This window comes from Flavobacterium sp. CHNK8 (assembly GCF_019774515.1).
In the GTDB taxonomy this organism is placed as follows: Bacteria; Bacteroidota; Bacteroidia; order Flavobacteriales; family Flavobacteriaceae; genus Flavobacterium; species Flavobacterium tiangeerense.
Genome location: NZ_CP081492.1, coordinates 692,055 through 1,153,427, shown reverse-complemented (window position 1 = coordinate 1,153,427; position 461,373 = coordinate 692,055). Strand labels below are relative to the sequence as shown.

The window sequence follows — 461,373 nt, the reverse complement described above, 5'->3', positions numbered from 1 at the left end:
TTAAAACCAATTAGCGAAAATAAATGGACAAACATCCAAACGAACCAAGCAAAGACACCATTAAAATGATATTTTGGCAAATCGACCACCGCTTTATTCCTGCCAATGGTAGCCATAGAGCCTTTGTCATTGTATTCAAATGCTTCCAAGGGTTCCTTTTTAAGTAATCGTATTATATTGCTGCCTAATACTTCGCCTTGTTGCAAAGCAGGTTGTGCCATCATAGGATGCCCTTCTGGATAGGCAACTGATACCATGGAAGCAATATCGCCAATAGCAAATATATTTTGGTAGCCATGAACCTGACTGTATTCATTGACTTTAATTCGCGCTACTTTTTCAACCAAGGATTTTCCATCTAAACCGGCAACTAATGCACCTTGAACACCAGCTGTCCAGATTACGGTAGCGGTATCAAAAGTCAAATCAGAATTGGTTGTAATGGTACGTCCATCATAATTGGTCACACGAACGTTTTTCCAAATCTTAACTCCTAAACTTGTTAGAAATTTCTCAGCAGCTTGAGATGATGCTTCGCTCATGGTATTTAAAATTCGATCACCACTTTGAATTAAGTTGATTTCCATTTTAGCAATATCCATATCCGGATAATCTTTTTGGAGAATGGCTTTTTTCATCTCGGCAAGAGCACCTGCAAGCTCTACTCCTGTTGGCCCGCCTCCTACCAAAACAAAATTAATGAGACTATTTTGTTCCGAAACATCCTTACTAAGTACTGCTTGTTCAAAATTCTCTAAGATGAGACTTCTTATATTGAGTGACTGCGGTATGGTTTTCATGGCCATACTGTTGCGTTCTATTTCTTTATTTCCAAAATAATTCGTTTTGGAACCCGTAGCAATAACCAGATAATCATAGTTTAATTCTCCAATTTCGGCAATTACTTTTTGATTTTTGGTGTCAATTTCTTGAACATTGGTCAATCTAAAATAAAAATCATCATATTCTTGAATCACTTTCCGAATGGGATATGCAATAGATCCTGCCTCTAATCCACCTGTAGCCACTTGATACAGTAAGGGCTGAAACGTATGGTAGTTGTGCTTGTCTAGTAACACTACTTGCACTTTTTTATTCTTTAATTTTTTTGCCAAGGCTATTCCCGCAAATCCGCCACCTATGATGACAACTCTGGGTAAAGAAGATTGTGGTATGTTCATTGTAATGTATTGACTGTTTGATTCCAAATATACAAAGATATTTTAGAGTACCTCAACCTCTAGTAAATTGTCAAGTGCTATTGCTCGCAAGTATTCCTTTCCACAAAAAGAGTTTCTTTACCAAGGCTTTTGATCTCCACAAACTATTTTAATTTTAAAATATAACTGATGACCAGGCAATAATTGTGTCTTGATCAAGAAGCATTCTCTAAAACAATTCCTATTGAAACAGCCACTTCCTAAACTTAAGAGACTACAATACCAATCCAATTAAAGAATCTTACTTCGTTAAGCCATAGGATTGCATTAAACAATTGGTAAATGGGCATTTAATAATGTACTTTTGCAAAAAAAATACACTTGTGAATTACCTTTCAGTAGAAAACATATCGAAATCATTTGGAGAAAGAACCTTGTTTAAAGACATTTCTTTCGGGATAAATAAAGACCAAAAAATTGCTTTCATTGCCAAAAATGGTTCTGGAAAAACCACAATCATGAGCATTATCAATGGTCTAGAAGAAGCAGATTCTGGCCAAGTAGTGCTTAGAAAAGGGATCAAAATGGCGTTTTTGTCCCAAAACAATAATTTGCAAGACGAATTGACTATTGAAGAAAGCATTTTTGCTTCTGATAATGAAACTTTAAAAGTTATTGAAGCCTACGAAAAAGCTCTTGAAAATCCCGAAGATGAAGAGGCGTACCAAAAAGCTTTTGATGGTATGGATCAGCATAATGCTTGGGATTTCGAAACACAATACAAGCAAATTTTGTTTAAATTGAAATTGGAAAATTTCAAGCTTAAAGTAAAAAACCTCTCGGGTGGACAAAAAAAGCGTCTATCACTAGCCATCATTTTGATTAATCGTCCCGATTTGTTAATTCTTGATGAACCTACGAATCACTTGGATTTGGAAATGATTGAATGGCTCGAAAGTTACTTTGCCAAAGAAAATATTACCCTTTTCATGGTGACACACGACCGTTTTTTCTTAGAGCGTGTGTGTAATGAAATCATAGAACTAGACAACGGAAAATTATACCAATACAAAGGAAATTACTCGTATTATTTAGAGAAAAAAGAGGAACGCATTGCCTCTGAAAATTCTAGTGTTGATAAAGCACAGAATCTTTTTGTGAAAGAATTAGAATGGATGCGCCGTCAGCCCAAAGCGAGAACGACAAAATCAAAATCGCGTCAGGATGATTTTTATGAAATCAAAGAAAAAGCACAAAGCAGGCGTCGTGAAAACAAAGTAGAGCTTGAAATCAACATGGAACGCATGGGAAGCAAGATTATTGAGCTTCACAAAATTTCTAAAAAATTCAAGGACCATGTGATCATGGATAACTTTAGTTTTGATTTTCAACGTGGCGAACGCATTGGAATCATTGGTAAAAACGGAACAGGGAAATCGACTTTCTTGAATTTATTGACCGGTACTTTACCTCTTGATGGCGGAAAAGTAGTGGTAGGTGAAACCATAAAAGTAGGGTACTATACGCAAAGCGGAATCAACCCAAAACCGGGACAGCGCGTTATAGATGTCATTAAGGAATACGGGGAATTTATCCCTTTAATGAAAGGAAAATTGATTTCGGCATCACAATTATTAGAACGATTTTTATTTGATGCCAAAAAACAATACGATTTTGTAGACCGATTGAGCGGTGGTGAGTTAAAACGTTTGTACCTGTGTACGGTTTTGATTCAGAATCCAAACTTCTTGATTCTGGATGAGCCTACCAATGATTTAGATATTGTAACACTTAATGTACTAGAGAGTTTTTTACTAGATTATCCGGGCTGTCTTTTAGTGGTTTCTCACGACAGGTACTTTATGGACAAAATTGTAGATCACTTATTCATTTTTAGAGGGAACGGTGTTGTGGAAGATTTTCCAGGAAACTACTCTGATTTTAGAGCCTATGAAGATAGCGCTGATGTAGCTCAAAAAGAGGAAAACAAAGCCGAAAAGAAAGACTGGAAACAAAACAATCCAACTGGAAATTTAACGTTCAATGAGCAAAAAGAATTCCAGAAAATAGAACGAGAAATCAAAGATTTAGAGATTCAAAAAGTAGCTATTGAGCAACTTTTTTCAGACGGAAAAATTACTGATGCTGATATTGAAAAAAAAGGAAATGAATTGCAAAACCTCATCCAAAAGATAGAACTTAAAGAAGAACGTTGGTTTGAATTAAGCGCCAAAATGGAAGGATAAAATTAGGACTCAGTTGCAGTTTGCAGCCTGGTACATTATTACTATTTAGGATTAGATCCTCAACAAAATTTTGATTTTGTTGAGGATTTTTTTTGCATAAAACCAATTTTTGACTGGTAAGAAAAATTACATTGAATTAAAAGCCCGATCGGTGTTTTGTAGTTTATTTTATATATTTTTGAGAAATTTATTTTTTGATTTTTGTCAGACTAAGATACCACATTATAGAAGATTACATTGATTTCATTAGATCTAAATATAAATTAGGCATAATGCGCAAAAATTGACCATATAGAAATTTCTATGCTATGCATTTTGAATACTCAAATTGATTTACTAAATATTTTTACCTTAATAATTAGTGTAATCGCATTAATTGCAACGCTTAGAAAATTATAAAAACTAAAATAAAAAAAATGAAAAAATTATTTATTGCCAGCATTCTTTTGTGTTCAATGTGTGCGTCAGCTCAAGATGACTATGTCATAAAAAAAGACGGGACTAAAATTCTAATAAGAAATGAAGTCTACCATCATTCTACTTTTGGAAAACTACGTTGCTACTTTTCAGACATAAAGGGTATACAGTTTGAAAAAGGAATTGAATTAGATGAAATAGAAAAATTAGTTACAGGCGACATAACTTACATACCATTTAAAGAAAGTGAAAAAAGAAATAAAGACTTAATGCTATACAAAGTTGTTGCAGAATCTGACGATAAAATATTGTTATTAGCCTTTTATCCACCTGCTATTCAACCTTCGTACGCTCCAGAATACTATTTATGGTATCAGTATAGGATAGTAGACAAGAATACTAGCACTATTGTCGAGGCTGGTATGTTTTGCGAAAGTGGGATAAGAAAAAAAATAAAAGTTCAAAAAAGTGCTATAGAAGTTGTTAAAAAGCATTTTTCAAACTGTAAAAACATCATGAGTAATTTGGCTGAGTTTGAAACAAGATTACCAAAAAAAATGGGAACTGGGTTTACAGATGCCTATATTGCAGGTTTCATGCATCAAAAAAAGCTTTTGAAATGTGAGTTATAATTCGCAAGTCAACAATTAAATTTGCATCTATTTAGATTACCAAAAACCGAAACTTGCACATGACAGTAGAACCGTGAAGGCTAGATTTTGCCGACAGAACGCGAAAAATTTCGGGCTTAATGATTATTTCAAAAGAAAAACCCGGAAACTACATTCGCTACTAAGGATCTGGGCATTAGACTTGATGAAAAAGTGTTTTTGTATCTTGGATGACTTGCTTCGACTGATCGCTATAGCTGGAGAGACAAATCCACTGTAATACAACAACTTTGGTAGCAATTTTATAAATCTGCGATTGTAACAAAATATTTTTTAAATGTCTAATTAAAGAAAAAGAAATATGGAAACGGACAGAAGACTTTGGCTGAAAAAAATTGGAATTGGAATAGCTGGTATTGGACTTACAAACTTCAATTCATTTGCTTCTCCCCTTGTATCTGAAAATTTAATTGATAGTTTTGAGAATGATGCTAATTTAATTTTTTTACGCTCAAATGAAAACCCTTATGGTCCATCTCCATTAGCAAGGAAAGCATTTGTTGATAATTCGAATATTAGTAATCGATATAATTGGGATATAGAAGTACAAATAATTTCTGATCTTGCAAAAAAGAATATTGTTAAAGACGAAAACATAATGTTGGGTGCTGGTTCAACTGAAATTTTAGATTTGGTTGCAAAATTTGTGTCAGTAAAGAAAGGTAATTATGTAATTGCAGACCCAAGCTATGATTATTGGACAGTTACTTTAGATACTTTAGGTTTAACTAAAAACAAAGTACCACTTACAACCGATAAGAAAATTAATTTACAAGCTATGTTGGAAGCCGTAAACCAAGATACTAAACTTGTTTATATTTGTAATCCAAATAACCCAACAGGAACAATTTGTGAAAGAGAAGCATTAGTAGAATGTGTAACCAAGATTTCACAAAATACAATTGTATTAATTGATGAGGCCTATTTGGACTTTACTAAACAGCAATCCCTTAGCAATCTCATAAATGACCACAAAAATATTATTATAGTCAAAACATTTTCCAAAATCTATGGTTTGGCTGGAGCACGAATTGGGTATGCAATTGCGAACAAAACGATAATTGATAATCTGGCAAATTCGCAATCCAATACAAATAATAGCGTTAGTGTTTTATCAAAACTTGCTGCTATAGCTTCGTTGAAAGATGATAAATTTGTTTCAAATTGTTACTCGTTAAATGAAAATGTAAGACAATATACCATTAACGAACTACAAAAATTAAACTGTGAGTGCATTTCCTCTAACACAAATTTTATCTATTTTTCACTTGCAAAATACAACAAGGATTATTTCAAGCAATTAGAAGATAATAATATTGAAGGAGGAAGAATATATGAAGAGCAAGGTAAATGGACAAGAATTACAGTGGGTAAAATGGACGAAATGAAAAAATTTATTAAAGCTATACAATAAAAAATACGATTTTAACAAATTATTCCGCCAATAGAATTATATACCACCTATCAAAATAATAAACACATCTACTAGCAGTTAAAACCTGATGTTGCGGATTTAAAAATGATCTCATAAGCAGATCGTTCAGCATCGTACTATATCACCACAACAAAGAGCATCCTCAATTCGGAGACGAAATAGTTCTTCCTTAGACTACGCAAATATCCAACTTTTCGCCTTCAATCATAGTCAAAAAAAAACACTACAAACCCCACCCCAAGTTCATAATCGTAACTTGGTATGGGGTTTTTCGTATGAATACATTAACAGAAAATTAGCACAATTACACTACTTGAGTATTGAAATAACGTATACATTTGACAATCAATTTCAATCATCAATCTGTAAATCAACTCAAATGAAAGTAAACTCTACAAACACACCCATCAAAAAAAAATCTAAATTTATACCATACCTGCTCTTGTTGAGTACGATTATGTTTTTTCAATATTCTTGGTCACAAAATATTTCAGTGAAAATAATTGATGCAACAACTAAAGAGGTTATCCCCTACGCCACAATCAATATTGACAAAAAAGAACATTTAATCTCAAATGCTGAAGGTTTTTTCAATCTTCCAGAAACTGCCCTTCAAGATGACAATACATTAATCATTACCTATCTAGGCTATAAAAATCTTGAAGTTAAAGTAAGTCAATTATCAAAACTAGATTATATCATAGCACTCACTCCTACTATTTTTGAATTAGATGATGTACAAGTAAATGGTGAGAAACCCAATCCTTATTCAATCATGGCTACGGTAAAAGCCAACTTAGCTGTGAATTATGGTAGTAAAAACAGTCCAACAAAAGACATGCTATTTGTGAGAAAATCAACTGCGACATATCCTAATGAAATTGTAGTTGATGTAAACCAATCCACAGGTTTTTCAAAACAAGCACTAAAAAAAGTAAACAATGATATTCAATCTTTTACAAACACTTTAATTGCATCACCCCCAAAAGAGTATACAGACATGTTGTGTAATTTGTATACCAATACTATTAAAAAAGACAATAAGTCATTTGTATCGCATAAAATGAACGTTCTCAAAGCAACGGTTCTCAAAAATGAAGGAAGTGCAACCTCATCAGAAGAGTTGAAACAAATAGGTATAAAAACAATGCTAAAACACTTAGATTCTACAAAGTATTACCGCATTAAAAGTGGACTCATCGGTTCTCGAGATACTATTTCTTTAAGAAAAGATTTCAACAAAAAGAAAATAAAATCTAAATCATCAGATAAAAGTACGCTCTTAACAACCACCAAATACAATTTAACGCAATTCATCCAGAACAATAATTTAGGTACATCTTCCGAACATGATTTTATAAATAATCCAGATTTGTACCGTTATAAATTTGAAGGAACTACTTTTACTGAAGATAACGATTATGCATTTGTACTAACATTTTCACCCAAAAAAAGCAAAGCTAAATACACCGGTAAACTCTATATCAATGAGTCTGATTATGCCGTTCTTAGAGCTGAATACCAACTTGATGAAGGAGAAAAACTAAACAATGTAAATTTAAAATGGCTTTTAGGCATTAAAGTAGCCCAAAATAATAACAAAGGAATTTTAATGTATCGAAAAAAATCAGATGAAAAGAACTATTACCTACACTATGCCTCTGAAGAAAATGGCAATTATTTTTATGTAAACCGACCTTTGAAATTTATTGAAATCACCAAAGAAGACAAAGACATTCTATCATTAGACATAAAATTTGAAGGAAACGCTACTACTAAAACTGAATTTTTAAATCTATCGCATTCCCTTGTAACAGATATTGATGTTACTAAAGTTGTTGAAAATGAATTCAAACTTGTAGCTATAAAATCATACGATCCTAAAATATGGAAAGGCTACCATGCTATTGAACCATTAGCAGAATTAAAGCGATTCAGAGTAAAAGATTAATTTACATCATGCAACTTTTTGTTATTATGCTCTAACAAAAATAATTTTAAAAATAAAATGGCTGTACAACAATACAGCCATTTTACTAACTAACTAAAAAAAAAAAACAATTAACTAAAAACTATTTAACAAAATCACTTAACAATTATTTTTACAACTTCGTAGGTTGAAGTAGAGCTGATTATTTTACTAAAATAGATACCTGAAGTCAACATTGATTTAGCAATCTGAACTTCATTATTTCCTACTTGAGTATCGTGGTAAATGGTGGAAACTAACTTTCCATTTATATTATAAATTTCAATTGCAACTCTTTCTGCATGCGTTGCTGTAAAACGCAGTTTTGAATTATCATCTATTGGGTTTGGCGATATTGAAACTTTAGTTCCTTGTGATGCCAAATCAAATTCTGCTGTGTCCAATGTGAGATTCTTAGAAAATTGAATGGTTTGTAAATCCATCTCTTTTACTGTTGGTTTTCCATCAAGAGCAGTCATCTTAAACACAATTGTTTTTATGTCATTCAACACTAACGGATTTCCTGTACTAGAAACAAATGCTGTAAATGGTATGGCAAAATCCTGTAAATCTCCTGTAAGAGTAATTGTTGTTTTGTACTGTTGTTCCCAGTTTGAAATACTATTTTTAATAAAAACTATTTCTAGAATACCTGTCCCTTTGCCACGCAAATGTAAACTTTTGTAGGTTGACAAATCTACTGCTTTAAACCTTGGTGTTAGGGCTCTGTATGCAGCCACATAATCTGTTGTGGTAGCTGTAAGGCTTATATTGCGCTCTACAGGAAAACTTCCAGCATCATACTCTCGTGTATTTACGCCTACATTATAATTAGTAACAGTTGTTGTACTAGCTGGAGCGTCAATTCCCCAAGGCCCATCAGATAAGAATAAATCATCTGGAGTGGCAACTCCATCTCCTATTCTAAATCCAATGTCAAACAAATTACCCGTTGGCACCACAATATCCGTTATATATTTTTTATTCAAATCAATTCTACTGTTCATTTTTTGCTCAGTACTAGTTTCTGTTTTTCTCAAACCTCCGTCAAAAGTTACGGTGCTTGTAGCATTTGTATTGATAATTTGCAATTCTAAGTTTCCATTAACATATTTTCCTTTTTTAACAAAAACTGTTGGTGGCTCAGACAAACTATATCCAGAAATTGGTTTTTGCTTTTGAATTAAACTCACAACCTCTTGCCCTATTTTGAACAAATCATCTATTGAGTTTGTCCAAATTTGAAAATTATAAAAACCAATATTTTTTTGATATTTATCAAGATTCCAATGACTTTCTAGCGCATAATTCGCATCTGCATTTACTTTCTTAGCAGAGAAACTCAATACATATTCAATACTATTATCTGCATTTTTTATGATGGTTTTGATAAAAGGCTGCTCGTTAATTTCAATAGTTGAAACTGATATAATTTGCGCACCTAATAAACGATCACAAATAAATTTAGTATGCTCATAAACGCCATTATCTGTTTTCAAAGCCAAAATAGAAGCAATTGTTTTATTGTTTTTTATATAATCTACTGAGTATACTTCGGATGCATTGGTAATAGAAAGTAAATCTGTAGGTGTAGATTCTACAACTGATTGCTCGTTAATGATTCCAAATGGAATAAAATCTTTAAGTACTGTACCCGATGCTTTTCTAGAATATAAACTTGGTTTTGTTACTTTTCTTGCTGTGGCAACATCAAACTTGTACGCTGTTTTTACTCTATAAAAATTTCGTTTGTTAATTTGTTCTGATAATCTATTGTTACTCTCTAGACCGCCCTCATTAGCTCCAGAAATTGAAGCGTTATAAACAGGACAACTAGCATATCCTGAACAAGATGGGTCATCACAATCAATTAAATTATCGCCATCATCATCAATCCCATTATCACAAATTTCTTGAGGAACAGGCGCTGTAGGACAACGTGCTCCATCATTGCTAGAACTTGACGGACCAAAGGCAAATAAATTAGAATTCATCCCAATTAAACCATTCAAATCTTTTACATCACGTATCACATAAACGGTTCCTGTTTGATTGGCAGATACGTAAAAACTTCCTGCTAAATCAAAATATACAGCTCCATAGGTATAATTATTACCTAACATTGCTGGTACAACTCCTAAATTTGTAACAACTCCATTTAATGGATTCACTCTGTAGAGAATATTAGTAGCTTGTTCAACGGTGTACAAATTTCCATCTGCTGCATTAAAAGCCCAATCGTGAACATTAATACTTTGTGACAATTCAAAAGAACCTAAATACTGTAAATAAGATGGTGAGGCTGGATCTAAATCTATTTTGTAATACGTACTACCTCCTGATTTAAAAAAATAAATTCCTTCTGGACTCACATCACCCACATACCTACTCCCGTCAGGCAAAGCAGGAATAGTGTAAATAGTAGTATTGAAATTTTTACCTATTCTTACAATAGATTTAGATGGAGAAGTTAAATAACCCCAAATATATCCATCTTTAGCATTGTAACCTGCACCGTTGATGTTTCCAGCTGTGATATTTTGAGCAACTGAAATAGAATTTCCAGAAGCCAAATCAATAGCAAACACATCATTATTTTGAATCAAATACGCATTGAAATCACAATTAAAGGGTATGTCTTGTGCACCTGATGTAGTGGTTAAAAATAGTAAAAAAAACAAAAATGCTCTTGGTCCTTGACAATGTAAAATTTTAATCATATCTATTTCCTTTTAAATAATCAACATTGTAAAATTAATTCAATGTACTACAAGAAAATAAATATTTAGATATATGATGGAGTAACTATCGATGAATGGTCTATTTCTATAGACCATTCAAAAAAAATACGTAAACCACTATCTACCAAGGAATAGGATTGTAATCTTTTAAAAACTTACCACACCAATGTTTTCCTGTATTGATGCCGTCAAATAGCGGATCCATCACTCGAGCCGCGCCATCTACAATGTCTAGAGGAGGTTGAAAATCTTGTTCTTCCTGTTTTCTTTTGGCCAATTCAGCGGGATCCTCATCGGTGACCCAACCGGTATCTACTGCATTCATAAAAATTCCGGCTTTTGCCAAAGTTCCAGAGGAAGTGTGCGTCAACATATTCAAAGCGGCTTTTGCCATGTTCGTATGCGGATGTCGGTCTTCCTTAAAAAAACGGTGGAATTTCCCTTCCATAGCCGATACATTGATGATGTGTTTTTTACCCGTATTGTCTTTCTTCATCACTTCCGAGAGGCGGTTACATAATACAAAAGGCGCTACGGAATTCACCAGCTGCACTTCGATCATTTCGGTAGTTTCTATTTGTCCCAATCGCAAGCGCCAGCTATTGGTTTTTCGCAAATCAACTTGTTGCAAATCGGCATCGAGTTCTCCTTCCGGAAAAACTTCATTTGCCACGAGCGCATTATCAAACGAATACGGAATCTGCGATAATTTGGCGGAAGCCCGCAACCCAATTCCAGGTTCTGGCCCGTGCCAAGTTACGGGCATATTTTCATTAGATGAAAAACCAGTAGTCAGCACTTTCAATTCATACAAACAATTGATATGATCCAGCAATAATTCCTGCGCCTGTTGCGGTAAAGTGTCGATGGAAAGTTCCTCATTTTCCATTAGATGCGTATAAAATCCTGCAGGACGTCTTACGGTTTGCGCCGCATTATTAATTAGAATATCCAAACGCTCGTATTTTTGCTCTATGAAATTACAGAAAATCTCCACACTCGGAATATGTCGTAAATCCAATCCGTGAATTTTCAAACGATGTCCCCACTCCATGAAATCGTCTTCCTTAGAAAAACGCAAAGCCGAATCAACTGGAAAACGAGTGGTAGCGATAACGGTTGCACCTCCTCGTAAAAGCATCAACGTAATGTGATAGCCTATTTTTAAGCGAGAACCAGTAATTACAGCAACTTGCCCCTTTACATCGGCGGTTTGGAAACGTTTAGCATAATTAAAATCTCCACAATCCGTACACATGGTATCATAAAAATGGTGCATTTTAGTAAACTCCGTTTTACATACGTAACAATTTCTTGGCGTTTCCAGTTCCAATTGTTCTTTGTTTACGAGATCATTGTACGCCAATAATTTGGGCGCCATAAACACACTGGCTTCTCGAGCATGACGGATTCCGGTCTCTTTCCTTGCGGTTCTATCTTGCTTTTCTTTTTTACGTTTGGCTACTAATTTTCCATCTTTTTTACGTCGGGAAAACTCATCACGATCTGGGCGAGAAAATTGACCTGCAGCTTTAATTAAAGCCGTTCGTTGTTCTTTTGGAATGTCAAATATTTGGTCGGTATCAGTATTTAATTGCGCTAAAATAGCGATACATCGGTCAATTTCTTCTGAGCTTATGGCAGTTTTATGTTTTATTTGTTCCATCATCATCGTAAAAAAGGGATATTATTCTTGTGCAAATTTCAAGGGCGCAAATATAGCCTTTTTAAAGTCGGAAAACTTCAAGGTAATACCGTCTATAATGCAAGTGCTAGGAAGAAGTTTTGCATTTTGGGTTTCGGCTTTTATCTTACTATCTTCGCACCTACAATGTTCTTTCACAAAGAGACACGAAGCACCGCAAAGAGACACAAAATTTCAGAAAAACTGCGTCCTTTTGAGTTTTATCTTTGCCAATCAATGTGTAAAAAAAAGTTCTATGCTGTATCAAATCAAATCATATTTACAATTCCTTTGGCACTCCAAAAATGAGCATGCAGTGCATTCTCCATTTGTATTTAGTTTATTGACCAAATGTTTTTATGATAAAAAATTAAAACCAGAATATGCTGTTTTCAGAAAATACAGAAAAACGCTTTTAGCAAATAGTAATTCAATTGAAGTAACTGATTTTGGCGCAGGTTCGAAAGTTTTCAAATCGAATACAAGAGAGATTGCTAAGATTGCAAAAACGGCGGGTATTTCTTCAAATCGAGCCGAATTATTATTTCGTATAACCGCTTATTTTCAACCGGAAACTATTCTAGAAATCGGAACTTCATTAGGATTAGCGACTTCGGCACTTGCTTTAGGCCATAAAAAAGCAAAAATAACAACTGTGGAAGGTTGTCCAAATACAATGGCACTTGCAAAAAGTCAATTTCAAGCATTCCATTTTGACAATGTAAATCCAATCGTTGCAGAATTTAGTAATTATTTAAGTGACTTTCAACCTTCGAATTTCGACTTTAAACTCATTTATTTCGACGGCAATCACTCTAAGAAAGCAACTTTAGATTATTTTGAAGCCTTGCTTCCAACTATAACAAATGATACGCTTTGGATATTCGATGATATTCATTGGTCGCCAGAAATGGAAGAGGCTTGGCAAATCATAAAAAACCATCCAAAAGTAACGGTAACAATTGATACTTTTCAATGGGGATTGGTGTTTTTTAGAAGAGAGCAACCGAAAGAGCATTTTATAATTAGAGTATAAAGCAAAAAAAATGACAGCCATTACTGACTGTCATTTTCAACATTGAATTAATTATTCCTTATTCTTTTGCTCTTTTCATTTCACCTGATTTTGCACCCATACGATTAACGGTATACATTGGTGCAAATTTCAATTTCAAACCTGCAATTTTTCTGTTATCATCACTTGTAAGACCTTCTTTTTCAACGGTGTTTTTACGACTGTCAAGTGCTTCATACATCAATTTAATTTCGTCCCAATCCTCACGTGTGTAAGCATCTTTATTGTTTTCAACAGTATCCACAAATTGTTGGTAAACACTCAAAATATTGTTTTTATTAACCCATACAAAACTCATGTCCTCACCTACTTTTCCTTCTCCAAAAAGTGCATTACGCATTTGTTGTTTTGGATTTGCTGGCAATACCGCAAGTTCCTCTGCTCTCATTTTTTCAAGATTAGCTCTCATCGTTTCGTACTTAGCTCTACTTGCTTCTAAACGAGCTTTTGCTTCAGCATCATCTGCCATATCGGCAAGAGCAACCTCAGCCTCTGCGCTTTTCAATTTAAACTCAGATTCTATTTCCATCCAGTTATCCTTAGTGTCCTCAGCAGCTACATTACTTAATGAATCCACATACATTACGTAATTGTCTACTTTAATTTTAGCTTGTTCTGTTTTTTCATCTTTACAAGCTGTAAATCCTATTGCAATTAAGGCAAGTCCTAATACTAGTTTTGTATTTTTCATGTTTTTATCTTTTATTGGTTAATACGTGACAAATGTATAGGCAAAGCTTTCATTTTCAATTTAAAACAAAAAATTATACAACTAATTAATATAATTGTGCAAAACCGACTAAAACCATGAGAATACTACACAAACAGTCGGAATAGAAGATTGGCTATTACAGCGGTACCTCAGGATTTCATGTTTATGAATAGGATACTGACTCCCGTATTGATACTTCATAATTTATGAAAACTAACATCAAACCAAATTACTGAATCAATTCGTGTAACAAATAAAAAAAAGTGCTACTTATTATTCAAATAAAACTTTTATACCTTTATATCATAACTTAACAGCATCTTTCAAGAAACGAAAGAATAAAATTTATTAAAGAATGGCAAACCCACTAATTCAGATCACCGATATTAAGCGAAATTTTGTTCTAGGAAATGAAATTGTATATGTACTTAAAGGAATTAATTTAGAGATCAATAAAGGGGAATATGTAGCATTAATGGGACCTTCAGGATCAGGTAAATCTACCTTAATGAATTTATTAGGCTGTCTTGACACTCCTACATCTGGAAATTATATTCTTAATGGAAAAGATGTGAGCCAAATGCGTGATGATGAGTTGGCAGAAATTAGAAATAAAGAAATAGGTTTTGTGTTTCAAACCTTTAACCTATTACCAAGAACGACTGCCTTAGACAATGTGGCCTTGCCTATGATTTATGCTGGTTATTCAAAATCAGAAAGAAACAAGCGTGCCACCGAAGTACTAGAACAAGTAAACCTTTCTGACAGAATGGACCACCAACCCAATCAACTTTCTGGAGGTCAAAGACAACGTGTTGCCATTGCTAGAGCATTGGTAAACAAACCTTCTATTATCCTTGCTGATGAGCCTACAGGAAACTTAGATAGTAAAACCTCTGTAGAAATCATGAAGCTTTTTGGTGATATTCATGCCCAAGGAAACACCGTAATATTAGTTACTCACGAAGAGGAAATTGCTGCTTATGCGCACCGTGTTATTCGTTTGCGTGATGGCCTCATAGAAAGTGATATTTCAAAGTAATCAGTGTTCAGTCGCAGTTGACAGTTTTATTCATTAAAAAGAAGGTCTATACCAAATAATACTCAAGTATTATAATGACTGTAATTTTTAGAAAAAAACTTAAATACAACTAAGTAAAACGAATTAAAACTACCCTGACGAGAGCTATTCTAGAGTAGAAAAATATAATTTCGATCTCTTTTCTAAAGCACCGTATAAACTTTTCCATACATGAATATCGCTTTACTTACCTGCGAAAAACTTCCTGATTTAAATCCTGAAGATCAAAAACTAATTCCTGCACTGGCAAAATATAACATTCAGGCTGTAGCTGCAGTTTGGGATGATGCTAGCATCAATTGGTCACAATTTGACTGCTTGGTGTTTAGAAATACTTGGGACTATTTTGAAAAAGAACAAGCATTTACCCTTTGGCTTGACCACATCAAAAAATTAGGCGTTAAAACACTAAACCACATTGATACGGTAAAAAATAACATCCATAAATTTTATTTAAAAGAGCTAGAGCAAAAGGGAATTCCCATCATTAAAACCCTATTTATTGACAAAACCCAACAGCTGGATTTAAACAAACTAATACCAAATCACTGGAATAAAGCAGTCATAAAACCCGCTTTTTCGGCAGGATCTTATCTCACCGAAGTGTTTGACCGAACACAAATTCAAGCGATAAACAATCAATATCAATCTATAGCTGCAGATAAAGAATTACTCCTTCAGGAATTCATGCCAGAGATTCAAACATTGGGTGAAACATCATTCATTTTTTTTGATAAGAAATTCTCTCATGCTGTGAATAAAAAACCCGTTTCTGGAGATTTTAGAGTACAATCACTCTATGGCGGAAAGTATACGCTGGTAGAACCATCAGCTGAACTCATCCAAAAAGCACAAAAAGTGGTCAATACTTTTCAAGAGGATTTGTTGTACGCTCGTGTAGATGGAATTGTCATTGAAGACGAACTTTATTTGATGGAAATAGAATGCATTGAACCAGATTTGTATTTTAACTTAAGTGCTAATTCATTAGACCAATTTGTTGCAGCATTAATAAAATTAATAGCTTAAATTTGTTTTTTTTATAAAACTAAGATCTCATTAATGAAAGTATATACAAAAACTGGCGATAAAGGTACTACAGCCCTTTTTGGCGGTACACGAGTAGCCAAAGACCATGCTCGTATAGAAAGTTACGGAACTGTTGACGAGTTGAACTCTCATATTGGTCTTATTCGGGACCAAGACATGAATGCCCATTACAAAGATATTTTAATAGAAATTCAAGACCGCCTCTTTACGGTAGGTGCCATTCTTGCAACGCCTCCAGAAAAAGAGGTAAAGAAAAACGGCGAACTGCGTTTGCAAAACTTAGGCATCATTGAAACCGACATTGAATTATTAGAAAATGAAATAGATGCCATGGAAGAAGCGCTACCGCCAATGACACATTTTGTATTGCCCGGTGGTCATACCACTGTGTCATATTGTCATATTGCACGCTGTGTATGCCGAAGAGCAGAGCGCCTAGCCGTTCATTTAAGTCATGACGAACCCGTGATTGAAATCGCAATTAAGTACTTAAACCGACTTTCTGACTACCTTTTTGTGTTGGCACGAAAGTTGTCCTACGACTTAAAAGCGGATGAAGTTCAATGGATTCCAAGAAAGTAATATTCAGTTTACAGTCGCAGTTTTTTCATAAAAACTTCAAACTTTAAACCTGAAACTTTAAACTAAAAAAAACGTTCTTAACTTTAACTAAAAATAAATCGTTTTTTACTTGTATTTTTCAGTAAAAAATTTATTTTTGCACAAAACTAAATCGACAACAGATGTATTGGACATTAGAATTAGCATCCTATTTAAGTGATGCACCATGGCCTGCTAACAAAGACGAACTTATTGACTACGCTATTAGAGCTGGAGCTCCATTAGAGGTAGTAGAAAACCTTCAATCTATTGAGGATGAAGGCGAAATATATGAATCAATGGAAGAAATATGGCCAGATTATCCCACAGACGAAGATTATCTTTGGAATGAGGATGAATATTAAAAAACAAACCAATTAAAAAGTCTCAAAAGAGGCTTTTTTTTGGTTTAAATTTACGCAAATACACAATTAGAAATATAAAAATATTATGAGTTTCATAAACAGCATTATCAAGGTTTTTGTGGGCGACAAGTCACAAAAAGACGTCAAAGCGCTACAACCCTATCTCACTAAAATAAAAACATTCGAGGAACCCCTTAAAGCTTTGTCTCATGATGAGCTAAGAGGCAGAACTCTTTTTTTTAAGGACAAAATCAAACAAGAACGAGCTGACAAAGATGCTAAAATAGCAGCACTAAAACTGGAAGTTGAAAACATTGTAGATATTGACAAGAGAGAGGATATTTACGTGGCCATCGATGCCCTTGAAAAAGAAGCTTACGAAATTTCAGAAAAAACATTAATGCAAATCCTTCCTGAGGCTTTTGCAGTGGTAAAAGAAACAGCTAGACGTTTTAAAGACAACACCCAAATTGAGGTAACTGCTACCCCAAAAGACCGTGAACTATCTGCCACAAAAACATATATTACCTTAGATGGAGATAAAGCTATTTGGGCTAATTCTTGGAGCGCTGCAGGTAAAGAAATCACCTGGGACATGATTCACTATGACGTTCAGTTAATAGGCGGAATGGTATTGCACGAAGGTAAAGTTGCCGAAATGCAAACCGGTGAGGGAAAGACATTAGTAGCTACATTGCCACTTTACTTAAATGCCTTGACTGGAAACGGAGTTCACCTTGTAACGGTGAATGATTATCTTGCAAAAAGAGATAGTACCTGGAAAGCACCTTTGTTTGAATTTCACGGTATGACTGTGGAATGTATTGACAATTACCAGCCAAGCTCTGAAGGTCGTAAAAAAGCCTACGATGCGGATATCACGTATGGTACCAATAATGAATTTGGTTTTGATTATTTAAGAGATAACATGGCTCATTCTCCTGATGACCTTGTACAAAGAAAACACAATTACGCAATTGTAGATGAGGTCGATTCCGTATTGATTGATGATGCTAGAACTCCTTTAATTATCTCTGGACCAGTTCCACAAGGAGATCGTCACGAATTCAATGAATTAAAACCAAAAATTGAAAACCTAGTAAGTCTTCAACGTCAATTAGCAAACGGATTCTTATCTGAAGCTAAAAAACTAATCAAAGAAGGAAATACTAAAGATGGTGGATTTCAATTGCTAAGAGCTTACAGAAGTTTGCCTAAGAATAAAGCATTGATTAAATTTTTGAGTGAAGAAGGTATCAAACAACTGCTTCAAAAAACCGAAAATCAATACATGCAAGACAACAAAAGAGAAATGCACAAAATTGATGAGGCATTGTATTTTGTTATCGAAGAAAAAAACAATCAAGTAGAATTAACAGATAATGGAATCCAGTACCTATCTGGCGATACAGATGCTGACTTTTTTATCCTACCAGACATTGGAACTGAAATTGCCAATATTGAAAAGAAAAAACTAGAGAAAGACCTTGAAGCCGAAGAGAAAGAAAAATTATTTCAAGACTTCGGGATCAAAAGTGAGCGTATCCATACATTAACACAGCTTTTAAAAGCCTACGCTTTATTCGAAAAAGATGTAGAGTATGTAATCATGGATAACAAAATCATGATTGTAGACGAGCAAACAGGTCGTATCATGGACGGTCGCCGTTATTCTGACGGATTGCACCAAGCCATCGAAGCCAAAGAAAATGTAAAAATCGAAGCTGCTACACAAACTTTTGCAACGGTTACTTTGCAAAACTATTTCAGAATGTACAACAAGCTAGGCGGAATGACTGGAACTGCAGTTACAGAAGCGGGTGAGTTATGGCAAATATACAAGCTTGATGTAGTAGAAATCCCTACTAACAGAGGCATTTCTAGAAAAGACAAAGAAGATTTTATCTACAAAACAACTCGTGAAAAATTCAACGCTGTTATTGAAGATGTAACCGAATTGTCTAAAGCCGGAAGACCAGTTCTTATTGGAACAACATCGGTTGAAATTTCAGAATTACTAAGCCGAATGTTGAAAATGCGTGGCGTAGCACACAATGTCTTGAATGCAAAAATGCACAAACAAGAAGCACAAATTGTGGAGGAAGCTGGAAAACCAGGTGTAGTAACCATTGCCACAAACATGGCTGGTCGTGGTACCGATATCAAATTATCTCCAGAAGTAAAAGCTGCTGGCGGACTTGCCATTGTAGGTACAGAGCGTCATGACTCGCGTCGTGTTGACCGTCAATTGCGTGGTCGTGCAGGACGTCAAGGAGATCCAGGAAGTTCTCAGTTTTATGTATCGCTTGAGGACAACTTAATGCGTTTGTTTGGATCTGAACGTGTGGCCAAAGTAATGGACCGAATGGGATTACAAGAAGGCGAAGTGATTCAGCACTCTATGATGACTAAATCTATTGAACGCGCTCAAAAGAAAGTAGAAGAAAACAACTTTGGAGTACGTAAGCGTTTGTTAGAATATGATGATGTAATGAATGCACAGCGTGAAGTAGTCTACAAACGTCGTCGTCACGCCTTGTTTGGCGAACGCTTAAAGCTGGATATTGCAAACATGCTGTATGACACCTGCGAGTTAATCATTGATCAAAACAAAGCAATAAATGATTTCAAAAACTTTGAGTTTGAATTAATACGCTATTTCTCGATCACATCACCAGTAACCGAAAGTGAGTTCGCTAAAATGAACCCAATGGATCTTACCGGAAAAGTATACAAAGCTACATTAGATTATTATACAGAAAAAACAGCACGTAGTGCCCGTGAAGCATTCCCGATAATCAAAAGCGTTTATGAAGATCAAAACAACCAGTTTGAGCGCATTGTAGTTCCATTTACGGACGGAATTAAATCTTTGAATGTTGTTACCGACTTAAAAATGGCTTACGATTCTCAAGGAGCACAACTAGTTGCTGATTTCGAGAAAAACATCACACTAGCCATTGTAGACGAAGCGTGGAAAAAACACTTGCGCAAAATGGACGAGCTAAAACAATCTGTTCAACTAGCCGTGCACGAACAAAAAGATCCGTTGCTAATTTACAAACTAGAGGCCTTCAACTTGTTTAGAGCCATGATTGACAACGTAAACAAAGAAGTAATTTCATTCCTTTTCAAAGGAGATTTGCCAGCACAAGAAAACCAACGCATTCAAGAAGCCATTGATGTAACTCCCGTTAAGGACTACACCACTTCAAAAGATGAAATTGTAAGCAGCGAAAGTGCAAATCAAGAAGCCATGCAAACACAGCAACGTCAAGTTACAGAGACCATCACTCGAGACATGCCAAAAATCAATCGCAATGACAACGTAACCATTCAAAACGTGGCCAACGGTCAAACACAAGAAATGAAATACAAAAAAGCCGAAAGCCTAATCGCCTCAGGACAATGGGTATTAGTGAACTAAAGCCTTTTATTTCAAGATTCATAAAACTCCACTGCGCAAGTAGTGGAGTTTTTTTTATGCTATTTTTTCGGGAGCTATTCCCGCCATACGCTGCAAGCTATTTGGTTTCAAACCCTTTTTCTAGGCACTTTCAGGAGCTTCCTGCGGTCGCTCTGCCAGCGCTATAAAAAGTGGTTTTCAACCTGCATAGGCTTTACGCTGCTGTCAGGGCTATACCCTAAAACTAACCAAAAAGAAAAAAGAATCATCCAAAAGCAAACTAATCCTCAAAAAATCGAAATGGCTTTCACATCCAAGTAAATACCGAAAACAATTAAATACATAAGAAAAGGTTGTAATTATTAAAAAATCAACTAAACAATTTATAAGAGAAATTTACTATATTTGATAAAACAAAAAAGCGAAACAAACCTTCGCCAATCTACCTAAATTTGGGTGTATACACGAAAGTTTGTTTCGCATTTATACTAGTTGTGAGCAATGCCAAACTAAACATAAAGATTGAACTAAACATATAATATGAAATCAATTACGAAATATCTGCCGATTAGTCTAATTAAATCTTTAAATTCATTCAACCGCTTGCTTGCTGACTACAGAGATGTTTTAGAAATAGACTCAACAGAATCAAAAGTCACTTTAAATGGAGCGCATACGAAAGAAATAACGATACGATATTCATTAAAAGAAAGCACGTCGTTTTTTACTATAGTATTTAACCCAGTGGTTGATTACCTATCTTATAACTATTATCCCAACGACATAGCATCTAGTAAAACCAAAAAGACAGCGCGACATGCTTACGACCAGAAAATGTTAGAAGAGCTTGAAAGAAATATGGAAGTGTGGAAAAACAACTTAGTTGAGTTGGTTAATTTGAAAGATCCTTTAGACTTTTTCAAGGACACATTCATAGAATCTTATTCTGCTGAAATAATAGATTTTGTCGGCGGAAATTCAGAGATGGATTATTTTCCCTTGTCTATGGCCAAGCAGCTGAAAGTCATTGAACTAATTAAAGAACAGCAAACCTTCGTTGAAAAACAACTAAATGAAATTGAAGATACTTCATCCGAAAAATTCCAAGATTTAAATACTTCTTTGATTGAACTTGAATATATAAAAGAGAACTTACCAAGAATGACTAATAAGGATTTAAAAGAAAGATGGTCATCAACGTTTGCAGTATTAATAAAGTGGTGCGGAAAGCAACTCGCTGCGTGGGCAAAAGTTGACGCTGAAAATGATGGAAATATTTCTCGCAGTATTGGCAGTTTGATTGGTGGCATATTTGGTGTGCCAAAGATTGAATAGGCACTGCTCACAACAGCGCATAACCGCAATTACTGGCTTTTAGGTAAATTGAAACATTATTTTCGCTAAGTTTGTCTCACGTGGCAGAAAATACTCTGCTCCTATTTTCGCAACTGACGGTTATGCGCGAAACGTTGGCGGTAATTTTATAGAACCCTTTTTTATAAATCAAATAAACAATTAAGAAAATGGAAAATTGGTTAGTTACAGTTGGAAATGCAAAATTTGAAGATGGAAAAATTATATATATTCCACAAAAAGGAAAAAGAGAAGATGGGACTGAATTCAATTACATTTCAATAGTTAGTAGTAACATTGAATTTGAAAATGGTAAAATAAATTTCTCAGTACAAACTAAAGACAAATTAGCATTAGCACAACTTGTTCTATCCTCTGAAAAAGGCGGAAGTATAAACATTGGAATGAATACAATGGGTGTATTATTTGGCGTAACGAAATATGATAAAGACAATCAACGTTATGAGAATCCAGAAGGAGCTGGATTTTATGAGACATACATTCCTGAAAATATTTACAATTATACTGTTGAAGTAAATGGTTCTGTTATAACATTATTCGTAAATGGAATTAAAATTACCGAATCAATCCAAGACGTTAAAAGAGGACAAATTAAGTTTTATTTATCAGGCGAATCTGAAATTGTAATATCCAATATGCAGGTCAATACAATGAAACCAAAAGCCTTTATTGTGATGCAGTTTACTGAAGAATATAACCAACTATATAAAGAAGTCATCAAACCAGTTTGTGAAAATTTTGGTTTAGAAGTAGAAAGAGCTGATGAATTTTATACAACTACACCAATTATTGCAGACGTTATAAGATCAATTGTGAATTCATCACTTATAATTGCAGAAATAACTCCTGACAATGCTAATGTATATTATGAAGTCGGATATGCACATGCAATAAATAAACCTACAATACTGCTTTGTGAAAGAAAAAAAAGAGAGAAACTGCCATTTGACATTTCAGGATTCAGAACTTTATTTTATGAAGATTCAATCTCGGGTAAAAGTACAGTCGAAAAGAACTTGAAAAAGTTTTTAGAAAATATAAATATGTAAAAAAACTACCGCCAACAGCCGTAGCTGTTGCGCAACTCTCTTAAAAAAGTAAAATTTCAAGATAAGCGTAAAAAACAACCTCGTTTAAGGATTTTTAAGCGAGGTTTATTTTTGGTTTTAGGTTGTAGTTTGTAAAAATAAAATGCCTTAAAAAGTCGGTTTTCAAGTCTATGAAAGCTATTTTTAGAGAAGTTGGTACTTTTGCTTGTATTTCACTTACAACTCCGGCTTTTGTTTTTGTTTTTTTGGTGATAAACTTCAAGTATTTCTTGAGATTATAGGTTAATGCTGCCATTAAAACGTGTTTGTTGGCTTGCTTGATTCCTCGTGTGTTTAGGCGCTTCATATTGGTGAAATTGACCAATGTTCCTATTACTGGTTCTACGGTTTTACTTCTCACTCGCACCATTTGCTTGGCATAGCGTGCGTTTTGAGTCAGTTTTTGGTGCATTCGATCATAGTGTTCTTTGTGGATGCTGTGGTCTATCTTTTTATACTTAGTGCTTTTTCCGCAGCATTGTTCTCGTAGTGGACAGTTTTTGCAATCGCGCTCACTACTTCGATAACTGTATTTGGTGTAGCTTTTGCTATCGTTCTTTTCGCCTTTAAAGAGTAAAATGGCTTTGTTGGAACCTTCTTTGATACATTCATATTGGTTCAGTTCTTTGTTGAAAATAAAACCTTCTCGCTCGGGTTTGTACTGTCCGAAGTTTGGAATATAGGCATCGATGTTTTTTTGGTTCAAATACTTTAAAGCTTCTCCACTACTGTAACCTCCATCGGCTAAAAGTTCTTCTAATTCAATGCCATTTTCATTTAGATTTTCCTCTGTTAATTCTACTATTTTTTGCACGCATTATCTCATTATGATTTTATTTTCATAGGTATTCGATGAATCTCCTTCGTCGATTTGACTATCGCGTTTGTCTGCAAAATCAGAACAGGCTCCAGTTATTACATGATGCGCATCGTCTACAGCTATTTGTCCAAAATAGTTTAACTGCCTTGCTTTGCCTGGTTTTACACTTACCCTAGCATCAGAATCTGTGGGAGAATAATGCGTATGATTCGATACAAATCTCGGACGTATTGAATTGCCGTGTTCATCTACTTTATCAAGGTTGAAGTTGGGATTGGGTTGGCTCTTATAAGCTTCTTTTTTCCAATTGTGGTGTTGTTCTACTAATTTCTTTCTGGTGCTGGTAGTTTTAAATTCGCTGTTTTCTTCTAATTCATCTACAAAGGCACTGGCATCTTCCAATACTTCTTTCTCTACCAAACTATCCATAGAGGCATTGGCTTTGATAAAAACACTGCCCACGGCTTGACGCTTGCCGCGAATCATACCTTTAGAAACACACAGCTTTAAAACGGCTTTAAACAAACTTAAAAACACTTCTTCACCATATAACTGACGCGTGCGACTAATGGTGCTGTGCCAAGGCAATGCTTCGTCAATGTCATACCGAATAAAAAGGCGAACATCTAAACAATTTGAGCAATATTCGATGAGTTTCCTGTCCGAATTTATGTTGTTTAAATAGCCAACCAAACAGATTTTGAAAAACACAACGGGATCAATGCTCTCCTGTCCTTCGTCTCCATAATACTTTGCAGTAGCTTTATATAAAAAATGAAAATCAATAGCTGTATCAAGCAATCGATAAAAATTATGCTCAGGAATCAGGTCCTGTAAATGAACTTGATAGAGCATTTTTGGTGTGAGTTCTTTTCTTCCTTGCATAGTTAAAAATACAATTTCTTTTACTTTTTTGCAAGTTTTTTTTGATATATTTGTTCGAGTTGTGCAACAAGCACACACGCTACAAGCAATTTGGGTTTTAGGCTTAATTTGAAATTGGTTTTGTATTTGGAAGATTTGGCAAATCCGAAAATAAGGCTTAATTTAATCCCAAACTGCTTGTAGCGAGTGAACGTTAGCAAATATTATATTACCAAGAAACTTTACAAATGAAAATAATATCTAAAATCGCAATCATAATTACTTTACTTTTGGGCGCAAAAGGAATAAGCCAAACGAATCAAGAATTACTTAGGCAAATTGATTCGTTATTAACGAATAATAACCAAAATAACACCATAAATGGTAATGTATTAGTTATTCAAAATAGTGAAGTTTTATATGAAAAATCATTTGGTTTTGCGGAACCAAATCGAAAAATAAAATTGAATAAAGAATCTAAATTTTTAATCGGTTCAATTTACAAAGAGTTTCCAGCTGTAGCAATAATGCAATTAAGCGAAAAAGGGTTAATCAACGTAGAAGACAATATCGACAAATATATTCCTGGATTGCCTTCGTGGTCTAAAGATATATCAATAAAATATTTACTGCAATATTCAGCTGGGCTACCAGATATTCAAACCAAAAAATATCCACAAGATAAAATTATCACCACTAAAGATATTTTTAATGATCTTTTAAATATTCCAAACTTAATTTATAAACCTGGAACTGATTATTTGTACACCAATTATAGTCCCCTTTTACTAATGAAAATTGTAGAAAATGTAAGTGGCAAAACATTTAATGAATACTCGAAAATTTTCCTTTTTAACTCCGAAAATATTAACATAAAAACACAATATCCATATATAGAAAAGGACAATTTAGCAGTATCATTTAATAATGAATTTGTTCCTGACAATTTTAAATTAGAAATTCCATTTTTGTTTGTTAGTAATTCTTATGGTTTGTACGATTGGTTTAAGAGAATTGATGAAAATTCTTTAATAAGTGAAAAATCAAAATTATTTCTCGGTAAAACTGCAAATATTTTATCCGATAAATCCATGCAAAGTCCTTTTGGAAAACTATATACTACAAAACAAATAACATCAAGAGAAATTTCAGTTACAGAACATACTCACGATGGAAGTTTTGGAAATTTTAAATGTATTGCAAGAAGGTTTAATTTGGAAAATATTACTATAATAATCTTGACTAATCAGAATACGAATAATGTTTACGAAATATCAGAGGCAATTTACAATTTAGTAATTAAAAAGAAAAAATAATAACATTTGCTAACAGGCGTTTGGCAAGATTGCGAATTTTGTAGTAAATTCACGTTTATTTCTCGCAAGAAATTTTATCTTTAACAGAAAATAATCGGTTCCGAAGTTCGCAACCTCGCCAAGCGCCGGGACGTTGTATGCTATTTATGAGAACCTGAATGGAAAGAGAAATTTTATTTACTGCAAGAAATACATACGATTCAGAATATAATTCAGGATTCAGTTGGCAAGAATATTTGGAATGGTCTAAAATTTTTCATCTGAAAGAATTAGTTTCTTTAGATGGAATTTTAAATGATTTGTCCTTCACCCCAGATTTTGATTCTGAAACTGAATGGAAATATATTGTAACTGACCAAAATGTGGTGACAGTTTTTTTTAATTCTCTTGATTACGTTTTGGAAAAAGTAAAAGACCTAAAATATTTTAATTTATTAGCTGTAATTAAAGAACCAAAAAGCGAGAATGCTAATTTGAATTCTGAATATGATTTTATAGGTTATGATTTGATAGAAAAGGATGGAGATATTAGTGCACTAACAAATTGTGGCGGTTTTAATGAAACATTTTTACCTCAAGAACTAAATCAATACGGACTAATTACAGATTACGATAAAGCAAAAAAAGTTCAAATAGAACTCATTAAAAACAATCCCGAAGAACATCACGCAGATTGTTATCTGTATGAAGTTTGGAGACATAAAACTATTGGACGTAAGTAAACAGCATACAACAGCTACTACAACGGATTTGGGCATTTGGCTTAATGGGAAAAATGGTTTTGTTTTTGGCAGTTTAGCGATAACCGAAAAATAAATCTTGATTTAGAACCCAAACCCGCTGTATTACCAGAACGTTGTGTGCTATTTTAGAGGAACAGAACTGCTAAATTGACAAGTAAAAAAATATAAACTAAATGCACTTAAAAAAATTTATCTTATTGACATTTTTAATTTCTATTTTCTCGTGTAACAAAAACGAAAATAAAAATGAAAGAATCTTTACAGAAAATTACTCAATAGAAGCTCCTTCAGATTTTGAAAGAACTAATGAAATGAATGAATTAGCTAAAGTTCAGTTTCGAAAATCCAAAGAAGATTTGCATTTTATCGTGCTAGAAGAAACAAAAGAAGGTTTTCAAAATGGAATAAAAATGGGCGTTCATAAAGTATCTCCGAGCTTGTTTGGGTATTACAAAGTAATTACTAATCATTTTGATGAAATTACAGACAATTTTGAAACCTCCGATTATGGTTTTACCAAAATAAATTCGTGTAATGCTATTGTTTTCTCAATGAGCGGTAAGCATTTAGAAGAAGGAAAAGAGGTGTTTTACAGATACGCTATTCTAGAGGACGAAAAAAATCTTTATCAAATAATGTCGTGGACAAACCTAGCGTACAAAGATAAACTTATAGGTCGAATGGCACCAATAATAAATTCATTCAAGTCAAATTCAATTTCAAAATAAAAACAGCACACAACACACGTAGCTGTTGCGCAACTCTCTAAAAAAAGTAAAATTTCAAGATAAGGATAAAAAACAACCTCGTTTAAGGATTTTTAAGCGAGGTTTATTTTTGGTTTTAGGTTGTAGTTTGTAAAAATAAAAAGCCTTAAAAAGTCGGCATTCAAGTCAATGAAAGCTGTTTTTAGAGAAGTTGGTGCTTTTGCTTATATTTAACTTACAACTCTGGCTTTTGTTTTTGTTTTTTTGGTGATAAACTTCAAGTATTTCTTACGATTATAGGTCAATGCTGCCATTAAAACGTGTTTGTTGGCTTGCTTGATTCCTCTTGTGTTTACGCGATTACTCACAAGTTTTTATTGATTTTAAATGGTGTTCGTGAATGCTTCGCATTTCATATTGGTAAAATTGACCAATGTTCCTATTACTGGCTCTACGGTTTTACTTCTCACTCGCACCATTTGCTTGGCATAGCGTGCGTTTTGAGTCAGTTTTTGGTGCATTCGATCATAGTGTTCTTTGTGGATGCTGTGGTCTATCTTTTTTTGGATATTTTGCCTGCCTGCCGGCAAGGCATGAATTATAGCGGAGTTATCTTTGGCGTCATTTTCTTCCAAAGCATCTAAGTATTCTTGGGTTTTTACTTCAATATAATCTACATGTTTGTCGATTTTCTTTTGATTGAAATTGGCTTTCTTGCTATTGTGGGCTCGGCTTTTGGTACCATCGATAGCAATGGTTTCGCAACCTATCAAATCGGCATCTTTTAAAAAAAGAACATAGAGCTTGAATAGCTTTTTCAAGGCAATAGGATTGTTTCTTCTAAAATCGGATATGCTGTGGTAATTTGGAATAATAGCTTCTAAAAGCCATTGCATTTCCATGTTTCTCGAACATTCCTTTTCTAGATCTCGAGCACTTCTGACTCTGTTGAGATACCCATATAAATAGATCTTTAGAAACACTTTACTATTAAAACTTGGGCGACCTTCAGTTTTGAGCGTTTTTACCGAAAACCCAAGCTTAGAGAGGTTTATAGATTCGACAAAGGCATCTATAAATCGCACCTGATTATCGGGACTTATTGTATCTTCTAAACTTGTAAAACGCAGTTGTTGACGAGAAATACCTAGGATATGTTGCATTATTAAAAATACGAAAAATCCTGTCTTTACGCAACTTTTTTGCTATATTTGTTTGTAAGTAAACCGAAGTTTTTTCACAGACTGACGTTAGCTGTAACCATCCACAAATCAAGAAACTAAAATGAAAAATATCCTTTTGTTACTATTTACAATTATGATGATTTCTTGTAATAAGAAAACGGAAAAAGATGGTACTGTAAAACTAAACCAAAATGACAATGTAGATTTTTTTCGACCAGCCGATCTTGGTGCGTCTGGGTCGAAAACGAGATTAATTCTTTACGCGAATTTTGATGAATGTGGAGAATGGGGCGGACATAAAGAAAGTTTTGAAATATTCTCTAAAGAAGACAAGCAATTCTACGCAAATTATAAAAGAACAAAAGTAGATTGTAGTAAAATTGGAGAGTTATATGGAAAGCCAGAATTTCAACAACCGTATATAATCAAAGAAATAAAATTAGCCGACAAACAGAAAAAAGCAATTTATATTTACTTATCACAGCTTATTAAAAGTAAGATTAAAGAAGATTTTCCTGGAAATGCTGGAAAGAATTTTGGTGCGATTAAAACTGATTCAACCCTAGTTATTGATGTTTACGACAGTGATAAAAAAAATCTTGAAAATTACAACAAATTACTCAAGGAGTTCCGTTTGGAAATTGTAAAATATGAATACCGATAATGGCTACAGCTAACAGCTACTACAACGGATTTGGGCATTAGGCTTAATGGGAAAAATGGTTTTGTATTTGAATGATTTGGCAAATCCGAAAATAGGGCTTAATTTAGTCCCAAACCCGCTGTAGTAGCGGGACGTAAGGCTGTGAAAAAACCTCTTCAAATCTAGAAAATATTCGAAGGTTTACCAAAGAATAAACTCAAATATGTATTTATCAAGAGGTTGATTTTAGTTTTTTTTTTTACAGAATGACATTAGCGGAAATGCCCGAGCGACGCTAAAAAATAGAATCTAATGACAAAACAGAATAAACTAATAATTGTATTTTTTTGCATAATAAAATTATCACTTCATCTAATTGCTGATTATCATTCAGGTTTTCAAGGCGATGAATTATTACATATCGAAACAGGAAATCATTTGGCATTTGGTTATATGGAATTCCCTCCATTAATTGGAGTTTTAGCCTATATTCAAAATCTTTTTAATTCTAATTCTTTATATATTCATCATTTATTTTCTCATATATCTAGCATTTTAATAATTATTTATGTTGCAAAAATCACTTTAGAATTAGGCGGAAAAAACAAAGCACTATTTTTAACTTTATTATGTATAATTATTGCACCAGCATTTGGGCGTTCGCAACAACTTTTTCAACCTGTTGTTTTTGGGCAACTTTTTTGGGTTTTGGGTTTTTACCAATTAGTTCGTTATACAAAATATCTTAACAAAAAATATGTAACCTATTTAGCCATTATTTCAGTAATTGGTTTTTTATTCAAGTATGATGTTTTATTTTTTATTTTTGGATTATCGTCATTATTCTTTTTTAATAAAACTAGAGAAAGATTATTTAAGCAGAATATCGGATTACATGTTGTAATTGCTTTTTTAGTAATTCTTCCAAATATTTATTGGCAATATGTAAATAGTTTTCCTGCACTACAAATGTTTAGCAGATTATACGAAACGCAATTAGATAAACTTTCGAGATTAGATAATTTGAAAAATTTGATTCTTGCAACCAATCCAATTTCGCTTATTTTGATTTTTCCTGCAATAGTTTATATGTTCAAATCTAACAAAACCGAACTCTATAAAGTATTAGGATTTTCAATTATTTTATCGTTTTTTTTATTGGTATTCTGTAACGGAAAATCATATTATTTTTTCCCAATAATTTTAACAATCTTACCTTTTGGAGCAATATTTTGGGAACAAAACATAATTCAAAACCATAAATGGATTATATTTCCTATTAGCATTCTGTTGTTTTTAGGTTCAATATTAATTCCATTCGGAATGCCAGTTTATACTTTAAATCATTATTTGCAATCCATTTACAAATATGAAAAGAAAGATATTGATGGTGGAAAATATGCTGTGAAATATGATGAATATTATACGAAAGAAAAGTGGAAAGTAACAATGACTGAACTGAAAAAAGTTTATGACAGTTTGCCCGTAAAGGAAAAACATAACTGCCTAATTTGGGGAAAACATTATGGTCAAGCAGGAGCAGTTAATCTATTAGGTAAAGAATATAATTTGCCAAAAACATTTTCTTATCACGGAAGTTTTTATAGTTGGTCACCTAATGAAGTAATGCCAAAAACGATAATTGCATTAAGTTATCAAGTTGGAGATTTTTTTAATCCTTATTTTGAAGAAATAACTCTTGTGAAAAGCATTTATAATCCTTATGCGGACAACGAAGAAGAATTGTATCAGAGAATATATATTTGCAAAAAGCCAAAACAGAATTTTGAAAAAATGAAAGAATTATTTAAACGTAGAATATTTGAATAAATAAAGGAACTATCCGCTGACAGCGGTTTTGCAAGATTGCTAATTTTGTAGTTAGTTCACGTTTCGCAAGAATTTTTATCTTTAACAGAAAATAATCGGTTATGAAGTTCGCAACCCAGCAAAGCCTCGAAACGTCAGACTGTCTAATAACCTCTATTTATACGGTTAATTTTATTGTGTTAAAAATCGTTCAAATAATTTGTATAACTCATTGCTGTTTTTTTGTACATTTAAGTATGAAATTCATCAACGGAACCAAAACAAACCAACTTGCAGCGCAAATGTCTCTGGCTTTAAGCATTTTTTATAAATGGTAATTAAAGTAAAGCATCATAAAACGGCTCACTTTTAAAGGAGTTTTAACGAAAAAACCTTTAAATTTATAACAAATAATTCCTGTTTTTTGTGTGACTTTATTTGCAATATTTACTCACAAGCAAACGGAAGTTTTTTCACAGACTGACTTTACTTTTATAATATAAAAAAATTCCGTTCAGATTTTTTTATTTGGAATGCATTTATTTAAATCATTGCAAATATCCATTAAAACAGCAAAGGTAAATCTGCTATCGAACATATTATGAAAAATCTTTTGCTAATTAAAAAAGCTAAAATGTTTATTCAGCAAATAATTAATAAAGTAGTATATTTGGATAACAAGAAAATAAATAGCAGCGTTGAATTGAAGTATTGATTACGAAATCGTTAAACCATTTCAAAAAAGGAAAGTCAAATTAATAAATTAAATAGTATGAAATCAAAAAAGCATTTTTTTACTGTAAGTATTTTAACAATTGCCTTAACCATTTTTAGTTGTTCTAAAGATGATGATACACCTACACCCACTACGCAATCAACTGCAATTCCATCTGTTTATTCAAAAATATATGGAGCTACAAGTATTACTTCTGATGGTACTTTTATTACCATTAAAACCAGTGATCAACCAAACCACAAAAGTGCTTATTGGACTAATACTAATTCTTTGTATGAAGCCTTCACTCCATCTGCAACTAGTCCATCGTTTACTGGTGGCGCATTTATCAGGGCTCCAAATAATATTACTGCACAAACAATTACCTTAAAAATACCTTTAAATCCTAAAGTAGCAACAACACATAGCGCCACACCAATGGGTGTTATGGGTGTGGCGCTAGATGGCGTTCCTTTTTTTAATCAATATGCTGCTGGAGGTGTTTCGCTGGGTGGAGAAGTAAATGGTTTTGACCAAGCTTGGGGGCATCCACAAGCATCAGGTATGTACCATTACCATGTTGAACCTTACTATTTAACAACGGTCAAATCTGGTGCAACTAAATGGGGTTTATTGGGTTTCTTATTAGATGGATTTCCTGTCTATGGTCCTAAAGAAGAAAACAATACAGACCCTTCTAATCTTGATGTTTATCATGGTCATACACATGCTACTGTTGATTTTCCTTCTGGAATGTATCATTATCATATTTCGAATACTGCTCCGTACATAAATGGCAACGGATTTTATGGTACACCTGGAACAGTTACGCAATAATGAAAAAAATTGTACTCTTTACAATAATTTTCTTCTTTTCTTGTAAAAATGAAGAGAAGAAAATTGTTTTTTCTAAACCATTAAAAAAAGTTCCATTAGTTTACAAAGATGCTTCAAATTATTTATTTCAAATGCATCAGGATACTATTTACTTTAACAATAAAAAATTTTCTGGAATCCAATACTCTTTATATAAACAAGGAGATACGGCTTTTATTAAACCCTATTTAAATGGTTTAGAAGAAGGCATCACCAAAAAATGGTACGCTAACAAACAACTAGCAGAAGAACGTTTGTATATTGATGGAAAAAAGGAAGGTGTTCATAAAGGTTGGTGGGAAAATGGGAAGAGAAAATTTGAATTTTCAGTATCTAATGATGAATATACCAATGAATTTAAAGAATGGAATAGCAATGGATTATTACTTAAAGATTTTCATTATAAAGATGGTCAAGAGAATGGTAGTCAACAATTGTATTATGAAAACGGAAAGATTAAAGCAAATTATGTTATAATTAACGGTAAAAGATATGGTTTATTAGGAACTAAAAATTGTAAAAATGTATCGGATAGTATTTTTAATAGTAAGTAGTTTAATTCTCTTCAGTTGTTCTAAGAAGGAAGATAATTCCATTGCGTTGCCTTATTACAATGAGCCTAATTTTACACCTATATTTTTAAAAACAAAGTAGCAATTAAAAGGAATATAAGTCATACTATTGCTAATTTTTCGTTTCTAAATCAAGATAGCATCGTAATAAATCAAAATGTTTTTAAAAATAAAATTCATGTAGCAAATTTTATTTTTACAAGTTGCGGAAGTATTTGTCCAGCAATGACTAAGAATTTAAAAATAGTCTCAGATAGTTTACAAGATAATAAAGACATCGTTTTCTTATCCTATTCTGTAACTCCATGGATTGACAACCCAAGTGTATTAAAGAAATTTAAATCGAATTATGGAATTACTAATAAAAACTGGCACTTCCTTACGGGAAAAAAAGCAACAATATATAGTCTGGCACGTCAATCGTATTTTGCCGAAGAAGATATTGGTTTTAGTAAAGACAGTTCAGAGTTTTTGCATACAGAACATTTTATTTTAGTCGACAAAAATAAAAGAATTAGAGGTATTTACAACGGGACACTACAACTAGAAATGGAGCAATTGATTGATGATATTATAACATTAAAAAATGATGAAAAATAATATCTCTATCCTCAAAGATTATAATAAACTAAGGTGTAAAAATTAATGTAAAGTTGGTTTTATATTTGTAATGATTTACTTTATTTATTCCTTATCACTCGGATGACAAATATAGGGAATGGGCTTAATTTATTCCCAAACAGCTTTTAGCGTGATATTTTTTTAATAACAGAAAAAAATATTTAAGTTCAAATTTAGTATTTCCTAAATTTATATATTCTTTACCTGACTACTATTTTGGGCTATTTGATTGGACATTCTTATTTTCGTTATTTTATCATTTGAAGCTTTTGCAATGGGGTCACGATTAAACCATAGCACTGGTGCATTTAATGATAATTCAAATTGGTTCATCATTAGTTGGAGCAAAGATGTTTGTTACTTGAGAGTGTCCCATTTAATCGGAATGCATACTTTACAAATTCGACCACCGCTATCATTCTATGTTGTAAAACAAACCAAACTAACTCTTTCGTTTGCGTTTATTTATGCGCTATTGGCCCTGTTAACACTTACTCGATTATTACAAAGCAAGCTCTTAGGACTTGATGCGAAAAAAGAAGTGCCGCATAAAACTTAAACTAGACGAAATAATGTTTTGCAAGTTTTCCAAAGCTAAGTTTTCGATTGGGACAGCCTACTCCAACTTACAATTGCTAACTGTTTCAGAACACGTTTCAAACCAGCCAATCACCTCATTATAATAACATAAGGGCGCAAACCTCTTTAAAATTTAAAAAAAATACTTTTCATTAAAAATGTATTTTTAATTGATATATCAATTATATTTGTATCAAATAATAAAAAATGAAAAATACAAATCCCACAGGCACGGTACTTTACACCTTAGAGCAAACAATAAAAGAATACCGAAAAATGGCTCAAAAAAATATAAGCTCCATTGTACATGATATCACCGTTGACCAATGTTTGGTGCTCATAATTCTTCACAAAAATCCTCAGTATTCCCAAAAAGAAGTAGCAGAAATGATTTTTAAAGACAATGCTTCTGTAACAAGAATTATTGATTTGATGGTGAAAAAGGACTATATCAGTCGGAAAATTCATGAGACTGACAGACGCAAATTTAATCTTGAAATCACAAAAAAAGGAATTGAAACCATTGCTTTACTCACTCCCACTATACAAAAAAACAGAACAGATGCTCTAGCCGAATTGTCTGAAAATGAAATAATTCTTCTGGACCAACTATTAACTAAAGTACTTATCAACTGTAAAACGGATCATGAAAAATAGAAATCAAACTAGTGTAAGTCTCGCAGTACTCCTATTCACAATTTTGCCAACGGTTCTTCTTTGTCAAAAAAACACATCCGCAGCTATTGAAAAATACATGCAAGCACAACATGATATCAATCAATTTAGCGGTACTGTTTTAGTATCAAAAAACGATACTGTACTCTTCAAAAAAGCCTATGGTTTTGCTGATTACGAACAAAAGATTAAAAATACGATTGACACTAAATTTCAATTGGCATCGGTTACTAAACAATTTACTGCGGCGGCAATCCTTCAATTGGTGCAGGAAGGAAAATTATCTCTGAATGATCCTCTAAGTCGTTTCATTCCTGATTACCCCAAAGCAGATCAGGTTACCATACACATGCTGTTGTCCCATTCGTCTGGACTAGCCATGGGTTTCAAAAACATTGCAACAAGTACCATGTCTGGTGATTCAGCCTACAACGAAATTAAAAAAATGCCCTATGAATTTGAACCCGGCACAAACACAGCCTACAGTAATATTGGCTATTATTTGTTAGCTAAAATTATAGAATCAGTTTCTGGCGAAAAGTACAGCACCTATCTTCAAAAACATGTATTTGAAAAAGCAGGTATGTACAACTCAGGTGTAATTACTAATGACGCATTGATTCCTAAAAAAGCTAAAAATTATATCAAAGAGCACAATCACTATGTTAGTAACCCTTATATCAATTGGGACATCAACTATGGTCATGATGGTGTGTACGCAACTGTTGAAGATTTGGCTCTTTGGGACAAAGCGCTTTATGGCACAACCCTTTTATCCGAAAAAATGAAACAACTAATGTTCACACCTTATAATACACAAAATTGGGGATATGGTTTTGTAATCAATCCATTTTACAATCACGGTCATGAACTGATTGCGCATGATGGAGGCTTTTTTGGAGCCATAACATCCTTCAATCGGTTTACAAAAGATCGCCTTTTGGTCACTGTGCTTTCCAATAATGAATCTCTTTCACATATCATTGCCTACGGACTTTCGGCACTGGTTTTTAAAAAAGAAGTTACAATGCCATACAAACACAAAAAAATAAAGGTAAACCCATCCATTTATGATCAGTACAAAGGGAAATTTGGAACAATTCAAATCATAAAAATGGGCACCAAACTCTATTACAACAGTATGGAACTTGAACTTATCCCTGAATCAAAAACAAAATTTTTTAGATCAGATGACAATGATAGAACAGTTGAATTTTTAGCAGACAAAAATGGCAATTACAATTCGATTGTGGTCACAAAAGGAGGCATAAATGAAATTTTCACGAAAAACAAACAGCAATAACTAGTATATGCGACAACATCGTTAATGTGATTTTTGTTGACCAAACATTATAAATTTTGGAAGAAAAGAAATCGTATTTTAGTTGCCAAAAAAGAATTTTCTGAAAAATTAAAATTCTGCCAAACACTAATCCTTAGCAAAAACCAATTTAAAATCACCTATGAAACCTTCAAAAAACAGTCAATTTCTACAACTGATCATTCTACTTCTTATGGCTTTACCATACAAAGCACTGTGCCAAGAAAGCAATGATTTCACGACCGTAAAAACCGCTACCGAAGCTGTAAAAATACCAGGGAAATGGCAAATATTAAATACCACAGCAGATTCAGGGCAGACCTATTTAAAAAATAATGACGGTGTAGTCATTGCTGTTGCAAGAAATCTAATGAAAGCCTACCCTTTTTACAAGAATACTGCAACTGCATTTGAACAGGTTAGTCTTTTTTACCAATGGGATTCAGATTACTACAAAGAACAAAAATTTAACGTGTCGAAAATAAAGGAAAATGCAACACTTGGTTATATCATTTGGAAATACAATGACAAGAAATTAGATACTATTTTTCTGTTTGGCGCCAGTAAAACCGAATTCTTGAACTTGCTTATTTACACCAAACTGTGGGAAGAAAAAGAAAAAATCGCTTTTTTAGAAAACCTCTTTGAATTAAACCAATAGATTTCTGATTGCTAATTCCTTGTGAATCTAAATTTAACCAAAAGGTAACGCAACCAAAAAAACCTTTAGTTATCTTTAAGGAAACATTAGACTATGAAAAAAACAGTACTTCTATTGCTGGTTTCAATTTTGTTTGTTTCCTGCTGGCCAACAACCGATCCCAATGACTTTCAGAGACAAGAATACCAACCTGTAATCATTACTCGTAGCGTCCTAGAAACTTCAATCGTTTTTCAAAACACACAGCCCATTGTTAAATCAGGAAAAATTTACGTTAAAGGAGATTTAATGTTTATTAATGATGTTAACAAAGGATTTCATGTTTACGATTATGCAAATCCAAGTAAACCAGAACGACTCTATTTTATAAAGGCGCCAGGAGCCACTGATTTAGCCATCAAAGGCAATACGGTGTACATCAATCAAGCTGTAGATTTAGTCACCGCCACGTTCGATCCGACAACAAAAATTTTTAAGGTTACCAACCGAAATAAAAATGTTTTTCCGCAAAAGCAAGCTCCAAACGGGACATTTGGCTACACAAAAGACAATGAAATTATAATTGACTGGAATTTAAAAAAATAATCATGAAAAAAATTATATTCTTCTTCCTTTTGATAATTACAATCGGTTGTTCTAACAATGATAGCGCATCAAACGATAGTGTCGGACAAGGCGGTTCACTTGCTATTTTTGCCTTAAAAGGCAATTATCTATATAGCGTAGACCATATGAAATTAAATGTATTTTCGTTAATAGACGGCGAAAAACCCGTTAAAGTGAACGATATTCCTATTGGCTTTGACATCGAAACGCTGTTCGCTTATGGAGATAACTTGTTTATTGGCTCTAGAAACGGGATGTTTATTTATTCGATTAGTAATCCTGAAAACCCAACCAAATTATCAAGCGTACGACACTTTACCGCTTGCGACCCTGTTATTGCAAACAGCACACATTCTTATGTAACCTTGAATTCAAATACTACCTGTGGCAATAACATCAACGTTTTGCAAGTTTACGACACTAAGGATCTTAAAAACCCCAAATTAATTCACAGTCGAAATCTCATGCAACCCAAGGGAATTGGTTTTTACACTGCAAAATACCTTCTGGTTTGCGACGATGTTCTCAAAATATTTAACATTGAAAATCCTGTAGAACCTGTTTTGGTACACTCAATCGACAAAAATTGTTTTGACGTAATTATACGAGACAATACTTTATTTGCAATTGGGAACAAAGGGGTTTACCGCTATAAAATGAATCCGAACGATATTAAAGACATACAACTAGAGAGCGAAACAAATTTTTAATTTTCTCTTTTGAGTAATAGATAAAACGACTTTGTAGAAAGTAGTTTTTTTTTACGTAAGTCTTGTATATTTACGTTTATTCGGTTGCTAACACTTTCAAATTGTTTTTGATAAAGAATCAAATTGAAATTTTACATTCTGTGTGCTGTATTTGCTTCACGATAGGTATTTTTTATTTCAATTTTTACTTCGAAATTGTTCCAAAGCATATTGCAATTTGGATTGTCTTTGTAACTTTTCCTTTGGTTCTATCTATTTATGAGAACCTAAAGAATAATAGCTAATGCAATTTATTCCCACGACCAGCTCCAGCAATAATATTATCCTGACGAGACAGCTGTAGTTGAAATAATTTTATTATTTTAGTTCCTTAAAGCTTTTTTTAAATAGATAATTATAAAAATTAACATAAAACCATTCATATATGAAAAAACTACTTCCACTTCTGTTTTTAATAATTATCTCTTGTTCGAAAAATGAAGAAAGTGACACCAACAACGCATTCGGAAAATTAGTTGATCGTGATGGCAACACCTATAAAACTTTAAAAATAGGTACTCAAACATGGATGTTAGAAAACTTAAAAACAACGAAATATAATGATGGAACACCAATTCCTAAATATGCTTTTTCAGATAAATGGAATAGTATTGCTCACTACCAATGGGCCAATACAAATGATTTAAACAATGTGTTTTCCGAAGAATTACCTTCAGATTACTATGGCGCAATGTACAGCGATCTTGTATTAGATAGTGGAAAACTCGCTCCAACTGGATGGAGAATACCTAGTAAAAAAGATTTCGAAATTTTAGAAAATTACCTCAAAACAAATGGACACAGTGGTAATGAAGGGAAAGCTTTAAAGTCAAAAACAGGATGGATTCACTCAGGATTTGGCACTGATGCCATTGGCTTTAATGGATTAGCAAATGGATATGTTGATGTTCTTGGTACACCAAAAGCCAGTGAAATAATTTCTAATTGGGCTACAACAACTAAAACTTCAGATGGTTTTTTCAGAATAGTGATTAACTTGGTACACGACCAAAATACTATCTCCTATTCAGAAAACATCATTAATATTGGTGTAGGAGTGCGATGTATTAAAGAGTAACTGCAGTCTATCTAATTTTTCTACACGGAGTAGTATGCTTAATGTATACCGTTTTCCTAATCAAAAAAGCAGGACTTAAGCGTTTTAAAAACTTTACTTCTATAAACAATTGTAAAAATGACAAACTGTTTACAGACGCTATTTTCACAAGAATCTTCTTGGGCGAAAACAACTAAGCAGGAAATTTTTACTAAAATCATATGAACCTTATCGTCTTAAATATCAACCAAATCTGATTGTAAATTCATCTGAAAATACTTTTAAAGTATAAAATTAGTTCAGACTAATTTGTACTTAAATTAAAACTAAACCTATGAAAAAAAATACTTTACAAGAAATGAATGATTCAGATTTACTAAAAAGAAAAAACACAATAAAAGGAGTAATTATTGGTTTTGGAATCCTATTTATTATAGCTATTGGAACAATGATGAGTCTTTATGCAAATAAGCCATTTAACCCTGTTTTATTTATGCCATGCTTCATTTTTCCTCTTACTTTGCTACCCATGTTTGTAATATACAATTCCATAAAAACTGAAATAAAGTCTAGAAATGTTTAATTGAAAGATATTTAAATCTCCTCATGCAATTGAAACCAAATGAGTAGCGTATCCTTTTGGGCAAACTGTAAAAAAAATATTGGGAATGAAACTCCAAAACATTTTTTTATATCATTATAAATGTTGTTAGCAAGCACTAGAAAGGGACTAAAAAACATCCAAAAAGCAAAAATGGATCTGAAAATTGCGACCGCTATATGCTAGCGTTTTTTAACGTAAATTGCTTAAAATAAAATTTGATATGCGATTACTATTTATTTTGATTTGTTTGTGTTGTTTCAGTTGTACAAGTAAAAAAAATGTCAAAAATCCAGCACAAGTCTTAGCACTAGAAAAGAGAGTTAGGCCTGTGCATGATACAATTGGTTTTACAAAATACAATTGGCAGTTAGATTCTATTTATAACCGTTTAGGGATTAAGGATTCTAAAAATAAAATGCAATGGAAAGCAGCTATAAGTCCGCATGACGATTATAAATACGCCGGACGGTTGTATTACGAATCGCTTAAAGGCATTAACGCCAACACGATTATTTTAATTGGTGTTGCACATCGCGCTCGAAACTTTAAACTTCAAGACAAAATCATCTTTGGAGATTTCACACATTGGCAATCGCCTTATGGTGATTTAAAAGTGTCTGATTTAAATGCTGAAATTATGGCGCAACTGCCAAAATCAACTTATCTAGTTCATAACGACATGCAAGAGTTAGAACATTCATTAGAAGCTATAGTACCTTTTTTACATCGCAAAAACAAGAACCTACAAATTATTCCAATACTGGTGCCTTATATCAATTACGAAACAATTGATAGCATTAGCAATGTTTTCTCTGATGTGGTAGCAAAAATTTTAAAACAAAAGCATCTTATATATGGAAAGGACGTGGCAGTAGTAATTTCCAATGATGCGGTACATTATGGCAATGAAGAATGGAGTGGCGATTTAGCTCCTTTTGGAGTTGATGATGAAGGCACCAAAAAAGCTAGGGCTTTGGATATGGAAATTATTGAAAAATGTTTAGTAAACGAAATGAATACTGAAAAAGTAAAAAACTTTACCGAATACACCGTAAAAAACACAAATTACAAAGAATACAATTGGGTTTGGTGTGGCCGTTATTCGGTGCCATTTGGAGTAAGTTTCGCCAATAAATTAAATCAGGCATTGTACAACAAACCTTTGACAGGAACTTTTTTAGGTTACGCATCAAGTATTGATCATGAACTTATAAAAGTAGAAGATTTAGGTATGGGAACTACAGCTATAGCAACTCAACAACACTGGGTAGGATATGCGAGTATAAAATTTGAATAGAGATGTAATTCTGGAGGTTGAAGACATCAATTAACAGAACTTCGAACTGTTTAAAAACATTCCCGACCTGACGAATTTTTAATCCGTGATATCAATGATCACATCATCAAAATACGAATCTAATTTGTGTGCTTCGCTCCTCCCTATGCCGCAGCAAATCTTTACAATATAATTAAAGTTTTTTTTTACACTACTTTGGGTTTTCCTCAAAATACCGTTTTTCAATTCTTTTAATATCTTTAATAGAATTTTTGGCCCAAGCCAAACGTTTTTCTAGGATTTCGTTTTCGGTTAAGTGCCAATCAATATTAGAACTTCGCAATCTATTAGTTAGGTTTTGAATGATGATCGCTGCAGAAACGGAAATATTCAAACTTTCGGTGAAACCTACCATGGGGATTTTTAAAAAACCATCGGCACGTTGCAAGATTTCCTCAGATAAACCATCGCGTTCGGTGCCAAAAAATAAGGCGCTGGGTTTAGATATATCAAAATCTTCCATCAAACAATCGTTGTCGTGTGGCGTGGTAGCGATAATTTGGTAACCTTTATTTTTTAAAGTGTCAACACAAGTTGTTACACTATCGAAAGTGTTAATGTCAACCCATTTTTGGGCGCCCATGGCAATTTCTTTATCGATACTTTTTCCGTAGCGCTGTTCAATTACGTTCAGTTCTTGAATACCAAAAACTTCGCAACTGCGCATAACAGCACTCGTATTGTGCATTTGAAATACATCTTCAACAGCTATTGTAAAATGTTTGGTTCTGTTTTGCAATACTTTCAAGAATTTCTCTTTGCGATTATCTGTGAGGATATTTTCAAGAAACTCGAGAAATTTTAAATCGATCATGTGGGATTATTTTTTGGCAAAAATAGTAAAAAAGACTAGTTTTATCTTTTAAAGAACAGCTAGTATTGATCTATTACGAATTGTGCTTTGAAAGTTAAACGAAGTACATTTACGGGATTTGCGTGAGGGATTGACGCGGCATCCTTTTTGGGCTTTTTTTGCCCATAAAGATAGAGCAGAAAGCCCGGTCGCCGCGGCGAACACGCCCAAAAAAATAGAACATGAAAAAGAAATTAGTAGTTTTGACTGGCGCTGGAATTAGTGCTGAAAGCGGTATTAAAACGTTTCGAGATAGTGACGGACTTTGGGAAGGGCATAATGTTCAAGATGTGGCCACGCCCGAAGGTTGGCATAAAAATCCTGCTTTGGTACTTGATTTTTACAACCAAAGGCGTCGACAGCTCAAAGAGGTTACTCCTAACGCAGCTCATTATATTTTAGCAGAATTGGAGTCGGAATTCAATGTACATATCATCACTCAAAATGTAGACGATTTGCACGAACGTGCTGGCAGCACACAAGTACTGCACCTGCATGGGGAATTGTTAAAAGTGCGCAGTACACGCATCCATGATTATATTTTGAACTGGACCGAAGATTTGAATTTTGGCGACTTTGATGAAAATCAAAATCAATTGCGTCCACACATTGTATGGTTTGGCGAAGAAGTTCCTGCACTTGAAGAAGCGGTTTCGATTACAGAAACTGCTGATTATTTTGCAGTGATAGGCACCTCGTTACAAGTGTATCCGGCGGCAGGTTTGATTGATTTTACCAAAGTGACAACACCACTATTTTACATTGACCCCAAACCGATTAAAATTCCGAACTTGAGAAATCAACTGCAAGTGATTCCTGAAATTGCAACAAAGGGAATGCAACAATTAAAAGCCACACTCTTGAGGGATATTTAAAAAAATATTCCTTTTATAAATTGCCTTTAAAGGTTTATATTTGTGCTTTTACAACAAATAACACAACAATGACTACTTTAAACGAATTGAATGCTATTTCTCCAATTGATGGAAGATATAGAAGTAAAACCCTTTCTTTAGCTCCATTTTTCTCAGAAGAAGCTTTAATTAAATACCGCGTACTGGTTGAAATTGAATATTTCATTGCTTTGTGCGAAGTGCCTTTGCCACAACTTGCTGGGGTGAATTCGGATTTATTTGAAAGTTTACGCAACATTTACCAAAACTTTTCGACAGAAGATGCACTTTGGATTAAAGAAACAGAAAAAGTAACCAACCACGATGTAAAAGCGGTAGAATACTTTATCAAAGATGCTTTTGAAAAACTAGGTTTATCACAATACAAAGAGTTCATTCATTTTGGGTTAACTTCCCAAGACATTAATAATACCGCGATTCCGTTATCGACTAAAGAGGCTTTTGAAAAAGTATACATGCCGTCGTTAATCGCTTTGACAGCAAAGTTGAAAGAATTGAGCGTGGAATGGAAAGACGTGCCTATGCTAGCACGCACACACGGACAGCCTGCCTCACCTACTCGATTGGGTAAAGAAATTGGCGTTTTTGTAGAACGACTAGAGGAGCAAATGCGTTTGTTATTCAATATCCCTTTTGCAGCTAAATTTGGCGGTGCTACTGGAAATTACAATGCCCACCATGTAGCTTACCCACAAATTGATTGGAAACAATTTGGAGGGAAATTTGTCGAAGATATTTTAGGATTACACCACTCCTTCCCAACCACACAAATAGAACATTACGATCATTTTGCAGCGTTTTTTGATGCGTTAAAAAGAATAAACACCATCATTATTGACTTGGATAGAGACATATGGACGTATGTTTCAATGGAGTATTTTAAGCAAAAGATAAAAGCAGGCGAAATAGGATCGTCAGCCATGCCGCATAAAGTAAACCCAATTGACTTTGAAAACTCAGAAGGAAACTTAGGGATTGCCAATGCTATTTTTGAACACCTTTCGGCAAAATTACCGCTGTCAAGATTGCAACGTGATTTAACAGATAGTACTGTTTTAAGAAATGTGGGCGTACCAATCGGTCATACCATCATAGGATTTGAAGCTACTTTGAAAGGCTTGAATAAATTACTCTTGAACGAACCTAAATTTCACGAAGATTTAGAGAAAAACTGGGCTGTTGTAGCGGAGGCTATTCAGACTATTTTACGTCGTGAAGGATATCCAAATCCTTACGAAGCCTTGAAAGGATTGACTAGAACCAATGAAGCGATTGATAAAAACGCCATTCATGGTTTTATTGCAACACTGGATGTATCTGAATTGATAAAAGCTGAATTAATGCAAATTACTCCAAGCAATTTCTTAGGAATCTAAGCCTAAATTTTGTTATACTTTTCTCAAATCTGCTTTTGTCACTTGATAAAAGCAGATTTTTTTGTTATTTTAGTAAAAATTCAAAATTTATGTTTCCCTTTTTAGCAACTTCAGTAGTTCATTTACCCGATTTAATAACTGATTTAGGTTTAATCCTAATCACTGCTGCCATAGCTGTGTTGTTATTTCGAATTATGAAACAGCCTTTGGTTTTAGGGTATTTGGTTGCAGGATTTTTAGCAAGTTCTGAATTTGATTTTTTCCCAACAGTAAAAGATGTTAACAGTGTGAAAGTTTGGGCTGAGATCGGCGTTATTTTTTTGCTATTCAGTTTAGGACTCGAATTCAGTTTTAAAAAATTGGTAAAAGTGGGCGGTACGGCTTCTATCACTGCGTTTACACAAATAATTACATTAGTAACCCTGGGATTTTTTACCGGTCAATTTTTGGGATGGAGTAAAATGAACAGTATTTTTCTTGGCGTAATATTATCCATTTCTTCCACGACCATAATTTTAAAAACCTTTGATGAACTGGGCGTAAAATCTCAAAAATTTGCTGGAAACGTAATTGGCTCTCTTATTGTTCAAGATATTATTGCCATTTTAATGATGGTTTTGCTCTCAACAGTTGCGGTGAGTCAGCAGTTTTCTGGAATGGAATTGGTGCAATCCGTTTTAAAACTGATTTTCTTTTTGACCATCTGGTTTGTAGTAGGTATCTTTTTTATACCAACATTATTAAAAAAAGCCAAACATTTATTAACCGATGAAATGATGTTGATCATTTCGTTAGCCTTGTGTTTACTAATGGTGATTTTTGCAGCAAACGTTGGATTTTCACCTGCTCTTGGCGCCTTTATTATGGGATCTATCATTGCCGAAACCACTCAAGCGGAACACATAGAACATCTTGTAAAACCTGTAAAAGACTTATTTGGCGCTGTTTTCTTTGTATCCGTTGGAATGTTAATTGATCCGAATACACTGCTAGAATATGCTTTCCCTGTCGCTGTTTTAACATTGATTGTAATCTTTGGTCAATCCATAAGTTCTACAATAGGTTCTTTGTTATCAGGGCAGCCACTTAAACAGTCCATACAATCCGGTATGAGTTTATCTCAAATTGGAGAATTTTCATTTATCATCGCTACATTGGGAACCACCCTAAAAGTAACAAGCGATTTTTTATATCCTATTGTTGTAGCGGTATCCGCAATTACCACTTTTACAACTCCGTTTATGGTCAAGTTTGCAGAACCGTTTGCTGTTTTTGTCGAAAAGAAACTTCCTAAAAGATGGGTGAAAAGAATTAAACTCTACAGCTCTAACACCGAAGAAATAAAATTATTAAGCAATTGGCAAATTGTAATGAGAAGTTATCTCACACAAGTGGTGCTTCACTCTATCATTATTGTTGCTATTATTTTACTTTCGTCAAATTTTATACTTCCGTTAGTAGAAAATTCAAAATTTGGAAATGCTATTGCGGCATTGATCACGCTCATAATTTTATCACCATTTTTGTGGGCGCTATCATTAAGAAGAGTAGCAGTCAAACAAGTTCAAATCTTATTGGAACAGAAAAAGCATTATGGACCAATTATCATGCTAGTACTTTTTAGAATAGCGCTTTCTCTATTTTATGTTGGCTTTATTTTAAATACTTTTTTCTCAGCAGGAATTGCTGCAATAGCTTTTTTAATTGCCATAGGTGCTTACATCTTATTCCCAAAAAGATTACATGCTGTTTATCACAAAATTGAAGATCATTTTATGAGCAACTACAATGACCGAGAAATTAGAAAAGAAAATAAACGACAAAATACACTCTCTCCTTGGGACGGACACATGACCGAATTTGACATTGCCAAAGAATCTAATTTAGCTGGAAAAACTCTTGAAGAATTAAAAATTAGAGAACAATTTGAAATCAATATTGCCTCTATAAGACGCGGAGAAGTAGTTATAAATATTCCTTTGCGAACCGAAAGATTGTTTCCTGGAGATGAAATAAGTGTTATAGGAACGGATAAACAAGTTAAGGAATTCAAAATCTACTTAGATAAAAACGAAATTGATGTTGCCGAAAAAGTGGTTGAGACTGATATTATTCTTCAAAAACTGGAATTAAAAAATCGAATTTATATAGGCAAAAGTATTCGCGAATCGCAGATAAGAGAAAACACCCATGGTATTATTGTTGGTATTGAACGCAATGGAAAACGAACCTTAAATCCTGAATCTCACCTAGTATTAGAGGAAAGCGATATTTTATGGATTGCAGGCGAGAAGAAAAAAATTGCTGCCTTTTTAAGATCTTAGCCTTTTTTCCATAAAAAAAACCATTAAGAAAATTAAGTTTCAACAGCAATTGAACGCTTATGTAATTTTCTTAATGGCTTTAATTTATTGTAATCCTAAAGCTATTTCAAATATCCATCTGAAATTCGCTCAACAACTATCTTGAATAATTAGGAGCTTCTTTTGTTATAGTCACATTATGTGGGTGACTTTCATTGATACCACTGGCAGTAATGCGAACAAAACGTCCCGTTTCTTGTAGCGTAGGAATGTCTTTTGCACCACAGTATCCCATTCCAGCACGAAGACCACCAATGAATTGTAACATACTTTCGTTTAGTTCTCCTTTGTAAGGTACGCGACCAACAATTCCTTCTGGAACTAATTTTTTTACATCATCTTCAACATCCTGAAAGTAACGGTCTTTAGAACCCGTTTCCATAGCTTCAACAGAACCCATTCCTCTGTATGACTTAAATTTTCTACCTTCGAAAATAATGGTTTCACCTGGAGATTCTTTGGTACCTGCAAGAAGTGAACCTAACATTACACAATCGGCACCAGCGGCTAAAGCTTTAGGGATATCACCTGTATAACGAATTCCACCATCAGCAATTACAGGAACACCGGTTCCTTTTAAGGCAGCAGCTACTTCAAGCACTGCAGAAAACTGAGGAAAACCAACACCTGCAACAATACGAGTCGTACAGATAGAACCTGGACCGATACCTACTTTTACACCATCAGCGCCGTTTTCAACTAAAAATTTAGCTGCTTCAGGAGTTGCAATGTTACCCACGATAACATCAATTTGAGGAAATTTAGATTTAACTTCTTTCAAGGTATTCAGCACGCCTTGTGTGTGTCCGTGAGCAGTATCGATAATGATTGCATCCACACCCGCATTTACTAAAGCTTCAGCCCTTTGTATGGCATCGCCCGTAACCCCAATCGCTGCAGCAACGCGCAAACGTCCATATACATCTTTGTTGGCGATCGGTTTTTGAGTTAATTTGGTAATGTCTCTAAAAGTGATTAAACCTACCAATTTATAATCTGCATTTACAACAGGTAATTTTTCAATTTTATATCCTTGTAAAACTACTTCAGCTTGTTCTAATGAAGTTCCTTCGGCAACAGTAACTAGATTTTCGCTAGTCATTACTTCAACAATAGGTCTTGCATTATTTTTTTCAAAACGCAAATCTCTGTTAGTAACAATTCCTTTTAAAATTTTATTTTCATCAACGATAGGGATACCGCCAATACCAAATTCTTTCATAACATTTTTTGCATCAGCAACGGTAGAACTCAGTGGCAAAGTTACTGGATCGATAATCATACCTGATTCAGCACGTTTTACCTTACGAACTTTAGTTGCTTGCTGCTCGATAGTCATGTTTTTATGCAAAACACCTATTCCTCCTTCTTGTGCCATTGCAATAGCCATAGCACTTTCGGTAACAGTATCCATAGCTGCAGATACAATAGGGACATTAAGAGTTATATTTCTTGAAAATTTTGATTGGATACTTACTTCACGCGGAAGAACGTTAGAATAGTTTGGAACTAATAAAACATCATCGTAAGTTAATCCTTCACCGATAATCTTAGAGTTGTGTGCGATCATTGCAATTGTAGTTGGAGTTTAATTGCGTGCAAATATACATTTTTTTTCACAGAAAAAGAACATAAAAATGATAAATCAATAAAGTAAACTACTTCAATAACAATTTCTATTAAAAAGAATACTTGATTTTAATACCTCAATCTTAATCGTTTAGACAAACGGGCTTTTTAAAATTTAAAAAAAATATAACTTGGTACTGTTTATAAACTCTCTTGAAATAATTGTTTCAATTGTTTACAAATTATTTTACAATCACATTGAATCCTAACTGAAAAGAAAGGCTGTTCGCTTTTGTTAGATCCTTATATTCTAACAAATTATCAGCCATTAGATAGAAATTTATAGGCCCTGCAGTAGTTGACAAACCCAAACCTATATTTTTACTAGAATAGGTATCTAATGTATAGGTGGCCTTAGCCTGTAACCCTTTTAGGATTTTTCTCGAAAAATAAGTTGTAAAAGCAAACATAGGCATTCTAGGAGTAGACATGACAAATAATTGCGCTCCTACTGCACTTTTATAAACTGCTTCGTTTCCATTACCTTTACAATTACAATCGTCCTCACTATCCTCATCAAAAGAATATTCGAAAGAAGAATTCAATTTAATAGGACGCCATGTTGTGTATTTTGAATTTATAGTATCTAATGGAATGGCTTCTTGAAATTCTTTGTAAATATTTTCGGCAGAAGCTCCTGAACTAAAACTAGGTACAATACCACGATAGTTGTACCTTCCCTTTAAGGTGTAACTTTCAACGTCCTTAGTGTGGTTTATAAATCCTACATCAAGAATACTTCCTGTTATTTGTATGTTTTGTAACGGATAATAAGTAAAACCTGCATCAAAACCTAAACCTAAATTACCACCTAAAAGAGCTCCATTTGTAATGTCCTTAACTACATCCGATTCATTATTTTCATCATCATACTTTGCCAGTCCTGAAGTATTGAGTTGCATATTCGAATAAATACTTTGATCGTAAACACCTATATTTGATGGTCCTGTATAAATATAACCCGAGTTTTTCGTAGAATTAGCGTTATAAATACTGGAGTAAATCTTTCCTCGAACACCTACAATAAAATTTTTACTAATATTTTTATGTACTCCAATATGCCATACTGATAATAACTCCGCTTTCATACTTAAATCTCCTAAGTCAAATATTTTACCTAAGTAATTACTATTGCCATCAATTGCAAGAATGGCTAAATCCTTAGGCATATAACTCATCATATCAAACTCTTGATACATTCCAAAAGAAACATACGTATCAGAATCATCACGGTTCGCACCCGAAATTCTAAACCCGCCATTAAAGATTTCCATTTGCTGATTTACAACCAGTTTATCATTTCGATTGGTTGCCAAAACTACGTTTCGCAACTTTGTATTAAAATCAATACCATCGTTTGCAAAAAGATCATAGGTACTAAAACCACTTGAACCTACATTTGCAGAAACACCAGATAATAATGGAACACCCGCATACCATTTGTACTTAAAATCAGCACCAGGGTTTGTCATCAATGATTGTGGGATTGCCGTGAAATTATACAAAATTTGCTTGTTTTGTGACCAACTACAAAATGCAACGAGCAATGTTAAAATGTGAATTATTTTTTTCATTCTACAACAAGATAAGCCGTTACACCTGAACGTAATATTAATTTCCCTGAACTAGTTTCGGTCAATGGTTGGCCTGGTAACATGCGCAATATGAAAGCTATTTTGGTTGTTCTTTTAAGCAAGTCAAGTTGCACATTTTCAAAAACATCCGTCCTATTTACTTTGTTTACGGTTCCTGAATATGCTGCCACATTAAAATTAGCTGTGTAAACTGTAATATTGTCTTTGTCTAAAAATAAAAGTTCTACTTCATAAGCTCTGTTTATGGTATTTTCCATTTCGGTAAAAATAGAGGCTTTTTTTAGATTATCTCTGAAAAATTTATCTGAAAAAACATCCACTGCAGGCACATCAAAAACTAAGCTTTGCTCTTGGCCATTAGTAACAAAATCTGGAGCGGGAACCTCGAAATAAGCTAAATTAGCTATAAAAACAGGCTCCAATTTCAAATTGTTCACTTGATCAAAATCAACATCACTAGCACATGAAGAAAAAAGAAATATGATAGAGACGCAACTAGAAACGAATGTTATGAGCGATTTTTTCATTTGGAATTAGTAATTTGATTGATATAAAAATACATACTTTTTATTAAAAAAACGAAATTAAATTAACTCTAGTATGTAGTTTCAACAAACAAGCATACAATTGCTTTTTTAATGAAATTCTCCAAATAATTTTGATGCCTCATTATATGCACTTTCAAAACTCATAGGACTCATGCCCGCATATTCTTTTTTTGCTGTAAAATAAGAGAGTAATTTTTCTGTAGGCATGTTTCCTGTTAAATTATCGGTTGCCATAGGACAACCTCCAAATCCTTGGATAGCACCATCAAAACGCCTACAACCCGCAAGATAAGCAGCATCAATTTTTTCAAACCATTTATCAGGAGTAGTATGCAAATGTGCTCCAAACTCTATATCTGGGTATTGTGGTATTAAATTTGAAAACAAATACGAAATCACATCTGGCGTTGAACTTCCTACTGTGTCTGAAAGGGATAAAATTTTAACACCCATTGCGGCTAATTTTTGAGTCCATTCACCCACAATACTCACATCCCATGGATCACCGTATGGATTCCCAAAACCCATTGATAAATAAGCAACTACCTCTTTATTTGATTTGTCAGCAATTTCAAGAATTTCCTGTAAAGTTACTAGAGATTCAGCAATGGTTTTGTGTGTATTACGCATCTGAAAATTTTCAGAAATAGAAAAAGGAAAACCAAGATACTGTATTGCTGCATGACTTGCAGCCTGCGAAGCACCCAGTGTATTGGCAATTATTGCAAGAAGTTTGCTTTTAGTTTGAGATAAATCCAATTGATCCAGCACTTCGGCTGTGTCCTGCATTTGTGGAATTGCTTTTGGAGAAACAAAACTTCCAAAATCAATACTATCAAACCCCACTCTTAATAAAGATTGAATGTAAGCTACCTTTCTGGCTGTAGGAATAAATGGTTTTATGCCTTGCATGGCATCGCGCGGGCATTCTATAATTTTTATTGGCTCCATATAAAGTCAAAGATACTAAAGTAATTGTTTTTACGAAATCGTTTTTTCTGTTTAACGCAAAATTTAAAAATTCCGAAAATTAGCAGTAATCAATCACATTTTTCTTAAATGACTATTACAAAAAAAGCTACGCTTGTGGGCTTTTTTTTAGTTAGGATTTTGACTTTCTTTTTAACAAGGCTTTGTTAATTGCAACAACAAGTGCTGGACCTTCATATATAAAACCAGTGTATAGCTGAATCAAACTGGCTCCAGCATCTAGTTTTTCAAGAGCATCGGCAGCGGAGTGAATCCCCCCTACACCTATTATTGGAAAAGCTTTATTACTTTTTTCTGAAAGGAATCGAATCACTTCTGTAGAGCGTTTTGAAAGTGGTTTCCCTGAAAGCCCACCCATTTCAATACGATTCTCTGATTGTAAACCTTCGCGAGAAATAGTGGTATTGGTTGCTATTACTCCCGCAATACCGGTTATACTTATAATATCTATAATATCAAACAATTGATCATCAGTAAGATCCGGAGCAATTTTAAGTAAAATTGGTTTTTGCTTTGGCTTAGCCAAATTCTTGTTCTGTAAGGTTTGCAACAACAGTGTTAACGGTTCTTTGTCCTGGAGGGCCCTTAAATTAGGGGTATTAGGAGAACTTACATTGACAACAAAATAATCTACATAATCATACAAAGCATCAAAACATAATTCATAATCTAGCGCAGCATCTTCATTTGATGTAATTTTATTTTTACCAATATTTCCACCAATTAAAACCTTCTCATTGCTTTTTAATCGATTAACCGCTTCATGAACTCCACCATTATTAAAACCCATTCGATTGATAATGGCACTGTCTTCTTTTAAACGAAATAATCTTTTCTTAGGATTTCCCTCTTGCCCTTTGGGCGTTAAGGTTCCAATTTCAATAAAACCAAAACCAAAATTAGAGAGTTCTTTATACAACTTAGCGTCTTTATCAAAGCCTGCAGCAAGTCCCACGGGATTTTTAAATTTTAATCCAAAAACTTCTGTTTCTAATTTTGGATTGTCTACTAGATAAAGTGACCTAAACAATAAAGGAAAACCAGGTACTTTTGATAAAAATCGAATGCAAGAAAAAGTAAAATAATGAACCTCTTCCGGATCAAACCAAAAAAGAATAGGACGTAAAAGCAATTTATACATGATTGTGTTGTTGTGTCATGCAAAAATATAACTATCTCAGCGATAAATAAATTTTTAGAAAAAAAATATAACGATGTTACTTGAATCATTGGTAATATGGAACAAAATGGAAGTCTTGAAAAGATAAAACGACAAATTTATTTCTCAACAAAAACATAAAATAAAAGCTCTATTTGTTAACTTTTAGTCTTATTTAACTTGTTATTTACTTAAAATGGCATAATTTTAGCAAATTGAAAATATCCCTAACAAATGGATGAATAACAACTTAAATTAAAATCTATGAAAATTAAAATAATAACAACAGCAATATTGCTTTGCACTGTTCAAGTATTCTTTGCGCAAGATGTCAAAAAAGACACGCAATTACCAAACACTAAATCCTCTGTAGAAGCTACTCAAAATGACAGCATAAAAAAAGCTACTCAAGCAGCAAATAAAGCTTTAAAAGCCGAAGAAAAAATGCTCAAAGAAAGACTGAAAAATGATAAAAAAGCACTTAACCAAGCCGAAGAAACAGAAAAAGAAAAACACAAAGCAGATAAAGAACAAAGGGATTTTGCTTTAAAACAAAGTAGGATACTTGCTGCTGAAAAGTCGGTTCAAAAAAGCAAAGAAAAGCTCGCTTCTACCGAGAAAAAATTGCTAGATAACATGGAAAAATTCGAAAAGAAAAAAGACAATCGAAAACTAGATCCTACTCAAATAGAAAAAGAAAATATTAAAATTAGCAAGCAACAAATCAAAATCAACAATTTAAAAGAAGATGTTGCAAAAGCAGAAAAAAAATTGAGTAAAGTAAGAGATTAAACGTAAAACCACTTTCGAGTGGTTTTTTTTTGTGACAAAGTAATATTGCTAAAGCTATAATGTTCAAATAAAAATCAAAAAATGTTCTTAATGAAAATCAAAATCCATGTGGAAAAAATTATATTTGCATAAAACAAATTAAACCATGCAACATATCATTGACCGCTTCATCAGTTATGTTATAATTGATACAGAATCTGATGCCAACTCACCAACCACGCCAAGTACTCCAAAACAATGGGATTTAGCTAACAAACTGGTTGAAGAGCTAAAAAATATTGGAATGCAAGATGTGACTATTGATGACAAAGCATATATCATGGCCACGTTACCTAGCAATGTAGATCATGAAGTACCTACAATAGGTTTTATATCACACTTTGACACCTCACCAGATTTTTGTGGTGCCAATGTAAAACCGCAAATAGTTCCCAATTATGATGGCAAAGACATTGTTTTAAACGCTGAAAAAAACATCATTTTATCCCCAGATTATTTTAAAGACCTATTACAATATAAAGGGCAAACCTTAATAACAACCGATGGAACCACTTTATTAGGAGCCGATGACAAAGCTGGAATCACTGAAATTGTAACGGCAATGGAATTCTTAATCAACAATCCTGAAATCAAACACGGGAAAATCAGAGTTGGTTTTACACCAGATGAAGAAATAGGTCGTGGTGCTCATCATTTTGACGTTGAAAAATTTGGAGCAGCATGGGCATACACTATGGACGGAAGCCAAGTAGGCGAACTCGAATATGAGAATTTCAATGCGGCTGGAGCTAAAATAACTTTCAAAGGAAAAAGTGTTCATCCTGGATATGCCAAAGGAAAAATGATCAACTCCATGCTAATTGCCAATGATTTTATCAATCAATTACCATCTGATGAAACTCCTGAGCAAACAAAAGGCTATGAAGGTTTTTTTCATGTTCACCACCTTTCTGGAAATATCGAAGAAACAGTTTTAGAATTGATAATCAGAGATCATAACAAGAAAAAATTTGAGAAAAGAAAAGAACTCATTGAAAAAATAACCGCTAAAATCAATAAAAAATACGCTAGGCAATTTGGAGAGGATATTGTAATTACAGAAATAAAAGATCAGTATTACAATATGAAAGAAAAAGTATTGCCCGTAAAATACATTGTTGATATTGCCGAGCAAGCAATGAGAGAATTGAATATAAAACCATTGATCAAACCTATTCGAGGTGGAACTGATGGATCACAACTTTCATACAAAGGACTTCCATGTCCTAATATTTTTGCTGGAGGTCATAATTTTCATGGGAAATACGAATATGTACCAGTAGAAAGTATGCAAAAAGCTGTTGACGTAATTGTTAAAATAGCCGAATTGACAACAAAACTATAACGAAACATTTATTTCATAATTCAAAAGTCTCCATCTCTGATAGGAGACTTTTTTTTTGAATATAAATCAACAACAGAATGAATTGTGATCTGCAAACATATGCTTGTAAAAAAAAACTCCTAAAACAAAAGCTTAACATTGAGCAATGAATAAAATCACTACATTTACTAACGTAAAAATAACAATTTATTAATATTGTGATTTATTATAACATCAAACAACTATAAACTACTTTTTTTATGACATCACACGAAGAGGAAACAAACCTCACACCAGAATCTACACCTGAGACTACTAAACCCGTTAGAGCAAGACGCGCTCCTGCAGCAAAAAAAACAGCTACTTCTGTAGAGACTGAAGACACAACAGAAAACCCATCACTAGATACTGAACCTACTGATATTGAAACACCAGCATCAGAAGAAGAAGTTATCACTTCTTCAGTTGAGGAAGTATTTAAAGACAAGGATAAAAAGGAAAAGAAAGACAAAAAAGAAAAGAATAAAAACAAAGTAAAAATGAAAGATAAAGAAAAGAAAAAAGTAGCAAAGGCGAATGCCAAAGAAAAAGCTAAAGCTAAAGCTAAAAAAGCAAAGAAAACTAAAAAAGACAAAGCCAAAAAAGCTAAAGTAAAAGCAAAACTGAAAGCAAAAAAAGCTAAAGCTAAATCAAAAAAAGCAAAAAAGAATAAAAAGAATAAAAAATAAAGGCTACTTGCAAAAATAAAAAAGTCCCAAATTAGAATCTAATTTGGGACTTTTTATTTGTGTTGTTTACTACTATTTTTTCACTAACGCTGCGCTCATTTCCATTGAAATTGCTGAACGCTCCATTTTTAATTTACCAGACATAGTCTCAATTACCACTGTAGTTTCTGCTAGTTCAGCAACTTTTCCGTGCAATCCACTTTTGGTAATGATTTTATCTCCCACTTTTAAGCTGCTTTCAAATGTCTTCTCATTTTTAGCTCTTTTTTGTTGTGGTCTAATCATAAAGAAATAGATAACAACAAACATTAAAATGAAAGGGGCAAACTGCTGTAATTGTTCCATGTTTTTTTTTATTTTTTTATTACATCAAACCGCGACCGGCTTTGATAATTCTATTATTTGTATTTAGTTCTTTTACTAGGTTGTCTAGAATACCATTTATAAATATACTACTTTTTGGAGTAGAATATTCTTTGGCAATTTCAAGATATTCATTCAATGTCACTTTTACCGGTATAGATGGGAATTTTAGAAACTCACAAATTGCCATTTTCAAGATTATCGTGTCAATTTCTGCTATTCTTTCACTATCCCAATTAGGTGTTTTATCCAAATACTCTTTGGCTAGTTCTTTTTCGTTTAAAACTGTTTTACGAAACAACTCTTTTACATAATCTCTATCTTCATTATCCTTATACAATTTTGGAACTCTAAAATTGTCATCTTCACCAGCTTTGATTGTTTTTAACTGCTTAATAATATGCGTGTTCACCAGCGGAATATCATCAACCCATGTTAATTTATCATCTTCAAGGTAATCATACAGTTTTTCATTTGGAACAATCACTTGCATGAATAAGTCCACAATAAATTGTCGATCTTCTTCAAATGTGTTTATACCACTTTGCATGTAATCCAGATATAGCTTACTAGCTTTAATTTCGTTAAGTAGCAAAACAATATAATCATCATTTAATGACCAATTGTTAATTTTACGATTCTCAAGTGCTATGCTTAATGAATTATTATCAGAGAGGATTTGAAAAATTTTATTTTTAATAAATTTTTCGTTTGGATTACGTTCTTCTGGAGTAGCTAAATGTTTTAAGCTTGATTTATGCAAATAAACAGTTTCAGTCTTACAAATTTCAATCAATGAAGAGAGCATTATAAGGTACAAATCTTGGATACTATCTATACTATAATAAAGGAATTTTTCCTCTTTTTCCAAACTATCTGAACCGCTTTGATGCATTGCATAAATGGATTGCATGACCTTTACGCGTATGTGTCTTCTATTTACCACCTTGTAAGAACTTTAAATTTATTAGGGTGCAAAAATAAGGATTTCATTTTTTAAAATAAAATATATAATCGCTTATTTTGAAGTATTCAGCAATCAGTATTTAGTGATATCAAATAATACATCACTAAATACTGGCAGCTGAGTATGAAAACTACTTTTTACTGTTCTCTAATTTTCTTTGATCAATTCTATTTTGCGCAATAGTAAGTGCCGCTTGATGTGTTGTACAATTATTGGCAATAGCATAATCAAATATTTCTAGCGTAGTGTTATAAATATTTTCGGTTTTACGCATGATTTCTGCTTTATCATAATGAGCTAACTCTGCATAAACGTTAATAATTCCACCTGCATTAATCAAGAAATCTGGAGCATACAAAATTCCTTTTTGTTGCAATAAAGCTCCATGAATATTCTCATCTGCAAGCTGGTTGTTTGCTGCACCAGCAACAACTTTTGCTTTTAGTTTTGAAATAGTACTATCATTTAAAGTCGCACCCATAGCACATGGCGCGTAAATATCTACATCAGCAGTGTAAAGATCTTCACCTCTGTAAATTTCAGCATTGTACTTTGCTCCTACTTCTACTAGTTTTTCTTCATTTATATCAGCAATAGTAACAATGGCTCCTTCTTTGGTTAAATAGTCAACCAATGTTTCTCCAACGTGTCCTATACCTTGAACTAATACTTTCTTACCACTTAATACATCGGTACCAAATTGTTGTTTAGCAGCCGCTTTCATTCCCAAATACACCCCGTAAGCTGTAACTGGAGATGGATTTCCAGCACCACCTCTAGATTCAGAAATCCCAGTGACATAAGGAGTTACATCTCTTACAATATCCATATCTGCCGTTTCCATTCCTACATCTTCTGCAGTAATGTAACGCCCACTTAATGAATGTACAAACTCTCCAAATTTACGCATTAATGCTGGATTTTTTTGAGTTTTGGCATCCCCTATAATAACTGCTTTACCACCACCAATATTAAGTCCAGTAATAGCTGCTTTGTAGGTCATCCCGCGTGAAAGACGCAAAACATCATTTAGTGCTTCCCACTCATTAGCATAATTAAACATCCTTGTACCTCCTAATGCAGGTCCCATTACCGAATTATGAATACCAATAATTGCTTTTAAACCCGTATCTTTGTCATTACAAAATACTATTTGCTCGTGATCATCAAATGATAATTGACCAAAAACAGGATCCATTTTTTGAAGTTCTTTTCCAGTTGTAAAATCTGCTTTCATTGTGTAAGTTTTAATAGTGAGACATTTATGAATTTGTCAAAAAGACTAGCCAAATCTACATAAAATTTAAATATGCAATAGCATTTCTGGAAAAAATCATTAATTTATCAATAACTTTCACTTGATATTCAGCAATATAATCTTGTAAAAAGTTAGCAAAACATTATAAAAAAGTTACAAAACACAGAATACCTTACTAAAAATGAAAGAATTACGTTATTTAAATAAATATTTCGTTAAATACAAATACAGCTTTTTACTTGGAATTGTGTTCACCATCATTGCGCAAATTTTCATGCTATTTACCCCTAAGTTGATCAGTCAATCTTTTATGGTAATTGAGGCTTTCGCCAAAGATACATCAGTTGCTAAATCCGTTATTAAAGACGAATTGATATCTAATATATTACTGATTATTGCAACTACAATAATAGCCGGTTTTTTGACCTTCTTGATGAGACAGACGCTTATTGTAATGTCTAGGCATATTGAATTTGATTTAAAAAATGAAGTATTTAGACAATATGAAAACTTAACTCAAAATTTTTACAAACAAAACCGAACGGGAGATTTAATGAACCGCATTAGCGAGGACGTTTCTAAAGTGCGTATGTATGTAGGCCCCGCTGTAATGTATACTATAAACACAATAATTAGGTTTGCAATAGTAATTGTGTATATGTACAACGTATCTCCAATATTAACTTTGTACACCTTATTACCGCTGCCTATTCTATCTTACGCCATCTTTAAATTGAGCTCTGAAATAAATTCTAGAAGTACCATTTTCCAGCAGTATTTATCAAAAATTTCTAGTTTCTCCCAAGAGATTTTCTCTGGAATTAGAGTTATAAAAGCCTACTCTCTTGAACAGCAACACCAACAAAATATGGTAAACCTGGCCGAGGAAAGTAAAAGCAAAAGCTTAAACCTAGCCAAAGTACAATCCTTATTTGGTCCTTTAATGATGGCTTTAATTGGCATCAGTAACTTGGTGGTTATTTATTTTGGTGGTCTCATGTACATCAACGGCACTATAAAACATATCGGTACTATTGCTGAATTTATCTTATACGTAAACATGCTTACATGGCCAGTTGCCTCACTGGGTTGGGTTTCATCAATGGTTCAAGAAGCAGAAGCGTCTCAAAAGAGACTTAATGAATTTCTTAAAATAGAACCCGAGATTAAAAACAACAATCCTAACAAATCTGTTATTGAAGGCAGTATTTCATTTCATAACGTGAGTTACACCTATGAAGACACCAATATTCAAGCCTTAAAAGACATTTCATTTACCGTTAAAAAAGGAGAAACATTGGCCATTTTAGGCAAAACGGGATCTGGTAAATCAACTATTTTATCATTAATTTCTCGTATGTATGATGTATCAAGTGGTCAAGTCACAATTGATTCAGCTGAAATTAGTACTCTAAATCTGTTTGACCTTCGTAACAACATCGGTATTGTTCCTCAAGATGCTTTTTTATTCTCGGACAGTATTAAAAACAACATCAAGTTTGGTAAAGAAAACGCAACGGATCAAGAAGTACAGGCTGCCGCCAAAAGTGCCGTTGTTCATGACAATATTATGGGATTCAACAAACAATATGAAACTGTACTAGGAGAACGCGGTATCACACTTTCTGGAGGTCAAAAACAACGTGTTTCTATTGCAAGAGCTATCATAAAAAACTCGCCTATTTTATTGTTTGATGATTGCCTATCTGCTGTGGATACCGAAACCGAAGAGGCCATCTTAAACAATCTAAATGCTATTTGTAAAGACAAAACAACAATTATTGTTAGCCATAGAATTTCATCAGCAAAAAATGCCGATAACATAATTATTATAGACAACGGACAAATTATCCAACAAGGTTCTCATAATCAATTGATAAATCAAAACGGGTATTATGCCGACTTACACTTGAAACAACTTTCAGAAAAAGAAATGCTTTAATTGTTGTATAATACATATTTTTTGTAGATTTTTGAATGCTAGTTAACAACCATAAATTGACTGAAAGGAATATGAGAGAACATGACATGTTAGAAAAAGAAGAAATATTTTCTAAAGTTTTAAGAGCTGGAAGAAGAACTTATTTCTTTGATGTGCGCGCTACTAAGGCTGATGATTACTACATTACCATTACCGAGAGTAAAAAATTTACAGAAGAAGACGGATCGTTTCACTTTAAAAAACATAAAATCTACTTGTATAAAGAGGATTTTGCTGCTTTTGCAGAAATTCTTGACGAAATGACTTCTTATGTATTAAATCACAAAGGTGAAGAAGTAATCTCTGAAAGACACCAAAAAGATTTCAAAAAAGAATATACATTAGAGAAACAAGACGACGATAGCTTACCACAAACATCAACATTTACAGATATAGATTTTGATGATATTTAATTTTTAGTTCCTTACTTACCCCAAGAAAGTCCAAAAACTATACGTTTTTGGACTTTTTTTTATCTTAAAAACCAAGAAGTTTTATTTCTTTGTCAAAATAAAAAACATGACCTCAACAATAGTATCGGTAGATTGGCTATACAATAATCTTGATTTACCCAATCTAATAATCTTAGACGCTAGTCTTAAAGAAAATCAGGCTAAAGCCATAACTGATTTTGATAATCTGAGAATCCCAAAAGCTCGATTCTTTGATTTAAAAACAGCATTTAGCGATCAAAATAATCCGTTACCCAATTCCCTACCGAGTCCGAGTCAATTTGAACAAGAGGCCACAAAACTTGGCATCTCAAAAAACAGTATTCTGGTAGTATATGACAATTTAGGAATATACTCGAGCCCAAGAGTTTGGTGGTTATTTAAAGTTATGGGATTTAACAATGTAGCAGTGCTTGATGGCGGTTTACCACAATGGATTAAACACAATTATACTGTAGAGGCCATTCCAGGGAATGAAATATATAATCTTGGTAATTTTAAAGTTGATTTTCAACAAGAACTGGTAAAAACCAAACATCAAGTTGAAAGAAACATTATTGACCAAAAATATCTTGTAGTTGACGCCCGTATTGAAAATCGCTTTAATGGTACTGTTAAAGAAACTAGAGTTGGTTTACAAAGCGGACATATTCCAAAAGCGATAAACATTCCCTACACAAGCGTGTTAAACAACTACACTTTTTTACAACCAGAAAAACTTAAAGCCATTCTAAAACCAAGCTCTAAGCCAATTATAGTTTATTGTGGATCTGGGGTTACCGCTTGCATAATCGTTTTAGCGTATGCTTTGATTGAAAGTGACAATTGCTCTGTTTATGATGGCTCTTGGACTGAATGGGGTTTAAAAAAGAATATATAGCAATTTTATAAATCAATGTTTCAACCCCCTTTAAACAAAGGTTAATTAACTGAAAATCAATATTTTTAAAATGTTTATTTACTACTTTTAATTCTTAATTACTATCATGAAACAATCTTACACTATTTTTCAGTTTTTGTATCGCTTGCTTTTATCCGAAGAAACTAAAAAAAGAGCTGAAAAGTTTTTTGTTTCCATGGCCATTATTTTTTTCTTGATACATCTTAGTATCATTGTCATTATTGATCTAGGCTGGATCGATACCCCAAAATATTCTAAGCTATTGAGTAATCCTATAGCTGCAATTTACACGCCATTTTCATTTATTTTGATCTATGAGGTCTATCTTTTAATTTATTATTTGCCAAAATCAACCACTATATACATTGGTAAACAATATGAAATCATTACGCTTATTATCATCAGACGTATCTTTAAAGATTTGACTAAACTCGACTTTAAAGACAACTGGTTTGACTCTGCTGCCAATGTAAATTTCACATTAGACATTCTGGCTACCATAATGCTTTTCTTATTGCTTTTTTTCTTTTACAAGTTAAGTAAGGAGAATGAAATCAACCAATCTAAAATTCAAAAAACTACCGCAATTGCTTCGTTTATCAAATTAAAGAACATTTTTGCTATCATATTAATCCCTGTCTTTTTAAGTTTATCCATGTACAGCTTGGGACATTGGATTTATGAAAATTTCTTTTCGATTGCAGAAATTGTAACAAAAATGAAAGACATTAATAAAATTTTCTTTGATGATTTTTTCACCATCTTGATTTTGATTGAGGTGCTATTGTTGTTGTTTTCATTTTTCTTATCGGATAAGTTTAACAAAGTCATTCGCAACTCTGGCTTTATCATTTCAACAATATTGATCAAACTTTCTTTTGGCACTGAGGGATTTCTAAACACTATTTTAATTGTCTCGGCAGTATTATTTGGAGTAATTATATTAGCCATTCACAACAAGTATGAAACGCTTGATGCTAAGGTTCAAACTTCATTTAATGAATAAATTAACCTATTCGTAACCCATTTTCAACCTTAAAATCTGGTGCGAGCAAAACAATATCGCCCTCAGCTCCTACTGATCCTAAAACCAAACATTCGCTAAAAAACTTCCCAATTTGTTTTCTAGGAAAATTGACAACCGCAACAATTTGTCGGTGTAATAAATCTTTTTTTTGGTATCGCTTAGTGATTTGTGCAGACGATTTTTTAATTCCAATTTCAGTCCCAAAATCTATTATTAATTGATAGGCCGGTTTTCTAGCTTCGGGAAAATCATGAACTTCTAAAATGGTACCCACACGCATTTCTACTCTTTCAAATTCGCTCCAGTTAAGGTCTTCCATAATTATTTATTTTTTAAAATACTGAATAACAAACCTATAAAATTTACAACTATTTAAACTAATTCTGTAAAACTTTTTTTGTAAAACAGTTCTAGATTTACAAAAGACGAATACTAAATTCATCTTTTAAATTATAACTATTATGGAAATGAGTCAAAAGAACAACAACGAAGCCAGAAAAAAAGAAACAATTGGCATTGACCAATACATACAAACAGCGCCAAATGTGCAATTGTACGTGAAAGATTATGGAGAAGGAAAACCCGTAATTCTAATTCATGGCTGGCCATTATCTAATGAAATGTGGGAATACCAAATGGAGGCTTTGATTCAAAACAACTTTAGAGTGATTGCCTATGACCGTCGTGGTTTTGGTAAATCCTCACAGCCTTGGGATGGTTATGATTATGATACTTTAGCTGACGATTTGAAAGCCATTATTGAGTATTTGAATCTGGAAAATGTAGCTCTTGTAGGTTTTTCAATGGGTGGTGGCGAAGTAGTGCGCTATTTTAGCCGTCACGGCGGAAAAGGAATTACAAAAGCTGTCCTTATTGCATCTATAACCCCATTTCAATTGCAAACCGATTCAAATCCTAATGGTGTACCACAAGAAAAATACGATGTAATGGCAAGCCAGATTAAGGAAGATCGCATTAGCTTTCTAGATAACTTTGGAAAAACATTTTTTGGTGTAAGCTTTATCAGTAAACCCATAAGCTCTGCTTTGCTGCACTACTATCGCATGCTATGTTCTTTTGCTTCGCCACAGGCAACTTTGGCATGTGCCAAATCATTTTCGTCGACAGATTTCCGAAACGAGATGAAAACCGTGACAGTACCAACCCTTATCATTCACGGAGATGAGGACAAAACCGTTCCCATAGAAATAACCTCAGAAATTGCGGCTAAACTTATCCCTGACAACACCTTTCTTATATATGAAGGAGCGCCTCATGGATTGTTTTATATAGAAAAAGAAAGACTAAATGCTGATTTAATTCAGTTTTTAAATACATAAATTTTCTTTGTTATACCTAAAAAAAAATCCCATTAGCCGCTAAGGCCAATGGGATAAATTAAATATGCAAGTTAAGCTAAAGCTTATTTTACATCCATTAATTCTACATCAAAAATTAGAGTAGCATTTGGTGGAATAACTCCTCCAGCTCCTCTTGGACCGTATCCTAAATCAGATGGAATTACAAAACGAGCTTTGTCACCTACTTTTAAAAGTGCAATACCTTCGTCCCATCCTTCGATTACTTGACCTTGACCCAATTTAAATTCGATTGGTTTTTTTCTTGGGTATGATGAATCAAAAACTTTTCCGTTTTCTAATGAACCTTCATAGTGTACCGCAACTGTTTTACCGCTTTCTGCTTTTTTACCTTCACCTCTTTGGATGAATTGGTAACGCAATCCACTTTCTGTTTTTTCAAATCCAGCTGCTAATTTTTCCATAGCTGCTTCAGCTTCTGCTTTTAAGGCAGCGTCACGCTTGTTTCTAGCTCCTTTAAAAGTGATAAAAGCCTCAATTGCGTTCCAGTTTTTAGCCTCTTCACCTTCTCTTATGATTTCTAAAGATTCTAATACATCTCCTTGAGCCACAGCATCAACAATGTCTTGCCCCTCAACAACATGTCCAAAAACAGTATGCTTGTTATCCAACCAATCTGTAGGAACGTGTGTAATGTAAAACTGAGAACCATTTGTTCCTGGTCCTGAATTAGCCATTGCCAAAACTCCCGGACGGTTGTGTTTTAAACTTGGGTGAAATTCATCATCAAATTTGTACCCTGGATCTCCTGTTCCTGTTCCTTGTGGACAACCACCTTGAATCATAAAATCAGGAATTACTCTATGAAATTTCAAACCGTCATAAAACTTAACTCCTTGTGGTTTTACTTTGTTTTCAAGGTTTCCTTCGGCTAAAGCTACAAAGTTACCTACTGTTCCTGGTGTTAAATCGTGTGTAAGTTTTACTAAAATAGCACCTTTTGTGGTGTTGAATTTAGCATATATTCCGTTTTCCATTGTTGTTTAATTTTTATTGAATGGCAAATTTACAAAAATAATTTTAAAAAGGGAATTTGGAGATTCGTTGATTTAGAAATGGTCCATAATGAAATAATGGTTTGATGTAGTAAACGAATTTAACGGAAAAAAAATGGATCAAGAATAACATAATTACGAAAGTTGACCTCTAATATCAAAGTCACACCTTCACTCCCACTCTAATGTATTCGTCACTTAATCAATTGTTACTTAAATTATTTCGCTTCATTAAAACTTTTCATTGTTTTACCATCATAGCGAAAAACGCCATCAAAGGTAGCCAACCAAATATTCCCATCGCTTGAAGCATTAAGTCCAAAAATCATTGGTAAATTGGGAATTGTGACTCCTTTGGCATATTCAGTACGTAAAGCATTTGAACTTAATTGAGAAAGATCCCACTTGGGCGTCATTCCATTTTTTGCAGAGCCCATCCATATAGCACCGTTAGCATCTTCGACTATGCTAGACACGATAGTTTTAGAAAAATTACTAAAAGCATTGTTCTTGTAACGCCATAAACCGTGGGGACCGCCCAGCCATATAGATCCATTTGAGTCTTTCATAAGGACACGAACGTTATAAAAAGGTGTCTCATCATGAGTCATTACAGTTGCTTTTTGTTTATTGTATTGGTACGTTTTGTCCCCTGTGGCAATCCATAAAACACCTTTACCATCTTTCAAAATGGAATTGACGGTATGTTTAAAAGATTGCCTTTTTACAAATATTTTTCCAGTTTTATCTTCATGAATGCCCTTTTCGTCGATGATAAAATTTTGAAAAGAACTACCATCAAAAAAACTAAACCCACCTGAAACGCCAAACCAGAAAGTACCGTTTTTATCCTCATAAATACTACTCACTTCATTATTAAGAAGTCCTTGCGCAGTTGTGAAATTTTCGAAAGATTTTCCGTCATACCGATACACTCCAGACGCATCAGTGCCAACAGTACCAAACCACAAATTGCCTTTCGTATCCTCTAAAATAGAATAAAAACGTGATGTCGTTAAGGATTTAGTCATGTTAGTAAAAAACGTTCCATCATATTTATAAACACCGCGAAACGATGCCATCCACATCATCCCTTTTTTATCCTGAATGATATTTCTAGTAATACCTAAAGGTCCGTGTGTAGTGGCACCCGTAAGATCACTGGTATTGACTTTAGTTATTTTCCCTTCTAATTGATGTTGTGTACACGAAACATGACAAACAAAAAGCAGGTAGAGAACGATTATTTTTATGGACTTTATCATGTTGTTTTTTGTTTACTAAAAAATAAAATCACCTCAAATACAAAACTAATTTCAGATTAAGCTAAGTGCAAAATTCGTTGCAGTAGCCGTTATACTTTCGGCTTTTTTTCCAATTTGTTTACGGTAAAAGCCAGAATCTCCAACCATTCCAATGTTGACCATAATAATAATTAAAATCTTTATAATCTGTATTTTCATCAAGGTCATGCGTTTTCAATAAGTTTATAAAATCACTCTCTTTTTCAAAAGTTTCGACAGAATTATTGGCCAAGTCGTAAACGAAATAGCTGCCTTCGTAATTTTCATTTCCCTTGCTAATATAACCATATACGAAATCAGCTGTTATTTTAAAACTATCTATTTCAATCATATTTATTGGCCCTTCATCTTGGATATATGCTTGCATTCCATCGACTTCTTGAATTGCTTTCCCGTGTCCGATTGGAATTCTTGCACTGTCACCAAGTCCGTGGTCACCAAAATGAGAAAACATAAAAAAGAAAAGAAAAATAGAGATGTAAAGTCCACTTAAAAACCAAAGTTTAAACTTTTTCTTTGAAACTTTATCAAACCAAGAATTTGGATTATGATTAGCAATTATTTTAAAAACTACTAGTATTAAGCTTGCATAAATACAACTTAAAATCGATATTTTTAATAGTTCAAATACAAGGTGAAATAATGCCATTTTTTAATTTTTCTATTTTCCGTTAAGTTTTTTTCTGATACATAACGTCTAGCTATAACAGTGGGTTAGGGACTAAATTGAGCCCATTATTCATGTTGCTACCCGAGCAATAGCGAATAGACGTAGTAAATTATCCCAACTACAAAACCAACTACCTATTAAGCCTATTGCCCAAATACGTTGTAATAACCTTTATCTACTGGCTCTACAATTTCATTGTTATAAAGTATTCTGCTATTCTCAGTATTACAAAACAAATAAAAGCAATTACTAATTTGATTATAAATTTAAATCTTGGTTGCTGAGATGTACTAAAATTGATTAAACTCTTGATGCTTTGAATAACTTTATCTTTATTCAACCATAGAATTATTAAAATTAATAATTGGTATAGAATCGCTGCTTTTAGAGCTCCATTATGCACTTGAAAATATATGTCTTGTAAAATCACATTTACAAGTATGGTAGATATGAACAAACAACCAATAATTCTGGTTCTTTTTATCAAAATCAATGTTCCTCCAATTATTTCAAAAAATCCTAAAGTTATTGCATATGCTTTTGAGTAACCATAAAAAGCCCACATCAATTCCATACCAGTCATTTCTGAAACAGTTTTGTCAATTTCAGCAGCTCCATCAAATTGAACTATTTTACCTCCCCCATAAACAAACATTGCAAATACTACAATCCAACTAATTGCATTTTCAAAAATTTCTATTTTATCATTTCTGTCGAATTTCATTCTTTTGTTTTTCTTTTAGATTGTTGCCTGGGTTAGACTGCTTTGAGATGTGGCGGATTAAGGAAGCCTAATTTTTCGGTTAAATACTGACTTTGCAAGTACTAAACCAACTTCAAATTAAACCCAAAACCCGCCATATATCCATACTGATATGATTAAATCAGTTGTATTTTATCTTAAAGCTTTCAACTTTGATTTGAAATACTATTTGCTATTAGTTTTGATCCAATCAATATATTTATTGAAAACAGGATTAAATAAAGGTCTGTCTAAACCTCCCCAGTTAAAAGCATTATGTTTTATATGCAATAAAATTTCAGCATTTGTTGGATTAATAACTTTATATTCAAAGGCAAAATCATACCCTCCTTTATACTCAACGTTACTTTCACAAATAAGAAATTTACCTGCACTTTTACTTAAATTTAACAAACCTATATTATCAGAAATACTGGTAACTTTGTCCGTCAAATTATTTTGAATAACATATTGTTCTAAATCGTTTTGCGTATAATACTTTTCAAATCCTCCAATAGTCTTTAACGTTCCTAAAATATAGTTTTCATATTTTTCCATATTCAAGCCGCTTTTTTTAACAAATAAAAACTGAGAATATTCTTTTAGATTCACACTTTTTTCCACGAGAATTTCTTCTTGGTTTAAAACCGTTTCAGTTGGTAATTTTCCAGTTTTTGCATTTAATTCTTTAACTTTTAAAGTTGGACTGCACGAAAATAGGACAACCGATAAACCAATAATTAATAAACTTTTTTTCATTTTTTCAATTTGCTTAAGTTAATTGTATTTTGTTTATAATTCTTATATTTATAGATCTTCTAAAATATTCAGCTAACTCCTGAATTTGAATATTAAAATTGCTAAAAACCAATTTTTCAAGCAGTTACGATCTATAACTTTCAGATTTTATTATTCTTCAAATATATAAATAATTAGTTACAAAGCAGTAAACACACTTTGCAAAAAAGAATAGTTTTCGTACTTGTATAAACGGAAACTATCTTGAAATACGCACGCCCTAGCCCAGATAGCAGGGGAAATCCTTATGCGCCGGTCCCGAAACCTCGGGATGGCGTATAAGATTGTAACGTATAGCTGGATCAAGCTCCTAAAGAAAAGTTAATTGATTGAATTGGGTATTTGATTATTAGAAAATATCTAAGTGCACTTAAAATATATATCTTGTAAAATTACATTTGCATGTACTTGGCTGAGAACAAACAATCAATAATTCTAGTCCTTTTCATCATTGTTTACCTTGTTTAATTATTTTTTATTTTTCTTCTGTTTCGTTTTCTTCTTCTTCAGCTGGATAAAAGGAAATCCAAACTTCTACTAAATAGTCGTGAAAGCCCCAGCCAATTCCTCTTGTATCGTCAACAACTTTATCAACACGTTCTTCAAATTTCTCCAAAAGATTTTCATTTTCCATTAAGGTTAAACTTTCATAGAAGGTTGTTGCCAAACTCTTGTAAAACGGCTCGTTTATATCACCATAGTTATTTGTAAAACGTACTCCAGTTTCCACATAAAAAAGCATTAGGTCAGCGAGTAAATCAGCTGAAGATCCCATTTTTTTGAAGTCGCTGATTGCTTGTTTTCCGTCTTTGAGTTTGTAGATGTTACCACGTTTTGGATAAAACGCTTCAAAAATTTTGTCACGGTATTTCTCAAAAAGTTCTCTTTCGTTTGGATTTACATAAAAGTCAAAAAACTCCTTAACGGACTTGTTCTTTTTATACAGGTCAGCAATAAGGTCAATGAGTTTGTCCTTGTCGAGTTTTTTTAATTCCTTTTTTACATCTGTTAGTCCCATATTTCTTTATTGTTACAGTTGTCGTCCATTGGCAATAAGGCTTTGTAGGTTGCAGAAGTGGCAGATTAAGGAAGACTGAATTTTAGACTAAAGACTGAATTTTCAACTACAAAACCAACTTCAAATTAAGTCCAAAATACGCCATTTTTGCAAACTACTGTTAACGGCTGGCAAAATTTTCCGTTTGTTTTTTAAGATTATTTTTTACATTTTCATTCCATTCTGTTTTGATGATACTCAATCTTGTTGCATCAATTCTTTCTCCTTTTGCATCAGTACTACAATTCCTCAAAACTCCTTCAACTACACAACCAATACTTTTCATTGCATTTAGACTTCTTTCATTTTTTGAGTTTGCAGCAAACGCAACTCGTTCCATTTCTAATTTGTCAAATGCAAATTCTAACATTAGGTACTTACAATTTTTATTTATGCCACTTCCTTGATATTTTTTTCCGTACCAAGTGTAACCAATTTCAATGGTTTTCATTTCTAAGAATATGCCATAAAATCTTGTGCTCCCCACAAATTTTCCACTTTTTTTGTCAAAAACAATAAATGGATACTCCTTTTCACTTTCTCTATTTTTAATTGCGTTTGCAATATATTTTTTAAGATTTTCTTTTCCGTTTGCTCCACCCGAATTAAATTCCCAAATCTCAGGTTCATTTTCAGAATACTCTAATAAATTATCAAAATCTATATTTTCTAGTGGTTGCAATTTTACATATTCGTTTTCTAAAATGTATTTTTCTTTAAAATCAAATTTCATTTTTCTGTTTTTAGTTCTGTTTTAGATTGCTTGCCGTTAAAATTCTAGTAATACAGCGGGTTTGGGTTTTAAATTAAGATTTATTTTTCGGTTATCACTAAACTGCCAAATACAAAACATTTTTCCATTAAGCCTGATTCCCTAACATATAAAAACTTGTTTGCTCGTGGTTTTTTAAATTTTATTTTCCAACAAGTCCTTAGCCAAACTTGCAATTTTAAGTTTTCGGTTTCTAATTACATAGTTTAAATCAGATGTGTTGTCTATCATCAATTGTCTATTATAATAATTGATGTGTTCAAGAATGCCAAAAACGTTTGCTATGATTGCCCACAACATCAAATTCTCTGTTTTTACTTCCCAATTAAAAAAATAGAGCTGGATAATAAATACCAACGGGATTAAACCTATCATAAAAAGATTGTTTTTTTTTGATTTTCTAAAAAACATTAGATTCTTGTTTTGGTCAAATGCCTTTCCTGTAAGCCTATCCAGTTTTAGTTTCCAGTAAAGTTGCCCTTGAAACAATATGCAAATACACAGCACTAAGCCATATAAAATAAACAGTATATCAAGAAATGAATTAGTAAAGAGCAAATAGATCCCAATTAACGGGAAAGTAATAAATGCGTGCGACCGTTCCAATGGCTGATACCACTTCAACCGTTTTATTAAATCTTTTTTTGTCATTTTTCTGTTTTTATTTATTGTCAGTTTGAACACGTTCAGCTAGCGTTTTGGGACTTCAGCAAGTTTGGTAAAAAATAAAGCCCAGTATTTGGGTTATTACAATTTATACAAGTACAAAAACATTTCCACTTTAAGTTTAATACCTAAATCGCATGTAGTGTCTATTATGTGTAGTGCTTTATGGTACTATAGGTGCATTTATTATGAAATTGCTAATGTTTTGTATTGAATTTATATAATAGCTATAGAATGAATTCGTGCTTCCTCTTTTTCTAAGTAATAAATGTTGATGTGGTTCAATGAATGGTCTGTTATTTAAAATTGTAACAACATATTTGTTCTTTGCTGAAGTACTTTCGTGGGCAATATAGTCTCTTATGATTTTCATATGACTTATAATTGTTGTGTATGTTGGGTCTGTTTTGATAATTTCAAATGGATTATCGATAAAAAAACAATCTGAAATGTTTTTAATTACATCAAAATGATTCACAAAGGATCTATTTTCCTTTTTTATAACTTTGTTAAGATGTTCTAAATCATCGAAATTTAATCTTCTTGTAGGACAGTAACCTGAATTGCTATTTATTCCAATTGCATAATTTTCAAAACAATCGGATAAAAATTTTTCAAATTTTATAAAAATTTTAAAGAATGCTAATTCATACAAAGATTGGTCAATTGTAGATGATGATGAAAAGATAACATTCCATTTATTTATCTCATCTATTAAATCTTGGTTATCCATTTTATTAAATTAAATTTTCAGATAAAATCTTAATCCTCATTTTTCTTTCATCTTTGCTGGTTGTTCTTGTTCTGTGAAATTTATCGAAATCAACAATTTGTTGACGAACTATATCTTCATCATCATATTCATAATTTAAAAACTCAGATTCAAATAAAGACAATTTTGATATTAATGATTGAATATTACTATCTACTGAATAGTTGTCATAATTTGTATTTCTAGAAATATCTGCATCAAGATTACCAAATAATTGATGATTTAAAGTTGTGAAAAGTGTCCAAAAATAGTTTTTACGATAAAATATTTTGGTATTGAATAAATTATTATAAAAAATATCCTCAATGATGAAAAATATTCTATTCAGACGTTCTTCAATTTCCTCACTTATTTCAAATTCCTTGTCAAATTTTTTATAATATGAATCTGTTTTCTGGTTACTGTCTGTAATAATTCCATCAATTAAATGTATAACTAATGAATTCATAAACTCGACATCAGCCATTCTACTTAAATCTTTATCCTTAAATATTTTTTTGTCAATAAAAATATTTTTAAAATCAGAAGTTTTTCTTAAAATAAAAACTTTGAATTCTCCCCAAAATTGCGCGTTTCTCAACTCTTGCTTATTAAGTGCCACATTATTAGTGTTTAACCTTGCAAACATTTCATAAATTTTGCCATCATCTTTTAACTTAATAATTTCAAAACTAATATTATAGTTTAGAATATTTTCTTTGATTTCATTTGGTAAATCTTCATAGACAAAACCACCTAATTCTTTATTATGAGATTTTTGAATTTTAAACAATCCTTCAGTAAATTCGATAATAGCAGTTATACGTTGCTGACCATCAATCACTTCTCTAAGAGTTTTTCTTGAAGCAATATCTATTTGTTGTCGAATAAATATTTGTGGAATTGGGTATCCTTTAATTATTGTATCTATTAAATAAGATTTTGCATTTAAATTCCAAACTTTATTTCTTTGGTATTTTGGAGAAACAACAAGCTCTCCATTTTCTTCCCAAGAAAGTATGTCATTTATTGAAAAGGATTTAGTATCTTTTACGTCATTCATTATTTTCTGTTTTTTTGTTTTTCTGTTTTTATTTGTGCATTACACATAATATTATACCATAAGCCTATTAGTAGCTGGTTTAATTAATAAAATCTTTTTCTCATCTTTAATTTTTTTATATCCTCAATATGTTTTGTTCGTATTATTGAGTTTTCACCATTCTTAACGGCTTGTTCAAGCAAATTAACAATTTCCCATTTGTTTTCAAAATTTACTAGTTGATTGCTTTCTAAAATTTCATTAAATCTATTCATAACCTTATTAGATTTAGTCAAAAAGGTTCGACTTGGTAAATTAATTGAATTTTTTAATTCACAATCTCCAAAAAAAACTATTACTGAAAAAATAGGAATGCCGTCAAAATGATACAACTTTTTCAAATCTTCTACGTGTTTTTTATTCTGCAATATTGGATTATAAAATTTATACTTTTTTTTACCGTATGCTAATATTTGTGTCCAATTTATTTGATTTTCATTTCCAAAAATCCAACCTCGATATTCTTTAATTTCAAAAACTACAATTCCAACATTCGTTGCAACCACTAAATCAATTTGGCTATATTTTCCATTTCCATTACTTAAATATATGTCGTGGAAAATCGCTGTTGATTTAATTCCTGATTTTAGAATTTTTAAAACCATTTTCCGTTCAGACTTTGTTCCTCTATTTAGATTAGTAACTGTTTTCAGCAATTCTCTATCTTTAAATTTGAAATAAACAAAAAGAGAAACTACTGAAAGCAGAATTAAAACTATAATTATGAAGTATAAATTCATATTGTCAATGTTGGATTTGGGTGCGGTCTCAAAAACTAGCTACTGACTTATACAGTTCTGACAATACCAGACCTATTATCCCTCAATTAGGTAACGATGTTTGGCAAACGTTATACTATATTTATTCCCAAATATATAAATAATTAGTTACAAATCACGAAACTATCTTTACAGCAAATGAATATTTTTCGTACTTGTAGAACCGCAAAACTATCTTGAAATACGCACGCCCTAGCCCAGATAGCAGTGGAAATCCTTATGCGCCAGTCCCGAAACCTCGGGATGGCGTATAAGATTGCAACGTATAGTTGGATCAAGCTCCTAAAGAAAAGTTTAATAGTTGAAATGGATATTTGATTATTAGAAAACCTTAGCATCTTTGTATCTTTGTTCCCGAATCCTCGGGATTATAACTTATAAAAGAAATTATGCGCATTGATATTGTTACCGTTTTGCCTGAGTTGTTGAGAAGCCCGTTTGAAGCTTCGATTATGAAACGTGCTATTGATAAAGGTTTGGTGGAGGTTCATTTTCATAACCTACGTGATTACACTACAAACAGACAAAAAAGTGTTGACGATTATCCATACGGTGGCGGCGCTGGAATGGTGATGACGGTGCAACCTATTGATGCTTGCATCACGCACTTAAAAAGCGAACGTACCTACGACGAGGTGATTTACATGTCGCCCGACGGTGAAACGCTCAACCAAAAAATGGCCAATACGATGTCCTTGTATGAAAACATTATTATTTTGTGTGGGCACTACAAAGGCGTAGACCAGCGTGTGCGCGATCATTTTATTACCAAAGAAATTTCTATTGGAGATTATGTTTTATCTGGTGGTGAACTCGGTGCTCTCGTATTATCGGATGCTTTAATCAGGTTGATTCCTGGAGTGTTGAGTGATGAAACTTCGGCTTTGACTGATAGTTTTCAAGATGGCTTACTTTCAGGACCTATTTACACACGACCTGCAGACTACAAAGGATGGAAAGTTCCAGAGGTTTTAACAAGTGGTAACTTTGCCAAAATTGACCAATGGCGCGAGGATATGGCCTATGAACATACTAAAAATAGAAGACCAGATTTGCTGCAGGATTAAAAATTAGTTTAAAGTCTCAGGTTTAAAGTTGTGATTCAAGAACTTCGAAACTTTAAACAAGAAAAACTTTAAACTTTAAACATTTTTCTTTACTTTTGCGCCCACATTAAGTTAACCTCTGGCGAGATCCGTGAATGTTGACCTAAATTAAACCATAATAAAATACAATCATGGCAGATTTAATGAAATTCGTTCAAGACGAGTTTGTAACAAGAAAAGATTTCCCAGTTTTTGCAGCTGGAGATACTATCACTGTTTTCTATGAAATTAGAGAGGGTGAAAAAACAAGAACTCAGTTCTTTAAAGGAGTTGTAATTCAAAGAAGAGGTTCGGCTAATACTGAAACTTTTACAATCCGTAAAATGTCTGGTGCAATTGGTGTAGAGCGTATTTTCCCAGTGAACTTACCTGCATTACAAAAAATTGAGATCAACAAAAAAGGTGCAGTTCGTAGAGCTAGAATTTTCTACTTCAGAGAACTTACTGGTAAAAAAGCTAAGATTAAAGACAAAAGAAGATAGTCAAATATCTCTTTATAATAAAAGTCCCAACATGTTTGGGACTTTTTTTTTGCTTATAACTTCCTTATAAATTTAGAATTTAATAGGATTGTAACCTGAAATATAACAATTTGAGAATAGTACGTTAGTAATCCTAAAATTCGAGTTTTTCTCTCTCAAATCGTCCCTCAATTACATCTGATTTTCATATATTTGTGCGTCTTATTTCAAGAAAAATTCCTTGAATAAGCTACATTTAACGTGATTCGATTATAAAAATAAAAAAATGACACAGAAATCAAAAATTTTTTACACGCTTACTGATGAAGCGCCATTACTGGCCACTTATTCATTTTTACCTATTGTACAAGCATTTACAAGAACTTCTGACATTGAAATTGAAACTAGAGACATTTCATTAGCGGGTAGAATCTTATCTAACTTTCCGGAGTTTTTGACTGAGGATCAAAAAACAGCTGATTCCTTACTTGAACTTGGACAATTAGCTACTACTCCTGAAGCCAATATTATAAAATTACCAAACGTATCTGCATCTGTTCCGCAATTGAAAGCAGCTATCGCTGAACTACAATCTCATGGATACCAATTACCAAACTTTCCTGAAGAGCCACAAAACGATGCAGAGACTGCTATCAAAGCAAAATATTCTAAAATATTAGGGTCTGCTGTAAATCCTGTATTGCGTGAAGGAAATTCAGATAGAAGAGCACCAAAAGCGGTTAAGAATTATGCTAAAGCCAACCCACATTCAATGGGAGCTTGGACTGCAGACTCTAAAACATACGTTGCCTCTATGGAAAGTGGCGATTTTTACGGTAGTGAAAAGTCAGTTACCTTGACTGAAGCTACAGATGTAAAAATTGAATTAGTAGCCAAAGACGGAACAACAACTGTTTTAAAAGCAAGCACTCCGCTAAAAGCTGGAGAGATTATTGACAGCGCTGTACTGAACTTACATGCACTAAAAACATTTGTAGCTAAAACTATTGCCGAAGCAAAACAATTAAACGTTTTACTTTCGGTTCACTTGAAAGCTACGATGATGAAAGTTTCGGATCCCATCATTTTTGGCGCTATCGTAGAAGTATATTTTGCATCAGTATTCGAAAAATACGCTACTTTATTCCAAGAGTTAAACATAGACACCCGCAATGGTTTAGGTGATGTGTACGCAAAAATAGCGGGCAACCCAATGCAAGCCGAAGTTGAAACAGCTTTGACTGAAGCTATCGCAAACGGACCAGCCTTAGCAATGGTGAATTCTGACAAAGGAATTACGAATTTACACGTACCTTCGGATGTGATTGTAGATGCATCTATGCCTGCAATGATTCGTACTTCGGGTCAGATGTACAACAAAGAAGGCAAGCAACAAGATACTGTTGCCATGATTCCAGACCGCAGTTATGCAGGTGTGTACACAGCAACTATTGATTTTTGTAAAAAACACGGCGCTTTTGACCCTACAACAATGGGAAGTGTACCAAACGTAGGTTTGATGGCACAAAAAGCAGAAGAATACGGATCTCACGACAAGACTTTCCAAATTGCAACGGATGGTGTAGTTCGAGTAGTAGATACCAATGGAACTATTTTAATGGAACAAGCTGTTGAAGCAAATGATATTTTTAGAATGTGTCAAGCCAAAGACGCTCCTATTCAAGACTGGGTAAAACTAGCTGTAAACAGAGCTCGTTTGTCTAATACTCCAGCGATTTTCTGGCTAGATAACAACAGAGCACATGATAGAGAATTGATCTTAAAAGTAAATCATTACTTGAAAGATTTTGACACTACTGGATTAGACATTCAGATTTTAAACCCTATCGAGGCTACTAACTTTACCTTAGAGCGCATCATTAAAGGACAGGATACAATCTCTGTAACAGGAAATGTATTGCGTGATTATTTAACTGATTTATTCCCAATTCTAGAAGTAGGAACATCTGCCAAAATGCTTTCTATCGTTCCTTTGATGAATGGTGGTGGTTTGTTTGAAACTGGTGCAGGTGGATCAGCTCCTAAACACGTTGAGCAATTTACAGAAGAAGGATACTTGCGTTGGGACTCTCTTGGAGAATTCCTAGCACTTGGGGCTTCATTAGAGCATTTAGGACAAACATTACACAATAGTAAAGCAATTGTTCTTGCTGAAACGCTTGATGTAGCTACCGAAAAATTCTTAGCAAATGACAAATCACCTGCACGTAAAGTGGGCGGAATTGACAATCGTGGATCACAGTTTTACTTGGCTATGTATTGGGCAGAGGCTCTTGCAGCACAAGATAAAGAACCTTCATTAAAAGCGATTTTTACTCCTATTGCAACTGAGTTGTTAGCTAATGAAGCAAGCATTAATACTGAACTTATTGCAGCTCAAGGCCAACCTCAACATATTAATGGACATTATCAACCTAATCCAGAGTTGACAAGCAAAGCCATGCGTCCTAGTGCAACATTCAATGCCATTTTAGCAAAAATTGCATAAGTAGAATAACAATAGTGACACAAAAAAAGAAGACAACTGTAAAAAGTTGTCTTTTTTTTATCTTAGCAATACCTTAACATGTGTTATATGCAAATTACCAAACTATTTGAGGTAATTTGTACTTTCATTCTGATAAAAACAAAACAATGAACTCAAAAAAATACATTCTGTACTTTATAGTTGTACTAACGTCATTTTGCTCTTTTGCTCAGGAAAAATTCACCCTTAGTGGGACTATAATCGATGCAAGCAGTAACGAGTCTTTAATAGGTGTAAATGTTGTTTTACCTAGTTTAAAAACTGGTGTTACTACTAATGAGTATGGATTTTTTTCAATCACAGTTCCCAAGGGAATTTACACCGTACAGGTAAGTTACTTGGGTTTTCAAACCCTTGAGGAATCTATTGATTTGAACCAAAATACGATTCGAAATTTCAAACTAGTGGGTAATGAAACCATTTTAAAGGAAGTAATTATCACCGATAATAAAACCAAAATTGACATCAAAAAACCAGAGATGAGCGTGAATAAACTCTCCATTTCTGCAATCAAAAAAATGCCCGTTGTATTGGGAGAAGTTGATGTTTTAAAATCTATTTTACTATTGCCTGGTGTTACCAATGCTGGCGAAGGTGCCTCCGGATTTAATGTGCGAGGTGGTGGAGCTGATCAAAACTTAATTTTATTAGATGAAGCAACCATTTTCAATTCGTCACACGTTTTTGGATTTTTCTCTGTTTTTAATCCTGATGCTATCAAAGATTTAAAATTGTATAAAGGTGGAATTCCAGCGCGATATGGCGGAAGAGCATCATCAGTTTTGGACATTTATCAAAAAGATGGTAATAGTAAAGAATTTCATGTAAACGGTGGAATTGGGTTAATATCCAGTAGAATTTTGGCCGAAGGACCATTAGTAAAAGACAAAGGATCTTTCTTAATAGGCGGTCGCAGCTCTTATGCACATTTGTTCTTGAAACTTTCTGAAGAGCAAAAAGATAACTCTGCTTATTTTTATGACTTGAATACCAAATTAAGCTATAAATTAAACCCGAATAACAATTTATACTTGTCGGGGTATTTTGGTCGAGATGTTTTTAGTCTTAACGAAAGTTTTACCAATATTTACGGGAATGCTACTTTAAACCTTAGATGGAATCACTTATTTTCAGAAAAATTATTTTCAAACTTATCACTAATCTACAGTGACTATTACTATGGTTTGGATTTGGATTTTGTAGGTTTCAAATGGGATTCTGGTATTAAAAACTACAATGTCAAATACGACTTTAAAAACTACATTTCAAATAAGTTCAAATTAAATTATGGACTGAACGCCATTTACTATGAATTCAATCCCGGCACCATAAAACCTAGCAATGAAAATTCTGGAATTAACTTTGACCAGCTAGATAAAAAATACGCTTTTGAACCAGCGCTTTACTTAAATGCAGATCATGAAATATCTAATAAAATAGCGCTTTCTTACGGACTTCGTTACAGTATGTTTTATAGATTAGGGCAATCTACAGTAAATATTTATGAGAACAACAATCCAGTCCTTTTTGATCCTGAGTTGCAAATTTATGAAAAAGCTACACCCATAAGTTCTCAATTTTATGGTAAAAACAAGGTCATTAAGAACTATAATTATCTTGAGCCACGCTTGTCCATTGCGTACCAAATTAATGAAGAACAATCTGTAAAAGCCAGTTACAACAGGATGGTACAGTATTTACAATTAATCTCAAACACCTCATCTCCTACTCCACTAGACGTGTGGACACCGAGTGACAATTTTATCAAACCTCAAATTGCAGATCAAGTTGCATTAGGCTATTTTAAAAATTTTAAAGATGACATGTATTCTCTTGAGGTAGAAACTTATTACAAAGAGGTTCAAAACCGATTGGACTATATTGACGGAGCCGATTTAATTGCAAATAAAGCTATTGAACAAATTATTTTAAATGGTCAATTACGATCCTACGGTTTGGAAATACTTTTCCGTAAAAACGAAGGTCGATTAAACGGTTGGATTTCGTACACATTGTCAAGATCAGAGCAACAAACACCAGGAAGAACTCCGCTAGAAACAGGAATAAACAATGGTCAGTGGTACAACTCTGTATATGACAAGTTGCATAATATTGCTGTAACCTCATCCTATAATTTAAATGACAAATGGTCTTTTGGCGCTAACTTTGCACTTCAAACAGGTCAACCAGTAACCTACCCAACTGGGCAATACGAGTATTTGGGCATAGTTGTTCCTAGCTATGGATTGCGCAATGAAAATAGATTACCAGCCTACCACCACTTAGATCTAGCAGCTACCTTAACTCCTACAAAAAATAAAAATAGACAATGGAAAGGCGAATGGGTTTTTAGTATTTATAATGTATACAACCGTCGTAATGCTGCATCAATCAATTTTAGACAAAACGCAGACACAGGCAATAATGAAGCCGTAAGAACCTCTATTTTTGGGATGGTTCCAGCAGTGAGTTACAACTTTAAATTTTAGTACTTAAAATATTTTTAAAATTTCAGATGATGAAAAAAGCAATCCTTCTCTTTATCCTAATTAGCGCTTGCATTACCACTAGTTGTGAGGATGTAATAAATGTTGACTTGAATAATGCTGCGCCAAAACTAGTGATTGAAGCGGCAATAAACTGGAAAAAAGGAACAAGTGGTACAGTACAAACCATTAAACTATCAACAACTACTGGTTTTTATGACACTAAAATTCCAAAAGTTTCTGGAGCTACTGTGACTATAAAAAATAGTGCCAACACAATTTTTGTTTTTACTGAAACAGGAACACCTGGAGAATATGTTTGCACCAATTTCAATCCAGTTCTTAATGAGACATACACGCTAAATATCATTAACAAAGGCGCCACTTACACTGCCACAGAAACATTAAAACCTGTTGCTACTATTACCAAAATTGTTCAAAATGACAAAGGTGGCTTTACCGGAAACAATAAAGAAATAAAAACTTTTTACCAAGATCCAGCAGGAACTGCCAATTATTACCTCTACAAATACAGCTATTCTAATCAAGTAAAAGCAGATTATTATGTGGATCAAGATGAGTTTTTCAATGGAAATGAATTTTTTAGTATTTCTCAAAACGACGAACTTAAGAAAGGTGATCTAATAGAGGTAACTCATATCGGAATTTCAAAAGCCTATTACAATTATATGAGTGTTCTAGTAAGCATTGCTGGTAACAATGGAGGTGGGCCATTTCAAGCTCCGCCAGCAACAGTAAGAGGAAATATCATCAACTCGACCACACCAGAAAACTATCCACTTGGGTATTTTTCATTAAGCGAGACAGAGGTAAGAAATTATACAGTCGAATAAGTATATTTGTACTCCAAACCAAAATCAGTAAACATGTCATCACATCATATCGTTCGGGACGATCAAGAGCCTGCCTTAATAATTGCAAATGGCGCATCCTGTAATCCTGAACTTCTAGGTCAATTGCTAGAGTGGTCACCGCTAGTAATTGTACTAGATTCGGCTATGGTACGAGTTATGGAACTAGATATAAAAGTAGATGTACTCTTGGGTGATTTTGACCGTGGTTTTGATCCTGAAATCTATAAAACTTCTCAATATCCGCTTGAAATTGTTCACACACCGGACCAAAACAAAACAGATCTTGAGAAAGCTTTTGATTATTTAATCAATAGAAAAATACCTGCTGTAAATGTGGTTTGGGCAACAGGAAAAAGAGCCGACCATACGATTACGAACCTAACCAACATCCCAAAATACAGAAATCTATTGAAAATTGTGATTCTAGACGATCACTCTAAAGTCTTTTTGTTGCCTAGAAAATTCGAAAAATGGTATACTGCACAAACTCCTATTTCCTTAATCCCAATAGGACAAGTAACAGGAATACACTCTGATAATTTATTTTATCCACTCCAAAACGATACTTTAACTATAGGTTATCGAACTGGTAGTAGTAATCACGTGGCTCAAGACGGCTTAGTTACCATACTACATGAAGAAGGTGATTTGCTACTTATGGAATGTCTGGATTAATTCTTTGTTTCTTCGTCTAAAATAACGTTTTTAACTATAGCGTAATGACTCCATGGAATAAAATGATTGGCTTCGGGAATGGTTTTTACAGTCAATTTCTTAGCGTTTACAAACTTCTTTTTCATGTAATCCACATTGCTGTAAGGTACTAGAACATCCTTAGTGCCATGTACAATTGTCACTTCGCAATCAATTTTATAAAGTTGGTTTTCTAAGGTTACCAAGTCTTTTTTCAACCACCACAATTCATCGTTTGAGGGTTTCAATGCTCCTGGAATTAAATATCGCAACGGAATTATCTTAATTACAGTGCGCCATTTTTCTGGTTTTTCGGCTTTTGGATCAAGAGATCCTGCTAAAACTACCAGCCTGTGATACCACTCGGGATGATCCACTGCAAGTTGCGCAACAAGCGGACCGCCTAACGAATGCCCTACCAACGTAACTGGCTTTTTAAAATTTTGAGATTTGATAAATGTGGATATTAACTGTGATTGTGTTGCTAAATTTTGAGCATCCCCAAAATCACTGTACCCAAATCCAGGACGATCAATAGCAATCATTCGGTATTTTTTTAGCAAGTCTGGATCTACTAAATACTCTTTGAAAGCATTCCAACTCCCTGGCGAACCATGAACAAAAAACAATACTGGGTTTAAATCTGATCCAGTGGCTACATAATGCAACTTAAAACCACCACTTTGAAAGGTCGTGTCTTGATACGTCGTATGAGATTTTGAAAAAAATGAAGTCGTTTCTTTAGGAGTAAACCGCATAGTCATACAAGCTTGACACAAAAACAAGTAAAGTACTATTCCTAAAATTACTATATAACGCTTCTTGAAAACGAATCGAGCTACTATAAAATTCATTTTTTTCATAAAAGTAGCCGTTTTTAAGCTTCAAAAAAAGTCTCAATTAAATTTTATGATTTCTTTTCCAGCTGTTTAATCACATTAACTTTACATTAGCAAACTACTTATGGTTATCTTTGCACCCAAAATAAGAACGAACGATTTAAAATGAGTACTGAAAAAACAAATTTACACCCAAGGAATCTGGACAGGACAGGGTATGATTTTAAAGAATTAATTACTACATATCCATCCCTAAGTGAATTTGTTAAAACCAATGAGCACGGAACTGAAACCATCGATTTCAGCGATCCTGAAGCGGTAAAAGCTTTGAACAAAGCGCTTTTGATGCAGCACTTTGACATTCAAAATTGGGACATTCCTAACAATTATTTGTGCCCGCCTATTCCTGGTAGAGCTGATTACATTCATTATTTAGCAGATTTATTAGCCTCTAGCAACAACGGAGTCATTCCTGAGGGCGAAACTGTTCAAGGATTAGATATTGGTGTGGGTGCCAATTGCATCTATCCGCTTATAGGTTGTTCTGTTTACGGCTGGAGTTTTGTTGGAACTGATATTGATACAAAAGCAATTCAAAACTGTAGTGCTATCATTGAAAACAACCCGAAACTCATTGATTTAATTAGCTTACAACAACAAACGGAATCACGTTTTATATTTAAAAATATTATAACGCCTGAGGATAAATTCACCTTTACAATCTGCAATCCACCTTTTCACGCATCACAAGATGAGGCAACCAAAAGTACCTTAAGAAAAATAAACAATTTACAATCTAATAGCAGTACAAGTAAAACTACAAAGCCTGTTTTAAACTTTGGAGGTCACAATGCCGAATTATTTTGCGAAGGCGGAGAACTTGGGTTTGTCACCCAAATGATTTACGAAAGTGCAAAATATCCGATGCAGTGTCTTTGGTTCACGACTTTAGTGTCCAAAAAAGAAAATCTTTCCAGTTTATACAAAACACTAAACAAAGTTAGCGCTGTCGAAATCAAAACTATTGATATGGCTCAGGGCCAAAAAACAAGCCGTATTTTAGCTTGGACTTTCTTGAGTTCAGCACAACAAAAAGCGTGGAAGTTTTAAGTTTTTAAAAACATATTTTCTTGAATTGAGTCGTATCTTTGTATGAAGTAATTCCAAGACATGAATTTTCAAGTAGTATCCGATTACCAGCCCAAAGGTGACCAACCCCAAGCTATTGCAAAATTAGCGCAAGGCATTGTAGATGGAGATCAATTCCAAACGCTTTTAGGAGTTACTGGTTCTGGTAAAACTTTTACAGTGGCCAATGTTATTCAAGAAGTGCAACGCCCTACACTAGTTTTGGCACACAACAAAACATTAGCTGCTCAATTGTACTCGGAATTCAAACAATTTTTCCCGAATAACGCCGTAGAATATTTTGTTTCTTACTACGATTATTACCAGCCCGAAGCCTTCATGCCTGTTACTGGCGTATTCATTGAAAAGGATTTATCCATCAATGAAGAGCTAGAAAAAATGCGAATGTCAACCACTGCGTCATTACTTTCTGGACGTAGAGATATTCTGGTTGTCGCATCCGTTTCGTGTTTGTATGGTATTGGTAACCCAATTGAATTTCAAAAAAACCTAATCCCAATAGAGAAAGGACAAGTTATTTCTCGGACCAAATTATTACATCAATTGGTGCAAAGTTTGTATTCTAGAACCGAAGCTGATTTTAATCCCGGAAGTTTCAGAATAAAAGGTGATACCGTTGATGTGTATCCGAGCTATGCTGATGAAGCCTATAGAATTCACTTCTTTGGGGATGAAATTGAAGAAATAGAAAGCTTTGACACTAAAAATTCTCAAGTTCTTGAAAAATTTGATAGGCTAACGATTTATCCTGCTAATATGTTTGTGACTTCGCCAGATGTATTGCAAAATGCCATTTGGGAAATTCAACAAGACTTGGTAAAACAAGTTGATTATTTTAAAGAAATAGGCAAGCATCTTGAAGCTAAAAGGCTGGAAGAACGAACCAATTTCGACTTAGAAATGATTCGGGAACTAGGATATTGTTCCGGTATCGAAAATTACTCTCGTTACTTAGATGGGCGTTTGCCAGGTACAAGACCTTTTTGCTTGCTAGACTATTTCCCAAAAGATTACTTGATGGTCGTGGATGAAAGTCACGTAACACTTTCACAAGTTAGTGCAATGTATGGTGGTGATCGCAGCCGTAAAGAGAACTTGGTTGAATACGGATTTAGACTTCCTGCGGCAATGGACAACCGTCCTTTGAAATTTGAGGAATTCGAAGCCATGCAAAATCAAGTTATTTACGTTTCAGCAACACCTGCTGATTATGAGTTACAAAAAACAGATGGCGTTGTGGTAGAACAAGTGATCCGTCCCACGGGATTACTCGATCCTATTATTGAAATAAGACCTAGCTTGAACCAAATTGATGATTTAATCGAAGAAATTCAAGTTCGAGCCGAAATAGACGAGCGTGTTCTAGTCACTACTTTAACCAAAAGAATGGCCGAAGAACTAGCTAAATATTTAACCAAAGTTCATATCCGTTGTCGTTATATCCATTCAGAAGTGGATACTTTGGAACGAATTGAAATCATGCAAGACCTTAGAAAAGGAATTTTTGATGTTCTAATAGGTGTCAACTTACTTCGTGAAGGATTAGATTTACCCGAAGTTTCTCTTGTAGCAATATTAGATGCTGATAAAGAAGGCTTTTTAAGAAGCCATCGATCGCTTACGCAAACAATTGGTCGTGCAGCGAGAAACCTAAATGGAAAAGCGATTATGTATGCCGATAAAATTACGGCTAGCATGCAAAAAACCATCGACGAAACTTCATACAGAAGAACTAAACAAATCAATTACAATACCCAACATAATGAGGTTCCAATGGCGTTGAACAAAAAAATAGAAAGCGCCTTTACCAAAAATCCTCTTGTAGATTATGAATTAGGTGCTACTTTAAACACTGCAGCAGAGCCTGAAAACCTTTATCTGACTAAACCTGAACTGGAGAAACTCATTCGAGAGAAGAGAAAATCCATGGAAAAAGCGGCAAAAGAATTAGATTTTATGCAAGCCGCAAAACTTAGAGATGAGATCAAAGCCTTGCAAGGTCAATTGCCTTAATTATGCTGTTCCTGAAAAACATTCAATAAAACCGCCCCGTCAATTATAGCATTAGGTGATTCACTCATTAATTTTAATATTCGTTTGGTAGCATTAGGATTCAATCCCATGTCAATAGCTATTTGCTTTATGGCAATAGTTTCTTTTTCATGTATCACACCATCACTATACATTAACAAAGCCAATCTATAAAATTGTTGAATTCTCAGAAACTCAGTTTTAATAGGCAATTGAGGAACTTCTTGATGAAATAAATCATTAAAAACATCTTTTTCTATTCCTAAAGCTTGTGCTACTATTGCTAGAAATTCATATTCACGCTTGTGTAATTTTCCATCTACTGTTGAAAAAGCTATCATCTCTAAAAGTAAACTCCTCTTTTCTTCGAACGTATGCATCAAATTATTATTTTTAGCTAAAATATTGTTTTTAATTTAAAACACAAAAACTAACAATGATTAGATTTACTATGCTATTGCTGCTACTCTTTTTCACAACAACAAACATCAATGCGCAACAAGCTCTAAAGAATTTACAGAATACTGCTAAAAAGGAGGTTGATAGTTTTACAATTAATGCTCCTCAATTGAATAGCACAAAGAAAATATGGGTTTATTTGCCTAAAAATTATGTGACTTCAAAAAAGAAATTCTCAGTCCTATATATGCATGATGCTCAAAATCTATTTGATGCAAAAACTTCTTTCGCTGGCGAGTGGAATGTAGATGAAAAATTAGATAGTTTAAATGCACCAATTATAGTAATTGGTATTGAACATGGCAATGAAAAACGACTCGAAGAATTAACCCCTTTTAAAAATGACACATACGGCGGTGGCCAAGCCAATGCTTATTTAGAATTCATTGTTAAAACATTAAAACCGTTTGTAGACAAAAACTATAAAACGAAGACCGATAAAAATCATACGTTAATTATGGGTAGTTCGTTAGGCGGATTGAATTCCTTTTATGCCGTTTTAAAATACCCCGAGGTATTTGGAAAGGCAGGCGTATTTTCGCCATCCTTTTGGTTTTCCAAAGACATTTACAATACGATGGAACAGGCTAAAAAGACGAAGGCTAAAATTTATTTCCTGTGTGGCGACAACGAAAGTGCAGATATGGTTTCTGACCTGAACAAAATGGAATACCTACTGAATTCCAATAGATGCTATTGTTTGAATTTGAATGAAAAAAAAATAGTAAAAGGCGGACAACACAATGAAAAACTTTGGCGTGACGGTTTTGTGGATGCTCTTTTATGGCTCGGATATTAATCAGAACAACTTAAAACAATCTCATAATGGAGCTTATCTTAAGGGAATACGACCTAAAATTAAAGCACACTTTCACCATTTCGCGGAAATCGATTGACGTGCAACCTACCTTAATTGTTGAATTAAAGAGTGATGGCATTTCAGGCTACGGGGAAGCTACTGCAAATCCATACTATAATAGTACCGTTCCCATGATGATGGCTGATTTAGAAAAAATCAAACCACTTCTTGAACAAACTTTGGAAGAAACTCCAGAGGAATTCTGGATGAAAATGCAGCAAACATTACGTCACAACTCCTTTGCTTTGTGTGCTATAGATAATGCATACAACGATTGGTATGCTCGAAAAAAAGTAGTGAAACTATACGAATTATGGAACTATAATATTGACAAAAACCCGCTTACAGATTATACTATTGGCATTGATTCTATTGAAAAAATGGTGGCCAAAATGAATGAACTTCCATGGCCAATTTATAAAATCAAATTAGGTACATCTGACGATATTGCTATTGTAAAAGCATTAAGAAAACATACAATGGCCACTTTCAGGATTGATGCCAATTGCGGATGGAGCGTTGACGAAACAATACAAAATGCTGTCGAACTAAAAAAACTAGGAGTAGAATTCTTAGAGCAACCACTACCAGCAGATGATTGGCATGGACACAAAGAAGTTTTCAAACATGCTGTTTTGCCCATTATAGCCGATGAAAGTTGTATTATCGAAACAGATGTACTCAAGTGTCACCAGCACTTTCATGGTGTAAATATTAAACTGACCAAGTGTGGAGGATTAACTCCTGCGAGACGTATGCTTGTACAAGCTAGAGAATTAGGAATGAGGACAATGGCGGGTTGCATGACCGAATCTACTGTGGGAATCTCAGCTATTGCTCAATTGTTACCTCAATTAGATTATGTAGATATGGACGGTGCTTTGCTTTTAAAAGAAGACATAGCAACCGGTATTCGATTAGATTTTGGAAAAACAATCTATTCTGAACTCCCAGGAACGGGTGTAGCGCTCTTGTAAAATATGTCGTACTACACTATTTCTAAATCAAATAATGCTTTGTAAATGCTTTTAAACCGTACCTTTGTATAAAATTAGAATATGATGACAAATAACGATATCTTTAAAAAACTTCGTGTGGCACTTATGCTACGTGACGACCAAATAGTTGAAATATTAGAATTAGTAGATTTTAGAATTACAAAATCGGAGTTGGGTGCTTTTTTTCGTGATGAAAAACATGAAAATTACATGGAATGTGGTGACCAAGTATTGCGTAATTTCTTGAACGGACTAGTGATTCACTTGCGTGGAACTAAGGAAAATCCAAAAAATCCAAATGATGTTTTGGCCAAACACAAAGCCCAAATTCCAGTGAAAGAAGGCGCAGGTGAAAGAACAGAATTCAAAGCTAAAGCAAAAGATTCTGAAAGAGCAAGAGGTGACGAAGCACCATCAAAGACAAAACCTGCCGCTAAAAAACCTTTCAAGAAAACATTTGCAAAAGGAACCCCAAAAGTGCAAGTGGTGGAGAAAGTGAAATATAATTTCGGGAAAAATAAAAAATCATAATTGTGAAAACAGCCTTGATTATTGGCAGCACAGGTCTTATTGGATCTGAATTACTCCAAATACTTTTAGACAATCCTGAATATACAAGCGTTGTAACCTTTGTAAAAAGAGATACGGGAATACAAAACCCCAAATTAACCCAACACGTCATTGACTTTGACAAGCCCGAAAGCTATAAAGAATGGGTTGTGGGCGATGATTTCTTTTGCACCATTGGCACTACCATAAAAAAAGCTGGTAGCCAACAAGCATTTAAAAAAGTAGACTTTGAATATCCTAAACAATTCGCCCTTTTTGCGCAAGAGAATAAAGTGAAAAATTATTTATTGATCTCTTCACTGGATGCCAATGCCACGTCTTCAAATTTTTATTTAAAGACAAAAGGCGAAATTCAAGATTTTCTTAAAACTTGTAATTTTGAAAGCGTTTCCATTCTGCAACCTTCCCTACTATTGGGTGATCGAAATGAATTTAGATTTGCAGAAAAAGCTGGTGCATTTGTCATGAAATTAGTATCATTTGTATTCGTTGGAAAACTAAAAAAATACAAAGCCATACATGGAAATACAGTTGCGAAAGCACTTTTTCGCATAGCGCAAAAAAATACAAAAGGTTTTCATATTTACGAATCGGATGTGATTCAAGAAATAGGAAATTAATACCTAACTAAATCCTGAATGAGAGTTCGGGATTTAGTTAGGTATTTTTAATTTTCCTGAAAAATAAAAACAAAATCTTAATTAAAAGAGAAGATATTATTGCTATTAAATAATTCTAAATCCCATTTTAAGAACTACAACTTAACATACTACAGCCTACTTTATCTCTGGCCCAATCCGGTCTTTTGGCAAACCATTTTTGGAAATTAGGTTGCTCATCATAAGGTTTTTGGAGCATTTCAAATAATTCATTTAGCAAACCGTAATCTCCTTTATCCGCATCATCAATACACAGTTGCGCCATGTAATTTCGCAATACATACTTGGGATTTACTTTATCCATTTGTTGTTTTCTTTCCAAATCAGAAATAACCTCTTCATTAATTCGAATACTGTACTTTTCAAACCAATCGTACCATTCACTCAAGATGGCTTCATCTAAATCCTTTTCATTGTAAAAAGCAGCTTTAACAGTATTGAAAGCATCTTTCGAAGTAGCTACTTTGGTAACATTGCTTAGACTCCTAAAGAAAATAGTCATATCGGTTTCTACTCGTTGAAGTAATTCAATCAAACTTTGAATCAAGACTACATCCTCTTCTTTTTTGATTTGGAAGCCCAACTTATTTTGCATCATTCTCAAATACTCCTTTTCGTAATTGGTACTGAATGCCTCAAGAATAGCTTCCAGCGGCTTAGCATCTTGAATTAAAGGATACAATGCATTTGCTAATTGGTATAAATTCCACAATGCCATTTCAGGTTGATTGCCATAACGGTACCTTTTATGCTGCCTGTCAGTGGTATTAGGAGTCCATCCAGGATCAAAATCTTCTAACCAACCGTAAGGACCATAATCAATTGTAATCCCGTGAATAGACATATTATCCGTATTCATTACACCATGCACAAAACCAACGCGCTGCCAGTTGACAATCATATTGAGCGTGGTTTGAGTAACTTCTTGAAAAAAGGCTAAGTATTTTTCGATTCCTTCTTTTTGAATTTGTGGAAAATGATGTTTAATAGTAAAATCTGTCAGTAATTTTAAATTTTCGTGATCTTCACGCGCGGCAAAAATTTCGAAACTTCCAAAACGAATAAAAGATGGAGCCACTCTTGCTACAATAGCGCCTTTCTCATAAGCAGGATTTCCATTGTACAAAACATCGCGTAGAACGGGATCTCCAGATAACATTAACGAAAGCGAACGAGTTGTGGGAACTCCTAAATAATGCATGGCCTCGGCACATATGTATTCTCTAATGGAAGAGCGCAAAACCGCAAATCCATCTGCATTTCTAGAATATGGTGTAGGTCCAGCACCTTTTAGTTGTAACGTATACGATTCATTGTTATGTTGAACTTCGGTTAAATTTATGGCACGCCCATCACCTAGTTGTCCAGCCCAATTCCCAAACTGGTGACCTGCATAACACAAGGCATAAGGCTTAGTTTCAGGATAAATGGTAGTACCTGAAAACGTATTTAAAAATGCAGTTGATGCAAGATCTTCTTCATTAAGTCCGAAAGTATTGGCCACTTCAGCAGAAGCATGAATTAATTCAGGATTACTTGGTTTTACTGGCGTTACATAAGAAAAACACGCTTTTTCAACTTGCCTTGGAGTATTTTCAAGGTCAAGATCTGCCGGTAATTCAGATGTGAAGTTATTTTTTATATGAAGTTTCATGATATCAAATTTAAAAAAACAAAGGTAATTGATCCGTGCGATACTGTTTTGTACTTTCCAATAATATTATGAATTGTTTACTTTCCACTAATTATTTGGCATAAAAAAACCTGTTTACTAAAGCAAACAGGTTTCTAATATATAACAATTTTCTAATTAAGAAAGTGCCGCTTGTACTTGATCAGCTGCTTCTTGAAATTCAACAGCAGATAAAATTGGCATTCCTGAATTATCAATTAATTCTTTTGCAATAGCTGCATTGGTACCTTGTAAACGAACAATGATTGGCACTTTAATAGCATCTCCCATATTTTTGTAAGCGTCAACAACTCCTTGTGCCACACGGTCACAACGAACGATACCACCAAAAATATTAATCAAAATAGCTTTTACGTTTTGATCTTTTAAGATAATACGGAAAGCAGTTTCAACACGTTTTGCATCAGCAGTTCCACCTACGTCAAGGAAGTTTGCAGGCTCAAAACCAGCATACTTAATTAAATCCATAGTTGCCATTGCAAGACCTGCTCCGTTTACCATACATCCTACAGTTCCGTCAAGATCTACATAGTTCAAACCAACTTCTTTAGCTTCAACTTCGATTGGGTTTTCCTCACGAACGTCACGCATGTCAGCATATGCTTTTTGTCTGTATAATGCATTGTCATCAATGTTAACTTTTGCATCAACAGCCATAATTTTATCATCAGATGTTTTTAAAACCGGGTTGATTTCAAACATTGAAGCATCAGATCCGATGTATGCATTGTATAAAGAATCGATGAATTTCACCATTTCTTTGAACGCATTTCCTGAAAGTCCTAAGTTAAAAGCAATTCTTCTTGCTTGAAAACCTTGTAAACCTACAGAAGGATCAATTTCTTCAGTAAAGATTAAATGTGGTGTGTGCTCAGCAACTTCTTCAATATCCATTCCACCTTCGGTAGAATACATGATCATGTTACGACCAGTAGCTCTATTTAATAATACAGATACATAAAACTCTGATGTTTCACTTTCTCCAGGATAGTAAACATCTTCAGCAACTAATATAGTACTTACTTTTTTTCCTTCAGCTGATGTTTGAGGTGTAATCAATTGCATCCCTATGATTTGACCTGCAATTTCTTCTACTTGTTGTAAATTTTTGGCAAGTTTTACTCCTCCACCTTTACCACGTCCACCTGCATGAACTTGTGCTTTAATAACATGCCATCCTGTACCCGTTTCGGCAGTTAATTGTTTCGCAGCTTCAACAGCTTCAGCTGGACTATTTGCTACAATTCCGCGTTGAATGCGTACTCCGTAACTTGCTAGAATTTCTTTTCCTTGATATTCGTGTATGTTCATAATATAGAATTTGACTGGCTTCTGAATTTCTTCCAGAAATAAAGTGCCACAAAAATAGCAAAATTTAATGTAACTGTTATTTTTTTTAAATAAATTATTATTCAATTTTTCAGCAGGTATTTAAGCCCATTTCACATTGGTACGATTCTAAAAAATATCAATTTTTCAAACAATTTTGTTAGAATTTCATTTCAATATTAAAAACAAACGTATTTAGGCTGTTTCAGACCCAATTTTAAAAATAAATCCTTTTACTTTTTATTAAAAAAACAAAACAGCTCGTTCAAAATATCAATATTAATTTTTATTCAATACTTTTCTATTACAATTGTAAAAAACACTCTGTTTTAACCCATATACCTTTTATATCATAACGATTGTTTAATTTTACATAAAAAAATTCAAAAATGACAGTTAAAGAACAAGGACTTTATTTACCCGAATTTGAACACGACAATTGTGGTGCGGGATTCATTTGCAATCTAAACGGAATTAAGTCAAATGATATTATACACAAAGCATTAGATATTCTTATAAAACTAGAGCATCGAGGCGCTGTAAGTTCTGATGGTAGAACTGGAGATGGAGCTGGTATCTTATTTGATATCCCGCATGATTTTTTTAAAAAAGTATGTGATTTTGAACTTCCAAATGCTAAAGAATATGCTGTTGGAATGGTTTTTATGCCAAAGAGCAAAAATCAAGTTGTTTTTTGTAAAACTGCGTTTGAAAATGCTATTCATGATCAAAATCTAGAAATTTTAGGATGGAGAGACGTTCCCGTTGACGCATCAAATTTAGGCCAAATAGCTGGAGAAAAAGAACCTACTGTAAAGCAAGTCTTTGTAGGTAAAAAAGGTTTGGATTTGACAGAGCAACAATTTAATGCCAAAATGTTTGCCGCCAGAAAAATAGCAGAGCACACAATTCGGAACTCAAGAATTTCCGAAAGTCATATGTTTTATTTTTCTAGTTTTTCTACCACTACTATAATTTATAAAGGTTTGCTAATGCCAGAAGATATTAGCAGATATTACACCGATTTACTCGATGATGATTTAGTAACCCGATTGGCATTGGTTCACCAACGATTTTCGACCAATACTTTTCCATCTTGGGAACTAGCCCAACCCTTTCGCTACATGTGTCACAACGGAGAAATAAATACCCTTCGTGGTAACATCAGCCGCATGCGAGCCCGTGAAGAATTGATGAAAAGTGATGTTTTTGGCGAAGACATCAAAAAGCTTTTCCCAATTATTTTGGAAGGAAAATCAGATTCGGCATCGATGGACATGGTTATTGAATTGTTACTGATGACAGGTCGTTCCTTGCCCGAAGCTATGATGATGGTGGTTCCGGAAGCTTGGGAGAAACACCAAACGATGTCAGAAGATAAAAAAGCCTTTTACGAATACAACGCTTGTATTATGGAACCTTGGGATGGTCCAGCCTCTATTCCTTTTACAGATGGTAACGTTATTGGTGCTTTATTAGATAGAAATGGATTGCGTCCTTCTCGATACACTTTAACCAAAAGTGGTTTCGTAATTATGTCCTCTGAAATTGGAGTATTGGATATCAAACCAGAAGATGTAATTCAGCACGGACGATTAGAACCGGGGAAAATGTTTTTGGTTGACATGAATGAAGGCCGAATTATAGAAGATGATGAAATCAAAAATGCAATTGTCACCAAGCGTCCTTATAAACAATGGCTTGACGAAAATTTACTTTCGCTAGCTCAAATTCCGTACACGGATAATCCTATTCCAGTTGAAAATATTGATTTTGAAACCAGACAGCGCTTATTTGGATATACGATTGAAGATTTAAAAACCATCATCAACCCAATGGGTGCCGAAGGAGCCGAAGCACTAAGTTCAATGGGGAATGACACTCCGCTTGCTGTTTTGTCTGATCAGCCTCAATTGTTGTATAATTATTTCAAACAACTTTTTGCACAAGTAACTAACCCTCCACTCGATGGTATTCGCGAGGAAATCATTACGGATATTAGCTTGGCAATTGGTGGCGATTATAATATTTTTGACATTGTTCCCAAACATTGTAAAAAACTAAAAATCCAAAATCCTGTTATCTCCAACGAAGATTTGGACAAAATAAGAAACATCGATCATGCCGATTTCAAGTCAGTCACTATTTCAATGTTATACGAAATCAAAAAAGGAGTAAACGGCTTAGAGCGCGCACTTGAAAAAGCAGTACAAGCTACCTACAAAGCAGTTGCAGAAGGTTGTAATATTGTGATTTTGTCAGACAGAGGTGTTAGCGAAAAAATGGCACCTATTCCAATGTTATTGGCGTGTTCATACATTCATCATTCGCTAAACATTTTAAAAGTTCGATCAAAATTTGGTATCCTTATTGAATCGGCAGAACCACGTGAACCACATCATTTTGCGCTATTATTTGGTTACGGAGCAAGTGCCATAAACCCGTACATGGTTAATGAAATTATTCACAACCAAGTAAATGCAGGATTTATCACTGGTGTAAAAGCGGATTATGCCATCAAAAATTACAACAAAGCCATTGCAAAAGGGATTCTGAAAATCATGAATAAAATCGGAATTTCGACTTTGCATTCGTATAGAGCGGCACAAATTTTCGAAATCTTAGGACTAAACAAAACATTTACTTCTAAATATTTCCCTTACACGCCATCACGAATTGAAGGAATCGGTTTGATGGAAATTGAAAAAGAAGTCAAAAAAAGATATCAAAAAGCCTTTCCAAATTCCAAAGTCAGTAATTTACTTCCACTCGAAATTGGTGGTGTTTACAGATGGAGAAGATCAGGCGAAAAGCACATGTTTAATCCAACAACAATCTCTAAATTACAACAAGCTGTTCGCTTAAACAGTCCTGAAAGTTATAAGAAGTATTCAAAAATGGTCAATGATCAAAGTGAAAATTTGATGACCATAAGAGGTTTATTTGAATTCAACAACTTAGATCCTATCCCTTTGGATGAAGTGGAACCTTGGACTGAAATTGTAAAAAAATTCAAAACAGGTGCCATGTCATATGGATCTATCAGCCAAGAAGCACATGAAAACCTGGCGATTGCCATGAACCGAATTGGTGGAAAAAGCAATTCAGGAGAAGGCGGAGAAGACCCAAAACGTTTTCAAAAAGACTTAAATGGAGACTCTAGAAATAGCGCTATCAAACAAGTTGCTTCAGGACGTTTTGGAGTTTCGATTAACTATTTGACCAACGCTCGCGAAATTCAAATCAAAATGGCACAAGGAGCAAAACCAGGTGAAGGCGGCCAATTACCTGGTGAAAAAGTAGTGCCTTGGATTGCCGAAACTCGAAATTCAACACCATATGTTGGACTAATTTCGCCACCACCTCACCATGATATTTATTCAATTGAAGATTTATCGCAGTTGATTTTTGACTTAAAAAATGCCAACCGCGAAGCTAGAATCAATGTCAAATTAGTTTCTGAAGTTGGTGTTGGAACAATTGCCGCTGGAGTTGCAAAGGCAAAAGCAGATGTGATTTTAATTTCAGGATACGACGGAGGAACTGGAGCTGCTCCATTGACTTCATTAACTCATACCGGAATTCCTTGGGAACTTGGACTTGCAGAAGCGCAACAAACATTGATTTTAAACGATTTACGAAGCCGTATCGTTTTAGAATGTGATGGCCAATTAAAAACGGGTCGCGATGTGGCTATTGCAGCCTTACTTGGAGCGGAGGAATTTGGTTTTGCAACAGCGCCATTAGTAGCTTCAGGTTGCATCATGATGCGAGCGTGTCACTTGAATACATGTCCTGTAGGAATTGCAACACAAGATCCTGAATTGAGAAAAAATTTCAAAGGAACGCCAGAGCACATTATCAACTTCATGTATTTTATTGCCGAAGAGTTGCGAGAAATCATGGCTCAATTAGGCTTTAGAACCTTGAAAGAAATGGTTGGACAATCACAAAAACTGAATGTAAATAAAGCCATCAAGCATTACAAAGCAAGTGGACTAGATTTGTCTTCCATTTTATACAAGCCTGAAAAAGCAAAAGAAGTTCCCAATCACAATAAAACTACTCAAGATCATGCTTTAGAGCACGTTTTGGATTTTGATATTATCAAAGCTGCGATTCCATCAATTTACAGAAAAGAAAAAACAAGAGTTACCTTCGATATCAAAAATACCGATCGTTCTGTAGGAGCCATATTGAGTAACGAAATCTCAAAAATTTATGGCGCACAAGGATTACCCGAAGATACTATTTTAGTTGATTTTACAGGATCCGCTGGGCAAAGTTTTGGTGCTTTTGCAACAAATGGTTTATCATTTAAAATTCATGGTAACTGCAATGACTATCTAGGCAAAGGGCTTTCTGGCGGAAAACTAATCATTAAAGTTCCTCCTACTGCAACTTTCAAACCCGAAGAAAATATCATTATAGGTAACGTGGCCCTCTATGGTGCTATTACTGGCGAAGCCTACATTAATGGTATGGCAGGAGAACGTTTTTGTGTTCGAAATTCTGGAGCAACTGCCGTTGTAGAAGGAATTGGAGATCATGGTTGCGAATATATGACTGGGGGAACTGTCGTAGTTTTAGGAAAAACTGGAAGAAATTTTGCAGCCGGTATGAGCGGTGGAATTGCGTATGTTTTCGATCCCAACAAAAAATTTGATGCACGAGTTTGCAACATGGAAATGGTTGGCTTGGAATCTTTAGAAGAGGACGACTTCACCAAACTACGTCGTTTGATTAAAAATCACTCGCTCTATACCAGCAGTCCTCTTGCCAAAAGAATTTTAGAAGATTGGGAAAATCAACAGCACCATTTTGTAAAAGTAATGCCTACGGACTACAAAAAAGCATTACAACGCTTGGCAGAGGAAAAACAAATTAAAGAAATCAAAGAACTTATAGCATCATAGTCATGGGAAAAATAGGAGGATTTAAAGAATATTCTAGAACCGACGAAAGTAATGTTGCAATTCCAGAAAGAGTTTCAAATTATAATGAATTTACAATTCCGTTAACCAAAGATAAAATCAAAGAACAAGGCTCCAGGTGTATGGATTGCGGCATTCCATTCTGCCACAGCTCATGTCCGTTAGGAAACTTAATTCCTGATTTTAACGATATGGTGCATCAGGAGGAATGGGAAAGTGCACTGAAAATATTACAATCCACCAATAATTTTCCTGAATTTACAGGAAGACTTTGCCCAGCTCCTTGCGAAAAATCATGTGTTCTAGGAATCATTAGCGAGCCAGTTGCTATCGAAAATATTGAAAAAAATATTATAGAAAGAGGCTTTGCCGAAGGTTGGATCAAACCACAACCTCCAGAGGTTAGAACCGGAAAAACAGTCGCCGTAATTGGCTCTGGTCCTGCTGGTCTTGCAGCAGCACAACAATTAAATCGTGCTGGGCATACTGTTACCGTCTTTGAAAGAGACAATGCCATTGGTGGATTATTGCGTTATGGAATTCCAAATTTCAAACTCGAAAAAGCAATAATCGACAGACGTACAAAAGTTTTAGAAGCGGAGGGAATTACTTTTAAAACCAATGTCAATGTAGGAGTAAATTATGAAATTTCAGAACTCAATAATTTCGATTCAGTTGTATTATGCGGTGGTGCTACAGAGCGTCGCAGTTTACCAACAAAAGGAATTGAAAGCAAAGGCGTGGTGCAGGCTATGGACTTTTTAACACAACAAACCAAAGCATTATACGGTGAATCAATTCAAAATCAAATCAAAGCAACTGATAAAAATGTTATCGTTATTGGTGGTGGAGATACCGGTTCAGACTGTGTAGGAACTTCAAACCGCCATGGTGCCAAATCAGTCACTAATTTTGAAATTTTACCAAAACCTCCGGTAAGCCGAAGCGAGTCCACTCCATGGCCTTTTTGGCCTTTGCAACTAAAAACATCTAGCTCTCACGAAGAGGGTTGCGATAGAAACTGGCTCATCAATACGAAGGAATTTATAGCCAATGAAGCTGGAGAGTTGGTTGGATTAAAAACCGTTGAAGTAGCTTGGAAAATGACACCTGGTCAGCGACCTGAATTAATTGAAAAAGAAGGTTCCGAAAAAATCTGGCCTTGTGACTTGGCTTTGTTAGCACTCGGTTTTACAGGTCCCGAGAAAACATTAAGCGAGCAGTTAGGCATCAAAATTGATACCCGAAACAACTATCAAGCTACCAATTACCAAACCAATATTCCACATATATTTACCGCAGGTGACATGCGTAGAGGACAATCATTAATTGTTTGGGCAATTTCTGAAGGTCGCGAAGCCGCCAGAGAAGTAGATAAATACTTGATGGGTTATACCAATTTACCAACCAAAGGAAATGGTGATTTGCCTAGCCTATAAATAGTTTTAAACAATCAAAAAATGACTGCCAATTCCTTTATGGGCAGTCATTTTATTTTTTAGGAGGTGCCCCTACCTCCACTATCGTTTCGGTAGCGTCGGGCTGTTCGCTTCAAGTCCTCGTCTCGTCTAAAAAGACGAAACTGTGGGCTATCCGCTGCCATCCCTCACCCAAATTGAAAATTCGTATCTAAAACACTAATTTGTTTAAAATATAACTTTTTGTTACAATTTGTTAGAATTCATATCTTCCCTTGTAGGACTAAATAAAGAGTAATAAATTTGCTCAAAATTAATAATTATGCAATCAAAAGACTTAGTACAATTAGCAGAACAATTTGGTAGTCCATTATATGTATATGATGCCGAAAAAATACAATCTCAATACAACAGATTATCCAAAGCTTTTTCTAAAGTAAAACAGTTGCGCATCAATTATGCAATGAAAGCCTTATCAAACGTGGCGATACTTCAATTGTTACGAGAAATGGGTTCAGGTTTAGATACGGTTTCTATACAAGAAGTACAATTAGGCTTACACGCAGGATATGAACCTGAAAAAATATTTTATACTCCAAACGGTGTATCGCTTGAAGAAATAGAAGAAGTTGCAGCAATGGGAGTGCAAGTAAACATTGATAATCTTTCAATTTTGGAACAATTTGGAACAAAATATCCAAATGTACCAGTTTGCATCCGAATCAATCCGCACGTTATGGCAGGAGGAAACGCCAATATATCTGTAGGTCATATCGACAGTAAATTTGGAATTTCAGTTCATCAGTTACCTCATTTAGTTCGAATTGTCGAAAATACAAAAATGAACATTGTAGGTATACACATGCACACTGGTTCGGATATTTTAGATATTGAAGTATTTTTATATGCGGCTGAAATATTATTTGATGCAGCTAGAAATTTCAAAAACTTAGAATTCTTAGATTTTGGAAGTGGATTTAAAGTACCTTACAAAAAAGACGATATCGAAACAGATATTGAAGAATTGGGTAAAAAATTATCGAAACGATTTAATGCCTTCTGTGATGAGTACGGAAAAGAATTAACATTGATTTTCGAACCTGGAAAATTCCTTGTAAGTGAAGCTGGATATTTCTTAGCAAAAGTTAATGTCGTTAAACAAACAACATCAACTGTTTTTGCTGGAATTGACAGTGGTTTCAATCACTTAATTCGTCCAATGTTATATGGCTCACAACACCACATAGAAAACATCTCAAATCCAAAAGGGAAAGAGCGTTTTTACTCTGTAGTAGGATATATCTGCGAAACGGATACATTTGCAAACAACAGAAGAATTGCCGAAATCAAAGAAGGTGATATACTCTCTTTTAGAAATGCAGGAGCCTATTGTTTCTCTATGGCATCAAACTATAACTCCAGATACAAACCAGCCGAAGTTTTATGGATGAACGGCGAAGGACATTTAATCAGAGCCCACGAAACCTTTGAAGATTTGTTAAAAAATCAAATTCCGTTACCACAAGCAATAGCAGCGGTTTAAAATAGAAAATCCCATTTACACTGTCAAGCAGTTGTAAATGGGATTTTTTCAATTCTAAATATTATTACTTATCAAGTAAAGTTTCTAAAACTTCTGACTCAGTGCCATTCGTAAACGGAATTTTTAACATTTGAGACAACGTAGGTACAATTTGAGTTATGTACGTTTTTGCGTGTAACTCTCCTTTCGGTACATGCCATCCATAAAAAAGAAGCGGCACATGAGTATCATAACTATTTGGAGATCCATGTGTTGTTCCTGTAGCTTGATATTCCATATAGCCAGTCTTATCTAAAATCACTAACTCACCATTCTGTTTAGGATCATAACCTTTAGCTATAAAACTTAAGAAGTAATCATCACCTGAAGAAGCTAAAATTTCTTCCTCAGTATACACTCTTTTGATATGCTCTTGTGTCATCAAAAATCCTCTAAAGCTCTCTTTTACTTTTGTCAATTCTAAACCTTTTTGTTTTACCAAGTCCAAATTGAAAAATACATTGAAATTAGAATAGTCCAAGATAAGATCAACTCCAAAAGTTTCATTTGAAAATTTCTTTAAGGATTCCACAAAACCTTTAGTAGGAACATTTTTTACATTGTATTTATTATCCTTTAAATAATTTGGATTTTCTGCACCAGCATGATCAGCAGTCAAAAAAACTAAATAATTATCCTTTCCAACTGTTTTGTCTAAGTAATTTAAAAACTGTTCTAAATTTTGATCAAGACGTAAATAGGTATCTTGTAATTCTATAGAACGAGGTCCAAAAGTATGACCAACATAATCAGTCGAAGAAAAACTAACTGTTAGAAAATCAGTGATATCGTCTTTTCCTAACTCCTCTTTTTCAATAGCTTTCATCGCTAAATCTGCCAAAATATCATTACCAAAGGGTGTAGTTCGCAAAACATCAGCACCTTTTTCTTTGTAGATTTTAGCCAAATCATAAGGAAAAACAGGACCATTTGCTTTATCCAATTTCCCCTCGTATGGATTATCATCCGCTAAACTTTCATTGTAAGTAGATAATGGCTTCAATAAATTCCAACCTTTATTGATATAGTTCATATACCTTTTTTCTTGGTTGAATTCAGTTACCCAATTTGGCAAACTTGCACCATAAAACGTACTTGAAATAAATGAACCTGTTGAGCTATACCAAAATGCCCAATTTGCAAAATGTCCTGCTGGCAAAATAGCACCACGGTCTTTAATACTTAATCCAATAACTTTACTTTTAAAATTGGTTGCCATTCTCAACTCATCAGTAATTGTGGTACTTAAAAGATTTCTTGGTGACATCGCACCCTCTTTTTCAGTACCTTCTCCCACCATCTTAACGGATGCGTCATCGGTACAATACATATTTTTTCCAGTCGCTTTATTGAACCAATCATTTCCAACAATACCATGCGTTGATGGAGTTGCTCCAGTATAAATACTGGCATGACCAGGCGCAGTATAAGTTGGCACATAATTATAATGCATATTATGAAAAGTATATCCATTATTCATTAATCTTTTAAATCCATTTGCAGAAAAATCATCTGAAAAACGATATAAGTACTCCATTTTCATTTGATCTACTACTATACCCACTACCAATTTAGGGCGTTGCTGAGCTTGTGAGTTTAAAGACAAAATAACTGTCAAAAACAAAATAATTCTCTTCATATTATATATTTATATTTTAGACAAAAATACAACATAAAGTTCAAACCCACTCTTCACAACTACCTCATGATACTAAATTAATAAATTGTTAACCCTAACAAAAATTAAAATATTGAGTTTAAATAAAAAAAAATATAAACTGAAAAAGGAAAAATAAAATCGTTTATAAATAATACGAGAAAAAATAGATTATTCATATTTAGAATCAATTATCTTTTTTCAAAGTATCAAAATTCTAATATCGTGCAATATAAACGCAAAAAACTCCCTAAAAAATAGGGAGTTTACAAGGATTTTGTACTCAGAGCGGGACTTGAACCCGCACGAACATTGCTGTTCACTGGATTTTAAGTCCAGCGTGTCTACCAATTTCACCATCCGAGCGATGTTGTGGTACCTCCAGGGATCGAACCAGGGACACATGGATTTTCAGTCCATTGCTCTACCATCTGAGCTAAGGTACCTTACTTAAAAGAAGTAAATTAAAAAAAAGCCTATCTTTTCAGATAGGCTTTTCAAAGAAAGGCGACGACATACTCTCCCACATAACTGCAGTACCATCTGCGCAGGCGGGCTTAACTACTCTGTTCGGGATGGGAAGAGGTGAGCCCCGCCGCAATAACCACCTTAAGAAGTTATAATTGCTTTGGGCAATTTTTGTAATGTTGTTTACATTGTATAATAAACATCAATTACATAATATCTTAACATACTGAGATAAAGAATATAAAAAGTGTATTAGAAAGTTTCTCCCCGAGCCTTGCGACTCGGGAAAAGGGTGTACATAAGCTTACGGGTTATTAGTACTACTCGACTATGACATTACTGCCTTTACATCTATAGCCTATCAACGTGGTCATCTCCCACGACCCTTAAAAGAAATCTCATCTTGTGGTGGGTTTCGCGCTTATATGCTTTCAGCGCTTATCCCTTCCAAACGTAGCTACTCTGCGGTGCCACTGGCGTGACAACAGATACACTAGAGGTTTGTCCAATTCGGTCCTCTCGTACTAGAATCAGATCCACTCAAATTTCTTGCGCCCACAGTAGATAGAGACCGAACTGTCTCACGACGTTCTGAACCCAGCTCGCGTGCCACTTTAATGGGCGAACAGCCCAACCCTTGGGACCTTCTCCAGCCCCAGGATGTGACGAGCCGACATCGAGGTGCCAAACCCCCCCGTCGATATGAGCTCTTGGGGGAGATCAGCCTGTTATCCCCGGCGTACCTTTTATCCTTTGAGCGATGGCCCTTCCATGCGGAACCACCGGATCACTATGCTCTACTTTCGTACCTGATCGACCTGTATGTCTCTCAGTCAAGCTCCCTTATGCCATTGCACTCTACGCACGGTTACCAAGCGTACTGAGGGAACCTTTAGAAGCCTCCGTTACTCTTTTGGAGGCGACCACCCCAGTCAAACTACCCACCAAGCAATGTCCCCCGCTTGTGCGGGGTTAGGCCTCAGATAAACAAAGGGTTGTATTTCAACAATGACTCCACAACGCCTAGCGACGCCACTTCACAGTCTCCAACCTATCCTACACATCATTTATCCAAGGTCAATACTAAGCTATAGTAAAGGTGCACAGGGTCTTTTCGTCCCACTGCGGGTAAGCGGCATCTTCACCGCTACTACAATTTCACCGAGCTCATGGCTGAGACAGTGTCCAGATCGTTACACCATTCGTGCAGGTCGGAACTTACCCGACAAGGAATTTCGCTACCTTAGGACCGTTATAGTTACGGCCGCCGTTTACTGGGGCTTCAATTCAATGCTTCTCCGAAGATAACATCTCCTCTTAACCTTCCAGCACCGGGCAGGTGTCAGGCCCTATACTTCATCTTACGATTTTGCAGAGCCCTGTGTTTTTGATAAACAGTCGCCTGGACCTCTTCACTGCGGCCAGCATTGCTGCTGGCGACCCTTCTCCCGAAGTTACGGGTCTATTTTGCCTAATTCCTTAGCCATGAATCTCTCGAGCACCTTAGGATTCTCTCCTCGACTACCTGTGTCGGTTTGCGGTACGGGTACTTATTACCTGAAGTTTAGAGGTTTTTCTTGGAAGCCCTTAGGCGCACTATCTCTTCTACCGAAGTATCCGAGTACTATCGTATTTCCCCAAAACCCGTGGATTTGCCTGCGGGTCTTATAGGTAGGTACTTCAACGAACTATTCCGTCAGTTCGCGGCGCTTTCATCACTCCGTCACCCCATCACAGTAATAACTAGTACGGGAATATTAACCCGTTGTCCATCGACTGTCCCTTTCGGGTTCGCCTTAGGTCCCGACTAACCCACAGCTGATTAGCATAGCTGTGGAAACCTTAGTCTTTCGGTGTGCGGGTTTCTCGCCCGCATTATCGTTACTTATGCCTACATTTTCTTTTCTAACCAGTCCAGCATGCCTTACGACACACCTTCAACCCTGTTAGAATGCTCCCCTACCACTCCATAATTTAATATGAAATCCATAGCTTCGGTAATACGCTTATGCCCGATTATTATCCATGCTCGTCCGCTCGACTAGTGAGCTGTTACGCACTCTTTAAATGAATGGCTGCTTCCAAGCCAACATCCTAGCTGTCTGGGCAGACAAACCTCGTTCTTTCAACTTAGCGTATATTTGGGGACCTTAGCTGATGGTCTGGGTTCTTTCCCTCTCGGACTTGGACCTTAGCACCCAAGCCCTCACTGCACGGAAACATTATATAGCATTCGGAGTTTGTCAGGAATTGGTAGGCGGTGAAGCCCCCGCATCCAATCAGTAGCTCTACCTCTATATAACTTTATGGCCGTGCGCTGCACCTAAATGCATTTCGGGGAGTACGAGCTATTTCCGAGTTTGATTGGCCTTTCACCCCTACCCACAGGTCATCCGAAGACTTTTCAACGTCAACCGGTTCGGACCTCCACACTGTGTTACCAGCGCTTCATCCTGCCCATGGGTAGATCACACGGTTTCGCGTCTAACACTACTGACTAAAGCGCCCTATTCAGACTCGCTTTCGCTACGGATCCGTGGCTTAACCACTTATCCTTGCCAGCAACGTTAACTCGTAGGCTCATTATGCAAAAGGCACGCCGTCACCCCACGAAAGGGCTCCGACCGCTTGTAAGCGTATGGTTTCAGGATCTATTTCACTCCGTTATTCACGGTTCTTTTCACCTTTCCCTCACGGTACTGGTTCACTATCGGTCTCTCAGGAGTATTTAGCCTTAGCGGATGGTCCCGCCAAATTCAGACAGGGTTTCACGTGCCCCGCCCTACTCAGGATACCACTATTCATTATACTCGTTACCCATACGGGACTATCACCCTCTATGGTGTCACTTTCCAGTAACTTCCGGTTCCTTGTACATAAAATGTCGTGGTCCTACAACCCCAACATTGCCGTAACAACATTGGTTTGGGCTAATCCGCGTTCGCTCGCCACTACTTACGGAATCACTTTTGTTTTCTTCTCCTCCGCCTACTTAGATGTTTCAGTTCAGCGGGTTTGCCCACCTATCGGTGTACTATCTCTTCAAGATAGTGGGTTGCCCCATTCAGGTATTTACGGATCAACGCATGTGTGCTGCTCCCCGTAACTTTTCGCAGCTTATCACGCCTTTCATCGCCTCTGAGAGCCAAGGCATCCCCCATACGCCCTTATTTTGCTTATTGTACCAATCTTAAATTTAATTAAGACCGTTTTTTTTGTCTTTTACTATAAATAGTAAAAAACGCTTTCTACTTTTTATTATTTCTTATCTCAATATGTCAATGAACTTTATTTAGCTCGAAAGTTATAAAGTCTAAGGTCATAAAGTCTTACTTTTGACTTTTAGACTTTAGTCTTTCGACTAAATTTGTGGAGAATAACGGAGTCGAACCGTTGACCTCCTGCGTGCAAGGCAGGCGCTCTAGCCAGCTGAGCTAATCCCCCTTTTTAATTAAAAATTAAAAATTACGAATTAAAAATTATGAACTTCTTGATCCTTAATCTCTCAACTTCTAAAATTTCCTTCTCTAAGAGTAAATAGTTGTCTCGGACAGACTCGAACTGTCGACCCCTACATTATCAGTGTAGTACTCTAACCAGCTGAGCTACGAGACACTCTTATTCTTAAATTTTTATTCTTTTTTTTTAAATTAACAGCAAGAGTAATAAAATGTTGGTATCTGTTTCCAACTTGAACTTTCGTCTTCTTTCCCTAGCGTGTATTACTACTAACACTAAGGCTCTAGAAAGGAGGTGTTCCAGCCGCACCTTCCGGTACGGCTACCTTGTTACGACTTAGCCCTAGTTACCAGTTTTACCCTAGGCAGCTCCTTGCGGTCACCGACTTCAGGCACCCCCAGCTTCCATGGCTTGACGGGCGGTGTGTACAAGGCCCGGGAACGTATTCACCGGATCATGGCTGATATCCGATTACTAGCGATTCCAGCTTCACGGAGTCGAGTTGCAGACTCCGATCCGAACTGTGACCGGTTTTATAGATTCGCTCCTGGTCGCCCAGTGGCTGCTCTCTGTACCGGCCATTGTAGCACGTGTGTAGCCCAAGGCGTAAGGGCCGTGATGATTTGACGTCATCCCCACCTTCCTCACAGTTTGCACTGGCAGTCTTGTTAGAGTTCCCGACTTGACTCGCTGGCAACTAACAACAGGGGTTGCGCTCGTTATAGGACTTAACCTGACACCTCACGGCACGAGCTGACGACAACCATGCAGCACCTTGTAAATTGTCTTGCGAAAAGTCTGTTTCCAAACCGGTCAATCTACATTTAAGCCTTGGTAAGGTTCCTCGCGTATCATCGAATTAAACCACATGCTCCACCGCTTGTGCGGGCCCCCGTCAATTCCTTTGAGTTTCATTCTTGCGAACGTACTCCCCAGGTGGGATACTTATCACTTTCGCTTAGCCACTGAGATTGCTCCCAACAGCTAGTATCCATCGTTTACGGCGTGGACTACCAGGGTATCTAATCCTGTTCGCTACCCACGCTTTCGTCCATCAGCGTCAATCCATTAGTAGTAACCTGCCTTCGCAATTGGTATTCCATGTAATCTCTAAGCATTTCACCGCTACACTACATATTCTAGTTACTTCCTAATAATTCAAGTCAGACAGTATCAATGGCCGTTCCACCGTTGAGCGATGGGCTTTCACCACTGACTTATCTGACCGCCTACGGACCCTTTAAACCCAATGATTCCGGATAACGCTTGGATCCTCCGTATTACCGCGGCTGCTGGCACGGAGTTAGCCGATCCTTATTCTTACAGTACCGTCAAGTCTCTACACGTAGAGGTGTTTCTTCCTGTACAAAAGCAGTTTACAATCCATAGGACCGTCATCCTGCACGCGGCATGGCTGGATCAGGCTTGCGCCCATTGTCCAATATTCCTCACTGCTGCCTCCCGTAGGAGTCTGGTCCGTGTCTCAGTACCAGTGTGGGGGATCTCCCTCTCAGGACCCCTACCCATCGTTGCCTTGGTAAGCCGTTACCTTACCAACTAGCTAATGGGACGCATGCTCATCTTTCACCGTTGTGACTTTAATAGTGGTTTCATGCGAAACTGCTATACTATGAGGTATTAATCCAAATTTCTCTGGGCTATCCCTCTGTGAAAGGTAGATTGCATACGCGTTACGCACCCGTGCGCCGGTCTCTAGGTCCGAAAACCTATACCCCTCGACTTGCATGTGTTAAGCCTGCCGCTAGCGTTCATCCTGAGCCAGGATCAAACTCTTCATCGTATATTGTTTGCTTGATAAATCAAGCTATTATTATTCGACTAAATTCTAGTGGTTTTTTCAAATCTTCCGATTCTATTACTCTTATTCTTTTGTTCTGTTCTTGCGAACAAAACGGCTGTCAATTCAATATGTCTAGGAACGTGTCTTACTATTTTTTCGCCTTTCGTTTGTTTCTCAAAACGGGTGCAAAAGTAGTTATTCTTTTTTTAACTGGCAAGAAAAATTTGAAGTTTTTTTGAGATAATTTTTATCTCGTTCGCTTCTCTTTCTCTTATCAATCTCTCAAAGAACTTCCGTTGTTTTGCGGGGTGCAAAGATAACTTTCGTTTTTAAATCTCACAAGCTTTTTTTAAAGTTTTTTCTAAAGAGTAAATCTCTATTAACTTTGTTTTTCTTGTCAGTATTTTAAAGAACGTCTGCGTCATTGCGGGTGCAAAACTACAACCTTTATTCGCTTTTACAAGCTTTTTATTCGCCTTTTTTTAATCTTTTCTTAACTTTTAAACTAAAGCACTGATTAAACGACTCTTAAAGCATAAACTTTTTTTCAGTTAATTACAATTAGTATAGTTTTACAGTGAAATCATAGCATTGATGGGGATTTGATAGTTTTATTACTATATATCTAGGTAGTATTGTTTTCTATACTATATATAAGGTAAACCTCAAATGATCTGCTCTGTTGGGTTCTCACTATTGAATACTCTGTATTTAAGCTCCTCAAACCTTGAGCGGAAAAATTACATGTATATAATGGTGATTTTTTTGAAGAACAATAAAATAGAGCATACAGATATTCTAATAGGACTCAATTAACACTTACCCTTATCATATCTCTTATTTGATAGAAAGTAAATAGTTGATTATTTTTTTAAATTCTCAGCTCGTTTTACCCAGGAATCGTTTAAAATATCATAATCTATAACAATTGCTGGTTTTTGGTTTTGAAGTCTTCCAGCTTCAAACGCTCTAAATAATATAGTTTCTATTAAATAGTCTTCGTTTACGGTATATGGAGCATATTTTGTTTTAAGATTTATATCAAATAAACTTGCTGCGGTATTTGACCAAAATGCTTTCCAACCGCTCTTGAGGGTTTTTACAAGCTCATAAGTAGTAGTACCTGTTTGCCTGTGAATAAGCTTTACTAATATTTGGCCTTGCTTGCGGGATAGTTTTTTGAGTTTGGCTTCGAATTCATTGCTCAAATAACCTTCGACTATCTTAAAATATTTTTTCTTCTCTTTATTGGTTTTTAAATTCGCCATGCCTTTGTTAAGATTAGTCAATCGCTCTGACGCTACTTTTGCATACGGATAGACTCTATACACCCTGCTTTGTAGCAATAGAAATTGCTTTCTAGCTTCTAGATCTAGTTTCTCTTTTGAAATTAATATTTCTGGTAGTTGTATGGTGTCATTTATTTCATTTTCATCTTCACCAAGTTCGTAACCTATTTTTGTAGTGTCTTGAGGTGTTGTCTGTGCATTTGAGAAGTGAACACAAAAAATAATTAATAACGCTATAAGCAATGGTTTCATGTTTCGAATTTTTAAAATCAAAATTATACAATATATGTACAAGTGTGATGCCAAATTTTTAATTTAGCAAAAAAAATATTTTATGAGTACAACAACACTATTAAATACAACTTCCTTAGCCTTTTTAGAAAAATACTTAAACAACGCCTCTCCTACGGGCTACGAAAGCGAAGGTCAGAAAATATGGATGGATTATTTACGCCCATATGTAGATACCTTTATTACGGATACCTATGGAACTGCTGTAGGAGTTATAAACCCTGATGCTCCATATAAAGTAGTTATTGAAGGACATGCCGATGAAATTTCATGGTATGTAAATTACATTACTGAAGATGGATTACTGTATGTGATACGCAACGGCGGATCTGACCATCAAATTGCTCCATCAAAGAGAGTGGATATTCATACTAAAAAAGGTATTGTAAAAGGGGTATTTGGCTGGCCAGCCATACATACAAGAAGCAGAGGAAAAGAAGAGACTGCCAAAGTTGAGAATATTTTTATTGATATAGGTTGTGAAACCAAAGAGCAGGTGGAAGCTATGGGTGTTCATGTAGGCTGTGTAATTACGTATCCAGACGAATTCATGATTTTAAATGAAAACAAATTTGTTTGCAGAGCCATTGACAATCGAATGGGTGGTTTTATGATTGCCGAGGTAGCTAGAATGTTGCACGAAAATAAAATCACACTACCGTTTGGTCTTTATATTACCAATTCTGTGCAAGAGGAAGTGGGCTTGCGTGGCGCAGAAATGATTACCAAAACCATACGACCAAATGTTGCTATTGTAACCGATGTATGTCATGACTCAACCACGCCGATGATTGATAAAAAAATAGAAGGCGATACCAAAATAGGTAAAGGACCAGTAATTACCTATGCGCCAGCTGTACACAATACACTGCGCGAAATAATTCTTGATACAGCCATTGAAAATGAGATTCCGTTTCAAAGATTAGCTTCGTCAAGAGTAACGGGCACAGATACTGATGCATTTGCCTACAGTAACGGAGGTGTAGCATCGGCTTTGATCTCTTTACCGCTACGTTACATGCACACTACAGTGGAAATGGTTGATCGCTCGGATGTAGAAAATGTGATACAGCTTATTTACAAAACCTTACTTCAATTAAAAAACAACGATACGTATTCTTATTTTAATGAGTAGTCGTATCTATTTAAAAACAACTCAAAACCTTCCTTGAGTTGTTTTTAAATTTTTCTTCGCTATCTGGTTAATTCCCGGATAGCCAAGAAAATATTAATATACTTAGTTTGTCAAAAAGTTTAGAGTTCCATTTTATTTTTGGATCTAATGCTTGGCAAATCCCATAAATAAGAATACTTGACCATTTTCATGAGAACAATTTGAATCTGTTATAGGATTATATATGCGCTAGAGTTTCCCTAAAAATTTAAGTTTAGCATTCTTGTGTTACACTTTACTCCTATTGAAAAAGAATATATTCTATTTAGCCCTGATAGCAGCGGCATCCTTTTATCCCGATTTTTTCGGGATGAAAGATATAGCGGATAGCAGGAGGAGTTTTACTTACTAAGAAAGAAGTACTGCTCCTAAAAAAGCTTTTTAAAACTCTGTGTGAATTGTTTTTTGATATCCTTTCTAAATTGCTAATTTGCGCCCTTAAATGTATATGAAGATGAAGGTATGTATTGCCGAAAAACCTAGTGTGGCAAGAGAAATTGCAACAGTACTGGGTGCCAACACTAAACGAGATGGATATTATGAAGGGAATGGTTATGCGGTTACCTACACTTTTGGACATTTGTGCACGCTTAAAGAGCCTAATGATTACAAACCCCACTGGAAAAGTTGGGATTTGAATAACTTACCCATGCTTCCTGAGAAATTTGAAACCAAAGTGGTGGAAAATTCAGGAATCCAAAAACAGTTTAAAATTGTAAAACAATTGTTTGACCAAGCAGAAATGGTTATTAATTGTGGTGATGCGGGCCAAGAAGGAGAACTCATTCAGCGCTGGGTGATGAACCAGGCACACTATAAAGGAGTGGTGATGCGACTTTGGATTTCCTCTTTGACTACAGAGGCTATTAAAGAAGGTTTCCAAAACTTAAAACCGTCCAGTCAATACGACAACTTGTTCTATGCTGGTTTCTCTAGGGCTATTGGTGACTGGTTGCTGGGTATGAATGCCACTCGACTGTACACTGTAAAACATGGTGGATACAAGCAAGTGTTATCTATAGGTAGGGTACAAACCCCTACTCTTGCTATGGTTGTAGAACGGTATAAAGAAATTATGAATTTCAAGCCACAACCTTACTGGGAATTACAAACCATGTACCGTGAAACTCTTTTTAATTATGAAGAAGGTAGGTTTTTAAAGAAAGAAGAAGGTGAAATTCTGGCTCAAAAAGTAAAAGAAAGTCCGTTTGAAATTATTGCTGTTGACAAGAAAAACGGCAATGAGTATGCTCCAAAATTATTTGACCTTACTGGATTACAGGTGTATTGCAACACTAAATTTGGTTTCTCAGCAGATGAAACTTTAAAAATTGCACAGCTGTTATACGAACAAAAAGTAATTACCTACCCTAGAGTAGACACCACTTTTTTGCCCAATGATGTGTACCCAAAAGTGCCTGGTATTTTACAAAAAATAACGGCTTACGCACAATTGACCGCTCCTTTATTGAATAAAAAAATAAAAAAATCAAGTAAGGTTTTTAATGACAGTAAGGTAACAGATCACCATGCAATTATCCCCACAGGTGTACAAAATAACTTGTCCTACAATCACCAGCAAGTATACGATATTATAACCAAACGCTTTATTGCTGTTTTTTATGACGATTGTCTTGTGGCAAATACTACGGTACTGGGTAAAGCCGCCGATGTAGTTTTTAAAACAACCGGTAAAATAATTTTAAAAAAAGGATGGAGAGTTGTTTTTGAAGATCCAAATGCCAAGGAAAAAGAAACCGATCTTTTACCCTTATTCACCATTGGCGAAAGCGGCCCTCATGAACCTTCTTTTTTAGAAAAAGAAACGAAAGCGCCCAATCAGTTCACCGAGGCTACCTTATTAAGAGCCATGGAAACCGCCGGAAAACAAGTTGAAGATGATGACCTGCGCGAACTTATGAAAGAAAATGGTATTGGCAGACCATCAACCCGAGCTAACATTATTGAAACCTTATTCAAGAGGCAATATATTATTCGTAATAAGAAACAGGTATTACCCACTGCAACCGGCATTCAACTGATTGACACCATTCAAAATGATATGGTAAAATCAGCAGAACTCACGGGTTCTTGGGAAAAACAACTTCGGGATATTGAAAAAGGAACGTATTCTGCTGCTTCATTCATTAATAATATGAAACAAATGGTAGGAACACTTGTTGATGAAGTTCGTCTAGAAACCCGTCGTGCCATACATGCAACACCACTGCATGAGGAAAAGAAAATTGCAAAACCCGTAAAAAAATCACCTGACGGAATTGCACAACAAAAATGTCCGAAATGCAAACAAGGATCTTTACTAAAAGGAAAAACAGCCTACGGTTGCAGTGCGTATCAATCTGGATGTACTTTTTTATTACCTTATGTTTATGCCGAAAAAAAGATTTCAGAAAATCAATACTTGCGCTTATTGCAAAAAGGATCTACCGTAAACTTGAAAGATTTTAAAACACAAGCCGGTACAGTAGAAGGTTTATTACGTTTAGACGAAAATTTCCAACTTATACTTGAACAAAAGAAGACTTTGGCGAAAGCCGTTCCCGACGAATTAACTTGCCCAAAATGCAAAAAAGGAACCGTATTAAAAGGAAAACTAGCCTATGGATGCAGCCAGTATAAAGTAGGCTGTACCTTTAACGTTAGTTTTATTAAGGTTCGGGAGCAGTTAAACGGAGTCGCTGCCACAAAAGATCTTGTACACCAAATTCTTAAAAGCAATAGTTAGTTTTCTGGAGCTTAATCCAGCTATCCGCTATATCTTTTTATGATTTAAAAAAATCATAAAAAGGATGCCGCTTCTATCTGGGCTAGGAACAACAAGTAAACTATAATTGAAGAATAAATATTTCAACAGAAATCACATCTTTTTTATAAATTTGTAAGGCACAAAATATTCATCCTTAAATACATTCCATGAAAAAATCAGCCCTAATTATCTTGTCCGTAATATGTATTTTTAGTTGTAACAAAAGCAAAACTAGCGAAAAAGAAAAAATTAAAGCAGCCCAATGGATCATTGGGAACTGGAAATACAAAACAGCAACCGGAACTCTTACTGAGAACTGGACAAAAGGCAATGATAGTACTTTACTAGGTACCTCATTTTACATACAAGATAAGGATACTATACACCATGAAACAATTGTACTGCAACAAAAGGGTGATAATCTAACTTACACGGCTACAATAAAAGGACAACATAATGATCAACCTGTTGTTTTTACTTTAAATAGCGCAACAGAAAAATCAATGGTTTTTGAAAACCCGAAAAACGATTATCCTAGAACTATTACCTACCAACAAGTGTCATCCCAATCTATAATTGCCAAAATAAGCGGAATCCAGCAAGGAAAACCTTCGTCTGAACAGTTTGTTTTGAAAAAGTAGTTAGAATCTAATTTCAGTTAAAACTCTGTAAATTAATTTTTTGTATGATACAGCCCTAAGAAATTTGATAATTTTTTACTTTACTATTCATATTTATTCTAAATAATTTTAATTCTTCAAAAAGGGTTTCTATATTTGCAACATATTATTTTTATTTAATCTAAATAAGTAGCTAAAAATAGAAATTCAAATACTATTGACATGAAAAATAAACTTTTTGTTTCGTTGGCCTTTGTAACAACAATGTTAGTAAGTGCACAGCAAAAAAATACCTTATTAGAATCCACTTTTTGGAAAACAAAACCAGATGTGAATATTGTAAAAGCTGAAATTGACAAAGGCAATAGCCCATCAGCATCCACAGCAAATGCTTTTGATGTTACCGTAATGGCCATTAACAATGATGCTCCAGAAGCGACTATAAAATACCTTTTAGAACAACCTGGCAATGAAGTCAGTAAATTGACACATGACAATCGTATTTACTTACATTGGGCAGCAAACAAAGGGAATACGGCAATTGTAGAGCTTTTAATTGCAAAAGGGTCTGACATTAATCTGGAAGATAGTAAAGGCGAAACCCCACTTACTTTTGCCGCAATTGGAGCCCAAAGCAACACGGCACTTTACGAAGCTTTTTTTAAAGCAGGGACAGATCCTAAGAAAAAATATAGAGATGGAGTAAACTTGATGCACATGGCTATTGCTGGTGATAAAAGTTTAGCACTTATAAATTATTTCACTTCAAAAGGAATGTCTTTAAAAGATACTGATGCTGATGGAAACACCGCTTTTGATTATGCTGCAAGATCAGGAAATATAGCCTTGCTAAAATCACTTATTGAAAAAGGAGTAAAATATACCAACAACGCATTACTTTTTGCTGCTCAAGGATCAAGAAGAGAGGTAACTTCAATAGAGACCTATAAATATTTAGTAGAAGATTTAAAACTTAAACCTACTACTGCCAATAAAAACGGAGAAACGGTTTTGCATTTTTTAGCAGGAAAGCCAAACCAAATTGAAGTAATCAATTATTTTCTGGCAAAAGGTGTTCCTGTAAACACTAGTAATAATGAAGGAAATACTCCGCTCATGGTGGCGGCAGCAGCCCGAGACATAGCTGCATTAGAATTATTGTTACCACTTGTTTCAAATATCAATGCTCAAAATGAAAAAGGAGAATCGGCATTGACGCTTGCTGTGAAATCGGGAACTCCCGAAGCAGTTACAGTACTACTAAACAAAGGTGCAAATCCAAAAGTATTAGACAAAGATCAAAACAATTTAGGGTACTATTTAATTCAATCCTACAGGCCAATGGCCGGTAAACCAGAAAACGCAAACGGTGCCGTTCAAGATCCATTTGATTTGAAGATGAAACTTTTACAAGAAAAAGGACTAGATTTAAATGCAACTCAAAAAGACGGCAGTACTTTAATCCATTTTGCAGTTGCAAAAAATGATTTGGGTTTGGTAAAAAAATTGTCTTCTTTGCCAATAGACTTAAATTCAAAAAACAAAGATGGATTAACGGCACTTCACAAAGCCGCCATGATTGCAAAGGATGATGTTATGTTAAAATATTTATTAAGTATAGGAGTAAAAAAAGATATTACTACTGAATTTGATGAAACGGCATACTCTTTGGCTAAAGAAAATGAGACGCTTACCACAAACAAAATTGATCTAGAATTTTTAAAATAAAAATATGAAATCCATACTTAAAATATCGTTAACCCTATTATTATTGTGTTTTACAACAAATCAAGCAACTGCTCAAAGTAGTAAATACAAATGCATGTTACAAATGTCAAACTATATGGGCGAAGGAGCGTACATTGTAGTTTCACTAGTGAATGCAAAAGGAGAATACGTAAAAACGCTTTATGTAATGGGCGATGATAAAAAATGGTACAAAACATTAAAGGAATGGCACAAATTTTATGCTAAAAAACCTGAAAATTTAAGTGCTAAAACAGGCGCATCTGTAACAGGAGGCGACCGTAGCATCACGACTATCGAAATTGAAGATGCTAAAATCAATAAAGGATTTAAATTGCGTTTTGAAACAGCTGTAGAAGATCATAAATACCACACCACCGATATTGAAATTCCACTTACTACTGAAGGAATTGCCGCTAAAACTGAAGGTAATAATTACATCAGATATGTGCGTTTAAATAAAATTTAGTACTCCTATAATACTTCAATTCAAACTAATTGACCCTTGCTTTTTAAATGAATGCAAGGGTCATTTTTAAATAAATCACATACTTTAATCCAATGTCTAAGATATAATTAGAACGGATAAGTAACTATTTTCATATTATGACTCTCTCTTTTTGGCGATTATCACATTTAGCTCTAGCTTTATTCTCGGCGTTGTTTTTAATATTAGCATCAGTTACAGGAGTGATTCTTGCTGTTGATGCTATTCAGGAAAAAACTCCACCTTACAAAGTTGCTAATTTTGATACCCTCACGTTAGACAAAACTATTACAGCAGTTAGAAACGTTTACCCAGAAATAACTTCGGTACGTGTAGATCACAATCAGTTTGTAATTTTAGAGGGAATAGACGGTCAAGATCAAGATATCAACGCATACATAGATCCTAAAACTGGGAAAATCCTTGGGAAACCCGAGAAAAAAAACGAATTTATCCTATGGACAACTGCCCTTCATAGGTCTTTATTTTTAAAAGAAACCGGAAGATTCATCGTTGGTTTTATCTCCTTCTTACTGGTTTTAATCAGTATTTCAGGATTAGCACTGCTGATCAAAAGACAACAAAGTTTCCGTGGTTTATTTTCAAAAATTGTCAAGGAAAACTTTGCGCAGTACTACCATATTGTTTTAGGAAGATGGTCTTTAATTCCGATTCTAATACTTGCCATTACAGGAACTTTTTTGACACTAGAGAAGTTCAATTTTTTTATGGATTCTGCTGAAACAGAAACTAAAAATACAACTACTATAACTCATACTCCAACAAAAAAAACAGCTCAATCCTTTTTTAAAAACACCTTACTGAGCGAAATTCAAAAAATTGAATTTCCGTTTTCTGATGATCCTGAGGAAAATTATATCATAACTTTAAGTGACAAAGAAATTGAAGTAAATCAAGTAACTGCAACGGTAGTGCGCGAAACACCTTTTCCATTACAAACGCTTATTTCTAGCTGGAGTCTTAATTTACACACAGGCAGAACTAGTGTTTTATGGGTATTAATACTGGGGTTTGCAAGTATCAACATATTGTTTTTTATCTATTCTGGGTTTGCCATGACACTCAAACGTAGATCAAGCAGAATAAAAAACAAATTCAAAAAAGACGAAAGCAACATCATTATTTTAGTAGGATCAGAGAATGGCAGCACACTCGTTTTTGCAAATGCGATTCAAAAACAACTTATTGCGGCAGGAAATAAAGTCTTTATAACGGAACTCAACTCATATCAAACCTATCCTCAAGCAGAACATATCTTAGTTTTTACTGCAACGCATGGCTTAGGTGATGCACCTGCAAATGCTGCTAAGTTTACATCACTAGTAAATCAAAACAGTCAAAACCAAAAGATAAATTTTTCAGTATTGGGTTTTGGATCTCGTGCTTATCCTGACTTTTGTGAATTTGCATCTACAGTTGATCGTATTTTAGAGGAGCAAGACTGGGCTGTACGATTACTCGATTTACAAACTGTTAATGACAAATCAGTTACTGAATTTATAGAATGGGTACGCTTGTGGAATGCCAAAACAGGAATCCCGCTGGCTACTACCCCATCTTTATACAATGCTGTACCAAAGGGATTAAAAAAACTTATTGTACTTGATAAAACAGAAGTCACTCCTAAAGACCAAACTTTTATTATGAATCTAGGATATGCCAAAAGAAACAAAATAAAATCAGGTGATTTGCTTGCCATTTATCCTGCAAACGACAATCAAGAACGACTGTACTCAATAGGTATACTACAAGACACTATGCAACTTGTAGTGAAATTACATCCGTATGGTTTGGGTTCTCGATATTTGTATCACTTAAAAAAAGGAGATGTCTTTGAGGGCAGAATATTACCTAATCCGTCCTTTTATTTTCCTGTACAGGCTACAAAAATTGCAATGATCTCAAATGGAACAGGAATTGCTCCGTTTTTAGGAATGGTTGACCAAAATAAAACAAAAGTCCCTACCTATTTATACTGTGGTTTTAGGAAAAAAACCGAAACCGTACAAGGGTATGAATTTTTCCTAAATGAAATGATAGAAAAAAAGAGGCTAACAGAATTTCATGTAGCGCTATCTCGTGAAGAAAATGCTATGTATGTCATGGATTTAATTCAGCGTGATGCTTCCTTTTTTATAGATTTACTAAGTTCTGGCGGAGTAGTCATGATTTGTGGTTCACTAGCCATGCAGCAAGATGTAGAACGTGTTTTAGATACTATTTGTCTTGCACATTCTGGAGTTGGAATTGCCTTCTATAAAAATAAAAATCAAATTCTGTCTGACTGCTATTAAAAAAAATACCTTGCTATACGCATGTGCTTTGCGTGAGTGATGGCAGTGGAGCTCTTTATAGAAAAGCCTTTTTTGGGGCTTTTCTATAAAAGCGGGAACGAACAGCACGACCCTCAGTTTCGTCCTTTGGAAAGAAACTGAGGGTCACGCCCTAACAAAATTAATAAGTAATGATTCCATTTCGTTTATTTTTATTGCTAGTAACCTTCTTATTAGGCCAAAACCTGGAGGCACAAGTTCTTAAAAAGAGAACCACATTATTGATGGGTGGTCGTTTTGACATTTCTATAGTGGCTCAAGATACTACAACAGCTGTGCAAAGTATTGATGAAGTTGTTGCTGAAATTACAAGAATAGAAAATTTGATTTCGGACTGGAGGCCTACTTCGCAGGTGTCAGCCGTGAATCAAAATGCGGGTATTAAAGCTGTAAAAGTAGATCATGAAGTTTTTGAACTTACGCAAAGAGCCATTCAATTATCAAAAGAAACACAGGGCAGGTTTGACATCAGTTTTGCGGCAATGGATCGAATTTGGAAATTTGATGGATCCATGACCGAAATGCCCACAGCAGAAGCTATTCAAAAATCAGTTGAAAAGGTGGGTTATGAAAATATCATTTTGGACAGTTTAGAGTCTACCATTTTCCTCAAAGTAAAAGGGATGAAAATAGGTTTTGGCGCTTTAGGCGAAGGATATGCAACCGATAAATGCCGAACCATAATGAAATCTAAAGGTATAATTGCTGGCATCATTAATGGATCTGGAGATATGAGTTTGTGGGGAAAACAGCCCAATGGAGAATCTTGGAAAATAGGTGTTACAAATCCATTTAATCCTGAAAAAGTCATGACTATTATCCCTATTTATTACGGTGCTATTACCACATCTGGAAGTTATGAAAAATTTGTAATTCTTGATGGCAAACGCTATTCTCATATTATAAACCCTTTGACGGGATACCCTGCAACGGGATTGTGTAGCGTAACAATTATAGGTCCAAATGCTGAAACAGCCAATGGATTAAGCACCTCTATTATGGTACTTGGTCAAAAGGATGGATTGCAGTTGTTAAAAAGATATCCGGACTATTCGGGTATTTTGATATTAGATACCGGAAAAACCGTTAAGACGAGTAATTTTAAAAAAATGAAAAAGAATTCATTTTTACAATTGAAGTAATACAGACATCTCGTTTTATGATTCTGGAAAATAAACTCATTAATACGCTTTCGAAAATCACTTTTGCAGATTGCCTTACCTCTTATTTTTAAGAAGCGTCATTTAGAAGTCAAATCTTGTCGATTTTGAAACCTTTTTTTACCACTTCAAGGGTGTAATTAAGACTCAAAAAGTTAAGTTAGACTTTTATTCTTTTACAAAAACTATTTTAATTCACTACAAATCAATGTGCTAAATTTTTATTAGTATTTTATTAATATTTAATCTAAATAAGCTTTGCAGTTTAAAAGATGGGTTTTATATTTGCAAAGTTATTTTTAATTATTCTAAATAAATACAAATGAAATATATTTTTTTACCCGTAGCTGCATTTTTTATGAGTCTTTCTAGTTTTTCGCAAACTGGACTAAACACTACAGAGACCAAAGAAATTGAAGCTTACATGGAAACTGCAGCAGACACTGTAAAAAATAAAAAAGGACAAATATTAAAAGAAGTTGTGGTTTCAAGCAACAAAGAGAAAAAAACAATATCTGCTTTGCGTTCTGGCTTAAAACCAATGGATACCCCACAAAGTTTACAAGTAATAGGATCTGAAATTATTAGTCAACAGCAATCTATTAGATTGAGTGATGTAATTAAAAACGCCAACGGTATTTATGTGGGTTCCGCAAGAGGTGGCGCACAGGAATCATTCTTCTCAAGAGGTTATGACATGTCAGGTAACAATATGTTTAAAAATGGGTTTAGATACAACGGGGGTTCTATTCCTGAGGTTTCTGGTTTAGAAAAAGTAGAATTTTTAAAAGGTGGATCGGCTTTATTATATGGAAATGTGGCTCCAGGAGGTATTTTGAACTTGGTAACAAAAACTCCAAAGTTTACAGCTGGTGGAGAATTATCCATGCAAATGGGAAGTTTTTCTTATTACAAACCATCAATAGATTTTTATGGTCCTTTGAGTAAAAGCATTGCTTATCGTGTGAATGCTTCTTACGAAAAATCAGAAAGCTTTAGAAACTTTGTAAAAAATGATAGAATTTATATTAATCCTTCGTTATTATTCTATATTTCTGATAAAACTCAAATCACCGTACAAGGTGATTATTTAAGCGCTGATTGGACACCTGATTTTGGGACAGGAATTGTTGGAAAAGAAATACTCAATACTCCCCGAAACATAAATTTTGGAGCCTTATGGTCAAGAGGAAATACAAAATCTTCTAGTGCATCTATTCTTGTAAATCATGCTATTAATGACGATTGGAAATTAGGTTTTAACACTTCTTTTCAATCCTACAATAGAACACAAAAATCAACAGCGCAATTATCTAATTTAGCATATACTACTACTAATGGTGTTCAACAAATAAACTGGAAAAGAGGTTTAACACAAGCTGATGCTGCGGAGAAGATTTTTGCAGATCAATTAAGCTTACAAGGTACTTTCACTACTGGGAAAATAAAACATCAATTGTTTACAGGTGTTGACTACGAAGACTCTTCGGCACCTAGTTATACTTTCGGATTTTTTGCTTCAGCAAAACCAGCAGACCTAATAACTACCGAAACAACTGCCATAAACTTGTTAAACTACAATTACAATACACAAAGTCTTGATGTACCATTTCCTAGCAGAGTAACACAACTTGCAAATACAAGTACACAACGCTTTGGAGTTTTTGCACAAGATTTAATTTCGATAAATGATTATTTTAAGGTTCTTGCGGGGATTAGATGGTCATGGCAGCAAAATGACGCCACTACCACTAGAGAAGTTATTGAACGTATCAATAATGTCAACACTATTACTACCACTTATGAAAATGCAAAACCTGTAACTTCTGGTAAAACAGTTAACAGAGCATTCTCTCCAAAAGCAGGTATAGTATTTCAACCCAATAAAGAGGTTTCTTTTTTTGCAAGTTATTCCAACTCATTTACACCAAATACAGGAACAACTGTTGACTTAAAACCACTTGATCCTTCAATTATTGATCAATACGAAGTGGGTATAAAAAAAGATTTTTGGAAAGGAATTTTAAGTACAAATGTTACTGTTTACCAAATAGAAAATAATAATCTTGCACAAACAGCTCAATTTGGTGCAGACGGTGTTACCCCAAATGTAGATACTAATAGACGCGAGTTAGTAGGAGCGACTAAAGGAAAGGGATTAGAAATTGATATTATTGCTAAACCTATAGAAGGATTGAACATTAATGCTGGATATAGTTTTAATGAAACTAAGATTTCAAAATCATCTGGTACCAGTGGTAGTTTTGTAGTAGGTGATTTATTTGTGAGAACTCCAAAAAATACGGCAAACTTAAGTTTCTTTTACAAAGTACCTTCTGGAAAATTAAAGGGATTCACAATAGGAGCTATGGGTAATTATATAGGAAATCGTTTAGGAGGATGGAACGACAGATACGTTTGGACAGAGGTTACTCCTGCTACAACACCAAAAACGTACACGGTAAAAATTGAAGACAGAGACATCCCATTAAAAGGATATATTACAGTTGATGCATCACTAGGTTATGAATGGAATAAAATTTCACTTTTGTGTAAACTTTCTAACATTACTAATGAATTGAATTATACAGTTCACGAAAATTACAGTACAAATCCAATTGCTCCTAGACAAATAATGGCAATTTTAAAGTATAAATTGTAATTCTGAATCTTAATTTCATTATAACCCGATAAAAAAACACCTCCAAAGCAATTGCTTTGGAGGTGTTTTTTTATTTTAATTTCTCTAGTCTATCCCATCTCTATACCTATACTGTCTAAAACATTTAATAAGGAAACGCTATAATCTGGTTCATATTTCTCAGTACCGCTTTGGTACCATTCTGCAATAATTCCTAGTTGATAAGAAGTATATCCTGAATCATCTATGGGTAATCCTAATAATCCCGCAATTAAAAAATCTTCTAAAACTTTTTCAGTAACAACTCTACTAGGAATTCCGTCTCTTATAAATCCATTCATTCGCTCATAATCAGACCTTCCTGCATTAAATCCTGCTATACAAGCATCGTTTTGCATGTTGCTATTGTATTCTAAAAAAGGATTTAGTCCAATAGCGTATCCTTTATTATAATCTTGCTTATAAGCAATACTAAATATTTTTCTCATGTATTTGTAAATGTGGTATTTATACAATTATCCTCCAAAATTACACACAAAAAACAGCAACTCAATTTAATATCGATTAAAGGATAAAATACTCTTTAAATAGCAGTCAGGATGTCTTTCATCGATGTTTTACAAGGATTTTAATTTAAAAATAATACTTAAAATAAAAAACCCATTTCAATTTGTCGTTGAAATGGGTTTGAAATAAATAAAATGTAAAAACTTATTGAAGTCCAGCTAAACTGTGTTCAATAGTTTCAATTTTTGATAGAGCATCCGCCTCTTTTTTTCGCTCGTTTTCGATTACCTCTGGTTTAGCATTGGCAACAAACTTTTCATTTGACAATTTTACTTGAACTGATTTCAAGAAACCTTTAATGTAGTTGAGTTCCTCTGTTAATTTTGCAATTTCGGCAGCTACATCAATATTTCCAGTGATTGGAATAAAATATTCGTTAGAATTCACACGGAAAGAAAGCGCTCCCTCTACTTTATCTGATACGTATTCTAAGTTTTTTATGTTTCCTAATTTAACAATAACACTGTCAAAATAAGTTGACGCATTTTCATTGTTTACGACTCTAAAGTCAATAGCATCCTTAAATGGTATGTTTTTATCTTTACGAATTGTTCTAATTCCTGAAATTACTTCTATAGTAGATTCGAAACTTGTAATTAATTGTGAATCAAAAGATGTTAATTCTGGCCAATTCGAAATTATTAAAGCTTCATCAGCCGTTCTCTCTGCTATTAAATGCCAAATTTCCTCGGTTAAGAAAGGCATAAAAGGATGCAATAATTTAAGGTTGTTTTCAAGCATTTCAATCGCTTTCGCAAAAGTTACGCTGTCAATAGGTTGTTGATACGCTGGTTTTATCATTTCTAAAAACCAAGAACAGAAGTCGTCCCAAACTAATTTGTAAATCCCCATCAAAGCATCTGAAATTCTGTATTTCTCAAAATTATCTTCAATGTCTACTAATGTTTGTTGCAATTTTGCTTGATACCATTCGATTGCCACTTTTGATGATTCTGGTTGGTCAATAGAATCTGAAACTTCCCAACCTTTTATGAGTTTGAAAGCATTCCAAATTTTATTGGTAAACGCTTTCCCTTGGTTACACAACTCTTCATCGAACATAATGTCATTTCCAGCAGAAGCACTCAAAAGCAACCCTACACGAACTCCATCGGCACCAAATTTTTCAATCAATTCTAAAGGCTCAGGAGAATTCCCTAAAGATTTAGACATTTTGCGTCTTTGTTTGTCCCGAACTAAACCAGTCAGATATACGTTCGTAAATGGCTTCTGTCCCGTGTATTCATACCCTGCAATAATCATTCGGGCTACCCAGAAAAACAAAATATCTGGACCTGTAACCAAATCATTCGTTGGATAATAATATTTAAAATCTTCACTTTCAGGATCCATAATTCCTCCAAAAACAGACATTGGCCAAAGCCAAGAAGAAAACCAAGTGTCTAATGCATCCACATCTTGTTTTAAATCTTTTGTTTCAAGTTTAAGGTTTAAAGTTTTCTCTCTTGCTAACTTTAAGGCATCATCAATATTCTCTGCAACTACAAAATCCTCTTTTCCATCACCATAAAAATAAGCAGGGATTTGTTGTCCCCACCACAATTGACGTGAAATATTCCAATCGCGAATGTTGTTTAGCCAATGTGCATAGGTATTATTGAAACGAGCTGGATGCAATTTAATGTCACCATCCTCAAGCACTGATTTGATTGCTGGTTTAACTAATTCTTCCATTTTTAAGAACCACTGATCAGACAATCGTGGTTCGATAACGGCTTTGGTTCTTTCCGAAGTTCCTACTTTATTAAGATGCGTTTCTGTTTTTGCTAAAGCACCTATTGTTTGCAATTCTATAGCAATAGCCTCACGAACCGCAAAACGATCTTGCCCTTGATAGTGTAATCCAAAACTATTTAAGGTTGCATCCTCATTAAAAATATCTATAATCTCCAGATTGTGCTTTTCTCCCAAGGTTTTGTCATTCATATCGTGAGCAGGAGTCACTTTTAAACAACCTGTTCCAAATTCGATATCAACATACTCATCTTCAATGATTGGAATTACTCTTCCGCAAATAGGAACAATTGCTTTTTTCCCCTTCAAATGAGCAAACCGCTCATCGTTAGGATTGATACAAATTGCAGTATCTCCAAAAATAGTTTCGGGACGTGTTGTAGCAATTGTTAGAAAATCTTCAGTCCCTTCAATTTTATATTTAAGAAAAAAGAGTTTTCCTTGTTGTTCTTCATAAATAACTTCTTCATCAGACAAAGTTGTTTTAGCTTCAGGATCCCAGTTTACCATTCGATATCCACGATAAATCAAACCCTTGTTGTATAAATCAACAAAAGATTTAATTACTGATGCAGACATATCTGGATCCATAGTAAATTTAGTTCTTTCCCAATCACATGAAGCACCAAGCTTTTTTAATTGATCCAGAATTACACCACCATATTTATCTGTCCATTCCCACGCATGCGATAAGAATTCCTCACGAGTCAAATCATTTTTATTTATCCCTTCTGCTTTCAACTTGGCTACAACCTTCGCCTCTGTTGCTATAGATGCGTGATCTGTACCAGGAACCCAACATGCATTAAATCCTTTAAGACGTGCTCTTCTTATCAATACATCCTGAATGGTGTTGTTAAGCATATGACCCATGTGCAAAACTCCCGTTACATTTGGTGGTGGAATTACTATGGTATATGGCGTTCTATGATCGGGTTCAGAATGGAAATAATTATTTTTCATCCAGTAATCATACCACTTATTTTCAATGGTTTTAGCGTCAAATCGTGCAGGAATAGTCATTTTATTTAGAGTTTTAAGACAGTTGAACATTCCAAAAAATGCAGCTGTAGTCTTTGGTCTGATATTTGTATTTATATATAGTGAACAAAAGTAAATAATTAAGTAGACTATAAAAAGAGAAATAAAATTTTGTTCTATAATTATAAACACGGTATATTTACCTAACCCAATCAAGAACTACAATGAAAAAAACTATTACACTATTGACATTAATTCTATTTTCAAGTATCGGCTTTGCCCAAAACGGACCCAAAATTGATTTTGAAGCTCCTGACAATACCATTGACTACGGAAAAGTTAAAAACACAGAAAATGGAGTTCGGGATTTTATTTTTACAAATACCGGAAACGCTCCATTGATAATTACAAATGTGTTATCTACCTGCGGATGTACTGTTCCAACCAAACCAAACGAGCCAATAATGCCGGGAAAAACTGGAAAAATAAGTGTAAAATACAACATGGCTCCAGGTCCTATTAGAAAAACAATAACTGTTGAATCTAATGCCGTCAATTATGAAGGAGGTAGAATTGCTCTAAAAATAAAAGGTGAAGTCATTACAAACTAATTCTTTATTTCTCTGGATGATAAACTACAAAATGTCATCCAGTTGAAATTGAAATTTTAGGGGTACATTATTGCGCTCCACCTCCAAAGAAATCCACTTGCTATATTCTGATTTTAACATTGTATTAATATCTTGCAAAGACATATCAAAAGGATTGTTTTTATTAATTTTAATTATCACATCGCCACTTTTTAATCCAGACTTTGCTGCTGCTGAATTTTTTCTAACATGCGCTATTTGGTAAATTGGTTTGAGCTGAAACTTATATTTAAAATCATTAGGATAAACTGCAACTCCTCCTGCTCCTTTATTATAACCAAAGTTTGACGGTACGGTTTCCATTTTCACTGTTTCTTGAACCCACTCAAGACCGTTGTGTTCAATCTCAATACCACTTTTATTATAACTGAATGCACTTTTGTAATATCTGTTTTTTCTTAAAAAAAGTTTTTGGTTAGTATAGTCAAAAACTACTTTAAATCGACGCATAATTTCGCCACCTACAGATCCCATTCTGTCTTGGACCATAGACACATTTTTAGTAGAAATGCTATCAGGAAATGCTGCAATAGGGCCATCAAATTGAAACGATCCCAACTCAAAACGAGCTATCCGAGCTTTTTTACCTTCAATATCGCCGCTAAAACCCCTTCCTAGAAAGTCATCAAAATTCTTAGACGGAATTTGGAAATCATTCCTATTGTTTTTAAACAGCCATACAGCGTCACTATTACCAATGTCTATCAATAATTTTACAGGAATCAAAGTACTTGAAATACTCACATTCCCATTTATGTAAGGTTTGGATTTTTCTATGACAATAGATATAACCGTTGCTTTTTTTGACACTTTTGCTCGGTTTTCTTTATTGTCTTTATAAACTATAATTTGCTTGTTTTGGTAATCAATTTCAATGAGATTATTTCTAAAAAATTGATATCCAATAATTCCATTGACTGGAATACCCACATGAGAGGAAAAATTAAATTCAGGATCTAATACAATATATAACAAATGACTTTTATTAATTAGATTTCCAAAAACAAGAGTGTTATTAGTTGATTTTAATCCTTCAACTGCCTTTTGACTACCCAAACCTCTTAAAGTAATTTTCTCTGTATTTAGAAAACGGAACTCTTTTTTATCTTCCAGGCTAAAAAGAATAGTTTCAGCAACACCGGTATCCAATAAAAAATTAAGTTCTATTCCGTTCACTTTTATAGGAACAAAAACTAAATTATTAATCAACTGAAAAGGAACTACCGTTTTAGTCGCTTTACCTTGAAACTGAAAACCATTTTGAGAATAAGCTAGGAATGTTAAACACAAAAAAAAGAAAAGTAAAATTTGTTTCATTATTTTTATTTGTCATAAAATTAATGAATTAATAATTTAAAAAGAAAGATTTAACAATTGATAAACCTTTTTATTGCATTTACTTTCGAAAAAAAATCGCAATTTTGTACATCAATAATTCAAAATTATGCCAACTATATCGAACAAAGGCAAACAAATGCCTGAATCACCAATACGTAAATTGGTCCCATTCTCTGAAATTGCAAAAAAGAAAGGTCATAAAGTATACCACTTGAACATTGGACAACCGGACATAAAAACTCCTGAAGTTGCAATGCAAGCTGTAAAAAATATTGACTTAACCATCTTAGAATACAGTCATTCTGCTGGAAATGAATCGTATCGTAAAAAATTATCACATTATTATACTCAGCAAGGTATTGATGTATCTACAGAAAATATCATCATTACCACTGGAGGTTCTGAGGCATTGCTATTTGCAATGGGAAGTACCATGGATCAAGGGGATGAAATTATTATCCCTGAACCTTTTTATGCTAATTACAATGGTTTTTCAACTGCTTCAGGTGTTACCGTTGTTCCAGTAATATCAAATATCGAAAACGGTTTTGCATTACCTGCCATAGCCGACTTTGAAAAATTAATTACACCAAAAACAAAGGCAATTTTAATTTGTAATCCTGGAAATCCAACAGGTTATTTATACTCAAAAGAAGAAATTTTGCAACTGGCAGAACTTGTAAAAAAGCATGATTTATTCTTAATATCTGATGAAGTTTACCGCGAGTTTACATATGATGGTGATGTACATTATTCTGTAATGAGTATTCCTGGACTTGAGGAGCACGCCATAATGATTGATTCTGTATCAAAACGTTACAGTATGTGTGGCGCAAGAATAGGCTGTATCACATCAAAAAACAAAGAAGTGATGGAAGCGGCTATGAAATTTGCACAAGCACGTTTGAGTCCTCCCACTATTGAACAAATTGCTAGCGAAGCAGCTCTAGACACACCACAATCTTATTTTGACGAAGTTATATCAGAATATAGAGAAAGACGTGATACCCTAATTGAAGAATTAAACAAAATAGATGGTGTTGTGATTAGCAAGCCAAAAGGTGCTTTTTACTGTATCGCACAATTGCCAATAGATAACGCTGATGCTTTTGCACAGTGGTTACTAGAAAGTTTTGATTTGAATGGAGAAACTGTAATGGTTGCACCAGCTGCTGGTTTTTACTCAACTCCAGGAATGGGACTAAATCAAGTTAGAATAGCGTATGTCTTAAAGAAAGAAGATTTAATAAAAGCAGTTGCCATTTTAAAAGCTGCAATTCCTGCTTACAACGCGTTATAAAAAAATTTTATCTATAAAAAGAAAGGCAAATCTACAGTAGATTTGCCTTTCTTTTTTTTAGAATAAAACAGTAAAAAACAAATGGCAAAGCCATAAAGTACTCTTAAATAGTAAGCGTCATTGAAAAACTTTGTTATTTATTATTATCTTTACCGCTTGAATAAATATTCCCACTATAATAGTTTCTTTTAATGATAAAAAACGAAGAATTTCAAGACGAAATAGGTGACAATCACATGAGTTTGTCCGCAAATAATCCAATTAGAAAAGATGCATTTGACATCTCTGACGATGATAAAATTGAAAAAATAAAAAAAGATGTTGAAAACATACTCCTTACTTTAGGAATGGATTTAACGGATGATAGTCTTAAAGGAACACCAAATAGAGTAGCAAAAATGTTTGTGAAAGAAATTTTTGGTGGATTAAATCCTAATAGAAAACCAAAAGCATCTACGTTCGACAACAATTACAAATATGGAGAAATGTTGGTGGAGAAGAATATTATCGTGTATTCTACTTGTGAACATCATTTATTACCAATAATAGGTAGAGCTCATGTAGCCTATATCTCAAACGGAACAGTTATTGGTTTATCCAAAATGAATCGTATCGTAGAATATTATGCAAAAAGACCTCAAGTTCAAGAGCGTTTAACCATGCAAATTGTGCAAGAATTACAGGTAGCGCTTGGAACTGAAGATGTAGCTTGTGTGATAGATGCAAAACACCTTTGCGTAAACTCTAGAGGTATTAGTGATATTGAAAGCAGTACTGTAACATCCGAATTTGGAGGAAAATTCAAAGATGCAGTTACTAGAAGAGAGTTCTTAGACTACATTAAATTAGAAACCAAATTCTAAAACTGTACTCACTTATTCAAGAATAAATATCAAAAGTACAAGAACGCAATAAGTAATTATTAATTATTCATTCACATTTTTAGCCCATACATAAAAGGTGGGATTAAATGAGAAAAACAATAAGTCGAAATGCCATTATACAGCAACCAAAAACTCAGAATTTACAATTCATTATCTGGAGAAAAAGAACTTTTTGAACCTATAATTGAGGGAAATGTAGGCATGTACGTGTGTGGTCCAACGGTATATAGCAATGTCCATTTAGGAAACGTACGAACATTCATGTCTTTTGATATGATTTTTAGATACTTCTTGCATTTAGATTATAAAGTTCGCTACGTGCGTAACATTACGGATGTTGGTCATATTGTAGATGATGTAGATGAAGGTGAAGATAAAATTGCAAAAAAAGCGCGTCTAGAACAACTAGAACCTATGGAAGTAGTTCAACGCTACACCGTAGATTTTCATGATATTTTGAGTGACTTTAATTTTTTACCTCCAAGTATCGAACCTACTGCCACAGGACACATCATTGAACAAATTGAAATTGTAAAAAAAATAATTGCTTCAGGAATAGGTTATGAAGCGAATGGTTCTGTATATTTTGATGTAGTTAAATTTAACGAAACAAACAATTACGGAAAATTAAGTGGTCGTAACATTGAAGATATGCTTGCTAATACACGTGATCTTGATGGGCAAAGTGATAAAAGAAATCCTCAAGATTTTGCGCTTTGGAAAAAAGCAGAAACACAACATATCATGCGCTGGCCTTCACCATGGAGTGATGGTTTCCCAGGATGGCATTTAGAATGTACCGCAATGAGTACTAAATATTTAGGAAATCATTTTGACATTCACGGTGGAGGGATGGATTTAAAGTTTCCACATCACGAATGTGAAATTGCACAAAATGAGGCTTGCACAGGACAAACTCCTGTGAACTATTGGTTGCATGCAAATATGCTAACACTAAATGGTAAAAAAATGGCAAAATCTACCGGTAATAATATTTTACCCCGAGAGATTTTGACCGGTGAAAACACGATCTTAAGTAAGGCCTTCTCAGCATCTGTGGCACGTTTTTTTATGCTACAAGCACATTACAGAAGTATTCTTGATTTCTCTGATGATGCAATTGTAGCAGCCGAAAAAGGATTTAAAAGACTTATGGAAGCTATGAATTCAATTTCAGAAATTACTGTTTCAAATGCAAGTACGCTAGACATTCCTGCCTGGATACAATCATGTTACGATGCTATGAACGATGATTTTAATACCCCTATCTTAATTGCACAATTATTTGAAGGAGTTCGATTCGTAAATCTTTTAAAAGACAATAAAGAAACGCTACATCAAGAGGATTTAGAGCTTTTTACAACAACAATGCAAGGTTTTGTATTTGATGTTTTAGGATTAGAAGATGAAAAAATATCAGATACTACAAATAATAAATTAGAAGGCACCGTAAACATGCTTATCGAAATGAGAAAACAAGCAAGAGAAAATAAAAACTTTGCTTTGTCTGATCAAATTCGAGATCAATTAATTGCACTTGGAATTCAATTAAAAGACGGTAAAGAGGGAACTACGTTTAGCATTAACTAGTTTACAAAAGACAAGCAAAAAACATGATCAAAAAAGTTTTAATTTTTCCGCTTGTCTTTTTAGTACGGTTTTATCAAGTCGCAATTTCTCCATTTACACCAGCAGCGTGCCGTTTTGAACCTACGTGTTCACACTATATGATTGAATCTTTGCAAGTACATGGTTTATTCTACGGAACTTTTCTTGGTGTAAAACGTATTTTGAGCTGTCATCCTTGGGGAAAAACGGGTTATGATCCAGTACCCAAAAAAACAACAAAGAGTTAATATCTTCTCTTATAATAATCACTATTTTTACGATACAAAATTAAAAAAAACACATGACACACGCATTAAACTTAGTTTGGAACCCATCAGAAGGAATTGATTTAGGTTTTTTCATGATTAGATTTTACAGTTTAATGTTTGTTGTAGCCTTTGGTTTAGGCTGGTATATCATGAAACACATATTTGAAAGAGAAGGAGAATCTATTGAAAAACTAGATTCTTTGTTCATTTGGACTGTCCTTGCCACATTAGCAGGAGCTCGTTTGGGCCATGTCTTTTTTTACGATTGGGAATATTATCGCAACCATTTAGCAGAAATTTTATTACCAGTAAAAGAAAACCCAAACGAATCACTATTTAATATTATTCAAGGATGGGAATTTACAGGATTTCAAGGATTGGCTAGTCATGGTGCTGCTATTTCTATCATCATTGCCATGTATTTTTACAGCAAAAATATTTTAAAAAGGCCTCAATTATGGATTTTAGATCGTGTTGTTATTCCGGTTGCTAGTGGCGCTATTTTTGTACGTTTAGGAAACTTCTTTAACTCCGAAATTATAGGAAACGTTACTAATTCACCTTTTGGAATCAAGTTTTTAAGAGATCATTTTAGCCCGCAAGATGCTGTTAGTAGCACGCAAATAGCCAATCCTAACGATGCGTATAATGCTATTGCTAATGACCCAAAGTTTGCAACACTACTGGAACAAGTACCGGTTAAACACCCAACTCAGTTGTACGAAGCTTTTGCTTATATTTTTGTATTTGCTGCATTATTTTTCTTGTATTGGAAAACTGAAAAAAGAAATTATAGTGGTTATATATTCGGGATGTTCTTAGTCCTTTTATTTACAGTTCGATTCATCGTTGAATCTGTTAAGGAAAGCCAAGGAGGATTTGAAAATGCACTCGGATTATTTTCAACAGGACAATGGCTTAGTATACCCTTTGTAATAATTGGATTGTATTTTGTTATCAGAGCCAAAAAAAATTAGACAAACATATTTCTTATACAAAAAGCGTTAATTCAATAGAGATTTAACGCTTTTTTTTGGCATAAAAAGAATGCCAAACTCCAAATTTCTAGTATTAAAACCAGAATTATTACTTTGAAGCCCTGCATTAGAAGTATGCCTTAAATTAGGTCTTACATCCAGTATAAACTGGCCCACTTTATAATTAAAACCTAAAGCTAAAACATCTGCAAAAGCAAAACCTTTTGATAATCGCTCAGTCGCCGTATCAATATACATTGGACCTACACTTCCCAGCATATACAAATTAGATCTCTTTGAAAAAGAAAAACGCAACAACAATCCTACATTCAGAACATATTCATTACAAGTCTTTAATTTCGTATACTTTTCTCTTTTTTCAATATAATTTTCCTCTTCAGGTTTAACAAAGTAGAGATTTAAAAGTTGATGTGTACCTCTATTATACTCAGGTTGCAGAACCAAATCATAGCTAAATTTTTTAGTCTTTTTAAAAGTGGTCAAAAATTGTAACTTTAAATATTGATTTGAATAGGTATAATTTCTATTTTTAAACTCACTACCATATCCTATGGAAAAACCAATTTTTGTATCATCCTGAATCTCCTGAGCATAACTCACAAAGGAAAAAGCAATCATCCAATAGGTTGAAATAAAAAACAAATACGATTTCATGCAAAGAGATTAAATATTAAGGTACAATAATAATAAAAAAAGGTTCAACTTACGTTGAACCTTTTTTTTTAATAGCAATACTACTATAAATTATTCTGCAGCATGTTCTTTTTCAATTGTGCTTTTATCCTCTTTAGTAAAAGTATCTACTACAACTGGGGTAGCAATAAATAAAGATGAATATGTACCCACAATAATACCTACTAACATTGCAAAAATAAATCCTCTGATTGACTCACCTCCAAAAAGGAACATAGTCAATAGTACTAAAATCATTGTCAATGAAGTATTTAAAGTTCTTGATAAAGTAGTGTTAATCGATGCATTTACAATACTCTCAAAACTTCCTTTTCTTTTTCCTAAAATAAACTCTCTAATTCTGTCAAATACAATTACGGTATCATTCATTGAATACCCAATTACAGTAAGAATAGCAGCAATAAAGTGTTGGTCCATTTCCATGTGGAAAGGCATGAATTTATAACATAAAGAGTAAATTCCTAATACAAAAATAACGTCATGCGCTACGGCTGCAATCGCACCTAATGAATACTGCCACTTACGGAAAGAGATCATAAGGTATAAAAAGATAACTGCAAGAGCACCTAAAACAGCCCAGTAAGAATTTGTTTTGATGTCCTCAGAGATAGAAGCACCAACTTTAGAAGCTTGTAACACTCCAACTTTCTTACCGTCAAAAGTATTGGTAAATTTATCATAAGATGTGTTTGGAAAATACTTAGCTAGTGCATTGTATAATTTTTCATTCACCTCTTTATCTACTGCAATACCATCTTCTTTAATTTTATACTTAGTAGTGATTTTCAATTGATCATCATCACCTAGAACTTTAGCTTCTACTGGAGTACCAAATGCCGTTGATAATTCTTCTGAAACTACAGAAGCATCTATTGATTTTTCAAATTTAACTTGAAAAGTTCTACCTCCCACAAAATCAACTCCTTGATCTAAACCATTAACAAAGAAAATAGAAATCAAACTTACAACTACAACAACTGAAGAGAAGATGTAAGTAAATTTTTTGATTTTGATAAAGTCATAGTTAAAGTTTGTAAACCAATTTTTAGTCATATTGGTACAGAACGTTAAATCAGCTTTTCCAGCTATATTTTTATCAATAAAAATTCTTGCTATAAAAATTGATGTAAATAATGATGTTGCTATACCTATAAGTAATGTTAGTGCAAAACCTTTAATTGGACCTGTTCCAAAAATAAACAAGATTGCACCAGTTAATACGTGTGTAACGTTTGCATCAATGATAGAACGCATTGCACCATGCCATCCGTAGGCCGAAGATACAGCCTCTGATAAAGATTTACCATCACGTAATTCCTCTTTAGCCCTTTCGTATATAATGATGTTCGCATCTACCGCTGTTCCTAAAGTCAATACAATACCTGCAATACCTGGCAATGTCAATACAAAACCAAAACTTGCCATAATACCGAATAAAAACAATAAGTTTAATAATAAGGCTAAGTTAGCATACCAACCTGCTTTTCCGTAATAAAAAACCATCCAGAAACAAACTAGTAAAAAACCAATGATTGATGATGTCAATCCAGCGTCAATAGAAGCCTGACCTAATGAAGGACCTACTACAGTTGACTGAATAATATCAGCCGAAGCTGGTAATTTACCCGCATTAAGTACGTTAGCTAAATCCTTAGTTTCTGTTACGTCAAATGCACCAGAAATTTCAGATCTTCCACCTGAAATAGGTCCACTAGTTACTCCTGGAGCAGAATACACTACATTATCTAAAACAATGGCTATATTACTTTTTTGAGTAAATGCTCTACCTGTTAATTCTTCCCAACCTTTAGCACCTTGAGAATTCATTTGCATTGAAACAGCAGGTTTTCCTAACTGATCAAAAGTATCTTTTGCATCCGTTACAACAGCGCCAACCATTGCTGGGTTGTTATCTCTGTTACCGCGTAAAGCGTATAATTCTACTACTTCAATTTGCTTTTGCTTATCATCAGTAATATTAAGAGGTTTACCCCAAACAAATTTAGCGTAAGTCAATGTTGCAGGTAATAAAATTTTTATATCCTGTCTTTTAAAATACGTATTAATAGTAGCAGTATCTTTAGGAGAAAACAAACCTAAAACCGGCCCGCCTCCTTGACTTACTATTTTATCAAACAAAGGATTTTGTCCTTTTTTTGCAGCTGTTGAATCTTTTGTATCAGTTAATAACGCGCTCAATGAATCTTTTACAACTGGCTTTACAACATTTGTTTTGATTTCAGTTTTTTTCAATGCTTCATTAGCAGCCATTAAGAAATTACCAACTTCTTCAATTTTGTACGTTTCCCAAAATTCAAGTTGTGCTTTACCTCCTAATAATTTTTTAATTCTATCAACATCCTTAGCACCAGGAAGTTCCACAAGAATTCTTCCTGTTTCTCCTAATTTTTGAATGTTAGGTTGCGTTACTCCAAATTTGTCAATACGCTCTCTTAGTACTTTAAAAGCACTTTCAATAGATTCGTCTACTTTTCTCTTGATAACTTTTTGAACCTCAGCATCAGTCATTTGAAAACTCACACCACCTTCACCTTGCAAAGATCTGTTTGCAAAAATATCTGGAGAAGCTAATTTTACAGTTCCTTTTGAATTGGCATCAAAAGCCTCGTAAAATTTATCTAAATATGTTTTGTTTCCTTCAAAATTAGCCGAAGCATCAGCTAGCGACTTATTAAAGACTGGGTTTTTAGAGTTGTTTGATAAACCTCTCAAAACATCTTTGATAGAAATTTGAAGAATTACGTTAATTCCTCCTTCTAAGTCAAGACCTTTGTTGATTTGTTTGTTTTTTACTTCATCATAAGTAAAATCAGTAAATCCAAGGTTTAATATTTTTTCTTTACCAATAGAATCTAAATACTTTAACTCTTTATCAGGATTATCTCCTGCAAAAACTTTAGCATCACTTTTGATGTTATTGGCCAAAAAAGTGAAAGAAAGTTGGTAAATACTTACCAATGCAAATAGAATTGCGAAAAATTTAATAAGTCCTTTATTCTGCATTATTACTAAAAATTAATTATTTTATATTATAATTTCAACTTAAGTATTGAAAATCAGTTTTTTAATCATCATAAACAAGAAAAAAATCGATTTTGTACTGTAGTATTTTTTCTAAACCGAGCAAATATATAATTAAGGTTATGATTAACCAATTTATTTATTGATTAATATCAAGAAAAAGACTGCTATGCAACTAGCAGTCTTTGATTTCTTATATATTTGATATTTCTATAAAATGTCCTTTAAGGCATCGTTCATTTGTCGCACAGCATCAGCGCTTTTTGCAAACAAAGCCTTTTCAGAATCATTCAATTCAATATTTAGTATTTCTTCTACACCATTTTTACCAATGATACATGGCACTCCAATACAAATATCTTCTTGCCCATACTCACCTTCAACAAAAACAGAACACGCAATCATTTTCTTTTGATCGTTCAAAATACTATCTACTAAAAAAGCAACAGAAGCACCTGGAGCGTACCAAGCAGATGTACCTAGTAAACCCGTCAGTGTAGCACCACCCACCATTGTATCGGCAGCCACTTTTTGCAACTCTTCTTCTGATAAAAATTGAGATACGGGTATCCCATTATAAGAAGCCAATCGTGTTAATGGAATCATGGTTGTATCTCCATGCCCACCAATAACCATTGCTGAAATATCGTTAGCTGGCTTATCTAAAGCCAAAGACAAATACGTTCTAAAGCGAGAACTATCTAAAGCCCCACCCATTCCTATAATTCTATTTTTTGGCAATCCTGTAGATTTCAATGCTAAATAAGTCATTGTATCCATAGGATTTGAAACTACAACTATTATGGTATCCGGAGAATGTTTCAACACATTTTCAGCAACCGTTTTCACAATTCCTGCATTTATACCTATTAACTCCTCGCGTGTCATACCTGGTTTTCTTGGTATTCCAGATGTAATTACCACTACATCACTGCCAGCAGTTTTTGCATAATCATTTGTAACACCAGACACTTTGGTATTAAAACCTGTATTTGTTGCACATTGCATAATATCAAGGGCTTTACCTTCGGCAAAACCTTCTTTTATGTCCAGCAAAACTACTTCGCTAGCAATTCCTCTATAAGAAATCACATCAGCACATGTCGCACCTACATTTCCTGCACCTACAATGGTAACTTTCATATTATTAAGTTTATTCGGTTAATTGTTATTTTGGTTATTTGATATTAATTAGTTCATATTCAATTTTAAAATTAGGCATCAATATTAGCATACACTGCATTTTTCTCTATAAATTCTCTTCTTGGCGGCACCTCATCACCCATTAACATAGAAAAAACTCTATCAGCCTCAGCTAAACTGTCAATAGTTACCTGACGTAATGTTCTAAAGTTTGGATCCATTGTAGTTTCCCACAACTGCTCTGCATTCATCTCTCCAAGACCTTTATAACGTTGAATTCCTGCGCTTCCGCCCATTCTTTCATTCGCCTGATCGCGTTGTACATCGTTCCAAGCATATTCCTTTTTATTTCCTTTTTTAACTAAATATAAAGGTGGCGCTGCAATGTATACGTGACCTTCCTCTATTAACTCTTTCATAAAACGGAAGAAAAACGTTAAGATTAGCGTAGAAATGTGACTACCATCGACATCGGCATCACACATAATAATTACTTTATGGTAACGTAACTTTGATATATTTAATGCTTTACTGTCTTCTTCGGTTCCAATTGTAACACCAAGTGCTGTAAAGATATTTCGGATCTCTTCGTTTTCAAAAACTTTGTGGTGCATGGCTTTTTCAACGTTCAAAATTTTCCCTCGTAAAGGCAAAATTGCTTGAAATGCACGATCACGTCCTTGTTTAGCGGTTCCTCCTGCCGAATCTCCCTCGACAAGATATACTTCGCATTTTGCAGGATCTTGCTCAGAACAGTCTGAAAGTTTACCTGGCAATCCGCCTCCACCCATTACAGTTTTACGCTGTACCATTTCACGTGCTTTTTTAGCTGCGTGACGGGCTTGAGCTGCAAGTATTACTTTTTGAACTATAATTCGAGCATCATTTGGATTTTCTTCCAAATAATTTTCAATCATTTCACTCACCGCTTGACTTACTGGAGAAACAACTTCTCTGTTTCCAAGTTTCGTTTTAGTCTGACCCTCAAACTGTGGTTCAGCAACCTTAACAGAAATAATTGCCGTAAGACCTTCACGGAAATCATCACCAGAAATATCAAACTTTAATTTATCTAACATTCCAGATGCATCAGCATATTTTTTCAAAGATCGTGTTAGACCCGTTCTAAAACCTTGCAAGTGCGTTCCACCTTCATGCGTATTGATATTATTTACGTATGAAAAAATATTTTCGGTATAACTGGTGTTATAAATCAAAGCCACCTCAACTGGAATTTCTCCCTTTTCGTGGTCCATTGATATTACATGCGCAATAATAGGTTCTCTATTACCATCTAAATAACGGATATATTCTTTTAATCCTTCATCTGAATGAAAAACTTCAGAAACAAAATTCCCATCTTTATCTAATTCTCTTTTATCAGTAAAAGTGATTGTAATTCCTTTATTCAAGAAAGACAATTCACGCATACGTGCCGAAAGTGTATCATAAGAATACTCAATAGTTTGAGTAAAAATAGTTGGATCTGGGTAAAAAGTTACAATCGTACCTCTCTTTGTCGTTTCTCCAATTTGTTTTACTGGATATAACGCTTTCCCTTTTTCGTATTCTTGCTCGTATATTTTACCGTCACTGCTATGAACAGTTGCTCTTAAATGGTTTGATAATGCATTTACTACAGATACACCCACACCGTGTAAACCTCCAGATACTTTATAAGAATCTTTATCGAATTTTCCTCCTGCACCAATTTTTGTCATTACAACTTCAAGCGCAGATACACCTTCTTTTTTGTGAATACCAACAGGAATTCCACGACCATTATCTTCAACAGAAATCGAACCATCTTCGTTGATATCTACCCTAATGGTATCGCAATGGCCACCCATAGCCTCATCAATAGAGTTATCTACTACTTCATATACCAAGTGGTGCAAACCTCTTACACCTACATCACCTATATACATTGATGGACGCATCCTTACGTGCTCCATTCCCTCTAATGCTTGAATACTATCCGCTGAATAATTGTCCTTCTTGATTTCTTCGCTCATATCTTTATTCTAAAAATGTAATTTTTGTATAACACGCAAATATATAAAAACGCAAATTATATTACCGTTAAAATCAGTTTTAAAGGCTTTAAGTTATTAACATTTGTTTATAAAAATAGATTGAAAAATGGGTCGTCTCACTCATTCCGTATGAATCACAAAATAAAAAATTAGGAAGCACAAAAAAAGACTTTCAAAATCCACTGTTTATAGGTGGTTTTGAAAATCTTTCAAGATAAAATAATGAATATCGTATTTAAAATTTACGCTTTTCCAGCGTATGCTGATTCTTCGTGAGCAGCATTAGCCCTTCCACTAGGATCTAAATTTTCTTGCCACTTTGGAATCCACTTTCTTACTGTTTGGGCAGCGCTCAATTGCGGGAAATGCTTTTGAAAAATAGAACGATAAAGATAGGCTTCTTTTGTTGTAGGCGAATTATATGGAAAAGTTGTAGACGCTGTAGCCAATTGTTCATCAGTAACTTGAGTCGCACAATAAGCAATTAATTGATCCACCCAACTGTAACCTACTCCATCTGAAAATTGTTCTTTTTGCCTCCACAAAATATCATCCGGTAAATAGGGATCGTCAGGAGTGTCAAATGCTTTTCGTAAAATATATTTTTCTTTACCCCCAAATGTTTTAGGTAGTTTTTGCTCTGGATTAACCCGAATAGCAAGATCCAAAAAAGCTTGATCTAAAAAAGGTAATCTAACTTCAAGACCGTGAGCCATTGTTGCTTTATCAGCTCTCAACAAATCGGCAGTAAATATTTTTTGTACTCTCTCTATTGTTTCGCGTTGAAAATCAGCTACTGAAGGAGCATTTGCAAAATACAAATATCCTCCAAAAATTTCATCAGCACCTTCGCCAGATAAAACTACTTTAATCCCTTTTCCAACAATAACTTTAGACAAAAAATACATTGGAACACTTGCTCTCACTGAGATTACATCATATGTTTCTATTTGGTAAATTATTTTTTCAAGCACTTCAATACCTTGCTGTACAGTAAAAAAAACTTCATGATGTTGTGTTCCTAAAAAATTAGCCACTTTTCTGGCTGCAACAATATCTGGAGCATTTTCATCTATTCCTATTGCAAAAGAGTGCAAGGGTTCTGATTGATTTTTAAGTAAACGGGAAGCTATTGCTGTTGTTAATGACGAATCTAAACCACCTGATAACAAAACCCCTAATGGAACATCTGCCATTAACCTTTTTTGAGTAGCAGTAGTCAAATATTCACGGAGTAATTGATAATCTACATCTTGGTATTCATTTACAAAAGACTCATATTCTGGCTTGTAATATTTTACAAAACCTGTTTTTGCTGTATAATAATGTCCTGGCGGAAAAGTTGAAAAAGTTTTACATTGATCTGCAATAGCTTTCATTTCTGAAGCAAAGTACATCCTACCTCTTTCATCTAAACCGTAATACAAGGGTTTTACTCCCAACGGATCTCTAGCGGCTATATAATCATCCCCATCAATGATTACAAAAGCAAAATCTCCGTCTAATTTATCACAAAAATTATATCCAAACTCTTCATACAAATGGACAATTACTTCCGAATCTGATTGGGTACGAAATACATGGTTACTCAAATATTCTTGCTTTAATTCCAAGTAATTATATATTTCACCATTATGAACCATGTAAGCAGTAACTGTCCCTTGAATAGGTTGTTTTCCTGAATACAAGTCAATTATAGAAAGTCGCTCATGGCTTAAATAATGACCATTAGGCATGGCATACAAATCCCGTTCATCAGGTCCACGATGTGACATTCGACTAGAGAGATCTCTAACCAATTGCTCTTCTTTTCCTTTACCAATGATAGCCAATATTCCACACATACTTATTCTATTTAATTGTTAAACAAACGGGAACTGCAAATATGCATTGCCGACTACATATTTAAAACACAAACAACATTTTTAATTTCTATTCGAAAGTAAAAATTCATTATTAAATTAAAAATGAAACTTAAATTATTAAAATCGTAGTTTTCTAAATAAAACCTCGTACAAGCACCGTTTACTTATTACTTTACTTTTTGTCCTTTAATAAAAGTACCACTAGGTTTCATTTTGACCATCATGTTTTCTTTCACTTTCATTAAATCTTCGTCATAAATAACAAAATCAGCCCATTTGCCTACTTCTAAACTTCCTTTTTCTTTTTCTTCAAAATTAGAATAAGCGGCCCAGAGCGTCATTCCTCTCAATGTTTCGGCACGAGTAAGTGCATTTTCCATTTGAAAACCACCTTTTGGAAAATCCTTAACATCCTTACGAGTTACGGCAGCATGAAAAGTAAGCATTGGGTTCACTTCCTCCACAGGAAAATCTGTTCCTAAAGCAACCGTCCCAGCTTTTTGAAGGAGTTTTTTAAAAGCATAAGCGTTTTTTAATCTTTGTTTTCCAAGGCGTTCTTCGGCCCAATACATATCTGATGTAGCGTGCGTGGGTTGAACAGATGGAATAATGCCAAATTTGAAATAATCAAAATCGGCTTCACGCAACACTTGAGCATGTTCTATTTTCCATCGTCTGTCTTTGGTTCCAGCCAAAACCTCTTTGTAAATTTTTAAAATTACTGTATTTGCAGAATCGCCAATAGCATGTGTATTCAATTGAAAATTTGAATTCGCAATTTGTTTCGCAACCGATTTAAGCCCTACAACAGGCGCTAGTAGGGCTCCATATTGACCCGGCTTATCCGAATACGGTTTGTGCATACACGCGCCGCGCGAACCTAAAGCTCCGTCACCATACATTTTAAAAGATCTTACATTAAGTTGATCTGTTTTGTAAATTCCTTTTTTAAGGTAAATATCAATGTTTTTTTGATTGGCTGTAACCATAGCATACACATTAAGCTTCATCAGTTTTGCTTTTTGTAAACTATCCATCAAGTGAATAATATCTGGATCAAGTCCAGCATCATTTACGGTTGTTAAACCATAATCAAACATTACTTTTTCAGCATCTAATAAAGCTGCTATTTGAATTTTACGAGTTGGTTTAGGTATAATTTTAAAAATCAATTCCATCGGATTGTCTACTAAAATTCCTGTAGGCTCACCGTTTACAATTTCTATTTGACCACCTTCGGCATTCGTATCTTTTGTAATTCCTGCAAGTGATAAAGCTTTACTATTTACAATAATGGCGTGACTGTCTACTCGGTTTAAAACTACTGGGATATCAGGAAATGCAACATCAAGATCAGCCTTTGTCGGATATTTTTTTACTTCCCAATCGTTTTGATCCCAACCATTACCAACAATAAACGCAGGATTTTTTTCTTTTTGAAAAACTTTTAAACGACTTATGATGTCAGCCATACTGGTTGTTCCACGCAAATCGACCTCTTGCAAACTCAAACCGTACGTGTAAAAATGACAGTGTGCATCTATTAATCCTGGATAAATGAATTTACCATCAGCCTTTGTAGTGTTATTAGAATGGTATTTTTTTTCAATATCAGTATCTGACCCAATTGCAACAATTTTACCTTTATCAATTGCCATAGCTGTAGCTTTCTCAAAAGTATTGTTTACGGTGTAAATGGTAGCATCTGTAATAATGGCATCCACCATAATTTTTTCGTTTTGGTTGCATGAAAATAAAAATAGTGTAGAAAGAAGTAAAGCGAAAGCTCTCATAAGTTATAATTTAGTCACGCTAATATAAAAAACTGTCCTGAAATAGAGTGCATTAATTTAGAATTAAAACCATTTTAAGGTTTAATGTTATTTTTATACATAAAAAAACGCACTCCTTTCGGGTGCGTTTATTGTCCTAATTAGTAAGATATTCTGTTACACTTTTTCGTAAGCATCATCATGAACACTTGCTACAGCCCTACCCGATGGATCATTCATGTTCTTGAAAGCTTCATCCCACTCCAAAGCTATTTTTGTACTACAGGCGACGCTCGCTTCTTGAGGAACACACAAGGCAGCAGCATCACTAGGAAAATGGTCGTGAAAGATAGAACGGTAATAATATTCCTCTTTTGACGTAGGCGTTTGCAACGGAAACTTATATTTGGCATTTGCCAATTGTTCGTCAGAAACCTCAACATCAACAACTTCTTTTAAAGTATCAATCCAGCCGTACCCTACACCATCACTAAATTGCTCTTTTTGTCTCCATGCCACACTTGGGGGCAACATATCTTCGAATGCTTTACGAACCACCCATTTTTCTATAGGATGTTCTTTGTTAATCATTTTATCTTGCGGGTTGATGCGCATGGCAACATCCATAAACTCTTTGTCAAGGAAAGGCACACGGCCTTCGATTCCCCACGCGGCCAAACTCTTATTCGCACGCAAACAATCGTACATGTGCAGTTTACTTAGTTTACGCACATTCTCTTCGTGAAATTCTCTTGCATTTGGCGCTTTGTGAAAGTATAGATAGCCTCCAAAAAGTTCATCAGCTCCCTCACCAGAAAGTACCATTTTTATACCCATTGACTTAATAACTCTCGCCATCAACCACATAGGTGTTGATGCTCTAATGGTAGTCACATCATAAGTTTCTAGGTTGTAAATGACATCTTTGACCGCATCTAAACCTTCTTGAATAGTGAATTTAATTTCGTGATGAATGGTTCCTATGTGGTCTGCTACAATTTGGGCTGCTGCAAGATCTGGCGAACCTTCTAATCCTACTGAAAATGAGTGCAATTGCGGATACCAAGCATCGGTAGTATCACCAGACTCAATTCGTTTTTGTGCAAATTTTTTGGCGACAGCAGACGTTATCGATGAATCCAAACCGCCAGAAAGTAAAACACCATAAGGTACATCACTCATTAATTGTCTGTGAACGGCTGCTTCTAATGCTACTTTTATATCTTGAATGTTTGTTTCGTTATCTTTTACAGCATCATAATCAGTCCAATCTCTTTTATACCATTGTACAAATTCGCCGTCTTTGCTCGTCATATAATGTCCAGGAGGAAACAATTGTATTTTAGTACAATATCCTTCTAAAGCTTTCAATTCAGAAGCAACATAAAACGTACCGTGCTCATCCCAACCGATGTATAATGGAATAATTCCCATGTGATCCCTTGCAATGAAGTATTCATTTTTCTCGACATCATAAATGGCAAAGCCAAAAATTCCGTTCATTTCATCTATAAAATGAGGTCCTTTTTCTTTGTAAAGTGCCAAAATAATTTCGCAATCACTTTCTGTTTGAAAGTTATATTTGTCTTCAAATTGTTTGCGCAATATTCTGTGGTTGTAAATCTCACCATTGGCAGCTAAGATAAGTTGTTTGTCTTCGCTAAATAAAGGTTGTTTTCCTGAAGCTGGGTCCACAATTGCTAAACGTTCATGCGATAAAATGGCTTTTTCGTTGCTGAAGATTCCACTCCAGTCTGGTCCACGATGGCGAATTATTTTTGACATTTCTAAAACCTTAGGTCTTAAAACTTCTGCTTTTTGTTTCAGGTCGAAGGCACATACTATTCCACACATAATGCTATATTTTATAAATGAATTTATTTATTTTGATAAAGCAAAGATGTAGTTATAGTTTCATATGTAAAACATAAAATCGATATTCAGTTACATTTTTAAACTAAAAAAAACTAAATACTACAAATTAGGAATTAAAATGCAAATAAAAAACAGAGTCTACTTGTAAAGTGTAAATAGCATAAAATTTTTATTGAATTGATTGAATGATATACTTTGAACCATTAATCTCAAAAGTAAATCCTTCTTGGTTTCCCATTAACTTCGAGCCCAATGGTGATTGCGGAGAAAGTGCAATCACATTGATACCATCAACAGCAATTTTAGGAAGTGCTGCACTTAAATACAAATAAATTCCATTGGCTTTGACCAAACTTCCCACAATAATAGTTTTAGCACTTGAACTGGAATCAATTTTATCTAAAATAGCTTTTTGACCCAATACTTCTTTCAATTTATGATTGAGTTTTTCTTGCTCAAGGTGCATCATCGATAAAGCCGTTTCGTGTTTATCGCCTGCGGAACCTTTGGCATCATTTTTAGAATCTTCAGTAAGTGCCGTAATCATGTCTTTGAAGATATCTATTCGGTCTTGAACCAATTGTAAATAATGAGTGTGGATTTTTTGTTTAAAAGTCATAATTTAAAATTTAACCACAAAGTTCATAAAGAAAGCGCAATGTTCACGAAGTATTTTAATTATATTTTCTGTGGTATCTGTGCATTCGTTATGAACCGTGTGCTTCGGTAAAAAAATTAAAAATCAAACTTATAATTGGCTCCCACTAAAAATTGAAAACCTTGCACTGGGAAATTCAACCATTTTTGATAGTTGTTATTGGTTAGATTGTTTAATTTTATAAAACCCGTTAATTGATCATTATATTTGTAACCCACATTTGCATTCAAATCAAAATATCCTTCTAATATAATCGGAGTAGTTGATGGTAAAAAAGCAGTACTGTTTTGAAGATCTTTACGTTCTCCTACATAAAATACATTTGCGCCAGCATACCATTTCTCTGTGATATCCACGTCAAGATTTGCTTTAAACTGAATTGCTGGTAAGTTCCAAGCCTCTTGTTGAAAATCATTTGTAAAACTGCTAAAGCTTCCGTTTATTCCAAAAGAAACATCCTTTGAAAAATCAGCTTTAAGTTCTCCGAAAAAACGAAGGGTACGCATATCATCATACACCACTTGAAATGAGTTCCCAAAACCATAGTTCATATTAGTACTGCTCTCACTATAATCATTGCTTTTAAACAAAGCCTTGTTGCGCTCATTGTTATACGAACCTCTCAGGGTATAACTCACAGTATTGCTCAACTTTCCTTTAAGACCTGCATAGATTTCATATTGATTATCGGTAGGGTTAATCAACAAGGTAGGAGACAAAAATGGGTTTTCGGTCACAAAATCTTGATAGGAATTTTGGTTTAAATTCCCTTCGGCACCAGCATAAAATATCATCAAATCGCCCACCACTTTGTAGGACGCAGTAAATTTTGGATAGATATATAAAGAGCTATTGCTATTCTTGGTATCCAAACTATAATAAATAGTAGCACCAAGGTTTAAAGTCCAATCTTTCTCTTGCATCACAAAACTTGGCGACAGTCCAAAATTTGTAAAACCATAATCAATGGCTGCTGTATTGCTGTTATTAGTGACAAAATTTCCGCCTACATAATCCACAATAACATCCGTTTTTACGGCATAATCCATTACTTGAAGTTCAAGTGTGGGCTTTACTACAAAACGATTTTCGGCTGATTTATAAAAATCTGTAAATCTATTGAACTTGACAGTTGCCTTATCTAATATCCCCTCGGTAAGCACTACATTTCCTGAGAAAGACAAAGTATTGTACGATTGTTTAGGATCAATACTAGCAAGTAAAACTCCTTTATCAGAATTAGTTAAGGAATTTCCAAAATTTAAAGGCAACCCATACCAATTGTAGACTTGGTTATTGTAACCCAAATCAAGATTATACGAAAGCGTTTTTTGATTTGAACCGTACATAATATCGAATGCTGTATCATAAAAACTATTATCTAAATCTATCGTGTTAATCCCGCCTTGCGAGGAGTGGTGCCTGAACATTCCACCCACATAATCAGTAGCATTTAAATCATGATTCACAAACAGTTCTCCTACAAGTGTTCCATAATTACCCGCACCAAATGTGGCATAATTTTTAAAAACATGAGGTTGTTTTTCCTTTTCAACTCCTTGTGCTTTTCCCTTTGAAGGTGTAAAAGTTGATGCTACTGGAAATGAAAAAATAGCATATTTCACCGTTTCTTTTTTCGAATTAGCCTCTTCCTCAAGTTCAGGAACTTCTTTGACTTTAAAGGCATCTGAAATTTTAGGAGTAAATGGCTTGACTACGTTTACCGTTTCTGTCCCTATTTGCTCTTTTTTTTGTGACCAAGAAATTGGAATTATACCCATAAACAAAAAGCCCAATACTAACGGCTTTAAAATTCCTGTTTTGCTATGATTCTGTACGTTTATAATGGATGGATTCAATGTCATTTCTGTTGTGTTTACTTCTTATTTTTTAATGCTTTTTTACGCAAGCTTATACTTCCCAAACTCCTTTTGCAAGAAACTGAGACTTCCCTCCTATTTTAATTTCATAATTTTCACCACTTTTTATTCCGTCAAAATAAATTTGAGATGGCCTTTGTATAAAATGCCCTTGGTGATTGACAAGTTTTATTTTTGGATTGTGGTATTGTAATAAAAATGCTTGCAAGCATGTACTGGCGCTACCTGTAGCTGCATCTTCAATTAATTGATTGTTCTCTATACACATCATCCTGCTAGATAACTTTTCATTTTCTAAACAAAAAAAATAAAAAGCCCTATGTGGTGTTTTACAATTTTGGCGCAACCATTGTTCTGCTTTATTTTTATCCAAAACAATCTTACCCAGCACCTCTTCATTTTTTACTGGTACCATCACAAATGCGCTACCAGTAGTCACCTCTTGAATAGGAAAATTTGTATCAAAATCATCTTGTGACAAAGTACTAAATGAAGAAAAATCATCTTTCAAATAAACATCTAAAAAAGTAGGTTGTGCTGCCTGAAGCCATATAAATCCATCCTGTGAGGTAACAGGAATTACTCCCACAGGAACCTGCATTGTAATAGTTGATGGATTGTTATTGAAAATTTTATTCATTAAAACCCATGATGTACCAATGATGGGATGCCCTGCAAACTGCATTTCATGTTCAGGGGTGAAAATTTTAATTTCGGCAGTATTTGTTTCCGTATTGATATGGGTAATAAAAGTACTTTCGGCAAAGTTTATTTCCTTTGCAATTTGTTGCATTTTCTCTTTGCTCAGGCTTTCGGCACCAAAAAAAACAGCAAGTTGATTGCCTGCATACTTAGCATCCGTAAAAACATCTACTATATAAAAATCTAAATTCATTTTTCTGTTTTATTAAAAATCAAAAATCATTTCCAAACAATTCTGTGAAGCAATTATTTAGTTACAGATGAGTTTGTTTTGGACTCTTCGGTTTTGATTATATCTAATTCTTTTTGAGCATCAGCAACAACATCTGGGAAATCAGTGAAATTCTGAATAACATTCTCTAAAATATAAGTGGCTTGAAAACTATCTTTCAATCCATAAAAATTCTTAGCCATTAGCACCAATCCTTTAGCACCAAAATATTTATAACTAGCATAACTTTTAGCTAATTTTTGTACCGCTGCATTCGAAGCTTCATAATTAGCCTCTTTGTTTTTAAAATAGGCATCATAATACAAGGCTTCGGCTGCCAGTTCTCCTTTGGCTGTAGTCATTAATTTTGCATAAGCGCTTTTCGCTTTTACTTCGTCTCCGTTAACGATTGCAGCGCGTGCAATGATAATTTGAGCATCGCTTTTTACTCCATTATCCGTTTTAGGATTTAACAATACTTTTTCGGCATAAACACCCGAATTAGGATAATCTTTTTTCTCGTAATACAATTTCATCAAATTAGACTGAGCAAAAGTTTTGTTTTGAGACGTTTCTGCTTCGTTTTCCAATCTGGTTAGCATTGCAATTGCTTTCTCTGAATCTTTATTTTTAAGATAAATTTGAGACAATCGAGACAAAGACTGCTCTGTAAATTCATTTCGAGGTTGAGCCACTACGTACTCATAATGCGGAATAGTTTTGTTCTCGGCTCCATCGGTAAAATAAAGTTGCGCTAAATAATAGTTAGCTGGTAAAGCATGAAGTCCTCTTGGAAACTGACTTACATAACTTGCAAATCCAGCAATAGCTTGCTTTGTATTGTTTTGCTGAAATTGCTTTTCGGCTGCCTCATAACTGTCATTGTCTAATTCTGCATCTGTAACAGCAACAAAGTCAAGTGTTTTAACCCAGGTTGCATATTCATTTACTCGTCCCGTGTCTACATAAATCAATCTAGCTGTTGCTACAGCTTCTAGTGCCTCAGGAGTTCTAGGGAAATCAGCAGCAACTTTTTTAAATTTGACTAATGCTTGATCGTCTTTATCATTATTGTAAAAAATTAAACCTTGACGCAAAATGGATCTAGAAGTAAATGTTCCGTTTTTAAACTCGGTATTCAATCTGTCGTAGGTCTTAATTCCTTTGTCATTTTCGTTCTCAGCAACATAAGTATTTGCTAGTTCAAACAACGCATCATCTCTAAAATCAGATTTTTGATAGGCCTCTAAAAATGAATTTAAATCATTAATTTTTTTATCATTTTTACCCATAAAACCATACGAAATAGCTCTTTGAAAATAAGCATAATCAGCATCTACACTTTTTGAGTCTACCACTTTTGAATACGCTTGTAAGGCCTCCGCATATTTTGAAGTTACAAATCGACAATCTGCAAGTCTTAAATAAGAATCTTGAAAACGAATTTTATCTGCGGCAGCGTTATCAATTTGTTTTTGAAAATAATTTCCAGCTTGTTCGTATTCTTTCAACTTAAAGTACGTGTATGCTATATTGTAATTGTGATTTTTAAACTCCGGAACCGTGTTTGCCTGAGCCGCATTTGTAAACTGTTTGAAAGTGAGTAAAGCCTCTTTAAAATCATTTAAAACATATTCTGTTTCTGCTTTCCAAAAAATGGTTCTGGCAGTAAAAACAGGATCTTTTTGTTCCGTTAAAGCCTTAGTAAACATTTTCAAAGCTTCATTAAAATTTGCGTCGGTGTACAATTCTAATCCTCGGTAAAAAAGAACTTTTTGGTACGCCACTTTATTTTCGGGTGACTTATTTTTTTCTAATAATACGAGCGCTTCCTTGTAATTTTTAGAAGAAATATAGGAGTCTATTAATAATTTCTCGATTTCAGTTTTATTCGCATTCTCTGGATATTTCTTTAAAAAAGCTTGTAAAACAGCGGGGACACTTTGATAGGAATTGCCTAGTTCATAACTCAATTTAGCATAATTTAAACTCGCATCTTCTTGAATGGCGAGATCAAAATCCATTTCAGATGCATTCTTGAAAGCGTTTAATGCTTGTTGTTTCTTATCTGTATTCAAGTAACTTTCACCTAAATGATAGTAGGCATTTTGTGCCACAAAATCTTTTCCTCCTATTATTTTATTAAACTGACTGATTGCATTTTCAAAATCTTTTTGCTTGTAATGCGCATAACCTAATTGGTAAAAATCTGTATTTGTCCACTTCCCTTTTTTGCCTTTATAAGCCTCTAAAAAAGGAATTGCGTTGCTGTATTGTTTTAGATTAAAGTAGCTTTCGCCAATGATTTTATTCAGCTCTGATTTTTCTAAAGCATTTGAACCAGCCATTGCTCTTTGTCCTAAATCGATAGCTTTTTGAAAATTACCTAGTTTAAAATTCATATCGGCTTGGTAATACGACAATTTTTCTTTGTACTTCTCCTCGCCCGAAACTTCATCAAAATATTTAGTTGCTTGCTTATAATCATCGCCCTCATAAGCCATAAATCCTAGGTAGTATTTAGCTTGTGAACCATATTCTTGTGAGTTAATTACTTTGTTAAAATATGCAGTTGCCTCCTTGCGTTTCTTAGCATTGAAATTCCCATATCCTTTTTGAAAATTAAACTTATCTTGATCATTTCTACTCAAACTAGACTCGTCTACTTTATCGAACCATTGCAAAGCTTGAGGATAATTGCCTTGTTTAAAGTGAAATTGCGCTACCTCTATATATGCTTGATTTTGTTTTACACTCGTGGGATAATCTGTAACAAACTGTTCCATCAACTCATCTGCATTAGACTGGTTGGTTCTAATGGCGCAGTTTGCGGCATAATAAGTACAATCTGATTTTAGCTCCTCGGTGGTGGCTGTTTCTTTTACTTTATTAAAAATTATTTGGGCAGATGCATATTGATCATCTTTGAATAATGAAACTGCTTTGTCAAATTCTCTGGAGTCATGAGTATATATTGCTGTTTTTTGTGCACTAAGACTAGTGGCATAGATAAAAAGGCTACCTATAAAACATTGAGAAAGTTTACGCATTGTACTTTTATTTTAATAATTCAAATGTATTATATTCTGAGTCTATAACGAATTGAATACGGTATTTATTATGATTTTTTTACAATTGCTGTTGGTTCACATACCGTTCTAGGATTATTTTTATAAACAGTGGCTTTGATTTTGTTCTTTAATTTTTTATCGAATTCTAAGCATTACAACAGAATTTATTTTGAATCGTTGCGTTAACTTCTTACTTTTACCCCATAAACAAATGTAAAACATGTCACAATCCGTACTATCTTTAAAAAATGTAACTATTTATCAAGAAAACAAATCGATTTTATCTGATGTAAATTTGGAGGTAAAGCATGGCGAATTTCTTTACATCATTGGTAAAACAGGTTCTGGTAAAAGTAGTTTAATGAAAACACTTTACGCTGATTTGGCTTTGACAGAGGGAGAAGGAACAATTGTTGACTTTGATTTAGCAACTTTAAAAGAAGATGACATTCCATTTTTACGTCGAAAAATAGGAATTGTTTTTCAAGATTTTAAGTTACTACCAGATCGCACCGTAAATGACAACATGTTATTTGTGCTTAAAGCTACAGGCTGGACAGATAACAGTGAAATGGAAGCTAAAATTGAGGAAGTTTTAAATAAAGTAGGGATGGGTGAATTTGGCAAAAAAATGCCACATCAATTATCTGGTGGAGAACAACAGCGAGTGGCTATTGCTCGTGCATTGCTAAATGATCCAGAGCTAATCCTTGCTGATGAACCTACGGGAAATCTTGATCCTCAAACCAGTGCCGAAGTTCTTGAAGTACTAAAAAAGATTAACGCTATAGGAAAAACAATCATTATGGCTACCCATGATTATGCTTTATTGATGAAATTCCCATCCAAAACATTAAAATGTGAGGATTCTAAAATATTCGAAGTGATACAGCAACGCAATTCGTAATGCTTTCTATTCTTGTTCCTATTTATAATTTCAATGCATTTCCTGCCGTTCAAGAACTGCATAGACAATGTGTAGAACAAGAAATACCATTCGAAATTATTTGTCAAGATGATGCTTCAGAATCTGATTTGAATCGTTTTAATGAAAAAATAAACGACTTATATAATAGTAGCTTTGTTTCCTTAAAAAATAATATTAGCCACCGAGAAAACAGGAATAATCTAGCAGCACAATCAAAATACGATTGGTTGCTGTTTTTAGATGGCGATTCGATTATAACCAACAAAAACTTTATTCACCACTACATCAAACAAATAAACACTTTCGATATTGTTTATGGTGGCCGATTACATCCTGAAAAGTGCCCTTCAAATAATCAAAAACTGCGCTGGAAATACGGTCGCTATATGGAAGACCAAAGTGCCCCTGAACGAGAAAAAAAAGGGTATTCTGCACTGCTTTTTAACAATACACTCATCAAAAAAAAGTGTTTTGACACGGTAAGATTTGACACGAACACTACAAAATACGGTCATGACGATACCCAACTTTCCTATCGCTTGAGTCTCAAACTTTTTTCTTTAAAGCATCTTGAAAATCCTGTAGAACATGGTGATATTGACACAAACTGTGATTATTTAAGTAAAACCAAGCAATCTCTGGAAAATTTGCAGCAATTGTATCAAACAAAAACAATTGATTTTAAGTTTGTCAAATTGCTTTCTCTATATGATTTTTTAGTTCGTAGTAAACTTCAATACGGTATAGCTGTGTTTTTCAAAATATTTTCGGAAGCTTTAGAACAAAATTTAAAAAGTAACAATCCAAAATTATTCTTTTTTAATTGTTTTAGATTGGGCTATTTGTGTTCTATTTCAAAGCCAAAGTCTTTATCTTAAGGACTTGATTAATTTTTGCCATTCAGGCATTATGTGCTCTATCTGGTAAGCATTACTTGTAGCTTGCGCTTTTTTGCCCATTTCTAATCGAAGTGTTTCATTGCTTATCAATAATTGCAATTGTTTTATAAATTCATCTTGATTGCCATCTTCAACGAGCAATCCATCAACACCATGATCGATAATTGCTCTTGGACTACAAGGACAATCATAAGCAACACAAGGAACTCCAGCAGCCATTGCCTCCAGTAAAACCATAGGAAAACACTCGTACCGAGACGTCATAACATAAATAGCTGCTTGTAAATACACCTCTTGAATCGTTTTGGTTGGGTCTAAAAAAACGACCGAATCTTGTATTCCTAACTCTCGAGCTAACACTTCAAGATCTTGGTAGTTGCCACAGTATAATTCTAATTTCCAAGATGAATATAATGCTACGACTTCTTTCCAAATAGGCAACAACCTGTCAAGCCCTTTTTCATAAGTATTTCTAGCTACAGCAATCACCTTTCTCGATGAAAGCGGCGCAACAGAATTTACGGCAAACCATAATGGATTAGGAATTATTGCTTTCTTCCTAACATTCCATTCAAGAGCACTTTCATTGGATAAAAATACAACTTTAGTATACTTTTGAGCAGCATACTTTTTGAAGTGATATTGCAAATTCTGTTTCAAAGAATTGAATACAGCATGCGACGAAGGATGTTCCTGTACATAAATTGAACTGTGAATTTCTAACAAAAGTGGAATTTTGCAGCGAATAAAAAAAGGCAACAAAAAAGCTTTTAATCCATTATCGCAAACCAGAATACAATTTGGTTTAATGAGAGAAATATATTGATTTAACGCCTTATAATATTGAAAAGCAAACAAAGGAGCAGCACCTTTTAATTGCATGTCATGAAACACAATATCCTCATGAAAAGAATAAAACAAGGGAGTATTCCCCTTATTCTGAGTTAAAATATGAACTTCATAACCGCATTGTGTAATAAAATAATTCATTTTCAAGGATAAGATTCTTGCAACCCCTCCTTCATTATTGATATTTGGAACTATATAAAGTAGTTTCATTTTTTTGAGTTGATGAAAGTATCAAAATCCCTGATGTAATCCTCCTCATCAAAAGTGGCTGATGCCAAGACAAGACAAACGGCACCTGATGAAAAATTTTCAAGTTCGCGCCACGTATCATTTTTAATCAATAATCCCTTGTCAGGTTTATTTAAGGTAATGGTTTTTTCTGTAATACCATCTTTTAAAACTACATCAAAACTTCCTGAAATGGCAATTAAAACTTGTTGTAGCTTTTTATGAGAATGCCCGCCTCTTTTTGAGGTACTAGGAATATCAAATAAATAATACACACGCTTAATTTCAAACGGAATCACCTCATTTTCTATGACTGCAATGTTCCCAAGCACATTTTCAATCTTGGGTATGTCTATAATTTCTATTTGCATCTTAACTCTTCGTATTTAAATAATCAAGCCATTCATTTCCAATTTTTTCTACTGAAAACAGAAGTGTACTTGGTACACTATTCGCTTTGCAAAATGCTCTCAATTCAGTATCCGTATAAAGTAAATCTATGGCCTCAACCAGTTGCTCCTTATTTTGATTTTCAACCAGTAAACCATTGAATCGGTCTGTAATAATTTCACTTGGCCCAGCAAAACAATCATAGGAAATGGCAGGAGTTCCTACTAACAAACTTTCTATAATCACATTTGAAAGTCCTTCATATTCACTTGTAACTACTGTAAAAAGTGCGTTTTTTTGGTAACAAAAAGGATTTTTTTGATAACCCAAAAACTCTACTAAATCACCTATATTTTTTTCAGCAACAAGCCTTTTTAAATCCTCAAGATAGACTCCAGAACCAATAATTTTTAATTTTATTCCATTTTGTGGCAATACCGTTTTGGAATACGCCTCTATCAAAACATCAAATTGTTTTACCTTTTCGTTCATTCGACCCACAGCAATAATATAGGTACCATCCATTGGCATACTAGCCAGAGCTAATTCTTGAATCTTTTCAATTTCAAAAGGATTGTAAATGGTTTGAGCTTTAATATTATATTGCTGGAGCAACGCCTTTTCGAGTGCTTTACTTACAGTGACAAAATTATGTTTTCCATAAATAAAACGGGCAATCCAGGGTTTCTTTGAAATGTAATTGTGTAAAATCCCGCTATGAATGGTATAAATAACACTCGTTTGATATACATAATATGCCATCAAAAATTCATTTATTGTATTCACCCGATAGCGAAAATCAAGTACAAAATCAAAATGATGTTCTTTAAAATAACTTCGTAACTCGTATAATCGCTGTAGCTTTTTAAAGGTTGTTGCGGTATTTTTTTTACCCAAGTTAAGCACAACTCCTTTGTAATCATAAACTATATCGTCAACAAAAATAATGTTGTGAACCGCGATTCCTTTACTTTCAAAAAAACAAGATAGCACGGCATGGACACGTTCTGCACCACCGCCACCCAGTGAATCGCCCACAAGAGCAATTGTTGTTTTTTTCGGAATCATTTTTAATTTACTAATTTAGCTTCAAATATAAACACTTCTTTGTTCAAATGAATTACAATCCAATAGTTTCCGTTATCTGTCTTTGTTACAATCATGAAAAATTTGTTCAAGAAGGACTAGAATCTATTGTAAATCAAACACATAAAAACATTGAAATTATTATTGTAGATGACTGTAGCACAGATAATTCTGTGGCTGAAATTGAAAAATGGCTCGTTAACTATCCCAATGTTATTTTTATTTCCAATCGTGTAAACCAAGGGAATACAAAATCTTTTAATACCGCCTTCAAGCGCTCCACTGGCTCCTATATTATTGATTTTGCAACCGATGATTTACTACATCCCGATTGTATAGCCACGCAACTGGAGAAGTTTCAAAACAGCACTTACCCTAATCTTGGAATTGTATATGGTAATGCCGAAATGATCTTTGAAGACAACACGCATTTTAGATATTTTTTTGAGGTAGACCAAAATAAAAAACGAATACAAAGCCAACCTACAGGCGACATTTATTTAGGATTATTGCGTTTAGACAATAATGTTTGTTCTGTTTCGGCAATGGCAAAAAGAGAAGTTTATGAAAAACTAAACGGCTATAACGAAAACTTACATTATGAAGATTATGATTTCTGGATACGAGCAGCGCGCAGCTACAACTTTGATTACATAGACCAAATTCTGTTACAAAAAAGAGAATTAAAAAATTCCTTGAGTACCTACCGTTTTAGAAGATTGAATTCAAAAACGCGAAAATACAACCGGTCTACATATAAAATTGTAAACCATGCATTAAAAATGAATACCACTACCGAAGAAAACAAGGCCATTTTAAACATGATTCATCATGAAATGGAAATAGCATTGCGAACAATCGACCCAATTTTACTTCTCAAATATATTGTATTAGAGGCCAAAGTATTAGCCTTAATCGTACTCAAAAAAAGATACCGATAATTCTTAGTTGGGTTTTATAAAAAATCTTTAGTCGTAAAAAAACATCTAAATTAAATACTAGTCTTACAAAAAAACGGTACTCACAACACTTTTTTTGCAATAACTTCACACTCGTTTAGGCAAGAATTTAGCCGTAGAACCTTATTTTTGTTTACAAGAGATATTTTAAATCAGGTATAGTGCTATTTGGAATTCTTTATTTTTTACATCATCTAAATCGAATATAATGGAAACCGATACTTTTATTTTCTGCCTTGAGGCTGTAGCCGATGTAGAGGAAAATCTAGATACCGAAGTTGTCAAACATCTAGAAAAACTAGCTTCAGATCAAGGATTGACTAGTATTTATAAAACATGTGACACCATAGAAGGACTAGAAGAAAGCTTAAACACGTTACTATATGACGATCATAATTTTACCAATTATGAAATCATTTATCTGGTAATGCCTGGCGAAGCCAATACGATTTGCATCAACGAATATTTTTACAGCCTTGAAGAAATAGCCGAATTATTTGAAGGGAAAATGAGAGGGAAAATTGTTCATTTTGCGAATTCAAAAATTCTTGACTTATCACCAGATGAGGCACAATATTTTATTGATGTTACTGGTGCAAAAGCTGTCTCGGGCTATGGTGCATTCCTTCCTAATGTGAGTAGTACCGCGCTAGACCGTTTGTTTTTTGGACTGTTTGAAGAGCAAGATGATATTTTTGAAATTGTTGAAGAACTGCATCAAAAACAGTATGCTTTGTGTAAATTGCTTGATTTTAGAATGTATTATTAACTCGTTTATATCATTTTAGATATTGAAACCAGTTCATACAAAAAATGACTATAATAGCTTCTTAAACTATTTTTATATGTTAAAGTGGCGGCATAAAGACTAATTTTTTCACAAGAAGCGATTCAACATTACATAAAATCTTTATATTTGAAATACAAACAATCAAAAATCAAAACTTATGAAAAAAATAGTATCCCTAGCTGTAATTGCTTTTTTTACACTTCAAATGAATGCACAAGAAGTTAAAGCAGTAGCCAAAGAAAAAGCAAAAAAAGAGGCTTGTTGTTCTAAAAAAGGTGGGAAAGCAGCCATGTCAGCTGCTGAAATTGAAAAATGTATGGTAGCATGCAAAGCCAAAGGGAAAAAATGCGATGCATCAAGTGCCGGAAAAAAATGCTAAAAACCGATATGTATTATACAAAAAACGCCTCTTTCTAGAGGCGTTTTACTTTTATATAAGTAGGTAATTATTTTACTCTCACACTCCACTCAAAGTCCATTTCTGAAACTTGCACTCCTTTTTCATCCGTGCCAATAGATTTCATCCAAAAAGTTTGCCCCTCTCCTGTAGCAATAGTTTCCTGAATTGCTTTCTCGATTAAATGACCGTCATTGCACGTAAAAGTAATGCGACCCGTTGCTTTTTTGGTAAAGTTTCCTTTGTTATTTGCAACTAACATTGATATTTTACGACCACTTTTTTGAATTTGAAACATCACAAGTGCACCCGTGGTCAGTTCTGCTGCCATTGCTTGTACGGCAAAATACATCGAGTTAAATGGATTTTGATTGACCCAACGGTGTTTTACGGATACAACACATTTTTTTTCGTCAATGTTTTTTACGCGAACTCCGCAAATAAAAGCCGATGGTAATTTGAAAAGTAAAAATTTATTAAGTTTTGATGCAGTAAGTAACATAGGCTTTCTAGTTTATGAATTGTAATTATAAATGGTAATACATGGGCTGTCAGGGGTATTGTCATTAGATATTTGGCTAAAATACAAAAAAATACTATGCACGCCTATTAAATTTATTTGTTAATTTTATGTTAATATTTGGTACTATGCGAAACAAGATACTGTTTTTTAAACATATATTTGCATAAGAAATTACTAGGTAGCCTAATTAATCAAAAAATCAAATCAGTTTCAATCATCATCAAAACTCTAAAAAAATCAAAAAAAATGGAATCATCTACAGAAAAAAACATTGCCACATTTACACACTTGAGTACACTAACTCAATATTTTATTCCTTTTGGGAATTACATTTTTCCAATTGTATTGTGGAGTACTAAAAAAGGAGAATCGGAATTTGTGGATCACCACGGGAAGCAAGCTATTAATTTTCAATTGAGTTTATTACTCTATTCATTAGTTTTGTTAATGATAGCAATTCCTTGTTTTTTAATCACTGTTTTTAAAAACATCCCGTTGAATACCTTGCATGAGAATCACAATTTTATATTGTCTGATTTTAATTTTAGTGACAATGCTGGATTTTTGACCATAGGAATTGTGAGTCTTTTACTCTTTTTAATTTTAAAAGTTGTTGAGTTCTTTTACATTATTTACGCTTCGATGCAAACATCTAATGGCATAGCATATAAATACCCGCTTACTATTCCGTTTTTAAAATAGACATGAAAGCACTAGAAGTTCTGTATAGCCCTGATTGCAAAGGCATCCTTTTATGGTCTCGTTTTTTAGAGACCAGAAAAGATAGAGTGAAAAGCAGGAATAAAAGTTCTTGAAAAAACAGGAGTTGACTGCTCCTAAAAAATCATCCTAATAATCAATCACGCTGGAGCAAAATCCAGAAAATCAATCAAAGAATGAACAGTTTTAATCACACAAAATCAAAAAAATGAAATTATGAACATTGAAAACACAAAAGCACAAATGCGCAAAGGTGTTCTTGAGTTTTGCATCCTATCAGTACTAAAAGAGAAAGACGCATACACATCAGAAATATTAGACACTTTAAAAAACGCAAAATTACTAGTTGTTGAGGGCACTATTTACCCTTTATTGACTCGATTAAAAAATGACGGTTTGCTCAATTATCGTTGGGAAGAGTCTACATCAGGACCACCAAGAAAGTATTATGGCTTGACCGAAATAGGACAAACTTTTTTAAAAGAACTTAGTGGCACCTGGACTGAATTATCAGATGCTGTAAACCTTATAACCAACCAAAAATAATAATCATGAACAAGACTGTAAATATAAACCTAGGCGGAATGGTTTTTCATATAGATGAAAATGCATACCAAAAATTGACTCGATACTTTGATGCTATTAAGCGCTCTTTATCAAATTCCTCTGGACACGATGAAATATTAAAAGACATTGAAATGCGCGTGTCTGAATTGTTGAATGAAAAACAAATAAGCGACAAGCATGTTATAGGGTTGAAAGAAGTTGATGAAATGATTGCGGTTATGGGACAACCTGAAGACTATATCATTGAAGACGAAAACGCCGAAGCAAAACCATACCAAAACACGAGCAGAAGAACTAAAAAACTGTATCGTGATAAAGAAAAAGGGATGCTAGGTGGTGTAGCACAAGGATTGGGTTACTATTTTGGGGTTGATGCCGTGTGGATCAGAATAGTACTAGTATTGCTTGTTTTTGCTGGTTTTGGAACTGGTATTTTAGCGTATATCATTTTATGGATTGTAACACCAGAGGCCGTAACAACCTCTGAAAAACTTGAAATGACTGGAGAACCCGTTAATATATCAAACATTGAAAAAAAAGTTAGAGAAGAGTTTGAGAACGTTTCTGGAAAGCTAAAAAATGTAGATTATGACAAATACGGTATCCATATTAAAACAGGAGCAAACAAAATAGGAAGCTCGTTTGGAGATTTTATCATGACCGTTTTTAAAGTTTTTGCAAAATTCTTAGGCATATTATTGATCTTGTCTGGAATCACCGTTTTATTCTTCTTGTTGATTGGTATTTTTACATTGGGTTCTGGATTGTTTATCGATTTTCCTTGGCAAAATTTTATTGAAGCAGGCAATTTTACTGATTATCCTGTGTGGTCTTTTGGATTACTTATGTTTTTTGCAGTTGGGATTCCGTTCTTTTTCTTAACGTTGCTAGGGTTTAAATTACTAGCTCCAAACATGAAATCAATAGGAAACATTGTAAAATATACTTTGCTTGCTATTTGGATTATTGCAGTTTCAATTGCTATCTCAATTGGGATTAAACAAGCTAGTGCATTTGCAGTAGACGGTAGAGATGTAAAAAAAGAAACCATTAATTTGAAACCTACAGATACATTGTACATCAAATTTAGATACAACGATTATTTTGCCAAGAATGTAGATGACAATAGAAATTTTGAAGTAACTCAAGACTCTACTGGAACTAACATTATTTACTCTAATGATGTGCGTTTTAAAATTGAAAAAACAGATGAAAAACTGCCTTACCTTCAAATAGAAAAAGAAGCTAGAGGTGTATCATTATCCGAAGCTAAAAAAAGAGCTCAGCAAATTAAATATGCGTATACCATCAATGGAAATCAAATTGTTTTAGACAATTACATGATTACTGAATTAAAAAATAAATACCGTGATCAAAGTGTAGATATCACCCTATTTGTTCCAGTAGGCACTTATATTAAGCCTGATTCATCTGTACAAAACTACGATAGATCTGACGATGAATTCTTTAATTTACACTACAGCTCAGATAATTACGTTTACAAAGTTACAACAGATAAAATAAAATGTTTAAATTGCCCTGCTGATGAAAATGAATATAATGATTCAGAAACTCAAGAGGAAGAGGTATACAATTCTGAATATTCAAGTGAAGTTGACAGTACTTCAGTAGAGAGCAGTGTAGAAAACACAACCGATACTAAAAAAGGCTCTGGAAAAGGGTTATCAATAAACAAAGACGGAATAATTGTAAAAAATAAATAATCATGCTAAAAATTATCACACTCATTACTAAGTTTATTGTAGGTGTACTTATTGCCTTATTATGCACCTCTTGCCATTTCAATTTTGACGCTGTTGAAGGAAATGGAAATGTAACCACAGAAAACCGAAAAATTACAGAGCGTTTTAAAAGTATCGAAGTAAATAGCGGCATTGATGTTGAAATAGAACAATCAGACAAGGTTGAAGTCATTGTAGAAACGGACGAAAACTTACAAGAATATTTGACCACTGAAGTTGAAAATGGTACGCTTGTAATAACCTTTGACAAAAATTTAATGAATGATGCCGATGTTAAAAAGGTAATCGTAAGAATGCCAGTTATTGATGAACTTGAGGCCACAAGCGGAGCAACTATTGTGAGTAAGAACACCTTAAAAGGAGAAAACATTAGACTTAATACCTCAAGTGCAGCAACCATGGACCTTAGCATAGAAGCTGATGTTGTAAGCTGTGACACTAGTAGTGGTAGTGAAATAAAAGTAAACGGAAAAGCGCTAGAGACGAAAAATACAGCTTCAAGCGGAAGTGAAATCAACGCTTATGACTTGCTAACAAATGCCGTTAGGGCTGATGTTTCCAGCGGTGCGAGTATCAATGTGCATCCTATTGTGAGTTTAAATGCAGAGGCCTCTAGCGGTGGTGTAATTCATTATGACATACAACCTAAGTCTATCCAAAAAAATACTAGTTCAGGCGGCAGCGTTGATGCTGAATAAAAGACTTCAAACAAAAAAATCATCCCTTACTAGTGGATGATTTTTTTTTATATTTGTAAGTAATAAATATCAAGACATGAAAAAAAATTTCCTCTTAGTGCTACTTATAGCAACAGCAAGTGTAGCATTTGCACAAAAATCTGATAAAGTAAAAGGTTCCAAAATTGTTACGATTGTAGAACGAAAAATTGCAGACTTTGAAACCTTACAAATTGAAAACAATCTAGAAGTACATCTAGAAAGAGGAGAAAAAGCAGGCATAAAAGTTGAAACGGACGATAATTTACAGGACGTAGTGGCACTTGACGAAAACGAAAAAACATTACGTATTTACACCAATAAAAAAGCTACAGCTTATAAAAAATTGATTGTTCGAGTAACCTATACGGAGAATTTAAAAACAATTCAAGCCAAAGACGAAACTACTTTAAATGCCATTCAAGAATTACTATTAGATAGCGTAATCCTAAAAGCAAGCGGCACCTCTAAATTATTTTTAAACATCAACTCTAAATCAGTGGTTTACCAAGCTGATGACAAAGCAAAAGGCGAGCTTAATATCAAAGCAGAAAAAGCTACTATTGAAATGAGTAAAAATTCTAGTTTAAAAGCGCTGGTTACAACCGTTGATTTAAAAACAGATTTGTACCAAAAAGCTGATGCTACTATTGAAGGTGATGCCTCGAATGCTATCTTGCGTTTAGACAACAACTCTAGCTTAACAGCCAATAAATTAACGCTGAAAAATACGGAACTAACCATTGAAGGATATTCTACTTGCGCCATAAATACAAGCACAACATTAAGTATTGATGCGGCAAATAAAACTGAAATCCAGCTAATAGGAAACCCTAAAATAACCATCAAAAAATTTGCTGATGAGACTAAATTAATCAAGAAGTTGAAGTAACAGTAACTTTACTAAAAACAAAAAAACAGGCAATTGCCTGTTTTTTTGTGTGATTTATTTTTTTGTGGATGCCCAATCGGGAAGTTTACCTGTTTACAAGTTGCTTGATCTTACTTTCACGTGTTGCGAATACATTGTTCTATTTTTCTAACGAAGTACGAATTCAATCGAATCGAGTACCAAAGAATTTGGAGAAACCAAGGCAGCGGGTCATCGTTTGAGACCTAACAGGTTTTAAAACCTGTTAGGTCTGTAACACCTTGTGCAAGTTAACGATAGACTGAATAGCTAAAATGATCCAGATTTTAAACAGAAAATTGATTCAAAAAAAAAAGTCTCTTTTGAAATAAAAGAGACTTTTTTTTGACTGGTCGATAGTTGTTATTCTCTTGCTGCCAAATATCTTTCAGCATCCAATGCAGCCATACAACCAGTTCCTGCTGCTGTTATAGCCTGACGGTATACATGATCTGCAGCATCACCAGCTACAAAAACACCTGCAACATTTGTAAGTGCAGAACCTGGCGTGTTAACAATATAACCTGTTTCGTCAAGTGTAATAAACTCTTTAAAAATATCTGTATTCGGCTTGTGACCAATGGCAACGAAAAATCCAGTTGCTGGAATTTCAAAAGTTTCACCTGTAGTTTTGTTTAACGCTTTTACACCCGTAACTACTTGTTCATCCCCGAGTACTTCTACAGTATCGTGGTTCATCAAAATGGTGATATTTTCTGTTTTGCGTACGCGCTCCTCCATGATTTTTGAAGCTCTAAATTTTTCGCTACGCACTAACATAGTTACTTTTTTACAAAGTTTAGACAAATAGTGCGCCTCTTCACAAGCTGAATCTCCAGCTCCTACTATTACTACCTCTTGGTTTCTGTAGAAAAAGCCGTCACAAACAGCACATGCAGAAACTCCACCACCCATTTTCAAGTAATGTTGCTCTGATGGTAAACCTAAATATTTAGCCGAAGCACCAGTTGAAATGATTACGGTTTCGCAGTGTAATTCTTTAGTTTCATTAATCCAAACTTTGTGAATATCTCCAGAGAAATCAACTCTTGTAGCCCAACCGTCACGAACATCAGTTCCAAAACGTTGCGCTTGAGCTTGTAAACCTACCATCATTTCTGGCCCTGTAATTCCTTCTGGATTCCCTGGCCAGTTCTCTACTTCGTTTGTAGTTGTTAACTGTCCGCCTGGTTGCATTCCTTGGTACAATACCGGATTCATATTTGCTCTTGCTGCATAAATTGCTGCTGTATATCCTGCAGGTCCTGAACCTATAATAAGGCATTTAATTTTTTCGATCGTATCTGACATGGTGTGATTATTAAAATTTTCTGGTACAAAAATAAGCTTTTATTACAGTACGTAATAAAGTACTATATCAGTTTTAATTATTTGATAATAAAAAAATCCTTCTAGTGCAAATAAGAAGAAAATAAACTAAAACTAAAAACTTTATCTTAACTAAATATTTTTCAAGTACTTAGAGATATTATTAAATATTAAGTTGACATTTGTTGCAAACAATAGAAAATGGTTTATCCGAGTCTTACTTCTAAAAATATAGAATTATAACCAACATAATACATTTCTTGAGTTTTCGAAAAATAGGATATTAACTTAAAACTCAACTTTTGAAAATAAAAAAAGCCGAACGATATCGTTCGGCTTTGTCGGGGTGGCAGGATTCGAACCTGCGGCCTCCTGCTCCCAAAGCAGGCGCGATAACCGAGCTACGCTACACCCCGAAAGCGGGTGCAAATATACAACTCTTTTTGGCTTACGCAAATATTTTTGATAAATATGCAACTGCAATTATCTGTTGCCGATAAAACGAGTTTTACTTAATAGTGTTTTCTACCTTATACACAAGCCCTAGCCCAGATGGTAGCGAAAAGCGTTGCGCTAGGTGCATCTTGATTTTTTTGTCCTAAAAGAGTGACTAAAAGAAGCTCCTTTTAGGGCTGTAAAAAAGCATAGGCAACAGCAAGACCTTGTAGCGAACAGCTGGAATAGCTTTTAAATGAAAAAATTAAACTAAAAATTTAAACACAAGTAACATCATACAAATTATTGTTTGACGATTGTTAACAAAATAGATTTTCAAAAACCATAAATAATCGTATTTTTACGGTTCAAAATTTAGAAAAACAAATGGGCAAAATCATCGCGATTGCTAATCAAAAAGGAGGAGTTGGCAAAACTACAACATCAGTTAATCTTGCAGCTGCATTAGGTGTATTAGAAAAAAAGGTTCTACTTATTGATGCTGATCCTCAAGCTAATGCATCATCAGGACTTGGGATTGATGTTGAATCAGTAGAAATAGGAACGTATCAAATCTTAGAGCACAGCCATACTCCGCAAGAAGCAGTTATTAAATGCTCTGCTCCCAATGTTGACGTTATTCCATCTCACATTGACCTTGTTGCTATAGAAATAGAACTAGTTGATAAAGAAAATAGAGAATACATGCTTAAAAAAGCATTGGCTAGCGTAAAAGATGAATACGATTTCATTATCATTGACTGTGCACCATCATTAGGATTGTTAACTCTTAATGCTTTGACGGCATCAGACTCTGTTGTTATTCCTATTCAATGTGAATATTTTGCACTAGAAGGACTGGGGAAATTATTAAATACTATAAAAAGTATTCAAAAAATACACAACCCAGATTTAGATATTGAGGGGCTTTTGTTAACCATGTTTGATTCTCGTTTGCGTTTATCTAACCAAGTTGTTGAAGAAGTTCAAAAACATTTTAACGATATGGTTTTTGAAACCATCATTCAAAGAAATGTAAAATTGAGTGAAGCGCCTAGTTTTGGCGAAAGCATAATTAATTATGATGCAACAAGTAAAGGTGCTGTAAACTACCTTCACCTTGCACAAGAAATCATAAAGAAAAATAGTAAATAATTTTATGGCACAAGCAATTAAAAAACAAGCCTTAGGAAGAGGATTATCCGCGTTATTGAAAGATCCAGAAAACGATATCAAATCTGTTGATGATAAAAATGCCGATAAGGTTGTTGGGAATATTATTGAGCTTGAAATTGCTGCAATCGAAATAAATCCGTTTCAACCCCGAAGTAATTTTAATGAGGAATCATTAAGAGAACTGGCTACTTCTATAAAAGAACTGGGTGTTATACAGCCTATTACTGTACGTAAACTAGATTTTAATAAATTCCAGCTTATATCTGGAGAGCGTCGTCTTAGAGCTTCTACACTTGTAGGACTTACTACAGTTCCTGCTTACATTCGTATTGCAAACGATAATGAATCACTGGTTATGGCACTGGTTGAAAACATTCAACGTCATGACTTAGATCCTATAGAAATTGCCTTGTCTTACCAAAGATTGATAGATGAAATCCAACTTACACAAGAACAAATGAGTGACCGTGTGGGTAAAAAAAGATCTACTATTGCTAATTATTTACGCTTGTTGAAACTTGATCCTATCATTCAAACAGGAATTAGAGATGGATTCATAAGTATGGGTCATGGTAGAGCCATCATCAATATTGAAAACCAAGATATTCAAGCTGATATTTATCAAAAAATTGTTAGCCAAAATTTATCGGTACGTGATACCGAGGCATTAGTAAAAAATTATCAAGAAAGCCTAAAACCAAAACCTGAAGGAAAACCAAAAGCTACTTCGTTTGAGGTTGAGGATGCTCATAAAAATACCTTTACTAATTATTTTGGTACCAAAGTAGACGTGAAAGTAACAGGCGGCGGAAAAGGTAAAATAACCATTCCTTTTCACTCTGAAGAAGATTTTAAAAGAATCATTAAATTAATAAACGACTAGTGTTTAAATCATTTTTCATTATCTTCATTCTCATGTTAATGAATTTCAGCTCTGTTTTTGCACAAACCAAAAACAATACTGAACTCATAGCGAAGGATACCTTGAAAACGTCAAATATTGATCCACTTACACCTGCAAAAGCTGCTTTTTTCTCGGCAGTATTGCCTGGTTTAGGTCAAGCTTACAATAAAAAATACTGGAAAATTCCATTGGTGTACGGAGCCATGGGAACAAGCATATACTTTTATGTAGACAATAATAAAAAATACAGACAATTTAGAAATGCTTATAAAAGTCGTCTGGAAGGGATCGTAACCGAAGATTTAAAAAGATTTGACAATAATAGATTGATTGTTGCGCAAAAACTTTACCAACGTAATAGAGATTTATCTGCATTAGTAACACTTGCATTTTATGCCTTAAACATTATTGATGCCAATGTTGATGCGGCTTTATTGCAGTTTAATGTTGATGAAAACTTATCACTACGCCCCGCTATTTATCAAAATGATGTAACGTTCAAGACAAATGCAGGACTAACTATTAATTATACTTTTTAAAAGGGAGAATTGGTTTGATTTTAAATCAATAAAAAAATCAAGACTACTTGTGTTACAAATAATTAGTAATTGAATTAAACTAAGTTATTAGCGCAAGCAAAAAATAAAATTGTCAAAGTTCATTTGGCTTTAAATTATAAAATATTACAATGAAAATTGCATTACTAGGATACGGAAAAATGGGTCAAGTGATTGAAAAAATTGCTTTGGAACGAGGTCATGAAATCGTATTAAGAAAAGAGGAAACAAGTACTTTTGAAGGACTTTCAACTGCTGATGTAGCCATTGATTTTAGTGTACCGTCAGCTGCTGTTGAAAATATTTCGACTTGTTTTCACACCAATGTTCCTGTAATTTCAGGAACCACAGGATGGCTAGAACATTACAGTACAATTGAAGCACTTTGCCTTGAAACTAAAGGCGCCTTGATTTCTAGTTCTAATTTTAGTTTAGGAGTAAACATCTTTTTTGAGTTAAACGAATACCTAGCCAAAATGATGTCGAAATTTGACAGCTACCAAGTAAGCATGGAAGAAATTCACCATACCCAAAAACTAGACGCACCAAGTGGTACCGCTATTTCTTTAGCCAAAGGAATTATGGAGAATAGCTCATACACTAAATGGACTTTAGATAATCCTAATCAAGGTGAAATACACATTGATGCTAAAAGAATAGGAACCGTTCCAGGAACGCACACCGTACAATATAATTCTACAGTTGATAGCATCGAAATAAAACACACGGCACACAATAGAGATGGATTTGCACTTGGAGCAGTTATCGCAGCGGAATGGATTGTAGGAAAACAAGGGATTTTCTCTATGAAAGATGTATTAGATCTAAAATAAAAACAAACATTATTCTCTTTGTGAAATTGCATCACAATAATTAAACAAAATTAAAAGACTATGACAGTATATCAATGGTTTGTATTTTTCTTACTGGTACAAATAATTCACTTTTTAGGAACTTGGAAATTATATGAAAGTGCAGGACGAAAAAAATGGGAAGCAGCTATTCCTGTTTATAACGCAATCGTATTAATGAAAATAATAGGTAGACCTACATGGTGGACCGTTTTACTCTTTATCCCGATAATCAACTTAATCTTATTCCCAGTAATTTGGATTGAAACCCTGAGAAGTTTTGGTAAAAAATCTTCATTAGATACTTTCTTAGGGATAATCACATTAGGTTTTTACATCTATTATATTAATTATGCTCAAAAACTAGAATATATAGCTGATAGAAGTGTACTGCCTCAAAACAAAACAGCTGATACTATAAGCTCTATATTATTTGCTGTGGTAGTAGCAACATTAGTTCATACGTATGCAATCCAGCCTTATACTATTCCCACTCCGTCATTAGAAAAATCATTGTTAGTAGGTGATTTTCTTTTTGTAAGTAAAATGAACTATGGTGCAAGAGTACCTATGACCACAGTAGCATTACCTATGGTTCATGACTCTATACCATTAACACACAAAAAATCATACTTGTCATGGCCACAATTGCCATACTTGAGATTACCCGGGATACAAAATATCAAACGAACTGATATTGTAGTTTTTAACTGGCCAGTTGACACCGTTTATAAATTTTTTGATACATCAAAAAGAAGAGCCTACAAACCAATTGATAAAAAATCAAATTATGTAAAAAGATGCGTAGGTGTTCCTGGCGATAACCTATCTATTGTAAATGGTGACGTGTACATAGACGGTAAACTACTTCAGCTTCCTGAAAGAGCAAAACCGCAATTTTCATACAAAGTAGCGCTTGATGGAAAGACGCCAATTGATCTTGAATATCTTTTCAAAGAACTAGACATTACAGATAGAGCCTTTTTTACTAACGAAGCTAAGAGAGATACCATATACCTAAGTGCATTGACCGATGCTGGTGCACAAGTTTTAAAAAACACTCCAGGTATAACAGCGGTTATCAAACAAATTGCGACTGGAGTTGACCAAGCTAATTTTGGCAAAGGAGTTTTTCCTCACCTCAAAAAATGGAATAGTGACAATTACGGACCTATTTACATTCCGGAACAAGGAAAAACTGTTGCTTTAAATATTGAAAACCTACCTTTCTACAAAACGATTATTGACGATTACGAGAACAATCAGTTGCAAGTAAACGGCACAGAAATTCGTATCAATGGTAAAATTGCTAAAGAGTATACTTTTAAGCAAAATTATTACTGGATGATGGGAGATAACCGAAACAACTCTGAAGATAGTAGATACTGGGGATTTGTTCCAGAAAATCATATTGTAGGTAAACCAATATTTATATGGTTAAGTATAGATCCTAACGGTAAAGGAATTAATAAAATCCGTTGGGATAGAGTTTTCACAACCGTGAGTGGTGAAGGACAACCTCAATCTTATTTTCAACTATTCCTAATAGGACTTGTTGTATTTTTCATAGGAGATTACTTTTGGAAAAAAAGAAAAACAAACAAAGTTTAAATAAAAAAACTAGCGTTTAGTAGCACTAAAAACTCTAAACGCTAGTATATTACAACATCATGAATATTATCATACACCCCACCTATTTCCCATCCATAAGCCATTTTGTAGCCATTGTAAAAGCTGAATCAGTACTTTATGAGGTAGAAGATAATTTTCAAAAGCAAACCAACAGAAATAGAACGTACATTTATAGTCCAAATGGAATTCAACTTTTGAATATCCCTATAAAACATACTAAAATAAGCCATCAAAAAACAAAAGACATTCGAATAGAAAATGATTTTGATTGGCAAAAACAGCATTTCAAATCCTTAGAGGCAGCATATAGAAGCTCTCCTTTTTTTGAGTTTTTTGAAGATGATTTACAACCCGTTTTCGAAAAAAAGCATGATTTCCTGATGGATTTAAACTTTGAAGTGTTGGAATTATTATCCAAGTGTATGCGCATGAAAATGGATTATTCAAAAACAACAAGTTATTTACTGGAGACCAATCCAGAACTTATTTTAGATTACAGAACATTAGTAAACGGAAAAAAAGACCAATCGCAATTTGAACCTTATCAACAAGTTTTTGATGACAAACATGGCTTTTTGAATAATTTAAGCATTTTAGATTTACTATTCAATGAAGGTAAGTTTACTGTGGATTATTTGAGAAATCAGACATTATAATCTGTTACCACGAACATCCCAAAAAAAATTCGTTTAATACCAAACATAATCTATTCATAGGATAAACGTGCCATGATAGGGAAATGATCTGAATTTATAAAATTAGAAAAGTTTTCGAATTTTTTCACTTGCATTCTTTCATCAGCAAAAATATAGTCAATCCTTGCTGGATAATATCTAAACTTATAGGTTTCACCAAAACCCTGACCTGCCTCTTCAAAACTGTCTTTCATTTTCCCTTTTATACTCCTATACACATAAGAAAATGCACTATTATTCATATCACCACAAATGATTACTGGATAAGTACACTTTAACTTATGCTCTCGAAACTGCTCAGCTTGTTGCTGTTGTTGTTTAAATGCCTTACTGATTCGAATAAAAAGTTTTTGAGATTTATTCTGATTAATAGCATCTATATTTTCATCGATTTCATTTACGTCAGGAGAAATTTTAATAGATTGTAAATGCATGTTATATACCCTAATAATATCTTTTCCCTTCTTGATATCTGCGTAAATAACGTTATTACTGGATTTAGGAAATATAATATTGCCATGATCTATTATAGGAAACTTCGAAAAAATAGCTTGACCCGTTTTGATTTGGTTTCCTTCGGTAAAAATATAGCGGTGTGGATATACCTTTAAATCTATTCCAGCAGTTGATGAGAACTCTTGAATACACAATATATCAGGGTTTTTTTCATTTATAAAATTCAAAATATCACCAGGTACATCATCACGTTCGATCCATTTAAAAACATTTAAGAGTCTAACATTGTAACTCATGATGGTGAAATCTTGTTCTACTTTAGGCAATTCAACACTTGAAAATTTATAAAACTTATTGATAAAGGTAATCCCAATTAATAATACAATTCCAGAAACAATCAGTTGTTTTTTAAATTGTAAGGTCCAATACAAAAAAAACAAGGTGTTAAAAACAAAGAACAAAGGCATGAATAAAGTAAGAACTGATAATAACGGGAAAGATTTCGGGGCCAAGAAAGGTAAACTATAAGCAATAAAAGTCACGACTGTTAGGACTATATTGAGTAGAAACATACCTTTATTAAACCAAGAAAGATTTCTCATACTTACACTTTTAAATACTAGTTACAATATACAATTAAATTCAGATTATTTTCCTACTTTAAAAAGGAATTCTTTTTCGTTTTGAGATAAACTATCATAACCAGATTGGCTTATTTTATCCAATATTTGATCTATTTGCTGCTGATTATTATCTTTTACAACAATTTTAGAAACTGTTTTTGGTGCCAGTTTTTGATGCGATTTATACACTTTTTTAAAAGGAGTAGCGTTACTTTTTTGGAACAGATTTTGGAAAAAATTGACAATACCTGTGATTATCTTACTTAAATCAGTGCCATTTTCAAGTAATTTAATGAATAAAAAACCAAATAAAGCTCCTGCAAGATGTGAAATATGCCCACCCATATTACCGGAACGCAATTGCATTAAATCAATAAACAGAATAACAGCTGTTACGTGCCAAAGCTTTACAGTTCCAAATATCAACAAACGGAGCTCCAGCAATGGATTGTATGTTGCAACTGCAACCAAAATAGCCATTATAGCAGCAGATGCTCCAACAATAGGCGCATCAATTGCCAAGATATAAAAAACTAAAACATACACTATTCCAGCAAAAATAGCTCCCAAAACATACAACCCAAACAACTGCTTGCCTGTAAAATAAGTCATGAATAACCTACCTGCAAAATTCAGTACAATTAAATTAAAAAGAATATGCATGATTCCTGTATGGAAAAAAGCATAACTCAAAATAGTCCAAGGTTGGCTTATAAAAACAGTGGGGTTTGATGATAAGCTTACATATTGAAGGTAGTCAATAGTAATACCCATTAAAGATAAAAGGGAAAAAACTAAAAAAGGAATCACAAATAAAGCGATATTCCAAATAATAAGACGAATAACAATTCCTCCCATTTTGTATTGCAATTTCAAATCATCAATAACATTCATATACCAATTCTTTTATACCTATTAAAAATGTACTCGATCTGTATTGTATTAATTCCAGCGGTTTTTATTAAACTGGTTTTTTTTCCAATACCACATCATTAAAAAACCAAAGAGTGCTCCACCCACATGCGCAAAATGCGCTATTCCTCCGCCGCCAAAAATAGATTTACCTGAGATTCCCAAGTATAAATCTACAAGAACCAATCCGGGAACAAAATATTTAGCTTTAATAGGTACTGGAATAAACATAAGCGCCAGTTCAGCATTAGGAAACATAAACGCAAAAGCTACTATAATTCCGTAAATTGCTCCGGAAGCTCCCACAGCAGTCCCAGCATAAGCGCTAGTAAAATTAGAAAAATCAGAGGCGTTTATAAATTGCTGCCAACGAGTATCTATTTTACCTTCATTTAAAAGCTGTAAAATATCTTGCTTATTAAAGCCATTTGCTGTCAAGGTAGTAATAGCATCGTTAAAATAATAATAGTTTACACCCGTATGTAACAAAGCCGCCCCTAAACCACAAGAAATATAAAAAAACAAAAACTTTTTCCCGCCCCATATTTGCTCCAAAGCTGATCCAAAAGAATACAAAGCAAACATATTGAAAAAAATGTGCATTACACCTCCGTGCATAAACATATGAGATAGCAGTTGCCAATACTGGAAATTAGGATTCTCCGGAAAAAATAAAGCCAAGACTTTATAAACTACATCTCCTAAAAGGTATGTCCCTATAAAAAATAGAATGTTAACAATAATTAATTGCTTAACAACTTCGGTTACGTTTCTCATACTGCAAATCTTTTATCTAAATCTTCCACACGCATGGTGATGAAAGTGGGTTTATGAAATGGCGACACATTAGGATCTTTGCACGCAAAAAGTCCATTAACTAAATTTTCCTGCTCTTTCTCTGTAAGATGCGTTCCTGTTTTTACGGCTAAACTTTTAGCCATTGACTTGGCAATTGTATCGTTTTGACTAAAACTACTCTCAGGAATTCCATCTTGAAGATCACTTATTAATTGCTCTAACACTATAGAAACTTCACTCTCGGTGATGTTTACGGGTATTCCAGAAATTACAATATGATCTGTATTGTTATCTTCAAAAACAAAACCGGTGTTTTTTAACGCTTGTTGCAACTCAGTGATAATTTCCATTTCGCTAGACGAATAAAACAAATTTAAAGGAAACAATAGTTGCTGACTTGAAGCTTGTTGTACCGTCATATTTACCAAAAACTGCTCATACAAAACGCGTTGGTGTGCACGCTGTTGATCAACAATTACCATTCCAGATTTGATGGAAGATACAATGTACTTTTTATGAATTTGATAGGTTTTGTGCACCGCATGCTCCACTTCTTCATCGTTAAAAAGTGACGATGTCACTTCCTCATTTTCAAAAGTTACTTGCTCTACATCAAAAACATCCTGTTTTAAACCGACATATAAACTGTCCCATTTTGAGGTGCTTTCTGGTTTTTTATAACTAGAAAATTGTTTGCTAGGAGTTTCGTTAGAAAACGGATTAAAAGTGCCGTCGACTTGAATTGATGGAACTTCGCCAGATAAATCTTTGTAATGATAAGGCGTATCTAAATTTGAATCTCTATCAAAATCCAAAACTGGAGCTACATTAAATTGTCCTAAACTGTGTTTTATAGAAGCACGAAGAATAGCGTATAAAGCATGCTCATCATCAAATTTAATTTCAGTTTTAGTAGGATGAATGTTAATATCAATTGTGTTTGGCGGTACGGAAAGATATAAAAAATAACTCGGTTGAGCTCCGTCTCTCAAGATTCCGTCATAGGCAGCCATAACTGCATGATGTAAGTATCCGCTTTTTATAAAACGATCATTAACAAAGAAAAACTGCTCGCCCCTACTCTTTTTTGCAAATTCAGGCTTACTTACAAATCCTTGAATAGTAACAATATCTGTTTCTTCTTGAACGGGAACCAATTTTTCATTTGTTTTCCCCGAAAATATAGACACAATACGTTGTCTTAAAGTAGCTGGAGGCAAATTAAACATTTCGCTTCCGTTGTGGTAAAATGTAAATTGAATGTTAGGGTGAGCCAATGCTACTCGTTGAAATTCATCAACGATATGGCGGTATTCCACAGTATCTGATTTCAAAAAATTTCTCCTAGCCGGAATATTAAAAAACAAGTTTTTGATTGCAAATGAAGTTCCTTGTGGCAAAACAGCAAGCTCTTGTGCTACAAACTTACTTCCTTCAATAATAATGTGGTGTCCTAACTCATCTTGTTCTTGACGTGTTTTCATTTCAACATGAGCAATAGCAGCAATAGATGCTAATGCTTCACCTCTAAAACCTTTGGTAAATAAGGAGAATAAATCTTCGGCTTGACGTATTTTTGAAGTAGCATGACGTTCAAAACACAAGCGCGCATCAGTTACATTCATTCCTAAACCGTTATCAATCACTTGTACAAGTGCTTTACCAGCATCTTTAATGATTAACTTGATATCTGTAGCCCGTGCATCTACTGCATTTTCCAAAAGTTCTTTTACTACTGATGCAGGACGTTGAACAACCTCTCCCGCTGCAATTTGATTTGCAACATGATCAGGCAGCAATTGTATAATACTCGACATTAAAAAAAATTAGATTTAAAAAATGGTTTTTGGTTCAAACCAAGATGTACAAATTTAGTGATTTTACAAAGGTAATACAGCAAAAACACTCATAAATTAAACTAAAAAAACCTATACAATTATTAAAGTATAGGCTTTTTTTTTGAAAACATTATTGCTTCTTTATTCTGTTAATCCTAGTGGTACATTTTCTATTTGTAAAGTACCTGATGACAACAATTGTTGGTGATTAAAAGTACTATTTAATGATGCTTGCTGACGAATGTATGCCATTTTGATAGCAGCAATAGCAGCTTCTGTGCCTTTGTTTCCGTGAATACCACCGCTTCTATCAATAGATTGTTGCATGGTATTATCCGTAAGCACACAAAATATCACAGGAATATCAGTTTGAATATTTAAGTCTTTGATTCCTTGAGTAACCCCTTCGCAAACAAAATCAAAATGCTTGGTTTGCCCTTGAATAACACATCCTATTGCAATTACTGCATCCACATTTTGTGTTTGTAACATTTTTTTTGAACCATAAATGAGTTCAAAACTTCCTGGAACATTCCATCTAATGATACTAGTCTCTGGAACCTCATTTTCAAGTAAAGCAGTGTAAGCTCCATTGAATAATCCCTCAGTTATGTTCTCATTCCATTCTGCGACAACAATTCCAAAACGAAAATTTTTCGCATCTGGTATCGCGTTTTTGTCGTATTCAGATAAATTTTTATTCTCGGTAGCCATCTTATTTTAGATTTCAGTATTAAGTTGCAATATACAGTTTCTCAAAACGGTATCCTGCAACCTGTGTACTTTTTATTTTTATTGAGACAGACCAATTAAAACATCAACAGATGCAGCCTCTGGAGATGATTCGTAATTTTCTTTGATATCTGTAAAATATTTCAGTGCATCAGCTTTATTACCTAATGAAAGTGCTACTTTACCAGCTTTTAATAAAAAACGAGGAGTTGTAAAATCGTTTTTGTTAGTTCCAGCTGCGTTGATGTAATTTTCAAGAGCCTCTTTTGGTTGGTTTTTTTGAGCATAAGCATCACCAATAGCACCTTTTGCAAGAGCGCTTAACATGATATCCTCTGATTTGAATTTTGATAAATAATCAATTGCTTCAGTGTATTTCCCAGTATTTAAATAAGCAATACCTGCATAGTAATTAGCTAGATTTCCAGCATCAGTACCAGAATATTCGTCAGCAATTTTTAGGAAACCAAATTTCCCTTCAGATCCGTTTAAAGACAATTTATATAACGAGTCACTTGAAACTCCATCTGTAGCTTTTTGAAAATTTTGTTGCGCCACAAACATTTCATTGGCAGCTTCTTCTTGCGCAGGAGCAGCAATAAAACGTTGGTATGCTAAATAACTAAGCGTTGCAAGTGCAGCGGCAGCAACTAGTCCTATAATAACTTTTTGATTTTTAGCAACAAAGTCTTCAGTTCTTGATGCGGTTTCATCTAATTTAGAAAATACTTCGGCAGTGGTACTGTCTTTTTCATCAATAACTACTGCTTCTACCGCTTCTTCTTTTACTTCTTTTTCTTTTGGTGCTTTATATCCTCTTTTATTATAAGTTGCCATTTAAATTTAATTTAGTGAATCGCAAAAATAAAATTTTTATTCAAACCCACATAAAAAAAAGGATTTAATATTAAAAAAAAATAAAGTTGTAATGGTACGCTTCACTTTTGATAAAATATTTCAAAATTGAAAAACTACAAAAGCGGGTTATGTGGATATTTTTCAATAATTTGCACCCTTATAAAAAACTCCTTTCCAAAAACCTTGATCGCCTTTGTAGCAAGACTTTCTCATGTATTTAAAAAAAATTTCGCTCTTCAATTATAAAAATTTCTCAGAGGCCAGCTTTGATTTTGACCATAAAATAAATTGTTTTGTAGGTAAAAACGGCATTGGCAAAACCAATGTTCTGGATGCAATTTATCATTTGTCGTATGGCAAAAGTTATTTTAACCCACTAGCGGTTCAAAATATCAAACACGGTGAGGAATTTTTTGTCATTGATGCTGAATTTGAAAAAAATGAAAGAACGGAGCAGATAGTTTGTAGCCTAAAAAAAGGGCAAAAAAAAATCCTTAAACGCAACGGTAAGAATTACGATAAATTTTCAGACCACATCGGTTTTATACCACTTGTTATCATTTCGCCAGCGGATAGAGATTTGATTGTTGAAGGAAGTGAAACTAGAAGAAAGTTTATGGATAGTGTCATATCTCAACTGGATGCGCACTACCTTCAGGAATTAATACATTATAATAAGGTAATAAGCCAACGCAATGCTTTGCTTAAATATTTTGCTCTCAATCATGTCTACGATGCAGATACCCTTTCTATATATAATGAACAATTGACTGGATTAGGGAATTCGATTTTTGAAAAACGAAAAGATTTTGTAGCTCAATTTCTACCTATTTTTATTGCTCATCACAAAGCAATTACTGGATCAGAGGAAACCGTTAAGTTACTCTATGAAAGTCACTTATCCCAAAAAGGTTTTTTATCCTTGCTAGAAGAAAACATTACAAAAGACCGAGCACTACAATATACTAGTGTGGGCATCCATAAAGACGATTTAGTTTTTCAAATTGACGAGCATCCCATTAAAAAATTTGGTTCACAAGGACAGCAAAAATCATTTTTGATTGCCCTAAAACTGGCTCAATTTGAATTTTTAAAAAAACAAAGTGGTGTGAAACCCATTTTACTTTTTGATGATATTTTTGACAAACTTGATGAAAGTAGAGTTAGTAAAATTATCGAAATGGTAAATAGTGCTACTTTTGGACAATTATTCATAACAGACACACATTCAGACCGTACAGAGGCCATTGTAAAGTCTACGCATCAGTCTTATAAAATTTTTAATCTATAAACTTATTACGAACCAAAATCAAACGAAATGATTCCTATTAAAAATAGAAAAATAGTCCACATATTTCTTTTTATTTCTATCATTGCTTTGCAAATTGTAGCATTTAATTTTTGGTATTCTGAAACAAAAATTCAAAATAATATTTACAACTCAATTGATGCTCTTGCAAAGCCCAATGAAGCTTTGACCTTGTCTAATGAAGCTATAAAAAGTTATTTTGAAGCTAATAATACCTTCAATGAATATTTAAATACCAATTCAACGGAACGGTATATAAAATATCAAGAAGCGATAAAAAAGATGATTAATGATCTTGAAAAGCTAAGCAACTTGACTCAAAAAAATGTTGCTTTCAAAACCATCATTAAATCAAAATTAGGATTAGAAAGTGATATGGGCAAACTGAGTAATGAGTTTGACGCCATCATGAATTCAAATCTTAATAAAACATCTCCAAATGATTTAAACTTCAAATTAAAATCATACAATTATGAAAAAGTTCTAAGTTCAATCAGTTACGATACTACAAAAACAGCCGTTGTAACAAAAAAGAAAGGTTTTTTTGGCAGACTTGGAAATGCTATTGCTGGTAAAAATGATGTTGACAAAGAGGAAGTGAAATCTGTGATAAAAATGGTTTTTAATAACCAAGAAAAAGCAGGTTCCTTTGAAGAGCAATTGAAAAATATTTTTCAGGTTACTGAGAATTATTACAAAAACGAAGTGTCTAAATTGCAAAAAGTTCATTTTGCACTCAAAGAAAAAGACAACGAACTCATTAAAATTAATAAAAACATATTAACAAAAAGTCAAGAAATCGTCTTGATTTATTCTAGTTCAGCTCAAGAGTTGAATAAAATAGAATACTTGCAGAACATAAAGGAATACAATTCTAAACTAGTTGAAAAGAAACAATTTATTTTTAACTTATTAATTGCCATAAGCATCATCACTTTTCTACTGCTATTGTACACCATCTACTCTTTCATACTTGAAAAGAATTTGAACATCCTAAGACAAAATGCCGAAATTAATCTAGACAAAAAGAATCAACTAATTGGAATGATTAGCCATGAAATGAGAGCACCATTGAATATTATTTCAAACTTTTCTAGAAAAATTAAAAATTCAAACACAGACCCTTCATTAAACTCACCAATTGACTCCTTGTATTTTACTGCTAACTCCTTGCAAATAACAGTAAGTCAAATTTTGGATTTTTTTAAAAATGAAAACAATACATTACTCCTGTATAATACCAAGATGAACTTAAAAACAGAGGTCAGTGCTATTTTAGAATCTTTAAAAGCGCTGGCTGAATTGAAGCAACTCGAAATTAAATATTCCATTCCTACAGAGCTAGACGAAAGTGTTTGGGCAGATAATGTTAAAATTCACCAGTTGTTTTACAATATTATAGGTAATGCAATAAAGTTTACCAAAAAAGGTTCTATTACAGTAGTTACAGCCCTCCAAAAAATAGGTGAAAATTATAGATTTGATGTAAAAATTACCGACACAGGAGCTGGAATTCCCGCTGAAGAAGTAGATAAAATTTTTGATAAGTTTTACCAAAGTAAAGCCCATCAAGAGCAAATAAGTTTTGGAGCAGGTCTTGGACTCACACTTTGCAAAAATATTATTTCCCTCTTTAAGGGAGAAATATCAGTAAAAAGCGAACTAAATATTGGAACTGAAATTTCGTTCTTCCTGATGCTAGAACCATCAAATGAGGAGCAAGAAACTAGCGAAACAAAACTATTAAACCAATTTAAAGACAAAACTACAGAAGTTGTTGTAGTTGATGATGACCCAATGACATTGCTGCTTTTGAAAAAGTTAATAGAAAAAATACACTTTAAAGCTACCACTTTTCAAGATGTAGAGTCGGCAAAAACGTATTTAAAAACAAATGAAGCTGACTTAATTCTTACCGATTTACAAATAAGTGAATATTCTGGATTTGATTTTGTAGAAGACATCAAAAAAATACCTAATAAAAATGCCGAAGTACCAATCCTAGTGATTACAGGTGACTCCTATATGAATACTGAAAACCTGAAAGAGCTTCAAATAGATGACATTTTGATAAAACCAATAAACAAGGAAGAACTATTTTTTAAAATTCATACACTTTTAAATAAGTAATACAATTCTTTTATGAATCATTAAATCATGTCCTATTCATTTTAAAAATCTGGTGCATGGTAAACTATAAAATATAGCTACGAAAGCCCAAAAACCAATAGAAATTAAGTATTTTTGAAGAACACAAATTACCCCAAATAAAATGAATCTATTTAAAACCCTAGTAATTCTGGCATGTACCACATTAATTACCTCTTGCAACGGACAAGAAGCTATTAAAACAAAAACCATTGAAGCTCAAATTTTTAGTGAGAAAATAATACAAACGCCAAATGCTCAAATTATAGATGTACGCACACCCGAAGAGTTTTCATCTTATCATTTAGATAATGCCATCAACATTGACTGGCTTGGCACCAGTTTTGAAAAAGAAGTAGCCAACTTAGACCCTAAAAAACCTGTTTTTATTTATTGCAAATCTGGAGGTCGAAGTCAAAGTGCTCATGAAAAACTAAATGAGTTAGGATTTACAACAGTCTACGAAATGAAAGGTGGGATCTTAAAATGGGAAGCCGCTGGACTTGCAAAAACAAGTAATAAAGCGATAGGCATGACTAGAGATGAGTACAACAAAATCACCAAAAGTGATAAAAAAGTACTCATAAATTTCTATGCTGAGTGGTGCGCTCCATGTAAAAAAATGGAGCCATATATTAAAACTATGCAAACTGAACTTGCTAATAACGTTACCATAATTAGGCTGGACGCGGATAAAAACAAAACACTAATGAGTGAATTGAAAATTAGTGAGCTCCCTACTTTATTGTTATATGAAGGAACCAAAATAAAATGGCAACAATCAGGCTACATAACGGAAGTTGATCTAAAAAAACAAATACAATAACGTATATGCTCACAAAAGAATCACTTCAATTTCTAGAAGATTTAAAGGCCAATAATAACAGAGATTGGTTTTTGGATCAAAAAAAACGATACGAAGCTTTTAAGACAGATTATAAAAGATTTGTTGCTGACTTGCTAGACACTCTAAAACCATTAGACCCAAGTCTAGAACTACTTGAAGTTAAAAATTGCACTTTTAGAATCAATAGAGACATTCGTTTTTCTAAAGACAAAACACCTTATAAATCCCATTTAGGCATCTGGATTTCATCTGGTGCCAAAGGTCATAATAGATCCGGTTATTACATTCATCTAGAAAAAAGCGGTAGCTTTATAGCAGGAGGCTTGTACTGCCCAGAGGCTGAAGATGTCAAAAAAATACGAAGAGAAATTGCATTTTTTCATGAAGATTTAGAAGCCATACTGGCCGAGAAAAAATTCAAAAAAGAATTTGGTGACCTTGACAGGAATGAAAAAGACCTGTTAAAAAATCCGCCACGTGGATATGATAAAGACCATCCTGCAATTGATTTATTAAAACTCAAAAGTTTTGAATCATCACATAAAATTGATTATGATGACGCTGCAAAAGAGAACTTTACCGAAACCATTTGTCAAAAATTAATTCTTTTGAAACCGCTAAATGATTTTATCAATCGTGCCTTAACGACCGAATAAAATGAAAAAGCGAAAGATCCTTTTTTTAGGTGAAACCTACCGCGCAGATGCTATCACTTGGATTAGAGGTCTACAAGAATTTGGCGACTTTGAAATCATTACTTGGGAATTAAAAAAACCTAGTAACAATATAAAAAACAGACTACTAAGACTTTTAGAATACACTTGTGCACTACCACAGGTAAAAAAAATTATTCGTCTTGAAAAACCAGATATGATTATTGCTGAAAGAACTACTAGCTATGGTTTTTTGGCTGTTTTATGCGGGATTAAACCCGTAGCAATTGCGCAACAAGGTTACACTGATTTATGGCCAAAAAATTCCATCTTGTACCCTATAAAAAAAAGAATGCAAAAATACGCGTTTAAACATGCAACTTTAATCCATGCTTGGGGTCCTGTGATGTCACAATCCATGCAAAAAGCAAATATTGACATGCAAAAAGTTTTGGTTTTACCAAAGGGTATTGATCTCGAAAAGTTCAATTGTCCACAAAAAACCTTTTCTGGCAAAATAAATGCTATTGTCACCCGTTCCTTATGTCCTGAGTATGGGCATGATGTCATTTTGAAAGCTTTTGGAATCTTACATAAAAAAGAAATAGATTTTGAATTGACATTTGTAGGTGACGGCAAAGAGCTTTTAAATTTAAAAAAACTAGCTCAAAATTTAAATATAGCTCCTAAAGTACATTTTACTGGAAGGATTTTAAATACTCAGTTACCTAACTACCTTAAAAAAGCGAATCTGTATATTAGCATGCCTGTTACAGAAGGAGTTTCAGCATCACTTTTTGAAGCAATGGCCACACGTTGCTATCCTATTGTAAGTGATATTCCTGGAAATAAAAGTTATATTGAAAATAAAGAAAATGGACAACTAGTACCTGTGGGGGATTATAAAAAGCTTGCTCAAGAAATTCTATGGACCATCAACAACACAAATAGCATTAAAAACGCTACCGAAATTAATTACAATTTTTGCTCTCAAAAAGCTAATTACAAAATAAATATGAAGGAAATTGCCAATAAATACCATACTCTAATAAACGCCAAGAAATAACTCATTATGTGTGGAATTAATGGAATCTTTCATTTACAAAATCAAAAAAAGGTAGATGAACGTCTCTTACTTAAAATGAGAGACTCACTAGAACATAGAGGACCTGATGACAAAGGAATTTTTATTGATAAAAATATCGGATTAGGACATAGAAGATTATCCATTATAGATTTAACTATCGCAGGACACCAACCCTACATCTCCGAAGACGGAAGATACATAATGGTTTATAACGGCGAAATTTATAATTACAAATCCTTTTATAGCGAATTAAAAAACAATGGGCTTATTATAAAAAACACATCAGACACAGAGGTGTTAATGAAACTATTTCAGTTGCATGGCTTGAAAATGCTGAATAAACTCAATGGTATATTTGCCTTCGCTATTTGGGATAAATTAGAAAAAAAATTGACACTTGCACGAGACAGGATAGGCGTAAAACCGCTATACTATTCGTTTCATAATGAATCATTATATTTTGCATCAGAACAAAAAGCATTGTTTACTGCTGGTGTACCACTTAAAATTGCTTCGGACGGATTAGAGGAATATATATTCAATCGTTTTGTAGCGGGTGAAAATACCTTATACCAGAATGTGAACAAAGTTTTACCAGGTCACTCCTTAACTATACATCAAAACGGTAAGAAAGAGATTTTAAAATGGTGGGACTTGAAGACAGAAATTCAGAATCAAGACCAAATTAAAAAACCTATAGAATGGTTTCAAGAAACATTTAACGATTCTATAAATTTAAGAATGGTGAGTGATGTACCCGTAGGTGTATTATTAAGTGGAGGTCTAGACTCATCATCCATTTTAGCTTCTTTACACGATCAAAAATATCAAAAAATACAAACCTTTAATATGGGTTTTGAAGAAGCAGAGCATAACGAGTCCCATCTAGCCAAAAGTTTAGCCTCAAAGTTTGATTATGAATTTCACACGATGAAATTAAAAGATGAAAATCTATATGAAAACCTTATTAAAGCTACATATTACCAAGATGAGCCCAATGTACATTTGAGTGAACCTCATATTTTAGCGCTGTCTAAAATGGCAAAACCCAAGGTAAAAGTACTTTTATCTGGTGAAGGAGCAGATGAACTAATGGGAGGTTACGTACGCTATAAAACTTTAAAATATCCATCCTTGTTAAATGCAATATCAATGATTAGCAATTTTGAGCTTTTTAATAACAAACCAAGACTGGAAAAACTCGGTCGATATTCTCAAATTAATACAAATTCAGATTTAGTTATTTTCAATGGATCAAATATATATCCAAATGACATTGCAAAAAATTTCGGCATAAAAAATCCTCCAATAAATGAATATCGAATGAAAATATTTGAGGAAGCAAAATCAATTTACCCTAATAATCTCCGAAGACAGGCACTCTATTTTGACCAGCATACTTATTTGTGCTCTCTATTGGATCGAAATGACCGCTGTACAATGGGCGAATCAATTGAATGTAGAGAACCTTTTTTAGATCCTAGACTCATCATTGGATTAGGTTCATTAGAGGATAAATGGTTGTTTTCAGGAAAAAAATGGAAATTCATTTTAAAAAAATCTATGGAAAAAAAATTACCACAAGAAATACTAAACTTTAAAAAAGTAGGTTTAAGTGCACCTTGGGGTAAATACATGGCTAGCAGTGATGCTTTTAAGGAAGAAATAGAACTTTTTTCTAAAAGTGACCTCTTTCAAATGCCTTATTTTAATCACATCAATATTCAAAAATTGATTACTAATTTACAAAAAGGAGATATGAGAATAACTCCATATGTTATGCCGCTTTTTATGATGCATATCTGGATGAGAACATACACATCTAAATTTTAATACTTACTTTTGACATTCGTTACAATATTTGAAAAAAGCATACCATCATGAACATACTACCCCACTTTTCACTAAAAAAACACAACACTTTTGGCATTGATGCTTTCGCAAAAAAATTTATAGCCGTACATACCGTCGCAGAATTAGAAATAGTATTAAACCAGAATCAAAATACTGAACTATTTATTTTAGGTGGTGGCAGCAACATGCTATTAACACAAGATATTGACGCTCTGGTAATTCATGTGGATTTAAAAGGCAAAAAAATCATCAAAGAAAATGATGACTTTGTGTGGGTTGAAAGTCAAGCAGGTGAAAACTGGCATGAATTTGTACTATGGACTATCAATCAAGATTTTGGAGGATTAGAAAACATGTCCCTTATTCCAGGAAATGTAGGCACAACTCCAGTTCAGAATATTGGGGCTTATGGTGCCGAGATAAAAGATACTTTTGCTTATTGCGAGGCAATGAACATTGAAAACCAAGAAATTAAAACGTTCACTAAGGATGAATGTAACTTTGGTTATCGAGAAAGTATTTTTAAACATGAGGTGAAAAATCAATTCGTAATTACATCCGTAGTTTTTAAACTCACCAAGAAAAACCATAAAATAAACATCTCATACGGAGATATTTCAGGTGAATTAGCCAAAAAAAACATCACAAATCCTACTCTTGTAGACGTTAGTAATGCAGTTATTACGATCCGAAAAAGTAAACTACCCGACCCTAAAGAATTGGGCAACAGCGGTAGTTTTTTTAAAAACCCAATAGTTTTAAAATCTGATTTTGAAAAAATACACCAACGCTTTCCAGAAATGAAATTCTATGAAATTTCAGATACTGAGGTTAAAGTTCCCGCGGGTTGGCTGATTGAGCAAGCAGGTTTTAAAGGCAAACGTTTTGGTGATGCGGGTGTACATAAAAACCAGGCTTTAGTTCTTGTAAATTATGGCAATGCTACAGGAAAAGAGATATTAAATGTAGCGCATGAAATTCAAGATACCGTGTTTAAACTTTTTGGAATTCGTATTGAAGCAGAAGTTAACATTATATGATACACGAATTCCTTTATTAGTATCAACTATAAAATAAAATCAATCCATGTATATTCCTGATATTTACAGAAACGAAAATGCAGAAGAAATAAAAAAATTTCTTTACGAAAACAGTTTTGGTATACTCATCAATCAGTCTAATAGTAAACTGTGTGCTACTCATATTCCATTAGAGCTAGAAACTAACAGTGAAGGAAAAGAAATTTTGTGCGGTCATATTTCAAAAGAGAATCTACAATGGAAAGGATTCTTAGAAAATGACGAAGTTTTAGCAGTATTTTCAGGACCTCACAGTTACATATCTTCTTCGTGGTACGATCATGAAAATGTGCCAACTTGGAATTATATTGCAGTTCAAATACATGGGAAAATCAAAATAATTGATCACGAAGCAGCTGTAGAATCCTTAAAAAAATTAGTAAACAAATATGAAAAAGGTTCAGAAAACCCAATTCGAATTGAAGATTTATCAGCAAAAACAATGCAACAAGCAAAGGGAATTGTAGCCTTCGAGATTGAAATTATAGAAATTAATGCAACGAAGAAAATGTCTCAAAATAGAGACCAAAAAAATTATCAAAACATTATTGAAGCGTTAGAAAAAGTAAATACTCCACAAGCCATTGCAACTGCAACTGAAATGAAAAAATGTCCTATTTAATTTCTTTGGAAAATTACAATTAGTATTTAACATTTAGAGATTCTATTCATACCTTTGCAGCCATATTTATACACGCCTTGTAACGAATATTAATACTCATAAAACACAAATGCTTATATTACTATTTTACTTTTTTATTTTTATTGTAGCCGTTCAAATACTCTATTATTTAGGGGTTTTCAGGGTTTTTGCTTTCGCCAAAGATCAAAAGAGTACTCCAAAAAAAATTCCAGTATCTGTAATAGTTTGTGCTAAAAATGAAGAAGAAAACGTAGCACAATTTATACCCTTATTAGCAGCACAAGAATACCCTGACTTTGAAATAGTTCTAATTGATGATGCATCAAGTGATAAAACACTAGATATTTTTGAAGAATTTGAAAAGCAATATTCAAACATTCGACTTGTAAAAGTGGAAAATAACGAGGCTTTTTGGGGAAATAAAAAATACGCATTAACTTTAGGAATCAAAGCAGCTTCAAAAGACTATTTATTATTTACAGATGCGGATTGTTATCCTACCTCAACAAACTGGATAGCTACCATGACAGCACAATTTACCATGCAAAAAACTATCGTTTTGGGCTATGGAAAATACGAACGAATATCAAATTCCTTTCTGAATAAAATAATTCGATACGAAACTCTTTTAACAGCAGTTCAATATTTTTCATGGGCAAAGTTAGGCAAGCCGTACATGGGAGTTGGTAGAAATTTAGCGTATAAAAAAGATGAATTCTTTAAAGTAAACGGATTTATTGAGCACATGCGCATTCGCTCAGGAGATGATGATTTATTTGTAAATCAAGCTGCAACAGCAAAAAACACTACAATAGCTTTTGAGCCAGATAGTTTTACGCTTTCTAAACCTAAAACTTCCTTTAATGATTGGGTATCACAAAAAAGGAGGCATGTTGCAACTGCTAACCATTATACTTTTTTTGATCAATTTCAACTGGGTGTTTTTTATAGTTCACAATTATTATTCATCTTATTACCAGCTGTTTTGCTTGCGTTTCAATTTGAATGGATTATTGTCACCAGTTTAATAGCCTTTCGTTATCTCGTGGCATGGATTATGATAGGTTCATCTGCAAGGAAACTTGATGAGCATGATTTAAAATTTTGGTTTCCAATTGTTGAAATTGTCTTAATATTAATCCAAATCAATATCTTTATCATTAATCTATTCTCAAAACCAGCACAGTGGAAATAAACAATCAAATAGAAAAAGCAAAACAAGGTGATCAAGTTGCCTTTACTTTTCTATTGAATCACTACTGGAACGAGGTGTATGGGTTCATGTTAAAAAGAACCGAAAACGAAGCAACTGCCGAGGATATTACCATTGAAACATTTTCTAAAGCATTTGACAAAATAGCCACTTATAATACTGAATTTCAATTCAATACTTGGTTAATAGCTATTGCAAAAAATGTGCATATTGATTTATTACGAAAGAAAAAACTAAGTCTTTTTGTGGAAATTACAGAAGACGAAAATCATCAAGCTTACAATATTGCTGACACTACACCGTCTGCTGAGGATGTATTGATCACTGAACAAAACTTATCCCGTTTATTACAATGTATTAAAGAATTAAAACCTCATTACCAAGAGGTAATTCAGCTGCGTTATTTTCAAGAAATGAGCTATCAAGAAATAGCTTTAAAAATGAATGAACCACTAAGTAATGTAAAAATTAAACTTTTACGCGCCAAGAAGTTGCTAGCCGAAATAATTCAGAAAAAATAATTCCTTTATCTGTTTTGAATGGGCACAAAAAAAAGTCTGAAAAAACAGACTTTATTTTACATTTATAAATTTCAGTTTAACGTACAATCCTTTCGGGAAAATCAGTAATGATTCCACTTACTTTTAAATCTTGTAGCATCTTGATATCAGCAGGCTCGTTTGCTGTCCAAGGAAGAATCTTGAAATTATTAGTTTTCATGATCGCAACATTTTCTGACGTCAAAGTTTTAAAATAGGGGTTTATTGCTTGCGCATTTAATTCTTTTCCTAACTGAATCACAGTTTCAATAGGATCTTTGTAAGTCAGTAATCCAATAGCTACGTCTTTACTCAAACTTCTCATTTTTCTTAATTCATTTACTTTAAAACTAGATACAAAAAAATCTTTATTGCTCCAGCCACGCTTTTTAAAGTTTTCCATAATGGCGTAGGTATCTGCCGCCGTATTTTCTCCTTTCAATTCAATGTTGAGCACTGCTTTTCTATTCATAGTTATAATGACCTCCTCAAGAGTTGGAATTTGATGTTTTCCAGCAACAAGTACTTTTCTTAATTCGTCAAAAGTGTAACTCTCAATCTTTCCTTTAGCATTTGTCAATCGGTCTAAATCATCATCGTGAAAAACTACAATTTCACCTGTTTTTATTTTAAACACATCTATCTCAAGCATATCAGCTTTGAGATCAATTCCTTTTTTTATGGAGGCTATTGTATTTTCGGTTTCATGTCCCATTGCACCTCTGTGGCCGCAAACAATAAATTTATTTGAACTACAACTTAAAAAAAGTAGCGACAATGCAGTCGCAATAGTTATCGTTTTTGCTTTCATAAATACCTTATATATTTTTCATAAAATTATATTTAAACTCGTCAAATACCATTACCTAATCATTACGAATAAACTAAATTAAAGCTACTTTTTGTGATGCAATGTTTCATAAAGTTTACCTAAAAATAGAAATAAGCAGTAAAAAAAGGGCGAAAATCAAAACTTTGGTTACCTAAAATTATTTTTCTAATAGTATTAATGTAACACCTTTTTTTCCATTTCTAGATTCCTTTGCAGGCATGAAACTAAACACTAAACTCATGAAAAATCTTAAAATGTTCTTATTTACGATGCTTTGGATTATCGTTATAAGCACTACAAGTCATGCACAAACCACACAAGCCTCTATTTCCGGAACCATATCAGGCACAAATAATGAGACTATAAAAGAGGCAAATGTTAGCTTAAAAAATGAATCTACTGGATTTAAAACTACTACACTTACTAACTATAAAGGCGTTTATACTTTTAAAGAATTGCCTCTAGGTGGTCCTTACACTATTACTGTAAAAACATCTGGATATGGAGAACAACAACGATCTGGATACACGCTTAATCAAGGTGATTTAATTACGATTAACATCGAAATGCAAACCGATATGCAAACTCTAGAGGTCGTAGAAGTGGTAGGCCGAGGATTAAAAAATAAAACAGGAAATCTAGGTGCGGCAACTGCAATTACAGCCAAACTCATTAATTCTTTACCCGTAAACGGAAGAAATTTTACCAACTTAATGGATTTGTCTCCATTAACACGTGGCGGAAACATCTCAGGACAACTAGCATCGTCTACCAATTATACATTAGATGGTATGAATGCAAAAAACCCAACTTCGGCAGGAGCTACCACCAGCAGAAGTGGCGCACCCTACTCCATCTCTATTGAGGCTGTAAGAGAATTTAAAGTAGTAACAAATCAATATGATGTAGGTTATGGTCGTAGTGGTGGTGGAACTGTAAGTGCCGTTACTAAGTCTGGAACGAATGATTTTTCTGGAAGTATGTTTGCTTACAATAGAGCTGATTGGCTTTCTAGTGCTTATGACATTAGAGGAAACAGACGTCAAAATGATTTTACAACGACTCAATATGGTTTTACCTTGGGCGGACCTATTATCAAAGACAAACTACACTTTTTTGTAGCATGGGATCATCAACAAGATTCTAGACCATTGATTATTGCAGATGTTCAATCGCCAGAGGATGAGCTTAGGTTTAATGTAACCAAAGCAACGCTGGATAACTTTGTAACCATTGCTAGAAATAAATATGGCGTTTCAAGTTCACCTCAATATGGATCATTTGATAAAAAAAGAAATTCGGATGCAGCATTTGCTCGTTTGGATTGGCAATTAAATAGTAAAAACCTACTTACAATTCGAAACAACTTTACGTTTGATGACAATAAACTGGGATTGCAAGACAATACAGCAATTAATTTATATGAGTCTTTTGGTGATGACTATAATATTGATAACAGTATTTTAGCTTCATTGAGAACAACTGTAAATCCTAAAATCACAAACGAATTAAAAGTGCAACATCTTTACACTTTTCAAGACAGTAACCCTGGTGATCAATTGCCTTCTTATAACATTCCTAGAGCCATTGTAGAAAATGTAGCCTCCACAATTAATGGTGCTGTGAGAACTACCAATATTCAAATAGGAGGACACCGATTTGCACAAGAAAAATTCACCAATAATGTTTTTCAAATTGTAGACAATCTATACTACAATACCGATAAAATAAAATACACTTTTGGATTTGACATTATGCAAACCAATTCAAAATCAGTGTATGGTAGCGAAGTAAACGGTCGTTTTCATTTTAATAGCGTTGCAAATTTTGACAATGGTACTCCTTATCGTTACTTTAGAGAAGTACCATTAGTGGCTGATCCTACTGTTAATTCGAATATATTAAATGCAGGGATATATGGACAATTACAAACAAAAGTAGCACTGGGTGTTGACCTAACTTTAGGATTACGTTTTGATTATGCAAAGTATCCAACTGCAACTTTCAACCAAATGGTTTTTGATGAATTAGGCATTAGAACCGATAACAAATTACAATCGGCTATTTTACAGCCAAGGGTTCAATTGACATGGGATGTAAATGAAAACCACAAAGATTACATACGCGCAGGAGCAGGAATTTTTGCATCAGATTTAAATAACTATGCCATCATTAACAATTTATATTTTGACGGAAAGAAAACTGCAACTGTAGATGTTAGAGCACCAAATGTTCCTGTACCTGACTTCATAGGTTACCGAAACAACTTTTCTAGCATACCTACGCTAGATGCTTTTCAATTACCAACTATAAATTATACTGGCACCGATGCTAAAGTACCTTTGGTTTATAAAGCTAATGTATCTTACGCACATTTTTTTACAGATCATTTAAAAATGGGAATTGCTGGTTATGCTACTCTAGGACGTAATAATTATGTGTATGTAGATAGAAATATGGTTAGCAATCCGTTTTTTAATTTGGCAAACGAAGGAAATCGCGGCGTATTTGTACCAGCAAGTTCAATACCTGCAAATGGAGCTGCAGACTGGATGCAAGGTAGAATAAGTAATAAATTAGGGAGAGTTTTAGAACTTAACAGTGAAGGAAAAGTAAATCAATTTGCGCTAGTTGTTGATGCTACTTACAAATATTTTAAGGATGGAGAAATTACGGCTAGTTACACCCTAAATGACACCAAAGACAACACTTCTTTCAACGGAAATGTGGCTAACACAGCTACACTTGTATTACCAGTAGAGGATGATCCTAGAAATTTAAGTAAAATGACATATTCTGATAATCATTTTCGACACAAGGTGGTGCTTTATGGATCATTACCCACTTTTTACGGGTTTAGTGTAGGAGTTCGCTATTCAGGAATTGGTGGTACACGATATAGTTTATTATCTGGAGGAAATACAAATGGAGATTTTGTAACAGCTTCAAATGATTTAGCGTACATTTTTGATATCAACAGCCCAACCGTTCCACAAAATATCAAAACTGGTTTACAAACTATTTTAAATAATCCTGCAGCAAGTTCAAGCTTAAAAAATTATATCAACTCTTACTCTGGTAAAATTGCAGAGCGTAACGGTGGTATAAATGAGTTTTATGGTCTTGTTGACATTAGAATTAATAAAAAAATCAGTATTCCCAAAAAGCAATTCATAGAATTTACTGTTGATATTTTTAATGTTGCGAATTTACTAAACAAAGAAAGGGGAGTTAATAAATCATTGAATAGCCAGTCTCTCTATGCACTAGGAACACCTGCATCTGGCGGTAATGCTGCAGTTCCAGGATTTGATAGTACTAGACAACAGTTTAACTACCGTGTAAACAATGCTGGTTTACCTGCTTTATCTGGTAATCCATTTCAAATTCAGATAGGTTTTAAATATGCATTCTAAGTAATTCTTTTTTACAAAAATACAAGCGCATCCTGATACAGTGATGCGCTTTTTTTTGCGCAGTATTTTAATAAAATTAATTTAGTTAAATAATAAAATATAATTCAATCAATTTTTAAAAATTTAAAAAATTAATTACAATAATAACACAATAGGTTCGTTATTAATAAAAAATAACCTTGCTTATGATGTAAATGTACTTAACCATAAAAACCACATATTATGTCTAAATTAAGCATTTACGAGACCGGCTGGATTGAACTTGTTTTTCAAAACAGAAATAAAGAGTATGGTGCGTACAAACTTCGTCAAGAGAGCACAAAAACGTCACTTACAGCACTTTTCATGGGAGTAACATTATTAGTGGGTGCCATTAGCATTCCTACACTAGTCTCAATTTTTAATCCTGAGACAACCTTTACCCCTATTGAGCCAGATTTGACAGATAAAATTGTCCAAATAACCGATGTCTATCCAAATAAAACACAACCTCAAAAAGCATTACCTCCCTTAAAAACAAAAAGTATTGCTAATCCAGTAAAAAGTAAAGCATTAATAAATCCTATTATTGTATCTACTGAACAAGCAGAGCAAAATATTGCTAAAAACACTGATCTACCAGTTGTAAATACAACGCCATCTGATGGAACTGGCGTAGTGGCTGTTAACGCAGGTCCAAGTACAACTGTTCAAAACACAGTGGAAACACCTGAAACTGGAAACGCCATCATTAACAGTCTAGCGCTAGATAAACTTCCAGAATTTCCAGGAGGTATCAACAAGTTTTACACGTATGTAGGTAATAATTTTGAAAAACAAGAAACTGAACTCAATGGAACAGTAAAAATCTTTGTTTCTTTTGTAATAGAAAGAGATGGTAGCATGACTGACATACAAGTTAGAAGAGATCCTGGTTACGGACTAGGAAAAGAAGCGGTTAGAGTTTTGAAATCTTTACGAACCAAGTGGGCTCCAGGCATGATAAGCGGAAAACCAGTACGTACCGCCTACACCTTACCTATTACGGTTCAAATGAACTAAAACTTCAATATAAAAAAAAGGCAGAACATAGAGTTCTGCCTTTTTTAGTATTAAAAATTATTTTTTCTTTTTAACAGGTGCTTTTTTTGCAACAACTGGCTTTTGCTTCACATAAGGCTTATACAAACCGTCTTTTTCTGCTCTTAATTTGGCGTTTTCTGCTCTTTCTTTTGGATCAGGATGAGAACTCATCATTTTCTCCAAGAAAGAAGATTCAGCTCCTTCACTCATTTTAGCTAAGATACCAAAGGCTGAAGAAACCGCATTAACATTATAACCATTGTTTTTCATGAAATTATATGAGAACTCATCAGCCTCAGACTCTTGTTTTCTGCTGTGTTTACTATCAATCATTTGGCTACCCACTTTAGCTAACTGACTGTCAGTTATAGCTGCAACTTTATCAGATTGAGATGCTATTAAACCTAAAGCAGCTTCTTTTTTATAAGCAGCCTTAATAGCATCTCTTGAATCAGTATTAACCACGTGACCTATTTCATGCCCTATTACTGCTAGCAACTCATTATCATCCATAATGTCCATTAATCCAGAATAGACACGAACACTTCCGTCTGCGGTAGCAAATGCATTTACCTCGTTTAATTTATATACTTTATAATTAAGTGCAACTCCTTCTGTAGTCTTATGTTTTCCAAAAAGCTTATTTAAACGAAGAGTATACGGATCTTTAGCACCTGTAATAACATGCTCAGCATCCATTTTATCTACTGCTGCTTTTGATAATGAAGCTGCATCAGCATCACTAAATGTAAAACCTGCCACCCCTTTTTGAACAGCTCCAAGAGCTTTCTCTCCAAAATTTATTTGTGCGTTAGCGGTTGAAACTCCTAGTAAAACGAACAAAGCTCCTAAAATTATTGATTTATTTTTCATGATTTCTAATTTTAAACAAATGTACTAATTTATGTTAAAAAAAATAAAACACATCAACATTGTTTTTTTAAACGTTGAGATACTTCATCATCTCTTACAAAGACAATACCAAAGAATTATTTTATAATTTCCAACCCAAACAATATCCTCTAAAAAATATGTTAAGTAAAATTTTATGCTTTGTATAAGTCTAATTCACGATTTGGTTTTACCCTTTTATAATTCAACTTTAGTTATCTTTGCACTCAGAAAATTGAGATATGGAAAACGTTGTAGAAAACAATTTACTAGAAAAAACCGAAACCAAGGTAGAACACATCACTGGAAAACCAAAATGGTTAAAAGTGAAACTACCCATTGGTCAAAAATATACAGAACTTAGAGGATTAGTTGACAAATACAGTTTAAACACTATTTGCACATCTGGAAGTTGTCCTAATATGGGAGAATGCTGGGGCGAGGGTACTGCTACCTTTATGATTTTGGGAAATATTTGCACGCGCTCTTGCGGATTTTGCGGTGTAAAAACAGGTAGACCAGAAACTGTTGACTGGGAAGAACCAGAAAAAGTAGCGAGATCCATAAAGATCATGAATATCAAACACGCAGTAATCACAAGTGTTGATCGTGATGATTTGAAAGATGGTGGCTCAATCATTTGGATTGAAACTGTGAAAGCCATTCGAAGAATGAATCCAAATACTACACTTGAGACATTAATTCCTGATTTTCAAGGAAACGAAACCCATTTAGATCGAATAGTTGCTGCTAATCCCGAAGTTGTTTCGCATAATGTAGAAACAGTGAGACGCTTGACTAGAGAGGTGCGCATACAAGCAAAATACGATCGTACACTTGAAGTATTGCGTTATTTAAAAGAAAAAGGCATCAACAGAACTAAATCTGGTATCATGTTAGGTTTAGGTGAACTTGAAGAAGAAGTATATCAAACATTAAGAGACCTGAGAGAGGCAAATGTAGATGTAGTCACCATAGGACAATACCTTCAACCGAGTAAAAAACATTTACCTGTTAAAGAATTCATAACTCCTGATCAGTTTGCAAAATATGAGGAATATGGTTTGTCATTAGGTTTTCGTCATGTAGAAAGTGGACCTCTTGTTCGCTCTTCTTATAAAGCTCAGAAACACATTCTTTAAAATTGTAACAAGGTATTGGTACAACAAAATTTCATTTTAAAACTGAAATTTGAAACTTTAAACAAAAAAATATTGAAAACTAGAATTGCGATAAACGGTTTTGGAAGAATTGGAAGGAATCTTTTCCGCTTACTTTTAAACCACCCAACAATTGAAGTTGTTGCCATAAATGATATAGCCGACAAAAAAACTATGGCACATCTGGTAAAGTATGATAGCATACACGGTGTGTTACCGCATGCCGTTAGCTATAATGAAACAGGTATACTAGTTGGCGAATCTCATTTTCTTTTTTTTCACGAAAAAAATTTAAAAAACCTAGACTGGAAAAGTTGTTCCATTGATTATGTTATTGAATCAACAGGAAAATACAAGACTTTTAAGGAATTACACACGCATATTCTGGCTGGTGCCAAAAAAGTAATTTTATCTGCACCTTCAGAAACTGATGCAATAAAAACCGTTGTATTAGGAGTTAATGAAGAAATTCTTGACGGTACTGAAACAATAATTTCGAATGCAAGTTGTACTACAAATAATGCTGCCCCAATGATCAAAGTAATCAATGATCTTTGCGGCATAGAACAAGCTTACATTACCACAATTCACTCTTACACAACAGATCAAAGCTTACACGATCAACCTCATAAAGATTTAAGAAGAGCTCGCGGCGCAAGTCAATCTATAGTTCCTACAACAACGGGAGCAGCAAAAGCATTAACAAAAATATTCCCAGAATTTGAAGGGAAGATAGGCGGATGTGGCATAAGAGTTCCTGTTCCAGATGGATCTTTAACTGATATTACCTTTAATGTGAAAAAAGCCGTCAGTATCAATCAAATAAACGAAGCCTTTAAACACGCTTCTAAAAACACTTTAAAAGGAATATTAGATTATACGGAGGACCCAATTGTATCTGTAGATGTAATAGGGAATAAAAATTCATGTATATTTGATGCACAACTTACTTCTGTAATTGATAAAATGGTAAAAGTAGTAGGTTGGTATGATAATGAAATAGGATATTCATCAAGGCTTATTGATTTGATTCTTTTAACATCAAAATAGTAATTTTTCAAAAAAAACATGGCAAATGAAATGTTTTTTCTTTTCTGTATTGTTTTTTACTGGTATACTTGCCTCACACTCCAAAGTGACGGCAGATAGCCTAACCTATTATTACACGCTCAGCAATCAAAACATCAAGGACGATAATTATAGAAATGCTTTGTTTTTTACACAAAAAGCAATACAATTTGCAAAAAAAAACAACAAAAACATAGAGCAAGCTCTTCATGAATTCAATTTAGGTAAAATTCTTTATGATTTAAAAAAATATGATGATGCGCTAGTTAGTTTTTTAAAAAGTGCCGCACTCAACAATACTTCTATTTCGAATAAAGCGAAAGCCGAAAGTTACTACCATATTGGCCTTTGTTACATGGCCAAGGAGAATTATAAAGAAGCATCCCCCTATTTTAACAAAGCCGAAAATTTATACAAAGATTTAAAAACCACAAATAAAATTCTTGAAGTAAAACTCCAAAAAGGACTTATTAATCGGTTCACTGGAAAAACTCAAGAGGCTATGACTATTTTTAAATCTATTATTTATATGCCAGAATCTTCTATTTTAGAGGATTTACAAGCAAAGACTTTGTATCAAATAGGGACTATAGAATCACAATACAATAGAAATAATTTGGCAATAGCCTATCTAAAAAAGGCTCTTAACGCTAATAATAATATCAATAATATTGAACTAAAGACATCTATAGTACTAGCGCTAAGTACGCTTTATGACAAAACATTAGATAAAAATTTAGCATACCAATATTTAAAACAATATTTAAAACTAAAAGAAGAGTTAACTTTTCTCAACAATAAAAGACTTGGAGTTGATGATTACGCTAAATTTAAAGAAGCGGAACGTCTAAAAGAACAAAATCAATTCAAAATTCAAAAAGAAGAAGAACTAAAATCCAAAAAAATATCAAAAATCATTAGTATACTTGCTATTGCTTTAATTACTATCTTATCATTATTAAGCCTTTCTCTTTACAAAAACAATAAAATTAGAACCAAATCAAACCAGCTCTTAAAGGATAAAAACAAAGAACTAGAGATTGCTAAAAACAAAGTTGAAAAAGCATCTCAAGCCAGATCTGAGTTCCTTTCTACGGTAAGTCATGAACTCAGAACTCCGCTCAATGCAATCAATGGAATCACCCATTTACTTCTTGAAGAAGATCCTAAAAAAAACCAAATAGATTACCTTTCCTCCTTAAAATTTTCTGGTGATTACCTGACTAAGTTTATCAATGAAATTTTAGAAATTAACAAAATAGAATCTAACAAAACGGAAATAGAAGAAATTCCCTTTAACTTAAAACAACTACTCATCAACATCAAGCAATCTCTCAAGGAGTTAGCCATCGTAAATAACAATGATTTCAAATTAGATGTTGACTATACCATTCCAGATTTTCTCATTGGAGACCCAACTAAACTCTCTCAAATCATTTTAAACCTGATTAATAATGCGCTAAAATTTACAAAAAATGGAGTAGTAAATGTGGTAGCAAAACTCAATAATCTAGAAGATAAGCATGCCACATTACATTTTGAAATTATTGATACTGGAATAGGCATACCAGCAGAAAAACTAGAAAGTGTTTTTGATAGTTTTTCACAAGGCTCTATTGAAGTTAATAGAAAATATGGAGGTACTGGACTTGGTCTAACAATTGTAAAAAAATTAATAACCATTCTAGGAGGTGAAATACACCTTAAAAGTACTGTAAATAAAGGATCTACATTCTCATTTCAATTAAAATTTGAAATAGGAACAAAACCCATAGATATCGTTTCTACAAGCAAGCAAAATTATGAATCCAAACTTATCAATAAGAAAATATTACTAGTAGAGGACAATAAAATCAACCAAATGATCACCACAAAAATGCTTTTTAATAAAAAAGTAATTTGCGAAGTGATTGACAATGGCGAAGAAGCTATTGAACTTTTAAAAATTTCAAAATTTGACTTGATTTTAATGGATGTTCATTTACCCGGAATTAATGGTACGATAGCAACAGAAACGATTAGAAAATTTGACAATATTACACCCATTATAGCCCTTACTGCTATCTCTCTTGATGAAAACCGGGAAATGCTATTGTCTTTTGGCATGAACGATGTTATTACTAAACCGTTCATACCCGAAGTTTTTTATTCTATAATTGCTGATCACTTGAAGTAATTAATAATTCAAAATCAGTTCTTTTATTAAACTACGAACTTGTGGTTCAGCTTCTTTTGCTGCTTCTAGAACTTCATCATGAGAAATCGTTCCTATACTTTCAGCATCACCCATATCTGTAATAACAGAAATCCCAAAAGTTTCTAAATCCATGTGTCTAGCCACAATAACCTCTGGAACAGTAGACATCCCAACACAATCAGCACCTAAAATTTTTACCATTTTATATTCTGCTAGAGTTTCAAATGTAGGTCCTTGCAAACCAAGGTAAATGCCTTCATGTGTTACAATATTCAATTCTTTAGCTATTTCGGTTGCTTTTGCAATCATTTTGCGGGAATAAGGCTCACTCATATTAACAAAACGAGGGCCAAAACGTTCGTCATTTTTCCCTCTCAAAGGATGCTCTGGAGTCATGTTAATATGATCCGTAATCATCACAATAGATCCTACTTTATAACTCGGGTTCACTCCTCCTGATGCATTAGATACAATAAGCTTATCAACACCCAAGAACTTCATTACACGTACCGGAAAAGTAACTTCGGTCATAGAATAGCCTTCGTAATAATGAAAACGGCCTTGCATGGCGACTACTTTTTTACTCCCAATAGTCCCAAAAACAAGAGCCCCTTTATGACCTTGAACAGTTGAAACAGGAAAATTAGGAATTTCATGATACGGTAAAGTAAAATCAACCTGCATATCACTAGTAAAACTTCCTAATCCTGAACCTAGAATAACACCGTATTCTGGAGTGAAATTAACTCTCTCTTGTATGAAACTAACTGTTTCTTGTACTTCTTCCCACATAATCTAAAATTGTTTTATTAAAATTATCACCACCTGATATAAATGAACATGCTATACCCAAGTAAAACAGCTGTTCCCCTGAGAAGTGTTCCTTCAAACGCACATAATCCTTTTCGGTGGTAATAATTTTATTGTTTTGCGCTATTTTTTTTATTTCTAAAACTTCACTATCTGTAAAATCATGATGGTCAGGGTATGCTAAGCAAACATCACCCTCTTCTTTAATGGCATCAAAAAATGAATCAGGCTTTGCAATACCAGCAATTAAAACTTTCTTTACACCTTTTAACTTATTTCTATTGATTTTATAATTATGACCCAAAAAATAAAAATCATAGTTAATATAAGTGAAAAATAATTCTTGATGATCATTAACTTTAAGTCTAGTTCGCAATCTACTTTGTTCCTCTAAACTCAAGTTTTCAGGACATTTTGTAACAATTACTATGGATGCTCTTTTCGCACCAACTTTTAGTTCTCTTAAATTCCCTGTGGGCAACATACAATCATCAGCATACAAATCTCCGTAGGCTGTTAGTAAAATATAAAACCCCGCTTTTACCTTTCGATGTTGGTAAGCATCATCTAACAAAATAACATCGGGCTTTTGAGATGATTGTATTAACTGCTCTATTCCGTTTTTTCTATCGGCATCTACAGCCACTTGAATTGCTGGGAATTTACTAAAAAATTGATACGGTTCATCACCCAAAATTTTTGCAGTAGTTCCGGCTTGCGCCAAAATGTATCCTGAGGTCTGTCTCTTATATCCTCTACTCAATGTAGCTACCTTATAATTATTACTAAGTAAACGGATTAAATATTCTATTTGAGGTGATTTTCCAGTACCTCCAACACTTAAATTCCCAACAGCAATAACTGGCACATCAAAAAAAGTAGCCTTAAGTACTCCAATATCATATAAAAAGTTACGAATACTGGTGACCAAGCCATACAAAACAGCAAACGGAAACAGTATTTTTCTCAGTAATTTCATTTTACGAAAGTAGAATAAATTATCTTTGAATTAAAAATCTAGTACAGATTTCAGCAATTATAAAATATTCCTTTAATTTTTGTGTCAATAAAATCTGTGCCAATCTTTGTCAAAAACATGAAAATCAAAGAAATAATTTACGTACTCGAAGAAATGGCTCCCACTGCTTATGCCGAGGATTTTGATAATGTAGGATTACTTGTAGGTGATCAAGAGACTGAAGCCAGCGGAATATTGGTTTGTCATGATGCTCTCGAGACTATTATCGATGAAGCTATTGCAAAAAAATGCAATCTTGTAGTGTGTTTTCATCCCATTTTATTTTCTGGATTAAAAAAGATAACCGGAAAAAATTATGTAGAGCGTGCTGTTATCAAAGCTATAAAAAATGATATCGCTATATATGCCGTTCATACTGCTCTAGACAACCATCAAGAAGGTGTCAATAAAATTTTTAGTGATGCTCTAGGGCTAATCAATACAAAAATCCTGATTCCTAAAGAGCAATTTATTCGAAAACTAGTGACTTACGCCCCGCTTGACAATGCCGAAATCGTTCGAAATGCTTTATTTGCAGCTGGCGCTGGCAACATTGGTAATTATGACAACTGTAGTTTTAGCTCTACAGGAACAGGAACTTTCAGAGGCAATCAAAACAGTAATCCCGTACTAGGAGAACGCTATGAACTTGTTCAAACCACTGAAGTCAAAATAGAAGTGACTTATGAGAAACATTTGGAACGCAAAATACTTACTGCTCTATTTAACAGCCACATTTATGAAGAAGTTGCACATGAAATCTATAATTTAAACAATAAGCATCAAAACATTGGTTTAGGTATGATTGGTGAACTTCCTAATCCCTTGCCAGAAAAAGAATTTTTAGAATACGTAAAAGACAAAATGCAGTGTGGTGGCATCAGACATTCTAGCTTTACAGGTAATAAAATAAAAAAAGTTGCCGTTCTTGGCGGAGCTGGAAGTTTTGCTATCTCAAATGCAATTCAAGCTGGAGCAGATGCCTATTTAACAGCTGATTTGAAATACCATCAGTTTTACGAAGCGGAAAATAAGCTCCTTTTAGCAGATATAGGACATTTTGAAAGCGAACGCTATACAAAAAATTATATTGTAGAGTATCTTCGAAAAAAAATCCTTAATTTTGCAGTTATTTTATCAGAAGAAAATTCAAATCCAGTTAAGTACTTATAGAATATGGCGAATACAAAAGAATTAAGTGTTGAGGACAAGTTAAGAGCAATTTACGATTTACAACTTATTGACTCTAGAATTGACGAAATCAGAAACGTAAGAGGTGAATTGCCTTTAGAGGTAGAAGATCTTGAAGATGAAGTGGCTGGTTTAAGCACACGTTCAGAAAAATTAAAAGGAGAACTTGAAGTTATTGAAGACCTTATCAAAGCTAAAAAAATAGCTATTGATGAGCACAAAGAGTCTATCAAAAAATATACAAAACAACAGGAAACGGTTCGTAATAATAGAGAATTTAACTCTTTGACAAAGGAAGTAGAGTTTCAAGAACTTGAAATTCAATTGGCTGAAAAGCAAATCAAAGAAATGAAAGCTTCAATTGAGCATAAGAAAGAAGTAATTGCAGGCTCAAAAGAAAGATTAGAATCTAAATCGAATCATTTAAAACATAAAAAATCAGAATTAGATGCAATCTTAGCTGAAACAGCAAAAGAAGAAGCGTTCTTATCTGAAAAATCTATCGAATTCCAAAACTTAATCGAGGAGCGTTTGTTAAATGCTTACAAAAGAATAAGAGGAAGCGTTCGTAATGGTTTAGCAGTAGTTTCAATAGAAAGAGGTGCATCAGCTGGTTCTTTCTTTACTATTCCACCTCAAACGCAAGTTGAAATTGCTTCTAGAAAAAAAATCATTACTGATGAGCACTCTGGAAGAATACTAGTAGATAGCGTTCTTGCAGAAGAAGAAAAAGAGAAAATGGAACAATTGTTCTCAAAAATATAATACCTTTAAAGTCCCGATGTTATCGGGACTTTTTTTATGATCAAACAGATATTCTATACTCTTTTTACCAAGTCAGTGGGTACCTACATCAACCTACTCAGCTACCTTGCCCCAACAAAAGCGATACAACTCGCATACAACTTATTCAGTAAACCTCGCGATGGAAAGCTACAAGTTGACCGATTACCCAAAGTACTGCAACAAGCCCAAACCCAAACACTCTCTTTTCAAGATCAAAAAATACAAACCTATACTTGGCCTGGCAACAGTCATGTGATTTTATTAGTACACGGTTGGGAGAGCAACGCTTCGCGTTGGGAAAAACTCTTGCCTTACCTCGCAAAAACCGGTAGTACCATCGTAGCACTTGACGGACCCGCCCATGGACTCTCCAGTGGCACCACATTTAATATTCCGCATTATGCCGAATTTTTACACCAAGTGGTACAGCATTTTCAACCACAAACTTTGATCGGACACTCTCTAGGCGGCAAAACCTGCTTGTACTACCAGTCCGTTTACCAAAGCGACGACTTAAAAAAAATGGTTATCCTTGGCGCACCAAGCGATTTCAAAATAATATTAGACAATTATATCGCGCTGCTAAGCCTCAATTCTAGAATTTTAACTGGCCTAAAAAAATATTATCGTGATGTTTTTCAACTCGATACAGATGAGTTTGCAGGACAACATTTTGCAAAAAACATACTAACCCAAGGCTTTCTTGCCCATGATGAGCAAGACCAAGTAGTGCTCATTCATGAAGGCAACAAAATCGCCGCAACCTGGAAAAACGCTACTTTCATCACCACAACTGGACTCGGCCACAGCATGCACGACCACAATTTATACGAAAAAATTAGTCAGTTCATTCAAAATTAGGGCTTGCCGCCGCGGCGACCAGGCTATTCGCTACAATCTTTTTTTGGGCAAAAAAAGCCCTAAAAAAGGATTTTCGCTGCTATCCTTCACGCAAATCCGTCGTAAAGTTGATAAGTTCGTTTTACAAGCAATCTCAAAATCAATAGCTATTATAATTTGCAAATTGATTACTTTTGCAAGATGGAAGATCAATTAAAACGCCTCAATAAATTCATTGGCGAAACAGGTTTTTGCAGCCGCCGCGAAGCTGATAAAATCATCGAAGAAGGACGAGTGACCATCAATGGTGTTGTACCCGAATTAGGGACCAAAGTAGCACCTCATGACGAAGTACGCATTGACGGCAAATTAATTCGTGAAAAAACAGAAAAATCAGTATATCTTGCCTTTTACAAACCAGTAGGGATAGAGTGTACCACAAACCTTGATGTACACAACAATATTGTAGATTATATTAATTATCCAAAGCGAATATTCCCAATTGGGCGTTTAGACAAAGCCAGTGAAGGCTTGATTTTCATGACAAATGACGGCGACATTGTTAATAAAATATTACGTGCGCGCAACAATCATGAAAAAGAATATACCGTTACCGTAAACAAACCCATCACCGATCGTTTTATAGAAAGAATGGGAAATGGAGTTCCTATTCTAGACACTGTTACAAGAAAATGTAAGGTGGAACAAATTAGTAAATTCACTTTCAAAATCATCTTAACACAAGGTTTGAACCGTCAAATCCGTCGAATGACTGAATATCTAGGCTATGACGTAACCGCCTTAAAACGCATTCGGATTATCAATATTTCACTGGATGTTCCAGTTGGACGTTACCGTGATTTGACTGATGCCGAAATAAAAGAACTCAACGCACTTATTGAGCCATCCAGCAAAACAGAAGAAGCTAGTTTACCAAAAGTAGAAACACCAAGAAAAAGAACTGAGTTTATAAAAAGAGATGACCCTAGGTTTAAGAAACGTGGGGATTATTAACCCGTTTTTTTCATATCATATTAAACTAAAAAAGGCTTATTGAAATGATTCAATAAGCCTTTTTTTATTTCACAACTTGAATTATATTTTCTTATTAAAAATTCTTAATTCATTTTCGAATATATAATAAATTGATTGCGTTCCCGGATCAATTTCGTAAATCGGACGTATGTTTTCAAAAATGATTTTATCTAATTCTTTACCATCTTCTTTTTTTACTTTTACTAATACCTTTTTACTTGTTGCTTCGTCTTTAGCAAAAATGTATGAATAATCACGATTTTGTTTCATTGCCTGATAACGTTGTCCAAATCTTTTTGACACATCACCTAAAAAAGCAGCTCCAGCAGCTTGATTAGCAGATTTTTTCAACAGTGCTTCATCTTTTTCTTTTACAACAGATGTAGTTTCTTTTCCTGTTGCCGGGTCAATAGTCGTCATGGTCCACTCACTTCCCATTACAGCATTGCCAAAAGAAGCAACACCTAAACCAATTGATCCTGCAGTTGCAAGCGCTGATCCCCAAGCCCTACCACCGTCTCCAGGTTGTGTGTAAATGTTTTGGTATAAAACTTTACCATCTTTGCTTACCCCCATAACTTCTGTAGGTCCAGAAAGTGCAACTCCCCAAGAAAATAATTCAATAGAGTTTAACTCTTTTTCTTTCTTCACATTTACTTTAGCAAAAGCATCTGGTTTGTCTGATCCTTTTGAATCAAATTTGAAAAGTTTTTCATCATTATATACTAAAAACTGATTGTTTTCCTCATCAAATACATTCAATAATGGACGGTTTTCGTTAAATTTTAAATTTCCTCTCCATAATTTTTTTCCGCTTTTGTAATCCACTAAATTTCCATACGTTGCTGTTAAGTATAAAACTTTATCATCAACTTTTCCTAAATAATTAATTGCATCTTCTTTATTGTCAGAGATTTCGATAAAGCTTTTCCATTTTTTTTGTCCGTCTTTATCGATAAGCATCATCTCGTTTTCAGCAACATATAAATAATCTCCGTCAATTGGAATTATTTTTTTCAATCCCTCACCACGAGCATCTTTTTTCCAAACTTTAGACCCATCATTTAAGTTGAAAAAGTTGAATCCGCTGTTGTGAGCTACTAAAATTTTAGTCCCCCAATCTTCCAGATAAACAATATATTTTGTTTTAATCGCATCTTCCCAAATTGGTTTACCTGTTTGAGCATCCAATACATTTAAATATTGCTTTGCAGACAACAATCCTTTACTATTGATTACTACTAAGTTTGTATTGTTTTGAGTTGGAAAAACTTTAGTATATTCAAGATCTCCAACCCATTTTAAATTACCATTTGTTCTATCAATAGCAGATAATTTCCCATAATAAAGGGAGTAAATCATGTTGCTACTAACTTGTGCTTCATTAGATGTATTTGCTTTAAATGTAAACATAGAAGAAAGCATACTTTTTGCTTCTCCTTGTTCTGTTTTCCATTTCACATCTCCAGTATTTAAATCGATCAAAGACGCTATAACTTTACCGTTCTCAACTCCTTTTACTAAATACTCATTATCTTTATATAAAAATTGGCTATTAAAAACCGTGTATTTATAGTTCGCTGAATTATAAACAACTTTACCATCTTCAGTATTAATCAATATTGTTTTAAAATTAACCAAAGCCTCAACATAAACAGTTCCCTCGATTGGCTTTAAAATACGTTTACTCGCAAATAAATTATCAGCATCAACGTTACTTAATGTTTCTAGCGCAGAAACGCTTCCAACAGCTTTATCCGCATCAAAGCTCCAAACTTCAGCTTTAGTTTCAGGACTTATACCTCTAACCACATTACCTTCCTTAACCACTATAATTCCTGTGATTGCATTTTGGGTTAAATCTTCAATTTTTGAATTCATTTTAATAACTTGATCAGCCACTCGCTGGGCAAAACCAGAGAAGCTAACTAAAGTTAAAAAGAGTACCATTGTAATTTTTTTCATAGTTTTTTTTGGGTTAAGTGTTATATTAAATTTAACCAAATAGTGAAGCAAATATCTCATATTGACACGTAAAAAGCAAGGTTATTAATAAAAAAAATCTTCATAAAAACAGCAATAATTTTTATGAAGATTTTTTAATGCTTTATTCACTATTTACTCTTTATTTAAAAACTCATAATAAAAAGCTTTCGATAGAAAAGAGCATTCTTGATTTTTTAGAATTTCCTTTTCCCTAATTATTTCATTGTATTGACCATCTAATTTGTTTTCTTGAATAAATTTTCTACGCATTTCATCATTAAAATTTAAGCCTGATAAAAATACAGGTTCAACCCCTTTATTAACTTCAATATTATAATAAGTAATTATAGCGCCCCAATTAACAAAACTGGTTAATAAAACTATCCCATAAAAACCCCACATCATTTGATTGAAAAGAAAAGCATTTGTTTTTTGCTTTGTAATTTTCAGGTACGAAATAATCAATCCTATTATTGCTAAAATTAAGAAAGCGTACACACCTAATCTCTTGTAGGTCAATCCATAAAATGAAATATACTCAGTGTTTTTGATTATGGTAGAAAGTATTAAAATTCCATTTAAAACAATCCAAATCTTGGCTAATTTTTTAAGATATATCGCTTTTTCATCAAAATTAAAGCCACCTTTGAAGTAAAACAAGATTACACCAACTGCCATGATAATTGATAAAATTACAGCATTTACTCGTTCATGTGTATCCGAACTTAAATTTGATTTTTTAACCACTTCAAAAAACTGCTCATAGTTATAAGTTACAATGAAAACCAATAGCAATGCATTCAAAAGAAAGAACGTAATCTCTCCACTTCTTCTTTCGAAATCAATATCCAAAAACGAAAATGAGTTTTTATTTTGAATCTTGTCGACTTCATCAAAATCATTATCTAATAAACTATTCTTTTCGTAGCAAATCTCTGGTATCCAATAATTCCAGAAAGTGAATGAAATAAAAAATCCTAAAGCAGAAATTACAATTGCTTGCCAAACATCGATGTCTAAATAATAACCGGTAAACAGAGACAAAAAATGATCACTTGCAAATGAGTATACTACTAAAAACAATCCAAGAAATAGAAGTGGAATAACAAAGTAAGCTATCAGTTTTTTTATAAAACCATTATTGATTCTGCGCTTAGGAAGGTATTGACTAAACATGAATATACGGCCTAAAGAGGTAATTCCATTGAACAAAACCAAAGGAAAAGCTTGTAACAATTTCAGTTTAGGTTCTTGAGTTTTGAATTGTAAAAAGATAATTGATAAAGACATGGCACAAAACGACGGAAAATCGCCATACCAAGCAAACGCAAAACAAGACAAAACCGATGCAACCACTAACAGCAAATGCATCCTACTGGTAAACTTCTCTTGGAAAAAATAGCATATTAATCCGATTTGTACAATCCCAAAAATAGCCCAATTAAGCCCCAAATCTTCGTTGTAAAAAAGCAATGTAAAAACCAAACTGCTTGCTAAAATAAAATGTAGTTTTTTCATAATTATAAATTTAAAAGTACTTTGTATTTCAAAGTAAAAAGTTAAAAAAAGGTTTATTTAGATTTGAATAATTTTTCAAGACTATTTAAGTGGGAAACAAAAGCAGCTCTCCCCATATTGGTAACTCGATAAGAGGTTTTTGGTTTTTTACCCACAAATTCTTTTTTGATTTCGATATAGCCTGATTTCTCTAAAGAAGAAGAGTGACTCGCTAAGTTTCCATCAGTAGTATTTAATAATGCCTTCATTTCAGTAAAATCGATCCAATCGTTTACCATCAATACAGACATTAATCCTAATCGGATTCGACTTTCGAAATCTTTATTTAATTTATCGATAATACCCATGATTATCTGTATTTTTTAAACATGATCGTTCCGTAAACTATGTGTAGAATTCCAAAACCAAGGGCCCAAAAAATCAATCCATATCCTAGAAAAAATAAAGATACACCCCCAAGAAATAATTGAAAGTATCCTAAATACTGAATATCTGAATACGTATACTTACCCGCATTTACCAATGCTAATCCGTAAAAAAGTAAAGTAGCTGGCGCTAAAAAAGCGAAAAGACCATGATATATTAAAGCTAGACAAAAGACGCCTCCGACTGCTAAAGGAATTGCTAATTGCAAAAGCATCACTTTTGTGGTAGAAGTCCAGATTAGCAAATTATTTTTTTTACTCTTTTTAAAAGTGAATAGAAATCCAGAAAGAAGAGCAAGAACTAAAATTACAATCCCCACTACAATTAGTTTATAAATCAAATCAACACTGTACACTTTCTCCAATCCATCAAAATAAGACATCTCATTTGACTCAAACAAAAAAGCAGCATAACCCGCACCAAGTAGCGCAAAGACTCCTGCAAAAACACCTGACAATCCGCTAAGGGAAAGAAACCTTGAAGAACGTTCCATCATGGAACGAATGTGAACTAAATCTTCTTGAATATTGTGACTCATAATAAAAGTACTTTGAATTACAAAGTTATTGTTTTTAATGTATAATCCAAGAAAAGGAAGAAGAAAAAATATTTTTTTTTTTAAATAATGTTTCTTAAAACCATCTTTTCTTTTTGAATAAAAATACTCCAAAGCACGAAAGCATAATAGATACTGCAATTACAATCCAGATGCCATAGCGGTTATTCTCTAAATCGTTGGGAACATTCATACCGTATAAACTGGCAATCAAGGTGGGAATCATCAAAATAATCGAAATTGAAGTCATTTGCTTCATAATCGTATTCATATTATTTGATATCACAGAGGCGTATGCATCCATTGTACCGGTTAAGATGTCACTATATATATTGGTAGTTTCTTGGGCTTGGCGCAATTCTATCTCTACATCTTCCAATAATTCTAAATCAAAATGCTCTTTTTGAGATTTGATATTCTTGATTCGATGCAGCAAAATATCATTGCCTTTCAAGGAAGTCATAAAGAAAACCAAACATTTTTCTATTTGGAGTAAAGCCTGTAATTCTTCGTTTTTGATTGATTTCTCTAAATTATCCTCGGCTAATTTTATCTTTTGATTGACTTGTTTCAAGTATTTTAAAAACCAAACACTGGAGGATAACAATAGCTTGAGCACCAAATCAAAGTTGTCCTTAATATCGATTTTTTTACGTTGGGTGTAAATCACAAAATCAGAAAGCATTTCTGTTTTATGAAAACTAATGGTGATACAAACTTCACTTTTGAAAACAACACCAACAGGAATCGTATGAAAAGGCAATTTCACATCGTTGCTTTTCACAGGAATTCGCATGATAATCAAAGTCCAATCATTTTCAATTTCTATCCTTGGTCTTTCGTCAATATCTTCAATGTCGTTATAAAATGCTTCGGGAATTTGTAATTCTTCGAGTAAATATTTTTTTTCTATTTCGGTAGGACATTCAATATTGATCCAGCAGTTTGGAGTCCAATTAGTAGTGGCACTTAATCCGTTATTGTTTTTGTAAAAAGCTCTCATTTCAAAATCCTATAGGTTTATGTATAGCCTCTTGAAAATTGTTCAAGTGCTATCTTAGTTTAACATTTCCGAATAATAATCGTCCATTACCTTTTTTTTTAAGTGTTGCAAAAGTATTCTTTAAATTTAGATTCTAAGCTTTTGCTAGTTATAATTTAGGAGCATCTTAAGACAAAAAAAAGCCCCAAAAATAAATTTGAGGCTTTCTATGTAAAAATTTTTATTTGTTTCTCTTCATTTCCCTTGCCAAGAGTGTGTTTTTTAATAACATAGCAATGGTCATTGGTCCTACTCCACCAGGAACTGGGGTAATAAAAGATGCTTTTTTGCTTACTTGATCAAAATCTACATCACCGGTGATTACGTATCCTTTCTCGTGGTTTTCGTCAGGAACGCGGGTAATACCCACATCAATAACAACTGCTCCATCCTTCACCATATCCGCTTTTAAATAATTGGGAACACCCAAAGCTGTGATTATAATATCAGCCTGAATGGTAATTTCTTCTATATTTTTGGTGTAACTATGCGTAAGTGTCACTGTTGAGTTCCCTGGAAAACCTTTGCGTCCCATCAAAATACTCATTGGTCTACCCACAATATGGCTGCGGCCAATAACAACAGTATGCTTTCCTTTTGTTTCTACTCCATAGCGATCTAACAATTCTAGAATACCAAATGGTGTTGCAGGAATGAAAGTTGTCATATCCAATGCCATTTTCCCAAAGTTCTCCGGATGAAAACCATCAACATCTTTACTTGGGTCAACCGCCATTAAAACTTTTTGCTCGTCAATTTGTTTAGGAAGTGGCAATTGCACAATAAAACCGTCAATTTGCTCGTCTTCATTTAATTCTTTGATCTTTTTAAGCAATTCAATTTCTGTGGTGGTGTTGGGCATTTTAATCAAAGTAGACTCAAATCCTACTCGCTCGCAGGCTTTTACCTTGCTACCCACATAAGTTAAACTTGCGCCATCATTCCCTACGATTAGGGCTGCCAAGTGAGGAACTTTCTCTCCATTGGCTTTCATTTTTTGTACTTCAACAGCAATTTCGCTTTTGATGTCTTCTGCTGTTTTTTTTCCGTCTAGTAGTTGCATTGTTGTTTTGTTTAATATAGTAAAGACAAAAGTCTTAAAATCATAACGACTTTAAGACTCTATTTTTAAATTCTTTATTTCATTCCTGGCATTCCCGGCATTCCGCCTTTCATTCCGCCCATCATTTTCATTAGGTTTTTTCCGCCCGGACCTTGCATCATTTTCATCATTTTACTCATTTGGTCAAACTGTTTCATCAGCTGATTTACTTGCTCAATTTTGGTTCCTGAACCTTTTGCAATTCTTGCTTTTCGTTTTACATCAATCACAGCTGGTTTACTTCTTTCGATTGGAGTCATCGAGTAAATAATAGCTTCAATGTGTTTGAAAGCGTTATCTTCAATTTCAACATCCTTCATCGCTTTTGAAGCACCTGGTATCATTCCTACCAAGTCTTTCATGTTACCCATTTTCTTTACTTGCTGAATTTGAGAAAGGAAATCATCAAAACCAAATTCATTTTTAGCAATTTTCTTTTGGATTTTTCTTGCTTCTTCTTCATCAAATTGCTCCTGAGCTCTCTCCACAAGGGAAACAACGTCACCCATTCCTAAAATTCGCTCCGCCATACGTACAGGATAGAAAACATCAATAGCCTCCATTTTCTCTCCAGTACCTACAAACTTAATAGGCTTATTTACAACTGTTTTAATAGACAAAGCAGCTCCACCACGAGTATCTCCATCTAATTTTGTTAAGATAACACCATCAAAATTCAATCTGTCGTTGAATGCTTTTGCTGTATTTACGGCATCTTGACCTGTCATAGCATCAACTACAAACAAGGTTTCTTGTGGTTGAATCGCTTTATGCACGCGTTCAATCTCGTTCATCATTTCTTCATCAACAGCCAAACGACCAGCGGTATCCACAATGACAACATTAAACCCATTTGCTTTAGCATGTTTGATTGCGTTTTGAGCAATTTCAACTGGATTTTTATTTTCTGGTTCTGAATATACCTCAACACCAATAGAATCTCCAACAACATACAATTGTTGAATAGCCGCAGGACGGTAAATATCACAGGCAACCAATAATGGTTTTTTGTTTTTCTTAGTCAAAAGATAATTGGCTAATTTTCCAGAGAAAGTAGTTTTTCCAGAACCTTGTAATCCAGACATCAAAATAACAGATGGATTACCCGATAAATTAATTCCGGCTACATCGCCACCCATTAATTCAGTCAATTCATCTTTGACTAACTTAACTAATAATTGCCCTGGTTGAAGCGTTGTTAGTACGTCCTGACCTATTGCTTTTTCTTTTACTTTGGTAGTAAAATCTTTGGCAATTTTAAAGTTAACATCGGCGTCAAGTAAAGCACGTCGAACTTCTTTTAAAGTATCTGCTACGTTTACTTCGGTTATTTTTCCGTGACCTTTTAATATATGGAAGGCTTTATCTAGTTTTTCGCTTAAATTATCGAACATAATTCTTTTTCTCTTTAATTAAGGTGTAAAATTAATGATTTGGTATTGAAGTTGAAAAGGTATTAGTAATAAAAAAAGGAATGTTTTTAAAATTATCTGAATAAAACAAAAAGAGGCTGAAATAATCAGCCTCTTTAATTCAAAAAAAAAAAAAAATCAACTAAAAATGAATTCAAAGTAAACAGTTTTACCTCTAGAAAGAGGTTGAACTGTTGTTTTGATAAACGAATTTAAAGGTATAAAATCGAGATATTGAAGTCGCATCAGGAGATAAGGGTGCATCTTTATAATAACTTAAAATTTCGAATTTAGCATATTTACCATCGTGTGTTTTTACTACGTATACTTTACCTGCTTTGGCAGAAATAATATGCGATGTAGCATTATAATCATACCATGAATTAATACCCGAGGTAGGAAAGGAATAGGTTTTATCACCATCTTGAACAAATGTATTTGCAGCTGGAATAGCTGTAACACTGCTCAATGACCCCGTTACAATACTTACAGCTGCAACACCTTTTCTAGCTGGCTCTTCGTTAAGACCAATTAACGATCCTCCGTTAACAATTATTTTTGTCCCTCTAAAAGCGATATCCCAAACATCATTTGTAACAACTGCATTTTGAGAAAAACTAAATTTGGTGAACGGCCCTCCTTCTGGTTGTCCTTGACCACCTGTTTGTGGAGCTGGTAAATTTGAAACTGTTTTTGTCTCAAGTACTACTACTTTTTGTGGAGCATCATCCTTATCACATGAAATAAAGGTTGCAAAGATTGCCACAACTGCGATCGTAAAAAAAGAGGTTGAAAATTTGTTTTTCATAATAAAAATATTAAAAGTGTTAAAAATTAAATTGTAATCTTGTAAAAAATAAACGTCCCGAAAGTGTGCTAATTTCTTGTGGATTTGTAAAATCAAAAAGATTGTTGACACCTGCTTGTAGCGTAAACTTTTGTAGCATTTTTTTTGAAGCGGAAATATTAATCGTTGTAAAAGCATTTACAAAATCATCGTATTTATCTAAAACTTGATTGTTATTAGAATCCCATAAACCATACTTACTTTTATAAAAAACTTGTAAATTGAAATCGGTTTTTAACTTTGGCACAGCATAATAAAACTTTAAATTTGCCGTATTTTTCGAACGATTGAATAACCCAAAATAATCGACTTTTTTAATTTGGAAAGATTCTAATGTTACAGGATCTCGGGCGTAAACTGTGCCTTTTTCAATAGATTTGATTACCGACTCATCTTTAGCAATTAAGTATTGGTAACCAATAGAAACATTAAATTGCTTAGAATAACTATAAGTAGAATTGAATTCAAGACCATAGGTAAAAATTTGGTCAACATTAAAGTAACTAAATACGTTTTGTCCATTATTCTTTTGTGCGGCAACTCTTGTATCGATGAGATTTGATATCGAATTGTAAAAAAAATTGGTCTCGACTTTTAATTTTTCCTTTTGATAAAAGCTCCCCAAATTTAGATTTACGGAACTTTCTGGCTCTAATGGATTTTCAAAACTAATTCCAGGTATTCTGTTCAGCAGCTGTCCTTGCTTTTCTAAAACATTTAATTGTGATTCTGCTACATTATATCCCAGCACAGTATATCCTACTGAGGAATTTGTAAAATCAAAATACAATTGTCGAAAATCAGGCGCTTTAAAACCATAACCTACAGATGTTTTGAAAGATAAACTAGGATTGACTTTGTAATTTACAGCAAATTTAGGGCTCCATTGAGAGGCAAACTGGCTATTATTGTCATACCGAATTCCTAGCAAAAAATTGACTTTGTCCGTTGGATTAAAATCCAATTGTGAAAAAACATATTGAGATTGAACGGCCACTTTTGTAGCAAAATAAGTTCGATCTAAAGATTCATGATTAAAACCCGCACCTGCTATTATTTTATTTTTTTTCCAATTAAACAAGGCTCTAATTTCTGGACGATACAACCATTGATTGTAATAATTTTGTTCAAAAAGTATATTTTCAGGACTATTCAAGAAAGAATTATTTTTGTAATTTGTGGCATACAATTCATAATCTACTTGTACATTAGAACCCCATTTTTGTTCTAATTTTGAATGTAAATCCCATTCTAAAATTGTTGCATTACCAGCATAATTAATGGCATTTATGATCGTTTTATATTCTTGCAATTGATTGTAAAAACGTGTCCCAAAGGTAAATTTTACATTTTTTGAAAAATCCCAAAACACTCTGGGTTGTATGGTGGTGTTTTGATAAGGCTCTACTGTTTTTAATTCCGTTTTTGGATCTAAATCATAGCCATTTGAGGAGAAATAATTGGTAAAAAGTGTTGCCGAAATTTTTTCTTTTTTCCAATTAAAATTCAGATTTACATCATTCGTATTCCAACTAGCGTATCTAAAGGATCCATTTCCCGAAGCATTATTACGTGTTGGCTTTTTAGTTATGATGTTAATTACACCCGCTAAAGCTTCAGATCCATATAAAGACGAAGAAGCTCCTTTTACAATTTCTATTCGATCAATATTTCCCACACTTATTCGAGACAAATCAAATGTTCCTGCACTCCTTCCTACAAGAGGAACCCCATCCATTAAAATTAAAATATATGCTGCATCAAGACCTTGCATTTGTAATCCTTCGACTCCGCCAAAATCTGATGTTAGATGAAGTCCAGTTTGTTGTGCTAAAATTTCATCCAATCGTGTTACGCCAGCCTTTTCTATAGTAGCCGCAGATATAATATGTGTAGGAAGTGGCAAAGTAGCAATCAATCTTTTTGTTCGTGTTGCTGTTACAACAACTTCCTCTAAATGTTCCTGTTTTAAAGAATCAATTGACTGTTGACCTTGAGAGTAACACGCTAATGAGAGTAAAGGAAAGCCTATTTTTAATATTCTATTTAGAAGCATTCTTAATAATTTTCAGCAAATGTAAATATTATTTTTATTTAATCTAAATAAATATAGTATTTTTGTCGAAATTATTTATTCCTTAAAAATTATTTATATGAGATCAAAAGTTTTCATTACCTCCATTGCATTAACTACAAGCTTATTAAGCAACAGTCAAACAGATGCTAGACAAAATGACATCGCAGCCATCAAGTCTATGTGCGGTTGCTATGAAGTTCAATTCAACTTTGCAGAAACTTTTAGTTATCCCAAAGATTCATTAACCTATAAACCATCTGAAACAAAACATGAAAAAGCTTTAGAATGGGTTCAGCTTATTGAAGACTCATCTAATAAAATAAGCATGCAACATTTATTAATAGTGGGGCCTAATGAAAATGATATTGTAAAACACTGGAGACAAGACTGGCTATTTGAAAACACCGATTTTCTTAACTTTCAAAAAGATTTGACTTGGAAACACAGCGCAACACCTGCAAAAAATGTAAAAGGACAATGGACACAAAAAGTATATCAGGTAGACGACAGTCCTAGATATGAAGGCTCATCTAGTTGGGTTCATGTTGATGGAAGTCACTATTGGAAAAATACCACAGACGCACCTCTACCTAGAAGAGAGCATACAAAAAGAGATGACTACAATGTATTAAAAAGAAGAAACATACATGAAATAACGGCAACGGGCTGGGTTCATGAACAAGATAACGACAAATTGATTCGGAATTTAAATCAAAAAGACATCTTGTTGGCTCAAGAAAAAGGTTTTGATATCTATACTAAAGTTCCTGATGCTAACTGTAAAGTGGCCCAAAACTGGTGGAAGAAAAACGAGGACATCTGGCTCAAAATTAGAAATAAATGGAATAGCGTTTATGCTTCAAAAAAAGACATCAACTTGCACAAAAAAGTAGAAAAGAAGTCTCTTTTTTCTCTTCTATTTGACCTAAAACCTACTGCAAGTCAAGCAGAAATTGATGCTATCATAGATTCCTTTGTAATTAAATCTTAAAAAAATTATAATGCATAGTTTACATTATATTTAGGTTTGCAATAACTATTTAAAAATTGGCTTTCGCCCAAAAAAAAATTCCGAATCTTAACTGATTCGGATTTTTTTTTATCTAAAGTTTTAAATTTACATTCTGTCAGGAACATTAATTCCCAGTAACTTAAATGATGAAGCAATAACCTCGGCTACTTTTTTAGACAGTTGTACTCTGAATTTTTTCTTTTCTAAATCCTCTTCCCCTAAAATAGGAACGGCTTGGTAAAACGAATTGTACTCTCTTACCAAATCATAGGTGAAATTTGCCAAAAGCGCCGGACTGTGATGCTGGGCTGCATTTTGAATTACTTCAGGAAAAAGCTCTAATTGTTTGACCAATTCTTTCTCTTTTTCATGTAAAATATCTATTTGCGCATTATTTGCGTAATCAAAATTTGCTTTACGAATTATAGATTGAATCCTGGCATAGGTATATTGAATAAACGGTCCCGTATTTCCAGCAAAATCAACTGACTCTTCTGGATTGAAAAGGATTCGTTTCTTAGGATCTACTTTCAAAATATAATATTTCAATGCTCCTAAACCGATGGTACTATACAAATTAGCTTTTTCTTCCGGTGAATACGTTTCTAACTTTCCTAAATCCTCTGCTATTTTTTGAGCCGTAGCGGTCATTTCTTGCATCAAATCATCGGCATCCACAACAGTACCTTCACGAGATTTCATCTTTCCTGATGGTAAATCTACCATTCCGTATGACAAGTGGTATAAGTTTTTTGCCCAATCAAAACCTAATTTTTTCAGAATCAAAAACAACACTTTAAAATGGTAATCTTGCTCATTTCCTACAGTATATACCATTCCGCCAACATCTTGCATGTCTTTCACACGTTGAATTGCCGTACCAATATCCTGAGTCATATACACTGCCGTACCATCTGAACGCAACACAATTTTACGATCAAGACCTTCATCTGTTAAGTCAATCCAAACAGAACCGTCTGGATCTTTTTCGAAAATTCCTTTTTCTAAACCAATTTGGACAACATCCTTACCCAATAAATAGGTATCACTCTCATAGTAATAACGATCAAAATCGACTCCTAAATTCTTGTATGTAATGGCAAAACCATCGTACACCCATTGGTTCATTTTAGCCCACAAAGCTTTCACTTCAGCATCACCAGCTTCCCATTTTTGGAGCATTTCTTGGGCTTCAAGAATAATCGGAGCTTGTTTTTTAGCTTCTTCTTCTGTTTTACCTGCTTGCATTAGTTGATTAATTTCTTCTTTATAGGCCTTATCAAATGCCACATAAAAGTTACCAACTAACTTATCTCCTTTTAAGCCTGATGTTTCAGGAGTTTGATTTTCACCAAATTTTTGCCAAGCCAACATGGACTTGCAAATATGAATACCTCTATCATTAATAATTTGAGTTTTATATACTTTTTTACCCGAAGCTTTGATGATTTCAGCTACTGAATATCCTAACAAATTATTACGAACGTGTCCTAAATGCAAAGGCTTATTAGTATTTGGAGAGGAATACTCGACCATAACGGCTTTATCATTTGCCGAAGGCGTCACAAAACCGTAGGTGGCATTATCTTTTATTCCTGCAAATAGGTTTAGGTAATATTGATCGGCAATTACAATATTCAAGAAACCCGAAACTACATTGAAACGGCTTACTTCAGCTACGTTTTCTACTAAATAATTTCCAATTTTATTTCCTAATTCTACAGGATTACTCTTTACTAGTTTCAACAATGGAAAAATAACCATGGTAATATCTCCCTCAAACTCTTTACGAGTGGTTTGAAACTCCACCTTTTCAATGGTCACGTCAAACAAGATTTTTATTGCGTTTTCTATTGCGGGTGTAAGAACTTGTGGTAAAGTCATTTTATATTTTTTTTGAGATAGCAAATATAGTCATAATCAAGGAAATTGAAAATGGGATACTCACATAATTTACAACTCACAATCAGACCCATACATTAAAATACAAAACAAATCAAAATTACATTGAAATTAATGTAACAATTATACTTCAAAACAGTCTATTATTAAGGTTACTGTGTTCCAAATATTAATTAAATGTTAAATAATACATAAAACAGTATTATGTTTAACATAGTATTATTTAAAAGAATACATTTGCCTAATCAATCAAATCAATCAAATCAAATCAATCATGAAATTGAAACTATCAATTATCTGCTTTATGGTAACGCTGTTTACTGTACAAGCACAAACTTCAAGTAAAACCTCGCCACTTGAAAACTCTGGACTAATCACCGGAAAAATAATCGACAAGCAAACTAATGAACCGCTTGGATATGTAAATGTAGTTGTAAAAGAAGACGGTAAAGTGCTGACCGGCGAAATTACCTCAGATAAAGGACTTTTTAGCATTAAAAATTTACCTCTAAAAAAGTATACCGTTGAAATTCAATTTATGGGATACAAAACTGTTTCTAAACCAGTTGTACTTTCTATAGATCAAAAATCGGCCAATCTCAATACCATAATTCTAGAAGAAGACGCTATACAACTTAAAGGAGTAGAAATTATAGCAGAACGCTCAACCATTGAACAAAAAATAGATCGAAAAGTGATTAATGTAGGTAAAGACCTTACTACCGCAGGAGCCACAGCATCAGAGATTATGAGTAACATCCCCTCTGTAAATGTAGATCAAGATGGTAAAATTTCCTTGAGAGGAAATGAAAATGTGCGTGTTTTAGTTGACGGAAGACCCAGTAACATTGAGGCTTCGCAATTATTAAAACAAATCCCATCAGCCTCTATCAAAAAAATTGAACTGATTACAAACCCAAGTGCAAAATACAATCCTGAGGGAATGTCTGGGATCATTAACATTGTTTTACATAAAAATACCAACAATGGTCTGAATGCCAGCATCAATTCTGGATTAACATTTGCCCAAACTCCAAAGATTTCCAACACTCTGAACATGAACTACAGAACAGGAAAAGTGAATTTTTTCTCGACTTATGGAAATAATTTTGGCATCCGATTTAATGAAGGTATGATATCACGATTAGATGATAATTCCAATCAAATTTTTGATGTCGAAAATGATAATAAGTCACACCTTGTAAAATTTGGAATGGATTATTATATCAATGATAAAAACACCGTGTCTGGTTATACCAACCAAAATATTTTTAAGAGTGATGGTATAATTGATATTAATGTCGTTAATCCTAACCCTTCTCAAAATATACTTCTAAATTCAAAATACCTCACTGACAACACAGATGGAACGTATAACGTAGCGTTCAAACATCTAACAAGCAAAGAAGGAGAAACACTTGACTTAGAAGTAAATCACAGTATTTTCTCTGAAGATCAAATAGCACGTTTTCGCAACACCTATACTAATCCTAGCATACCAAGCAGCGCTTATGATGATTCCCTTGGCGAAAAAAGAAAAAGCACGATTGTAAATCTTGATTACACAAATCCGCTTGACGAAAAAACAAAATTAGAGCTTGGTGCAGAAAGCAGAAATTTACGCACCGATAACGATTATGCTACAAACAACGCCGCTTTGACAAATTCAAAATACACGTATGATTTAGACATTTATTCGGCTTATGCAACCTATGGACAAAAATTCAAGAAAATTGGTTACCAATTGGGAGCACGTTTTGAAAGCTATCATGTAAAAGCAATGCTAAACGGCACCGTTGCTTACAAAGATGATTACTTCACCGTGTATCCATCAGCGTCTATGACGTACTCACCATCTGAAAAAAACCAACTCCAAATTAGTTTTAGCAGACGTGTAGACAGACCTGGAATAGATCAAACAAAACCCCTGAGAGAATTTAGTTCGCCTAGATTAACCTCTATCGGAAATCCGGAATTGGACCCACAATTTACAAACTCAATAGAATTTAATTACACGAAGACACTTTCAAAGGGTTCTTTAACCACCGGATTGTTTGTAAGAAGCATTCAAAACGAAATCAACCGAATCATTTATCCAGATCCTCAAAATCAAGACCAACAAATTTTAAGTTTTGACAACTTTGACAACAACACCGCCTATGGATTTGAAGTTTCTATGAATTATAAAATTAATAGTTGGTGGGATATTCAACCTGCAATAGATTATTCAAACATCAACCAGAAAGGACTTGTATCTCAAATAAACACTGCTACAAACTCATTCGATTTGGTTACCAAAGAAGTTGCCGCAGCAGCATTTAATGCTCGTTTTAATAGCAATTTTAAAGCTAGTAAAAGCCTACGTTTTCTATTATTTGGTTTTTATAGATCTGGAGTTGACGGTGTTCAATTTAACAACAAAGAAATGTACAAAATTGACGCTGGTGGACGCTACTCTTTCTTGAAAGACAAAGCTACATTAAGCATCCGTTTCAATGATATTTTCAACACTATGAAAGCAGGTTTTGACGGTGAAAATCCGTATCCACAAAGAGGTCAATTTAGATGGGAAAGTCAATCCGTATTTGTAGGTTTCAATTATGCTTTTGGCGGAGGTAAAACTAAAAACCTGCAGCGCAAACAAAGAGAAGACAATACCAAACAAGGTGGAGGTCTGTTCTAGAAAAAAATAGTGTTACAAAATTTTAAATTTTGATAGCATATAAAAAACATGATGAGTCAGTTGCCTATTTTATCAACTCAATTGTCTAATTTTTTTTTGAATTCAAAAATGCTTTCCCAATACTAAAAAGTTAGTTTTAATAGTTTGTTCCCCAAAAAATTCGGAGTATGCCACTCCGAATTTTTTATTTTCAGCAAGTTTTATTATTGCAAAAAATAAGAAGCATCAATTAAGCGATTTCCTGTTGCATCATGTACCGCATAGTTAAAACCACCTTGAATACAATACGATCCGTACTCCCCTTTTTTGTTCAAGGCTATAAAACCAACTTGAATATATTTTAGATTTTTATTTCTTTTTTGGGTTAAATTTACAATGCGCATGACTGCCTCTTCACATGCTTTTTGTGGAGACTTCCCTTGTCTCATGAGTTCTACCACCAAGTGACAACCTGTAATACGTATTACTTCTTCCCCATGACCTGTAGCAGTGGCAGCGCCAATTTCGTTATCTACGTAGAGACCTGCGCCTATGATGGGCGAATCTCCTAAACGACCATGCATTTTAAACGCCATGCCACTTGTAGTGCAAGCTCCAGATAAATCTCCATTTGCGTCAAGCGCAATCATTCCTATAGTATCATGATTTTCAATATTAGCAATAGGTTTGTAATCACTGGTTTTAAGCCATTCTTTCCACTCCCGTTCTGAGTCTTCAACTAGTAAATTTTCCTTAACAAACCCTTGCGAAACAGCAAATTGAAGCGCGCCATCTCCAACGAGCATTACGTGAGGCGTTTTTTCCATTACTGCTCGTGCCACAGAAATGGGATGCTTTATAAACTCTAAACACGCCACAGATCCAATATTAGCATTTTCATCCATGATACAAGCATCAAGAGTAACTCGGCCATCGCGATCTGGTCTACCGCCATAACCTACGCTTCGCTCTTTTGGATCAGCTTCGGGAATTTTCACGCCAGCCTCAACAGCATCCAGCGCTTTCCCATTATTTTTTAAAACCTCCCAAGCAGCCACATTCGCTTGCATACCGAAATTCCAAGTTGAAAGCACAATTGGTTTGTTGATTTTCTTGGGTTCTGTTGTATTTTCTGTTTCCGTTTTACCTTTGAAGGCTTGCAACGCAAAAGCTGCTGAGGCAAGAGCTGTTGTTTTTAAAAAATTTCTGCGGTTTGCCATAATTAAATAGGTTTAGTAGTTGACATAACTGGTGTATAAAAATAGCTTTTATTTTCCAAAAAAAAAGTCTGTACAAATTGCACAGACTTCTTTATCTTATTTTTGATTACCCACATTAATCTTGGGTTTCGTTTACCATTTGATAATTGCACTAGCCCACGTAAAACCACTACCAAAAGCCGCTAAAACAACGGTATCTCCTGATTTTATTTTACCTTTTTCCCAAGCTTCAGTTAAAGCAATTGGAATAGAAGCTGCAGTTGTATTTCCGTATTTTTGAATGTTGTTGTAAACTTGGTCATCAGACAGGTCAAATTTCTTTTGAATGAATTGAGAGATTCTCAAATTTGCTTGATGAGGAATCAGCATATCAATATCAGAAACTTGCAAGTTATTCGCTTGCAATCCTTCATTAATCACTTCGCTAAAACGAACTACAGCATTTTTAAATACAAATTGTCCGTTCATGTAAGGGAAATAACTTTCGTCGTCTGGATCATTATCTGCCAAAATATCAGTTACCCAGCGGCCACCCATTCCTGGAGCTTTTACGACTAATTCTTCAGCATGTTGTCCTTCAGAATGTAAGTGTGTAGACAAAATACCTTTGGTTTCATCCTCTTCTCTACTTAATACAGCGGCACCAGCTCCGTCTCCAAAAATTACCGAAACGCCACGACCACGCGTAGTCATGTCTAATCCAGTAGAATGTACTTCAGAACCAATTACCAAAATGTTTTTATACATTCCTGTTTTAATATATTGATCTGCAACAGATAAAGCATATATAAACCCCGAACATTGATTACGAACATCAAGAGCACCAACTGTTTTTAATCCTAAATCACGCTGTACAAGAACACCTGGACCAGGAAAATAATAATCAGGACTTAATGTTGCAAAAACTACAAAGTCAATATCTTCCTTAGCAACACCAGCACGTTCAATTGCTATTTCAGCTGCTTTAACCCCCATTGATGTGGTTGTGTCCTCACCTTTTATAATGTGGCGTCTCTCCTCAATACCGGTACGCTCTTGAATCCATTCATCGTTGGTATCCATGATTTTGGATAAATCGTCATTTGTAACCACGTTTTCAGGTACATAATAACCCAATCCTGCTATTTTTGAATGATACATATTATTGTTGTTTTATTAAAATCAGATTGCAAATTTAGAACTAACTCTAAAATTCAGGGTGCTAAAATACCACTTTTTTAGCAAATTACAAGTTTTAAGGATTTTGAGGCCTTGTAAACCGATAACTCAATTGTCATAAATGAAATAAAAAATGACAGTAGCTATGAAAAAAAAGAAGTTTTTTATAAAGTTTAACACAACAAATGTAACAACAAAACAGTTAAGCAGACTAAAAATAGATACTATTCAAGCTAATTTAAAATCATTAAAATTATGAAATTAAAAATGTCCTTACTCCTTTTCCTTGGCATGAGTTTACAGACTTTTGCACAGGAAAACGTAACCTACCAAAAACCATCTTCTTCTATCTTGACTCTTGCTGATTATGAAAGAGCTCCATCTGTATCAATGGATACTAAAAAAGAATACCTTTTATTATCTTATCGCAATACCTATAAGTCCCTTGATGATTTAAATCAAGACGAACTTAGACTAGGAGGTTTGCGCATCAATCCTACTACAAACATTTCAAGTACGGTTACCTATGTGAACAACTTAAAAATTAGAAAAGTAAAGGATCAAAATGAAGTGCAAGTTGCTGGTCTTCCTCAAAACCCTCGTATCAGTAATATTTCTTGGTCACCTAATGATTCAAAAATTGCATTTACGAATACTGCCGCAACTGGTGTTGAGTTATGGACTATCGATGTGGCATTGGCTACAGCCAAAAAAGTAACTGAGGCTACCTTAAACGCCAATATTGGAAGTCCGTTTGTATGGATGAAAGATAACAATACGCTTCTTGTAAAAATGCTCCCTAAAAACAGAGCAGCCTTGCTAGATTCTAAAAAAGATTTACCTACCGGACCAATTATTTCTAACGCTGATGGATCTAAATCTCAAAACAGAACCTATCCTGATATGTTAAAAAACATGAATGATGAGATCAATTTTGAGAACATTATGACATCAGAATTATACAAAATAAATCTTGATGGTACAGCTACTCTATTTAAAAAAGCAGCCATGTACGCGGGTGAAAGTTTCTCGCCTGATGGGAATTACTTAATGTTAACAACCATTCAAAAACCGTTTTCTTATATAGTTCCGTTGAGCCGTTTCCCATCAAAATCAGTGGTGTTTGACAAAGACGGAAATGAAGTTAAAACAGTTAATGAAGTACCCTTGACCGAAATTATCCCGAAAGGTTTTATGGCTGTGAGAAAAGGAAAACGCAACATGAGCTGGAGAGCAGATAAACCAGCTACACTAGTTTATGTAGAAGCTCTTGATGGTGGTGACCCAGCGAATAAAGTTGATTTTAGAGATGAAGTCCTGCTGTGGAACGCACCTTTTACCACTCCTGCAACAACGCTTGTAAAAACACCACAACGTTTTAGTGGCATCATGTGGGGTACTGAAAATGTAGCGGTACTTATGGATGAATGGTATGATACCAGAAATACAAAAACATACCTCATCAATCCTGCAGCTCCTGAACAATCGCCAAAAGTTATTTTTGACCGAAATTCTCAAGATGTCTATGCAGATCCTGGAAATTTTGAAACTCGCAAAAACGAATTCAACAGGTATGTACTAGCTATAGAAAACAACAAAACTTTTTTAATAGGTGCTGGTTTTACAAAAAATGGACAATTCCCTTTTATTAGTGAAATGGATTTAAAAACATTGCAAACTAAGAGGCTATACACCTCATCGTACACGGACAAAAAAGAAGATATTCTTGAAATTGAAAACTTAAAAGAAGGTACAGTTTTGGTCCAAATTCAGTCTAAAAACGAATATCCAAACTATTACTTGAGAAACATCAAGCAAAAAAATAAACTAACACCTATCACCACTTTTCAAAATCCTTTTGAAAGTATTAAAAACGTAAGTAAAGAAGTTATCAAATACACTCGTAAAGATGGTGTTCAATTATCTGGAACCTTATATTTACCTGTAGGATATGACAAGGTTAAAAAAGAAAAAATGCCCTTGTTGATTTGGGCTTACCCAGCAGAATACAAGGACAAAAATTCAGCAGGTCAAAGCACGCAAAACCCAAATGAATTCACATTTCCTAATTACGGTTCGTTTGTGTACTGGGTAACCAAAGGTTATGTGGTGCTGGATGATGCTGCTTTCCCAATCATTGGTGAAGGAACTACAGAACCAAATGACAATTTTATTACACAACTTGTTGATAATGCAGAGGCTGCTATTAATGCAGTTGATGCTTTAGGATACATTAACCGTAAAAAAGTAGCTGTAGGCGGACATTCATACGGTGCCTTTATGACAGCTAATTTACTAACACATTCTAATCTTTTTGCGTGTGGAATTGCACGTAGTGGTGCTTATAATAGAACATTAACTCCTTTTGGTTTTCAGAGTGAGCAACGCAATTACTGGGAAAGTCCAGAAGTGTACACTGCGATGTCTCCTTTTATGAATGCTGGAAAAATGAAAACACCAATGTTGCTTGTACACGGTGAAGCGGATAACAATCCTGGAACTTTCACCTTGCAAACCGAACGCTACTTTCAAGCTCTGAAAGGACTTGGAGCTCCAGCACGAATGGTGATTTTACCAAAAGAAGCGCACGGATATGTAGCTAAAGAAAACATCCTACACCTATTGTGGGAACAAGATCAGTTTTTAGAAAAACATTTGAAAAACTAAACGCAGCTTGATCAAGCCCAGTTTTTAAACACAAAAATCCCCGAAATCAAATCTGGTTTCGGGGATTGTTTTTTTATATCAAAAGGAAAAAAATTTAGCTTTACGCTAACATCAAATTGACTTCTTGATTAAAGTCTAACTCCGTGTCATGCTCAAAGAAAATGGCTCTTCTATCAAAAGCAGCTTTAACTAAAAAATGACCGCCTCTAAAATAGCATTGCTTGACAACCGCTGTCATTTTTGCATTGTCTACTACTTTTAATTGATGTGGATACAAAAGCAAATATTCATCATCAGCGGGATCAATGTCTATAATTTGTGACAGCATAAACTCATTGACTTCACCAAAAAGAGACGCTACATATTTATTGGCTGGAAGTTCATACAAAGCTCTTGAAGCACCTTTGATCACTACTTGTCCTTGCTGCAACACAATAGTTTCATCTGCAAATGACAAGGAATCCACACTATCATGTGTGGCTATGATACAAGTAATTCCTTTTTTCTTTAAATAGGCAAACAAGTTGCGTCTTAAAGCATTCTTTCTGAAATTATCAATATGACTGAAGGGCTCGTCTAGCAATAAAATTTCTGGCTCGAGGGCCAAAGCTTTGGCCAAGGCTACCCGTTGTTGTTGCCCACCACTTAAATCTTTAGCTTTTACTTTGGCAAAATCCGTCATCTCTACCATTTCGAGTAGCTCTTGAATTCGGAGTTTTTTTAGAGGTAAAAAAGCGCTCGACAAAAACTTACCCACATTTTCCTCTACAGTAGTGTACGGCATTAAATCAAAATCTTGAGCCAAGTATTTAATATAATCAACGCCCGGAATCAAGTTGTATTTTGGACCTAAAATAGGTTTTTCGTTGTAACTAATTGATCCACTATTGAGATCTAATAAACCATAAATAAGTTTGAGCAGGGTACTTTTTCCGCAACCGCTTTCCCCAATAATAGCAATGTTTTGCCCTTTCTCAATAGTAAAATTAATATCTGTTATTACAGGCTTATCACTATAAGAAAAGTGTATATTTTTTATTTCTAGCATCATCAAAAATTAAAGTGCAAATTTACAATCTTTAAATCAATTTTAAGCACAAAAAAAGCTGCTTCTAAAAAGAAACAGCTCTTGTTTTTAAAGTACTTTAAGCTTATTTTTTCACTTCAGCTTCAGCATCTTTGATCATTTTTTCGTTAGCCGTAATAGCAAACTCTACACGACGGTTTTGGCTTCTACCTTCATTAGTTTCATTAGAAGCTATAGGATCAGCAATACCCATTCCTGTTACTTTAAATCTAGCAGAAGAAACCCCTTTGCTTGACAAGTAATTACGTACCGCCGCAGCTCTATCCCCTGAAAGTTTCAAGTTATAATCTGCTGGACCTGTACTATCTGTGTATCCGTAGATAGTAATGTTAGTATCTGGATATTCTCCAAAAACAGGAACTAATTTATCTAGATTAGTTTTTGCAGCAGCAGTCAAAGTAGATTTGTTCGTATCAAAACGCACTGCATTTTCATTCAAAACCAATTTAATTCCTTCTCCTACACGTACTACCTCAGCACCTGGAAGAACAGCATCAATTTCTCGTGCTTGCTTGTCCATTTTATTACCAATAGCGCCACCTGCAACACCACCAATAACTCCTCCTAATACAGCACCCATAGCACCATTACCACCTTTTCCTAAATTGTTACCTAGAACTCCACCTAGAACAGCACCTGCAACAGCACCTATTCCTGCTCCTCTTTGAGTTTTGTTTGTGTTTTTCACAGCCTCACAGCTTGTAAAAATTGAACCTATAACCATTATTGTTGCTATAGCAACTACTGAAATCTTTTTCATGTTATCTTATTTTTTAGTTAGTTTTTTGAAACTGATATATTACATCAGTCATTTTTCCTGCTACATCTATTTTATCTACTAGTTGAAACGAAGTTTCCGTTTGATTAGCAAGACCTAAAATATAACCATCTCTCACTTTTCTTGCTTTTTCGCCAGCGTCTAAAACTTTTAAAACAAACTGACCTTCATTGTTTACAAACCAAGTAATTGGAGAACTAAAGGCAACACAATTTGCTTTGGTCAAAGCCATAGTTCCTTTGTTATTGTTCGATACAAATTTCCAGGTACTACCTACAAAACATTCCGAGTCAGCCAACTGAAAGCTATTTACTTTTACATATTGAGATCCTGGATATGTTACTGAGCTAATAACCCAGTCTCCTTTGATGGCAACTTGCGATTTTCTATCTGTTTTGGTACTCGTAGCTGATGTTGACTTGCAAGCAAACATCAAAACGGCTATAGCGCACACTAAAATAATTTTTTTCATTTTGATACATTTAATGAATTAATACTTACACAAAGATACTATGCATTTTTGAAATTATGTTTCACAATTTTAACATTTTGTATCATAATTAACGCTTACGCCATTTTGTCACCTCTTGTACAATTGGTATTCTATTTGAAAGCTTGATTGGTAACCAATTTAATTTTAAAATTTAAAAAATATGACAACAGGTAAAATTAATGTTTCAGTAGAAAACATCTTTCCCTTAATCAAGAAATTTTTATACAGCGACCACGAAATTTTCTTGAGAGAATTAATTTCGAACGGTACCGATGCCACCTTAAAATTAAAGCATCTGATCAGTATTGGCGAAGCCAAAGTAGAATACGGCAACCCAATGATCGAGGTAAAAATTGACAAAGAAGGAAAGAAAATCCACATCATCGATCAAGGTTTAGGTATGACTGCTGATGAGGTTGAAAAATACATCAATCAAGTAGCTTTTTCAGGAGCCGAAGAGTTCTTGGACAAGTACAAAGACTCCGCTAAAGATTCTGGAATTATCGGACATTTTGGTCTTGGTTTTTACTCTGCTTTCATGGTAGCCGAGAAAGTAGAAATCATCACTAAATCATTCAAAGACGAGCCTGCTGCGCACTGGACTTGTGATGGTAGCCCAGAATTCACTTTGGAACCAGCGGATAAAACTACACGTGGTACTGAAATTATTTTGCACGTTGCTGAAGATTCTTTAGAATTTTTAGAAGACGCCAAAATCAAAGAATTGTTGAACAAGTACAACAAATTCATGCCTATTCCAATTAAATTTGGAACTAAAACACAAACACTTCCTAAGCAAGAAGATGCTCCAGAAGATGCCGTTGCCGAAACCATTACCGTAGACAACATCATCAACAACCCAAATCCAGCTTGGACCAAGCAACCAACAGAATTGGCTGCTGAGGATTACAAAACCTTCTACCATGAGTTGTATCCAATGCAGTTTGACGAACCGTTATTCCACATTCATTTAAATGTAGATTATCCGTTCAACTTAACTGGTATTTTGTATTTCCCAAAACTAGGATCTGATTTGCAAATTCAGAAAGACAAAATTCAGTTGTACCAAAACCAAGTGTATGTTACCGATAACGTAGAGGGAATTGTACCTGAATTTTTAATGATGTTAAAAGGTGTGGTAGACTCGCCAGACATTCCGTTGAACGTGTCTCGTTCAGGATTGCAAGCTGACGCTGCCGTTAAAAAAATCTCTAATTACATCACGCGTAAAGTTGCCGATAAATTAAAATCATTGTTCACAGAAAACCGTGAAGATTTTGAACAAAAATGGAACGACATTAAAATTGTCTTGGAATACGGAATGTTATCCGAAGACAAGTTTTACGAAAAAGCAGGTGCCTTTGTACTTTACCCAACCGTAGATGGCAAATTCCACACGCTCGAAGAATTAAAAGAAAAACTAGCTGCCACACAAACCGATAAAGATGGTAAACTAGTAATCTTGTACGCAGGAAACAAGGATGCGCAGCACTCATACATTGCTACAGCCAAAGACAAAGGATACGAAGTATTGTTGCTAGACTCTCCAATTATCTCGCACTTAATCCAGAAAATTGAAGGCGACAACAGCAACCTGACTTTTGTACGTGTAGACTCGGATCATATTGACAACTTAATCAAGAAAGACGAAACTACCATTTCTAAACTTTCAGATGAAGAACAAACAAGCCTAAAAACCGTTCTAGAAACCATCGTGCCAAAACAAACGTACAGCGTACAACTAGAAGCGCTAGACAGCAACTCGGCACCATTTATCATCACACAGCCAGAATTCATGCGCCGTATGAAAGAAATGAGCCAAAGCGGTGGTGGCGGAATGTTCGGGATGGGTAACATGCCAGAAATGTACAATTTAGTAGTAAACACCAACTCTGAATTGGCCAGCAGCATCCTAAACAACAAAGACAAAGACGCTCAAGAAAGCCTGGTAAAACAAGCGCTAGACTTAGCTAAACTATCTCAAAACTTGCTAAAAGGCGAAGCCTTAACCGCATTTGTAAAAAGAAGTTTCGAGCTGATTAAGTAAATATTATATTTTTAGATCGTTAGATTTTTAGAGTAAACCTGCAAGCGACACCGAAGTATCGGGACTTGCAGGTTTTTTTTGGAGCAGATCAGCCGTTTTCAGCAGGTGTGTACTCCCGCTATACGCTGTAATCTTTGCTTTTGGCTATCGCCATCGCAAAGGATTTTCGCTGCTATCGGGGCTATTTGAGACGGATAATTTTTACAAAGTCGTTTTTTTAAAACACAATTTGTAAGATTATTTTAATATATTTGAGGGATGAATAAATTCAAATGAAACTTCTATTATCCTACTAGATTGGGTGGTGTCGGGGTAGTTTTGTTAAGAATTGATAATTCACAAAACAACAAACAGTAATTGACAACAATATTTGTCGAAATAAACAAAAAAATGGCTGGATTAAATGATTACAAAATAATTGGCAAGAAAAGTAAAAAGTACTTTGAGTTGTTAGCGACTGAGTTAGACTTTAATTATTCTTCTTTGGATGAAAAACAAATTGAAAGACTTGGATTTTATTTGTTCATAATCGAGCATTTGTCAAATCACTCTGATATTCTAGATATATCTGATTTAGTGACAGATACAGAATTCAATTCTTTACTGTATAAGGAGAGATTCGATGATTGCGGTATAGATGCAATTATTTTGGATGAAGAAGAGCATCATATTCAATTGTATAATTTTAAGTATAGAACTAAATTTAATATTGGTAAACAAAGCCTTAATGAAACTATTTTATCAAGTAAATTTATTAATGCCATTATTAATGAAGATTTATCACAATTAGAAGGTAAGACCAAAAAAGGTGCAAAAGAGATCGTTGATAAATTGAACAGTAATGAGGAATGGAAAATCTCATTATTTGTAGTAAGTAATGAAGATATTGAGCTTACTTCAAAAGATCATCATCTTGAACAAATGGAGAAAGTTTACGGTTTAGAGGTAATACTAGTTGGATTAGAACAAATTAGCCAATTTGTTTCATTAAGGCCAAACCCAGTAAATGCAGAATTAATTGTTGATAATGATGCAATAATGTCGTTTTCTGAAAGTTCGATTTCGTCATCAAAATCCTATATTATTAGATTGCCATTGTCAGAAATAATTAGAATAACATGTGCTGATAGTGATTTAAGAAAAAATTATGGGATTGAAGTTCTCGAACCTTTAACAAAGGTAAATATAGACTATTCTGTGCTATTTGATAATGTCCGTGGTCTAGTAGTGAAATCCAAATACAATAAGAATATATCATTTAGTTTAAAAAATGATCCTACTAAATTTTTCATGTACAACAATGGTTTAACACTAACCGCAAATGACATTAAAGCGGAACCAGTTAATGCTAATAAGAAAATACGTTTATCAATAGATTCGCTCCAAGTATTAAATGGTGGTCAATCTCTTAGAACAATGCATCAATTTAACAGTGAAGACCCTAAACATTTAGAAGATTATCTTTCAAAAGGTGAAGTGTTAGTAAGAATTTTTAAAACTTCAAAAGACTCTGATTTGAACAATAAAATCGCTGAATACACAAATAGTCAAAATTCTATTTCCAATGTAGATTTGAAGTCTTTACGAAGCGAACAACTGCAAATAGAACAATTCCTTGACGAGCATAATATTATATATTCAAGAAAAACTGGGGATACAGGTTTAGATATTACTAAGAAATATTTACATAAAATTAGTATGGAAAGGTTTGGACAAATCTTAATGTCTTTTCAAGGAATGCCAGAAAGAGCAACCAATCAGAAAAAATTCATTTTTGAGAAATATTATGATGAATTATTCCTCAGTGATACTTTTAATTTGGAATCTTGTCCAGATATGATAATCAAGTATTTCCTTGTAAAAAAAGAATATGAAAAATTAAAAGGAAGTATAACTGCTAGTGAACAAAAAGTATTTTATGTAATTTACATGAGCACAGTTATCGATAAACCTGTTTTTGATATAATTAACCAATTAGAACAGATAATAAAATCGTACGAACCTTCGTCTGGAAAAACTGTAACTGAGGCTCGTAAATTGATACAGCTTAACTTTAAAATTTATTTAGATGATCAAATCCTCCCTAATACTAACTCTTAAATCCAGCTGCTTGAAGTGTTCTAAAAAACATTCTTAAAACTCGAGGATGCTGTTCGAATGTCTCTGCCTAGACTGTTTAGTTTTTGGGAAGTTTTTTTAATTATATACAATTTATAGACCATGTTGCCCAAAAAAATCGAATTAGATGAAAAAATCATTATTATTTTTAATTTTAGTTATAATTAGTTGTAAATCAACTAAAGAAATGTCGAATTCTGATAAAGAAAAAATAACTGCTGAACTAGATTACATATTTACTATTGACCAAAAATATAGTTTTGCAACTCCTTCTGAAGAACTCCTTAAAAAATTTGGAAAAAATGAAGCGTGGAAAATTTTTGAGATGAAAAGTGATAGTGTTGGTATTGATAATCAAAAAAAAATTAAAAAAATATATTCAGAATATGGTTATTTAGGATATGATAAGATTGGTCAAGAATACTCGAAAAAATTCTGGATTACTATCCAACACGCAGACAATGATATTAAGTTCCAGCAGAAAATGCTTAAAGCATTAGCAAAAGAAATTGAGAAAAATAATGCCGAAAAATCTAATTACGCAATGCTTGAGGACAGAATTGGAATTAACCTAAACCAAAAGCAGAGATTTGGTTCGCAAGTTACATACAATAAAGTAGGACAAGCTATTCCAAAAAACGGATTACTTGATTCATTAAATATTGATAATCTGAGATTAAAATATAATTTATCTTCATTTAAAGAATATTATAATGAAATGACGACAAGTCACTTTGAAATGAATAAAGATTATTATTTAAAACAAGGAATGACAGCACCAAAACTATATCAATAAAGCGCTGCTGTATGAATCTCTTCAGCTATATGATATACCTTGCGATGCGAAGTCAGAGGCATTGGCAAAGCAACAAGTAGAACTAAGAAGTCAAACCGTCAAATTGTTGAATTTTAAACTTTGTAGTATAAGATGAAATACAAACTAGAAATACCCAAACCATGCCACGCAGATTGGAATTCCATGAGTGCTACAAATCAAGGTAAATTTTGCGCAAGTTGTAAAAAAGAAGTCATCAATTTTGAGTTATACACTAATGCTCAAATTTTGAGTGAAATTTCGAATAACACATCCGTTTGCGGTAGATTATCTAAAAATCAAATTAATTCAGAGTTTACAAATTCAAAGCCTACACCAACACCTTTTTGGGGAGTACTTTTTAGTTTTACTTCTCTATTAACGGCAATACCGGTATTAGCTCAAAAAGAAAAAGCGAAAATAGAAATTATTGAGTCGAAATCGAGCTCTTCTACTGTTGAACAAACAGACAGTACTTTTGTAACCGTTTCAGGTATTGTTTTAGAAAAATTAACCGCTGATGCTAAAAAAAGTATACCACTTCCCGGAGCAGTGATTGAACATAAACAATCTAAAACAAGCGTAACAACAGATTTCAACGGGAAATTTACAGTTAAGATACCGTTCCAAGATTTTTCAAAATCTAAGTTGCTATTAGTTCATTTTATCGGAATGGAAAGTAAAGAAATCGAAGTACTGAAAGCAGCAAACAATCTAAAAATAGAACTGACTCCAAGTGAAATGCTACTGGGAGAGGTCATTATTGTCCGCAAACGAAATATCTTTGATAGGATTAGAAGTATATTTCGTTAATTTTTAAATAATTTATTGTTTTGCAATCACTGATCTTTCTTGATGATTTTCCATAACAGTACTTTTTATGTATCGCTATTTCAGGACTAGACAAAATAATTTTAGTAAATCTCTCAGGTAATATTTTTGAAAGCTTTTTTATTTAGATACAATAAATTATTACTTTTACTTACAAAATATAACCTATTCTAAAAAGCAAAATAGTAACCCATGGAGAACAAACAATGCCTAAACTGTGAACAAGATGTTTCTGGTAATTATTGTCAGAATTGCGGTCAAAAAAGCAATACACACGCCATAACCTTAAAGCATTTTTTTGCCCACGATATCATACACGGTGTGTTCCATTTAGAAAAAGGAATCTTATTTACTTTAAAAGAAACATTTACAAGACCTGGGCAAGCAGCTTTGGATTACATTCATGGCAAAAGAGTAAACTACTACAATGTTTTTGCACTCACTTTAATAATAATCGCTTTGAATATTCTAACGGTGCATTATTATCATGACCTGAATCCTCCATCAGTTTCTAAAAATACAAATGAGGGAATCCAATTAATGAACTTCTTATCGAATAATGTAAAATTGATTCTATTTGGATTCGTCCCGTTAATTGCGGTTAATGCTTTTCTGATTTTCAAAAGATTGAAAATCAACCTAGCGGAGCATTTTATCATTGCAGGAATAAATTTGTTGGGAATATTGGTTTTGTGTTTATTTGCCAACTTGTTGTCACTTTTGAGAGTCTTTGAGGACATTAAATCCTTTGTAGATATTTTAAAAATTGTATATTTTTTCTTGATTGTTTTGTTTCCTTTTTGGGTGTATTTCAATGCGGCCTATAAAAGGTATTCCATGATAGGGTTTATGTGGAGAATAATTGTGTTTTATACACTTCTGTTTTTTGAAATTGTAGTCATAATGTCACTTATTGCAAAAATCGTTACTAATACTACATCCATAAATTTACATCTCAATTTATAAAAATATTTCTGCTATCTCCACTGATTCTCGATTGCACTTATTGCTTACTTGTTATAAAAAATATCGTGGAGTATGTAACTCGGCCAACTTTGAAGATTGCAAAAACCAGAAAAAATATCTTAATTTAGTTTTTAATCCAGCAGTTAATTAAGTAAAAATGAAAAGACGTAACACCATAATATTGACACTGTTTTTTAATTCGATAGCATTCGGTCAAGTTTCAAATGAAACCCACAAAAAACTGATTCAAAGTTTAGTTCTCGAATCGTTTGATGAAATCTGGTCCAAATTAGAACCTAAAAACATTGAGAAATATTACACCAAGGATTTCCTGCTTTTAGAACACGGCGAAGTGTGGAATAACGATACCATTGCAACACATTTTAACAAAGCCAAACTCAAATTACCCATGCCAAAACGAGTAAACACAATTGAAATTATTGATATCAAAGTTACCAACAAAACGGCTTGGGTGGCCTACCACAACTATGCAACCTTTTCTGTTGAGGATAAAATTATTAGAAAAGCACATTGGTTAGAAAGCGCCACGGCCATTTTAACCGATAAAGGCTGGAAGTTTGATATGCTGCATTCTACTAGAGTGAAAAGTGAGTAAAAAATCATGATCGCAAGGAAGTGTTGTTATGGACAATAACTTTGATTTGTAATTCGTACCCACTAAAATTTTAGCTACACTTTAAAAAAATACTTAAATTTCAGTTGTTTTTAGCACAAATAATAAAACTCAGTTTAAATGTAACATTGCAGACAGTAAGTACTTTTTATAAATAATATGCGCTTTTCGTAATTTATAAAACATAAAAAAAGAGGATGTAACGTCCTCTTTTTTTATGTTTTATCCGTTTCTTTCCCCCTAACATCTTCACTTTTAAACTTATCTAGCTTTACAAAGCTGACCAATAAACGAGAATTAAACTTAAAACTGTCTGCTCTTTTTTTTCTTTTTCAAATCTCAAAAAAACAATGTAAACCTGTAACAAAATCTCAAAATAAGCTACTAAATAAAGAACCAAACTCTTATTAACTATGAATTTAAAATCATCTCTATATTGTGGCTTGTTGTTAGTAGCAAGCTCAGTATCATTCGCACAAGATGCCCTCTGGTTGCGCCATCCCGCGCTTTCTCCTGATGGTAAAAACATTGCTTTTGGCTACAAAGGCGATATTTATGTAGTCAATGCCCAAGGTGGCACTGCAGTTCCTATTACCATTCATGAAGGACACGACATGATGCCTGTGTGGAGCAAAGATGGCAAGCAAATTGCTTTTGCTAGTGACCGCTACGGAAATTTTGATGTATTTACGCTACCCGTAACTGGAGGAACTCCTACCCGACTAACTTTTAACTCAGCCGCTGATTATCCGTATGATTTTTCACATGATAGCAAAAATGTGTTATTTGGTTCTAGCCGCCAAACGAGTAACAACAACATCCATTTTTACTCGCCGCGTTTGTTCCAAAACCTTTACACAGTTGCAGCAACTGGCGGAAAACCGGTTTTGGTTACTGAGGGCGGAATAGAATATGCTCGCTACAATGCAGCAGGAAATCAAATTGTTTTTCAAGACCGCAAAGGATATGAAGATGCCTTACGTAAACACCACACTAGTAGCGTAACGCGTGATATTTGGGTATTTGATGTCAACAAAAAAACGTACACGCAGTTAAGTACTTACGAAGGTGAAGACCGCGAGCCGGTGTACAGCAACGACAATCAAAATATTTTCTTTTTGAGCGAAGCAGACGGCAGCAATCAAAATATTTTCAAGCAAAACCTATCTGCTAAAACAGCAACGGCCATAACTACTTTCAAAAACAATCCGGTACGCCATTTAAGCGTAGCACAAGACAATACTTTGTGCTTTTCGCAAGACGGAGAAATTTATACTTTGAAAGAAGGCCAAAGTCCACAAAAAATAAAAATTACGATTCAAAATGATGGTAAAGGCAATGTGGAGAAAAACGTACCTATTGCAGGTTCTATTTCAGAGTTTGTGCCTAGCCCGAACGGAAAAGAAATTGCAATTGTTTCTAGAGGTGAAATATTTGTAACCAATGCCGACGGTGGAAGTACCAAAAGAATTACCAACACACCAGAGCAAGAACGCCATGTGCAATGGTCACCTGATAGCAAAACCCTTATTTATGCCTCAGAGCGTGGTGATAGTTGGGATTTATTTACGGCAAAAGTAGAACGAAAAGAGGAATCTTATTTTTACGCAGCTACTTTGATCAAAGAAGAAAAGTTAATTGCGTCTGACAAAGAAGAGTTCCTGCCTAAATTTAGCCCAGACGGAAAAGAAATTGCTTTTGTTGAAGAACGCAACATTGTTCGTGTGTATAATTTGGCGAGCAAAACCTCAAGAACTATTTTACCAGAAGGTAGAAACCACAGTTATTCTGATGGCGATTTTGGTTTCAACTGGAGTGATGATAGCAAATGGCTTTTTGTAGATGATAGCATGGGTAATTTTAATGCAACTCATACCGCGATGATCAAAGCTGATGGTTCTGAAACTAAATACCCAATTATGAGTGGTTTTGGCGAAGATGCAGCCAAACAACAAATGAAAGGCAAGGCATTAGCGTGGCTGAGCAGTAAAGAAGGTCGTAAATCATTGGCCAATCAAGGCAGCAGAGAACTTGACGTGTATGCCGTATTTTTCGATAAAAAAGACTTTGAAAATTTTAAATTATCCAAAGAAGAAGCGGCTCTTGTAAAAGAAATAAAAGATAAAGAAAAAGAAGCCGAAGATAAAAAAACAGCTGCTAGCACTGATAAAAACAAGAAAGACACACCTAAAAAAGAGGAAGTTGTAGTTTGGAATCCAGATTTGACTGATCTTGAAACCAGAAAAGTTCGTGTTACGATTAACAGCTCATCTATCGCTGATTTTGTATTTAATGATGACGGAAGTAAACTGTTCTATTTAGCGTCTTTTGAAAAAGGATTCGACCTTTGGGTAACCGATACTAAAACCAAAGAAACTAAGATTTTAGCCAAACTAGGATCATCGCCAAGTACTTTATTTTTGAGCAAAGACAACAAAACATTGTTTGTTAGAAACGAAGGAGGTTTATCGAAAATTGATACGGAAGGCGGGAAAATTACTGGAATCCCTGTATCGGCAGAGATGGTTTTAAATACAGAGCAAGAACGCAACTACATTTTCAATCACATGTGGAGACAAACCGCCAAGAAATTTTACGATCCAAAATTACATGGCGTAGATTGGAAAATGTACAAAGATACGTATGCTAAATTTTTACCACACATCAATAACAACTATGATTTCCAAGAATTATTAAGTGAAATTTTAGGAGAACTGAACGCCTCGCACACTGGTGGTCGTTACAGTGCTAGTTTCCCTAATATGGATGTAACGGCTTGTTTGGGTTTATTGTACGATGAAAAAAATGCCGCTGATGGTTTAAAAGTTACAGAGGTTATTGTAGGCGGACCTTTTGATAAAACGGGATCAAAGCTAAAAGCAGGTGCGACTATCAATAAAATTGACAACGAACCGATTACTGCAACTACAGATTGGGCTAAATTTTTGAACAGAAGAACGGGTAAACTAATCCTAATTTCAGGTGTAGATGCTAATGGTGTACCGTTTCAAGAATCGGTAAAACCGATTTCATTTGGTGAAGAATCGGGTTTAATGTACAATCGTTGGATTCGCAAAATGAATCAGATTACGGAAAAATTGAGTAATGGTAAAGTAGGCTACGTGCACGTACAAGGTATGAATGACGGTAGTTTTAGAGAAGTTTTTGACCAAGTAATGGGTAAAAATTTCGAAAAAGAAGCTTTGATTGTTGACACTCGTTTTAATGGTGGTGGCTGGTTACACGATGATTTGAATACATTATTGAGTGGCAAACGCTACCTTGAATTTGCCCCACAAGGCAACCGCTTGAAAGATGCGGAACCATTAGGAAGATGGACTAAACCAAGCTGTGTATTGATGGGTGAAGGCAATTATTCAGACGCTTTCATTTTCCCATACGTGTACAAGCAAAACGGAATCGGGAAGTTAATTGGAATGGGAGTACCAGGAACGGGAACCGCAGTTTGGTGGGAAACACAAATTGATCCTTCTTTAGTTTTCGGAATTCCAATGGTAGCTACTATCGGAAAAGAAAACAGACCTACTGAAAACTTACAAGTCAATCCAGATATTCCAGTTGCATTGAAATACGAAGATTATTTGAACGGACAAGACAAACAATTAGAAAGAGCTGTTGAAGAAATGCTTAAAACGATTAAGTAATCATTCTGTTCCTAGAAGGTAATTTCATTGAAAAAAATGAGAATATAGTAGAACCAAAAAAAAGAGGTAGCTCAAAAAGCTACCTCTTTTTTTTACTCAATAATTGGGACCGAAATTAACATTGAATAATAGCAAAATATATTGGCATCCCAAAAGTGATGTTAAAAGGGAATGTTACTGCTAAAGCCATCGGTAAAAATATTCCTGGGTTTGCTTTAGGAACAGCAATTTTCATGGCCGCTGGAACAGCAATGTACGACGCGCTTGCCGCAAGTACAGCAAAGATGAAACGGTTACCAACATCCTCTGTTACAAAGTGACTTAGATAGGCTACAACACTTCCATTGATTATTGGTATCACAACAGCAAAGGCAAAACTGAACCAGCCACTTTTAAAGAAATCCCCCAATTTACGACCACTTACAATTCCCATATCAAGCAGAAACAAAGCTAAAAATCCTTTGAAAATATCGGTGGTAAAGGGTTTAATACCTAAAGCTTGTTGCTCACTCGCCAAAAAACCGATGAACAAACTCCCTAAAATTAACAACACACTTCCGTTTGTAAAAGAATGGGTGATAATAGTTGACATCTTAGTTTTTAAAACGTTCTCGGTACTAAACAATCTAATTAAGATGACACCAACAATAATAGCCGGAGCTTCCATCAATGCCATCACAGCAACCATATGACCACTAAAGGTGTAATTTTGTAATTCTAAAAAGGAAACCGCAGTTACAAAAGTTACTGCACTTACAGATCCATAAGTTGCAGCTATGGCTCCCGCATTCTCAATGCTGTATTTTTTCTTTAAAATAAAAAAAGAATACAAAGGTATGATTAAAGCAATTGAGACCCCAAAAAATATGGACCATACAATATCAATAGTAAAATGACTGTGAGCTAGCTCTTGACCGCCTTTAAAACCAATGGCAAATAGCAGGTATAAAGAAATAAACTTGGAACTTCCCTCAGGGATTTGCAAATCACTTTTGACCAATACCGCTATGATTCCAAGTACAAAAAATAACAATGCTGGATTTGTTAAATTATCAATTAATAAATTTAAATTCATGAGTTAGTTGTTTTATAATTACATGAATTATCATGCAATCGAATTGATATAATTGTTTATTAGTGTTATAAAAATTACTTTTTGGTAGCGCGTTGTAATCTGTCGTTAATGGCTTTACCGAGTCCGCTATCTGGGAAACGCTCTGCTAGAATGACATCTAGATTTTTTTCATCCAATCTATGTAGTGCAGCATATAATCCTGAAGCGGCCTCTAACATTGAACCCGAAATTGACAAAACTTCTTGGGCACAAATTGATAGATCTTTTATCTCTTGTTTAAAAGTCAAGACTCCCACTCTTTGATTTGCAAATTTGGCTACATCTGCACTTATCGTATCTGTAAGGTACGTGGTAGTATTAGGTGCGTAATGACGTGACAACATTCCTGGTGCAGGCGGTGCTTTATCATCATGCACTATTGTTTTAAGTGGACCAATGATGGCTTCTATTTCCTCAATTGCTAGTGATCCCAAACGATACAGAATGGGTTCACCATCTTCAAACCCTATAATTGTAGATTCAATTCCTCTTTCACAACTACCACCGTCTAAAATCATAGGTAATTTATTTTCAAAATAATGCGCAACATGAACGGCTTGAGTAGGACTTATAGATCCAAAAGGATTTGCGCTGGGTGCTGCCAATGGAAAATCCAGTTGCTCTAAAAGTGATAAAGTAACCTTATGATTAGGAACCCTAACTGCTACTGTATCCTTGCCGGCAGTAACCGAATCTGGAATTTGAGGTTGCTTTTTTAATACCATAGTTAGAGGTCCAGGCCAAAAGGCATTTGCTAGTAGCATCGCTTTTTCGGGAATTTCTCTAGCTATAGATGGTAAACTTTCAATAGATTTTATATGAACAATAAGCGGATTGAAAGAAGGTCTTTCTTTTATACTGAAAATAGATGCTATTGCTTTTGGACTAAAAATATTTCCTGCTAATCCGTATACCGTTTCAGTAGGAATCGCTATCACTTCATCTTGATTTAATAAAGCAACAGCTTTTTGAATGGAATTGTTTATTATACTCATTATTTAGGGGTTACAGTAATCACAAAAAGTAGGTTCTTCGGTCATTTTTTGATACGGAAAATTGATTTCGTGCGTATATTGGCATTTTTTGCAAGAATATATATGGCTCAAAGTAGACTGAGTAGGATTGGCACACCAAGAACATGGCAAACCGGGATTAACACTGGTCACAACAAAACCTGGGGTCATGCACTCAGGACATATAGATTGTATGGATTGCAACAATTTTTGGGTAGCGATCTCAATAACTTTCATCCGTGTGGGATTGTAATGGGCACGCATATCTGTTTCGGCGTATATCGTACCATACACCTCCATGATATAGTTGTAATATTTTTTTAAATCGTCTTCAGTTGTTATACCTTTAATGACTGCTTTATCATCATCGGCAATACTTCGCAAAATAATTGCATGTGATGGGAAATGAACTTTATGGGCAAATGCAGTCAGTGCCTCATAACTTGCAACAGCCTCACCGTAAAAATTAGTATCTAAACTGAGTTCTCTAACGATTATTTCAAGATCATTTTTTTTATCTATGAAAATCAGAAATTCTTCATCCGCTTGTGCAAAAAACAAAGACGGATGAGGACCAAAAGATCCTTCGCTAGCAAGACCTAAATCACAATCAAAAGCTTCCATCGCGGCTAGACATTTTTCCCGAACAGTTGCCACAGCCGATTCCTTTCGCTTAATTTCTCCTGAAAAAGTACCAAAAACATCCGTATCAAAATTAGAAGGCACAAAACAAGAAACGCCTAATCCATTTTCAAGAATGGGTGCAATGACCCTTTCCTTGTGGTGTTTTGTGGCAATTAGTAACGTTCTGCCATTAAACATCCGCCTCTTGTTTGAGTCTAGGTTGCATTTCAATTTGAATTACACCGTTTACACATAATTCCATATTTTTTGCATCGGCTTCTTTAATCAGTTCTTTAATATAATCAGAGGCTTCTTGTAATGTTTCTTTCCTTCTCTTAGAATGCAAATGGTCTTGGTCAAACCTAATTTCATTGCTAAATTGCTCTAAGTTGTGGTAATTGATTTTACTATTAATCAACGAGAACAATACTTTTCCGGCTTCCGTTGGCTCAAATTGACCTTCGACTAATTTAAATTGATACTCTTTTTTCATGATTATTCTAAATTATTTTGTTTTGATAAAATGTACACGCTGTACACTATTCCTAAACCTAAAATCAAAATAAAAAATACATTTTGAGGCGCTACGAGGTTCAGCAAAAAACCTGTCAACAACCAGAGCGCAGCAACAAGTAAACTTCCGTTAATTTTAAATTTAGTTCTCATACAGACACATTTGTTTGGTGCTGCAAATGTATCATGGTTATGTTATAAATTTTTATTTATATTTATAATGATATTCATAAAATAAATTAATGAATATAAACATGAATGGTGGTGAAAATCATAGAGAATTGATTTTCGATTGAAAATTTTACAAATTAGCAGGTGATAATTGGATAGAAATTAAATATAGAAGTTTTAAAAACAATAAATTCTACAGAAAAAAAGTGAAAAATTTGGGTAAACGGTACAAGGAAGCAGCATAAATTGAAAACCAATTGCGCCAATCTATTTTAGAGTTATACTTTTTATAGAAAAATATGCAGACAATTTAATACTAGTTTTAAAACCTTAGTAATCATAGGCGTTTAAATAGGCAATAGCATCTGATTGAACCGAAGCAATTACTTTATTATCACTAACGCAATTAGTCTCATAAAAGGATAAAATCTCTTTTTGTTTTAATCTCAATATTTGCTGTTTTGCTTTTTTTCTAAATTGGGATAACTCATTCTCAATTGTGAATAGCTTTTCCTTTGATATTTTCAGCGTACCGTTAGCATGATTGGTTAAGTTATAAATATCTGACAGTTCCATTTCCTCCACTTGTTGAATTAAAATTTTTAAATGGAAGGGATTTTCAACTAATGGAAGTATGATTCGTATGGATCGAATGATTCGTTTGATTACAGTGGGATCTTCCTTGCCCCATTGAAAAATTTGATCGTAACAAAAATCGATAAACTCCTCAAAGTTGAATTCATTTACTTGTATATGCTCCGATTTAAGTGACTTAGCATCAGTTGATGGAAACTCTTTCATTGCTAACTCCTTTGCAATTTCCCCAATTTGGTCTATACAATTCAGGCAGGTTGTGGGATCATTTACCGCTGGTGAAATGGCTTTTATGGCTATATCAACTAGTTTTCGAACACCAAAATTGATGTCTTGCGTGTGGCTTCTAAATTGTTCTACCTTAAATGCGTTTTTCACAATGGCGCCTACTTCTTTTTGCAACTCTTGAACTTGAGCTGGAGTAAGATTTTGGTCAAAAACTAATGTTAACAAGGTAGTTGTCCCTTTCATAATAAACTCCCCAACGATAGGTTTTTGGTATGCATTTTCAAAACAAAATCCTACTTCCGATTGCAATACATACTCCGTAACCTTTTTGAGTTTACCATAATTAACGCTATCTAAATACCCAGAATCAAAAGGACTCACAACAGATACCTTGAATTTGTCTGGATAAATTATGGCCCGTTTATACAACAGATTTTTTCCTAAACACCAGTTCTCTTGGTATAGACTATTAATTTCCTCAATCATATCCACTTTGATCCTATTGGTAATACTGGATACATTCATATTGATACTCAAATAGGTAATCATGTTAGGGTAAGACCAAGACAAACCGTAAAAAGCCAATAAAGTCCCCACAGAAAGTGTTACCAAAAATGGAGTATTCGGGCAAAAAACAGAAGCAAATTGCGGCAAAATACACAGTGAAATGGTTCCCACAAAAAGACCTATAAATTTTTGCATTTTAAAATCATTAATCAAAAAATGTCTTAAAATGCGTGGCGAAAATTGTGATGAAGCCAGTTGCATGACTACAAAAATGACCGAAAATGTAGTGAGCGATATACCTATTAGAATCGAAATCAACACATTCGTCACAGAGATGAGCCTAGTGTAAGTATCTAAAATATCAATATTAAAAATAGTCCCAAAATCTACTGAATATTCTAAAATCATTACAGCCGAACCTATAACTACTGCATATAAAACTCCTAGAAAAGTACCTAAATCTTTTAGTTGGTGAATCAATATGTTTTTTAACTTGTATTTTAATGTTTGCGGCATACCTTATTATTAAGAAAGTAAAATTAATATAAATGATGATATAAATCCTGATGGCTGGTAATTTTAGTAATTTTGTAAAAAGAATTAATGCTAAAATAAAAGCATGAGTTTTTTTAAGAATCCATATTTGCATTTTTAAACCTCTTTCAAACAGTAAGCTCAAATGATTTTACAAATAGAAACTCCTGCACTCCTTTTTGGTGCAACATCATTAATATTACTAGCGTACACAAATCGGTTTTTGACCATTGCAACTATTGTTCGCGGACTAAAGAAAACCTATAAAGAAAAAGAAAACAACTTGATTTTACTGGAAATAAAAAACCTCAACTTGCGCCTTACCTTAATTAGAAACATGCAAATGGCTGGTGTTTTAAGTCTTTTTTTGAGTGTATTTGCTATGTTGCTGTTGTTTTTACAACAACAAACAGCAGGTATTTACCTGTTTGGCCTTAGCTTGCTAGGTTTACTGGTATCCTTGGCTTTATCATTTTGGGAAATCAGTATTTCTGTGAATGCTTTGCGCTTGCATTTAAGTGATTTGGTTCAAAAAGAAACTCCATAAAAAAAGCTGTAACATGATGTACAGCTTTTTAGAAATTGTTTACTGGTTGATTAAACCGCCTTCTTCTTTTTTCTCGTTGTTTAATAAACTCGGATTTTCTTTTGCCAATTTGTTTTTAGTTGGGATTTTGTAATTCAAACTAAAACCAAATTTTCTCGTGTCTTGCTTACTGCTTATGAGTAAAGGCGTCTCAAAGGAATTGAATGCGTTTCTATTGGTGTTCAAAATATCATCAGCAAAAAGAGATACTGTCAACTGATCTTTTAAGAATTTTTTCGAAAAAGTAAAGTCTAATGAATTTCTAAGGGGCTCAACTGCTATAAAGTAAAAATAATTTCCTCTTGGAATAACGTAATTATAATTGGCAACAAATTTTACTTTTTTGGGTAAAAGTATCTGAGACATAAAATTAAACATCCAAAAACCATTTGTATCTACTTTAGGAATTTGATGGTATTGATACCCTGCATACACGTATAAAAAATTCATGGTATCAGGATTGACATTCATTTTCATAGTTTCGGCTAGGCCTTTGGTAAACAACATATAAGGAATAGGCATTCCTACACTAAAATTATGAATCTTAACTTCTGGAATATTTTCATTTGTATTGACTACACGATTATTCGTTAGCAAAACCCTGTTGATCACTTGGTTTTTTGCCACACTCATGTTGTAGCTTATAAATGCGTAATCAAAAGCACTCAATTTAACTTCATAATTATCAAAAATGGTAGGCTGCAAGTTAGGGTTACCAGAATATGCAACATTAGGGTTTTGATAATTAGTATTATTGGGGTTCAATGCCGATGTGCTTGGTAACGTAATTTTTTTGTTATAGTTCATATTAAAATTAATGGCATTACTAAAATTGTACTGCGCACTTGCATTGGGGAAAAACCTGAACTGATTAAATTCTGCTAGTTTTGAAACATCAGTATTTCCAGTAATTTTATAATCTTCGGCTCTACCACCTAGAATAAAATTAACTTTATCAAATTTAGTTTGAAATTCTAAGTAAGTTGAAGCGGTTCTACGCTTGTAATCTAAGTTGGTTACACCTCTATTTGAAGCATCAAACAAAAGCTCTTCATACAAGGCTCCTACATTCAGTTTACCTTCATCAGAGAAAGCAATCGGTTGAGAGTAATCTACTTTTGCATTCAACAACTCTTGTTGTGAAGCATTGTCTAATAATGGAGTTGTGGAACCGGCTGGAGCCAATTGAAATTCATTTGAATTGCTGTTATAGTTGAATTTAAACTCCAGTTTTTTGGCTGCATTATCAAACTTTTTTTGATAGGTAACTACTGCATCATGACGAAAACCACCGCTCATTGAAGCATCATCTGTAGTGAAACCAGGACCATTTGAAAGCGTTTGACTGTTATTATTATTGTGCGTCAAATCATAATTAAGGAGTAATCTATCTTTACCAATATCAAAAGTAAGCGCTGATTTTACATAATTATTTCTCCCCACACGATCAGCTTCTGTTGCTGTTAGTAAAGCACTACCTCCGTTTTCTTCATTTTTTAAGGAAGTCCATAAAGCACTTTCTCTATAATTTTGACCCAAGTTTAATTGCCATCCAAAATATTTATTCTTGGCACTCAATAACACGCTATTGTTCATTCTCCAGCGCACATCATCATAACTGGTAAAACTGCTGCTGTTAGTATATGTAGCACTCAAATAATTTTTCGCGTTTTTGTTGGTAATAATGTTAAGGATAGCTCCACCTGAAGTAGCCGGAAACTCAGCTCCTGGCTGTGTAATAATTTCAATTTTTTCAATAGCATTTGCTGGCATTCCCTCTAGGAAAGCATTTAGTTCATTGGTCGAAATATTAAGTGGCCTTCCATCCATAAACACATCCAGTTGCTTCCCTTGAAACATCATACCGGCAATATCTGATGCTATTAAACCTGGTAATTTTTTAATTCCTTCTAGCACAGAACCCGTATTTAAGCTTGGTTGATCAGAAAAGTTAAAAATGGTTCGGTCTGCTTTTTGCTCCACTGCTTTTTTAGTTTTTACAATGGTTACTTCTTTCAACTCTGTAGTTTTTTCTGTTTCGGTTTCAGGAGTTTTCTCAGGAGTTGTTTGAGCCATACTGCCCGTCACACAAATCAAACTCAACAAAATAATAAAATGTATCTTTTTCATGTTTTTTATATCAGATACCCCATAAGACATCTTTATAAAGGAAATGTTACAAAATTGACAATTTGATTTTTCTTATTAGTAGATTAATGTTGTACGGTTAAACCTTTTTTAGAACAACATGTCCTACTGTAAACAACTCAATATGAACACACAAACACTCTGGTCTTTACGACTTGGTTTTTCCTCAAAGCAAGCTGAAAAAATACAAAATATGGGAATTAATTCATTTCTAGAGGCTTCGTTTGCAACGTTCCATGATCATAAAGTTCCTGATTTTATGGTTGACAGCCCAAAATCTATAACCGAATTACAACAATATAGAAAAAAACTTAAAGATGCCAGTCCAGAACAAATAAAGGAATTGCGTAAAAAGGAAGCACAAACTTCACTCGAATTGAAGAGTTGGTGGATTGATAAAATGGAAAACGAAACCTATCCGCTACGCGAAAAAATGACCTGTTTTTGGCACAATCATTTTGTATCAACACTGCAAAAAGTAAAGGTCAATTATTGGGTTTTTCAACACAATCAAATTCTTAGAGAAAATGCATTTGGAAATTTTAAAACCTTAACAAAAACAATAATTCAAAGCAATGCCATGGTGCGCTATCTTGACAATGTAGACAACAGAAAAGGCAAAATAAATGAAAATTTAAGTCGGGAATTACTAGAATTGTTCACCTTAGGCATTGGAAATTATACTGAAACAGACATAAAAGGTGGCGCTAAAGGACTTGCTGGACTTGGTGTGGGCGAAGACCAAGCAATATACCGAACCTTTTTTGAAGATAATGAGGCTTTTAGCTATCTAGGCAAAAAAGGAAGTTTTAAAATTGATGCGATGATAGACCTTATTTTTGAACAGCCTCAAATTCCTTATCTGTTGACTCGCAAAATTCTAAAATGGTTTATTTATGACACCCCAAATGAAGACTTAGTTACGTATTATGGAGACTATTTCAGAAAAATGAATTTTGAAATACAGCCCTTACTTTTAAAAATTTTTACCGAAGAGTATCCTAAACAAACGGCGGGCTCCAAAATAAAAAACCCACTAGAATTTAGCCTGCAAATATTTCACGAACTTGGAATCAAAAAGACAAATACAAAAATGATTGCACTTTTTTGTAAGCAACAAGGAATGGATTTGATGGACCAACCCAATGTAAAAGGATGGGATGGCGGAAATTCATGGTTAACATCCCAAGTGTACTTACAACGCAATAATGTAGCAGATTTACTTTGTAACGGAAAAAATTTAAACCGGAATTTTAATGCTGAAATGAAGGGAAATAAAAGTGCTGATAAAACGGTTAACCTCCAATTAAAATGGAATAAAACGGATACCAATAAAACGATCATCAATGCATTTGAAAACCGATTAATATTCCGGATTGATGACGTCATGAAGGCCGATTTTGAAAAAATATTGAAATATGATTTTGATGGTTCTCTTGAAGGCTCACAATTTGCAGTGCTGCGATTAGTAAATTTCATGATAAAAACTCCAGAATTCCAACTTATCTAAAGCTAGCATTATGAATAGAAGAATTTTTTTGAACTTAACAGGTACACTTACTGCAGGAACTCTGCTTTTACCTGATTTTTTATATTCTTTTGGGAAACAAAAAAGTATAATTACTGGAGAGCAATGCGTAGTTTTTATTCAACTCAACGGCGGCAATGACGGCCTTAACACGTTTATTCCGTATCAGGATATGATGTATTATGACTTTCGTCCAAAAATTGCAATTTCAAAAAATGAAATACTCCAGTCAGCACAAGGAATGGGTTTTCATCCAGCTTTAAAAAACTTTGCACAAATGCAACAAAGCGGAGACTTAGCTGTAATCCAAAATGTTGGATACCCAAATCCTGTAAAATCTCATTTTAGAAGTCAGGAAATTTGGCAAACAGCTCCTACAAATCAAGAGTTTTTAAATGACGGTTGGCTAGGGCGTTTCCTAGATTTACAATGTAAGGATCACCAGCCTACTGCAGGGATAAACATTGATACTATTGACAACTTAGCGCTCAAAGGTGACGAACCTAATTCGATCACGGTAAAAGATCCAAACCGATTTCTCGCTGGAAATAAAATGGAGGTCAACACTAAACTAGCTATAAATCCACAATTAGACTTTGTTAGAAAAATAGCAAATTCTGTAGTTGAAGGTGCCGATGAGATACAAAATGCCCTAAAAAAAGGTGCTCCCGCTGAAGTGGTGTATCCTAAAACTGGTTTGTCCAAAAATCTAGAATGGATGGCGCGCTTGATCAAAGGAAATCTAAACTCAAAAGTGTATTATACCTCACTGAACGGTTTTGATACACATGATAACCAACTTATAATTCACAACAACAAACTTACAGAACTGAATGATGCTGTATTTAGTTTTTACCAAGACTTAAAGAAAGCGGAGTTGTTAGAGAACGTTACTATAGTAGTTTTTTCTGAATTTGGCCGACGCGTCAAGGACAATGGTAAAGGAACAGATCATGGAACTGCTGCGCCTCTATTTATCATTGGCGGAAGCAATAAAGGAAAAATAATCGGTAATAATCCTAATTTACAAGACTTAGATGGCGGAGATTTAAAACATGAAATCGATTTTAGGAGTGTATATGCTTCACTTTTACAACAAAAAATGGAGTTTGATCCTGTTAAAATTGGAATTCGAAACCCCGAATTAAAAGGTCTTTTTTAAAAACGCTGTAAATCACTTTAAAAAACTATCTTTGCCCGCTTTTAAAAATTGAACAAAAATGATAAAAAATAGTATTTTAAAGGGAGTATTCCTTGTGGGACTTGGTGCTACTAGCTACGGAATGTTGGCTACATTTGTAAAAATTGCTTACGGCGAAGGCTTTACAACTCCGGAGGTAACCATTGCTCAATTCACCTATGGGATTTTAGGAATGCTACTAATAAATGCTTTTCAAAAATCAAAAAAAGGGTCTGAGGTTGTAAAAGCATCTACAAAAAATATTACCCAATTAATGCTTGCCGGAACCTCACTAGGTATGACAAGTGTATTTTATTATTTAGCTGTAAAATACATACCGGTATCAATTGCTATTGTTCTATTGATGCAAACCGTTTGGATGGGTGTTATATTTGAAATGATTTTAGAAAAAAAAGCACCATCAACTCAAAAAATAATATCGGTTTTAATAGTTCTTGCAGGAACCGCCTTGGCTACAAATTTAATTGAAAGTTCGGTAGACCTAGACTGGCGTGGTATCGTTTTAGGCCTCTTGGCAGCCACTTCCTTCACCACAACCATGTTTACTGCAAATAGAGTAGCTACTCAAATTTCTTCAGCGCAACGCAGTCTTTATATGCTGCTTGGCGGAGCGGTAATCGTGATTGGTTTTGCAATAGCTACACAAACTGGCCCCTTTAATTTTGATATTTTTCTTAAATGGGGAATTGTACTAGCGCTTTTTGGCACTATAATTCCACCTTTATTATTCAATGCTGGTTTCCCACTTACAGGTATTGGATTAGGCAGTATTGTATCAGCATTAGAACTACCTGTCTCTGTATTAATGGCCTATTTCTTGTTGAGTGAGTCAGTAAATACCCTGCAATGGTTTGGAATTATTCTGATTATAATTGCAATTGTGATTATGAATATCAACTTCAAAAAGACTTTGTAAAGACTATTTGATTCTAAAGAGCTTTATTTGAGGTTTTTTTTCTAAATTCGTTCTAAATACTTTTACTATGAATTTACCTTGGCATTTGTACGGAATGGCTTTTATATATTTTATTGCAGGAATAAACCATTTTAGGAATCCTAGATTATACTTAAAAATTATTCCTCCCTATTTCCCAAACCCAAAAGCCCTTAATGCGATAAGTGGCGTTGCCGAGATTATTCTTGGTATAGCATTATGCATACCACAACTTTCAAACGCAGCTGCATGGGGTGTAATTGCGTTGTTAATTGCCATTTTTCCTACTCATATTTACATGTATTTTGATCCTAAAGCTAGCATGGGATTACCAAAATGGGTATTGTTCCTAAGATTACCTTTGCAGTTTGCATTGATTTTTTGGGCATATCAATATACGTAATAGTATGACATCTTTGTTTGAAAACCAGGAACAACCGGTACAATTTCAAGTTCCAGATGCTGACATCTCCTACTACCCATCCTTTTTTGATTTGGCTACAGCCAATGAAATATTCCAAAGCTTAGTTCAAGATATCCCGTGGCAGCAAGATGACATTCGCGTTTTCGGAAAAGTTCACCCACAACCACGATTGACTGCACTTTTTGGCAATGAGGGAAAACCTTATAAGTATTCTAATATTACCATGCAGCCACACCCATGGAATCCGCTGTTACAAAAACTAAAAAAACAAGTAGAGGCTGCTGCTGATACTATTTTCACAACCGTTCTTTTAAATCAATATCGAGATGGAAAAGACAGTAACGGCTGGCATGCAGATAACGAAAAAGAACTGGGAATCAATCCTATAATTGCCTCATTGAGTTTTGGGGCTACACGTAATTTCCAAATGAAGCACAATCATTTAAAGGATCAAAAACTAAACCTTTTACTAGAACATGGGAGTTTACTGATCATGAAAGGAAGTACACAACATTTCTGGAAACATCAAATTCCAAAAACTGCAAAACCTGTAGAACCTAGAATCAACCTCACTTTTAGGGTAATTGTCTAAGTATTATACTCCTTATATTTCATGCATTTGAATCACGCAATTCTTTATACTCTAGTAGTACTAATTTGAGATGATTTAGGAAATACGTAACTACGGATCTGGTGTACAAAGTTTTTGTACTACTCTTGAAATAACATTAAAAAACTAACAACAAATAATACTTTAAAAAAATATTTAGGAAACAAGAAAAAAAATGCAGTTTTGATAAAATCCAATTGATTTTTTTCTTAATATTGATAACAAATTAGAGATTTACATTATTAACCATTTACAACTTATTTGAATTAATTTTCACGTGATGAAAAAGAGTAACCGAAAAGAATTAAACTGGGAGCAAACAGAAAAACTTGTTACAATGGCTTTAGAAGAAAAAAATCCTTTTGAAATCATTAAAAAAGAATTTGGCTTAGCAGAAAAAGAGATTCTCGAAATCATGAAAAAGAAAATGCCTGCTGAAAAATTCGAAATGTGGAAAAAGAAAGCTGTCGCAAATAAACCAAAACCAAAACCTTTGAAAATTGATGATTTTGACGAAGATTTGGATGGTAAATATTATATAAAAAACAAATTAGATTAAAACACGAAACTCCTGATTTACGGGAGTTTTTTTGTTTGCTTACAATTCAAAAAATATGGTAGCAGTTACAACAATCAACAAAACCATTTCATTCGAAATCATGGGTTGGCACAAAATCTGGTCGTTCCAAAATAAATTAAGTATCCCTAAAGAAAAAATAATAAAGGCGTATCAAGACGAATCAGAATTTACATTTTGGAAAGGTCTCAGAATGCCTGGAACAGAAATTCCCAGATTAATTACAGCGGGTACTTTTTATAAAAACGGAAGGAATTTTTGGGATGTATCCAATAAAAAAAACGCCATTGTTATCACTTTACGAGATCATTATTTCAAAAAATTAATCATTGAAGTAGAAAATCCTGAAGCGGTGCTACAACAAATAAACACACCTTAAATGAAAATCATTTACACTTTTGTTTTTATAACGCTAACGGCATGGTGTCATGCTCAAAATAAAAACTTCACAACCAAAGAAGTTGCTATCAACCCGTTGCTAAAGGGAACTTTATATGCACCTAATGAAAGTTCAAAAAAGAAAACTCTTGTAATAGTTATTGCAGGTTCAGGTCCAACAGATAGAGACGGCAACCAAAGAAATCTTGTCAATAATTCCCTGAAATTTCTTTGTGAAGGTATAGCCTCACGTGATATTCATGCTTTTAGCTACGACAAAAGGATGTTTGCTATGGCTCAAGCAGGAACCCTAAACGAAGCGTCCTTATCTTTTGAAGACTTTATTACTGATGCAAAAGAAGTGGTACAGTTTTTTAAAAATCAAAAAATCTATAAAAAAATAGTTGTCATCGGCCATAGTGAAGGAGCATTAATCGGGTTAGTTGCTGCAAGTCAAAACACAGACGCCTACATTTCAATAGCTGGTGCAGGACGGGGTATTGACGCTGTACTTCTGGAACAAATAGCCCTACAAGCACCTTCATTAAAAGACGAAGTAAAGCAAAATTTAGAAATCCTAAAAACAGGCAAAACATTTGAACTCAAAAACCAAATGCTAGCTTCCATCTTTAGACCTAGCGTTCAACCTTACATGATTTCGTGGTTAAAGTACCAACCACAAGAAGAAATAAAAAAACTACAAATACCCATATTAATCATCAACGGTACCAAAGATTTACAAGTAAGTGTAGCAGACGCACAACTGCTTCAGCAAGCTAAACCAACTGCTAAACTCGTAATCATAAACAATATGACTCATGTATTTAAAGACATTTCAGGTGATGATTCAGCGAACAAGGCTTCCTATAATAATCCTGAATTACCCAACTCATCTCAACTACTAGATGAAATAATTTCTTTTATTAAAAATTTAAATATGTAACAAATACAGCTGTAAGCCGACTTACTTTAAAATAAAATCTATTCCATGAAAAAAATACTATATTCCTTAGCAGTTGTATCAATGCTGTGGAGTTGTAAAACAACAAGCACAACAGCAACGTCTTCTGTAAAAGAAGAAGTTAATGTAACAATTGACATTAACAATGTAAAAGAGGACAAGGTGTTAGTAACTGTTGTTGCTCCAAAAATAAAAACAAACGAAATCACATACAGTGTCCCAAAAATAATTCCGGGTACCTACTCCATAGATGATTATGGAAAATACATGGAAGATTTCAAAGCATTTGATAGCAAAGGCGGACAACTTACCGTTACTAAAACAGATGACAACACTTGGAACATTCAAAACGCAACTACATTAAGTAAAATAACATACCTTGTTAATGATACTTTTGACACTGAAAAAGGTGGTGGTTTTGGTAAAAATGATGTTTTCTCTCCAGCAGGAACAAATATTGATGCCGGTAAAAACTTCATGCTGAACATGCACGGTTTTGTAGGTTATTTTGAAAATAAAAAAGACATACCATACACCGTTACGGTCTCACATCCTGAAACATTGTGGGGCGCTACATCCATGAAAGATCTTGACGTAAGTACCTCAACAGACGTATTTAGCACCCCTAGATACTCAGAACTTGTAGAAAACCCAATCATGTATGCGAAACCGGATTATACTACATTTACTGTTGATGGGATGGAAATATTGATTAGTGTTTTTTCACCAAATGGAAAAGTGACCGCAGAAAGTATTACTCCGGATATGAAAACCATGATGATTGCTCAAAAAACATTTTTAGGGAAAATAAATGCTACAAAAAAATACACTGTATTGCTGTACTTATCAAGCATGACCCCTACAGATGCAAAAGGTTTTGGCGCATTAGAACATCCTACAGCAACCACGGTAGTACTGCCAGAAGCAATGCCTAAAGCTGAGCTCGTAAATGCAATGAAAGATGTAGTTTCACATGAATTTTTTCACATTGTAACTCCGTTAACAATTCACTCTAAAGAAATTCACTATTTTGATTTTAATAGCCCAAAAATGTCCGAACATTTATGGATGTATGAAGGAATTACAGAATATTTCGCAAATCTTTTCCAAATCAATCAAGGGTTGATTACTGAGGAAGAATTTTACACGCGAATGGCTGAAAAAATTGAAAACTCAAAAAAACTAAACGACACCATGCCTTTCACAACCATGAGTGCCAATGTTTTGACAGAGCCTTACAAAGCACAATACTTAAACGTATATGAAAAAGGAGCACTTATAGGAATGTGTTTGGATATCATCATCAGAGAAAAAAGTAATGGTGAAAGAGGTATTCTAGATTTAATGCAGAAATTATCTGTGGAATATGGCGTTTCAAAACCATTTAATGACAAAGAACTTTTTGACAAAATAACTTCATTTACTTATCCTGAAGTAGGTGATTTCTTAAAGACTTATGTAGCAGGCCCTACTCCTATTCCTTATGAATCTTTTCTAGCTAAAGTAGGAGTTGTAAAAACATCTGAAAAAGTTCCAGCAAATGTATTCCTTAAAGGTCAAGTTCCGTACATTACAGTAGACCAAGCAACAAAGGAAATTAGTATCATCCCAAACATAGAACTTAATGTATTTTACAGCACTTTAGGACTTGTGGGAGGTGACACCATTCTTGCCATCAATGACAAAGCTTACTCGCTTACTAATATTTACGAAATGATAACTGATAGCCAAAAATGGAAAGAGGATGATTCAGTTGCTGTAAAAATTAAACGTAACGGCGTAGAACAAGTGATCAAAGGAAAAGTAAAACTTCCTTACGAAGACAAGGAAGAACTCAAAGCTACAGATGTATCTAAAACCACACTAAAACAAGCATGGTTAAAAGGATAATAATTTTAACTCAATAAACAGAATCCTAATTTAGAAATAAATTAGGATTTTTTTGTAAAATAAAAAAAACACAACAGCATTCCAACATTTTTCTTTATTTTGCGCCACAATAACAATGAAACCAAAACCGCTGTACAACGCTTATAAACAGCACTATTTAATCACAACATCAATATCAACATGAAAAAAACAATATTTGCTCTTGTTACACTAGCATTATTATCCTCTTGTAATAAAGAAGATGCAAAAGGCAACCTACACATCACAGGAAACATCAAAGGTTTAAAAAAAGGGACTCTATACCTGCAAAGAATCGTAGATACTACATTAGTTCCTTTAGACACCATAAATATCGATGGCAATGCTTCATTCGAAAGTCATATCAACTTAGAATCACCAGAAATGCTGTATTTATTCCTTGATAGAGGTGTAAGTAATTCATTAGACAACAACCTTTCTTTTTTTGCAGAACCAGGTAAGATGACTATTAACACTAGCTTAGATAATTATTTGATGGATGCCAAAGTTACAGGGTCAAAAAACAATGAGGTATTTGAAGAATACAAATTAATAAAAACTCGTTTTAATGAAGAAAACTTGGAGTTAATCCAAAAGAAATTTAGCGCAATTAAAACCAAAAACAACAACAAAATTGACAGTTTAAGTGCTAAGCAAGATTCTAATTTAAAAAGAAGGTATTTATTTGCTACAAATTTTGCTTTAAATAATAGAGATTATGAAGTTGCTCCTTACATTGCCTTATCTGAAATATACGATATCAACTTAAAATACTTAGATACCATCCAAAAAGCAATGTCGCCTAAAGTAGCACAATCTCTTTATGGAAAAAAGCTAACAAAATATGTAAGCTCGTTGAAAAAACAAGAATAAACACAATCCGTTTTGAAACATTTTAAACTGCCCAAGAAGATATTTTTTGGGCAGTTTTTTTATGCTTTTCTTGAAATGTGTTTTAAAAAACCTCACTTGTAAATACTTAATACTAAAGTTTCTTAAAAAAGTGATGTCTGTTATTTAAAGATAATGTTCTGCCTTTAATTGTAGTTGATTCATAAAATATAATGCAAGCTACAATATTGCAAAATGGGTGCTTAAAAGGATGAGAAGAGCCCCATAAACATCATTCCTACAAGAAGCAATACGTATAATGAAAAAACTACCAAGGTCATAATTCCAATATATTTATAGTGTGATTTCAAATATCTAAATGAAAGGGTTAAAGCAGCCGTGTCACTATTTTTTATGGCCACTTTAGCATTTGAAGCAAATTTATTCAGGTAATAGATCGGAAAAAAATAAAGTGCTCCTATCAAAATATAAACGAATGCAACCCCTAAACCCATTGACGATTCTAAAAACCCCATTGAATTACTAGTACTACCTACAACTGCAAACGTTATTCCTAGAATTAAAGCAATCAAGACAATAAACCCTACGCCTATAAATCCTAGAATAGACAAATAATAAGCCCATTTTGCAGTTTCAGCTAATAAATCTTTGGCGGTTGTAGTAATTTGTAAATCGAAATTTTCAACGGTAGTTTGTTCTTCCATAATTAATAGATGTTAGTGTTAGTTTTCAAATATAACAATAACAATCAATTTAAAAGAATATTATGTAAGTAATTATTGCCATAAAAAAAACCACCTAATAAAAATTAGATGGTTTATAGAAGAGCCGGCGGAGGGACTCGAACCCACGACCTGCTGATTACAAATCAGCTGCTCTAGCCAACTGAGCTACGCTGGCGACTCATTACTAGTGCAAATATAATGCTGTTTTTTAATTAAACAAATATTTTATTTAAATATATTTCAAATATCTTTCATCCTACTGCAACCTAGACATTTATTTATATTCCAAAAAAAAACCACCTAAAAAGGTGGTTTTACAATGAGCCGGCGGAGGGACTCGAACCCACGACCTGCTGATTACAAATCAGCTGCTCTAGCCAACTGAGCTACGCTGGCGTCTCATTTCGAGTGCAAATATAGAGATGAATTTGACTTATCCAAAATAATTTTGCAATTTTTTGTCAATTAATTTGACTACAATTCGTTGATTTTAGTAATCAATTGATTTGCAGTTTGTTCTAATTCTACATTGATTTGCTTGAAATGTGCTTTTTTGTTTTCAACATTTTTAGCATTTACTTTAGTAATCAAAACATCAAAAGCTGCAATAGCCTCATCAATTAAATTATTTGTTTCTGTAGTAGGTTTTCCTGTTGTAGAAATTTCATATAAATAAACTGCTTCAATAATATCACCTAAAACGTAATTGATGTCTTTCTTTAAATTTTTAACGTTTGCCATTTTTATTTTTTTAAAATTTGATTTTTAATTTGCGTTTGCAAAAGTACATATAATCTTTCTATTCCTGACTATTAAATGTAAATTTCTAAAATAGAAGCTTTTCCACTGATTACAAAAGCGCTTATGTATGCAGGAATCAATAGTGTGTCCCCTTTTTTATATTGGTATACTTTTTCATTTAGTTCTAAACTAAAATTGCCATCAACACACATGTATACTGTAAAGGATTCATTTGTTTTACTAATTGAAACCTCACCATCTAACGGCAAAAAATTAGTTGTAAAATAAGGACATTGAACCATTTCATTAGAAAGGTTAACCTCTTTTAAATAGTGTCTTTGAGTATCTACCCTATTGTAATTAATAGCATCCAAAGCTAAATCAACATGAAGCTCTCTTGTGTTTCCAGTAGCATCGACCCTATCAAAATCATAGATGCGATAGGTAATATCAGATGTTTGCTGTATCTCTGCAACCACCATTCCAGCTCCTATAGCATGTACAGTCCCTGTTTCTAAAAAGAAAACATCACCTACAAAAACCTTTTTTTGATCTAAAATAGAAAGCAAAGTTTTATTTTTCAAGCTAGAGACATATTCCCCTGCATTTGAATTATTTTTGAAACCAACAATAATTTTAGCGTCTTCATCAGCCTGCATAACATACCACATCTCTGTTTTTCCAAAAGATTGATGTCTATCTTGCGCTAAAGCGTCATTAGGATGAACCTGAATGGACAGATCCTCTCGAGCATCTAAATATTTAAAAAGGAGCGGAAATTGAAGTCCGAATTTTTCATAAACTCGTGTTCCAAGAATTTCCTCAGGAAACTCTTCTAATAATGCCATCAACGATTTTCCTTTCCAAAATCCATTCGCAACCACACTTACATCACCAGCAACTGCTGATAGTTCCCAACTTTCACCAGTTATAGTAGACGTAATAGATTTTCCTAAAACGTTTTTTAACTTTTCACCACCCCAAATTCTTTCTTTGAGTATGGGTTCAAATTGTAAAGGATAAAACTGCATAACGAAAGGGTTTAGTTCTTATTAAAAACAACGCCAAAAAAAGCTTTAGAAATTGTTCCTAAAGCCTATTTAAATGTAAAAATAAGAAAACTATAGTTAAGGAACTAGTTTTTTTATCGCCTGTAATGCCTTAGGTATGTGTTTTGTTGCCAATACACTATCAAAAACCATCTGCACAACACCTTGTTTATCTGTCACATACGTCACTCTTCCTGGTACTAAACCAAAAAGACCAGTAGGTACTCCAAAACTTTTACGTATTGCTTTATCATTATCTGATAGCAATATAAAAGGTAGTTTAAATTGCTTAGAAAATTTCTGGTGAGACGCTGTACTGTCACTACTTATCCCTATAACTTCGGCTCCTAAATCTTTAAAATCTTCATATTGATCTCTAAAACTGCAAGCTTGGGCAGTACATCCAGGTGTATTATCTTTTGGATAAAAATAAATCACTAAAGGCTTATGCCCTACAACACTTGCGCTGTCAAAGGTGTTGCCATCTGTATCAATAGCTGTAAAATGCGGAATTACATCTCCTACTTTTAATTCTTTCATTGTCCTTTATAGGTTACAAAGTTACGCGGTGTTTCATACAATACTACTTCCAAATCAAATTCGGGTTTGATTTTCTTTTTGATTTTATTCCAAATTACAACTACAATATTCTCAGCTGTGGGGTTCAAATCTTTAAAATCTGGCACATCTAAATTTAAGTTTTTGTGATCAAATTGATTTTCAACTTCCTCTTTAATTATGTCACTTAAGAATTTTACGTCCATAACATAGCCTGTTTCTGGATCAATTTCACCTGTTACACTTACTATTAAATCGTAATTATGTCCGTGGAAATTGGGGTTATTGCACTTCCCAAACACGGCATCATTCTGTTCGAAAGTCCAATCCTTTCTATACAATCTATGTGCTGCATTAAAATGAGCTTTTCTGGAAATGGTAACTTTCATATTATATAGAAATTAGTTGTTTTTTATGTTGTGCGAAGTTAACGGGCTTTTATGTTCCTCAAGATAATGATAAAACTCGTCAAAAATAATTTTGAACCATACGGTATACAATTCAGGATTAACGACCATGTCTTTTTTCACGTCTTCAATTTTCATCCATTTCCAGCTCTCTACCTCATCCCTATTAATTACCGGAGCCTCATTGTAATACCCTATCATAACATGATCCAGCTCGTGTTCTGTTAACCCATTATCAAAAGGTGCTTTGTATATAAAATGAAACAACTCTTTCAGCTCAGTCACAAAACCCATTTCTTCATGCAATCTTCTTGTTCCAGCTTGGATATTAGTCTCTCCCTCTCTTTGATGACTGCAACAGGTATTGGTCCACAATAATGGGGAATGGTATTTTTGATGTGCTCGTTGTTGTAGCATGATTTCATTTTGACTATTCAAAACAAAAACAGAAAAAGCGCGATGCAAAACTGCTTTTTGATGCGCTTCTAGTTTTGGCATAAGCCCAATTTGTTCGTCGTGTTCATTGACTAAGATTACATTTTCTTCTGGCATGTTTGTATATTATGACTTCAAAAGTACGAAAAAAAATAATGGGATTAAGTGTTTAACATTCTGTTTCGAATTGTTCAATCTCATTTGAAAACATTTCTATTTAATTTAGTTAACAGAAAATTTCAATACTAAATCAACTACTTTATTTCATTTTTACAAATTGAACAAAACCTTATTAAACAAGTCATTGGAGCTGTTGTACAATTAAATCACCTTGCTATGCTATCAAATACCTATTCCATGAAAAACTTTTGTAATTCAAAATCTAAACTTTGTTTTTTAACGTAAATAACAAAAGTTAAATAACTTCTTAAAAGCGTTAATTTGTTAAAAACAAGATCGCTTAAGTCTTAAAATGAATTTATATTTGTAAAAAAGAAATCATGAAAAATACAGTCACTTTTTTTTGCGTCCTGTTCGCAATACCGCTTTTTATGTTTACTGCCTGTGCACAAAACACAGTCAAAAAACAACCTTTAAATAAAACCACTACAAGTGGAACAGTACTTTCAAAACCTGAAAATCCATATTATTCCAATACCGATACGGCAAAACTCAATGTTAGTAATGCCGAATGGAAAAAAGTTTTACCCGCGGATGTTTATGACGTTACGCGAAATGCGGACACCGAAAGACCTTTTACAGGAAAATATTGGAACACTGATGAGAAAGGAACGTATTATTGTGCTGCTTGTGGGAATAAATTGTTCCGATCTGGTGCTAAATTTTCTAGTAATTGCGGCTGGCCAAGTTTTTTTGAACAAGATAATAAGAACAGCGTAGTTTACAAAAATGATAATTCATTAGGAATGGAACGTATCGAAGCCCTTTGCGGACGATGTGATGGGCATTTAGGACACCTTTTTGATGATGGTCCAGAGCCAACAGGTAAAAGATATTGTATGAACTCTATAGCTCTTGACTTTATTCCTGACAATAAATAGAGAGAAAAATAAAGCGATATAGATTCTTTACAACCTCAAAAAAACCAGCTTGAAAACATATTTTCAAGCTGGTTTTTTTATTTTAGGCAACGAGAAGTAAAAAGCCAACAAGTTGAAAAATATTCATTACTTTTGAAAAAATCCGTTTTAAATTTGATCACTTCAATTCATTTGCTTTAAGCGGTTTACACCTAATATTTATACAAAATGAACACCTATTACTTACTACCTTGTTTACTACTGTTTTCAATTGGAACACAAGCCCAAAATAGCGCATTGAAAAGCAAAATCGCCACAAAAGCAGCTGTTATGGAGTCGAAAGTAGTGGATTGGAGGAGAGATTTTCATCAAAATCCAGAATTAGGAAATCGCGAATTTAAAACTGCCGAAAAAATAGCAACCCATTTGCGAAGCTTAGGAATTGAAGTTCAAACTGGAATTGCCAAAACCGGAGTTGTAGGTATTTTAAAAGGAGGAAAACCAGGACCTGTTGTGGCTTTACGAGCAGATATGGATGCCTTACCTGTAAGCGAACGAGTGAATTTACCCTTTGCCTCAAAAGCTACTGGTGAATATAATGGAACTAATGTGGGCGTGATGCATGCTTGTGGTCATGACACTCACGTAGCCATGTTGATGGGTACTGCCGAAATTTTGGCTTCAATTAAAAGTGAAATAAAAGGAACTGTAAAATTTATTTTTCAACCCGCTGAAGAAGGACCTCCAGAAGGGGAAGAAGGAGGAGCTGAATTGATGGTTAAAGAAGGCGTTTTGAACAACCCAAAAGTGGATGTTATTTTTGGGCTACACATTAATGCTCAAACCGAAGTGGGCCAAATCAAATACCGCCCAAAAGGAACCATGGCTTCCTCTGACTGGTTTACCATAAAAGTTAATGGCAAGCAATCACATGGAGCCTATCCGTGGCAGTCTGTTGATCCTATTGTTACCGCATCGCAAATTGTTATGGGCTTACAAACTATAGTTAGTAGAAATGTAAACCTTACTCAAAATGCTGCTGTGGTAAGTGTAGGCCAAATTAATGCCGGAGTAAGAAGCAATATTATCCCAGAGTCTCTAACGATGACCGGTACCATTAGAACATTAGATGCAGAAACGCAAGATTTCATTCATGGTAAAATAAAAACGATCGCTACTAATATTGCTACAAGTGCAGGTGGCTCGGCTGAAGTTGCAATTTACAAAAAAACTTTAATCACTTATAACGAGCCCTCACTTACAGAGCAAATGCTTCCTACTTTACAAGAAGCTGCCGGAAAAGAGAATGTTATTTTAACCGAAGCGGTAACCGGAGCTGAAGATTTTTCTTTCTACCAAGCAAAAATACCGGGTTTATATTATTTTATTGGAGGAATGCCAAAAGGTAAAAAACCGAGTGATATGCCCTCACACCATACACCCGACTTTTATATTGACGAAGGGAGTTTTGTACTTGGAATGACCACTATGGCACATCTTACTTTGGATTATATGGATATGAAAACCAAAAAATAATTCAACAATCTAAGTAAGTTTCATTCTAAAATAATTTTGACGCGTTTTTCTAGAACTATAATCAAACTTTATTTTTCAATACTTGAGCAATCATTTGTGCGCATTTTTCACCATCTATTGCAGCCGAAATAATTCCTCCTGCATATCCCGCTCCTTCGCCACAAGGGTACAAACCTTTTATTTTTACATGTTCATAAGTAATAGGATCTCTTGGTATGCGCACTGGCGATGAAGTTCTGGATTCTGGTGCGTGAAGAATAGCCTCGTTTGTTAAATAACCTCGCATTGATTTACCAAACTCAGAGAAACCTTCTCGCAAAATGTGCGTCAAATTACTTGGAAATACTTGACCCAATTCTACAGACGTCGTTCCAGGTACATAAGATGTCTTAGGAATATCTGACGATACTTTTTTTTGTGTAAAATCAATCATACGTTGCGCTGGCACTTTTTGACTTTCTCCTGCAAGGTGCCATGCACGTTGTTCTATACTTTTTTGAAACTCCATTCCAGCTAGCGCTCCAAACTTAGCAAAAGGCTTGAAATCTGCTAACTGCAACTCAATTACAATACCTGAATTTGCTGTTGCTTGATCCCTTTTAGAGGGTGACCAACCATTTGTTACAACTTCGCCCGGACTCGTTGCGCAAGGAGCAATTACGCCTCCTGGACACATACAAAAAGAATACATACCGCGGCCAGCAACTTGCTTTACAATGGAGTACGGCGCTGGTGGTAAATGTTCTCCTCTATAATCACAACTATACTGTATACTATCAATTAAGGTTTGAGGATGTTCTGCACGAACACCTAAAGCAAAAGGCTTAGCTTCTATAAAAATTTGTTTTTTATCCAATAGCTCAAAGATATCACGCGCTGAATGTCCCGTGGCTAATATCAATTTATTAGCACGAATAGTGTCTCCTTTATGCGTAACAATCCCTTGAACTTCATTGTTTTTTACCAAAATATCAGCAACTCTAGTTTCAAACAAAACTTGACCTCCACATTCAATGATTTTTTCACGAATATCCTGAATAATTTGAGGAAGTTTATTGGTGCCGATGTGTGGGTGCGCATCTACAAGTATGTCATGAGAAGCCCCGAAAGCAACAAACAGTTCTAATATTCTATTGACATCACCTCTCTTTTTAGATCTGGTATACAATTTACCATCAGAATAGGTTCCTGCGCCACCTTCGCCAAAACAATAATTAGAATCTTCATGAACTATATGATCTACATTGATAGCTTTTAAATCTCTTCTTCTTCCGCGAACGTCTTTCCCTCTTTCTATTACAATAGGCTTTAGTCCTAATTCTACTAAGTGTAAAGCTGCAAAAAGTCCTGCTGGACCAGCTCCTACAACCAATACTTCCTGTGCATTTGCTACATTAGGAAAATCAGGCATAGTGAATCTTCTTTCGTCAATTACTTCCCCTTTTGTAAAAATTTCTACTTTGAGATTGATTTTTATTGCTTTTTGTCGGGCATCAATAGATCTTTTTAAAATAGAAACATGTTGCACATCTTCAGCTGCAACTTTAATTTGCTTTGCCAAATGGTTTTTGAGCAAATCATTATTTGCAGCTATTTCTGGGGTGACTTGTAGTGAGAGTTCTTGAGGCATTTTTTTAAAATCAACATTAGATGTTACATAGAAGTAGCATCCAAAATATTAGGGTACAAAAGTAACATTTTTTTTACAGTCAAAAGGACAAGAAGCAAGCACTATCCATGATTTCGAAAATAAAAAAATAAATTCATTTTAGAAATAGACTTCGTAACTTTGACATCAAAATAAGTTCAAAAAAAGAATACATGTCTCGTAAAATAAAATTAATCTGGGATTTTCGTGGTCCTAGTGCTGCAAAAACTGCAGAACACCATGAAATTCATCTCAAAGAATATATTGCAATTGAAAAATTACCTTTGCAAATCACAGGATTCGAAATTCAGGGTGAAATGCAAGCTATAGCATTTATGGTGGTTACTGATGAGCACATGATTCAAGTTCGTGATGCCTTAAAACCACATCGCGGAGAATTATATGCCGAATAATACTAGACAATACTGTGAATGGTTTCAAAGAACAACTGACTCAATTTTTCATCTGATTTACCTGCTATTGCAATAATTTCAGCAATATCAACAGGTTTTAAATTATCCGGATCACATTCATCAGTAATTACACTTACGGCAGCACAAGGCAATTTTAATTGATTGGCTACAATAACCTCGGGCGTTGTACTCATTCCAACCATATCAGCACCAATTCTACCAAGATAACGATACTCTGCTCTAGTTTCTAATTGTGGCCCATAAACTGAAGCATACACTCCTTTTTTTAGTAACAACTCCATTTTGCTAGCTTCGGTTAATAAGATATTATTTAGATTCTCGTCATAAGGCGCACTCATATCTGGAAAAATACCACCGTATTCAAAACTATTCAAGCCGGAAAGCGGACTGCCACCTTGTAGATTAATGTGATCCTCTAACAAAACCAAATCGCCTTTTTTGAAGTCTTTATTGATTCCGCCTGCAGCATTGCTCAACAACAAATGCTGGATACCTAATTTTTGTAAAACCCTAATAGGAAAAGTTACTTGCTGTAAACTGTATCCTTCGTATAAATGAAAGCGGCCTTGCATAGCAATTACTTTTTTGGATCCAATAGATCCAAAGAGCAACTTCCCTTTATGAAACTCAACAGTAGAGACTGGAAAATGCGGAATATCAGCATAATCAATTTCTTGTTCTACTACCAAATAATCTAAAAATTTTCCTAAGCCTGTTCCAAGGACTACTCCAACCTCTGGATTTAAAATTCCTTTAGAAATTAAAAAATCAGCTGATTGAGAAATTTGTGCTAAATATGTCATGTTTTAAAAAACTATTGTTGGTAAATTTCGTAAATAATAATAAATTTACAAAAACCCAAGCTATGAAAAACCTATTATTATTACTTTGTTTCACTCAAATACTTATGGCACAGCCTAAAGATTACGTAAAAATATCACAAGACTTTATTGAAGCAGCAAAATTTGGAGAAGGCAATACCGAAGAATTTGTAGCGCTAATTGCAAATGCAAAAGAAACAGACCTACTTAATCAACTTACAAATGACGATCTTAAAAAAGCATTCTTCATAAATCTTTACAATGGATTTACAAATTACGCTTTGAAAAAAGATCCCGAAAAATACAAGAGTCGTAGCGCTTTTTTCACATCAAAGCAATTTGTACTTGCTGGAAACGAATTGAGCCTTGACGATATAGAACATGGTTTTTTAAGAAAATCAAGTATTAAGTACAGTGTGGGGAAATTGAATAAAATTTTTCCGCCAAAACTTGAAAAAAAATTCCGCGTAGACAAACTAGATTACCGAATCCATTTTAGTTTAAATTGTGGCGCCAAGAGCTGTCCTCCTATATTTTTTTACGATCCAAAAAAAATCAATCAGCAACTTGATGTTGCCACAAAAAGTTATTTAACGGGTGACGCAAGTTATGATAAAGAGAAAAATATCTTGCGAGTTCCTGTTTTGATGAGCTGGTTCCGTGGAGATTTTGGAGACAAAAAAGGAATTTTAAAAATTTGCCAAGATTTAAAAATCATACCCGAAAATGTAAATCCTAAATTAGAGTATAACGAATACGATTGGAGTTTATTTCTAGAAAACTTTAAAAACTAAAAAAACACAAATGGACAAAAACTATTACAACTCAGACGATTTAAAAAAATTTGGTAACATAGTCGAATTTCAAAAAGAAATGGGCGAAAAATTCTTTGGCTATTATGGAGAAGTATTCAAAGAAGGTGAATTAACAGCTAGAGAGAAATCTCTAATTGCACTTGCAGTAGCACATGCCGTTCAATGTCCGTATTGTATTGATGCTTACAGTTCTGACGCCTATGAAAAAGGATATAGTGAAGGACAAATGATGGAGGCAGTTCATGTTGCAGCAGCTATTCGTGGTGGAGCTAGTTTAGTACATGGAGTTCAAATGATGAATAAAGTCAAGAAAATTAGTTTATGAGCGAGTTTGTAAAAGTTAAATTAAAGTCCCTCAAGGCCAATGAAAATATACTCTCTAAAGCAGCACATCAAATAGCCGTTTTAGAACAAAATCCAGATGTGTTTACCCCTTTCAAAACGCAGTTACAAACCATTGGCTTAAGCCCACTACAACCTACAAGTTTGGAAATTTTTCAAATTAATTTGGGTAAAATGTGCAACCAAGTTTGTACCCATTGTCACGTAGATGCTGGTCCTGATCGAAAAGAAATTATGACCAAAGAAACGATGGAAGTTATTCTGAAAGTTTTGAAAGTCAATACTAACTTTAAAATAGTAGATATGACCGGTGGTGCACCCGAGATGAATCCTAATTTTAGATGGTTTGTAGAAGAAGTTAGCAAACTAGGAATTCAAATGTACGTGCGTTGTAACTTGACTATCATCACTGCTAATAAAAAATACAACGACTTACCAGAATTCTTTAAACAACACCAAATAGAGGTCATCTCATCATTACCGTTTTATTCTAAAAATAGAACCGACAAACAAAGAGGTGATGGTGTTTTTGAAAGCTCCATAAAAGCTCTAAAAATGCTCAATGCGGTGGGTTATGGCAAACCTGATTCTGATTTAAAACTAAATTTAGTGTACAATCCAGCAGGAGCTTTTTTACCACCTGACCAAAATGCTTTAGAAAAAGAATACAAAACAGCTTTGCAAAAGGATTTTGGAATTGAGTTTAACAATCTGTTTGCTATAACTAATCTGCCTGTGAGCCGATACTTAGATTATTTGATTTCGTCAGGTAATTATGAAGATTACATGACCAAACTCATTGACGCTTTTAATCCTTCGGCAGCTCAAAATGTAATGTGTAGAAATACCATCTCTATAGGTTGGGACGGTTATATCTATGATTGCGATTTCAATCAAATGCTAGAGTTAAAAGTTACTTGCAAAGACGCGCAACACATTAGTAATTTTGATTCTAATGCCCTTTTAAACAGGACGATTATTATAAACAATCATTGTTATGGCTGTACCGCAGGCTCTGGTAGCAGTTGTGGTGGAGCAGTTGCCTAAAACGAAACTATGAGAGAAAATATTTCAGAATTTTTATGTACCTACATACTCGTGTTTTGTGGTACTGGTGCAATTATTATCAATCAAGAGACAAATGGCAGCGTTACTCATGTGGGTATTTGTATCACTTTTGGGTTAATTGTAATGGGGTTAATTTATGGTTTCGGACAAATCTCTGGAGCACACATGAATCCAGCCGTAAGTATTGCATTCGCTTTCTTGAAAATACTTCCAATAAAAAAATTGCCTTTTTATATAATTTCTCAAATTTTAGGCGGATTAGCAGCCAGCACAACACTCAAATTATTGTTCCCAAAAAATAATGGATTGGGAGGAACAATTCCATCCGGTACTGACGGTCAATCATTTGTATTAGAATTCATTCTGACCTTTATTTTAATGCTTGTCATATTAACAGTAGCATTAGGAAACAAAGAACATGCTCCTTTTGCTGGTATTTCCATTGGAGGCGTTGTATTACTCGAAGCCATGTTTGCTGGACCTATATGTGGCGCCTCTATGAATCCCATTAGATCTCTGGCACCTGCGCTTATTTCTGGTAATATGAACTCACAATGGTTGTACATTGTAGCACCTATAACAGCAACTATTCTTGCCTCAATTACATGGAATACCATTTTAAAAGAAAAAAACTAATAGTAACAAATATGGAAAATTATTTAGACGCAACAGTAAATTTATACCGAGATGCTGCACTTACTCCCGATGTGGGACTGTGCTGTACAACAACACCAATATGGAAATTTCCTGGCTTAGAAATTCCAAAAATAATGCAAGAAATGAATTATGGTTGTGGCAGTACCATTTCGGCTCAAGACTTAATCAACAATCCAAAAATATTATATGTAGGCGTAGGTGGTGGTATGGAATTGCTTCAATTCTCTTATTTTTCGCGTCAAAAAGGCGGTGTGATTGGTGTTGATGTTGTTGATGAAATGCTGGAAGCATCCAAACAAAATTTTAAAATTGCAGAGCAAGAAAACGACTGGTTCAAAAGTGAATTTGTCGAATTGAAAAAAGGAGATGCATTAAATCTACCGATCGAAAACGAAAGTATTGATATTGCAGCTCAAAATTGCTTGTTCAATATTTTTAAAACTGATGATTTAAGAAAAGCACTTGAAGAAATGTATCGGGTTCTCAAACCTCACGGAAGATTGGTAATGAGTGACCCAACTTGTGAACAAGAAATGAACGAAAATCTTAGAAATGATGACCATTTAAGAGCGCTTTGTTTGAGCGGAAGCATCCCAATCAAGGAGTATATTAAAATGTTGACAGATGTAGGTTTTGGAACTATAGAAATTAGAGGTCGAAGACCGTATCGAATTTTAGATCCTGAAAATTATGCTACTGATGAATTAATTTTTATTGAGAGTATTGAAGTTTGCGCTATAAAAGACCCTATGCCTAGCGATGGACCATGTGTATTCACAGGAAAGGCAGCTATTTTTTATGGCAAAGATGACTATTTTGATGATAAAAAAGGACATGTCTTGATGAAAAATCAACCTCTAGCAGTTTGTGACAAAACAGCACAAGCACTAGCCGATTTAAACCGAGCCGATATTTTTATAAGTGAATCAACGTTTCACTACAACGGAGGCGGATGTTGCTAAAAACTCTAAAGCTGCAGTATTCTTAATGCTGCAGCTTTACTTATTACCTTTATATGCAAAACAAAAAAGCTATCATTCTCTTTACTAAAAATCCTGAACTAGGAAAAGTCAAAACACGACTTGCCAAGACTATTGGCAACGAAAAAGCTCTTGACATTTACAAAAAATTATTAGTGCATACCCAAGAAATTGTTACTCCTGTTCGAGCTGACAAATTTGTATTCTATTCGGATTCGATTACGGAAGAGGACCAATGGAATGCGGGTTCGTTTTACAAAAAAGTACAACATGGTGATGATTTAGGCGCTAGAATGGCAAACGCTTTTCAAGAAATTTTTTGCTTAGGATATGAATCGGTTTGTATTATTGGGAGTGATTGCTACGAACTTACTTCTGACATTATTGACAAAGCGTTTTTAGCATTAGAAACGAATGAAACCGTTATAGGCCCCACATTTGATGGCGGCTATTATTTATTGGGAATGAACCAATTTCATGAAACAGTATTCAAGAATAAAACTTGGAGCACTGATAGTGTATATATTGATACGTTAACAGATTTTAAAAACCTAAACCTATCGTTTTCTAATTTGAATAAATTATCGGATATTGATGAGGAAAAAGATTTACCTCAACATTGGAAATAAAATAATTTGTATACACTATTTAAAATAGCAGCAACTTTAGCATTAAAATTATATTGCAAAAAGACCGTAGCCCATTTTCAAGGAAATAGAGGTAAAAAGGAACCAACCCTTATTGCAAGCAACCATCCCAACTCTTTTTTTGATGCTATCATCATAGCGGTTCATTATCCTGAACCAATTTATTTTTTAGCACGTGGTGATGCCTTTAACAATCCAATTGTTGCAAATTTTTTACGCGCTTTACACCTAATCCCTATTTATAGACTGAGCGAAGGCAAAGAAAATTTAAATAAAAACCAAGATACATTCAAAACTTGTCTCGATTTATTACACGAAAATAAAACCATTTTAATTTTCTCAGAAGGTATTTGTATAAACGAATGGAATTTAAGACCTCTTAAAAAAGGTACGGCGCGATTAGCTTTCATGGCACTGCAAGATGGCTTGTTAAATTTAAGAATTCAACCAACCAATATCAATTACTCTTCGTTTCATAAAAATCCGAAAGAGGTTGAAATCAATTTCAATCTTTGTTTTGGAGTACACCATATTGATCAAGCAAAAGAATCTATTTTTTACAATACATTCAACACCTTGTTAAAGAAGAATATTTTAAATAATATGGTTGTAAAAGAAGATTTATCAGATATAAAATTATTAAAACCGAACTCAAAATGGCATTCACGATTATTGAAAGTTGTAATAGCATTTCCAGCTTTAATTGGATTTCTCTCTAATTATTGGATCTATTGGATCTTAAAAAAAATCACCGTCAAAAAAACAAAAAATTCTGTATTCTATGACTCCATTTTGTTTGGAATGCTGTTACTTTTATATCCTTTAATTGTATTTCTACTTTCAGCAGTAGTAACATTTTGCTTCAACCTACAAATGGGTTTACTCCTTTTCTTTGTAATGCCAATAAGTGCTTGGTTTTACAAAAGCTATAAAAGCTAATAATTACTTAACTTTACTCAAAGCGAGCATTTTTATCATCCAATCTGGCAAGGGTTTTTCTTGATTGCGCTTTCTAAGATCGAGGTACCAACCTACTTTCTTTAAAATGGGAACTTTATGTGTTTCTACCAGCTCAATTAGTGTTCCATCAGGATCTTCAATATAGCAAAAACGTCCCGATGCATTATCCATAGCAAAAGTATTATTGCTGTCTACAGAAAAATGCAATCCCTGCTCTATGACATGCGCTTTCAAAGCATCCATTGCTACTACATCAAAACAAAGATGGATAAATCCACAATCTCCCCAAAATCTATTTTCGTAAATTTTAGGTGCTTTTGTATTTAAAATTTGCACTAATTCTAAGGTTACATCTCCTAATAATTTATTGAAAGCACCTTTACCCGTTGCTTTCTTAGAAAGTCCGATTATATGATACTTTTGATTGTTTTCAACACGTACACCATCATATAACACAGTGTCAATCCCAAGAATATTTTTGTAAAAATCTAATGATTTATCCATATCACGTACTCCTACAACAGCACCTACAACACCGCCTAAATCATACTCTTTCTTTTGAAACCAATTATCTGACGGAATAATTTTAAAAATATTATCGTCACTATCGGTAACATAAAAAAAAGACTTTTGGTCAAGTCCAATTTCCATTTTTGAAACCAACAACCCTTCTATTTTTGAAAGACGATTATGGGATTGCAAAATGTTATGAGATTTTAATATCGTGGCATTAATACCTATGTGTCCAAGTTGTACTTGAATCCCTTTTTGAGGCACTCTATCTTGAAATTGCCAAATCTCAAATCCACCGCCTCCTTGTAAGTTCATCGTCAAGATAGCCCTACGCTTCCGCACTTCATTTCCTGTGTACTGCGTCATCAAACTGGCTTTCGCCTCATCATCAAAAATTAAAACATCCATCCCAAAAAGATGTTTGTAAGTGTGCATAGCCTTTGTAGCATTACAAACACCAATTCCCACTTGTTGAATTCCTGACAAAAATTGATGCATATATGTGATGTTGTTAATTTTCTTGGCCTTTAACATGCGCTATTTTATAATACAACGATGGTATAAACCACCACAACCAAAATAAAATTCGTTCTGCCTTTACAATAATTATTGTCTTTTTGCCTTTGTAAATACCTTTAATAATTTTCTTAGCACAAACGTCTACTTCCATACCCACTTTATTATTGGCATCGGTCAAGCCAAATTGCTGTCCGTTACCGATTAAAGCATTTTTAGAAATATTGGTATTTATCCTTCCTGGATATACGATAGAAATGGTAGTTTTGGTTTTATACAACTCGCATTGCAAGGTTTCAAAGTAGCCTTTAACAGCATGTTTTGATGCTGCATAACCCGTCCGCAATGGAAAACCAACAAGTCCTGCAATACTACTAATCACAGTTATGTTTCCACTATTTTTCATTTTAAAATGTGGCAAAATAGCTTGAGTTATTGCCAAAGGAGCAAAATAATTGATGTCCATCAATTTCTTGTATACCTTCATATCAGTATCTTCTGCCATAGCACGCTGACTTATACCCGCACTTTGAATGACGTAATCAATTGATCCTTCAAAGGCTAAAGCTTGCTCAACTAGAGTTGGAATTCCCTCTAAATCGAATAAATCATAAGGTAAAACATGTACTTTGGTCGATTGTAATTCTGATCGTAGAATCTCTAATAATACGGCATTTGATGAAGTCAAAATTAAAGTAGCACCAAGATTTGATAATTGGATTGCCAATTCTTTACCGATACCTGATGAAGCTCCGGTAATCCATACTATTTTTGAATCAAAACGCATTTTTACGGTAGCTTAAAAGTTGTTTATAAGTAGTAACCATCTCCATTTGTGAAGCACCTCTTTTATACATTCGAACAATTTTTAAATTTGCTAGTTGTACTTTCAACCATGAATTTTCAACATACTTTCTTGCAGATACTAGTGTGGCTTTTGGAATCAATTTAAACTTTCCTTGCTTCCACAATCGTGCAATAAAATCATAATCTTCCATGATAAACATGTCTTCTTTATAAGTTCCCACGGTATTCCAAAGTTGTTTAGTGACAAAAACACCTTGATCACCTCCGCGAAAAAATAAATAATTGAAACGAGTAAAAAAGGCATTGATTTTCAGTAGGGTATTCGAACAATCAAACTCGGTGCGGAAACTGCCGCAGTTATACCCTTGTAAAACTGTCTGATTAATTAAATCATAAAAATTAGGCGTAGGGACACAATCAGCATGAAGAAAAAAGTAGATATCTCCTAACGCTTGGCTTGCTCCAAAATTCATTTGACCTGCTCTTCCTTTTTGGGGAGAAACTACAACTTTAGCTCCCATTTTAGTGGCTAAAGTTACCGTATAATCTGAACTGCCTCCGTCAGAAATGATTATTTCATATTGCTTTCCAATCAAATTTTCATGCAGCATTTGTATCGTACTTTCGATCACTTGAGCTTCATTGAATGTTGGAATAACAATACTTAACATCAGGAATATAGATTAATTGGAGCCATGTCTTCTGAATTTAATTAGCTACTTCACTAATAAATTTAATGCGCATTAATCGCAATTCATCCAAATCATAATCTCCATCAAATTCTTTTAGCGCAGCTTCAATATTATCTGATTCTGATTCCATAAAATAATCGTGAATCTCCTCTTGTTGATCCTCATCAAGCATTTCGTCAATCCAATACTTAATATTCAACTTAGTCCCTGAGTAAACAATCTGCTCCATTTCTTTTAATAAAGCATCCATATTTATCCCCTTGGCAGAGGCAATATCATCTAAGGATAATTTTCTATCTATGTTTTGAATAATGTATAACTTATTTACAGAGTTTACTCCGGTTGATTTAACTACTAAATCTTCTGGTCTTACAATATCGTTGTCTTCAACATAGCGACTTATCAATTCTAAGAAATCTTTTCCGTATTTTTTAGCTTTACCCTCACCCACTCCATGAATGTTTATCATCTCATCTTGTGTTATAGGATACTTTAAAGCCATATCTTCTAGAGAAGGATCTTGAAATACTACAAATGGTGGTACGCCAATTTTTTTGGCCACTTTTTTACGTAAATCTCGTAGCATCCCCATTAAAACCTCATCAGCAACACCAGTTGATTTTGCGGCTGTTACTATCGCTTCGTCAACCGTTTCATTATATTCATGATCTTCAGACATCATAAAAGAGTGCGGATTTTCTAGATAGCTCAATCCGTTGTTTGTGACTTTTACAATACCGTAGGTTTCAATGTCTTTTGATAAAAAACCCGCAACAAGTACTTGTCTTAACAACGCCATCCAATATTTCTCGTCGTGATTTACACCACAACCAAAAAAAGCTTGCGTATCTGTTCTATGTGCTTTAATTACTGCGTTAACACGTCCTATTAAAGTAAAAACAACTTCTTTTGATTTATACAAATGTTTGGTATCTCGCACTACTTGCAATAGCTGTACTACTTGATCTTTAGCTTCAACTTTTGTTTTAGGATTCCGGACATTATCATCCATATCAGCGCCCTCTCCGGTAACATCATCAAACTCTTCACCAAAATAATGTAATAAAAATCGACGTCTAGACATAGACGTTTCAGCATAAGCCACAACTTCTTGCAACAATGCAAAACCTATCTCTTGTTCAGCAACAGGTTTTCCAGACATGAATTTCTCGAGTTTTTCTACATCTTTATAAGAATAGTAGGCTAGGCAGTGTCCTTCTCCTCCATCACGACCCGCGCGACCCGTTTCTTGATAATAACTTTCAAGTGATTTAGGGATGTCATGGTGAATTACAAACCGAACATCGGGCTTATCGATACCCATCCCAAAAGCAATAGTAGCCACCACTACATCAACATCTTCCATCAAAAACATGTCTTGGTGTTTGGCTCTAGTTTTAGCATCTAGACCCGCATGGTAGGGAACAGCTGATATACCATTAACCTGCAAAACTTCCGCAATTGCCTCTACTTTTTTACGGCTTAAGCAATAAATAATACCTGATTTTCCTTTGTGTTGTTTTATAAATCGAATGATATCCGACTCTATATTTTTTGTCTTTGTACGTACTTCGTAATATAAATTGGGTCTGTTGAACGAGGCTTTAAAAGTTGTCGCATCAGACATATCCAAGTTTTTCAAGATATCCTCTTGTACTTTTGGCGTAGCCGTAGCCGTAAGCCCTATAATAGGTACATCTCCCAATTGCTTGATGATGTGTTTTAGATTCCTGTATTCTGGTCTAAAATCATGACCCCATTCTGAAATGCAGTGCGCTTCATCAATGGCAACAAATGAAATGGTGACGCTTTTTAAAAAAGTCACATATTCTTCTTTTGTTAAAGATTCTGGAGCTACATATAGAAGTTTAGTTAAACCAGATGAAATGTCTTTTTTAACTTGAGTAATCTCAGTTTTATTTAATGATGAATTTAAAACATGGGCAATACCATTCTCTGAAGAAAGGCTTCGTATTGCATCTACTTGGTTCTTCATTAATGCAATAAGAGGCGAAACCACGATTGCAGTTCCCTCTTGAATTAAAGCTGGCAATTGGTAACAAAGTGACTTTCCTCCACCAGTAGGCATAATCACAAATGTATTTTGCTGATTTAGGATGCTCTTAATCACTTGCTCTTGCAATCCCTTAAATTGGCTAAAGCCAAAATGCTTCTTTAATTCTTTGTGTATGTCAATTTCGTTTGAATTCATTCTTTATTACGTGGTATTTTGTATAAATTTGCAATATCTAAAGGTACAAATTTCTTTTACACTTACAAATTTTAATTATTCTGTTTTGAATTCAAAAGAAAATATATTGGCTAGTGCCAAAAAAACCATTTTATCTGAAAGTCAATCAATAGCAAAACTCACTGATTATCTGGACGAAAACTTCGTAAATGCTGTAAACTCAATCTACAATTCAAAAGGGAGATTAGTCGTTACTGGAATAGGGAAAAGCGCTATAATTGCTCAAAAAATGGTAGCTTCATTCAATTCTACAGGAACACCTTCTTTGTTTTTACACGCTGCAGAGGCTATTCATGGAGATTTAGGCATGATACAACATGAAGATGTGATTATTTGTATTTCAAAAAGCGGCAACAGTCCCGAGATAAAAGTACTCGTTCCGTTATTAAAACGTTTTGGAAACACATTGATTGCAATCACCGGAAATACATCATCATTCTTAGCAAAAGGATCTGATTTTGTATTAAACACCACTATTGATTCCGAGTCTTGTCCTAATAATCTTGCCCCAACAAACAGCACAACCGCACAACTTGTAATGGGAGATGCTCTTGTGGTATGCTTAATGGAATTTAGGAATTTTAAACCGGAGGATTTTGCGGTTTACCATCCTGGAGGTGCACTAGGCAAAAAATTATTACTGCGTGTAAAAGACATGCTGGAACACAGTTTAAAGCCAGCAGTATCCGCAGATGCCTCTATAAAAAAAGTTATTTTTGAAATTTCAGAAAAACGTTTGGGCGTTACAGCTGTTGTAGAGAATGAGATTGTCATAGGAATAATTACTGATGGTGACATACGTAGAATGTTGAACGAAAGGGATACCTTTACGGAACTAACGGCCAGTGACATCATGACTAAAAATCCAAAAATTACAACATCCGAAGCTATGGTAGTAGACGCATTAAACACCATGGAAGATTTTGCTATTACCCAGCTCGTAGTAGTTGATCAAGGAGTCTACAAAGGAGTATTGCATTTACATGACATTTTAAAAGAAGGAATCGTATAATGGCAAAAAAAAATCTAAACGAAATGTCGTTTTTGGATCATCTAGAAGAATTGAGATGGTTGTTGGTGCGCAGTACTATAGCAGTATTAATACTAGCTACGGTTGCTTTTTTAATTAGTGATTATATATTTGACGTCATTATTTTTGGCCCTACAAATGCTAATTTTGTAACCTATCGGTTTTTTTGTGAGTTATCCAGTCAGCTAGGCTATTCCGATTTGATTTGTGTTAAAGAAATGCCTTTTATTATCCAAAACACAAATATGGAGGGACAAATAAATGTACTTATTTGGTCTTGTATCACTGCCGGTTTTATACTCGCCTTTCCATTTATACTTTGGGAAGTTTGGAAATTCATAAGCCCAGCCTTGTATGAATCAGAAAAAAAACATGCAAAGATATTTATATTTTCATCCTCTATGTTGTTTTTCATGGGCGTTCTTTTTGGGTATTACATAATAGTTCCAATGTCTGTCAATTTCTTTGCTACCTTCACCATAAGTAGTGTAGTTAAAAATCAGTTTAGCATAGATTCTTATATCGGCATGGTAAAAACAAGTGTCATAGCTTGTGGCCTGTTTTTTGAGTTACCCATAATAATTTATTTCTTAACTAAGGTAGGCCTTGTAACGCCTGAGTTTTTAAGAAAATATTGGAAATACGCCGTCATTATCATTCTTGTTGTGGCAGCAATTGTAACACCTCCAGATGTTGTAAGTCAAATTATAGTTACCATACCTATGCTAATCATTTATGAAGCAAGTATTTTAATATCGAAAATAGTAGTAAAAAATCAAAACAAACAAAATGGCTGATATCATTCAAGAATTCAATGAGTACCGTTCAAAAATGAACGAAAAATTACTAGCAGATAACAATAAAATTGTAAAAAGAATTTTCAATCTTGACACCAATGCTTATGCTGCTGGCGCATTAGATGTAAAAACGAAAGAGCTTTTAGGTCTTGTAGCATCAGCTGTATTACGTTGTGATGATTGCGTTAAATACCATTTAGAAACAAGCCACAAAGAAGGTGTAACCAAAGAGGAAATGATGGAAGCTATGGGAATTGCTACCCTTGTGGGTGGTACTATTGTTGTTCCTCATTTGCGTAGAGCTTATGAATTTTGGGAAGCGCTTGAAGAAAATGATGCTAAATAAAAGGCATTAGCAGAACCTAAAAGTTTCTATATCAATAAAAAAAACTATCAATGTACCCAATTATTTGAAAGTGCACATTTCAAATTAAACTACAAACCCATTAAACTGATAACTTAAATGCAATTAAGAGCCGAAAATTTAATTAAAACATACAAAGGAAGAAGTGTTGTAAAAGGGATTTCTGTAGAGGTAAATCAAGGAGAAATTGTAGGCTTACTAGGACCCAATGGAGCTGGAAAAACTACATCTTTTTACATGATAGTAGGATTGGTTAAACCCAATTCGGGAAATATATTTCTAGATGACTTGAACATTACTGACTATCCTATGTACAAGCGTGCACAGCAAGGCATAGGATATCTTGCTCAAGAAGCATCCGTTTTTAGAAAACTAAGTATTGAAGATAATATTCTCAGTGTTTTGCAATTGACTAAACTTTCTAAGGTAGAACAAGAAGCTAAAATGGAAAGTTTAATTGAAGAGTTCAGCCTAGAACACATTCGTACAAACCGTGGTGATTTACTTTCGGGTGGAGAACGACGTAGAACAGAAATTGCACGCTGTTTAGCTACCGATCCAAAGTTTATATTACTAGATGAGCCTTTTGCAGGTGTAGATCCTGTAGCTGTAGAAGATATTCAAAGGATTGTGGCGCAATTGAAAAACAAAAATATTGGTATCTTAATCACAGACCACAACGTACAAGAGACTCTTGCTATTACTGACAAAACCTACTTAATGTTTGAAGGTGGTATTCTTAAAGCAGGAATTCCCGAAGAATTAGTAGAGGATGAAATGGTACGCAGAGTGTATCTTGGACAAAATTTTGAATTGAGAAAAAGAAAATTAGAATTTTAATTTCGGCAATAAAATTAGTGTGCCTTTACTGTTACTCTTCTAGGGTAATGTGTTGTAATTGTTGCAAATCTCCGTTGTAAATATTTACGTCTACATTCCCTTTTATTCCCGGTACCGAAGCTTTCTCTGTAAATTGCCAAAACAACCAATTGTCTTTCATCTCTTCTCGATAAAAATTGTAATTGGCTATCCAAAAAAGATAGTCACTAAATTCCTCTTTCAAAAAATCATCGTAATAACGTTCTCCTGTATAAATGATCGGTTTTACTTGATAATGCGCTTCTACGGCCTGTAACCACCTTCTCAAACCAAGTTTTAAATTTTGAATGGATTGATTTTTTGGAAGCTTTTCAAGGTCAACCACTGGAGGTAAATCTCCCTTTTGTAGCGAAACTGTCTTTATAAAAAGTCGGGCTTGCTCTATTGAATTTTCATTGGGACGGTAATAATGATAGGCTCCTCGAATCATTTTATTTTTTTTGGCGCCAGCCCAATTTTGATCAAATTTTCTATCCTTTCGATCTTTTCCCACCGTGGCTCTTATAAATACAAACTGAATAGGATATTGCTGCTCTAACGTATCAACATACGACCAACTTATTTTTCCTTGGTATTCAGAAACATCTATACCTACACTTTTTCCGTTACTTTTTTCAAGAACTTGAACGTTTCTTATGTCAGAAATTCGCTTTTCTTCGGCAGTTTGGGAATTTGTTTTATTGGATTTAAATCCTAAATAATACGCAAGACCTCCTCTATAATGATAGCCCAGATATAAAATTAGACAAAAAAAACAAACAACTAAAAACCACCAAAAAAGATTGCTTTTAGAGCGCTTCGTTTTTCTAGTCGTCGTTCTATTGTACGAATGCTTTCTTGTGCTGACTTTTTTTTTCATTACAAAAATTACTTCTGTAAAAATTTATTTTGAATTACAGAAAGAAGGATATAAAAAGTAATTAACAACGGAATTCCTAGAAACCCGAAAAATAGCATAAGGCAAAGTGAAACTACAAGAAATACTATTTGTAATGCATTCTCTCTAAAGCTAAACTTTTTGATTTTCAATGAAAACAGTGGAATCTCAGCATTAAGCATAAAAGCACTCAATAGTGTGATTACTAATAAAAACCAATCATTAGTTATCAATTCAATTACAATTAATGAATCAGTACTTGCTAATACAAGAGGTAAACTTAAAATAAAAAGTGCATTTGCTGGAGTGGGAAGTCCTATAAAAGAATCAGATTGACGAGTGTCTATATTGAAATTAGCCAATCTATAGCAAGAACCTAGTGCAATTATAAAACCTAAATAAGGGAAATACTGCCATGGCGCAGCTGACGCAGTACTTAAATTACTAATCATCATGTGATACATAACCACTGCCGGAACTACACCGCTCGTAACCATATCTGCCAATGAATCAAGCTGTAAACCTAATGGACTCGATACCTTGAACAAACGAGCAAAAAAACCATCAAAAAAATCTAAAAAAATCCCTAGGCAAACAAAAAAGAAAGCCATTTTAAAATCTTGATGAAAAGCAAAAACAAGCGCAATACAACCAGAAAAAAGATTGAGTAATGTGATAATATTAGGAATGTGTTTTTTAAGCATCATCTGTGAAGCGTTATAAATTATTAGGACAAATTTAGTACAATATGTCTATGAAATACATGTTTTTTTTAAAAGAGTAGCTATAAATAATAACGCTACACATTTATTAAAATTATTTTACCAATACCTGTCATACTATTACAAGTGCATTAACGTTATAATTCAGATTACATATAGCATGCAGCTCATTAAAAAATTCTATTTTTGATAAAAAATAGCACTACATAAAAACCATATACTTGAAAAAAAGTCTTTTACTGCTGGTACTTTGCACAAGCGCCATTGTTAGCGGTCAAACAGTTCGAAAATATTCTAACGAGTTTATGAATATTGGTGTTGATGCTGCGGCACTAGGCCGATCAAATACGGTCGTAGCCTCTACAAAAGATGTAAACTCTGGATACTGGAATCCTGCGGGACTTGTGGCTCTTGAGGACCATCAAGTCTCATTTATGCATGCCAATTATTTTGCCAATATTGCTCAATACGATTATCTAGCCTACGCAAGTCCTATTGACGAACGCAGTGCATGGGGAATTTCATTGATCCGTTTTGGGGTGGATGATATTTTGAACACTACTGAACTTATTGATAGCGAAGGAAATATTGACTACAATAGAATCAGCTTATTTTCAACAGCTGATTATGGTTTTACCTTTTCGTATGCTCGAAAGCTACCCGTGCCCGGATTTCAATATGGGATTAATGCGAAAATAATTCGGCGTATCATAGGGAAATTTGCCAATTCTTGGGGATTTGGTTTTGATGCTGGAATACAATTTGAAAAAAACGATTGGCAATTTGGATTGATGGTTAGAGACATTACCACTACCTACAACGTATGGGATATCAATGAAAAAGAATACCAAAAAATTGCGAATGCTATTCCAGGTGAAAACCAAGAATTGCCCGAAAGCGCCGAAATTACTGCACCAAAAGTCCAAATAGGACTTGCAAAAAAAGTAACATTTAGATACGATTACAGTATTGAAGCCGCGGTTAATATAAACTTGCGGTTTGCTAAAACAAATGATTTGATTTCAACAGATGGCATTAGTATAGATCCTGCTGTAGGACTAGAATTTGGCTATACCGATTTGGTTTTTATCCGAACTGGAATGGGGAATTTTCAAAACGTGATGCAACTTGACGGCAGTGAAAAAGTAGGTTTTCAGCCTAATGTGGGATTAGGATTCAAATACAAAGGCATTCAAATAGATTATGCTTTGACAGATATTGGTAATCAAAGTACCGCGTTATATTCTAATATCTTTTCCTTGAAGGTTGACTTAAGCATTTTTAGAAATTAAAATTTCTTGATAGATTATTAATTTTAAAAAGGTTTTCAAGTTTGTTTTGAACAAAAATAAGCTTATTATTTTTATATTTGTTTTCTGTTTCATTACTACAAATCCAACTAAACTACATGAACATGCTAGCATCAATGATTAAAAAAAATGCACTTATACTTTGTTTTTTAATCGTATCGCAATGGGTTTTCAGTCAAAAAACTTTATTATCAAATAGTTCTAAAGTAAGTATAATTACTTGTGGAACAGGAAATGAATCGTATTCCCTTTTTGGTCACACAGCATTGAGAATACAAGATCCTGCAAACGCATTGGATTTGGTTTACAACTATGGTGCATTTGATTTTCAAACCCCAAATTTTGTTATGAAATTTGTAAAAGGAGACTTGCAATATTTTGCTGCAGTCCATACATTTCCCGAATTTTTATCTCAATATCAGTATGAAGAAAGGGCTGTTTTTGAACAAGAATTACAACTTGCTAACGTCCAAAAACAAGATTTGTTTGATGCATTAAACGAGTCTCTTACATCAGGATCTAGTTATTATACTTATAAATTCATAGACAAGAACTGCACCTCAATGGTGGTTGACATGATCAATAAAACGCTCAAAACGAAACTAATTGTAAATAAATCCCACCAAGACGAGACATACAGAGCTATTTTGTTTCCCTATTTTCAAAATCACTTTTATGAAAAACTGGGAACAAGTATCATTTTTGGAACCAAAGTAGATCAATTAGGAACACAGCTTTTTTTACCCTTTCAATTATTGGAAAGCTTGAAGAAAATTCAATATCAAAATAACCCAATTGTATCAGAAACTAAAACACTGCTTTCACTTAACAAGGAAGCTCCGTTTTCCTACTGGAACAATCCTTACACTTATTTCGCTTTACTTTTTTTTATAGTGTTGCTCAACAAGCGATTTATAAATTTATTTTTCTTGAGTATAATGGCTTGCATTGGGTTCTTTTTCACTTTTGCATGGTTTTATTCCTTGCATCTTGAACTGGAAAATAATTATAATATTTTGCTTTTTAATCCTACACTGCTTGGCTTTTTATTCTTTTTTTGGAAAAAAAATAAAAAGGGAATTTACAGACTTGCTCTTTTTAACCTACTTTGTTTATTTGTTTATCTGATAATAATGATCAACAAAGTTCATCTTATTCTTGTGTTGCCATTACTTGTAACTTCTGGAATCATTTTAGTGAGAATTGCCATCCAAAACAAACGTAGAATTCCAATTATTATCTAAGTGTTCAATCACAAATATAATTTACTGACCGCGATAAAACAAAACGGTTGTAATGGTTTTAAAAACTATATTAAGATCAAGATAGATACTACGGTGCTTGATGTAATACAAATCATACTGCAACTTTATAACGCTATCTGAAATAGTGTCCCCATAAGAATAATTGACCTGTGCCCAGCCGGTGAGTCCAGGTTTTATAATATGACGAGTATCATAGAAAGGCATGATAGTCCCAATTTCTTTGACAAAAACAGGACGTTCTGGACGCGGACCTATTACAGACATATCGCCTTTGATAATGTTGATAAACTGTGGAAATTCATCAATTCTTGTTTTTCTTAAAAATTTTCCAAAAGCTGTTACTCGACAATCATTTATGGTAGTGAAAACGGCTCCGTCTTTTTCGGCATTTTCAATCATCGTACGGAATTTCAAGATTTGAAAAACAATACCGTTTTTGCCCACTCGTTCTTGAAAATAAAACAAACTCCCTTTATTGCCCAAACTATTTCCTATCCATAAAAATGGAATCAAACACAAACCAATAAAAACACCTAACAAAGCAATTGCAATTTCACAGAATCTCACAATTAATAAATACAACTTGTTATGGTTGCTTCGACTAAAAGGAAAACAGCGGTAAAAATCTTTTTCCATGTACTGAATAGGGATACGCTGGGTTTTACTTTCGTAAACTTGAGTGTATTCTCTAATTACTGTTCCCGACTCTAAAACATGAAGTAAATTTTGATACAAGATAGGATCCATGCCCTCTTCATGATGTGTAGACACAACAATTTCGGATACTTTATTTTCTTTGACAAATTGCAATAGATCATTCGCCGTGATTTCAGGCACATAGTTGTAATGTTTACTTTCTGTATCAGGTTGTGAAACATTGACATACCCTAAAATTTTATAATGCGGGTCTATATCTTCAAGACCCTCTATAAGTTCTTGAACTCGTTTTTGGTCACAAATTAAAATTGCATTTTGATAAAATCTAGTAGAGGCTAAAAAAATAACATACAAGATGCGCCAAGAATATAAAGAGAGGAAAGTAACACTGAAAAACAATAAGATTTGAAGCCTACTACTTGGTAAAACAGGCGAGAAAAAAGGTGTTAACAGATATACTAACGCAGTAACAGAGGCGGTAATTAAAGTACTTTTTAAAACTTGAAATTGATTGCTTGCTATCTGCAAGTTGTACATTTCGAAAATGGTACCAAAGAAATTGATGTACACTGCAAGGACTATTGTCCAATAATAATTAGTTGTTGAAATACTAAAATAATCAAACACCAAAAACTGACCCAATAGATATAAGGCTGTTAAAACAAACAGAACGTCAAAAAGTCGTAAAATTAACTTACGTTCCGAAATTTCAAAGTGTATTTTGCCAATGGAAAACATAAGTGGTATTTATGATTGGTACTGCAAGATACTACTTTTAAGAGCAGATAATTTTAGAAAATCCGTATTTTTTTAACAAATATAGTAACTCAAAAAAAGCAAAATAATACTACAACATTAAAGAACAGTATGAAATAGCAACTATGATGTAACACGCACTTTATTGTATTTCGTCTCTTGACGAAGGACGTAGTTGCACATTTAACAGTGCCAAAGAATAAATAAACGCAGGTGCGGCAGTACGCATGGCTGCGTGATTAATGGTCAGAAACCAAAATACTACAAAACAAATTAAATACATGTTAAACTTGTTTTCTACAAACAAAACAAAGGGTGTGATAATCAAAATTAATAATCCTATGAGTCCTAAGGATCCATGCTCAGCAAGCATTCTAGTTATTTCATCATGAGATACAACTTTAATGCCTATTTCCTGCTCCCTAATCTCCACTCCCTTTCCTACACCTACGCCAAGAATCGGATTTTTAAAAAACATATTGATTTCATTTTGAGCCACATCTTCTCTTCCTGTAAACTGACTTTGTTTTGCTCTTCCCGCAGCATCTTGATTGGCATAACGTTTATCAATAAGTCCACCCGTTTGATAAGAAGAGTAAGACCAAATGGCCATCATAGCGAATGCTATAATAATGAATATATAACTTAATTTAACTTTCCCTGTACTATTTGATTTGAAGTATAAGAACAATAACAACATAACAATCATAAAAAAACCAGTAATCATACCTCCTCTTGAAAAAGTAACCATTCCCCTATATCCAATATTCAAGGCAATTATCAAATTAAGTACAACCAAAAAAGTATTTTTTGATTCTAAAATAATTCTTGAAAAAAAGATAAACATTCCTAAACCTAAAAAAGTAGCAACTTGATTCGGCCCAAATCCCCCCGATGTTTCAAAACTGGATTGGGTTCCTGTTATAACGTCCCGAACATTGGGTGTATAAAAAATAAGATAAACAGTGCAACTCACAATAGGTAATCCAACACAAAGAAGGATTGAATTCATTTGAGCCAAACTTATTCTTCTGCGATAGGTATACAAAGAAGCAAATGCCAAACAAATAGGTCCCGAAATATTAAATCCGATCGCATTTTTTATATTCGTATTGAAATTCAGTACAAAAGTAGACATGATTATACCGGGAATAAGAAGGAATAAAAAAAACCAATACGGGAAAGCAGAACGAGAAAACCCCTTAAAATACATTCCCAAAAACAAAAAAATAATGACCTCATATTTTGAAAATTCATAGGATATATTCCCTCCGGTCATTCTTAAAATTATTTCACTACCTACTACATAAGCAGCAACTTGCAAGCATTCATTATTTGCATTTTGTTTTTTAACAATATAATAAATTCCTAAAAAAAACACAGCGTATCCATACAATTTGGCCACAAAAGGAACTATAAAAACCAACATACCTAGTACGGCATGCAGGAGAATTAAAAACAAATAGGTCTTATCGTCTTTTTTCATTTATTGTGCTTTTCCAACCAACTTAAATAACGCGAAATAACATGCTCCTCTGAGAAGTTCGTATGAACGGTATTTTTCAGCTTTGAGCCAAATGTAGTTCGTTTTACTTCATCCTGCATCAAAATCAGCAGTTTTTCATAGAATATTTTTGAATTTTGAGCTACGAGATACCCATTTTCACCATCTTTAATTACAGCTCCATTTTCCCCCACATTAGTAACAACAGTAGCCAAACCTGCGGTACCATATTCTAACAAAGCAAGAGGTAGCCCTTCTGAAGATGAAGTCAATATCCCAATTGTCGCTTGGTGTAAAACATTTGAAACATCACTTCTCGTTCCATAGATAAAAACGGTTTGCTCAAGATTAAGAGCTACAATATTTTTTTTTAAATCATTCGAATAATTATCATTAAAATCTTTACCTACAAGATGAAAGGTCCAGTCAAGATGGGAATTCTTGACTAATACAGCAACTTCTAAAAGTAGAGCATGGTTTTTTTGAAGCCGCAAATTAGCTAAAGATACTATTCGTTTTCCCACTTCACCATTTAACTCACTTATGCTTTGCTCGAGCTTTTGGGGCGTAGTAAAATTTTCTAAATAAATAACATTATTACTAAACCCTTTAGTTTCAGCCCAATTTTTTAATTTTTGGTTTACTGCAATAATCCCACTAAAAAATGGCAAGGTTAACCGTAACGCCAATGTGGGTCTAGCCGGTAAAAACTCACTATCTCCATAGTGATCGTGCCAAATTAATTGTAAAGAAGGACGTAGCAGTTTTACCATAAAAGCTAAAAAGAAGGAGGTACTATGCGCATGAATAACTTCAATATTATGTTTAGCAACATATTGGCGCAAAGCCCAAATAGCTTTAAAATCAAGGGTTCTTTTTTTGTTTAAAAACAAATAAGCGGTTTTAGACTCAATATGCTCTCGCAATGGTCCTTCCTGACGCGTACATATAATCCCCGAAAAATCTATTCTTGTGTTTAGTGCATTGGCATAATTCACAGCCATTCGTTCAGCACCACCAGCAGCAAGTGTATCTATGAGTTGTATGATTCTCATGGTTGTAAAAGCAATTGGATTTCGTTTTCAAAACACTCTATTGTATAGGCTCTGGACCACTCAGCTGCCGCTTTGTATTGTATTTCTTGCTTAGTTGAATCCTGTAAAAGGTCAAAAATATTCCTACTATCCTGCTCTATTTGCATGGTAAGCAAAACCCCTCTTTTGCCATAATCTAACATAGTTGGAACGCAAGACACAGCAGTTGCCAGTGGAATACAACCCCAAAACATCCCTTCGGCAATGGCTTTGGGCCAACCCTCACTATTTGATGGCAAAATTACAAAATGACTGGATTGATAGGCTTTTTTTACCACTTCACTACTTTGATTCCCCATTACAGTAATCCATTGAGACAAATTATACTTGTTGATATACTCGTCTAAAGAAATTTTTAAAGGTCCGTCACCATAGATTTTTAAAGTAACACTACAATCTTGATGTAGTAATTTTTCGATAAGTTTTATGGCGTAAAGAGGATTTTTCCCCGGTACCAATGCACCCACAAAGACAAATGTAAAGGCAGCATTTGGATTCCATGGTGCAAGTGGAACTATTTCACTTTCTGAATAACTTGCCGTAAAAAAAGGTTTGCAATTTAAACTGTTGTTTTTCCATTCACCATACACCAAAATATTCATGTTCTTGGTCCAGAAAGTAGAATTCAAAATCCACTTTTGCAGCCTATACGTCCAAGGTTGATTTGCATTAGGATCCCAATTGCCTGCATATTTAGCTGTTTTTGGGGTATTAGGAAAAAATATTTGAACAATACAGCCTAGCATTCCTATATTTCCAGGACATCGTAAATGAATATGATCTGCATTTTGCATTCCTTTAAAAAGCTGGATGCAAATTTTTGGAATTTTAAAAAAAGCCTGCAATGTACTCGTAAAATGAAGCACATCAAAACGTGCTACAGGTATAAATTGTAATTTATTGTGTGCATAAAAAGCATCAATTACTGTATGAGCTTGATTTTGTAAAGGAGCAACAATAGTTACCGTATCACAATGTTTTAACCACAAATTCATTTCGTTAACATAAGGAGCATAGGCATAATAACGCCCGTCTTTATGAACATGAGGAACATGAGTGATAACAAGAAGTCTCATTTTTTTAATTGATAAAACTCCGTTAATAAGTCTTTTGAAGATCGGGGCTGAGAATCTTTTTTAAAAGTAAAAGCATATCCTTTTGGCATTGAAACAGATCGTCTGTTAAGATTAGCTTTCGGGCGATCTAGGTATTTCATCCATCCTAATGTCAATCTAGTGACTAACAACCACGCACTTCTTACCCATCTAGTAGAAGATGTATTGATGAAAAAATTAGATACCGTAACCGCTACATTTGCTGCGTTCCCCTCAGTTATTTCAGAAGTAACAACGGCACATTCCCGAAACAAACTTCGCATACCAGTAAAAGTAAATCTAAAAAAATCATAGGGTTCAGCATGATATGGAAATGATTGTGGAGCTTCTATTTGCAAAAAACCATTTATTTTGGTGACCCTTTGTAACTCTTCACAAAAAAGCCACGGATGCAAAGTATGCTCTATAACTTGTGCCGCCAAAACAAGATCAAAACAAGCATTTTCAAACGGGATGTAATGCCCATCAAAAATGTAATCTGGTTTGAAAGTAGCATGAACATCAGTGGTTATAACCTCGCAATCACTGAAAATGTTTTTATAATAAGTAGCTTTTTCACCCACACCTACAATAAGTACTTTACTACCTTTAGCCAACCTTTTTGCTAGTTCAGCATACCGCTTATCCATGTTAAAATCAGCACATAAAGCAGGTAACATTTTTCTACGGATGTAATTTTTCAGGTTTGAGGTGTCTAAATGAGCCCCATTTTGAGTAGTCACTTTGGCTTTGCAAATATCCTCGTAACAGAACATAGATTCCGATCCAAAAAGAACTGGAATCCCATTAAAAACAGGCAACTGACTGCCATCGTCAAAATGAAAAAAATCTTTTGTAGATGATACTAATTTAGCGTGTGTATCAGGATGAATAATGTGTTTTTGCATACAGTAGGGTAAATTGTGGCATTCAAATTTAATGCTTTTTTATTCGAAAAGCCAACGGAATTCTTAACGAACCTTTTAAAGGCCTCCACAGTCCTTATTTTGTATTTGCGGCGGAGAAAATAAAACCGATATCCAACCCACAACTCTTCCTATTGTTTCTAAAAATGCGGCTTTTTTATCATTGCCCCTCAAAGAATTTGTACCTCTGATGCACAATAACAAAACGGTAATTGTATGCCATTTGAGCCTATCCTTGATTTTAGGATTTGGGTTCTTCACGCACCATACGTACCAACCGTTTCGAACTACCATTTTACCATATTTATATTGATTTGGTCGGCCATAAGGTTCGTGATAGTGGTGTAATTGCGCCTTTGTATTGATAACATTTTTACCATATTGCATGACTCGCAAACTGAAATCAGCATCTTCATATAAACCATATCCTTCAAAATAAGTAGAAAATTGCAACTCCTTAAAAACACTTGCCCGAAAGGACATTGACATGCCAATTAACAAATCTACATCATAGGTTTTGCCCGTTAGTGGATAACCACAAGTACGACTATGAGAGAAATTAGGCATTTTTCCGGGATGCAATGGAGAGGACAAACCCAGATAATTGCGAACTACATTGCGCAATCCCTCGGGATAAACATAATTTTCCCATTGATAAAAATAATGAGGATGATAAGAAATATTCGGTTTTTTTTCTTGCCATTTATTTTCGTTCACTGCAACACCTCCCACTCCTACAAGGCCTTCATCCTCTTTGAATGTTTTAATGATTTCCAAGCAATAATTAGGAGTAAGAACGGTATCATCGTCAAGGAAGCAAATTACTTGAGAATTTTTATCTCTTTTTTGAATTCCAAAATTTCTTTGCTTTGTTAAACCTCGTTCCGATGCATGTACTTTGTAATAAGCCACCTTAGCAAAATCATGTTGTGCAATAGCATTTTCCGTATCTTGGTTCTCACTCCCATCAATGATTAGAATTTCATCTGGATAAAGGCACTGCTTCGCAACAGAGAGCAACAATTTTACCACGGCTTGTGGGCGCATGTAAGTACATATAATGAGACTAAACTTCATTTATTCTATTTTTAAAAACACGGTATATAGTCCTAAAATAAGCTTCTCGTTCTAAAAAATTCAACCATAAATTACGGTTGGCAATTTGCATTTGAATAAAACCTTCTGGTGATATAGCCTTATGAAAAGCAACCAACTCTTGTATCATGTTTTCCTCAGATACCATTACGCAATGTTTACTCCAATCAATTTGATCGACTAGAGGCAATCGAATATCCGTGTTTACCACGACCGGAATCCTTCCCATGGCCAACGTTTCATAAAACCTAACCGAAAAATTTCCTGCTCCACGCATGCAAAACGTATACGGATTAGCAGCAATATTGTAAAAAAATTCCTTCCTTGCAATGGCTTTGTCCTGAACTGTTTTTGCGCCAGCACTGTAATTTTTTCTCAAAATAAAATTAGTTCCTACCTTTTCACTTTTTGATAATTGTTTTAAAAAATGATAGCGTTTTGTACTAGAAGGATAAAACTTTTGAAAATCAGCTTGTTCCCGCTTTAAAATGATATCTAAATTATTTTTACAATACCCAATTAATTCTTTTAACTGTTTAGTAATTGAATTAGCTGCATGTCCCACAAACCCTATTTGAGGCAACGCAGTTTTAGGAATAGCAGCTACTACTTGATCTTTATTTTGAAAGGGATCATTGATAAAAGACGGCAAAATAAAAGTAGCCCTTGGTAACTTAGAATGAAAACCGCCGTTTCTAAATACTTGAACAGCCGAGTCTAATGTTAGTCCAAAATCTCCACCAGAATACAGCCAAACTATTTTACGCCTTTTTTGAGCCTCAGAAATAAATTGATTTAAATCATTACGGGTACCAAACCGTCGCAAATTTACTGGAACTATTGCTACATCACACGCTTCAAGAGTTGATACGAACTCGTAAAGGGTATGCAAAATACTATTCTCCGTATAACACAAATCAAACAACAACGGAAAAACTTCTTTCCGGTTTTCAGGAGTTATAAACAGATGATTGGTATAAATCTTCAGCATTTGTATTATTTGCTTTTCTTAATAAAAATAGTATTGAATGTCAACGTGTTAAAACTCTCCGTTTCAATACACTTTCTATTCTCCACATCGTATCGAATTGGTACAAAGTTAAAAGAAAGTAATAATTCAAATATTTGTTGGTTGGTATGACCAAATTTTAAATTAGACGAGTTTAACTCTATAATAATATATTTAAGACTTTCACGCTTTAGTATTTCTGTTGCTCCTTTTAGAACAAAATATTCATAACCTTCAACATCAACTTTCAAAAAAGTTGGGGCAAAATTAGCCAAAATTGTGTCGAGTTTTTTTACCTCAACGGTAACACATCCTGATTCCTGCTCTAAAGCAACCGCATTCATGACTCCCTTATGCTGTGTAAAATTCAAAAAGGATTCCTCTTCACCTATTCCAATATTATATGTTGTGATTTTTTGCGATAGATTATTTAAGTCTATATTTTTTGTCAATTTTACAAACGTGGATGGTATTGGTTCAAAAGCTATTACATCTGCTTCACATATTCCTGCAGCCAGTAAAGTAAAATGACCCACATTTGCTCCAACATCAATAAACAGCTCATTCGGTTTTAAATGATGCAACAAAAACATAGAATCTTCGTAGTCAAATAGTTTATAATAAATATTGGCCACAATACCTGCATCTCCTTTTTGAGCATAAAACTTCAAACCATCAATCCAATCATACTGTCTTGGTTTAGGATGTAAACTTTGAATACTATTGAACGAAACATATCTAAAAAAAGCTTTCCAAACAGTATCTTTTGTTAATGGATGCTGCTTAAAATCATCCCATCTTTTGAGTAATTTAGTATAGGTGTATTTAATTCTCATGTTGTCCTATTTTTAATTTTTGTGCCCAAAAAATGCTTCTTTCCCATTTTTTATTAAAATTACTAACAAAAAGAATACTCTTTAAAATGGGTTCTTTTTTAAGAAGCTTTAAAAAAAGTAAGAGTTTAAAACCTTTTAATTGCTCTAAGGTAAAATGTTTTAAATACACATACAATATAGTAGGTGATGGTTTGGGTTGGAGGTAATCTTGTTCCCACAATTGAGGTAGTGGCGTTCTAAAACCTCCCGATGGTGCTTTGAGATGCGTGATTCTTAAACTGGGAAAATAAATAATATCACAACCTGAATTTCTTAATTGTAGACCAAAATCAGTATCCTCTCCATAACCAAATTCTAATGCCTTATCAAATCGAATGTTTTTTAAGGATGGCGCAGCTACAAAACTATTTCCCGACCCAAAAATACCCGATTGATGAATGGTATTGAATATTTGAGTTTCACCCTGCTGCAAATAAGCAGTAGTTATAGCTTCTAAGCCATACTTTGTTGCGTTTTGTAACACATCCCGAATCAAATGTTGTCCAAAACGGTTGTCATCATCCCCAAGAAATACCCAATCACTTTCCACTAGATCTAAGGCTAGATTTCGGGCATTACAAGCACCCGTTTGATGTGTAAAGATGTGCTTTATAACAAAAGGCCAGTGTTTTTCTTGCAAATATTCTAGTTCTGAAATACTATCAAGAACAGGATTTTGCTCAATCACAATTACATGTACAGGCAAATGAGATTGGGCAGCCAAATCTAGAAGTACATCATATAAATACACTTTCCTTCCCAAAGTTGGAATAATAACATCAATAGAAGGCAACTCTTGAGCATCTTGGGCAGCATCTGCCATTAAGGACTCAAAATTAAGGTCCATATACAAGCGACTTTTAAAAAACAAGGCCTTTAAAAGAGGAAAAAAAGCCAATCGTTTTTCATAAACCAACATCATAAAAAATAAAAAGAACACCCATTGCTTTTTAAAATGCTGACTCACAAACTTAAAAGCTGCAAAGGTACTAATAGGCTTTTCATGAATTACATCTTGATTATCAAACAATAATTGTGGTGCAGCATAACAAAACAGGCCTTTAATCATTCCTATTTTTGCAATAGAACACAAAAAATAATCCAAATTCACATCGGGTTTAAGCTGTGATTTATAGCGCTCTAGTACCGAGGCGTGTATCACTCCCACGGTTGAACTCATGCACCACGTAGGATAGGTAACGGTGTGATTGACTTTTATAAAGGGAGATTGCTCTATATAACCTACTACATTTTGAAAAGGCAAATCTGACGCTCCTTTGTAACTCAACATCACATTTTTATGCTTTGAAAGCGCATCTAAGGCTGTTAGATTCAGTTTTTTCTTCACGGATTCATGACACCAAACTATTTTTACATTTGGATTTTCACTAGCAATAAGAAATAATGTTTGCGCAATATTGCTTCTATTTAACTTTGAAAAAAACAAAGGCGAAACTCCATCAACGGCAGTAACTTTACTATCTCTATGATATACTATAATCACTTCGCGAAGATTGATTTATAAAATTGAATATTCTGTTCTACAATTTTTTCGATATCAAAATGTTCTTGTATATATATGCTAGCATTTTTACCCATTTTAATACCAATTTGCGGCTGCTCTAAAACAGTAAGAATACGATTTGCAAATTGTTGATGATCTGCAGGATGCACTAGAAAACCACTATCAGCATCCACCATCAATTCTTGCGCCCAACCAATATTAGTATTTACCACAGGTTTCTGCAAAGCCATAGACTCAATTGTCACCATTCCAAGGGTCTCTGCATAGCTAGGAAAAATACATACTTGTGCTTGTTTTATGTGTTTTTGGATTTCTTGATACGGTATTTTCCCTAAGTAAGTTACGTTTTTTACGTCTTCACTGTCAAAACTTTGCTGCAGTAACTCCCAAGTAGATGTTGCTCCCGTTGCTATATCAGATGCATCTCCACCTATCAAAACCAGTTTGGCCCCTGGGAATTTCGTACGCACGATATTGAAAATAGCAGGTAATTCCAGAACTCCTTTTTTTCTAATAATGGTGCCTATGTACAATAACAGTCCGTTATCAAATTGTGTTGGATTTGGATTTTGAAAATCTTCTAATGCCAACCCATAATGAATTGTTTTTATAGTTTTGTTTTTAATTCCAAATAATTCTTTAGATACTCTTCCAGCGTAAGCTGTGGGAGCTATAAACGTCTTGGCTTTTTTAACAGCTTGCTTTTCGAACCAAAAATTTTTCCATTTTTGTTTGCGCTTTTCAAGATGACAAAAATAGGTATCACTACCATGAAAACGAATTACCAATGGCGCTTTTAGTTTCATAAAAGCAGTAATCCCTGTCCAATCAGGTGCTTCAAGAAGATCAATTTTTTCGGTGATTATCAAATCATTTACATAATCCTGAATGTATTTTCTATGCAAGTACCAGCCTAAAAATCGATATTTTTTTGATTTTAAAATATGTATCGCTACTCCATTTTCGTCAAGTTGAGCATTTTCCGCCTGACCATATACAATCACGGTTACCTTAATCTTTTGTTTAGTTAAAGCTACAACTAAGTTTTTAATACTTGTGCCAATGCCCGCAGCGTGAGCCACTTGCTTATGAGGATATTCTGGAGTAAGAAAAGCAATGTGCATAAGGTATGGATTATAAGTTTAATGGCCAGTGTATTATTCTAACCCATAGACGTTTTTTATTCTGCTCTATTTAATTTTGTGTTCTTTATTGTTTAAAAAAATCCTTAATTATAACTGAGGTAAACTTTCTAGCTCCTGCATCATTCAAATGGCCACAAGATGAAAAATATTGATCTACAATCACCACATTTTCATAATTATGAATTTCAGGATATAATTTCTTTACTTTTTCAAAATAATTCATGCCTTTGGTATTGCTACACATAGGCGTCATGATAGCAATAAAGTTAATGTTATTCTCTTTACAAAGCTGTTTTATTTCTTCAAAGTATTTGTTTTGCAAAGGCTTTAAGTTGGTCAAATCATTCTTCATATTTGCCTTTGGATTTTTGTATAAAGGATAATACCCTGAATTATCTAGTAAAGTCGTAGGCTTTTGTTGCACTACATTAAATAACTCTCTAAAACCTATTTTTGCATCAAATGCCACATACCTGTAAAATGGCACATAATACATGGATGCAAAATCAGTTTCATTCGAAAAATGATTTGCTATAGTTTGAGATTGATGCAAAAATGGTAGAAAATGTGATGAAACTCCTTCGTCACGCTTTTCATTGGAGAGATTCAAATCAGCTTCTAATACCACATTTTTAATAACATACTTTCTTTCGATCATTAATTTTAATAGCAGTGAGGCTTCAAAAAGATGTCCACCACTCATTCCGTAATTAAAAGCGCGCAACCCTTTTTGTTCAAATAATGGAGTTACAAAATGATTATTTGCTCTTGAGGATCCCAAAATAACCACATCAAATTTTTGAGATTTGGAGTTATAAACCTGTTCTATCTTTCCTCTTGTGGAGGATTGCAAATAAACAGAGGTATACAAAACATCCAGGATCACTGCTAACAAAAGGAGTATCAAGAGTGTTTTGCCAATAAAAATTAAAAACTGCTTCATTATTCGTTTTTTCGAGGTTGAATTTGAGGTTTTCTTATCTTATTTATTTTTAAAACTGAAAATAAATAAATTCTTTATAATCAGCGTAAGTGCCTAGTGCTACAATAGCAACAAGACAAAGACTCAGTTTTAAGTAACTGTATTTTCCAGAAATAGGTTCTACTTGCTGACGGTTTTTCCATTCTACAAGAACAAAAGCTAATATTAGAAGTAAAATTTCATAGTTGTACCTTTGATTCTCTAAATACTGTATTTCAAAAATACGATTCGAAAACATTCGTACAATATACTCATAGGCAGCCTCAATAGATTTGGACCTAAAAAATATCCAAGCCAAACAGGTTAAAGCAAAAGTGGTAAGCATATTAAAGAATACTTTAATCCCGTTAAAATTCAAATTTAAACCAACCGTCTCCATATTCGAACGGTTGAGATTTAAAATCAATAATGGCAAAAAGTACAAGGCATTGATAAAGCCCCAAGCGACAAAAGTCCAATTGGCTCCATGCCAAAAACCACTAACCAAGAAAATTATAAAAGTATTTCTAATTTTCATAGCCATACCTCCTGAGCTACCTCCTAGCGGAATGTACAAATAATCTTTGAACCAAGAAGAAAGAGAAATGTGCCAACGCCTCCAAAACTCAGCTATATCTCTTGAAAAATAGGGGTAATTAAAATTCCGTAACAAATCAATCCCAAACAATTTTGACATTCCCAAAGCCATATCAGAGTAGCCCGAAAAGTCACCGTAGATTTGGAACGCAAAATACACAGCACCCAAAACAAGTGATAAGGTATTCATAGATGGGTAATTATCAAAAATAGCATTCGCATAAGTTGCACAAGTATCCGCAATGACCACTTTTTTGACTAATCCCCACACGAACTGAAATACACCTTCTTTAGCTTTTTGATAATCAAAACTGCGCTTCACTTTTACTTGCGGTAATAAATGGGTCGCTCTCTCAATAGGACCAGCTACAAGCAAAGGGAAGTAACTCACAAATAAGGAATAATCTACAAAATTATATTCGGCTTTGATGCGCTTGTAATAAATATCAATTACGTAAGATAAGCCGTGAAAGGTGTAAAAAGAAATCCCTACTGGCAGCACCACATGGAGTAACAATGGACTGGTTTTAAAACCAAAACCATTTACCAATTGAGAAAACGAATCAGCAAAGAAATTGTAATATTTAAATATCCCTAAAAATCCTAAATTGATTGCTATACTGAGCCAAAACCAAAATTTTCGAGACGTTTTATTACTGCTTTTTTCTATTTGAATCCCCGTGTAATAATCTAAAAACGTGGAAAAAATCAGTAAAAATAAAAAACGCCAGTCCCAACACGAATAAAAATAATAACTCGCAATAATAAGAAGTGCATTTTGATAGGACTTGTTTTTATTACAAACAAACCAATACAAGATAAAAACAATGGGCAAAAATACCGCAAAGGCAAGTGAATTGAAAAACATATTAGTTTTTTAAAATAGTTTCTATGGTATCCCAAATAGTTTTAGACGCAACTGATGGATGATTTGACGCAACAATATCAAACCACTTTTTTCCTACTGAAACATTGGATACTTTTTGTTCTAAAATTTGCTCAACCAAGAATTCTAAATCCCTTTTATGGGTACAAAAAACGGCAGCATCTGGGCTGGGCATACTCCTAAAATGAACATAGTTATAGTTTTGACCTATATCCCGAATGCCTTTTTTCAATTGAGGTTGCTCGTAATTAAAATACAAACAGGATTTGTTGTGCAATACAAAATCAAAAACAGTTGAGGAACACACATTGGCCACAAAGTCTGAATGTTCACACACATTATATAACAAACCTAAATCAGCTTTTGTGGGTAAAATTTCATTCCACTGTGTTCCTTTGGAGGTCCACAAAGGATCTATCACAGCAATAATATCTTGGTATTGCTGTATTATTTTTTCATATCTCGTGGTAGTATCCACGGGGCATTTCCTGTAAATTATTCCCAGATTATGTCCTTTACCATTTAAACTTCGTACGGCTTGAGCCAAATCCTCTAAATAAAACTGATCAAGTGGTGAGGTAGTTTCGTCATCGCCCGAAAAACAAATGTACTTTTTATGATAATCCAAATTATGTTGGTTACAAAAATCCATTCTGCTTTGTGCCAAACTCGTATCAAAATGAGGTTCAAACTGTGGAGTCCCAGTTACAAAAACTTGATGTTCTTTGATAAACGGATAATAAGTCAATACTTCTTTTTTCATCAAATCACTCCATACACAATAGAAATCTGTTTCTATGAGCTGCATAGCCTTTGGAACATTATCCCAAGAATAGACAAAACCTACTGTAGGAATTCCTAAATCTTGGGCAGCAAGCAATGCGCTTATAGATTGTGTGGCACGCTGTGTGGTACAAAAAACAAGATCTGGTTTATGGGCTTGCAGCTGGGCTTTGCAATACTGATATTTTTTTGTGGAACGTTCTAAACTATTGATTCGTTTTCTAATGCGAATTATACCTGCCTCAGAGGAGTTCAAGCCAATGAGTATTTGGGTAAAGACACTCTTTAAAATATTTTTGATTCCTTTGTAACTAAATGGAAATTTATAAGTGGCGTAAACCGGGTCCTTGAATTTTTTCTGTGAAACATCGAGTTCAACATGCTTTCTAGCTCGAGTGTACAAAGGAGTTAATGGATGTATTTTATGATTTTTGAGTGGTAATTCCTCATAACCCAATTCATTTTCAAGTGAAAATACCGTATTATTCCAGTACACAATGGTATTCCCGCGTTCCTCTCCCAATTCCTTAAACTGAGTAAATGCAAAATTGCGCAACCCTACTCCATCTGGAAAAAAAACAAAAACTTTTTTATTCATGTTACCCATTTACTTCAAAAATTCAAACTTTAAAATGCGATTTGGCATACGCATGCATACCCAACACACGATTTAAAAACAAAACTGTTTATCCTTTTTTATTCTTCAATTTATCTCTTTGTACTTGTTCAATTGGCAAAATATCCGTTGCCTTCGTTGTCAGAGCTTGGTACACTGCTTTTAAATCTCGTGTCAACTTGCGCATACCCATTGGCTCAAGAGAAGCGGCATGATCAGTGCCTTTCCAAGTTCTATCCAGAGTATAATGGCGTTCAATAATAGAGGCGCCTAAGGTATAGGCCGCTACATCCACAGCAATGCCTAAATGATGACCTGAAAAACCAATTTGTTTTACTAGTCCTCCATATTTACTTTGCAAAGCATTAATTTCTAACAAACAAACACTGTCAAAAGGAACTGGGTATCCTGAAGTACAATTGTATAAAACTAAATCTTGATTGCGTTCTTTTTTTACAAAAAAGTCAACAATCTCTTTCGTTTCATCTTGCGTTGTCATTCCGGTCGAAATATGAATTTCCCCTTTGTAATGGTCGCATAACCATTCGAGCATGGCATAATTATTATTACATGCCGATGGAATTTTTATGAATTCAGGTTTTAAAGAAGCTATTTCTTGAGCCGATGTTACATCCCAAACTGATGTAGAATATACTAATCCAACTGATTCACAATATTCTTTTAGCTCAGCATGTTGTTCCACTGTGAATTCTAGATACTCTCGGTGCGCTCCATATGTATCGCCATACGAATTGTCTCTATTGGGATGAGGCGAATTGTACTGCTCTATAGTAAGTAATTCTTTGTTGTTTCGTTTTTGAAATTTTACGGCATCTACGTTACAAAAAATCTTTGCAATATGAATCAATTCCTTTGCAATAACCATATCTCCTTTATGGTTACATCCTATTTCAGCTATTACATAAGGTGCTTTGTATGCCTTCATTTTTTTAATTTTAGTAAGCAAAGAAAATTATTTTTTTCCTAAAAACGATTACTTTGCCGTATTAATATTTGGCTAAAAACAGCACCTCAGCTCTATTGCTTTCGCAACATACATCGAACCTTACAAAAACATCTGGATTTACAAATGCCATCTCATTATTTGTATTTCTTTTCCTATTGCAGCATAATACCGTTTGAGAAGATGCTTATTTTTAAGAGTAGCGCACGTTGTATTTCATAATGCGCTCACACACTTCCCTTATGGCACCTTGAGCAGATGCTTGGGTCAAAACATAATCCGCATGTTGTTTTACTATTTCAGTTCCATTAGCTGGACAAAAAGACCAACCTACACTACAAATGTTGGCCAAGTCATTCACATCATCACCTACATACGCTACTTGAGAATAGGAGGCTCCCTTAGTTATTAAAAATTGTTCCAGAAATGAATATTTGTCTTTGACTCCCATAAAACAATGTTCTATCTGCAATTTTTTCATGCGGGTTTTTACCAATTCGGAGTTTTCAGAGGTCATAATTACAACTTCTACTTGATTTTGTCTGATTATTTCAAGTCCCATCCCATCACGCATGTCAAAATACTTCATCAATTCCCCATCAGCTCCATAGTATACACCACCATTGGTAAAAACACCATCAACATCCAGAACCAAATAGGATATTTTATCATGCTTTTTACTTTTTTGCAAGCGATGCGCTAGCAAGTGGGTTACTATTTCCCAGTCCGAAGTTGAATCAATCTCCGTATAGGACTCTTCGTCCATCTCTACAAGTCCTATGTTGCCACTTATTCTGTTTTTTGAACGTACAAATGCAGCTTTGGTAGTGGCATATATGGCTCCATTTTCAACCAAAAGTCCTTCAAAATCCTGGCGTCTAGGTCTGTTGTAGATGTCATAATTTTGTGGTTGACCCGACGCATCCCAAATAAAACGGTGTGTTTTAACCACTGTAAGAGCTGCATCATAAGATTCCTGTTCTACTTTGGCTAAAACGGTATTAATTGCTACTCGTTGCGTTAAAGGTGACGTTGCCTGAAGCAAGCACAAAACATCATAATCATGAACAATAAGCTGAGTAAACTCATTCATAACACTTTCGGTTGAGGCAGTGTCCGTTGCATTCTCATCACTTCGCAAGAGTGCTTTTACTTTTGCACTCCAATGGTATTCTTTTTCTATATAGTGAATGATTTCTGTATCATCTGTAAACACATATACCTCATCTAAATTTGAAAAAATAGCTTCACTCAAAACCCAAGAAAACAAGGGTCTCCCTAGCATTTTTTTCTTGTTTTTTCCTGGTATTCCTTTAGAGTTTTTGCGTAGCGGAATCAAACCTATTTTTTTCATTTGAGGTAATTTTATTTTGTATAAAGGTACTTATTTCATTTGTAAAAACTTGAGCGGCTTTTTGCTGCAAATGGGATTCGTCATGAAAACTAGCTTCGTTTTGATAAATCGTATTAAAGGTATCGTAAACCATAACATCCTGTGTAGGCACCATTTTCAAAAAACGCTTGTAAAATTGTTTGTCGAAAGCCCCATAACTGGGAGGAAAAACATAAACTATTTGTATTTTATTTTTCAAACACAATTGTTGCAACGCCTTAAAAGCGGTGAGTTTTTCTGTATTTTCTAAGGCACTATTGTATTGATGAATCGGATTTTGTTTACCAATAAAAGAAGCTTTTCTGTTATAAAAAGGCATGGAACCCCAAGCATCAATTTTTCCGTCAAGCGGAAGAGCTACTTTTGATACCGAAAAATTGGATCGATTGAGACGCGCCAAACAAAAAAACCAAGAAAGCACATTTTTTTCTTTTTGACGGATCAACTCTTGTGTGATATAATTGTATTTAGCTAGTGGATACAAACGATCAAAACGAAAATTAAGTGTTTTTTCATTTACAAATTCATGCGGATTATCAATGGTTAAGACTACCATTTTTGGCTTTTTATTATATTTCAATACTGATTTTAATACAAAATAATGAAACCTAACATCTGATCCAGGATAGGAAAGATTGTATGTACTGTGCCTTGTTTTGCTTTCTATTTGTCCTGCCAAAATATTATTAGCACCTCTAGAAGACCCAATAATCAATATCTCTTTGTTCATCTTTCCTTTTAATACTTGTTCTAAACGCGTGTCGTACTCCAGTGTGGGCGCATGATGTAAGAAAAAATAAAACATCTTGTCCACCACAAAAAAAGTAGCTAAAAAAAAGACACTATGGAGGATAAAACGCCGCATATTAAAATTGGAAATAGATGAATTGTTGTTCTACAGGACTACTAAACACGAAAATGAGAATTAAAACAAAACTTATAAAAAACCAACTGAGTACTCTGATCCCAAGTAAATTAAAGTTTTCTAATGCAAATGCATTCCTACGACCAAACCATTCTACAGTGATACAAAATAAAATAAGTACTAAAACATTTGTTGGACGTACACTGGGTATTGTAAATAAAGAAATTGAAAAAATACCCGAAATATAATCAATAGCAGCAGACAAAGAATTGGCCCTAAAAAAAACCCACGCAAGAGTTGTCATTAAAAAAGTACTTCCCATTTGAAAAACCTCCTTAGCACTAGGCCATGTATTTGAAAAAGCTACTATCTCAATATGTTTTCGATTTTTTTGCGCCAGCAACAAAGGCACAAAATACAAGGCATGCAAAAGCCCCCAAACGATAAACGTCCAATTGGCTCCATGCCAAAAACCGCTCAATAAAAAAATGATACAAACATTTCGGATTTTTAAAAAACGAGAGCCTGCACTACCTCCCAGTGGTATGTACACATAATCTTTGAACCAAGAGGATAATGATATGTGCCAACGACGCCAAAACTCAGCAATATCTCTGGAAAAATAGGGGAATGAAAAATTTTGAAGCAACTCTATTCCAAAAAGTTTTGAGGTTCCTAATGCAATATCTGAGTAGCCACTAAAGTCTCCATAAATTTGTAACGCAAAAAATAAAGCTCCCATAAATAAAGTACTTCCGGATTCTTGTGGTGCATTATTAAAAATTGCATTGGCGTAAAGCGCACATTGATCAGCAATCACAATTTTTTTAAACAATCCCCACACTATTTGGTACAATCCATTTACTGCTTGCTGGTATGAAAATGTTCTGTTTTTTTTGAGTTGGGGTAATAAATGGGTGGCTCGCTCAATAGGACCAGCAACCAAAAGGGGAAAATATGACACAAACAAGGCGTATGCTATAGGGTCTTGCTCTGGAACCAGTCGTTTTTTGTAAACATCAATCACGTAAGACAGTCCGTGAAAAGTGTAAAATGAAATGCCTACTGGTAAAATAATTTCCAACACGTACAAATCAATGTCCAAACCCAACACCTGCAGTGCTGACTGCATAGAAACTGCAAAAAAGTTATAATATTTAAAAATTCCGAGGAAAGAAATATTAATTCCGATGCTTGTCCAGAACCATATCTTTCTGATGTGCTCTGATTTTGAATTTTGCATTTGTAACGCCGATACATAATCTAAAGCAGTTGAAAACAACAACAATCCAAGAAACCGCACATCCCAACAAGAATAAAAATAGTAACTACACAACAACAAAAAAATATTTTGAGCCTTGCTTGATTTACCCAAAACATACCAATACACCACAAAAACTATGGGTACAAATAAGGCGTACATGAGGGTGTTAAAAAGCATATTAGTAAGGCATATTTTTTAATTTTTGAATAGCTTTAAGTGTTCTATTTTGAATAGGACATCTGTATTTTAAGGTATCAAATAAAGTAAATATCATGTGTCCAACAGCGCGCCAGTACAATTTAAAAAAAATAAAATCAGTACAAGCATAACGTTTAAAATTATGAAAAAGCAAGCGTGCTATTACAGGCAAAGGATTAGGATAATAGACTAGATAGAGTTTAAAACTATTGCGGAACTGTCGTTCAAATCGGAAGTAATTCTTGCCTTGCAATTTTCTTTTTTCGCTGTCAATTCTATGATTAACTACAATATCATGTGCAAAAAATATAGTATAGCCAGTATCAAGAACCTCAAAAGCCACGCAAGGTTCCTCCCCATAAATATCGATCCACGTAGGGAACCCATTGGTAATGGCGTATACTTTTTTGGCTATAGCAAAACCACAACCTACAAAATCTTTAGTGTAAAACGATGTTTTATTTTTTGCTTGAAGCAAAGCTAAATCATCTGTTGGGTAAATTCCTTTAACTTCCTGAAAAGCCAAGATTCCCAGTTGAGGATTAGTCTCAAAATACTGTTGCACCTTTGAAATAAAATCAGCACTAATAGGATGTGCATCATCATCAAGACCAATGAATATAGTACCCACCGCTTTTTGATACAAAATAGCTCTTGCCGGAGAAGCACTTATACTTTGATCCCAAACGGTCCATTTGACCCAATCAAATTCTGTAACCAATGCCTGCGTAGCCACACACCCATCAATAAAAACTAAAACTTCATGCTTATCAATTGTCACAAGACTTTGCAACCGAGATAGCGTATACCGCAATTCATCCGGTCGGTTTTTAGTAACAATTAAAAATGAGACATCCATAATGTAGTAAAGCTAAACCGTAATTGAGTCGTACAAATGTACTATTTGTGATTGCAATAATGCTCTATCATAGTTTTTAGTACAAAAGGCAACATTGTATTCTTGTGCTATTTCCCTTAGGGTAGTGTGCTGCAAAGTTGTTGTTATATGACCCGCAATCTCCGTAACATCCAACGGATTTGCAATCAAAAGCCCATTTTTTTGATGCTCTATAATTTCAGAGGTAGCTCCGCCAGGATTAGACTGAATGGGAAAAGCCCCCATACCCATAGCCTCAAGTAAACTATTGGGCATACCATCAGATAAGCTGTTACCAAGGTACAATATGCTTTGCCCCATTTGTTTCAACAGCATTTCATTTGGCACAAATTGATTCCTAGGTTGTATTTCAACGTCGTAGTTTTGGAGTTTTTTTGAATTTTTAAAAAACGCCTCCACCACAGCATCAGCACTAAAAACAATAATTTTTTTATCCGAAAGCAACACAGGATCAACTAGTTCTAGTGCCTTCCCTATTTCTAGTGCTTTCCCTACCTCATCATCATATCCTTTTACAATAATACAGTTTCTTTTGTGCCAAGGCAATATTTCTTTTTTAGGATATGCAATTCCACCATTTCCAGGATAAACGCCTAGAAAAATATTTCGAAACTGATTTTGTAGTGCAAGCGTGTAATCTCTAAGGCAATCCGTGATTAAATAATCCACTCGTTTTAAAAAGCGATGCACGTTTTGTGATGACAGACCCATTTCTTTATGATAAAACAAATCACTCCCCCAGGAACTATAAATCAAGGGAATATGGGAATATTTTTCCATTACTTCAAGAATAGGTATTCCCGCAAGTTGCATTTCAAAACACTGCACTACATCAGGTTTGATTTGCTGCAACTGTTTTTCAAAAACTTCAGCAAGCTTTCGTTCGTTAATTTTTTGAATTTGGCTATACCCTTTCGGGAATCGAGACTTGATGAAGTGTCTCAACGGAAAATCCCACCTCAACTTCCAACCTTTAATTTGGTGTACCCATTGAATTTTCTCAACTATACCTCCGCCATCAGTACTATCAAACCAAAATATGTCATGCCCACTAACTTTCAATTGGTTCACCCATTGAAAAAAATGATGATTAGGAATGGCTACCATGAGTATTTTCATGAGGTAAATTTAGATCCGTTATTTATGAAAAGTTGGAGTATTTTATTAGTATTGCTTACTCCAACGTTTGTTTAAGGAATAAAAATACATTTTTACCACGTGCCAATTCGATTTTAACTGCAAAATATTTTTCAGGAAGCATATGAATCCTTTTCTAAATTTACCCTCCATGTTGTAACTCGTCATGCGATTCACTTTAAGGCGACTCAAACTGTTTGCTATGGTTTTTTGATGTGACGCAAAAGAGTGATCCTGTACCATACATTCTAAAATTCCTATGTTAACCTCAAGAAGTGAACTACTTGTGGCAATTATGGGTGACGAAACTCCAATACCAAGCCTGTACATGGCAGTATAATCTTGTAGAAAGTACAGTTTACCTCCGTTTCTTAAAATCCATAAATAAGTAGGCCAATCGCCGTATGGAAATTGCAAGATCCACTGAGGTAATGGATCAAATTCTAAATAATTCCGAAAGAGCACTGTAGCAGAAGTAATTAAATTATCATACACTAGATCCTCAAATGTAAACTCCATTTTATTGCGTAGTTTTTTAACTTGCTCTACATCGCCATTAGGATGCAGCAACTCATAATTTGTAGCAACAATCGAAAAATCTGGATTTGCTTCAAGAAAATCAACTTGTTTTTGCAATTTGAAAGCATCAGTCCAATAATCGTCACCATCACAAATGGCAATATAGGTACCATCACAGGCTGCAACAGTTCGCATATAATTAGCAATTAATCCTTGATTGTAACCTAAACTTGGTAAAAGTTTAATAGTATCAGGAAATTTTTTGGCGTAGTACTCACAAATTTCTCGAGTACTATCAGTGCTATAATCCTCTCCAAGAACCAGCTGGTATGTAAAATCTGTTTTTTGCATCAACACACTTTCAATAGTCTGGCCTATAAAAGCTTCTTGATTATAGGTGAGCATAAAAATACTGACGGTGTAACCTTTCATTACTTGGTTGATTTTAGAATAGAAAAACCAAAAAATGTTTTGCAAAAGGCATTTAACACAAACCTTTTATTAGTTAATTTGCTTGCTAAATTATCATGCTCTCGAACAAATTTGCAATACTGAAACTGATATAAATCACTATATTTCTTAGCGATATAGGATCTAGAAGCCAATTTCATTTCAGCCGTAAACTTTTTAATCATTGAATTTTTTGAAACACGGTATTGAAATGTAATTGAATCTATAAAATAGAACTTTGCCTGAATAGTTCCAAAAGCCAACCATAAATCCCAATCTTCGAGTCCATCATAAGGTAAGTTCTCTTCATAACCGCCTACTTGCTCCCATGTTGATTTTCTAAATATAGCACAAGCATCAATATAATTATCCAAAAGCATTTTCTCAATATTATAGGCACCAATGTTCCAAACACCCGTTTTTTCACCAATGAATAAAGCATTTCCGTGAACCACATCAATTACGTTTTGTACTTCTAGAATTGCAACTGCATTTTTCGCAAAATCTGGCATCACTAGATTGTCTGCGTCTAAAGGCAATATGTATTTACCTTGCGCTCTTGTAATTCCATAATTTCTAGTTTTACCCAAACCCTCGTTGGGTTTGGAAAAATAATGAAATCTACTGTCGTTCTTAACCCATTGCAAAGCAATATCTTCAGTATAATCTGTGGATCCATCATTCACAATTATTGCTTCCCATTTTTGAAAATCCTGAACAAAAATAGATTGTAGCGTTTCCTCTAAAGTAACTGCTGCATTGTAACAAGGAATAATTATACTTAATATTGGTTTCATGTAATTAAACTAATTTTTTTTGATTAAAACAAAATCTATTGTAGCAAATTTAATCACTTAAAGCTTAATTTTAATTCATTCATGATGAATTTAAAGTTTTCCTTTTAACAGCAATGCCTTTTTCTCAATATAATGCCAAGAAAGAAATCCCAAAATAATTGAAATTAAAAGGGAAAACGCCATTAAAGAATATACTTTGGGTTTAAAGAGATGCACAAAGACCTGCTGCACCGGGAAGCTATAAATATAAATACCATAAGACCAGTCTCCGTATTTCCCAAATGTACTAAAAAAACGGAAGGGAATAAATCCCAACGATAAAACTACAACCGGAAAGACGATGTGTTTAACAGTGCTATAAACCTCAAAGTAAATGGCTAAAAATAATATTACAATACTGATAAACAGTATTGCAACAGAAACCTTTTTTTCAAATTGAATAGAAGCCAGCAAACTCCCCATGACAAAAAAAGTTCCTAAATTTAAAAAATGATATCCTTGTAGGTATAACAATTGCATCCCTGCCACCCGTTCTATAAAAAAATTATAAACAACATACAGTAGCACCATTACAACCGCAAGTATAACTGAAATTAATTTTTGATGCGCTCGAAAACAAAATAATAGTGCAATCAATACATACAAACTAAACTCATATTGTATGGTCCAAAGTGAACCATTGATAGCGTGGTAAGAATTAGTATCAAAAACACCTTTTACTGTAGATTGAAAACCGTACAACGTCATGTTTCTAGGGACATAGGCATAATAATCCCATTGTGTAAATATCGTAAAGCCTTTGACATGAAAGAACGGAATCAAGATCAGTGTAACACATAATACGCCAAGCAAACCGGGAAAAATACGTAGAATTCTGTTTTTAAAATATACTTTTAAGCTACTAGCCCGCTGCAAACTCATAAAAATAAAATACCCACTTATGACAAAAAAACCACTTAAACCTATTTGAGAAAAAGACAGTTGTCCCGCCTTAATTTGCCACATCCATTCTGCTGATTCTGGCGTTCCTGATAAGGCGTAAGAGTGCGTTATGACTACAAATAAGGCAAATAGAAATCGTAGAAAATCAAAATTGTTTACGTTTGCTTTCAATTCACTCCATTTTTTTAGGTTTATTACTCCAGAACCACAATAAAAAAAACAACTTCAAAAAAGTGTACTTTATATTTAGAAAAAAAAATCTGACACTAGACCACAGACTCCCTAAAAAACTTATAAAAATCGATTTAAATGTAACATCCTCTCCCCACAATTGATAATTCCCAACCACATCATTTCGGAATCTAAAAAACAACTGTTTGCGTGTTCGTTTGATTTCATAGGCAAAAACAACAGGAGCAAACTCAATGTCATAGCCTGCTTTCAAAACCCGTTTGGTCCATTCCTTATCCTCAAAAGTAGCTACATCTTCTCTAAAAGGATGTTGTTCCCAGACCGCTTTGCTAAAAGCCGATCCTGCAAAAATTAATCCTGACTTATTAGGATCAACCGAGGCAGGGATGGCGTTGATATAATTTCTATAATCATTGGGTTGATGCAAACATCTTACTCCTGCTAAATTAGGATTTTGGTCAAATTGATTTTGAATAACCTTAAAAAAATCAGGACTTACAGGGTAGGAATGCGCACTAAAAATAACAATGATATCATTTTTAGCTTCAGAAGCACATATATTGGCGCTACCGCCAAAACTAAAATTGGTAATCGTCACAAATCGAGCTCCAAAATGCGCTGCTACTGTTTCACTATCATCAGTCGAGAGATTATCTACAACAATAATCTCATTAACATCCGTGGCATAACGATTTGTTAAGTTTTTTAACAAAAAAGACAAAGCAGGAGCTTGATTTTTATTTCTAATGACTACTGATATGTTCATGTCTTTTTTGATTTTAAGATCAATTTTGTTAACCAACGGTAAGGTTGTAAAATTAATTTCCCAATTTTATATTCTTGACTATTTTTATAGGTATCATGACCTGTACGTTGAACTTTTAATTCAAAGAATAGCACTTCCATACAATTCTCAAAATTACGGATGTACAACTCTTTATGCTTGATAAATAAAAAATGTTTCACCTCTTCTGCATGATGTTGGATTGTATTAGTCAGCATTGACTTCTTAGCCTTTCGGTAATAAAATAAAAACTCAGGAATTATTTTGTACGTCCATCCTTGTTTGGTACAACTTAGCCAAAAGTCCCAATCTTCAAATCCTTTTTTCATTATTTCATCATATCCGCCTACTTGTTCCCAGCACATTTTTCTGAACAAAGAGGTGGCTACTAATTGATTGACAAACAGTAATGAAGTTACATTATCTCCAATAGGTTTTAATTGATTAACAATGTTATTTGTAGTACCCGAGAAAAAAGTACTATAGCAACTTACTATTCCTAATGCTGGGTGATCCCTCAAAACGGGAACTGTTTTGTTTAAATAGTCTGGATGCAGTACATCATCAGCATCTAGCGGTAAGATAAATTTTCCCTTGCTATGTTTAATTCCAATGTTACGAGCACTAGACAAACCCGCATTTTCTTGATATACATACCTAAACCGTGCATCTTTAGCACACCATTCTTGTGCAACAATTGCTGTATTATCAGGACTACCATCATTAACAATAATACACTCCCAATGTATATAAGTTTGATCTAAAACGGATTGTAAAGACTCACCTAAAAAATGAACTTGACGGTAGCATGGGACAATTATGGATACTAACAGACTCATCTGGATACTATTTTTTTAAAAAACCGCAGTGGAGCCAGCAATAAATTCCCTAGCTGAAACTCTTTTGACTCTTTGGCATTCCGCAAACTATTTCGCAAAATTGAATTTTGACGCAGCAAAGCACTTGCATAAAATTCAAAATGAGTCTGATACATTTCTTTATGCTTATTAAAAATATACATGCGTAACTCATAATCATGATGTACAATTGCAGTGCGGTCCCGCGAAGTATTCTTAATTCGGTAGTGAGACAATATTTCGGGAATAATGTGCATACGCCAATTATTTTTAGTGATAGCAAGCCAAAACTCCCAATCTTCATAACCTGCTTTCATGTTTTCATCAAATCCACCCACCTTTTCCCAGCATTCTTTTCTAAACATAGCGCTTGCTCTACCATTGTTAATGAACAAAAAATCAGTAACACCTCCACCTAAAGGTCTTACAATAGAGATTGTTTTTTTTTCTGAAAAAGTCCTACAGGAAGAACTAACTACTCCAATAGTGACATCAGTATCTAAAATTTGTATGGCTTTTTCAATAAAAGTAGGTTCGTAATAATCATCGGCATCCAAGTTCAGAATGTATGGCGTGTCTGCTAAACGGATAGCCTCGTTACGCGCGACACTTACTCCTTGATTTTCCTGATGTATTATGGTTACTCGATCTTGCTGTATTTTTTTTAAAACCTTTTTGGTAGATTCATTTGAGCCATCATCAATAATAATGATGTTATGTGGTACTACTGTTTGATTCCATATAGATTGCAATGCCTCCATGATATAAGCCCCATCATTAAAACAAGGTATGATTACGGTAACAGTACTAGATGGTTTCATCTTTTTATATTGCTTTTAATTATTTAAACAAAAATGGAAAAAGCATTTGTCTATACCTAATTATTGGAAAGTATTTAATGCTTAACTTTGATAATAAAAATTGACGTTCTCGAGTTACTAAAGTACACCAATAAACACAATTTCTAAACAATGAATTTCCTTGTCTGAATTTAAAAAACCACAACCATTTTAAAATCAAATCTTTTTTATCAACTGTAATTTGTGCAGTATAAGACCAAAAAAATAATGATTCGTACAATTTGATAGTATATGTTTGGTATACATTTTCCTTGTCAAAAATATTATTTTCATGAATTCCTCTCTTAGCAACTGGTCTATCTATGATTCCAGGTTCTAATACACATTTTAAAGCCATTTTAAAAATAATATCAGAATCTTCAGCTACTACCAATTCCTGATTAAAGAGACCTGTTTCATCAAAGACAGACTTCAAAACTGTCAAGCCATTCAAATGCAGCAATCCATATTTACTGGAAACAATCCCTGCAAAAAGTTCAGAAGGTGGGATTCTTTTTGAAACCGTACACAAAACATACTTTACTTGTTCGGTTGCAGTTGCAGGTCTGTAAAAACTAAATCCTACAGCATTGTATACTCCGTCGCACTTTAAGGCTCCTTGAAAAATTCTTTTATCATTCTCAAATCTTTTTTCAAGATAAAAATCATCGGCATCTAGAAAGGCAATATAATTTCCGGTCGCTCTTTGTATTCCTAAATTTCTGCTGGCAGACCTACCTAAATTTTTCCCTTTGTCATGTTGAAAAACTTTAACTCGGGAATCCATTTTTTGTAAATTCAGTGCAAGTTTCAAAGTCTCGTCGGTACTTCCGTCATCAACAATAAGTACTTCAAATACTTCTGTTTGCTGCAAAGCCGAAAAAACAGCCTTGGATACAAAAGCAGCAACATTGTAAGCTGGTATAACTACTGAAACCGTGAAATTCATTTTGGGATTTTCAAGCAAATTAAGTACACTATTTTCGATACAAAAATGAGAAAAGCTTTTGTCTATACCTAATGATTGGAAAATATTTAATATTGAGCGAACTGAACATCAATTTGTGCTGAGGCAAGAATAAATTGAACCAGTACCAGATATCCTGCATTAAGGGGTTTTCTTGTTTTTGTTTTAGAATCCAAATATGCTTTAAAATCAAATCCAATCTTGTAGTACGCACGCCGTGATTAGCTGACCAACGCAAAACAGAATCTAAAATACGTAATTTATTTTCTTGGTATAAGAAAGGCTTGTCAAACACATTTGCATCATGAACCCCTCTAATAGCTACTGGATTTTCAATAGAGCCCGCATAAAGATTGGCTACAAGAGCCATACGCCACATATAATCTGTATCTTCTCCAACTACTAAATGCGTGTTGAAAAAACCAACTTTGTCAATTAAACTTCTTTTTAAAGTAAGTCCATCAATTGAAAAATGTCCCTTGCCTCCAAGCAACAAATTTTCAAATAAGTCTTGTGGTTTTATGCGCTCAGTTATGGTGTACAAAGCTAGTTCTTGTTGTTGCTCCAGAGTTGCATCTCTATAAAAATGAACTCCAATAGCATTATAAACACCATCACAATCTAGTTGAGATTCAAAAATAGGCAAATCACCTGAAAAACGATTTTCAAGGTAGTAATCATCCGCATCTAAAAAAGCAATATAAGTTCCCCTTGCGTGTTGCAATCCTAAATTCCTGCTGGCTGATCTTCCTTTGTTAATTCTTTGAGGGTGAAACAGAAGAGTAACACGAGTTGTAGTAGACGCTATACTTTGTAAAATTTCATCTGAGCCATCAGTGCTACCATCATTAACAACTAATACTTCCAAAACTTCAGGTTGTTGCAATGCCGAAAAGATAGCTTTTTCAACGTATAAAGCAGCATTATAAACTGGAATGATTATCGATATTGAAGGGTTTATCATTTTTTATTTATTTTGTTTGGCACATATCATCCTTCGTAGAAAACGCATTCCATTGTAAAATTCTCCAATCTGTAAAAATTGAAAAAAAACTTGAAAAACATTTTTTAATGTTACTGCGTTTTGTTCTGTAATAAGAATTCCAAATTCAAAAAGGAATTGGATTTTATGTTTCTTTAAGAACTTAAATTTAGAATTTAAAACTATAGTTTTAAAAAAAAGAAATCTTGCTTTTTGTTTTAAAAATTGATTATCGGTCCTTCCTGAAATATTTAGATGAGAGAGCCTTATAATAACAGTAGATTGATTTACTGTATAAATGGATCCGCAATTTGAAAATTCTAACCAAGCTAAATCATCAGCATGCCAAGCTAATGGAAAATTTTTAAATTTGAACTCATCAAAACTTTCTCTACTAAAAATATATTCAGAAAGTGAACTTCTAGTTTCACAATTATAGTGTCTATAATATGCGTTTGTTGATAATTCAATAACTGGATGTGTATAAATCATATTGTTAGACTCTCCTTTTGCGTTGACCACTTTTGTAGCAAAACGTACTACTTTAATTTTTTCCTTTGAGATTATTCCTAGATGCTCAAAAAAATCCTGAACCACATTAGGAGTCAAGTAATCATCATCTCCAAGAATCATAATCCATGGCTCTTCATGGGTTAATGCTATACATCGTTCCCACTGTTTAGAAAGTGCTACACCTCCATAATTTTCATCAAAACGATGATACATCATGTTCAATTGAGACTTGTACTGATCTATTAATATGCTAGGATCTTCGGGACTAGCATCGTCACCCACATAGACTTTAAAACATTGATTTGTTTGCAACGCTAATGATTGCAAAGTAGCTTCAAAAAAAGTGAGTTTGTAGTATGGTATGACAATGGCCAGCATAAAGGAGAAGGTATGAGTAAAATCTATTTTTTATTTTTTTCAAGCTTGATCTTAGACGCTACTTGATAATAATCTACTTTTAAATTAGTTCGCAAAGTACGGTATTTCTGTTCGTTTCCCAAAAGCAGTACACCGCTGATTCTAATACAAAAGTGGTGACGTGTACCTGAGATAAAACTTTTATTTTCTCTAATAATTGGAAACAAAATTGCTGATTCTCCTCTTCTGAATTTTCAAATCATCCATTGACTAACAAATTGTGAGTTGGTTTCAAAATAGTTGAAAATGCTGCAGGGATTGAAAATACATTTGAACTGCTTTTTCTGAAATCACATGCAAACAAGGAACAATAAATAAGAAACCGGTTTTCATTAGCTGTTGCGCATGGCAATACTATATCTTATATTTATTTTTCCCGTAACGCAGCATTTTTTATCAAATCTTTATAATGGAAAATACTGATTCAGAGTATTTTTTTTTCAAAAACATTTCTCGCTTGGTCCACCGCTAAATCACGCATAAAATATTGAAATTCATTTTGAATATTTGAGTAAGCAAAATCTAAAGCTTTAATAGGATCTGTCAACATCCAATCAAAAGGAAAACTCTGCTTTCGCAAAGTAGTTTTTTGAAGTAAATAAGCAGGATGGCAATCATATCCCACTGGGATAATAACTTTCTTTGATTTAAATTTTCGGGTAACCCGAATAAAATAGCCAAAGGGTAGTTTTATTTTCATTTCAATTCTCTTAAATTAACAATGTAGTGCTGTTCCTTCGGTGTAAAGTAACTAGTATTATTTTTGCTTCAGTTTTAATATCTTTTTGGCTATTCCCAAGGTTTTAGTTTTTTTTAAAAAACATCTCAATGTATATCCCAACTTATACGTATTTGAATCCTTTATGTTTCTAAAATTATTCTTTTCAAAAGCCACTTCTTGCTCTAATGTTACTGTTTTTGCTTGCAACCGATTGATTTTATGACCCAATAAAGCTTTATAATCTTCATTACTCAATACCTCTTTAAGATAAACTAATGCATTAACTACATTTTCATTCATCAAGTCTTGATTTTGAGTCATACTCATTTCATGTAAACGGTACAGAACTAAAGCTTCCTGAATAAAAATAGTTTTGGGTTGTAATTTAAATAATGAAAGCCACATAATCCAATCTTCTTTGGCAACTAAGTCCAAGGGAAATCTAAAATCTTGAAAAAAAACAGATTGAAATAGTCCACAATGAATTGGTATTGAAAATAAATGATCCCAATTTAAAAGTATACTGTTGTAATTGAAATAGTCCAACTTCAACACACAGAAAGGAGAACTAGTTTTAGAAACATCTAAATCAAACATTTTAAAATCAGTAAGAACAAGAGTTGCATCTTGCGTTTGAAAAGTGAATATGGACTTTTCTAGTTTTTGATTCGTTAAAAAATCATCAGCATCCAAAAATTGTATGAAACTACCACGAGAAACATCCAAACCTGCATTTCTTGCGCTACTCAAACCACCATTTTCTTGATTAATATATTTAAACCGAGAGTCTTTGCCTACCCATTTCTTACTTATAGTATCTGTTTCATCTGAGCTACCATCATTTACAATAATGCACTCCCAGTTGCTATAGGTTTGGTCAAGTACTGATTGCAACGCTTGATCAAGATATTGCGCCTGATTATAGCAAGGAACGATAATTGAAATGAGACTATTTTGCATATAAACTAGTTTTAAGCTGCTGCTTTATAAAACTCAAGTACACCCGAATACGCCTTGGCTTTTTTACCAAAATCAAATTTTTTACACCGTAAACAAAGGCATTGCTATATTTTTTTTGTTTAAAAAAATATTTAAAAACATATAAACAATAAGTATTAATTTTAAGAATATCTTCTGGACTATAACTCAATCTTAAACATTTATGAATTGCTTCAATTTGATTGAGTTGAGCTAAGTAATGATCCTGTTGGGTTACCAACGTTTGCATGACCCCACCTTGATGGAGCCTATAATTAGCATAAATATCCGAAGATACATAAGCCATAGTATTTGTATTTTGAGATATTATTTGCACATAAAGCATCCAATCTCCAAATACTATCTTTTTAAAATACTTTTGCAAAAGCGGCGTGTTTTTAAACAAAACCGTACAAGAAATCAAATTGTTTTGTGTAAAAAAATCAGAAAGTATATAATCCTGTTTTGCCAATGGATCCCCAATTAATTCTTCGATTACTCCATCTTTAATAATTTCTGCCTTACCACTATGAATGCTGTATTCTTTATTATTCTCTAAAAAATCAACTTGCTTTTGCAATTTTAGGGGATCTGTCCAGTAATCATCCCCTTCACACAAAGCAACATATTTTCCTCGTGCTTTTTGCAACGTAACTAGGAAATTCGGCATCATTCCCAAGTTTTTTTTATGCTTGATGTAGTTAACCCAACTCCCATTAGGATGCGTATTGATTGTATTTTTAATTACGTCATCAGTTCCATCTGGTGAACAATCATTACTGATTATAAATTCAACTTCAAATGCACACTGCTGCATCAACACGCCTTCTATCGCTTGACGAATAAACATTTCGTGACCATAGGTGATCATGCATACACTAACAATGGGTTTTTGCATCATTTATTGAATTGTAGTGGTGTTAGTTGTTTGCTTATTCTTGCTGGGTTTCCAACTACTACACAATCATTGGGCACATCTTTTGTAACAATCGCTCCAGCTCCTACTGTTACATTTTGACCAATTTTTATATCTGGTAATACTGTTGCATTTGCCCCTATTCGAGAATAAGATCCTACAATGCTTCGCCCAAGTAAAATAGCATTTGGTGATATTTCGACAAAATCCCCAATAACACAATCGTGTGTGATTATAGCACCGTAATATACTATACATCCTATGCCAATTGAGACCGAATTTGACAAAATTGCTTGAGGTAATACCACACTTCCTGTGCCTATAACTATATCATAACTCCCTACAGTAGCTCGAGGACTAACAATTGTAGTTAACTCTCCTCCTAAAGCGCTACATGTATCAAACATTTTTTTTCGAAGATGAGGATTTCCAATACCAATAGTAAAACGATTGTCTACTGTTTTAAAATAATGACTGGCTTCTTGAGGACTCTTTAAAACTCGAAAGGTATCAAAAAGTAAGTCAGGTGCATCCAAATTAATATCATCGTAAAAAACTAAATTTTGCAATTGATTGTTTTCATGCATCACTTCCAAAACTTCTTTGGCAAATCCCTTAGCTCCTACTATCAACATATATTTTCATGAATTAGTGACACAATTAAACTCAAATCTTCAGTACTTAAACCTACATATAAGGGAAGGCATAACACTCGTTCCGAAATACTTTCTGATACTGGCATAGCGATTCTTTCTACATATGGCAAAGTATTGAGCGAAGGATAAAAATACCTTCTTGGAAAAATTTGATGCTCGTTTAATTTTTTTTGAATGGCTAACAACTGAGCCTCAGATTTAAAGATCACAGGATAATAACTATAATTCCACTCCGTATTTGCTCGTATTTTTAGCGTTTGAATATGGAATAAATCCAAGTTTTGATCGTAAAATTCGACCACTCGTTTTCGATCCGTAATAATGGTTTCTAAATACGGAAAAACTGCTAATCCCATTGCGGCCTGCAACTCAGACATTTTTCCATTGATCCCCAAGCCGTGAAAATCCAAAGGACCATTATGACCAAAGTTATGATGGTAGAACAACTGCTGCTGTACTATTGAATTTGTAGTAAATAAAGCACCTCCTTCGCCTGAATGAAACAACTTTGTTGCATGAAAACTACAGGTACTCAAATCTCCATATTCAAAAATAGAACGGTTATTATAGCGTACCCCAAAGGAATGTGCTCCGTCATAAATAACTGCTAAATTGTACTTTTTGGCTATAGCCTCAATAACATCTGTAGCACATGGATTTCCAAAAACATGAGTAGCTAAAATAGTGGTTGTTTTATCTGTAATTACAGCTTCAATTTGAGTTTCATCAATAGTCAAATACTCCGGGTGAATGTCTACAAATACGGGTTTGCAATGCTCCCAAACAATAGATGCAGTAGTAGCTACATATGAAAATGGTGTCGTAATAACTTCGCCACCCTTACCCATCATCTTTAAAGCAATCTGTAAAGGGATAGTACCGTTAGTCATAGCAGTAACGTAGGGAATTTCTAAATATTCTTTTATTTTTTGTTCTAGTTCCAGGACTAACTCCCCACGATTGGTCAACCATTGATTGTCCCAAGCACGTTGCACCAAATCTGTATATTCGGCAATTGGAGGTAAGAAAGTTTTGGTTACGTTGATCATCTACTGGTTTTAAATGTATTTTTTTAATACTGCAATTCTTGGGTTCATTTGTGTTTCGTTAGAATATACTGTTCTAAACTTTTGTAAACTATTTTCTTTAATACGTTGAGCAAGTTCGTCATTTGTCATCAATCGTTCTACTGCTTCAACAATAGATATAGCAGTACTTTGAATTAATATAAAATCTACATCTGGAATAAATGTTTCATTTTGCTCCAATTCATCGGTCATTAAAACCACAACATTATTCAAAGCTGCTTCTATAACTGTACCCAATGGAAAACCATCAAAAGCCCCTTTATGAAGTACAAATGCTTTGTTTGGAGACACAATTACATCCATCCTATCAAAAATAGTTTTCAAAGATTCATGATTTTGATATCCATAAAAAACAATTTTATCTTTTATTCTTGTTACATCAAGATCATCAAGATCAAAGCCACCAATAACATGAAATCGAACTTTATTGTATTTTTTGCTGAGACTTAGTGCGGCTTCTATAAAAACGTCATACCCTTTGTCTAAACCTTTAGGCATGTATTTCGCTGCACAAAAACATACATTAAACGTATCTTGCTCTGTATGCTCCTCTTTTGTTTCAACAACATTAGTTACAAGAGAATGCTGAGGCACCACACCACCAAAAACAAACGTTATGTTTTCTTCACTACAAAAACCATTAGTAACCAAATAATCACGAGTGATTTTTTGCGTTACAATTACTTGTCTAAACTGGGGCGAACTCAATACTTTTCGTAATTTAAAGTCACATTCAATATCATTCAACTTAAAACCTCCTCCAGGATACAGGGTAAAAACAAACGGTATTTTATATTTTTCTAGCCAATGTAAATTATTAAAAATGTTATGTATAAAAATACAGTAAAAAAGTTTTGTATTGATATTCACAAACTTCTTATTAATCCTAACTTTTGATTTCAAATTTGGGAATTGCTTGACAAATAAAGCACAATCCCGATTATGATCCTTTATATTTGAATTTACTACAACGTAAGCAGTAGGGGCAACTACTATCTTTGATTTTTCAAAACGCTGAAGTAAAACCGTAAACTCTTCTAATCTAAAACCAGAAACGGGATGCGGAAATATATCATCAAAAATCAGTAAATCAACAGAACGAAATCCTCTATATAGTACTGATTTCTTAGTAAAAAAAAACAACTTCGAATATTTGTAAATTTTCTTGATGGCCTTTTCAATTTCGTATCTCATGACTGTGCCTATCCTATTTTTTGATTGCTCCAATTTAAGTAAGGACGAACCATACCTCCCCAATATCCAAAATAATTCTTTCGGTAGATTCCCTTCTCCCCCATTTCAACAGAAACAATTTTATCCAATTGTGTAATTATTTCAAAATTATTTCCAACCAAAAGCACTGTAAAATAGTACGTTCCCGTGTTTAATAAATTTGCGGGAATCGTACAAACACTTTTATAATGACCAACCTCCTGAGCGCTTCGCTCCAAATGAGGCGTTGCCAACACATATTGATCCGAATCACTCATAATCGATACCGAAACATTTAAGGTATGAGCATCTAGCAAGTTGGCATACTTTATTTCAATTTTAAAATCGTTCTCAATTACAAATTCATCATTTTCTGCAATCAATTCAATTGATGTAACTTTTGCGTTTAAATTCCCAGGCGCAACAGCAATTGGCCACGAAACGGAAGAACCAATTAAAGCATTATCATTATTGTAGCGTTCCACTGCTTGGTCAATACCTCCATCAAATACTATTGTTCCATTCTCTAACAAAATACCCCTTGAACACAACTGTTTTACAGCCAACATATTATGACTCACAAACAAAACCGTTCTGCCCCCAGTCTTGGATATGTCTTGCATTTTTCCAATGGCTTTTTTTTGGAATTCGGCATCACCTACTGCTAAGACCTCGTCAACAATCAATATTTCAGGCTCTAAAAATGCAGCTACCGCAAATGCCAAACGTACGTACATACCACTACTGTAACGTTTTACCGGAGTATCAATATACCGCTGACAGCCTGAAAATTCGATTATTTCGTCGAGCTTAGCCGTAATTTCTTTTTTAGTCATACCTAAAATAGCACCATTCAAATAGATGTTTTCTCGTCCGGTCATTTCGCCATTAAAACCAGTTCCAACCTCCAATAATGACGCTACACGTCCGCCAAACTTGATACTCCCTGTTGTAGGTGCCGTAACTCGTGACAGTATTTTCAATAAAGTCGATTTTCCCGCTCCATTTTTACCAATGATTCCCAGTACTTCTCCACGTTCTACCTCAAAATTAATATCTTGTAGCGCCCAAACATAATCACTCTCTGCTTTGGTCGAACGGTCATTGGTATCCCCAATTTTCAAATAAGGATCTTCCTTACCACGAATTTGGTGCCACCAACGATTCAAATCATGAACCAATGAACCCGTTCCAACAGTACCCAAACGGTATTGCTTTGAAATATTTTCTACTTTTAATATAATGTCTTTCATTTTTCTTTCCAGAGATAAATCTTATGTGGTGAATTGCAAATGATGAATGATCCCTATTTACTTCTCCTTTTTACAGTTCACCCTTCTTTGCCCACTATTAACTGTTATCTATTTAATTCTTATTATCGGATTCATCTTTCTAACTATATACTTATTACTGGCTGTATACTGTAAACTGCTCACTATTCACTGCTCACTATTCACTGCTCACTATTCACTTTATACGGTATCAATAAACTTTTTCTCTGTATGATTGAACAATAACAATCCAATAAATAAAGCTGCGATAGAAAAGAATAACGTATACACAATTCCCCAAAAAGGAAAAACACCTGTACTGAGAAGCATATAACGTGTTGCCTCAATGCAATATGCCAAAGGATTATATTGTACAAGCCAAGCATATTTTGGCATTTTAACAGCAATTAAATCCAGCGGAAAAAAAACAGCAGAAATATACATCAATAATTGGATTCCAAAACCAATTAAATACGTTAAATCTCTGTATTTAGTGACAAGTGCAGAAATAATCATTCCAAAACCCAAACCTAAAATTCCCAAGAGAATAATGACAAAAGGAAAAAAAAAGGTCCATGAATTGAAAGATACTAGAGCGTCTTGACTGTAGTAATAAATAAAAAAGCAAAGAAAAATAAAGAGTTGGATAAAAAATTTAATCAAATTAGATAGGACAACAGTCAAAGGAGCTATGATTCTAGGAAAATAAACTTTGCCAAAAATTCCAGCATTTGAGGCAAAAGTATTAGAAGTACCATTCAAGCAAGCTGTAAAATAATTCCAAACGGTAATACTAGCAAGATTAAACAAAAATGGAGGAACAGATCCAGTACTTATTCCTGCTAAATTATTAAAAACAATAGTAAAAGTTAGACTAGTTAACAAGGGCTGAATGAAATACCATAAAGGCCCTAAAATAGTTTGCTTATAAACCGTCACAATATCTCTTTTTACAAAGAGAAACAAAAGATCACGATACACCCACACTTCTTTGAGATGCAGTGAGAAAAATTTATTTTTTGGTGTTATTTCAAACAACCACGTGGCATTGGTTGATTCTTTCAAATTCATTGTAGGCAAAGAATTAAAGTAGGGAAAAATGTATTGGGACAAAAATTATAAAAAAGAGTAATGACATCATAATTAAAATATCAATTCCCATTAAAAAAAAGAATAAAACTTAACCTGTAAAGTGTGCTAGCTTCACAAAAAGGGAAATTAAAAATGTAGAAATAATGATTTCAATCAAGTCTCATCTATTAGAAATCAATAAACGTGAACTCTATTAAAAATCACTTACAATCTACAACTGAAAATTTAAATTTAACTCGATCAAAATCTATAGGCTCTCCTTTTACAAAATAAGTAGCACCCATGGTCGTTTGCATTTTACCATTACCAAGCACTAACGAATCACCACGTTTTAAAAAAGCCATTGGATTTTTAAAAGTAACTTTTGTATTATCTCCTTCAATAAAAGTATAACTTACAAAAATAGTATCGCCACTCGTATTACCAGATACAGTACCTTTTTTTACTGCAGCATTGTTAAAACTCATCACCATATCCCCACTAATCTTCCCATCTTTTAATGAGTTCAGTTGTAAAGTTATAGAATCTTTATCATAAATAGACTTGTAACAGGTAACAGAAATAGGTTTTTCTTGTTTAGCTGCGTCATTCATAAGTTTCTTCTCAGACATTGTTTTTTGACAGCTTTGTAAACCAACACAAGCAAACAGAAAACTCCCAATGATATATTTTTTCATAATAATTTGTTTTTTTTTTAATAGCTTAGCTAAAATACAAATAAAATAAAGAAAGAAGGATATAAAAGGAAAAGATATCAATTAATACCATATCCTCTAAACAAAAAAAATCCAACACGATTGTGTTGGAGTTTTTAAAGTACTCAGAGCGGGACTTGAACCCGCACGAACATTGCTGTTCACTGGATTTTAAGTCCAGCGTGTCTACCAATTTCACCATCCGAGCGATGTTGTGGTACCTCCAGGGATCGAACCAGGGACACATGGATTTTCAGTCCATTGCTCTACCATCTGAGCTAAGGTACCTTACTTAAAAGAAGTAAATTAAAAAAAAGCCTATCTTTTCAGATAGGCTTTTCAAAGAAAGGCGACGACATACTCTCCCACATAACTGCAGTACCATCTGCGCAGGCGGGCTTAACTACTCTGTTCGGGATGGGAAGAGGTGAGCCCCGCCGCAATAACCACCTTAAGAAGTTATAATTGCTTTGGGCAATTTTTGTAATGTTGTTTACATTGTATAATAAACATCAATTACATAATATCTTAACATACTGAGATAAAGAATATAAAAAGTGTATTAGAAAGTTTCTCCCCGAGCCTTGCGACTCGGGAAAAGGGTGTACATAAGCTTACGGGTTATTAGTACTACTCGACTATGACATTACTGCCTTTACATCTATAGCCTATCAACGTGGTCATCTCCCACGACCCTTAAAAGAAATCTCATCTTGTGGTGGGTTTCGCGCTTATATGCTTTCAGCGCTTATCCCTTCCAAACGTAGCTACTCTGCGGTGCCACTGGCGTGACAACAGATACACTAGAGGTTTGTCCAATTCGGTCCTCTCGTACTAGAATCAGATCCACTCAAATTTCTTGCGCCCACAGTAGATAGAGACCGAACTGTCTCACGACGTTCTGAACCCAGCTCGCGTGCCACTTTAATGGGCGAACAGCCCAACCCTTGGGACCTTCTCCAGCCCCAGGATGTGACGAGCCGACATCGAGGTGCCAAACCCCCCCGTCGATATGAGCTCTTGGGGGAGATCAGCCTGTTATCCCCGGCGTACCTTTTATCCTTTGAGCGATGGCCCTTCCATGCGGAACCACCGGATCACTATGCTCTACTTTCGTACCTGATCGACCTGTATGTCTCTCAGTCAAGCTCCCTTATGCCATTGCACTCTACGCACGGTTACCAAGCGTACTGAGGGAACCTTTAGAAGCCTCCGTTACTCTTTTGGAGGCGACCACCCCAGTCAAACTACCCACCAAGCAATGTCCCCCGCTTGTGCGGGGTTAGGCCTCAGATAAACAAAGGGTTGTATTTCAACAATGACTCCACAACGCCTAGCGACGCCACTTCACAGTCTCCAACCTATCCTACACATCATTTATCCAAGGTCAATACTAAGCTATAGTAAAGGTGCACAGGGTCTTTTCGTCCCACTGCGGGTAAGCGGCATCTTCACCGCTACTACAATTTCACCGAGCTCATGGCTGAGACAGTGTCCAGATCGTTACACCATTCGTGCAGGTCGGAACTTACCCGACAAGGAATTTCGCTACCTTAGGACCGTTATAGTTACGGCCGCCGTTTACTGGGGCTTCAATTCAATGCTTCTCCGAAGATAACATCTCCTCTTAACCTTCCAGCACCGGGCAGGTGTCAGGCCCTATACTTCATCTTACGATTTTGCAGAGCCCTGTGTTTTTGATAAACAGTCGCCTGGACCTCTTCACTGCGGCCAGCATTGCTGCTGGCGACCCTTCTCCCGAAGTTACGGGTCTATTTTGCCTAATTCCTTAGCCATGAATCTCTCGAGCACCTTAGGATTCTCTCCTCGACTACCTGTGTCGGTTTGCGGTACGGGTACTTATTACCTGAAGTTTAGAGGTTTTTCTTGGAAGCCCTTAGGCGCACTATCTCTTCTACCGAAGTATCCGAGTACTATCGTATTTCCCCAAAACCCGTGGATTTGCCTGCGGGTCTTATAGGTAGGTACTTCAACGAACTATTCCGTCAGTTCGCGGCGCTTTCATCACTCCGTCACCCCATCACAGTAATAACTAGTACGGGAATATTAACCCGTTGTCCATCGACTGTCCCTTTCGGGTTCGCCTTAGGTCCCGACTAACCCACAGCTGATTAGCATAGCTGTGGAAACCTTAGTCTTTCGGTGTGCGGGTTTCTCGCCCGCATTATCGTTACTTATGCCTACATTTTCTTTTCTAACCAGTCCAGCATGCCTTACGACACACCTTCAACCCTGTTAGAATGCTCCCCTACCACTCCATAATTTAATATGAAATCCATAGCTTCGGTAATACGCTTATGCCCGATTATTATCCATGCTCGTCCGCTCGACTAGTGAGCTGTTACGCACTCTTTAAATGAATGGCTGCTTCCAAGCCAACATCCTAGCTGTCTGGGCAGACAAACCTCGTTCTTTCAACTTAGCGTATATTTGGGGACCTTAGCTGATGGTCTGGGTTCTTTCCCTCTCGGACTTGGACCTTAGCACCCAAGCCCTCACTGCACGGAAACATTATATAGCATTCGGAGTTTGTCAGGAATTGGTAGGCGGTGAAGCCCCCGCATCCAATCAGTAGCTCTACCTCTATATAACTTTATGGCCGTGCGCTGCACCTAAATGCATTTCGGGGAGTACGAGCTATTTCCGAGTTTGATTGGCCTTTCACCCCTACCCACAGGTCATCCGAAGACTTTTCAACGTCAACCGGTTCGGACCTCCACACTGTGTTACCAGCGCTTCATCCTGCCCATGGGTAGATCACACGGTTTCGCGTCTAACACTACTGACTAAAGCGCCCTATTCAGACTCGCTTTCGCTACGGATCCGTGGCTTAACCACTTATCCTTGCCAGCAACGTTAACTCGTAGGCTCATTATGCAAAAGGCACGCCGTCACCCCACGAAAGGGCTCCGACCGCTTGTAAGCGTATGGTTTCAGGATCTATTTCACTCCGTTATTCACGGTTCTTTTCACCTTTCCCTCACGGTACTGGTTCACTATCGGTCTCTCAGGAGTATTTAGCCTTAGCGGATGGTCCCGCCAAATTCAGACAGGGTTTCACGTGCCCCGCCCTACTCAGGATACCACTATTCATTATACTCGTTACCCATACGGGACTATCACCCTCTATGGTGTCACTTTCCAGTAACTTCCGGTTCCTTGTACATAAAATGTCGTGGTCCTACAACCCCAACATTGCCGTAACAACATTGGTTTGGGCTAATCCGCGTTCGCTCGCCACTACTTACGGAATCACTTTTGTTTTCTTCTCCTCCGCCTACTTAGATGTTTCAGTTCAGCGGGTTTGCCCACCTATCGGTGTACTATCTCTTCAAGATAGTGGGTTGCCCCATTCAGGTATTTACGGATCAACGCATGTGTGCTGCTCCCCGTAACTTTTCGCAGCTTATCACGCCTTTCATCGCCTCTGAGAGCCAAGGCATCCCCCATACGCCCTTATTTTGCTTATTGTACCAATCTTAAATTTAATTAAGACCGTTTTTTTTTGTCTTTTACTATAAATAGTAAAAAACGCTTTCTACTTTTTATTATTTCTTATCTCAATATGTCAATGAACTTTATTTAGCTCGAAAGTTATAAAGTCTAAGGTCATAAAGTCTTACTTTTGACTTTTAGACTTTAGTCTTTCGACTAAATTTGTGGAGAATAACGGAGTCGAACCGTTGACCTCCTGCGTGCAAGGCAGGCGCTCTAGCCAGCTGAGCTAATCCCCCGTTTTTAGTTGGCAGTTATCAGTCGCAGTTCGCAGTTGGATAACGTGCTCACTTTAACGTGATTTCACTCTTCTTCTAAAATTTCCTTCTCTAAGAGTAAATAGTTGTCTCGGACAGACTCGAACTGTCGACCCCTACATTATCAGTGTAGTACTCTAACCAGCTGAGCTACGAGACACTCTTATTCTTAAATTTTTATTCTTTTTTTTTAAATTAACAGCAAGAGTAATAAAATGTTGGTATCTGTTTCCAACTTGAACTTTCGTCTTCTTTCCCTAGCGTGTATTACTACTAACACTAAGGCTCTAGAAAGGAGGTGTTCCAGCCGCACCTTCCGGTACGGCTACCTTGTTACGACTTAGCCCTAGTTACCAGTTTTACCCTAGGCAGCTCCTTGCGGTCACCGACTTCAGGCACCCCCAGCTTCCATGGCTTGACGGGCGGTGTGTACAAGGCCCGGGAACGTATTCACCGGATCATGGCTGATATCCGATTACTAGCGATTCCAGCTTCACGGAGTCGAGTTGCAGACTCCGATCCGAACTGTGACCGGTTTTATAGATTCGCTCCTGGTCGCCCAGTGGCTGCTCTCTGTACCGGCCATTGTAGCACGTGTGTAGCCCAAGGCGTAAGGGCCGTGATGATTTGACGTCATCCCCACCTTCCTCACAGTTTGCACTGGCAGTCTTGTTAGAGTTCCCGACTTGACTCGCTGGCAACTAACAACAGGGGTTGCGCTCGTTATAGGACTTAACCTGACACCTCACGGCACGAGCTGACGACAACCATGCAGCACCTTGTAAATTGTCTTGCGAAAAGTCTGTTTCCAAACCGGTCAATCTACATTTAAGCCTTGGTAAGGTTCCTCGCGTATCATCGAATTAAACCACATGCTCCACCGCTTGTGCGGGCCCCCGTCAATTCCTTTGAGTTTCATTCTTGCGAACGTACTCCCCAGGTGGGATACTTATCACTTTCGCTTAGCCACTGAGATTGCTCCCAACAGCTAGTATCCATCGTTTACGGCGTGGACTACCAGGGTATCTAATCCTGTTCGCTACCCACGCTTTCGTCCATCAGCGTCAATCCATTAGTAGTAACCTGCCTTCGCAATTGGTATTCCATGTAATCTCTAAGCATTTCACCGCTACACTACATATTCTAGTTACTTCCTAATAATTCAAGTCAGACAGTATCAATGGCCGTTCCACCGTTGAGCGATGGGCTTTCACCACTGACTTATCTGACCGCCTACGGACCCTTTAAACCCAATGATTCCGGATAACGCTTGGATCCTCCGTATTACCGCGGCTGCTGGCACGGAGTTAGCCGATCCTTATTCTTACAGTACCGTCAAGTCTCTACACGTAGAGGTGTTTCTTCCTGTACAAAAGCAGTTTACAATCCATAGGACCGTCATCCTGCACGCGGCATGGCTGGATCAGGCTTGCGCCCATTGTCCAATATTCCTCACTGCTGCCTCCCGTAGGAGTCTGGTCCGTGTCTCAGTACCAGTGTGGGGGATCTCCCTCTCAGGACCCCTACCCATCGTTGCCTTGGTAAGCCGTTACCTTACCAACTAGCTAATGGGACGCATGCTCATCTTTCACCGTTGTGACTTTAATAGTGGTTTCATGCGAAACTGCTATACTATGAGGTATTAATCCAAATTTCTCTGGGCTATCCCTCTGTGAAAGGTAGATTGCATACGCGTTACGCACCCGTGCGCCGGTCTCTAGGTCCGAAAACCTATACCCCTCGACTTGCATGTGTTAAGCCTGCCGCTAGCGTTCATCCTGAGCCAGGATCAAACTCTTCATCGTATATTGTTTGTTCGCCGTGGCGAACTATTGTTATTCGACTAAATTCTAGTGGTTTTTTCAAATCTTCCGATTCTATTACTCTTATTCTTTTGTTCTGTTCTTGCGAACAAAACGGCTGTCAATTCAATATGTCTAGGAACGTGTCTTACTATTTTAAACTGAATTTATTTCAGTTTCTTTTCGCTTTTCGTTTGTTTCTCAAAGCGGGTGCAAAAGTAGTTATTCTTTTTTTAACTGGCAAGAAAAATTTGAAATTTTTTTGAGATAAATTTTATCTCGTTCGCTTCTCTTTCTCTTATCAATCTCTCAAAGAACTTCCGTTGTTTTGCGGGGTGCAAAGATAACTTTCGTTTTTAAATCTCACAAGCTTTTTTTAAAGTTTTTTTAAAGAGTAAATCTCTAATCACTTTGTTTTTCTTGCCAGTATTTTAAAGAACGTCTGCGTCATTGCGGGTGCAAAACTACAACCTTTATTCGCTTTTACAAGCTTTTTTATCGCCTTTTTTTAAAGTTTTCTTAAAATAGATTATAAGTAATTGAAAATGTTTTGTTTAAAAACAGCCTCTCTATTTCTTTATTTTGAAAAATAGGAATTACCGATATCAGAAGCCCCCATCTTCTCATGCCTTTAACACATTTAGCAACATGCGCATCTTATTAAAAAGCTACTAGCCTGCTTCGGGAGTCCTACTCATAGCGAACTAAACAATACATCTATTGCATTCAATAGGCTATACCTTATATATCAGTATCAAATATCTGATAGCCCTATCAACGCTTACTCCCCTAGCCCTGATAGTAGTGAAAATCCTATCCCACCGTACCGCAACAAGCGGGACGGTGGGGTAGATTGAAACGGATAGCAGGAAAAAGCTCCTAGGAAATAAACTATAGGATCAAGCTGGATGGATAAACTTTAATATATAGGTATAACCTTTTCTCTGTACTAACTTAATCTGCATCCGGACACTCTACCTAAACTATTCCTGCAGCTCAAACCAACATGAAGCCACAACAGACATCTTTGCAGTTTGCAGTTTGCAGCTATTCTTGCACTGCCCAACCAACAAAATAATAAACCACCCAATAAGCAACGACAACCTAAATAAAGCACCTCCCGTTTATTGCACCAAGCCTTTATATCCAATACGTCCCTGCTATAGCAACTCCTATTGTAAAATTTAACTTTAGTTTATAAATTCATTCTCTTTTGACATGCTCCTTTTAAAAACTCTTTTATTTATATTTGCAGCATGTTTACATTTTTTAAATCGAAGCCTCTATTACGAGAGCTCATTCCGCAAAACCACATCGACATCCATTCGCATTTGCTTCCAGGTATTGACGATGGTGCCCAAACGTTCAAAGACACGCTTGCTCTAACCACTGCATTACAAAACATGGGGGTTACCGAGTTTATCACAACCCCTCACATTATTCAACATGTTTGGGAAAACACACACGAACAAATCGTCAAAAAACAAAAGGAAACGGTATCCTTATTACATGAGAACGGCATCACGCAACCCTTTAAGGCTGCAGCGGAGTACCTGATGGACGACCAGTTTGTCACACTCTTTAAAGAAAAGTCTTTACTAACCTTGAAAGACAATTACGTGCTGGTGGAGATGTCTTACATCAATGCCCCTATTCAACTGTATAGTATTTTATTTGATTTGCAGGTTGCTGGATACATTCCCGTTTTGGCACATCCTGAACGATATCTTTTCTATCACAATAACATGAAGGAATACGACAAACTTATTAAAGCGGGCTGTTTGTTTCAGCTTAATTTATTATCAGTTGTAGGCTATTACGGCACAGGTATTGCTCAAATTGCCGAACAATTACTTCAAAAAGGAATGTATACATATGTGGGTACCGATGCGCATCACGCCAAACACATTGCCTCTTTTGATCAAAAAATCTTAATTAAAGACAGCGCACCTTTAAAAGAAGCAATTGCCAACAATCAATTTTTTAAACAATAAAATTAATCCCTAAAGGTTATTCTTTGTTACTTACTTAGCCTAAATAAAAAAAGCTTACTGAGCATGATACTCAGTAAGCTTTTTTTATTTAAGATATGTCCCGTCCTGAAATAGCGATACACAAAAACAATCGTTATGGAAGAATACACGAATTATGTAAAGCGCACCCAGCGAGATTACAGCATGTCCTTAAAACTTCAAATCGTTAGAGAAGTTGAGCAAGGTAGTTCATCAATTACCCAAATTAGAAAACAATATGGCATTCAAAGCCATGCTACAGTTCTGGGCTGGTTACGAAAATTTGGTAACTTTGATTGGGAAAACCAATCCCCTTTGAATATGGCAAAGTCACCCGAACAAAAAATTATGGAACTTGAAGCCCAAGTCAAGCTATTAGAAAAACAAAAGGCTCTTTTAGAACGACAAGCTTACGTTGCAGATAAAAAAGCAATCTTGTTTGACATGATGATTGATTTAGCTGAGAAAGAATATCATATCGATATCCGAAAAAACTCTGCACCCGAACAATCGCCCGCTTTAGAGCAAAAGAACAAAAAACAGTAGCGTTTACCTGTTATTTGTTCGGGATAGACAGACAGGTTTATTATCGAAAGACTAGAAGAATAGCATCCAAACAAAACAAAGCCAAAGAAGTGATTTTGATGGTGAATAATATCAGGAAGACAATGCCTAGAATAGGTACTCGAAAACTATATTATCTTTTGTTGGATAAACTTCAATTAATGAAAATTGGAAGAGATAAATTCTTTGATATACTCAGAGCCAATCATTTATTGATACATCCTAAACGAAGTTATCATGTAACGACTAACTCACATCATCGATTTAATAAACATCAAAATCGAATTCTAGATTTAGAAATTAACAGACCAGAGCAAGTTTGGGTCTCTGATATAACCTATATAGGAAAAAGAGATAATCCTTGCTATTTAAGCTTAGTCACAGATGCTTATTCTAAAAAGATTATGGGATATTATGTTGCCGATAACATGAACACAGAAAGCAGTTTGAAGGCTTTTAAAATGGCTCTTAAACACAGAAACAACAAAAACTTACCATTGATACATCATTCAGACAGAGGGATTCAATATTGTGCTAATGACTACCAAAAGCAACTTAATAAAAATAAAATTCTATGCAGTATGACACAAAACTCTGACCCTTATGAAAATGCAGTGGCAGAAAGGATCAATGGTATTTTAAAACAGGAATTTAGGATTGACAAATACAATCAAAAAGCAGAAATCATGCAAAAAATTGTAAAAGAAGCTATTGATATCTATAATGAAATCAGACCTCATTATTCTAATTACATGCTTACTCCAAATCAGATGCATCACCAAAACAAAATTAAAATGAGAACCTATAAAACAAAAAACAGTAGCAAACCAGAGCTTGCTACTGTCTAAAATTGTACTTTTATTTTTTATTAATCCTGTATCACTTTTTCAGGACTAGACAATATATATTTTGACTACTTCATATTTAACAGCCTTTTATACCATGCTTTTTGTTCCACTTGCATACCGTAGCCATAGCCGTAACCATAACCTTTAGACGAATCGGTATCATTTAACAACAAACACATGTTAGGTAATTTATGTTCTTTATATAAAGTGTTTGGAATGTTCAACATTCTTTTTTCTAAGACATTCGCACGTGCTACGTAAATAAAACAATCTGCATTATTAGCAATTAAAATCGTATCAGTTACCAAGGCTACCGGAGCCGTATCTACAATGATATAATCGTATACTTTTTTAAGATGGTCAAACATCGTTTCTACTTTTTGGCTCATTAAAAGTTCTGCTGGATTAGGTGGAACGATACCTGCAGGAAGAATATCAAAATGTTTAAACCCGTCATACTTTACAATAAAATCCTCTACCTTTAAATCTTTAGACGATAAATAGTTTGTTACTCCATCATCTGGAATCGTTAAATAATCGTCTAGACGCGGGCTTCTGATATCCATTCCTATCAACAGCACTTTTTTACCAGAAAGCGCAAAAGTGGCTGCCAGATTTACAGATACAAACGTTTTTCCTTCGGAAGGAAAAGTCGAGGTTAAAAATATCGTTTTGGCTTGCCCATCAGGGACACGACCTAGCATAAACTCTAAGTTGGTTCTAATGATTCGCAATGCTTCGGCACTACTCGTTCTGCTTTCGGAACGAATCAACTCGTTTGGAGAATCAGAGGAAGGAACATCACCAATAAAAGGGATCAATGTTTTGCCTTCCAAATCCAAACGACTTTTAATTTTGGTATCTAACAAATCGTTCACATATATCACTCCAAAAGGAACTAAGAGTCCTAGCAACAAAGCCGCCAAATAAATGATGCTCTTTTTAGGCGATACAGGAACTTCAGATCCTTTTGCCTCGTCCACCACTCGCGCAATAGCCTCTGTTGCGGCCATGGCAATAGCTGTTTCTTCACGTTTTTGCAACAAGTACAAATACAATTCTTCCTTCACTTTTTGCTGTCTCGCTATTACGCGAAACTGACGTTCTTGTACTGGTATTTTACCAATTTTACTATTTAACAGTCCTTCTTGGCCGTTCAAATCTCTTTTTTGGATTTGTAAATTGGACTTCATTCGCGTCAAACTAGCCGATACATTAGACTTTAAAGACTCAATTTGCGCATCAAGTTTAACCACAGAAGGATTAGACTCTGTAGCTGATTTCAAAATTCTATTGCGGTCTAATACCAATTTGTTGTATTCGCCAATCAACTCAGTAGCATCACCACTGATAATGTTATTCGGCAACAGATCCGCCTTTTTGCTTTTTTTCATAAAATCAAGCATAGAACCAATCATGTTCAACTGTATATCGGCCTCAACTCCTTTCTTATCGTACTCGCTAGATCCCTCTATAAAAAGCTTTGCTTCTGTTTCAATATCCGTTAACCGGTTGGAATTCTTGAAATCCTGAACATTTTGCTCTACTCCATCTAATTCTTCCGTAATCAAAGCCAAACGATTGGCTATAAAACGAGAGGTGTTCTCTGAGATGAAATTTTTATCTGCTGCAGCGTCTTCGTTGTAATTTTTAACCAAATTATTTAAGAAATCTTCTGCTTTTTCAACCACTGGATCTACAATAGAAAGTTCTACCACACTACTTGTCTTGCTTAACGGATTTACAGTCAACCTAGACCTGTAGCTGTTTACCACTTTTTCCAGAGACGTAATGACAATCTGGATCGTTGTAGCCGATTCTCCATGAGATAACGGATTCACCAGTGATTTGTTAATCACAAAAGACCCTAACTTGGAAGGAATCGATTCTCCATAACGGTACATCTTTTTGGATGCAAGTAACATTTTATTCTCTGCTTCCTCCTGTAATTCAAATGTATTGGATGTAGTTGCCTTAAAATCAAAGGCAGCGGTCCTGTCATCAAAATCTTGCTTCTTATTTAAAAAAGTAACAATAATGGGTGCATTTTTATACAAATCACTGCTGATGATTTTTCCTTGTGACACTAAGGTAACCGCAAGATTCATTTTCCTCAGCGTACTTTCTACAAGGGTACGTGACTTTAAAATTTCAATTTCATTATCTAAATTGTTTTTTGCTCCACCAATTCCCATGTCTGCAAAAGCTGACAACTCAGAGGAAAGCCCGCCTTTTTTTTCATCTTTAACTAATATGGTAGTGGCCGCTTTGTATTGGGGTATGGTGTACCTTAAATACACATAAGCAATTGACAAACTGATCAACATACCCAACAAAAACCACCTCCAATGCGCCGCATATTGATCTACAATGTCTCTAATGTTAAAATCTTGTTCTGTATTATCAGTTTGAATACTATTTTCCATTCGGGTTTAATTTGAACTTGAAACGATAAGCGTTATTAAAGTAATTAGTAAAGAAGAAATAGAGATGATTACTCCTGTATTAGGTCCTACAGCAGCTGCATTGATGCGGCTTTTATTAGGCTCTACATAGACCACATCATTTTGTGCTAAGTAATAAAAAGGAGAATTCAAAAAGGCAGCATTGGTAATATCCACCCGATTAAATGATTTCACTCCATTCGTTTCTCTAATGATCAGGATGTTGTTTCTCTTTCCATAAATGGTTAAATCCCCAGCCAAAGCGAGTGCTTCAATAAGCGTGATACGCTCGGAGTTTACGGGAAAAGAGCCAGGATTCATTACTTCACCTTGTATGGATACTTTAAAATTAGCAATACGTAAGTTGATGATTGGATTCTTTATGTAAGTTGCTATTCTAGCATGCAATACTTGCATCACTTCTGTACGGGTCAGCCCACTTACTTTTAACTTTCCAATAACGGGAAACTCAATATTTCCATTGGTATCGACTAAGTACAATTGCATAATCATTTGACCTCCAGCATTATTTAAATTAGAGGTTTGTTGCGTATTAACAGCACTCAAGTTAAAAGGCGCAGCGATTTCAGGATCCTCTGCTGATACAATAATAGACAACAAATCATCTTGTTGAATCTTGATCTCATACGAGCTACTGTTGTTTTGTGACGTCATAGCGTCAATGTCTTGGTAGTAAACCACGTCTTTTCTTTGGGCACAAGAAAACAACAAGCCTATAATGAGGAAAGGTATGGCCCGTTGGAGTAAATAATAATATTTCATTTTCAATGATTTGGGTTTTAACGGTACAAATATAAGAAAACACTACTTAAATCGCCCTTTTAATGCTACTAATTTAAAATCTTCTACAAACCAACACCATTGCGTAAACAAACGCTTGAATGCAACAGTTTTAAGCTTGATCACCATCAAAAACGCAAAAAAGGGTATAAAATTGCCTTCCAGATTTCGCATTCCAAATAATACTGGAGTTTATCTAACGTAGTTGTTAACACCTTTTATTATATCGTTGTAATAATATCGTAATCGCCTTAAATTTAGCAATTTAATACTATAAAGAAATCAATCAAAGAAGCATCACAGAACGTATACCATAAAAAAACACTCGAATTGACTTTTTCTTTTATCGAAATGGACTGCTCGAGTGTTTGTTTGCTTTGTATATCAATACACTATTAAGGATGTACTTCTACTGTATCTAGCGTTTCAAAAGTAGAGTTCATACTTTTAAACTCGGGTACTATCTTTTTCATCTGTGCCACCATGGCGTCATTGGTATAACCTTCTGCAATATGAATCAAGTCACTCACATCTTGATGCAAAGTCTCGTATTCCTCTTGCAATTCTTGGGCAATCATAATTTTAGAATGGTACGTCGGTAAGGACTTCGAGGTGTCGTTCAACAATTCTTCGTATAATTTTTCGCCAGGCCTCAAACCCACAACCTGTATCTTAATATCGCGTTCCGGTATAAAACCAGCCAGCTTGATCATTTTTCGAGCCAAATCAATAATTTTTACAGGCTTGCCCATATCGAATATATAAATCTCGCCACCCTTACCCATTGCTCCCGCTTCCAAAACCAATTGGCATGCCTCAGGAATCGTCATGAAATACCGAATAATATCCTTGTGGGTTATGGTCACAGGGCCACCCGCAGCAATTTGTTTTGTAAAAAGTGGCACTACAGAACCATTGGAACCTAATACATTTCCAAAACGAGTGGTAATAAATTTGGTAGCCTGCTCCCCTTTTTCTTGTTGGTTTTTCAAATGCAAGGACTGTACGTATTTCTCTGCAATGCGTTTGCTGGCTCCCATTACATTACTTGGGTTTACCGCTTTGTCTGTTGAGACCATTACAAATTTTTTGACGTTATAAGCGCACGCTAAATCCGCTAAATTTTTTGTTCCTTTGACATTGGTAAAAATAGCTTGACACGGATTATCCTCCATCAAGGGAACGTGTTTGTAGGCAGCAGCATGAAAAACAACATGCGGCTTATAGGTTTTAAAAACCACATCCATCGCTTCCCTATTTCTAATATCTGCTATAACGGTTCTGATTTTAGCGTCGGTACTAATTGCATCCGTTTCCAATTGCAAATGGTGCAAAGGGGTTTCAGCTTGGTCCAGTATAATTACTTTTTTAGGATTAAAAGTCAGTACTTGTCTCACAATTTCACTACCAATAGAGCCAGCAGCACCACTAATCAAAACCACCTTGTCTTTCAATTGCTTGGAAATGGATTTATTGTCCAAAACAATTGGTTTCCGTTCTAGCAAATCTTCAATTTGAATGGTTTTAACCTTTTGAGAAATCTCGCGTTGGTTCTCCCAATCCGAAATCAAAGGCACGGTAAATACTTTTAAATTGTATTCCAAACACTGATCTACAATCACAATTTGCTCCTCTCTAGTCAAAGCTTTGTCCGCCAAAATCACACTGGTTGCTCCAACAGAACGCATCATAGCAGGTAATTTCTTTTTCTGAACCAAAATGGGTAAATCCAACATCCTTTTGGAAGCGTTTTGATTGTTTTTGTCAATGAAACCCACAATTTTAAAACGCGTTGGCGTTTCAAATTTTAAAGCATTCGCTACCGATATTGCATTGGCATCTGTACCGTAAATGACAGTTCGAATCAAGTTGGTATTTTTATTTTCAGAAAAATAAAGCTCAAAAGTTTGTTTTACAATCACACGATATAAAAACAACCCGCAAAAAGACAGCACTATATTAATGAATAAGGCCGTATTCAAAAAAACTTTTTCACCTTGAGCAAATTCAAAAAAGAAATTAACAATCAAGAAGATGACTAAAACGGATATTTGGGAAAACAATAATTTTACTGCATCAATATTGGAGGAATGTCGAATGATACCAGAATACGTTCGGAAAAGCCAAAAGAAAAAGATATTGCACAACAATAGTGAAGCAAAGTACCATCCTGAATGACTGGTTAACACATAATCCAAACCGGTACCTTTAAAAATCAGGTAGGTAAAAAAGAACGACAAAATGAGTACTACCAAATCAATTGATACAATAATCCATCGCGGTAGGTATCCCAAGTTGTGAATATTTAAACGCAAATTCAAATTGGAATAATATTCCCTAAACAATGCGGCAATTTTTTTTGTTAATGGAAGACTCAAATTCGTAGTTTTTAAAAATGGTATTATTATAATTCGTATTCTGAAATCAAAGATAAGGAAAATATTGTTCTTACAAGTTTCCTTCAAAAATGTGTTTTCGGTTTTTAGTTTACAGTGTTCAGTGCTCAGTTTAAAGTTCTCAGTATTTAGTTGACAGTTATCAATAATTAATAGAAAATTTAGCCAACAAATCCCCTGAAAATCAATTTTTAAGAAGCGCCCTTAAATTATAAACGTAAAAAACGGAGTGGCAGCAGTCCGCGAGTTGAAGCTTAAAGCCGAACGGCTCGGGCTGAGGAACGTAGTTTCGAGGTAGTTTTTAAGTTTTTAATTTTCAGGCTTGATCTTTTGTTTCTTTTGAAATGTAAATTCACGAACACCCATAAATGAATAACTCGTGAGTAATCAAGACAAAAGAAAAAGAAAATCTTTAAAGATTAAAGTCGTCGATAACTAATACTTAAAAGCTTCGTTACTCAGTAACCCGCTATCACTTATAAAAACCCTCTAAAATCGCAGTCAATACCTTAGCAATACGTTCTCGATCTCCATCGGATAAATTAGATCCTGACGGCATACACAATCCAGTATCAAACAAGCTTTCAGAAACAGAACCTCCATAATACGGATATTTCTCAAAAATAGGTTGCAAATGCATCGGTTTCCATAATGGTCTTGATTCTATATTTTCAGCCTCTAATGCCAAACGCAACTTCTCACGTGTTAACCCATTCGCTAAAAGAGGATCTACAACAATAGCACTCAACCAATAATTTGCAAAATAATCATCATTGGGTACTGTAAAAACCGAAATCCCTTTATAATTCTGAAAGAAATCAGCATAAAAATCATGCATCGCTCTGCGTTTGGCTACGTGATCATCTAGCACCTCCATTTGCCCTCTTCCAATTCCGGCACAAATATTACTCATACGGTAGTTGTACCCAATGGCACTGTGCTGGTAATGAGGTGAATCATCTCTAGATTGAGTAGCATAGAAAACAGCTTTTTGCTTTAGTGCTGCGGTAGGAGTTACTATAGCACCACCGCCAGAAGTAGTGATAATTTTATTACCGTTGAAAGACAGCACTCCAATATCTCCAAAAGTACCGCATTTTTGTCCTTTGTAAGCACTGCCTAGTGCCTCAGCACTGTCCTCCAAAATTGGGATTTGGTAGGCATCAGCAACTGTGCGTACCGCTTCAATTTGATACGGAACCCCGTACAAGTGCACAGCAATAATAGCTTTTGGTTTTTTGCCTTTGGCCATTTCACTAACAATAGCTTGCTCTAGAGCAATCGGGCAAAGGTTCCAGGTTTGTATTTCACTATCTATAAAAACAGGTATGGCGCCTTGATACAAAATAGGATTGGCAGATGCTGAAAATGTCATGCTTTGACACAACACCACATCCCCTGCTTGAACTCCTAATAAGATTAAACCTAAATGAATAGCCGCCGTACCCGAACTAAGTGCTCCAACAGCAGCGTCTTGACCTAAGTAAGACTCTAAATCTTGTTCTAAACCGTTTACATTAGGGCCTAAGGGTGCAACCCAGTTGGTATCAAAAGCCTCATTTACATAATTTTGCTCGTTTCCACCCATGTGTGGTGAGGAAAGCCATATTTTTTGATTGTTCATTTTATATATTTCAATAGTGTTTTGTAAATAATTTTTAGGTCTCCCCCTAATGAATGGTTGTAATAATAGTGTAAATTGAGTTTTACTTTATCTGGAAAAATAACGGTGTCATTGTATTCCTTTGGGTTTTCATGTTGTTGTAAAAGAAATTCCTCGTCAAAATATTTTAATGATGCCTCACTCGTCAAGCCTGGTTTTAACTTTAAAATCAGTCGCTCTTCTCCTTGCAAGCAGTTGTAGTATCCTGCTATATCCGGCCGTGGTCCCACAAAACTCATATGACCGAGAAAGATATTGAATAATTGAGGTAGTTCATCCAGCTTCTTTTTTCGTAAAAAATAACCACACTTTGAAATAGACTTATTACCATCAAGCATGGATTTTATTTTGAAAATCTTGAATTTTTTTCCGTTTTGCCCGATTCGAGTTTGAGTAAAAACACCAAAAGAACAAGTATCTATTGAAGCTATCAGCCAGGAGAACAAAATCATCCAACCCAAAAATAGAAGGCATACAATAGAAAATAACAGATCAAAGATTCGTTTCATCCGCATTAGAATTATACTTTATTAGCCTCCCTGGATTTCCTACCATTACAGCAAAATCTGGGACGTCATTTATAATTACCGACCCAGCTCCTATCGTTGCCCATTTGCCAATTTTAATCCCTTGTTTTACCGAGGCTCCAATTCCAACTTGCGCACCTTCGCCTACAAAAACGTTGCCTGCTAAGGCTGCCGCAGGAGAAATATGAACAAAGTCTTCCAAAAAACAGTCATGCTCGACAACTGAATTCGAATTAATTATACAATGATTACCAATTGTAGCATCCGCATTTATTACTGCATTAGCCATTACAACATTCCCAATTCCAATTTTTGAAAAAATTGAAACGAATGCCATTTTGTGAATTGCATTACTGTATTTAAACTGATAGTGCGATACAATTTTTTTTCTGATTCCATTATTTCCAATAGCAATTATAAAACTCATTTCACTTTTATATTCAAACAACGAAGTTTTAATTATTGGAATATTCATTAGCAGCTCTATTTTTGGATTATCATCAACCAATGCTATAATTGAAGTTCTATTAGACGATACTACATCAACTACCACCTTTGCATGACCACTTGCTCCAAAAATATAAACACTATTTTTCATAATATGATCCTTTAAAAGCTTCCATTGTTGCTTGACCATGTTGACTAATTCCTTCTTTCACAAAAACCTTTTTTACTGTGATGAATACTATTTTAATATCCAATACGAAAGAACACTGTGACACATACCAGACATCATATTCAAATTTTTGTTCCCAACTGATTGCATTCCTCCCGTTTACTTGAGCCCAACCGGTTATCCCTGGTTTAACTTGGTGTCGCTTTTTTTGCTCTTCGGAGTAAAGCGGTAAATATTGTGGTAAAAGAGGTCGTGGTCCTATAAGGCTCATTTCCCCCTTTAAAACATTGATTAATTGTGGTATTTCGTCTAAAGAAGTTTTTCGAACAAAGCTTCCAATTTTTGTAAGCCTGAGTTCGTCTGAAAGTAAATTACCCTCTACATCTTTTTTATCGTTCATGGTTTTGAACTTAACAATTTTAAACAGCTTTTCATTTTTACCTGGACGTAACTGAAAGAAAAAAGGTTTGCCGCTATTAGCAATCCATAAACCTATAGTAACTAAAACCAAAATCGGACAAAATATAAGTAACCCCAATAATGCTCCAAAAAAGTCGATAATGCTTTTAAAAAATAACTTATACATGTAATTTGTCAATTATAGAAGTGTATGATCGCCCTACTAGGTATTCGTTTTGCAATAATTGCCATGCCTTTTCTTGCATCTCCTTTAAATTTGATGCATTTTCAATTACTGCTGTAATACAATGCAACATCTTATTAAGATCCCCTGAAAGAACCTGGAAACCACAGCCGTTTTTTTCGATAACATCGCCAATATCAGTATTGCAGTCTGTTGCAGCTATAACAGGCATTTTCATTTCAAGATACGACAATAATCGAGAAGGAAAATTTGGAATGGTAAAATCTTTGTGCAAAAAAATTAAACCTACATCACATGCTCTGAGCAATACATCATAATCTTGCTTAGGCAATCCTGACAGCAAGATAGCATTTATGGGTTTGTTATTTTGAAACCATTTATCTACTCTTTGGTATTCGGTACCTGTCCCAACTATTAAAAAAAAAACAGTTTCATTTTTAGTTGCTGCAATAGTATCCAACAAAAAATCGATGCCTTGTGGCTTACCCAAATTTCCTCCATAGACAAAAATTTTTTTATTCAATGGCAGATTGTACTTTACTTTTATGGCTTCTTTTTGTTCTGGAGTTTGATTAAAAATAAAAGGTTCAATAGAATTGGGATTGATTTCTACTTTTTCAGCATTAATACTTGGATTGTGTTTTAAAACAAAATCTTTATTTGCCTCAGACATACAACCAATGGTATCTGAAATCGCATATAATTTACGTTCTTTACGTAAAAACATTTTATGCAAAACACCATTTTCTTTCATCATTTTCATATCAATTGCATTCTGAGGAAAGATATCCTTCAGCAATAAATACGAATAGGCACCATCTCTTTTTTTTATAAACTGAATGACTTTTGCAAAAGTTATTGGTGGTGTAGAATAAATAATTAGATCAAATTTTATTTTTGAAAAATGAGATTTAATAGCAGATAAAAATTGATATTCAATGGCTAATGTCCCCAAACCTTTTTCTACGATGTTGGTTTTTTGAAGATTTAATGTTTGTACATTTAAAATTGTTCCCTGCGTTTCTTTTCTAACTTCGGTTTGCTTTTTCTCACGGCGTTCTAAAGGACAAACCGCATACACCTCGTGACCTTCTTCATAAAATTTACGAAGCAGATCCGTGTAAATTCCTCTATCATCAAAGGAATTAATTTTGACCATCGTTAAAAAAAGTACTTTCATTTTAATTTTCGCTCCAAACGGTTCTTTTAATATAATCTGTATAACTCAAGATAATACGAACCATTTTATCGGACACATTGGGCATCGAATAATCGGCAACTGGTCTGAAATTACGTTCTGGTCCTACTTTTTGATTTTGCAATTGAACCAATCCTTGCATAATACGCTCTGGATTTAATCCCACCATCATAACCGAAGCTTCTTCCATTGCTTCTGGACGCTCATGCGCATCACGTATATTTAAAGCTCTAAAATTTAAGGTCGATGACTCTTCTGAGATGGTTCCTGAATCAGACAATACTGCATACGAGCGCATTTGCAACGCATTGTAATCGTTAAAACCCATTGGCTTTAAAAATTGTACCTTTTCATGCATTTCAATATTTTTTTTGTCAATCATGTTGCGCGTCCTTGGGTGCGTACTCACTATGATAGGATAGTTGTATTTCTCGGCAATTAAATTCAAACTGTCCATTAAACCCTGAAAGTTTTTTTCGCTATTTATATTTTCTTCTCTGTGTGAAGAAACAACAAAAAACTTACCTTCTTCTAAACCCAGTCGTTCTAATACATCAGAAGATTCAATTGATGGTAAGTAATGATTCAAAACCTCAAACATCGGGGAACCTGTTTTGATTATTCTATCCGCTGGTAAACCCTCACGAAGCAAATATTCTCTAGCGATGTCACTATATGTTAAATTGATATCAGAAACATGGTCTACAATTTTACGATTGGTTTCTTCAGGAACACGCTGGTCAAAACAACGGTTTCCTGCTTCCATATGAAAAATAGGAATATGACGTTTTTTGGCTGGAATGGCACAAAGGCAACTGTTCGTATCGCCAAGAACTAAAAAAGCATCTGGTTTTTCCGTTTCCAATAAAGGATCAATTTTTATCAGTATTTGTCCAACAGTTTCTGTAGCAGTAGCGCCAGCAGCATTCAAGAAAAAATCAGGTTTGCGAATTCCTAAATCATCAAAAAAGATTTGATTTAGTTCGTAGTCATAATTTTGTCCTGTATGTACTATAATGTGATCAATCGCTTCAGAATGGTCTAAAGCGGCCATCACTCTCGATAAACGTATTATTTCTGGACGGGTTCCTACTACCGTCATTACTTTTAATTGTGCTTTCATTTAAACATTGTATTTGAACGCGGATCACACTGATTATACAGATTTCCGCTGATTTTTTTAATTTGTAAATATTTTTCTTCTGAATTGTGGTTTCTTACCAAAATTCAACAACAATCCAATCTCTAATTCTGTGGCTTTTAAATAATTAACAAGCGGAAATTCATGTGCTTCACATAAACTTTCAGCAGCTTTAAGTTCAACGATTACTTTTCCATCTACGATTATATCAGCAAAGTATTCTCCAACCAATTGCTTCTCATAAAATACTTTAATCGGTACCTGTCGCTGAACATTCATACACAACTTTCGTAATTCTATCATCATTGCATTCTCATATACCTTTTCCAAAAAACCATATCCCAAAGAATTATAAACATTATAAAATGCTTTCAATATCTTCTCGGATATTTCATTGTGGAGTAGCATACTATTTTTTCAAAAAAAATTTAACAAATCCGTGATTATTGCTTAAATCGGTTTCATCTGTGTTCTATAATAATGGTAGTCTTTACACATTTTCAAAATACGTATCGGGATCATTAGCATCATAAAACTCATTGATCCAGAAAATAGTATACAACTCCTCTTCACCCACATTTTTTATGTTGTGCGTATACCATACTGGCATGTCTACGTAAGCAGGTTCGTCCCCGTTCAAATAAAAATCATGAGTATCTTGAGTCCCTATTTGTCGAAGCTGGATTAATGCTTTTCCTTTAATCACTGCAAAACGTTCAACTTTTCTAGTATGAAAATGATTTCCTCTAGTAATTCCTGTAACCGTTGTAGAGAACGAAACTTGTCCGCCTACATTCAATCGAATCACTTCCACAAACGCACCTCTTGGATCGGTATGCTGTGTAAATTTTACTGGAAAATGATTGGCAATATCCATATAGCAACGAAACGTATTGAATAGATTTACCTCAAACTTACTATTCAATGTGGGAATAATTCCACTATCTTGATATTCAATTTTGTATTTTTCTAAAAAAGCAAGAATTTGTGAAACCTTAGCTTCAGAAGTATGAGGTACTACTACTTCATCTTTACTCTTTCCTGAACGAATTTCTTTCAAAATTTCGTTTACTAATTCCCCAACGTAAATTAATTTTAAATCACCGTCAACATCAATTGTAGGTTTTTCGTTTCTGGCAATTTTATGGCTAAAAGTAGCTATAACCGAATTGTAATTGGGATGCCCAAAAGGTCCAAAAACATTTGGGATGATCAACCCTGTGAAATTACCTTGCGATTTATTTGACCAATTAGCCAATACTAATCTGGCTTCTTTTTTAGACTTGCCGTACAAATTATCACGCTCCTCTTGAGTTGATGATGAAAAAAGTACATGGGCTTTACTGTCAGTGGCTTCAAGTGCGTTCACTAATTTAGTTGCTAAACCTACATTAGTATCATAAATCACTTGTGGGTCATTATGACGGTTCATGGCTGCCAAATGAACAATCACATCACATTGCGAGACAAAATCGTTCAGTTTTGCTGCATCCTCAAAATATTCTTTTTGAAAATCAACTCTTTCAAACTCCTCGGGAAACAGCGCCAAGGTATTGTACAAATGTTTGCCTACAAATCCGGCTTGTCCTGTAATTCCTATTTTTAGCATACTCTAATTCTTGTAAAAGGAAAATCCTTTTTATGTTGTAAAATAATTGATATCAAAACGGTATTCATCCTCAATTTCCCCCAATGCATAATCTGACATCAGTAACAATTTTGAAGAGGGTTCTAAAGCTTGAATGCTCGACACATATCCTGCAGGAACATGCAATACATCCATATTTTGGGAATTCAGTATAAAATGATACTGTTCTAAATTTAGCGAAGGCCTTACCCAATCGTCAATAGCAATAAGTTTAATTTGAAATGAACCTAGTACTACCGAAAACCAACGTTGTTCTATTTTATGTCCTTGCCAACCGCGAACAAATTCAGTATCTCTATTTTGAATGGTATAGTGGCGCTTGATCCCAAGAGCATTAAAGTCATTGTTGAACTGTATAGTCCCTCGCTCATCAGTATAACTATTTCCTTTAATTAGGTGCGGAAGCATTGTCACTATATTGCATTAAAAAACTATTTGTAAATAAACTAATTACGATTCACTGAAAACTGCAACTGAAAACTGAACACTAAATTATCCTGGCATTTGAGCTACATCTTCACCAAAAATTTCTTTTTTAATGAGCGGCAATTGTACCAACAATTTCTTCATTCCTTCCACGCCCAATTGCTCGGTATTGTGCGAATGGTAATCTTCGATTTTAGATATATCTTGTTCTCCTTCCGAAAAGTACTGAGCATAGTTTAAGTCCCGATTATCTGCTGGAACTCTGTAGAATTCACCCATATCTTCGGCTTTAATCATTTCTTCCCGTGTACACAAGGTTTCGTATAACTTTTCACCATGTCGGGTACCAATTACTTTAATTTCGTTGGTAGCATTGCTTAGTTCTTTCAAAGCTTGCGCCAAATCACCAATGGTACCTGCAGGTGCTTTATTAACAAACAAATCACCTTGATTGCCATGCTCAAATGCAAATAAAACCAATTCTACCGCTTCATCCAAAGACATTAAGAAACGAGTCATATTAGGATCCGTTATAGTCAAGGTTTGTCCCGTTTTTATTTGATTCAAGAACAAAGGAATCACAGACCCTCTTGAAGCCATAACGTTACCGTAGCGCGTGAGGCACACTGTAGTGGTATTATTCGCGATGGTTCTAGAAGCGGCCACAGCCACTTTTTCCATCATCGCTTTGGATATTCCCATAGCATTTATAGGATATGCCGCTTTATCCGTACTCAAACAAATAATTTTAGATACCTTATTCGCAACGGCTGCATCAATAGCGTTTTGCGTCCCCATGACATTGGTTTTTACCGCTTCCATAGGGAAAAATTCACAAGAGGGTACTTGCTTTAATGCGGCAGCATGAAACACATAATCTACTCCACGCATAGCACGCTCTATACTAGCATAATCACGAACATCCCCAATATAAAATTTGAGTTTATCGCTTTTTAACTGGTTTCGCATGTCATCCTGCTTTTTTTCATCTCGTGAAAAAATCCGTATTTCACTAAAATGATCCGTTTGTAAAAAACGATTCAATACGGCATGGCCAAATGATCCTGTCCCACCGGTGATTAAAAGTGTTTTATTTTGTATTTTCATAAACTATTTGCTGTAATTTTTGTTGTAAGATGGATGAATTTTTTTCTTTATTGAAATTTTCCAATGCAAAATTATATGCATTATCAACTTGTTTGCTAAGCAGGTTTCTATTATTCAAAACTTGTAGAATATTTTCAGCAATTAAAGTATCGTTCATTTCAGAAGATATAATAGTAGCCAAATTATTGTCAATCAAAACTTTAAACGAAGCTACTTCTAAAGGACCAAAAGCTATAATTGGTCTACTAGAAATCAAATATTCTGGTATTTTAGTGGATACAGATAGACGAGTTAATGATTTATAATAATCTGAATCGCTTTCAACATGAAGTAAAAAGTCAGTTTTTCTCATTTTATCTATTAAATCATTTGAGTTAACAAATCCACAATAATTAATTCCATAATTTTGATAATTCTTTGACATACTATCTGAGGGAAGTTGAGAAGAATAAATATTTAATTGAAATTTAAAAATTGAGTTTTCAGAAATATTCAACAGAATTTTCCCTAATCTTAATATCATTAAATCTCTATCTAAATGTAATCCTCCAAAATAAGAAATAATAATATTATCGTCTAAGTTAAAAAAATTTTTCTCGCTGATATCGATACAGTTCATTAATGGAGTAAAATTTTTCTTAAAATAATTTTGATATTCTGTTGCCATTGAGTCTCCTATAGCAAAACAAGTTACAGCATTACTTATGGTATTTTTATATTGTTTTTTCAAATATATCAGTCTAATTTTATCTAAAATAGTTTTTTGTTGAGGATATAAAATATAATCATCTGTAAAATATACACAGAGAGGAATTTTTAAAGTCTTAGATATATTTATAGCAATCCTATGAGAAAAAATAGAGTCGCCACCTGTAAAAAAAACAACATCAATTTGCTCTTTGTTTAACCAATAATACAATTTATTCAGTTTGCTATTTGTTAAATACCAAAGTACATCACGTATAGATAATAATAAGTTTCTAGAGTAATTATTTGAATTAAGATGAGATGAACTAACCTTAGACTCTATTTCTAATTTCTTTTGGACAATTTCACCAGGTTTTTTTCCGAAAATAAAACGCCTATTAATTATTGCTTTATCAGTTATTTTAAAATATTTTGAGCTAAAGTCCCAATCAGGCTCTTCACTTTCATTAAAAAACAACTGATAAATACTATCTCTTGGAAATTTTGAAAAGACAGCCTCCAAAGTTTTACCGTTATTAGAGGATTTAGAAAAAGAATTATGGCTTATGACTAGTACTTTCATTGTATCAATTATTGAAATATTTATTAATACCTTTTAATGCTTTTAGATTATTAACTAATATTGATAACACAATTGCGATAATTATCGATGATGATGCACTGACAAAATTACCAACTGGTAAAGAAAAAAAGAATAGAACTATTACATAAAGAAGAACTGTTGACAATATTGATCCTTTAAGCATTCTGTTATAAAAACGTAGAGACAACTTTGCTATTATTACAATCAAGCAAATAAAAAGTATTAAACCCAAATTATCAACTAATTTAGTAACATCTGGACTCCAAGCTGCACCGCAATCTATAACTTTCGAACAAATAATTTCATTATAGGATTCTCCAATTCCAAAAAGATAAGCACCTTTTGGTATCAAAATAGAAATAAATCCTTTGAATGAAGAAAACCAAATTGTACTAATTGCAACACCAGAAAAATAAATTCCAAATAGAAAATATCCGTTGAAACCATGGAGTGCTAAAGATAATTTTTGGGCGTAAACTGAAATTAATGCATCAGGATTATAGACCATTTCATTAGTAACTCTTTCAACTACTAATATATCACCTGTACTCCGCAAGGATTTACTAAACATGAAGTAAAAACCACCAAGTAAAAGAAAAATAGCAATTAAATACTGTGCTTTACTACCAAACCAATTTCTATTATTTATAAGTTTTTCTCTTACCAAAACTGTAAAAATTACTAACATAATTATTTCAAAATTTTCGAAGGAGGTTCCACGAGCCATCCCCGAAAAAACATATAAAATAGTAACTGTAAAAACTGAAAGATATTCGATAAAAGTTGCCCTTCTTTTAAATGCTAAAGTACGTATAAACAAGCCCCAATATAGGAATTTCAAAACACCCGATCCTAAAATATAAGGTAATTTAGCAACTGTAAACTCTTTTAAATTAGCATCTTCAAAATATGTTTGATAACTCCCGTAGGTACTTTCACTACCTAGGGCATTAAAAGATAAAAAAGAGGCAATACTACTAACCAAATTTGCACCCGTATAAAACTTGATGTAAAGTGGTACAAAAACAATAGCATAAAGCATAATAATTATACTCACTTTTGAATATGAATATTTTTCAAGAATCCTAGGTTTAACATCTAATAAAGTTTTATTCATATTGCGTCTTATGGTTATAGAAAATATGAAATATACCATCCACATTAAAACCAAGGCAGGCAAAAAATCAATAAAACCCAATGTTACCGGTGATATTAACGCAAAAACAGTTAACGAAATGTAATAATACTTAACGTATTTTAAATACATCATAATTTAAATTAATTCAAATATTAATACACTATCTAATAATCCTTTTTAAAATATTTTTCAATCTCAAGTATGATATGCCTACTAATGGAATTTTTAAAAAATTATGATATATATATGCTTTTATTTTAATTGACTTTAAAACTTTTATTAAGGTTCTATCTTCACTAATTTTTACTCCATCATTATACCATTGTAACTTATAATAGTACTCTCTTTGTAAAAGATGCAATACCCTTTTTAAATCTGTAGGCTCAAACACATTAGTATCATGTCTTCTATACTTTACTAACGGCTGGTCAATATATTTTATATTTCCTAATAATAAGGCTCTAAAAGCTAGGACAGCGTCTTCTTGAATTACATCATTATGAATTTCTCCAAAAACATCCCATACTTTTCTATCAACAGCGGCTGAGCAACCTAATAACCAACACAATGGCTCTGTATTGAAAATTGATGATTTAGTCTTTTCTAAAAAAGTTAAAATATCACTAGTGTAAGAGGGAGTAGATGGAAACATCACTTGTTTCTCGGTGCCATATTTGTCTATTAATTGAACGTTAGAGAAAAAAGCAGTTGTACTTTTTCCAGAGTTAATCCATTCTTTATAAATTATTGTAGTTCGTTCAGAAGTAGAGATATCATCACCTCCCATTATCACTATTAATTCACCCCTAGTTAACTTAAAAGCCTCACTAATATGATGTCCCATACCTAAATTTGTATTGTTCCTATTAACAATTAATTTATGTGGTCCTTCATATGCAGCAACTACTTCTTGTATTATTGAAAAATTACTATCGGTGGAACAATCGTCTGATATTATTATTTCTAGTGGAGAATAATTCTGAGAAAGCGCACCTGCGAGAGTTTCTCTGATATACTCTTCTTGATTGTAAGTAATAATTAAAACTGATATTAATGGATTGCTTATATTCATTTAAAAAACTTAGGATATTATTATTTTTTATATTTTTATTTCTTACTTAACGTCAAATAAAAAAGAACTTAAATTTAATAATCTACTTTCCATTTTTCTTGTTTTTAAAATTATTAATTGCACTTTTAAAATCAATTCGCCTATCTAATTGAATATAACTATATGTTAAAGAGATCATTAAAAGGCATATGCCAATAATGTAGCTCCACGGTTTATCAATCATTAAAATATTAAGAAAGCATAGTAGAGAAAGAACCATTTGTATTAAAAAAACACGTACAAATCCAACAGTGAATGAAAATGAATATAAGTGTCTTGTTATTCCATATCCAAGAATTGTTAGTAAAATGTTTGAAACCATAAATGCAATACCTAAACCCTCGAGTCCAAAAAAATAATAACCACCAATGTTGGTTGTTAGAATAACAATAAAAGCAAAGATATAAATTGAAAAATATAATTTACTGGCACCCTTTGCTAAAAAAATAATACCAATAGACCAATTTACAGCTCTAATTAATATTCCTAACATTGCCCAGTACATCATTTTATCTATTAAGAGGAACTCATCTGAATACAGAGTTTTTATAATTAGCTTTATAAAAACTAAAAAAAAGATAACAAGTGGACCTAAAGCTACGACAGCAACTTCAGCTTGCTCGTTAATCAAATTATTACTCCGTTTATTATCATGTGCTACCGCAGATAATCGAGGATAATAATCTATCAGCATTGCTGAGAAAATCATGCCTACATAAGTGTTCACTATTGCAAACCCAGCAGTAAATAATCCAACCATACTAATATCTCCATGATTAGCTATAAAAATTCGTGTGAAATATTCAATTAAATTATCTAAAATAGAAGTAAGACCAATAAGGAAACCCATAATAATCATGGATTTTCCTTCTACGGCAATGTCTTTTGTTAAAAGTTGAACCTTTTCAATCTTAATGTTTTTTGTAAACCAATATGAAAGGAACAAGGAGACACATGACGTTATTATAAATACAGGAACAATTCCATTGATACCACAAATGTAATAAATAGGCACAGAAAAGAATAATCCAACAATGGAACCAAATAAACTAGCTTTCGCTAAAGGTTTTAGTAGTCTCATTCCTTCTAATAAAGCAATTTGCCCACTAGAGATTTGATTTAGTAGCAATGTAATTGATAGCCAAATAAAAGATAAAGTATAATCTGAATTGCCAAATGTATACTTACTAAGTATCTGTGCTGAAAATAATACTACCAATGAGCCTAGTATTCCCGTAGCCCAAACTAATTTTCTAAATACATTAATTGTAAAAGCAACTTTCTTATAATCACCTGATGCGTTTGCCTCGGCAATATTTTTTACTGAACTAGTTTTAAGACCAAAATTTGTAAGACCCGCAATTAAACCTAGTGTTGTTGTAAAAAGCCCAACTATTCCAATACCAGCAGGACCTAATAAAATAGCAACAAATTTAGATTTGATAATCGCAACTACAATTAGTAAGAGCTGGACGCCACCAAAAACTGATGTAGCTTTAACTATTTGCTTATATGATGTTTCATCTTTATTCATTATCGTTCATTAACGTTTGGTATGAATTAATCACTTCTTTTAGTGGGATAGTGTATGAACTATGAATGCTTTCAGGTTGATTGTCAATTCCTATTACTGCTAAAAGCTTGACTTTAAAAGCTTCAGAAAGTTTGGCTAAATATAATTCATATATCCTTTGATAATTCATGAAAACAAGGAATTTAGTATCAGGCTGACAAAATATCATATTCATAAATCCGCTAGAATACGATCCTGCTATTATTGAAGCTTCACTAAATAATTTTCTTTTTTCCTCTAAACTATATTCGTGAGGAGCAATAAATTCAAATCCTTCACTTTCAAAAAATTTTTCAATCTCTACAGCATTTTCCAAAATTCTTAAATTACTCAGCGGTGATAGTGGTGAAACTACTCTTTTTATAAATAATTTTCTGAATTGAGGTATTTTCTGTCCATCAAAAGAAGAAAATAGCAATTTATTAGTCAAAAATGAATTTTTTAAATAAGACATCACAAATTGAGGAATTACACAGTCTGTGGGAGAAAGATATATTGCATGGTCAGCTAAAACACTGGTGTTTTCTACATAATAGAGCTTGTCACATTTAGCAATTTCATCTATTTTAAGTTCAAGTATATTTATAAGCTTAATATCTGAAATTAACGCATTCAAAATCTCTCTAATATTCTGATCATGGTAAGGTGGAATAATTATTGTTAAATTCTCTCCTGTAATTTCTATAATTTTTTTTATACAATCAATTTTAGGTAAATATTGAACTAAAAAATGTGACCATACATTGGAATGGACGCCACATAGGGAAAACCCGTTAGTTACATTGATTATTTTTTTTACTTTGTCTACATTTATAATATTTTCATTTTTCCTCACTAAATGATAATCCAAAGGTAATAGTTTTCCAAAATGTGGATATTGAGTTTTGTGCCAAACGGCTTTATTATTTATTTGTATAAAATCTGATCCAGGATAAACTGTACCTTGATGATATTGTCTTAAATATATCGCAGGTGAATTAACTAGTAATTTGCCACCACTTATATGATTGAAAACCTTCATTAAAGGAATCTCCTCAGTGGTTTTTTCCTTCAGAGAAAATATAATACTACTAACAAGAGAATCATCAATAACTTCAAGCTCTATCGATTTTTTTAATCTTGATATTTTCTTTATTGAAAGATAAGATTTAATAAAAGTTCGACGAAAAATTTGGGATAATAATGGATTACTTTTTGTTTCTATTAATGCCATGAAAATGTGCAAATTAGTTTTAAATGATAATTATTTTGAAAGTGATGTCAAATTCAAATTTAGTCTACCTACTAAGATTTTTAAAATTAAAAGGTATTGTATCTGCTGGGTCAAATAATTGGTCGGAGTAAGCCATTAAAATAAATTCTTCTTCTTTGCTAGTATTGTAGAATGCATGTGCAATACCAAAGGGTACATAAACGGTTACCGGATCATCGGCATTCAAAAAAATTTCCATAAATTCCTGATTCTCCATGTCTTCAAGTCTCAATATACATTCGCCTGTTATTAATGTAAACCATTCGTTTGCTTTTGGATGATAATGTCCACCCTTAATCTCTCCAGGTTTAGCCATAGTTAAATATACTTCTCCTGTTCTATTTGGCAAATTTAATTCTGTTCCTGTTAAAACTTTTAGAAACCAACCTCGACTGTCTTCTATCTTATTTCTTTTGTAAGTAAAAATTTTTTTTGATAAGCTCATAATGTTATTTATTAAAATAATCTAAAATTCCATCTTCCAAACTAATTGTTGCTTTCCAACCCAAATCTTTAGCTTTTTTATTATCTAACAAAATAACCTGCATAGATTCATCTTGCCTTTTTGCTTTTCCAAGTACATTATTGTGGTCTTTATTAAAATACTTAAATATCAATTCAACAACATCCTTAACCAAATTTTGAGTATCAGATGCTAAATTATAAATACCATTTTCAACATTTTTATTGCAAAGTATCATTATAAATGAGCAGACATCTTTAATATGTAGAAATTGCCTAATTTGAGTTCCGGCAGTTAATTCGAGTTCTTTTTTGTGTTCCAACCTTTCAATAAGATATGGAATCAATCGATTTTGGTTTTCATTTTTCCCGTAAATGGAAGGTAGGATTACATGAAAATGGTTTATTTTGGATAGTGAATCATTAACAAATCTCGTCAACAGTCTTTTTGAAAGGCAGTAGTGATTTGGAACATCGTAATCCGAAAGCGCCACTTCTTTTTCGTTAAACTTTCTAAGTGATTCTTGTGCTCCAATTTCAAAATAAGATCCAAAAGTGATAAATTTTCCCTTGAAGTTATTTGCGTCTAAATAATTGGCAATCGTAATCGGTAAAAAAGCATTAAGCTGATAAATTTCATCTAAACTGTATTTTTTTGAAGACTGAACACCACCTGCAGCCGCAAATATTACGATGTCAAATTCTAAAAAAACATCTAAGTTAGGTATAGATTCTGGATAAGAAAATGGTACAAAATGATGCTTTTCGTTTCTCTTTTGTCTTGAAAAAAGTGTCAGCTCATGATTATCATTTTCTAATTCAGCAATTAAATAACTTGCCAAAAAGGAAGTAGATCCAATAATTGCGGTCTTAGTCATTTTTTTGATTTAAGTAAGTTGTAATATTTTCCTCTATCAATAATATAATATCTTGTTCACCAGAAATAAAAACATTATACCAATTCATCGTGAGCCTGATGGCTTCACTGCTAGATAGCAAAGGCTTCCAACCTAATGATTGTATTGACTTTGAAATATCTAATCTCAATAATTTAGCTTCATGTGGTTCATTCTCTAAAACAGGACATTCATAAGAACCTTTGCCAAATACTGAAATTGCTAATTTTACAAGATCCTCCACCGTAAAGGCATCTTCATCAAAAGGACCAAAATTATAAGCTCCCGAAAATTTCAACGGTTCTTGATCAATTTTTAGTCCTAACAATAAATATCCCATAACAGGTTCAAGTACATGTTGCCAAGGTCGGATTGATTTAGGATTTCTTACAGATAAAACTTTGTTATTAATAATTGAATTTACAATGTCCGGAATAATCCTGTCCTTTGACCAATCACCACCTCCGATAACGTTTCCAGCTCTTGCTACAGCAATTGATTTTTGATGTTTTACATAATCTGCAATATTAAAAAAAGAGTTACGATAAGAATCAATTATTAATTCTGAACATGCCTTACTAGCACTGTAAGGATCAAATCCTCCTAATCTGTCCGTTTCTCTGTATGGATAGACCCATTCATTATTATGGTAGACTTTATCTGTAGTAATTATTACAATTGAACATTTATTATCTAATAATCTAACAGCGTCCAAAACATATGCTGTTCCTAGCGCATTAACTTCAAAAGTTTCAGCAGGTATTTCATAAGATAAACGAACTAATGGCTGTGCGGCTAAATGAAATACAAAATCAGGTTTGAATTCACTAATTTCCCTCAATAAGCAATCTTTGTCTCTCAAGTCAGAAATAACTGAATCGCAAAGACTATCACCATCAATTAAATTATATAAGTCGTTATAATTTTTCGGTGCTAATGCATAACCCTTAACAGTAGCACCCAACATTGATAAAACCTTTAACATCCAAGCCCCCTTAAAACCTGTATGACCTGTAATAAATACTTTTTTACCCTCGTAATTTTCTTTTAATTTTTCAAACATATTACCAAATTTTCCATTTCGCATTACCAGAATTCCAAAGTTGCTCTAACTCAATCCTGTCTCTCAACGCATCCATTGGTTTCCAAAACCCCTTGTGTTTGAAGGCAGAAAGTTGACAATCATTTGCAATATCCATAAGAGGTTTCTTTTCCCATTGTATATCTTCCATGTCACCTTCAAGATATTTGAAAATTCCAGGTTCAAGCACAAAAAAACCTCCGTTAATCCACATACCGTCTCCTTGTGGCTTTTCAACGAAATATTCCACACTTCCATCATGGGCCATTTCAATATTTCCAAATCTACCTGGAGTCTGAATACTCGTTAAAGTTGCTAATTTCCCATGAGACTTGTGAAAGGATACCAACTCATTAATATTTACATCGGATACTCCATCACCATATGTCAACATAAAAGTTTCATCATTTATATACTTTTTAATCTTTTTGATTCTTCCCGCAGTATTTGTCATCAATCCGGTATCTACTAGAGTAACTTTAAAAGATTCAGAGTTAGAGAAATGTACATCAACTTTATTTTTTTCCAATTCTATTGTTACATCTGAATTGTACAAATAATAATTTAAAAAATACTCTTTAATAGATTGTGCCTTGTATCCTAGACAAAGTACAAAATCATTAAAACCATAAGTTTCATAAATTTTCATAATGTGCCACAAAATTGGCTTACCGCCAATTTCAACCATTGGTTTTGGTCGAGCTTCGGTCTCTTCCATTAATCTGGTACCTAAACCACCAGCTAAAATAACTACTTTCATTTTTATTTTTTTTTTAATTTATATAGGCTCACAATCTATAAAATGTATAATTACTGCGAATATACCCATTATCATAAAATCAAATCATCTATTCTAACAATAAATAAACATATTTAGACTAAATTAAATTTCTTGTGTCTCTATAATATATTTGATATTTAACATAAATATAATATTATTATTAAAATAATATTAAACTATAAGAGCATTCAACTTAATAAATTAATTGTGGTCACTAAATACAAAATTGATTTATACAATTTATTACAACACCAACTTGATCATCACTCATCACAGGACTTATTGGTAAACTCAATACTTCATTGTGAATTTTTTCGGTTATAGGATAACTTTCGTTATTCATCATTTTGTAAGCCTCTTGTTTATGTGGCGGAATTGGATAATGAATCAATGTTTGAACTTCTTTTTCTAATAAATAATTTTGCAAAAGAATTCGGTTTTCAGTCCGCACTACAAAAAGATGCCAAACATGATTTTTAACATCATTCGTATTTACTGGCAAAATTATTTTATCATTTTTAATTTCGGCTATATAACGAGCTGCTATTTCCTGTCTGCGCGAATTTTCATCATCAATATAGTTGAGTTTTACACTTAAAAACCCTGCTTGAATTTCATCTAATCGACTGTTTAGACCTTGAAAATCATTTACATATTTTTTAGTACTTCCATAATTACCCAAGGCTCGTATGTGTTGTGCCAACGCATCATCATTTGTAGTTACAGCACCGGAATCGCCTAAAGCCCCTAAGTTTTTACCAGGATAAAAACTAAAACCTGCGGCGTCTCCTAGATTTCCTGTTTTTTTTCCTTCAAATGTTGCCCCTACCGCTTGAGCATTATCTTCAATAATCTTCAAATTGTACTTATTAGCTAGTGCTACTAAAGCATCACTCCAACAAACGCGCCCATACAAATGAACTACCATAATTGCTTTCGTTCTTTTTGTAATTTTAGCCTCAAGCAAAGTAAGGTCTAGGTTGTATGAATCCAAATCTGGTTCAACCAAAACTGGGACTAAATTGTTGTCTGATATAGACAATAATGAGGCTATATATGTGTTGGCAGGTACAATTATCTCATCACCCTTTTGCATTACACCCAAATCAATGTATGCTTTTAATATTAATCGTAATGCATCTAAACCATTTGCCACTCCAATAGCATGTTTAACACCATTAAATTTAGCAAAATTGGCTTCAAAAGTATTTAACTTTTCACCCATAAGAAACCAACCCGAATCGATTACATCGCTAGCTTCTTTTTTTAGCTCATCAGCGTATTTTTGATTTATTTTTTGAAGGTCTAAAAATTTAATCATCATTATATTTTTTTAATAAATTTAGCTGGACTACCATACCACAACTCGTTAGCTGGTACACTTTTTGTAACCAAACTACCTGCTCCTACCATAGCATTTTCTCCAATTGTAACTCCCCCTAAAATGGTAGAAGCTGCGCCAATTGAAGCTCCTGTTTTAATAATTGTGCGTTGCAGCTCAAAAGCTTGTTTTGCACGTGGATATTTGTCGTTAGTAAACGTTACGTTAGGTCCTATTTGTACATTATCTTCTATAGTAATACCATCCCATAAATATACTCCACATTTTACAGTGACATTATTACCAACAACAACATCATTTTCAATAAAACAATGGCTGCAAATATTACATACTTCTCCAATTTTAGCATTAGGCAATACTATAGTAAATTGCCAAACATTAGTATTTTCAGGTATGTAGGCTTGAACTTCGGCTAATTGATGAATCATTTCAATTGTTTTTTTTAAATTGTTTAAATTTTTCAAAATCTCTGATATAATCTTCTTCATCATACCTATCGGATGCCATAACCAAACAGGTACTTCCTGAAGAAAAATTGTTTAATTCTCTCCAAATACCCGGTACTACATACAAACCTTGATACGGTCGGTTCAAAGTAACGGTATATTGTTTTACACCATCGTTTAAAACTACATCAAAGCTACCACCAGCGGCAACTATTAACTGGTATAAATCTTTATGACCATGCCCACCACGTTCCTCTCCCCCAGGGACATCATACAAATAATACACCCTATTGATATCGAATGGGACTTCAATGCCATTTTCTACTACCGTTATATTACCTTTGTCTCTATGTTTTTTATCTAGATCCAAAACCACACAATCATTTACAGAACTTTTAGTAGCATCAACCACTGGTTTTGTGCGCTCAACCTTAATATTCGAATATAACTGTGCAATTTTAGTCGTATAATTAAATTGTAAATAATCAGTATAAGACCTAATATAATCAGAGGGATTAAATGGTGTAGATGCCAATACTAGTGCTAAGGAATTGGTCGAGAAATTCTGCATACTTCTCCATTGTCCTGGTGGAATTAATAAACCAAGATAAGAGCGATTTAACGAAAAAATGTTTTGATTCTCATCTTCATTAATAACAACATCAAAACTACCGGATATTGCAATTACTATTTCATATTGATCCTTAAAAGCATGGCCGCCTCTGAATTCGCCTCCAGGAACATCATAAATCCAATAGGCTCTTTTAATTTGAAAAGGCAATTGATCTGGATTTTGCAAAAAGGTAAGATTACCACGTTGGTCAACAATCTTAGGAAAATGTAAAATTTGTGGCTCAGCTGATATCATTTTAAGCTAATTATGTTTATTTTCTGGCTATTAATCGCAATAAATACTGGCCATACTCATTTTTTCGTAATGGAGTTGCTAGCTTTTCAACCTTTTCTTTAGAGATATAGCCCTTTTCAAAAGCTATTTCTTCTAAACATGCTACTTTAAGCCCTTGTCTTTTTTCTATGGTTTGTATAAAATTACTCGCTTCAAGTAAGGATTCATGAGTACCGGTGTCTAACCAGGCATACCCACGCCCCATTAACTTTACTTTTAAATCTTGTGAAGCCAAATACACTTGATTGACAGTAGTAATTTCTAACTCCCCTCGGTCACTAGGTTTGATTGTCTTTGCTATACCCACCACAGAATTGGGATAAAAATACAATCCTACTACAGCATAATTACTTTTGGGTACTTTTGGTTTTTCTTCAATACTGACCACAGTTCCAGTGGAATCAAATTCAGCAACCCCATACCGCTCCGGATCTTGTACATAATATCCAAAAACAGTGGCTTTTTTGTGAACTGTGACATTAGCAACCGCTGTTTGTAATAAAGCCGTTAACCCTTGGCCATAAAAAATATTGTCTCCTAAAATCAAACAAACTGGATCGGTACCGATAAAATCAGCTCCTATAATAAAAGCTTGTGCCAATCCATCTGGACTAGGTTGTTCCGCATACTGAATGGAAATCCCAAAATCACTTCCATCTCCCAAGAGGTTTTGAAAATGAGGTAGATCCTGAGGGGTGGAAATCAACAAAACTTCGGTAATCCCCGCCAACATCAAAACTGATAACGGATAATACACCATTGGTTTGTCATAGATGGGCATTAACTGCTTGGATATCGACTTCGTTAACGGATACAACCGGGTTCCAGACCCGCCTGCCAATATGATTCCTTTCATATTTTTTTAGTATTAGATAACATTTACTTGATTAATTGCTCTATGCATTTTTCAAGACTATCTCTATAATGAGGTATGGTGATACCAAAGGTATTTTTTATTTTTGCCGTATTTAATAAAGAGTAGGCTGGCCTTTTGGCTGGTGTGGGATAGGATGCTGATGAAATTCCAAAAAGTTCACATTTTCTTCCGGCTATTTCTTTGATGGCTATAGCAAACTCAAACCAACTGATGATTCCTTCATTAGAATAATGATAGGTTCCCGGTTGCCATTCTTCAGTATTGATAATATACAGTATCCCTTCGGCAAGATCTTTGGCGTAGGTAGGACTTCCTATTTGGTCTTGAACCACATTCAAACGATCCCGATCTTGCATTAAGCGCAACATGGTTTTAACAAAATTAGATCCAAATTGAGAGTATACCCAAGAGGTTCTGATAATTATCGTCTCTGGATTGGCGTCTATTGCCGCTAGTTCCCCTTTTAGTTTTGATTTCCCGTACTCGTTTTGCGGATTGGTTGCATCTTCTTCTTTCAAAGGAAATGCTGCTGTACCCTCGAATACATAATCTGTGGAAACATGCAAAAATTGCGCCTTATGCTCAAAACTCCATTCTGCCAAAACACCAACAGCTAAGTAGTTGATTACATCGGCTTTTTTAGGCTCTTGTTCCGCTTGGTCAACTGCGGTATAGGCGGCGCAATTGATGATACAATCGGGTTTAATATCTTGAAGAAATGCCACTATACTTTCTGGCTGCTCTAAGTTTAGTTGTGAGCGGTCAGGAAATATAAATACATACTGGGACAACCCCATCGCCAAAACCTTCAATTCACTACCTAATTGTCCAGTACCTCCTGTTACGAGTATCTTTTTCATCCTTTATTCAAATCCTTAAAAGCACCTAAAACACGGTCTTTATCAGACACTATAACCTCAGCTGCATTTACTTGCCAGTTGATGGCTAAAGTGGGGTCATCATACTGAATTCCGCTTTCACTTTCTTTATGGTAAACTTCATCTACTTTATAAGAGACTATGGCATTCGAACTTAAAACCGAAAAGCCATGTGCAAATCCTTTAGGAACCAGGACTTGTTTTTTATTTTCGGCTGACAATTGGATGCTAAAATGCTGTCCATAGGTTGCCGAATCCTTTCGAAGGTCTACCGCCACATCTAAGATTTCGCCTTGCAGCACCCGTACCAACTTTGCTTGCGCATAAGGTGCTTTCTGAAAGTGCAGTCCTCGGATCACGCCTTTCTTTGATAATGATTGATTGTCTTGTATAAAGGGAATGTTCAATCCATTCGTCGCAAACAACGCCTCACTATACGATTCAAAAAAATAACCTCTCTCGTCCTCAAAAATAGTTGGAGTCAGTACTAAAAGGTCTTTGATGAATGTGGTTTCAACTGTCATTATTTAATTACTATAGACTTGTTCTTGTTCTTGCTCTTGTAAAATTATATTTTTTTCTTCTTTTAAATGAATCTGCTTGTGATGGTTTTGCTACTTTTTAAGCTTTACGATGCACAACTATTCGTATTGTTTTTGATAATAGGTAGCATAATTGCCCGAAGTCACGTTTTTCAGCCATTCTTCATTGGACAAATACCAATCTATGGTGCGCTCCAATCCTTGTTCAAAAGTTACGGAAGGTTTCCACCCCAACTCCGAATTTATTTTAGAGGCATCTATAGCGTAACGTAAATCATGACCTGGACGGTCTTTCACGTATGTAATCAGCTTTTCAGAAGTGCCATCTGGTCGCCCTAATTTACGATCCATCTGCTGACATAGCAATTTGACTAAATCAATGTTCTTCCATTCGTTGAAACCGCCTATGTTATAGGTTTCGTGATTTTTACCTTCGTGAAAAACCAAATCGATAGCAACCGCATGATCTTCCACAAAAAGCCAATCACGGGTGTAATTACCGTCTCCGTATACCGGCAACGCTTTGTTGTTGATGATGTTGTTAATAAACAACGGAATCAATTTTTCAGGAAAATGAAACGGACCGTAGTTGTTCGAACAATTAGTTAACACATACGGTAATCCGTAAGTTTCACCATAGGCACGCACAAAATGATCGGAACTGGCTTTTGATGCCGAATAGGGTGAATTAGGATCATAAGCTGTTGTTTCAGTAAACAAGCCCGTTGCCCCTAAGGAACCGTATACCTCATCGGTACTGATGTGGTAAAAACGCTTGCCTTCGCTATTGTTTTTCCACAATTCTTTACTAGCATTTAAGAGATTCATAGTTCCAATTACATTGGTTTTCACAAACGACAAAGGGTCTTTAATGGAACGGTCCACATGAGACTCCGCTGCCAAATGGACTACTGCATCAAATTGATACTGTTGAAACAAATTATCCACAAAAGTAGCATCTACAATATCCCCTTTTACAAAGGTATAATTGGCATGGTTCTCAATATCTTTGATGTTTTCTAGATTCCCAGCATACGTCAAAGCATCTAGATTTACGATCGTGTATTTAGGATATTTAGTCACAAAACGGCGTACCACATGCGATCCTATAAATCCTGCTCCTCCAGTAATTAGTATTTTCATAACGTTATAAATATAATCTTTTTATGTCTCTTAAAATTTGCATGTATGAGGATTGGTCTATTCTATTTTTCATAAGATCTATTGGCATTTGTTTATAACGTGCTGCTACTTCCCCATAAAAAAAATAATAAACAATCTAAAACGCGACTAGTAAACATGGCTTCGCCATTGCAAGCCCCAATTGAGATTGCTTTTGTACTAGTTTCGGCAAATTTATAGTAAATTATCCAACAAAGTGACGTTTAAAACGTAAAATTAAATTTAGCAACACAAATTTAACGTTATAAATTTCAATGTTTTTTCTTGCATATTTTAAATTAATTGTTAGCATAAGCACGATTTCACTTCAGTATTACTTCTAAACAAACAGCCGACCTTTTTTTAAAAAAATCAAATAATACCACAGTTAAAAAGTTAAACGTAAAAGGTCAAAGGGCCTAAGGCACTAAATATATAAGGAACTGAGATTCTTAGTTAAATTTCTAAATAGTTTACCATTAGTAAATAGCTTTCAGTTTTAAAAAACACTCCTCAAAAAACGAATTCGGAAAAACTGCCCTTAAATTAAAAACGTCAAAAAACAACGAAAAAGAGGAGTAGCAGCAGTCCGCGAGTTGAAGGGAGGAAAGTGTTCAGTATTCAGTATTAGTCCTTATTAAAGAATTTTCAGTTTAAAGTTTAAGGTTTAAAGCTTCAGTTCACAGTTCAAAATTTATAAATAGAACTGCTACGAATACGAATTCGAAAAACTGCCCTTATATTAAAAACGTAAAAAACAACGAAAAAAAGGAGTGGCAGCAGTCCGAGATATTAGGAAGAAGAAGGAAAGTCGAAAGTCAAAGGACCTAAGACACTAAGTATCATGTCACTGAGATTCTCGGTCAATTTTCGAAATAGTTCGCCATTAGTAATTAGCTTTCTGTTTTAAAAAGCACTCCTCCAAAAACGAATTCTGAAAAACTACCCTTAAATTAAAAACGTAAAAAAAAAACGAAAAAACGGAATGGCAGCAGTCCGCAAGTTGAGGCTGTAAGCCGAACGGCCCGTGCTGTAGAACTTAATTTAGAGGTGGTTTCTAAGTTTTGAATTTTCAGGCTTGATCTTTTGTTTCTTTTGAAATGTCAATTCACGAACACCAATAAATCAATAACTCGTGAGTAATCAAGACAAAAGAAAAGAACAAACATGGAAAACGAAATCGTCTGCTAAAATGGAGAATATGCGGAGATGCTTCGATCCTCAGCATGACAGAAAGGAGAGTTGACAGTCGAAAGTCATCAGTATTAAGTGTTCAATGTTCACTGATTAGTCTTTATTAGGTAGTCCTTAGTAAAGAATGATCAGGTTTCAATTGATAGTGTTTAGTAATTAGTGGTTTGCAAAAATGTTTCAGGTTTCAGTTTACAGTTCACAATTTTAAATTAAAAAAAAATAAAACTACTTCACAAATTAGGTCGAAAAAACCCTACCTCTTTTAATATTAAATTTATGGAAAACACCGCCACATATTGAAACTTTTCGCTACATTTGAACTCTGATTTAACGAATAACTGGAATTATTCGAGGTCTTAAATTCACTCCATTGCTCAAAAAAACAGGGTTCTAGTCCGTATTTTTGAGCTTTTTTTATGGCTAAAGTCCATCCATTTGACCTTATTCAAATGAATAATCTTACGTAAAATCTTCCTGTTTTACGGGATACAGCAGAAATACAGGCACCACTAAGCGTTTTCTTGACCTAAAAAGACGTAAAAATATTTTAAAACGCTTTTTAAAAAATCATCTTGACGGTATTTTCACATCGTCTTGATGAACTTTTTGCTTCGTCAAGACGATTTTTTTATTGCATCAAGACGATTTGAACGCTATTTTGACATTATTGGGCATAAAAAAACCTCGAATACTGGAATATTCGAGGTCTTAAACTCAGTCTTTTACTACTGAACAGGGTTCTAGCCCACTTTTCTAAAAGATAAATCCTTTAACATACTGCGCATTTTCTTACCAGGACGGAAGAGCACACGCGTTTTTTTGATGGCTGCTGTTGATACCTCATCAGCAACATCTTTACCTTCAGAGCTAATGCCCACTTGAAAATTGCCTAAACGGCCTAACTTCACAATGCGACCTTGACCCAGTTCGCCAATGATGTTGTGTTCTAGAGAAGCGAGCACGGCGTAACAATCAGAAGCCGTCAAGGTACTCTGATACGAAATCAACTCTGCTAGTCTTTCGAAATCAACATCGCCATCTGCAACTGCAGCGGCATAAAATTTTTCCGGAGCCACTAAGTCTCTCGGGTTCTTCCTTGGAAGAATTTTGTATTTAATAGCCATCGTTTTGGTATTAAATTAATAAATAAGTTTGTCTTAGTATACCTACTAAAGTATCTAACTGACTTTACAAACATAATATACTTTTACTGTAAGTAAAAGCCAAACTTATTCACAATTGAGGCTTGTTTTTAACAACTAAAAGAAATGTGTAAATAAATACAAAGCCTTCAACAACAGTATTTTAATTTTACAAAAAAAACTCGTTAAGCTCTATAAAACATAGGTTTTCCCAAAAAGACGATCAAGAAACGTATTTGAGACAGCATAATGACATTACCACTTACAGCATAAAAATATAGAGCATTTTAAGCTACTTGCATCAAACGTATTCAAACACACTGAAAACCTGCTACAGGAACTTTAGCGACCCCACCGGAACCACGTGATGATTCTTGTAAAATACTTGTACGTTTCAAATATTACATAAAAAAACAATAGCTTTTATACGTTTTTACACCACGATTTCTAAATGTCCCAAATGTCATTTATCAATCACCATTTAGAGCGTGTTTACTAGATTAGTCCTTAGTGCAGCGTGTTCAGTTTAAAGTTTCAGGTTTCAGATCACAGTTCACAGTTTACAGTTCACAATTGACAGTTCACAGTTCACAGTTCACAATTTACAAATAGACCTGCTACATTAGCGAATTCGGAAAAGACGCCCTTAAATTAAAAACGTAAAAAAACAACGAAAAAACGTAGCGGCAGCAGTCCGCGAGTTGAGGCTGAAAGCCGAACGGCTCGGGCTGCGGAACGTAGTTTTAGAAGTAGTTTTTAAGTTTTGAATTTTCAGGCTTGATCTTTTGTTAGTCAGATCCTGAGCGCAGTCGAAGGGTTGATCAAGACAAAAGAAAAGAATAGGCATGAAAAAAAAGGCCGTCTGCTACAATGAAAGCGTGTTGATGGGATTCTTCCTTCGTCAGAATGACAAAATTGGGGGTGAATCGTAAAGAATGAATAGCGCATTGCGTTTAGTAAAAACTAACCTCCTGTGATTAACAATTCGTATAACCGCCCTTAAATAAAAAGCATAAAAAACAACGAAAAAGCAAAGCGGCAGCAGTCCGCGAGTTGAGGACGTAGTCCGAGCGGCTCGGGCTGTGGAGCGGCGCTTTGAGGTAGATTTTGCGCTTTTGATTTTCAGGCTTGATCTTTTGTTAGTCATATCCTGAGCGCAGTCGAAGGGTTCATCAAGGCAAAAGAAAAGAATAAACTCGAAAAACGAAATCGTCTGCTAAAATGAAGGACATGTGGAGATGCTTCGTACCTCAGCATGACAGAATGGAGAGAGTTGGCAGTGGTCAGTACTTAGTGCAGCGTGTTCAGTTTAAGGTTTAAAGTTTCAGTTAACAGTTTGCAGTTTACAGTTCACAAATAGAACTGCTACTTAAACGAATTCGAAAAAACGCCCTTAAATTAAAAACTTAAAAAACAACGAAAAAACGCAGTGGCAGCAGTCCGCGAGTTGAGGACGAAGGACGAACGGCTCGGGCCACGGAACGTAGTTTTGAGGTAGTTTTTAAGTTTTGAATTTTTAGGCTTGATCTTTTGTTTCTTTTGCATCAAGGCAAAAGAAAAGAATAAACTCGAAAAATGAAATCGTCTGCTAAAATGAAGGACATTTGGAGATGCTTCGTACCTCAGCATGACAGAATGGAGAGTTAATAGTCGAAAGTCATCAGTATTCAGTGTTCAGTAATTAGTCCTTATTAAACCATGTTCAGTTTAAAGTTTAGAGTTTCAGTTCACAGTTCAAAATTTATAAATAGAACTACTACGTATACGAATTCGGAAAAACCGCCCTTAAATTAAAAGCATAAAAAACAACGATAAAGCAAAGTGGCAGCAGTCCGCAAGTTGAGGCTGAAAGCCGAACGGCTCGGGCTGCGGAACGTAGTTTTGAGGTAGTTTTTAAGTTTTTAATTTTTAGGCTTGATCTTTTGTTTCTTTTGCATCAAGGCAAAAGAAAAGAATAAACTTGAAAAATGAAATCGTCTGCTACAATAAAGAATATCTAGAGATGCTTCGTACCTCAGCATGACAGAATAAAAAATATCATGTCAAATGCTACAAGCGATTAGTCTTATGTTGTTGTCATTTAATTAAGAAAGTTATTTCTTCTCTACTTTCAGCACACAACCCAAAGACTCTAAAACCAGCAAATAATGGTTTTGTTTGACTTCTTGAACAGTAGCCTCTTGATCTATAAATGGCCCAGACTCTAAAACAACTTTATCTCCTTTTCTCCACGTGTCAATAACAATATCAAATGTACCTGGGGCTGAAAGCCAGTTCTGAATCGTTTCAATCTCTTTGTCTTTAACAATAGCAGGTTTCCCTAACCAGAACAAGTAGCGCACAACACCTGGAACATCAAAAACACTATTTCGCTCTTTTTCTGTAAGTCGAACAAAAATATAAGAATTGAACAAGGGTAGCTGTACCTTTTTTTTTCGATCAGACCATTGCGTGATTTTAGTAATTATTGGACAATAGGCATTAACTCCCATTTCCGTCAAACGTTCCGCTACTTTTTTTTCCGATTTTGGTTTGGTATACAGTACATACCAATTCATCATTACATCCATATTCATTGTACAATTCAAGAATGGACAAATATAATACTCCAATTGCGATAATACAGCAGTTGTAGTTGGTTTTTAAGATGAAAAAAACTGGGATTATGAACACCTCTTTATACATCTGGGGTTTAAGTAAAAAGTTTTCAGTTTTCAGTAATTAGTCCTAAGTGCAGCGTGTTCAGTTTCAGGTTTAAAGTTTAAAGTTTCAGTTCACAGTTTACAGTTCACAACTTATAAATAGAATTGCTACGTATTCGAATTCGGAAAAAGCGCCCTTAAATAAAAAGCATAAAAAACAACGATAAAGCAAATTGGCAGCAGTCCGCGATTTGATGCTGAAAGCCGAACGGATCGGGTTGCGGAACGCAGTTTTAGAGGTACTTTTTAAGTTTTTAATTTTCAGGCTTGAAATCGAAGATTCATGAATACAAAAAAAACAATATTAACCCGTGAATAATTTTTGTTTCTTTTGAATTGTCAATTCACGAACACCCATAAATTAATAACTCGTGAGCAATCAAGACAAAAGAAAAGGATAAACTCGAAAAACGAAATCGTCTGCTAAAATGAAAAATATGTGGAGATGCTTCGTTCCTCAGCATGACAGAATGGGGAGAGTTGACAGTTGAAAGTCATCAGTATTCAGTTTTCAGTAAATAGTCCTTAGTGCAGCATGTTCAGTTTCAAGTTTCAAGTTTCAAGTTTCAAGTTTCAGTTCACAGTTTACAATTCACAGTTTACAGTTTACAGTATATAGTTGACAATTTAAAAATAGAATTGTTACATAAACGAATTCAGGAAAAGCGCCCTTAAAATAAAAATGTAAAAAACAACGAAAAAACGGAGTGGCAGCAGTCCGCGAGTTGAGGCTGAAAGCCGAACGGCTCGGGCTGCGGAACGTAGTTTTGAGGTAGTTTTTAAGTTTTTAATTTTTAGGCTTGATCTTTTGTTTCTTTTGCATCAAGGCAAAAGAAAAGAATAAACTCGAAAAATGAAATCGTCTGCTACAATGAAGAATATGTAGAGATGCTTCGTCCCTCAGCATGACAAAAGCTCTCCAGAACTAAACAACCCCACAATCAAAACGAAAAATTTAATCGCTTGATTATTCCATAAACATGTATTAAAAAAATGTACCGAAAACAACTTATTAAAAAAAGTCTTTTCGGTACATTTTTATAAAGAGAAAACAATTACTCTAATAAATCAGAATTGCTTTTTTCTAATTCCGTATAAATATTTTTTACTTCTTGCGAGCTTTCTTTTTGTAAAATCAAATTGGCATTCTCTGTATGTACAAAAATTGCATTCTTCAACCCCACAAAAGCCGTATACACATCTGTTCCAATAACCATATTCCCATTACTATCAACAACCTGTCCTTTTGAAACCAAATAATCATAAACAGATTCAAAAGACCCTAAATCAGACCATTTAAACTCAGACGAAACCACTTTAATTTTCTTACTGCGTTCCATCACCGCATAATCCACACTAATAGAAGGAATAGCCATTGACAATTCTAAATCTAATTGCCCTGCTTTGTTGGCTTCCCAAACCTGCTTGGATTTTTCATATACTTCTGCATTATACAATTTCAACTCTTCTAAAAATACAGCAGCTTTAAAACAAAACATTCCACTGTTCCATAAAAAGTTACCATTCTTGATGAAATCTTTAGCAGACACTTTATTGGGTTTTTCTCTAAACGAAATTACATCATCTCCAGAGCGCTCTATATAGCCGTAACCTGTTTCGGGTTTAGTTGGAACTATGCCAAAAGTTACAATATGACCTTGTAATGCCTTTTCCACCGCTTGGTTAATAGCCATTTCATAGGCTTCCGTCCCGTCTATAATATGATCCGATGGGGTAACGATTAAAATTGTGTCAGGCTCTGAGGCAAATGCGGCAAAAGCAATTGCGGCAGAAGTATTCCTTGGGGTAGCTTCAATAATATCAATATATGAAGTACCTGACTTATCTAAAACTTTTTTACTTAAATGACAATTATCTGTGTTTCCAACAACCATTACGTTATCTGCCAAAGACCGGTTTCGATCTACGGTCATTTCAAACAAAGACTTACCATCAAACAAATCCAAATATTGTTTGGGTTGGCTTTTACGTGATAAAGGCCATAGCCTGCTTCCCACTCCTCCTGTAAGGATTACATGTGTAACTGAATTTGCATTTTTCATAGTTAAAGTATATTTAATTGGTAATCTTTATTTTTTTCGAATAATACTAAACTTTATTCTTTCAAACATTTCACATTAACAGAGATTTTTAACCCCTTACAAACGTCCATCAGCTCGATCTCCTAAAATGCCTTTCACATCGTAGAGCAAACTTTTTTGACTTTGCAAGGAAGAAAAATCCAAATCTACAAAAACAGTATGTGCTACACCCAAAACCACTGCGTCAAAACGTTCTACTGGTAGTTCTGTTATAGTGGTTAAATTGTATTCTCTTGCTACCTCAACTGGATTTGCCCAAGGATCATAAATCGTGATTTGAATGCCATAATCGGCTAAAGCCTTTATAACATCTACAATCTTGGTATTGCGCACATCTGGACAATTCTCTTTGAAAGTGATGCCTAACATTAACAATCGAGCACCATTGACAATAACTCCTTTTTTAATCATTAACTTCACCACTTGTGAGGCCACATAGTCTCCCATACTGTCATTCAAACGGCGTCCAGCCAAAATGATTTCGGGATGGTAACCAAACTCTTGTGCTCGTTGTGCCAAATAATACGGATCAACACCAATGCAATGTCCGCCTACCAATCCAGGTTTGAAGGGTAAGAAATTCCATTTGGTTCCCGCCGCGTCTAGTACCGCTTGGGTATCTATTTGCATCAAGTTGAAAATTTTGGCTAATTCATTTACAAATGCAATGTTGATATCCCGCTGGGAATTCTCGATTACTTTTGCCGCCTCAGCCACTTTTATCGATGGGGCTAAATGTGTGCCAGCAGTAATCACCGATTGATACAATTCATTCACTTTTTGACCAATTTCAGGAGTAGAACCTGATGTCACTTTTAGTATTTTTTCAACCGTATGCTCTTTGTCACCTGGATTAATTCGTTCTGGAGAGTACCCCGCAAAAAAGTCCACATTGAATTTCAAACCCGACTGCTTTTCTAGAACAGGAACACACTCTTCCTCGGTCACTCCCGGATATACAGTAGATTCATAAATGACAATATCTCCTTTTTTAAGCACTGACCCCACGCTTTCGCTAGATTTAAATAATGGCGTTAAATCAGGTCGGTTGTTTTTATCAACGGGGGTTGGTACGGTGATAATAAAATAATTGCAATCGGCTATTTCAGCCAAATTGGTTGTGCAATACAAGCCGTTTTCATCAGTAGGAGCTGTTTGCAACACCCGCTGTAAAGTAGCATTATCTACTTCAAGAGTCGCATCGATTCCTGAGGCAAGACCTGCTATTCGAGCCTGATTGATATCAAATCCTACAACAGGATACTGGGTAGCAAATAATCGTGCCAAAGGAAGACCAACGTATCCCAGCCCAATTACTGCTATTTTTATAGGTACACTCAACTTATTTTTTACTATTAATGATTTGAAATGACGCTTTTGAGCGTTGTCATTTGAAACTGATTTAATTTTTATGAAATGCCTTTTTACACACCTCCTATAGATGTTCGCGAAAAAAAGCTCAAATCCTATTTAAGTGAACGTTTTTTTTTCGCCAGCAGATACGTTTGGTGTGCTAAACAAATTAACTATAGAGAACTACTAATCATTAGATCCCTATGCGGCACAAAGATAGCTAAAATTGCTCTTGATACTCTACTTCGTTGACGCACTAGAAGGCGGATTTAAGCGCAATTCCCATATCCAACCCTTTTTTACGAACCGATTCCTTGGTACACAAATCCAATGGCACGAAGTTGTGCTGCATCCAGCACATTGCGTCCATCAAAAATAAAGGCTGGTTTTTGCATGGCATCAAATATTTTTTGCCAGTCGTAATGCGCAAATTCATCCCACTCGGTAAGTATGGCAATTGCGTGCGCATTGTAGCAAGCCTCATAGGGATCCCTATAAGAAGTCACACTATCCTGGTTGTGTTCCGGACTGCGTGTTGCTAGATAATTAAGATCCTCTAGTATTTTTTTAGAAGACACTTTTGGATCGTATACTGCTATTTTTGCATGCTCATTGATCAAATCATCGGCCACAAATATTGCTGCCGATTCTCTGGTATCATTAGTATCTTTCTTGAAAGCCCAACCCAAAAAAGTAATTTTTTTATCAGAAACCGTATTGTATAGTGTTTGTACAATACCATTGGAAAAGCGTCTTTTTTGATGGTCGTTCATGATGATTACTTGTTCCCAATAATCGGCTACTTCATGCAATCCGTATGATTTAGCAATGTACACTAAATTCAAAATATCTTTTTGAAAACAAGAACCGCCAAATCCGACTGAGGCTTTTAAGAATTTAGGTCCAATTCTACTGTCCATTCCTATTGCTTTGGCCACTTCATTAATATCAGCGCCTGTTTTCTCACAGAGTTCAGACATGGCATTTACAGATGAGATTCGCTGTGCCAAAAATGCATTGGCAGTAAGCTTAGACAGCTCAGAAGACCAAACATTTGTCGTTAATATTTTATCTGTTGGCACCCAATTAGAGTAAACTTGAACCAGTGCCTCCATTGCCTTTTTCCCTTCGGGAGTAGCGTCGCCCCCAATTAGGATGCGGTCTGGCTGCAATAAATCAGTCACGGCCGTACCTTCCGCTAAAAACTCAGGGTTGGAAAGAATTTGAAATTGAACACCGTTTCCAGTATGATCTAAAATACTTTTGATAGCCTCTGCCGTTCGAACCGGAAGTGTTGATTTTTCGACAACAATCTTATTGTCTTTGGCTACGCGTGCAATTTGGCGTGCACACAATTCAATGTATTTCAAATCAGCAGCCATCCCCTTACCTTTTCCATAGGTTTTGGTAGGCGTGTTTACAGAGATGAAAATAATTTGTGCTTCATCAATAGCTTGATCCACTGCTGTAGAAAAAAATAAATTTCTACCTCGAGCGGTAGCTACTATTTCGCTCAAACCAGGTTCGTAAATGGGTATATTATCCGTATTTGGGTCGTTCCAAGCGGCAATTCGATCTTCATTCAAATCCACAACGGTTACTTGTATATGGGGACATTTTTGTGCAATTACAGACATGGTAGGACCACCTACATACCCTGCTCCAATGCAACAAATTTTTGTAATTTCCATTCTTTATCTATTAAGCGCTTATTTTAATTTTCTTTTTTATTTTTTTTTGAAGTTTGAGAAGATTCTATTTTCTCTACTCCATCTTATTTTAGATGTTCCCAATACCAGCCCACAGCCTCTTGCAAGCCTTTTTGCAATGAAAATTGTGGATTGTAGTGCAATAATCGTTGTGCTTTTTCAATGCTGGCCAAAGAATGCGGAATATCTCCTGCGCGGTTAGGACCATATTCCACTGCTATATTCTCGATTTCAGGATCATACACCGATAAATACTGTTTTAAATAAGTGACCAAATTATTCAACGTATTCCTATCCCCGAAAGCAGTATTGTATACCGTATTAACGGCTTCTGGATTTTGTGTGAGCATGGCCAACTCATTCATTTGTATCACATTATCAATATACGTGAAATCTCTAGAATAGTTGCCATCCCCATTTATTTTAGGGCTTTCGTGTTGCATCAACTGCATTACAAACTTAGGAATCACAGCAGCGTAAGCACCATTAGGGTCTTGTTTCCTCCCAAAAACATTGAAATAACGCAAGCCTATCGTTTCTAAACTGTATGATTTGCTAAATATTTCGGCATACAATTCGTTGACATATTTAGTAATGGCATAAGGTGACAAAGGCTTTCCGATAGTTCCCTCTACTTTTGGAAGGCCTTCTGAGTCTCCATAGGTAGACGAGCTGGCTGCATACACAAAACGTTTTACTTTATGATCTCGAGCAGCGACTAACATATTCAAAAAACCAGAAACATTTACTTCATTACTGGTAACAGGATCGTTTAATGATCTTGGTACCGAGCCTAAAGCAGCTTGGTGCAACACATAATCCACTCCGTTTACGGCTTCCATACAAGTGGTTGCGTTACGAATATCACCTTCTATCAATTGAAAACTAGGATTATTTAAACAGTTTTTTAAATTATGCAGGTGTCCCGTGGCAAAATTGTCCAAACATACTACTTGGTACTTTTTATCTAAAAAATACTCGCATAAGTTAGATCCAATAAAACCCGCTCCACCGGTAACCAATATCTTTTTTTGCACTTCGTTTGCCATGCTATATTTTATTTCACTGCTATTATACGTTGTTCTTTTTGGCAATGTCTTTTATTTTTTGGAACCAACTTTTTGGCTTTTCCTCTTCATAATAAGATTTATCATAAGAGCCATAACCGTAGCCATAGCCTGTTCCGTATTTAGCTTTGTTTTCTTGACCGTTTAAGATGATACTTGTATTGTTCAATTCCCCGCGCTTAATGCGGTTATTCAATAAAGCAATCATGTCTTTTTTAGTGTAATTTTGACGAACGATATATAAAGTAACATCACAATATTGTGCTAATTCAAGCGCATCCGAAACTAATCCTACTGGTGGCGTATCCAATATTATATAATCGTATTCTTGCTTCAAGGCGTTAATCAAGTCCTCCATTCCCTGACTTATGATCATTTCTGAAGGGTTAGGCGGTATTGGTCCAGATAATATTACATCTAAATAAGGTATGTGCGTTTTATTGACAATCTCTTGAATTGATTTTTGTTTGATAATGTAATTCACTACCCCTACATCATTTGACAAATTAAACTCTGTTGCAAGTCTAGGTTTACGTAAATCCAATCCAATTATAACGGTCTTTTTTTCGCTCAAAGCAAAAACCGTAGCGATGTTTATGGAACAAAACGTTTTTCCTTCACCACTTATGGAAGAGGTAATCATCAACGTTTTAGCACCATCTACATTTTGTTGTTTGTACAAAAACTGCAAAGAAGATCGAATGGCCCTAAAGGATTCTGACAATGCTGATTTTGGTTTGTCAAAAACTGCCAAGTTAGATTTCTCTTTATTAACCCCAACCACTCCTATCAATGGGATCTTAGTCATCTTATTAACATCATCGCTATTTTGAATTGCATCATTAATAAAGAAAATAAAAAAAACGGCTATTAACGGAATCAGGATTCCAAGGAAAAGTGCCAAAATATAATTTACAGATGTTTTAGGACCCACTAATCCGCCACCTACATCTTTAGCAGGATCAATAAAATGAATGTCTGATAAGTTGGCTGCTTTTACAATATCTGCCTCAGAACGTTTTTGTAAAAAAGTATTGTATATGTTATCACTTAAGTCATACTTTCTTTTTATTTTTATAAGCTCTTGTTGGTCATCGGGTAGTTTTTTGATAGTACCTTCTGTGGCATTGATCTTACTGCTTACTAAAGCCAAATCATATTGTAAAGAAGATTTAGCTGTGATAATATTTTCTAGCAGTACTTTTTTTATAGCTTCCATTTGGATATCAAACTCTTGAAAAATCTTCTCGCTTTTTACCGCATAGGCCATCTCAGACCTTTGTGTAGACAAAGCAATTAATTTGGAAACATTTACTACTATGTTAGGATCATCAATTCCTGCCACAGATGGTGCTGGTAGTTTTGCGTAATTCACACTGCTATTTAAATACGATTTAAGGGAATTGTAATAAACAATCTTACGATTGATTTCATCCTTCCTAACATCGTATTCTAAAATTTGTTCCGAAAACTTAGTCCCTCCATCCTCAACATCGTAAATATTTTTACCTTTTCGAAATGATTTCAACTCATTGCCTGTTTCTTTCAGTTGAGACTCCATGGCTATCAAAGTACTGTCGATGAAAGCAATTGTATTGGTTGCAAATTTATTTTTGCTATCCAACTGTCTTTTAATTAACATCTTGACTGTAGCATTCAAATATTCAACCAAGCGGACTTTATTAGTTCCTTGCATGCTCAAAGTAATAATTGACCCTGCTTTTTCATTGGTTTGAACGTTAATTCCTTTGTATGCAGAAACTGTTCCGTCAAAATCATTGAATTGAACAAAGTATTCATTTCCCTTGTACATTCCTGGATTTTCATTTAGTTCCAATTGCCAGTTGAGGAAAGGCAAAACTACTTTTTGTCCTACTTTATATCGCTTTACAAACTCACCCGCAACTACATTAGTATTGCCATACGTGTGGGTATCGTATTGAATAACCCCTACGCTTGTGTTTTCAAAAGGAATTTTGATTTCATATTCATTCTCAGTCAAAAATTTAATACCGATTCGTTGACCTGCCAGTTGTCCTTTGGTTTTGTCAATACGTACAAAAAAAGGAACTGCTCCGTAGGCATCTGTAAAATTATATTCTCCTTGAACTAAATAACTAATATAGTACTGCAATTGATCTACAACGAGCTCATTGTGAGATCTTGATTGCAGTGTAGTGGCAATGGTTTGTACTTGATCTGAGGTGCCTCCCCAATTAAATACCAAACTCGTATTTGAGGTAAACAAAGGATTACTTTCTTCTTTGATGGCAATCATGGTTTCCATGCCATAGATTTTCTCTTTTCGAATGTTGACTTGATAAGCAATAGTCAATGCGATGGCTAGACTGATTAAAAACCAACGCCAATAACTGCCAATTTTAATCAGAAAGCCTTTAAAATCAAAACTGACTTGGTTTTCGAAAATTGAAAAATCCTTAATATCTAACATGTATCTTGTACCTAATTAATTTCTTAACAATAAAAAAGTAGTTGTTGCTAATGACAACAAGGTTATGATTGTCCCTAAGGATTCTATACCTGTTTTCCCGGTACCCCAGGTTTTCTGTTTGAGCGGTTTGACATAAATATAGTCATTGGGTTGCAAATAAAAATAAGGAGATTGCATGACATTAATATCAGTAAGATCAATATCAGCCATTTGTACTCCGGTAGGCGTTTTTCGGATTACAGTAACAGCCTTCCTGTCTCCCGTTATGGTAATATCCCCAGCATTAGCAATGGCTTCCATAATATTTACCTGCTCTTGAAATAATATTTTGGTACCCGGAGCACCTATTTCTCCATTCATAGTAAAACGCAAACCTGCTAATTTTACGGTTACAAACACATTAGCTTCTTTAGTAAAATAGTCGGATAAAAGTTGTTTCTCTATTCGAAGTCGAATGTCATCAAGGGTGTACCCAATAACATTTAGCTCTCCCAAAACCGGGATACGAATGTTTCCATGGTCATCTACCGTAAATCCATCAAAATACAAGCCTGTATCGGACTGACTTGGTTTTCCCCCATCATTTGCAATCGTAAAAATAGATGCTAGCTTTGGATCAATGGTTTTTATAGAAATGCTCAATACATCATTTACTTGTAAACGGTACGGTTTAGAAGCCACCATAGCAATAGGAACTTCTACTGATCCGTCTTTTTTTTGCAAATAAATTAAATCTTGCGTAGAGATGCATGACGTCATCAAAACACTGACTAACAATATTAAACAGCCTACAAATTTGTTCATTATTACTATTTTTATCCACAAATATAGCTTTTCATTTACGATATAAAAAGCCTCCTTATGGGATTGCGTTTATTAATTATTTTTTAATGATTTCTCAAAAGGTACTCGATGTAAAATACTGCGTCCCAACGTCACTTCATCAGCATATTCTAACTCATCACCCACAGCTATCCCTCTAGCAATCGTTGATACTATAATATTGCTCGATGCAATTTGCTTGAAAATATAAAAATTGGTTGTATCCCCTTCCATAGTAGAGCTCAAGGCAAATATAATTTCCTGTACTGCTCCCGATTTGACTTTTTCAACTAATGCTGTAATGTGCAACTGGCTGGGACCTACACCATCAATAGGAGAAATTTTTCCACCCAAAACATGATAAATACCCCTAAACTGATTCGTGTTTTCAATAGCCATAACATCTCTAATGTCCTCTACCACACAAATCACGTGGTGATTTCTACTACTATTAGAGCAAATCTCACACAGATCACTATCCGAAATGTTATTACAACTCACACAGTATTTGATATCTTGCCTCATTGAAAGTAGGGCTTGCGCCAAAAATCCAGTTTGCTCCTTAGGCTGTTTTAACAAATGCAAGACCAATCGCAATGCCGTTCGCTTACCAATTCCCGGAAGTTGCGACATTTCGTTGACTGCCTTTTCTAAAAGTTTTGATGAAAATTCCATACCTGCAAATGTAGCAATTTGTTTATTTGTTCCGCGCCATTATTCCCAATTCCTAAACATTGATCAAGCTATATTGAAGGTTTTAATTTTGCATCAATACACAGCGAAAAACTAAAAAAATATAAGAGCTTGCTTTACACTCCATTTGTCAATATCCAACTATTTACAGTTTAATGACAGTGTCTCATTGGCTTAAAGCCCAAAAAAAGGAGATCCATTACAAGTGATTATTTCATACTTTCCTTGGAAATAGTCTTGTTGTAACAACCTTAATTGCGTTTCGTATTGATAGACTAATCTTTAAAATACAATCTTGAAGCTATGAAATGCGTATTAATAATATATCTTTTTGATCAAGAGCGATTTAATAACTAATTAAGAAAATCAAAATCAACAAAACTTACGAATATTAATACTGATTAGTAGCTAATAAAACTAGAGTACAAGCCACCTCTACCTTAATATTGTTCAATTGTAACAACTGGTAAAACTCGGGATTCTCTGTTCCTGGATTAAAAATGACACGTTTGGGTTGTGCCTCAACTATATAATTGTAATAATCGCGTTGACGTGTTGGGTTAAGATATAACGTAACAGTGTCTATGTTTTTAAGTGGAATGGCTTTCGTTTGGATTTTAATTCCAGCTATTTCTCCTGCATTTTGTCCTACTGCTAGTACTGAATGTCCTTTTTCAACTAACTGCTGTACTGCTTTGAACGCATAACGATCTGTTTTGGTCGTGGCACCCAGTACCAATGTTTTTTTATTCTTCATCCTTATCATCCTTTTATGAGTGACAAAAGTAAGCAAAAAGGTTCACCTTATGTAGTGATTATGGTAATTGTTACGGTGCAATAAAAAAACATTGCGCTAACAGTCCCAAACAAAAAATGAGTATTTTTGTAGTATTAAATAACAATTATGGATCTCTTTATTTATCTTTTTGTCGCGCTTTTCTCTGTATTGAACCCTATAGGTACCGTTCCTATTTTTGTCGGTCTGACTCAAAATGATCCCAAAAAAGAACGGTCGCGCATTTCTTTATGGACAGCCATAAACGTTTTCATTATCTTGATAGTTTCCTTTTTTATAGGACAATATGTTTTGTTGTTTTTTGGAATTAGCATTGATGCACTCCGAATTGCAGGAGGGCTTATCATTGTGAGTTCTGGATTTTCATTGCTATCTGGTAAGTTTACCAAAAAACGAGGAATCAACAAAAAAGCAGAAACGGAAGCGCAGCAGCGAAATGATATTGCCTTAACCCCACTTGCCATCCCAATGCTGGCTGGCCCAGGATCCATATCGCTCCTAATTGCTTTTTATCAAGAACACAACAGCACCACAGAAATCATCATTTCTACGCTAGCCATCTTAGCCATTGCAGTAACTATTTTTATCATTTTACGCAGCGCCCATTATCTTGCCAAAATATTAGGTGCTTCTGGAATTATTGCTATCTCCAGAATTGTAGGCTTTATTGTAATCGCAATTGGAATACAATACATTGTAAGCGCCATCATTAACATCATCAAAGTAAATCTTTGTCCCGTCCTGAAATAGCGATACACAAAAACAATCGTTATGGAAGAATACACGAATTATGTAAAGCGCACCCAGCGAGATTACAGCATGTCCTTAAAACTTCAAATCGTTAGAGAAGTTGAGCAAGGTAGTTCATCAATTACCCAAATTAGAAAACAATATGGCATTCAAAGCCATGCTACAGTTCTGGGCTGGTTACGAAAATTTGGTAACTTTGATTGGGAAAACCAATCCCCTTTGAATATGGCAAAGTCACCCGAACAAAAAATTATGGAACTTGAAGCCCAAGTCAAGCTATTAGAAAAACAAAAGGCTCTTTTAGAACGACAAGCTTACGTTGCAGATAAAAAAGCAATCTTGTTTGACATGATGATTGATTTAGCTGAGAAAGAATATCATATCGATATCCGAAAAAACTCTGCACCCGAACAATCGCCCGCTTTAGAGCAAAAGAACAAAAAACAGTAGCGTTTACCTGTTATTTGTTCGGGATAGACAGACAGGTTTATTATCGAAAGACTAGAAGAATAGCATCCAAACAAAACAAAGCCAAAGAAGTGATTTTGATGGTGAATAATATCAGGAAGACAATGCCTAGAATAGGTACTCGAAAACTATATTATCTTTTGTTGGATAAACTTCAATTAATGAAAATTGGAAGAGATAAATTCTTTGATATACTCAGAGCCAATCATTTATTGATACATCCTAAACGAAGTTATCATGTAACGACTAACTCACATCATCGATTTAATAAACATCAAAATCGAATTCTAGATTTAGAAATTAACAGACCAGAGCAAGTTTGGGTCTCTGATATAACCTATATAGGAAAAAGAGATAATCCTTGCTATTTAAGCTTAGTCACAGATGCTTATTCTAAAAAGATTATGGGATATTATGTTGCCGATAACATGAACACAGAAAGCAGTTTGAAGGCTTTTAAAATGGCTCTTAAACACAGAAACAACAAAAACTTACCATTGATACATCATTCAGACAGAGGGATTCAATATTGTGCTAATGACTACCAAAAGCAACTTAATAAAAATAAAATTCTATGCAGTATGACACAAAACTCTGACCCTTATGAAAATGCAGTGGCAGAAAGGATCAATGGTATTTTAAAACAGGAATTTAGGATTGACAAATACAATCAAAAAGCAGAAATCATGCAAAAAATTGTAAAAGAAGCTATTGATATCTATAATGAAATCAGACCTCATTATTCTAATTACATGCTTACTCCAAATCAGATGCATCACCAAAACAAAATTAAAATGAGAACCTATAAAACAAAAAACAGTAGCAAACCAGAGCTTGCTACTGTCTAAAATTGTACTTTTATTTTTTATTAATCCTGTATCACTTTTTCAGGACTAGACAAGTACTTTTTTTAGCTTCTTGGCAAGAAAATCTCAGCCATCATACATCGGGCGCTTCCGCCACCACAAGCCTCAATGGTATCTAGACTTGAACTCAGTATTGTAGCATGCTTTTCTAATTGCGCCACTTGCTTCTCTGTAAGCGCCTGATGAGCAGCAGCACTCATAATCAAGAATCTTTTACCAGCAGTTCCTTGCACTTCCAGCATGTTTCCTGCAAAACTATTCATTTGATCTTCGGTTATTAAGACAACCTCTTTATTGTTTTCTTTTAAATTATCTAGAACCATTTTGCGCTCTTTTTTGTCGTCTATGCAATCCGCGCAAATCACTGCGAAGGTTTCACCCAAACACATCATGACATTGGTATGGTAAATCAATTTTCGTTCGCCATCAACAGTCTGAAACGCTTCAAAAAGAACTGGAGCATAATCAAAATCTTCACAGAACTCGATAAACAACTCCTCATCTGCACGAGGTGATAAAGCACAATACGCTTTAGAATTGGTTCTATCCAAAAGAATACTACCCGTACCTTCTAAGAAAAACCCATCCTCTTCTGCTGATGTGTAATCTACTATATTGTGTATGACAAAACCTTTATCTTCTAACAAATCTAATAGGTCCTCACGGCGTTCTTGACGTCTGTTCTCAGCAAACATTGGATATAATGCTACATCTCCATTTTCATGAAAAGAAATCCAGTTGTTTGGAAAAATACTATCTGGCGTATCTGGATCTAGCGTATCATTTTCTACGGTAACATCTATACCTGCAGCAACCAATTTAGCTACAAAATCATCAAATTCGTGCTGTGCTTTCGCATTTACAGTTGCAGGCAATAAGCCATCTAGCACTTTTTGATAGTAATTATTCACAGCCGTTTGCTCGTTCATTCTAAAAGCTACGGGCCTAATCATCAAGATGGAATTGGTAGTTTGTTTCATGTATTTTTAGTTTAAAGTTGAGTTGTTTAAAGTTGAATATTAAATTCTGTTCCACTTTAAACTTCTAAACAAGTATTTATTCTCTAATTAAAGGTAAGGTAGAGCATCGCAACAAGCCTTCTTGTTTTGCAATCTCGGCATAGGGAATCTCTTCTACTGTAAAACCGTTTTCTCGAAGCCAATTGTTGAGTCTCGTAAAATTTCGTTCCGAAACCACAACATGAGTATCAATTGAAAAAACATTAGAATTCATGTGATACATTTCTTCTCGGGTTAAATGAAAAAGATTTTCTTTACCAAAAAGATCTACAAGAAACATATAATCGGCTTCTTCTCTAAACCCGTTTTTGTAGATAATTCCTTTATTATTTCCCAAAAGTTGAAAACAACAATCCAAATGTAAGGCATTGTCTCGAGCTTCAATTTTTGATTTTACCAAATCAAAAGCTTTCACTTTTTTATGTGGAAATAGCTCTGTGATGTATTGCACCCCTAACAAATTGGTACGCGCCGTAATGTAATCTTTATAATCACTACCCTTGTATGTCCCAATAAAAATATAGTCATCCCATAACACAACGTCTCCGCCTTCTATATGCACTTCTTCTGGCGGTCGTACTACGTTCTCAGGTTTTATTTGATCAATAATATATTGAATTGCATCGAGCTCTCGCTCCCTGTCTGGTAAAATATTAGATTTGACAAAGGTATTTTCAATTACAAAACCAATATCTCTAGTAAAAATTTGGTTGTAATTTTCAATCATATCAGGTCGATACACTTGCACGTGATACTTCTCCAGTACCAGCTTGAAAGCATCCATTTCCTTTACCATATCCTGCTCTAGTGGATACGTACCAGCTAGAATATGCTCTAGTGATTTTGGATCATAAGCCTCTTCTGCTGTAGGTGTCGGTCCATTGTGAAGTGCTGATCCCAGTACTACTGCACGAAGTCTTGCTGTTTCATTTTTAACATTAATTGCTAACATGTGTATTTTCCCTTTTTAGCAAATATAAAAAAAGCTTCACTAAATAGTGAAGCTTTTAAAGTGTTTTTATCTTTTATCTGCGGTAACAAAATCGCGTAATGGATGACCTGTATATACTTGTCTTGGTCTACCAATAGGTTCTTTATTTTCACGCATTTCTTTCCATTGTGCAATCCATCCTGGTAAACGCCCTATAGCAAACATTACCGTGAACATATCTGTTGGAATACCTAAAGCTCTATAAATAATTCCAGAATAGAAATCTACGTTAGGGTATAAATTTCTAGATTTGAAATATTCATCTTCTAGTGCTGCCTCTTCAAGTTTTTTAGCAATAGCAAGAATTGGATCTTCAACTCCTAAGGTTGCTAAAACTTCATTGGCTGCTTTTTTGATAATTTTAGCTCTTGGATCAAAGTTTTTATACACTCTGTGGCCAAATCCCATCAAACGGAATGGATCATTTTTGTCTTTGGCTTTAGCCATATACTTATCTGCATCACCACCTGTTGCATGAATTTCTTCTAGCATTTCAAGTACTGCTTGATTAGCCCCTCCATGTAACGGACCCCATAATGCTGATACTCCAGCTGAGATAGAAGCAAACAATCCTGCATGAGAAGAACCTACCATTCTTACCGTAGAAGTTGAACAATTTTGCTCGTGATCTCCGTGAAGAATAAATAATTTGTCTAACGCATCAATAACAATTGGATTTGCTTTGAAAGGCTCTGTAGGCAATTCAAACATCAAACGCATGAAATTCTCAACATATCCTTTCGTATTATCATAATAATTCAAAGGATAGCCCATGCTTTTTCTGTACGTCCAAGTTGCAATCACAAGGAATTTACCCATGGTTTTACAAACCGCTTCATACATTTCTTTTTCATTATCAACATTTACCGATTTAGGGTTAAATGCTGTCAAAGCACTAGTTAAAGCAGATAAAACGCCCATTGGGTGAGCTGTTTTTGGAAAACCGTCGATGATGTTTTTCATCTCTTCGTTTACCAAGGTATATTTTCTAATATCCGTTTCAAACTGAGCCAACTGTTCTTTACTTGGTAATTCTCCAAAAATTAAAAGATAAGATACCTCTAGAAAATCAGCTTTATCTGCAAGATCTTCAATGGCATATCCTCTATAACGAAGAATTCCTAATTCTCCATCAAGAAAAGTAATTTCACTTTTACAAGATCCTGAATTTTTGTACCCTGGATCAATAGTAATGATACCAGATAAATCACGTAATTTGTTAATATCAATGGCTACTTCATTCTCACTTCCAACTACAACAGGAAGTTCGATTTTTTTTCCATCAATTTCTAATGTGGCTATTTTTGACATAATATAATTGGAAATAAACTTTTAAAATAATAATTTCCCAAATCTATGAAATTTAACACTAATTAAAAAGAGAATACCAGAATGAAATTGTTAAATATTATACAAAAAGCCACTCACAAAAAGTGAATGGCTTTCCATCATTTAGCAAAAAAAGCTATTATTTTATTTTAAAAGCATTCTTTCCAGGAAAATAAGCAGATGTACCCAATTCCTCTTCAATGCGCAACAATTGATTGTACTTTGCCATACGATCAGACCTAGAGGCTGATCCTGTTTTAATTTGTCCACAGTTTAATGCTACAGCTAAGTCAGCAATAGTATTATCCTCTGTTTCTCCAGAACGGTGTGACATTACCGAAGTATATCCTGCATTCTTAGCCATATTTACAGCAGCAATCGTTTCTGTTAAAGTCCCAATTTGGTTTACTTTAATCAATATTGAATTCGCAATACCTTTTTCAATACCTGTTGACAAGCGCTCTACATTGGTAACAAACAAATCGTCACCTACCAGTTGCACTTTGTCGCCTATTTTTTCGGTAAGCAATTTCCAACCGTCCCAGTCGTTTTCATCCATACCATCTTCAATAGATATAATTGGATATTTAGCAACCAATTCGGCTAAATATTCAACTTGTTCAGCAGATGTTCTTACTTTACCAGTCTCTCCTTCAAACTTTGAGTAATCGTATTTTCCGTTTACATAAAATTCTGCAGCAGCACAATCTAAAGCGATCATGATTTCATCGCCAAAAGAATAGCCCGCAGCTTCAACTGCTTTTTTAATGGTATCCAAAGCATCCTCTGTTCCACCAGCAAGATTTGGTGCAAAACCACCTTCATCCCCTACAGCTGTTGAAAGACCTCTGTCATGTAATACTTTTTTCAAACTATGAAAAATCTCCGTTCCCATTTGCATGGCTTGTGAGAAAGTAGTTGCTTTCACCGGGAAAATCATAAACTCTTGAAACGCAATAGGTGCATCAGAGTGCGATCCACCGTTTATAATATTCATCATTGGTACCGGCAAAGTATTCGCAGAAACACCACCCACGTAACGATATAATGGCAATCCAAGTTCATTTGCCGCTGCTTTAGCTACAGCCAAAGAAACACCAAGAATAGCATTGGCACCCAAACTAGATTTATTAGGAGTTCCGTCTAAGTCAATCATCATTTGATCAATCTGATTTTGTTCAAATACAGATACACCAACAAGTTCTTCAGCAATTACAGTATTTACATTCTTCACTGCATTCATAACTCCTTTTCCAAGATACGCTTTACCACCATCTCGTAACTCAACAGCTTCATGCTCTCCGGTTGAAGCTCCTGATGGAACTGCAGCTCTACCCAATACACCATTATCTGTAATTACATCTACCTCAATAGTAGGGTTCCCTCTTGAATCAAAAATTTGTCTCGCGTGAATTTTTATAATAATACTCATAAACTGAATTTTTTAAATTTTACATTACAAATATATTCTAAGTTTTGGAATGATTTTATGAAAATAATGAATGTTATTAACGAAAACGTTATAATTTGATTTCCAAAGAATCAATTTAACAACTTAAACAGCATGTCAAGTCAATTGCTTGTATTTTTAATCTCTCACTGAAAGTACGAAACAAGAAACGGGTTTGACTTTATAAATGTCAAACCCGTTTCTTAATTCGAAATAAAAATAAATTTATCCCTTTAAGCTATCAATAAATTGATCAAATAAATAAGAAGAATCATGTGGTCCCGGGCTAGCCTCAGGATGGTATTGAACTGAAAAACAATTTTTGTTTCTCATACGCATTCCTGCAACTGTTCCGTCGTTAAGATGTACATGTGTAATTTCAAGCGCATCGTTAGCATCAAGATCTTCTTTACTAACTGCAAAACCATGATTTTGCGAAGTAATTTCACCTTTTCCAGTAACTAAGTTTTTAACAGGATGATTGATCCCTCTATGCCCATTAAACATTTTATAAGTCGAAATCCCATTCGCTAAACCAATTATTTGGTGTCCCAAACATATCCCGAATAATGGAGCATTTGCCTCCAAAATATCTTTCGCAACTTTAATAGCACTTGCTAATGGTTCCGGATCTCCAGGTCCATTAGAAAGGAAATAACCGTCAGGATTGAAAGACTTTAAATCCTCAAAAGTGGCATCATATGGAAACACTTTGATATAGCAATCTCTTTTAGCAAAATTGCGTAGAATATTTTTCTTAATACCTAAATCTAAAGCAGCAATTTTATATTTTGAATTTTCGTCTCCATAAAAGTAAGGGACAGTAGTAGACACTCTAGAAGCCAACTCTAATCCTTTCATATCAGGGACATTAGCCAAAGCTACTTTTAAATCTTCAACCGCTGTTCCATCTGTACAAATGACAGCATTCATGGCACCATTATCTCTGATATAGTTAACTAAAGCTCTTGTATCCACATCCGAAATACAAATCAGGTTTTGCTTCTTGAAATAATCTTCCAAACTTTCTGAAGCATCTGCTCGAGAATAGTTGAAACTGAAATTCTTGCAAATCAAACCAGATATTTTAATAGATTCTGATTCTACTTCGTTTTCATTTACACCATAATTACCAATGTGAGCATTGGTAGTAACCATTAACTGTCCAAAATATGATGGATCAGTAAAAATCTCTTGATATCCAGTCATGCCCGTATTAAAGCAAACTTCTCCAAAAGTAGTTCCGCTAATCCCGATTGATTTCCCATGAAAAATAGTTCCATCACTTAGTAAAAGGATTGCAGATTGTCGTGTTGTGTATTTCATTAGTATAGTGTTTGTGTAATATACTAACCTAAGTTAGCATGTATTGATAATAAATACTTCATGAAGAAGTACAACTATTCACCCCTTTATAACATCAATTATAAAATTATAAAAAGGATAAAAAAAAAGGATAAACTATAAATAGTTTATCCTTGATTTTATTGAATCATTATTTTCATAATTACTCAGCAGTCTCAGTAGTAGAATCCGTTTCAGCAACAGGAGCTTCAGTAGCCTCATCAGCTTTTTTAGCTTTTCCACCACGACGGCTTTTAGCTTTTTTCACTTCTTTTTTACCACCATTGTAAAGTTCATTAAAATCAACAAGCTCGATCATTGCCATATCAGCATTATCTCCCAAACGATTTCCAACTTTAATGATACGTGTGTATCCACCTGGACGGTCTCCTACCTTAGCAGCTACATCTCTGAATAAATCAGTTACAGCATATTTACTACGTAAGTAAGCAAAAACAATACGACGATTGTGAGTCGTATCCGCTTTAGATTTTGTTATTAATGGCTCAACAAATTGTTTAAGCGCTTTTGCTTTAGCAACAGTAGTATTAATACGTTTGTGCTCAATAAGAGAACAAGCCATATTAGCTAACATAGATTTTCTATGAGCTGTCTGTCTGCTTAAGTGATTGAATTTTTTTCCGTGTCTCATGACGTGTTTTTTTTAAACCTTCATCTTGCTACAATCCTCTTTGGAGAGCAAAATACGAAGTGGTTTATTCTTTATCTAATTTGTATTTTGCTAAGTCCATACCGAAGTTCAAATTTTTAACTGCAACAAGTTCATCAAGTTCAGTTAAAGATTTTTTACCAAAATTTCGGAATTTCATTAAATCATTTTTATTGAAAGATACTAAATCACCAAGTGTATCAACTTCAGCCGCTTTCAAGCAATTTAATGCTCTAACAGAAAGATCCATATCAACAAGCTTAGTTTTAAGCAACTGTCTCATGTGTAATGACTCTTCATCATAAGATTCTGTTTGTGCAATTTCGTCAGCCTCGAGTGTAATTCTTTCATCAGAAAACAACATAAAGTGATGAATCAAAACTTTAGCTGCTTCAGTAAGCGCATCTTTAGGATTTATAGAACCATCAGTTTTAATTTCAAAAACTAATTTTTCGTAATCCGTTTTTTGCTCTACACGGAAGTTTTCAATAGCATACTTAACATTTTTAACAGGCGTAAAAATGGAGTCTGTAAAAATAGTTCCTATTGCAGCATTCTGCTTCTTGTTTTCTTCAGCTGGAACATAACCTCTACCTTTTTCGATAGTTAAATCGAAATTAAGTTTGATTTTGCTATCTAAATTACAAATTACAAGATCTGGATTTAGAACTTGAAAACCTGAAATAAATTTTTGAAAATCACCAGCAGTTAACTGATCTTTACCTGAAACAGAAATAGTAACTGATTCATTATCTATATCTTCTATTTGACGTTTGAAACGTACTTGCTTAAGATTAAGTATAATTTCGGTAACGTCTTCAACAACTCCTGAAATAGTAGAAAACTCATGATCTACACCTTCAATGCGAACAGATGTAATTGCATAACCTTCTAATGCAGAAAGCAAAACTCTTCTAAGTGCATTACCAACGGTCAATCCATATCCTGGTTCTAAAGGTCTAAATTCAAATTTACCTTCAAAATCGGTTGAATCGATCATGATAACTTTATCGGGCTTCTGAAAATTAAATATTGCCATAAATTTCGACTAAGTCAATTATTATTTGTTGTACAACTCTACGATTAATTGTTCTTTAATGTTTTCTGGAATTTGAAGTCTTGCAGGAACAGATACAAAAGTACCTTCTTTAAGATCACTATTCCATGTAATCCATTCATAAACATGACTTGAATTAGATAAAGAACGTTCGATAGCCTCTAATGATTTAGATTTTTCACGAACAGCAACTTTATCACCAGGCTTAAGGTGGTAAGAAGGAATATTTACAACTTCACCATTTACAGTAACGTGTCTGTGAGAAACTATTTGACGAGCACCTCTTCTAGAAGGAGCAATACCCATTCTAAAAACAACGTTATCTAATCTTGCTTCACATAATTGTAATAAAACTTCACCAGTAACTCCTTTAGTAGCTGATGCTTTTTCGAATAAGTTTCTGAATTGTTTTTCTAAAATTCCATAAGAATATTTAGCTTTTTGCTTTTCCATTAACTGAACAGCATACTCAGACTTTTTTCCTCTTTTTTTAGCCATCCCGTGTTGTCCAGGAGGGTAATTTCTTTTTTCGAATGCTTTATCATCACCGAAAATTGCTTCGCCAAATTTACGAGCTATTCTTGTACTAGGACCAGTATATCTTGCCATTTTAAATTGTTTAAGATTGAGATTATGAATTCAGGTCAAATCCTTCGATAATCGAAATTCAATCTAGGTTATACTATAATTAATATTTTGAGTATTATACTCTACGTCTTTTAGGAGGACGACATCCGTTGTGAGGCATTGGAGTAACATCAATAATTTCAGTAACTTCAATACCACCATTGTGTAAAGAACGAATAGCAGACTCACGTCCGTTTCCTGGTCCTTTTACATAAACTTTAACTTTTTTAAGTCCAGCTTCAAGAGCTACTTTACTACAATCTTCTGCTGCCATTTGAGCTGCGTACGGAGTGTTCTTTTTAGAACCTCTGAAACCCATTTTACCAGCTGAAGACCATGAAATAACTTCACCTTTTTTATTAGTCAAAGAAATGATAATGTTATTGAAGGTAGCAGAAATATGAGCTTCACCCGTTGATTCAACGATAACTTTACGTTTTTTTGCTGTTGCTTTAGCCATATTACTTATTATTTAGTTGCTTTTTTCTTGTTAGCAACAGTTTTTCTTTTACCTTTTCTTGTTCTAGAGTTGTTCTTAGTTCTTTGTCCTCTTAAAGGAAGACCAGTTCTATGACGAATACCTCTATAACATCCAATATCCATTAAACGTTTGATGTTTAAAGAAACTTCTGAACGTAATTCACCTTCAATTTTGAAAGATGATACAGCATCACGAATTGCTCCGATCTCGTCATCATTCCAATCTTGAACTTTTTTGTCTTGGCTAACTTGAGCTTTTTCTAAAATCTCAACAGCTCTACTTCTACCTAATCCAAAGATATAGGTTAGTGCAATAACACCTCTCTTATTTTTTGGGATATCTACCCCTGCTATTCTTGCCATAATTATCCTTGTCTTTGTTTAAATCTAGGATTCTTTTTGTTTATTACGTACAATCTCCCTTTTCTTCGTACAATTTTGCACTCGGGACTTCTCTTTTTTACTGAAGCTCTAACTTTCATTTTTGAATATCCTTTAATATCTATAAGTAATTCTCGCTTTTGACAAATCGTAAGGGCTCATTTCTAGTTTAACCTTATCACCAGGTAATAATTTAATGTAATGCATACGCATTTTACCAGAAATATGTGCAATTACAATATGTCCATTCTCTAACTCTACACGGAACATTGCATTTGATAATGCTTCAATGATTGAACCGTCTTGTTCTATTGCTGATTGTTTTGCCATAAATTAAGCTACTGCTTTTCTATTTTTACCACTTTTCATTAATCCATCATAATGCTTATTCAACAGGTATGAATTGATTTGTTGAACAGTGTCAATGGCAACACCAACCATAATAATTAATGAAGTACCTCCAAAAAACATTGCCCATGATTGTTGAACATCCATCAAGCTTACAACTATCGCAGGGAACACAGCGATCAAAGCAAGAAATATTGATCCAGGGAATGTAATTAAAGACATCACTTTATCAAGGTAGTCAGAAGTTTCAACACCAGGCTTAACACCAGGAATAAAACCACCACTTCTCTTTAAATCATCAGACATTTTATTTGTTGGAACTGTAATAGCCGTGTAAAAGAATGTAAATACAATGATTAAAGTTGCAAATACAAAATTATACCAAAAACCAAACATATTACTGAATGCTCCAACTATTGACTGTGAAGTATCTGAATCTGATAAACCAGCTAGTGCTGCAGGAATAAACATAATTGCTTGAGCAAAAATAATTGGCATAACCCCAGAAGCATTAAGCTTTAAAGGAATCCACTGTCTATTACCATTCATCATATCTTGTTCAAAATCTCCAGACGTTGTGCGTCTAGCATATTGAACAGGAATTCTTCTTACTGCCATCACTAAAAGCACACAGCTAATAATTACCAACAACCAAAGAATAATTTCAATAACCAATAACATTGGTCCTCCATTGTTATTTGAAACTCTTGAAGTGAATTCTTGCATAAAAGCCTGAGGCAATCTAGCAAGTATTCCTACCATAATCAATAATGAAATACCATTTCCAATTCCTTTATCAGTAATTTTTTCACCAAGCCACATTGCAAAAATGGTACCAGTAACAAGAATTACAACAGAAGAGAATAAAAACTCAAAAGAATTAAAACCTAATAAAAAAGCATTACCAGGAAGAGTTCTATACAAGTTATAGATGTAGGTAGGTCCTTGAACTAAAGTAATTCCAATTGTCAACCAACGTGTGATTTGATTTATTTTTTTTCTACCACTCTCTCCATCACTTTGAAGCTTTTGCAAATAAGGAATCGCAATTCCCATAAGCTGGACTACAATAGATGCAGAAATGTATGGCATAATCCCAAGTGCAAAAACAGAAGCTTGAGAAAATGCACCACCAGTAAACATGTCAAGAATTGAACCAATTCCTTCTTTGGTCTGTCCGGCTAAATTAGCCAATTGAGTTGCATCAATACCTGGTAAGGTCACTTGAGCACCAAAACGATAAACTAAAAGAAGACCGAAAGTAATTAGAATTCTATTTTTTAGTTCTTCAATTTTCCAAACATTACCTATTGATTCAATAAATTTCTTCATATTATACAGAAAATTACATTACTATAGCTTCTCCACCAGCAGCTTCGATAGCAGCTTTTGCAGTAGCAGTAAATTTGTGAGCGGTTACTTTTAATTTTGCTTTCAATTCACCTCTACCTAAAATCTTAACGATTTCATTTTTGGTAGCCAAACGGTTAGCAACATAAACTGACATATCAACAGTATCTTGAACGATACCATTTTCAACTAAAAGTTGAAGAGTATCAAGATTGACACCTTCGTAATCTTTACGATTGATGTTTGTAAAACCAAACTTAGGTACACGTCTTTGAAGTGGCATTTGCCCTCCTTCAAAACCAATCTTTTTAGAATAACCAGAACGAGATTTTGCTCCTTTATGTCCTCTTGCAGAGGTACCACCTTTTCCAGAACCTTCTCCTCTACCTAATCTTTTATTTTGATTGTGCGTAGAACCTTCAGCAGGTTGTAAGTTACTTAAATTCATAACAGTATTTGTTATTTAGCTTCTTCAACAGAAACTAAGTGTTTAACTTTATTTATCATACCAAGGATTGTAGGATTTGAATCATGCGCTACAACTTGTCCCATTTTACGTAGACCTAAAGCTTCCAATCCTCTTTTTTGTGAAAGTGGACAGTTGATTTTGCTTCTAACTTGTTTTACTAATAATTTAGCCATAATTTCCTTGTATTAACCTTTAAAAACTTTCTCTAAAGAAACACCTCTTTGTTTTGCAACAGTATAAGCACTTCTCATTTGTAATAAAGCATCAAAAGTTGCTTTTACCACGTTGTGTGGATTTGAAGATCCTTGTGATTTTGAAAGTACATCATGTATACCAACTGATTCTAAAACTGAACGAACAGCTCCACCAGCAATAACTCCAGTACCATGAGATGCAGGAATTAAAAATACGCGTGCACCACCAAATTTACCTTTTTGTTCGTGAGGTACAGATTGACCATTTAAAGGGATCTTTACTAGATTTTTCTTAGCATCTTCTACTGCTTTAGCAATAGCCTCAGAAACATCTTTAGACTTACCTAAACCGTGACCAACAACACCGTTTTCATCACCTACAACTACAATAGCAGAAAAACCAAAAGCTCTACCACCCTTTGTAACTTTAGTAACACGATTTACACTCACCAAACGATCTTTTAATTCAAGACCACTAGGTTTTACCAACTCTACATTTTTGTATTTACTATTAGACATACTATATTAGAATTTAAGTCCAGCCGCTCTCGCGCCTTCTGCTAATGATTTAATACGCCCGTGATATAAGTAACCTCCTCTATCAAAAGTTACAACTTCTATCCCAGCTTTTAAAGCTTTTTCAGCAACCAATTTCCCAACTGCTGTAGCAACTTCAATATTCGTACCCTTACCTATTTCTTTTTCTCTTGAAGAAGCTGCTAGCAAAGTAACTCCGTTTACGTCATCAATTAATTGAGCGTAAATTTCTTTATTACTTCTAAAAACAGATAGTCTTGGATTAGTAGCAGTACCACTAATTGTCTTTCTAATTCTGAATCTAATTCTTTGTCTTCTTTCAGGTTTTGTTAATGACATAATCTTATTTTTTAAGCTGATTTACCTGCTTTTCTTCTTAATACTTCACCCACGAATTTAACTCCTTTTCCTTTGTATGGCTCTGGCTTACGAAAACCTCTAATTTTCGCAGCTACTTGACCTAAAAGTTGTTTATCAAATGATGTTAACTTTACAATTGGGTTTTTACCTTTCTCAGATATAGTTTCTAAAGTAACTTCAGGAGCAATCTCTAAAATAATATTGTGTGAAAAACCAAGAGCTAAATCTAATTTTTGACCTTGATTTGAAGCTCTATAACCAACTCCAACAAGTTCTAACGATTTAGTAAAACCATCTGTAACACCAACTATCATGTTGTTGATAAGTGAACGATACAAACCATGTTTTGCTCTTTGATCTTTATGATCAGATGACCTGTCAACTTGAACTTGACCATCTTCAACTGTTACAGTAACGTCCGAAAACTCCTGAGTTAGTTGACCGTTTTTTCCCTTAACTGTAATAATTCCGTTTGCTACTTCAACAGTAACACCTGCAGGAACTATTATAGGATTTTTACCTATTCTTGACATCTTATTATAGTCTTTAAATTAGTATACGTAACAAATTACTTCACCACCTACATTCAATTGCTTTGCTTGTTTACCAGTCATCAAACCTTTTGAAGTAGAAACAATAGCAATACCTAAACCATTTAAGATTCTTGGTATATTAGCAGAACTTGAATATTTACGTAAACCTGGTTTACTAATTCTCTGAATATCTTTGATTACAGACTCTTTAGTATCTTTATCATACTTCAAAGCGATTTTGATAGACCCCTGAACAGCGTTGTCTTCAAATTTGTAACTCAAAATATAACCTTGATCAAATAAGATCTTAGTTATTTCTTTTTTTAGATTAGATGCAGGAATTTCAACAACTTTGTGGTTTGCGGCCACAGCGTTACGAACTCTTGTCAAATAATCAGCAATAGGATCTGTATACATGTGTATTAATTTGCGGTCTTGGTTTTCAACAAACGATTTATTGAACCTTAAACCAATTTATAAATATTAAAGATACAGACTAAACATATGTTAAGTCTGTATCTGAAAGCAAAACTATGCTATTACCAAGATGCTTTTTTCACACCAGGAATTAATCCATTATTTGCCATTTCACGAAATGTAACACGTGAAATACCAAATTGACGCATATAACCTCTTGGTCTTCCAGTTAATTTACAACGATTGTGTAAACGAACAGGCGAAGCATTTTTTGGTAACTTTTGCAAACCTACGAAATCTCCAGCTTCTAACAAAGCTTTTCTTTTCTCTGCATACTTTGCAACCGTTTTTTCTCTCTTAACCTCACGGGCTTTCATTGATTCTTTAGCCATGTCTTAGTTCTTTTTAAAAGGTAAACCTAATTCTGTTAATAACGACTTAGCTTCTTTGTCAGTCTTTGCGGTAGTTACGAAGGTAATATCCATACCAGAAATTTTATTAACTTTATCAATATCAATTTCTGGAAAAATAATTTGTTCTAAAACACCAAGGTTATAATTTCCTCTACCATCAAAACCTGTAGCCTTAATTCCGCTGAAATCTCTTACGCGAGGTAACGCAGAAGTAATAAGTCTATCAAGAAACTCATACATTCTTTCTCCACGCAAAGTAACTTTAGCACCAATTGGCATTCCTTTTCTCAATTTAAAAGACGCAACGTCTTTCTTAGAGATAGTTGAAACTGCTTTCTGCCCAGTGATCTTTGTCAACTCATCAACTGCATAGTCAATAAGTTTTTTATCAGATACAGCTGCACCAACTCCTTTACTTAAAACGATTTTGTCCAATTTAGGAACTTGCATTACGTTTACGTATCCGAATTCCTCTTTAAGAGCAGCAATTACTCTGCTCTTATATTCTTCTTTTAGTCTAGGTATATACGCCATTACTATAGTACTTGATTAGATTTTTTTGAAAATCTTACTTTCTTATCTCCTTCTACTCTAATACCTACTCTTGTTGCTTCCTTAGTTTTAGGATCAATTAAAGAGATGTTAGATATTTGTATTGGAGCTTCTTTCTTTACAATACCACCTTGAGGGCTTTTTGCACTTGGTTTCGTATGCTTAGAAACCATATTAACACCTTCAACAATTGCTTTGTTCTTTTCACGATCAACGCTTACTACTTTACCTTCAGCACCTTTATGGTCTCCAGCAATTACTCTAACGATGTCACCTGATTTTATTTTTAGCTTTATCATCTTAAAACGAATTAAAGCACTTCTGGTGCTAATGATACAATTTTCATGAATTGTTTTTCACGAAGTTCTCTTGCTACCGGACCAAAAACACGAGTTCCTCTCATTTCACCAGCAGCATTCAATAATACGCAAGCGTTATCATCAAATCTAATGTATGAACCATCGGCTCTTCTTACTTCTTTTTTGGTACGTACAACAACTGCAGTTGAAACAGCTCCTTTTTTAACGCTTCCGTTTGGAGCAGTATCTTTGATAGAAACTACAATCTTGTCACCAACAGAGGCATACCTTCTTTTGGTACCTCCTAAAACACGGATAGTTAAAACTTCCTTTGCTCCAGTGTTATCTGCTACTTTTAGTCTTGATTCTTGTTGTACCATAATTATTTAGCTCTTTCTAAGATTTCAACTAACCTCCAACATTTTGTTTTACTTAAAGGACGAGTCTCGCTTATCCTTACAGTATCTCCAACGTTACAGTCGTTCATTTCGTCGTGTGCGTGATACTTTTTAGTTTTCAACACGAACTTACCGTATAATGGGTGTTTTACTTTACGAACTTCAGCAACAACAATAGATTTATCCATTTTGTCTGAAGTTACAACACCAATTCTCTCTTTTCTTAAATTTCTTTTTTCTTCCATCTTTCAGCAGACTACAGTTATTGTCTTTTAGTAAGTTCAGTAGCTAATCTTGCAACAGTTCTTCTCACACCTCTAATTTGAAGTGGATTCTCAATTGGTGAAATAGCGTGAGCCATTTTAAGATCAGCATATGTTTTCTTAGTCTGGCTAAGTTTCTCTTGCAACTCTGCTGCAGAAAGATTTTTTATTTCTGATTGTTTCATAATATAGTATAAATTATGCTTCGAAATCTCTTGCAACAACAAATTTAGTTTTTACTGGAAGCTTTTGTGCTGCTAGACGTAACGCCTCTTTAGCAACTGACAAAGGAACTCCTCCAACTTCAAACATAATTCTTCCGGGTTTAACAACGGCTGCCCAGTATTCAACTGCACCTTTACCTTTACCCATACGTACCTCAAGAGGTTTCTTTGTGATTGGTTTGTCTGGAAATATTTTGATCCATAATTGTCCCTCTCTTTTCATGAAACGAGTAGCAGCAATACGAGCTGCTTCTATTTGACGAGAAGTTAAAAACATTCCATCTTCATGTACAGATTTAATACCAAACATTCCATTAGAAAGTTCATGCCCTCTTTGAGAGTTCCCTTTCATTTTACCTTTCTGTACCTTACGGTATTTTGTTCTTTTAGGCTGTAACATTTTTCTTTAATTTAAAAATTACTTTCGTTTACGAGCGTCTGGTTTTCCACCTTTGTTAAAAGGTTTTCTATCTCCTCTTGGAGAATCACCACCTTTACCTCCAGCACCAGATTGTTTTTTGTCCATTCCGGCTAGTGGAGAAAGATCTCTCTTTCCATAAACTTCACCTTTCATGATCCATACTTTGATACCCATTCTACCATAAGTAGTATGAGCTTCAGCCAAAGCATAATCAATATCAGCTCTGAAAGTTGATAGAGGAATTCTACCTTCTTTAAAACCCTCTGAACGAGCCATCTCAGCACCATTCAAACGACCAGAAATCAAAACTTTGATACCTTCAGCGTTCATACGCATAGAAGCAGCAATAGCCATTTTGATTGCACGTCTGTAAGAAATTCTGCTTTCGATTTGACGACAGATGCTTGTAGCAACTAGATACGCGTCAAGTTCAGGTCTTTTAATTTCAAAGATGTTAATTTGAACCTCTTTGTCAGTAATTTTCTTAAGTTCTTCTTTCAACTTGTCTACCTCTTGTCCACCTTTACCGATAATAATACCAGGTCTAGCAGTAGTGATAGTAACGGTTACAAGTTTTAAAGTTCTCTCGATTATTACTTTAGATACACTAGCTTTTGATAAACGAGCATGGATATACTTTCTGATTTTGTGATCTTCGGCAAGTTTATCACCGTAATCATTTCCACCATACCAGTTTGAGTCCCATCCTCTGATGATACCAAGTCTGTTTCCAATTGGATTTGTCTTTTGTCCCATGCTGCTTAAGAATTGCTTTGTGTGTTATTGATAGCCCCTAACACGATTGTAACGTGATTAGAACGTTTTCTTATTCTATGTGCTCTTCCTTGTGGAGCTGGACGAAGTCTTTTCAACATCATTCCACCATCTACACGGATTTCCTTAACAAATAAACCAGCTTCTTCCATATTAGCTTCAGGGTTTTTTGCTTGCCAGTTAGCAATTACAGATAAAACCAATTTTTCTAATTTTCTTGAAGCTTCTTTAGAACTAAATCTTAGTATGTTAAGTGCTCTTTCTACCTTCTGACCTCTTACTAGATCTGCTACTAAGCGCATTTTTCTAGGTGAAGTAGGGCAGTTATTTAACTTTGCGAAGGCCAAAGACTTATTTGCCTCTTTTCTTGCATCTGCTGTTTCTCTTTTACGAACTCCCATTGCTTCTTATTTTTTACCTTTATTTTTTGCTCCAGCATGACCTCTAAAAGATCTCGTTGGTGAAAATTCTCCTAATTTGTGACCTACCATGTTTTCAGTAACATAAACCGGTACAAATTGACGACCGTTGTGAACTGCGATAGTTTGTCCAACAAAATCTGGAGTAATCATAGAAGCTCTAGACCAAGTCTTAACCACTCCTTTATTTCCACCTGCAATATTTTCTTGAACTTTCTTGTCTAATTTATAATGAACAAAAGGTCCTTTTTTTAATGAACGTGCCATATCTTATTATTTCTTTCTACGTTCTACGATATACTTGTTACTCGGGTTTTTCTTAGAACGTGTTCTATAACCTTTTGCTGGTATTCCATTTCTTGAACGTGGATGTCCACCAGAAGAACGTCCTTCACCACCTCCCATTGGGTGATCTACAGGGTTCATTGCTACAGGTCTTGTTCTAGGTCTTCTACCTAACCATCTAGTTCTACCAGCTTTACCAGAAACAACTAATTGATGATCAGAGTTAGATACAGCTCCAATAGTTGCAGAACAAGTTAACAAGATCAATCTTGTTTCACCTGAAGGCATTTTAATTGTAGCGTATTTACCATCTCTTGCCATTAATTGAGCAAAAGTTCCAGCAGAACGTGCAATAACTGCACCTTGACCTGGTCTCAATTCAATACAAGAAATTACAGTTCCTAGCGGAACTCTACTTAAAGGTAAAGTATTACCAATCTCAGGTTGAGATTCTGGACCAGAAACAAGTTTCTGACCAACTTTCAATCCGTTTTGAGCGATAATATAAGTTTTCTCACCATCAGCATAAGCTAATAAAGCGATAAATGCAGTTCTGTTTGGATCATATTCGATTGATTTAACCGTAGCTGGAATTCCTTCTTTAGTACGTTTAAAATCAATAATACGATATCTCTGCTTGTGACCACCACCCGTATAACGCATGGTCATCTTTCCTTGACTATTTCTACCACCAGAGTTTTTTATCGGCGCTATCAAAGAGCGTTCCGGCTTATCAGTTGTAATGGCGTCATAACCATTCACAACTCTAAATCGCTGACCTGGGGTAATAGGTTTTAATTTTCTTACTGACATTTTATCTTAGATATTGTTGTAAAAATCAATTGTTTCTCCTTCTTGTACTTGAACAATCGCTTTTTTAATTGCATTTGTCTTTCCACTGATTAAACCACTTTTAGTGTATTTAGTAGTTCTATCTGGTCTCACATTCATTGTATTAACACTAACAATAGTTACACCATAAGCAGCCTCAACAGCTTTCTTAATTTGTACTTTGTTTGCTTTTCTGTCAACAACGAATCCGAAGCGGTTTAAAACTTCACTTTCTTTGGTTACTTTTTCCGTTACTATAGGCTTAATAATGATGCTCATATCCTATTATTTACTTAAATTTTCTTCAATTATCTCCAAAGAACTCTCTAAAAGCACTAAATTATTAGCGTTTAATATAGCGTAAGTACTTAATTCCAAGCTACTTACAACGCTAGAGCTTTTTAAATTACGTGACGACAAATATACATTTTTATTTGAATCACCCAATACAAAAAGGGATTTTTTATTCTCTAACTCTAAAGCTTTCAAAACGTTGATGAAATTTTTAGTGTTTGGAGTTTCAAAATTAAAGTCTTCAAGAACGATAATGTTTGACTCTTTAGCTTTGATAGAAAAAGCAGATTTTCTTGCTAAACGCTTTAAGTTTTTATTCAATTTGAAAGAATAACTTCTTGGTCTTGGACCAAAAACAGTTCCTCCACCTTTAAATAAAGGGTTTTTAGCACTACCAGCACGGGCTGTACCTGTACCTTTTTGCTTTTTTATCTTACGAGTACTTCCCGCAACTTCAGCTCTTTCTTTAGCTTTGTGCGTTCCTTGTCTTTGATTAGCAAGATATTGCTTTACATCAAGATATACTGCGTGATTGTTTGGCTCTATACCAAATACTGAATCAGAAAGTTGAACTTTTCTTCCAGTATCTTTTCCGTTGAAATCTAATACTTTTGCTTCCATTACTTCTGAATGATTACATAAGAGTTGTTATGACCAGGAACACATCCTTTAATAACAAGTAGGTTCTTTTCAGCCACTACTTTTAAAACTCTAAGGTTTTGAACTTTTACATTGTCTCCTCCCATACGTCCAGCCATACGCATTCCTTTGAATACTCTAGATGGATAAGAAGAAGCTCCCACAGAACCTGGCGCTCTTAAACGGTTGTGCTGACCGTGAGTTGCTTGACCAACACCACCAAAACCGTGACGTTTTACAACCCCTTGGAAACCTTTACCTTTAGATACACCTTGTACATCTACAAATTCACCTTCAGCAAAAATAGAAACATCAATAAGATCTCCTAATTTTTGTTCAGTTGCAAAATCTTGGAATTCAACGACTTTTTTCTTAGCTACAGTTCCAGCTTTTTTAAAGTGACCTAAAGCCGCTTTTGTGGAATGTTTCTCGTTTTTGTCATCGAAACCTAGTTGCAACGCTTCGTACCCGTCAACACCTTTGGTTCTGACTTGGGTAACAACACATGGACCTGCTTCGATTACCGTACAAGGAATATTCTTCCCGTTTTCGTCGAAAATACTAGTCATGCCGATTTTTCTACCAATTAACCCAGACATAAATATTAATTATTAATTACTAAAACTCCCTTCAATTTAAAAAACAACAGCTGTTCTCAAACAGGGAGTGCAAAAGTATACATTAAAATCGAATATACCAAACAGTTACAAAAATTAAATAACTCATTATCAAAAAACAAACTTTTAAAAATTAAATAATCAATCGCCCCACCATACAACACACACGTAGATTGATGCTATTTCAAGAATTAAATACTAAAAAATATTCTAAAAAAAATTTCAAAATAATCCGTTCATTCCCTATAAATCAAAACATTTGACTTTATTCCAAAAAAAAAGCGGAACAAAATGTTCCGCTTTATAAAAAAAATATATTTATACTTTAATTTCAACTTCTACTCCACTAGGCAATTCTAGTTTCATCAAAGCATCAATAGTTTTTGAAGAAGAAGAGTAAATATCAATCAATCTCTTGTAAGACATTACTTCAAACTGCTCTCTAGCTTTCTTGTTTACGTGCGGTGAACGCAATACTGTAAACAATTTTTTGTGAGTTGGCAACGGAATAGGACCAGTTACAACAGCACCAGTAGTTTTTACTGTTTTTACAATCTTTTCAGCAGACTTGTCTACCAACATGTGATCGTAAGATTTTAATTTTATTCTGATTTTTTGACTCATTTTCTTAAAGATTAAGCGTTTCCTTTTGCTTTTTTAATTACTGCTTCTGAAATATTAGAAGGTGTCTCTGCATAATGAGAGAATTCCATTGTAGAAGTTGCTCTACCAGAAGATAATGTTCTTAATGTTGTAACATATCCAAACATCTCTGATAAAGGCACATCAGCCTTAATAGTTTTAGCACCATTTCTATCTCCCATGTCACTCACCTGACCTCTACGACGGTTAATATCACCAACGATATCTCCCATGTTTTCTTCTGGTGTAATAACCTCCATTTTCATGATTGGCTCTAAAATTACAGCACCAGCAGCTTTCGCCACCTCTCTATAACCCATTCTTGCTGCTAGCTCAAAAGAAAGCGCATCAGAATCAACAGGGTGGAAAGATCCGTCTAATAAAGTAACCTTTAAACTATCAACTTGATATCCTGCTAAAGGACCAGTTTTCATTGCTTCACGGAAACCTTTTTCAACTGAAGGTATATACTCTTTTGGAACGTTACCACCTTTCACAGCATTAACAAACTGTAATCCAACTGGAGCTTTACCATCAACTTCATCAGCAGGCTCAAGAATAAATACGATATCACCGAATTTACCACGACCTCCAGATTGTTTTTTGTAAGTCTCTCTGTGTTGTGCTTTTTTAGTAAACGCTTCTTTGTATTCAACTTGAGGCTCACCTTGGTTTACTTCAACTTTAAATTCACGTTTCATACGATCTACCAAGATATCTAAGTGAAGCTCACCCATACCAGAAATAATCGTTTGCCCAGAAGCTTCATCAGTTCTAACAGTAAACGTTGGATCCTCTTCAGCTAATTTAGCTAAAGCCATACCCATTTTATCTACGTCAGCCTTAGTTTTAGGCTCAATAGCAATACCAATTACTGGCGCAGGAAATTTCATTGACTCAAGAATAATTGGGTGTTTTTCATCACACAATGTATCTCCAGTTTTGATATCTTTAAATCCAACTGCCGCTCCAATATCTCCTGCCTCGATATACTCGATTGGGTTTTGTTTGTTTGCATGCATTTGGTAGATACGAGAAATTCTTTCCTTATTACCTGAACGCGTGTTCAAAACGTAAGAACCTGCATCTAAACGTCCTGAATAAGCACGGAAGAAAGCTAAACGACCTACGAATGGGTCAGTAGCAATTTTAAATGCTAAAGCCGCAAATGGCTCTTTAACATCTGGCTTACGCAAGATTTTAGTTTGATCTTCTTCTAAAAGTTCAGCATCATCAGGGTGAATACCTTCAATACCTTCTTTGTCCATTGGAGATGGCAAGTACTTACATACTGCATCTAACATGAATTGAACCCCTTTATTTTTGAAAGATGAACCAGCAATCATAGGAATAATTGCCATATCCATTACAGCTGCTCTTAAAGCGATGTTGATTTCTTCTTCCGTGATAGAATCTGGATCTTCCATATACTTATCAAGTAAGTTTTCATCATAATCAGCAACTGCCTCAATAAGAATGTCTCTGTACTCTTTAACTTCGTCTACCATATCAGCAGGAATATCAACAACTTCATAAGTTGCTCCCATTCCAGCATCATCCCAAACAATAGCTTGGTTTCTTACTAAATCCACAACACCTTTGAAATCATTTTCTTCACCAATTGGCAAAGTAATCGCAACAGCGTTAGATTTTAGCATGTCTCTTACTTGTTGACATACCATCAAAAAGTTAGATCCTTGTCTATCCATTTTATTAACAAAACCAATACGAGGAACTCTATATTGATCTGCTAATCTCCAGTTTGTTTCTGATTGAGGTTCAACACCATCAACAGCACTAAACAAGAACACTAAACCATCAAGTACACGCAAAGAACGATTTACTTCAACTGTAAAGTCAACGTGTCCTGGGGTATCAATGATATTAAAGTGATAAGGCAAGGTCTCAGGTAAAATTTTACCTTGAGTAGTTGGAAAATTCCATTCACAAGTTGTAGCTGCAGACGTAATAGTAATACCTCTTTCTTGCTCTTGTGCCATCCAGTCCATTGTTGCAGCACCATCGTGTACTTCACCAATTTTGTGTGATTTTCCTGTATAGAATAATATACGCTCAGTTGTTGTTGTTTTACCAGCATCAATGTGAGCAGCAATACCTATGTTTCTTGTATATTTAAGTTCTCTAGCCATTTCTTACGGATTAAAATCTAAAGTGAGAGAAAGCCTTGTTAGCTTCAGCCATTTTGTGAGTATCCATTCTTTTCTTAACAGCAGCTCCTTCTTCTTTAGCAGCAGCTAAACACTCTGATGCTAATCTTTGAGCCATTGACTTTTCGTTTCTTCTTCTTGAATAAAGAATTAACCATTTCATCGCCATAGAAATTTTTCTATCTGGACGAATTTGCATTGGAATTTGAAATGTAGCTCCACCTACTCTACGACTACGTACTTCTACGTGAGGCATAACATTAGTTAACGCATCTTTCCAGATTTCTAATGATGGTTTTTCAGCATCTTGTTTTTTAGATTCAATAATGTCAATTGCATCATAAAATACTTTAAACGCTGTAGATTTTTTTCCATCCCACATTAAGTTGTTTACAAAACGTGTTACCAGTTGGTCATTAAACCTTGGATCTGGTAAAAGTGGTCTTTTCTTTGCCGCTCTTTTTCTCATGTCTTTTTTTTAATTTTTTGTCATTAACACATAACTTAGATATAGAATTAAAAATTCTAACTCAGTTACAAGCAATTAACTTTTTAAATTACTTTTTTGCTTCCTTTGGGCGTTTAGCTCCGTACTTAGATCTTCTTTGCGTTCTTCCTGCTACTCCTGACGTATCAAGTGCACCACGAACGATGTGATATCTAACTCCTGGTAAATCTTTTACCCTTCCACCCCTAACTAATACTATCGAGTGCTCTTGTAAATTGTGTCCTTCACCAGGGATGTAAGCATTCACTTCGTTACCATTTGTCAAACGTACACGCGCTACTTTACGCATTGCAGAGTTTGGTTTTTTTGGTGTTGTAGTGTAAACACGCGTACAAACCCCTCTTCTTTGAGGACAAGAATCTAAAGCAACCGATTTACTCTTCTTAGTTATCTGAGTTCTTCCTGTTCTTACTAATTGTTGAATTGTTGGCATAATTAATACTAAAAATTTCTTATTATATTAAATTCCCGCTTTTTACGGGGTTGCAAATGTAGAAAATATTTTTTACTCTACAAACGTTAAACTATTAATTTTCAATTAGATTATTTAGAACTTTGAAAATCATTACAAAGATCTCATATTTGTATCACTAAATTTGCACAATGAGCAATAAAAAAAAAACACTTCTTTTATTTTTATTTCTAATATTAGAAAGCACATGTAACGCTCAAGAGTTTCGATTACAAATCATTGGGAATTCAAAAGAAGAAACCAAAATAATAGACTCCTTAAATTACCAAACCAAACATAAAAATGTAAGTTCTATAAATGATGAAGTAGAAGGCTTTCTCAAAAAAGCTTCCTTTATAGGTTATATTGAAGTAAAAACATTTCAACTAAATAAAATTAACGACTCTACTTTTCAAAATAAAATTGATTTAGGACAACAAATAAAAAAAATTATCGTCACCATTCCGGATCTAGAAACAGTGACACTATTAAAACTACAAAAAAAAACAATTGAAATACCTTATTCAGAAATCGAGACGTTTCTAGATCATACACTACACCTTCTAGAAGATACCGGATATACTTTTGCAAAAGTAAAACTCATCAGTATAAAAAGAAAACAATCTCTTTTACTTGCAGAATTAGACATTCAAAAAAACTCCACCCGAAACATCAATGCAATAGTCATAAAACAGGAAGGAAAAAATAAATTCCCAAGAGGTCATCTCACTCAAATAAACCGAAAATATAAAAACAAACTATTTAATTTAAAAAGTCTTGAACAAATCCATTCTGATTTTAATAAACTCAACTTTGTCAATCAAATAAAATACCCTGAATTTTTAGTAACCAAAGATACGACCAAGGTATATGTGTATCTAGAAAAGAAAAATTCGAATACATTTGATGGATTTATTGGCTTTAGCAATAATAAAAATCGTTTTACCATAAATGGTTACTTGGACATTCAACTTGAAAACATTTTAACTAAGGGAGAACAAATACAAATTTTTTGGAAAAGCGACGGCAATGATCAAAAAACTTTCAAAGCGAGTTTAGCTTTACCCTATCTTTTTAATTCTCCGATAGGAATCCAAACAGACTTACAAATTTTCAGGCAAGACACTACATTTCAAAATACAAAAACAACTTTAGGGTTAAATTGTAGATTGAAAAACAATTCTGAAATAAAGTTAGGATACCATTCCACACAGTCCAGCGTAATCCAAGACAGCAACTCCAACATAACAGGATTTAATAACAATTTCGTCACAATAGGATATGAAAATAAAGATCCCTTCATCAGAAAAAATAGATTTACACCTCGATTTAGCTTTAATGCTTTACTAGGAGCAGGCAAGAGAGTTACCGACACAGAAATGGAACCAAAACCGACTAAACAATATCAAATAGAGATAAAAACAATTCTCGTCTTTGAAATTAACACCAGAAACTCCTTTTATATAAACAATCAAAACCACTATCTGGCCAGTCCAAAATATGTAGAAAATGAATTGCATCGTTTTGGAGGATTTAATAGCATAAGAGGTTTTCAGGAAAATAGTTTTGCAGCTTTTTGGACATCTGCATTTTTAACAGAATATCGTTATGCATTGAATAGAAACTTTTACGTTCACACCATAGCGGATCTTGCTTATTTTAAAACTAACCCTTCCAACACATTAAATAACAATCAACTAATAGGGCTAGGGGTAGGTTTTGGCGCACAAACAAAAAACGGATTATTACGCATTGCACTGGCAAGTGGCGCTTTAAATTCTCAAAAAATTAAAACTGAGAACGGAATCCTACATTTAAGTTACAACATCAATTTTTAAATTTAACATTTTAAAACGATTTTACATTAGGAATGTTAAGAAAATATTAAGATGTTTGTCAAACTAATTCAAAATATTAAAAAATGAAACTAAAGTTTAATGGATTACTAGTACTCCTTGTAGTATTAGTGGCGCAAATTACATTTGCCCAAGAAAGATCTGTTTCGGGAACTGTTTCTGATAATGCAGGAATGCCTTTACCAGGTGTGAGTGTATTAGTGAAAGGAACTAAAACTGGAACACAGAGTAATTTTGATGGAACCTACACTATCAAAGTTAGCCCAACACAAGTACTAGTGTTTAGCTACATTGGTATGAAAACCCAAGAAGTAGCTGCAAGTTCAACTACTGTAAATGTAAAATTATCAGATGACTCAATACAACTAGAGGGTGTAGTTGTAGGTGCGTTAGGATTAAAGCGAAACAGAAACGCATTGACATCATCTACACAAGTTGTAGCATCAAAAGAGTTAACACAAGCTGCTAACCCTAACGTTGTACAATCTTTAGTTGGTAAAGTATCGGGTCTACAAATCAACAAAACATCTAATGGTGTAAATGGAACCAATAGAATTGTACTAAGAGGATCAAGATCCATAACAGGTAACAATGAAGCTTTAGTAGTAATTGACAACTCTATATCTACATCAGCGGCATTACAACAATTACCACCAGAATTAATTGAAAATGTAAACGTTATAAAAGGTATGCAAGGAGCTGCTCTTTACGGTGAGCAAGGGGTTAATGGTGTAATTATTGTAACTACTGTAAAAGGAAAACAAAAAGGAAAAATCACAGTAAACGTGAATTCAGCCATTGATTATGAGAGCATTTCATTCATGCCAAAAACACAAAATAAATATGGCCAAGGATGGGACGGAGTTCATTTTCCAGAAGAGAACGGGTCTTGGGGACTTCCATTTGATGGTGTTGTAAGACCGACAGGTTTACCTCAAGCAAACGGACTTGAATTTGAAGCACCATACTCTTTTATTAAGGATAATGTTAAAGCTTTTTACCAAACAGGTACTACGTATCAAAATGGTTTCTCTATCAATGCTGGTAGCGAAGATTCATACGCTTTACTTTCTGCAAATAAAGTAAAAACTGAATTTGTAGTAAATGGTGATCAATTAGAAAGAAATAGCTTCTTATTCAAAGCTGGTAAAAAAATTGGTAAATTTAGTATAGACGGTAACGTAAATTATACTTACCAAAAATCATCAGAAACATCATCTGATCTATTAGACGATTTAATTCAAACAGCAGGAAATGTTGATTTGAAAATGTTTAAAAACTCAGGAAACGAAGGGAATTACACCATTTATTTCAAAAATCCTTACTGGACTATTGACAACAATCGTAACGATGCACGAAGAACATTTATCAATACTATTGCTGCTTTAAAATACGAAATAAACAAAAACATCAATATTAGTTACACAGGTAATTTACAATTCACTAATAGAGATGCACAATCTCACATAAATGAATATAGAGAAACTCCTGCATTAACTGGAGCAGGTGCAAATAGAAATCAAACATCTGAATTTTTTGCAAGTCAATCTTCTTTAAGAACCTATTATGGAGATTTATTAGTGAATTTTGATTATGATTTAAATGATGACTTCAGCCTGAAAGCTTTAGTTGGAAGTAACATGCAAGATCGTAATTACAGAATAACATCACAAGGAGGTCAAAATCTTGACATACCTGGTTGGTATCATATCAATAACGTTTTAAGCCCTTCAAATCCTTCAACGCTTGACAATAGATCTCAAAAATCAAATCGTGCATCTGTACTAGCAAACATCGATTTAAGTTATAAAGATTACTTGTTTCTTAACTTAACAGGAAGAAATGATTGGTCATCAGTACTATCAAGAGAAAATAATAACTTCTTCTATCCAAGTGCTGGGGTTTCATTTATTCCTACATTAGCATTTGAAGGATTAAAAAGTGAAACTTTAAATTATTTAAAACTTTCAGCTAACATAGTTAAAGTTGGTAACTCATCATCTATTCAACCATATGCAACTTCAGAAATTGGTGTATTTCCAACAGGATTCCCATATGGTCAATTAGGTTCTTATATTATTAATCAAAGACCTACTGATAAAAATATCCGACCTGAATTTGTAACTACTAAAGAAGCTTTAGTTAGTGTTGGACTTTTCAATAACAGAATTACAATTGACGGATCTGCTTATATCTCTGATACAAAAGATTTGATCACTGCGGCTACAGCTTCTTCAGCTTCTGGATTAGCAACTTCTCAATCAAATATTGGTGACATGACTACTAAAGGTCTTGAAATCGACTTAGGATTAGTACCATTTAAATCAGAAAAATTTTCATGGAACTTAAGAGCTAGTTATGCTACTAATAAATCTGTAATTAACTCACTTGCAGCTGGTGCAAATGAAATCAACCTTTTTTCTGATGCAACAACTGGAACAGGAATTTTTGCACAAGTTGGCCAAGAGTTCCCTTTAATTAAAGGAACTACATTTTTAAGAGACGCAAATGGAAGTATTATTGTTAATCAATTTGGTTTACCTACAAGATCTTCATCTAACTCTATCTTAGGAAAAGCAACTCCAGATTATATATTAGGATTATCAAACACGGTAACATACAAAGGATTCACATTATCTGCTGTTATGGATTATAGAACAGGTCATCAAATTGTATCTGGAACTAAATATGACTTAACTTGGCCAGGACGTTTAGAAGAGTCTGCAAGTTTCGACAGAGAAGTTGGATTCATTTTACCAAATTCTGTAATTGAAACAGCACCTGGATCTGGAATTTACACTCCTAACACATCTGTATATTCTGCAAAAGGACATAATGCAAATGGTGTTATTGATTACTATGGTACATTAAGTAGAGCTGGAGAACACAATGTTATAGATGCTACAGCATTCAAAGTGAGAGAACTTTCTTTAAGCTATTCAGTTCCTTCATCGTTTATTGAGAAAATTGGATTGACATCACTAAGATTCGGTGTAAATGCAAGAAATCCGTTTACTGTATTAGCAAAAAGTAACAAAGGATATACTGATCCTGAGGCTTCAGATAGTACAGCTAACAATGGTAATGGACAAGGATATTCTGGTACAGGACAATATCCAAACACTAGAACTTTTGGTGGTAGCATGAACTTAACTTTTTAATTAAAAGAAATGAAAAAAATATTTTTTATACTAGCAGTAGCAGCTGTATCACTGACATCTTGTAGTGATTACTTAGCTGACAACACTAACGTAAATAGTCCGTTGGAATCAGCACTTCCACCAAGACTTATCTTACCAGGTGCACAAGCACAAGCGTTCAGAACGCAGGCAATAAACATGAACCGTTTAGGTAGCGTTATGACTAACGCTTGGGGTGGTAATATTTACCAATTTACAAACCCACTACAAGTAGAATATTCGTATAATTTTGACAATAATACTTATGCTGCTGTATGGGATGGTTTATACCGTAGCGTAGGAAACTTTCAAAAAATAATAGATACTGATTTACCTAATCAAGGAAATTTCATAGCTATCTCTAAAATTATGAAAGCACATTACGTGCAATATATTGTAGATTTATATGGTGACTCACCATACTTTGAAGCATTTAAAGGACAAGAAAATTTGACACCAGCTTATACAGATGATGCTGTAATTTACAAAGAGCTGATTAAAGAATTAGAAGAAGCACGTGCCTTAATCCAAAATCCATCAGCAACAGCAGAAGGTGTTGCAACAGATGTTGTTTTTAGCGGAAACATGAGCAAGTGGTTACAATTAGCAAACACAATTGAATTAAGAATTTTACTAAGACAAAGCAAACTTACAGATCCTGCTACAGTAACTTATTTGAATTCAAAATATGCTACATTGCAAACTCTAAACAATTTTGTATCTAGCGATGTTTTAATCAATCCAGGATATTCTTCTGCTAACAATGATAAACAAAGTCCATTCTTTGGTTCATTTGTAAGAGATGCAGCAGGTTCTACAACTAATACAACTAACACTTTATTCACATCTTCAAAACATTTTGCTGATGTATTAAATGGAGAAATAGGCGGACCAACTGCAGGAGTTATTGATCCAAGAAGATCAAGACTATGGACTCTAGTAGGTGGTAAAGTAGTTGGGACTGATCAAGGGCAAAAACCAGTTCCTGGTCAAAACAACACAACAAACCCTACTTCAAGGTTTGGATTAGGTTTGACCAACTATGTTGGTGCTAATACAGCTGAAAGAACAGCAGCTGGTTCTTCAAAAGCAGGTGCAATCATGCTACTTTCAGAAAGTAAATTTCTTCAAGCAGAGGCTGTACAAAGAGGTTTCTTAACAGGTTCAGCACAAACTTTATTTAATGAAGGTGTTCAAGCTTCTTTTACATATTTAGGGGCTACAATAGGAACTTATTTGACTGACATTGATACTAAAGCTAATTTTGGTTGGACTGCAAGTACGAATAAAATTCAAGCGATTTTAACTCAAAAATGGATTGCTTTAAGTGGAATACACGGTGTTGAAAATTACATCAACTATACACGTACAGGTTTCCCTGTGATTCCAGGTTCTATTAATGGTTTTAATTTACAACCAAGTAGACCAAAGAGACTAATCTATCCTTTATCAGAGTATAATGCTAACTCTAGTAATGTGCCAATTTTAACATCGGCTCAAATTACAACTCAAGGTCCATTCTGGTATGTACCGTAATTAGATCTTTTGATTATAGAAAAGGCTGTCTGAAAAGACAGCCTTTTTTAATTATATTACAACATTATTACTATTACATTTTACCAGATTGAAAACCATCTCATTTTTTGGGGTGGTTTTTTTTTATATATTTGCACTATGGAAAAAGAACATCAAATATTTGGGATTAGAGCGATAATCGAAGCTATACAATCTGGCGCAACAGTAGACAAAGTATATATTCAAAAGGAAGCAAGTAGCGAACTGATGAAAGACTTGATGAAAGTGATGAAACGTGGAAACATCAATTTCTCATACGTACCCGTTGAAAAGCTAAATAGATTAACCCCAAATAACCACCAAGGAGCTGTGGCTACTATCTCTCCTATTTCATTTTTTGATTTGGAAAGTTTAATAGATACGGTACTTGAAAACGGTAAAAAACCATTGTTTTTGATTTTGGATCAGATTTCAGATGCTAGAAATTTTGGAGCCATCATCAGAACTGCTGAATGTACTGGAGTAAATGGAATCATTGTTCAAAAAGCCGGATCGGCACCTGTGAATGGAGATACCGTAAAAACATCTGCCGGAGCAGTTTTTAATATTCCTATTTGTAAAGTGGAACACATTAAGGATGCTATATTTTTATTGCAAGCAAATGGAATTAAAACAGTTGCTGCTACTGAAAAGACTGAGCAAAATATATATGACATCTCTTTGAACGAACCTGTTGCAATAATAATGGGATCAGAAGACAGAGGTGTAAATCCATCTGTGTTGAAAATTGTAGATGAAAAAGCAAAGCTACCAATGTTTGGGACAATTGGTTCCTTAAATGTTTCCGTAGCGTGTGGTGCCTTTTTATATGAAGCTGTTAGACAACGATCTTAACGCAATAAATATTTTTAAAATTTAAATGAGTTGAAACTATAGTTTTAACTCATTTTTTTTTTGGAATCAACTCATATTGCACGGGTACACTAGACGTATAATACTCATAGATTGGAGATTGCTCAATAGGAACCGCAACGGGTAAATTGACGAAATTTCCTTTTTCATCAAACCGTTGCATGAATTTGTCTTGCGAAGCATCATAATCCGGGTGTTCCCAATCGTATTTTATAGGCTTCTTTAACTGAGGGGTATCATAAAGGAAAGACAATACAATTCCTGAAATAAGACCACCCAAATGACCTTCCCAAGAAATTGACTTTTCAGTTACAATCTCGGGACTTGGAAAAACATACCATACTAATCCACCATAAATAACAATGACTGTAAGTGATAGGGCAACAAGTCTTTGGTTTTTGGTTTGGATTCCTTTGAAAAAAATAAAACTAAACAACACGTAAATTAATCCGCTCGCACCTATGTGATAACTTTCCCTACCGATGCACCATGTTATCATTCCTGATAGAAGGATCCCGAATACAACAACAGGAACAGACTCTTTTGCATAAAAAAATTGCAAAGCTGCAAGCAAGATAAACAGCGGTATACTATTATTGTACAAATGCTCTACATCACCATGAATGAATGGACTTAAAAAGACACCTTGAAGTCCTGAAAAGGTTCGGGGATAGATACCATTTTGATAAAAATCAAAGTCAAATTTTATTTGCAACCAATAAACAAACCACAATAGTACTACACTAAAAAATGGAAATAATAGAACTGAGTTTGTAAACTTGAAATGTTTGTCCATAGATGTTGACTCGATTGATCTAAAAAGCTAATTCATATTAACGAATATGATCAAAGTACAAAAATGCAACCAAAAAACATAAGATGTAATTTTGTCATGATAAAGCTGTTATTTCATAAAGCAACACGCCCTAGCCCAGATGGAAATGGCATCCTTTTATATCTTGTTTTTTACAAGATGTAAAAGATAGAATGTACAGCTGGAAAAAGCTCCAAATAAAGCTGTAATTTTACACCCATAAAGAGCTAGTTACAGCCAACCAAATTAAGAAAATGGAAGCACCACTTGCAGAACGAATACGCCCTCAAAAACTGGATGATTATGTGAGTCAGTCTCATCTTGTAGGGCCAAATGGATCATTGACACAGCAAATTGCTAAAGGAATAATCCCATCATTAATTTTTTGGGGACCACCAGGCACTGGAAAAACAACATTATCACAAATTATCGCTCAGGAATCTAAACGTCCTTTTTATATTTTAAGCGCTATTAATTCTGGAGTTAAGGACATCAGGGAAGTTATTGAAAAAGCAAAACAGAGTGGCGGATTGTTTACGGCCAAAAATCCTATTTTATTTATTGACGAGATTCACCGCTTTAGTAAATCGCAACAGGATTCCTTACTCGCTGCGGTAGAGAAAGGCTGGATTACCCTCATAGGCGCCACAACTGAAAACCCCAGTTTTGAGGTAATTCCCGCCTTACTGTCAAGATGTCAAGTCTATGTGTTGAATCCGTTTACAAAAATAGATTTAGAGACCTTGCTGGAACGTGCCATGAAGAAAGACTTACTGATGTCTCAAAAAAATATTGAGCTCAAAGAAACAGAAGCTTTATTAAGGCTTTCGGGCGGTGATGGCAGGAAATTATTGAATGTTTTTGAACTTGTGGTAAATGCATCTCTTGATAACAAAATTATCATTACTAACGATCGTGTATTTGAAGTTGTACAACAAAATACGGTGCTTTATGACAAAACAGGAGAACAGCACTATGATATTGTATCGGCATTTATAAAATCGATTCGTGGTAGCGATCCTAATGGAGCTGTGTATTGGCTAGCCCGAATGATTGAAGGCGGCGAAGATGTAAAATTTATTGCAAGAAGAATGCTGATATTAAGTAGTGAGGATATAGGGAACGCAAATCCTACAGCCTTTATCATGGCCAATAATACTTTTCAAGCTGTGTCCACAATAGGTTATCCTGAAAGCCGAATCATTTTGAGTCAATGTGCAGTGTATCTTGCCACATCTCCAAAGAGTAATGCATCCTACTTAGCTATAGGTACTGCGCAACAACTCGTGAAACAAACCGGAGATTTACCAGTGCCGATTCATTTACGTAATGCACCAACCAAATTAATGAAAGAGCTTGGCTATGGAGAAGAATACAAATACGCACATGATTACGCTAACAATTTTGCCGAACAAGAATTTCTTCCAGATGCTATCACAAAAACACCTATTTATGTTCCGGGAAATAATTCAAGAGAAAATACCATTAGGGAATTTTTAAAAAACCGCTGGAAAGATAAATATGGATATTAAATATCATAGAAAAGCCTTGACGAATCAAGGCTTTTCTATGATTAAGAAATACTTTTATTTTCTAGAATTTTACATTTATTTTTTCTGAAACCAATACATCATTTTTATAATATTCAAAGTACCATTGGTTCTCTTTAAAAATTAAAGAACCTTGAATCTCACCCTTAATGGCAATAAATGCGTTCTGCTGAGAGGTTTTTAATAATTTCATAACAACTTTTGGTGTTTTGTCAATCAATTGATATCCTGTTGCAGTAGGTTGAGCATATAAAATATCAGCTGTATCTACAGATGTTGGCAAGCTAGAAACAACAGTTGAAGCGGCTTGGTTTCCAATTGTTTGTTGTTGGCTTTGAGTCACCGTTACTGAATTTGTCTGGTTATTTACCTGTTTTTCTAGAACTCCACTATATTTATATTTTAAAGCATTTACCGATTTAAAAGCTTCATTTAAAGCTTCATTATACGCTGCTTTATAATCTTTATCCCTGCTTTTACCTACTTCTGATTTAAAAACAAGCCTGTCATTACAATCTTTTAGTGTTATAAAAAGTTTAGAAATTAAAAAACCATTTTCTTTTTCAACATTTGCAAAGAGTAAATCACACCTGTTGCTATATTCAATAGGTAGAGTTTCTTTATTATAAAAAACTGTAAATCCAGCTTTCTCTAGATTGAACTTTGTTAAAGTATTTAGTCGGTATTGATTTTCAATCTTTAACCATTCATATTTTACGGGTACAATTACCGCTTTATAATTGTTTACCGTTTGTCCAAAAGAAATAGTTACGAATAAAAGTAAAATGCTTACTGCTATTTTTTTCATCTTATAAAAAATTTTTAAGTTCTAATAAATGGTTAATTTGTTTAACATTGCCATCGACTTCCATACTATTTTCATTAAAAAAAATAGCATCTAATCCAGCATTAAGAGCCCCTTGAACATCCGCTTCATAACTATCTCCAATCATGATACTGGATGCAAAAGCTGCATTTGCTTGCGTTAGCGCATAATTAAAAATACCTGGATTAGGTTTTTTTACTCCAGCCATTTCAGAGTTTGTAATCGTTTGAAAATAACTTTCAATTTTTGCGTTATACATTTTTCTAGATTGTACGTCGGCAAAGCCATTTGTAATGATATGCAAGTTATATTTTGGCTTTAAATACTCCAAAATTTCAAATGTTCCGTCAAATAAATGATTGTTATCCGGTAAAAGTCTGATGTACTCATCGGAAATTTTATTTATCTGAGCATCCGAAATAGAGTAATCAATAGCATCAAAAGAATGTTTCAGTCTGTTATAACGCAATTCCTCATGAGTAATTTTGTCAAACTGATATAATTTCCAACATTCCTGATTTATAGGCACATATTTATCAATAAATAGCTTAGCATCAACATCAGGGTGATTGTTTTTAAAAATAGTATTGAAAGTAAGTTCTGAATTTTTATCAAAGTCCCATAATGTATGGTCTAGGTCAAAAAAAACATCCGTTAATTTTTGTTTCATAATTTGTAATTAAATTATGCCTTCATCGGCAAAGCTAAAATAACTGTTTTCAGTCACTATAAGATGATCTAGGACTTTAATTTCTAAACTTTCTCCAGCTTGTTTCAATTTTTTGGTGATGTGTTTATCTGCATCACTGGGCACAAGTGTTCCTGAAGGATGGTTATGGCATAAAATTAAAGCTGTTGCACCATTTTCAAGAGCTATTTTAAAAACAATTCTTACATCAACAAGCGTACCCGTAATACCACCCTTACTTAATTGTGACTTAGCAATGATTTTATTAGAATTATTTAAAAAAATAATCCAAAACTCCTCATGCGGCAACTCTCCTATTATGGGTTGCATGATTTCAAAAATCACTTTACTTGAGGTTACTTTTTTTAACTCTACAGTATCCTCTGCTCTGCGACGCCGACCCAATTCAAGAGCCGCAATAATTGCAATTGCTTTTGCCTCACCAATTCCTTTAAAAGTGGTTAACTGTGCTAAGGATAATTTCCCTAATGCATTCAAATTATTGTCTACACTGGACAAAATCCGTTTGCTTAAATCAACAGCTGATTCATTCCGACTACCTGATCCTATCAATATAGCTATTAACTCCGCATCGCTAAGAGCACTTTTACCTTTGAGCATCAATTTTTCACGTGGTCTATCATCTTCGGACCAATTTGTGATGGGAAAATTAGTTTGTTCCAAGTCGTAACTTTTTAAAATTAAGCATAATACAATAGTAAAAATAGCGTTATTTTTATTAAAGATAAAAAATGAAGGCAATTTATTTCTTACTAATTATTAGCATTTTAATGCCTTATGAATCAAAGGCGCAGCAAGGCAGACCAAATATTTCGTTTGAAACACGACTTTCAAAAGCGGCTTTATCCATTATAAACCCCAATGTCATTTATGATCCAACGTATAAATCCATACCCTATCCTAAAGGAGATGTATCTAAAAACAAAGGAGTTTGTACGGATGTAATCATTAGAGCCTACCGAAAATTAAATATTGATTTACAAAAAGAAGTACATGAAGATATGAAAACTAATTTTTCCAAATATCCCAACCTTAAAAAATGGGGCATGAAAAGGACTGATACAAATATAGATCACAGAAGAGTTCCAAACTTAGAGGTTTTCTTTGAAAGAAAAGGTAAAAAACTACTGGTAACCGATAAAGCTCAAGATTATAAAACAGGTGAAATTGTAACTTGGATAATTAACGGAAAGCTACCCCACATAGGTATTGTCACTCATAAAAAAACGAGTGACGGCATGCGTCCACTACTTGTACATAACGTAGGATCAGGTCAAGTACTAGAAGACTGTTTATTTAAATACAAAATAGTAGGACACTATCAATATGAAAAATAAAAGGGGCCATAATAATGGCGCCTTAAAGTTTATTACTGCATTAGATTTTTGACCTCATCAAAATTTAATCCACCATAATTACCGGAACTCATCAACAACAAAGCTGAATTATCTAAATCAAGATTAAACAAATAGTTTTTAAAATCTTGTGGATTGGTATAAATAATCAAATCTTCTCTGTTAAAAGCTTTTGCTATTTGATCATAAGTTACTTCTTCCAGTTGTTTAATTTTTACAGCATCTGGCGAGTAAAAAACAACTGCTACATCAGCATATTCCAGCGCTCCTTCATATTCTTTTAAGAACTCCGCATTCAAACTACTGTAGGTGTGCAATTCTAAACAGGCTACTAATGTACGATTTGGGTATTGCTCCTTTACCGCTTTTGTTGTGGCTGCTACTTTACTTGGTGAGTGTGCAAAATCTTTGTAGGCTACTTTTCCTTTTCCTTCGGCTATTTTCTCTAGACGCTTACTTGCACCTTTAAAACTAGCAATTGCCTCGTAAAAATCGGCTTCATCAACGCCCATGTTTTGGCAAATCCATTTGGCACCAGCCAAATTATTTAAATTGTGCGCACCAAACACTTCAATCGGCATATCCCCTTCTGGAGTTTCTAAAAGTGTTACTCCATCACTAACTGTATATGGAGGCGTTGCATATGCTAATTTCCTGATCGGGTTTGTAGCAGCCTCAGCAACACGCTTTACTTCGGCATCGTCTTCGTTGTACACTAATATTCCACCGTTTGTAATTTTATCAATAAAAATTTCAAATTGCTCTACGTAATTTTCGTAAGTAGGGAAAACATTTATGTGATCCCACGCTATACCTGAAATTAGAGCAATATTAGGCTGATACAAATGAAATTTAGGACGCCTGTCTATAGGTGATGACAAATACTCATCCCCTTCAAGTACCATAAAATCATTTTCTTCGGTCAAGTGCACCATCGTATCAAAACCTTCGAGTTGCGCTCCTACCATATAATCTACAGCAATATTATGATAATGCATCACGTGCAAAATCATAGATGTTATAGTAGTCTTTCCGTGAGAACCTCCTATCACTACGCGAGTTTTGTTTTTTGACTGCTCGTATAAAAATTCTGGATAAGAATATATTTTTAACCCTAAAGCTTGTGCTTGTAGTAATTCAGGATTATCAGCTTTGGCATGCATACCCAAAATAATTGCTTCAATATCTTGTGTTATTTTTTCGGGAAACCAACCCATCTCTTGCGGAAGTAATCCTTTTTTTTCTAACCTTGATTTCGAAGGCTCAAAAACTGCATCGTCACTACCTGTAACTTTATATCCCTTGTTGTGCAAAGCAAGTGCCAAGTTATGCATGGCGCTACCTCCTATTGCTATAAAATGAAGATGGTTGGATGTATTTGAACTTAATACTGATTGGTTAGAATTTGGATGTGTAGTTTCCATATTTATATTTTTCTGAATTTTATTTGCGCATTGGCCACAGCCAAATAACGGAGTGAGATTATTATGTTTTCTTTAATTTATGTTTGTATAAATTATCTAATTTTTGGGAACCCACTTTTGTACTACCCGCCTGAATGGCTTTTTTATACTGATTTTCTGCAGCAACGTATCGTTCAAAATATTCATCAATATGCCCTCTTGAAAGGTAGCCGTCTACAGGTGATAATTTTGCTAATTCATTTGAATATTTAATCGCTTTAGACTCGCTTCCGCCAACAATTCCAGGCAACTGAATATACAATTCTATCAATGCCCATCGGGAGTCAATATGCTTTGGGTTTAATACAATGGCTTTTTCAAATGAAGATTTAACCTCATCAATCATTCCAAGCGCTTTAAACTTATTCACGGTCTTGGCTTTCATACCAAGCGCACCACCATATTTATAATAATAATCTGCCTCTGATGGCTTTAGCACTTTGAGCTTTTTATAATATACTATAGCTTTGTCCCATGATTTAGATTGACCCGCAATATCTCCCAAGTATTCTATAACCTTAGTATCAGAAGGATTGGTTTTCAAAATACCTTCAAAAAGAACTTCTGCCTGACTGTATTTTTCTTCCTTGAAAAGTTTCTCTGCTTTTTCAAAATTGGATTGAGACCACATCATCATTGGTAGCAATAAAAAAGAATAAAGAATTTGTTTCATTTTTCAAAAATAAGAAATTTATATAAGGATGTGAAAAGATTATGTGCCAACATTGCAACTAAAAGTATAATGAAATGGAAAACTTAAAAAAACTTTCCCATAACATGCTGTTATTACTTTAGCTAGACATTAAATGAAATGTTATTCATACTACAAATTCACAAACAAAGTTCTTGCCACAAAGTCAACTTAGCATAAATGAATTAGTAAAAAGACTCTATTTTTCGCAACCAAAAAAACAATATGAAAATATTTTATGCCATTCAAGCCACAGGAAACGGTCACATCAGTAGAGCCACACAATTATACCCTTATTTACTTCAATACGGCACAGTGGATTTCTTCTTGAGTGGCAACAATGCTAGCTTAGATCTTAAAATACCTATTCGCTATAAAAGTAATGGTTGCAGTTTGTACTACAGTAAGTGTGGCGGACTCGATTACTGGAATATTGCAAAAAATATCAAACCACGCCAAATCTATAAAGACGCTGATTCACTACCACTTAAAGACTACGATGTGGTAATCAATGATTTTGACGCCATCACATCTCTAGCTTGTAAAATGCAAAACATCCATTCGGTTCAATTAGGACATCAAGCCAGTTTCCTTTCTAAAAACACTCCCAGACCCGATAAAAAAAATATCATGGGCGAGCTCATTTTACAGCATTATGCTAAAGCTCCTAAGAACATTGGCTTGCACTTTGAAAACTACGACAGCTTCATAAGGCCTCCCATGATCAAGGACAAAATAATTGAGGCCAATCCCAAAAATTTACAACACATCACCGTTTATTTACCATCTTTTGACCAAGACTGTCTCGAAAAAGCATTTCACAAATTACACGATGTCACTTTTCATTGGTTCCTTAGTAGCGTAACTCACAAACACACCATTCAAAACATAACCTATTATCCCGTTAACCAAAAACAATTCAATAAGAGCCTCATCACTTGTGACGGAATTATTACGGGCGGCGGTTTTGAAACTCCAGCCGAAGCCTTATACCTCAAGAAGAAAGTACTTAGCATCCCTATACGCAATCATTATGAGCAGGAATGTAACGCAGCAGCATTAAAAAAACTTGGAGTTCCCGTGGTATATACTGTGGATAAAGAATTTGACATTACAATCTCAAACTGGTTAAACATGAAAATTACGTATCCTGAAATGCAAGCCAATAATATTCCTGAAACGCTTCAATACCTTTTTGATACCTATCGAGATTAAAAATTAATTTTTGGGAATGCCCCGCAAAAAAAAGCGGGTCGGGCTATACAGTACAATCTTTTTTGCGAAGAAAACGCAAAAAAGGATTTCCCTTTCTATCCCTCATTCAGCACTGCTTTAAATAGTTAAGTCAATCCGAGAGCTAAACTGAAAAAATAAAATATTTCAGCAAAATCTAATTTATTTATTACTTTAGTAAAAAATAAATTATGAAAACACTAGCAGAATGGTTTGAGGAATATAGCGTAAGCCACAAAAACCTGACCAATAAAAAGATTCATTATATCTGTGTACCACTTATCTTTTTTTCGGTGGTTGGTTTGTTTATGAGCATCCCGAGTGGTGTTTTATCTCCCCTAGCCTCCCTAAATCCAGCGCTTGCCAATTGGGCTTTTGTAGTGCTACTACTTGTTTTGTTTTTTTACTTTAGACTTTCCTTAGTAATGGGTTTAAAAATGACCTTCTTTACAGCTATTTGTCTCATCGGAAATTATTTAGTATCCCAATATGTGCCGTTAGTTTGGTTTTCTATAATTGTATTCACCGTAGGATGGATTGGACAATTTTATGGCCACAAAATCGAAGGTAAAAAACCATCCTTTATCAAGGATCTACAATTCTTGTTAATTGGCCCAGCATGGGTAATACACTCGGTGTTTAGCACCAAATAAGAATAATCTAAAAAGCTACTTTCCTATTTTATATCATCAAAACAGCAACTTAAAACCATAAAGTTGCTGTTTTTTTTATGCCTAGCAGTCCCAAAAAAAATCTAGCACAACTCTTTATAAATTGCATGCAAAAAAAGTGTAATTTGTAGCGCAATTCAATCAAGATAGAACTTCAATAGACATACCTATTTACCATGAAAAAATACATCTTAATTTTATTTTTTATGACAGTAACCGCCTTCTCTCAGCAGTATGAAAAGAAATGGTCACAAATCCTAGCCCAAGAAAATAAAGGCAAAATAAAATCCGCAACTGAACTTGTTGATGCGATTTACAAAAAAGCAAAAAAAGAGAATAATGAAGTTCAAATCATTAAATGTTTTTTTTACAAGTCAAAATACCTGCAAGTTCTTGAAGAAGATGCTAAAAGTAAAATCATTCGCAATCTTAAAGCCGAAATAAATACTGCAATGATACCTTCAAAAGCAATTTTGAATTTAGTTTATGCGAAGTGTTTGAGCGATTATAATGAAGAATATGACAATATTGCAGTAGCAGTTGTGGATACATTTGCAATCGAAAATGAAAATAGCGAAGATACGATTGACAGTGCAACAGTTAATGACTATAATACTTTACAAGACATTGACAAAATATTCGAAAAAACATTAGAAAACGAGGCTGTTTTAATAACAACTCCGCTAACCAATTATGAGGCAATTTTTGATTTTTTTACTTTAGAAAAATTAAAAAAAGAAAACCTGTTTGATTATTTGCTAAAAGAAAATATTGTCTTTTACAAATCAAAAATAAATGAATGGCAGTTTGAAGCGAAACAATTTGAAGCTTATAAAAATAATTTATTAGGAAATACTGATGCCTTTTTAAAATTAAACCTTGAATTGATTGAAGATGAAAATTTAAAAAAAGTACTTTCCTTGTATCAAAAGCTAGAAGCTGATGCACCAACTGTTGAAAACAAATTAGAGCGCATACTATTTTGTTCTAAGTATCTTATAAAATCTGATGAAGATTTACTGAATGCTTTACTTGACATAGAAAAAGTAACAAATGAAACTGTTGAATTGCAAAAAATTCAATTAGAAAAATCTACTATTTTCGGCAGATTAGCATCTAAAGAGACACATCCCGATTATAACAATAAAGCGTTAGCCGAATTAGAAAGCATTTTGAACACCAACAATAATTCTAATACGTTCAAACTGGCACAACAAGCCAAGGAAGAACTACTTTCAAAAACCATTCTAGTTGAAATTCAAAAAAACACATATAGTAACGAACACGCAAGAGCTTTTATTAGATATAAAAATACTGACAATCTAACCATTTCCTATTTTAAAATAAGTAATAGCAAAATTGTAGAATTTCACAATACATACCAAAAACGTGACAGTTTGGCTACTCAAATTATGACTAGTAAAAAACCTTTCCTAACAAAAAGCTACCAACTTGTTGACAAAAACGATTATTTTGAATACACCACTGAAGTACTTTTGCCACAATTGGAAACTGGTAGTTATTTACTTTATTTTGAATGTGATACTGACTCCAATGAAACAAAAGGATTTGGTTTTGAAACCATCACAGTTTCGAATATTTCAGTCTTGGCAAATACACAAAATGGTAATGAATATTACACTGTTTTAGACAGAAAAACAGGAAAACCACTTGAAGACGTTACTATAAAAATACTAAATAAAACCCTAAAAACAGATAAAAATGGACTCGCTTTCTATAAAAAAGAAAATTACAATCAAGATTACGAACCTATACAATTCTCAACAAAAAACGACACCCTATTCATCCACAAAGGAAATTTACCAAATAGACATGATTATACAAAAACCATAGATAAAAAAATTAAAAGAAGAGTAGAATTTTACCTGGACCGAGCTATTTACAGACCTGGACAACAAGTTTATTTCAAAGGAATTGCATTTCAAAAAAATAAAGACCAATCAAGTGTTGTTCCCAATACTTCTTTACTAATAAGCATTCAAGATCCTAATTACAACAACCTAAAAGAATTTGAAGTTACCACAAATGAGTTTGGTTCTTTTTCTGGTGAATTCATTTTACCAAAAACAGGCTTGACAGGAGATTTTAGAATTCAAGCAAAACAAACTGTAGATAACAAAAAAAATGTTTCTTATGACATTACAGAAGACGAACAACCTTTTTTAGACAATGTTACTTTAGAAAACTCATCTACTTATTTTAAAGTTGAGGAATACAAACGTCCGAAGTTTGAGGTGAGTTTTGAGTCTAAAAAAGAAAGCTTTCAGGTGAATCAATCAGTTACCGTAAAAGGAATTGCCAAAGCATTTGCTGGAAGCACGATTTCGGATGCCAAAGTAACCTACACCATAACTCGTTTTACGAATTCTTTCAGAAATTATTATAGTAACGAGCCCGAAGAAACTTTAATTAGTAGCGAAACCAAAACAGATGCTTCTGGCAAATTTGTGATTGATTTCATTGCACAACCGTCTAAAAATGCGACTAAGGAACAGCTTCCTATTTTCAATTATAGAATAAACGCAAGCGTTACCGATATTAATGGAGAAACACATACTGCCGTTACCACTATTAAAGTAGGCTACCATGATTTGGTATTGAATGCTTTTACTGCAAACAGCATAGAAACGAAAAACAAAAATGAAATTACACTGAGCAGCACAAATTTAAATGGAGAATTTAAAGCTACAAAAGGAGAAATTAAATTGTATTTCGTAAATCCGTTTCAAAATAAATTCAAATCAAGAGTTTTCACACAACCCGAAATCGCTACTATTTCGGATCCCGATTTTGAAAAATTATTTCCTTACGAAGTTAACCAATCTGAAACATCCAAAAAACCAACTGAAATCTTACTGTTTTCTAAAAAAATAGATACTGAAAAGGACAAAAACATCGCACTCGATTTCATTACTGATTATCAATCTGGAAATTATAAAGTTATATTTTCGGCAAAAGATAGTTTTGAAAACCCTATCGAAACTGTTTCTAATTTCTCAATCATACAAAGCAAAGACAAGTACAACCCAAATAAACTATTTACTGTTGAGCAAATCAACAAAGACCCTAAGAAAGATGGTTTTGTAACTTTTGAGATCCGCTCGGCATTAGACACTTTACATATTCATACTAGTGCCAATTATAAAAACGGCACTTTTTATGAACAAGACATTCTTTTAGAAAACAAACAAGCTACATTTTCTATTCCACTTCAAAAGGATTTCGAAAAGTCTCTAAAAGTTGGTTTCCAAAGTGTGTTTGAGAACCAAACATTCACCGAACAACTAGAAGTTCTATTAAAATCTGAGGAACCTAAAATTGAATTTTCAGTGGAAAGTTTTAGAAATAAAATTCAGCCTGGAGCTATTGAAAATTGGTCATTCAAATTGAATTCTTCTAATACTAATTTGGAGGCTGAAATTTTGGCTTCCATGTATGACAGTTCTCTAGACCACTTTAACAAAACGTCGTGGGACACATTAAGTTTTAATGACTTTAGTAGAAATAATGTTTACTTCAAAACAAGTTTAGGATTTGACAAAACGTATATCTATTTTCAGAATTTAAATTTAGAATCAATTCCATTAAATCTTCTAAATGAAATAACCCTCCTAAAATGGTTTGGCTTTAATTTTAATGAATCAACTTATGGAAATGGAATGTCTTTCTATGAGATAAAAGATAAAAAACTTGGAAGTGAAATGATTAAAGGAGATCCTGATGCAGTGCTAACTGCAGAGCCTATAGGTACAGGAACAGCAGCCGTACTTGAAGAAGTAGTATATAAAACTGCTCTAAAAGTTGATATGGTAAAATTCACAAAACCTATTGTCATTCGGGGAAATAGCACTTCATCTGAAGCAAATAGTGCTTTATACATAGTAGACGGAGAACCTATGAATGATGCACAAATAAAATTAATTAATCCATCAGATATTCTTTCGATAGAGGTACTAAAAGCCGAAAAAGCCACTGCATTATACGGAGAAAAGGGCAAAAATGGTGTTATCATCATCACTACCAAAAAAGCACTTGAAGCCTTAACACAAGTAAAAGCAAGAAAAAATCTTTCTGAAACTGCTTTCTTTTACCCAAATCTAAAAACCGATAACAAAGGGAAACTGAGTTTCAGTTTTAGTGCACCAGAGGCATTAACCAGTTGGAAACTCCGTTTGTTAGCGCATAACAAAGCCGCTGTTTCCGGGTATTTAGAAAAAATGACCGTTACTCAAAAAGAACTGATGATTACCCCAAATTTTCCTCGTTTTTTTCGAGAAAAAGATTCAATCGTGATTACAGCCAAAATTGCAAACATCACCAATGAAACTAAGAAAGGAATGGCCGTTTTGCAACTTTTTGATGCTACTACCATGCAAGCAGTTGATGTTAAAATGGCAAATAACAACACCGTCAAAAACTTCACTATTGCAGCATTTGGAAACACATCTGTAAGTTGGAAAATCTATATTCCTGAAGGTTTACAAGGAGTTCAATATAAAATAGTAGCAAAAGCTGGAGACTTTTCAGATGGTGAAGAAAACATTGTACCAGTTTTAACGAATAGCATGCTTGTCACAGAGAGCATTCCAGTTTGGGTTAGAGACAATTCTAAAAAAGAGTATTCACTTGAAAATTTAAAAAACAACACCTCTACTACTTTAAAAAACCATCAATTTACCTTTGAGTACACCTCAAATCCTACATGGCTCGCCATTCAATCCTTGCCATACTTAATGGAATACGAACACGAATGTGCTGAACAAACATTTGCACGTTTCTATTCGAATGCGTTGGCGTCAGAAATCATTTCAAGCAATCCAAAAATTGAAAGTCTTTTTAAAACTTGGTCAGAAAATAAAAAAAATGACTCCAAACTGGAGGAGAATGAAGAATTGAAATCGATAATTCTAGCCGAAACACCATGGATCAATGATGCAAAAAGTGATGCCGAAAAAAAGAAAAACTTAGCTTTACTTTTTGATTTGGAGAAAATGAAAAGTGCGCAAGAAATTGCTTTTTCCAAATTAAAACAGAAACAAAAACCTTCCGGAGGATTTGGCTGGTTTGACGGCGGAACTGAAAGCGAATACATTACAAGACATATCTTAGCAGGTCTAGGGCATCTATCAAAATTAAGCACAACTATTAACAGTACTGAAAAAATAGCACAAATTGCTAAAACAGGTATTCCATTCTTAGACCAAAAGTTTTTAGAGCAACATAAGAATAGATTAAGTTCGTCAACTCCATCAGAAAAAATAATTTGGCACAATCCGTACTCTGAATTGCATTACCTCTATACGCGTAGCTTTTATGTAGAGCAGCAACCTCTTTCTGATACAATAAAGAAAGCCACAAAATGGTATATAGAAACTGCAAAAAAAGATTGGCTATCCTATTCCTTATACGAAAAAGGTTTGGCAGCCATAACATTAAATCGATTTGGTGAAAAAGATACTGCCAAAAAAATAATCGAAAGCTTAAAAGAAACAGCTTCTAACAATGAAGATTGGGGCATGTACTGGATTGCTAACAAAGCAGGCTGGTATTGGCATCAAGCACCTATTGAAACGCAAGCTTTGCTCATTGAGGCTTTCGCCGAAGTGAAAAACGACAAGAAAGCAGTAGACGAAATGAAAGTTTGGTTGCTAAAAAACAAACAAGTTAAGAACTGGCCTACCACAAAAGCAACTACCGAGGCTATCTACGCACTACTAATGGAAGGAACTGATTGGTTGAGTGTAAAAGACAAAACTGTGATCAAAATTGGCGACGAAAAAATACTTACCAAAAAACTCTCCGAAAACGAAAAAGAGGCCGAAACTGGTTATGTAAAACTCAACTGGAAATCAGATGAAATCAAAAAAGAAATGGGAACTATTAGCATTCAAAACAAATCAAACGTTTCTGGATTTGGTGGGATTTATTGGCAATATTTTGAAGAATTAGATCAAATAAAAAATCATTCGGGAGGTGTTTTATCGGTTGCAAAAGAATTATTTATCAAAAAAAACACAGCTAATGGTGATATATTACAAAAAATAAATGCAGCACTTCCATTACAAATTGGTGATTTAGTTACCGTGAGGTTAATTATTACGGCAAAGGAAGACATGGAATTTGTTCATTTAAAAGACCTAAGAGCCTCTTGTTTTGAACCTGTAAATGTACTCTCCGAATACCAATATAAAGGAGGTTTAGCGTTTTATCAAAGTACAAAAGATGCTGCTACGCATTTCTTTTTTGACTCCATAAACAAAGGAACCTACGTATTAGAATATGACATTCGTGTCAATAATGCAGGATCATTTTCAAATGGAATTACAACTATTCAAAGTATGTACGCCCCAGAATTCAGTAGTCATACCAAAGGGATTCGTATAAAAGTTAAAAAATAAATGAATAATACCACAAAAAAATCCGCTTCAATTTCTTGAAGCGGATTTACTATTTTAAAAAGTAAAAAATTAGTCGTTCAACATTTTCCACAATTTGTCTTTTAATTCTGTAAGCCCTTGTTGCGCTACAGAAGATATAAACATGTATGGAATATCTTTGAAAGACTCATCTAATTCTGTTTTCAGTTCTGCTTTCAACTCATCATCTAACATGTCGCATTTAGAAATCACTAATAAACGCTCTTTATCTAGCATTTCTGGGTTGTACTTGGTCAACTCATTCACAAGAATATCATATTCTCCCTTGATATCTGGTGTATCAACAGGAACTAAAAATAACAATGTAGAGTTGCGCTCAATATGTCTTAAAAAATAATGCCCTAAACCTTTTCCCTCAGCAGCTCCTTCAATAATTCCAGGAATATCAGCAATAACAAAAGATTGAAAATCTCTGTACGCCACAATTCCTAAATTAGGTTTTAAAGTTGTAAAAGGATAATCCGCAATTTTTGGCTTAGCCGAAGTTAAAACAGATAATAAAGTTGACTTACCTGCATTAGGAAAACCAACTAAACCTACATCAGCAAGCACCTTCAATTCCAAAATAACATCCATTTCTACTCCTGGTAAACCCGGTTGAGAGTATCGTGGCGTTTGATTGGTTGAGCTTCTAAAATGCCAGTTTCCTAAACCTCCTTTTCCACCGCGAGAAAGTATCTGTTTTTCTCCCTCTTCGGTAATTTCAAATAAAATTTCTCCTGTTTCCTTATCTTTTACAACAGTACCAAGTGGCACCTCTATGTATTTATCATCTCCATCAGCTCCAGTACTCCTATCCCCACTTCCATCTCCACCATTACCTGCTTTGATATGTCTTGCAAATTTGAGATGAAACAGCGTCCATAATGCTTTATTACCTACTAGATAAACATGTCCACCTCTTCCTCCATCACCACCATCTGGCCCACCATATTGTATGAACTTTTCTCTATGCAAGTGCGTAGATCCTTTTCCACCTTTTCCAGATGAAACATATATTTTAACGTAATCTACAAAATTTCCCTCAGTCATTTTTTTTAGTATTCAGTTTCAATTCTAGTTTAGATAGTAATAAACTAACTAGCGTAAAACTATTTTAATCTTTTAAGGCTTTCACCATTACTTTATCAATCTTCACACCATCCATATCGATAACCTCCAATTCAAATTTTTGCCAAATCAATTTCTCACCTTGTTTGGGTATGTGCGACAGTTCAGTCATTATTAAACCACTTAGCGTAGTTACTTCATAATCATTTATTAATTCGTCTAATTCAAAATAAGTCAAGAAGTCATGTAACGAATAATGGCCATCTACAAGCCAAGAACCATCTTCTCTTTCTATCAATTGAAAATCATCCTTATAAAAATCAGAAGCATCACCTACCAATGCTTCAAGGATATCATTCAATGTTATTACCCCTTGAAAAACACCATATTCATCAGATACAAATGCATAATGAATACCTGATTTCTTGAAATTTTCTAACGCCACATAAGCAGTAGTCTGCTCCATCATAAAAGGAGCTTCAGTCATGATTGATGCTAAATTGAATTCGTCATTTTCAAAATGAGCAAAAATATTTTTAAGGTTCACAACACCTACTATATCATCGTAATTTTCATTAAAAACAGGATAGATAGAGTGTAATTCCTTGAGCATAAACTCTCTTACCTTTTCCTTATCTGCATGAAGTGGTAAAAAAACAACCGACTTGCGATGTGTCATTAAAGAATTGATTTTTCGGTCACCAATATGAAAAACACGCTCCACAATATCTTGTTCAATTTCTTGAACTTCTCCGCCCTCAGTTCCCTCCTTAATGATAGCTTTTATTTCTTCCTCGGTTACTTTTCCATCAGCTGTTGGTTTAATTTGCAAAACATCTAATAAAAAATCTGTAGAAGTAGTAAGAAGCCAAATAAAAGGAGCTGTCACAATTGATACCATTTTCATTGGCAAAGCAACTGCCTTAGCAATCCCTTCTGGATGATTCAGACCTATTCGTTTGGGTAACAATTCTCCTAAAACCAAAGAGAAAAAAGTCAATACTACCACAACTAAACCTACTGCAACTGGCTGTGCATAGGGTTTTAAAAATTCAAAACCACTTACAAAAATTTCTACATCTTGAGTAATCTTATCACCACTGTAAATACCCGTTAAAATCCCAATCAGAGTGATACCTATTTGTACCGTTGATAAAAATTTATTGGGAGAATTTGCAAGGTCCAATGCTATTTTAGCGCTTTTATTGCCTTTTTTTGCTGCTGTCTCTAATCGGTTTTTTCGAGCTGAAATCAATGCTATTTCTGACATTGAGAACACTCCGTTTAGTAATATCAGAAAAAATATTATTAGTATTTCCAATTTTTTAATGGATTCGTTTATATCTCTTGTTCTGCGTATTTGAAATTATAAATTATAAATTATCAATAACTGCACTTACTCTTTCCGTAATTTCAGCAATGGAACCAATCCCGTCTACTATAAAAAACTTGTTTTGATTTTTATAAAAATCCATCAAAGGAGCGGTTTTTTCATTGTACTCTTGGTATCTATTTCTGATTTTTTCTTCGTCTTGATCATCAACTCTACCGCTTGTTTTTCCTCTTTCAAGTAAACGCTGAATTAAAATCTCATCGTCAGCCTCTAGCGCTACTGTAGCTGCAACTTTTGACCCAATAGATTCTAAAAAAACATCTAATGCTTCTGCTTGAGAAAGTGTTCTTGGATACCCGTCAAATAAAACACCGTTTGTATCTGGATGTTTATTTACTTCATCAATTAGCATTTTAGTAGTTAATTCATCAGGCACAAGATCTCCTGCATCCATATAAACACGAGCTTGTTTGCCTAACTCCGTATCATTTTTTAAATTAAATCTAAAAACATCACCTGTTGAAATGTGAGTTAACTTGTATTTTTCTTTTAAAAACTCAGCTTGAGTTCCTTTTCCAGCTCCTGGTTTGCCAAATAAAACGATATTAATCATGTTGTTTTGTAGTTATTCTTTTAATTTATATACTTCAGGTAAGTTTCTTCCAAGTCCGTCATAATCTAAACCGTATCCTACAATAAATTTATTAGGAATTCGAATTCCGATGTAATCAATTTTGATGTCTTTCTGGTATGCTTCAGGCTTAAAAAAAAGTGTGGCAATTTTAAAATGTTTCACATTTTGTTTTTTAAACAATTCTTTTAGTTCAACCAAAGTATTTCCTGTATCTACTATATCCTCAATAATAACAACAGATCTACCAGTAAAATCTTGATTAATTCCTATCAATTGCTTTACCTCATGCGTTGTTGAAGTACCCTCATACGAAGCCATTTTTATAAACGAAACCTCACATGGTTTTTTATATTGTTTTACAAAATCAGCTACTACCATAAAAGCACCGTTAAGCACTCCTACAAAAATAGGCGTTTCATCAGCAAAATCTGCCTCAACTTGTGATACCATTTTAGCTATAGCAAAATCAATTTCTTTTGCCGAAATAAATGGAACAAATTGTTTATCGTGAAGTTGTATCATTATTTTTGTATTTAAAATAATGGGCAAAGATAGCAATTTCTCACTTTACATCTTAGAATAATTGTTACAAGAATAGCCATACTTTAAAATTAAAAAAAATCTTTTATGGTAAATCAAGAATTGTATCAAAAAATACAAGAAAGCACGGCTCATGTAGCTAGTAAAGCCGAAAATTCTCAATACATTTTGAGCAATCCAGACTTGATGCCAGATTTTTTTAAAATTGTTCTTTCAACATCAGACAAAAATCATCACAAAGCTTGTTGGATCTTAGAAATGATTTTAGAAAAAGACTTGCATCTACTTTTTAATTATTTAGATCAATTTTGCGAGACCTTACCTTTATATACAAACTACAGTGCCTTGAGATCCATATCAAAAATTTGCATGTTTCTATCACTACATGCTTCCCTTAATGAAAAACAAGAAAAATTCTTGATAGAAAGCAGCTATGACTGGCTCATAGATCCTAACGGAAAAGTAGCCACAAAGGCTTATGCCATAAGAACACTTTACCAAATGGGTAAAAAAAATACAGAAATCCATGCTAATCTGGCCAGAATACTAACTGATGATTACACTAAATATTCATCTGCTTACAAAGCAGTTGCTAGAGAAATCATGAAGAAAATTGCTTAGTATTTTTCGGTTTGACCATTAACAAGTATCTTTGCAGGACATACAACTACAACTTACAAATAACCGCAACACGTTATTTTTAAAGAAATAAAACAACAACACAATGAACTACTTTTCATCTGATTTTAAATTAGGAATTCTAGGAGGCGGACAATTAGGCAAAATGCTATTGACCGATACCCGAAAGTTTGACATACAAACCTTGGTTTTAGAACCAAATGAAGAATCACCTGCAAGATACAGTTGCAATGCTTTTTACCAAGGAAGTTTAATGGATTATGATACCGTTTATCAATTTGGAAAGATGGCAAATCTATTAACTATTGAAATTGAAAATGTAAACTTAGATGCTTTAGACGCACTAGAATCGGAAGGTTTACCAATATTTCCATCGCCAAAAACATTGCGAATGATTCAGAATAAAGGTCGTCAAAAAGATTTTTATGTAGAAAATAACATTCCAACTTCACCTCATCAACGTTTTGTAGATTTAAATGATTTGAGAAAATCATTAGAAAAAGACGAATTAGAATTTCCTTTTGTATGGAAATGTGCTCAATTTGGCTATGATGGAAACGGTGTAAAAGTGTGCCGTTCAGCAATAGACTTAGTAAAATTACCAGATGTTGAATGCATCGCTGAACAAATGATTCCGTTCAAAAATGAGTTGGCAGTTATTGTTGTTCGCTCTGCTTCGGGCGAAGTAAAAACCTATCCTGTGGTTGAAATGGAATTCCATCCCGAAGCCAATCAAGTAGAATATGTAATTTGTCCCGCCCGTATTGATTCGAGAGTTGCCCAAAAAGCAATCGAAATAGCATTAAAAGTTTCTGAAGCGTTTGATCACGTTGGATTATTAGCTGTAGAAATGTTTCAAACCGAAGACGATGAAATTTTAGTCAATGAAGTCGCTCCAAGACCACACAATTCCGGGCATTATTCTATTGAAGCAAGTTACACCTCTCAATTTGAAAATCATTTACGCGCCATTTTAGACTTACCTTTAGGAAATACGGATAGTAAAGTTGCCGGAATTATGGTAAATTTGGTTGGCGAAGAAGGTTTTTCGGGTCCAGTAGTTTATGAAAACATTGAAAAAATAATGGCAATTGATGGCGTTACACCTCACATTTACGGCAAAAGAGAAACAAGACCTTTCCGGAAAATGGGCCATGTTACAATTGTAAATGAAAACATGATTGAAGCGAGAAGAATTGCGGAAGAAGTTAAGAATAGTATTAGAGTGATTAGTGTTTAATGTTCATTAAAAAATAAATGAAATATCTTTTTTTCATATTTATATTCAACTTAAGCTTTTGTCAAACAAAATCTTTTGAAGAAGCGTATAAAGAAAGTAATATTTCTACAGTTACATTGGAAACTAATTGTGAAAACATAAATTCTTTGGTTAAAAAAGATATAAATAATAAATCAATTTTTCTTTTCCTTCAAAGTGGAATTGCTCCAGTTAGATTTTATAACGATGGAAATTTTGAAGAAAAATATGATATTCATTATTTTGAAGAGGGTTGTATAAGTTCACATTGTTCTGAAAATTATAATTTTATAGTTTTTGATTATCTTTATAAAACGTTCGGAAAAAAATGGACAAAAGAAATTAGGAAAGACACTCTTGGATTTAAAGAATGGAAGAAAACATATAAACAACATTAAACTAAAACATGAGCAAAGTAGCAATAATAATGGGAAGCATTTCGGATATGCCAGTAATGCAAGAAGCCATCGACATATTAAAAGGATTTGACATCGAAACTGAAGTTGATATCGTTTCGGCACATAGAACACCTGAAAAATTATTTGATTTTAGTAAAAATGCACACAATCGCGGTATCTCAGTAATTATTGCTGGTGCTGGAGGCGCAGCGCATTTACCCGGAATGGTTGCTTCTATGTCGCCACTTCCTGTTATTGGCGTTCCGGTAAAATCGAGTAATTCTATTGACGGTTGGGATTCGGTTTTGTCAATACTTCAAATGCCTGGTGGCGTTCCTGTAGCAACAGTTGCGCTTAATGGAGCCAAAAATGCAGGAATCCTTGCCGCACAAATCATTGGAAGTCACGATCAATGTGTGTTAGACAAAATCATTTTTTATAAAGAAGGATTAAAACAAGCCGTTGACAAAGCAGCATCTGAATTGAAAAAATAATTATCTTTATTAAAAAGAAAACTATGAATATTCACACTTCAAAAATTGAGTTAGCCAAAGTTATTTTGGATATTGAAAACCCAAAATTGATTGAAGAAATTATTCATTTGATTCAATCTAAATCTACTTTAACCGAAAAACAAAAGACAGCCTTCGATGAAGCCATTTTTTCTTTAGAAAACAAGGAAGGGATTGCTCATGATATGGTCATGGAGGAAACCAGAAATCGCTATTCAAAATATTTCAAATAGTGATCGTTATTTGGTCGCCACAAGCTAAAAAAGACTATTGGCAAAACATTGATTATCTTGAAGCTGAATGGTCATTTCAAGATGTTGTAAATTTTATAGACAAAGTAGATTACTCAATTGCCTTATTATTACAGAACAACATTGAATTTATTTCTACAAATTACAAAAGCGTAAACAAAGTTGTAGTTACGAAACAAATAACACTTTACTATAGAATAAATTCTGATACCATCGATTTACTCCGATTTTGGAATAAGTACCAAGATTTAGAAAATTTAAAACTTTAAAACGTAAGGACAAGTCCCGACTTGTCCCTTCAAATAAAATTATGAAAACACTTACCTCAACATTCAACACCAAACACAATACAGCACCATTTTCAGGAATAAAACTAGAAGATTACAAACCTTCTTTTATCGAAAACATCGCTGCTGCAAAAGCTGAAATTGATGCCATCATTACAAATTCTGATGCTCCAACGTTTGAAAACACGATTGTTGCTTTAGATTTTGCAGGTGAACAATTGGATAGATTATCTTCGATTTTCTTCAATTTGAATTCAGCTGAAACTAATGACGAAATGCAAAAAATCGCTCAAGAGGTTTCTCCGTTGTTGACTGAATTTAGTAATGATATTGCCTTAAACGAAGATTTGTTCAAAAGAGTTAAATCCGTTTATGATCAAAAAGATTCGTTGATATTAACTACGGAACAAGCTACTTTATTAGACAAAAAATTCAAAGGATTTTCTAGAAATGGAGCCTTATTGAATGAAGAAGACAAATTAAAATTACGCGAAATTGATACCGAACTGGCCAAAATTAAATTGACGTATGGCGAAAATGTTTTGGCCGAAACCAATAATTATCAATTGCATATTACTAACGAGGTTGATTTAAAAGGCTTACCTGATGGCGCCAAAGAAATGGCCGCAAGTTTGGCTAAATCAAAAGAACTCGAAGGATGGGTTTTTACTCTTGATTTCCCGAGTTACTTGCCTTTTGTAACGTATGTTGACAATCGCGAATTACGAAAAGAAATTGCCATTGCTGCCGGAAAAAAATCATTTCAAGACAACGAATTCGACAATAAAGAGAACGTAAAACGTATTGTTGAACTACGTCATAAACGTGCTAATTTATTGGGATACAAATCGCATTCTAACTTTGTTTTGGAAGAACGAATGGCTCAAAATCCTGAAAAAGTACTTTCGTTTTTGAATGATTTATTAGAAAAAGCAAAACCTGCTGCTCAAAAAGAATTTACTCAATTAACCGCTTTCGCAAAAGAAATAGACGGAATTGATCAATTAGAAAAATGGGATGGAGCTTATTATTCTGAAAAATTGAAACAAAAATTATTCAACTTTGATGATGAGATTTTAAAACCTTATTTCAAATTGGAAAATGTTTTAAATGGAGCTTTCACTATTGCTGAAAAACTATTCGGAATTACTTTTAAAGAAGTTTTTGATATTGACAAATATCATGAAGATGTTCAGACTTTTGAAGTGTTGGATTCCGAAGGACAATTAGTTGCTGTTTTCTATGCTGATTTTTTTCCAAGAAAAGGAAAACGAAATGGCGCGTGGATGACATCATATAAATCGCAAGCTATAAAAAATGGAATCAATGAAAGACCACACGTTTCTATCGTTTGTAATTTTACACCGCCAACAGAGACTAAACCATCTTTATTAACTTTCAATGAAGTAACTACCTTATTCCATGAATTTGGTCACGCCTTACACGGCATGTTAGCCAATACGACTTATCCGAGTTTGTCTGGAACTTCGGTTTATTGGGATTTTGTAGAATTGCCAAGCCAAGTAATGGAAAACTGGTGCTACGAACCGGAAGCATTGGCATTGTTTGCAAAACATTATGAATCGGGGGAAGTTATCCCTCAAGAATACGTAGAAAAAATAAAAGAAAGTGCGAGTTTCTTAGAAGGAATGGCAACAGTAAGACAGATCAGTTTTGGACTTTTAGATATGACCTATCACGGCAAATCTCAAATAATTGAAGATGTAAAAGCTTTTGAAAAACAAGCAATGGCAGGCACAAGTTTATATCCTGATGTTGCTGAGAATTGCATGAGCACCTCGTTTTCACATATTTTTCAAGGTGGATATTCTTCAGGATATTACAGTTACAAATGGGCTGAAGTTTTAGATGCGGATGCCTTTGCTTATTTTCAGGAAAAAGGAATTTTCAATAAAGAAGTTGCCACAAAATTCAAAGACAACGTCCTTTCTAAAGGTGGAACCGAATTACCAATGGAATTGTATAAAAAATTCAGAGGTCAAGAACCAAAGGCAGATGCGTTATTGAAACGTGCTGGATTGCTATAGATCAATATTAAAACACATAGTAAGTTATAAAAGCAAGTCGAGGTAGCAATATCTCGACTTTTTTAATGGGATTTGCGTTAGGGATTACAGTGAAAAGCTCACAGTAAGGAGGAACGACGAAACGAGGACTTGCAACGAAAAGCCCGACCTGAAAGGGAACGCCAAAAAAGAAAATAAACTTTCATTTTTTATTGAAAGTTCGAAAACATTATTTATCTTTACACTATGACAATGAGCATTTATGCGATTTGCATTTGACCGTTTGAAAAACAATAAAATCCACAAATGAAATTCAAAGAAGCAAAAAATAAATTCGTTCAAACTTGGGGTGCATTAGGCAGTCAATGGGGAATTAACAAAACCATGGCCCAAATTCATGCGCTTTTGATGGTTTCACACGAAGCCGTTTCGATGGAAGACATTATGGAGGAATTACAAATTTCGCGCGGCAATGCATCTATGAATTTACGTGCTTTGATGGATTGGGGAATTGTTTACAAAGAATACAAAGCGGGCGAACGACGCGAATTTTTCACCGCTGAAAAAGACTTAGACGAATTGGCTGTGAAAATTTCAAGAGAAAGAAGCAAACGCGAAATCAAACCTGCGTTAAAGGTTTTAAAAGAAGTTTCCTCCATAACATCAGACAATACTCCAGAAGAAAAACATTTTGTAGATCAAACCACTAAATTGTATGATTTTGTTCTAAAAGCAGATAATGTCTTGGACAAAATGACGGAATACAAAGACAATTGGTTGGCAAAATTGGTTGTAAAAATAATGAAATAGAGTAAAAAAATTTAATCAAAACTTTCATTTTTTTCTGAAAGTTTAAAAATAAAACCAATATGAAAACGATAAAAAAGATAAATACTTTCGCAATTGCATTGCCTTTCATAATAGGTGTCTTTGCAGTTTTAAATGAAAACTTGTTAATAATTGCACTATTATCAACTATGGTTACTGGTTTTATTCAAGTACTAATTTCTCTGTATTTGTTAGTACAAGAACCTAGAAACAAGCACTTACAAATTTATTTGGGTATCGTTTTATTATTTTTTGGCTTGTGGTTTATCAACGTAAATTATCATTATTCAGATAAACTGATATTTTTACTTTTTGCATTACCAGTTGCATTAGCTTTTTACCTTTCACTTATTATCCACAAAAACTAAAAATTATGAGCTTCTTAACCGCAGAATGGAATGATTTAGCGATGTTCAATTACGAAATCGATCCAAAAATTTTAGAAAATTATGTCCCAAAAGGAACTGAACTCGATGTATGGAACGGCAAATGCTATATTAGTTTAATCGGATTTATGTTTGAAAACGTGAAAGTATTAGGAATTAAAGTTCCGTTTCATGTCAATTTTGAGGAAGTCAATTTACGCTTTTATGTAAAAAGATATGAAGATGGCATTTGGAAACGTGGCGTAGTTTTCGTTAAAGAAATTGTTCCGAAGCATGCTATTACGATAGTAGCAAATACTTTATACAACGAACATTACCAAACCTTGAAAATGCGTCATTCAAGAACTGAAAACGAAACTTCTAAATCTTTTCAATACGAATGGTTCAAGGATGCAAAATGGAATTCCATCTCCATGATTACTGGAAAAAATCCGATTCCGATTGAACTAAATTCAGAAGCCGAGTTTATTTCTGAGCATTATTTTGGGTACACCAACTACAATAACGATAAATCAATTGAATATGCTGTTTCGCACCCAAGATGGGAACAATTACAAGTAATTGAATCCAAAATTGATGTCGATTTTGAGAGTATTTACGGCAAGAATTTTAAATTTTTACAAGACCTAAAACCTACCTCTGAATTTCTTGCAATTGGTTCAAAAATAACGATTGAAGGTAAAAAAACGATACGATGAAAACCTTAACTAACCAAACCTTATTATATGATGAAGATTGTCCGCTTTGTCGCGTGTATACTTCTGGATTTATAAAAGCTGGAATGTTGGACGAAAATGGTAAAAAACCATATTGTCAATTATCAGATGAGGAACAAAACTTTATTGATGTCCAACGCGCATCAAACGAAATCGCATTAGTTGATAACGAAAACAAAACTGTAATTTATGGAATTGACAGTTTGCTAAAAGTAATCGGATTTTCATTTCCGTGGATGGAGACAATCGGAAATCTAAAACCAATAAAGTTTTTTCTGAAAAAATTATATTCCTTCATTTCTTATAATCGAAAAGTAATCATTCCGAGTAAGATTAAAAAAGAAATAAAGTTGCAGTGTATTCCTGATTTTAATTATCAGTATCGAATTTTGTACATTTTGTTTGCAACGACAATAACAACAATTGTCCTGTATAAATTTTCAAATTCTATAACCATTTTGCCGAAATCAACCATTGCGAGAGAACTTATTCTTGCATTTGGTCAAATAGTTTTTCAAAGTTTATTTTTGATGAAATTTGACAAGAAAATAATCTTGAATTACATTGGAAACTTAATGACGGTGTCGTTAATGGGTTCTTTATTATTACTTCCGATGTTGATTCTGAATTTAATTTTTAATATCTCAGAATCATTAACCTTAGGTTGGTTTGGAATAACAGTTTTACTAATGTTTGTAGAACATTCACGAAGAATCAAATTATTGGAATTGCCTTTTTATTTATCAATAACTTGGGTTATTTATCGAATAATTGCTTTAACAATCATCTTAAATTAAACTAATGAAAAAGCTAATCATTGCAGCAGGAACGGGGTTTTTAGGCCAAGTTTTAGTATCACATTTTAAAGATAAATTTGATGAAATCGTAATTCTAACTCGAGGAAAATCTAAAAGTATTGATTCAGTAAAATATGTAAATTGGGATGCCAAAAGGCTTTCTGGTTGGGAGAATGAACTAGAAAACGCTTCCGTTTTAATAAATCTTGCAGGAAAATCTGTCGATTGCAGATATACCGCAGCCAACAAAAAAGAGATTTACGATTCTAGAATTGACAGCACAAAAATATTGAATGAAGCGGTTTTAAATTGTAAAAATCCACCAAAAAACTGGTTGAATTCATCAACATCAACAATTTATAGATTTTCATTAGATAAACAAATGGATGAAGTTACTGGTGAAACTGGCGATGATTTTTCCATGAATATTGCAAAAAGTTGGGAGAAAGTTTTTTTTGAAACTGAAACTCCAAAAACTTTGAAAACTGCTATACGAACTTCGATAGTTTTAGGAAAAAATGGAGGCGCTTTTGTTCCGATAAAAATGCTTGCGCAATTTGGACTTGGCGGAAAACAAGGAAAAGGAAATCAATTTATAAGCTGGATTCACGAAAAAGATTTTGCAAGAGCCATTAAATTTGTTGTCGAAAAAGAGCTAGTAGGAGTTGTAAATATTGTTTCTCCAAATCCAGTCCGAAATTATGATTTTATGAAAACTCTTCGTTGTATAATTGGCGTTCCATTTGGCATACCGACAAATAAACTATTGCTAGAAATTGGATCGTTTTTCATCAGAACAGAAACAGAATTAGTTTTAAAAAGTCGCAATGTAATTCCGAGAAGATTACAGGAAAATGGTTTTACATTTGAATATGAAACTTTAGAAAAAACATTTAAAAACTTAACCAAGAAATGACAACCATACAATTATCCACTAGAATAAACGCACCAATTGAACTCATTTTTGATTTATCCAGAAACATAGATGTTCATCAACAATCCACTGCGAAATCAAATGAAACCGCTATTGATGGAGTAACTTCAGGTTTAATAAATTTAAACGAAACCGTAACCTGGCGTGGAAAGCATTTTGGTGTTTACTTAACACACAAAAGCTTAATTTCAGCAATGGAAAATCCAACGTACTTTGTGGATGAAATGCTTGAAGGCAAGTTTAAATCCTTCAAACACCAGCATACTTTTATTCAAAAAAAAGGATTTGTTATCATGGAAGATAAAATCCAATATGAGACACCGTATGGTATTTTTGGAAAACTGTTTGACCTGTTATTATTAAAAAACCATTTAAGCTCGTTCATTTCTGAAAGGAATTCTTTTATCAAAACACTAGCTGAAAAACATCAAAAATAACCACCAAAAAACAGGGATACTTTCCACCCAAAAAGAAGCGTAATAGCGCGAACGATTCTCATTAGCATATACTAAAAATAAGATGGTAGTGATTGCCAATCCTGTTTTTAAAGCTAAAAATTCGATTCTAATATCATTTGATAAAAATTCTAACAGTACAAACAAAACCATCAATACAACGCCTATTTGCTTGGTACGTTGCACACCTATTTGTTGCGGAACGGTTTTCAAATTTGGATCATCTAATTTTAAATCAACTATTTCAAAAATTAAAATCAAAACGAAAATCATGATATATCGTTGTATTGCGACTAAAAAAACAAAACTTGTGACTTCTGCATTATTGTTAATGATGGGTAAAAAAAGCGTCACTCCTACCCAACATAAAGCCACAATATAAATTTTAATTCCAGCCCAGTTTCGGGCATTTTTCTTATTCGGAAAAAAAGGCAATGTATAGAGCAAAACGATGATTAGAAAAACAGAACCAATAATTTGTGTGACCCTTTCTAATTGAAAAAAATAATAGCCCGTGGCAATTAGTGATAGAAAACTAATAAAGGCAATCCACTGAAGTTGAGCACTAAATTTCACTGATCTTCTCCTAACTAAAGCATCATATTTTACAAAATTATAACCCACTATGGTTCCAAAAAAAGTGAAGAAAGCTACGCTAGTGTTATAAGAAATGTGGAACATAATATACGTGAGATGAACCAGCGCAAAACAAGATAATGCCACGTGAATACTGCTATTGATGTAAAATTCAAAAATATTTTTAAAATATCGCATTAGACAAAATTAATCAATGTGTTAATAAGAAAGGCTTTTAGTTGAAAAATTCATAGAAAATCAACTTAAAAAAGGTTATTTATAGCATATTAATATTTAATTTTACAGCCTTAAATTAAGAAACACACAACCCATTAGACATACAATGAAAACAGACGCTTTTGCTTTAAGACACATTGGACCTAGAGAGAATGATTTAACGCACATGTTAAAAACAATTGGTGCCGACTCACTAGATCAATTGATTGATGAAACCATTCCGAGTGACATCCGATTAAAAGCTGATTTGGACTTAGAACCTGCCATGACAGAGTACGAGTTTGCAAACCACATTTTTAACTTAGGAAACAAAAATAAAGTATTCAAATCATATATAGGTTTAGGATACAACGCTGCTATTATTCCTGCGGTTATTCAAAGAAATATCTTTGAAAATCCAGGATGGTATACGGCATACACACCTTACCAAGCAGAGATTGCTCAAGGTCGTTTAGAAGCTATTTTAAATTTCCAAACTACAGTAATTGAACTTACGGGAATGGAAATTGCAAACGCATCTTTACTTGATGAAAGTACAGCTGCAGCCGAGGCAATGGCGCTTTTATTCGACGTTCGCTCTCGTGACCAAAAGAAAAACAACATCAACAAATTCTTCGTTTCTGAAGAAATTTTACCACAAACCCTATCGGTATTGCAAACTCGTTCTACTCCTATTGGCGTTGAGCTTGTGGTAGGAAACCATGAAGATTTTGATTTCTCAAAAGATTTCTATGGTGCAATTTTACAATATCCAGGGAAATTTGGTCAAGTAAATGATTATGCTGGTTTTATTGCTAAGGCAAAACTAAATGAAATTAAAGTTGCAGTTGCTGCTGATATATTGAGTTTGGTAAAACTGACTCCACCGGGAGAAATGGGAGCCGATGTTGTACTAGGAACTACACAACGTTTTGGAATTCCGTTAGGATACGGCGGACCGCACGCTGCTTACTTTGCAACTAAAGAAGAATACAAACGCAGCATGCCTGGTCGTATTATCGGTGTAACTGTTGATACTGACGGAAATCGTGCTTTACGTATGGCTTTGCAAACGAGAGAACAACATATAAAACGTGACAAGGCAACATCAAATATTTGTACTGCTCAAGTATTATTGTCTGTGATGGCAGGAATGTACGCTGTTTATCATGGTCCAAAAGGATTACAATACATAGCTGATAAAGTTCATGCTTCGGCAGTAACATTGGCAAACGAAATAGAAAAACTGGGCTTGTACCAAACCAACACTTCGTTTTTTGACACTATCGTTATCAAAACTAACGCTCAAAAAATTAAAGAAATAGCAGAATCAAAAGAAGTAAATTTCTTTTATGCTGACGAAAATACTGTTTCAATTTCTTTAAACGAAACAACTAGCATTGCTGATTTGAATACCATCGTTTCTATATTTGCTGAAGCTACTGGAAAACCAGCTACAACAATTTCAGAATTAGCAACCGAAAATCAAATTCCGTCTCAATTAGAAAGAACATCTACGTTTTTAACACATGATGTTTTCAATAAACACCATTCAGAAACGGCTTTGATGCGTTACATTAAAATGTTAGAGCGTAAAGATTTAGCGTTAAACCATTCCATGATTTCATTAGGATCTTGCACGATGAAATTGAATGCAGCCTCTGAAATGTTGCCTTTAAGTATGGCACAATGGAACAACATTCACCCGTTTGCACCATTAGATCAAGCAAAAGGATACCAAGAAATGCTAGCTAAACTAGAGCAACAACTTAATGTAGTAACTGGATTTGCAGGAACTACATTGCAACCAAATTCTGGTGCTCAAGGAGAATATGCAGGTTTAATGGTTATTCGTGCCTACCACCAATCTCGCGGTGATCACCACCGTAATATTGCTTTAATTCCATCATCAGCCCACGGTACCAACCCAGCTTCTGCAGCTATGGCGGGAATGAAAGTAGTAGTTACTAAAACTCTTGAGAACGGAAATATCGATATTGATGATTTACGTGAAAAAGCCATTCTTCATAAAGATAATCTGTCTTGCTTGATGGTTACTTATCCTTCAACGCATGGTGTTTTTGAAAGTGCTATTAAAGAAATTACCCAATTGATTCACGATAATGGTGGACAAGTATATATGGATGGTGCTAACATGAATGCACAAGTAGGATTGACAAATCCTGCAACCATTGGTGCTGATGTTTGCCACTTAAATTTACACAAAACGTTTGCAATACCTCACGGTGGTGGTGGTCCTGGTGTAGGTCCTATTTGCGTTGCACCACAATTGGTTCCATTTTTACCTACAAATCCAATAATACCTACAGGTGGCGAAAATGCAATTACAGCAATATCTGCTGCTCCTTGGGGTTCTGCGTTGGTTTGCTTGATTTCGTACGGATACATTTGCATGCTAGGTGCTGAAGGCTTGAAAAAATCTACTGAGTACGCTATTTTAAATGCAAACTACATTAAAGAAAAGCTAAACGGTCATTTTGACACGTTATATTCTGGAGAAATGGGACGCGCTGCACACGAAATGATTTTAGAGTGTCGTCCGTTTAAAGAAAAAGGAATTGAAGTAACTGATATTGCAAAACGTTTGATGGATTATGGTTTCCATGCTCCTACTGTTTCGTTCCCAGTTGCAGGAACACTTATGATTGAACCTACTGAAAGTGAAAACTTAGAAGAACTAGATCGTTTTTGTGATGCTATGATTTCTATTCGTAAAGAAATTGAAGCAGCAACATTGGAGAATCCAAACAATGTATTGAAAAATGCACCGCACACATTGACAATGGTAACTTCTGACACTTGGATTTATCCTTATACACGTGAGCAAGCTGCATTCCCATTAGAATACATTGCCGATAATAAATTTTGGCCAACTGTACGTCGTGCTGATGAAGCTTACGGTGATAGAAACCTAGTATGCTCTTGCGCTCCAATTGAAGCGTACATGGAAAGTTAATTTTCTAATAATATATAAATAATAAAAATACCTCGATATATCGGGGTATTTTTATTACTATTGTATTGGAAAATAATTCTTACAACTAGATTTTGAAAACAAACCTATTATTATTTTTATTGCTATCCTATTTTGGAACATGTCAAGCCCAGAATTCTGGATTTAAATATTACCCTGAAAGAATTGATTCACTGGAAAATTACATTACTAAAATAACGAATAATAAAATAAACGAGTTCAGCTCTATTCAACAAAAAAAGGCAAAAGAAATACTTTCAGATCGTAAAGTATCTTTCTTAAAAGATATAAAAGACAGCACATTTATTTTTGACAAAACCATCAATGGATTTCTTAAAAAAATACTTGTCGAAGTATACCAATCTAATCCACAAATTGATTCAAAAGATTTTTATTTTCTGATTAACAAATCCTTAATACCTAATGCTGGATGTTATGGAAACGGTATATTCTCTATCAATTTAGGCCTATTTTCACTTATTGAAAATAATGATGAAATGGCATTTATTATTTGTCATGAATTAGCACATTACATCTTAAAACATAATGACAAAGCACTTATAGAGCATCTCGAAACATTCAACTCTAAGGACTTCAAACAACAACTAAATACCGCCTCCAATAAAAAATATGGTCGAAGGTCTGCTGTAACTTTATTATTAAAGGATTTAAAATTTAATTTTATGAAACGAAGCAGAAGTGCAGAGACACAAGCTGACTCACTTGGTTTTATAATGTTTAATAATACTAAATACAACAAGCAGGCTTCCATAAACATTCTAAAAAAACTAGATTTGACTGACGGGATAATTTTTAATAATCTAACCGATTTAAAGCAAAATTTCAACTTTGAAGAATATCCATTTAAAGAAGTTTGGATTGAAAAAGAAGAAAAAATGTTTGATACTAATGAAAGTTCAAATGATTTAGAAGTTGATAAAGATTCATTAAAAACACATCCAAACATTCCACTTCGTATTGAAAACTTAATTCAAAATCATACTATCACTTCAACAAATGCAACTAAAAACGAAATAGATTTAGTGCAGAAAAAAACATCTGAAAATAGTATTATAACTTTTTTTGACGATTCTAAACTAGACTTTGCTTTGTACCAATTATTATCTCTTCATAAAAAAAATGAATTGGATAGAAAAACCTTTAATAGTTATGTTGCTTACTTATTGAAAAAAGTCTACATCTTAAAAGAAAAACATGTTTTCGGAAAATATGTTGGCCCAGTAAACTCTTTTTCAGAAGAAAAATACATTAATGAAATACGGCTATTTCTAAACAATCTTGAACTAAAAGACCTTAGAAAAATAGGTTATTATTTTTGTCAAAAAAATGAATTGATATCCAAAGATGATACTGAATTCCAAGATGCTTATACTTTTTTCAAGACTTTAAATAAAAATTAATACACTTTAAATACAAACCAATTATGAAAAGAATCTCTACTTTACTTTTAATCTCCTTTGTGGCAAATTTGACTTTTGCACAAGAAAAAAAAATCGACAAAGTCAATACCTTTATAGTGAAGAATTCAGGAGCAATACTTAACAAAGAGAAAGATGTTGATGGTTATTATTTCTTTTATGAATTGGATAAACTAAAAAAAGGCGACCGTGAGTTTGCAATTCAAGTTTTAGATAAAAATCTAGTAGAAGTTGCTAAGAAAACATACATTGATAATAAAAAAACTTTTTTGATGAAAAGTAGCTTTAACAATCAAGGAATAATGTTTGTAATGGCTAATTTTACAGAAAAAAAAATCAGTCTAGTTAGCTACGATAAAAAAGTTAACCAATTACCAACTATTGACATTCCTTTAGAAAGCAAAGAAATTCGTTATATCCAATACATGCAGCAAACAGGTGATTTTAACATTCTATTTCCTGTAGAAAATAAAGGATTCATTTTCAACAAGTTTGAAGACAATAAAAAAATAGGATATTCTTTAAAATACTACCCAACTGATGGTGGAAAATCATGGGAATATAATTCTCCTAGTGATTCAAAAGAAATGTTGTCAATAAATCCTATTGAAGTAAATGATAAAGTAATTGTCGCTTTAGAATCATCAAAATCAAGTCTTTTGTCTAGAAAAATCACTTTAAAGACAAAAATTATTGATGTGAATACAGGACTTTTATTATGCGAAAAAGAATATAATAAAAACAGTAAACCAAGACTGATCAATAATGCATTCCTTGACAATGACAACAATGTTGTTCTAATGGGGGAATATTTTAAAGAAGGTGATAATATTGTTGATGATAAAAGTTTAGGCCTTTTTACTGAGGTTATCAACTTATCAGGAAAAACTTTAAAAGAAAATTTCACTAGCTGGAAAGAAGATGTTGCTAAAATGGCAAAAGTAAGTGGGAATTATATTGAAGATAAAGGCTATATCTATTTCCACAATATTGCCAGAACAAAGAACAATGAGTACTATGCCATTGGAGAATTCTATAAAAGAACTGCAAGTGCTGGAGGAATAGCATTAACAACATTGTCTATATTAGGCGGTGGCGGCGGTGGCGCAAGTGTTACACAACTAACCATTACAAATTCTGTGGTATTTAAGTTCAATTCTGATTTCAAACTTACAGGAATTCAAGAATTTGAAAAAGGAAAATCAAGAGCTCCAAGCTTATCTGATTTTGGAAGCCCTCAATTAAACGCACACGCATTAAAAGCATATGGCGCATTTGATTATGAATATACTCAACTAGACAAAAAAAATGATCGTTTCTACGCTTGTTTTATAGATTACGAAAGATTAAAAGGAGAAAAAAACAAAAGTGCTTTTAAAACTATCATTTATGATAATGGACAATTATCCGAAGATAAAATATATCTAACAAATGATAAAAACAATTCTGATTTTAGAGTTTTACCCGCAAAAGTTGGAAATGTTTTATTACTAGAATATGACAAGAAATTAAAAGAAATAAATATACATTTAGAAAAATTAAATATTAAATAATATCTAATGAGCCACTTAATAGTGGCTCATTTTTTTGCATACACATCAGGAAAGTAATTCCCCATTACTATTATCATCAAAAAAGCCATAACAAAGAAGCAATCACATTATGGCATTTAAGATACTAATAAATCTATAAAAGGCAAGTTTACGAATTGCTAGAATTACAAAATAATTATCTCAACGATTTTCTTGATTTGCAATTGAATTATCATTTTTTTTGCCAATTATCTATTATTTCATAATTATATGCACGCATAGTAAATTTTGTGAGTGTTCTAAATTAATATTGATTAAATTAGCCTCAAATTTGGAAAATTAACACAATGAAAATAAAAATAGCTGGAATAGGAAGCTATATTCCTGAGAAAAAAGTAAGCAATACTGACTTTGGCGAACATGTATTTTTGAATGAAGATGGAACTCCTTTTGGCTATCCTAACCAAGTTGTTATTAAAAAATTTAAAGGCATTACCGGGATAGAACACAGACGCTATGCCGAAGATCATCTCAATTCATCAGACTTAGCCTTTTTTGCTTGTGAAAAAGCAATAGCAAACGCATCAATCGATCCAGAAACCATTGATTATATCATTTTTGCACACAATTTTGGTGATGTGAAATATGGCACAAACCAATCGGATATGCTACCTAGCTTAGCCACACGTGTGAAAAATAAACTGCAAATAAAGAATCCAAAATGTGTTGCTTACGACATCCTTTTTGGATGCCCAGGCTGGATTGAAGGCGTTTTACAAGCAAATGCATTCATCAAATCTGGAATGGCAAAAAGATGTTTAGTAGTCGGTTCCGAAACACTTTCAAGGGTTGTTGACGTTCATGACAGAGATTCCATGATCTATTCAGACGGAGCTGGTGCTGCCATTATCGAAGCTTCGGATGATGAAACTGGAATGTTAGCCTATGAAAGTGCCACATACTCCATTGACGAGTCGCACTATTTGTTTTTTGGCAAATCATACAATCTTGATTTAGATCCAGATACCCGCTACATCAAAATGTACGGTCGAAAAATCTATGAATTTGCTTTAAACAATGTTCCCTTGGCTATGAAAAACTGTCTTGATGCCAGTGGAATAGGCATTGACGACGTGAAAAAAATCTTGATTCACCAAGCCAACGAAAAAATGGACGAAGCCATTATTCACCGCTTCTATAAATTATTTGACAAAACTGTACCTAAGGACATCATGCCCATGAGCATTCATGAATTAGGAAACAGCAGCGTTGCAACCGTACCGACTCTTTTTGATTTGTTAATTCGCGGTCAAATAGAAAATCAATCCATTCAAAAAGGGGACATCCTTCTCTTTGCCTCTGTAGGTGCAGGAATGAACATCAATGCCTTTATTTATAGATATTAACTACAACAATTGCATGAGTACATGAAGCTAATCCGGCTGTACACTGCAATTCCTCGTTATAAAACTTGTTTTTCTAAGGGGCAATAAAGCTTCTGTTAGTCGCTTTTTGCCCCTTGAAAAACTACATTTTATATCTCCGGGATTTTCGTTGCCATCCGGGCTAAAAAACAGTGCCCAAAACACATTTATTACTATATTTGTACCTGCGTGCCACAGTGGCAAAATCAAAAAAACATGTACGAAAAAACATTTCCTAATAAAAGATTCAAACATACCTTAGAATTTTTAAAACAACACGTTACCACATCAGAAACCATCTTTGATTTAGGAGTACCTAATCCGTTTTCTAAAATCATGGAAGAAAATGGATACCAAGTAAAAAACACCAAAGGAGAAGATTTAGATAACGACCAAACGGCATTGCAAACCGAAACTTATTCTGTTTTTACTGCCTTCGAAATATTCGAGCATTTATTAAATCCATATACTGTTCTAGAAAATGTAAACTGCAATAAATTAGTCATTTCTATTCCGTTACGCCTTTGGTTTTCACCAGCGTACCGCAGCAAAACCGATATGTGGGACAGGCATTACCATGAGTTTGAAGATTGGCAATTAGATTGGTTATTAGAAAAAACGGGTTGGAAAATCACCGCTCGAGAAAAATTCACACATCCAGTAAAAAAAATTGGTTTTAGACCTTTATTACGCTATTTCACCCCGAGATATTATATTGTTTGCGCTGTTAGAGAAAATAAATAATAGAATAAAGAAAACAGATTTTTCTAATGAGATATTATATCGTAATTCCATCACATAACGAAGAAGCATTGATTTCTTTGACACTTCAATCCTTAGTGGAGCAAACTGTTTTACCAGCTAAAATTGTAGTGGTAAATGATAATTCTACTGATAATACAGCTGTTGTTGTCAATTCATTTATCAATAAACATCCTTTTATTTCATTGGTTAACAAAACTTCAGATGCTGTTCATTTACCCGGAAGTAAAGTAATTCAAGCCTTTCAAACAGGATTTAATACTTTAGATAAAAACTATGATTTAATTGTAAAAATTGATGCCGACCTAATATTTCCTGCTAATTATTTCGAAACCATTATCAAACATTTCCAGTCCGATGAAAGAATTGGAATGGCAGGTGGATTTTGCTACATCGAAAAAAATGGTGAATGGATACTCGAAAACTTAACAGACAAAGATCATATTCGTGGCGCATTAAAAGCCTATAGAAAAGAAACCTTTCAACAAATTGGCGGACTAAAACCAGCCATGGGTTGGGATACTGTAGATGAATTATTATGTAAATTTTACAATTGGAAAGTAGTCACTGATGAAAGTTTACACGTTAAACATTTAAAACCAACTGGAGCTAACTACAATCAAAAAGCACGTTACAAGCAAGGCGAAGCTTTTTATACACTTGGTTATGGTTTTGTCATCACAGCGATAGCTTCGATAAAACTAGCTATGATGAAAAAAAAACCACTTCTTTTTATAGATTACATGAACGGTTTTTGGAAAGCAAAAAAATCAAAAACTCCATTGTTAGTTACTGCTGAACAAGCAAAATTCATACGCAATTACCGATTGAAAAAAATGAAAGAAAAACTGTTTTAGTTTTACAGCAGGAAACTATTAATTTACTTGACTCGCAAAATGCTTACAATTTTGTAATTTAGCCCATATTCGTAAACTTATGATGCTCATTCGATATATAACGCAAATAGGAAGATACTTCCTGATGCTTAAAGAAATTTTCAACAAACAGACGAAATGGTCTGTAATGAAAAAATTGATCTTCAAAGAAATTGATGACTTGGTCATTGACTCACTTGGGATTGTTGCTTTTATTTCCTTTTTCGTGGGAGGTGTAGTGGCTATTCAAACTGCATTGAACCTTACAAACCCATTAATTCCAAAATATCTTATTGGCTTTGCCACAAGACAATCTGTGATTCTTGAGTTTGCTCCTACCTTCATATCTGTTATTATGGCTGGAAAAATGGGTTCCTTTATTACATCAAGTATAGGAACAATGCGTGTTACAGAACAAATTGATGCGCTAGAGGTAATGGGTGTAAATTCCTTAAATTACCTTGTTTTTCCAAAAATTATAGCCTTATTACTTTACCCTTTTGTCATAGGAATTGCTATGTTTTTAGGTATTTTAGGCGGTTGGATGGCTGGTGTTTACGGCGGATTTATATCTAGTGACGAATTTATAAATGGAACTCAAATGGAATTCATTCCGTTTCACATTACGTATGCTTTTATAAAAACCTTAATTTTTGCTATGTTACTTGCTACAATTCCCTCTTTTCACGGCTATTATATGAAAGGTGGAGCACTAGAGGTAGGAAAAGCAAGTACAGTGTCATTTGTATGGACATCTGTTTGTATCATACTTATTAATTATATATTAACACAATTGTTATTAGGGTCATGATAGAAGTAAAAAACGTAGAAAAATCATTTAACGGAAATAAAATCCTAAAAGGGATATCGACTGTTTTTGAAACAGGAAAGACCAACCTTATTATAGGACAAAGTGGATCTGGAAAAACTGTTTTATTGAAAAGTCTTTTAGGGATTCATACGCCCGAGACTGGACAAATTTGTTTTGATGGTCGTGTGTACTCTGAACTTGAAGCTGATGAAAAAAGAGAATTGCGTACCGAAATTGGAATGGTTTTTCAAGGAAGTGCACTTTTTGATTCTATGACCGTAGCCGAAAATGTTGCATTCCCTTTGAGAATGTTTACCAAAGACAATACTGCAAAAATTAAGGAACGTGTTGATTTTGTTTTAGACAGAGTTGCATTGGTTAAAGCTCATAACAAACTGCCATCTGAAATATCTGGTGGAATGCAAAAACGTGTTGCCATAGCTCGTGCTATTGTTAACAATCCTAAATATTTGTTTTGTGACGAACCTAACTCAGGATTAGATCCAAATACGGCAATTTTGATTGACAACCTCATAAAAGAAATCACCGAAGAATACAACATCACTACTGTAATTAATACACATGACATGAATTCAGTTATGGAAATTGGTGAGAAAATTTTGTTCTTAAAAGATGGTTTAAAAGCTTGGGAAGGCAGCAAAGAAGAAATTTTCAGAACTGATAATGAAGCTGTAGTTGCATTTGTTTACTCCTCAAACTTGTTCAAAAAAGTGAGAGAAGCCTACTTGAAAGAATAAGCAATTATGATTGTAGCAGTTCAACCTCAGCATTTGGATTAAAAAGGTAGAGTTTCCCAGAACTTATTTCGAGACATTCAAAACGCTTCGTTCTTACAGCTATTTTCTTGAATATTTTTCCGTTTTTGATTCGAAAAACACTTCCGTATGGAATTTCAAAAACATAATTTTTATCGTTTTGATTGTCGTACTGTTTCAAGGCTAATGCCAAAGTAGTATCGGTATCACTTGTAGCACTTGGATTTCTAAAATGCCTTGCTAGCAAAGGTAATAAATGATTGGGATAAATTTCAGGCCGAATATAAGGCACCATCAATTGCTGAAAAGTATGTTTCCATTCTTGACCATGCGGTTTAATATTTCGACCATATTTCTCAAAAGCTACAAGATGAGCAATTTCATGAATAAGAGTCATAAGGAACCTATATTTATTTAAACTCCCATTAACTGTTATTTCATGTTTACCACTTAACCCTTTCCTATAATCACCATGACGTGTTGCGCGTTCATTCACAATTTTTAGATGAACACCATGTGTCACAATCAATTCAAATGCAGGTTTTACAGCGTGGTTAGGCAGAAATTTAGCAAGCGTTTCTATCAAAATAATTCAGAATTATGGATTTGTAGAAGAAACTTGCAGTACTTTACCGTTAAAATACTTATTGCCATTTAAAGTAAAATCAAAAATATAATTTGCCATTTCATTTGCTTGAATAGGCGCTTGATATCCTGGAAAAGCTTCTTCAAGCATTTCAGTTTGAACAGAACCCAGTGCAAGAACATTAAAAGATATTCCTTGTTCTTTATACTCCTCAGCTAATAATTCAGACAAGGTGATTACCGCTCCTTTACTCGAACTATATGCGGCTAAGCCAGCAAATTTTAAGCTTCCTTGAATGCCTCCCATAGAACTTATGGTTACAACATGACTCCCTTTATGCAAGTACGGCAAACAAATGCGAGTTAAATTAGCAACTGCAAAAACATTGACTTTGTAAATATTTTCAAAATCTTCTTGAGTGGTTTCAACAAAAGGTTTCAACAATAAACTCCCTGCGTTATGAATCACAGCATCTACTTGTTTCCAAGATTGGTCAAGAAATTCTTTGACTTTATTTAATTCAGACTCAACAGACAAATCAACTGAGAGACACGTAATATTTTGGTTTGCTAGTAATGCTTGCGGAATGTTTCTAGAAATTGCTAATACTTGATTACCTGCTGTTGCAAACTGCAAGGCCAATTCAAATCCAATTCCTCTGCTAGTTCCCGTAATAATGATATTTTTCATAGGACAAAAATAAACAAAAACAGCAAAAAAAATACTGCTTTACTTGGAGATTGTTATCTCAATAAAAATTAAAATTCGTATTATTACGTGTAGTTTTAAATCAAAACATGAACCTTTAAATTCTCAAAATATGACACAGAATCTATCCTATGAAATAGCCCAAATAAGTGACATTGACGGAGTGCTGGCCTTACAAGAATTATACCTCGTTGCAAACTTAACTGAAACTGAAAAAGCTGCTGGATTTGTCACTACTCCTTTTACAATCTCACAATTAAATGAAGTTATAGAAAAACAAGAACTATTTATTGCTAAAGACCGTGGCGAAATTATTGGGTATATTTTTGCCGGAAGTTGGGATTTTTTCAAACAATGGCCCATTTTTGAATACATGAGTTCACTCCTTCCTGAATTACAATTTTTAGATCATACTTTTACACTATCCAATAGTTTTCAATATGGACCAATTTCAATTCATCAAGATTACCGCGGAAAAGGACTAATATTTCCACTATTTGAACACATGCGCGTACACATGTCGCAAAAGTATCCATTAGCCTTAACTTTTATAAACAAAATCAATATTCCTTCTACAAAAGCACATACGCAAAAACTGAATTGGTCAATCATTAGCGAATTTCAATTCAACAATAATGACTATTACATTCTTGCGTATGATATGAATCAAGCTCTTTCTTAACTTTATTTGAGCATGATAATTTCGTGAGTTGCCGTATTTGCCATTTGTGTCACAGCAGGTAATAATTCTTGAATAAACGAGGTCATGTGAAGAACATCCATTGCTTTGAAATCATCGGAAACATGGTGATAGAATTCAAAATTTTCGAAATCAAATGTACTTACAGATTGACATGGCACTTTAAAAACATCATAAAAAGAAAAATTATCAGATCTATAAAACAATTCGTATTCAGCTTCTTTTGGTAAAAAACCAATGGTTTTTTTTCCAGTATATTCATTTATTTTAGCCGCCATGTTAGACTTATCAAAACCAGTAATGTAGGCCAAATAATCTCTTTTCATAGGAACGCCAATCATTTCAATATTAAATTGAGTGTACAAGTTGAAATTTTGTGCTTTTAGTTTTTTAGCCAAATGTTTAGATCCTAACAACCCTTTTTCCTCCCCAGCAAAAAACACGAATAAAATACTACGTTGATTATTTTTATGAAAACTGAAATACTTAGCCATTTCAGCAACAGCAGTACAGCCGGAGGCATCATCATTTGCACCGTTGTTTATAAAATCTCCATTTTCTCCTTTTTTATCAATACCTATGTGGTCATAGTGAGCACTTATTATAATAAATTCTTTCTTTAATACGGGGTCATTTCCTTCAACAAAACCCACAACATTAAACGCTGTTCCTTTGAACGTGGTCAAAGTATCTTTATAGGTTTTAAAATAAGGCTGTACATTATTGTCTTTCAAAATTTTCTCTAAAAAATCAGCTGCCTTAACCATACCTGGCTGACCCGTTTCACGACCTTCAAGATCATTTGATGATAAAGTCTTTAGCGTACTAGACACATCACTTTCTTTAACTTGATACTCATATTTAAGGGGAGTTTGCGCAACCAACTCATCGCTTTGCGCAATCATACTGCTAATACATCCTATCATAAACGATAGTGTCCATACAATTTTCTTCATAATTCTAATTGATAATAAATTAATTAATATTTTTTTTTAATAAACTACTAAGGCAATGTTTAGCAATCCATGAAAATTACAAACTCCTTTTTTTATAATATTTACGATATACTTTTACCATTTGTACAACTGACATGATTACAAAAAACAAAGGTATACACACAGGAATGATGTACTGAGAAAAACGAAAACTTTGACTTGAAACAGAATCTAACAACAAAATCAAACTTAACATTCCTATAAAAGTACCAATAATTGTTCCGCCTACATAAAAAAATTTATACTTTCTTCCCAATGAGATAAACTTGCCGTTAAGCAAATACAAATTCCAACCTGTCCAGAACGGCAATTGCAAAAAATTAATACAATTTAAGAGTACGCCAATCAAAAATGGAGAATAGGACATGTACTTTTTAAGAACACTTTGATTCCCCACACTGTTATTTGTAGAAGCGTAAAACGAATACGATAAAATCAAAAGAAAAAAAACAGCAAAAACATCAATAGTTTTCATTAACTTTTTATTATTTACTAATGGTGTAGCAAAGACCAATGTAAAATAAACAACAAACATTTCAATACAAATAACACCTGACAAAAATTGGAATAGATTATAAAGTCCTAATTTTGAAAAAATTTCATATCCTATAACATTTAAATAACCCAGTGGAATTGAACCAATAAAGCTGACCAAAAAACCAACAAAAATATTTTTTATGGCTCTCATGGAATCAGAAATTTACAATTTTTTTACTTTGCTGTAGGTGCATTCTATATTCCTTCATTCCCTCTTTATGTTCTAAATAAGGAACGCCATTTTTATGATTTGCCACACTTATTTCATACATATACGTAATGTGACGAGCTAATTCTTTCCAAGCAAAAAATAGTGAATGTTTCGGGTCATAAATATGAGTTGGCTCACTCCCAGCTCCGTTTAACTCTACAACTGCAAAATTAATTCCTAGTTCTAATTCTTCGATGGTATTGTACATGACATCCAGTCTACCAAAATAAAAACCGGGAATTTGCAAGCACATTTCATTAATCGTTTGGTTCAATTTTGGAGTTATCCAATGACTACCATCTATAAATTTTGCACCGCGAGCATGATTGCCGTAGGGAACTAAATTTAACTTCTCGCCTTTTGGTAAAATTTCGAATAATTTTTTACCGTACTCTTTTTTCAAGACATTCAATTGAAGTTCATAGCGTGGATTCTGCTTGATTAACTCTTGAACGGTTGAAAAACCATCTCCAGTAATAATCAAGAATTCTTTAGATACTATTCCGGTAATTCTACCTAATTTTTCATTAGGATAGCGCACATAAAAAATACCAACCTCATTTGAAAAAGGTATTAAATCTTGAACCAAGTAATTGAAATTTGCTTTTTCAGCATATTCTTTTAAATCCTGAACCGTGTTAATTTTTTTGACTCCAGATCCTCGTAGTCCAACATCTGGTTTTGCAATAAACGGATATTTTATTGCTGCGCTTTCAACTATTTTTATAACATTTTCTACTGGGGTTCCTTCCAAAACTAATTCTGTTTTGGGATAATACTGTTGCGGTATCAAGTCGTAAATTTCTTTCTTAGACTCCATCATAAACCCACCATTTTTTATAGTGGGATTAGAAGCATTAAAGAAAAAAATAGATTTTGCCTTGATCGAATAGTAAGACCACAAAAAATAAATGGGAATATATACAATCTGAAAAGGCCAATATTCCCAATGGGTAATTTTATGAAAAAATAATTTCAAAATGTAGTATTTAGACGGTGATAAATGAGGTTGAAAAATCGAGTTGCTCTACCAAATCATAATGTAAGATACTAACTTTATTTTGATGTACTACAGCCTGAGTAATACTTAAGGTTTTCATCTCGTTGTTTCGATTGATTACTAAACCGTTTTCCTCATTTCCTTCCTGCGTATGCCTATGAAAATCATATAGTTTTTCTTTTGAAACAACATCGGTTTCGCTCATAAAGGTATAAAACCAATCAGCTCGTTGTTCCCTCACCAAAGCTGGATACAAAGTAGATGAAGACCAAATGTGATTTTTATTGCTATCTAAAGTTAGCGTTTGCTTATTATTCCCATCCCAACGCAATTGAAAAAGCTCCTGATTTTGAAATAACACCAACGTAAATGGCTCTATCGACTCTAAATCAATTTCAATCCAAAAATCTTTTGGCGACGCACTACTAATCATTTCTAAAACAATCAAGCCACGACTTTTTCGATATGGTAATTGGACTTCATGTTTTTCTGCGGCACCATTTAGCAATACCAAAACAGTTCCATCATCTTTGGTCACAAACCAAGTTCCTCCTGCTTTTGGATCCTTTGGAAAAATAAGATTTTGTCCATTTACGGTATAACTTTTTGGAGGAATGGCGCTAGGCCTTATTGTTTTTTCGTCCCGGTTCGAAGTAATGATAATACTATCATTTGTTGCTACAAAACTTACTGTGCACATTGATTTCTATATTCTATGGTTGATCTTGCAACACCAAAATTTGGATCAATCGTAACGGTTTCACATTGTAATATTGCAACTTTTATAAGTGCCTGGTGGTGAATGCAATGTTCTAAATTATATAATAATTCTCTATTGTAGTTGCTTTCAATTCGGATTTCTTCGCCGTCAATAATTTGCAGTAATGTTATGTTTTTGTTTTCCTTATCCAAATTTTTCTGAATACCCCTAATATTTTCTATAGCAAATGTAGTATCCGTTTGAATAAGGGTGTTACGCTCTCTTTTATCATAGTTCACAACTCCTAAATCATATTGATTTTCAAGACATTGAAACATTTCAATAATATGTCTCGTATGCTCTCCAATAGTAGCATTGCTTAATTCTGCACAAGAATTTGAATATTCTTTTTGTGACAATTGACCTAGCAAATCTATCAGTTCGTTTAAACTATTATGTATAGAAGGTATTAGCATAAAAATGTTTTAGTTGGGTGTTGCAATGGTTAAAAAAAAAGAAATCCAAAATCACAACTCAACAAAGAAAAGCAATTAGTATCAAATTAAAAAGAGTCCCGAAATCATTTTTAAACAATAAAAATCTAAAAAAATCTTAAAATACTAATTAAGACCATAAAAAAACCCTTTTCAATCGAAATTGAAAAGGGTTTAAACTAGATCTGTATAACTTTTAGGAAACCAATCCTCTTGAAATCACGATACGTTGAATCTCTGAAGTTCCTTCATATATCTGCGTGATTTTAGAGTCACGCATCATACGTTCTACATGATATTCAGCCACGTAACCATTTCCTCCATGAATTTGAACTGCTTCATTAGCAACTTCAAGAGCGATTTCTGAAGCATATAATTTTGCCATTGCACCAGAGTGTGCAATATCTTTACCTTCATCTTTTTCACAAGCAGCTTTCATTACTAATAATTTAGCAGCAGTCACTTTTACGTACATGTCAGCTAATTTAAAGGCAATCGCTTGATGATTAAAAATCTCTTTACCAAAAGCTTTTCTTTCTTTTGAATATTTCAAAGCTATTTCATAAGCTCCTGTAGCAATTCCTAATGCTTGAGATGCTATACCAATTCTACCTCCGTTTAATACATTCATGGCAAAAGCAAACCCAAAACCATCCTCACCAATTCTATTTTCTTTAGGAACCTTAACATCTGTAAACATTAAAGAGTGGGTATCACTACCACGAATTCCCATTTTCTTTTCTTTTGGTCCAATATCAAAACCAGCCCAACCTTTTTCAACAATAAAAGCATTAATACCTTTATGTCCTTTTTCAACGTCAGTTTGCGCAATCACTAAATAGGTAGATGCTGTACTTCCATTTGTAATCCAGTTTTTAGTACCATTTAATAAATAATGGTCGCCTTTATCAATTGCAGTTGTTTTTTGAGAAGTTGCATCACTTCCTGCTTCTGGCTCAGACAAACAAAACGCACCAATAACTTCTCCTTTAGCAAGTGGCACTAAGTATTTCATTTTTTGTTCTTCTGAACAATATTTTTCCATACCAGCGCAAACTAATGAGTTGTTAACAGACATAATAACAGCCGCAGACGCATCTACTTTTGCTATTTCGGTCATTGCCAATACATATGAAATACTATCTAAACCTGATCCACCATACTTAGGATCTACCATCATTCCCATGAAACCCAATTCGGCCATCATCTTCACTTGCTCAGTAGGGAATTTTGAATGTTCATCACGCTCAATCACTCCTGGTAATAATTCAGCGGCAGCAAAATCTTTAGCAGCTTGCTGAATCATTAAATGCTCTTCGGTTAGATTAAAATCCATATTTTTGTTGTAAATTAATTGTTCTTAAATTTGCCCCCAAAAGTAATTATTAAATATCAGATTTCAAACGATTTCGCAATTTTAGCCAATGTTTAAAGAAAAATACAATATTATAGGTGTAATGTCAGGCACGTCGCTAGATGGCATTGATTTGGCAAACATTGTTTTTACTGCAAAAAACAATACATGGGAATTTGAAATCTTAGAAACTGAAACTGTTTCATATTCACCAGATTGGTTAAACAAATTAAAAAGTGCCGTTTCATTCTCTTCTGAAAAATTAGCTGAATTAAATGAAGCCTATACACAATTACTAGGTGAGGTTATCTTGAACTTCATTTTAAAAAACAAGCTCAAGTCTATTGATGCCGTTTGTTCCCACGGGCATACTATTTTACATCAGCCAGAGAAGGGTATCACTTTACAAATTGGAAATTTACCACATATAGCATCTATCGTAAAACAAAAAGTAGTTTGTGATTACAGAGTTCAAGATGTAGCACTAGGGGGCCAAGGCGCACCACTTGTACCTATAGGAGATCGGATTTTATTTAGTGAATATGACTATTGCATGAATTTAGGTGGGTTTTCAAACCTATCATTTGAAGTAAATCAAGAACGGATAGCTTTTGATATTTGTCCTGTAAACACGGTGTTAAATCACTATTCTAATACGCTAGGATTGGCTTATGACGACAAAGGTGCTATTGCAAAAAAAGGTGAATGCCATGCTACCTTATTACAAAAATTAAACGCATTAGACTATTACCAAAAAAAACACCCTAAATCACTGGGCTTTGAATTTGTTAAAGAAATAATTATTCCATTGATAGACCAATATGACTTATCAATTGAAGATAAGCTTAACACCTTTACAAATCATATTGCTATACAAATAGCAAATGCGTTGCCAAACAAAACTGGAACACTATTTATTACCGGAGGCGGAGCTTACCATAATTTTTTAATTGAAACAATACAAAATGAATTGCCACTGGCTACAATTATAATTCCTTCACCTAATATTATCGAATTCAAAGAGGCACTGATCTTTGGAATACTTGGAATATTGCGATTAGAAAACAAAATCAATGTATTAAAAAGTGTGACAGGAGCCAAAATGAATCATAGTTCAGGAAAAATTTATGAATAAATAAATATTTTTCATTAATTTTAAGACAAATCAGGCTAGAAATCATAATTTTAAAAGGACATTATTCTCAATACCATTACAATCCTTTTTTTGAGCTATATTTGCAGACTGTTTTAAATCCATTTTTTTTAATTAAATACCACATTATGAAAAAAGTACTGATAGTATTCGCCTTAATGAGTGCACTACAATTTAATACCGTAAATGCACAAAAAAACTTTACAGTTAACGGAGTTAATATTCCTAGAACAATTGAATTTAAAGGAGTAAATCTTACCCTTAATGGAGTAGGACAACGCTCTAAATTTTTTACTGACTTATACATTCAAGCTTTATACTTGACAAAGTTTAATCAAGATGCTAAACAGATTCTTGAAAGCGGTAATGAAATGGCTGTTGCACTTCACATCACGTCTGGATTGATCACTTCAAAAAAACTATCTAAAGCGCTTGCAAAAGGGATGGAAAAATCTGTAGGAGAATCAGGAGTTCTAAAATTTGCCAAAGAGCTTCAAGAACTTGAAGACTTATTAAGCACCGAAGAGACTAAATCTGGTGATGTTTTTGAACTTACTTTTAATCCACAAGATGAATCATTATGGATTACAAAGAATAAAATTTACAGAGGTAAAATTAAAGGACTAGAATTCAAAAAAGCATTCTACGGAATTTGGTTATCTGAAAATCCGGTTGACAAAACGCTGAAAGAAGATTTATTAGGAAAAGAATAACTAAAAAAAATCTT

General features: G+C 34.2%; 411 protein-coding genes, 11 tRNA genes and 6 rRNA genes (1 of these 428 cut by a window edge). 179 read left to right on the top strand and 249 right to left on the bottom strand.

Features of this window, described 5'->3' with window-relative positions; genetic code table 11:
- Nucleotides 1-1,181, bottom strand: the 5' portion of a protein-coding gene (locus tag K5V07_RS04980; protein ID WP_221916624.1) for an NAD(P)/FAD-dependent oxidoreductase. It extends 124 nt beyond the left edge of the window; the window shows 1,181 of its 1,305 coding nt (coding positions 1-1,181); it begins with the start codon at nt 1,179-1,181; its stop codon lies off the left edge, out of view.
- 362 nt (nt 1,182-1,543) lie between these two features.
- Here K5V07_RS04980 and K5V07_RS04975 point away from each other — a divergent pair, with 362 nt between their 5' ends.
- The 4 genes from K5V07_RS04975 (at nt 1,544) to K5V07_RS04960 (ending at nt 7,880) form a co-directional block, all read left to right on the top strand.
- Entirely contained in the window at nt 1,544-3,406 is a 1,863-nt protein-coding gene (locus tag K5V07_RS04975; protein WP_221916623.1) for an ABC-F family ATP-binding cassette domain-containing protein, read from the top strand.
- 416 nt (nt 3,407-3,822) lie between these two features.
- Complete coding sequence (locus K5V07_RS04970) at nt 3,823-4,455, top strand: hypothetical protein (RefSeq protein WP_144892506.1); 633 nt, start codon at nt 3,823-3,825, stop codon at nt 4,453-4,455.
- 340 nt (nt 4,456-4,795) lie between these two features.
- Nucleotides 4,796-5,908 (top strand): histidinol-phosphate transaminase, encoded by a 1,113-nt coding sequence (locus K5V07_RS04965; protein WP_144892508.1) that lies wholly within the window; start codon nt 4,796-4,798, stop codon nt 5,906-5,908.
- Between the two features lie 334 nt (nt 5,909-6,242).
- Nucleotides 6,243-7,880: a carboxypeptidase-like regulatory domain-containing protein gene (locus K5V07_RS04960; RefSeq protein WP_255577686.1), complete on the top strand. Its 1,638-nt coding sequence runs from the start codon at nt 6,243-6,245 to the stop codon at nt 7,878-7,880.
- A gap of 134 nt (nt 7,881-8,014) precedes the next feature.
- Here the strand turns inward: K5V07_RS04960 and K5V07_RS04955 are convergent, their stop codons facing one another.
- Nucleotides 8,015-10,618, bottom strand: coding sequence for a T9SS type A sorting domain-containing protein (locus K5V07_RS04955; RefSeq protein WP_221916622.1), 2,604 nt, complete (start codon nt 10,616-10,618; stop codon nt 8,015-8,017).
- 142 nt (nt 10,619-10,760) lie between these two features.
- Nucleotides 10,761-12,305 carry an SDR family NAD(P)-dependent oxidoreductase gene (locus tag K5V07_RS04950; protein WP_370632449.1) on the bottom strand — a complete coding sequence of 515 codons (1,545 nt, stop codon included), beginning with the start codon at nt 12,303-12,305 and terminating at the stop codon, nt 10,761-10,763.
- Between the two features lie 274 nt (nt 12,306-12,579).
- On the opposite strand from K5V07_RS04950, the gene K5V07_RS04945 reads away from it, so the two are divergent.
- The gene (locus K5V07_RS04945; protein ID WP_221916620.1) at nt 12,580-13,359 is read left to right on the top strand and encodes an O-methyltransferase; all 780 of its coding nucleotides are present in this window, start codon (nt 12,580-12,582) and stop codon (nt 13,357-13,359) included.
- Between the two features lie 58 nt (nt 13,360-13,417).
- Here the strand turns inward: K5V07_RS04945 and K5V07_RS04940 are convergent, their stop codons facing one another.
- A complete protein-coding gene (locus K5V07_RS04940; protein ID WP_144892515.1) occupies nt 13,418-14,089 on the bottom strand; it encodes a DUF6565 domain-containing protein in 672 nt (223 codons plus the stop codon).
- A gap of 376 nt (nt 14,090-14,465) precedes the next feature.
- Between K5V07_RS04940 and K5V07_RS04935 the strand changes: the two genes are divergently transcribed.
- The 7 genes from K5V07_RS04935 (at nt 14,466) to K5V07_RS04905 (ending at nt 23,035) form a co-directional block, all read left to right on the top strand.
- On the top strand, nt 14,466-15,152 hold the full coding sequence (locus tag K5V07_RS04935; protein WP_221916619.1) for an ABC transporter ATP-binding protein: 687 nt from the start codon (nt 14,466-14,468) through the stop codon (nt 15,150-15,152).
- A gap of 210 nt (nt 15,153-15,362) precedes the next feature.
- Nucleotides 15,363-16,220 (top strand): RimK family alpha-L-glutamate ligase, encoded by an 858-nt coding sequence (locus tag K5V07_RS04930; RefSeq protein WP_221916618.1) that lies wholly within the window; start codon nt 15,363-15,365, stop codon nt 16,218-16,220.
- 33 nt (nt 16,221-16,253) lie between these two features.
- Nucleotides 16,254-16,823, top strand: a complete 570-nt coding sequence (locus tag K5V07_RS04925; protein ID WP_221916617.1) for a cob(I)yrinic acid a,c-diamide adenosyltransferase — start codon at nt 16,254-16,256, stop codon at nt 16,821-16,823.
- A gap of 161 nt (nt 16,824-16,984) precedes the next feature.
- Entirely contained in the window at nt 16,985-17,206 is a 222-nt protein-coding gene (locus tag K5V07_RS04920; RefSeq protein WP_007138072.1) for a DUF2795 domain-containing protein, read from the top strand.
- Between the two features lie 85 nt (nt 17,207-17,291).
- The gene (gene secA / locus K5V07_RS04915; RefSeq protein ID WP_221916616.1) at nt 17,292-20,633 is read left to right on the top strand and encodes a preprotein translocase subunit SecA; all 3,342 of its coding nucleotides are present in this window, start codon (nt 17,292-17,294) and stop codon (nt 20,631-20,633) included.
- Between the two features lie 519 nt (nt 20,634-21,152).
- A complete protein-coding gene (locus tag K5V07_RS04910) occupies nt 21,153-21,947 on the top strand; it encodes a hypothetical protein (protein WP_221916615.1) in 795 nt (264 codons plus the stop codon).
- 188 nt (nt 21,948-22,135) lie between these two features.
- Complete coding sequence (locus K5V07_RS04905; RefSeq protein WP_221916614.1) at nt 22,136-23,035, top strand: nucleoside 2-deoxyribosyltransferase; 900 nt, start codon at nt 22,136-22,138, stop codon at nt 23,033-23,035.
- A gap of 94 nt (nt 23,036-23,129) precedes the next feature.
- On the opposite strand, the gene K5V07_RS14985 is transcribed toward K5V07_RS04905, so the two are convergent.
- Both K5V07_RS14985 and K5V07_RS14980 read right to left on the bottom strand, forming a co-directional pair.
- Nucleotides 23,130-23,888, bottom strand: coding sequence for a transposase (locus tag K5V07_RS14985; protein WP_255577680.1), 759 nt, complete (start codon nt 23,886-23,888; stop codon nt 23,130-23,132).
- A 3-nt stretch (nt 23,889-23,891) separates the two neighbouring features.
- On the bottom strand, nt 23,892-24,779 hold the full coding sequence (locus tag K5V07_RS14980) for a transposase (protein WP_255577679.1): 888 nt from the start codon (nt 24,777-24,779) through the stop codon (nt 23,892-23,894).
- A gap of 227 nt (nt 24,780-25,006) precedes the next feature.
- On the opposite strand from K5V07_RS14980, the gene K5V07_RS04895 reads away from it, so the two are divergent.
- The 3 genes from K5V07_RS04895 to K5V07_RS04885 all read left to right on the top strand — a co-directional run bounded on the left by K5V07_RS04895 (nt 25,007) and on the right by K5V07_RS04885 (nt 27,545).
- Nucleotides 25,007-26,074 carry a serine hydrolase gene (locus K5V07_RS04895; RefSeq protein WP_221916613.1) on the top strand — a complete coding sequence of 356 codons (1,068 nt, stop codon included), beginning with the start codon at nt 25,007-25,009 and terminating at the stop codon, nt 26,072-26,074.
- A 158-nt stretch (nt 26,075-26,232) separates the two neighbouring features.
- Nucleotides 26,233-26,796 (top strand): hypothetical protein, encoded by a 564-nt coding sequence (locus K5V07_RS04890; RefSeq protein ID WP_221916612.1) that lies wholly within the window; start codon nt 26,233-26,235, stop codon nt 26,794-26,796.
- Nucleotides 26,797-26,990: 194 nt separating this feature from the next.
- Nucleotides 26,991-27,545, top strand: a complete 555-nt coding sequence (locus K5V07_RS04885; protein WP_221916611.1) for a hypothetical protein — start codon at nt 26,991-26,993, stop codon at nt 27,543-27,545.
- Nucleotides 27,546-27,754: 209 nt separating this feature from the next.
- On the opposite strand, the gene K5V07_RS14975 is transcribed toward K5V07_RS04885, so the two are convergent.
- Nucleotides 27,755-27,892: a hypothetical protein gene (locus tag K5V07_RS14975; protein ID WP_255577677.1), complete on the bottom strand. Its 138-nt coding sequence runs from the start codon at nt 27,890-27,892 to the stop codon at nt 27,755-27,757.
- 15 nt (nt 27,893-27,907) lie between these two features.
- A complete protein-coding gene (locus K5V07_RS04880; protein ID WP_255577676.1) occupies nt 27,908-28,687 on the bottom strand; it encodes a transposase in 780 nt (259 codons plus the stop codon).
- A 121-nt stretch (nt 28,688-28,808) separates the two neighbouring features.
- On the opposite strand from K5V07_RS04880, the gene K5V07_RS04875 reads away from it, so the two are divergent.
- From K5V07_RS04875 to amrB, 13 genes are all read left to right on the top strand, one after another.
- A complete protein-coding gene (locus K5V07_RS04875; protein ID WP_221916610.1) occupies nt 28,809-29,372 on the top strand; it encodes a hypothetical protein in 564 nt (187 codons plus the stop codon).
- Nucleotides 29,373-29,663: 291 nt separating this feature from the next.
- Entirely contained in the window at nt 29,664-31,181 is a 1,518-nt protein-coding gene (locus tag K5V07_RS04870) for a glycosyltransferase family 39 protein (RefSeq protein ID WP_221916609.1), read from the top strand.
- A gap of 751 nt (nt 31,182-31,932) precedes the next feature.
- Entirely contained in the window at nt 31,933-32,712 is a 780-nt protein-coding gene (locus K5V07_RS04865) for a YHYH protein (protein WP_221916608.1), read from the top strand.
- Complete coding sequence (locus K5V07_RS04860; protein ID WP_221916607.1) at nt 32,712-33,305, top strand: toxin-antitoxin system YwqK family antitoxin; 594 nt, start codon at nt 32,712-32,714, stop codon at nt 33,303-33,305. Before K5V07_RS04865 ends, K5V07_RS04860 begins: the two co-directional genes overlap by 1 nt.
- Before the next feature lie 81 nt (nt 33,306-33,386).
- Nucleotides 33,387-33,923: an SCO family protein gene (locus K5V07_RS04855; RefSeq protein WP_221918142.1), complete on the top strand. Its 537-nt coding sequence runs from the start codon at nt 33,387-33,389 to the stop codon at nt 33,921-33,923.
- An 807-nt stretch (nt 33,924-34,730) separates the two neighbouring features.
- Nucleotides 34,731-35,180, top strand: a complete 450-nt coding sequence (locus tag K5V07_RS04850) for a MarR family winged helix-turn-helix transcriptional regulator (RefSeq protein WP_221916606.1) — start codon at nt 34,731-34,733, stop codon at nt 35,178-35,180.
- Entirely contained in the window at nt 35,170-36,501 is a 1,332-nt protein-coding gene (locus K5V07_RS04845; protein WP_221916605.1) for a serine hydrolase, read from the top strand. The genes K5V07_RS04850 and K5V07_RS04845 overlap by 11 nt, the downstream gene beginning before the upstream one ends.
- Nucleotides 36,502-36,661: 160 nt before the next feature.
- A complete protein-coding gene (locus K5V07_RS04840) occupies nt 36,662-37,180 on the top strand; it encodes a hypothetical protein (protein ID WP_221916604.1) in 519 nt (172 codons plus the stop codon).
- Nucleotides 37,181-37,273: 93 nt separating this feature from the next.
- Nucleotides 37,274-37,765 carry a hypothetical protein gene (locus K5V07_RS04835; protein ID WP_221916603.1) on the top strand — a complete coding sequence of 164 codons (492 nt, stop codon included), beginning with the start codon at nt 37,274-37,276 and terminating at the stop codon, nt 37,763-37,765.
- Between the two features lie 2 nt (nt 37,766-37,767).
- Entirely contained in the window at nt 37,768-38,496 is a 729-nt protein-coding gene (locus K5V07_RS04830; protein WP_221916602.1) for a hypothetical protein, read from the top strand.
- A gap of 424 nt (nt 38,497-38,920) precedes the next feature.
- The gene (locus tag K5V07_RS04825; protein WP_221916601.1) at nt 38,921-39,613 is read left to right on the top strand and encodes a fibrobacter succinogenes major paralogous domain-containing protein; all 693 of its coding nucleotides are present in this window, start codon (nt 38,921-38,923) and stop codon (nt 39,611-39,613) included.
- 313 nt (nt 39,614-39,926) lie between these two features.
- Nucleotides 39,927-40,175, top strand: a complete 249-nt coding sequence (locus tag K5V07_RS04820; protein ID WP_182650937.1) for a hypothetical protein — start codon at nt 39,927-39,929, stop codon at nt 40,173-40,175.
- Between the two features lie 241 nt (nt 40,176-40,416).
- Nucleotides 40,417-41,493, top strand: a complete 1,077-nt coding sequence (gene amrB / locus K5V07_RS04815) for an AmmeMemoRadiSam system protein B (protein WP_221916600.1) — start codon at nt 40,417-40,419, stop codon at nt 41,491-41,493.
- 190 nt (nt 41,494-41,683) lie between these two features.
- Here the strand turns inward: amrB and K5V07_RS04810 are convergent, their stop codons facing one another.
- On the bottom strand, nt 41,684-42,346 hold the full coding sequence (locus K5V07_RS04810) for an RNA methyltransferase (RefSeq protein ID WP_221916599.1): 663 nt from the start codon (nt 42,344-42,346) through the stop codon (nt 41,684-41,686).
- 221 nt (nt 42,347-42,567) lie between these two features.
- On the opposite strand from K5V07_RS04810, the gene K5V07_RS04805 reads away from it, so the two are divergent.
- From K5V07_RS04805 to K5V07_RS04795, 3 genes are all read left to right on the top strand, one after another.
- On the top strand, nt 42,568-43,260 hold the full coding sequence (locus K5V07_RS04805; protein WP_221916598.1) for an NAD-dependent deacylase: 693 nt from the start codon (nt 42,568-42,570) through the stop codon (nt 43,258-43,260).
- A 68-nt stretch (nt 43,261-43,328) separates the two neighbouring features.
- The gene (gene purB / locus K5V07_RS04800) at nt 43,329-44,675 is read left to right on the top strand and encodes an adenylosuccinate lyase (protein WP_221916597.1); all 1,347 of its coding nucleotides are present in this window, start codon (nt 43,329-43,331) and stop codon (nt 44,673-44,675) included.
- Nucleotides 44,676-44,764: 89 nt separating this feature from the next.
- Nucleotides 44,765-46,999, top strand: a complete 2,235-nt coding sequence (locus K5V07_RS04795) for a cation:proton antiporter (RefSeq protein WP_221916596.1) — start codon at nt 44,765-44,767, stop codon at nt 46,997-46,999.
- Between the two features lie 136 nt (nt 47,000-47,135).
- Here the strand turns inward: K5V07_RS04795 and guaB are convergent, their stop codons facing one another.
- From guaB to K5V07_RS04770, 5 genes are all read right to left on the bottom strand, one after another.
- On the bottom strand, nt 47,136-48,608 hold the full coding sequence (guaB, locus tag K5V07_RS04790; RefSeq protein ID WP_221916595.1) for an IMP dehydrogenase: 1,473 nt from the start codon (nt 48,606-48,608) through the stop codon (nt 47,136-47,138).
- Nucleotides 48,609-48,849: 241 nt separating this feature from the next.
- Entirely contained in the window at nt 48,850-50,241 is a 1,392-nt protein-coding gene (locus tag K5V07_RS04785) for a DUF5723 family protein (protein ID WP_221916594.1), read from the bottom strand.
- The gene (locus tag K5V07_RS04780; RefSeq protein ID WP_221916593.1) at nt 50,238-50,789 is read right to left on the bottom strand and encodes a hypothetical protein; all 552 of its coding nucleotides are present in this window, start codon (nt 50,787-50,789) and stop codon (nt 50,238-50,240) included. Before K5V07_RS04780 ends, K5V07_RS04785 begins: the two co-directional genes overlap by 4 nt.
- A 108-nt stretch (nt 50,790-50,897) precedes the next feature.
- Complete coding sequence (locus K5V07_RS04775) at nt 50,898-51,761, bottom strand: hydroxymethylglutaryl-CoA lyase (protein WP_221916592.1); 864 nt, start codon at nt 51,759-51,761, stop codon at nt 50,898-50,900.
- Between the two features lie 151 nt (nt 51,762-51,912).
- On the bottom strand, nt 51,913-52,941 hold the full coding sequence (locus tag K5V07_RS04770) for a quinone-dependent dihydroorotate dehydrogenase (protein WP_221916591.1): 1,029 nt from the start codon (nt 52,939-52,941) through the stop codon (nt 51,913-51,915).
- 282 nt (nt 52,942-53,223) lie between these two features.
- Here K5V07_RS04770 and K5V07_RS04765 point away from each other — a divergent pair, with 282 nt between their 5' ends.
- From K5V07_RS04765 to K5V07_RS04755, 3 genes are all read left to right on the top strand, one after another.
- Nucleotides 53,224-53,751: a hypothetical protein gene (locus K5V07_RS04765; RefSeq protein ID WP_221916590.1), complete on the top strand. Its 528-nt coding sequence runs from the start codon at nt 53,224-53,226 to the stop codon at nt 53,749-53,751.
- A 145-nt stretch (nt 53,752-53,896) separates the two neighbouring features.
- On the top strand, nt 53,897-55,135 hold the full coding sequence (pepT, locus tag K5V07_RS04760) for a peptidase T (protein WP_182650947.1): 1,239 nt from the start codon (nt 53,897-53,899) through the stop codon (nt 55,133-55,135).
- Nucleotides 55,136-55,374: 239 nt separating this feature from the next.
- Nucleotides 55,375-55,842 (top strand): hypothetical protein, encoded by a 468-nt coding sequence (locus tag K5V07_RS04755; protein ID WP_221916589.1) that lies wholly within the window; start codon nt 55,375-55,377, stop codon nt 55,840-55,842.
- Nucleotides 55,843-55,914: 72 nt separating this feature from the next.
- Here K5V07_RS04755 and yajC read toward each other — a convergent pair whose 3' ends face one another.
- The 3 genes from yajC to K5V07_RS04740 all read right to left on the bottom strand — a co-directional run bounded on the left by yajC (nt 55,915) and on the right by K5V07_RS04740 (nt 58,409).
- The gene (gene yajC / locus K5V07_RS04750; RefSeq protein WP_144894080.1) at nt 55,915-56,187 is read right to left on the bottom strand and encodes a preprotein translocase subunit YajC; all 273 of its coding nucleotides are present in this window, start codon (nt 56,185-56,187) and stop codon (nt 55,915-55,917) included.
- Nucleotides 56,188-56,206: 19 nt separating this feature from the next.
- Entirely contained in the window at nt 56,207-57,118 is a 912-nt protein-coding gene (gene nusB / locus K5V07_RS04745; RefSeq protein WP_221916588.1) for a transcription antitermination factor NusB, read from the bottom strand.
- A gap of 184 nt (nt 57,119-57,302) precedes the next feature.
- Entirely contained in the window at nt 57,303-58,409 is a 1,107-nt protein-coding gene (locus K5V07_RS04740; RefSeq protein WP_144894075.1) for a Glu/Leu/Phe/Val dehydrogenase, read from the bottom strand.
- Between the two features lie 202 nt (nt 58,410-58,611).
- Between K5V07_RS04740 and K5V07_RS04735 the strand changes: the two genes are divergently transcribed.
- From K5V07_RS04735 to K5V07_RS04720, 4 genes are all read left to right on the top strand, one after another.
- Nucleotides 58,612-60,372 carry an ABC transporter ATP-binding protein gene (locus tag K5V07_RS04735; protein WP_221916587.1) on the top strand — a complete coding sequence of 587 codons (1,761 nt, stop codon included), beginning with the start codon at nt 58,612-58,614 and terminating at the stop codon, nt 60,370-60,372.
- A gap of 71 nt (nt 60,373-60,443) precedes the next feature.
- Nucleotides 60,444-60,824: a PUR family DNA/RNA-binding protein gene (locus tag K5V07_RS04730; RefSeq protein WP_086454494.1), complete on the top strand. Its 381-nt coding sequence runs from the start codon at nt 60,444-60,446 to the stop codon at nt 60,822-60,824.
- 106 nt (nt 60,825-60,930) lie between these two features.
- Complete coding sequence (locus K5V07_RS04725) at nt 60,931-61,743, top strand: sulfurtransferase (RefSeq protein ID WP_221916586.1); 813 nt, start codon at nt 60,931-60,933, stop codon at nt 61,741-61,743.
- A 106-nt stretch (nt 61,744-61,849) separates the two neighbouring features.
- On the top strand, nt 61,850-62,770 hold the full coding sequence (locus K5V07_RS04720) for a hypothetical protein (protein ID WP_086454487.1): 921 nt from the start codon (nt 61,850-61,852) through the stop codon (nt 62,768-62,770).
- A 1-nt stretch (nt 62,771) separates the two neighbouring features.
- Here the strand turns inward: K5V07_RS04720 and K5V07_RS04715 are convergent, their stop codons facing one another.
- The gene (locus K5V07_RS04715; RefSeq protein ID WP_221916585.1) at nt 62,772-63,110 is read right to left on the bottom strand and encodes a tRNA-binding protein; all 339 of its coding nucleotides are present in this window, start codon (nt 63,108-63,110) and stop codon (nt 62,772-62,774) included.
- A gap of 148 nt (nt 63,111-63,258) precedes the next feature.
- Here K5V07_RS04715 and K5V07_RS04710 point away from each other — a divergent pair, with 148 nt between their 5' ends.
- Nucleotides 63,259-64,131, top strand: a complete 873-nt coding sequence (locus K5V07_RS04710; RefSeq protein ID WP_255577661.1) for an alpha/beta fold hydrolase — start codon at nt 63,259-63,261, stop codon at nt 64,129-64,131.
- 83 nt (nt 64,132-64,214) lie between these two features.
- Here K5V07_RS04710 and K5V07_RS04705 read toward each other — a convergent pair whose 3' ends face one another.
- The 11 genes from K5V07_RS04705 to K5V07_RS04655 form a co-directional block, all read right to left on the bottom strand.
- The gene (locus tag K5V07_RS04705; RefSeq protein ID WP_221916583.1) at nt 64,215-65,147 is read right to left on the bottom strand and encodes a peptidylprolyl isomerase; all 933 of its coding nucleotides are present in this window, start codon (nt 65,145-65,147) and stop codon (nt 64,215-64,217) included.
- Between the two features lie 236 nt (nt 65,148-65,383).
- Nucleotides 65,384-66,430, bottom strand: a complete 1,047-nt coding sequence (locus K5V07_RS04700) for a two-component regulator propeller domain-containing protein (protein WP_221916582.1) — start codon at nt 66,428-66,430, stop codon at nt 65,384-65,386.
- A 118-nt stretch (nt 66,431-66,548) separates the two neighbouring features.
- Nucleotides 66,549-67,118 (bottom strand): hypothetical protein, encoded by a 570-nt coding sequence (locus K5V07_RS04695; RefSeq protein ID WP_221916581.1) that lies wholly within the window; start codon nt 67,116-67,118, stop codon nt 66,549-66,551.
- A 205-nt stretch (nt 67,119-67,323) separates the two neighbouring features.
- Nucleotides 67,324-67,863 (bottom strand): hypothetical protein, encoded by a 540-nt coding sequence (locus K5V07_RS04690; protein WP_221916580.1) that lies wholly within the window; start codon nt 67,861-67,863, stop codon nt 67,324-67,326.
- A 204-nt stretch (nt 67,864-68,067) separates the two neighbouring features.
- A complete protein-coding gene (locus tag K5V07_RS04685; RefSeq protein ID WP_221916579.1) occupies nt 68,068-68,640 on the bottom strand; it encodes a hypothetical protein in 573 nt (190 codons plus the stop codon).
- Nucleotides 68,641-69,154: 514 nt separating this feature from the next.
- Nucleotides 69,155-69,697, bottom strand: coding sequence for a DUF6155 family protein (locus K5V07_RS04680; RefSeq protein WP_221916578.1), 543 nt, complete (start codon nt 69,695-69,697; stop codon nt 69,155-69,157).
- Between the two features lie 160 nt (nt 69,698-69,857).
- Nucleotides 69,858-70,469: a GNAT family N-acetyltransferase gene (locus K5V07_RS04675; RefSeq protein WP_221916577.1), complete on the bottom strand. Its 612-nt coding sequence runs from the start codon at nt 70,467-70,469 to the stop codon at nt 69,858-69,860.
- A gap of 174 nt (nt 70,470-70,643) precedes the next feature.
- A complete protein-coding gene (locus K5V07_RS04670; protein ID WP_221916576.1) occupies nt 70,644-70,883 on the bottom strand; it encodes a hypothetical protein in 240 nt (79 codons plus the stop codon).
- Between the two features lie 454 nt (nt 70,884-71,337).
- Nucleotides 71,338-71,907 carry a hypothetical protein gene (locus K5V07_RS04665; RefSeq protein WP_221916575.1) on the bottom strand — a complete coding sequence of 190 codons (570 nt, stop codon included), beginning with the start codon at nt 71,905-71,907 and terminating at the stop codon, nt 71,338-71,340.
- Nucleotides 71,908-71,911: 4 nt separating this feature from the next.
- Nucleotides 71,912-72,988, bottom strand: a complete 1,077-nt coding sequence (locus tag K5V07_RS04660) for a DUF262 domain-containing protein (protein ID WP_221916574.1) — start codon at nt 72,986-72,988, stop codon at nt 71,912-71,914.
- A gap of 83 nt (nt 72,989-73,071) precedes the next feature.
- Nucleotides 73,072-73,767 (bottom strand): nuclease-related domain-containing protein, encoded by a 696-nt coding sequence (locus K5V07_RS04655; protein WP_221916573.1) that lies wholly within the window; start codon nt 73,765-73,767, stop codon nt 73,072-73,074.
- Nucleotides 73,768-74,195: 428 nt separating this feature from the next.
- Between K5V07_RS04655 and trmD the strand changes: the two genes are divergently transcribed.
- The 6 genes from trmD to K5V07_RS04625 all read left to right on the top strand — a co-directional run bounded on the left by trmD (nt 74,196) and on the right by K5V07_RS04625 (nt 81,957).
- Nucleotides 74,196-74,873: a tRNA (guanosine(37)-N1)-methyltransferase TrmD gene (gene trmD / locus K5V07_RS04650; protein WP_221916572.1), complete on the top strand. Its 678-nt coding sequence runs from the start codon at nt 74,196-74,198 to the stop codon at nt 74,871-74,873.
- A gap of 170 nt (nt 74,874-75,043) precedes the next feature.
- Nucleotides 75,044-75,394, top strand: coding sequence for a 50S ribosomal protein L19 (gene rplS, locus K5V07_RS04645; RefSeq protein WP_086453886.1), 351 nt, complete (start codon nt 75,044-75,046; stop codon nt 75,392-75,394).
- Nucleotides 75,395-75,659: 265 nt separating this feature from the next.
- Complete coding sequence (locus K5V07_RS04640; protein ID WP_221916571.1) at nt 75,660-77,882, top strand: NADP-dependent isocitrate dehydrogenase; 2,223 nt, start codon at nt 75,660-75,662, stop codon at nt 77,880-77,882.
- A 146-nt stretch (nt 77,883-78,028) separates the two neighbouring features.
- Nucleotides 78,029-80,410, top strand: coding sequence for a TonB-dependent receptor (locus K5V07_RS04635; RefSeq protein WP_221916570.1), 2,382 nt, complete (start codon nt 78,029-78,031; stop codon nt 80,408-80,410).
- 29 nt (nt 80,411-80,439) lie between these two features.
- Nucleotides 80,440-81,261 (top strand): DUF4249 domain-containing protein, encoded by an 822-nt coding sequence (locus K5V07_RS04630; protein WP_221916569.1) that lies wholly within the window; start codon nt 80,440-80,442, stop codon nt 81,259-81,261.
- Between the two features lie 33 nt (nt 81,262-81,294).
- Entirely contained in the window at nt 81,295-81,957 is a 663-nt protein-coding gene (locus K5V07_RS04625; protein ID WP_158728917.1) for a thiamine diphosphokinase, read from the top strand.
- Here the strand turns inward: K5V07_RS04625 and K5V07_RS04620 are convergent.
- Nucleotides 81,954-82,829, bottom strand: coding sequence for an alpha/beta fold hydrolase (locus K5V07_RS04620; RefSeq protein WP_221916568.1), 876 nt, complete (start codon nt 82,827-82,829; stop codon nt 81,954-81,956). The genes K5V07_RS04625 and K5V07_RS04620 overlap by 4 nt on opposite strands.
- 150 nt (nt 82,830-82,979) lie before the next feature.
- Here K5V07_RS04620 and rlmF point away from each other — a divergent pair, with 150 nt between their 5' ends.
- On the top strand, nt 82,980-83,924 hold the full coding sequence (gene rlmF / locus K5V07_RS04615) for a 23S rRNA (adenine(1618)-N(6))-methyltransferase RlmF (RefSeq protein WP_221916567.1): 945 nt from the start codon (nt 82,980-82,982) through the stop codon (nt 83,922-83,924).
- A gap of 60 nt (nt 83,925-83,984) precedes the next feature.
- Nucleotides 83,985-85,976 carry an excinuclease ABC subunit UvrB gene (gene uvrB, locus K5V07_RS04610; protein WP_221916566.1) on the top strand — a complete coding sequence of 664 codons (1,992 nt, stop codon included), beginning with the start codon at nt 83,985-83,987 and terminating at the stop codon, nt 85,974-85,976.
- Here the strand turns inward: uvrB and K5V07_RS04605 are convergent.
- Nucleotides 85,973-86,374, bottom strand: a complete 402-nt coding sequence (locus tag K5V07_RS04605; RefSeq protein WP_221918141.1) for an excinuclease ABC subunit B — start codon at nt 86,372-86,374, stop codon at nt 85,973-85,975. The two genes, uvrB and K5V07_RS04605, sit on opposite strands and share 4 nt — an antisense overlap.
- Nucleotides 86,375-86,430: 56 nt before the next feature.
- Here K5V07_RS04605 and K5V07_RS04600 point away from each other — a divergent pair, with 56 nt between their 5' ends.
- The 4 genes from K5V07_RS04600 (at nt 86,431) to K5V07_RS04585 (ending at nt 89,500) form a co-directional block, all read left to right on the top strand.
- Nucleotides 86,431-87,252, top strand: a complete 822-nt coding sequence (locus K5V07_RS04600; protein ID WP_221916565.1) for an alpha/beta hydrolase — start codon at nt 86,431-86,433, stop codon at nt 87,250-87,252.
- A gap of 26 nt (nt 87,253-87,278) precedes the next feature.
- Nucleotides 87,279-88,289, top strand: coding sequence for a dipeptide epimerase (locus K5V07_RS04595; protein WP_221916564.1), 1,011 nt, complete (start codon nt 87,279-87,281; stop codon nt 88,287-88,289).
- 84 nt (nt 88,290-88,373) lie between these two features.
- Nucleotides 88,374-88,841 carry a DUF1456 family protein gene (locus K5V07_RS04590; protein WP_086453877.1) on the top strand — a complete coding sequence of 156 codons (468 nt, stop codon included), beginning with the start codon at nt 88,374-88,376 and terminating at the stop codon, nt 88,839-88,841.
- Between the two features lie 2 nt (nt 88,842-88,843).
- Entirely contained in the window at nt 88,844-89,500 is a 657-nt protein-coding gene (locus K5V07_RS04585; RefSeq protein ID WP_221916563.1) for an oxidoreductase, read from the top strand.
- 127 nt (nt 89,501-89,627) lie between these two features.
- On the opposite strand, the gene K5V07_RS04580 is transcribed toward K5V07_RS04585, so the two are convergent.
- Together K5V07_RS04580 and sucC are read right to left on the bottom strand one after the other, a co-directional pair.
- Nucleotides 89,628-91,196: a YdiU family protein gene (locus K5V07_RS04580; RefSeq protein ID WP_221918140.1), complete on the bottom strand. Its 1,569-nt coding sequence runs from the start codon at nt 91,194-91,196 to the stop codon at nt 89,628-89,630.
- A gap of 153 nt (nt 91,197-91,349) precedes the next feature.
- The gene (gene sucC / locus K5V07_RS04575; protein ID WP_086453873.1) at nt 91,350-92,543 is read right to left on the bottom strand and encodes an ADP-forming succinate--CoA ligase subunit beta; all 1,194 of its coding nucleotides are present in this window, start codon (nt 92,541-92,543) and stop codon (nt 91,350-91,352) included.
- Between the two features lie 407 nt (nt 92,544-92,950).
- On the opposite strand from sucC, the gene gltB reads away from it, so the two are divergent.
- From gltB to lysA, 3 genes are all read left to right on the top strand, one after another.
- Entirely contained in the window at nt 92,951-97,477 is a 4,527-nt protein-coding gene (gltB, locus tag K5V07_RS04570) for a glutamate synthase large subunit (protein ID WP_221916562.1), read from the top strand.
- Between the two features lie 2 nt (nt 97,478-97,479).
- Nucleotides 97,480-98,934, top strand: a complete 1,455-nt coding sequence (locus K5V07_RS04565) for a glutamate synthase subunit beta (RefSeq protein ID WP_221916561.1) — start codon at nt 97,480-97,482, stop codon at nt 98,932-98,934.
- A 301-nt stretch (nt 98,935-99,235) separates the two neighbouring features.
- A complete protein-coding gene (gene lysA / locus K5V07_RS04560) occupies nt 99,236-100,456 on the top strand; it encodes a diaminopimelate decarboxylase (protein ID WP_221916560.1) in 1,221 nt (406 codons plus the stop codon).
- A gap of 64 nt (nt 100,457-100,520) precedes the next feature.
- Here lysA and pafA read toward each other — a convergent pair whose 3' ends face one another.
- From pafA to K5V07_RS04515, 9 genes are all read right to left on the bottom strand, one after another.
- Nucleotides 100,521-102,134: an alkaline phosphatase PafA gene (gene pafA, locus K5V07_RS04555; protein WP_221916559.1), complete on the bottom strand. Its 1,614-nt coding sequence runs from the start codon at nt 102,132-102,134 to the stop codon at nt 100,521-100,523.
- A gap of 298 nt (nt 102,135-102,432) precedes the next feature.
- A tRNA-Leu gene (locus tag K5V07_RS04550) sits at nt 102,433-102,518 on the bottom strand.
- Nucleotides 102,519-102,525: 7 nt separating this feature from the next.
- A tRNA-Phe gene (locus K5V07_RS04545) sits at nt 102,526-102,598 on the bottom strand.
- 56 nt (nt 102,599-102,654) lie between these two features.
- Nucleotides 102,655-102,764 (bottom strand): 5S ribosomal RNA (gene rrf, locus K5V07_RS04540).
- Between the two features lie 150 nt (nt 102,765-102,914).
- Nucleotides 102,915-105,802, bottom strand: a 23S ribosomal RNA gene (locus K5V07_RS04535).
- Between the two features lie 188 nt (nt 105,803-105,990).
- A tRNA-Ala gene (locus K5V07_RS04530) sits at nt 105,991-106,064 on the bottom strand.
- A 97-nt stretch (nt 106,065-106,161) separates the two neighbouring features.
- A tRNA-Ile gene (locus K5V07_RS04525) sits at nt 106,162-106,235 on the bottom strand.
- Nucleotides 106,236-106,366: 131 nt separating this feature from the next.
- A 16S ribosomal RNA gene (locus tag K5V07_RS04520) occupies nt 106,367-107,880 on the bottom strand.
- The 16S, 23S and 5S rRNA genes sit together here with 4 tRNA genes alongside, the layout of an rRNA operon.
- An 863-nt stretch (nt 107,881-108,743) precedes the next feature.
- Nucleotides 108,744-109,421: a DUF4294 domain-containing protein gene (locus K5V07_RS04515; protein WP_144893335.1), complete on the bottom strand. Its 678-nt coding sequence runs from the start codon at nt 109,419-109,421 to the stop codon at nt 108,744-108,746.
- 82 nt (nt 109,422-109,503) lie between these two features.
- Here K5V07_RS04515 and K5V07_RS04510 point away from each other — a divergent pair, with 82 nt between their 5' ends.
- The 8 genes from K5V07_RS04510 (at nt 109,504) to K5V07_RS04475 (ending at nt 122,430) form a co-directional block, all read left to right on the top strand.
- Nucleotides 109,504-110,595 (top strand): M42 family metallopeptidase, encoded by a 1,092-nt coding sequence (locus tag K5V07_RS04510; protein ID WP_144893333.1) that lies wholly within the window; start codon nt 109,504-109,506, stop codon nt 110,593-110,595.
- 493 nt (nt 110,596-111,088) lie between these two features.
- On the top strand, nt 111,089-113,380 hold the full coding sequence (locus K5V07_RS04505; RefSeq protein ID WP_221916558.1) for a DNA topoisomerase 3: 2,292 nt from the start codon (nt 111,089-111,091) through the stop codon (nt 113,378-113,380).
- Nucleotides 113,381-113,568: 188 nt separating this feature from the next.
- On the top strand, nt 113,569-114,042 hold the full coding sequence (locus K5V07_RS04500; protein WP_221916557.1) for a DUF6265 family protein: 474 nt from the start codon (nt 113,569-113,571) through the stop codon (nt 114,040-114,042).
- 201 nt (nt 114,043-114,243) lie between these two features.
- On the top strand, nt 114,244-115,749 hold the full coding sequence (locus tag K5V07_RS04495) for an ankyrin repeat domain-containing protein (protein ID WP_221916556.1): 1,506 nt from the start codon (nt 114,244-114,246) through the stop codon (nt 115,747-115,749).
- Between the two features lie 4 nt (nt 115,750-115,753).
- Nucleotides 115,754-116,236, top strand: a complete 483-nt coding sequence (locus tag K5V07_RS04490) for a DUF2271 domain-containing protein (protein WP_086454382.1) — start codon at nt 115,754-115,756, stop codon at nt 116,234-116,236.
- A gap of 137 nt (nt 116,237-116,373) precedes the next feature.
- A complete protein-coding gene (locus K5V07_RS04485; protein WP_221916555.1) occupies nt 116,374-118,569 on the top strand; it encodes a PepSY domain-containing protein in 2,196 nt (731 codons plus the stop codon).
- A 170-nt stretch (nt 118,570-118,739) separates the two neighbouring features.
- Nucleotides 118,740-119,750 carry an FAD:protein FMN transferase gene (locus tag K5V07_RS04480; protein ID WP_255577652.1) on the top strand — a complete coding sequence of 337 codons (1,011 nt, stop codon included), beginning with the start codon at nt 118,740-118,742 and terminating at the stop codon, nt 119,748-119,750.
- Nucleotides 119,751-120,090: 340 nt separating this feature from the next.
- A complete protein-coding gene (locus K5V07_RS04475; RefSeq protein ID WP_221916554.1) occupies nt 120,091-122,430 on the top strand; it encodes a TonB-dependent siderophore receptor in 2,340 nt (779 codons plus the stop codon).
- An 89-nt stretch (nt 122,431-122,519) separates the two neighbouring features.
- Here K5V07_RS04475 and K5V07_RS04470 read toward each other — a convergent pair whose 3' ends face one another.
- Entirely contained in the window at nt 122,520-122,897 is a 378-nt protein-coding gene (locus tag K5V07_RS04470; protein ID WP_221916553.1) for a hypothetical protein, read from the bottom strand.
- A gap of 223 nt (nt 122,898-123,120) precedes the next feature.
- Nucleotides 123,121-125,754 (bottom strand): valine--tRNA ligase, encoded by a 2,634-nt coding sequence (locus K5V07_RS04465; protein WP_221916552.1) that lies wholly within the window; start codon nt 125,752-125,754, stop codon nt 123,121-123,123.
- Between the two features lie 182 nt (nt 125,755-125,936).
- On the opposite strand from K5V07_RS04465, the gene K5V07_RS04460 reads away from it, so the two are divergent.
- Nucleotides 125,937-126,323 carry a DUF1573 domain-containing protein gene (locus K5V07_RS04460; protein WP_182648563.1) on the top strand — a complete coding sequence of 129 codons (387 nt, stop codon included), beginning with the start codon at nt 125,937-125,939 and terminating at the stop codon, nt 126,321-126,323.
- Between the two features lie 24 nt (nt 126,324-126,347).
- Here K5V07_RS04460 and K5V07_RS04455 read toward each other — a convergent pair whose 3' ends face one another.
- Nucleotides 126,348-127,679, bottom strand: coding sequence for an aspartyl protease family protein (locus K5V07_RS04455; RefSeq protein WP_370632447.1), 1,332 nt, complete (start codon nt 127,677-127,679; stop codon nt 126,348-126,350).
- Nucleotides 127,680-127,806: 127 nt separating this feature from the next.
- Between K5V07_RS04455 and K5V07_RS04450 the strand changes: the two genes are divergently transcribed.
- The 5 genes from K5V07_RS04450 (at nt 127,807) to lgt (ending at nt 132,738) form a co-directional block, all read left to right on the top strand.
- Nucleotides 127,807-129,000, top strand: coding sequence for a pyridoxal phosphate-dependent aminotransferase (locus K5V07_RS04450; protein WP_221916551.1), 1,194 nt, complete (start codon nt 127,807-127,809; stop codon nt 128,998-129,000).
- Between the two features lie 191 nt (nt 129,001-129,191).
- Complete coding sequence (gene folE, locus K5V07_RS04445; RefSeq protein ID WP_221916550.1) at nt 129,192-129,863, top strand: GTP cyclohydrolase I FolE; 672 nt, start codon at nt 129,192-129,194, stop codon at nt 129,861-129,863.
- Between the two features lie 129 nt (nt 129,864-129,992).
- On the top strand, nt 129,993-131,474 hold the full coding sequence (gene cysS / locus K5V07_RS04440) for a cysteine--tRNA ligase (protein WP_221916549.1): 1,482 nt from the start codon (nt 129,993-129,995) through the stop codon (nt 131,472-131,474).
- Nucleotides 131,475-131,497: 23 nt separating this feature from the next.
- Nucleotides 131,498-131,740: a membrane protein insertion efficiency factor YidD gene (yidD, locus tag K5V07_RS04435; protein WP_221916548.1), complete on the top strand. Its 243-nt coding sequence runs from the start codon at nt 131,498-131,500 to the stop codon at nt 131,738-131,740.
- Between the two features lie 53 nt (nt 131,741-131,793).
- Nucleotides 131,794-132,738, top strand: coding sequence for a prolipoprotein diacylglyceryl transferase (lgt, locus tag K5V07_RS04430; protein ID WP_221916547.1), 945 nt, complete (start codon nt 131,794-131,796; stop codon nt 132,736-132,738).
- A 27-nt stretch (nt 132,739-132,765) separates the two neighbouring features.
- On the opposite strand, the gene K5V07_RS04425 is transcribed toward lgt, so the two are convergent.
- The 11 genes from K5V07_RS04425 to K5V07_RS04375 all read right to left on the bottom strand — a co-directional run bounded on the left by K5V07_RS04425 (nt 132,766) and on the right by K5V07_RS04375 (nt 151,686).
- A complete protein-coding gene (locus K5V07_RS04425; protein ID WP_221916546.1) occupies nt 132,766-133,413 on the bottom strand; it encodes an acyloxyacyl hydrolase in 648 nt (215 codons plus the stop codon).
- A gap of 90 nt (nt 133,414-133,503) precedes the next feature.
- Nucleotides 133,504-136,476 carry a protein translocase subunit SecDF gene (gene secDF / locus K5V07_RS04420; protein WP_144893302.1) on the bottom strand — a complete coding sequence of 991 codons (2,973 nt, stop codon included), beginning with the start codon at nt 136,474-136,476 and terminating at the stop codon, nt 133,504-133,506.
- 228 nt (nt 136,477-136,704) lie between these two features.
- Entirely contained in the window at nt 136,705-137,637 is a 933-nt protein-coding gene (mdh, locus tag K5V07_RS04415; protein WP_144893300.1) for a malate dehydrogenase, read from the bottom strand.
- A gap of 71 nt (nt 137,638-137,708) precedes the next feature.
- Nucleotides 137,709-139,652: a DNA topoisomerase (ATP-hydrolyzing) subunit B gene (gyrB, locus tag K5V07_RS04410; protein WP_158727714.1), complete on the bottom strand. Its 1,944-nt coding sequence runs from the start codon at nt 139,650-139,652 to the stop codon at nt 137,709-137,711.
- Nucleotides 139,653-139,915: 263 nt separating this feature from the next.
- Nucleotides 139,916-141,517, bottom strand: coding sequence for an asparagine synthase B (asnB, locus tag K5V07_RS04405; RefSeq protein WP_221916545.1), 1,602 nt, complete (start codon nt 141,515-141,517; stop codon nt 139,916-139,918).
- Nucleotides 141,518-141,705: 188 nt separating this feature from the next.
- Nucleotides 141,706-143,331 (bottom strand): amidohydrolase, encoded by a 1,626-nt coding sequence (locus tag K5V07_RS04400; protein ID WP_221916544.1) that lies wholly within the window; start codon nt 143,329-143,331, stop codon nt 141,706-141,708.
- Between the two features lie 156 nt (nt 143,332-143,487).
- Nucleotides 143,488-145,164: an asparagine synthase B gene (asnB, locus tag K5V07_RS04395; protein ID WP_221916543.1), complete on the bottom strand. Its 1,677-nt coding sequence runs from the start codon at nt 145,162-145,164 to the stop codon at nt 143,488-143,490.
- 190 nt (nt 145,165-145,354) lie between these two features.
- A complete protein-coding gene (locus tag K5V07_RS04390) occupies nt 145,355-145,804 on the bottom strand; it encodes a hypothetical protein (RefSeq protein ID WP_221916542.1) in 450 nt (149 codons plus the stop codon).
- Nucleotides 145,805-145,920: 116 nt separating this feature from the next.
- Entirely contained in the window at nt 145,921-147,708 is a 1,788-nt protein-coding gene (locus K5V07_RS04385) for a TonB-dependent receptor (RefSeq protein ID WP_255577650.1), read from the bottom strand.
- A 46-nt stretch (nt 147,709-147,754) separates the two neighbouring features.
- Nucleotides 147,755-148,618 carry a PhzF family phenazine biosynthesis protein gene (locus tag K5V07_RS04380; protein WP_221916541.1) on the bottom strand — a complete coding sequence of 288 codons (864 nt, stop codon included), beginning with the start codon at nt 148,616-148,618 and terminating at the stop codon, nt 147,755-147,757.
- Nucleotides 148,619-148,671: 53 nt separating this feature from the next.
- Entirely contained in the window at nt 148,672-151,686 is a 3,015-nt protein-coding gene (locus K5V07_RS04375; protein WP_221916540.1) for a tetratricopeptide repeat protein, read from the bottom strand.
- A gap of 241 nt (nt 151,687-151,927) precedes the next feature.
- Between K5V07_RS04375 and K5V07_RS04370 the strand changes: the two genes are divergently transcribed.
- Both K5V07_RS04370 and K5V07_RS04365 read left to right on the top strand, forming a co-directional pair.
- Nucleotides 151,928-152,614, top strand: coding sequence for a cell division ATP-binding protein FtsE (locus K5V07_RS04370; RefSeq protein WP_221916539.1), 687 nt, complete (start codon nt 151,928-151,930; stop codon nt 152,612-152,614).
- Entirely contained in the window at nt 152,614-153,513 is a 900-nt protein-coding gene (locus K5V07_RS04365; RefSeq protein ID WP_221916538.1) for a glycosyltransferase family 2 protein, read from the top strand. The genes K5V07_RS04370 and K5V07_RS04365 overlap by 1 nt, the downstream gene beginning before the upstream one ends.
- Here the strand turns inward: K5V07_RS04365 and K5V07_RS04360 are convergent.
- The 3 genes from K5V07_RS04360 to K5V07_RS04350 are packed head-to-tail and all read right to left on the bottom strand — an operon-like array spanning nt 153,505 to nt 156,069.
- On the bottom strand, nt 153,505-154,593 hold the full coding sequence (locus tag K5V07_RS04360; protein ID WP_221916537.1) for a glycosyltransferase family 4 protein: 1,089 nt from the start codon (nt 154,591-154,593) through the stop codon (nt 153,505-153,507). The genes K5V07_RS04365 and K5V07_RS04360 overlap by 9 nt on opposite strands.
- Nucleotides 154,590-154,982, bottom strand: coding sequence for an FdtA/QdtA family cupin domain-containing protein (locus tag K5V07_RS04355; protein ID WP_221916536.1), 393 nt, complete (start codon nt 154,980-154,982; stop codon nt 154,590-154,592). The genes K5V07_RS04360 and K5V07_RS04355 overlap by 4 nt, the downstream gene beginning before the upstream one ends.
- A 1-nt stretch (nt 154,983) precedes the next feature.
- Complete coding sequence (locus K5V07_RS04350; RefSeq protein WP_221916535.1) at nt 154,984-156,069, bottom strand: glycosyltransferase; 1,086 nt, start codon at nt 156,067-156,069, stop codon at nt 154,984-154,986.
- A 47-nt stretch (nt 156,070-156,116) separates the two neighbouring features.
- Between K5V07_RS04350 and K5V07_RS04345 the strand changes: the two genes are divergently transcribed.
- The 3 genes from K5V07_RS04345 to K5V07_RS04335 all read left to right on the top strand — a co-directional run bounded on the left by K5V07_RS04345 (nt 156,117) and on the right by K5V07_RS04335 (nt 158,215).
- Complete coding sequence (locus K5V07_RS04345) at nt 156,117-157,028, top strand: glycosyltransferase (RefSeq protein ID WP_221916534.1); 912 nt, start codon at nt 156,117-156,119, stop codon at nt 157,026-157,028.
- Between the two features lie 226 nt (nt 157,029-157,254).
- On the top strand, nt 157,255-157,815 hold the full coding sequence (locus K5V07_RS04340; protein ID WP_182649240.1) for a DUF6642 family protein: 561 nt from the start codon (nt 157,255-157,257) through the stop codon (nt 157,813-157,815).
- A 178-nt stretch (nt 157,816-157,993) separates the two neighbouring features.
- The gene (locus tag K5V07_RS04335; protein ID WP_221916533.1) at nt 157,994-158,215 is read left to right on the top strand and encodes a hypothetical protein; all 222 of its coding nucleotides are present in this window, start codon (nt 157,994-157,996) and stop codon (nt 158,213-158,215) included.
- 67 nt (nt 158,216-158,282) lie between these two features.
- Here K5V07_RS04335 and K5V07_RS04330 read toward each other — a convergent pair whose 3' ends face one another.
- Nucleotides 158,283-158,735, bottom strand: coding sequence for a DUF4442 domain-containing protein (locus K5V07_RS04330; protein WP_221916532.1), 453 nt, complete (start codon nt 158,733-158,735; stop codon nt 158,283-158,285).
- A 267-nt stretch (nt 158,736-159,002) separates the two neighbouring features.
- Here K5V07_RS04330 and K5V07_RS04325 point away from each other — a divergent pair, with 267 nt between their 5' ends.
- The 5 genes from K5V07_RS04325 to K5V07_RS04305 all read left to right on the top strand — a co-directional run bounded on the left by K5V07_RS04325 (nt 159,003) and on the right by K5V07_RS04305 (nt 163,414).
- Entirely contained in the window at nt 159,003-159,458 is a 456-nt protein-coding gene (locus K5V07_RS04325; protein WP_221916531.1) for a DUF4870 domain-containing protein, read from the top strand.
- Nucleotides 159,459-159,692: 234 nt separating this feature from the next.
- The gene (locus K5V07_RS04320; RefSeq protein WP_086454625.1) at nt 159,693-160,022 is read left to right on the top strand and encodes a PadR family transcriptional regulator; all 330 of its coding nucleotides are present in this window, start codon (nt 159,693-159,695) and stop codon (nt 160,020-160,022) included.
- Between the two features lie 5 nt (nt 160,023-160,027).
- Nucleotides 160,028-161,767, top strand: a complete 1,740-nt coding sequence (locus K5V07_RS04315; protein ID WP_221916530.1) for a PspC domain-containing protein — start codon at nt 160,028-160,030, stop codon at nt 161,765-161,767.
- Between the two features lie 2 nt (nt 161,768-161,769).
- A complete protein-coding gene (locus tag K5V07_RS04310) occupies nt 161,770-162,504 on the top strand; it encodes a head GIN domain-containing protein (RefSeq protein ID WP_144893264.1) in 735 nt (244 codons plus the stop codon).
- Nucleotides 162,505-162,580: 76 nt separating this feature from the next.
- Nucleotides 162,581-163,414, top strand: a complete 834-nt coding sequence (locus K5V07_RS04305; RefSeq protein WP_221916529.1) for a GIN domain-containing protein — start codon at nt 162,581-162,583, stop codon at nt 163,412-163,414.
- A gap of 381 nt (nt 163,415-163,795) precedes the next feature.
- Here K5V07_RS04305 and trxB read toward each other — a convergent pair whose 3' ends face one another.
- Complete coding sequence (trxB, locus tag K5V07_RS04300) at nt 163,796-164,743, bottom strand: thioredoxin-disulfide reductase (protein ID WP_221916528.1); 948 nt, start codon at nt 164,741-164,743, stop codon at nt 163,796-163,798.
- A gap of 359 nt (nt 164,744-165,102) precedes the next feature.
- Nucleotides 165,103-165,177, bottom strand: a tRNA-Pro gene (locus K5V07_RS04295).
- A gap of 406 nt (nt 165,178-165,583) precedes the next feature.
- On the opposite strand from K5V07_RS04295, the gene K5V07_RS04290 reads away from it, so the two are divergent.
- The 6 genes from K5V07_RS04290 (at nt 165,584) to K5V07_RS04265 (ending at nt 170,972) form a co-directional block, all read left to right on the top strand.
- On the top strand, nt 165,584-166,351 hold the full coding sequence (locus K5V07_RS04290) for a ParA family protein (RefSeq protein ID WP_144893258.1): 768 nt from the start codon (nt 165,584-165,586) through the stop codon (nt 166,349-166,351).
- Nucleotides 166,352-166,355: 4 nt separating this feature from the next.
- A complete protein-coding gene (locus tag K5V07_RS04285) occupies nt 166,356-167,255 on the top strand; it encodes a ParB/RepB/Spo0J family partition protein (protein WP_144893256.1) in 900 nt (299 codons plus the stop codon).
- Nucleotides 167,256-167,293: 38 nt separating this feature from the next.
- The gene (locus K5V07_RS04280) at nt 167,294-167,815 is read left to right on the top strand and encodes a DUF5683 domain-containing protein (protein ID WP_221916527.1); all 522 of its coding nucleotides are present in this window, start codon (nt 167,294-167,296) and stop codon (nt 167,813-167,815) included.
- Nucleotides 167,816-167,964: 149 nt separating this feature from the next.
- Nucleotides 167,965-168,666 (top strand): 4-hydroxy-tetrahydrodipicolinate reductase, encoded by a 702-nt coding sequence (dapB, locus tag K5V07_RS04275; RefSeq protein ID WP_221916526.1) that lies wholly within the window; start codon nt 167,965-167,967, stop codon nt 168,664-168,666.
- A gap of 60 nt (nt 168,667-168,726) precedes the next feature.
- Nucleotides 168,727-170,295 carry a signal peptidase I gene (lepB, locus tag K5V07_RS04270; RefSeq protein WP_221916525.1) on the top strand — a complete coding sequence of 523 codons (1,569 nt, stop codon included), beginning with the start codon at nt 168,727-168,729 and terminating at the stop codon, nt 170,293-170,295.
- A gap of 59 nt (nt 170,296-170,354) precedes the next feature.
- On the top strand, nt 170,355-170,972 hold the full coding sequence (locus K5V07_RS04265; protein WP_221916524.1) for a WbqC family protein: 618 nt from the start codon (nt 170,355-170,357) through the stop codon (nt 170,970-170,972).
- A 50-nt stretch (nt 170,973-171,022) separates the two neighbouring features.
- On the opposite strand, the gene K5V07_RS04260 is transcribed toward K5V07_RS04265, so the two are convergent.
- The 6 genes from K5V07_RS04260 to K5V07_RS04235 all read right to left on the bottom strand — a co-directional run bounded on the left by K5V07_RS04260 (nt 171,023) and on the right by K5V07_RS04235 (nt 177,207).
- Nucleotides 171,023-172,069: an endonuclease/exonuclease/phosphatase family protein gene (locus K5V07_RS04260; RefSeq protein ID WP_221916523.1), complete on the bottom strand. Its 1,047-nt coding sequence runs from the start codon at nt 172,067-172,069 to the stop codon at nt 171,023-171,025.
- Between the two features lie 45 nt (nt 172,070-172,114).
- Nucleotides 172,115-172,984, bottom strand: coding sequence for a rhomboid family intramembrane serine protease (locus tag K5V07_RS04255; protein ID WP_221916522.1), 870 nt, complete (start codon nt 172,982-172,984; stop codon nt 172,115-172,117).
- 48 nt (nt 172,985-173,032) lie between these two features.
- Nucleotides 173,033-173,779, bottom strand: a complete 747-nt coding sequence (locus K5V07_RS04250) for a rhomboid family intramembrane serine protease (RefSeq protein ID WP_221916521.1) — start codon at nt 173,777-173,779, stop codon at nt 173,033-173,035.
- Nucleotides 173,776-175,617 (bottom strand): DNA mismatch repair endonuclease MutL, encoded by a 1,842-nt coding sequence (mutL, locus tag K5V07_RS04245; protein ID WP_221916520.1) that lies wholly within the window; start codon nt 175,615-175,617, stop codon nt 173,776-173,778. Before mutL ends, K5V07_RS04250 begins: the two co-directional genes overlap by 4 nt.
- Nucleotides 175,618-175,779: 162 nt before the next feature.
- Nucleotides 175,780-176,352: a 6,7-dimethyl-8-ribityllumazine synthase gene (gene ribH / locus K5V07_RS04240; RefSeq protein ID WP_221916519.1), complete on the bottom strand. Its 573-nt coding sequence runs from the start codon at nt 176,350-176,352 to the stop codon at nt 175,780-175,782.
- Between the two features lie 78 nt (nt 176,353-176,430).
- Nucleotides 176,431-177,207 (bottom strand): tol-pal system YbgF family protein, encoded by a 777-nt coding sequence (locus K5V07_RS04235; RefSeq protein WP_221916518.1) that lies wholly within the window; start codon nt 177,205-177,207, stop codon nt 176,431-176,433.
- A 232-nt stretch (nt 177,208-177,439) separates the two neighbouring features.
- Between K5V07_RS04235 and K5V07_RS04230 the strand changes: the two genes are divergently transcribed.
- The 10 genes from K5V07_RS04230 (at nt 177,440) to K5V07_RS04185 (ending at nt 188,582) form a co-directional block, all read left to right on the top strand.
- The gene (locus K5V07_RS04230; protein WP_221916517.1) at nt 177,440-178,519 is read left to right on the top strand and encodes a DNA replication/repair protein RecF; all 1,080 of its coding nucleotides are present in this window, start codon (nt 177,440-177,442) and stop codon (nt 178,517-178,519) included.
- A 27-nt stretch (nt 178,520-178,546) separates the two neighbouring features.
- Nucleotides 178,547-180,667 carry an ATP-binding protein gene (locus K5V07_RS04225; RefSeq protein ID WP_221916516.1) on the top strand — a complete coding sequence of 707 codons (2,121 nt, stop codon included), beginning with the start codon at nt 178,547-178,549 and terminating at the stop codon, nt 180,665-180,667.
- A gap of 142 nt (nt 180,668-180,809) precedes the next feature.
- Nucleotides 180,810-181,511: a thioredoxin domain-containing protein gene (locus K5V07_RS04220; protein WP_221916515.1), complete on the top strand. Its 702-nt coding sequence runs from the start codon at nt 180,810-180,812 to the stop codon at nt 181,509-181,511.
- Nucleotides 181,512-181,516: 5 nt separating this feature from the next.
- The gene (locus K5V07_RS04215) at nt 181,517-182,188 is read left to right on the top strand and encodes a DUF2461 domain-containing protein (protein WP_182650217.1); all 672 of its coding nucleotides are present in this window, start codon (nt 181,517-181,519) and stop codon (nt 182,186-182,188) included.
- 1 nt (nt 182,189) lies between these two features.
- Entirely contained in the window at nt 182,190-183,251 is a 1,062-nt protein-coding gene (locus K5V07_RS04210; protein WP_221916514.1) for a glycosyltransferase family 4 protein, read from the top strand.
- A 6-nt stretch (nt 183,252-183,257) separates the two neighbouring features.
- Nucleotides 183,258-185,105 (top strand): asparagine synthase (glutamine-hydrolyzing), encoded by a 1,848-nt coding sequence (gene asnB / locus K5V07_RS04205; RefSeq protein WP_221916513.1) that lies wholly within the window; start codon nt 183,258-183,260, stop codon nt 185,103-185,105.
- Nucleotides 185,106-185,152: 47 nt separating this feature from the next.
- The gene (gene murB / locus K5V07_RS04200; protein WP_221916512.1) at nt 185,153-186,166 is read left to right on the top strand and encodes a UDP-N-acetylmuramate dehydrogenase; all 1,014 of its coding nucleotides are present in this window, start codon (nt 185,153-185,155) and stop codon (nt 186,164-186,166) included.
- Nucleotides 186,167-186,212: 46 nt separating this feature from the next.
- Nucleotides 186,213-186,827, top strand: coding sequence for an FMN-binding negative transcriptional regulator (locus K5V07_RS04195; RefSeq protein WP_221916511.1), 615 nt, complete (start codon nt 186,213-186,215; stop codon nt 186,825-186,827).
- A 109-nt stretch (nt 186,828-186,936) separates the two neighbouring features.
- Nucleotides 186,937-188,043, top strand: coding sequence for a glycosyltransferase (locus K5V07_RS04190; RefSeq protein WP_221916510.1), 1,107 nt, complete (start codon nt 186,937-186,939; stop codon nt 188,041-188,043).
- Complete coding sequence (locus K5V07_RS04185; protein WP_221916509.1) at nt 188,034-188,582, top strand: RNA polymerase sigma factor; 549 nt, start codon at nt 188,034-188,036, stop codon at nt 188,580-188,582. The genes K5V07_RS04190 and K5V07_RS04185 overlap by 10 nt, the downstream gene beginning before the upstream one ends.
- A gap of 76 nt (nt 188,583-188,658) precedes the next feature.
- Here K5V07_RS04185 and K5V07_RS04180 read toward each other — a convergent pair whose 3' ends face one another.
- Nucleotides 188,659-189,411, bottom strand: a complete 753-nt coding sequence (locus tag K5V07_RS04180; protein ID WP_221916508.1) for a glycerophosphodiester phosphodiesterase family protein — start codon at nt 189,409-189,411, stop codon at nt 188,659-188,661.
- A gap of 260 nt (nt 189,412-189,671) precedes the next feature.
- On the opposite strand from K5V07_RS04180, the gene K5V07_RS04175 reads away from it, so the two are divergent.
- Together K5V07_RS04175 and K5V07_RS04170 are read left to right on the top strand one after the other, a co-directional pair.
- On the top strand, nt 189,672-192,848 hold the full coding sequence (locus K5V07_RS04175) for a TonB-dependent receptor (protein WP_221916507.1): 3,177 nt from the start codon (nt 189,672-189,674) through the stop codon (nt 192,846-192,848).
- 222 nt (nt 192,849-193,070) lie between these two features.
- A complete protein-coding gene (locus tag K5V07_RS04170; protein WP_221916506.1) occupies nt 193,071-193,889 on the top strand; it encodes an energy transducer TonB in 819 nt (272 codons plus the stop codon).
- A gap of 57 nt (nt 193,890-193,946) precedes the next feature.
- On the opposite strand, the gene K5V07_RS04165 is transcribed toward K5V07_RS04170, so the two are convergent.
- A complete protein-coding gene (locus K5V07_RS04165) occupies nt 193,947-194,783 on the bottom strand; it encodes a M48 family metalloprotease (protein WP_182650238.1) in 837 nt (278 codons plus the stop codon).
- 260 nt (nt 194,784-195,043) lie between these two features.
- On the opposite strand from K5V07_RS04165, the gene lipA reads away from it, so the two are divergent.
- The 3 genes from lipA to K5V07_RS04150 all read left to right on the top strand — a co-directional run bounded on the left by lipA (nt 195,044) and on the right by K5V07_RS04150 (nt 199,205).
- Entirely contained in the window at nt 195,044-195,943 is a 900-nt protein-coding gene (lipA, locus tag K5V07_RS04160; protein WP_221916505.1) for a lipoyl synthase, read from the top strand.
- A 72-nt stretch (nt 195,944-196,015) separates the two neighbouring features.
- A complete protein-coding gene (gap, locus tag K5V07_RS04155) occupies nt 196,016-197,011 on the top strand; it encodes a type I glyceraldehyde-3-phosphate dehydrogenase (RefSeq protein ID WP_221916504.1) in 996 nt (331 codons plus the stop codon).
- A 25-nt stretch (nt 197,012-197,036) separates the two neighbouring features.
- Nucleotides 197,037-199,205 carry an ATP-binding protein gene (locus K5V07_RS04150; protein WP_221916503.1) on the top strand — a complete coding sequence of 723 codons (2,169 nt, stop codon included), beginning with the start codon at nt 197,037-197,039 and terminating at the stop codon, nt 199,203-199,205.
- Here K5V07_RS04150 and K5V07_RS04145 read toward each other — a convergent pair whose 3' ends face one another.
- Both K5V07_RS04145 and lpxK read right to left on the bottom strand, forming a co-directional pair.
- Nucleotides 199,206-200,018: a purine-nucleoside phosphorylase gene (locus tag K5V07_RS04145; protein ID WP_221916502.1), complete on the bottom strand. Its 813-nt coding sequence runs from the start codon at nt 200,016-200,018 to the stop codon at nt 199,206-199,208. It lies immediately after the preceding gene.
- Nucleotides 199,990-201,015 (bottom strand): tetraacyldisaccharide 4'-kinase, encoded by a 1,026-nt coding sequence (lpxK, locus tag K5V07_RS04140; protein WP_221916501.1) that lies wholly within the window; start codon nt 201,013-201,015, stop codon nt 199,990-199,992. Before lpxK ends, K5V07_RS04145 begins: the two co-directional genes overlap by 29 nt.
- Nucleotides 201,016-201,132: 117 nt before the next feature.
- Here lpxK and K5V07_RS04135 point away from each other — a divergent pair, with 117 nt between their 5' ends.
- From K5V07_RS04135 to rluF, 4 genes are all read left to right on the top strand, one after another.
- Nucleotides 201,133-202,227, top strand: coding sequence for a Nif3-like dinuclear metal center hexameric protein (locus tag K5V07_RS04135; RefSeq protein ID WP_221916500.1), 1,095 nt, complete (start codon nt 201,133-201,135; stop codon nt 202,225-202,227).
- 3 nt (nt 202,228-202,230) lie between these two features.
- Complete coding sequence (locus K5V07_RS04130; protein ID WP_144893198.1) at nt 202,231-203,010, top strand: zinc ribbon domain-containing protein; 780 nt, start codon at nt 202,231-202,233, stop codon at nt 203,008-203,010.
- Nucleotides 203,011-203,046: 36 nt separating this feature from the next.
- The gene (locus K5V07_RS04125; RefSeq protein ID WP_221916499.1) at nt 203,047-203,892 is read left to right on the top strand and encodes an alpha/beta fold hydrolase; all 846 of its coding nucleotides are present in this window, start codon (nt 203,047-203,049) and stop codon (nt 203,890-203,892) included.
- A 180-nt stretch (nt 203,893-204,072) separates the two neighbouring features.
- The gene (gene rluF / locus K5V07_RS04120; protein WP_086453424.1) at nt 204,073-204,885 is read left to right on the top strand and encodes a 23S rRNA pseudouridine(2604) synthase RluF; all 813 of its coding nucleotides are present in this window, start codon (nt 204,073-204,075) and stop codon (nt 204,883-204,885) included.
- 81 nt (nt 204,886-204,966) lie between these two features.
- Here the strand turns inward: rluF and K5V07_RS04115 are convergent, their stop codons facing one another.
- From K5V07_RS04115 to K5V07_RS04075, 9 genes are all read right to left on the bottom strand, one after another.
- On the bottom strand, nt 204,967-206,871 hold the full coding sequence (locus K5V07_RS04115) for a PQQ-binding-like beta-propeller repeat protein (protein WP_221916498.1): 1,905 nt from the start codon (nt 206,869-206,871) through the stop codon (nt 204,967-204,969).
- A gap of 153 nt (nt 206,872-207,024) precedes the next feature.
- A complete protein-coding gene (locus K5V07_RS04110; RefSeq protein WP_221916497.1) occupies nt 207,025-208,410 on the bottom strand; it encodes a DUF4153 domain-containing protein in 1,386 nt (461 codons plus the stop codon).
- A gap of 53 nt (nt 208,411-208,463) precedes the next feature.
- Nucleotides 208,464-208,757 (bottom strand): transcriptional regulator, encoded by a 294-nt coding sequence (locus K5V07_RS04105; protein ID WP_086453423.1) that lies wholly within the window; start codon nt 208,755-208,757, stop codon nt 208,464-208,466.
- 2 nt (nt 208,758-208,759) lie between these two features.
- Entirely contained in the window at nt 208,760-209,374 is a 615-nt protein-coding gene (locus tag K5V07_RS04100; protein WP_221916496.1) for a hypothetical protein, read from the bottom strand.
- Nucleotides 209,375-209,468: 94 nt separating this feature from the next.
- Nucleotides 209,469-210,395, bottom strand: coding sequence for a magnesium transporter CorA family protein (locus K5V07_RS04095; RefSeq protein WP_221916495.1), 927 nt, complete (start codon nt 210,393-210,395; stop codon nt 209,469-209,471).
- 220 nt (nt 210,396-210,615) lie between these two features.
- Nucleotides 210,616-211,497, bottom strand: coding sequence for a bifunctional 5,10-methylenetetrahydrofolate dehydrogenase/5,10-methenyltetrahydrofolate cyclohydrolase (locus K5V07_RS04090; RefSeq protein WP_144893186.1), 882 nt, complete (start codon nt 211,495-211,497; stop codon nt 210,616-210,618).
- Between the two features lie 74 nt (nt 211,498-211,571).
- Nucleotides 211,572-212,930: a signal recognition particle protein gene (ffh, locus tag K5V07_RS04085; RefSeq protein ID WP_221916494.1), complete on the bottom strand. Its 1,359-nt coding sequence runs from the start codon at nt 212,928-212,930 to the stop codon at nt 211,572-211,574.
- 193 nt (nt 212,931-213,123) lie between these two features.
- Entirely contained in the window at nt 213,124-213,756 is a 633-nt protein-coding gene (locus K5V07_RS04080) for an HmuY family protein (protein ID WP_221916493.1), read from the bottom strand.
- A 19-nt stretch (nt 213,757-213,775) separates the two neighbouring features.
- Complete coding sequence (locus tag K5V07_RS04075) at nt 213,776-215,851, bottom strand: TonB-dependent siderophore receptor (RefSeq protein ID WP_221916492.1); 2,076 nt, start codon at nt 215,849-215,851, stop codon at nt 213,776-213,778.
- A 97-nt stretch (nt 215,852-215,948) separates the two neighbouring features.
- On the opposite strand from K5V07_RS04075, the gene K5V07_RS04070 reads away from it, so the two are divergent.
- Nucleotides 215,949-216,863 carry a DUF6607 family protein gene (locus tag K5V07_RS04070; RefSeq protein ID WP_221916491.1) on the top strand — a complete coding sequence of 305 codons (915 nt, stop codon included), beginning with the start codon at nt 215,949-215,951 and terminating at the stop codon, nt 216,861-216,863.
- 126 nt (nt 216,864-216,989) lie between these two features.
- Here K5V07_RS04070 and argS read toward each other — a convergent pair whose 3' ends face one another.
- Nucleotides 216,990-218,768: an arginine--tRNA ligase gene (argS, locus tag K5V07_RS04065; RefSeq protein ID WP_221916490.1), complete on the bottom strand. Its 1,779-nt coding sequence runs from the start codon at nt 218,766-218,768 to the stop codon at nt 216,990-216,992.
- A 292-nt stretch (nt 218,769-219,060) separates the two neighbouring features.
- Here argS and K5V07_RS04060 point away from each other — a divergent pair, with 292 nt between their 5' ends.
- Nucleotides 219,061-221,469 carry a TonB-dependent receptor domain-containing protein gene (locus K5V07_RS04060; protein WP_221916489.1) on the top strand — a complete coding sequence of 803 codons (2,409 nt, stop codon included), beginning with the start codon at nt 219,061-219,063 and terminating at the stop codon, nt 221,467-221,469.
- A gap of 203 nt (nt 221,470-221,672) precedes the next feature.
- On the opposite strand, the gene K5V07_RS04055 is transcribed toward K5V07_RS04060, so the two are convergent.
- Together K5V07_RS04055 and K5V07_RS04050 are read right to left on the bottom strand one after the other, a co-directional pair.
- A complete protein-coding gene (locus tag K5V07_RS04055; RefSeq protein WP_221916488.1) occupies nt 221,673-222,668 on the bottom strand; it encodes an isoaspartyl peptidase/L-asparaginase family protein in 996 nt (331 codons plus the stop codon).
- A 132-nt stretch (nt 222,669-222,800) separates the two neighbouring features.
- Entirely contained in the window at nt 222,801-223,808 is a 1,008-nt protein-coding gene (locus K5V07_RS04050) for a 3-oxoacyl-ACP synthase III family protein (protein ID WP_086454068.1), read from the bottom strand.
- A gap of 273 nt (nt 223,809-224,081) precedes the next feature.
- Here K5V07_RS04050 and K5V07_RS04045 point away from each other — a divergent pair, with 273 nt between their 5' ends.
- On the top strand, nt 224,082-226,493 hold the full coding sequence (locus tag K5V07_RS04045; protein ID WP_221916487.1) for a prolyl oligopeptidase family serine peptidase: 2,412 nt from the start codon (nt 224,082-224,084) through the stop codon (nt 226,491-226,493).
- A gap of 100 nt (nt 226,494-226,593) precedes the next feature.
- Here K5V07_RS04045 and K5V07_RS04040 read toward each other — a convergent pair whose 3' ends face one another.
- The 3 genes from K5V07_RS04040 to K5V07_RS04030 all read right to left on the bottom strand — a co-directional run bounded on the left by K5V07_RS04040 (nt 226,594) and on the right by K5V07_RS04030 (nt 228,830).
- Nucleotides 226,594-227,541, bottom strand: coding sequence for an ABC transporter ATP-binding protein (locus K5V07_RS04040; protein WP_221916486.1), 948 nt, complete (start codon nt 227,539-227,541; stop codon nt 226,594-226,596).
- 103 nt (nt 227,542-227,644) lie between these two features.
- A complete protein-coding gene (locus K5V07_RS04035) occupies nt 227,645-228,340 on the bottom strand; it encodes an OmpA family protein (protein ID WP_144893164.1) in 696 nt (231 codons plus the stop codon).
- Nucleotides 228,341-228,353: 13 nt separating this feature from the next.
- The gene (locus K5V07_RS04030; protein WP_182650279.1) at nt 228,354-228,830 is read right to left on the bottom strand and encodes a lipocalin family protein; all 477 of its coding nucleotides are present in this window, start codon (nt 228,828-228,830) and stop codon (nt 228,354-228,356) included.
- 181 nt (nt 228,831-229,011) lie between these two features.
- Here K5V07_RS04030 and htpG point away from each other — a divergent pair, with 181 nt between their 5' ends.
- The 7 genes from htpG (at nt 229,012) to K5V07_RS03995 (ending at nt 239,926) form a co-directional block, all read left to right on the top strand.
- The gene (htpG, locus tag K5V07_RS04025) at nt 229,012-230,898 is read left to right on the top strand and encodes a molecular chaperone HtpG (protein WP_221916485.1); all 1,887 of its coding nucleotides are present in this window, start codon (nt 229,012-229,014) and stop codon (nt 230,896-230,898) included.
- A gap of 390 nt (nt 230,899-231,288) precedes the next feature.
- Nucleotides 231,289-232,998 (top strand): AIPR family protein, encoded by a 1,710-nt coding sequence (locus K5V07_RS04020; RefSeq protein WP_221916484.1) that lies wholly within the window; start codon nt 231,289-231,291, stop codon nt 232,996-232,998.
- A 145-nt stretch (nt 232,999-233,143) separates the two neighbouring features.
- Entirely contained in the window at nt 233,144-233,812 is a 669-nt protein-coding gene (locus K5V07_RS04015) for a DUF6624 domain-containing protein (protein WP_221916483.1), read from the top strand.
- 132 nt (nt 233,813-233,944) lie between these two features.
- Complete coding sequence (locus K5V07_RS04010; protein ID WP_221916482.1) at nt 233,945-234,643, top strand: carboxypeptidase-like regulatory domain-containing protein; 699 nt, start codon at nt 233,945-233,947, stop codon at nt 234,641-234,643.
- A 210-nt stretch (nt 234,644-234,853) separates the two neighbouring features.
- On the top strand, nt 234,854-235,627 hold the full coding sequence (locus K5V07_RS04005) for a DUF3667 domain-containing protein (RefSeq protein ID WP_221916481.1): 774 nt from the start codon (nt 234,854-234,856) through the stop codon (nt 235,625-235,627).
- Between the two features lie 157 nt (nt 235,628-235,784).
- Nucleotides 235,785-236,243 (top strand): DUF4440 domain-containing protein, encoded by a 459-nt coding sequence (locus K5V07_RS04000; protein WP_221916480.1) that lies wholly within the window; start codon nt 235,785-235,787, stop codon nt 236,241-236,243.
- A gap of 431 nt (nt 236,244-236,674) precedes the next feature.
- Nucleotides 236,675-239,926 carry a S41 family peptidase gene (locus K5V07_RS03995; RefSeq protein WP_221916479.1) on the top strand — a complete coding sequence of 1,084 codons (3,252 nt, stop codon included), beginning with the start codon at nt 236,675-236,677 and terminating at the stop codon, nt 239,924-239,926.
- Between the two features lie 115 nt (nt 239,927-240,041).
- On the opposite strand, the gene K5V07_RS03990 is transcribed toward K5V07_RS03995, so the two are convergent.
- From K5V07_RS03990 to K5V07_RS03965, 6 genes are all read right to left on the bottom strand, one after another.
- Nucleotides 240,042-241,001 (bottom strand): sodium-dependent bicarbonate transport family permease, encoded by a 960-nt coding sequence (locus tag K5V07_RS03990; protein ID WP_182648988.1) that lies wholly within the window; start codon nt 240,999-241,001, stop codon nt 240,042-240,044.
- Nucleotides 241,002-241,075: 74 nt separating this feature from the next.
- Complete coding sequence (locus K5V07_RS03985) at nt 241,076-242,035, bottom strand: L-threonylcarbamoyladenylate synthase (RefSeq protein WP_221916478.1); 960 nt, start codon at nt 242,033-242,035, stop codon at nt 241,076-241,078.
- A gap of 3 nt (nt 242,036-242,038) precedes the next feature.
- A complete protein-coding gene (locus K5V07_RS03980) occupies nt 242,039-242,875 on the bottom strand; it encodes a DUF6671 family protein (protein ID WP_144893139.1) in 837 nt (278 codons plus the stop codon).
- Nucleotides 242,868-243,170, bottom strand: coding sequence for a hypothetical protein (locus tag K5V07_RS03975; RefSeq protein WP_144893137.1), 303 nt, complete (start codon nt 243,168-243,170; stop codon nt 242,868-242,870). The genes K5V07_RS03980 and K5V07_RS03975 overlap by 8 nt, the downstream gene beginning before the upstream one ends.
- Nucleotides 243,171-243,172: 2 nt before the next feature.
- Nucleotides 243,173-243,343 (bottom strand): hypothetical protein, encoded by a 171-nt coding sequence (locus tag K5V07_RS03970; protein ID WP_158634591.1) that lies wholly within the window; start codon nt 243,341-243,343, stop codon nt 243,173-243,175.
- A 348-nt stretch (nt 243,344-243,691) separates the two neighbouring features.
- Nucleotides 243,692-245,206: a DUF2254 family protein gene (locus K5V07_RS03965; RefSeq protein ID WP_221916477.1), complete on the bottom strand. Its 1,515-nt coding sequence runs from the start codon at nt 245,204-245,206 to the stop codon at nt 243,692-243,694.
- A 163-nt stretch (nt 245,207-245,369) separates the two neighbouring features.
- Here K5V07_RS03965 and K5V07_RS03960 point away from each other — a divergent pair, with 163 nt between their 5' ends.
- Nucleotides 245,370-245,771 carry a DUF2721 domain-containing protein gene (locus K5V07_RS03960; RefSeq protein WP_144893133.1) on the top strand — a complete coding sequence of 134 codons (402 nt, stop codon included), beginning with the start codon at nt 245,370-245,372 and terminating at the stop codon, nt 245,769-245,771.
- Nucleotides 245,772-245,810: 39 nt separating this feature from the next.
- Here K5V07_RS03960 and K5V07_RS03955 read toward each other — a convergent pair whose 3' ends face one another.
- Nucleotides 245,811-247,940, bottom strand: coding sequence for a TonB-dependent receptor domain-containing protein (locus K5V07_RS03955; RefSeq protein WP_221916476.1), 2,130 nt, complete (start codon nt 247,938-247,940; stop codon nt 245,811-245,813).
- 142 nt (nt 247,941-248,082) lie between these two features.
- On the opposite strand from K5V07_RS03955, the gene K5V07_RS03950 reads away from it, so the two are divergent.
- The 10 genes from K5V07_RS03950 (at nt 248,083) to K5V07_RS03905 (ending at nt 257,352) form a co-directional block, all read left to right on the top strand.
- Nucleotides 248,083-249,468, top strand: a complete 1,386-nt coding sequence (locus K5V07_RS03950; protein ID WP_221916475.1) for a DUF1800 family protein — start codon at nt 248,083-248,085, stop codon at nt 249,466-249,468.
- Nucleotides 249,469-249,478: 10 nt separating this feature from the next.
- Nucleotides 249,479-250,648, top strand: coding sequence for a DUF1501 domain-containing protein (locus tag K5V07_RS03945; protein ID WP_221916474.1), 1,170 nt, complete (start codon nt 249,479-249,481; stop codon nt 250,646-250,648).
- Between the two features lie 58 nt (nt 250,649-250,706).
- On the top strand, nt 250,707-251,603 hold the full coding sequence (locus K5V07_RS03940) for a DMT family transporter (protein ID WP_221916473.1): 897 nt from the start codon (nt 250,707-250,709) through the stop codon (nt 251,601-251,603).
- Between the two features lie 67 nt (nt 251,604-251,670).
- Nucleotides 251,671-252,024 (top strand): DoxX family protein, encoded by a 354-nt coding sequence (locus K5V07_RS03935; protein ID WP_221916472.1) that lies wholly within the window; start codon nt 251,671-251,673, stop codon nt 252,022-252,024.
- A gap of 4 nt (nt 252,025-252,028) precedes the next feature.
- A complete protein-coding gene (locus tag K5V07_RS03930; RefSeq protein ID WP_221916471.1) occupies nt 252,029-252,637 on the top strand; it encodes an alpha-ketoglutarate-dependent dioxygenase AlkB in 609 nt (202 codons plus the stop codon).
- Nucleotides 252,638-252,935: 298 nt separating this feature from the next.
- Nucleotides 252,936-253,214 (top strand): DUF2805 domain-containing protein, encoded by a 279-nt coding sequence (locus K5V07_RS03925; RefSeq protein ID WP_086455130.1) that lies wholly within the window; start codon nt 252,936-252,938, stop codon nt 253,212-253,214.
- Nucleotides 253,215-253,269: 55 nt separating this feature from the next.
- Nucleotides 253,270-253,611 carry a hypothetical protein gene (locus K5V07_RS03920; protein WP_182648969.1) on the top strand — a complete coding sequence of 114 codons (342 nt, stop codon included), beginning with the start codon at nt 253,270-253,272 and terminating at the stop codon, nt 253,609-253,611.
- Nucleotides 253,612-254,553 carry an alpha/beta hydrolase gene (locus K5V07_RS03915; RefSeq protein WP_221916470.1) on the top strand — a complete coding sequence of 314 codons (942 nt, stop codon included), beginning with the start codon at nt 253,612-253,614 and terminating at the stop codon, nt 254,551-254,553.
- Nucleotides 254,554-254,598: 45 nt separating this feature from the next.
- Complete coding sequence (locus tag K5V07_RS03910) at nt 254,599-256,461, top strand: peptidase M61 (RefSeq protein ID WP_221916469.1); 1,863 nt, start codon at nt 254,599-254,601, stop codon at nt 256,459-256,461.
- Between the two features lie 180 nt (nt 256,462-256,641).
- Complete coding sequence (locus tag K5V07_RS03905; protein WP_221916468.1) at nt 256,642-257,352, top strand: DUF4369 domain-containing protein; 711 nt, start codon at nt 256,642-256,644, stop codon at nt 257,350-257,352.
- 221 nt (nt 257,353-257,573) lie between these two features.
- Here K5V07_RS03905 and K5V07_RS03900 read toward each other — a convergent pair whose 3' ends face one another.
- From K5V07_RS03900 to idi, 8 genes are all read right to left on the bottom strand, one after another.
- The gene (locus tag K5V07_RS03900; protein WP_221916467.1) at nt 257,574-258,035 is read right to left on the bottom strand and encodes a hypothetical protein; all 462 of its coding nucleotides are present in this window, start codon (nt 258,033-258,035) and stop codon (nt 257,574-257,576) included.
- Between the two features lie 122 nt (nt 258,036-258,157).
- A tRNA-Thr gene (locus K5V07_RS03895) sits at nt 258,158-258,231 on the bottom strand.
- Nucleotides 258,232-258,378: 147 nt separating this feature from the next.
- A tRNA-Thr gene (locus K5V07_RS03890) sits at nt 258,379-258,452 on the bottom strand.
- Nucleotides 258,453-258,530: 78 nt separating this feature from the next.
- Nucleotides 258,531-258,797, bottom strand: coding sequence for a hypothetical protein (locus K5V07_RS03885; protein ID WP_144893109.1), 267 nt, complete (start codon nt 258,795-258,797; stop codon nt 258,531-258,533).
- 71 nt (nt 258,798-258,868) lie between these two features.
- Nucleotides 258,869-259,828 (bottom strand): type I phosphomannose isomerase catalytic subunit, encoded by a 960-nt coding sequence (locus tag K5V07_RS03880; protein WP_221916466.1) that lies wholly within the window; start codon nt 259,826-259,828, stop codon nt 258,869-258,871.
- A 96-nt stretch (nt 259,829-259,924) separates the two neighbouring features.
- A complete protein-coding gene (locus tag K5V07_RS03875) occupies nt 259,925-260,386 on the bottom strand; it encodes a peroxiredoxin (protein ID WP_221916465.1) in 462 nt (153 codons plus the stop codon).
- Entirely contained in the window at nt 260,383-260,793 is a 411-nt protein-coding gene (locus tag K5V07_RS03870) for a 6-carboxytetrahydropterin synthase (protein ID WP_144893103.1), read from the bottom strand. Before K5V07_RS03870 ends, K5V07_RS03875 begins: the two co-directional genes overlap by 4 nt.
- A 12-nt stretch (nt 260,794-260,805) precedes the next feature.
- A complete protein-coding gene (gene idi, locus K5V07_RS03865) occupies nt 260,806-261,363 on the bottom strand; it encodes an isopentenyl-diphosphate Delta-isomerase (RefSeq protein WP_221916464.1) in 558 nt (185 codons plus the stop codon).
- Nucleotides 261,364-261,746: 383 nt separating this feature from the next.
- Between idi and msrB the strand changes: the two genes are divergently transcribed.
- Together msrB and K5V07_RS03855 are read left to right on the top strand one after the other, a co-directional pair.
- Nucleotides 261,747-262,307, top strand: a complete 561-nt coding sequence (gene msrB / locus K5V07_RS03860; RefSeq protein ID WP_221916463.1) for a peptide-methionine (R)-S-oxide reductase MsrB — start codon at nt 261,747-261,749, stop codon at nt 262,305-262,307.
- Nucleotides 262,308-262,514: 207 nt separating this feature from the next.
- Entirely contained in the window at nt 262,515-263,822 is a 1,308-nt protein-coding gene (locus tag K5V07_RS03855) for an amidohydrolase (protein WP_221916462.1), read from the top strand.
- A 61-nt stretch (nt 263,823-263,883) separates the two neighbouring features.
- Here K5V07_RS03855 and K5V07_RS03850 read toward each other — a convergent pair whose 3' ends face one another.
- Nucleotides 263,884-265,452 carry an NAD(P)/FAD-dependent oxidoreductase gene (locus K5V07_RS03850; protein WP_221916461.1) on the bottom strand — a complete coding sequence of 523 codons (1,569 nt, stop codon included), beginning with the start codon at nt 265,450-265,452 and terminating at the stop codon, nt 263,884-263,886.
- Nucleotides 265,453-265,643: 191 nt separating this feature from the next.
- On the opposite strand from K5V07_RS03850, the gene K5V07_RS03845 reads away from it, so the two are divergent.
- Nucleotides 265,644-265,883 carry a hypothetical protein gene (locus tag K5V07_RS03845; protein ID WP_144893094.1) on the top strand — a complete coding sequence of 80 codons (240 nt, stop codon included), beginning with the start codon at nt 265,644-265,646 and terminating at the stop codon, nt 265,881-265,883.
- Nucleotides 265,884-265,885: 2 nt separating this feature from the next.
- Here the strand turns inward: K5V07_RS03845 and K5V07_RS03840 are convergent, their stop codons facing one another.
- The gene (locus K5V07_RS03840; protein WP_221916460.1) at nt 265,886-266,707 is read right to left on the bottom strand and encodes a purine-nucleoside phosphorylase; all 822 of its coding nucleotides are present in this window, start codon (nt 266,705-266,707) and stop codon (nt 265,886-265,888) included.
- A 62-nt stretch (nt 266,708-266,769) separates the two neighbouring features.
- On the opposite strand from K5V07_RS03840, the gene K5V07_RS03835 reads away from it, so the two are divergent.
- Genes K5V07_RS03835 through K5V07_RS03805 form a run of 7 tightly spaced genes read left to right on the top strand, consistent with a single transcriptional unit; the run spans nt 266,770 to nt 272,173 of the window.
- The gene (locus K5V07_RS03835; protein WP_221916459.1) at nt 266,770-267,519 is read left to right on the top strand and encodes a DUF547 domain-containing protein; all 750 of its coding nucleotides are present in this window, start codon (nt 266,770-266,772) and stop codon (nt 267,517-267,519) included.
- A 10-nt stretch (nt 267,520-267,529) separates the two neighbouring features.
- On the top strand, nt 267,530-267,865 hold the full coding sequence (locus tag K5V07_RS03830; protein ID WP_086452673.1) for an arsenosugar biosynthesis-associated peroxidase-like protein: 336 nt from the start codon (nt 267,530-267,532) through the stop codon (nt 267,863-267,865).
- A complete protein-coding gene (arsS, locus tag K5V07_RS03825; RefSeq protein WP_221916458.1) occupies nt 267,862-268,929 on the top strand; it encodes an arsenosugar biosynthesis radical SAM (seleno)protein ArsS in 1,068 nt (355 codons plus the stop codon). Before K5V07_RS03830 ends, arsS begins: the two co-directional genes overlap by 4 nt.
- Nucleotides 268,930-268,938: 9 nt before the next feature.
- On the top strand, nt 268,939-269,586 hold the full coding sequence (locus K5V07_RS03820; RefSeq protein ID WP_221916457.1) for an aquaporin: 648 nt from the start codon (nt 268,939-268,941) through the stop codon (nt 269,584-269,586).
- Nucleotides 269,587-269,597: 11 nt separating this feature from the next.
- Nucleotides 269,598-270,569: an arsenosugar biosynthesis arsenite methyltransferase ArsM gene (gene arsM / locus K5V07_RS03815; protein WP_221916456.1), complete on the top strand. Its 972-nt coding sequence runs from the start codon at nt 269,598-269,600 to the stop codon at nt 270,567-270,569.
- A gap of 53 nt (nt 270,570-270,622) precedes the next feature.
- Nucleotides 270,623-271,216: a TIGR04282 family arsenosugar biosynthesis glycosyltransferase gene (locus K5V07_RS03810; RefSeq protein WP_221916455.1), complete on the top strand. Its 594-nt coding sequence runs from the start codon at nt 270,623-270,625 to the stop codon at nt 271,214-271,216.
- A gap of 6 nt (nt 271,217-271,222) precedes the next feature.
- Nucleotides 271,223-272,173 (top strand): 1-acyl-sn-glycerol-3-phosphate acyltransferase, encoded by a 951-nt coding sequence (locus K5V07_RS03805; protein WP_221916454.1) that lies wholly within the window; start codon nt 271,223-271,225, stop codon nt 272,171-272,173.
- A gap of 3 nt (nt 272,174-272,176) precedes the next feature.
- On the opposite strand, the gene K5V07_RS03800 is transcribed toward K5V07_RS03805, so the two are convergent.
- Genes K5V07_RS03800 through K5V07_RS03785 form a run of 4 tightly spaced genes read right to left on the bottom strand, consistent with a single transcriptional unit; the run spans nt 272,177 to nt 276,934 of the window.
- Nucleotides 272,177-273,205, bottom strand: a complete 1,029-nt coding sequence (locus K5V07_RS03800) for a VOC family protein (protein ID WP_221916453.1) — start codon at nt 273,203-273,205, stop codon at nt 272,177-272,179.
- A gap of 13 nt (nt 273,206-273,218) precedes the next feature.
- Nucleotides 273,219-274,010: an SDR family oxidoreductase gene (locus tag K5V07_RS03795; RefSeq protein ID WP_221916452.1), complete on the bottom strand. Its 792-nt coding sequence runs from the start codon at nt 274,008-274,010 to the stop codon at nt 273,219-273,221.
- Complete coding sequence (locus K5V07_RS03790) at nt 274,000-274,701, bottom strand: TIGR04283 family arsenosugar biosynthesis glycosyltransferase (protein ID WP_221916451.1); 702 nt, start codon at nt 274,699-274,701, stop codon at nt 274,000-274,002. Before K5V07_RS03790 ends, K5V07_RS03795 begins: the two co-directional genes overlap by 11 nt.
- 37 nt (nt 274,702-274,738) lie before the next feature.
- Nucleotides 274,739-276,934 (bottom strand): ATP-dependent DNA helicase RecQ, encoded by a 2,196-nt coding sequence (locus tag K5V07_RS03785; RefSeq protein ID WP_221916450.1) that lies wholly within the window; start codon nt 276,932-276,934, stop codon nt 274,739-274,741.
- A gap of 85 nt (nt 276,935-277,019) precedes the next feature.
- Here K5V07_RS03785 and K5V07_RS03780 point away from each other — a divergent pair, with 85 nt between their 5' ends.
- The 4 genes from K5V07_RS03780 (at nt 277,020) to lptB (ending at nt 280,004) form a co-directional block, all read left to right on the top strand.
- Nucleotides 277,020-277,985, top strand: a complete 966-nt coding sequence (locus K5V07_RS03780; protein WP_221916449.1) for an SIS domain-containing protein — start codon at nt 277,020-277,022, stop codon at nt 277,983-277,985.
- Entirely contained in the window at nt 277,985-278,800 is an 816-nt protein-coding gene (gene tatC / locus K5V07_RS03775) for a twin-arginine translocase subunit TatC (protein ID WP_221916448.1), read from the top strand. The genes K5V07_RS03780 and tatC overlap by 1 nt, the downstream gene beginning before the upstream one ends.
- Nucleotides 278,793-279,146, top strand: coding sequence for a carboxymuconolactone decarboxylase family protein (locus K5V07_RS03770; RefSeq protein ID WP_144893068.1), 354 nt, complete (start codon nt 278,793-278,795; stop codon nt 279,144-279,146). The genes tatC and K5V07_RS03770 overlap by 8 nt, the downstream gene beginning before the upstream one ends.
- A gap of 117 nt (nt 279,147-279,263) precedes the next feature.
- Nucleotides 279,264-280,004 (top strand): LPS export ABC transporter ATP-binding protein, encoded by a 741-nt coding sequence (gene lptB / locus K5V07_RS03765; RefSeq protein ID WP_221916447.1) that lies wholly within the window; start codon nt 279,264-279,266, stop codon nt 280,002-280,004.
- Nucleotides 280,005-280,035: 31 nt separating this feature from the next.
- Here the strand turns inward: lptB and K5V07_RS03760 are convergent, their stop codons facing one another.
- Complete coding sequence (locus K5V07_RS03760) at nt 280,036-280,902, bottom strand: glycoside hydrolase family 25 protein (protein WP_221916446.1); 867 nt, start codon at nt 280,900-280,902, stop codon at nt 280,036-280,038.
- A gap of 8 nt (nt 280,903-280,910) precedes the next feature.
- A complete protein-coding gene (locus tag K5V07_RS03755; RefSeq protein ID WP_221916445.1) occupies nt 280,911-281,627 on the bottom strand; it encodes a phosphatidylcholine/phosphatidylserine synthase in 717 nt (238 codons plus the stop codon).
- Nucleotides 281,628-281,947: 320 nt separating this feature from the next.
- Between K5V07_RS03755 and K5V07_RS03750 the strand changes: the two genes are divergently transcribed.
- Complete coding sequence (locus K5V07_RS03750) at nt 281,948-282,934, top strand: PorV/PorQ family protein (RefSeq protein ID WP_221918136.1); 987 nt, start codon at nt 281,948-281,950, stop codon at nt 282,932-282,934.
- 122 nt (nt 282,935-283,056) lie between these two features.
- The gene (locus K5V07_RS03745) at nt 283,057-284,196 is read left to right on the top strand and encodes a DUF4105 domain-containing protein (RefSeq protein WP_221916444.1); all 1,140 of its coding nucleotides are present in this window, start codon (nt 283,057-283,059) and stop codon (nt 284,194-284,196) included.
- A gap of 21 nt (nt 284,197-284,217) precedes the next feature.
- Here the strand turns inward: K5V07_RS03745 and K5V07_RS03740 are convergent, their stop codons facing one another.
- The 44 genes from K5V07_RS03740 to K5V07_RS03525 form a co-directional block, all read right to left on the bottom strand.
- Entirely contained in the window at nt 284,218-285,612 is a 1,395-nt protein-coding gene (locus tag K5V07_RS03740; protein WP_221916443.1) for a sugar transferase, read from the bottom strand.
- Nucleotides 285,613-285,772: 160 nt separating this feature from the next.
- Nucleotides 285,773-287,116 (bottom strand): O-antigen ligase, encoded by a 1,344-nt coding sequence (locus K5V07_RS03735; protein ID WP_221916442.1) that lies wholly within the window; start codon nt 287,114-287,116, stop codon nt 285,773-285,775.
- Nucleotides 287,113-288,189 (bottom strand): glycosyltransferase, encoded by a 1,077-nt coding sequence (locus K5V07_RS03730; RefSeq protein ID WP_221916441.1) that lies wholly within the window; start codon nt 288,187-288,189, stop codon nt 287,113-287,115. Before K5V07_RS03730 ends, K5V07_RS03735 begins: the two co-directional genes overlap by 4 nt.
- Complete coding sequence (locus tag K5V07_RS03725; protein ID WP_221916440.1) at nt 288,186-289,304, bottom strand: glycosyltransferase; 1,119 nt, start codon at nt 289,302-289,304, stop codon at nt 288,186-288,188. Before K5V07_RS03725 ends, K5V07_RS03730 begins: the two co-directional genes overlap by 4 nt.
- On the bottom strand, nt 289,301-290,230 hold the full coding sequence (locus K5V07_RS03720; RefSeq protein ID WP_221916439.1) for a methyltransferase domain-containing protein: 930 nt from the start codon (nt 290,228-290,230) through the stop codon (nt 289,301-289,303). Before K5V07_RS03720 ends, K5V07_RS03725 begins: the two co-directional genes overlap by 4 nt.
- 75 nt (nt 290,231-290,305) lie before the next feature.
- Nucleotides 290,306-291,325 (bottom strand): glycosyltransferase family 2 protein, encoded by a 1,020-nt coding sequence (locus K5V07_RS03715; RefSeq protein WP_221916438.1) that lies wholly within the window; start codon nt 291,323-291,325, stop codon nt 290,306-290,308.
- Nucleotides 291,315-292,334 (bottom strand): exostosin family protein, encoded by a 1,020-nt coding sequence (locus tag K5V07_RS03710; RefSeq protein ID WP_221916437.1) that lies wholly within the window; start codon nt 292,332-292,334, stop codon nt 291,315-291,317. Before K5V07_RS03710 ends, K5V07_RS03715 begins: the two co-directional genes overlap by 11 nt.
- A gap of 5 nt (nt 292,335-292,339) precedes the next feature.
- A complete protein-coding gene (locus K5V07_RS03705; protein WP_221916436.1) occupies nt 292,340-293,188 on the bottom strand; it encodes an FkbM family methyltransferase in 849 nt (282 codons plus the stop codon).
- Entirely contained in the window at nt 293,178-294,731 is a 1,554-nt protein-coding gene (locus tag K5V07_RS03700; protein ID WP_221916435.1) for a glycosyltransferase family 2 protein, read from the bottom strand. The genes K5V07_RS03705 and K5V07_RS03700 overlap by 11 nt, the downstream gene beginning before the upstream one ends.
- Nucleotides 294,728-295,876, bottom strand: coding sequence for a glycosyltransferase family 4 protein (locus tag K5V07_RS03695; protein WP_221916434.1), 1,149 nt, complete (start codon nt 295,874-295,876; stop codon nt 294,728-294,730). The genes K5V07_RS03700 and K5V07_RS03695 overlap by 4 nt, the downstream gene beginning before the upstream one ends.
- 85 nt (nt 295,877-295,961) lie before the next feature.
- The gene (locus K5V07_RS03690; RefSeq protein ID WP_221916433.1) at nt 295,962-296,840 is read right to left on the bottom strand and encodes a hypothetical protein; all 879 of its coding nucleotides are present in this window, start codon (nt 296,838-296,840) and stop codon (nt 295,962-295,964) included.
- 49 nt (nt 296,841-296,889) lie between these two features.
- Nucleotides 296,890-298,323: an MBOAT family protein gene (locus K5V07_RS03685; protein ID WP_221916432.1), complete on the bottom strand. Its 1,434-nt coding sequence runs from the start codon at nt 298,321-298,323 to the stop codon at nt 296,890-296,892.
- Nucleotide 298,324: 1 nt separating this feature from the next.
- On the bottom strand, nt 298,325-299,722 hold the full coding sequence (locus tag K5V07_RS03680; RefSeq protein ID WP_221916431.1) for a UDP-glycosyltransferase: 1,398 nt from the start codon (nt 299,720-299,722) through the stop codon (nt 298,325-298,327).
- Between the two features lie 88 nt (nt 299,723-299,810).
- Entirely contained in the window at nt 299,811-300,686 is an 876-nt protein-coding gene (locus tag K5V07_RS03675; RefSeq protein WP_221916430.1) for an N-acetylneuraminate synthase family protein, read from the bottom strand.
- Between the two features lie 211 nt (nt 300,687-300,897).
- Entirely contained in the window at nt 300,898-302,058 is a 1,161-nt protein-coding gene (locus K5V07_RS03670) for an acylneuraminate cytidylyltransferase (RefSeq protein ID WP_221916429.1), read from the bottom strand.
- Nucleotides 302,018-302,827, bottom strand: coding sequence for a hypothetical protein (locus K5V07_RS03665; RefSeq protein ID WP_221916428.1), 810 nt, complete (start codon nt 302,825-302,827; stop codon nt 302,018-302,020). The genes K5V07_RS03670 and K5V07_RS03665 overlap by 41 nt, the downstream gene beginning before the upstream one ends.
- Nucleotides 302,828-302,963: 136 nt before the next feature.
- The gene (locus K5V07_RS03660; protein ID WP_221916427.1) at nt 302,964-304,403 is read right to left on the bottom strand and encodes an MBOAT family protein; all 1,440 of its coding nucleotides are present in this window, start codon (nt 304,401-304,403) and stop codon (nt 302,964-302,966) included.
- A gap of 1 nt (nt 304,404) precedes the next feature.
- Nucleotides 304,405-305,283 carry a glycosyltransferase family 2 protein gene (locus K5V07_RS03655; RefSeq protein WP_221916426.1) on the bottom strand — a complete coding sequence of 293 codons (879 nt, stop codon included), beginning with the start codon at nt 305,281-305,283 and terminating at the stop codon, nt 304,405-304,407.
- A 12-nt stretch (nt 305,284-305,295) separates the two neighbouring features.
- Nucleotides 305,296-306,441 (bottom strand): glycosyltransferase, encoded by a 1,146-nt coding sequence (locus K5V07_RS03650; protein ID WP_221916425.1) that lies wholly within the window; start codon nt 306,439-306,441, stop codon nt 305,296-305,298.
- A gap of 45 nt (nt 306,442-306,486) precedes the next feature.
- A complete protein-coding gene (locus K5V07_RS03645; protein WP_221916424.1) occupies nt 306,487-307,410 on the bottom strand; it encodes a glycosyltransferase in 924 nt (307 codons plus the stop codon).
- Complete coding sequence (locus tag K5V07_RS03640) at nt 307,410-308,225, bottom strand: glycosyltransferase (RefSeq protein ID WP_221916423.1); 816 nt, start codon at nt 308,223-308,225, stop codon at nt 307,410-307,412. Before K5V07_RS03640 ends, K5V07_RS03645 begins: the two co-directional genes overlap by 1 nt.
- 90 nt (nt 308,226-308,315) lie before the next feature.
- A complete protein-coding gene (locus K5V07_RS03635) occupies nt 308,316-309,338 on the bottom strand; it encodes an acyltransferase (RefSeq protein WP_221916422.1) in 1,023 nt (340 codons plus the stop codon).
- A gap of 1 nt (nt 309,339) precedes the next feature.
- A complete protein-coding gene (locus K5V07_RS03630; RefSeq protein WP_221916421.1) occupies nt 309,340-310,125 on the bottom strand; it encodes a glycosyltransferase family 2 protein in 786 nt (261 codons plus the stop codon).
- Entirely contained in the window at nt 310,122-310,982 is an 861-nt protein-coding gene (locus tag K5V07_RS03625) for a glycosyltransferase family A protein (RefSeq protein ID WP_221916420.1), read from the bottom strand. The genes K5V07_RS03630 and K5V07_RS03625 overlap by 4 nt, the downstream gene beginning before the upstream one ends.
- Entirely contained in the window at nt 310,979-311,821 is an 843-nt protein-coding gene (locus K5V07_RS03620) for a glycosyltransferase family 2 protein (protein WP_221916419.1), read from the bottom strand. The genes K5V07_RS03625 and K5V07_RS03620 overlap by 4 nt, the downstream gene beginning before the upstream one ends.
- 19 nt (nt 311,822-311,840) lie before the next feature.
- Entirely contained in the window at nt 311,841-312,788 is a 948-nt protein-coding gene (locus K5V07_RS03615) for a glycosyltransferase family 2 protein (protein WP_221916418.1), read from the bottom strand.
- Nucleotides 312,789-312,816: 28 nt separating this feature from the next.
- Nucleotides 312,817-313,770 carry a glycosyltransferase family 2 protein gene (locus K5V07_RS03610; protein ID WP_221916417.1) on the bottom strand — a complete coding sequence of 318 codons (954 nt, stop codon included), beginning with the start codon at nt 313,768-313,770 and terminating at the stop codon, nt 312,817-312,819.
- Between the two features lie 3 nt (nt 313,771-313,773).
- The gene (locus tag K5V07_RS03605) at nt 313,774-314,679 is read right to left on the bottom strand and encodes a glycosyltransferase family A protein (RefSeq protein WP_221916416.1); all 906 of its coding nucleotides are present in this window, start codon (nt 314,677-314,679) and stop codon (nt 313,774-313,776) included.
- 463 nt (nt 314,680-315,142) lie between these two features.
- Nucleotides 315,143-315,418, bottom strand: coding sequence for a DUF1796 family putative cysteine peptidase (locus K5V07_RS03600; protein WP_221916415.1), 276 nt, complete (start codon nt 315,416-315,418; stop codon nt 315,143-315,145).
- 57 nt (nt 315,419-315,475) lie between these two features.
- Nucleotides 315,476-316,399 (bottom strand): glycosyltransferase family 2 protein, encoded by a 924-nt coding sequence (locus K5V07_RS03595; RefSeq protein WP_221916414.1) that lies wholly within the window; start codon nt 316,397-316,399, stop codon nt 315,476-315,478.
- Nucleotides 316,389-317,318 carry a glycosyltransferase gene (locus K5V07_RS03590; RefSeq protein WP_221916413.1) on the bottom strand — a complete coding sequence of 310 codons (930 nt, stop codon included), beginning with the start codon at nt 317,316-317,318 and terminating at the stop codon, nt 316,389-316,391. Before K5V07_RS03590 ends, K5V07_RS03595 begins: the two co-directional genes overlap by 11 nt.
- The gene (locus tag K5V07_RS03585) at nt 317,315-317,968 is read right to left on the bottom strand and encodes an acetyltransferase (RefSeq protein ID WP_221916412.1); all 654 of its coding nucleotides are present in this window, start codon (nt 317,966-317,968) and stop codon (nt 317,315-317,317) included. The genes K5V07_RS03590 and K5V07_RS03585 overlap by 4 nt, the downstream gene beginning before the upstream one ends.
- Nucleotides 317,962-319,038: a DegT/DnrJ/EryC1/StrS aminotransferase family protein gene (locus K5V07_RS03580; protein WP_221916411.1), complete on the bottom strand. Its 1,077-nt coding sequence runs from the start codon at nt 319,036-319,038 to the stop codon at nt 317,962-317,964. The genes K5V07_RS03585 and K5V07_RS03580 overlap by 7 nt, the downstream gene beginning before the upstream one ends.
- A gap of 9 nt (nt 319,039-319,047) precedes the next feature.
- Entirely contained in the window at nt 319,048-320,271 is a 1,224-nt protein-coding gene (locus K5V07_RS03575; protein ID WP_221916410.1) for a glycosyltransferase family 4 protein, read from the bottom strand.
- 8 nt (nt 320,272-320,279) lie between these two features.
- Nucleotides 320,280-321,542 carry an ABC transporter ATP-binding protein gene (locus tag K5V07_RS03570; RefSeq protein WP_221916409.1) on the bottom strand — a complete coding sequence of 421 codons (1,263 nt, stop codon included), beginning with the start codon at nt 321,540-321,542 and terminating at the stop codon, nt 320,280-320,282.
- Nucleotides 321,543-321,761: 219 nt separating this feature from the next.
- A complete protein-coding gene (locus K5V07_RS03565; RefSeq protein ID WP_221916408.1) occupies nt 321,762-322,631 on the bottom strand; it encodes an ABC transporter permease in 870 nt (289 codons plus the stop codon).
- Nucleotides 322,632-322,852: 221 nt separating this feature from the next.
- Nucleotides 322,853-323,329, bottom strand: coding sequence for a hypothetical protein (locus K5V07_RS03560; RefSeq protein WP_221916407.1), 477 nt, complete (start codon nt 323,327-323,329; stop codon nt 322,853-322,855).
- 140 nt (nt 323,330-323,469) lie between these two features.
- Nucleotides 323,470-323,555, bottom strand: a tRNA-Leu gene (locus K5V07_RS03555).
- Nucleotides 323,556-323,562: 7 nt separating this feature from the next.
- Nucleotides 323,563-323,635 (bottom strand) — tRNA-Phe (locus tag K5V07_RS03550).
- Between the two features lie 56 nt (nt 323,636-323,691).
- Nucleotides 323,692-323,801 (bottom strand): 5S ribosomal RNA (rrf, locus tag K5V07_RS03545).
- Nucleotides 323,802-323,951: 150 nt separating this feature from the next.
- Nucleotides 323,952-326,839 (bottom strand): 23S ribosomal RNA (locus tag K5V07_RS03540).
- A gap of 189 nt (nt 326,840-327,028) precedes the next feature.
- Nucleotides 327,029-327,102: transfer RNA gene (locus tag K5V07_RS03535), tRNA-Ala, on the bottom strand.
- Between the two features lie 104 nt (nt 327,103-327,206).
- A tRNA-Ile gene (locus K5V07_RS03530) sits at nt 327,207-327,280 on the bottom strand.
- Nucleotides 327,281-327,411: 131 nt separating this feature from the next.
- Nucleotides 327,412-328,925 (bottom strand): 16S ribosomal RNA (locus K5V07_RS03525).
- A gap of 1,253 nt (nt 328,926-330,178) precedes the next feature.
- Between K5V07_RS03525 and K5V07_RS03520 the strand changes: the two genes are divergently transcribed.
- The 3 genes from K5V07_RS03520 to K5V07_RS03510 all read left to right on the top strand — a co-directional run bounded on the left by K5V07_RS03520 (nt 330,179) and on the right by K5V07_RS03510 (nt 332,346).
- Complete coding sequence (locus tag K5V07_RS03520; RefSeq protein ID WP_144894282.1) at nt 330,179-330,916, top strand: tyrosine-protein phosphatase; 738 nt, start codon at nt 330,179-330,181, stop codon at nt 330,914-330,916.
- A 135-nt stretch (nt 330,917-331,051) separates the two neighbouring features.
- The gene (locus K5V07_RS03515) at nt 331,052-331,480 is read left to right on the top strand and encodes a hypothetical protein (RefSeq protein ID WP_221916217.1); all 429 of its coding nucleotides are present in this window, start codon (nt 331,052-331,054) and stop codon (nt 331,478-331,480) included.
- Between the two features lie 14 nt (nt 331,481-331,494).
- Nucleotides 331,495-332,346 carry an IS3 family transposase gene (locus K5V07_RS03510; protein ID WP_221916371.1) on the top strand — a complete coding sequence of 284 codons (852 nt, stop codon included), beginning with the start codon at nt 331,495-331,497 and terminating at the stop codon, nt 332,344-332,346.
- Between the two features lie 65 nt (nt 332,347-332,411).
- On the opposite strand, the gene K5V07_RS03505 is transcribed toward K5V07_RS03510, so the two are convergent.
- From K5V07_RS03505 to K5V07_RS03315, 39 genes are all read right to left on the bottom strand, one after another.
- Entirely contained in the window at nt 332,412-334,772 is a 2,361-nt protein-coding gene (locus K5V07_RS03505) for a polysaccharide biosynthesis tyrosine autokinase (RefSeq protein WP_221916406.1), read from the bottom strand.
- 6 nt (nt 334,773-334,778) lie between these two features.
- A complete protein-coding gene (locus tag K5V07_RS03500) occupies nt 334,779-335,573 on the bottom strand; it encodes a polysaccharide biosynthesis/export family protein (RefSeq protein WP_221916405.1) in 795 nt (264 codons plus the stop codon).
- 413 nt (nt 335,574-335,986) lie between these two features.
- On the bottom strand, nt 335,987-337,969 hold the full coding sequence (locus tag K5V07_RS03495) for a nucleoside-diphosphate sugar epimerase/dehydratase (RefSeq protein WP_221916404.1): 1,983 nt from the start codon (nt 337,967-337,969) through the stop codon (nt 335,987-335,989).
- Nucleotides 337,970-338,459: 490 nt separating this feature from the next.
- On the bottom strand, nt 338,460-339,611 hold the full coding sequence (locus K5V07_RS03490; protein WP_221916403.1) for a DegT/DnrJ/EryC1/StrS aminotransferase family protein: 1,152 nt from the start codon (nt 339,609-339,611) through the stop codon (nt 338,460-338,462).
- On the bottom strand, nt 339,608-340,159 hold the full coding sequence (locus K5V07_RS03485; RefSeq protein WP_370632446.1) for a sugar transferase: 552 nt from the start codon (nt 340,157-340,159) through the stop codon (nt 339,608-339,610). The genes K5V07_RS03490 and K5V07_RS03485 overlap by 4 nt, the downstream gene beginning before the upstream one ends.
- Complete coding sequence (locus K5V07_RS03480) at nt 340,143-340,775, bottom strand: acetyltransferase (RefSeq protein WP_221916401.1); 633 nt, start codon at nt 340,773-340,775, stop codon at nt 340,143-340,145. The genes K5V07_RS03485 and K5V07_RS03480 overlap by 17 nt, the downstream gene beginning before the upstream one ends.
- Entirely contained in the window at nt 340,765-341,379 is a 615-nt protein-coding gene (locus K5V07_RS03475; protein WP_221916400.1) for a sugar transferase, read from the bottom strand. Before K5V07_RS03475 ends, K5V07_RS03480 begins: the two co-directional genes overlap by 11 nt.
- Nucleotides 341,372-342,577, bottom strand: coding sequence for a glycosyltransferase family 4 protein (locus K5V07_RS03470; RefSeq protein ID WP_221916399.1), 1,206 nt, complete (start codon nt 342,575-342,577; stop codon nt 341,372-341,374). Before K5V07_RS03470 ends, K5V07_RS03475 begins: the two co-directional genes overlap by 8 nt.
- A 1-nt stretch (nt 342,578) precedes the next feature.
- Complete coding sequence (gene wecB, locus K5V07_RS03465; RefSeq protein ID WP_221916398.1) at nt 342,579-343,718, bottom strand: non-hydrolyzing UDP-N-acetylglucosamine 2-epimerase; 1,140 nt, start codon at nt 343,716-343,718, stop codon at nt 342,579-342,581.
- A gap of 57 nt (nt 343,719-343,775) precedes the next feature.
- Nucleotides 343,776-344,144 (bottom strand): GxxExxY protein, encoded by a 369-nt coding sequence (locus K5V07_RS03460; RefSeq protein ID WP_221916397.1) that lies wholly within the window; start codon nt 344,142-344,144, stop codon nt 343,776-343,778.
- Between the two features lie 82 nt (nt 344,145-344,226).
- On the bottom strand, nt 344,227-345,345 hold the full coding sequence (locus tag K5V07_RS03455) for an NAD-dependent epimerase/dehydratase family protein (protein ID WP_221916396.1): 1,119 nt from the start codon (nt 345,343-345,345) through the stop codon (nt 344,227-344,229).
- Nucleotides 345,346-345,375: 30 nt separating this feature from the next.
- The gene (locus K5V07_RS03450) at nt 345,376-345,792 is read right to left on the bottom strand and encodes a WxcM-like domain-containing protein (RefSeq protein WP_221916395.1); all 417 of its coding nucleotides are present in this window, start codon (nt 345,790-345,792) and stop codon (nt 345,376-345,378) included.
- Nucleotides 345,793-345,876: 84 nt separating this feature from the next.
- Complete coding sequence (locus tag K5V07_RS03445; RefSeq protein WP_221916394.1) at nt 345,877-346,917, bottom strand: polysaccharide biosynthesis protein; 1,041 nt, start codon at nt 346,915-346,917, stop codon at nt 345,877-345,879.
- Nucleotides 346,901-348,187: a hypothetical protein gene (locus tag K5V07_RS03440; protein WP_221916393.1), complete on the bottom strand. Its 1,287-nt coding sequence runs from the start codon at nt 348,185-348,187 to the stop codon at nt 346,901-346,903. Before K5V07_RS03440 ends, K5V07_RS03445 begins: the two co-directional genes overlap by 17 nt.
- A gap of 4 nt (nt 348,188-348,191) precedes the next feature.
- Nucleotides 348,192-349,478, bottom strand: a complete 1,287-nt coding sequence (locus tag K5V07_RS03435; RefSeq protein ID WP_221916392.1) for a hypothetical protein — start codon at nt 349,476-349,478, stop codon at nt 348,192-348,194.
- Between the two features lie 28 nt (nt 349,479-349,506).
- Nucleotides 349,507-350,418: a glycosyltransferase gene (locus tag K5V07_RS03430; protein ID WP_221916391.1), complete on the bottom strand. Its 912-nt coding sequence runs from the start codon at nt 350,416-350,418 to the stop codon at nt 349,507-349,509.
- Nucleotides 350,419-350,500: 82 nt separating this feature from the next.
- Nucleotides 350,501-351,991 (bottom strand): oligosaccharide flippase family protein, encoded by a 1,491-nt coding sequence (locus K5V07_RS03425; RefSeq protein ID WP_221916390.1) that lies wholly within the window; start codon nt 351,989-351,991, stop codon nt 350,501-350,503.
- A complete protein-coding gene (locus K5V07_RS03420) occupies nt 351,984-353,243 on the bottom strand; it encodes a DUF563 domain-containing protein (protein ID WP_221916389.1) in 1,260 nt (419 codons plus the stop codon). The genes K5V07_RS03425 and K5V07_RS03420 overlap by 8 nt, the downstream gene beginning before the upstream one ends.
- A 64-nt stretch (nt 353,244-353,307) precedes the next feature.
- Entirely contained in the window at nt 353,308-353,727 is a 420-nt protein-coding gene (locus K5V07_RS03415) for a WxcM-like domain-containing protein (protein WP_221916388.1), read from the bottom strand.
- Between the two features lie 4 nt (nt 353,728-353,731).
- Nucleotides 353,732-354,622 (bottom strand): NAD(P)-dependent oxidoreductase, encoded by an 891-nt coding sequence (locus K5V07_RS03410; protein WP_221916387.1) that lies wholly within the window; start codon nt 354,620-354,622, stop codon nt 353,732-353,734.
- The gene (rfbG, locus tag K5V07_RS03405; protein ID WP_221916386.1) at nt 354,615-355,703 is read right to left on the bottom strand and encodes a CDP-glucose 4,6-dehydratase; all 1,089 of its coding nucleotides are present in this window, start codon (nt 355,701-355,703) and stop codon (nt 354,615-354,617) included. Before rfbG ends, K5V07_RS03410 begins: the two co-directional genes overlap by 8 nt.
- A 1-nt stretch (nt 355,704) precedes the next feature.
- Complete coding sequence (rfbF, locus tag K5V07_RS03400; RefSeq protein ID WP_221916385.1) at nt 355,705-356,481, bottom strand: glucose-1-phosphate cytidylyltransferase; 777 nt, start codon at nt 356,479-356,481, stop codon at nt 355,705-355,707.
- Between the two features lie 235 nt (nt 356,482-356,716).
- A complete protein-coding gene (locus tag K5V07_RS03395; protein WP_221918135.1) occupies nt 356,717-357,823 on the bottom strand; it encodes a DegT/DnrJ/EryC1/StrS aminotransferase family protein in 1,107 nt (368 codons plus the stop codon).
- 2 nt (nt 357,824-357,825) lie between these two features.
- A complete protein-coding gene (locus K5V07_RS03390) occupies nt 357,826-358,272 on the bottom strand; it encodes an acyltransferase (RefSeq protein ID WP_221916384.1) in 447 nt (148 codons plus the stop codon).
- Nucleotide 358,273: 1 nt separating this feature from the next.
- Nucleotides 358,274-359,158 (bottom strand): FdtA/QdtA family cupin domain-containing protein, encoded by an 885-nt coding sequence (locus K5V07_RS15055; protein ID WP_370632445.1) that lies wholly within the window; start codon nt 359,156-359,158, stop codon nt 358,274-358,276.
- 16 nt (nt 359,159-359,174) lie between these two features.
- A complete protein-coding gene (gene rfbA / locus K5V07_RS03380; RefSeq protein ID WP_221916383.1) occupies nt 359,175-360,053 on the bottom strand; it encodes a glucose-1-phosphate thymidylyltransferase RfbA in 879 nt (292 codons plus the stop codon).
- 23 nt (nt 360,054-360,076) lie between these two features.
- The gene (rfbD, locus tag K5V07_RS03375) at nt 360,077-360,934 is read right to left on the bottom strand and encodes a dTDP-4-dehydrorhamnose reductase (RefSeq protein WP_221916382.1); all 858 of its coding nucleotides are present in this window, start codon (nt 360,932-360,934) and stop codon (nt 360,077-360,079) included.
- The gene (gene rfbC / locus K5V07_RS03370; protein ID WP_221916381.1) at nt 360,931-361,476 is read right to left on the bottom strand and encodes a dTDP-4-dehydrorhamnose 3,5-epimerase; all 546 of its coding nucleotides are present in this window, start codon (nt 361,474-361,476) and stop codon (nt 360,931-360,933) included. Before rfbC ends, rfbD begins: the two co-directional genes overlap by 4 nt.
- Before the next feature lie 117 nt (nt 361,477-361,593).
- Nucleotides 361,594-362,637 (bottom strand): dTDP-glucose 4,6-dehydratase, encoded by a 1,044-nt coding sequence (rfbB, locus tag K5V07_RS03365; protein ID WP_221916380.1) that lies wholly within the window; start codon nt 362,635-362,637, stop codon nt 361,594-361,596.
- A 1,952-nt stretch (nt 362,638-364,589) separates the two neighbouring features.
- Entirely contained in the window at nt 364,590-364,973 is a 384-nt protein-coding gene (locus K5V07_RS03360; protein ID WP_086452733.1) for an HU family DNA-binding protein, read from the bottom strand.
- Nucleotides 364,974-367,084: 2,111 nt separating this feature from the next.
- Nucleotides 367,085-367,552, bottom strand: coding sequence for a UpxY family transcription antiterminator (locus tag K5V07_RS03355; RefSeq protein ID WP_370632444.1), 468 nt, complete (start codon nt 367,550-367,552; stop codon nt 367,085-367,087).
- A gap of 1,196 nt (nt 367,553-368,748) precedes the next feature.
- Nucleotides 368,749-369,756, bottom strand: a complete 1,008-nt coding sequence (locus K5V07_RS03350) for a mannose-1-phosphate guanylyltransferase (RefSeq protein WP_221916379.1) — start codon at nt 369,754-369,756, stop codon at nt 368,749-368,751.
- 96 nt (nt 369,757-369,852) lie between these two features.
- Entirely contained in the window at nt 369,853-371,136 is a 1,284-nt protein-coding gene (locus K5V07_RS03345; RefSeq protein ID WP_221916378.1) for a nucleotide sugar dehydrogenase, read from the bottom strand.
- Between the two features lie 311 nt (nt 371,137-371,447).
- Complete coding sequence (locus K5V07_RS03340; protein ID WP_221916377.1) at nt 371,448-372,839, bottom strand: UDP-glucose 6-dehydrogenase; 1,392 nt, start codon at nt 372,837-372,839, stop codon at nt 371,448-371,450.
- Between the two features lie 83 nt (nt 372,840-372,922).
- Nucleotides 372,923-373,906 (bottom strand): SDR family oxidoreductase, encoded by a 984-nt coding sequence (locus K5V07_RS03335; protein WP_221916376.1) that lies wholly within the window; start codon nt 373,904-373,906, stop codon nt 372,923-372,925.
- Nucleotides 373,907-373,928: 22 nt separating this feature from the next.
- Nucleotides 373,929-376,376: an exopolysaccharide transport family protein gene (locus tag K5V07_RS03330; RefSeq protein ID WP_221916375.1), complete on the bottom strand. Its 2,448-nt coding sequence runs from the start codon at nt 376,374-376,376 to the stop codon at nt 373,929-373,931.
- A gap of 15 nt (nt 376,377-376,391) precedes the next feature.
- A complete protein-coding gene (locus K5V07_RS03325) occupies nt 376,392-377,180 on the bottom strand; it encodes a polysaccharide biosynthesis/export family protein (RefSeq protein ID WP_221916374.1) in 789 nt (262 codons plus the stop codon).
- Nucleotides 377,181-377,252: 72 nt separating this feature from the next.
- Nucleotides 377,253-377,873 (bottom strand): recombination mediator RecR, encoded by a 621-nt coding sequence (recR, locus tag K5V07_RS03320; protein WP_086452739.1) that lies wholly within the window; start codon nt 377,871-377,873, stop codon nt 377,253-377,255.
- A 409-nt stretch (nt 377,874-378,282) separates the two neighbouring features.
- Nucleotides 378,283-378,648 carry a CoA-binding protein gene (locus K5V07_RS03315; RefSeq protein WP_221916373.1) on the bottom strand — a complete coding sequence of 122 codons (366 nt, stop codon included), beginning with the start codon at nt 378,646-378,648 and terminating at the stop codon, nt 378,283-378,285.
- A gap of 147 nt (nt 378,649-378,795) precedes the next feature.
- Between K5V07_RS03315 and K5V07_RS03310 the strand changes: the two genes are divergently transcribed.
- From K5V07_RS03310 to K5V07_RS03300, 3 genes are read left to right on the top strand one after another with little or no spacing between them, the layout of a single operon-like run.
- The gene (locus K5V07_RS03310) at nt 378,796-379,437 is read left to right on the top strand and encodes a MarC family NAAT transporter (protein ID WP_221916372.1); all 642 of its coding nucleotides are present in this window, start codon (nt 378,796-378,798) and stop codon (nt 379,435-379,437) included.
- Nucleotides 379,438-379,458: 21 nt separating this feature from the next.
- On the top strand, nt 379,459-379,887 hold the full coding sequence (locus tag K5V07_RS03305) for a hypothetical protein (RefSeq protein ID WP_221916217.1): 429 nt from the start codon (nt 379,459-379,461) through the stop codon (nt 379,885-379,887).
- 14 nt (nt 379,888-379,901) lie between these two features.
- Nucleotides 379,902-380,753, top strand: coding sequence for an IS3 family transposase (locus K5V07_RS03300; RefSeq protein WP_221916371.1), 852 nt, complete (start codon nt 379,902-379,904; stop codon nt 380,751-380,753).
- A 62-nt stretch (nt 380,754-380,815) separates the two neighbouring features.
- On the opposite strand, the gene ctlX is transcribed toward K5V07_RS03300, so the two are convergent.
- The 37 genes from ctlX to rpsL form a co-directional block, all read right to left on the bottom strand.
- Nucleotides 380,816-381,751, bottom strand: coding sequence for a citrulline utilization hydrolase CtlX (ctlX, locus tag K5V07_RS03295; RefSeq protein ID WP_221916369.1), 936 nt, complete (start codon nt 381,749-381,751; stop codon nt 380,816-380,818).
- 76 nt (nt 381,752-381,827) lie between these two features.
- Nucleotides 381,828-382,742, bottom strand: coding sequence for a dimethylarginine dimethylaminohydrolase family protein (locus K5V07_RS03290; RefSeq protein WP_221916368.1), 915 nt, complete (start codon nt 382,740-382,742; stop codon nt 381,828-381,830).
- A 66-nt stretch (nt 382,743-382,808) separates the two neighbouring features.
- Entirely contained in the window at nt 382,809-384,092 is a 1,284-nt protein-coding gene (locus K5V07_RS03285; protein WP_182651613.1) for a citrate synthase, read from the bottom strand.
- A gap of 157 nt (nt 384,093-384,249) precedes the next feature.
- On the bottom strand, nt 384,250-385,542 hold the full coding sequence (gene eno, locus K5V07_RS03280) for a phosphopyruvate hydratase (protein WP_221916367.1): 1,293 nt from the start codon (nt 385,540-385,542) through the stop codon (nt 384,250-384,252).
- 243 nt (nt 385,543-385,785) lie between these two features.
- Complete coding sequence (gene carA / locus K5V07_RS03275) at nt 385,786-386,886, bottom strand: glutamine-hydrolyzing carbamoyl-phosphate synthase small subunit (RefSeq protein ID WP_144893890.1); 1,101 nt, start codon at nt 386,884-386,886, stop codon at nt 385,786-385,788.
- Nucleotides 386,887-387,067: 181 nt separating this feature from the next.
- Complete coding sequence (rplQ, locus tag K5V07_RS03270; RefSeq protein WP_086452747.1) at nt 387,068-387,556, bottom strand: 50S ribosomal protein L17; 489 nt, start codon at nt 387,554-387,556, stop codon at nt 387,068-387,070.
- Nucleotides 387,557-387,620: 64 nt separating this feature from the next.
- The gene (locus tag K5V07_RS03265) at nt 387,621-388,613 is read right to left on the bottom strand and encodes a DNA-directed RNA polymerase subunit alpha (RefSeq protein ID WP_086452748.1); all 993 of its coding nucleotides are present in this window, start codon (nt 388,611-388,613) and stop codon (nt 387,621-387,623) included.
- Nucleotides 388,614-388,634: 21 nt separating this feature from the next.
- A complete protein-coding gene (gene rpsD, locus K5V07_RS03260; protein ID WP_086452749.1) occupies nt 388,635-389,240 on the bottom strand; it encodes a 30S ribosomal protein S4 in 606 nt (201 codons plus the stop codon).
- A 94-nt stretch (nt 389,241-389,334) separates the two neighbouring features.
- Nucleotides 389,335-389,718 (bottom strand): 30S ribosomal protein S11, encoded by a 384-nt coding sequence (rpsK, locus tag K5V07_RS03255; protein WP_024981527.1) that lies wholly within the window; start codon nt 389,716-389,718, stop codon nt 389,335-389,337.
- Nucleotides 389,719-389,726: 8 nt separating this feature from the next.
- Nucleotides 389,727-390,101, bottom strand: a complete 375-nt coding sequence (gene rpsM / locus K5V07_RS03250; protein WP_144893894.1) for a 30S ribosomal protein S13 — start codon at nt 390,099-390,101, stop codon at nt 389,727-389,729.
- A 2-nt stretch (nt 390,102-390,103) separates the two neighbouring features.
- On the bottom strand, nt 390,104-390,220 hold the full coding sequence (gene ykgO, locus K5V07_RS03245) for a type B 50S ribosomal protein L36 (RefSeq protein ID WP_008992256.1): 117 nt from the start codon (nt 390,218-390,220) through the stop codon (nt 390,104-390,106).
- Nucleotides 390,221-390,233: 13 nt separating this feature from the next.
- Complete coding sequence (gene infA / locus K5V07_RS03240) at nt 390,234-390,449, bottom strand: translation initiation factor IF-1 (RefSeq protein ID WP_007136545.1); 216 nt, start codon at nt 390,447-390,449, stop codon at nt 390,234-390,236.
- A gap of 3 nt (nt 390,450-390,452) precedes the next feature.
- Nucleotides 390,453-391,799, bottom strand: a complete 1,347-nt coding sequence (secY, locus tag K5V07_RS03235; RefSeq protein WP_144893896.1) for a preprotein translocase subunit SecY — start codon at nt 391,797-391,799, stop codon at nt 390,453-390,455.
- A gap of 13 nt (nt 391,800-391,812) precedes the next feature.
- Complete coding sequence (rplO, locus tag K5V07_RS03230; protein WP_086452752.1) at nt 391,813-392,265, bottom strand: 50S ribosomal protein L15; 453 nt, start codon at nt 392,263-392,265, stop codon at nt 391,813-391,815.
- A gap of 11 nt (nt 392,266-392,276) precedes the next feature.
- Nucleotides 392,277-392,459: a 50S ribosomal protein L30 gene (gene rpmD, locus K5V07_RS03225; RefSeq protein ID WP_086452753.1), complete on the bottom strand. Its 183-nt coding sequence runs from the start codon at nt 392,457-392,459 to the stop codon at nt 392,277-392,279.
- A 12-nt stretch (nt 392,460-392,471) separates the two neighbouring features.
- Nucleotides 392,472-392,999: a 30S ribosomal protein S5 gene (gene rpsE, locus K5V07_RS03220; RefSeq protein WP_035668102.1), complete on the bottom strand. Its 528-nt coding sequence runs from the start codon at nt 392,997-392,999 to the stop codon at nt 392,472-392,474.
- A 6-nt stretch (nt 393,000-393,005) separates the two neighbouring features.
- Entirely contained in the window at nt 393,006-393,356 is a 351-nt protein-coding gene (gene rplR, locus K5V07_RS03215; RefSeq protein ID WP_086452754.1) for a 50S ribosomal protein L18, read from the bottom strand.
- 11 nt (nt 393,357-393,367) lie between these two features.
- Entirely contained in the window at nt 393,368-393,910 is a 543-nt protein-coding gene (rplF, locus tag K5V07_RS03210; RefSeq protein WP_086452755.1) for a 50S ribosomal protein L6, read from the bottom strand.
- A gap of 18 nt (nt 393,911-393,928) precedes the next feature.
- Entirely contained in the window at nt 393,929-394,327 is a 399-nt protein-coding gene (gene rpsH / locus K5V07_RS03205) for a 30S ribosomal protein S8 (RefSeq protein ID WP_086452756.1), read from the bottom strand.
- Nucleotides 394,328-394,449: 122 nt separating this feature from the next.
- Complete coding sequence (gene rpsN / locus K5V07_RS03200) at nt 394,450-394,719, bottom strand: 30S ribosomal protein S14 (protein ID WP_026707007.1); 270 nt, start codon at nt 394,717-394,719, stop codon at nt 394,450-394,452.
- 3 nt (nt 394,720-394,722) lie between these two features.
- The gene (gene rplE / locus K5V07_RS03195) at nt 394,723-395,274 is read right to left on the bottom strand and encodes a 50S ribosomal protein L5 (protein ID WP_086452757.1); all 552 of its coding nucleotides are present in this window, start codon (nt 395,272-395,274) and stop codon (nt 394,723-394,725) included.
- 2 nt (nt 395,275-395,276) lie between these two features.
- Nucleotides 395,277-395,591: a 50S ribosomal protein L24 gene (gene rplX / locus K5V07_RS03190; RefSeq protein WP_144893898.1), complete on the bottom strand. Its 315-nt coding sequence runs from the start codon at nt 395,589-395,591 to the stop codon at nt 395,277-395,279.
- 11 nt (nt 395,592-395,602) lie between these two features.
- The gene (gene rplN, locus K5V07_RS03185) at nt 395,603-395,971 is read right to left on the bottom strand and encodes a 50S ribosomal protein L14 (RefSeq protein WP_026717863.1); all 369 of its coding nucleotides are present in this window, start codon (nt 395,969-395,971) and stop codon (nt 395,603-395,605) included.
- A gap of 2 nt (nt 395,972-395,973) precedes the next feature.
- A complete protein-coding gene (rpsQ, locus tag K5V07_RS03180) occupies nt 395,974-396,234 on the bottom strand; it encodes a 30S ribosomal protein S17 (RefSeq protein ID WP_086452759.1) in 261 nt (86 codons plus the stop codon).
- A 17-nt stretch (nt 396,235-396,251) separates the two neighbouring features.
- Nucleotides 396,252-396,437, bottom strand: coding sequence for a 50S ribosomal protein L29 (rpmC, locus tag K5V07_RS03175; protein WP_086452760.1), 186 nt, complete (start codon nt 396,435-396,437; stop codon nt 396,252-396,254).
- 13 nt (nt 396,438-396,450) lie between these two features.
- The gene (rplP, locus tag K5V07_RS03170) at nt 396,451-396,876 is read right to left on the bottom strand and encodes a 50S ribosomal protein L16 (RefSeq protein WP_007803637.1); all 426 of its coding nucleotides are present in this window, start codon (nt 396,874-396,876) and stop codon (nt 396,451-396,453) included.
- Between the two features lie 18 nt (nt 396,877-396,894).
- The gene (gene rpsC / locus K5V07_RS03165) at nt 396,895-397,653 is read right to left on the bottom strand and encodes a 30S ribosomal protein S3 (protein WP_035668118.1); all 759 of its coding nucleotides are present in this window, start codon (nt 397,651-397,653) and stop codon (nt 396,895-396,897) included.
- 5 nt (nt 397,654-397,658) lie between these two features.
- Nucleotides 397,659-398,072 carry a 50S ribosomal protein L22 gene (rplV, locus tag K5V07_RS03160; RefSeq protein WP_035668120.1) on the bottom strand — a complete coding sequence of 138 codons (414 nt, stop codon included), beginning with the start codon at nt 398,070-398,072 and terminating at the stop codon, nt 397,659-397,661.
- Between the two features lie 6 nt (nt 398,073-398,078).
- Nucleotides 398,079-398,357 carry a 30S ribosomal protein S19 gene (gene rpsS, locus K5V07_RS03155; RefSeq protein WP_007136562.1) on the bottom strand — a complete coding sequence of 93 codons (279 nt, stop codon included), beginning with the start codon at nt 398,355-398,357 and terminating at the stop codon, nt 398,079-398,081.
- Between the two features lie 6 nt (nt 398,358-398,363).
- Entirely contained in the window at nt 398,364-399,188 is an 825-nt protein-coding gene (rplB, locus tag K5V07_RS03150; protein WP_144893902.1) for a 50S ribosomal protein L2, read from the bottom strand.
- 6 nt (nt 399,189-399,194) lie between these two features.
- Nucleotides 399,195-399,485, bottom strand: a complete 291-nt coding sequence (rplW, locus tag K5V07_RS03145; protein ID WP_073370568.1) for a 50S ribosomal protein L23 — start codon at nt 399,483-399,485, stop codon at nt 399,195-399,197.
- A 6-nt stretch (nt 399,486-399,491) separates the two neighbouring features.
- Nucleotides 399,492-400,121 carry a 50S ribosomal protein L4 gene (rplD, locus tag K5V07_RS03140; RefSeq protein ID WP_144893904.1) on the bottom strand — a complete coding sequence of 210 codons (630 nt, stop codon included), beginning with the start codon at nt 400,119-400,121 and terminating at the stop codon, nt 399,492-399,494.
- Entirely contained in the window at nt 400,121-400,738 is a 618-nt protein-coding gene (gene rplC / locus K5V07_RS03135; RefSeq protein ID WP_072945403.1) for a 50S ribosomal protein L3, read from the bottom strand. The genes rplD and rplC overlap by 1 nt, the downstream gene beginning before the upstream one ends.
- A 336-nt stretch (nt 400,739-401,074) precedes the next feature.
- Nucleotides 401,075-401,380 (bottom strand): 30S ribosomal protein S10, encoded by a 306-nt coding sequence (gene rpsJ, locus K5V07_RS03130; RefSeq protein ID WP_007803605.1) that lies wholly within the window; start codon nt 401,378-401,380, stop codon nt 401,075-401,077.
- An 11-nt stretch (nt 401,381-401,391) separates the two neighbouring features.
- On the bottom strand, nt 401,392-403,548 hold the full coding sequence (gene fusA, locus K5V07_RS03125) for an elongation factor G (protein ID WP_144893906.1): 2,157 nt from the start codon (nt 403,546-403,548) through the stop codon (nt 401,392-401,394).
- A gap of 10 nt (nt 403,549-403,558) precedes the next feature.
- A complete protein-coding gene (gene rpsG / locus K5V07_RS03120) occupies nt 403,559-404,035 on the bottom strand; it encodes a 30S ribosomal protein S7 (protein WP_035668130.1) in 477 nt (158 codons plus the stop codon).
- 88 nt (nt 404,036-404,123) lie between these two features.
- Nucleotides 404,124-404,507 carry a 30S ribosomal protein S12 gene (gene rpsL, locus K5V07_RS03115; protein ID WP_007136570.1) on the bottom strand — a complete coding sequence of 128 codons (384 nt, stop codon included), beginning with the start codon at nt 404,505-404,507 and terminating at the stop codon, nt 404,124-404,126.
- A gap of 170 nt (nt 404,508-404,677) precedes the next feature.
- Here rpsL and K5V07_RS03110 point away from each other — a divergent pair, with 170 nt between their 5' ends.
- The 4 genes from K5V07_RS03110 to rlmB all read left to right on the top strand — a co-directional run bounded on the left by K5V07_RS03110 (nt 404,678) and on the right by rlmB (nt 411,969).
- Entirely contained in the window at nt 404,678-406,363 is a 1,686-nt protein-coding gene (locus tag K5V07_RS03110; protein WP_221916366.1) for a hypothetical protein, read from the top strand.
- Nucleotides 406,364-406,446: 83 nt separating this feature from the next.
- Nucleotides 406,447-409,542, top strand: coding sequence for a SusC/RagA family TonB-linked outer membrane protein (locus K5V07_RS03105; protein WP_221916364.1), 3,096 nt, complete (start codon nt 406,447-406,449; stop codon nt 409,540-409,542).
- Between the two features lie 9 nt (nt 409,543-409,551).
- On the top strand, nt 409,552-411,096 hold the full coding sequence (locus K5V07_RS03100) for a SusD/RagB family nutrient-binding outer membrane lipoprotein (protein ID WP_221916363.1): 1,545 nt from the start codon (nt 409,552-409,554) through the stop codon (nt 411,094-411,096).
- A gap of 138 nt (nt 411,097-411,234) precedes the next feature.
- Nucleotides 411,235-411,969 (top strand): 23S rRNA (guanosine(2251)-2'-O)-methyltransferase RlmB, encoded by a 735-nt coding sequence (gene rlmB, locus K5V07_RS03095; protein WP_144893916.1) that lies wholly within the window; start codon nt 411,235-411,237, stop codon nt 411,967-411,969.
- A gap of 49 nt (nt 411,970-412,018) precedes the next feature.
- On the opposite strand, the gene K5V07_RS03090 is transcribed toward rlmB, so the two are convergent.
- Complete coding sequence (locus K5V07_RS03090; protein ID WP_221916362.1) at nt 412,019-412,783, bottom strand: rhomboid family intramembrane serine protease; 765 nt, start codon at nt 412,781-412,783, stop codon at nt 412,019-412,021.
- Nucleotides 412,784-413,055: 272 nt separating this feature from the next.
- Between K5V07_RS03090 and K5V07_RS03085 the strand changes: the two genes are divergently transcribed.
- Nucleotides 413,056-414,333 carry a replication-associated recombination protein A gene (locus tag K5V07_RS03085; protein WP_221916361.1) on the top strand — a complete coding sequence of 426 codons (1,278 nt, stop codon included), beginning with the start codon at nt 413,056-413,058 and terminating at the stop codon, nt 414,331-414,333.
- 61 nt (nt 414,334-414,394) lie between these two features.
- Here K5V07_RS03085 and K5V07_RS03080 read toward each other — a convergent pair whose 3' ends face one another.
- From K5V07_RS03080 to radC, 3 genes are read right to left on the bottom strand one after another with little or no spacing between them, the layout of a single operon-like run.
- On the bottom strand, nt 414,395-415,159 hold the full coding sequence (locus K5V07_RS03080) for a hypothetical protein (RefSeq protein WP_221916360.1): 765 nt from the start codon (nt 415,157-415,159) through the stop codon (nt 414,395-414,397).
- Between the two features lies 1 nt (nt 415,160).
- Complete coding sequence (locus K5V07_RS03075) at nt 415,161-415,847, bottom strand: YjjG family noncanonical pyrimidine nucleotidase (protein ID WP_221916359.1); 687 nt, start codon at nt 415,845-415,847, stop codon at nt 415,161-415,163.
- A gap of 9 nt (nt 415,848-415,856) precedes the next feature.
- The gene (gene radC / locus K5V07_RS03070; protein WP_221916358.1) at nt 415,857-416,549 is read right to left on the bottom strand and encodes a DNA repair protein RadC; all 693 of its coding nucleotides are present in this window, start codon (nt 416,547-416,549) and stop codon (nt 415,857-415,859) included.
- Nucleotides 416,550-416,656: 107 nt separating this feature from the next.
- Between radC and K5V07_RS03065 the strand changes: the two genes are divergently transcribed.
- A complete protein-coding gene (locus tag K5V07_RS03065; RefSeq protein WP_221918132.1) occupies nt 416,657-417,223 on the top strand; it encodes a DUF1287 domain-containing protein in 567 nt (188 codons plus the stop codon).
- A gap of 32 nt (nt 417,224-417,255) precedes the next feature.
- Here the strand turns inward: K5V07_RS03065 and murC are convergent, their stop codons facing one another.
- Both murC and K5V07_RS03055 read right to left on the bottom strand, forming a co-directional pair.
- On the bottom strand, nt 417,256-418,665 hold the full coding sequence (murC, locus tag K5V07_RS03060) for a UDP-N-acetylmuramate--L-alanine ligase (protein WP_255577545.1): 1,410 nt from the start codon (nt 418,663-418,665) through the stop codon (nt 417,256-417,258).
- A 61-nt stretch (nt 418,666-418,726) separates the two neighbouring features.
- Nucleotides 418,727-419,377 carry a lipopolysaccharide assembly protein LapB gene (locus tag K5V07_RS03055; RefSeq protein ID WP_182648458.1) on the bottom strand — a complete coding sequence of 217 codons (651 nt, stop codon included), beginning with the start codon at nt 419,375-419,377 and terminating at the stop codon, nt 418,727-418,729.
- A gap of 243 nt (nt 419,378-419,620) precedes the next feature.
- Between K5V07_RS03055 and K5V07_RS03050 the strand changes: the two genes are divergently transcribed.
- The 3 genes from K5V07_RS03050 (at nt 419,621) to K5V07_RS03040 (ending at nt 427,718) form a co-directional block, all read left to right on the top strand.
- Nucleotides 419,621-420,610, top strand: a complete 990-nt coding sequence (locus tag K5V07_RS03050) for a glycosyltransferase family protein (RefSeq protein WP_221916356.1) — start codon at nt 419,621-419,623, stop codon at nt 420,608-420,610.
- 209 nt (nt 420,611-420,819) lie between these two features.
- Nucleotides 420,820-421,281, top strand: a complete 462-nt coding sequence (locus tag K5V07_RS03045; RefSeq protein ID WP_221916355.1) for a DUF962 domain-containing protein — start codon at nt 420,820-420,822, stop codon at nt 421,279-421,281.
- 194 nt (nt 421,282-421,475) lie between these two features.
- Entirely contained in the window at nt 421,476-427,718 is a 6,243-nt protein-coding gene (locus K5V07_RS03040; protein WP_221916354.1) for an MG2 domain-containing protein, read from the top strand.
- A 69-nt stretch (nt 427,719-427,787) separates the two neighbouring features.
- Here the strand turns inward: K5V07_RS03040 and obgE are convergent, their stop codons facing one another.
- From obgE to hpt, 4 genes are all read right to left on the bottom strand, one after another.
- Nucleotides 427,788-428,789 (bottom strand): GTPase ObgE, encoded by a 1,002-nt coding sequence (obgE, locus tag K5V07_RS03035; RefSeq protein WP_221916352.1) that lies wholly within the window; start codon nt 428,787-428,789, stop codon nt 427,788-427,790.
- Between the two features lie 64 nt (nt 428,790-428,853).
- Entirely contained in the window at nt 428,854-430,128 is a 1,275-nt protein-coding gene (locus tag K5V07_RS03030) for a hemolysin family protein (protein ID WP_182648468.1), read from the bottom strand.
- A gap of 52 nt (nt 430,129-430,180) precedes the next feature.
- Nucleotides 430,181-430,753, bottom strand: a complete 573-nt coding sequence (locus K5V07_RS03025) for an adenylate kinase (RefSeq protein WP_221916351.1) — start codon at nt 430,751-430,753, stop codon at nt 430,181-430,183.
- Nucleotides 430,754-430,765: 12 nt separating this feature from the next.
- Nucleotides 430,766-431,296: a hypoxanthine phosphoribosyltransferase gene (gene hpt, locus K5V07_RS03020; RefSeq protein WP_221916350.1), complete on the bottom strand. Its 531-nt coding sequence runs from the start codon at nt 431,294-431,296 to the stop codon at nt 430,766-430,768.
- Nucleotides 431,297-431,401: 105 nt separating this feature from the next.
- Here hpt and K5V07_RS03015 point away from each other — a divergent pair, with 105 nt between their 5' ends.
- From K5V07_RS03015 to K5V07_RS02955, 13 genes are all read left to right on the top strand, one after another.
- Nucleotides 431,402-431,935 carry a hypothetical protein gene (locus tag K5V07_RS03015; protein ID WP_221916349.1) on the top strand — a complete coding sequence of 178 codons (534 nt, stop codon included), beginning with the start codon at nt 431,402-431,404 and terminating at the stop codon, nt 431,933-431,935.
- Nucleotides 431,936-432,038: 103 nt separating this feature from the next.
- Nucleotides 432,039-433,193, top strand: coding sequence for a 5-(carboxyamino)imidazole ribonucleotide synthase (locus K5V07_RS03010; RefSeq protein ID WP_221916348.1), 1,155 nt, complete (start codon nt 432,039-432,041; stop codon nt 433,191-433,193).
- 17 nt (nt 433,194-433,210) lie between these two features.
- Nucleotides 433,211-433,609, top strand: coding sequence for a hypothetical protein (locus K5V07_RS03005; protein WP_221916347.1), 399 nt, complete (start codon nt 433,211-433,213; stop codon nt 433,607-433,609).
- A gap of 8 nt (nt 433,610-433,617) precedes the next feature.
- Nucleotides 433,618-434,103: a 5-(carboxyamino)imidazole ribonucleotide mutase gene (purE, locus tag K5V07_RS03000; RefSeq protein ID WP_221916346.1), complete on the top strand. Its 486-nt coding sequence runs from the start codon at nt 433,618-433,620 to the stop codon at nt 434,101-434,103.
- Nucleotides 434,104-434,126: 23 nt separating this feature from the next.
- Nucleotides 434,127-434,354 carry a hypothetical protein gene (locus K5V07_RS02995; RefSeq protein WP_221916345.1) on the top strand — a complete coding sequence of 76 codons (228 nt, stop codon included), beginning with the start codon at nt 434,127-434,129 and terminating at the stop codon, nt 434,352-434,354.
- Complete coding sequence (locus K5V07_RS02990) at nt 434,354-434,641, top strand: type II toxin-antitoxin system RelE/ParE family toxin (protein ID WP_221916344.1); 288 nt, start codon at nt 434,354-434,356, stop codon at nt 434,639-434,641. The genes K5V07_RS02995 and K5V07_RS02990 overlap by 1 nt, the downstream gene beginning before the upstream one ends.
- 41 nt (nt 434,642-434,682) lie before the next feature.
- Nucleotides 434,683-436,707: a M3 family metallopeptidase gene (locus K5V07_RS02985; protein ID WP_221916343.1), complete on the top strand. Its 2,025-nt coding sequence runs from the start codon at nt 434,683-434,685 to the stop codon at nt 436,705-436,707.
- A 285-nt stretch (nt 436,708-436,992) separates the two neighbouring features.
- Nucleotides 436,993-437,496, top strand: coding sequence for a GbsR/MarR family transcriptional regulator (locus K5V07_RS02980; protein WP_086453480.1), 504 nt, complete (start codon nt 436,993-436,995; stop codon nt 437,494-437,496).
- A 59-nt stretch (nt 437,497-437,555) separates the two neighbouring features.
- Nucleotides 437,556-437,882 (top strand): hypothetical protein, encoded by a 327-nt coding sequence (locus K5V07_RS02975; protein ID WP_221916341.1) that lies wholly within the window; start codon nt 437,556-437,558, stop codon nt 437,880-437,882.
- Nucleotides 437,883-437,887: 5 nt separating this feature from the next.
- Complete coding sequence (locus K5V07_RS02970) at nt 437,888-438,598, top strand: YqjF family protein (RefSeq protein ID WP_221916340.1); 711 nt, start codon at nt 437,888-437,890, stop codon at nt 438,596-438,598.
- The gene (locus K5V07_RS02965; protein ID WP_221916339.1) at nt 438,595-439,413 is read left to right on the top strand and encodes a hypothetical protein; all 819 of its coding nucleotides are present in this window, start codon (nt 438,595-438,597) and stop codon (nt 439,411-439,413) included. Before K5V07_RS02970 ends, K5V07_RS02965 begins: the two co-directional genes overlap by 4 nt.
- Nucleotides 439,414-439,417: 4 nt before the next feature.
- On the top strand, nt 439,418-440,329 hold the full coding sequence (locus K5V07_RS02960) for a TIGR01777 family oxidoreductase (RefSeq protein ID WP_221916338.1): 912 nt from the start codon (nt 439,418-439,420) through the stop codon (nt 440,327-440,329).
- A complete protein-coding gene (locus tag K5V07_RS02955) occupies nt 440,326-440,784 on the top strand; it encodes an SRPBCC family protein (RefSeq protein WP_221916337.1) in 459 nt (152 codons plus the stop codon). The genes K5V07_RS02960 and K5V07_RS02955 overlap by 4 nt, the downstream gene beginning before the upstream one ends.
- Here the strand turns inward: K5V07_RS02955 and K5V07_RS02950 are convergent.
- The gene (locus K5V07_RS02950) at nt 440,761-441,576 is read right to left on the bottom strand and encodes a hypothetical protein (RefSeq protein WP_221916336.1); all 816 of its coding nucleotides are present in this window, start codon (nt 441,574-441,576) and stop codon (nt 440,761-440,763) included. The two genes, K5V07_RS02955 and K5V07_RS02950, sit on opposite strands and share 24 nt — an antisense overlap.
- A 145-nt stretch (nt 441,577-441,721) precedes the next feature.
- On the opposite strand from K5V07_RS02950, the gene gcvP reads away from it, so the two are divergent.
- The 8 genes from gcvP to K5V07_RS02910 all read left to right on the top strand — a co-directional run bounded on the left by gcvP (nt 441,722) and on the right by K5V07_RS02910 (nt 452,190).
- On the top strand, nt 441,722-444,571 hold the full coding sequence (gene gcvP / locus K5V07_RS02945) for an aminomethyl-transferring glycine dehydrogenase (protein ID WP_221916335.1): 2,850 nt from the start codon (nt 441,722-441,724) through the stop codon (nt 444,569-444,571).
- A 92-nt stretch (nt 444,572-444,663) separates the two neighbouring features.
- On the top strand, nt 444,664-446,010 hold the full coding sequence (locus tag K5V07_RS02940; RefSeq protein WP_221916333.1) for a M48 family metalloprotease: 1,347 nt from the start codon (nt 444,664-444,666) through the stop codon (nt 446,008-446,010).
- Nucleotides 446,011-446,033: 23 nt separating this feature from the next.
- Entirely contained in the window at nt 446,034-447,581 is a 1,548-nt protein-coding gene (locus K5V07_RS02935) for a DUF6770 family protein (RefSeq protein ID WP_221916331.1), read from the top strand.
- A gap of 326 nt (nt 447,582-447,907) precedes the next feature.
- A complete protein-coding gene (locus K5V07_RS02930) occupies nt 447,908-448,966 on the top strand; it encodes a 3-oxoacyl-ACP synthase III family protein (protein ID WP_144893973.1) in 1,059 nt (352 codons plus the stop codon).
- A 234-nt stretch (nt 448,967-449,200) separates the two neighbouring features.
- On the top strand, nt 449,201-449,728 hold the full coding sequence (locus tag K5V07_RS02925; protein WP_086453472.1) for a methyltransferase: 528 nt from the start codon (nt 449,201-449,203) through the stop codon (nt 449,726-449,728).
- 26 nt (nt 449,729-449,754) lie between these two features.
- Nucleotides 449,755-450,603, top strand: coding sequence for a glycosyltransferase family 2 protein (locus K5V07_RS02920; RefSeq protein ID WP_221916329.1), 849 nt, complete (start codon nt 449,755-449,757; stop codon nt 450,601-450,603).
- A 79-nt stretch (nt 450,604-450,682) separates the two neighbouring features.
- Entirely contained in the window at nt 450,683-451,432 is a 750-nt protein-coding gene (locus K5V07_RS02915; protein WP_086453470.1) for an ABC transporter permease, read from the top strand.
- The gene (locus K5V07_RS02910) at nt 451,429-452,190 is read left to right on the top strand and encodes an ABC transporter ATP-binding protein (RefSeq protein WP_086453469.1); all 762 of its coding nucleotides are present in this window, start codon (nt 451,429-451,431) and stop codon (nt 452,188-452,190) included. Before K5V07_RS02915 ends, K5V07_RS02910 begins: the two co-directional genes overlap by 4 nt.
- A 4-nt stretch (nt 452,191-452,194) precedes the next feature.
- On the opposite strand, the gene K5V07_RS02905 is transcribed toward K5V07_RS02910, so the two are convergent.
- Both K5V07_RS02905 and K5V07_RS02900 read right to left on the bottom strand, forming a co-directional pair.
- Complete coding sequence (locus tag K5V07_RS02905) at nt 452,195-452,794, bottom strand: SprT-like domain-containing protein (protein WP_221916328.1); 600 nt, start codon at nt 452,792-452,794, stop codon at nt 452,195-452,197.
- A gap of 12 nt (nt 452,795-452,806) precedes the next feature.
- Nucleotides 452,807-453,484 carry an SDR family oxidoreductase gene (locus K5V07_RS02900; protein ID WP_221916326.1) on the bottom strand — a complete coding sequence of 226 codons (678 nt, stop codon included), beginning with the start codon at nt 453,482-453,484 and terminating at the stop codon, nt 452,807-452,809.
- 130 nt (nt 453,485-453,614) lie between these two features.
- Here K5V07_RS02900 and K5V07_RS02895 point away from each other — a divergent pair, with 130 nt between their 5' ends.
- The gene (locus tag K5V07_RS02895; RefSeq protein WP_221916325.1) at nt 453,615-454,184 is read left to right on the top strand and encodes a GNAT family acetyltransferase; all 570 of its coding nucleotides are present in this window, start codon (nt 453,615-453,617) and stop codon (nt 454,182-454,184) included.
- Nucleotides 454,185-454,186: 2 nt separating this feature from the next.
- Here the strand turns inward: K5V07_RS02895 and K5V07_RS02890 are convergent, their stop codons facing one another.
- The 6 genes from K5V07_RS02890 to K5V07_RS02865 form a co-directional block, all read right to left on the bottom strand.
- Nucleotides 454,187-455,158, bottom strand: coding sequence for a M28 family peptidase (locus K5V07_RS02890; RefSeq protein ID WP_221916324.1), 972 nt, complete (start codon nt 455,156-455,158; stop codon nt 454,187-454,189).
- 76 nt (nt 455,159-455,234) lie between these two features.
- Nucleotides 455,235-455,885, bottom strand: a complete 651-nt coding sequence (locus K5V07_RS02885) for a hypothetical protein (RefSeq protein WP_221916323.1) — start codon at nt 455,883-455,885, stop codon at nt 455,235-455,237.
- A 4-nt stretch (nt 455,886-455,889) separates the two neighbouring features.
- Nucleotides 455,890-456,924, bottom strand: coding sequence for a D-alanine--D-alanine ligase (locus K5V07_RS02880; RefSeq protein ID WP_221916322.1), 1,035 nt, complete (start codon nt 456,922-456,924; stop codon nt 455,890-455,892).
- Between the two features lie 10 nt (nt 456,925-456,934).
- Nucleotides 456,935-457,645, bottom strand: a complete 711-nt coding sequence (locus K5V07_RS02875; RefSeq protein WP_221916321.1) for an NRDE family protein — start codon at nt 457,643-457,645, stop codon at nt 456,935-456,937.
- A complete protein-coding gene (locus K5V07_RS02870; protein WP_221916320.1) occupies nt 457,633-458,121 on the bottom strand; it encodes a DinB family protein in 489 nt (162 codons plus the stop codon). Before K5V07_RS02870 ends, K5V07_RS02875 begins: the two co-directional genes overlap by 13 nt.
- A gap of 214 nt (nt 458,122-458,335) precedes the next feature.
- Nucleotides 458,336-459,475, bottom strand: a complete 1,140-nt coding sequence (locus tag K5V07_RS02865; protein ID WP_221916319.1) for an acyl-CoA dehydrogenase family protein — start codon at nt 459,473-459,475, stop codon at nt 458,336-458,338.
- Between the two features lie 88 nt (nt 459,476-459,563).
- Here K5V07_RS02865 and K5V07_RS02860 point away from each other — a divergent pair, with 88 nt between their 5' ends.
- Together K5V07_RS02860 and K5V07_RS02855 are read left to right on the top strand one after the other, a co-directional pair.
- Nucleotides 459,564-460,628: an anhydro-N-acetylmuramic acid kinase gene (locus tag K5V07_RS02860; protein ID WP_221916318.1), complete on the top strand. Its 1,065-nt coding sequence runs from the start codon at nt 459,564-459,566 to the stop codon at nt 460,626-460,628.
- A gap of 146 nt (nt 460,629-460,774) precedes the next feature.
- Nucleotides 460,775-461,359, top strand: coding sequence for a chalcone isomerase family protein (locus K5V07_RS02855; RefSeq protein WP_221916317.1), 585 nt, complete (start codon nt 460,775-460,777; stop codon nt 461,357-461,359).
- Nucleotides 461,360-461,373: the final 14 nt, after the last annotated feature.

Bases quoted from the DNA above. Each gene is read 5' to 3' on its own strand.
- rplO (WP_086452752.1), bottom strand. From the start codon at position 392,265: ATGAATTTAAGTAACTTACAACCTGCTGAAGGTTCTACGCACAATCAA.
- K5V07_RS03415 (WP_221916388.1), bottom strand. From the start codon at position 353,727: ATGAGCTTATCAAAAAAAATTTTTACTTACAAAAGAAATAAGATAGAA.
- K5V07_RS03985 (WP_221916478.1), bottom strand. From the start codon at position 242,035: ATGAGTATAATAAACAATTCCATTCAAAAAGCTGTTGCTTTATTAAAT.
- K5V07_RS03900 (WP_221916467.1), bottom strand. From the start codon at position 258,035: ATGGAAGAACAAACTACCGTTGAAAATTTCGATTTACAAATTACTACA.
- K5V07_RS04070 (WP_221916491.1), top strand. From the start codon at position 215,949: ATGAGATCAAAAGTTTTCATTACCTCCATTGCATTAACTACAAGCTTA.
- K5V07_RS03435 (WP_221916392.1), bottom strand. From the start codon at position 349,478: ATGATGTATTTAAAATACGTTAAGTATTATTACATTTCGTTAACTGTT.
- K5V07_RS04950 (WP_370632449.1), bottom strand. From the start codon at position 12,305: ATGGAACAAATAAAACATAAAACTGCCATAAGCTCAGAAGAAATTGAC.
- K5V07_RS03065 (WP_221918132.1), top strand. From the start codon at position 416,657: ATGCCTTATGAATCAAAGGCGCAGCAAGGCAGACCAAATATTTCGTTT.
- K5V07_RS04655 (WP_221916573.1), bottom strand. From the start codon at position 73,767: ATGAATTTATACTTCATAATTATAGTTTTAATTCTGCTTTCAGTAGTT.
- K5V07_RS04195 (WP_221916511.1), top strand. From the start codon at position 186,213: ATGTATATTCCTGATATTTACAGAAACGAAAATGCAGAAGAAATAAAA.
- K5V07_RS03420 (WP_221916389.1), bottom strand. From the start codon at position 353,243: ATGGCATTAATAGAAACAAAAAGTAATCCATTATTATCCCAAATTTTT.
- K5V07_RS03100 (WP_221916363.1), top strand. From the start codon at position 409,552: ATGAAAAAAATATTTTTTATACTAGCAGTAGCAGCTGTATCACTGACA.
- K5V07_RS03580 (WP_221916411.1), bottom strand. From the start codon at position 319,038: ATGATCAACGTAACCAAAACTTTCTTACCTCCAATTGCCGAATATACA.
- K5V07_RS04350 (WP_221916535.1), bottom strand. From the start codon at position 156,069: ATGATTCCGAAAAAAACAACAATTGCTCTTGTGGGCGATTCACTGGGT.
- K5V07_RS03480 (WP_221916401.1), bottom strand. From the start codon at position 340,775: ATGAAAAATAGTGTTTATATTTTTGGAGCAAGTGGTCATGCAAAGGTG.
- rpmC (WP_086452760.1), bottom strand. From the start codon at position 396,437: ATGAAACAATCAGAAATAAAAAATCTTTCTGCAGCAGAGTTGCAAGAG.
- amrB (WP_221916600.1), top strand. From the start codon at position 40,417: ATGCGATTACTATTTATTTTGATTTGTTTGTGTTGTTTCAGTTGTACA.
- K5V07_RS03880 (WP_221916466.1), bottom strand. From the start codon at position 259,828: ATGCAGTTTTATCCTTTACAATTTGAACCCATACTCAAAGAAAGAATT.
- K5V07_RS04035 (WP_144893164.1), bottom strand. From the start codon at position 228,340: ATGAAAAAGATTTCAGTAGTTGCTATAGCAACAATAATGGTTATAGGT.
- K5V07_RS04755 (WP_221916589.1), top strand. From the start codon at position 55,375: ATGACATCACACGAAGAGGAAACAAACCTCACACCAGAATCTACACCT.
- rplB (WP_144893902.1), bottom strand. From the start codon at position 399,188: ATGTCAGTAAGAAAATTAAAACCTATTACCCCAGGTCAGCGATTTAGA.
- K5V07_RS03870 (WP_144893103.1), bottom strand. From the start codon at position 260,793: ATGAAAGTTACCATTTCCAGAAAAGCTCATTTTAATGCAGCACATAGA.
- K5V07_RS04940 (WP_144892515.1), bottom strand. From the start codon at position 14,089: ATGAAAAATACAAAACTAGTATTAGGACTTGCCTTAATTGCAATAGGA.
- K5V07_RS03980 (WP_144893139.1), bottom strand. From the start codon at position 242,875: ATGTTTAATGGCAGAACGTTACTAATTGCCACAAAACACCACAAGGAA.
- purE (WP_221916346.1), top strand. From the start codon at position 433,618: ATGAGCAAAGTAGCAATAATAATGGGAAGCATTTCGGATATGCCAGTA.
- arsM (WP_221916456.1), top strand. From the start codon at position 269,598: ATGGAAAATTATTTAGACGCAACAGTAAATTTATACCGAGATGCTGCA.
- tatC (WP_221916448.1), top strand. From the start codon at position 277,985: ATGGCAAAAAAAAATCTAAACGAAATGTCGTTTTTGGATCATCTAGAA.
- K5V07_RS04450 (WP_221916551.1), top strand. From the start codon at position 127,807: ATGCCAACTATATCGAACAAAGGCAAACAAATGCCTGAATCACCAATA.
- K5V07_RS03485 (WP_370632446.1), bottom strand. From the start codon at position 340,159: ATGAAACGAATCTTTGATCTGTTATTTTCTATTGTATGCCTTCTATTT.
- K5V07_RS02925 (WP_086453472.1), top strand. From the start codon at position 449,201: ATGTACGAAAAAACATTTCCTAATAAAAGATTCAAACATACCTTAGAA.
- K5V07_RS04460 (WP_182648563.1), top strand. From the start codon at position 125,937: ATGAAAAAAACTATTACACTATTGACATTAATTCTATTTTCAAGTATC.
- lgt (WP_221916547.1), top strand. From the start codon at position 131,794: ATGACACACGCATTAAACTTAGTTTGGAACCCATCAGAAGGAATTGAT.
- K5V07_RS03090 (WP_221916362.1), bottom strand. From the start codon at position 412,783: ATGGACAAACATTTCAAGTTTACAAACTCAGTTCTATTATTTCCATTT.
- asnB (WP_221916545.1), bottom strand. From the start codon at position 141,517: ATGTGTGGAATATTGGCTATCATTGGTAAAGGAAAAGAAGAGCAATTG.
- rplP (WP_007803637.1), bottom strand. From the start codon at position 396,876: ATGTTACAGCCTAAAAGAACAAAATACCGTAAGGTACAGAAAGGTAAA.
- K5V07_RS03285 (WP_182651613.1), bottom strand. From the start codon at position 384,092: ATGTCAAAAATAGCCACATTAGAAATTGATGGAAAAAAAATCGAACTT.
- K5V07_RS03830 (WP_086452673.1), top strand. From the start codon at position 267,530: ATGGACAAAAACTATTACAACTCAGACGATTTAAAAAAATTTGGTAAC.
- K5V07_RS04265 (WP_221916524.1), top strand. From the start codon at position 170,355: ATGAATATTATCATACACCCCACCTATTTCCCATCCATAAGCCATTTT.
- K5V07_RS03730 (WP_221916441.1), bottom strand. From the start codon at position 288,189: ATGAGAATCATACAACTCATAGATACACTTGCTGCTGGTGGTGCTGAA.
- K5V07_RS04150 (WP_221916503.1), top strand. From the start codon at position 197,037: ATGAAATGTTTTTTCTTTTCTGTATTGTTTTTTACTGGTATACTTGCC.
- fusA (WP_144893906.1), bottom strand. From the start codon at position 403,548: ATGGCTAGAGAACTTAAATATACAAGAAACATAGGTATTGCTGCTCAC.
- K5V07_RS04290 (WP_144893258.1), top strand. From the start codon at position 165,584: ATGGGCAAAATCATCGCGATTGCTAATCAAAAAGGAGGAGTTGGCAAA.
- K5V07_RS04385 (WP_255577650.1), bottom strand. From the start codon at position 147,708: ATGACATTGAATCCATCCATTATAAACGTACAGAATCATAGCAAAACA.
- K5V07_RS03560 (WP_221916407.1), bottom strand. From the start codon at position 323,329: ATGAAAAAATATATCATTGGGAGTTTTCTGTTTGCTTGTGTTGGTTTA.
- K5V07_RS04720 (WP_086454487.1), top strand. From the start codon at position 61,850: ATGAAACAATCTTACACTATTTTTCAGTTTTTGTATCGCTTGCTTTTA.
- rpsC (WP_035668118.1), bottom strand. From the start codon at position 397,653: ATGGGACAAAAGACAAATCCAATTGGAAACAGACTTGGTATCATCAGA.
- rpsJ (WP_007803605.1), bottom strand. From the start codon at position 401,380: ATGAGTCAAAAAATCAGAATAAAATTAAAATCTTACGATCACATGTTG.
- argS (WP_221916490.1), bottom strand. From the start codon at position 218,768: ATGACTTTACCACAAGTTCTTACACCCGCAATAGAAAACGCAATAAAA.
- K5V07_RS04515 (WP_144893335.1), bottom strand. From the start codon at position 109,421: ATGAAACCATTGCTTATAGCGTTATTAATTATTTTTTGTGTTCACTTC.
- K5V07_RS04105 (WP_086453423.1), bottom strand. From the start codon at position 208,757: ATGGGTATTATCGATAAATTAAATAAAGATTTCGAAAGTCGAATCCGA.
- K5V07_RS03075 (WP_221916359.1), bottom strand. From the start codon at position 415,847: ATGAAACAAAAATTAACGGATGTTTTTTTTGACCTAGACCATACATTA.
- lipA (WP_221916505.1), top strand. From the start codon at position 195,044: ATGGAAAACGTTGTAGAAAACAATTTACTAGAAAAAACCGAAACCAAG.
- K5V07_RS04910 (WP_221916615.1), top strand. From the start codon at position 21,153: ATGAAATCAATTACGAAATATCTGCCGATTAGTCTAATTAAATCTTTA.
- yidD (WP_221916548.1), top strand. From the start codon at position 131,498: ATGATCAAAAAAGTTTTAATTTTTCCGCTTGTCTTTTTAGTACGGTTT.
- K5V07_RS04895 (WP_221916613.1), top strand. From the start codon at position 25,007: ATGAAAATAATATCTAAAATCGCAATCATAATTACTTTACTTTTGGGC.
- trmD (WP_221916572.1), top strand. From the start codon at position 74,196: ATGCGCATTGATATTGTTACCGTTTTGCCTGAGTTGTTGAGAAGCCCG.
- rlmB (WP_144893916.1), top strand. From the start codon at position 411,235: ATGGAAAAAGAACATCAAATATTTGGGATTAGAGCGATAATCGAAGCT.
- K5V07_RS03085 (WP_221916361.1), top strand. From the start codon at position 413,056: ATGGAAGCACCACTTGCAGAACGAATACGCCCTCAAAAACTGGATGAT.
- K5V07_RS03520 (WP_144894282.1), top strand. From the start codon at position 330,179: ATGTTTACATTTTTTAAATCGAAGCCTCTATTACGAGAGCTCATTCCG.
- K5V07_RS04325 (WP_221916531.1), top strand. From the start codon at position 159,003: ATGGAATCATCTACAGAAAAAAACATTGCCACATTTACACACTTGAGT.
- K5V07_RS03740 (WP_221916443.1), bottom strand. From the start codon at position 285,612: ATGTTTTCCATTGGCAAAATACACTTTGAAATTTCGGAACGTAAGTTA.
- dapB (WP_221916526.1), top strand. From the start codon at position 167,965: ATGAAAATTGCATTACTAGGATACGGAAAAATGGGTCAAGTGATTGAA.
- K5V07_RS02870 (WP_221916320.1), bottom strand. From the start codon at position 458,121: ATGCTAATACCTTCTATACATAATAGTTTAAACGAACTGATAGATTTG.
- K5V07_RS04640 (WP_221916571.1), top strand. From the start codon at position 75,660: ATGACACAGAAATCAAAAATTTTTTACACGCTTACTGATGAAGCGCCA.
- K5V07_RS03800 (WP_221916453.1), bottom strand. From the start codon at position 273,205: ATGCATCAATTTTTGTCAGGAATTCAACAAGTGGGAATTGGTGTTTGT.
- lysA (WP_221916560.1), top strand. From the start codon at position 99,236: ATGCAATCAAAAGACTTAGTACAATTAGCAGAACAATTTGGTAGTCCA.
- K5V07_RS04715 (WP_221916585.1), bottom strand. From the start codon at position 63,110: ATGGAAGACCTTAACTGGAGCGAATTTGAAAGAGTAGAAATGCGTGTG.
- K5V07_RS04230 (WP_221916517.1), top strand. From the start codon at position 177,440: ATGTATTTAAAAAAAATTTCGCTCTTCAATTATAAAAATTTCTCAGAG.
- K5V07_RS04475 (WP_221916554.1), top strand. From the start codon at position 120,091: ATGAAATATATTTTTTTACCCGTAGCTGCATTTTTTATGAGTCTTTCT.
- K5V07_RS04010 (WP_221916482.1), top strand. From the start codon at position 233,945: ATGAAATACAAACTAGAAATACCCAAACCATGCCACGCAGATTGGAAT.
- K5V07_RS04925 (WP_221916617.1), top strand. From the start codon at position 16,254: ATGAAAGTATATACAAAAACTGGCGATAAAGGTACTACAGCCCTTTTT.
- K5V07_RS02860 (WP_221916318.1), top strand. From the start codon at position 459,564: ATGTTTAAAGAAAAATACAATATTATAGGTGTAATGTCAGGCACGTCG.
- K5V07_RS04680 (WP_221916578.1), bottom strand. From the start codon at position 69,697: ATGGGACTAACAGATGTAAAAAAGGAATTAAAAAAACTCGACAAGGAC.
- K5V07_RS03735 (WP_221916442.1), bottom strand. From the start codon at position 287,116: ATGAAAAAAGACGATAAGACCTATTTGTTTTTAATTCTCCTGCATGCC.
- K5V07_RS02970 (WP_221916340.1), top strand. From the start codon at position 437,888: ATGAGCTTCTTAACCGCAGAATGGAATGATTTAGCGATGTTCAATTAC.
- K5V07_RS03515 (WP_221916217.1), top strand. From the start codon at position 331,052: ATGGAAGAATACACGAATTATGTAAAGCGCACCCAGCGAGATTACAGC.
- K5V07_RS04635 (WP_221916570.1), top strand. From the start codon at position 78,029: ATGAACTCAAAAAAATACATTCTGTACTTTATAGTTGTACTAACGTCA.
- K5V07_RS04110 (WP_221916497.1), bottom strand. From the start codon at position 208,410: ATGAAAAAACTACATTTTATTTTAGCAAGCAGTTTGGTTTTTACATTG.
- K5V07_RS03955 (WP_221916476.1), bottom strand. From the start codon at position 247,940: ATGAAAAAGATACATTTTATTATTTTGTTGAGTTTGATTTGTGTGACG.
- rplD (WP_144893904.1), bottom strand. From the start codon at position 400,121: ATGGAAGCAAAAGTATTAGATTTCAACGGAAAAGATACTGGAAGAAAA.
- rfbC (WP_221916381.1), bottom strand. From the start codon at position 361,476: ATGACAGTTGAAACCACATTCATCAAAGACCTTTTAGTACTGACTCCA.
- K5V07_RS03675 (WP_221916430.1), bottom strand. From the start codon at position 300,686: ATGAAGGCATACAAAGCACCTTATGTAATAGCTGAAATAGGATGTAAC.
- K5V07_RS04005 (WP_221916481.1), top strand. From the start codon at position 234,854: ATGGAGAACAAACAATGCCTAAACTGTGAACAAGATGTTTCTGGTAAT.
- K5V07_RS04740 (WP_144894075.1), bottom strand. From the start codon at position 58,409: ATGAAAGCAGATTTTACAACTGGAAAAGAACTTCAAAAAATGGATCCT.
- K5V07_RS03715 (WP_221916438.1), bottom strand. From the start codon at position 291,325: ATGAAGTTTAGTCTCATTATATGTACTTACATGCGCCCACAAGCCGTG.
- K5V07_RS04595 (WP_221916564.1), top strand. From the start codon at position 87,279: ATGGAGCTTATCTTAAGGGAATACGACCTAAAATTAAAGCACACTTTC.
- K5V07_RS03920 (WP_182648969.1), top strand. From the start codon at position 253,270: ATGGTAGCAGTTACAACAATCAACAAAACCATTTCATTCGAAATCATG.
- K5V07_RS04785 (WP_221916594.1), bottom strand. From the start codon at position 50,241: ATGAAAAAAATAATTCACATTTTAACATTGCTCGTTGCATTTTGTAGT.
- K5V07_RS03820 (WP_221916457.1), top strand. From the start codon at position 268,939: ATGAGAGAAAATATTTCAGAATTTTTATGTACCTACATACTCGTGTTT.
- K5V07_RS04225 (WP_221916516.1), top strand. From the start codon at position 178,547: ATGATTCCTATTAAAAATAGAAAAATAGTCCACATATTTCTTTTTATT.
- K5V07_RS03990 (WP_182648988.1), bottom strand. From the start codon at position 241,001: ATGAATTTAAATTTATTAATTGATAATTTAACAAATCCAGCATTGTTA.
- K5V07_RS04840 (WP_221916604.1), top strand. From the start codon at position 36,662: ATGAAACCTTCAAAAAACAGTCAATTTCTACAACTGATCATTCTACTT.
- K5V07_RS03810 (WP_221916455.1), top strand. From the start codon at position 270,623: ATGCAAAACAAAAAAGCTATCATTCTCTTTACTAAAAATCCTGAACTA.
- K5V07_RS03915 (WP_221916470.1), top strand. From the start codon at position 253,612: ATGAAAATCATTTACACTTTTGTTTTTATAACGCTAACGGCATGGTGT.
- K5V07_RS02895 (WP_221916325.1), top strand. From the start codon at position 453,615: ATGACACAGAATCTATCCTATGAAATAGCCCAAATAAGTGACATTGAC.
- K5V07_RS03325 (WP_221916374.1), bottom strand. From the start codon at position 377,180: ATGAACAAATTTGTAGGCTGTTTAATATTGTTAGTCAGTGTTTTGATG.
- K5V07_RS04685 (WP_221916579.1), bottom strand. From the start codon at position 68,640: ATGAAAAAAAGTTTATTAATTATTGGTTTATCGGTTGTCCTATTTTCG.
- htpG (WP_221916485.1), top strand. From the start codon at position 229,012: ATGACAACAGGTAAAATTAATGTTTCAGTAGAAAACATCTTTCCCTTA.
- K5V07_RS03310 (WP_221916372.1), top strand. From the start codon at position 378,796: ATGGATCTCTTTATTTATCTTTTTGTCGCGCTTTTCTCTGTATTGAAC.
- K5V07_RS04675 (WP_221916577.1), bottom strand. From the start codon at position 70,469: ATGAAATTTGATTTTAAAGAAAAATACATTTTAGAAAACGAATATGTA.
- K5V07_RS04360 (WP_221916537.1), bottom strand. From the start codon at position 154,593: ATGAAACTACTTTATATAGTTCCAAATATCAATAATGAAGGAGGGGTT.
- K5V07_RS04480 (WP_255577652.1), top strand. From the start codon at position 118,740: ATGATTCCATTTCGTTTATTTTTATTGCTAGTAACCTTCTTATTAGGC.
- K5V07_RS03040 (WP_221916354.1), top strand. From the start codon at position 421,476: ATGAAAAAATACATCTTAATTTTATTTTTTATGACAGTAACCGCCTTC.
- K5V07_RS03875 (WP_221916465.1), bottom strand. From the start codon at position 260,386: ATGAAAGAATTAAAAGTAGGAGATGTAATTCCGCATTTTACAGCTATT.
- K5V07_RS04850 (WP_221916606.1), top strand. From the start codon at position 34,731: ATGAAAAATACAAATCCCACAGGCACGGTACTTTACACCTTAGAGCAA.
- K5V07_RS03945 (WP_221916474.1), top strand. From the start codon at position 249,479: ATGAATAGAAGAATTTTTTTGAACTTAACAGGTACACTTACTGCAGGA.
- K5V07_RS04020 (WP_221916484.1), top strand. From the start codon at position 231,289: ATGGCTGGATTAAATGATTACAAAATAATTGGCAAGAAAAGTAAAAAG.
- K5V07_RS04040 (WP_221916486.1), bottom strand. From the start codon at position 227,541: ATGCTAGAAATAAAAAATATACACTTTTCTTATAGTGATAAGCCTGTA.
- K5V07_RS03410 (WP_221916387.1), bottom strand. From the start codon at position 354,622: ATGACTAAGACCGCAATTATTGGATCTACTTCCTTTTTGGCAAGTTAT.
- secDF (WP_144893302.1), bottom strand. From the start codon at position 136,476: ATGCAGAATAAAGGACTTATTAAATTTTTCGCAATTCTATTTGCATTG.
- K5V07_RS02865 (WP_221916319.1), bottom strand. From the start codon at position 459,475: ATGGATTTTAATCTAACCGAAGAGCATTTAATGATTCAGCAAGCTGCT.
- K5V07_RS04605 (WP_221918141.1), bottom strand. From the start codon at position 86,374: ATGCATACGTTCGAAGAAAAGAGGAGTTTACTTTTAGAGATGATAGCT.
- rlmF (WP_221916567.1), top strand. From the start codon at position 82,980: ATGAGTACTGAAAAAACAAATTTACACCCAAGGAATCTGGACAGGACA.
- K5V07_RS03360 (WP_086452733.1), bottom strand. From the start codon at position 364,973: ATGGCTATTAAATACAAAATTCTTCCAAGGAAGAACCCGAGAGACTTA.
- K5V07_RS04670 (WP_221916576.1), bottom strand. From the start codon at position 70,883: ATGATAGGTTTAATCCCGTTGGTATTTATTATCCAGCTCTATTTTTTT.
- K5V07_RS02995 (WP_221916345.1), top strand. From the start codon at position 434,127: ATGAATATTCACACTTCAAAAATTGAGTTAGCCAAAGTTATTTTGGAT.
- K5V07_RS04625 (WP_158728917.1), top strand. From the start codon at position 81,295: ATGTCATCACATCATATCGTTCGGGACGATCAAGAGCCTGCCTTAATA.
- mutL (WP_221916520.1), bottom strand. From the start codon at position 175,617: ATGTCGAGTATTATACAATTGCTGCCTGATCATGTTGCAAATCAAATT.
- K5V07_RS03610 (WP_221916417.1), bottom strand. From the start codon at position 313,770: ATGATAAACCCTTCAATATCGATAATCATTCCAGTTTATAATGCTGCT.
- K5V07_RS04935 (WP_221916619.1), top strand. From the start codon at position 14,466: ATGGCAAACCCACTAATTCAGATCACCGATATTAAGCGAAATTTTGTT.
- rfbG (WP_221916386.1), bottom strand. From the start codon at position 355,703: ATGTTTGAAAAATTAAAAGAAAATTACGAGGGTAAAAAAGTATTTATT.
- K5V07_RS04060 (WP_221916489.1), top strand. From the start codon at position 219,061: ATGAAATTGAAACTATCAATTATCTGCTTTATGGTAACGCTGTTTACT.
- K5V07_RS04875 (WP_221916610.1), top strand. From the start codon at position 28,809: ATGAAAAATATCCTTTTGTTACTATTTACAATTATGATGATTTCTTGT.
- K5V07_RS04390 (WP_221916542.1), bottom strand. From the start codon at position 145,804: ATGACTTTTAAACAAAAAATCCACACTCATTATTTACAATTGGTTCAA.
- K5V07_RS03330 (WP_221916375.1), bottom strand. From the start codon at position 376,376: ATGTTAGATATTAAGGATTTTTCAATTTTCGAAAACCAAGTCAGTTTT.
- K5V07_RS04465 (WP_221916552.1), bottom strand. From the start codon at position 125,754: ATGACTATTCCTGCACGATTTGACGCTAAAACCATTGAAAATAAGTGG.
- K5V07_RS03565 (WP_221916408.1), bottom strand. From the start codon at position 322,631: ATGAATTTGAAAGAATCAACCAATGCCACGTGGTTGTTTGAAATAACA.
- K5V07_RS02950 (WP_221916336.1), bottom strand. From the start codon at position 441,576: ATGCGATATTTTAAAAATATTTTTGAATTTTACATCAATAGCAGTATT.
- K5V07_RS03290 (WP_221916368.1), bottom strand. From the start codon at position 382,742: ATGTTAGCAATTAATGTTAAAAATGAAACAGCAAGACTTCGTGCAGTA.
- K5V07_RS03425 (WP_221916390.1), bottom strand. From the start codon at position 351,991: ATGAATAAAGATGAAACATCATATAAGCAAATAGTTAAAGCTACATCA.
- K5V07_RS04190 (WP_221916510.1), top strand. From the start codon at position 186,937: ATGCTTATATTACTATTTTACTTTTTTATTTTTATTGTAGCCGTTCAA.
- K5V07_RS04825 (WP_221916601.1), top strand. From the start codon at position 38,921: ATGAAAAAACTACTTCCACTTCTGTTTTTAATAATTATCTCTTGTTCG.
- rplX (WP_144893898.1), bottom strand. From the start codon at position 395,591: ATGATAAAGCTAAAAATAAAATCAGGTGACATCGTTAGAGTAATTGCT.
- K5V07_RS02935 (WP_221916331.1), top strand. From the start codon at position 446,034: ATGAAAAGAATCTCTACTTTACTTTTAATCTCCTTTGTGGCAAATTTG.
- K5V07_RS02955 (WP_221916337.1), top strand. From the start codon at position 440,326: ATGACAACCATACAATTATCCACTAGAATAAACGCACCAATTGAACTC.
- K5V07_RS03710 (WP_221916437.1), bottom strand. From the start codon at position 292,334: ATGCTGAAGATTTATACCAATCATCTGTTTATAACTCCTGAAAACCGG.
- asnB (WP_221916513.1), top strand. From the start codon at position 183,258: ATGTGTGGAATTAATGGAATCTTTCATTTACAAAATCAAAAAAAGGTA.
- pafA (WP_221916559.1), bottom strand. From the start codon at position 102,134: ATGAAGAGAATTATTTTGTTTTTGACAGTTATTTTGTCTTTAAACTCA.
- K5V07_RS03760 (WP_221916446.1), bottom strand. From the start codon at position 280,902: ATGAAAAAAAAAGTCAGCACAAGAAAGCATTCGTACAATAGAACGACG.
- infA (WP_007136545.1), bottom strand. From the start codon at position 390,449: ATGGCAAAACAATCAGCAATAGAACAAGACGGTTCAATCATTGAAGCA.
- K5V07_RS04170 (WP_221916506.1), top strand. From the start codon at position 193,071: ATGTCTAAATTAAGCATTTACGAGACCGGCTGGATTGAACTTGTTTTT.
- K5V07_RS03055 (WP_182648458.1), bottom strand. From the start codon at position 419,377: ATGAAACAAATTCTTTATTCTTTTTTATTGCTACCAATGATGATGTGG.
- K5V07_RS03655 (WP_221916426.1), bottom strand. From the start codon at position 305,283: ATGGATGTCTCATTTTTAATTGTTACTAAAAACCGACCGGATGAATTG.
- K5V07_RS04930 (WP_221916618.1), top strand. From the start codon at position 15,363: ATGAATATCGCTTTACTTACCTGCGAAAAACTTCCTGATTTAAATCCT.
- K5V07_RS03340 (WP_221916377.1), bottom strand. From the start codon at position 372,839: ATGGAAATTACAAAAATTTGTTGCATTGGAGCAGGGTATGTAGGTGGT.
- K5V07_RS03970 (WP_158634591.1), bottom strand. From the start codon at position 243,343: ATGAGAACTAAATTTAAAATTAACGGAAGTTTACTTGTTGCTGCGCTC.
- K5V07_RS03665 (WP_221916428.1), bottom strand. From the start codon at position 302,827: ATGAACAAAGAGATATTGATTATTGGGTCTTCTAGAGGTGCTAATAAT.
- K5V07_RS03950 (WP_221916475.1), top strand. From the start codon at position 248,083: ATGAACACACAAACACTCTGGTCTTTACGACTTGGTTTTTCCTCAAAG.
- uvrB (WP_221916566.1), top strand. From the start codon at position 83,985: ATGAATTTTCAAGTAGTATCCGATTACCAGCCCAAAGGTGACCAACCC.
- K5V07_RS04100 (WP_221916496.1), bottom strand. From the start codon at position 209,374: ATGAGTCACAATATTCAAGAAGATTTAGTTCACATTCGTTCCATGATG.
- lepB (WP_221916525.1), top strand. From the start codon at position 168,727: ATGACAGTATATCAATGGTTTGTATTTTTCTTACTGGTACAAATAATT.
- K5V07_RS03355 (WP_370632444.1), bottom strand. From the start codon at position 367,552: ATGATGAATTGGTATGTACTGTATACCAAACCAAAATCGGAAAAAAAA.
- K5V07_RS04665 (WP_221916575.1), bottom strand. From the start codon at position 71,907: ATGGATAACCAAGATTTAATAGATGAGATAAATAAATGGAATGTTATC.
- K5V07_RS04260 (WP_221916523.1), bottom strand. From the start codon at position 172,069: ATGAGAAATCTTTCTTGGTTTAATAAAGGTATGTTTCTACTCAATATA.
- K5V07_RS04710 (WP_255577661.1), top strand. From the start codon at position 63,259: ATGAGTCAAAAGAACAACAACGAAGCCAGAAAAAAAGAAACAATTGGC.
- K5V07_RS03450 (WP_221916395.1), bottom strand. From the start codon at position 345,792: ATGCTTCCGCACCTAATTAAAGGAAATAGTTATACTGATGAGCGAGGG.
- K5V07_RS03455 (WP_221916396.1), bottom strand. From the start codon at position 345,345: ATGCTAAAAATAGGAATTACAGGACAAGCCGGATTTGTAGGCAAACAT.
- mdh (WP_144893300.1), bottom strand. From the start codon at position 137,637: ATGAAAGTTACCATTGTAGGTGCAGGAAATGTAGGTGCGACATGTGCT.
- K5V07_RS03500 (WP_221916405.1), bottom strand. From the start codon at position 335,573: ATGAAATATTATTATTTACTCCAACGGGCCATACCTTTCCTCATTATA.
- K5V07_RS02915 (WP_086453470.1), top strand. From the start codon at position 450,683: ATGATGCTCATTCGATATATAACGCAAATAGGAAGATACTTCCTGATG.
- K5V07_RS04380 (WP_221916541.1), bottom strand. From the start codon at position 148,618: ATGAATTTAGATTTTTATATAGTAGATGTTTTTACGGATGCTAAGTAT.
- K5V07_RS02910 (WP_086453469.1), top strand. From the start codon at position 451,429: ATGATAGAAGTAAAAAACGTAGAAAAATCATTTAACGGAAATAAAATC.
- K5V07_RS04320 (WP_086454625.1), top strand. From the start codon at position 159,693: ATGAACATTGAAAACACAAAAGCACAAATGCGCAAAGGTGTTCTTGAG.
- K5V07_RS02900 (WP_221916326.1), bottom strand. From the start codon at position 453,484: ATGAAAAATATCATTATTACGGGAACTAGCAGAGGAATTGGATTTGAA.
- K5V07_RS04130 (WP_144893198.1), top strand. From the start codon at position 202,231: ATGGCGAATACAAAAGAATTAAGTGTTGAGGACAAGTTAAGAGCAATT.
- K5V07_RS04000 (WP_221916480.1), top strand. From the start codon at position 235,785: ATGAAAAGACGTAACACCATAATATTGACACTGTTTTTTAATTCGATA.
- K5V07_RS03755 (WP_221916445.1), bottom strand. From the start codon at position 281,627: ATGATGCTTAAAAAACACATTCCTAATATTATCACATTACTCAATCTT.
- K5V07_RS03975 (WP_144893137.1), bottom strand. From the start codon at position 243,170: ATGAAAAAAGAGTATCAATTTAAATTAGTCGAAGGTCAATTTGAGCCA.
- K5V07_RS03110 (WP_221916366.1), top strand. From the start codon at position 404,678: ATGAGCAATAAAAAAAAAACACTTCTTTTATTTTTATTTCTAATATTA.
- rplR (WP_086452754.1), bottom strand. From the start codon at position 393,356: ATGTCATTAACAAAACCTGAAAGAAGACAAAGAATTAGATTCAGAATT.
- K5V07_RS04330 (WP_221916532.1), bottom strand. From the start codon at position 158,735: ATGTTACTTACTGCATCAAAACTTAATAAATTTTTACTTTTCAAATTA.
- K5V07_RS03305 (WP_221916217.1), top strand. From the start codon at position 379,459: ATGGAAGAATACACGAATTATGTAAAGCGCACCCAGCGAGATTACAGC.
- purB (WP_221916597.1), top strand. From the start codon at position 43,329: ATGACTACTTTAAACGAATTGAATGCTATTTCTCCAATTGATGGAAGA.
- K5V07_RS04050 (WP_086454068.1), bottom strand. From the start codon at position 223,808: ATGTATCATTCAAAAATAGCAGGATTGGGTTATTATGTACCTGAAAAC.
- K5V07_RS03965 (WP_221916477.1), bottom strand. From the start codon at position 245,206: ATGCCGCAAACATTAAAATACAAGTTAAAAAACATATTGATTCACCAA.
- rplE (WP_086452757.1), bottom strand. From the start codon at position 395,274: ATGGCGTATATACCTAGACTAAAAGAAGAATATAAGAGCAGAGTAATT.
- ykgO (WP_008992256.1), bottom strand. From the start codon at position 390,220: ATGAAAGTTAGAGCTTCAGTAAAAAAGAGAAGTCCCGAGTGCAAAATT.
- K5V07_RS03505 (WP_221916406.1), bottom strand. From the start codon at position 334,772: ATGGAAAATAGTATTCAAACTGATAATACAGAACAAGATTTTAACATT.
- K5V07_RS03445 (WP_221916394.1), bottom strand. From the start codon at position 346,917: ATGAAAATACAAAATAAAACACTTTTAATCACCGGTGGGACAGGATCA.
- K5V07_RS04705 (WP_221916583.1), bottom strand. From the start codon at position 65,147: ATGGAAAACGGAATATATGCTAAATTCAACACCACAAAAGGTGCTATT.
- K5V07_RS03935 (WP_221916472.1), top strand. From the start codon at position 251,671: ATGAATTTACCTTGGCATTTGTACGGAATGGCTTTTATATATTTTATT.
- rfbA (WP_221916383.1), bottom strand. From the start codon at position 360,053: ATGAAAGGAATCATATTGGCAGGCGGGTCTGGAACCCGGTTGTATCCG.
- K5V07_RS03575 (WP_221916410.1), bottom strand. From the start codon at position 320,271: ATGAGATACGAAATTGAAAAGGCCATCAAGAAAATTTACAAATATTCG.
- K5V07_RS15055 (WP_370632445.1), bottom strand. From the start codon at position 359,158: ATGATATCAGCTGAGCCACAAATTTTACATTTTCCTAAGATTGTTGAC.
- K5V07_RS03785 (WP_221916450.1), bottom strand. From the start codon at position 276,934: ATGAATTCAAACGAAATTGACATACACAAAGAATTAAAGAAGCATTTT.
- K5V07_RS04965 (WP_144892508.1), top strand. From the start codon at position 4,796: ATGGAAACGGACAGAAGACTTTGGCTGAAAAAAATTGGAATTGGAATA.
- murB (WP_221916512.1), top strand. From the start codon at position 185,153: ATGAACATACTACCCCACTTTTCACTAAAAAAACACAACACTTTTGGC.
- K5V07_RS04305 (WP_221916529.1), top strand. From the start codon at position 162,581: ATGAAAAAAAATTTCCTCTTAGTGCTACTTATAGCAACAGCAAGTGTA.
- K5V07_RS04695 (WP_221916581.1), bottom strand. From the start codon at position 67,118: ATGGCATTATTTCACCTTGTATTTGAACTATTAAAAATATCGATTTTA.
- K5V07_RS04770 (WP_221916591.1), bottom strand. From the start codon at position 52,941: ATGTATAAATTGCTTTTACGTCCTATTCTTTTTTGGTTTGATCCGGAA.
- K5V07_RS04095 (WP_221916495.1), bottom strand. From the start codon at position 210,395: ATGAGAGCTTTTTACAAAAACAATAACGGATTAAGTGCCACTACTAAT.
- K5V07_RS04255 (WP_221916522.1), bottom strand. From the start codon at position 172,984: ATGAATGTTATTGATGATTTGAAATTGCAATACAAAATGGGAGGAATT.
- rpsL (WP_007136570.1), bottom strand. From the start codon at position 404,507: ATGCCAACAATTCAACAATTAGTAAGAACAGGAAGAACTCAGATAACT.
- recR (WP_086452739.1), bottom strand. From the start codon at position 377,873: ATGGAATTTTCATCAAAACTTTTAGAAAAGGCAGTCAACGAAATGTCG.
- K5V07_RS03940 (WP_221916473.1), top strand. From the start codon at position 250,707: ATGATAAAAAATAGTATTTTAAAGGGAGTATTCCTTGTGGGACTTGGT.
- K5V07_RS03605 (WP_221916416.1), bottom strand. From the start codon at position 314,679: ATGCTGGCCATTGTCATACCATACTACAAACTCACTTTTTTTGAAGCT.
- rplN (WP_026717863.1), bottom strand. From the start codon at position 395,971: ATGGTACAACAAGAATCAAGACTAAAAGTAGCAGATAACACTGGAGCA.
- rpsE (WP_035668102.1), bottom strand. From the start codon at position 392,999: ATGTCTAATAGTAAATACAAAAATGTAGAGTTGGTAAAACCTAGTGGT.
- K5V07_RS03725 (WP_221916440.1), bottom strand. From the start codon at position 289,304: ATGAGACTTCTTGTTATCACTCATGTTCCTCATGTTCATAAAGACGGG.
- idi (WP_221916464.1), bottom strand. From the start codon at position 261,363: ATGCCAGAAGAAAATGTAATCTTAGTCAATGAACACGACGAACAAATT.
- rplC (WP_072945403.1), bottom strand. From the start codon at position 400,738: ATGTCTGGGTTAATTGGTAGAAAAATCGGCATGACTAGTATTTTCGAC.
- K5V07_RS03720 (WP_221916439.1), bottom strand. From the start codon at position 290,230: ATGCAAAAACACATTATTCATCCTGATACACACGCTAAATTAGTATCA.
- rpsD (WP_086452749.1), bottom strand. From the start codon at position 389,240: ATGGCAAGATATACTGGTCCTAGTACAAGAATAGCTCGTAAATTTGGC.
- K5V07_RS02890 (WP_221916324.1), bottom strand. From the start codon at position 455,158: ATGAAGAAAATTGTATGGACACTATCGTTTATGATAGGATGTATTAGC.
- K5V07_RS04355 (WP_221916536.1), bottom strand. From the start codon at position 154,982: ATGCAAATAGAAATTATAGACATACCCAAGATTGAAAATGTGCTTGGG.
- K5V07_RS03695 (WP_221916434.1), bottom strand. From the start codon at position 295,876: ATGCACATTGCTTTTCTTACTCCAGAATATCCTCATAAGCAAGTGGCT.
- K5V07_RS03845 (WP_144893094.1), top strand. From the start codon at position 265,644: ATGTCTCGTAAAATAAAATTAATCTGGGATTTTCGTGGTCCTAGTGCT.
- K5V07_RS04870 (WP_221916609.1), top strand. From the start codon at position 29,664: ATGACAAAACAGAATAAACTAATAATTGTATTTTTTTGCATAATAAAA.
- eno (WP_221916367.1), bottom strand. From the start codon at position 385,542: ATGAGTATTATTATAAAAATTCACGCGAGACAAATTTTTGATTCAAGA.
- K5V07_RS04125 (WP_221916499.1), top strand. From the start codon at position 203,047: ATGATCAAACAGATATTCTATACTCTTTTTACCAAGTCAGTGGGTACC.
- K5V07_RS04805 (WP_221916598.1), top strand. From the start codon at position 42,568: ATGAAAAAGAAATTAGTAGTTTTGACTGGCGCTGGAATTAGTGCTGAA.
- K5V07_RS03855 (WP_221916462.1), top strand. From the start codon at position 262,515: ATGAACACCTATTACTTACTACCTTGTTTACTACTGTTTTCAATTGGA.
- K5V07_RS04835 (WP_221916603.1), top strand. From the start codon at position 37,274: ATGAAAAAAACAGTACTTCTATTGCTGGTTTCAATTTTGTTTGTTTCC.
- rplV (WP_035668120.1), bottom strand. From the start codon at position 398,072: ATGGGAGTTCGTAAAAGAGAAACAGCAGATGCAAGAAAAGAGGCAAAT.
- K5V07_RS04335 (WP_221916533.1), top strand. From the start codon at position 157,994: ATGAAAAAAATAGTATCCCTAGCTGTAATTGCTTTTTTTACACTTCAA.
- murC (WP_255577545.1), bottom strand. From the start codon at position 418,665: ATGGAAACTACACATCCAAATTCTAACCAATCAGTATTAAGTTCAAAT.
- K5V07_RS03050 (WP_221916356.1), top strand. From the start codon at position 419,621: ATGAAAATATTTTATGCCATTCAAGCCACAGGAAACGGTCACATCAGT.
- K5V07_RS04880 (WP_255577676.1), bottom strand. From the start codon at position 28,687: ATGCAACATATCCTAGGTATTTCTCGTCAACAACTGCGTTTTACAAGT.
- rplS (WP_086453886.1), top strand. From the start codon at position 75,044: ATGGCAGATTTAATGAAATTCGTTCAAGACGAGTTTGTAACAAGAAAA.
- ctlX (WP_221916369.1), bottom strand. From the start codon at position 381,751: ATGAAACAAACTACCAATTCCATCTTGATGATTAGGCCCGTAGCTTTT.
- K5V07_RS03850 (WP_221916461.1), bottom strand. From the start codon at position 265,452: ATGCCTCAAGAACTCTCACTACAAGTCACCCCAGAAATAGCTGCAAAT.
- K5V07_RS04080 (WP_221916493.1), bottom strand. From the start codon at position 213,756: ATGAAAAACAAATTTTCAACCTCTTTTTTTACGATCGCAGTTGTGGCA.
- K5V07_RS03005 (WP_221916347.1), top strand. From the start codon at position 433,211: ATGAAATATCTTTTTTTCATATTTATATTCAACTTAAGCTTTTGTCAA.
- K5V07_RS03645 (WP_221916424.1), bottom strand. From the start codon at position 307,410: ATGAAAGGTTACACCGTCAGTATTTTTATGCTCACCTATAATCAAGAA.
- K5V07_RS03440 (WP_221916393.1), bottom strand. From the start codon at position 348,187: ATGAAAGTACTAGTCATAAGCCATAATTCTTTTTCTAAATCCTCTAAT.
- K5V07_RS04820 (WP_182650937.1), top strand. From the start codon at position 39,927: ATGAAAAAAAATACTTTACAAGAAATGAATGATTCAGATTTACTAAAA.
- K5V07_RS04660 (WP_221916574.1), bottom strand. From the start codon at position 72,988: ATGAATGACGTAAAAGATACTAAATCCTTTTCAATAAATGACATACTT.
- rpsN (WP_026707007.1), bottom strand. From the start codon at position 394,719: ATGGCTAAAGAATCAATGAAAGCCCGTGAGGTTAAGAGAGAAAAAACG.
- K5V07_RS03745 (WP_221916444.1), top strand. From the start codon at position 283,057: ATGCTAGCATCAATGATTAAAAAAAATGCACTTATACTTTGTTTTTTA.
- K5V07_RS04700 (WP_221916582.1), bottom strand. From the start codon at position 66,430: ATGATAAAGTCCATAAAAATAATCGTTCTCTACCTGCTTTTTGTTTGT.
- K5V07_RS04970 (WP_144892506.1), top strand. From the start codon at position 3,823: ATGAAAAAATTATTTATTGCCAGCATTCTTTTGTGTTCAATGTGTGCG.
- K5V07_RS02980 (WP_086453480.1), top strand. From the start codon at position 436,993: ATGAAATTCAAAGAAGCAAAAAATAAATTCGTTCAAACTTGGGGTGCA.
- cysS (WP_221916549.1), top strand. From the start codon at position 129,993: ATGCCATTATACAGCAACCAAAAACTCAGAATTTACAATTCATTATCT.
- K5V07_RS04485 (WP_221916555.1), top strand. From the start codon at position 116,374: ATGACTCTCTCTTTTTGGCGATTATCACATTTAGCTCTAGCTTTATTC.
- K5V07_RS03790 (WP_221916451.1), bottom strand. From the start codon at position 274,701: ATGTTAAGTATTGTTATTCCAACATTCAATGAAGCTCAAGTGATCGAA.
- K5V07_RS03460 (WP_221916397.1), bottom strand. From the start codon at position 344,144: ATGCTACTCCACAATGAAATATCCGAGAAGATATTGAAAGCATTTTAT.
- pepT (WP_182650947.1), top strand. From the start codon at position 53,897: ATGCAACATATCATTGACCGCTTCATCAGTTATGTTATAATTGATACA.
- K5V07_RS04500 (WP_221916557.1), top strand. From the start codon at position 113,569: ATGAAAAAATCAGCCCTAATTATCTTGTCCGTAATATGTATTTTTAGT.
- K5V07_RS04165 (WP_182650238.1), bottom strand. From the start codon at position 194,783: ATGAAAAATAAATCAATAATTTTAGGAGCTTTGTTCGTTTTACTAGGA.
- lptB (WP_221916447.1), top strand. From the start codon at position 279,264: ATGCAATTAAGAGCCGAAAATTTAATTAAAACATACAAAGGAAGAAGT.
- rpsH (WP_086452756.1), bottom strand. From the start codon at position 394,327: ATGTATACAGATCCTATTGCTGATTATTTGACAAGAGTTCGTAACGCT.
- K5V07_RS04215 (WP_182650217.1), top strand. From the start codon at position 181,517: ATGCTCACAAAAGAATCACTTCAATTTCTAGAAGATTTAAAGGCCAAT.
- K5V07_RS02855 (WP_221916317.1), top strand. From the start codon at position 460,775: ATGAAAAAAGTACTGATAGTATTCGCCTTAATGAGTGCACTACAATTT.
- folE (WP_221916550.1), top strand. From the start codon at position 129,192: ATGATAAAAAACGAAGAATTTCAAGACGAAATAGGTGACAATCACATG.
- rpsM (WP_144893894.1), bottom strand. From the start codon at position 390,101: ATGGCAAGAATAGCAGGGGTAGATATCCCAAAAAATAAGAGAGGTGTT.
- K5V07_RS04860 (WP_221916607.1), top strand. From the start codon at position 32,712: ATGAAAAAAATTGTACTCTTTACAATAATTTTCTTCTTTTCTTGTAAA.
- K5V07_RS04765 (WP_221916590.1), top strand. From the start codon at position 53,224: ATGAAAATTAAAATAATAACAACAGCAATATTGCTTTGCACTGTTCAA.
- K5V07_RS04090 (WP_144893186.1), bottom strand. From the start codon at position 211,497: ATGCAACTACTAGACGGAAAAAAAACAGCAGAAGACATCAAAAGCGAA.
- K5V07_RS03650 (WP_221916425.1), bottom strand. From the start codon at position 306,441: ATGAAAATACTCATGGTAGCCATTCCTAATCATCATTTTTTTCAATGG.
- rplF (WP_086452755.1), bottom strand. From the start codon at position 393,910: ATGTCAAGAATAGGTAAAAATCCTATAATAGTTCCTGCAGGTGTTACT.
- K5V07_RS03690 (WP_221916433.1), bottom strand. From the start codon at position 296,840: ATGAAGCAGTTTTTAATTTTTATTGGCAAAACACTCTTGATACTCCTT.
- K5V07_RS03615 (WP_221916418.1), bottom strand. From the start codon at position 312,788: ATGAATTTCACGGTTTCAGTAGTTATACCAGCTTACAATGTTGCTGCT.
- rplW (WP_073370568.1), bottom strand. From the start codon at position 399,485: ATGAGCATCATTATTAAGCCTATAGTAACGGAAAAAGTAACCAAAGAA.
- rfbB (WP_221916380.1), bottom strand. From the start codon at position 362,637: ATGAAAATACTAATTACTGGAGGAGCAGGATTTATAGGATCGCATGTG.
- K5V07_RS04115 (WP_221916498.1), bottom strand. From the start codon at position 206,871: ATGAAAAAAATTACAATGGTACTCTTTTTAACTTTAGTTAGCTTCTCT.
- obgE (WP_221916352.1), bottom strand. From the start codon at position 428,789: ATGACTGAGGGAAATTTTGTAGATTACGTTAAAATATATGTTTCATCT.
- K5V07_RS03570 (WP_221916409.1), bottom strand. From the start codon at position 321,542: ATGAAAGACATTATATTAAAAGTAGAAAATATTTCAAAGCAATACCGT.
- K5V07_RS03490 (WP_221916403.1), bottom strand. From the start codon at position 339,611: ATGAACAATCAAAAAATATGGCTTTCCTCACCACACATGGGTGGAAAC.
- K5V07_RS03600 (WP_221916415.1), bottom strand. From the start codon at position 315,418: ATGAAAATAAAACTACCCTTTGGCTATTTTATTCGGGTTACCCGAAAA.
- K5V07_RS04830 (WP_221916602.1), top strand. From the start codon at position 37,768: ATGAAAAAAATTATATTCTTCTTCCTTTTGATAATTACAATCGGTTGT.
- K5V07_RS03335 (WP_221916376.1), bottom strand. From the start codon at position 373,906: ATGGCAAACGAAGTGCAAAAAAAGATATTGGTTACCGGTGGAGCGGGT.
- K5V07_RS04135 (WP_221916500.1), top strand. From the start codon at position 201,133: ATGAAAATCAAAGAAATAATTTACGTACTCGAAGAAATGGCTCCCACT.
- K5V07_RS03430 (WP_221916391.1), bottom strand. From the start codon at position 350,418: ATGAATATAAGCAATCCATTAATATCAGTTTTAATTATTACTTACAAT.
- K5V07_RS03925 (WP_086455130.1), top strand. From the start codon at position 252,936: ATGAAAAAGAGTAACCGAAAAGAATTAAACTGGGAGCAAACAGAAAAA.
- K5V07_RS04015 (WP_221916483.1), top strand. From the start codon at position 233,144: ATGAAAAAATCATTATTATTTTTAATTTTAGTTATAATTAGTTGTAAA.
- K5V07_RS04565 (WP_221916561.1), top strand. From the start codon at position 97,480: ATGGGAAAAATAGGAGGATTTAAAGAATATTCTAGAACCGACGAAAGT.
- K5V07_RS04370 (WP_221916539.1), top strand. From the start codon at position 151,928: ATGTCACAATCCGTACTATCTTTAAAAAATGTAACTATTTATCAAGAA.
- K5V07_RS04890 (WP_221916612.1), top strand. From the start codon at position 26,233: ATGGAAAGAGAAATTTTATTTACTGCAAGAAATACATACGATTCAGAA.
- K5V07_RS04690 (WP_221916580.1), bottom strand. From the start codon at position 67,863: ATGAAATTCGACAGAAATGATAAAATAGAAATTTTTGAAAATGCAATT.
- arsS (WP_221916458.1), top strand. From the start codon at position 267,862: ATGAGCGAGTTTGTAAAAGTTAAATTAAAGTCCCTCAAGGCCAATGAA.
- K5V07_RS03080 (WP_221916360.1), bottom strand. From the start codon at position 415,159: ATGAAAAAAATAGCAGTAAGCATTTTACTTTTATTCGTAACTATTTCT.
- rpsG (WP_035668130.1), bottom strand. From the start codon at position 404,035: ATGAGAAAAAGAGCGGCAAAGAAAAGACCACTTTTACCAGATCCAAGG.
- K5V07_RS04735 (WP_221916587.1), top strand. From the start codon at position 58,612: ATGAAAGAATTACGTTATTTAAATAAATATTTCGTTAAATACAAATAC.
- K5V07_RS04365 (WP_221916538.1), top strand. From the start codon at position 152,614: ATGCTTTCTATTCTTGTTCCTATTTATAATTTCAATGCATTTCCTGCC.
- K5V07_RS03795 (WP_221916452.1), bottom strand. From the start codon at position 274,010: ATGCGTTTTGATTCAAAAATAGTATGGATTACCGGAGCTTCATCAGGT.
- K5V07_RS04285 (WP_144893256.1), top strand. From the start codon at position 166,356: ATGGCACAAGCAATTAAAAAACAAGCCTTAGGAAGAGGATTATCCGCG.
- K5V07_RS03595 (WP_221916414.1), bottom strand. From the start codon at position 316,399: ATGCAAAATAGTCTCATTTCAATTATCGTTCCTTGCTATAATCAGGCG.
- K5V07_RS04955 (WP_221916622.1), bottom strand. From the start codon at position 10,618: ATGATTAAAATTTTACATTGTCAAGGACCAAGAGCATTTTTGTTTTTT.
- K5V07_RS04725 (WP_221916586.1), top strand. From the start codon at position 60,931: ATGACCTCAACAATAGTATCGGTAGATTGGCTATACAATAATCTTGAT.
- K5V07_RS03395 (WP_221918135.1), bottom strand. From the start codon at position 357,823: ATGATTAAATTTTTAGACCTTCAAAAAATAAATCAAAAATACGCTGAT.
- K5V07_RS03045 (WP_221916355.1), top strand. From the start codon at position 420,820: ATGAAAACACTAGCAGAATGGTTTGAGGAATATAGCGTAAGCCACAAA.
- K5V07_RS02975 (WP_221916341.1), top strand. From the start codon at position 437,556: ATGAAAACGATAAAAAAGATAAATACTTTCGCAATTGCATTGCCTTTC.
- K5V07_RS03680 (WP_221916431.1), bottom strand. From the start codon at position 299,722: ATGAATAAAAAAGTTTTTGTTTTTTTTCCAGATGGAGTAGGGTTGCGC.
- K5V07_RS02965 (WP_221916339.1), top strand. From the start codon at position 438,595: ATGAAAACCTTAACTAACCAAACCTTATTATATGATGAAGATTGTCCG.
- K5V07_RS04620 (WP_221916568.1), bottom strand. From the start codon at position 82,829: ATGAATTTTATAGTAGCTCGATTCGTTTTCAAGAAGCGTTATATAGTA.
- K5V07_RS04885 (WP_221916611.1), top strand. From the start codon at position 26,991: ATGCACTTAAAAAAATTTATCTTATTGACATTTTTAATTTCTATTTTC.
- K5V07_RS04425 (WP_221916546.1), bottom strand. From the start codon at position 133,413: ATGAAATCGTATTTGTTTTTTATTTCAACCTATTGGATGATTGCTTTT.
- K5V07_RS03835 (WP_221916459.1), top strand. From the start codon at position 266,770: ATGAAAAACCTATTATTATTACTTTGTTTCACTCAAATACTTATGGCA.
- K5V07_RS02985 (WP_221916343.1), top strand. From the start codon at position 434,683: ATGAAAACACTTACCTCAACATTCAACACCAAACACAATACAGCACCA.
- secY (WP_144893896.1), bottom strand. From the start codon at position 391,799: ATGAAGAAATTTATTGAATCAATAGGTAATGTTTGGAAAATTGAAGAA.
- K5V07_RS04795 (WP_221916596.1), top strand. From the start codon at position 44,765: ATGTTTCCCTTTTTAGCAACTTCAGTAGTTCATTTACCCGATTTAATA.
- secA (WP_221916616.1), top strand. From the start codon at position 17,292: ATGAGTTTCATAAACAGCATTATCAAGGTTTTTGTGGGCGACAAGTCA.
- K5V07_RS04345 (WP_221916534.1), top strand. From the start codon at position 156,117: ATGAATTACAATCCAATAGTTTCCGTTATCTGTCTTTGTTACAATCAT.
- K5V07_RS04145 (WP_221916502.1), bottom strand. From the start codon at position 200,018: ATGTGGGAAGAAGTACAAGAAACAGTTAGTTTCATACAAGAGAGAGTT.
- gyrB (WP_158727714.1), bottom strand. From the start codon at position 139,652: ATGAGCGAAGAAATCAAGAAGGACAATTATTCAGCGGATAGTATTCAA.
- hpt (WP_221916350.1), bottom strand. From the start codon at position 431,296: ATGATACAACTTCACGATAAACAATTTGTTCCATTTATTTCGGCAAAA.
- K5V07_RS04055 (WP_221916488.1), bottom strand. From the start codon at position 222,668: ATGGCAAACCGCAGAAATTTTTTAAAAACAACAGCTCTTGCCTCAGCA.
- K5V07_RS04510 (WP_144893333.1), top strand. From the start codon at position 109,504: ATGAGTACAACAACACTATTAAATACAACTTCCTTAGCCTTTTTAGAA.
- K5V07_RS03105 (WP_221916364.1), top strand. From the start codon at position 406,447: ATGAAACTAAAGTTTAATGGATTACTAGTACTCCTTGTAGTATTAGTG.
- K5V07_RS14980 (WP_255577679.1), bottom strand. From the start codon at position 24,779: ATGCAAGGAAGAAAAGAACTCACACCAAAAATGCTCTATCAAGTTCAT.
- K5V07_RS03315 (WP_221916373.1), bottom strand. From the start codon at position 378,648: ATGAAGAATAAAAAAACATTGGTACTGGGTGCCACGACCAAAACAGAT.
- K5V07_RS04235 (WP_221916518.1), bottom strand. From the start codon at position 177,207: ATGGCAACTTATAATAAAAGAGGATATAAAGCACCAAAAGAAAAAGAA.
- wecB (WP_221916398.1), bottom strand. From the start codon at position 343,718: ATGAAAGCACAATTAAAAGTAATGACGGTAGTAGGAACCCGTCCAGAA.
- K5V07_RS04400 (WP_221916544.1), bottom strand. From the start codon at position 143,331: ATGAGAGCTTTCGCTTTACTTCTTTCTACACTATTTTTATTTTCATGC.
- ribH (WP_221916519.1), bottom strand. From the start codon at position 176,352: ATGGCTACCGAGAATAAAAATTTATCTGAATACGACAAAAACGCGATA.
- K5V07_RS04490 (WP_086454382.1), top strand. From the start codon at position 115,754: ATGAAATCCATACTTAAAATATCGTTAACCCTATTATTATTGTGTTTT.
- K5V07_RS04470 (WP_221916553.1), bottom strand. From the start codon at position 122,897: ATGAGAAAAATATTTAGTATTGCTTATAAGCAAGATTATAATAAAGGA.
- carA (WP_144893890.1), bottom strand. From the start codon at position 386,886: ATGAAATACACAACACGACAATCTGCAATCCTTTTACTAAGTGATGGA.
- K5V07_RS03620 (WP_221916419.1), bottom strand. From the start codon at position 311,821: ATGAAACCATCTAGTACTGTTACCGTAATCATACCTTGTTTTAATGAT.
- K5V07_RS04495 (WP_221916556.1), top strand. From the start codon at position 114,244: ATGAAAAATAAACTTTTTGTTTCGTTGGCCTTTGTAACAACAATGTTA.
- K5V07_RS04180 (WP_221916508.1), bottom strand. From the start codon at position 189,411: ATGAAAGCAAAAACGATAACTATTGCGACTGCATTGTCGCTACTTTTT.
- K5V07_RS03770 (WP_144893068.1), top strand. From the start codon at position 278,793: ATGGCTGATATCATTCAAGAATTCAATGAGTACCGTTCAAAAATGAAC.
- msrB (WP_221916463.1), top strand. From the start codon at position 261,747: ATGAAAAATACAGTCACTTTTTTTTGCGTCCTGTTCGCAATACCGCTT.
- K5V07_RS04075 (WP_221916492.1), bottom strand. From the start codon at position 215,851: ATGCTTCTAAATAGAATATTAAAAATAGGCTTTCCTTTACTCTCATTA.
- K5V07_RS04630 (WP_221916569.1), top strand. From the start codon at position 80,440: ATGAAAAAAGCAATCCTTCTCTTTATCCTAATTAGCGCTTGCATTACC.
- K5V07_RS04845 (WP_221916605.1), top strand. From the start codon at position 35,170: ATGAAAAATAGAAATCAAACTAGTGTAAGTCTCGCAGTACTCCTATTC.
- K5V07_RS03350 (WP_221916379.1), bottom strand. From the start codon at position 369,756: ATGAAAAATGCAAATTCAGTTACACATGTAATCCTTACAGGAGGAGTG.
- K5V07_RS02930 (WP_144893973.1), top strand. From the start codon at position 447,908: ATGAAAATAAAAATAGCTGGAATAGGAAGCTATATTCCTGAGAAAAAA.
- K5V07_RS04210 (WP_221916514.1), top strand. From the start codon at position 182,190: ATGAAAAAGCGAAAGATCCTTTTTTTAGGTGAAACCTACCGCGCAGAT.
- K5V07_RS03705 (WP_221916436.1), bottom strand. From the start codon at position 293,188: ATGAGAATTAAATACACCTATACTAAATTACTCAAAAGATGGGATGAT.
- K5V07_RS04920 (WP_007138072.1), top strand. From the start codon at position 16,985: ATGTATTGGACATTAGAATTAGCATCCTATTTAAGTGATGCACCATGG.
- K5V07_RS02960 (WP_221916338.1), top strand. From the start codon at position 439,418: ATGAAAAAGCTAATCATTGCAGCAGGAACGGGGTTTTTAGGCCAAGTT.
- K5V07_RS03265 (WP_086452748.1), bottom strand. From the start codon at position 388,613: ATGGCAATATTTAATTTTCAGAAGCCCGATAAAGTTATCATGATCGAT.
- K5V07_RS04775 (WP_221916592.1), bottom strand. From the start codon at position 51,761: ATGGAGCCAATAAAAATTATAGAATGCCCGCGCGATGCCATGCAAGGC.
- K5V07_RS03640 (WP_221916423.1), bottom strand. From the start codon at position 308,225: ATGAAACCAATATTAAGTATAATTATTCCTTGTTACAATGCAGCAGTT.
- K5V07_RS03470 (WP_221916399.1), bottom strand. From the start codon at position 342,577: ATGAAAGTACTTTTTTTAACGATGGTCAAAATTAATTCCTTTGATGAT.
- K5V07_RS03885 (WP_144893109.1), bottom strand. From the start codon at position 258,797: ATGGCAAACGTTAAAAATTTAAAGAAAGACATCAATTACGTTTTAGGT.
- K5V07_RS04945 (WP_221916620.1), top strand. From the start codon at position 12,580: ATGCTGTATCAAATCAAATCATATTTACAATTCCTTTGGCACTCCAAA.
- K5V07_RS03840 (WP_221916460.1), bottom strand. From the start codon at position 266,707: ATGACATATTTAGCACAAATTTCTCAATCAGCTGATTTTTTAATTTCT.
- rfbD (WP_221916382.1), bottom strand. From the start codon at position 360,934: ATGAAAAAGATACTCGTAACAGGAGGTACTGGACAATTAGGTAGTGAA.
- sucC (WP_086453873.1), bottom strand. From the start codon at position 92,543: ATGAACATACACGAATATCAAGGAAAAGAAATTCTAGCAAGTTACGGA.
- gcvP (WP_221916335.1), top strand. From the start codon at position 441,722: ATGAAAACAGACGCTTTTGCTTTAAGACACATTGGACCTAGAGAGAAT.
- rplQ (WP_086452747.1), bottom strand. From the start codon at position 387,556: ATGAGACACGGAAAAAAATTCAATCACTTAAGCAGACAGACAGCTCAT.
- rluF (WP_086453424.1), top strand. From the start codon at position 204,073: ATGGAAGATCAATTAAAACGCCTCAATAAATTCATTGGCGAAACAGGT.
- K5V07_RS03930 (WP_221916471.1), top strand. From the start codon at position 252,029: ATGACATCTTTGTTTGAAAACCAGGAACAACCGGTACAATTTCAAGTT.
- trxB (WP_221916528.1), bottom strand. From the start codon at position 164,743: ATGTCAGATACGATCGAAAAAATTAAATGCCTTATTATAGGTTCAGGA.
- K5V07_RS04600 (WP_221916565.1), top strand. From the start codon at position 86,431: ATGATTAGATTTACTATGCTATTGCTGCTACTCTTTTTCACAACAACA.
- K5V07_RS03670 (WP_221916429.1), bottom strand. From the start codon at position 302,058: ATGAAAAAAATAGGTTTGATTCCGCTACGCAAAAACTCTAAAGGAATA.
- K5V07_RS03660 (WP_221916427.1), bottom strand. From the start codon at position 304,403: ATGCTTTTTAACACCCTCATGTACGCCTTATTTGTACCCATAGTTTTT.
- K5V07_RS03625 (WP_221916420.1), bottom strand. From the start codon at position 310,982: ATGAGTCTGTTAGTATCCATAATTGTCCCATGCTACCGTCAAGTTCAT.
- gltB (WP_221916562.1), top strand. From the start codon at position 92,951: ATGACAGTTAAAGAACAAGGACTTTATTTACCCGAATTTGAACACGAC.
- K5V07_RS03685 (WP_221916432.1), bottom strand. From the start codon at position 298,323: ATGTTTTTCAATTCACTTGCCTTTGCGGTATTTTTGCCCATTGTTTTT.
- K5V07_RS04780 (WP_221916593.1), bottom strand. From the start codon at position 50,789: ATGAAAAAATCGCTCATAACATTCGTTTCTAGTTGCGTCTCTATCATA.
- K5V07_RS04220 (WP_221916515.1), top strand. From the start codon at position 180,810: ATGAATCTATTTAAAACCCTAGTAATTCTGGCATGTACCACATTAATT.
- K5V07_RS04175 (WP_221916507.1), top strand. From the start codon at position 189,672: ATGAAAAATCTTAAAATGTTCTTATTTACGATGCTTTGGATTATCGTT.
- K5V07_RS04505 (WP_221916558.1), top strand. From the start codon at position 111,089: ATGAAGGTATGTATTGCCGAAAAACCTAGTGTGGCAAGAGAAATTGCA.
- K5V07_RS03010 (WP_221916348.1), top strand. From the start codon at position 432,039: ATGAACTACTTTTCATCTGATTTTAAATTAGGAATTCTAGGAGGCGGA.
- K5V07_RS04455 (WP_370632447.1), bottom strand. From the start codon at position 127,679: ATGAAACAAATTTTACTTTTCTTTTTTTTGTGTTTAACATTCCTAGCT.
- K5V07_RS03910 (WP_221916469.1), top strand. From the start codon at position 254,599: ATGAAAAAAATACTATATTCCTTAGCAGTTGTATCAATGCTGTGGAGT.
- K5V07_RS03750 (WP_221918136.1), top strand. From the start codon at position 281,948: ATGAATATTGGTGTTGATGCTGCGGCACTAGGCCGATCAAATACGGTC.
- K5V07_RS04865 (WP_221916608.1), top strand. From the start codon at position 31,933: ATGAAATCAAAAAAGCATTTTTTTACTGTAAGTATTTTAACAATTGCC.
- K5V07_RS03995 (WP_221916479.1), top strand. From the start codon at position 236,675: ATGAATTTAAAATCATCTCTATATTGTGGCTTGTTGTTAGTAGCAAGC.
- K5V07_RS04340 (WP_182649240.1), top strand. From the start codon at position 157,255: ATGGAAACCGATACTTTTATTTTCTGCCTTGAGGCTGTAGCCGATGTA.
- K5V07_RS04905 (WP_221916614.1), top strand. From the start codon at position 22,136: ATGGAAAATTGGTTAGTTACAGTTGGAAATGCAAAATTTGAAGATGGA.
- K5V07_RS02885 (WP_221916323.1), bottom strand. From the start codon at position 455,885: ATGAGAGCCATAAAAAATATTTTTGTTGGTTTTTTGGTCAGCTTTATT.
- K5V07_RS04590 (WP_086453877.1), top strand. From the start codon at position 88,374: ATGACAAATAACGATATCTTTAAAAAACTTCGTGTGGCACTTATGCTA.
- K5V07_RS03390 (WP_221916384.1), bottom strand. From the start codon at position 358,272: ATGATTCATCAATTAGCCGAAGTTCAAGCCTACATACCTGAAAATACT.
- K5V07_RS04310 (WP_144893264.1), top strand. From the start codon at position 161,770: ATGCTAAAAATTATCACACTCATTACTAAGTTTATTGTAGGTGTACTT.
- K5V07_RS02920 (WP_221916329.1), top strand. From the start codon at position 449,755: ATGAGATATTATATCGTAATTCCATCACATAACGAAGAAGCATTGATT.
- rpmD (WP_086452753.1), bottom strand. From the start codon at position 392,459: ATGGCTAAATTATTAGTAAAACAAGTTAGAAGCAAAATCAACTGTCCA.
- K5V07_RS03025 (WP_221916351.1), bottom strand. From the start codon at position 430,753: ATGATTAATATCGTTTTATTTGGCAAACCAGGAGCTGGAAAAGGAACT.
- K5V07_RS03960 (WP_144893133.1), top strand. From the start codon at position 245,370: ATGATTTTACAAATAGAAACTCCTGCACTCCTTTTTGGTGCAACATCA.
- K5V07_RS04250 (WP_221916521.1), bottom strand. From the start codon at position 173,779: ATGAGAAACGTAACCGAAGTTGTTAAGCAATTAATTATTGTTAACATT.
- nusB (WP_221916588.1), bottom strand. From the start codon at position 57,118: ATGCAATCCATTTATGCAATGCATCAAAGCGGTTCAGATAGTTTGGAA.
- ffh (WP_221916494.1), bottom strand. From the start codon at position 212,930: ATGTTCGATAATTTAAGCGAAAAACTAGATAAAGCCTTCCATATATTA.
- K5V07_RS04045 (WP_221916487.1), top strand. From the start codon at position 224,082: ATGAAATTAAAAATGTCCTTACTCCTTTTCCTTGGCATGAGTTTACAG.
- asnB (WP_221916543.1), bottom strand. From the start codon at position 145,164: ATGTGTGGAATAGTATGTGCCTTCGACCTGAAACAAAAAGCAGAAGTT.
- K5V07_RS04315 (WP_221916530.1), top strand. From the start codon at position 160,028: ATGAACAAGACTGTAAATATAAACCTAGGCGGAATGGTTTTTCATATA.
- rpsQ (WP_086452759.1), bottom strand. From the start codon at position 396,234: ATGGAAGAAAAAAGAAATTTAAGAAAAGAGAGAATTGGTGTTGTAACT.
- guaB (WP_221916595.1), bottom strand. From the start codon at position 48,608: ATGATCGCACACAACTCTAAGATTATCGGTGAAGGATTAACTTACGAT.
- K5V07_RS03015 (WP_221916349.1), top strand. From the start codon at position 431,402: ATGGTAAATCAAGAATTGTATCAAAAAATACAAGAAAGCACGGCTCAT.
- K5V07_RS03630 (WP_221916421.1), bottom strand. From the start codon at position 310,125: ATGAACATATCAGTAGTCATTAGAAATAAAAATCAAGCTCCTGCTTTG.
- rfbF (WP_221916385.1), bottom strand. From the start codon at position 356,481: ATGAAAGTAGTTATTTTAGCTGGTGGTTTAGGTACCAGATTAATGGAA.
- K5V07_RS04730 (WP_086454494.1), top strand. From the start codon at position 60,444: ATGAGAGAACATGACATGTTAGAAAAAGAAGAAATATTTTCTAAAGTT.
- K5V07_RS03585 (WP_221916412.1), bottom strand. From the start codon at position 317,968: ATGTTGATAGTAGGAGCTAAGGGATTTGCCAAAGAAGTTTTGGAAGTG.
- K5V07_RS04280 (WP_221916527.1), top strand. From the start codon at position 167,294: ATGAATTTCAGCTCTGTTTTTGCACAAACCAAAAACAATACTGAACTC.
- rpsS (WP_007136562.1), bottom strand. From the start codon at position 398,357: ATGGCACGTTCATTAAAAAAAGGACCTTTTGTTCATTATAAATTAGAC.
- K5V07_RS03475 (WP_221916400.1), bottom strand. From the start codon at position 341,379: ATGTATAAGTTATTTTTTAAAAGCATTATCGACTTTTTTGGAGCATTA.
- rpsK (WP_024981527.1), bottom strand. From the start codon at position 389,718: ATGGCTAAAGCAACAGCAAAAAAACGTAAAGTTATCGTTGAATCAACG.
- lpxK (WP_221916501.1), bottom strand. From the start codon at position 201,015: ATGAAATTACTGAGAAAAATACTGTTTCCGTTTGCTGTTTTGTATGGC.
- K5V07_RS04030 (WP_182650279.1), bottom strand. From the start codon at position 228,830: ATGAAAAAAATTATTTTAGTGTGCGCTATAGCCGTTTTGATGTTTGCT.
- K5V07_RS04810 (WP_221916599.1), bottom strand. From the start codon at position 42,346: ATGATCGATTTAAAATTTCTCGAGTTTCTTGAAAATATCCTCACAGAT.
- K5V07_RS03590 (WP_221916413.1), bottom strand. From the start codon at position 317,318: ATGATGCAAAAACCCATTGTTAGTGTATGCATGATCACCTATGGTCAC.
- K5V07_RS04375 (WP_221916540.1), bottom strand. From the start codon at position 151,686: ATGCGTAAACTTTCTCAATGTTTTATAGGTAGCCTTTTTATCTATGCC.
- K5V07_RS02875 (WP_221916321.1), bottom strand. From the start codon at position 457,645: ATGTGCACAGTAAGTTTTGTAGCAACAAATGATAGTATTATCATTACT.
- yajC (WP_144894080.1), bottom strand. From the start codon at position 56,187: ATGGAACAATTACAGCAGTTTGCCCCTTTCATTTTAATGTTTGTTGTT.
- K5V07_RS03905 (WP_221916468.1), top strand. From the start codon at position 256,642: ATGAAAAAAACAATATTTGCTCTTGTTACACTAGCATTATTATCCTCT.